The organism is Hamadaea flava (genome assembly GCF_024172085.1).
GTDB lineage: Bacteria > Actinomycetota > Actinomycetes > Mycobacteriales > Micromonosporaceae > Hamadaea > Hamadaea flava.
The window spans coordinates 2794462-3254884 of sequence record NZ_JAMZDZ010000001.1; the positions used below are offsets into that span (position 1 = coordinate 2794462).

Sequence of the window (460423 nt, forward strand, 5' to 3'; positions counted from 1 at the left end):
AGCAGATGTCGTCGCCCCGCGAGATCCGTGAGCAGACGTCCCCGCCCCGCGAGATCCGGGACCAGATTCCGTCGCCGCTGGCGGCCGCCACCGCGCGTACGCAGGGCCCGTTGCGGCAGGCGGTGTTCACCGCGCTCGACCGGATCATCACCGACTCCGACGAGGGCTTGATGCGCGGCGAGATCATCGGCGCGCTGGTCGACCAGTTCCCCGACGACGACCCTGAGCAGCTCGAACGCTTCTTCGACCAGTACACCGAAGAAGCCTCGATGGGCCGACGACCCCGCCGAGCCGCAGTCGGCTGACCTGACGGCTACCGGATGCCGGGTGGCGTATCCAACGGGAACGCCACCTCGGTGTCCGCGTCCGGCGAGTGAGCGACAGCAGCCTCCGCCATCCGCTTCTCCACCCCCGCATCCGGGTACGCCGCATCCACCGGCTCAGCGAACCAACCGCACCGGCAGACGACGCTGTAGTAGCCGAGCTGCTGCCTTCGGTCGAGGACGTAGATCACGCCGGCGTCGTGTTCGGGCCTGGCGGACATGCCGAAGATGCGACTGAGGATGCTCACGGCGCGTGAGCGTACTGTCGCCCCGCAACCGGGCACCTTGCGCTGCGTCCCGTCCCGTCCGACCCCGCGCCCGCTCTCCGGGTCCACATTGCTCGCACGCTTCCCTCGCTCTCCTGGCCCGACCCGCTCTCCGGGCCCTCTTCCGCGCCGTTGTCCGCGGCTGCTTTCTGGTCCGCTCTCGTCGCTCACAAGATCGTCGGCGGCCGACGACAATGGGGCTATTTCAGGACTTCACGTCGGCAGCCGACGATCTTGGACGCCCAAACCGCCAAGAACGTCGGCTCCCGACGATCTTGGCGACACGACGGCGCGACACCGAGCGCCATACCGGCGTCGCGACACTGGCGGCCGAGAACGACCAATCGCCCATGGACGCCGGGCCCGCTCAGGGTGCTAGGCCCCTGCAGCGACCGAGACCCCCAAGGCGCGAGTCACCAGCGCGCGAGACCCCCCAGCCCCCGGACCTTCCCAGCGCACGAGACCTCGCCAGCGCGCAGAGTTGATCAGGGAGTCGCGGAGTTGATCAGGGTCCCAGGCACACGACACGCCGGTTGATCATGGCGTTAAGTTCATGATCAACGGGACAAAGCGGCGGGTGGGAGGAGCGAGGGGTCGCTCGGGAGGGGGACGGAGGAAGACATGAAGATCGTTCAGCGGACGCAAAGTGCGATATCGCGACGGTCGTCGTCGATACTGTCTGGCGGACCGAGGATCGTTCCCCGACGAGGAAGGGTTGACTCCGTGGCCGGCAGACATGCCGCAGGAAAGACCACCCCCAAGGATCACGAATCCCGCACAACGCAGTCGCAGTACTTGGCCCGGCACGCGTTGAACCGCCGCCGTCGCCAGCTCGTGGTTCCCCTCGCCACCGCCACCGCCCTCACGGTGGCCGCCATCGGCGCTGCCGGTCTCGCTCAGGCGAACGGGCCGGCGAAGAATCCGGAGACGCCGTCGAAGGCCGAGAACGCCGAGACTCCCCTGCACGAGACCGAGGTCGCGTCGCGGTCGGAGAGCCGGCCGACCCCCAAGCCGTCGCCCACGAAGAAGAAGCCGAAGGTCTCCGGCACGTGCGGCGCGAGCTTCTACGACGTCGGTCAGGGTACGGCCAGCGGCGAGCGCTTCGATCCGTCGCAGTTGACCGCAGCACACAAGACGTGGAAGTTCGGCACTCGCGTACGCGTGACCAACCCGCGCAATGGCAGGTCTGTCGTCGTACGCATCAACGACCGGGGTCCGTACATCGACGGGCGCTGCATCGACTTGTCGCGGGCGGCGTTCGCCTCGATCGAGAACCCGGGCCGGGGTGTCATGACGGTCCGCTACGAGGTCATCGCGTAGAGCCGAGACCTAAGCAGGAACCACGGAAGCGGGTGACCAGCGAAGGTCGCCCGCTTTCGGCGTATCAGCTGGATTTTCGGCGGGGCGACATGGCCCGCAGCCGCTCGATGGCCTCGCCGAGCAGGGCCGTGTTCTTGCGCACGAACTCGAGGATGAGCTGGGTCTCCTCGGGTGAGTGGCTGCCGAGCAGGCGCGTACGCGCGAGCGTGAGCGGGATGAACAGCGGCGAGATCTCGGTCAACCCACGCTCCATGTTGATCGTGACGGTGACTCGGCGGCGGTCGTGCGGATCGCGCTCGCGCAGGATGTGCCCCTCGGCCTCGAGTTTGTCGAGGATCGCGGTGGTGGAGGCGGTCGTGAGGCCGATGCCGGCGGCGACCTGACCGGCGGTGAGCGGGCCGTCGAGGGCGATCAGGTTGAGGCAGTTCAGCTGGGTCGCGTTGAGGCCGACGACTTCCGCGGCGGCTTGACCGAGCGCCATCGACATGACCGCCTGACGGCGCATGAGCTGCTCGAACTCAGCCTCCTCCGCCGAGACGCCGGGTACGGCGGACCGAATCTGACGGTCGGCGCTTGACATGTGACCTCCGCTGCCGCATTCTCTAGAAAATCTAATCTTTAGAAATCCTAGCTTCTAACTTTACTAGAAGGGCAAGATTCCTAATGGAACGTCTAGCGTCCCACACCACCCCGGCCGTGAGCCAGGACGCCGAACCGACCAACGATCCGCGCCGCTGGATCGCGCTCATCACCATGCTCAGCGGCGCGTTCATGAACCTGCTCGACGTCAGCATCGCCAACGTCGCGCTCCCCTCCCTGCGAGCCGACCTGGGTGCCAGCTTCTCCGCCGTGCAATGGCTGCTCGCGGGGTACACGCTGGCCTTCGCCGCGCTCCTGATCACCGGTGGGCGGCTGGGCGACATGTTCGGCCGCAAGCGGCTGTTCCTCATCGGCATGATCGGCTTCGCGGTCGCGTCCGCGCTGTGCGGGGCCGCTCCGACGCCGGGCGTACTGGTCGGCGCGCGCATCCTGCAGGGCGCCGCCGGTGCGCTGATGGTGCCGCAGGTCCTGGCCACCATCCAGGTCACCTTCTCCCCCGCCGAGCGCATCAAGGCCCTCGGCGCGTTCGGCGCCACCGCCGGCCTCGGCACCGTCTCCGGCCCGTTGCTGGGCGGCGTACTGATCCAGGCGGATCTGTTCGGGTGGGGATGGCGCTCGATCTTCTTCATCAACGTGGCCATCGCGGCGATCGCGGTGCCGATCGCCTTCCTGGTGGTACGCGAGTCGCGCAACACTCAGGCGGCACGTCTCGACCTGCCGGGCGTCGTCCTGGTGACCGCCGGGCTGCTGCTGTTCGTCTACCCGATCGTGCAGGGCCGGGAGAACGACTGGCCGCTCTGGGGTTGGCTGATGATGGCTGCCGGGCTGGTCGTGCTGGCCTTCTTCGCCTGGTACGAGCGCCGCCGCACGTCGCCGCTGGTGCCGATGACGCTGTTCGGCCGCCGGTCCTTCACCGCCGGAGTCCTGACCGGACTAGCGTTCTTCGGCGGGATCGCGTCCTTCTTCCTGGTGCTGACCTTCTACCTCCAGTACGGCCTCGGCTTCACCCCGCTGCGGGCAGGTCTGACCACGCTGCCGTTCTCCATCGGCGTCGGCGTGCTGTCGGTCGCCGCCACGAAGCTCGCCCCGAAGTTGGGCCGCCTCACCGTCATGATCGGCGCCGCCGTGATGGCGCTGGGCATCGGCGGGGTCGTCTACACCATCGGCGAGCACGGTCCCCGCATCGAGTCCTGGCAGCTCATCCCGGCCATGGCGATCGCCGGGGCAGGCATGGGCCTGGTCGTCGCCCCGCTCGCCGACATCATCCTGGCCGGCGTCGACCGGAAGGACGCGGGTTCGGCCTCCGGCGTCATCAACACGGCGTACCAGATCGGCAACGCGCTCGGCATCGCCGTGCTCGGCTCGATCTTCGTCAGCCTGCTCGGCAGCCAGGTCGGCCCGGCCGTCGACCACGTCGCGCCGCAGATCCGGGCCGTCGTCACGGTTCCGGCCGCGCAGGACGCTGCGATCGCCGGATTCGAGACCTGCCTGTACGACCGGGTGACCGCCGATGACACCGCTGTCGTGCCCGCCAGCTGCCAGGCCGTCACCGCCGCTGCGGCTACGTCGCCGCAGACGGCCGGGGTCGCCGCCGCGGCTGCCACGGAGGCCCGCGAGCGGGTGTTCGGTGGGGCGACCCAGCGCACGCTCGGCTGGCAGCTGGGTCTGCTCGCCCTCACGCTGCTGCTGATGACCGCGCTGCCCCGGGGCAAGGGCGTCCACCCCGGCCCACCCAGCGCCTGACACCCCTTCGCTGGATTCCCCGCTGGGATTCCCTGCAGATCACGGTTACGCATGCCTCCGAGGCCCTGGGAGGCATGCGTAACCGTGATCTGCACCTAACGGACGCAGCGGCGCGGGCGGGCGCAGCGGCGCGGGCGGGTGCAGCGGGCTAGAGCGGGGGGCCGAGTTCGGTGGTGACGGATTCGGCGATCCAGTCCAGCGCGGTGGACCGGTCGAGTAGCGACGGGTGCACGGTGAGCTGCACGGCCAGCCCGTCGATCAGCGACGTGATCCGCCAAGCTGCCTTGACCGGGTCGGCGCAGGTGAACGACCCGTCCGCGACGCCGGCCGCGATCGCCTCGGCCAGCGCCTCCTTCCAGCGCAGGTACAGCCGTCGCGACACCGCTTCCAGCGACTCGTTGCGCAGTGCCTCCGACCAGCCGTCGATCCACAATGCCCAGGCTTTCGACCTTCCGGCTGGGGCGTACAGGTCGATGATCTGGCGCACCTTCTCGGCCGGTGGAACAGCTGACGAAGCGACCTGGTCGAGCCCGGCGAGGTCCCGTTCGGCGGCGTACGCGAAGGCCTGGGCGAGCAGAGCGTCTTTGGTGCTGAAGTGGTAGAACACCAACGCCTGGCTCACTCCGGCGGCGCGCGCCACATCCCCCGTACGCGTATTGGCCAGCCCGCGCTCGACGATGACGTCCACCGCTGTGCGGAGCAACTCGTCGAGGCGTACGTCGGCGGGTCGGCGGCTCACGCGGGACACGGTAACGCATCTCCTCGCGAAGACGGCTCGTTGCTCCCGTTATGCGCCTCCGCCGATTCGCCCTGCTCATCGTCTGTTTCACGGTCGCAGCCTGCGCCCCGGCCGCCGTCGAGAACACCGCTCAAACGCCCGCCCCGACACCGGCGGCCGAACCCGGGAACCCGGAGGTGACGCTCGCGTTCGCCGGCGACGTGCATTTCACGGCCAGAACTCTCGGCGTACTCGCTGATGTGGGAAAGCTGGACCCGGTCGCGAAAATGATGGCCGACGCGGACGTGGCGATGGTGAACCTCGAGACCGCAGTGACCACGGGCGGGACCGCGGAGCGCAAGACGTTCCTGTTCCGCTCGCCGCCCGGCGCGTTCGCCGCGCTGAAATCCGCGGGCATCGACGTGGTCACGGTCGCGAACAACCATGCGCTGGACTACGGCCGGGTCGGCCTCGCGGACACGCTCGCCGACGCCGCGACCGCGCGGATGCCTGTGGTGGGCGCGGGTTCGTCGGCGGCCTCGGCCTTCGACCACCACCTCTTCTCCATCAGGGGTACGCGCATCGCAGTGCTCGGCATGAGTCAAGTAAGTGAGCTGTGGCAGCAGTGGCGAGCCACCGACGACGACTCAGGCATCGCCATGGCGCGGGATACGACGCGCGCCGTCAATGCCGTACGCCAAGCCGCCGAAGCAGCCGACGTCGTCGTGGTCTACCTACATTGGGGTACGGAGTACCAGAAGTGCCCGTCGAAGGAACAGCGCACGCTCGCCCGGCAACTCGCCGACGCCGGCGCCGACGTCATCGTCGGTACGCACGCCCACGTGCTGCAAGGCGACGGGTGGCTGGACAACGCGTACGTGCACTATGGGATGAGCAACTTCGTATGGTGGCGCAACGACGCCGCGACCAACGACACCGAAGTACTCCGGATCACGGTGCGATCCGGGCGGGTTGCCTCGGCTGCTGTCGTTCCCGCGTACATCAACCGGACGACGGGGGTTCCCTATGCTGTCGGCGGCTCCGCCGCCTCGCGGATCCTCGGGGTCCGGTCGCGCGCCACCGCGTGCTCCGGGCTCACCCCTCCCGCCGCCCCCTGACGCGCCCCGGCCTCCGTCGCGCTCGCCCCGTCACGCCGCGCCTCGCCCCGGCCCTGTCCCGTTGATCATGAACCTAACGCCATGATCAACCGGCGTGTCGTGTCCGCAGGACCCTGATCAACTCCGCCAGCGCCTGATCAACTTCAGGAACGTGGCAGACTTTGCCCGTGCTCGATCACCTGCTGCCGCGCGTACTGGAGCTTGTCGCCGCCAAGCCGAACCGGGTGATCGTCGGCCTCGCGGGGCCACCGGGGGCCGGTAAGACGACGCTCGCCCGCGACCTCTGGCAGGCATTGATCGCGCACGGCATCACCAGCGCGATCGTTCCGATGGACGGCTACCACCTGGCGAACGAGGAGCTACGCCGGTTGGGCCGGTCCAACCGCAAGGGCGCGCCGGACACGTTCGACGCCGACGGCTACCTGGCGTTGCTCTGGCGCCTGTGTACGCAGTCCCAGTCCACGGTGTACGCGCCGTCGTTCGATCACGTCCTCAACGAGCCGATCGCGGGATCGATCCCGATCGCGCCCAGCGACCGCGTCATCGTCACCGAGGGCAATTACCTGCTGCTCGACGAGGAACCCTGGGCGGGCATACGCGCACTGCTGGACCTCTCGGTCTATGTGGACGTCGAATCGTCCGCCGAACGCGTCGAGGGCCTCATCGAGCGCCAACTGGCCAAGGGGCTCGAAGTGAGGGCGGCCGAGGACTGGGTGCTACGCAGCGACGAGGCGAACGCGCACCTCATCGCCACCCGAAGCGCCACCGCCGACGTCACCGTCACCCGCTGAACGCCGCACCGCGCCATCCCACGCCGCGCCGGGCCAAGCCGCCCGACGCGACGTGCACGACCGACGCGACCGACTCCGCCCGACGCGACGTGCACGACCGACGCGACCGACGCGACCGACGCGGAGAATCACAGCGTCAGCGGACCTGGAACGACCGCTTCGACAGTCCGAGGAAGTACCCCTCGATCGTGGTCTCGACCGGCGTATCCGGCTGAGCCGCCGCGCCCATCGTCACGAACAACGGGATGTAGTGGTCCACCGTCGGGTGTGCGTACGGCATGCCCGGCGCCTTGGAGGCGTACGCCGCCAGAGTGTCCACGTCACCCCGGCCGAGCGCGTCGGCCGCCCATTCGTCGAAGTCCTTCGACCAGCCGGGCGGCGGGTTGCCCGGGGTGAAGTCGGAGCGGCGCAGGAACGGCAGGCCATGGGTCATGAATCCCGATCCGACGACCAGTACGCCTTCCTCTCGAAGCGGAGCGAGCCGCCGTCCGAGGTCGAGCAGCTTGGCTGGATCCTGGGTCGGCAGGCTCAATTGCACGACGGGTACGTCCGCCAGCGGCAGCATGACCTTCAGCGGCACCCACGCACCGTGGTCGAGGCCGCGGCTCCTGTGCTCGTGCAGGTCTTCGCCGTCGGGCAGCAGCGCGGCCACCTTGCGGCCCAGTTCGCTCGCGTCCGGCGTCGGGTAGGTCATCTCGTAGAACCGGCGCTCGAAGCCGCCGAAGTCGTAGACGAGCGGCGTACCGGCGGCTGTGCCGGAGATGCTCAGCGGGGCATGCTCCCAGTGCGCGCTGACGATGAGGACAGCCTTCGGCTTCGGCATCTCCTGCATCCACCCGAACAGCTGGCTCATCCAGAGGTCGTCGTCGAGCAGCGGCGGCGCGCCGTGGCCGAGGTACAGGGCGGGCATCGGCCCGTCCTCGGGAGTCCAGACGCGCTGCTCCTGGCTCAGCGGTGCGGCCTGGGCGAGAAAGCGGTCGTACGGGAAGTTCATGCCTTCATCGTAGCCCGCTTTAGTTGAACCTTCAAATAGTTGACCGAGGCGTATCTTGCTCCTGTGACGCGCATCCCCCTCGCCGCACTCGCCGCCGCCGTGTGCCTGGCTCTCGCCGCGTGCAACACCGCCGCCCCCGACCCGGTGGCCTCATCGTCGCCCTCGGCCACGCCCTCGTCGGCGGCCCCGTCGCCCAGCCCTTCGACGAAAGGCCCGGAACCGACGATCACCCTGGCCTTCGCCGGAGACGTGCACTTCACGGGCAAGACGGCGAGCCTGCTCGACAATCCGGCCACCGCCGTCGGCCCGTTCGCCAAGCAGCTTTCCGCCGCCGATATCGCCGTGGTCAACCTGGAGACGGCGATCACCACCCGCGGTACCCCCGAGCCGAAGGAGTTCCATTTCCGAGCGCCGCCCAAGGCGTATAACGCCTTGAAAGCGGCCGGGATCGACGTGGCGTCATTGGGCAACAATCACGCGCTGGACTATGGCCGCGTCGGCCTGGCCGACAGTCTGGACGCGGCCCGCGCGGCCGGCATGCCCGTGATCGGCGCCGGCCGCAACGAGGCTGAGGCTTACGCACCGTGGGTGACCACGGTCAAGGGCGTGCGCATCGCGATTCTCGCGATGTCCCAGATCCACACCCTCGCTGAATCCTGGGCCCCCAGCGCCACGCGGTCCGGCGTCGCCATGTCGCACGACCGGGCCCGTGCAGTTCAAGCGGTACGCGACGCGAAAGCGCAAGCGGACGTCGTCGTGGTGTTCATGCATTGGGGCGTCGAAGGCAGCAACTGCCCGAAGGCTGAGATGACCTCCCTGGCCAAAGCGCTCGCCGGGGCCGGCGCAACCATGATCATCGGTACGCACGCCCACGTACCCCTGGCCGGTGGCTACATCGGCGCGACCTACGTTCACTACGGGCTCGGAAACTTCGTCTGGTACACCGGCGGCTCGGACCGCCCCAGCTCGGACACCCTCGTGCTGAACGTCACCCTCACCGGTTCCCGAATCACCTCGACGTCCGTTTTGCCGGGCATCGTGACGTCTTCCGGACAGCCCGCCCCAGCCACCGGCAGCCGCCTGGCCTCGGTGAAATCACGGCTAGCGGGCGCGGCCCGATGCTCCGGATTAGCCGCATCCCCCTCGTGACCTGCGACTCCGCCATTTCGACGCGCCCAGGAGGTATCCGGTTTGGCAACGCTCCCCGAGACCCGCTAAAGTCTTTCAAGTCAGCGCGGGCCGCTCACGCGGAACCGGGCCGATTGCGGACGTAGCGCAGTTGGTAGCGCATCACCTTGCCAAGGTGAGGGTCGCGAGTTCGAGTCTCGTCGTCCGCTCGGAGAATCCCCAACCCAGGGGAAAGCCACGGTGGAGTGGCCGAGAGGCGAGGCAACGGCCTGCAAAGCCGTGTACACGGGTTCAAATCCCGTCTCCACCTCGGTCCGGCTGCGAAGCCGAACTAGCACGGGCGATTGGCGCAGTGGGAGCGCGCTTCCTTGACACGGAAGAGGTCACTGGTTCAAACCCAGTATCGCCCACCAGTAATAGCAGGTCAGAAGCCATCTGAAGGAGTTACTTCAGATGGCTTCGTCGATTTCTTGGAGCTAATCGGCTCCAAATGTAATGATCAGCATCCGCTCCGCCCGTTACGGCGGATCACCAGAACGATCCGCTGTCGTCCCAGCGGCGCTGCAACGCGATCATCGGCGGTGGGCGCATCTCCGGTGTGACACGGTCGTAGACCCCATCTATACCGGGATCTTTCAACGGCGACGGCAAGGATGACGTGGCGTCCTTCTACGACCTCACCAATGCGCAGACGAAGCTGTACGTGATGATCTCCACCGGTACGTCGTTCGCGCCACCCGTGATCTGGTGGGACTCCGGTGCGGGCACAACGTTGCCTGGCCTCTCATGCGAGCCGTGGCCGGTGACTTCAACCATGACGGCAAGGACGACATCGGTGTGCTGTACGACTACACCGATTGCCACGCCGGGATGTTCCGGTTCCTGTCCACTGGATCGGGCCTGGTCGGCTGGCCGGCCCGCACCTGGTTCGTCACCAGCGCGTACGCCTGGTGCGCGGCGAACACGACGGCCGTCCTGCCCCTGACATCAACGGCGACGGCTATGGCGACATCACCGCCATGTACAACTACGGCGGGGGGTCTGGAAGGTGTTCACCTGGTTCGGACCTGACCTCGCCAACGGCGCCACCCAGCTCAGGGCGGTCACCGGCGACTTCAACGGCGACGGCCGGACCGATCTCGCCCACTTCTACAACTCCGGCGCCAATCGAACTACCCTGTGGATCCTCTACTCCACGGGCTCCGCGTTGACCGGCGAGAACCTTCGCTGGGACGCGTACAACGCCGCCGGCGGTCTGGTCTGGGGGCCAATCCGAGTCGTGCAGTGAGTCCGCGCTGCGGCCGCCTCAGTCCTTGAGGCGGCCGCGGACCGCGTCGGCATCGGCATGCCCCAACTGATCAAGGATCGCCACCGCGGCTTCCCATGCCGCCCGGGACTCGCCTGACTGACCGGCGGCAGCGTACGCATCACCGAGGTGGGTCAGCGAATCAGCCTCGTTGAACAAGTCGTGCGACCGCCGGAACAGGTTCACCGCCGTGGTGAGGCACTCGATGGCTTCGGTGTGCTCGCCCAGGTGCAGATGGGCGTAGCCCAAGCTGTCCCAGATGGCGGCCGATCCGGCGGTGTCGTCGAGCGCCTGCGTCAGCTCCAACGCCTGTCCACAGTGGTCCAAGGCGCGCCGGTAGTCGCCGAGCTGCGCGTACCCCCAGCCGATGGCGTTGAGGATTCGCGCCTCGCCCACGCGGTGCCCTGCGCGGCGATACCGCTCCAGCGCCGTGAACCGGTCTCGTTGCGCAGCGCGATGCCGGCCTTGCAGATGCAGCATCCACGAGCGGCCCATCGATGTGTGGGCGCCGCCGAGCAGGTCGCCCTGCCGACCGTACATCACTAGCGCAGCTTCGTAATGACCGCCCGCGTCCGCATACTGGCCCATTTGGGTGTAACCGCGGCCCAGCAGCCGGTGCGCGTATGCCTCGCCGACCGGATCGCCTCCGCGCTTCGCCGCGGCCAGTGCGATCAGCTCCACCGCGATCCAGTCGCGCCAATGCCCTTGATTGTCGAGATAGTCCAGCAGCGTCCACGCCAGCTGCCAGGCTCGCGCGTCTTCACCCGCGGCCCACGCCCGCTCGACCGCCGCCACCAGGACCGCGTGCTCCGCGGCGAACCACGCCATCGCCTGCTCCGCGTCGCTGAAAGTGAGCACCGGCACACCTGCCACCACGGGCACCGGCACGATGGGCTCGCGGTGCGGATCCACGAGCATGGCCGCGCGCATCGCCGTGGCCCGATAATGATCGAGTACGCGCACCGAGGCGATCTGCTTCTCGTCTTCGGCCAGCAACTCCGACGCGTACGCGCGCAGCAGATCGTGCATGGTGAACCGGCCGGGCAGGTGCTCGACGACCAGATGGGCCCGGACGAGTTCACCGAGCGCGGCGCGGGCGCGGGCGGCTGGCCAGGCCGCGAGGCTGGCCGCCGCCGGAGTTGCGAAGTCAGCGCCGGGCAGGGCGTCGCACAGCGTGAACAGGGTGGCCGCGTCACTTCCGAGGGCCCGTAAGGACCAGGAGAACACCGATCGGACGTCACCCAGGTCGCCTAAGCCGCCGCCGTCCGGCCGAAGATCGGCCGCGATCTGGTCGAGGGGAAACGCCGGGTACAGTGCGGCCCGGGCGGCGACCACGGCCAGCGCGAGCGGCAGCCGGGCACACTGCGTGGCGATGCGTTCGGCCACACCTGGCACGGCATAGGCCCGGTGCCGACCGATCCGGCCGGCAAGGAGCCGGACGGCGTCGTCGGCGGGGAGCAGGTCGAGCATGACCGGCTCGGCTCCTTCCGCAGCGACCAGGCCACGAAGCTGGTCGCGGCTGGTGATCACAACGCGGCAGCCAGGTGTCCCGGGAAGCATCGGCCGCACCTGTTCGGCGTCCCGCGCGTTGTCGAGCACGATCAGGACTCGTTGGCCGGCGAGCAGACTGCGGTAGAGCCCGACCTGCGCCTCGAAGGCGACGGGAACGCGTGCGGCCGGCACTCCCAGCGCATCGAGGAAGGCCCTTAGCACCGTGCCGGGATGGGCTACCGCTCCGGCGGGGCCGAAACCGTGCAAGTCGGCGAACAGCTGACCGTCCGGGAAGCGATCTCGTACGCCGTGCGCCCACCGGAGGGCCAGCATCGTCTTGCCGACTCCGGCGGTGCCGGTGATGACGCAGACGGCCGCACCGGAATGATCCAGCTGCCGCAGGGCGTCGGACCGGCCGACGAAACCCGGGGCCGGCGCGGGCAGTTGCGCCGGGCGTACCCACGCTTCGTGCTCCGTTCCGGCCACCTGCCGGTACGCCACCGTGAGCTCGTCACCGGGTGTGACACCCAGTTCGTCGGCCAGCCGCTCGCTGATGTCGGCGTGTGCTTTGAGGGCGGCGGCACGGTCACCGCTGCGCGCCAGCAGCGTCACCAGCCGGGCGTGCAGCGGCTCGTGCAGCGGCTCCGACGCGGACAGCGTCCGCAGCAGGTCGACGGCCGCGTCGCCGCGATCGGCGTACGCGATCGCCGCCTGCAGCCGGCGTCGGCCCAGCGCCAGGGCCGCGGGGTGCGTCCGCAACCGGTCGGGTGCGTCGGCGAGCACCGGACCGCGCCAGCATTTCAGCGCCTCTTCCAGCCGTCCCGCTTCCAGGAGCGCCGCGAATTCGCCGGCGTCCACTTCACCGGCCTCCAATCGCAGCTGGTACCCGTGCCGTGCCTTGTACAGCCGTGGCTTCTCCGGGGCGTCGAGTATTCGCCGCAATCGGCTGACAGCGCTTTGCACCTGTCCGACTGCGCTCCGCGGTGGATTCGCGCCCCACAGCACGTCCACGATTTCGTCGCGGCCGACCACCTCGCCGGCTTGCACCGCGAGCAAGCCCAGGAGTGTCTGCTGAAAGGGCGGGCCGGGTGGGACGGGCGATCCACCGATCCGGATGATCAGCGGTCCCAGAACGCCGAGGTGCACCCCCGACCGGCCCCGGCGCAACAGCTCCGTCACTTCCAGCGTCGACAGCCCGAGGCAGGCCGCCAGCCGCGACATCGACTCCGGACGCGGGGTCGCGACCCGGCCGTTCTCCAGATCGCGGACCGCCCGCACGCTCAAGCCGGCTCGCTCGGCGAGCTGCTGCTGCGTCAGGTTCGCCCGCCGGCGGTGCTCGCGCAAGAGCGCACCCAGCAGCTGCGCCCGTGCCTCCACAGCGGAGCCTTTCCTGCTCGACGAGATGGATCCGGGGCCGAAGCGCCGGCACCGATACGACGCTGTGGCGGTCGTCGGTGGTCTACGGCAACGTTCTCCATCGTAGCCGTCGATCCCTGCGACGGCACGTCGATCTCCTGTGGACATCGGCCCCGCCGGAGTCGGCGAAAACGCCCTGGCCGCGGCCGTCGTGCAGGGCCAAGCAGCCTGAAGCGGAAGACAAGCTCGCCGCGATCCAGAAGAAGAACGACGACCTGTTGGCCGCGAAGATCTCACCCGCCGGGCATTCGGCGCTCGCACAAGGGCTGAGCATGCTCGCGGTGGCGATCGCCGGCATGCCGACCACCTGACGGCGCGGCTGCTCAGGCGGCCGCGCCGACTGCAGTTCCAAAGGCCCGGTCGACGGCCTGCGGACCGTGCCAACATCCTGCGGCCGACCCAGAACGCGCTGCGCACCTTGGAATGGGTGACCCGTCGCGAGAACCTGTGCATCTGCGGCCCATGAGCAACGCGGCCGACGTGACCGGCGACGGCGTACCCAGCTCGTGGGGCTCCGGCGACCGGGCGTGGGCGATGATGAAGATCATCTGCAACGAAAGCAGCTTCGACGTCTCCGCCGTCAACGGCTCCTCCTACGGCCTCGGCCAGATGGGCCGCACCCAGATCGCCGACGCGAACGTGTCGTTCGACTGCTACTGGAACGCCGAACGCACCTGCGCCGCTTCTACCAGTGCCTGGCCGCCCTCCGATACGCCAACCAGCGGTACGGCACGCTGCTCGCCGCCTGGGACTTCTGGAAGGACCATCACTGGTGGTGAGCTGGGGCTCGTCCGGACCGGGTGTCCAGGAAGCACGATCCCGCCTACCGGTGGAGCGCTGCCGGTTCGAGCCTCCGCGTACGCGCGCCGGAGCCTCATCCCCCCGAGGGTAGCCGCCGGATCATCACGCCGAGGACGCGGTCGCGGCGGACGAGTCCGAAGTAGCGGGAGTCCGTGCTGACCGGCCGGTTGTCGCCGAGGACCACGTAGCAGCCGGCCGGTACGCGGCGGTCGCCGAGCCCGTGCACGTCGGGCCGGGCCCAGTCGGCGGGAAGGTGCTGCCCCGCGACGGCCACCACGCGTTTGAGGAGCAGGGCGGGGTCGGCGGGCAGCCGCATGAGGACGACGTCGCCGCGGCGGGGCCGGCGCGTACGCCGGATGAGGACCCGCTCGCCCGGGCGGAGGGTCGGCTCCATGCTCGCACCATCCACAGTGGCCAGGATGAGCAGCAGCCGGGCCCCGAGGGCGAGGCCGCCCAGCGACGCCACGGCGAGCAGCAGGACCACGATCGCGGGCGTCGTCACGGTACCGCCTGGTATCCGGCCGCCTGCAGGCGGAAGAGCCGGGCGTAGGTGCCGTCCGCCGCGAGCAGGGCGTCGTGCGGGCCGTGTTCGGCGATGCGGCCGTCGGCCAGGACGGCGACGAGGTCGGCGTCCCGCACCGCGCTCAGCCGGTGGGAGATCAGCAGGCTGGTGCGGCCCTCCCGATGCTCCCGGATGCGTTCGTGCACCTCGTGCTCAGCCTCCGGGTCGAGGCCGGAGCTCGGCTCGTCGAGGATCATCAGGTCGCGGCCCGCGCGGACGAGCGACCGGGCGAGCGCCAGCCGCTGCCACTGGCCGCCGGACAGGACCACCCCGGTCTCGGCGTCGGGGCCGTCGTCCCCGTTGTCCATGCCGAGGATGAACGTACGCGTCAACGGCGTGTCGTAGCCGTACGGCAAAGCGGCCAGCCGCTCGTGGACGCCCGCCCGTTCGGCCGCGCCGACGAGCCGGGGGCGGTCCGCCAGTGCCGTCAGGTCGCCGAGGCCGATGTTCTCGGCAGCGGTCATGTCGTAGTTCATGTGCTCCTGGAAGACCGCGCTGATCCGCTCCCGCAGCGACGCCGGCGACAGGTCCCGGAGGTCGACACCGTCCCAGAGGATCTGCCCGCGGGTCGGGTCGTACATCCGGCACAGGAGCTTCACGAGGGTGGTCTTGCCGGCCCCGTTGAGCCCGACGAGCGCCACCGCGTACCCGTGCGGGATCGTGAGATCGACGCCCCGCAGGATCCAGGGGTGGTCGTCGCTGTAGCGGAACCAGACGTCGCGCAGCACGATCCCGTGGCGCAGCGCGGGCGCCGGGCGGTCGGCGACCGTGGGCAGGTCGGGCTCGGCCCGTAGCACCGCGACGTAGTGCGTGAACGCCAGCAGGCGCGCCTGGCCGCCGGTCACGGCGGCCGTGAGCCCGGACAGCGCGGCCTGCACGCCGATGATCGCCGCCACGAACATCGACACGTCGCCGACCGTCAGCCCGCCGCCACGCGCGGTGGTGACGGCCCACCACAGCCCGTACCCGGCGACGCCCGCGCTCGCCGCCTTGAGCGCGCCCTGTACCACGGCCTGCCGCGCGTCCACCCGCCGCCGGGCGGCATCGGCCCGTTCCCGCTCCCCCATCATCCGGGTACGCAGGAAGCCGCCGATCCCGAACAGCCGGATCTCCATCGCGGCGTCGACCCCGGTCAGCAGATGGCCGTAGAAGAACTCGCGGCGGTGGAAGCGCTCGACGTGCCACTCCGTCGCCGAGCGCCGCCGGGCGAGGCTGAACTCGGCCAGCAGCACCGGTACCGCCGTGCCCAGCACGACGACCGTCAGCAGCGGGCTGAGGAGCAGCAGCGACCCGAGGAAGCCGGTCAGCCCGAGGACCCCGCTGACCAGGCTCCCCGCCCCGTCGACCAGCTCGGGCAGCCGCCGGGCGCTGTCCTGGGCCAGCCGCAGCCGGTCCTGGTACGCGGGGTCCTCGAACCGGCGCAGCCCCGCCTGCCGGCCCAGCGCCGCGAACAGCCGATCGGTGGCGCCCCGGCTCGCAGACCGGCCCACCTGTTCGCGGGCGAACCGGGCGGCGACCGGCAGCAGGGCGGTGGCGAGCCCGGCGGCGACCAGCCCGGCGGCCGGAGCCGCCACAGCTGCCCCCGTTGTCGCCAGCCGGTCGAGCACCGCCTTCGTCAGCCAGGCGGTCAACACCGGCACGACCGCGACGGCCGTCGTCATCGCGAGGAAGGCCGACAGCCGCACCGGCCCGCACCGCCACAGCAACGCCGCCGCCTCAGCCGCGGCCTCGCGTACCTGCCGGGCGCTGATCCGCCGGCGCGGGCGGGTCGTCGCCACCTCCGGTCAGCTCCCGCTCAACGCCGGCCGGCGGGGCAGATCCGCCAGCCGGGCCCCCGCCGCGACGACGTACCGGCCCGACACGACATACAGCGAGGGCGTCCAGGTGTTGCGGAACGCCTTCGCGACCGGTCCGCCGGGCAGGTCAGCCTTCACCACCCGGGCAACCTCGGCGAGCGCGTCCACCGTCTCCGGGTCGTCACCCGCAACGACCGCGAGGACGTTGCGCCGCCCCTGCTCCCGCGCGTACGCGACGAAGTCCGGCAGCAGCTCGTGGCAGGCCGAACAGCCGGCCGAGAAGAACGCCACCGTCCCCGTCAGCGTCTCCTCGGTGATCGGCTCACCGTCGACCGTGGTGACCTCGAAGGCATCGACGGCCGACCCCGGGCGCAGACCCGACGACGAGTGGCCGGCGACCTTCGCCTCGGCCTCGGCCCGCAGCCGACGCAGGATTCCCGCCGTCAGCAGCAGATTGAACACACCGAGCAGACCCAGCGCCACCAGAGCGGCGATGACGACCTGCATGGGCTCCTCCTTCGACAACGTGTACGCCGGGCGGCGGTACGAAGCGCCGCCCGGCTCATCGGTCCGGCTCGTCAGCAGCCGTAGCGGACGAAGCTGTAGGAGCAGCCGCTGTCCGGGCAGCAGTACCGCCAGAACGTGATACCGCCGAGGCAGACGTCCGCGCCGCTGCACGCGGACGCGGTCGTCGTGCGGACGACCTTCGAGATCAGGCGGTCGACGATGCGCATCATGGCCTTTTCCTTCCCGTTGTGGACCTGGCCTCCGCCGCGGACCGGGATGTCCGGCGCCGTCGGCGGAACTGCCCCCGAAACCTAGAGGCCGCCACCGAACGATCTCCTCATCGCGCCGCCGGCCGCCCTGAGCACGGACGGGATTTATGAACCGGCAGTTACGACCGGCAGTTGCGGTACGCTCCCGGCACATCTCACGGGGAGGTCTGCCCGGAATAGCCAGCCCCGTGGCGACCTCGTGCAGTTTCGAGTCGCGAATCGCAAGCACTGATCCCTTGTGGAAGTCAGTGAGGAAAAGCGTTTCGCCGTTCACAAGGATGTCATTGATATCGATCACAGCGCCGGGCTGACCTACATCCTCCAGTTGCGATGGGACGTCCAGAGGGAACTTCAGGAGTCGACGCGGTCCCGAGCCGGCGGCGACGTAGACCGTGTCCTCGGTCGCAGCGAGCGCCACGACGAAGTCGTGGACGTCAGCGAGCTGTATCTGATCGCCGTCAGGGTTGACTTGCCATATCTCGCCGGTATGTGTGCCGAGGACAAGCGTGGTTCCAGCCCAAGTCATAGAGGAACTCACAGAGGGCTCGGGAAGTTCAATCAGACTGCTTCGGCGGTACTCGTCCTCAGCAGGCAGCAGAAAGACGCCGCGACGGTCTGTGACGCGCGCGGCGAGGTCGCCGTTCGCCGCGGTGGCGATCGTGTCGGTCCCGCCGAAGATCGGTGGCTGCAACGGCACTGAGGTCAGGATTACGTACTTTCCGTTCTTGACGGACCAGAGTCCTCCTTGACGTGTGCTGACCACGAGTTCGTCACCGATGCATGCGAAGCTCGATCTTCTGTATGGGGGACCTCGAGATTCATCGGCTCGCACGATGCACCTAGAGCCATGGCGTCGACTGGTGAGGACTTCGCGGGCGCAGCGCGCGTCAGGCGAATCGGGCCGCAGCCAGACTGGCGGACATCGAGGGCAAGCGCCGGGGTGGCCCGACGGAGTCTCACCTCCGGGCTCCCACGGAACGGAGCGTGACAGTCTCGCTGGACGCACGACTTCGCGGCATTGCATGATCATCATCTGCGAGTCCGGGGTGGCCGTGTCAACGGCGATCTATGAAAGTGCCGCAGCGCTGGCGCTTACCCGCGAGATCGCGCTAGAGCTGTGCGGAGGACTGCCGAGCAGGCGGGGACCCAGGTACTGGAGGCCACCGAGTTCGAGCTCGCCCTGGCACTTGAGGTCCCCGAATTAGTCTGACCGCTTCGTGCGCGCATGGCCCCGATCCACTGTGGAATCGGGGCCATGCGGTTGCGTCGCGACTAGGAGCAGGCCCCAACCGCGGCGCCGAACAACGCACCGAACACGTCTTCGGCGTGCTCGAGTCCCTTTCCGTTGGCCAGGTTGGGGTTCGCGCTGCCCTCACCGATCGTCTTGTCCGAGCGAACCGTCAGGGACGCCGGACCACCGTGGGAAAGCCAGTACGCGACGAAGCATGCCTGGTCGGTGCCGGGCGGTGCGAACATGAAGATGTCCTCGGGCGTCAAGGTGGTCCACCGCCCTGAATTCAGCGCCATCGCATTGCCCTGGTCCGACCGGTTGGCGATGAAGCACTCGTGGGCCGATGCCGCATTGCCGAAGAGAAGGGCTCCCGCCGCCACCCCGGCGATGATGATGCCGATGCGTTTGAAGATCACGTACTCCTCCGATTCCATCCGAGACTGCCGGACGGAGGGGAGACGTGCCGGCACTGCACATCTGTGACGTCACTGACCCTATGAGCGGTATGGCCGGTTTATCGCCACCTTGGGGAATCCCAGATGTCGCCTTGCCGACAGTTCAGGTGGTTTGAAGCCCAGCGGCCAGACGGATGCACGCTTCACCCGGACATCCGGGCTGGACAAGTACTCTTGGGGTACTGCGCGTTTCGTCGGCGTAGCGGGCGAGCACATAGGCTGCGCGGTCGCGGCCCACGGGATGAAGATCATCGCGCGCTCGCTGGTCTCGACCCACGCAGGCCGAATGGGTGGGCCGTAACACCTGACCTGCGATATCGGCTTGTGTGGGGCTACCGGTTGGCCGAAACTCGGCCCGTGACCTTCAAAGCAGCAAATGTCGTGCGCCACCGCTACAACACTGCGGTATGGCCCGCTGGAGGAGTGCCGATCTCGGACAGTCAACACGCCGAGCCCGTAACGCCGCTCATGACCCAGATACCCACATGATCCACGATCGGGCGATCCTCGACGGCCTGCCACGCCTGCACGACGTACGTATGCTGTGGTTCAACGACTGGTACGACGGACCCGTCGATGGCCTCGCCGAATACGCAGGCCGCGAGTACTGGTTTGCCGACATCGACGACTTCCAGGGCACCTGGCCGCAACGCCGCTACGTCCTACACCCGATCAGCACAGAACAAGCTGCCACCGAGTGGGCGCTGCATCGCGAATGCCAGGCCCGTACGGGCCTGGCCGGCTGCTGTCACGAACCCGCCTGCCCCGTGCCCCTCGACGGTGCCGGTGATCTGGAGGGCTGGTGGCGCGATCACCCCGAGCCGCACAGTCCGGACTACGTTGCAACCCCTCCGATCGGCTGGTTCACCACACCCGAGTAAGAGTCGCTCGGCAGGCAGCTTCTGCGCTGCGCGATCTGAACGTCACCAACTCAACGATTCATGCCAATAGCACCTGCGTTCGGCGCCGTGGGCGCTCGCTCAGGGATGTCATCCGGCAGGTTTCGCAGGTAAATGCCTTGGCAGCTCGCGGCAAAGCCGAAAAGATGCAGCGTGAGGTGAGCCCACGTGCGAACGCGGATGCGGCAGATAAGAATCGGCGCCCGGATCTTCGTGTGGCGCGCGGACATCCGGCACACACAGAGCAGCGCCGATTGCCACCGGTGCATTCGGCTCCGGGTATGGGAGCGGGAAAGACGAGCCAAGCACTTCAGGCGGATCTGCTATCGATCGCCTGGCCAGCACCGTGGGAGGCGTGCGCCACCGACGGCGCGTATCCGACGCCGACCGACGTACGAGCCGTCATCAACCATGCCCTGAAGCACGGATGGCAGCCCGAAAAGCGCGGCGGAACGTTCATGCTGTCCGAACGCCAACACACCGCCGGGTTCACGTTGCCCGATTTCCTTCTGACCGACCGGGTACGGACGCCCGAGAGTGCCGACCCGACAGTCCGGGTGATCCGCGCCTCCAAACTTCGCCATGAACGATGACCGCCTCCACGCATCCGCAGATCCGGACATTGAGCAGTCTCATCCCACGCGAAGATCAGTATCCACAACTGATGTTCGTACCGTCGATGAGCTCCTGGAGGCGCTGCACGCCGGCGTCGCCGGGAAGCTGGACGTGTCGTCGTTGACCGACGCCATCGAGGCGCTTGTCGAAGCGCAGCCAGAGGACAGCAGAGAGGCCATTTACGCGTACACCGGTGATGAGGGATTGCGCCTTGGGCGATCGGCCTCCTCGGCGATCCGCGCGACTTCCCCGTTCTCGTGGCCGGCCTGGCCAATCCCGAGCTACGGATGACGGCACTGGAGGCCCTGGCCAACCAACCAGATGCCGCTCGGGTTGACGAGAAAGCTCGGTCGCTCCTTGATGATCCTGATCCGATGGTTCGTTCCCGGGCTGTCAGCGTGGTCGCCTTCTGGGCTCGGCCTGGGGCGCTCGTCACGCTGTCACCACTGGCTCAAGATTCGGTTCCTCATGTGCGGATGATCCTTGGCTGGTGCCTCGGTGGTCTTCGCGACCAAGCGGCCGAACCCATCCTGCGGGGGCTGCTCGCCGACCCCGACGAGCAGGTGCGTGCGTTCGCCGCCCGCGGCCTCGGACGGCTCAATCGCCAGTAGCCGGATGGTCAAGTCGGCACGTCTGGTACGCCTCAACGGGTTGCCGACGGGATCTGCGGCAAGCTCACGCCTCGACGGGAGGTGTCGGGGTTCCCCGGTGTATCCCACCTATCTGGCGGCACCGCTCCTGACCGCGCTGCAGGCGGACACGACCTGGCCATAGGTAGGCCGCTCACCCTGAGCAGATCACAGATCCGATTGGTCGATCCACTCCAGGGTCGCGTAGACGTTGTCACCAATCCGCGTAAAGGCCAACTCCAACACGGCGGCGTCGCGTGCGCTGGCCACCAAGTCCGGCCACCCTAAGCTCCGGTCATGACACCAGCCAGACGATTCGTGCCCGGATCCGAAGATCCCCCGGTCTGTAACCGTCCACAGCATGAAGATCCCCCGGTCTGTAACCGTCCACAGCATGAGGTAGAGCACCACCTGGTTACATGCGGCGAGCTCGTCGATCACTTCAGCCAACCTGGCCGATGGCCACACTCGATCCAGGATGCCTACCGATTGGCACAGGGACCCAGTCAAGGGTGGAAGCACCTCCTGCCGGCCGCCCAGCCTCGTCAAGGACCGGCGCAAAGCCACCGCCTCAGTAAAGTCCGGATCGTCACCGCTCGCCCGGAATCGGTTGTAGGCGTCCTGTAAAGCCGCGACCGTTTCCTGCGAACCGATGTCGACGAGTGCCCACGCCGCCCACTCACGCACCGTGGAGCTCTCACTTGACAGCAACTCGGTCAGAACACCCGCTGCCCGAACGTCGCCGAAATACTCGAAGACCTCGATCGCCGACAGCTGACCGTAGAACTCCGACTCGGGCAGCGCGTCAATAAGCGGATCGATCACATCAAGACCGATGGCCATCAGACCGTGCTTCGCGCCCTCGGCGACGTCCGTCGAGTCATCGTCAAGCTGTCCGATCAGCTCCAGGATCCGATCCACCATGACCGCCGATTGTGCACCTCACCAGCGAGGTCAACCAGCGAGTTCCGACCGAGTCCGCCTTTCACGCAGCTTTCGCTCCTATTTGGTTCAGTCTCGACGGGCCCCTCCTCTTAGTGGTCAGGGCCCTCAATCGCGGTGATCCGGCCAGGATCCCGGCGAGTTGTCCGAGCTCGTGCCACGACGCCGCAGACCAGACTCGTCACCAGGGCCGACAGCCACCTGCGAAGTGAAAGCCGCGATCCTCCTTCTCGGCTCCTCCGCCATAGCCGTCCACGGTGACCGGTAAACCGCCTACCAGATGAGAGCCACCCAAAGCTGCGGTGGGCAGCCGAAATGAAAGCGTTCCGCCGGTCGCCTCGACCCAGCCTGACTGTGGTCGTAGCACGAGTAGATAGAAGCCGAAGCGTGTCCCGGTCGAGGTAGAGGGCCTGGCGTGTTCGGCGGCCATCACTGTGGTCGCTGCTGAATCACACCGGTGCGTTGGATGCCTTCACCGGTGACGCCGAGCTGATGGGTTGGGGTGGACGTCTGCGCGCCTCGAACCGCTCCTGGGCGTCAACGACTGCGTCCGCGTACCTGGTGGCCCAGGCGCCCATCATCTGCATCGGCTCCAGCAGCGCGTCGCCCGCTTCCGTAAGCGCGTAGTCCACGCGGGGCGGCGTTTCCCGGTATGGCCGGCGTTCCACCAAGCCGTTGTACTCCAATCGGCGCAGCGCCTCGTTGAGCGCCTTGGGGCTGATCCCGCCGATCCGGGCGAGGAGCACCGCCGGCCTTGTGGGACCGTACGCACCGATCGTGAACACGACGACGCTGTCCCAGCGGTTGGCGAGGACCTCGAACGCCACGCGGGCGCGGCAATCGGAGGTGTAGACAGCGGCGTCACTCATGCGTCAATCCTGCCCGATGTATCGCACACCATTCGGTTTGCATCGGCCTGTCTAACGTCCTGCAGGGTGGTCGGCATCGAGCCGCCCCATAACGGAACGGAGCAGAACAGGTGAAGATCGGCATACTTGGGACGGGCGGCATGGCGGCGACGCTCGGCGGCGCATGGACCGCGGCGGGCCACAGCGTGGTGATCGGCGGGCGCAGTCAGGAACGTGCGGAACGGACCGCCGGACGAATCGGTGCCGCTGGGCACGGCACCCTCGCGGATGCCGCGGGTCACGGCGACGCCATCCTCGTGGCTGTGCCTGCGATAGATGCGCCTCAACTGGTGGGCAGCCTTGCCGGTAGCCTCGCTGGGCGGACGGTCATCGACTGCACCAACCCCATCGTGCCGACCGGCGACGGACTCATGCTCAACACCGGTAGCGCCACGTCTGTGGCACACCAACTCGCAACGGCCGCACCTGACGCGTGCGTGGTCAAGGCATTCAATCTCTGCCACGTGAGTATCTGGACCCTGCGTCCGCCAAGGTTCGAGGATCTACCGCTGGCGGTGCCCTACTGCTCCGATCACCCCACAGCAGCCGCAGCGACGCAGACGCTGATCAGCTCGATCGGCTGCACGCCGGCACCGTGCGGCGGGCTGGCGCGGGCGGCGTATCTCGAGGCGACAGCGGCACTAGCGATCGGGCTGTGGTGGGCGGGCGGACAGCCGCGCGCTGCGTTCCCATCCCTGGCCGAGGTGCCGCAATCCCTGAACGATTGACAGCGAGTCCAGATACTTCGGGCCGGCGCAGCCGAATTCGATCGCCGACGCCACCCCGCGCAGAACATCCGCACAACTATGCCGCGATCCGGGATTCGTGGATCAATCTGCCGAGGACCTGCCGAGACTTGATCTTCCGCGCCGGGAGCGGGATGACGTTGGGATGGGCGGTGACGCCGAGGATGTGCATGATGACGGTCGCGACTCCACACGGTCCGGCAACACCGCCCGACCAGCGACGTTCAGATGAAACGGGGTCAGTGAACGGCGGATTCACTCGTCGGAAAGTCGGCCGGCTCGGCGCGCCGTCATGATATCGACCAAGAGCGAGACGGCCAGGAGCACCCGGTATTGGTCCGGCCCGTCTCACCGCGCGTCGAGGTCGGCCAGCACCCGCTGCGCCTCGGTAATGGATTCCGCGTGGCTCCAGCCTTCTTCGCAGAGCCGGAGGGCGCGACGTAGATGGTCCCGGGCGAGGTCGACCGCCTCAACCGCGCCGTGCGCCTTGCCGAGTGCGATGTGGACCAACCCGATGAGGCTCAGCGCACCGAACTCCTCGGACTCGGGCAGGCTGACCACCGCGAGTTCGACCGTCTCGCGCCATCGCCCCGCATCGGCTAGTGCCGCGATCATGTTGGCCAGTGCCACGACCTTCGCCACCCGGGCGGGTGCCGGAGCGAGGGGCCGCTCGTCGATGGCGCGCAGGACCAGGTGAAACGCGTCGATGGCCTCCTCGGTTTGGCCGGACCGACGGAGGGCGATCGCCCCACCTGTGCACGACTGGACATACATGTCATGGTTGTCCGCGGCGTCGCACAGCTCCTGTGCACGGCGGTAGGCGGGCACCGCCTCGGCGTACTCGCCCGCGCCACGCCACGCCACGGCCACGTAATACATCGCATTGGCCTGCTCGGTCAGGTCGCCCAGCTCATCGGCGAGGTGGTATGCCTGCATCGCGAGCGCCGCGCCCTCGGCGTGCCGCCGTTCACAGACGCTGGCGGCCCACGAGGCGTAATTCAGGTGCGTGATCTCCTGCCTGCGGTCGGGCAGCCTCGCCGCCGCAGCCCGGGACGAGTAGTAGATCTCCGGCCAGTGCGGCCAGTCGATGGAGCGGTCGGAGTCCCAGTGCATCGCTTCGGCGACGTCGACGACAAGCTGATCACGTCCAGCGGCGGCAGCGGCTCGGAACGCCGCGAACCAGTTGTCACTTTCCGCCTGCAGCCAGGCGTTGGCGTGTTCCTCGGTATCCAGCGAGACCAGACCGCGCCACGTCTTCGGCGGAGCGCCGAATCCGGGCTCGAACCATCGCCCGGCCACGATCGCCGTCTCCAGCAGCCAGTCGTGCATCCGGTGCTCCGTCGACGTACGCGTGTCGACGAGCTCCTCGTGACGCAACCGGTCGGCAGCGAAGAGCCGCAGGAGATCGTGGAATCGGAAGCCATCCGCCCCGTCCGCGAGAAGCAGTCCCAGGTCGACCAGCTCATCAAGGAGGTCTTCGGCGGCATACACGTCTTCATCGCTGAGTGTTGACCCGGTAGCGGTGAGCACCGCTGCGATCGGCACCGCGAAGTCCGGACCGGGAACGTGGGCAAGGCGACGGAATATGGTCTTTCCCTGCTGGTGGAGCCGGTTATACGAGAGACCGAAGGCGGCGGCCAGGCTGACGTCCCCCGTCGCCAGGTTGGCTAGACGCCGATCGGCGTCGGCGAGTCGCTGGGCAAGATGACCCATGGTCCAACCAGGACGGCTGGCCAACCGGGTTCCGGCGATCCGCAACGCCAACGGCAGGTTGCCACACATGGCCGCCACTGCGCTCAGTTCCGCCTCCGGTGCCGACCCCGCGATTGCCTCGAGCAAGCCTTCGGACTCTGCCTCGGACAGCGGCGGCAGTCCGATCCGGATGATGCCCTCCAGCCCGCCCAGGCTGCGCCGACTCGTCACGATGACCATCCCGGCTCCGGTGTCCGGAAGTAACTGGCGGACCTGGGCCTCGTCACCGGCGTCGTCGAGAACTAAGAGGCAGCGCCGCTCGCGCAGCAGCATGCGCAACTGGCTGGAACGCTTGCCGAGGTCGTAGTCCATGGTGCGGGGGTTGACCTCCAAAGCGCGCAGCAGGCGGGTGAGCGCCTCCCCCACCGGCACCGGCGTCACACCCATGCCCTGAAGATTCACGTACAACTGCCCGTCGGGAAATCGATCGCGCAACTGCTCGGCCGCTCGGACAGCCAGCGCGGTCTTACCCAGCCGCCGGCCCCATGCACCACGAACACCGGCGTCGGATCGCCAGCCGACGCCTTATCGGCGGCCGCCGTGAGCAGCGACAGCTCGTCGGCGCGCCCGACGAAGTCACCGAGACCGCGCGGAAGCTGACCCACACGCAGCCACCCGGCCGTGCTCTCCGCGCGTCCGGCCCGCGCCCGTTCGATCAGCCCGGCGCGATCAGCCTCGTTCAGCGCCAGCGCATCGGCCAACGCGACGAGCGTACGCGCCTGCGGTGTCCGGCTGTGCCCCCGCTCCATGTCGCTGATCGCGCGAGCGCTAACGCCGGAGGCATCCGCCAACTCCTCTATGGTCATGCCGGCCGCACGACGGCACGCCCGCTACATCTCTGCGAAGGACACGCGAGCCCCCAATACTGGAATCTGGCGAATCGCGGCCGACGCGTCATCGAGTGGCCCCAGACCATGATCGCTGATCGGGGCGTCGAATACGTGTCCGCTGTTCGGCTCGTTTCGCGCCGGGACCCAAACCCCGCAGGTCTCCGACGCCAATCCCGGTCCTGCGAAGCCGCGACTATCTGCCTGACTTCGAAATCGGGTGCGATGGGTGAGTCATCGAGGCCCCTTCTGAACCGGAGAAAAGGTCAAGACCCGCCCGGTCGATTCCGCCGGACACGTCGCTCGGCGCGAGCGACGGTCAGATCACCGTCTCGCGCTCGGACGTTGGCGCGCTGTCGACGCTGTGGTTCGTCTCTTCGTCCTGCTCACGCTGGGCGGTGGGGCGCTCTTGCTGATCCCCGTTGTACGCACGACGCTGAACCGAACCCGTGGCGTGGCACCAACCGGACGATGGGGCGGAGTGCCCGGGCCGGGTTGGGTGCGGTCGTCGGCCTGACCGTTTCGGCGCTGATCGCCGGCCGGTGTCGCGTACACCAAGCTGACGGCGCTTTGAGCCGTCCCGCACGAGGAGGTGTTGCCCTGCGGGCCCGGGGCAGCAACACCTCCTGGGCGGGTTACGGGCTGGTGCAGGAGAGAGTCGGTACGGCGGCGCTGCCGTTACCGAGGAATCCGTACGTGGTGGAGCCGTTGGCCGCGACCGCGCCGTTCCAGGTCGTGTTCTTGACGGTATAGGTAGGTGGGCTGCCCGAGACCGTGCCGTTCCATACCTGAGAAACGGTGACACCGCTGGGGAACGTCATACGGACGGTCCAGCCGGTGATGGCGGAGGTGCCGGCGCGCACGGTTACCTCACCTTGGAAGCCGCCGGGCCACATGTTGATCTGCGAGTAGGAGGCCGTGCAGGCGCCCGTTGTCGGTGGCGGGCTGCTGGGCGGCGGGCTCGACGGTGACGGGCTCGACGGTGACGGGCTGGGCGAAGTGGTGATGCCGAAGAACGCGATCGCCGCGGCGGCCATTCCGGTCGACGGCAGGCTGTGCCCGGCGCCTTGGATGCTGTACGCCTCGGTGAGGATGGTGCCGGAGGCGTTGGCGTAACGGCGGCGGTTCCAGCCCGCCTGCGGGGTGTCGGTGGACGTCGGCGTCTGGCTCAGGCCGAACACGTTGGTCCACTGCTCGATCTCTTCCTGCAACAGTTGGTACGGAACGAGCGTGTCGCTGGTGCCATGCCACAGTTGTACGCGGGGGCGGGCGCCGGTGTAGCCGGGGAATGCCTGGCGGACAGCGTCGCCCCATTGCTGCGGCGTGCGGTCCATGCTTCCGCCGGTGCATTGGCTGGTGCCGGGCGGGTAGTCGGCGGCGTTGGCGAAGCAGTTGAACGGCACACCCATGAACGCGGCGCCGGCCTTGAACACGTCGGGGTAGAGAGCGAGCATCTGGTTGGTCATCATGCCGCCCGATGAGCTGCCGGTGGCGAAGACCCGGTTGGGGTCGCCGCCGTACTGCTGCTCGGCGTAGCTGACCATCGACATGATGGAGACCGGATCGCTTCCCCCGCCGCGCCGCTTGGAGGCGTCGGACCAGGTGTCGAAGCAGTTGCCGAAGCCCGCCTGCTGCGTGGCGGTGGGATAGATGACGATGAAGCCGTACTGATTGGACAGTGCCGCGAACTCGCTGCTGGCGTAGAAGCCCGGTCCGGACCCGCCGCAACCGTGCATGGCGACCACTATCGCGGCGTTGGCGGGGCGGACGTCGGGAACATAGATGTGCATCCGCATGCCGCCTGGGTTGGCGCCGAAGCTGGTCACCTCGGTCAGCGTCGCGGCGGAGGCGGGCGGGGTGAGGCTGGGGGCGACAAGCGTCGGGACGGTCACCGCAAGGACCGCGGCCACGCCGACGAGCGCCTTTTGATGAGGTTTCACGCGCTTCCTTCCTCGAACATGATCCTTCGGATCGGGCACGGCGCGGCCGGACGGTTCGCGTGGCGGCGTGCCCGTCGTGGTGGACGCATGGCGGGTCGCGCCATGTGGGGGTGTCACCGGCTTGGTCTGGGACGACGCCGGCTGGGCATGTTCCGATCGACCCGCCGTGGTGCCTTCGCTGCTGGGATCGGCGGGCAGAAACATTACATTTAGTCTGCCTGCGGTCCGCATAAGTGTCAATCGACAGTGTCAGATGTGTTCGAGACCGGCTCCGCCGGGCCAATCATCACCGGGCGAGCAGACGCAGTGCCGGCGGCGCGGCCCGACCACTTCGTACGCTCGCTCCGCGAAAGTGCCGGCGATACATCCCCACCAGCAGTCGAGGTCGCGCTTGAGATGCCACGCCAGCCGCCGGGGCAGTCCGATCCGCGTGTGGCACTTCGCCGGCACTACGGACTTCTGGGTCCAGTCGATGCAGAACTGGCAGAGCGAATTCCTCGCGGTCGCCGCGCCCGTTGCTGCTTAGCCTCGCGCTAGGCCAAACGCGGTTCGCCGCGGTTCAAACCCGTCACCGCTCCGCACGCGTAGGCGGGTGCGCAATGACACCAGGCTTCGCCAGTGTCTCCGGCAGCGCCCGAGCCACCGGGTGCCCGGGCGTTGCCGGCGAGATGCCGTGGCCGGTCGATTTCAGGCTTCGATGGACTTGCGAGTACGCCGTTCGGATCGCCCAGCGGAGGCGGAGGCGCAGGCCGCGGTTTCATAGCGGGTCGTTCTGACGCGTTCTCGGTCGCCGCCTTGTTGATCAGGGCCACCACGGTGGCCGGGTACCGCGGGAGGATGGCCGCGACGCGGGATCAAACGATCCTGGTCCACATGGTGACCCAGTTGAGGTCGTCCCAGGTGGTGCCGCCGTCCCAGGAGAAGCGTTGAGCCCATTGGACCTCGTCGGCGTTGAGCAGATCCCACTCGTAGCGTACGAGGATGGGCGTGCCGTCGAACTCGTCCGGGCCCTCGAAGATCCCGCGATCGCCCTCGAAACGGCCCTCGACGGGCGCGTCCAGGACTCCCGGCAGCCGCGACGACATCCACCAGATATGCCACGTTCGGGTCGACGGCACGAAAAGGCGCAAGGTCGCCCCTTCCACGGCCTGGCCACCGGGGTGCATGATCGCGGTCTCGAAGTTGCCCAATCCCTCCAGGATCGGGCCGCAGTCGCAGGTCGCCTCGAACTCGACCCACTCGGTGCAGGCCCGGTCAGTGACGTCGGCAAGCTTGCGGATCGCGCCGTGCCACCGGCCGAAGAAGAAGTCGAAGTCGGCCCGGCCGTCGGCACGATGTTCCAGGGTGATCTGTTCGGTCATGCCCGGACGCTAACGCCGGTCAGCTGACATCTTCTGTCAGGGGGACGGCGACGCCTTCTGCCGCCGACAGCCGAGGCGAGACCGGTGGGGTCGGGCGGGCAGCCATCGTGATCACTGCGGCCACCGCGACGGCGGCGGTGGTGATCGAGGTGGTCGTCGTCCAGCCGAACCACGCGACGGCTGCGGCGCCGAACATCGTTCCGAGGCTGCCGCCGACGAAGTAGGCCACCATGTATGCGCTGTTGAGTCGTGCGGGCGCGGCCGGGTTGAGGGCCAGCACCATGCTCTGGTTGGCGACCTGGGCCGCGAAGAGTCCGGCGTCGAACAACGCGAGGCAGACCAGTGTGGCCACCGTGCTGTGGAGCATGAAGCCGCTCAGCAATGCGGCGCCGCCGGACAGCATCAGTCCGGCCAGGATGACCTTCCGGGCACCGGCCCGGTCGGTCCAGACCCCGGCGATCTGGGTGGCGGCGATGCCGGACAGGCCGGCCAAGGCGTAGAGGCCGATGCGTTCTGCGGGGTAGGAGTATGGCGGCTGGGACAGGGCGACCGCCAGGCCGGCCCAGACGGCGCAGAAGCCGAAGAACCACAGGGCGCCCCTGAACGCTGCCAGCCGCAGCGCGCCGTAGCGGGCGAACAGGCCGGGAAGCGTACGTAGGCCGGCCAGGTAGCTCCCGGTCACCTGGCCATGCGCGGTGGGGAGTACGGCGAGGCAGCATGCGGCAAGTACGCCGCAGGCGGCGGCGACGATGACGAGCATGGTGCGCCAGCCCAGTTCGTCGGCCAGCCAGCCACCGCCGATCCGGCCGGCCAGGATTCCGGCGGAGATGCCGGCGGTGACGATGCCGAGGCTGGTCGCCCGCCGGTGCGCGGGGGCGAGCCGGCCGGCGATCGAGCTCATCCCGGCACCCACCACCGAGCAGGCACCGATGAGGGCCATCAGGCCGGCCAGTGGGATCACTTGCCGGACGGCGGCCGCGGCGGCCAGTGCGAGGCCCAGCACGGCGAACTGGCCAGCGAGTACGCGTGCCGGCGACCACCGGTCGACCAGCGGGACCAGTGCCACCAGGCCGAGCATGTAGCCGACCGGGCCGGCGGCGAACGCGATGCCGACCACGGCGATACGCGTGTGAGTGGATGCGGCGACGTCGGCCACCGATGGCTGCAACAGGTAGATGGTCGACGTACCCAGCGCGGCAGCCGCCGCCATGAACAGCACCACGACGATGGGCAGCCCGGGTTCGTTCCTGTGCTCGGTCATCGTTCCCCTTCGCTCACTGAGGTTCGTTTTCCGAACCCCAGCGACGCTACCACGGTTCGGGTCTACTTTCCGAACTCGGAGCTAGACTGGGGAACCATGGCAGGCACGTACGAAGCGCAGAACTGCACGCTGGCCCGGGCGCTGGAGCTCATCGGCGAGCGCTGGACGCTGCTGATCATCCGTGACGCGTTCTACGGCGTCCGGCGCTTCAACCACTTCCGGGACCATCTCGACATCCCGCGGGCCGTTCTCGTCGAGCGCCTCGCGACCCTGGTCGACAACGGCGTATTCGTGCGTGCGCAGGACCCCGACCACGCCGCGCGGCACCTTTACGACCTGACGCCGCTGGGCCGCGACCTCTGGCCGGCGCTGCATGCCCTGCTGTCGTGGGGCACCCGGGTGGCCGGTCCCAACCAGCTGCGTTTCGTGCACGTCGCCTGCGGCAACGAGATCGACGACCACGGCAACTGCCCGGCATGTCACGTCGACGTGCCCCCGACGGACATCGCCACCGAACCTCGCGACGGCAAGGCCCGTGGGCGTACGGACGCGGTCGCCGTCGCATTGCGTCAGCGGCATACGCTGCTACAACCGCTCGATGCCAGCTTGTGAGTCCCGTTCCGCAACCGCCACTGTGTAGCTGACACGGCGGAACGACCAGGCCGACGCGCTGCCGGTCGGCATCGCAGTGCTCACCGCGACCTGGCTGACCACGGTCGCCGTCACGAGGCGATCGCGGCACTGCGCGCCTTGATCGAACTTTCCTCGACCTACGTTGACAGACCCCATCGACGATCCGCTGGGTAGCCAACCTTCGTCTGCCATGATCGGAGCCGTGACCGGCCGCTTCGTCCCTGATAACGCAACTCCGGCCCCCTCTGTGGTTGCCGCACAGCTGACCCTCGGCGCACTGGACATCGACCGCGTCCCCTGGTGGGCGGCGCAATGGCTGTCCGAGGGCATCGACGGCCCGGCGCTGCGAGAGCTGGCGGGTCTCGGTACGCGGGACCAAGCGGTGTACGACTTGTTGCCCGCCGCGATGGCAGAGATGGCGATCGACCTTCCCACCGGCCAGGTCGCCGCCGCGGTCGTGATCTTCAACGATCTTGCCGCGATGTGTCTCGTCGGCCGCGCAGACGAGCGGTGGGTCGCGGCGAAGGTCGAGGAAGTCGTGGTGAACAGCGACTACGCGCCGGAGGTTGTCGCCTTGCCGCTGGGCAAAATCTGGAACGCACCGGATTACTGGGGCGGCGAATGGCTGCCAGAACTCCGTGAACTCATCCGCAAGGCGTGCCAGCACCAGCTACACCTCGACGGTCCTAACCATGGCAGCTGAGGGCTGGAGGTCGCTCCGGACGGCTCGGAACCTACCTGCGGCGTGGAGCAGATGTGGAGCAAACCCCTGTCGCAACTGCACGCAACGGCTCTGAACTGGGCATCAACAACACCCAACTGCACCGGGGTGAGGTTGTAGATCCATGGCCGGGCCCTGGTCAGACGTCGTACTCGTCGGGCAGGCGCAGGTTCGGACCGCCGACCTCCAAACCGAGCGGAGTAGCTCGTCCCCCGGGCTCCTCCCAGGCCTCCTGCCGGCCTAGCGCGGTGAGATCGAGGTACTGGTCGCCGCTGTGGAACTCCTCGATACCGCGGCCGTAGGTGGAGTAGGTGTGGAAGACGTCCTCGCCCACCCGCAGGAAAGTGCTGACGCCCGGCATCTCCGTGCCGCGCATGCTCTCCGTCCACGGTCCGCCGGTCCATGGAGTTCCGACCTCGGCCAGTTCCGCCTCGGTGCGATAGTGCAGCAGCACCGGGGAGACCCGGTCGTCCAATGTGGTGTGGAAGTCGTAGTTGAAGTCGCTGCCGTACGAGGAGAACCAGGGGAACGTCCAGCCCATCCGCTCACGGAACGCGGCGATCTTCGCGTACGGTGCTCGGGACACCGCGACCAGCGTGGTGTTGCGGACGTGCAACTGGCGCAGGCCGGCGATGCCGTCGGCGGCCGAGGAACAACTCGGGCACATCGCGTCCCACTCTGGCGCGAACATGAAGTGGTGCATGACCAACTGCGTACGCCCCTCGAACAGATTGAGGAGGCTCGCCGTCCCGTCCGGACCTTCGAACGCGTACGACTTGTCCATGCGGACCATCGGCAGCCGCCGGCGCGCGGCATTGATCTGGTCGCGAGCCCTGGTCGCTTCCTTCTCGCGCTGGAGCAGTTCCTTCCGGGCCGCCAGCCATTCGTCGGGTGACACCACCTCGGGCAGGTTTCCCACGACGGTCATCTCGACTCCTCCCGCCGACGCGTCCGTGACGCGGTCATTGGCAACTACTTGGTTGCAACCCAAAGTATCGCAACCCAATGGTTGCGTCAAATCGGCCAGCCGCCGTGAAGTCGCCCGCCCGTTTCGCGGACCTATGAGGGCATCCCGGCCAAGAGACTGGCTGCTCCCACGAACTTCCGCAAAGCAGCACAGAAAGGCTCCGGGTGAAGGAGTCAGGCTGTCCAGCTGAGCGGCCGCTCTCCGAGCGTGGCAGCACTACAGCGACTTCCCGCAGCTACGACAGGTGGACTCGCGAGGGTGGCGCGTCAACCAGTCCGGGGTCAGTCCCGCACGCCGACACCACTACCGTGGCCACCAAACTCGGCATCTCCACCCGCACCGCCTGCCGACACCTGGCCGCCCAACGGTTGACCGAGTCGGACACACCCCACTGAAATGGCCGGACTCACCCGACCCGCGGAGACCCGACGACCGTCCGCCCGACACATCAGATCTGTGCGCTGAAGCAATTCTTGGGCCGCGTGTTCCATCAGACCCCGAGACAGGCACCCATGGCCGAATGCGCCTCGGGCCGGTCATCGACTGTGGCGCCAGAGCCCGTCGTCGTCGGTGCTGAGCCACGAGCCGTCCCCGAGGGGTTCCAGGTCGTACGCGTCACGAGTCTGGATGTCGAGCGTTCCGTGAACCTGCCCAGTGCGCGCGTCGACGAGATGGTGCTGGTGCCACTGCTGTTCGTCCTCGGTCTCTCCGCCGATCGACACGATGGCGGTTTGAGAGTCGAGATAGCCACCGGCCCACTCGACGTACGCCTCGTCGGGGTCGTAGCCGAAGGACTCCACCGGGATCCGGGCAAGCACCTCACCGTCGGGGTACGCGTGGAAGGCGACGTCCTCCTGGTCGTGGTGGACGGTCATGAAGTGGTGCCCGTCCGGGGCCAGGCCCACGAGGCTGCGGTCGGTCCATGGGTAGGCGGTCAGTTCGATGACGTCCCGGTCGAGACGGCCGCGGTAAACCCGTGATCCGTCCTGCCCCTCGCCGACGTCGAGCAGCATGTGCATGCCGTCCGGGTGGGCTGACTGATGCCCGCCGTGACCGGCGCAGTCGAGTTCGGTCCGGGCGATGATGGCCCCCGTCTCGGCGTCGATGGCGAGCCAATGGTCCAGGCCGTCGCCGCGCCCGGCCATCGCGTCAGGCAGGTAAAGCCACACCATTGTCCCGGCCGGCGAGAACGCACAGTGCGCGCTGGCGTTATACAGCTCTTGTGCCCCAGCGCCGAAACCGAGCCGCCACAGAATATCGCCCTCGCGGTCGATGCAGGCCATCTCGTCGGCCGTCGTATACACCGCTCGCAGTAGGTTCGCCGCTACCGCATGGTCTTCCACCTCGACGGCTGCCCTGACGGGAAACGTGGCGGCCGGCACAGCCGGCGAGTCCCCCGCCGGGCTCCCGGAGAAGTCGTAGGCGTGGACAGAGCCTGCCACGAAGCGGGTCACCACACGAGGCATCGCAGTCATGTCACCCAAGGCTAGCCGTTCGTGGATGACCAGCGCAGGCCGGGTCGAAAGGCCACTCGGGCATCGACGAGTGGCCAATGACCCGCTGGAGTTGTTCAGGCAGCGGAACCGTGAACGGCCCAACTTTCGGCCAGATGCTGGAGACTCCGGGTCCTTCCCGCACACGATGCGGCTGGGGACTACTCATTCCGTGATGGCGGCGACGTCAACGGCCATGGCCTGGTACGCGCGGATGGGTTGGCTCATCCCCGAAACGATGGGCGGGCTGCTGATCAAGCGGCTCGCCCACCGCGCCCCATCGGGCAGCTGACGACCGGTGATCTCAGGTCATGAAATCCGTCCTGTGTCGGGGTTCCGGCCGATGAAAGCGACCAACCGGTCCACAGCAGACGCATCAGCGCTGACGTCGACTTCGTAGCCGAAAGTTCCGCCTGGACCCCGGTAGGCGGGCAGCAACATGCCGCGGGCCGCATCGAGCGCCGCCTGCGCCTCCGATTCGGTGTACGGCACCGGTTGGCCGGTCGCGACCGCGAGGTCCCACCCGTGCCCGACGTACTCGATCAGCATCATCCCGAGCACCGCGGTGCCGGGCAGTTCGGACGACGTCATGCGCAACGGCCGGTCGGCAGCACCGGACTCGAACGCCATGACGGCCTGCCGACCCACAGTGGCGAATTCGACGGCCGGATCCGCGCCGCATCGGTATGCGCTCGGGTCATCGTGATAGTCCGCTCCAGCGGCCCGGGCGGCGAACATGCTCAGCCACCCGACCAAGTGATCAGTAAGCGCCGCCACGTCATAGTCTGGACACGGGGTCGGCAGTGCGCGTTGCGCGGGCTGGATCCCGGCCAGGAGCGTGGTCGTCTTGTCGATCACAGCGGCCAGATGGGCGGTGTCTGCGGGCATGAATATCCTCCAGGGGAGTGGCACCAGCAGCGATGCTAGGCCGGAGTCGGTCGGTGGTCTTGAACAAACGCGTCAACTTGGGCCTGCTCGTCCGGCGGTCGAGGATTCGCGAGGCATCCTGCGTCCGCACGAGAGCCTGCGCGCATTCCGACGCAGCCGATCCGCGGCACCTAAGCCGCTCGCGGCCCACCTCGACCTGTTCTGGCACGTCGATTGGGATCTGCCAGGCGGCGTGGTCCACCATCAGCGGCTCCTGACGCTCCCGGCGGTCCACGTGGTGATCGATGCGCGCGACGCCACGGTCGTCGGTCCACTGCGGCGGCCCTGGGCCCGCGACCTCAGCGGCCACGGCTGGGCACTCGGCGTCATGTACCGGCCAGGCGCATTCAGAGACACGCTCGGTGCACCAGTCAGCACGATCACCGACCGTAGCGTCCCGATGAGCGAGGTGTTCGGCCCGAACTGCACCCGATTCGCCGCCGCCGTCCGGGGCGCCGCCACCGACGAGGAGCGCTTCGCCCTCACGGCGGACTTCTTCACGAATCAGCTGACGGCACCGTCGGCTGAGCAACTCGCCGCGACCTCCGCAATGCAGCGCGTCATCGACGACGAGGCGATCATCAGGGTCACCGACCTCGCACAGACGTGCCACCTGAGCATCCGGCACCTCCAGCGGCTGTTCGCCGACCACGTCGGCGTGACCCCGAAGTGGGCAATTCGCCGGTACCGGCTGGCCAACGCGGCCGAACGGGTGGCGAGACGGCAGGAGGTGCAATGGCAGATAGTCGCGCACGAACTGGGCTACAGCGACCAGTCACACCTGGTCCGAGACTTCACCGCCGTCATCGGCATGTCCCCGGCCCGCTACGCCGACGCCTGTCGTACGCCAAGCCCGGAGCGTTCGCCATGAAAGGTCATGATCGTCGGGACGGAGCTCGGCGAGCGACCGTCGACACAATTACAGCGGACGATGGCGCGGATCGCCGAGGACGACGAGCTCCAGCGACTGTCGGCCAAGGCATGCGATGTCATCGCCGCCGCTCAGCTTCGGAACCGCAGGGTAGATCCGCGGGACGGCGTCAAGCGCACCGAGCGGAGAGAGAGATCCGCGAAGGTACGAGGACGTTGATCGCCTGGCCGTAGGACACGTGGCTGGTCGCGATACATGTTGGCTGGTCGCGATACATGTTGGCTGCTCCCTGATCACGCGGTGATGTAGATCATGCCGCTCACCTATTGTTCTCGTTATCGAGAATGATAACGTTGCGGTCATGCGAATGCCGAAGGAGAGCTGGGCCGAGCTGGCGTTGCACCCAGTCCGGATCCGGATCCTGCGATCGGTTGCCGGTGCCAGGGTGACCACACGCGAGCTCGTCGGGCTGCTCCCCGATGTCCCACAGGCCACGCTCTATCGGCAGCTGACGGTGCTGGTCAACAGCGGCCTGCTGGAGGTGGTGGAGGAACACAAGATCCGCGGGGCAGTGGAGCGCGTGTATGCACTCGCCGCGAGCGCGACGCCAGACGCGGCGGCTTTGGCAGCGGCCACATCGGAGGACCACGACCGCTACTTCACCGCGTTCATGTCGAGCCTGCTGGCGGAGTTCAGTCGCTATCTGCAGCGGGAGCGGATCGACTTCGCCGCCGATGGCGTCGGATACCACCAGATCGTCATGCATCTGTCCGATGCGGAGCTCGCCGAGTTCGCAGCCGATTTCAGCGCGCTCGTCGGCCCACTACTGACCAACACGCCTGGAGACGGACGCCAACCCCGCCTCCTGGCGACCATCCTGCTACCGGCCGGGCCGCAGGTGGGCACCAGCGCCGAGGCGTCCAGCGGTGAAGAGGAAGAGAGAGGAAACCATTAGATGGCATCGATGACGTGCACCGAAGAAGCGATCACCATTCGGTTCAGCGGGTGGGAGCGGCTGTGGGTCGGCCGTGAGCTTCAGGTCATTCCTCTCGCCGCGATCCGTGATGCCGCCTATGTGGAGCGTCCAATGAGTCTGGCCCGTGGCGCGCGCCGGGGCCTGGTCGTGTCGGGCTTCACCAAGGTCGGCGTCTGGGGGATGTTCGCTGGGCCACGACAGCTGGTAGCGGCCCGCCACGGCGTGCCCGGGGTCCATCTGGATCTGGACCGTTCGGCATCCGGAGGCGAATTCGATGAGGTGATCGTCTCGGATCCGGCGGCCGCGAGCCTCGCCCAGGCGATCCGGCACAAGACGGGGGCACGCCGATGACCAACACGCGCCTGGCTATTGAAGTCTCACACCTGACCAAACGATTCGGCCCAGTCATCGCGGTCAACGATGTCAGTTTCACCGTCCAGCCTGGTGTCGTCACCGGTTTCCTCGGCCCGAACGGCGCCGGCAAGACGACCACCATGCGCATACTGACCGGCCTCGTGACGCCGACCACTGGCACGGCGACTATCGGCGGCCAAAGATACGTTCAGCTCAAACGCCCCTCGAGCGTCGTCGGCGCGGTGTTCGACGCCAACGCCTTCCACCCCGGACACACAGCCCGCGACCACCTGAGGGTGTACGCCGCGCTAGGCGGACATCCCGACAGCCGCGTGGCTGACCTGTTGGGTCGCTTCGGCCTCGCCTCCGCTGCGAACCGGCGTACCGGCACGTTCTCCACCGGCATGCGGCAACGCCTCAACCTGGCGACGGCGTTACTAGGCGATCCGCGGGTGCTGTTGCTGGACGAGCCCAGCAACGGCCTTGACCCCGAAGGTATCTCGTGGCTGCGTGACTTCCTGCGCGGGCTGGCCGCTGAAGGTCGTACGGTCCTCATCTCCAGCCACGTGCTCAGCGAGATCGAGCAATTCGCGGACGACGTGGTGGTTCTCCAGAACGGAGAGCTGATCGCCGCCGGACCCTGGTCCCGGCTGGCCGGGCCGCCGTCGATTCTGGTCGGTAGCCCGGACGCCGACCTCCTGGCCGGAGTACTTGCGGCACAGCCGTCTACATCACGTGTCGAACCGATCGGCCCTGGGCGCCTGCGGGTGTACGGAATGGACGCCGCCGGCGTCGCCGACGCAGCCGCCGCGCATGGGTTGCGCGTACATGAACTGAGCACCCACAGCTCCAATCTGGAGCAGCTGTTCCTCCAGTTGACCGCCGACAAGCCGGCCCTGGCTGGGGCGGCCCCTCTCGCACAGGCGGGTGCCCGGTGAATACGTTGATCAAAGCGGAGATCCGTCGCCTGCTGGCGACCCGGATATGGCGGGGACTTCTGCTCGCGGCGACGCTCCTGGGCGGCGGCATGGTCGGCGCGATGGCCCTGGTCGGCCCGGAGAACTTCCAACCACCGATGCCCGGTCTGGATACCGAACCCGGCGTCCGGTCGATTCTCGGCATCCTCGGCTACACCGCGTTCATCCCCGCCGCCGTCGGGACCCTTGCGGTCACCTCCGAATATCGGCACCGTACGGCGGCCGTCACGTTCCTGTTCGCTCCACGTCGCTCCCTGGTCCTGGGGGCGAAGCTCATCGCGTACGGCTTGGCGGGGCTGGCCTTCGGGCTGATCCTCTCCGGCACCGCAGCGATCGCGCTGTTCGGTGTCGCCGCAGCTCGGGGCGTCCCGCTGGGCTTGCCGAACCTGACCGTCATCGGGCTGCTCGCCCGGATCGGCGTCGCGATGGCGGCCTACCTGCTGATCGGGGTCGGCGTCGGAGCCCTGGTACGCCATCAAGTTGTGGCGCTGTCCGTCGTGATCGGCTACCTGTACCTGGGTGAGACCCTGCTGATGCTGATTCCTGGGGTGAACCGGCTCTACCCGTTCCTGCCCGGTGGCGCCACCGCCTCCCTGACCGACTTCACCTACCTCGCCGAAGCAATCTCGCAGCAGACGTCCATGGCGCCGGTCAGCTTGTTGTCACCCGTCGCCGGCGCGCTGGTGCTCCTGGCATATGCGATGAGCGCGGCCGTCGCCGCCCTCATGGTTCCGATGCGCCGCGACGTCACCTGACTTTCGGCCCAGCATCGTCGGCTACGGGGTGGACCACCTCCTTCAGTTGCCAAGAAGAGGCCGAAGTTCCACGACATGTGCGAGCAGTTGCGCGTAGGAGCTGAAGACTGGGTAGAGCGACCCGCGCACTGGTCGACCGCTGAGCCTGTTGTCGAGCAGGTCTTCACCATGGAAGTCGAAGATCCGCCGGTCCCCGGAGTTCTCCAGGTCGATGCCAAGGTGGGTGGCGCCATCGTCCCAATCGCTGCCTATCGGAAATATCCCACCGTGATTGGTGAAGAGGTCACGCTCCTCCTCGCCGCCGCATCCGGGCCGTAGGTCGTACCAGATTTCTTCCACATCGTCCGCGCGCGGCGAGTCGTACCACTGGAAGTCATCGACGCGAATCAGTACGCTCGGTTCGACGAACGCGAGGGTCGAGCGCACGTCTCGGAACCACTTCGGCAGGGCGACCTGGTCGGCCTCGGCGTACCGGTCGAGAAGGACCGGGTCCTCTTTGACGAACGTCAGCCACGGGAATCTCGCGACGAAGCGCAACAGGTCCGCCTTGTCCTCCTCAGGCAGCGTCGAGCGCGCGATCCAGAATCGGGCCGCCGCTGCATCACCTCTTGTGAGGTTCAGTTGGCGCTCGGAGTCGGTGGCACGCATGGGTTCATGCACGTCTGGCAATCTACCGTTGCACCGGCACCGCTGGTGAACAACGCGCGCCAGGCATGACCTGGCCCTCGCGTTGGCTGGTCACCTCTGCCGGGCCGATAGACCCACTTGCCGACGGTTACGTTCGGCGAGTGATGTCGTCGGCTCGCCGCAGCAGGTAGTCATGCTCCCGAGCGCTGGCGGTCTGCTGCGCAGCGGTTCGGTAGAGGTCGGCGGCGGCTCCGTGGTCCCCGGCCCGGTCGAGCAGGTGAGCTCGGGCTGCGGTCAACCGGTGGTTGTCGCGCATGCGCGGGTCGTCGGACAACGGCTCCAGGAGGTCGAGCCCGGCTTGTGGCCCATGCACCATGGCGATGGCCACCGCGCGGTTGAGGGTCACGACGGGGCTGTCGTCCAGTCGTTGCAACATGTCGTAGAGCGTCAGGATGTGTGGCCAGTCGGTGTCCTCAGCGGTGGCGGCGTGACAGTGCGCGGCTGCGATCGCGGCCTGAATCTGGTACGGGCCCGGTCGCCGTCGCGCCAAGGCCGAGGTCAGCAGAGATGTGGCCGTGCCGATGGCGTGATAGTCCCACCTGCGTCGATCTTGTCGATCCAGCGGGACGAGCTCTCCCGTATCACCGGTCCGGGCTGCCCGGCGCGCGTCGGTGAACAGCAGCAGAGCAAGCAGACCTGCGGTTTCGGCATGGTCGGGGCAACTGTCAACGAGTAGGCGCGCCACTCGGATCGCCTCGTGGGCCAGATCCCTGCGCTGTAGTGCCGGGCCGGAACTGGCGGTGTGCCCCTCGTTGAAGATCAGGTAGATCACCTGCAGGACTGCTGGCAGCCGGGCTTCCGCCTCCTCGCCGGTAGGCAAGTCGAAGGTGGCGCCAGCGTCTTTGATGCGTTGTTTGGCACGGCTGATCCGCTGGGCCAAGGTCGTTTCGGGCACCAGGAGCGCGCGGGCGATCTCGGTGGTCGTCAGCCCGCCGACGGCACGCAAAGTAAGCGGAATTTGCGACGCGGGCTGCAGCGCGGGATGGCAACACATCATCAGCAGCGCCACGGTGTCGTCCGCGTGGGCAGAGTGATCGGTGTCGGCCGGCGGGGCCAGCCACTGGTCGGCCGGCATCTGCGCGGCCAGTACCGCCTCGCGCCGACCTCGGGCCTGCTCACTGCGTAGGTGATCGATCAGGCGCCGGGAGGCGACCTGGATCAGCCAGCCCCGGGGGTTGTCCGGCACTCCCTGGTGCGGCCATTGGGTGGCGGCGGCCAGCAGCGCTTCCTGAGTGGCATCCTCCGCCTCGCCGAAGTGTCCGTAGCGGCGTACCACCGACGCCAGCACCTGTGGCGTGAGATCGCGCAGCAGCTCCGCGATCATCCGTGGACGGGCCGCAGCTCGACGCGGGACGACACGATGCCGGCGAAACGGGCCGCCAATGCCACCGCACGCTCGTGGTCGTCGACGTCGACGATGCCGAAGCCCGCCAGGAACTCCTTCGTCTCGGCGTAGGGCCCATCGGACACGACCGGCCTGCCCGTACCGACGTCGACGGTTTGTGCACGGTCAGGCTCGGACAGCCCGAACGCGGCGACGAGTTCGCCGGTCGCGGCCAGTTCCTGCTGCAATGCCTGCATCGCAGTGAAGTGGGCGGCGATCTGCTCCGGAGTCATCGCGTTCGGTCCAGTGCCGGCCAGCGCGTCCCAGTCGGACGAGCCGCCGTAAGTCATGATCATGTATTTCATCTGATCCCTCCACTATGGCCGGATGCCACCTTGATACCAGACCCCGGCAGGCCGGAGCGCCCCGGAAAAGATCTTCAAAAAAGTTGTCGGCCGCTGTCGAGGACTCCATGTCGGCTCCGACGTCTCAGGCGCAATCGGAGACGAGCCAAGGAGAACCTCATGAACATCACAGTCGACAACTCCCCCGCCACACCTGGCCGGTCGCGATCGCGCCGCGTCGCGATCATCGTCCGCTCCACGGTTCAGGTGCTGCTCGCCCTGCAGGTCGCCGTCGGCGGCGTCCTGAAACTCACCGGTGATGCGGCCATGATCGACCTGTTCACCGACATCGGCTGGGGCCAGTGGCTACGCCTGTTGGTGGGGGTGTGCGAGCTGGCAGGTGCGGCCGGCCTGCTGATCCCGCGTTTGGCCGGGCTAGCCGCCCTCGCGCTGGCCGGGCTGCTGGCCGGTGCCGTGATCACCAACGTCACGATCGGCGCCAACCCGATCGCGCCGGCGGCGTTGGGGCTGGTCGCCGCCGGTCTGGCGGTCAGCCTGCGTCACCGGCTCCCCTGGCCCGCTCCCAACCGCTGACCACATCGACAGAGACGACGAAGGGACAGATCATGACCGAGCAGCTTCTGGACACCGCTCAGTCCACCACCATCACACGGCATCCCGCCCTGATGTCCCTGGATCCGCTCGTCGGCTCCTGGACAATCCTCGGACCTGGCCACGAAGGCACCGTCACGTACGAGTGGATGCCCGGCGGCCACTTCCTCGTCCAGCGGGTCCATCTGACCCAGGACGGCCACACCACACAAGGCGTCGAGTACATCGGATACGACGCCGACAGCGGCACCCTGCGCTCGCACTATTTCGGCAGCAGCGGTGACCTGCTGGAGTACACCTACGAGATCACCGGCGGTGAGCTGACCATCTGGTTCGGCCAGCCGGGCTCCCCCGCCTGCTACCGCGGCACGTTCGACGAATCAGGCGACAACGCGACCGGCGCGTGGACCTGGCCCGGCGGCGGCTACCAATCCACCATGACCCGCGCGCACAGCTGAGGAACGCCGCCCGGGCCGGCTCTTGAAGCGGGATGCCGGCCCGGTTCGTCCGCGGGGGCCGGCCCTCGTCGCTTCGCCAGTCCTCAATTGTGCGGACTTGACGTGCCACTCCGCCGATCACAAGATCGCCGTATTCCAACTATTCGATTCCATGCGCGGATCGGGTGAGGGCAGACCCAAGTCGTAACCGACCGCGCGAACCCCACGGAGGAGATGCGATGCGGACAAGGAAGCCCGTGACGGTCGCACGGTCGGCCATCGGAGCTGCTCTCATGCTGGGCGCGTTCGTGCTGGTGCCGGCGCAGCCCGCAGCGGCGCAGGTCGGGGCGATGATTCAGCCGGTCAGCGGCAGGGTCACCGGTGTGCTGTCCAACAGATGCGGCAGTACCGACAGCGACCACTACGGCATCGACATCGCCGGCAACGGTGGCACGGCGATCGGCGCGGCGTACGCGGGCACGGTGACCTTCGCGGGTTACACCTCCGGCGGCGGCAACAGCGTGTACCTCTCCCACGCGAGTGGCTATGTCACCAAGTACCTGCACATGGTGCAGGCTCCGTCGGTCTCGGTGGGTCAGCCGGTGGGACGCGGCCAGACGCTCGGCTTCGTCGGCAGCACCGGCAATTCCACCGGCCCGCACCTGCATTTCGAAGTCTGGCGCAACGGCGGCCTGTACAGCGCCATTGCCGGGGCGTACACATGCAGCGGCTCGGTCACCAAGGGCGCCGCCATCAACATCGATTTCGCCGGCCTGCCGGTGCCTGTGCAGGTCGAGGATGACCACGTCTCCGACTTCAGCGGTGATGGCGCCGCCGACGTGCTCGGCGTCGATGCGTCCGGCGTCTTCTGGTACTACCCGCACAACGGCGCTGGGCTCTCCTCGCCCGTGCGGATCGGTCAGGGCTGGGGCGGGTTCAAGCATGTCATGGCCGCGGACTGGAGCGGTGACGGCGCTGCCGACGTCCTCGGCGTCGACTCCGGCGGCTACCTGCGCTACTACGCCAACAACGCGCAGCAGCTGTCGCCTGGGGTGCAGATCGGTCAGGGCTGGGGCGGGTTCAAGCACGTGATCGCCGCCGACTTCAGCGCCGACACGAAGGCCGACGTGATGGCCGTCGACGCCAACGGCTACCTGTGGTACTACCCCCACAGCGGCACTGGTTTCGGTACCCCGGTCCAGGTCGGCCAGGGCTGGGCCACGTTCAAGCACGTCTCGGGGGCCGACTGGAACCACGATGGACGCGCCGACATCATCGGTGTCGACTCCGGCGGCTACCTGTGGGTCTACCCGTACACCGCCAGCGGATTCGGCACTCCCGTTCAGATCGGCCACGGCTGGGGAGCGTTCAAGGAGGTGTTCGCAGCGGACTGGAGCGGTGACGGTTCTGCCGACGTGCTTGGCGTCGACGACTCCGGCGACCTGTGGTACTACCCGCACAACGGCAGCGGACTCTCCACGCCGGTGCAGATCGGCAACGGCTGGGGCGCCTTCACCTTCGTCTTGTGACGGACGGGCGGCGGCCTGAAGGTTCGGAACAGGTCGTCGGCTGACAGACGAGCCAGGCATCAAGAGCAAGCCAGCGGCCCGCTGAAGGAGATCCTTCAGCGGGCCGCCGTTGATCGGGCGGCGGCTTCTGCCGCTTCCTGGAAGTCGACGATGGCACCGCCGTGGTCTCTCGCCCAGGCCGTCAGGACCTCGATGGGCTCGATGAGGGTCCGGCCGAGATCGGTGAGGCGGTACTCGATCTGCCGTGGCGCTTCGATGTGGCGGTCGACCAGGCCGTACTCCTGGAGTCGGCGCAGCGTCTGGGTGAGGACCTTGCGCGAGACGCCGCCGATGAGACTGCCCAGCTCACCATGCCTGCGCGGCTGCTGGCTGAGCCCGAAGAGCACCAGCACGGCCCACTTGTCGGAGAGGATCTCGACCGCCAAGCGGGTTGGGCAGTCGGCGAGGAAGGCCGGCCCGGCCGCGTTCTGCATGATTTCGAAGGTACCAAGAGGTAACGCACGGCTCCGTAGCGTCGTCTGTGAGAAGACCAGCACAGTTGCGAAGGAGTCACCATGCCACGAGTCGTCGTGTTCGACGAGTTCGGCGGTCCGGAGGTCATGCACGTCGTCGAGGAGCCGATCCTCGATCCCGAGGTCGGCGAGGTACGCGTCAGGATCGAAGCGTTCGCCGTCAACCCGCTCGACCTGATGATGCGTTCCGGCGCCTTGCCGGCACCCGTCTCCCTGCCGGGCGCCCGTCTCGGCGTCGAAGGAACCGGCGTCGTCGATGCCGTCGGTCCCGGTGTCAGCGGGCCGGCGATCGGCGACCCGGTCATCCTCGCCGCGATTCCGGACGCGAGCGTCCGGGGCAGCTATGCCGAGTACACGACGCTGCCGGCCAGCCGCGTCATCGCCCGGCCGGCGGGGCTCGACGTCACGGAGGCCGCCGCGATCTGGGTCGGGTTCTCCACCGCGTACGGCGCTCTCGTCGAGAAGGCGGGAATGCGGCCCGGCGATCACGTCCTGATCGGTGCCGCGTCGGGCAGCGTCGGCCGGGCGGCCATGCAGATCGCCCATCAGATCGGCGCCGTGCCCATCGCCGTCACGCGGCACTCCGCGAAGACCGATGACCTGCTCGCCGCAGGGGCGGCCGCGGTGATCGCCACCGACGGCATGGACATCGTCGAAGCGGTCCGCGACCACACCGGCGGGATCGGCGTCGACATCGTGCTCGACCTTGTCACGGGCCCGGGTCAGCAGGAACTCGTCCAGGCGGCCCGCCCGGGCGCGACGCTGGTCGCGGCCGGCTTCCTGGACGCCCGGCCCACGCCCTCGCCGGTAGGAGCGCCGATCACAATCTTCAGCTACCGCAGCTTCGAACACACGCTCGACGCCGCCGTGGTCAAGCGCATGGCGGCTTTCCTGAACGCCGGGGTCCGGCACGGTGCGCTGCGGCCCGCCGTCGACGCGGTGTTCGCTCTGGACGATGTCGTCGAGGCCCATCGCCACCTCGAGAAAGGGCTACACGGCGGGAAGAAGGTCGTCGTCGCGGTCTGAGAGCGAGTCGGTGGATCGGCCGGTCGGGGCGCTGCGGCCCCGGCCGTTTCCCTCACTGGTACGCGATACCGCCGTGACCGGCGGTTGTCTCACTCGCGTACGCCGATCGCGTCGACGGGGCGCGGACGCATGGCGAGTCGGGCCGACGTCATGACGGCCGTCCAGCCGAGCAGCGCCGATACTGCGACGATCGCCAGGTACGCCAGCGGCGGGACGGTCGGGGTGAGCGTCCTGGTCAGTGCGATGCTGGTACCGATCAGGGACGGGACCGCGGCCAGCGTACCGAGCAGTACGGCAGCGGCCACGATGATCCGCGTTTCGCCGCGCATCATGGCGAACACCTGCCGCCGCGTGGCGCCGACGAGTTGGAGCAGCGCGTATTCGCGGAAGCGGGCGGCGGTCGCCATCACGAGGGTGTTCACCACGGCGATCGCGAGGTATCCGAGCATGACCGCGTTGAGGATGAGACCGACCGCCGACTCGCCCGCGGTCGCTTCACCTTGAGCGGCCACGAACGACTCACGGCTGTCGACGCGGACGGTCGGCATACGCGCGACGGCGGATCGCATCGCGGCGGCGAGCGTACCCGTGTCTGCTCCCTGGACTGCCGTGACCAGCAGCGCGAGGTCCAGGCGGTCGGTGGTGTGGTCGAGGACGAGGTCGTGCGGCAGTGTGACGTCACCGAGGCCGAGTCCTCGTTCGTAGACCGCGACCACGGTGGGTCTGATCCGCGTGCCGTCGCCCAGGTGGAGGTCGACGGTGTCGCCGAGCCGAGCCCCCAGGGTGCCCGCCGCGATCCGGCTCAAGGCGACCGTGTCGCCGCGCAGCTTCGTGATGTCGCCGGCGAGGACTGCGAGATCCATGGTTTCGGTGAGCCGACCGCCGCCGACCCCCTGGGCCGAGTACGCCCGGATCTGCGGGCCGTCGGACTCGCCGAAGGTCGCCAGGACCCTGGTACGCACCACCGGCGTCACCACCGAAACGCCCGGTAGGGCCCGGATCAGGTCCGCCGCGTCGGGTGAGATGCCGGCGGAGGTGGATGTGACGACGTAGGTCGCGCGCAGGCTTTCCGCGGCCTGGTCCTGCGCGGCCGATTGCGCGGTCGTGGCGCTGAAGAGCTGCCCGGCGGCCAGGGTGATGCCCATGATGAGCGGAGTGGTGGCCGCGGCGAGCCTGCGCGAGTTGGCCTGGGCGTTCGCGGTCGCGAGGAATCCGCCGACGCCGGATCGGCGGTTCAGCCAGGGACCGAGCACGAAGACGGCGACGCGGAGCAACCATGGGCCCAGCAGCCCGACCGCGAACAGGAGCAGGAACGCCGAGAACGCGGCGATCTCGGCGGCCCCGTCGCCGGTCAGCCGCCAGGGCAGCACGAACCCGGCGGCGAGACCGGCGGGGATCAGCAGGAAGCCGCTGGTCAGCCGGAGCCGGCCGAGCCTGGGCGGCTCCACGGTGGCCTCGCCGAGCGCGTCCATCGGCCGGAGCCGGGCCACCCGTCGCGCTGCCAGCCGGCCGCCGAGGCGAGCGCCGATCAGGCACAGTGCCGTCGCCGCGAGCAGGGGTAGTGGGCTGATCGACAGGTGGAAGTCGGCTGGAACCGCGCCGACCAGCACGAAGGCTTCGCGGAAGAGGAAGCTCAGCCCGATGCCGGGGAGCACGCCGAGCACGGCACCGAACGTCGCCACCACCGTGGTCTCGGCGGCGATCATGGCCAGCACCTGCTTGGGGGTGGCGCCGATCGCCCGGAGCAGCGCCAGTTCCCGCAGCCGCTGCCGAACCGTCAGGGCGAGGGTGCTCGCCACGACGATCATGATCACCACGACCATGCTGCCGCCGAAGGCGAGCGACAGCTCGCCGAGGAACGACCGCGTACTGCCGAGGTCGAGGAACTCGGCTTCGCTGCGTTCCCGGCCGGTGTAGCCGACCGTGCCGGCGACCGCCGCCTCGATCGCGTCGGAAAGAGCGTCGGGACCGACCCCGGGCGCGGCCAGTACGCCGATCGCGTCGACCCGGTCGGGCTGGCCGGTCAGTTCCCGGGCGCGGTCGTCGGTGAAGAACAGCGCCGACTGCCGGACGAGGTCGCCGCCGGGCAGCCGCACGATGCCCGTCACGCGATAGGTGGCGGTATTCGTGCCGACCGCGAGCCGAACCGGCGAACCGACGGTGACGCCAGCCCGTTGCGCCAGCGCGGAGTCCAGGACGACCTCGTCCGGTCCAGCCGGCGGCTGTCCGGCGTTCAGACTGAACGCGCCGAGCACGGTCGACTGCCAGCCGTGCCCCAGCATCCGGGTGCCGCTCGGCCCGGCGAGCACGTCGCCGCCGTCGGTGACGAGGCTGACCGGGACGTCGACGTCGGCGATCGCCCTCCGGACACCCGGTACGCGCGCCACCTCGTCGACGCGCTCGGCCGGCAGGGTCGCTCGTTCGGCGTACCGGGGGTCGACGTCGTCGTTCACCGGAAGTGCCTGCGGGGCACCCACCACCACGTCGGCTGCCTGATACCGCTCGGTGAGCACGCCCGAGCGTTCGCTGCTTTCCAGCAGGATCCCGCATGCGGTGATAACCGCCGAGCCGAACAGCACCGCGACGAAAGCGGCGACGAATCCGCCTCTGCGCCCGTTGATCGTGCTCCAGGCCAGCGCGAGCGTGCGCCGGGACAGCGCGCGGCGGCTCACGACCGCCCCAGCTGGGTCATGCGCTCGGCGATCTGCTCAGCCGCCGGCCGGGTCAGCTCACCGGCGAGCCGGCCGTCGGCCAGGAACATCACCGTGTCGGCCTGCGCGGCCGCGACCGGATCATGCGTCACCATCAGCACGGTCTGCCCCAGGTCGTCGACGATCCTGCGCAGCAGCGCCAGGACCTTTCGGCCGTTGTGGCTGTCCAGCGCGCCGGTCGGCTCGTCGGCGCAGACCAGATCCGGCTGGTTGACCAGTGCCCGGGCGATGGCGACCCGTTGTTGCTGGCCGCCCGAGAGCTGGCTCGGCCGGCGGTCGCGATGCTCGCTGAGCCCGACCGCGGCAAGGACGCTCGACAGGCGCTCCGGGTCGACCGGCTGTTCGGCCAGCCGGACCGGCAACGTCACGTTGTCCGCCACAGTCAGCGCCGCGAGCAGGTTGTATGCCTGGAAGACGAACCCGATGCGGTCGCGCCGCACCTCGGTCAGCTCGGTCTCGGAGCGGCCGGACAGCTCCACGTCGCCCAGCATGATCCGGCCCGACGTCGGGCGGTCCAACCCGGCCGTGCAGTTCAGGAAGGTGCTCTTACCGGACCCGGACGGGCCCATGACGGCGGTGAACGTTCCCCGTCGGAATCCGGCGGTCACGTCGTCGAGCGCGCGTACCTGGTTCTTGCCGGAGCCGTACACCTTCGACACCGACTCCAGCCGCACCGCGTACGCCTGCGCCTCGTGGGCGGCCGTGTTTTCGCTGGTCAACCTCATGCGTACGACGCTAGATTTCGCGTCGACGCATACCGATACCCTCAGCCGCCCGATGTGAGGTACAGCTGGCTGTAGTGCCGAAGCCGGTGCCCGCCGGGCAGACTGGGCGCCGTGCCAGCAACAGCAGGGGCCACGTCGGGCCGGCGATGGGTGCAGGTACGCCGAAGCGGCGTCTACCTGCTCGGTCGGCTGGCCACCGGCGTCGTCACGCTGCTCGCCTTGCCGCTGCTGTGCTATCCCAGGTACGCCCGCCGGTGGGCGAACCGGCACCGCGACCGCGCCGGCCGGCTGCTCGGCACCCCGGTGGCGGCCCGGCCCGAAGTGGGAGTGGCGGGACGGCCTTGGGCCGACGCGGCGACCCCCCGCGACCTGCTGTGGCTGCCGGTGAACGCCGTCCTCGGGGTGACGCTGGGCCTGCTCGTGCTGCTGTGCGTCGGAAACCTGCTGCCCGCCGCGGTCGCCACGCCGCTGTGGTGGGCGTTCGCACCAGCGGATCGGCCACGGCTGTTCATCGACGTTCCGGTGAACGACTGGACGACGGCCCTCACGCTCGGCCCGCTCCAACTCCTTCTGCTCACCGCGTCGGCGTACGCGGGATTCCCGGCGATCGCGCGTACCCATGCCCGGATCTGCCTCAAGGCGCTGTCGCCGTCGGCGAACGAACAGCTCACCGATCGGGTCGCTGTGCTGACGCGTACCAGAGCAGAGGTGCTGGACGCCCACGGAGCCGAATTGCGCCGGATCGAGCGGGACCTGCACGACGGCACGCAGGCGCGGCTCGTGGCCATCGCGATGCGCCTTGCCGTGGCCCGCCAGGCGTTCGCCGACGATCCGCGCGACGAGCAGTTCGTGGCGGGACTTCTCCGCGAGGCGCACGAGAGCGCGGAGGCGGCGATGACCGAGCTACGCGAGGTCATCCGGACCGTCTATCCGCCGATTCTCGCCGACCGGGGCCTGGCCGGCGCGCTGACCGCCGTGACCACCCAGTGCGGCGTGCCGACGCGGCTGGACCTGGGCGACCTCGGCCGGGTGCCGGCGGCGGTGGAGGCCGTCGTCTACTTCGCCGTCGCCGAGGCGCTCACCAACGTCGCCAAGCACAGTCACGCGACCTCGGCCGTGGTCAGGGCGCGCCGCACCGTGGCCGGACTGTCGGTGATGATCACCGATGACGGCACGGGCGGCGCCGACGAACGGCTGGGCACCGGTCTGGCCGGGATCCGCCGCCGGGTGCTCGCGCTCGACGGCGTCGTCGACGTCGACAGCCCGGCCGGCGGGCCGACGATTATCACCCTGGAGCTGCCATGCGGGTAGTCATCGCCGAGGACAACGTCCTGCTGTCGACCGGACTGGAGCTGATGCTCAACCGCGCCGGATTCGACGTCGCCGCCATCGCGGTTGACGCGGCGGGCTTCCTCACCGCCGTGGAGGAGCATCAGCCGGACGTCACCATCGTCGACGTCCGGCTGCCGCCGTCGTTTCGTGACGAGGGAATCCGCGCCGCCTTGCAGGCCCGGCGAGAGCACCCCGGGCTGCCGGTCCTCGTGCTGTCGCAATACGTCGAACGGCAGTACGCCGCCGAGCTGCTGTCCAGCGCCGCAGGCGGCGTCGGCTACCTCCTCAAAGACCGCGTCAGCCGGGTGGACGAGTTCGTCGACGCGCTCCGGCGGGTAGCGGCCGGGGGCACCGCGATGGACACCGAGGTCATCGCGCAACTGTTCGCCCACCGCGCGGATCCGATCGCCGCCCTCACTCCCCGCGAACGCGAGGTGCTCGCACTGATGGCGCAGGGGCACGACAACAACACCATCGCGCAGCGGCTCGTCATCACCGACAACGCCGTGCACAAACACGTCGGCAACATCTTCGCCAAACTCGGCCTCGCAGTCACCGACAGCGGCCACCGCCGGGTGCTGGCGGTGCTCGCCTTCCTCAACGGATGACAGCCGCAACGACCGACGCTGAACTTCCCCGCAGCACCGGCCGCTCGGTCGGGTGAGGACAGGATCAGGGCTTCACTCCGCTGAGGTAGGAGTTGATCCAGGCGATCTCGGTGGCGTTGAACACCTCCGGCTGCCCGGCGGTCTGGTCGGAGTTGATGACCCGCTTGAGCAGGTTGTAGTGCTGCATGCTGCTGATGCCGACGAGTCCCTTGCCGGGCAGCGCGAGGTAGCCGGTGCCGCCGGTGCTCCAGATCAGATACATGTTCCCGTCCTTCGATTTGATGATCTCTGGCTGTGTCGTCGAACCCACGAACTTGGTGAAGTCGACGCGATTCCCGGCAGCGTCGACACCATGGATGTGCAGGTGGATGTCGCCGCCGTAGTCGCCATCCCCCGGACTCGCCGACGCTCCCGAGTAGCCGACGATCGCGCCCTGGCCGTAGTGGCCGTTCGGCCGCACCGATGCCTGGTGCTGGAACACCACACCGACGATCGGGCCGTTCGCTTCGTAGCTCGAGCCGTTCATGAGCGTGCCGGACTTGGGCAGCACCCGGTTGAACGGAGTGTCGAGCCAGAGGACGGAGCGCCGCCCGCCGGAGTCGACCCACCCGCGATATTCGAGCGTGCCCGAGGCCGGCGCGGGCAGCGCCGTGTTGTAGCTCAGCGGGTAGTCCGTGCCACCCGCCGAGTAGCTCGCGTGGTCTTCCCACGAGCCGGTCACCGGCCACCCCGCGAACGGGTTGTTCAGCGTCTCGGCCGCATAGGCAGCCGTCGGCCCCAGTATCTGATCGGCGACGATCGGCCCCAGCGCCGCCGCGAGGACTGAGGCGAACATCAGCCGGCGGCGAGAGACGCCTGCGTCGTCACCCGGCGATGGGGGGTCGCCCAGTAAATCCGTCATGGCGTCAAGCTAGGCCGCGCTGCGATCGTTGTGACCCAACGGTTCCGCAGACTTCGCGCCGACGACGCCGATCCCGACGGCCGGCTTCGCTACGTCACGGGGTAGATCGTCTCGGAGGGCTGATCCGCCACCAGTCGGAGGTGTCGGTGACGTCCTGCGACCAGAACTCCAGCAGGTCGCCCGGAGCCAGCCCCAGGGCGCGCTCAATCTCGGCAGCGGTCAGGCTGCGCAGCGATTCCGACAGCGAGCGGGTGAGATCCTGCCAATAGCCACGCAGCGTGGACTCGCTGACGAACAACTGCTTGGCGACCTGAGCGTAGGTGAGGCCACGAGCCCGGCCGTGCAAGATCTGACGCTGACGTTCGCTGAGCATGGTGATGCAGTCACGGCGGACCAGGACCTCCAGAATGCCGACCACGGACTGTGGTACGACCGTGCCGCCGGCGGCGACCTCGAGGAACGACTGCTGCGCCCGGTCGGTCGGCATTGCCTTGGACACGACACCGCTCGCCCCCGCGGCGATGCACGCGGCCAGGACGAACCGGCGCTCCTCCTGGCTGTAGACGCAGATGCGATACCCGTGAGCAGTCAGGGCACGGATGGCTGCGATGCCCTGCCGGACGTCGGGCTGCTGCTCGAGGTTGACCAGGTGCAGGTCAAGGAGTACCAGGTTCACCGTGGGAGCTGAGGCCAGGAGATCCTCCACCGTCGCAGTGGCCAACACGACCTCAAGATCCGGCATCAGCAGCCCCAGCGACGCGCGGATCAGCGACGCGTCGTCAACGACCGCGACCGTGGGCCTCACCGCGCGCCAGCCAGCCGGTCCCCGCCGTCACCCCGACCCCGCCGAAGGCCTGAGCCGCTGATCGTCACGGTCGTCCCTTCGCCAGGTGCGGACGCGATCGCGACGTCGAGCCCACGGGACTGCAGCTCACCGATCACGACGTCACGCAATCCGACACCGAGGGCCACCGAAGCCGGGTCGTAACCGACGCCGTCGTCGCTGACGGTCAACGCCCACCGCCCGTGGAGATCCTCGTCCAGATGCACCACGACATTGTGCGCCCGCGCGTGCGCGCGGACGTTGAGCAGCAAGCTTTCCAGCGCGTTTTCGACGGCCTCCGCGTCCTCCCTCGGCAGCCGCACAGTCGCGCCCAGGTCCAGCAGAGTATCGGCATGCAGATCGGCGAAACGATCACACATGCGCTCCGCGAGCGGAGCGAGCGTGACCTGGCCGCCACCGTCCGCCTCGTACGCCGGACTGGGGCGCCCCCGCAGATAGGCGCGCATCCGCTGCACCTCGACCTCGGCGAGATCGGCCAGGCCCGAGCGAGGCTCGCCTGGGCTCGAGTTCGCCAGCAGTTGCATGACCGCCACCCCGTTGTGCATCAGCACCCGGGCGCGGCGTTCCTCCTCGACACGGGCCAACTCGGCGACCAGTGCACGGGAGGAATCGGCATCGTGTGCGATGCGGCGGATGTAGTTGAACAGCATGCGGGCCACCACCGCGTACACGACATAGGTCAGCTCGTTGCCGATCGCCGTCGTGGCCATCCCGGCACCGGCGTCACCGAGGTACACCAGGTAACAGATGACAACGCCGAGCAGGCTGCCGGCCCAGAGGACGAGACTGCGTACGCCGCTGGCTGTGAGGATCACCGACAACGCGTACCCGGGCTGGTAGGCGACCCACGTGCCGAAGCGCTCCCCCGCCACCAGGACTTGCGGCGCGAGCACAAGCAGCGCGCACGCCAACGCGAAGTCGGCGGCGGAGGCGACCGCCCCCAGCGGGCGTTGGCGGATCAGGGTCGCCACGCTCACCGCGACCGACGCGCACGCGGCGGCCAGCCAGCACGCCAGATAGGCGGCGTCGTTGGGCGAGGAGGCCAAGCCGACTCGAACCGCGGGAACCATCTGGGCGACCGTCCCCAACCGCACACCGGCGATGAAGTAGGTGAACACCCGCTCGACGCCGACCTTGGTCGTCGGCAGGTCAGTGACACGCCATCGTGCGTTCCGCCCCGCCATCGTGGCTCCCCAATAACCGTTCGAGTACGGCCGTGAGCTGCTGTTTCGCATCTTCGCCGGCCCAGGCCCGGCGAAGCGTGCCGATCAATGTACTGCAGGTGATGGGCTGCCCGACAGGCTCTCAACGGCGACTTCGACGCGACATCACGGATCGGCTGAATGCCGGTCACCCTCAGCCGATCGGCCACCCTCAGCCGATCGGTCACGATCGCCCGGGCCAGGCGATTTTCGCGGCATGGCAACGACGAGGGTCCACTTTTGGGGGTACACAACCGGCTGAGGCTGCACCTGTGTACGACGACGCCCGGCCGACGGATGCGTGCCGTCGGCCGGGCGGCCCAGTATCAGTCAGTCGAAGGCGTCAGACCAGGTTCGACAAGGCTCGATAGGTGTTGGGCCCCGGGACGCCGTCGAGGGGGCCGGTGTAGCCGCCGATCTGAGCCAGCCGTTGCAATGCCACATAGGTGCCCGCACCGGGCACGCCGTCGATGAGACCCGAGTAGCCGGATCCCCGCAGGCAGGACTGGATACCGCGCCAGCTGAAGGACCCCAGCACACCATCGATCGGCCCGCTGTAGCCGCCGAGCTTGGCCATGCGCTGCATCGCGGCGTACGTGTTGGTGCCGGGCACGCCGTCGATCGGACCGGTATAGCCGAAGCGTCGCATCACGGTCTGCACGCCCTTCCAGCTGTTGACGCCCATGACACCGTCGATCGGCCCGGTGTAGCCGCCGGCGGCGGCCAGGGTCTGCAGTCCCTTGTAGGTGTTGGTCCCAGGGGCGCCGTCCAGCGGCCCGCTGTAGCCGTATCCGCGGAGCACGGGCTGGACGCCCCTCCAGGTGGTGCCGCCGGGAACCCCGTCGATCGGCCCGGTGTACCCACCGGCCACGCCGATCTTCTGCAGAATGATGCCGTCCGCGGTCGAGATCGGCCCAGGCCCGCCGCTGGTCACGGTCAAGTAGGAGCGCAACGCCGCGAAGGTGTTCGGCCCGGGTACGCCGTCGACCGGCCCCGTGTAGCCATAGTCGGCCGCCAGCCGCTGCAGACCGCTGTAGGTGTTGGGCCCGGGTACGCCGTCGACCAGGCCCGTGTAGTAGCCGCCAGCGGACAGGACCGCCTGGACACCCTTCCAGCTGTTGACGCCCATGACGCCGTCGACTGGCCCGGTGTACCCGCCTCGCTGGGCGATCCGCTGCAGAGTCTGGGCATCGGCGGTGGCGATGGTGACGTTCCCGTCGACCTGGGCCAGATAACCGCGCAGTCCGGCGTACGAGTTGGGGCCGAGGACGCCATCGACGGGCCCGGTGTAGCCGCCGCGTTGAGCCAGCAGCTGGAGTCCCTTGTACGTGTTCGTCCCCGGTACGCCGTCGACCGGGCCGCTGTAGAGACCAAGCTGCGTGAGCAGCGTCTGAATGCCTTTCCAGCTGTTGGGACCGAGCACCCCGTCGAGCGGTCCGGTGTACCCGCCGAGCTGCGCGACGCGCTGCAGCGTGACCCCGTCGGACAGGGAGACGTCGGGTGCCGGATCGGGTACCGGGTTCGGCCCCGCCGGTGGCAGCGTCGCCGTGCCGAACGCGTCGGCCTTCGCCAGGTTCATGTCGACGGTGATGCCCTTGACCGAACCAGAGCTGCTGAACTGGTGGATCGCCCAGGTCGGATAGGCGGTCCCGATACGCGGGCTGCCAGCCGCCGCACCGTAGTCGGCGATCCACAGCTTCGCCCCGGTCGCCTGGGTCTGCGTCCAGGTTCGCGAGGTGAGCAGCGAGGAGTAGGTATACAGGAACGGCGTCGCGCCGAGGCGCGCTTTGACGATGTTGATGAAGCTCGCCGTCTGCGCATCCGTCCATACCGGACTCTGATCGACTCCTTCGACGTCGATCATCAGCGGGTCACCGGCGCGGTAGTCGTGCAGGCGGGTGAGGAAGTAGTCGGCGTCGCCGGACGCGGTGCCCCATCCGGTCATCCAGTAGTGGCCGACGAGGAAGCCGGCCGCGCGGGCGGCGTCGACCTGCCGGACGTAGTACGGCGCGGTGTACGGCAGATGCGTACCGTCGTTGGAACCGCCGGACTTGACGACGCAGAAGCGGAATCCGGCGCTGCGGGCGGCCAGGAAGTCGAGGTTGGCCTGGCTGGTGCCGACGTCGATGCCGTAGATCAGGCTGCCCGCGGGCGGGGTGGGCGCGGGGCCGGGGGCGGGCGGCGACGACGGTGGATGCGCGGCCAGCCAGTTCGCCACCCCGCGGATGGTGTTGGGTCCGAGGATCCCGTCGACCGGCCCGGTGTAGCCGCCGTCGCGGGCGAGGCTCTGGATCGCCTTGTAGGTGTTGGTGCCGGGTACTCCGTCGATGGGACCGGTGTAGCCGTATCCCCGGACGGCGGTCTGCACGCCCTTCCAGCTGTTGACGCCCATGACGCCGTCGACCGGCCCGGTGTAGCCGCCGCGCTGTGCGAGGGTCTGCAAGACCTTTTGGTCGTCGGGCGTCAGGGTGTACGTAGAGCCGCCCGGACCGGGCGTGCCGACGTCCGCCATCCGGGAGCCGACGTTGTCGAGGGTCCAGCCCAGGTACACGAGTCCGGTCAGCGAGTTGTACCGGGCCACGGACTGCGTTCCGATGCAGTAGCCGCCCGGGGCGAAGTCCTCGCCGCCGGACAGATGCGAGGTCGCCATGAGGCAGCGGGTACCGCCGCCGTCGAGGTCCAGGGCGACGTGGCCGGGGTCGCCTGGATCGCCCCACCAGTGGAACGCACCCCTGGGCGCGGCCGAGTAGTCATGGTTGTCCGGTCCGGACGCGAGATATGCCTGGTACGCGGTGGGTGCCGAGCCGGCCAGGGCACAGGCCCGGAACATCAATGCCTGGCACATGCCGGACCAGTTGTAGCCGTTGTAGAAGCCGCCGCCACCGGCATCCGTGACGTGCTGACGGGCCCACGATTCGGCCCCGGCGACCGTTCTGGTCAACGCAAACTCCTTTGTTCGCAGCGCGGCGACGCGACTTGACGGCTCGCCGCGGACGTTGTCATGGGTCAGGCCACCGAGATGCGGGCGACGGCGAGGATGGCCTCGGAACCGACCAGTTGGGCGCGCAGAACCGGGTCGGCGCCGGTGTTCTGGGTCGGCACGGGTCCGACCCGGAGCCGGTCGTCCAGGCGTACGCTTCCGTTGGCGTCCAGATCGAGATCGACGTATCCGTGTCGGAGTGGGCGCTTCAGCCCTTCCGACGTCTCGAACCACACACTGCCGCTCACGGCGTCAGCGGCGCTGATCGAGAACCGGACCCGGCGCCCGGCCATCGGGCGACCGTCGACCGTCAGGCTGAATGCCACTCCGGCGGCCTCGACGCCAGTGGCGTCCGCCGGGTGCCACGAGTAAGCACGGGCTGAGAACGTTCCTTGTCGTCCGGGCGCGGCCGCCGAGGCGGCGGCGCCGTGGACGCCCAGAAGGAGTCCGGGCACGAGTACGCCTGCGCTGTAGAGCACGGAACGCCGGGACACACCCCGCGACCCGTCAGACGGTTCAGGCATCCTGCCTCCAATCGATAGGTTGAGATGGGTAGCTGATGAGGAGCTGAGTAGCAGGACCGCGGTCGGCGGGCATCACGAATGGCCCCGGATCTCGCTACCCCGGTGCCGTGCTCCACCAGTTGGTCGGCGTGTCCCCGTCCGGCCAGAACTCGAGCAGGTCGCCGGGCGCCAGCCCGAGCGCATGTTCGATCTCGGCAGGCGTCGCGGATGCGAGGTAGTCCGACAACGTCTCGGTGATGTCCTTCCAGTAGCCGCGCAGCGTGCTCTCGCCCGTGAAGAGGCGTCGGGCGAGTTGCCCGTAACTGAATCCCCGGGCACGACCGTGCAGCACCTGACGCTGCCGTTCGGTGAGCACGGTGATCGCCTTGCGCCGAACTAACACCTCGAGAAGTCCGATGACCGAATGAGGGATCACCGTCCCGCCGTCGGCGACCTCGACGAAGTTCTGCTGCGCCGCGGCGGCGGACAGCGACTTCGACACGATCCCGTGAGCGCCCGCCGCGATACAGGCCGCCAAGACGAACCGGCGCTCCTCCTGGCTGTAGGCGCAGACCCGATACCCGCCGGCGGTCAATGCGCGGATCGCGGCGATGCCCTGCCGCACATCGGGCTGCGCCGCGTTGGCCAGATGCAGGTCAAGCACCACCAGATCGACCCGCGGGCTTCGCCGCATGAACTCCTCCACCGTGGGAACGGCTGCCACGACCTGAATCTCCGGCATGAGGATCGCGATCGACTCCCGGATGACGGCGGCGTCATCGACCACGGCCACGGCTGGTCTCACGCCGCCTCCCGGGTGCGCTGAGCGGGCGGCCCGGAAACAGCCGGCCTCCCGTACGCGATCGTCACCGTCGTCCCCTCCCCCTGTGAGGTCCCGCCACGGCGTATGGGCCTGGGCGCGGGTTCTTTCGCGGCGGGCCGGCTCAGCTGCGACGGCCTCTGAGGATGTGGAACCCACGCCCGTCCGCCGAGGTGGTCCAAGCGACGTCGGCCGACGTCTTCCACCGGGAGGTTCAGTACGCGGGCTCGATCGAGGACCGCCGTCGTGCGATGGGCCGCGGAGTGGGAGGGTGCCGAGCCATCGGCCCGGCACCCTCCCATCGGCGATCAGAGCCCGAACCACCCGACACGGATGGCCATGTCGAAGCCGCGCCAGGTGTTGGGGCCGGGGACGCCGTCGATCGGGCCGGTATAGCCGCCGTTCCGGGCGATGAGCTGGATGCCCTTGTAGGTGTTCGTACCGGGGATGCCGTCGGCCGGACCACTGTAGACGCCATTGCGAGTCAGGTATCGCTGGACGCCCATCCAGGTGTTGACGCCGGGGTATCCGTCAGCGGGCCCGGTGTAGCCGAAGGCCGCCGCCGGTCCAGCCTGGACACGGCACCACATCGGCCTGTCACTGGAGCTACCGCTGTACGTCAGGACGTACATGTTGTCCCTGCAGAACTGGGTGATGCTGGAGTTGCCCGCGTACGCCGGCTGAGCGAGCGTCAAGCCGGCGAGCGAGATCGCGATGGCCATCGCGGAGGTGCGCTTCCAGTTCATGGTGTTCCTCTCCGAGAACGTTCACGTGAGCCAGATGTTGCGCTCCAATCAACGCAAAAGGGACCTTGCATCGGTCACCGGGGTACCGGCGGGGCGCCCAACCTCTGGCTTTCGCGCGTTGTGCGATCTGGACCAAAAGCACTTACCGTGATCGATCTGGAGCGGACTCTAGTTGTCCTGCGCGGCCGTCCGCACCCAACGAATCCGCGAAAACCGCACAGCCATCCGCGCCGGCAGCCCGTTCGGGGGCGCACGTGCGAGCATGAGCGGAACAACGATGCTGATGACCCGTCACCCGCGCTCGTCCCAGACTTCAGGCGACGAGGAACTGCGCGGTATCGGAGGATCCGGCCCGGGCTGATCAGCACCGCCTCATGGACGGATATGGCCGGATATGGCCGGATTTTCAGCTCGGCCGGCTGTGCGTCGGCGGCCGGTCCGGTGGACCGGCCGCCGACGCCGGGGCTCACTTCAGGTGCGGCTGAACCTGCGAGGTGTAGATGCCCTCAAGCTTGGACTTGAGCTTGGTCATCTCGCCTTGAACCTCGGCGTTCTTCGTGAGGATGGCGGCGCAGGCATTCGCCATCTCCTGATCGGCTCCCGGCAGGAACACCCGGGCCCAGTCCTGATTGCGCGTGGCGGCCAGCTGGTCGATCGCCACCTTCGACTGCGGCGCCTTGGCGATCAGCGACGACGGATCGGCCGACTTGCGTACCGGCATGTAGCCGGTCGCCTGCGCGAACTTCAGGGTGTTCTCCGGCGACGTGAGGAACTTGATGAACGTCGCGGCGGCGAGCTGGTTCTCCGGCTTGATCTTCTTCGGGATGCCCACCCCGGCGCCGCCGGTCGGGCACACCGGTGAGGTCGCCGCCGGGCCGCCGGGCAGGAATCCGGCTCCGACGTCGAACTTGGCCACCTTGAGGATGCCGACCAGGCTGCCGGTCGAGCCGACCGTCGCGCTGACCGCGCCTGCCGACAGGTCGTTGGTCGAGTCCTTGCCCGCCACGCCCGACCACTTGTTCTTGTAGACGGCGTCGGCGAGGAACTGCAACGCGGCGACCGATTCGGGCTTGTCACACGTGATGTCGAAGGCGCCCTTGGCCGACCAGCTGCCGCCCCAGCCCCAGAGGTTGTTCTGGAAGCTCCATCCCGCGTACCCGGCGAGCGCGGGCAGCTGGAACGCGTTCTGGATGCCCGCGTTGGCGGCCTTCAGCTTGGGAGCCCATTCGGCGAACTCGGTCCAGGTCGTCGGCGCCCGGTCAGGCAGTCCGGCGGCCGCCCAGTGGGCCTTGTTCCAGTAGAACAGCGGCGTGGACCGCGCCCACGGCATCGCCCACGTCGCGCCGTCGTACTTGTAGTCGGAGACCAGTTGCTCCCGGTAGTCACTGGTGTCCCAGTTGAGGGCGGTGAACGCCGAGTCCAGCGGAATGATCGAGTCCTGCAGGTAGTAGCGGAACCACCACACGTCCGAGAGCACGACCAGGTCGGGCAGCTTACCGCCGGCCTGGGCGGCCTGGAACTTCTGGGCGATGTCCTCGTAGTTCGAGCCGGCGGTCACCAGCTGTACGCGGATGTCGGACTGGCTCTGGTGGAAGGCGTCGATGATCTGCTGGGTGACTTCTTGGGAGGAACCGGGGTTCGACGACCAGAAGGTGATCTCACGGGCGGGTTTGACGCCGGTGAAGTCGATCTGCTGATGCTTGTCAGAGGTTGTGCCGGACGAGGTCGACGGGCCGCTACAGGCGGACAACGCCGTCGCGGACAGCCCTGCGGCGGCCAGGCCGAGGAACCCTCTTCTGCTCAGTTCACCTGATTGCCTGGCGGGACCCGACGGGAACACGGTGCACCTCCTGATCGATGGGGACGGAAGTCACCCCTTGACGCTGCCTTGGGTCAAGCCGGTGACGATGTGGCGCTGCAAGGCGGCGAACACCACGAGGACGGGAAGCAGGACCATGACCGTGCCGGCCATCACGATGCCGTAGGAGGCCGCCGAGTTCTCACTGTTCTGCAACAGGGTCAGCCCCACCGGCAGGGTCATCATCTGCGGATCCGAGACGATGACCAGCGGCCAGAGGTAGTCGTTCCACTCGAACACGATGTTGACCAGGGCGACCGTGGCGATGCTCGGCGCCGCCATGGGCACCACCATGTGCCACAACCGTCGCCAGTGCCCGGCCCCGTCGACCTGCGCGGCGTCGATCACCTCCGCGGGCAGCGTGAGGAAGCTCTGCCGCAGCAGGAAGGTGCCGAATCCGGTCGCCAGCCCGGGCAGGATGATGCCCCAGTAGGTGTCCTGCCCGCCCATGCCGCTGACGAACACGAAGTTCGGAACGACGCTGACCTGCGGCGGCACCATGAGCGTCGCGAGCACCGCCCAGAACACGTACTTGCGGCCCGGGAAGCGCACGAACACCAGGGCGTACGCGGTGAAGACGGCCAGGAGCACCTTGATCCCGGCGCCGACCACGGTCACGATCGTCGAGTTCAGGAACAGCCGCGGGAAGGGCACGATCCGCGCCGCCTCGCTGTAGTTCGCCGGATGCCACGGATCGGGCAGGACGATGAGTTTCTGCGTGATGACGTCGGCGGGCGACTTGAACGACGACAGGATCAGGTACGCCAGCGGCAGGACCACGATCAGGATGGCAAGCATGATCGGCAGGTAGTCGGCCACCAGGGCTGCGACGAGGTTGCGGCGCGACAGCGGCCGGGAGTCAGCGGTCACCGGTAATGCACCCGCCGCTCGAGGAAGACCAGTTGGAACAGGGTCAGGATCACGAGTAAGCCGAAAAGTACCGTCGAGAGCATCGCCGAATAACCTGCCTGGTTGTAGCCACCGAACGCCCGTAGATAGGCGTCGTAGATCAGCGTCGTCGTGCCGCGGCCCAGCGGTGTCATCACCCGGATCAGATCGAATGCCTGCAGCGAATTGAGGGTGCTGGTCACCAACAGGAAGAAGGTGGTCGGCGACAGCAGCGGGAGCACGACGGAGAAGAACTTGCGCCGGGCGCTCGCGCCGTCGATCGCGGCGGCCTCAAGGACGTCGGACGAGATCGACTGCAGACCGGCCAGATAGATCACCGCGGCGTAGCCGAGGTTCTTCCAGACGTAGACGAGGACCACCATCACCAGGCTCAGCGTCTCGTTGTTGAACCACTGCGGACTGGCGATACCGAAACTGCGCAGGATCGCACCGAGCGCGCCGACCGTGGGGTCGAAGATGTACTGCCACGCCAGGCCGACGCCGACTCCGGACAGCACGAACGGCGAGAACACCGTGGCGCGGGCCAGCCCGGCACCGCGGACCCTGCGGTTGAGCGCGAGCGCGACCATCAGGCCCAGCGCCATCGACAGGAAGACGGTGGCGAGGGTGAACACCGCCGTCGTGAGGAAGACCTGTCCCGCTTCCGCGGACTGGAAGAAGTCGAGGTAGTTGGACAGGCCCACCGGCCTGGCCGTCGGCGCGCCCAGGGTCCAGTCCAACGTCGAGTAATACATGTTGAGCAGGAGCGGGCGGTACGTGAACACGGCGATCAGCGCCAGGTTGGGCAAGGCGAATGCCAGGAAGATCGCCGCCTCGCGGCTAGCCCGGCGCCGGCGTCCTCGCCTGGCACGGAAGCTCGGCTCCGAGGCGGAAGTCTCCAGCAGCGGCGGATCCGTGCTCGGTTTGATCTCCGCAACCATGATCGGCAGCTAACCGACGCCAGGTGTACGAACGGTAACCAAAAGGTGAATATATAACATCGATGATCAGTAGTTCTGAGGTTCGATAATCTCCCTGTTGTCGATCGAAATGATCGGATAGCCCGAGTCGACAGCCGCCATGCTGATCGGTCGCGGATCAGACCGTCGAGCCGGCCGTCAGCGAGGCCAGGACCCGCAGCTTCGCCGCGCTCTCCGAGCCCTGGTCAGGGTAGTAGATCACCAAGATCACCTCGTCGGCGGGCAGCTTGTCCCGATTCAGCCGCAGGCTGCCGACGACCGGATGGTTCACGGTGATCGAGCCGCCCTCCAGTTCGCTGACGTCGTGACGGGCCCAGAGTCTCCGGAAGCGCTCGCTGGCCAGGGAGAGCTCACCGACCAGCTCCACGATGCGGGCATCGTCGGTCTCGTCACCGACGGACTTGCGGAAGGCGGCGACGAACCCAGCGGTGGATGCCTCCCAGTCCTGATGGAACGCCCGCTCCTCGGGGTCTAGCAGCAGCGAACGCAGCCGGTTCTCCCCTGGCCTCAAGCGCGGAGACAGCGCGACGGCCAGCGGGTTCGACGCCAGCACGTCGAATGAACGGCCCTCGACGAAGGCCGGTACGCCGATCGCGGCCAGCAAGTGGTGCAGCCGGGCTGGGACCCGTTCGGTCGGGCGGCGGCGAAGACGGGCTCGTGGCCGGGCTTTGGTGAGGCCGAGCAGGTATTCACGCTCGACGTCGTCCAGCTCGAGCACCCGGGCCAGTGCCTCCAGGACCTGCGGCGACGGGTTTCGATCGCGGCCCCGCTCCAACCGCAGGTAGTAGTCGGGGCTGATTCCGGCCAGCAGCGCCACCTCCTCGCGCCGAAGGCCCTTGACCCGACGATTGAGGCCGGCCGGGATCCCCGCCCGTTCCGGCGTGATCAGCTCTCGCCGAGCCCGCAGGTACGCCCCGAGCCGGTTGGTCGCGTTCTCGCTGCTCACGAAGGCCACGATAGTCCGGAGCCGGTGGCCCGAGGGGGTCCTGCCACACCCCTGGATCAGCGGAGACTGCCCAGCCGTGGCGGTCCGGCTGGAGCATGGCTCGCATGGACATCACCAATCGCACGGTCTTCATCGTCGGCGGCACCTCCGGCATCGGGTTGGGCCTGGCCCGTCGCTTCATCGCCGCCGGCAGCACGGTCATCATCGGCGGACGCCGCAACGCCCCGATCGATGGCCTTACCACCGTTGAGATCGACGTCACAGACCCCGAGTCGGTGCTGCGGGCCCGCGACCGGGTGCTCGCCGATCACCCGGACCTGGACGTCGTGGTCACGATGTCGGGGGTCATGCTCGTCGAGGACCTCCGCGACCCGGCTCATTTCGCCAGTACCGAGACCACCATGGCGACCAACGTGCTCGGCACCATCCGGGTGATCGACGCGTTCACCCCGTACCTCATCGAACGCGGCGCCGGCACGATCATCACGGTCAGCTCGGGTATCGCATTCCTGCCATTCCCGATCGCACCCACCTACGGCGCGTCCAAGGCAGCCGTGCACGCCTACACGGAGGCACTCCGCGCTCAGCTCGCCGGCACCGGCGTCGAGGTCGCCGAGCTGGTGCCGCCGGCCGTAGCCAGCCACCCGGACATCGCGAGCACGAATCCCCACGCCCTCGCTCTCAACGACTATCTCGATGAGGTGACGGACCTGCTCGCTGAGCAGCCCACCCCGAACGAGATCCTGGTCAACGGGGTGCTGATGCACCGCTGGGCCGAGCGCGACGGCACCTACGCCGAACTGGTCGCCCAACGTTCGAAAGCGCTCGCCGGCCTCCCCGGCCGCTGATCGCTCTCGAACTGGGTCCTTGGCAGATCTGGCGCGACGCGACTGCACCAGGCCGGCGCGGTACAGTCGCCGCATGATCGAAGTCGTCGACTATGACCCGATCTGGGCGGAGCGGTTCGCGGCGCTGCGCTCGGAGTACCAGGCGGCGCTGTCCGCCGCGGGCGTGCCTGTCGTCGCGATCGAGCATGTCGGCAGCACCTCGGTGCCAGGCCTGGCCGCGAAGGCCGTCATCGACTGCGACATCGTCGTCTCCGCACCCCACGTCGAGGCGGCGTCGGCGGTCCTGGTTGCTCGTGGTTTCACCCCGCTCGGCGAACTGGGCATCCCCCAGCGCTGGGCGTTCGACGCCCCGGAGCGGTTGGCGCGAACGAACACCTACGTCGTTGTCGAGGGCTCGCTGTCGCTGCGAAACCATCTGGCGGTCCGCGACGCCCTGCGGGCCGATCCGCAGCTTCGCGACGAGTACGGCGACGTCAAGCGGCGGGTGGGCGCCGAAGCGGCGGACGTCTACGAGTACGGCGCGGGCAAGAACGCCATCGTGCAACGCATCTTGGCAGCCGCGGGTCTCAGTGAGGACGATCGCGCGTCCATCGACGCGAACCAGGTTCCCGTCCGACGATGAAGCTCGCCACTACCAGGGAATCGCGCCTTCGGCGTTGAAGAAGCCACCCGTCGGGCCGTAGGCGGCGGCGTTCCCTTCCGTCGGCCAATCGAAGCTGGTCAGGGTGCCGGGCGACGGTCAGCCGAGCTTGGTCCACTGGCCTTCGGAGATCACCTCGACGGAGCCGTCCACGACCTGGATGGCCGTCTGCTCGTCGATGGCGTACGCCGGGACGCCGAGCCCGGCGGCCCACCGCTCCGCGTCGGCCATGGTGTTCGTCGGAAAGGCGTTCAGGTGCGGGAAGATCGAGAAGTCGACGACGCCGAGGGTGCGATCGTCCGGCGCGGACGCCCACTCGACGAAGTACTCGCCGATCCGGGGCGTCATCACCATGCTGCCCGCGCTCACTCCGACCCAGACCGTGTCGGGCAGCGAGGGCAGCAGGTCGGCCAGCCCGGACTCTCGCATCCAGTGGCACAGGTAGGTCGCGTCACCACCGTCGACCAGGAGCACGTCGGCCTCCCTGACCCACGGAACCCATCGTTCCTGGCCGATGGTCGGCAGCGCGGTGAGTTCGAGGACTCCCAGCGACGCCCAGCCCAGGCCGGTGAAGTGCCGGAAATCGGGTTCTGCGGCCACCAGGCCCCGGACCGAAGCCGGACCGCACATCGGGTGGCCCCACTGTGCTGTCGGGACGACGAGGGCGCGGCTTTCGGCGACCGGCTTGCCGAGCAGCTGCTCGAGCGCCAGGTGGATGCTCGGGTTCGTGACGCCGCCGGATGTGAGCAGAAGCTTCAAGACGCCTCCGAACCTGTGGGCGGAAGGGATGGCTCCGCTCGATCACCAGTACGGAGACATCGTAGTTCTCATCGGCCCCGTCCGCGGGTTACTGAAGCGGCGCAAGCACCGGATCGTGGTCGTCTTACCCGCACCGTTGGCACCGGTCAGGCCCATCACATATCCGGTCGGCAGCTCGAAGCTCACGTCCCGCAGCGCGAAGCCGTCGCCTACCGCAATCCACGCCGCGCAGGGCGAACGCCAGACCGTCGGGGCAACTGTCCGAAGTGAAGTCAGACATGTTCGGACTCGGTTCGCATCAGCCCGTCCATGACATCGATGAGTTCCTCGCGGCCGAGGCCGGCGCGCCGGGCCGCGTCCAGGGCCCTCGACAAGCCCTCTTCCACCTGCCGGAGCAGCTGCTCCCGCAGCAGCGCCGAGTCCAACGGGAGCACGTACGCACCCTTACCGGGCGAGGCCACAAAGGAACCTCATGTCGCCTACTCCGCCCGGACACCGGTCACTGCGGCACCCCGATTCCATCAGCGGGAGCCAGGCGATGAGGTCGGCCGACGCAATCCGATGATGGGTTCGCCAGATCGGAGTGATAGATCCCCGCTCGCACCCTCGACTGACGCGGCTGCGGTTACCTGTTCCGCTTCCGGGCGGCGAACGACTCCCGTCGCACCACGAGCTTCTTGCCTTTGACGGTGCTGTTGCGCAGCGCGCTGATCACGTCGTCGGCCGCCCCGGCGGGCACCTCGACCAGCGAGAAGCGGTCCGAGATCTCGATCGCCCCGATGTCGCGCCCGCTGAGTCCCGCCTCGTTGGCGATCGCACCGACGAGGTCCTGAGGACGGATGTTCGCCCGCCGGCCAAGGCCGAAGAACAGCTTGACGGTGCCCGCGGTCGAACGGTTGGCGCTCTTGCCGCCACGTCGTTCGGGTTCCTCGTGCCGCGCCTTGCGGCTGACCGCGTCGGACTGGTCGGGGATCTCCTGCTCGTCGATCTCGTTGCCGCTGGACTCATGGGCGAGTTGCACCGCCGCGAGAGCGATGTCGACGATGTCGAACTCGTCGCCGAGCGACTCGACCACGACGCGGAACCGCTCCAGGCGGTCGCCGGCGATCAGGTTCTCCTGCACGGCGGCGCGGGTCATCTCGAGCCGCCGCGTACGCAGATCGGCGACCGTGGGCAGCTTCTCGATCGTAAAACGCTGCTTGGTGGCCTGCTCGATCGTCTTGAGCATGCGGTGCTCGCGCGGCTCGGCCAGGGTGATCGCCACCCCTTCACGGCCCGCGCGCCCGACGCGACCGATGCGGTGCACGTACGCCTCGGTGGCCGACGGCACGTTGTAGTTGACCACGTGCGTCAGCAGGTCGATGTCGAGGCCGCGCGCGGCGACGTCGGTGGCGATGAGCAGATCGGCGGTGCCGGCCCGCAGCCGGGCCATCACCCGGTCGCGCTGGTCTTGGCTCATCCCGCCGTGCAGCGGCTCAGCGCGGTAACCACGACCGTTGAGCGTCTCGGTGAGCTCGTCCACCTCCTCGCGCGTGCGGCAGAAGACGATCGCCGCCGCCGGCGATTCGGTGTCGAGAATCCGGCCCAACGCGGCCGGCTTATGCGCCCGGGACACCATGTACGCGCTCTGGCGGACCTTCGGCGCCTCGCCACGGGCCGGCTCCTGCCGACCCATCTCGATGCGGACCGGGTCACGCAGGTAGCGCTTGGCCAGAGTGCCGATCCGCGGGGGCATGGTGGCCGAGAAGAGCACGGTCTGCCGCTGCTCGCTGGTCTCGTCGAGGATCGCCTCGATGTCCTCGACGAAACCCATGTCCAGCATCTCGTCGGCCTCGTCCAGCACGACCGTCGTGACCTCGCCGAGGTCCAGCGTGCCGCGGTTGATGTGGTCGATGGCCCGGCCCGGTGTGGCGATGATGACGTCCACGCCGCGCCGCAGCGCCTGGAGCTGCCGCCCGATGGGCTGCCCGCCGTAGATCGGCAGCACCCGAACGCCCAGGTCGCGGCCGTAGCGGTGGAACGCCTGGGAGACCTGAATGGCCAGTTCCCGGGTTGGCACCAGCACCAGTGCCGCCGGGTTGACACCCCGATCACCGTCGGCGAGCCGTTGCAGGATCGGCAGCGCGAAGGCCGCGGTCTTGCCCGTGCCGGTGGCCGCCTGGCCGAGCACGTCGCTGCCCGCCGCGATCGGCGGGATCGACTCGCGCTGGATCGGCGTCGGTTCCTCGTAACCAAGATCCGCCAGCGCCTTGAGCAGTTCCGACCGCAGCGCCAGATCGGTGAAGGACACCGCCTCCTCCGACGGGCTCATCGCCATCAACTCCTGCCCCTGTAGACACAACGCAGCAGGGATTCTCCCAGGTCATCATCGCAGCCATGCCGCCAGGCCACTACCGAATCGCCGAGTACCGGCGATTGCACTCACAACAGTCAATGCACTCCGCGACCGGCAGGGCCGGGTCACGTGGGGTGACCCGGCCCTGTCCGCTGCGGCTTACTCGTTGTGGAGCACCTCCGCGATCCTCAGCCGGGCCGCACGGCGGGCCGGAACCAGCGCGCCCACGAGCGCGATCAGCACCCCGGCCACGACCAGCAAGGCCAGCGTCGGCGCATGCCACATGTTCAGGACCGCCCTCGGAATGGCGACCCGCGCCGCGTCGGCGGTGATCGGCAGGATCACACGGTGCGCGACGATCCCCAGCGGGAGGCCGAGCAGGCCGCCGACCGCCCCGAGCAGCCCCATCGAGGTCAATACCACCGCCACCACCTGACGCGGGGTCATCCCGATCGACTTCAGCATGCCGAGGCTGCGGCGACGCTCGTGGACGTTGAGCACCACCGTGTTGAAGACGCCCAGCGCCGCGACCGTCGACAGCAGCAGCGCCAGCACCGCCGAGAAGCTGATGACCACCACCTCGAGGCCGTTTTGCTGGGAGGTGTCCCACGCGTCGATTCCTGGGTCGGCCGCCCGGACCGCCTCGACGTACGCGGCGACGCTGCCACCACGAACCAGCTGGACCTGGTAATACACCTCCCACGGCCGCACGACACGGTCGGGGGCCAGTTCGGTCAGCACCCGCCAGTCGACCAACGCGGCAGGCGGACCGATGGCACCATCCATCGTCTCGCCCACGATCGTCAGCTCGGTACGCCGCCCGTCCAGCTCCAGCGTGAATCGATCGCCGACCGTCAGCCCGCGCTCGCGCATCAGCTCGGACGACACCACCGTCTCGTCCAGGCGGGTCGCCCAGCGCCCCTTGGTCAACTCGTCCTGGTAGCCCATGGACGCGTAGTCGCCGCGGACGAAATTCACCCGCAACGGCTGTGTCTGCCCTAGGGCGGGCACAGGCATCCCCAGAATGGCCGCCACCCGGGCCGCGTTCGGCAGGCCACGCAGAAGAGCCTCCACCTGCGCGTCGGTCCGGCCGGTGACCTGCGGGGCATCCTGCGGGGACAGCCGGCCCTCGCCGCTGATCCGGATCGAGCCGTCGGAGGGCTGGACGGCGATCTGCCCGGACGACCGGTCCTCGATCGCGGCGACCCGCGTCAGGGTGTCGGCCAGGCCGGTCGCGAACGTCACCGTGGTGACGCCGAGTAGGACGGCCACGACCGTGAAGGCCGTGCGGCCCGGCCGAGCGAACGGCAGCCCGAGCCCGAGGCTGACCGCCCGAGGCAACCGGGTACCGGCGAGGCGGCGCTGCACTCGCAGGCCACGGCCGGTCCGGGGCGCGCTCCCGGCGCTGATCGCCTCCGCGGCCGACAGCCGGTGCGCCCGCAACGCCGGCACCAACGCCGTCACGGCGACCAGGGTCGGCACGCCGAGCAGCGCAACCGCCCATACCCAGCCGGCAGCACCGATGCCGCCGCCGAGGCCGAGCCCCTCGAACCCATCGCTGAGCAGTGGTTGGGCCGCGAACGCTCCAGCGACGGTACCGAGGACACCGCCGGCAACGGCGGGCACTGACACCATGACGAGGTACACAGCGACCACTTGTCGCGGCGTGAACCCGATCGCCTTGAGCACCCCGATGTGCCGGAACCCGGAAACGACGGCGCCGCTGACCACGTTGCCCACGATGACCACTGCGACGACGAGCCCGAGCACGCCGAACGTGGCCAGCAGCGGCACGTAGACGGCGATGTCGGCGGCGATCTTGTCCTTGACGACTTGGTAGGGCTGGGCGGCGATCAACGCGTCCGCCGTCAGTCCGCTCGTGACGGCGGCGACGGCCGCTTCGACCTCGGCCTTCGTCGACACGTCCCCGGTGAACCGGTAGAGCATCTGCACGCCGGTCGGCTTCAGCGCCGTCATCTGCTCCGGCGTGACCCATGCGTCCGCGGTCTGGCTGAGGCTGTACGCGTGGCCGACGACCAGGAACTTCACGCCGCCGAGCGTGATCTCGTCGGGCAGTTCCTGCGGGTCGTCGCCGCTCATCGGGGGCAGGTTGAGCACCACCTCACCAGGGCCGGTCGGCCAGCGCCCCCGCCACAGGTCCAGCCGGTCGACCGGCCCACCCGGGTCACCGCGGCCCACGACCGTGAACAGCCCGTGCGGACCAGGTCCGTCACCCTCGCGGAAGTCAAGCAGCGCCTGCCGGAACGGCCCCGCGGCTGATGCCACACCGGTACGCCGAGAGGTGAGCTCTGCGTCGGTTACCTTGGTCGGGTCGAACACCGCGACCGCATGCGGACCCTGTTGAGCCGTGAACGTCCGGTCGAACGGCGCCGAGGACGCGTCCAGCAGCACGAGAGCGATCACGATCGTCAGGGTCGACATCAGAACGACGAGTCCGATGACGAACGTCTGCAGCCTCCGCCGCTGGATAGCGGCCCGGGCCGCCCGCCACACGGCGCTCATACTCGATCCAGGGTGCGCTCGTTGGCGATCCGGCCGTCGGCCAACTCGATCAACCGGCTCGCGCACCGGGTGGCGAGCCGCTCGTCGTGCGTGACGATCAGCAGCGTCTGACCGATCTGATGGAGATCCAACAGCAGGTCCATCACCTGTTCCCCGGCGCGGCTGTCCAGCGCGCCGGTCGGCTCGTCCGCCAGCAACAGGGCCGGACGATTCATCAACGCCCGCGCCACGGCCACCCGCTGCCGCTCGCCACCACTCAACGCCGCCGGGTACACATCGCGCCGGTCGGCGATCCCCAACTCGTCGAACAGCTCCAGCGCCCGCGTACGCGCCGGCCCGGCCGCGGTGCCGGCCAACTGCGCCGCCAGCGCCACATTGTCCAATGCCGACAGATCGTCGAGCAGATTGAAGAACTGGAAGATCATGCCGATCCGGTGCCGGCGGAACAACGCCAGCTTCGTTTCGTTCAGCCGTCCCAGGTCCTCTCCGTGAACCTCCACGGTCCCGGCCGTCGGCCGATCCAGCCCGGCGATCATGTTCAGCAGGGTCGACTTGCCACAGCCGGACGGCCCCATCACCGCGACCGCCTCGCCGGCGTGGATCTCCAGCGACAGACCGTCGAGCGCGATCGTGTCGCCGAACTCCTTGCGTATGCCGTCCACTCGCACCACACAGGTCTCCTTGGTCATGGCAGCACGGTATGGCCGTCCGTACCGGCACCACATCGTCCCGACGATGCAACCAGCCGGCGCCGTCATCCCGGAGATGTACGCGGCTGGACACCGCGAAGGATGCCGCGCCCGCCCGGGTTCTGCGACAGTGGTGGCGTGCAGACCGCAACGTTATGGCTCGTTGTCGCCCTCGCGGTGGCCGTCGCGGCCGCCGCATGGCTAGGCGCAGCCCTGCGGTACGCACATCGCCGCCACCGCCGCGCGCTGGAGGAACGGGGCTGGCTCCTCGAACGCGAACGCGAGAGCGCAGCGCGCACCGCCGTCGACGACGAACGGGCCCGGATCGCCCGCGAACTCCACGACATCGTCAGCCACAACGTCAGCCTCATGATCGTCCAGGCGTCGGCGGCCCGCGAGGTACTCGCGGCCCAACCGGAAGAGGCCGCACTGGCACTGTCGGCCGTCGAACGGGCGGGCCGGGACACCATGACCGAGCTGCGACACCTCCTCGGGCTGCTGGCCCCGTCGGCCGACGGCGACGACGAGGACAGCGGCGACCACAGCGGCCTGGCGCCACAACCCAGCCTGCGCCGCCTCAGCCCGCTCATCGACCGCATCGCGTTCGCCGGCCTGCCCGTGGACGTACGCATCTCAGGCGAGCCGAGACCACTGCCGGCCGGGATCGACGTCACCGCGTACCGCATCGTCCAGGAGGCCCTCACGAACGCGTTGAAGCACGGCACCGGCGGGAAGGCGGAGGTGACGATCCGCTACGCCCAGCGCTCCGTACGCATCGAGGTGCTCAACACCGGCCCGAGCGTGCTGACCGGCAACCCGACCGGCAACCGGGCGACGGGCGGCGGTGAGGGTGCCGGGCGCGGCCTGCTCGGTCTCCGGCAGCGTGTCGCCGTCTACGGCGGAGACCTCGACGCACGACGCCGGCTCGGCGGCGGATACCGCGTCCGCGCCCGCATCCCGGTGGACCCCGGATGACGACACCGGGGGATCCGGCGTACGCCGCGGAGCCGACTCCGCCACCCAGCGTCCTCATCGTGGACGACCAGGAGCTGATCCGCACCGGCTTCCGGCTCATCTTGACCGCCCGAGGCATCGACGTGGTCGGCGAAGCCGCCGACGGAGCCGACGCGGTGGCGGCCGAACGGCGACTCCGCCCAGACGTCGTGCTCATGGACATCCGGATGCCGGTCATGGACGGACTCGAAGCCACCCGGCGCATCCTCGAATACAACCCCCGCTGCCGCGTCCTCATGCTCACCACGTTCGACCTCGACCGATACGTGTACGCCGCCTTGGCCATCGGCGCCAGCGGCTTCCTCCTCAAAGACGTCACCGCCGACCATCTCGCGAAGGCGGTACGGCTGGTCGACACCGGCGACGCGCTCCTAGCCCCCTCGATCACCCGCCGGCTCGTCCAGCGCTTCGCCGCCAGCGAGCAGCACGTCGGCGAACGCAAACCGCCGCCCGCCGCCCACCTCGACCTCTCCGCGCTCACCCCGCGGGAGTTGGAGGTGCTGACACTCCTCGGCCGCGGCCTGTCCAACACCGAACTGGCTCACCAGCTGACCCTCAGCGAAGCGACGGTCAAGACACATGTCGCGCGAATCTTCGCCAAGCTCGAGCTACGCGGCCGAGCCCAAGCAGTGGTGCTCGCCTACGAGACCGGCCTGGTCAGCCCCGGCGACCCGTAGGTCCCGATTCGGCGCGGTCAGACAAGGCTGCGAAGGACGGCCTCGACGGCGTCGATGAGGAGGTCGCCCTCGGTGCCTGACCTGCGGACAAGGCCCAGCTCGACATCGGGCAGGTCCGGCAGTCCCGCGACCGCCGTGCCGGGGTCCAGGTTGACCGGGAGGAGCGCGGCGACCCCCAGCCCGGCCCGAACGGCGGCTTTGACGCCGGCGAGGCTCGTGCTCTCGAAAGCGATACGCCAGGTGCGGTCTGCGGCCTCGATCGCATCGAGCAGGAGTGGGCGCCAATTGCAGGGCTGGGAGAACAGGACCAGCGGAAGCGGGTCGACGGTGAGGTCGACGCCGGGTCCGGCCGCCCAGGCCAAAGGTAACCGGACCGTCCAGCGTGGCGGTTCCGGAAGGTGCACCGGGTCGCAGAGAGCCAGTTGTACGCGACCGGTCGCGAACGCGTCGCGCATAGCGGGGCCGGGGGCGCTGACGAGTTCGAGGGTCGCGCCGGGATGGATCCGACCGAAGTCGGCGAGTGCTTGCGGCAACGGCGCCGCGGCGAGGTCTTCGATCAACCCGACTCCACAGTGCCCGGTCAGAGCCTGGCGCGGTGCCTGCAGCGCTTGGGCGGACAACGCCAAGATCCGCTCGGCGTACGGCAGTAGCGTCTCGCCGGCCCGAGTGAGCGCCACGCCGGTCGCGGAGCGGTGTAGCAGCGGCTCGCCGACCAGCCGTTCGAGCTTGCGCAGCTGCTGGCTCAACGCAGGCTGGCTGTGTCCGAGCGAAGCCGCCGCCCGGCTGATACTGCGTGCCCGAGCGGCGGTCAGAAAGGCGCGCAACAGCCCGGTTTCCAGATCGTGAGCCATAAGCAAAACCTATAGCCGGTAACCTGAACCGCCTAGTTCCCATGAACTACGCTCCCGCTTACTGTCGTTATCGTGCGATATCACCACGTCGACGTCTTCACCACCCAGCCGTACAGCGGCAACAGCCTCGCGGTGTTTCCCGACGCCGGGGCGCTCCGTGGGCGGCAGATGGCCCACATCACCAGGGAACTGCGGCACTTCGAATCGATCTTCCTGACGCAGGACGGCCCGGTCTGGTCGGCCCGAGTCTTCGACCTTCTGGACGAGCTGGACTTCGCCGGGCACCCCGTCATCGGCGCAGCCGGGGTGCTCCATGCGCTGCACAGCACCGCGGACGAACAGACGTGGACGTTGAGGCTGAAGGCTCGCACCGTTCGCGTGACGACCCGCAGGCACGAACCCGGCCGATACGCCGGTCGCCTCGACCAGGGGTCGGCATCGTTCCTCGGCCGCCCTGAGGTGGCTGGCATCCTCTCGTCCTTCTCGCTGCATCCGGACGACCTCACCCCCGGCCTTCCCCCGGAGGTCGTGTCCACCGGCCTGCGCTACCTCGTGCTGCCGATCCGTGGCGAGGCCCTGAGCCGCGCCCGGATCATCGCTGATCTCACCGAGCCGTTGGCCGCCGTCGGTGCGCAGTTCGCGTACCTGCTCGACGTGGCGGCGATGGAAGGACGGCACTGGAACAACGACGGCGTCGTGGAGGACGTGGCGACCGGCAGCGGCGCGGGTTGTGCCGCCGCCTTCCTGCGTCGCCACGGACGAATCGGCGACGGCGAGCCGACCACCCTGAGCCAGGGCCGTTTCACCGGCCGCCCCAGCACGATGACGATCGCGGCGCACGGCCAGGGCGAAGACATCGAATCGGTCGAAGTCGGCGGCGATGTCGTCCTGATCGGCGAGGGCAGTCTGCGAGAGCTGCCCCAATGACACTCCAGCACTACGGCCCGGACGCGATTCGAGCCGCCGTCGGATTCGAAGACGTCATCGAGCCGGTGTCGGCCGCACTGGTCGATTTCAGCGCCGGGCTCGGCGATTCACCGGTGACGGTGTTCGCCCCGGCCGGCCCGGACGGCGACGTCCATGTCAAGTCCGCATGGCTACCCGGGCGTGGCATCTTCACGGTCAAAGTCGCCACGTGGTTCGCCGAACGAGCGCGCCGCGGCAGTGCGGCAGGAGCCGGGATCATCGCGGCTTTCGACGCCGCCACCGGGGATCTGCAGGCACTGCTGGAAGACGAACATCATCTGTCCGATATTCGTACTGCCGCCACCGGCGCCCTGGCCGCCCGAACGCTCGCCCGTCCCGACGCCGCCGTGCTGGGTGTCCTCGGCACCGGAACACAGGCGTACCTGCAGGTGCTGGCGGCCGCGGCCGAGCGGCCCGTCAGAGAGGTCCGCGTCTGGGGCCGCCGCCCCCACCGGGCCTCGAAGCTTGTCGCGGCCTTGTACCGCCGGCGCCCTGATCTGCGGGTCGCCACGGTGCCCGACCCGAGATCAGCCTGTGCCGGGGTCGATCTGCTGGTCACCGCAACCGCCAGCACACAGCCGCTGGTACACGGGCACTGGCTCACCCCGGGCGTGCACATCACGGCAGTCGGAGCCGACGGTCCGGCCAAAGTGGAGTTGACCGCCGGATGCCTCCAGCGCGCCGACCGGCTGGTCGTCGACAGCCGTGCGCTCGCCGCGATCTACGGCGACCTCGCTCAGGCCAAGCTCGGCGCGAACGACCTGGACGAGTTGGGCGAACTTCTGTCCGGGGCGCCATCCGGACGACGGCACGCCGACGAGATCACCATCTGCAAGCTGGTCGGCCTGGGCGTCCAGGACCTTGCCGCTGCCGAGGTGACCCTCGCCCGCCTACGCGACAACCCCAGGACCGGAACACGACCCGCCAGTGCCCGAGACCTCCAAGGAGATGCCTCATGACAATCGCACGGACATGGTCGGGCTCAGTCCCGGCCGACCAAGGCGACGCCTTTCACGAACACCTGCTGGCGACCGGCGTGGCCGAGGCCGAGGCAACCCATGGATTCCAGGACGCCACGGTCCTGCGCCGCGACGAGAAGGACCGGGCGCACTTCACCTTGATCACCTATTGGGCCGACGTCGCGGCCTCGCATCGGTTCGCGGACGCCGACGACGACACGGCCCGGCTCTATCCCGGGGACGAACGCTTCGGCCTGGAACCGGACAGCGAGGTGAACCACCATCGGGTCGTGCGTTCCCAGACATTGGGCGAGGTCCGGCGCGCCTATGTCCGTGCCGCACAGACCTCCGCATCGCTGCTGGCCCATCCGGCCATCGCCGCCGCCTGGGACGAGCCCAGCGCAGTGAAGCTGCACTCGGTCGCCGGTCTCGCCGGTCATCTAGCCGGCCAGATCTTCTTCGCCGAGAAGGCCATCGCCTGGGCGGAACCCGAGGACGACCCGATCTCCCTCGCCGATTACTACGACCGGGTGGACTGGATCAAGGAAGGCCCGGACAGCCCGACCCACCGTCGGATCCGGCAAGGATCGGCGCAGGCCGCCGAAGACGGTCCGGCTGCTCTAGCCGCCCGCGTCGAGGCCGCCGTCGCGCGGCTGCCTCAGCTGCTCACCGAGACGCCCACCCTCCGCCGCGTCCGGCTCCCCACCTGGCAGTGGGCGCTCACTCTGGACGACTTCTTGCGTACGCGGCTGGTCGAATTGGCCGTCCACCTCGACGACCTGGCGGTGAGCGTCGGCGTCGCGACCCCACGGTTGCCGACGGAGATCACCGATCCGGTCATCGACCTGTTGACCCGGCTGGCGGTCCGGAAGCACGGTCCCACCCCGGTGCTGCGTGCACTCTGCCGTGCCGAACGAGCTCCGGCAACCATCGCCGCCTTCTGAACACGAAGCGACCGGCCACATTGAACGCGTGAGCACCGAGGTCCGACCCCTGCCGAAGTTCTGATCCGGCGATCAGGAGACGGGCATCGCGCGCGCCCCGGCCTGGTCCTCCGGGGCTTCGAGCGCCAGCTTCAGCGCCGCTGCGACCGGATAGACCGGGCAGTACTTCGGGGCGTCCGACGGTGGCGGAGGCGCGTCCTTCGCTTCGAACGCCTCCCGTGCCCGGCCCAGCTCGGCCAGGAGGTCGGCCACCGACGGTTCTTTCGCCGGTTCGGGTGGTGCGACTGGCTCGGGCTCCGCCTCGGCCGTCGGCGCGGCGATGGAGACGCCGAGTGCCGCGGCGGCGGCGTGGAGACCGTCTTTGGGCATCGAGGCGGCCAGTGCCGCGAGGCGGCCGACGGCTTCGTGGGCGTACGCCGGGTCGACTGGAAGTGCCGGTAGTTCGAACCGGGTGCCGGTCTGCCCGCCGAACGGGGCGTCGAGCAGGGCGCGGTCCCGGTTCGCGGCGTCGACGAGGACGTTGCCGCCGTCGTAGATGTCCGCGTACAGGTTGGCGGCGAGCACGTTGCCGTCCAGGACGAGGTTCTGATTCGGCACGGTGGCGCGCACGGCGATGCTGTCGGCGAAAGCGAGCACGGTGGACTCGACTCGGACGACGCCCCGGCCGGAGATGTCCAGCAGGCACCCGCTCGTGGACTGCCCGGTCGAGGCCCGGCCGGTCGGGTCGGCGGCGAAGAGGACCGTGTTCGCGCGTACGCGCCAGGGCCCGGCCCCTGGTGCGCGGAGGCGGATTGCTGTGCCGCTCGTGTTGACGATGACGTTGTTCTCGAACGTCCCGTACGCCGCGCTGAGCTGCACCGCGCAGTACGCCGCGTTGGCGAAGACGCAGTTGCGCACGGTGATGCCGCCGTTGCCGCCGCGCAGGTCGAGCAGCGCCGCCGATTGCGAGTTGCCGACGTCGAGCGCGCCGTCGTCGCCGTACGCGTTGTAGGTCGAGCCGTCGAACACGAACCCGTCGACGATGAGGCCCTCGCCGGAGTCCTCGACGGTCAGCACCGGATCGCCGAAGACGCCCTTGGCTTTGGTCTCCGGGGTGAGGACGAAGCGCACGGGATGACGCCAAGGATCGCGTACGCCGAACTCGGCGTCCCAGCCGCCCAGCAGGGTCAGGTTGGGTACCGGGATACGCCAGGTGCCCGACCGCAGGCGGCCGGTGTAGTCGCCCTCGGCGACGAGGATGCGGTCGCCTTCGGCGGCTTTCTCCAGCGCTTGGAACAGATCGCGGAACGGTGTCTCGCGTCCGCCGTCGCCGCCCGACGATCCGGCGCGCACGAACCAGTCTCGGCCGGTGGGACGCTGCGCCGTCGAGGGTTGGATGTCGATCACCGGTGCGATGGCGTCGAGGACGATCGTGACCGTCTGTCTTCCGCCGGGCGTCACATCGGTCCGATAGGTGCCGCGCAGCAGGTAGGTCGACTCGACGTCCAGTCCACGTGGATACCGGATGGCGTCCTCGGTCTGGTGGTGGACCCGCCCGTAGCGTGGGGCGAGCGCCCACCACGGCGTGTTGTCGGTGCCAGGCTCGTAGACAGCGACGCCGACGTGTGTCTCCGCGAGTTCGGGGATGATCTGCGTGTTCTGGTCGAAGCCCACGCCGGCCCGCACTTCGACGGCCACACCGTGGAGGCCCGGATCGGCCTGGTAGAGCTGCGCCCACTCGACAGGCTGATAGGTCCGGCCTGCCGCGAGCGGGGTGAAGGGCTCTGCGCCAGGCAGTTCGGCCGGGTGGCTGCCCTGCGGGGCGCCGACGCCGATCGCGAGCACCTCCGCCGTAGTGAGCAACCACATGAGCGGCCGATCGGCATCCGCGTCGACAGTGGACGGAAGTTCGCCGAGACCGGCGGCTTTCCGCAGCGCGTTCAGGGCAGCCAGCGGCGGGCGGGCGTAGGTCGCCGCCGTGTCCATGGTGTACGCGTCGAGCCATCCCGTCGGCAGGCCGGTCAGCGTCGGGTCGCCCACGATGTTCCCGGCGGCCGACCGGAGGCCGACGTCTTCCAGTTCTTCGGCGTACTCCTCGGTGACCTCGGCCTCGGCCCCGGAGACGCGGCTGCGGACGATGTCGCGCAGTGACGCGAAGAACAGGTTGCGGTCGACCGCGACCTGGCCGACGTCGCGAAGGCACGTGACGGCGGCGTTGCCGCACCCGACGAAGACGTTGTCGGCGACCGTCGCGGCGCCGCTGACCCGTACGCCGATGGCGCGGTCGCCGCCCGACCCGCGTGGCGGGTCGGTGTTGTCGTGGGCGAAGCAGAACGTGTTGTGGTGGACCACAGTCGGTGCGTCGGCGTCGCTGTCGCGGACGGTGAGCAGACTCAGGCCGAGGAAGTTGACGACCAGGTTGTTCTCGAACACCCCGGCGTCGCCGCCGATCTCGACCGCGCCCGCGCTGCCATTGGCGAACACGCAGTTGCGCACGGTGATCCGTTCGCCGCGCAGGCTGACGATCGGCCCGTCCCCATAGGGCGTCCGAAGCAGGCCACCCTTGTCGTCGTACTCGTTGCGCCCGGCCGCGTCGAAGAACAGCCCGTCCAGGACGAGCCCGTCGTGGTCGCCCATGCCCTGCAGCATGTTCGACTCATGCGGGACGCGCAGCCCGGTCCGGGCGGCGAGGATCGTCGGCGTACGCCATGGAGCGCGCGTGGCGAAGTCCGGGCTGTAGCCGCCGAGCACGGTCAGGTCGGGGCAGTCGACGGACCACGAGGATCGCTCGCCGCGACCGGTGTAGGTGCCCGCCGCGAGATGGATGCGGTCGCCAGGAGCCGCTGCCCGCAGGGCAAGCCACAGATCGTGGAAGGGCTGCTCCCGGCTGCCGTCTCCGGCGACGTCCACGGAGGCTACGAAGAAGTCCGTCATCGGGCTACCTCTTCACCTCGTCGTCGGCTGCCTTCGTCTTCTCGAAGAGCATGGTCCAGCCGGCCCGGATCGTGACCGTCGCCAGGTCCACCATGGCTTTGGCGGTCTGCTTGTAGTCTCCGTCGGCCAGCTCCGCCGCGTAGTCCGCTTCGTTGTCGAGCAGGTCCTCCAACGACTCGAAGGTGCTCTTCAGCTCGTCGGTGAACTTCTCCAACGTCGCCGGATCGTCGGTCAGCTGGGCGAACGCCTTGGTGCTCTCCTCGATGAACGTCGGGTACAGCTCGTCATAGAGCTTGCGGGACTGCTCCTTGGCCGCCTCCGCGCGCGTGTCGAGCCCTCGGTCGAGGACGTTCTCCTTGACCCATTCCCAGTCGGTCGCCTTGTAGTCACCGGTCTGGCCGACGCCCCGCCAACTCGCCGCGGCCTCGGCTCCGCGCGCGAAGAGCTTGTCGATCCATTCCTCGTCGAGCTGCTCCCTAGCACTCGTGAGCAGGTTGATGTTCTTGAGTACGGTCTCCTTCGCGGCGCGCTTCTGCTTGGCGGCTTCGAAGTTCTCCCCAGCGAGCTTCTCGAACGCCTGGATCGCTTCGGTGGCCGCAGCCTTGGTGGCGGGGTCCTTCATGAAGAGGACGAACAACCGCGCGACGCCGGTGGGGAGTTGGACGTACTTGCCGAGCAGGGCCTTGGCCTTGTCGGTGATGGTGGCGAAGTTCTTGACGAGGATCGCCTCGACGATCTGGTCGCTGCTCCGCGCCTGCTTGAGGTCTTCCTCGGCCTGCTTGATGATCGCGAGGTCGGTCTCCAGGACCTTGCTCATCAGGGTGGCGGCGTCGGGGACGTCGAGCCGGGCCACCTGCTCCCAGATCTTGCGCTCGCCGGCGAGGAAGTCGCGTGGGCCGACAGCCGCCATCCGCTCGTCGGCCGACATCGCGTTGGCCTGGCTGTCCTCCAGGATGGAGGTCAGGTCCTCCTCGAGCCGCTCCAGCAGGGCCTTGGCCTGCTCGCAGTTGGTGGCCCAGCGGTCGCGCAAGCCGTCGTAACCGGGGGTCTCCAGCTTGTCGAGCATCTCCTCGAACAGCTTCTCCCGATCGGTGTCGAAGCGGTCGAGCAGATCCATGACTCGATCGAGGATCGACTCCTCGAATCCTGTGGCGCGCATCCGCTGCTCCACCAGCTCGCGCACATCATCGACGTCTTCCACCGGTCAACCTCCCGCTTCCCCCCGTCCGGTACGCGGGGCGGCCGGGCCAAGAACCGGTACGCGGCGCGACCGGGCAGCAACTCGGATATAACACCGCTTCGATCGTAGGAAGCACGGTCGCCGCTGACGGTCGCAAATCAGCGCGAACGGCGTCACGAACCTGACGTCACCGATGATCGCCGGCGACGTCGTCGCGGACGCGGCGGAACTCGCCTGTCCACCAATAGGCCCCGGTCCGCTCGGCGAAGGCGAGCCGATCGTCGATGTGCACGCGCTCGCCACCGTCCACTGTGGTGACGAGTGGCCTTGGGCTCCAGCCGCCGGGTGACGGCTCCGCGACGCAGTTCGTGCGCAGCGACCAGCACCTGCCAGCCGTCGACGAGCAGAGTCACGTCCCGCATCCGTAGGAACTCCGTAGGAAATGCATCGGCCGCCCGTCGAGACTGCGGCGGGCGAGAGAGACGAGCATGGCAGCCAAGGCGAAGTCGTGTCATCCCACGGACGACTGCGCGAACCTGACCGGCAAGGGGAAACGTTCATGGCGATGTACCGCGACCACCTCCCGACGCTCGACGGCGGCACCTTTCTCACCGACGCCGGACTCGAGACCGACCTGATCTTCAACCACGGTGTTCCGATCCCCGAATTCGCGGCGCACACCCTGCTGCCCGACCCGTCCGGACGAGCCGCGCTCACCCGCTACCTCGAAGGCTTCCTCACGCTCGCCCGGGACACGGGGTCGGGGTTCGTCCTGGACACGCAGACCTGGAAGGCGCACCCTCATTGGGCCGAGGATCTCGGCCAGAGCCGCGACGAACTCCGGGCGGCGAACGTCGCCGCGGTCGACTTCGCGCTCGGGCTGCGCGACAAGTTCGCCGGGAACACCGGGCCGATCCTGATCAACGGGCTGATCGGGCCGCGCGGCGACGCGTACGCGCCCGACGACATCATCCCGGCCTCGGCTGCGCAGGCGTACCACGGCGAACAGATCGGGTGGCTGGCCGAGACCGACGCCGACATGGTGACCGCCTTGACCTTCACCCAGTCGTCCGAGGCGATCGGCGCGGTCCGCGCGGCCGTTGCGGTCGGCCTGCCGATCGTGGTCTCGTTCACCCTGGAGACCGACGGCTGCCTGCCGACCGGTCAGCCGCTCGGCGAGGCGATCGCCGAGGTCGACGCGGCCACCGACGGCGCGGCCGCCTATTTCATGGTCAACTGCGCCCACCCCGATCACTTCCCGGCCGGCCTCGGCGACCTCGACAACTCTCACCGCATCCGAGGGCTGCGCTGCAACGCGTCCCGGGCGAGTCACGCCGAGCTGGACGCCGCCGAGACCCTCGACGACGGCGATCCCCAGGACTTCGCCCAGGGCTACCAGGCGCTGCGCGGCGTACTCCCGTCGCTCACCGTGTTCGGCGGCTGCTGCGGCTCAGACCTGCGCCACGTCACCGCGGTCGCCCGCCTGCTCCAGAGCTAAGGGATCGGGCACCGGCGCAAGCTGGAAGTCAGCTCGCGGGCACAGATCGCCGCCTGGGTGACCGAGCAGCGGCTGCGCCGGCAGCCCTGACGTCTCGGTCGTTTCCCGGATACCCGGCACCGTGGGCGACCCGGTTAACCCCGCAAACCGGGCAGTGTGCCCCGTATTTCACTCGATGGCCCACGAGGGCGCGCAGGCCCTAGCCTCAAAGGTATGACATTTTGGGTCGAACTTCCCGCTCGCACGAAGGAGGAAGCGCGATGACGATCCGGCGCGGCGTGGGACTCACGCCGATGGAGACCCGACGCGAGGTGATCCTCGATGCCGCCGTGCTGGCGGAGGAACTCGGGTACGAGACGTTCGCGGTGCCCGAAGGCTGGGGCCTGGACTCGACACCCCTGGTCACCGAGATCGCGTTGCGTACCAACAGAATCCACCTCACGTCGGCCGTCCTGTCCATCTGGGGGCGTACGCCTGCCACCCTGGCGATGACCGCGGCCACCCTGCACCAGGTCAGCGGCGGCCGGTACGCGCTGGGCCTGGGCGCGAGCACCAAGGCGCTCGCGGAGGGATTCCACGACACGCCCTTCGAGCATCCGGCCGCGAAGCTGCGTGAGGTCGTGACGCAGGTACGCACGCTGCTCTCCGGCGAGCCCGCCGCCCTGCGCCGTGCCCCGCAGGCTCACTCGCTGCGGCTGAACCAGACGGCGGCGCCGGAGGTGCCCCTCTGGATCGGGGCCCTGGGGCCACAGACCACGCGAGTGGCGGCCGAACTCGGCGACGGCTGGATCCCGGCTCTCGCGGCCCGGGACGGTCTCGCCTCCTGGGCTGCCGCGCTCGCACGGGTACGCGAGCACCACGACCCCGGCCTGGCGCGGCTCACCGTCGCGAGCGGGCCGATCGCCGTGGCCGCCGAGGACCCCGGCCTGGCCCGCGACATCGCCGCCGCCTGCGCCGCCTGGTATCTGACGGCGATGGGCGACGTCTACGCCCGATCCGTCGCCGAGCAGGGTTACGCCGAACAGGTGAAGGAGATCATCGCCGCCAATCCACGCCCGAACCCGCGACGGGCCATGGTGCCGCCGTCCGCGCAGCCGGTCCTCGATCAGCTCGCCGTCTACGGTTCGAGCGAGCAGGTACGCGGCGACATCAAGCGCTGGGACGACGCCGTCGACATCGTCAGCATCCTGCTGCCACCCGGCCTACCCTGGCCGATCATGGAAGCCACGATCCGCGCGGCCGCCCCTCGATGAGGACGGGCTGAGTCGGTGCGACCGTCCATTGGCGACGAGGAAATGACCTGTACGCCCTGCGCGTAACTCCGGACGGCACCGTGGCGAACTCGGGTTATGCTCGGTTTGGGCAGTGCGCCTGCCCGAGCCCGACGGGACGCTCACGCCGCCCGTCACCCGAGGCCAAGAGGCTCCGACTCAGCGCGCCGAATGCCGTCGATGCTGCCCGCGTCGCTGTTCGGCGGGGAGCGTGAGCCCTCGCCGGAGGTTCTCATGGACGACAGTCAGCCCTCGAACGACGACCGGCACCGTCGACAGTCTGTCCCCGGCCGAGCCCGCAAACGTGCCATCCGGCTGCACGCGGCGTGCACCGGCGTCTCCTACACGATCGCGGCGCGCCGGTTGGCCGCTGGGACGACCACCGCCGACCAGGGCCGGACCCTCTATCCGGCCGACGCCGCGCGCTCTCGGCGTACGCTCGCCGAACGGGTCGCGGACGCGAGGCTGGCCGCCGACCTCCCCCACGGCCGCGCAGCTCACCTGGTCCAACGGTTCCCACCCCGCGACGGTGGCCCCGACGTCGGGACCCTCTACGGCGGGGCGGCGCGGCACGAACTGCTCCTCACGGCGTACAAGCTGGTCATCGACGAACGGCCGGACCTCGAACCGAGCGCGATCGATCTGGCCTGGCAGGCGGAGTCCGGTGACGAGACGGTGCTCGACGCCGCGTGCACGCGGCTGGACCGGGCCGTCCGCCTCCTGCTCGACGAGGGATTCGAGCGGCTCGCCGCCGCCGTGCCTGCCGCGCAGCTGGTGGAGGTTCGGATCGACGGCGCGCGGCAGACCCTGGACGCGCTGCTCGTGGCCGGCGGAAGCGGCCACGTCCCGGGGACTCGGGTCGTGATGTTGTCCGGTCGGCCCGCGACGATCGTCGGCGCGGTGTGGGAGCCGGCCGGGCCGCCGGTCGCCTACGCCGTCCGCCGGCACGGACTCGCCGGCGAGGTGCTCGACGACGTCCTCGCCCCACCTCAAGAGCTGCTCGTGCTGGCCGGCCAGGGCGCCGAGTAACCGCGCGGTTCACCTAGACCTCGGGCAGAGCGCCTGCCCGTGCCCCCGCCCGGCGGGGCCAAGAGGCTCCGACTCAGCGCCGTCCGATCAGCCGTCAGAAAGGCGTTGATGAGCATGTTCGAGAGGTTCACCGACGGGGCGCGTCGGGTGATGGTGCTGGCCCAGGAAGAAGCCAGGATGCTCAACCACGACAACGTCGGGACCGAGCACGTGCTGCTCGGCCTGATCCACGAAGGTGAGAGCGTCGGCGCGAAGGCGCTGGAGAAGCTGGGCATCTCGCTGGAAGGGGTCCGGCAGCAGGTCGAGGAGGTCCTCGGTCAAGGCCGGCAGGCCGTCGGCGGGCAGATCCCGTTCACCCCGCGTGCCAAGAAGGTGCTGGAGCTGAGCCTGCGGGAGGCGCTGCAGCTCGGCCACAACTACATCGGCCCCGAGCACATCCTGCTGGGACTGGTACGCGAGAAGGAAAGCATCGCGGCGCAGATCCTCGCGCGGATGGGGGCCGACCTCAACCGCGTACGCCAGCAGGTCATCCAGCTGCTGTCCGGTCAGGACGACGGTGCCGGGTCGGCGGCGACCTCCCAGGGCGAGTCGGCTCCATCGTCGAGTCTCGTGCTGGACCAGTTCGGTCGTAACCTGACCCAGTCGGCGCGGGAGGGCAAGCTCGACCCCGTGATCGGTCGGGGGAAGGAGATCGAGCGGGTCATGCAGGTGTTGTCCCGCCGGACGAAGAACAATCCTGTGCTGATCGGTGAGCCGGGCGTCGGTAAGACGACGGTGGTCGAGGGTCTGGCGCAGAAGATCGTCAAGGGCGAGGTGCCGGAGACGCTCAAGGACAAGCAGCTGTACACGCTGGACCTGGGCGCTCTGGTGGCCGGTTCCCGGTATCGCGGTGACTTCGAGGAGCGCCTGAAGAAGGTGGTCAAAGAAGTCCACACCCGGGCCGACATCATCTTGTTCATCGACGAGGTGCACACCTTGGTCGGCGCGGGCGCCGCCGAGGGCGCGATCGACGCGGCGAACATCCTCAAGCCGATGCTGACGGGCGGCCGGCTGCAGATCGTCGGCGCGACGACGCTGGACGAATACCGCAAGTCGTTCGAGAAGGACGGCGCTCTGGAGCGACGCTTCCAGCCCGTACGCGTCGACGAACCGTCGCTCGAGGTGGCGATTCAGATGCTGAAGGGGTTGCGGGATCGGTATGAGGCGCATCATCGGGTGACGATCACCGATGCGGCGTTGGTGGCGGCGGCGAATCTGGCCGATCGGTATATCTCTGACCGGTATCTGCCGGACAAGGCGATCGATTTGATCGATGAGGCGGGGGCGCGGATGCGTATCCGTCGGATGACTGCTCCGCCGGACCTGCGGGACTTCGATGAGAAGATCGCTCAGGTGCGTCGGGACAAGGAGTCGGCGATCGACGCGCAGGACTTCGAGCGGGCCGCGCAGCTGCGGGACAAGGAGAAGACGCTGCTGCAGCAGAAGGCTCAGCGGGAGAAGGAGTGGAAGGCCGGCGACCTCGATGTGGTGAGTGAGGTCGACGATGAGCAGATCGCTGAGGTGTTGGCGAACTGGACCGGTATTCCGGTGTACAAGCTGACCGAGGAGGAGACCGCTCGGCTGCTGCGGATGGAAGACGAGCTGCATAAGCGGGTCGTCGGTCAGATCGACGCGGTCAAGGCGGTGTCCAAGGCGATCCGGCGTACGCGGGCGGGTTTGAAGGACCCCAAGCGGCCCAGCGGCTCGTTCATCTTCGCCGGTCCGTCGGGTATCGGTAAGACGGAGCTGTCGAAGGCTCTGGCGGAGTTCCTGTTCGGGTCTGAGGATGCGCTGATCCAGCTGGACATGTCGGAGTTCCATGACCGGTACACGGTGTCGCGTCTGGTCGGCGCCCCGCCCGGATATGTGGGCTATGACGAGGGTGGTCAGCTGACGGAGAAGGTGCGCCGGCGGCCGTTCTCGGTGGTGTTGTTCGATGAGATCGAGAAGGCTCATCCGGATGTGTTCAACACGTTGCTGCAGATTCTGGAGGACGGTCGGCTGACCGATGGTCAGGGGCGCATCGTGGACTTCAAGAACACGGTGATCATCTTGACGACGAACTTGGGTACGCGGGATGTCGCCAAGGCGGTGTCGTTGGGGTTCGCGGCCAGTAATGATCTGGACTCGAACTATGAGCGGATGAAGCAGAAGGTCAACGACGAGCTGAAGAACCATTTCCGGCCGGAGTTCTTGAACCGTATTGATGACACGATCGTGTTCCACCAGCTCAGTGAGGACAACATCCTCGAGATCGTGGACATCATGATCAAGCGGATCGAGGCTCAGCTGCGTAACAAGGACATGACGCTGGAGTTGACCGGGAACGCGAAGCGGTGGCTGGCCAAGAAGGGTTGGGACCCGGTGATGGGTGCCCGTCCGCTGCGCCGGACCATTCAGCGGGAGATCGAGGACTCGCTGTCGGAGCGGATCCTGTTCAACGAGCTCAAGTCCGGGCAGAAGGTCGTCGTCGACTGCGAAGGCGACCCCGCCGACGAGAACTCCAAGCTCGTCTTCCGCGATGCCCGGCTGACAGAAGGGCTGATCTCGGCAAGCTGACGCAGCAGTGGGGTGTCCGGCTCGAGGTAGCCGGACACCCCACTTTTCTCCGAGGTCTGTCACCATCGGGCAGGATGATCAGACTTTTTTCGGTCGATCGTGAACCGATGGGCGATCTCGCTGCGATGTGGTTGGTGTGGCAGAAGAAACGGATCAGGCTCGGCGCGACGCCGCGCTGCTGATCGCCGTCGCCGGCGGCGACCGGGACGCCTTCGAGCTGCTCTACCGCCACTACGCGCCGTGGCTGACGCTGAAGCTGCGTCACCGCTGCTCGGATACCGCGCTGGTGGACGACGTCGTTCAGGAGACCTTCCTGAGCGTGTGGCGTACCGCGGACGGGTTCCGGCCGCAGGAAGGCGCGGATGTCAGCGGCTGGCTGTGGCGGATCTGCTCACGCCGCCTCGCCGATGCCGTACGCGGCAACAGCGCACGCCGACGCCTGACGCATCTGCTCCTCGGACTGCGCGGCGACGATGAGCGACGCGACTCGGCCGAGGATGAGGTGCTGACCGGCCTCGCACACGGCGACCTGGGCACGGCGCTGGAGAAGCTGCCACCGGAGTTACGCGATGTGCTGACCGCGACGGTGCTGGACGGCTTGACCACCCGGGAAGCGTCGGCGCGACTCGACATCCCCGAAGGCACGGTCAAGACTCGAGCGCTGCGGGCGCGGCGGCGGCTGACCGAGGAGCTCGCATGACCCACGACCCGCACCCCAACGCCGCCACGTCGAGTGATGCGGCCGCTCACCCCAGCGCCACCCTGCTGGCCGCGTACGCCGCCGGCACCTCGACCGCCGAGTCCTTTCAGACCGTCGATCAGCACGTGGACCGATGCGGCGTATGCCGTACCGCGCTCGGCCGATATGTGCCGCAGCAGTCCGTCGAGGCCGGGCTGAGCCGGGTGCTGGACGCCCTCGACGCGCCGCGGCGCAGCTTCGCCGAACGGATGGTCATCCGGATCGGCGTACCGGAACACATGGCACGCCTGGCGTTGGCGACGCCGTTGCTCCGGCGCTCGTGGCTGCTCTCGTCGGCCTTCACGTTGCTGCTCATGGTTTTCGCGGCACGACTGTCGGCCGGCGATTCGGGGCCGGTGCTGCTGCTCGCCGCCGCGCCACTGATCCCGCTGGCCGGGGTCGCCCTGTCCTATGGCCCGTCGGTCGACCCGATGTACGAACTGGGCCTGGTGTTGCCCCTGCACAGCCTGCGCCTGATCCTGTTCCGCAGCGTCACCGTGCTCGTCGCCAGCACCGCGCTCACCAGCCTGATGACGTTCGCCTTCCCCGCTCAGGGCATCGCGCTGTTCGGCTGGCTCGTGCCTTCGCTCGCGGTGACACTCGTCCTGCTGTCGCTGTCGGCGCACCTGAATCCGATGACCGCCGCGTGGACGACGGGTGCGGGCTGGCTGGCCGTCGTAGTCGTCGCCAGCAGCGGCGGCGATTCGTTGGTGCTCACCGTCGTCGGCCAGGTCGCTCTGCTCGCCGCCGCCGGGGCCGCCGCCGGCTACCTCGCCTGGCGTCGCGACGCCTTCGAACGACTGCTCTCCCGTCCCGCCTGATCACGCATCTCTGAGTCCCTTCGTTCAAGAGAGCGTCTCTGAGTCCCTTCGCCCAAGAGAGCGTCTGTCAGTCCCCTCTTTGTTCAGGAGAATCTCCATGCCCGACGAACCCAGCACGGCGGACGTCCGCCAGGTGTCCGTGAGCTTCCGTGGCCGGCGAGCCCTCGATCAGGTCTCGTTCCGGCTCCACGGCGGGGTGACCGGTCTGCTCGGCCCCAACGGTGCCGGCAAGACCACCTTGCTGCGTACGCTGGCCACCGCGCTCGCACCGGACAGCGGCGAGTTGTCCGTCCTCGGCCACGATCCTCGGGAGGCCACCGGCCGGTTGGCGATCCGGCGACGGCTGGGCTACCTGCCGCAGAACCCGGGCTTCCATCCGCAGTTCACCGCCCGGGATTTCGTCGACTACGTGGCGATCCTCAAGGAGATCGTCGACCGCGCCGCGCGCCGACGGGAAGTCCAGCGGGTCCTGGCCGTCGTCGGGCTGGCCGATCAGCAGAACAAGCGCATGAAGGCGCTGTCCGGGGGCATGCGGCAGCGGGTCGCCCTCGCCGCCGCGATTCTCGGCGAACCGGACCTGCTCATCCTCGACGAGCCCACGGTCGGTCTCGACCCGGAGCAGCGGCTGCGCTTCCGGGAACTCATCGCCGAGCTGGGCGAAAGCCGAACCGTCCTGCTGTCGACCCATCAGACCGACGACGTCGCCGCGCTCTGCCGGCGCGTGATCGTGCTCGACTCCGGTGTCACCTCGTTCGACGGTCCGCCCGCCGGGCTGGTCGCCGTCGCCACCGACCGGGTCTGGACCAGCAACGAGCGCGACGGCTCCGCGCTTGCGGGCTGGCGTACGGGCGATGGCGTGTTCCGCAACATCGGCGATCCGCCGCCGGGCGCGGCCCTGGCCACCCCTACGTTGGAAGACGGCTACCTGCTTCTTCTCGAAGGCAAGACCGCCGCGAGCCTGGGTACCGTCCGGTGAGCGCGCCGTCGAGCCTCGTCGAGGCACACTCCGAGCACACGCCCTCGCCGAGACGTCGGCAGTCCGCCGTCCCGGCGTTGGCCCGCGTCGAGGCGGTGCGTCTGCTACGTCATCCGGCCTTCCTCGTCGCCATAGCCCTCTACCTCGCACCATGGCTCTACGACCTGGCCATCGGCGACCCGGCCCACCGATTCCCCGTCCTGCACGACGCCTCCTGGTCCAGCCAGTTCCTCCTCCTGCTGCCGGCCGCGGGCGTACTGCTCGCCGCGAATCAGGCCGCTCTGCGTTCCCAGCGGCACGGCGCCGAAGAGGCGTACCAGGTGCTCGTCGTCGACCGGGTGGCACGGGCCGGCGCCCATCTGCTGTCGCTTGTGCCGGCGGTGCTGGGTGCCCTGGTGCTGTCTGCCTTGCGCATCGCCTACCTGGCGGCCCAGCCGGGCGCGGCCGGGGAGGTGCGGCCGCTGGAAGTCTTGGCCGGACCGGCCTGTGTGCTTCTCGCGGGCTGCGCCGGCGTGCTGGCCTCGACCATCACGAGGTCCGCGGCGGCGGCCCCGCTCCTGATCGTCGGGCTGGCCGCGGTCACCGTCACGGCGGCCGTCAACGACACCGCCGCGTGGCGTTGGCTGAGCCTGATCGCGAACCAGAACGAGAACGCCTCGCCCCTGCCGACACCTCTCATCGAACGGCCCGCCGGCACGCACCTGCTCTGGCTGACCTGCTGGGCCGCGCTGCTCGCGGTGGCCGCGCTGCTGGTGTCGCGACTGCGCAGCCCGTCGCCACGCGGTCCGGTCGCATCGCGCGCCGTAGCGGTGGTAGCCCTCGTCGGCATCCTCGTGACCGGCATCCTCCAAATCAGCGCCGGGTCTGCGACGATGAAGGACCGCGAGGCCGCCTACACCCGCCATCCGGCGGCCTACCAGACCTGCGACACCCGCGCCCACATCACCTACTGCGCCTTCCCCGACTTCACCAGCCGCGTCGGCGAGTGGGCGCAAGTCACCGCTGGCGTCCTGCGCAACACGCCACCCACCATCGCCACCGACTCGTACGCCGTGCGACAGCGCGTCTTCCCCTCTGGCGCGGTCGTCACCTCCTCCGAGGATCCCAGTGCCCTGCCGCCCCTGGCCGACTGGGCCGCCGACGACCTCGCAGCCGGTACGCCGAACGCCGTGACCGTGGACACCGACTGGAGTGAAGGCGCAGCGGGCGGCGATCGAGGCAGCGACGCCGTACTCGCCTTCGCCGCATCCTTCGCCTACCGCGCAGTGGTCGGCACCGTGCCCGATCAGCCCCGGCTGACCATGGTCTGCGGCGCGCGGGCCATGCTCGTGGTGTGGCTGGCCGCGCAGGCGACCCCCGGAACGGCGGACGCGTTGGCGTCGCTGCGCCGCCGCTCGTTCGGCCCGCTGACGTTGCCGCTCCTGGGCTCGGCAGCCGGATTGGCGTTCGAGCCCCAGGGTCAGGACCTGGCCTTCGCACTCGTCGACCATCCACCCGCCGACCTCGCAGAGCGCATCATCGCCGGCTGGGACCAGTTGAGCGCAGCCGACACGTCCGCGGAACAGGCTGCCGACCTGCTGGGCATCCACCTGCCGACCAGCCCGGACGACTATTCGGAGATCGCCGGATGCTGACCCGCGCACGCCTCCTGACGGCGCTTCTGCTCCGCTCGGTCACCCTCACCGCACTGGCGCCCGTCCTGGCCGGCTCCGCGATCGCGCTCGTGACGGTCGCCATCACCCTGCTGGCGAACGTGGAGATCGGTCTCCCCGGAGCAGCATTGCTGACCCGGCTGGCCGCCGTCGCCGTAGCCCTGGGCGTGGGCTTCACCCTCGACGACCCGGCCGCCCGAACCACCGTCGTGGTGCCGATGGGAGCCCTGATCCGGCGTACCGTCAAGGTCCTCCCGGCGGCGTTCCTCGGCGGCACGACCTGGACCGCCGCCGCCGCGCTCAGCCGCCTCGTCCTCAATCCGGACGAGCGCCCGCTCTTCCCCTGGGGCGGGCTGGCCGTCGAAGCAGCAGCGCTCACGGCCCTGGCATTGGCGCTGGCCTGTCTCGGCCTGCGGCGAACCGACGGGGAGCACGGCGGCCTGGTCGCCGCCCCCGGCCTGCTGCTCCTGGTGCTCGCCGCAGTGCTGCTCCGAGATCAGGTGAGGCTGTTCATCGCGCCGGACGACCCGAGTTGGGAACGCGTACACGGTGTCTGGGGAGTCATCGGGGCGCTCACGCTCGTCGTCGCACTGCTCCTCGGCCACGATCGGCGACTGACTATTATGGATAGATCCATCCAATGTAGGTAGATCTTGCGGTTGATCCCTGCTAGCCTCCACAGTTCCGAATTGCGGACTTCTACTGGGGAGGCAGAATGTCCAAGTCGTGGCGATCAGCTGTCGCTGCGTCGTTGTGCGCGGCAGCACTGGGAATCAGCCCGGCCATCGTGGTCGCAGCACCCGCGATCGCAAACAACGCCAAGGCGGACCTGGCGTGGAGCGACAGCGTCGACGAGGCGGCGGCCGTCGTACGTGGACTGTCGGAGCGGGGCGTACCCGGCTACACCGGCATGTCGGCGGTTCAGAACAAGCGTGAGCTGCGCGTACTGTGGAAGGAGCCGGTGCCCGGTGCGGTGGCGGCGTTCGACGGCCAGAAGGTCGCGGGCCTGACGGTACGCATCGTGCCGGCGAAGTTCAGCGAGGAGGAGCTGGTCCAGAAGAGCGAGCAGCTTCTGGCGGCTTCTCAGGCCGGAACGGTGGCCCCGATCTCCTACGTGTACGGTGCCGACGACGGTTCCGGGCTGGTCATCGGGGTCGACCCGGCGGCCTCGAACTCGCTGCGCGCACCCATGCGTACGAACGACGCGCAGCGGTTGACCGGCCTGCCGGTCACCGAGGAGGCGGGCGTCGCCCCCGGCACGACCGGGCGGCAGAACGACTCCGATCCCTGGTACGGCGGCGGCATGATGGAGGCGCCCGGCTTCGTCCCACCCAACGACCTCGACCCGTATCTCTTCTGCTCCAACGCCTTCGCGGTGTTGATGCCCGACGGCTATGGGCGGCTGCTGGGCGCTCGGCACTGCGACGACGACGGCAACCTCGCGTGGAAGAACGGCGCGCACAGCGCGCTGACCAATGGCGGCGCGGACGTCGACATCCAGAACACCGATGACACCATGCTCATCGATCCGATCGGCGGGACCGGCGGCTACGTCCACGGCGGGCCGTGGAACGCCACCAGTTCGAACTCGCGCTACCACCTGAAGGTGGCGTCGGCTGGAAGCGCGGTGCAGAACCAGTCCGTGTGCACCTCGGGCGCGAACTCCGGCGAGCACTGCGGCCTGATCGTCAACAACGCCACGATCCTCACGTGGACGTGCGCCAACGGCGGCACCTGCCACGGCTGGCGGGCCGGCAACTCCAGCTCGACCGTGGCCTCGAACGTCGGCGGCGACAGCGGTGGCCCCGTGTACCAGAACCGTTCCGACGGCCGGGTCAACGCGCGCGGCGTCATCTACGGCGGCGACACCGCGATCTCGTGCGGCAACGTCCGGTTCGGCGTCAGCAACTGCTACGCCCAGGTGTGGTTCACCGACATCACCCGGGTCACCGCGCTCTGGGGCGTGAAGATCGAGACGGTCGCCTAGCGATCAGGACTGCGGTTGGGCGGTGCGAAATCCGCCCAACCGCAGCGGCCGTCAGGCGTTGGGACGACGGCCGTGGTTGGCCTTACGCTTGCGCCGATTGCGGCGCTTGTTGGTCCTCTTCGACATGGTGCACCTCCGCAGAGCCGGCAGCGATATGCACGAGCGTAGATGCTGGGCGACCCCGGGGCGAGCAGAATCGCGCCCTTGGCGGAATTGCTTTGCCGATCTTGGCGGCGCTGCATACGGTACTTCGTGCACCTCCCGGTGCGCAGGTGACGGTTTCATCTTGGAGGGGCTTCGTGCCCCGGTGAAGAGCCCGTCCGTCGCCGACCTCGATCTCGGGAGGCGCGATGACACCGCATACTCGGTGCGCAGGTGACGGTTACTTCCGGCTCCGCGGGTTGGGGGTTCGAATCCCCCGAAGCCTTCGGGCTGATAGCTCAACGGAAGAGCAGCGGACTTTACCCGTCGCCGACCTCGATCTCGGGTATGCGGTCTCGTCGCATCTCCCCCGCGTCATTGTCATGGGGGACGTGATGGCCAAGTTCAATCTCAAGCTGCGTACCAGCCGGCACCGGCCCGGTCACGTCGTCACAGCCCAGGGCGCTCCGGGCTTCCTCCGGGAGCCGCGTACTGAGTTGTTCCTGCTGGGTGTGTCGAACATGGTCGGCGAGCACACCTTCTACGAGGGGCGTACCGAGCGGGACGAGCGCTTCCGGGCGCTGGTCGCGGCGGTCGCGGTCGCCGATCCGGAGTGGTTCGCCCGGTTCGTGGCATGGCTGCGTACTGGGGCGATGTTGCGCTCGGCGTCCGTGGTCGCGGCCCTGGAAGGTGCGCGGGCGCAGGTCGCCGCTGGGATTCCGGGTTCGCGGGCCGTCGTCGACTCGGCGCTCCAGCGGGCGGACGAACCGGGTGAGGCGCTGGCGTACTGGTTGGGTCGTTATGGGCGCAGCCTGCCCAAGCCGGTCAAGCGCGGCGTCGCCGATGCGGCGGTGCGGCTCTATCACGAGCGCAGCCTGCTGAAGTACGACTCCGAGAAGGCTGCGGTGCGGTTCGGCGACGTCATCGACCTGACCCATCCGATTGCGAAGGACGCGCGGCAGGGCGACCTGTTCCGGCATGCGCTGGACCGGCGTCATCAGCGGGACAACCCGGTGCCGGAGTCGCTGACGATGCTGGCGGCGCGGGCCGAGTTGATGGCGTTGCCGGTCGAGCAGCGACGCACGGTCACCGACCCGGCGATGCTGGACGCGGCGGGGATGACGTGGGAGTCGCTGGCCGGGTGGCGGCAGACGACCATGGACGGGGCGGCGTGGAAGGCCATCATCCCGAGCATGGGTTATCTGGCGTTGCTGCGTAACCTGCGCAACTTCGACCAGGTCAACGTCAGCGACGCGGTGGCTGAGACGGTGGCGGCCAAGCTGGCCGACCCGGTGGAGGTCGCCCGGTCGCGCGTACTGCCGATGCGGTTCCTGTCGGCGTTCAACGCGGCGCCGAGCCTGCGGTGGGCGTACCCGTTGGAGAAGGCTTTGCAGCATGCGCTGGCGAACGTTCCGGCCCTGGACGCGCGGACCTTGATTCTGATCGACACGTCAGGGTCGATGAACAGCGCGTTCAGCACGGACGGCACGCTGCGCTGCTGGGACGCGGCCACCGTGTTCGGGCTCGCGCTGGCCGCGCGGGCCCACGATGCGACGGTGGTGTCGTTCTCCAACGACGCGAAGGTGTTCCCGGCACGCGAGGGCGAGTCGGTGCTGGCGGCGGTACGCCGCTTCAAGGAGGGCGGGTACTTCTACGGTGGCGGCACGCAGACCGAGAAGGCGGTGCGTACGCATTACGACCGACACGACCGCGTGGTGATCCTGACCGACGAGCAGGCGTACGCCCACAACGCGCCGGATGTCGTGGCCGCGGTGCCCGCGGAGGTCCCGGTATACACCTGGAACCTGGCGGGATATCGGGTCGCGCATGCGCCGTCGGCTCGTAACCGGCACACCTTCGGCGGGCTTTCCGACGCCGCGTTCGCGATGATTCCGCTCATCGAGAGCGGATCCCGCCAGCAGTGGCCGTTCTAACGAAGAGGGCGGAAGGAGGCAGACTCCTTCCGCCCTCTTTCGCTTATCGGGGCTGGCCGTTGTCTGATGTCGGCTGGCTCGCCAGGTACTCCGCGAGACCGGGCCCGGTGAGCGGGTAGTAGTCCGACAGTCGGCCGCCCGCGTCGAGCCGATCGCGCGCGAACGCCTCCCGGTCCTGGTGTGAGAGGGCGTCCTCGGCCAGCGCGATCGCGCGGTCCTGCGGCACGGCCACGGCGCCGTCCTCGTCGGCGACGATGAGGTCGCCCGGGGTCACCAGGGTTCCGCCGACGCCGACCGGGACGTTGAAGGCGTACGGGAACAGCTCGGTCTGCGACGCGTAGTGCGGTGTCGTGCCGGTGCACCACACCGGTACGCCCAGCGCCCGGATGCGGGGCGCGTCGCGTACGCGGCCGTCGACGACGATGCCCGCGCCGCCACGGAGCTTGAAGTAGCGCACGAGCATGTCGCCGAGGCAGCCGGTGAAGTGGCTGGCCTGCGCGGAGACCACGAGCACGTCGCCGGGCTGGATGGTCTCCAGTACCCGCCAGAGGGCGGTCTTGCGCTCGGCGTCCTCCTGCGCGGCGCCGGAGAAGACGTCCTCGCGCTGGGGCATGAACTGCAGGGTGACCGCGCCGCCGACCACGTGGATGTCAGGTGTGCGGTGCAGCGGTACGGGGCCGTCGATGAAGGTCCGGGTGATGCCGAGCTGGTGGAGTTTGGCGCAGGCGGTCGCCGAGCTGACGTCGTTGAGGGCCGCCACCATGCGGTCGGTCGGCCGGACGAAGGACGAGGACGCCAGCGGCCCCGCCATCGACTCGTAGGTCCCGGTCGTTCCGGCCGTTTGATGCCCGTTCGCGTTCATTGCGTGCTGCCCCCTCTGCGCCCCGCGGGAGCGCGATGTTGCGACCATGTATCGTCTATCGATAGTAGATGTAACAGCTAGGGTACGGGGACTGTCAAACGTCGGAGAGGAGAATCCGGTGCTAGGGGCATCCCAGGACTGGTTCACGGCGGCACGCTTCGGACTGTTCGTGCACTTCGGCCTTTACAGCATGGCGGCCCGCCACGAGTGGGTCCGCAGCCGTGAGGCGATGCCGCGGGCGGCGTACGACCGCTATCTCGACCACTTCGAGCCGGACCTGTTCGACGCGCGTGAGCTGGCCCGGGCCGCCCGCGCCGCCGGGATGCGCTACGCGGTTCTCACCGCCAAGCACCACGACGGCTTCTGCCTGTTCGACTCGCGGCTCACCGACTACACCTCGGTCCAGGCCACCGGCCGGGACCTCGTCGCGGAGTTCGTCGAGGCGATGCGGGCCGAGGGGCTGCGCGTCGGCCTCTACTACTCGCTGCTCGACTGGCACCATCCCGACTTCACCATCGACAGCCACCATCCGGACCGCGGTGACGAGGCCGCGCGGGCCCAGCCGCGCGACATGGCGCGGTACCGCGAGTTCCTCCAAGGCCAGGTCCGCGAGCTGCTGACCGCGTACGGCCAGATCGACCTGCTCTTCTTCGACTTCACCTACGCCGAGAAGGGTCCGGCCGAGTGGGGCGCCGAGGACCTGATGGCACTGGTACGCGAACTGCAGCCGGACATCCTGGTCAACGATCGGCTCGGCATCCCCGGCGACTACGTGACGCCGGAGCAGTACCAGCCCGACCGGCCGCTGACCCGCGACGGAGTCGAGGTCCGCTGGGAGGCGTGCCACACGCTCAACGGATCGTGGGGCTACGACCGGGACAACCACGACTACAAGGACCCCGCGATGCTGGTCCGGATGCTCGTGCAGTCCGTCGCGTACGGAGGGAACCTGCTGCTCAACGTGGGCCCGACCGGCCGTGGCGCAGTCGATCCCCGGGCCCGGCAGACGCTCGACGCCTTCGCCGGCTGGATGTCGCTGCACGAGCGCGCCGTACGCGACGCCGGGCCGAGCCGATTCGAAGCACCGTCGAACGCGCTGTACACCCAGGTCGGCAACCGGCTGTACCTGCACCTGTTGTCGTGGCCGCTCAAGCATGTCCACCTGGCCGGGCTGGCCGGTCGCGTGCGGTACGCCCAACTGCTGCACGACGGGTCCGAGGTGCGGTTCCAGCAGCTGGACGGCACTCGGCACGAGCACAACAACCTCGCCCCGCCCGGGCAGGACGCCGGGACTCTGACGCTGACGCTGCCGATCACCCGACCGGACGTCCTGCTGCCCGTCGTCGAGCTGATACTCCGCGACGATGATTGATCCGGGGCCACTGCGACGCCGGCTGGCCCGGGTACTGGACGCCGACGACCCGGACGAGCTGGCGTACGCGGTGGCCGAACCCGGCCGGGGCATCGCCGTTCCCGACGTCACCGACCGGTCCGCCTGGGACGCGATCGATCCCCGGGTGCGGCAAGAGGTACTAGCGGCGGCCACTGCTGCCCTGGCCGAACCAGCTCCGGTGCTGTCCGCCGGCGCGTGGGCGCGGGCGTTTCGCGACGGCGACCGGGGTGCGTACGAGGGCACAGTGCGGCGGCTGCGCGAACGGGTCAGCCGGCTGGTGCTGGCCGCTATGCTCACCGGCGAAACCGCGTCGGCCACTGCCCCACCGGACGCCTGCCCGCATCTCGACGGCGTCGTCGACGGGCTCATGGCGTTGGCCGAGGCCAGCACCTGGTGCTGGGCAGCACACGATCGCCACACGGCCGCCCGCGGCGAGATCGTCCCCGACCCGGACGATCCCTACCTCGACCTTGGCGCGGCCGAGATGGCGTCGCTGTTCGCCTGGGCCGACCACGCACTCGGGCCACATCTGGATCAGCGCGCGCCGGGCCTACGCCGACGGCTGCGCCGGGAAGTCGATCGCCGGGTACTCAGCCCGTTCGAACAGGTCCGGGACTGGCCGTGGATCGGCCTCGGCGGCACGGCCAACAACTGGAACCCATGGATCCACGGGTCGGTCCTGGCCGCCGCGCTGTTTCTGTGCGACGACCGGCCGCGCCGAGCCCATCTGGTACGCCTGATCGTCAGCGGGCTGGACCATTACCTGACCGCTCTGCCCGACGACGGCAGCATCGACGAAGGCATCGCGTACTGGTGGCAGGGGCCGTGCCGGTTGATGGAGGCGCTCGACCTGCTCGCCGAGGCCGGGGGCGACCGGCTCGACGCCCGCGACCTGCCGATCCTGGCCGCGTTGCTGCGCTACCCGGAACGCATGCACCTCGGCGGCGACTGGTACGTCAACGTCGGCGACGCCTCGGCCCGGCTGTCCGGCGAACAGCCGTGGCACGTGCCCCGTCAGTGGGCCGTCCGGTGGGGGTTGCCGCCGACAGCCGCGTACGCCGCCGCAGGTGGGCGCGCCTCGGGACAGGTGACGCATCCGATCACCGGGCTCGGGCGAGCACTGACGGCCCTGGCCGACCCGGACTGGCACCGGGCGCTCGCCGACCCCGCGAGCGAGCCACCATGGCTAGTGCGCGAGACCTGGTTCGCGCGTACGCAGGTGCTGGTGGCACGGGAGTCGGCGGGCCGCCCGGACGGGCTGACCGTCGCGGTCAAAGGCGGCCACAACGGCGAGCACCACAACCACCTCGACGTGGGCACCTATTGGGTCGCGCTGGACGGGAAGCCGGTGGTGGTCGACGTCGGCCGCCCGACGTACACCGCGGCCACCTTCGGACCCCGGCGCTATGACGCCTGGCCGTTCCAGAGTGCCTGGCACAACGTGCCCGACGTCGGCGGCGGCCAGTGCCTCGGCGAAGAGCACGGCGCGCGAGCAGTCGTCGTCGACCTCGAAGAATCATCCGGCGGCGACGTGACGGAGCTTCGGGCCGAGCTGGGCGCCGTCTACCCGCCGGGACTGCTCGACAGCTGGCGGCGCGAGGTCCGGCTCGTACGCTCCGACGGCACGCACCCGGCGTACCTCGAGGTTGCAGACGCCTGGGACGGAACCGCAGACCAGGTCCGGTTGCGGCATGTGCTGGCCGGTCGGGTCGAGGTCGGCGACGGCTGGGCGACTGTCGAACCCGACCCCGGCCGGCGGCTGCGGATGACCTGGGACGCCACCCTCGCCGCCGCGTCGCTCGACCACCAGGACCTCGACGATCCCCTGCTGCGCCACAGCTGGGGCGAGCGGGTGACCCGGCTGACCCTGACCAGCCTCCAGCCTGGGGTTCGAGGCCGGATCGCGGTGCGCTGGTCACGCGAGGGCAGCGGGTCCCGGAGGTATTGACCTTCCCGGGAACGCGTGATTACATCTCGACTATCGATTATTTACGACTACGTAATGGAGTGGAGACATGAGACGACTCTGGCGCCGAGCGTGTACGGCGGCGGTCGCGGCCACAGTGGTCATGGCGGCCGCGACAGGCTGCTCCTCCGATTCCGACGACGCGTCCGGGCAGACGACGCTGCGCGTCATCGTCAACATCACTCCGAACCTCACCGAGCAGTACTGGAACACCCTGTTCGACGGTTACGAGAAGACCCACCCCGGGGTCACGGTCAAGCTGGAACTCACCGGGACCATCTCGGCCGCGGCGAAGCTGACCCAGGACCTGGCGGCCGGTGACCCGCCGGACATCGCCCAGCAGATCACCCCCACCAAGGAGAACGCCAGCCTGTTCGCCGACCTGTCCGACCAGGACTGGGTCAAGGACACGCCGCTGGTGGACCAGTACGCGATCGACGGAAAGCGCTATCTCGTCGGCGTCGGTGTCCAGATCCAGTCGCTGGTGTTCTACAGCAAGGCCGCGTTCGCCAAGGCGGGCCTCACCGCGACCGACATCAAGACGCTGGACCAGTTCTCCGACGCGATGGGCAAGCTCAAGGCGGCCGGATACGCGCCGCTGCAGACCGCCGGCCAGTGGGTTCCCGGTGGCCAGTTCACCCTGGTCGCCGACTCGGGCGTGCTGACGGCCGACGCCGACTGGTACGCCAAGCGCAAGGCCGGCTCGGTCAGCTTCGCCGGCAGCGACTACGAGAAGTACCTCAGCCGTTACAAGAACTGGATCAGCCAGGGCTACCTCGAGAAGAGCGCGCTCGGCCTGACCTACGCCGACGGCCAGACCAACTTCCTCAACGGCAAGTCGGCCATGTACGTCATGGGGTCGTTCTTCGTCCCGGCAGCTGACACGGCCAAGAAGAGCGACGACATCGGCGTGTTCACCATGCCGACCGACGGCGCGTACCCGTCGGGCCAGGTCGGCAACATCGCCAACCCGTATGTGGTGGCCAACGCCTCCAAGCACAAGGCCGAGGCGATCGAGTTCGTCAAGTGGCTGACCACCGACCCGACCGCGATCGAGAGCCAGCTGGCGGCGGACGGCAACCTGCGCAAGGGCTTCACCTACAAGATGTCCAGCCTGGGCACGGCCGTGCAGCAGATCCTCGACGGCTCGCCGTCGGTGCTGGTCAAGGCGGGCGAGCGCCAGCCGATCAGCGGCTACTCCGGTGAGCTCAACACGCAGGTCCAGTCGCTGTTCAGCAACGCCTCGGCGCAGCAGGTGGCCGCCGGTTTGGACAAGTGGTGGAACTCGCAGAAGTAACCCGGTCCCAGGCGCGATCCTCGCGGTCGCGCCTGGGCCGGTCCCACAGCCGCCGGTGGGCCCGCTTCCGGGCCGGAGCCGTCACCACCGGCCTGCTCGCCCCGTCCGTCGTCCTCTACACGGTGATGACCATCGTGCCCGTCGGGGTGGCGGTCTACCTGAGCCTGACCGACTGGAACGGCTTCTCCGAGGCCGCCTTCGTCGGCTGGGACAACTACACGCACCTGTTCGACGACCCGAACACCCAGAGCGCCTGGTACGTGACCACCATCGTCGCCGTCTGCGGCACGGTCCTGATGATCGGCGGCGGGCTGGCGTACGCGCTGGCCCTGAAGGACTCGTCCCGGACGAACTCGTTCTTCCGGGCGCTGGCCTACTATCCGCACGTCATCAGTGCCCTCATCCTGGGCTACCTGTGGTCGGCGATCCTGGGCACCAACGGGGCGATCAACAACACGGCGGCGAAGTTCGGCATCGACCCGATCGGGTTCCTGTTCGACGAGAAGCTCGCTCTCATCACGCTCATCGGCGTGATCGTCTGGGCCGGCTTCGGATTCAACGTCGTGCTGTTCGTCGCGGCCCTGCAGACGGTTCCGGCCGAACTGATCGAGGCCGCCGCCATCGACGGCGCGAGCCGCTGGCAGACCAACCGCCGGGTGGTCGTCCCGATGATCGCGCCGGTCGTCACGGTGGCCACCGTCCTCAACCTCATCGGCCTGATCCGCGCGTACGACCTGGTCGTCAGCTTGACCGGCGGCGGCCCCGCCGGGGCGACCCAGACCTACGCGTACGTCATCCTGGCCCGTTCGTTCGAGGGGACCAAGGTCGGGTACGCCACCGCCCAAGCCGTCTTCCTCATGGTCGTGTCGGCCGTCCTTGCCCTGGTGGTGACCGCTCTGCGGAACCGGCAGGACACGGACGTGGCGAGTTAGGAGACGAGATGGCGGTTGCCCCGACCGGACGAACCCGGCGCTCCCCCGTACGCCCGTTGATGCTGCTGTTCCTGCTGGTGGTCATGACGGTGCCGGTCTACCTGCTGGTGGTCAACACCTTCAAGTCGCAGGAAGACATCCTCAACAGCCCGTTCTCCTTCCCGCTGGCCGACCTCACGGTCAAGCACCTGATGGACGCGATACGCAGCCCGCAGTACAACGTGATCAAGGGCTACGGGTTCACCCTCTTCCTGGTGGTCGTCGTCGACATCCTGTGCATCCTGATGGCCGGTCCGGCGGCGTACGCCATCGCCCGCAGCCTCAAGAAGCGCACGCAACTGGTGATGCTGTACTTCCTGGCCGGCACCTTCATCCCCGGCGCGGCCCTGATCATCCCGGTGATCTACGTGCTGCGGTCGGTGGGGCTGGCCAACACCGTGGCGGGCCTGATCGCCCACGACGTGGCCGCCACGCTGCCCGTCAGCATCTTCCTGTTCGTCGGCTTCATCCGGACCATCCCGGGCTCGATCGACCAGGCCGCGATGATCGACGGCGCGGGCCGGCTGCGTACCTTCTGGACGATCATCTTCCCGCTCATGCGGCCGGCCGTCGTCACGGTGCTGATCCTCAACTCGATCGGCATCTGGAACGACTTCGTCAGCCCGCAGATCCTGCTGAGCCCGGGTTCGGGCAGGTACACGGTGACCACCGCGATCTACGCCGGCATCAGCCAGTACTCGACCGACCTGACGAAGGTCTTCCCGAACCTGCTGCTGGCGATCGCGCCGGTGGTCATCTTCTTCATCTACATGCAGCGCCACATCATCAGCGGACTCACCGTCGGAGCGGTGAAGGGCTGATCTGAAGGTTCATCGCACGTCGACCATCCATCCACCCGGGACGGGAGATAGGCAATGAAAGTCAGCACGTGGAAATCGGTCGTAGCGGTGCTGGCCACGGTGGGAGTCGTCCTTCCCGCCGTGCCGGCCGCCGCGCACGGCCATCAGGGCACCACCTACTACGTCGGGAAATGGGGCAGGCCGATGTTCGCCGGCCGGTCAGCGGCCGCCCCGTTCCCGACCATCCAGCAGTGCGCCGACGTCATGGTGCCCGGCGACACCTGCCTGATCATGTCCGGCACCTACGAGGAGTCGGTCGTGCCGGCCCGCTCCGGCACCGCCGGGCAGCCGATCACCTACCGTCCCGCGCCCGGGGCGACCGTGACCATCAGTGGCACCACCGCCGTGTCGGGCTGGGCGCCGGTCACCAGCGCCGACGTCGACCAGATCGCGCAGACCGACCCGTACGCCCAGGATTCCCCGTTCAGCGCAGCGGTCGCCGCGGGCCACGTCTACAGCACGGCGGTGGACCTGGGCGCCGACGTCACCACCGTGCAGATCTTCACCGACAAGAAGATGGACGTCGAGGCGCAGTGGCCCCACCCGGGCCTGGAGCTGCTCGACCCCGCCTTCCAGTACGCCAAGACCGGCAGCGCCGCCGCCACGATCGTCGACCCGGCGCTGACCCGCCCGGCCGGGTACTGGACCGGCGCCCGGGTGCAGACCAACTACTGGTACATCACGGCGACCGGCTCGGTGGCCTCCTCCGACGTCGGCTCGGTGACCCTCGACATCGCGCCGCCCTGCATCCACAAGATCGTCCCCAACGACACCCGGTACGCCCTCACCGGCAAGATCGGCGAGCTGGCGAACCCCGGCACCTGGTTCTACGACGCCGCCGGCAAGCGGCTGTACCTCTACAGCGAGGACGACCTCAACCAGCACGCCGTGGCGGCCAAGACCCGCAAGCTGGCCTTCGACCTGCGCAACACCAGCTACATAAAGGTCACCGGCGTCGACCTGTTCGCCGCCAGCATCGAGACCGGGGTGAGCAGCACCAACATCGTGATCGACGGGATCACCGCGAAGTACCTGTCGCACTACACCGACATCACCCGTGGCGCCACCGACTGCGGCTCGACCGTGACCCGCGGCGTGGCCGACACCGGCATCGTCCTCAACGGCACCGACAACCAGGTCGTCAACAGCGATCTGGCGTACAGCGCCGGCAACGGGATCGCCCTGCGCGGGCAGCGCAACAGCGCCATCAACAACGTCATCCACGACGTGGACTACCTCGGCACGTACGCGGCCGGCGTAGCGGTGCAGGGCAACAGCCAGACGGTCCGGCACAACACCATCTACCGGGTCGGCCGCAGCGGCGTGAACCTCCAGTGGGACAACGCCATCGGCGGTACGCCCGGACCGGACAGCATCGCGTACAACGACATCTCCCAGTACGCGAAGCTGAGCCTGGACGTCGCGGCGGTGTACACCTGCTGCGGCTCGGACATGCTGCAGACCTCGATCGACCACAACGTGCTGCACGATCCAGCGCCGCGCAAGGGCGTCACCTCGTTCGGCGTGACCGGCGTGTACGCCGACAACGGGCAGAGCAACATCGTCATCGCCAACAACGTCGGCTGGGGCAACGCCGAGGGCACCGTCATGCTCAACGGCCTGGGCAGTTGCTCCTGCAACAACGGCGTCTACAACAACGTCGGCGGCGGAACGTTCTTCTACGTCAAGGGACCGAACCAGTCCACCGGGACGAAGGTCTACAACAACCTCGGGACCTTCCGCGGGCTGACCGGTGCCACCGACGGTGGCATGGTGCTGTCCAACAACCTGCCGAACGAGATCGATCCACTGTTCGTGGGCGCCGCGAACCACGATTACCGGCTCACCGACGCCTCCCCCGCCCGCAACTGTGCGATCGCGCTGCCGGGCATCACCGACGGCTCCACCGACGCCGTGCCCAGCTGCGGTGCGTACCAATATGGCGCAGCCGCCTGGACCGCGGGCGCGAGTCGCTGACCCTGGAAAGACACGTGCCCCGGGCCGCGTCGGCCCGGGGCACCTTCGCGTGTTCGTCAGACGTGCTCGGCGGTCTTGGCCTTCGCGGGCTTCTTGCCCGAGCGCAGATCCGGCACCGGGGCGCGACCGGCGGCGTGCGCGGCGAACGCCTCGGCTGCCTTGTCGGCGTCCCCGTCGCGCAACAGCGTCACCAGCCGGCCGTGCTCGTCGGCCATCGCGTGCCAGTCACCTTCGAACAGCGGGTCGGCGATCGCGTGCAGGGCACGCAGGCTCGGTTCGAGCAGCTCCCACATCCGCACCAGGAAGTGGTTGCCGGAGACCTGGCTGACCAGGGTATGGAAGGCGATGTCGGCGTCCCGGAAGCGGCTGATGTCGTTGATCGCCACCGCCCGGTGCATCTGATCGACCAGCTCGCCGAGCTCGCGCAGGTGCTCCTCGGTGATCAGGCCGGTCGCCAGCTGGGCGGCCAGCCGCTCCATCGGCTCGCGTACCTGGCGCGCGTATTCGGCGTCCTGGCTGGAGATCTCGACGACGAAGTTGCCGCGCCGGGGGATGTGCGTGAGCAGGCCCTCCCGGGCGAGCTGCTTGACCGCCTCGCGCACCGGGGCCTGGCTGACGCCGAGCCGCCGCGCGATCTCGGACTCCACCACGCGCTCGTTCGGGGCCAGTTCGCCCTCCACGATCGCCTGGCGGAGCAGCTCGTACACCCGGTCGGAGATCAGGGTGTGCCGGAGCCGGTCCTTCTTGGTGTCCAGGGTGGAGGCGAATCCGCCTGGCGCGTCGCTCGCTGGTTGCTTCGGAGCCATGAGTTCCCCATCATGAGATACCGGATCCACTGCCGATGATAACGCCCCATCGCTTAACCGGTATCGATAGATCCGGGCAGGGCTGCGTACGACGTCGGGGCCGACGTGGTCCTTCTCATCGCCTATCGATCATCAGTCGAATCGAAGCAGAGCGGCTCGATCGTTGTCAACCCACGCGCAGGGGACGCGACCTGGTAGACCCGCTCGGCCGTGCCGCGCAGCACGCTGCCGCGGTCGGCCGACGACAACCCCGCCAAGCCCCGCTCGGCCAGCCGCAACGACTGCGTCCGCGTACCGGCGGGCAGGCAGATCGGCCAGTCGGACCCGATCAGGCACCGCTGCGGCCCGAACTCGGCGACCACGTGGCGCGCCAGGTCCGCGACCTTCTCCACGGGTACGCCGCGCTGCTGCGTCAGCAGTCCCGAGATCTTCATCACGACGTTGGGTCGGCGGGCGGCGTACGTGACGTCGGCCTGCCAGCCGGACGCGTCCTCCGTCAGCAGGTTGGCCGGGTTGCCCAGATGGTCGACGACGACCGTGAGCTGCGGATGCCGGGCGGCGACGTCGGCGGCGACCCGGACCGCGTCGCGCCCCAGATTCAGCTCCAGCACCACGTCCTCGTCGGCGAGCACCGGAATCAGGGCGCGGGCCGCCTCGGGGGTCTGCTCCCACCGCGGGCCGCCCAGCCGCATCCCGTGCGGCCGCGTCTCGGCGAGTTCCCGGAGCAGATCGCGGAATCGGCTGGTCCCGTCGTCGGCGTGCAGGTGCAGGTTGGCGACGTAACCGAGGATGATCTGCGGATGGTCCAGCCACAGCCGGCGCAGCGCGTCGGTCTCGCCCACGTCGCCGCGAGACGCCTCGACGAGGATCGCACCGTCGATCGACGCGGCCGGGTCGTCGGCCGCCTGGTCAGCCGGCTTGACCGGATCCGCGCCCGAGGCCGCCAGGTCGTCCGCGGTGAACGCGCGGAAATGCGGCGACTCCGGCCGGATCCACGGGTGCCCGTCGGCCGGGTCCCACAGGTGAACGTGGCAGTCGATCACTCCGGCTCCTCCCCTCTCGCCAGGGCGTACGCGTGTTGACAGGGCGCCACCGGCTCCATGATTCTATACATCGGTAATCGATGAGCGATTTAGAGAGCCGGTGTTCGTCCATGCCCCCGGTCCCCACCGTCACCGCGACCCGCACGACATCCGCCCCGCCCACCTGGGCGATCCTGGAGCGCGAGCTGTTCGCCGTGCAGGACAAGGCGTGGCGCACCTTCGCCGGCCGCTACACCGACGGCGCCGGCCGGCTGATCTTCCGTGACACCCTCGGCGTCGGTCTGGACGGCCGGGACGGCGTCGACGACTTCTACGAGCCGTTCTTCAACTGGCCCACGCTGTACCTGCTCGGCGGCAGCGCCGACATCCTCGCCGCCGCCCACCGGCACTGGCAGGCCGTCACCGATCAGCTGGCCGAGATGAGCATGCTCCACGAGCGGCTGGAACGCGGCTACGACTGGTTCCACCAGGGCGAGGGCATGCTGCTGTTCTACGGGCTGTGCCTGGCCCGGCCCGACGACGCCGACCTGCGTACGCTCGCCACCCGGTTCGCCGACTTCTACCTGCCCGGCGGCCCCAACTACGACCCCGAGCACCGGGTCATCCGCGCCCCGCACAACGGCTCCGAGGGACCACGCTGGGGCTTCAGCGACGAAGAGGCGTACTTCCCGTGGAGTCTCGCGCTGCGTCCCTATGGCCTGCCGCTGGACTGGATCGACGAGGCGGCCCCGTTCGACGAACTCGCCGGATCACCAGAGCGGGCGCGGGCGTACGGGCGGGCGATGTGGGACCGCATGGGCCGCGGTGACACCCTCGTCAACCTCGCCTCGACCAGCCTGGTCACCAACGCGTACCTGCTCAGCGGGGACCGCCGCTATGCCGACTGGGTCGCCGAGTACGCCGGAGCCTGGCGCGACCGGCTGTCCGGCCACGAGGTGATCCCCGACAACGCCGGGCTGACCGGGGTCGTCGGCGAGTACCTCGACGGCCGCTGGTACGGCGGGCACTACGGCTGGGCCTGGCCGCACGGGGTGCACTCGGTCGGCATGGCGGCCCTCGTCGGCGCGCTCAACGCCGCGACGGTCACCGGCGACCACGGCTACCTGGAGATCGCCCGGAACCCGCTCGACACCGTCATGCGCCACGGCGAGCAGCGCACGGCCGACCAGATGGGCACGCTCGGCCGCCGGTGGCGGCCACACCTGGCGGCCATGCCTGCGGACACCACGTTCATGGTCCCGCAGCGCCACGACGACAGCGGCTGGTTCGACTTCACCGTCCTGCCGAACCAGCTGACCGTGTCGCTGTGGCACTTCAGCCGGGACTCCGCCGACCACGACCGGGTCGAGCGGCTGCGCGAGCTGTCCAATTGGGACTGGACGACGGTGCACACCCAGCGACTCAAGGACGAGGCCGGGCACGAGGAACCCTGGTGGGAGTTCCTCGCCGGGCGCAACCCCGGATTCCCCGAGCGCATGCTGCGCAGCGCGTTGGAGACCTGCGACGCGAAGGTCACCGCGATCGAGGCCGACCCGGTAGACCCGGCGACCGGCCCGAGCGCGCTGGACATCCACCACTGGCAGGACCGCAACCCGATCGTCACCGAAGCGCTGCTGCAATTGACGACCGGCTCGCCGCAGATCCTCTACAACGGCGGGCTGGCCCAGCTGCACGTGCGCTACCACGACGCCGACCTGCGCCGGCCCGGGCTGCCCGACGACGTCGCCGCCCTCGTCAGCGACATCAGCCCGGATCACACCGTTGTCGACCTGGTGAACGTCGGCGGCACTCCACGTTCGGTCGTCGTGCAGGCGGGCACGTACGCCGAGCACGAGCTGCGTACGGTCGGCGTCGACGACGACGCGCCGCAGCCGGTCGAAGGACGCTACGTGACCGTGCGGCTGCCCGCCCAGACCCAGGTACGCCTGACGCTGACCCTGACGCTGCGGGCCGTGCCGCCGATGGTGCAGACGCCGTGGGAGGACCGATGATCACGCTGCCCCGCCTCGGGCTCGGCACCGCTCCGCTGGGTGGCCTGTTCACCGCGGTCGGCGAACAGAGCGCTGCCGAGACCATTGCGGCAGCGGCAGCCGCCGGGATCACCTACTTCGACACCGCTCCCCGGTACGGGCACGGCCTTGCCGAGGAACGCCTCGGCCGGCTCCTGCCCACCGCCGGCATCGCCGAGCCGGTGATCTCGACCAAGACCGGCTGGCTGCTGGAACCGACCGACGAACCCGGCGAGCACCCGACCAAGGTCGTGCCCGACTGGACCGAACGCGGCATCCGGCGATCACTGGAGTCCAGCCTCGCCCGGCTCGGCCAGTCCAGCGTCGACGTGCTCTACCTGCACGACCCCGACGACTTCCCGGACGAGGTGCGGCGATCGGCGTACCCGGCGGTGCGGCGGCTGCGCGACGAAGGTTTGGTCAAGGCCATCGGTTTCGGCATGAACCATTGCGCGCCGTTGGCCGCGTACGTGGCCGAGTTCGAGGTCGACGTGGTCCTGATCGCAGGCCGCTTCTCACTGCTGGATCACGACGCGCTCGACGAACTGCTGCCCCTGTGCCAGCGCACCGGCACCGCCGTGGTCGTCGGCGGCGTGTTCAACACCGGGCTGCTGGCCGACCCCACCCCGGAGGCGATGTTCCACTACCGGCCCGTGCCACCGGAGATCCTGGCCCGCGCGCAGCAATGCGCCGCGATCTGCGCCGAGTTCGAGGTCCCGCTGGCCGCTCCGGCTATTCAGTTGCCGCTGCTGCACCCGGCGGTCCACTCCGTCGTCGTCGGCTGCCGCTCGGCCGCCGAAGTGGTACGCAACGACGAGGCGTACCGGTGGCCGATCCCGGAGCAGTTGTGGTGGCGGCTGGCCGACGCCGGCTTCGTCCCGCCGCAGCTGCTGACCGGCTCCGCATCGGCGTCGCAGTAGGCGGTTCCCCAACGCGGAAGCGGTGCCGTCGCGCGCGTCCGCGACGGCACCGCTGTCTTGGGCGGGCGGTTACGACACCCGGAGTGCCAGCTCGGCGATGAGCTCGTCGGAGGCGCTGGCAGCCGCGCGGTCCAGCAGCAGGGTGGCGTTGTCCCGGGTGCGCAGGATCGTCGACGGGTACGCCGGGCTGATCTCCTGCACGAAGGTGTTGCGCACCGCAGCCGCCTTACGCGCGTCCGGCGTCACGACCTGCACCGTACGCGACGCCAGCAGCGCCGGAATGGACAGTGAGATCGCCGTGTGCGGCACCGACTGGGCATCGGCGAAGTGGCCTTCGCCGACCTGCTGGCTGATCGACTCCGGCGTCAGCTTGATCCGGCGTACCCAGCGGGGGTCGTCGAAGTCGGCGGCGCCGGGCTCGTTGAAGGCCAGGTGGCCGTTCTCGCCGATGCCCATGCAGGTCAGGTCGATCGGCTCGGCCCGCAGCAGCGCCTCGTAACGGTCGCACTCGGCGTCGGCGTCGGCGGCCTTGCCGTTGATGTATTCGACCGCCGCCGGGCGCATCCGCTCACCGACGCGTTCCCGGATCCAGCGCTGGAACGACGCCGGGTGATCGGCCTCGATGCCGAGATACTCGTCCATGTGGAAGACCGTGATCCGGTCCCAGGGCACCTGTTCCTCCGCGAGGGCGGTGACGAACGCGATCTGCGAGTTGCCGGTGGCGACGATCATCCGGCCGGAACCACGCTCGGCCACGGCACGGCGCATCACGTCGGCGGTGTGCCGGGCCGCGGCGACCGCCATCGCCTGCTCGGTCTCGAAGACCTTCACCTGCAGGCTTCCGGCACGGACATGGTGGATTGCGGACAACGTTCCTCCACGGGATCGAGGGGTGGGTCCGGCCAGGCTAACTAACGGCCCGCCATGAGTGCAAGCGGTTGCAGCAATTTCAGATGCACCCATGCTGTCGCGACGGACGGCCGAGCAGCAATCACCTGCATGCTCATCGCAACCGCTGCCGCAATTGCGTTCACATCAGGTAGTCGCGGCTGAGGATCTCGTCGACCAGCGCCGCGTCACCGGCCATCAGCCCGCCGTCCAGCCGCAGCACGGTGCCGGTGATCCAGCCGGCTTCCGGACCGGCCAGGAACATCACCGCCGCCGCGACGTCCTCAGGGGTCCCGACGCGGCCCAGCGGGTACCACTTGGTGAGCCGTTCGAGCAGCGTCGGATCGCGATCGATCCGCTCCTGCCAGATCGGGGTGGCGATGGTGGCCGGCGCGACCAGGTTCACGCGTACGCCGGCTCGGCCGTAGCGCACCGCGAGGCTGCGGGTCAGGCTCTCCAGCCCCGCCTTGGCCGCGCTGTACGCGTCGTTGCCGAAGAAGCCGCTGGCGTTGATGGAGCCGACGTTGACCACCGCGCCGCCGCCGTTGGCCGCCATCGCCGGGAGGAAGGTCTGGCAGACCAGGAAGGTGCCGGTCAGCACCACCTCGATATCGCGATCCCACTCCGCGCGCGGCAGCCGGGGGAACGGCGTGTCACTGGCGACCCCGGCGTTGTTCACCACGATCCGAGGGCAGCCGTGCGCGGCCAGCACCGCGCCGGCCTGCTCCTGGTCGGTGACGTCCAGCCGATCGGACACGGCTGTGCCGCCCTCGGCGGCGATCTCGGCTGCCACCCGAGCAGCGCTCGCCCCGTCGGCGTCGGTCACCAGTACGCGCGCGCCCTCGGCGGCGAAATCCAGCGCGATCTGCCGGCCGATACCCGAGCCGGCGCCGGTGACGAGTACGTCAGCGCCGGCGAATCGTCCCATCCGTTTCATCGGCACAACATCGCAATCGCTTGCCGCAATGTCAACCATCTCTCCCCCTACGACGTTGACACGTGCGGTGATAGATGGTGCAATCGCTTGCAAGCGGGGGCCGACCGAGGTGCGGAGGCTCAGCACCGATCGGCATACGAGGGTGGCGCAGATGGTCGCGGGGCGCAACGGGGGCGAGCGCATGGCGTTCGTCGGCGCGCGGCTCATCGCCGGCACCCAGGTCCACCACGACCGGGCGGTGCTCATCGAGAACGGTGTCATCGCCGGACTGCCCCCGCATCGCGACGTCCCGGCCGGCGTACGCCGGATCGATCTGGCCGGACGCTACCTGTCCCCCGGACTGATCGACCTGCACGCGCACGGCGCGGCCGGGCACAGCTTCGACGAGACCGACCCGGCCGCGTACGACGCGATATTGGCCGGCCACGCCCGCTTCGGTGTGACCGGGCTGCTCGCCTCGCTCGCCTCGGCGTCGGTGCCCGATCTGGTCGACCGCTTGCGATTCGCCGCCGGCCACTCTCGGCGTACAAGTGCTGGAGCGAGATTGCTCGGCACGCATCTGGAGGGCCCGTTCCTGGCCCCCGCCCAGGCCGGCGCGCACCGGCTCGACCTGCTGGTGGTCCCGGACCCGAAGACCGTGGACCGGCTGCTGCCATCCGAAGCCGCACCGGCGATGGTGACCCTGGCCCCCGAACTGCCCGGCGCGCTGGACGCGATCCGCAGGTTCCGCGACCACGGCACGGTCGTGGCCGCCGGGCACAGCGAAGCGACCGGGGCCGACCTGGCCGCCGCCCGAGCCGCCGGGCTCAGCCATCTCACCCACCTGTGGAGCGGCCAGTCCGGACTGCGCCGCGAGGGCCCCTGGCGGGTGCCCGGACTGGTGGAGGAGTCCCTGGCCTCGGACCGGCTGACGGCGGAGGTGATCGCCGACGGGCGGCACCTGCCCGACGCCCTGCTGCGCATCGCGATGCGCTGCCTGCCGGACCGGCTGATCCTGGTCTCCGACGCCACCGCCGGGGCCGGGCTGCCCGACGGCAGCCGCTATCGGCTGGCGGGCAACGACTGTGTCGTGTCCGACGGCGTGGGCATGGTGGTCGGCGCGGACTCGTTCGCCGGCAGCACCACCGGGCTGAACCGGATGGTCTGGCACCTGCACACCGCGCTCGGCGTTCCGCTGCCCGTCGCGGTCGGCATGGCCAGCGCGACGCCCGCCCACGTCTTGGCCGGACCTTCGGCTCCCGCACCATCGGCACCGCCGCTGTGCCTCGGCGCACCGGCCGACCTGGCCGTCTTCGACGACGCCTTCCGCACGGTGGCGACCATCGTCGGCGGGCAGATCCGGTACGACAACGGGGAATTGGCGTGATCGCCCCGCCCACCGAACCAGCGCGTCCGCGCAACGACCGGGCGCGAATCAGGAGGCACTGTGGATGACGACAACCAGCCGGCGACGGTGACCGGCCGGACCCGGTACGCGTTGTGCGGCCTGTCCGTACGCGGCATCTCGGTGTTCGCCGGACCGCTGCTCGGCCGGCCGGACCGGCCGCCGATCGCCCCGGACACCGCCCCGTACGCCGACGCCGGTGAACTGGTCGCCATCCTCGACCGCGACGCCGACCGCGTGGAGCAGTACCGTGTCGCCGTCGACGCCAAGGTGCCGTGGTATTCGCCGGAGCAGTTCGACCGGATGGTGACCGAGACCCGGCCCGACGTCATCCTGGTGGCCACCCCGGACCACACCCATGTGGACTACGTGCTGTCCGGATTGACCGCCGGGCTGGACGTCATCGTGGAGAAGCCGATGGTGACCAGCGCCGAGGACGCGGCCCGGGTGATCGCCGCCGCCCAGGACAGCCCCGGCACCGTGCGGGTCACCCACAACCTCCGGTACGCCCCCCGCCATCAGCGGCTGCGTCAGCTGATCGCCGACGGCGCGGTCGGCCGGGTCACCAGCGTCGAACTGGTGTGGAACGTAGGCGCCCGGCATGGCGCGAGCTACTTCCGCCGGTGGAACCGCACCCGCGCCCGCTCGGGCGGACTGTCGATCCACAAGAGCTGCCACCATTTCGACCTCGTCGGCTGGCTGATCGACGCCGTGCCGGAGCAGGTCTTCGCATACGGCGCGCGGAACTTCTTCGGCGCGGACAGCCCACACAATCCCGGGCGGGAGCTGACCGCCGCGGAGCGTACCGAAGCCGACCCGTACCGCTGGTACGAAACGGCTTCCGCAGCGGACGCAGGTCCGGTCCGCGACTCCGTCGGGCTCAGCTATCCCGATCAGTACCCGCAGCGGCTGTCCGCGTACGACCCGGAGATCGACATCGAGGACACCTACTCGGTGGTCGTCCGCTACCGGGGCGGCGCGAGCCTGAACTACTCGATCCAGTTCTCCGCGCCGTGGGAGGGATACCGGCTCGCCGTCAACGGCACCCACGGCCGGCTGGAGACCGACCTGTATTACGACGTCGAACCGTTGCCGCCGGCCGGCAGCACCCCGATCACGCACTATCCGTTGTTCGGAGCAGGGCGGGCGTACCCGGTCGACGGCGAGGACACCGGACACCTGGGCGCCGACCCGCTGCTGGTCGCCGACCTGTTCCGGCCGACCGGCGACGATCCGCTCGGCTGCCGGGCCGACGCGCAGGCCGGGGCGTACGCGGTGGCGGTCGGCGAGGCGGTGTGGCGATCGATCAAGGACAATCGCCCGGTGAACATCGCCGACCTGCTCCGGACGGAGGCAGGTGGGTGAGGTGCAAGCGATTGCGGTACCTTTGCGGAAGCGAGAGGACGGTGGCGTGGTGACGGTGAACCTGGCGGACGTGGCGGAGGCCTGCGGGCTGTCGGCCTCGACGGTGTCCCGGGCACTGTCCGATCCGGACAAGGTCAACGCCAGTACGCGCGAACGGGTCCAGCGCATCGCCCGGGAACTGGGATACACCCCCAATCGGGTCGCGCGGTCGCTGTCCCTGGGCCGCACCGGCACGATCGGGCTGATCGTGCCCGACATCGCCAACCCGTTCTTCCCGCCGATCATCAAGGCGGTGCAGCAGCGTTGCGCGGCCAAGGATCTCGCCGTGGTGCTCGGCGACACCGATGAGCACGCCGCCGACGAGCTGACCCGCGCGCGGGCGATGAGCAAGCAGGTCGACGGCCTGATCATGGTCTCGCCTCGGGCGGCTGACGCCAAGATGGCCGAGATCAGCAAGCTCGGCCCGACCGTGTTCGTCAACCGGCAGGTACCCCGCGCTCCGGCGGTGCTGATCGAGAACCCCGACGGCATGCGCCAGGCGGTCGAGCACCTCACCGCGCTGGGCCACCGCCGGATCGGGTACCTCGCCGGCCCCCGCCGATCCTGGTCCAACCAGCGACGCCGCGAAGTCATCGCCGCCGTCTGCGAGGAACGCGGCGCGGAGTTCATCGAGTACGGCCCGTTCGAGCCGCAGGTGCAGGCGGGCGTACGCGCGGCCGACCTGTTGCACGGCAGCGGCGTCACCGGGGTCATCGCGTACGACGATCTGATCGCGCTCGGCGTGCTCGCCCGGATGGCCGAACGCGGTTGGCGGGCGGGTTCCGAGATCAGCGTCATCGGCATCGACGACAGCCCGCTGTCGGGCGTCGCGTACCCGACCCTGACCTCCGTGCACGTGCCCTGCGCCGAGGCCGGGACGGCGGCGGTCGACCTGCTGCTGGACGTGCTGGACGGCACGGTGGAAGCGACTGGCGACGACCCGGCGGTGGTCCAGTTGGAGACCTATCTGGTGATCCGGGGCTCCACCGGCCCGGCGCCCGGCGAGGCGGCCGCGTTCCTGCCGCAGACACCCGTGAGCATCCCGGCTCCGTCAGTCTGATGAGCCCGATCCCCGGATTCCGTCCATATCTGGACGGAGCCTTCGACGCGCCCTTGGACCTCCAGCAGCACGTGTACCGCCGGGCTCTGGCGTCGATCGATCGCGGTCGCGCGGTCAACGACGCGCTCGCCGATCCCGCCGCGGTGACACTGCGCCAGCAGCAGATCCGGGCGACCGTGACGGCCGCGCTCGGCGGGCTGCTGCCGACCGGCGACGACGTGCCCGCCCAGCTGGTAGGCGTCACCGAGCTGGCCGGATACCAGGTGCACCGGCTGCTCTTGGCGACCCGGCCGGGCACCCAGCTGCCGGCCAACCTGTACCTGCCGGACGACCTGACCGGCCCGACCGGTGCGGTGCTGTTCGTGTGCGGCCACGGCGAGCAGGCCAAGGCGTACCCGCCGTATCAGGCGGTGTGCGCCCGGCTGGCCCGCAACGGCATCGTGGCGCTGATCATCGACCCAGTCGGGCAGGGCGAACGGATCGGTCCGGGCGGCCCGGCCGCAGCCGGCATCTTCGAGCACACCGACCTCGGCGTACGCAGCTGGTGGACCGGGCACTCGGTGGGCCGCTACTTCGTGCACGACGCCCAACGGGCGATCGACTACCTGTGCCGGCGTCCGGAGGTGGACCCGGCCCGCATCGGCATGACCGGCAACAGCGGCGGCGGCACGCTGACCGCCCTGCTGATGGCGGTGGAGCCACGGCTCGCCGCGGCCGCCCCGGGCACCTACCTGACCAGTCGGAGCGCGTTCCTGCGCAGCGGCGCGCCGCATGACGCCGAACAGGTGCTGCCCAGCGCGGGCCAGGCCGGGTTGGACCACGAGGACTTCCTGATCGCGATGGCTCCGCGACCGGTGCTGGTGCTGGCCGTCGAGTACGACTTCTTCCCGCTGGAAGGAACGCTGGACACGGTACGCCGAGCCGGGCGCGTCTACGGCCTGCTCGACGCGGCCGACCGGCTCGCGCTGGCCCGGGTGCCCGCCACCCATCAGTACCATCCGGACCTGGCCAAGGCGGCCACCGCGTTCTTCGTCCGGGAACTGGGCGACGGGCGGGTGCCGGACGACACCGATCCGGTGCCGCTGACGGCCGCCGAGTTGGCCTGCGATCCGCCGCCGCAGCCGCATCTGGCGCAGTCGCACGAGTTCCACCTCGAACCGGCCGACCCGGCGGCGGCGCTGGAATGGTTACGCGGCAGGGTGTACGCCCATCGAGAGCTGCCCGAGGAGTTCTTCACCCGCTGGCCCTCGGTGGACAACCGGCCCGACGTACGCCACGCGCTCTGGCGACCTGAAGCCGATTTGTGGAACGCCGCGGTGGTGGTCCACCCCGAGTCGCCCCCCAGCGGCGTCACCCTCGCGCTGTTCCCGGACGGCACCGGAGAGCTGGCCGAGCGGACGGACTGGATATCCGCCCAGGCCGCTGCTGGGCAGGTGGTGCTGGTGCTGGACGTGCGAGGCACCGGCACACTGCGGCCCCGGCCGTCCAGCAATTGGCCCGATGAGGACGGCTACTTCGGCGCGAGCTATCGGATGTTCACCGAGCTGCTGTGGCTGGACGACAGCCTGGCCGCCGGCCGGATCTTCGACGTGCTCCGCGCGGTCGACTTCGTCCAGTCCCATCCCTGGCTGCGCCAGGCCGGCCCGCTGCGGTTGTACGCCGCCGGCGACGCCACGTTCTACGGATACCTGGCCGGGGCGCTGGAGTCCCGGCTGTCCGGGGTGGAGCTGACCGAAGCGCCGGTCGAGCCCCGAAATCTGCTGGCCGCGCCCTACACACCGGGTCCGGTGCCCCAGTGGCGCAACGTCGTGCCCGGGCTGGCCGCCCGGTTCGCGCTGGCCGACCTGCGCCCCAGCTTCGCCGGGCGCGATCTGCGAATCGGGTCGTAACCACCCGCGTACCTCCTAAAGCAACCGTTTGCTCTCGGCTTGGTACCTGGAAAACAGCCATCTAATGAATCTTGTGCGTCCGTAGGTCTTGACGATTGCCGCAAGCGGTTGCAGGCTCATTGCATTGCTCGCACGGCACACGTTGCTGACGACTACTCGCACAGGGAGTCGCACATGACTGAAGTTTCCAGACGCACGATGCTGCGCGGCGTGGTGAGCGCCGCGATCGCAGGCACGATCGGCACCGGCGCGCTCGCCGCGTGCAGCACGGACGGGACGGCCACCGGCGGCGCGGCCAACGCCGCGGTCAAGCTGCCCACCCTCGTCCCCTACACCGGCGTACCCGCCGACCTCCCGCAGACGGCGGAAGGGGCGCGGCCCGCGTACTTCGCGTACCCCGCCAACCCGCCCAAGTTCACCACCGAGGCGCCCGCCCGCGGCGGAACCATCCAGGCGCTGTGCACGATGAACACCCCGCCGGTCCCGGTGGACAGCAACAAGTACTGGCAGAACCTCAACCAGCGGCTCGGCGCCGAGCTGAAGATCAACGGCGCGCCCACCCTGGACTACGTCAACAAGTTCCAGACCGTCATGGCCGGCGGCGACCTGCCCGACACCATGGAGATCCGGACCAACACCCCGCAGCTGCCCGGCCTGCTCGCGGCGAAGTTCCAGGACCTGACCGAGTACCTCAGCGGCGACGCGGTCAAGAACTACCCGGCGCTGGCCAACATCCCCACCGAGAGCTGGCAGAGCACCGTCTACAACGGCGGCATCTACGGTGTGCCGCTGCACAATCCGCCCATCAAGGTCATGACCTACGCCCGCCAGGACCTGATCGAGGGCATGGGGCTGTCCCTGAACGTCACCAGCGGTCAGGAGTTCGTCGAGCTGTGCAAGCAGCTGGCCAACCCCCGGGCCAACCAGTGGGCCACCTGCTCGATGCCCTCGGCGGTCACCTTCGTCAACCAGATGCTCGGCGTCCCCAACGGCTGGGCCAACGAGGGCGGCACGTTCACCAAGGACTACGAGTCGGCCGAGTACAAGAAGGCCCTGGACGTGGTCGCCGGGATGTGGAAGGCCGGGCTGTTCCACCCGGACTCGTTCTCCGCCACCAGCGCGCAGAAGATCAGCTGGATCACCTCCGGCACGGTCAAGCTGCTGGTCGGCGTCTCCACCTGGTCCAACGTCGCCGTGTCGGTACGCAACACGGTGCCCACCGGCAAGATCGCCCCGATCCAGCCGCCCAAGTTCGACGGCGGCGGCCCGGCCAAGACCTACCTCGGCCCGGCCATCTTCTCCATCACCGGGCTGAAGAAGGGCTCCAAGGCGCGCATCGAAGAGGTCCTGCGGGTCCTCAACTGGCTGCAGGCGCCGTGGGGCACCGACGAGCACCGGACCCGGCTCTACGGCCTGCCGGACTGGGACTTCACGCTCAAGGGCACCGACCCCATCACCACGGCGACCGGCAAGTCCGAGGTGACCGTGCCGACGCTGTACATCGGCGCCTGCCCGGTCGTGCACTACGCCCCCGGCTTCCCGGACATCACCAAGACCGAGTACGAGGGCGAGCAGGCCGGCCTGTCCAACGCCGTCGCGTGGCCGCTGGCCGGGCTCTACTCGGCGACCGACCAGAGCCAGGGCGCGGTGCTGGACAAGAAGATGCTCGACCTACAGGCCGACATCATCACCGGGCGCAAGCCGCTGTCCGACTGGGACGAGGGCGTGTCCACCTGGAAGAAGACCTACGGCGACAAGATCCGCGGCGAGTACGCCGACGCATGGCAGAAGTCCGGCAAGTGATCCCGCAAGTGATCCCCAGGAGGTCGTTGTGAAGCGCAGAAACTTCATCAGTGTCGCGGCGCTCGCCGCCGCGGCCCTCGCCTCGACCGGCGTCGCCTCGGCAGCACAGGCCGCGCCCAAGAAGAAGCTGACCGCGTCGACCGTGTTGAACCTGCCGCAGGGCGCGGAGACCGGCATCTCCCGAGCGCAGATCTTCGACTCGCTCGTGCCCGACCCGTCGGTGTACGCCGGCAAGAACGTCGCGTACATCTGGGGCTCCGGCTCGCCGACCCCGCCCGCCGGCACCGTGAGCAGCCGATACTTGCCGCTCGTCCGCGATTTCGGCTGGACGGTACGCCCGCTGACCTGGTGGCAGGCCAACCACCCGGACTGGGTGCTGTACCTCGCCGACGGAGTCACGCCGGCGTACCTGGGCACGGGCAAGTCGGTGCCGCTGGACATGGACAACCCGCTGGTACGCGAGTGGTACTGGGACAACCAGATCCAGCCCGCCATCGACCAGGGCTACACCCTCATCGCCCTGGACAACGTGGTGCCGTGGAACTGGCTGCACGCCAAGGGCCGCTACGACGCCACCGGCGCCTGGGTCGACATGTACACGGGCGACCTCGACGATCCGGCGTACACGACGACCGTGCTCAACTGGCTGGAATACCTGGTGAACCGCCTGCACTCGGTGGGCGTCGCCGCGGCCGGCAACGTGAGCCCGCTCGGCGTCAACCCCTACGAGCGCACCGCCTCGGCCGCTGCCGTCAACCTGGTGGACCTGTGGCTGCACGAGGGCGGCTTCACCCGCTCCCGGGACGCCAACATCGCCGACGACGAGTGGTCGCAGACCTTCCAGCTGTACCGCAGCGTGGTCAAGACCAAGCCTGTCGTGGACATCAGCATGACCACGACCCCGCATCTCGCCGACGCCGACCAGAAGCAGGTCGACTGGATCATCGCGAACTACTTCCTGGTCCGCGAGCGGGACACGCTGCTGACGCTGGCCGGCCGGAACGAGTACGGCATGTTCCTGGACCGCTCCGAGCTGTACCTGAACATCGGCAAGGCCATGTGCGACCCCCAGCTGACCGCGTCAGGTGCCTGGACGCGCAATTACCAGCAGGGCCTCGTCCTGGTCAATCCGTCGTCCACGCTCACGGCCACCGTGACGCTCCCGACAGGCAACTGGGTCGACACCCACGGCAACCCGTACACCGGCACCATCACCCTGCCCACCATCTCTGGTGCCGTCCTGACCAGGGTATAGAAAGATCCACTAGGTGGGGCGGCGCCCTTCCCGGCCGCCCCACCACCCCCACGGAAGGCACCCCCATGCTCCACGTCGAGGCGGATCCACCGGCCGAGCTGTCCGGCGGGCTGCGCGACCTCGTCCAGGCGTTCCCCCACCGGATGCGTACCGCCGGACCCGGCGAGCCGGCCGTCCGGTTCACTCCGGACCCGGACCTCGTCCGCGGTTACGCGACCACCGCCGAGGGCGCCGGCTGGCACATCCGCTACGACCGCCCGTGCGATGCGTACCGCGCCCTGGGCACGCTGGCCGGCGGCAACCCCCACCAAGCCGGCACCCAGTTCGAGTCCCTGGGGGTCATGCTCGACGTCTCCCGCAACGCCGTGCTGCGCCCGGCCACGATCTTCGAATTGCTCTGCCGGTACGCGCTGATGGGCGTCAACCAGCTCTGGCTCTACCTGGAGGACACCTACTCGGTCCCGGACGAGCCGATGATCGGGTACGCACGCGGCCGCTACACCGCCGACGAGCTGCGCGCGATCGACGACGCGGCCGACCGCCTCGGCATCGAGGTGATCCCCTGCGTGCAGACCCTCGGCCACCTGGAGCAGTTGCTGCAGTGGCCGCAATACTTCGCGCTGCGCGACACCGACCGGGTGATCGTGGCCGGCGCCGACGACACGTACGCCTTGATCGGCCGGATGCTCGACGCCGCCACCAGCCCCCTGCGCAGCAACCGAATCCACATCGGACTCGACGAGGCGCACGGCGTGGGCACCGGCGGCTATCGAAGCCGCTTCGGCGACCGACCCCCGTTCGAGATCCTGAGCGAGCACCTCGCCAAGGTCAGCGCGATGTGCGCCCAGCGCGGGCTGAGCCCGATGATCTGGAGCGACATGTACTTCCGGCTCGGCTCGGCGACCGGCGACTACTACGACCCGGCCACCGAGATCCCGGCCTGGGTCACCGACGCGATGCCGCCCGGAGTCGGGCTGGTGTACTGGGATTACGAGCACACCGACCCGGCCTTCTACCGGAACTGGATCGGCAAGCACCGCACTTCGCTCGGCGGCCCGCCGGTGTTCGCCGCCGGCGTGTGGACCCACCACCGGATGTGGGCGCAGCTGCCCCGATCGCTGGCCACCATCTCCGCCGGCATGGCCGCCGCCCGCGACTGCGGGCTCACCGAGGCCGTCGTCACCATGTGGGGCAACGACGGCACGGAGTGCGACCTGTACTCCGCGCTGCCCGGAGTGCAGACCTTCGCCGACGCGGGCTATGTACGCGCTGTTCCCAGTCTTGCGGCCGGCTCATCTGACGACATCGCCGCGAACCTGCTCGGCTCGGCCGGGATCTCGCTCGACGACTGGATCGCCGCGTCCGCTGTGGACGTTCTGCCCCCGGTGACGGCGCTGCCGTCCGACCCGGCGGCGGCCCGCTGGACCGGCAACGCCGGGAAATGGCTGCTGTGGCACGATCCGGTGCTCAGCTTCCTCACCGCCACCCTGCCCGACGAGCTGCCCGACCACTACCGGGCGCTGGCAGACCGGCTCTCCGCCGCCGCGACCCGCAGCGCCGACGACGCGCCGCTGGCCTTCCCGGCAGCCCTCGCCGAGACCCTGGCCGACAAGGCCGACCTGCACCTGCGGACCGGACCGGCGTACCGGCGCGGAGATCACGGCGAGATCCGCGACATCGCCGACACCCTGCTGCCCCGGCTGACCGACCGGATCCGGCGATTGCACGCCGTCCACCGCGACACCTGGCACGCGCGCAACAAGCCCTTCGGTTGGGACGTCGTCGATCGCCGCTACGGCGGGCTGCTGGCCCGGCTGGAGCACCTCGACCGGCTGCTCCGCGAGTGGCTCGCCGACCCGAACCGCCCCATCGAGGAACTGGCCGATCCCCCCGAGGTGGTCTTCCCCGAAGGCGCGCACACCCGATGCCTCACCCACGCCCGGGTCGCGTCACCCAGCTTCATCCACTGACCACAGCTACATCCACAACCCGAGACCTTGAGGAGGGTGGCATGGCACTGCCGGCAACCGCAGAGACGGCCGACTCGGCTCCGTCCCCACCATCGCCGCCCGCCGCACGCCGCCGGCGCACCTGGCGTACCCGGCTGCGCCACGACTGGATGCTGCTGGCCCTGGCCGCCCCCGGTGCCGCGGTCGTGGTGCTGTTCCACTACGTGCCGCTACTCGGCAACGTCATCGCGTTCAAGGCATATCAGCCCTACCTCGGCATCACCAGCGCGCCCTGGGTCGGCCTGGACAACTTCCGGGTCATCGTCACCTGGGACCCGGCGTTCCGCAACGCGCTGCTCAACACCGTGATCATCGCGCTGATCCAGGTCATCTTCGTGTTCCCGGTCCCCATCGCGCTGGCCCTGGTGCTCAACTCGCTGACCTCCGAACGGATCAAACGAGTGGTGCAGTCCGTGCTGTACCTGCCGCACTTCATGTCCTGGGTCATCGTCGTGGCCATCTTCCAGCAGATGCTGGGCGGCTCCGGCCTGTTGCACACCTGGCTGCGTACCAAGGGCATCGAAGGCCCCGACATCATCGGCAACCCGGACATGTTCAAGGAACTCATCACCGCCCAGGTCATCTGGAAGGACACCGGCTGGGGAACCATCCTGTTCCTCGCGGCGCTCTCCCGCATCGACCTGTCGCTCTACGAAGCCGCCGCAGCCGACGGCGCGAGCCGGATGCGCCAGCTCTGGCACGTCACCCTGCCCGGGCTGCGCAGCGTGATCGTCCTGCTGCTCATCCTCAAGCTCGGCGACGTGCTGACCGTCGGATTCGAACAGATCCTGCTGCAACAGAACGCGGTCGGCGTCGACGCCTCAGAAGTGCTCGACACCTACGTCTACAACAACAGCGTCATAGCCGGGAACTGGGGCGCGAGCGCGGCCGTCGGGCTGGTCAAGGGCGTCATCGGGGTGGGCCTGGTCCTCACGGCCAACAAGATCGCCCACATGTTCGGCGAGCGCGGGGTCTACCAGTGACGGCCACGGCCCGGAATAGTCGCGTACGAGAGGAGAACATCGTGAGCGCGAGCTCGGTGGCGAACAAGCGGCCGGCGGTGATCAGCCGGGCCGCCGGACGGCGGTACCGCGCGGCCGGTCCGGGTAGCACCCCCGCGTCGATACCCGCCCGCGCCGCCAAGGGACTGCTGCTGCTGATCGCCTGCGCAGTCGTGGTGATGCCGTTCATCGCGGTGGTCTCCACCAGCCTGGCCGACGACCGGCAGGTCAGCCAGGCCGGCGGACTGGTGCTGTGGCCGGAGCGGCCGTCGTTCGACGCGTACCGGGCCATCTTCGCCGGTGGCGTGGTGTCCCGGGCGCTGCTGGTGTCCGTCGGCATCACCGTCGTCGGCACGCTGCTCAGCCTCGCCTGCACCACCCTGCTGGCGTACGCGTTGTCCCGGCCGGGCAGCTTCGGCAGCAAGCCGCTGCTGATGATGGTGCTGTTCACCCTGCTCTTCACGCCCGGCATGATCCCCAGCTACCTGATGGTCAAAGAGCTGCACCTGCTCAACTCGTACTGGGCCCTGATCGTCCCGGCGCTCATCAACGGCTTCAACGTCGTGGTGATGCGGTCGTTCTTCCTGGACCTGCCGCAGGAACTGCTCGACGCGGCGCGCATCGACGGCGCCGGCGAGTGGCAGATGCTGCGCCGGGTGGTCATGCCGCTGTCCAAGGCGGTGATCGCCGTGGTCGGACTGTTCTACGCCGTCGCCTATTGGAACAACTATTTCTCGGCGCTGCTCTACATCAGCGACGCCACCAAGTGGCCGGTACAGCTGGTCCTGCGCACGTACGTGGTCGACGGGTCCACCATCGGGGTCGACAGCAGCCAGATCACCGGCGTGATCCCGCCACCGCAGCAGTCCCTCCAGATGGCCATCCTGGTGGTCTCGTTGCTGCCCATCGTCGTGCTCTACCCCTTCCTGCAACGCCACTTCGCCAAGGGCATCCTGATCGGTGCCGTGAAAGGCTGACTTGAGATGAACGCTCCGGTACGCATCGCCATCCTCGGCGCCGGCGGGCGTGGCAGCAGCTACGCCCAATGGGTCGCGAACCATCCCGACCGCGCCCAGGTGGTCGCCGTCGCCGATCCCCGCGACGCGTACCGGGACGCCATCGCCGACCGGCACGCGGTTCCGGCCGATGCGCGGTACCGCAACTGGCAGGAACTGCTCGCCCAGCCCGGCCGGATCGCGGACGTAGCCATCATCGCCACCCCAGACCGCGAGCACACCGCCCCAGCCCTGGCGTTGGCCGCCCGCGGCTACCACCTGCTGCTGGAGAAGCCGATCGCGCCGACCGAGGCCGAGTGCCGGGAAGTGGTCGACGCGGTGACGAAGGCAGGTGTGCTCTTCGCGGTCTGCCACGTGATGCGGTACACGCCCTACACCGCGACGGTGAAGAAGGTGGTCGACTCCGGACGTCTCGGGGACGTGATCAACGTTCATCACCTGGAGCCGGTCGGGTTCTGGCATCAGGCTCACTCGTTCGTCCGTGGCAACTGGCGCAACACCGCCGAGTCCAGCTTCATGCTGCTGGCCAAATCGGTGCACGACATCGACTGGCTCCAGTACGTGATGGGCCGCCCGATCCACCGGGTGGCGAGCTTCGGCGGACTCGCCCATTTCACTCGCGAGAACCAGCCGGCCGGCGCGGCGGACCGCTGCCTGGACTGTGCGGTGGAGCCGGGCTGTGCCTACTCCGCGCCCCGCATCTACGGCCGTTACCTGGCCGCCGGTGCGACCGGCTGGCCGCTGACCGTCCTCGACCCGGAGCCGACCGAGACCTCCATCGAGCAGGCGCTGCGCACCGGACCCTACGGGCGCTGCGTGTACGCGTGCGACAACGACGTGGTGGACCACCAGGTGGTTTCGCTGGAGTTCGCCGGTCAGCGAACCGCGACGTTCACGATGACCGCGTTCAGCGAGCACACGCACCGGCAGACGCAGATCTTCGGCACGCGCGGCGAACTCGTCGGCGACGGCGAGACGGTGCGGGTGTTCGACTTCCTCACCCACACCTGGGAGGAGGTGCCGACGGAGGTCGTCGGCGACGCGACGGCGGCCGGCGGGCACGGCGGTGGCGACGACGCCCTGATGAGCGCTTTCGTCACGGCGGTCGCCTCCGGCGACCCATCGAGCATCCACAGCGGACCCGCCGAGTCGTTGAACTCGCACCTCGCGGTGTTCGCCGCGGAGCGGGCCCGGCTCTCCGGCACCCTGGTCACCATCGACTGACGGCGTCAGTCGTCAGGTTCCTCCTGCTCCGTCAGCCACCGGAGGTGGGTCTCCCAGGCGGACTGTTCTGTGGTGCCGAGCGCGGCACCGATCTGCGTCCACGACGCCCCGGCGACGCGGTCATGATTGCCCGGCAGCTTGCTGCCGTCATGATCGGGCCGCCGGGGCCGCCTTCGTATGGTGGACCGGACGGTTGCCCCGCCGCGCCGTCCTCAGCACCGTCTAGGAAGGACAGACGCAGCATGGCGCACAGTGAGCCACAGGCTCTCCTCGTCAACCGGATCGTGCGTGGCCAAGCCAGCCATCGGGAGGTGGATCAGGCGGCGCAGAACTTCCAGGACTGGCTCCGTGACGAGTGGGCCGGCGACCAGACGCTGTCCCTGGCCTACTGCGTGAACGAGCTGGCCGACGCCTACGAGGACCTGACCGGCCGATCGTGGCAAACCGTGTCGATGCCCGATGCGAGCGCCCACATCTGGATGTTCTCGTTCCTCTGCCCCCGTCGTGCCGACCTGTCCGGGCAGGCCCTCGAATACCTGGGAGCGCTGCTGGCACCGACCGACCGCTTCGCCGCGGTCGCCCGGCAGATCCGGGTGCTGCGTGGGGAATCCGGCTGATAGTTAGTTCTCGTTCACCCTTCCCGACGCAAAGTCGATCCCGAAGCAAGTGCTACGGATAGCGTCTTCCCAGAAAGTTAGTCATCGTTTACAGTGCCGTTGAGGCCGCAGCGCCCTCGACGGCACCTGAGGGGTACGCCGGGCCGCACTCCACCAACACCTGCCCGGTAACGGTTGAAGGAGTACCCCATGGACACTGCTGACACGCTTGCCGCTCAATGCGCGAAGACCGCTGCCGACCAGACCATCCCCGCTCTCCTGCACCGCAACGCCACCGAGTACGCCGACCGGCCCGCGCTGACCACACTCGACCGTGACGACACCCGTACCTGGGCGGAGCTGCGCGAAGAGGTCGCCGAACTGTCCGGCGGCCTGGCCGAGATCGGGTTGGCGCCCGGCGGCCACATGCTGATCATGATGTCCAGCCGGCCGGAACACTGGCTGATCGACCTCGGCGCGGTGCACCTTGGCGCCGTCCCCGCGACGGTCTACCCGACGCTGAGCACCGATCAGCTGCGCTACCTGGCCGGGCACTGCAACGCCCAGGTGCTCGTGCTCGAAGGCGCGGCCGAGCTGGCCCGCTGGCGTTCGATCCTGCCGGACCTGCCCAACCTGCGCCGCATCGTGCTGGTCGACGAGACCGACCCCGGCGACACCACCGTCGAGACCGTGCAGCTGGCCCAGCTGCGTACCCGCGGCCGGGCCGCGCACCAGGCCGATCCGGGCGCCTTCGAACGACGGTGGCGCGAGATCCGGCCCGAGCAGCCGGTGACACTGCTGTACACGTCGGGGACGACCGGCGACCCTAAGGGCGTCGTGCTCAGCCACCACAACGTCATCTACCAAGCCGTGGTCCTCGAAGCCACCGTGACGGTTCCCGACCACGCGCCGACCGTGGCGTACCTGCCGCTGGCCCACATCGCCGAGCGGATGCTGGGCATCTACAACCCCATCTACCGCGCGGGCCACGTGACCATCTGCCCCGACGCCACCAAGCTCATCCCGGCGCTGCGCACCGTCGGTCCCGCCTCGTTCTTCGGCGTACCGCGGATCTGGGAGAAGATGGCCGCCGGCGTACAGGCACAGGTGAGTGCCGCCGAACCGGCGGTCAGGGAGGCATTCACCGCCGCGAGCGCGGTGACGCTGGAGGCGTACGAGTTGCGCGCCGCCGGCAAGCCGGTGCCCGAGGAGCTGGCCGCGCGTGTGGAGCAGGCCGAAGCCACGGTGCTGCGGCCCCTCCAGACGATGCTGGGCCTGCAGAGCATGGTCTGGGCCGGCAGCGGCGCGGCCCCGATCCCGGTCGACGTGCTGCGGTTCCTGGCCGGTCTCGGCGTCGACGTGCTGGAAGTCTGGGGCATGACCGAGACCACCGGCACCGCCACCATCAACACCCCCGGGCGCTTTCGCACGGGAACCGTCGGGCGACCCAACCCTGGCATGGAGGTACGCCTGGCGGAGGACGGCGAGATCCTGGTCCGTGGTCCGTTGGTGTGCGCCGGATATCTGCGTGCGGACGGCACCGTGGCGGCAGTCACCGACGCGGACGGCTGGCTGGCCACCGGCGATGTGGGTGTCATGGACGAGGACGGCTTCCTCACCATCACCGACCGCAAGAAGGAACTCATCATCACCTCGAGCGGCAAGAACATCTCGCCGGCTCGCATCGAAGGGCTGCTGCGCGCGCATCCGCTCATCGGTCAAGCCGTCGCGATCGGCGACCGGCGGCCCTACGTCACCGCGCTGATCGTGCTCGACGACGAGGTCGCACCGCTCTGGGCGCGCTCGCAGGGCATCGCCGAACCCAACCTGCCCGGCCTGGCCGCCGACCCGATGTTGCTCGCCGAGATCCAAGCTGCCGTGAACGCCGCCAACGCCCAGCTGGCGCGACCCGAGCAGGTCAAGTCCTTCCGGGTGCTGCCGTCGAGCTGGACGGCCGAGACGGGCGAGCTGACGCCGACGCTGAAGCTGCGCCGCCGAATCATCGTCGACCGGTACAGCGAGAACATCGACACGCTCTACGACGCTTAGCCCTCCCGCGCCATGGCTGGCCTCGCCGGCCACGGCGTTGTCGATCTCCGGAGGGCTGGACACCTTTCCGGGCCCCGGTTACGTGCGTGGCCCTCCGGAAGTCGCGGCTCGCCCCGCCCGCCGCGGCGGGATGTCGTCAGAGGAACGCGTGCGGGCCGGCTCGTGCCGGCCCCGTGGCGCAGGGTCAGAGGCCGAGCGACCGGCCGATCACTTCTTTCATGATCTCCGTGGTGCCGCCGTAGATCGTCTGCACCCGAGCGTCCAAGTACGCCTTGGCCACCGGGTACTCCCGCATGTAGCCGTAGCCGCCGTGCAACTGCAGGCAGCGGTCCACGGTGCGCTTCTGCAGTTCGGTGCACCACCACTTCGCCATCGCCGCAGTCTCCGCGGTGAGCGTGGATTCCACCAGGCACCGGTCGACGAACACCCGGCCGAGGCGCAGCTCGGTGGCGATCTCGGCTAGGACGAACCGGTTGTGCTGGAAACTGCCGATCGGACGGCCGAAGGCTTGGCGCTCCTTACAGTAGGCGAGGGTCTGCTCGAACACCGTCTCGGCCCCCGCGAGCGCCGCGACGGCGATCGACAGCCGTTCGTAGGGCAGGTTGCGCATCAGGTACGCGAAGCCCTGGCCCTCGACGCCGAGGAGGTTGGCGGCCGGTACGCGTACGTCGGAGAAGAACAGCTCGGCCGTGTCCTGCGCCTTCTGCCCGATCTTGTCGAGGTTCCGGCCGCGCTCGAACCCGGGTGTGTCCCGTTCGACGACCAGCAGGCTGATCCCCCGATGCCCCGCTGCGGGATCGGTACGGGCCACCACGATCACCAGATCGGCCAGGATTCCGTTGCTGATGAACGTCTTCTGCCCGTTGAGGACGTAGCTGTCGCCGTCGCGTACCGCGGTGGTGGTGATGCCTTGCAGGTCGCTGCCGGCACCGGGTTCGGACATGGCGATCGCCGTGATGAGCTCGCCCGAGCAGAAGCCCGGCAGCCACCGCTGCTTCTGCTCGTCCGTGGTCAGATCCGTGAGGTACGGCCCGATGATGTCGTTGTGCAGGCCGAACGCCGGGCCGCTCGCGCCCGCCCGAGCCAACTCCTCGGTGAGGACGGCGTTGAAACGCTGGTCGACCACCCCGCCGCCGCCGTACCGCTCGTCGACGAAGAAGCCCAGCAGACCGGCGGCACCGGCGGCCCGCCAGACGCTGCGGTCGACTACTCCCTCGGTCTCCCAGCGATCGTGATGCGGGGTGATCTCCTTGTCGATGAAGGCACGCACCAGTTCGGCGAACGCGAGGTGGTCGGCGGTGAAGATGTCGCGGTTCATCGGGCCATGTCCTTCACTGCTGCGATGAGACGCCGTGGGTCGGTCCCCAGCGGCGTGACGTTGAGGATCGTTACTCCGGCGTCGCGATAGGCCTGTACGCGGTCGCGTACGTAGCTCTCCGGGCCGATCAGGCTGGCGCGTTCCAGCAGGTCCGCCGGAACCGCGGCGGCGGCCTCGGCTTTGTGGCCGGCCAAGTAGAGATCCTGGATGCGGTCGGCCTCGGCAGCGTAGCCGTAGCGGCACAGCAGGTCGTGGTAGAAGTTGCGGCCCTTGGCCCCCATGCCGCCGACGTACAGGGCGATCAGCGGCCGGGCTAGGTCGCGCAGGCCGGTCACATCCGGGCCGATGGCCAGTGGACCGCCCGCGACGACCTCCAGCGGCCCGAGATCGGCGGACCGCTTACGCCCGCCTGCCGCCAGGGCCGAGCCCCAGACGTCGACCGCGCGCTCGGGATCGTAGAGGAACGGCAGCCATCCGTCGGCCAGCTCGGCGGTCATCTGGACGTTCTTGTCACCGAGACTCGCCACGTAGATCGGGATGCGGTCCCGGACGGGGTGCGTGAGGATCTTCAGCGGTTTGCCGAGTCCAGTGCCTTCCCCCTTGGTCAGCGGCAGCTGGTAGATGCCGTCGTTGACCAGCGTCTCGCGTCGCCACACCTGCCGGCAGATCCGGATCACCTCACGGGTCCGCGCCAGCGGCCGGTCGTACGCGACGCCGTGCCAGCCCTCGATCACCTGTGGCCCCGACGCGCCGATGCCGAGGATGGCGCGACCGCCCGACATCGCGTCCAAACCGGACGCCGTCTGCGCGAGCAGTGCCGGGGTGCGGGAGTAGATCGGCAGGATGGCCGAGCCGATCTGCATCCGGGTGGTCTTCGCCGCGAGGTAGCCCATGATGGTCGGGGCATCGAAGCCGTAGGCCTCCGACACCCAGACGACGTCGAGGCCGTCCTGCTCCCAAGCGGCCACTTCGTCCGCGCCGCCCCGGGGGTCCGTGGCGTACGCCAGTGGTGTCGCGATCCGCATCAGTGCGCTCCTGGTGTCTGGCTGACGGCGCCGTTGCCCAACCAGCGCGCTGAGTGTGTGCCGAGGCCCCAGTCGGCGAGCACGGCTTCGGTGTCCGCCCCTGGCATCGGCGGGCGGCCGCCGATCGTCCCCGGTGTCTGCGACAAGCGCGGTGCCACCGCTGGCTGGCGTACGCCGAACCGGTCCTCGAACGTCCCCCGTGCCACCAGGTGCGGATGGTGCTGTGCTTCGGCGAGCGACAACACCGGTGCCACACAGGCGTCGGTGCCTTCGAAGACTTTGGTCCACTCGTCGCGGGTGCGTTCGGCGAAGACCGCCGCGAACCGCGTACGCAGCACCGGCCAGCCGGAGATGTCGTGCTGGGCCGGCAGCTCCGCGTCGGCCAGTCCGAGCAGCCGGATCAACTCGGCGTAGAACTGCGGTTCCAGCGCGCCGACCGCCATGTGCCCGCCGTCGGCGGTGGCGTAGACGTCGTAGAACGGCGCGCCGCCGTCGAGCAGATTGCGGCCGCGCTCGGCCTGCCAGGCCCCGCCAGCCAGCATTCCGGTGAACAGCGTGGTGAGGTGGGCCGTCCCGTCGACGATGGCGGCGTCGACGACCTGCCCCCGGCCGGTCGTCCGCGCCACGTGCAGGGCCGCGAGGCAGCCGACGACCAGGTACAGCGACCCGCCGCCGAAGTCGCCGACGAGGTTGAGCGGGATCTGCGGCGGGCCGCCCGCGCGGCCGATCGGATGCAGCGCCCCGGCGACGGCGATGTAGCCGATGTCGTGACCGGCGGCACGGGCCAGCGGCCCGTCCTGTCCCCAGCCGGTCATCCGCCCGTAGACCAGGCCCGGATTGCGTTCCAGCACGGTCTGCGGCCCGATCCCGAGACGTTCGGCGACCCCCGGCCGCCAGCCCTCGATCAGGATCGCGACACGATCGGCCAGCTCCAGGACCACCTCGGCGCCGTCGGGATGCTTGAGGTCCACGACGACCGACCGCTTGCCCCGGTTGAGCAGGTCCGCCCGCGGATCACCGGCCGGCAGCGCGCCCGGCTCCGGCCGGTCGACGCGGACGACGTCGGCGCCCAGGTCGGCCAGCAGCATCGCCGCGAACGGACCCGGGCCGATCCCGGCGAGTTCCAGGACCCGGACTCCGGTCAGCGGGCCGCTCATGAGCCGGACCTCGCCGCGAAGCGGGGCGTACGCCCCTCGGCCAGGCTCGCCAGCGCCTCGCCGAAGTCTTCCCCGGCCAGGGAATCGGTCATGAGCCGGGTAGCGTCGGCCGCTGCGACGGCGGCCCCGGTCTCCAGCCCCGACCACACCTGCTGCCGGATCACCGCCATGGACGCCGGCGAGCAGGACGCGGCCAGCTCGGCGGCGTACGCTTGTGCCTCGGCCAGCACCTCGTCGCGTGGGAGCACTCGTTGCACCAGTCCGATCCGCAGCGCCTCCGCCGCATCGATCTTGCGGCCGGACACCAGCAGATCCAGCGCGTTGCCCACGCCGACCAGCCGGGGCAGCAGCCAGGCGCTGCCGTATTCGGCGATCAGGCCGAGCCGGCTGAACGCGGTCGCCAGGCGAGCCTCCGCCGCCAGGAACCGGATGTCGGCGTACAGGGCGTGGACCAGGCCGAGGCCGGCCGCTCCGCCGTTGATCGCGGCGACGATCGGGGTGCCCAGCGTCATCGGCAGATGCGGTTCGAAACCGAACTCGTTCATCAGCTGATCGCGGTTGCCGCCGTCGAGCAGCGCGTGCAACGACTCCGGGTCGGCGCCCGAGCAGAACCAGTCGCCCGCGCCGGTGACGACGATCGCGCGTACCGCCGGATCTGCGTCGGCGGCCAGCAACGCCGCGTAGTAGGTGCGGAACATGTCCAGCGTCATCGCGTTCCGCCGATCGGGCCGGTCGAACCAGATCGTGCGTACGCCGGCGTGGGTGGCGGCCCGCAGACCGCTTCCGGCCGGTTCGGCCGCCGGCAGGGATATGGTCATCGGCGCATCCTTACGACATTTGACATTTGATACTCTTACGTCCGTGGCAGAGCGGAGCAAGGGTCAGGACGTTTCATATCCGCAGCTGTCCGAGACGGTGGCGAGCCTGCTGCGCGACCGGATCATGTCCGGCCAGCTGCGCCCCGGCGAGCGGATCCGGCTCGAAGAGGTGGCCCAGGAGACCGGGCTCAGCATCACCCCGGTACGCGAGGCGCTGCTGATGCTGCGCGCGGAGGACATGGTCGAGCTGCAGCCGCGTCGCGGCCACGTGGTCGCACCACTGTCCCGGCAGGACATCCTGGACGTGTTCGCTCTGCAGGGCGACATCGCCGGCGAACTCGCCTCCCGGGTCGCCGCCACGATCACCCAGGACCAGCTCGACGACCTGCGGCAGCAGCACGAGCGGTTGCGCCGCGCCGCTCAGGCCCGGCAGATCAGCCGGGTCGAGCAGCTCGAGTTCGAGTTCCACCGCAGCATCAACCGGCTGGCCGACGCGCGCAAGCTGTCCTGGCTGCTGCGCACGGTGACGCGCTACACGCCGTCGCGGTTCTACGCGGCCAACCCGGAATGGCGGGCCGCCATGATCGCCGACCACGAGGCGCTGCTGATCGCACTCGAGGCCCACGACCCGGCGGCCGTCAAGCCGATCATGGCCCGCCACTTCACCGACGGCGCCGAGCGATTGGTCAAGCATCTCGACGGGCTGGGTGTGTGGAGCGACCGTGCCGCCACCTGAACATCGCCAGTGACGTACGCATCGCCGACGCCGCGGGTTGCAGCGTCATCAGGTCGATCGGCGGCCGGAACCGCTGCCAGGTCACCGACATGGGCCGGCTGAACTCCCGCAGGCCGTCGGCGCCATGAACCCGTCCGAAGCCGGAGTCGCCCACCCCGCCGAAGGGCAGCGACGGCACACCGGCGTACCCGAGCACTGAATTGACCGACACCGCGCCCGCCCGAAGCTGCGCCGCGAGAGCCAGCCCACGACGGCGATGGCGGGTGAAGATCGCACCGGACAGACCGTAGGCGGTCGCGTTGGTCCGGCGCAGCGCCTCCTCGGCGTCGACCACCGGATTGACCACCAGGACCGGGCCGAAGGTCTCGTCGGTGACCGCCGCGCTGTCCTCAGGGACGTCGGTCAGCACCACCGGCTCCACGAACGGCGGCCGCACCGAGGCGGCATCGCCGACCAGCGCCCGCGCACCGCGGTCGATCGCGTCGGTGATGTGGCGCAGCACGATGCCGGGTTGCGTGGGCGTGGTCATCGGCCCGTAGGGCGCTTCCGGTTCGGCACCGGGCCGGACCTTCCGCGCGAGTTCCGCCAGCCTGGCCACGAACGGCTCGTACACGGCCTGCTCGACGTAGACGCGCTCGACTCCGGCGCAGGTCTGCCCGGCGTTGCCCAGACCGCCGAACACCGCGGCTTGGGCGGCGGCGTCGAGATCGGCGTCGGCCGTGACGATGAGCGCGTCCTTGCCGCCGCCCTCGATGACGACCGGGGTCAACCGCTCGGCGCAGGCGGCCATCACGGCACGCCCGGTCGCCGCCGATCCGGTGAACGCGATCTTGTCGACCGCCGCGCGGCACAGCGCCGCCCCGGTCGCGCCGTCGCCGGTGACGACCTGCAGAACCGGCTGGTCCGGCAGCAGCTCGCTCCAGCACTGCGCCAGCCACACCCCGACACCGGGGGTGAACTCGCTGGGCTTGAAGACCACCGCGTTGCCGGCGGCCAGCGCGTGCGAGACGGCTCCCATCGGCGTGTAGACCGGATAGTTCCACGGCCCGATCACGCCGACGACGCCGAACGGCACGTAGGTCACCGAACTGGCCTGATTGAAGGCGAGCATGCCGGAGGACACCGACCGCCGCTTCAACACCCGCCGGGCGTTGCGCGCCGCCCAGTCCAGGTGCTCGACCGCCAGCATCACCTCAAGCTGCGCCCCCGCGAGCGACTTGCCGGTCTCCGCGCGGATCAGCTCGGCCAGCTCGTCGATCCGACTCGCGATCAGCGACTTGTACGCCGACAGGTGCCGCCGCCGCTCGCGCGCCCGAAGGCCGGCCCACCAGCCGGCCGCGTCGCGTGCCCGCTCGACGGCCGCGTGCACCGCGGCTTCGTCGGCGATGTCGTAGTCGGCGCGGGACTCACCGGTTATCGGGTCCACGACGTGGAGCCGACGAGGGTGCTCAACGAGGGACGTCATCGGCGGCCTCCTGACATTTGATATTCGATAGTCTAGCCTTGCTGTCAACCCCTGAGCGACGCTGGAGGTACAGCTGTGGAATGGACCGACGAGCGACGGTCACTCGTCGCGGCGGTGCAGGATTTCTGCCGCCGCGAGGCCGGAACCCGTGAGCAGCGGCAGAAACTGACCAATGGCGGCCGGGAGAACCACAGCCCAGAGCTGTACCGCAAGATGGCCGACCTCGGCTGGCTCGGCCTGTCCCTGCCGGAGGAGTTCGACGGCGGCGGCGCGGGCATGGTGGAGCTGTGCCTGTTCCTGGAGGAGACCGCCCGGGCGATGGCCCCGATCGGCGGTTTCACCACGTCGATCATCGTCGCCGCGACCTATGAGCGATTCGGGTCGCTGGAGCAGAAGAAGCTCATCCTGGGCGGCGTGGCCCAGGGCGCGATCGAGGCGGTGGCGATGTCCGAGCCGGAAGCCGGCTCCGATGTGGCCAACCTGAGCTGCCGCGCCGAGCGCCACGGCGACGGATTCATCGTCAACGGCCAGAAGACGTGGTGCTCCAACGCCCATCTCGCCGAGCACATCCTGCTCGTCGCGCGTACGTCGGGGCGGGCCGGCGACCACAACGGGCTGACCATGTTCCTCGTCCCCGCCACCACACCCGGACTGACCGTCTCCGGCATCGACACCATGGGCGGCCGGGAGGTCAACGACCTCTACTTCGCCGACTGCGTACTGCCGGCCGACGCCGTGGTCGGCCAGCTCGATCAGGGCTGGCGGCAGCTGATGGCCGGGCTCAACATGGAACGGCTGATCCTGGCCAGCGTCATGCTGGGCACCGCCCAGCGCGCGTTCGACGACGTCGTGGCGTACGTCAAGAACCGGCGCCAGTTCCGCAAGCCGATCGGCTCGTTCCAGGTGATCCGGCACCGCCTGGCCGACCTGGCCACCGAGATCGAATGCGCCCGCCTCCTGGTCTACGACACGGCGGCGCAGGTCGACCGGGCCCCGGACACCGTGCTGCCCCGGGAGAGTTCGATGGCCAAGCTCAAGGCCACCGAGACCGCCCGCCGCGTCACGCTGGACGCGATGCAGATGATGGGCGGCTACGGCTACGCCACCGAGTACGACATGGAACGCCTGGTCCGGGCCTCGGTGGTGTCCACCGTCTACGGCGGCACCAGCGAGATCCAGCGCGAGATCATCGCGAAGACCTACGGGCTGTCCGACCAGTTGCAGTAATCCACGATCAGCTCCTGGCCGGCGAGTGTTCGACACACTCGCCGGCCATTCCTGAATGGAGACAGAGCATGGAACTGTCCGTCAAACAGCGCGCCGCCCTGGCGAGCATCTGCGACACGTTCGCCCCCGGCGACGGAGCCGGCCTGCCCTCGGCCAGCGAGATCGGCGCGGTCGACATCATGGCCGCGCTGGTCCTGCACAATCCGCGTACCGCTGAGGTGAAGCAGTTCTGCCAGCTGCTGAACGTCTGGGACTCCCCCGCCACCCAACTGCTCCTCGGCGGCGGCGCGCGACGGTTCTCCCAGCAGACCCAGCAGCGCCGCGAGCGGATGCTGCTCGCCCTGGCCGAGTCGGGCATGACCCGCAAACGCGCCATCTTCCAGGCCCTCAAGGGCGCCGCCACCCTGTCCTACTACATGGCACCCGGAGCTACCGGTCACTCGCCGCTATGGGACGCCATCGGTTATCCCGGCCCGCTCGGCACCCGGGCCGACGCCGCCGAGCCCCCGCTGACTCCCCTTCGCCCGGCCGGGGCGACCACTCTGGACTGTGACGTCGTCATCGTCGGGTCGGGCGCCGGCGGCGGCACGGCCGCGGCCGTCCTCGCCGGCCATGGGCTGAACGTGATCGTGGTGGAGAAGGGCGAGTACTACGACGACAAGGACTTCGACGGCGGCGAACTGTCCGGGCTCTCCCGCCTGTACGCACCCGGCCCCGCCGCCACCGCCGAGGGTCAGCTGAGCCTGCTTCAGGGGCAGTGCCTCGGCGGTGGAACCGTCGTCAACTACACCACCTCGTTCCGCACCCCGCCCCGCGTACGCGAAGAGTGGGCGGCGTTGGGCGTACCGCAGTTCGCCACCGACGAATACGACCGCAGCCTCGACGCGGTGTGGTCAAGGCTCGGCGTCAACCGCGACCACGGCCAGATCTCCTCCCGCGACGTACTGATGGAACGCGGACTGGCCAAGCTCGGCTGGCACGTCGACGAGATGCCGCGCAACGTCGACGGCTGCGACAACGGTGTCGAATGTGGCCGGTGTGGGCTCGGCTGCCGCCTCGGGGCCAAGCAGTCCACCGCCAAGACCTGGCTGGTCGACGCCCAGCAGTCCGGCGCGCGGCTCGTCGTCGGCGTCGACGTACGCACCGTCACCCTCCAAGCCGGCCGGGCCACCGGCATCGTCGGGCGTACCGCCGACGGGCATCCGGTGATCATCCACGCCCGTGCCGTGGTGGCCGCGGCCGGCAGTGTGCAGACGCCGGCCCTGCTCCGCCGGTCGGGGCTGACCAACCCGAACATCGGCCGCCACCTGCATCTGCACCCCGCGACCGGCGTGTGGGGCGTATTCGACGAGGAAGTCCGGCCGTGGGAGGGTGGCATCCAGACCCGGTACTCCACCGAGCATGCCGACCTCGACGGCCACGGGTACGGCGTCATCTACGAGACCGCCGCCACCAACCCGGCCACCGCCGTGTCGTTCATGAGCTGGACCGGCGCGCAGGCCCATCTGGACCAGATGCGGTCGCTGCCGAACCTCAGCGGGGTCGGCATCATCACCCGCGACCGCGACAGCGGACAGGTCAAGGTCGGCAGCGACGGCGAACCGGTGGTGCACTATCGCCTGTCCGCGTACGACGCGGCGCACATGCGGGCCGGGATCGAGGGCGGCGCCCGCATCGTCGAGGCGGCCGGCGCCCGCCGGCTCTTCTCCGGCCACCAGCGCGGCACCATCTGGGAACGCGGCACGAGCTCCATCGACGACTTCATCCGGCAGACCGACTCCTTGGGCACCGCCCCCGGCCAGATCGCCATGGCCGCCCTGCACATCATGGGCGCGGCCCGGATGGGCGGCAGCCCGGCGACCTCGGCCGCCGGGCCTGACGGCGCCACCTGGGAGGTCCCGAACCTGGTCCTCGCCGACGCGTCCACTTTCCCGGCGTCGTTGGGCGTCAACCCGATGATCTCCGTGGAGGCCATCGCGTACATGAACGCCCAACGACTCGCCGCCGGGCTCTGACGCGTTACTCGAACAGCTCGCCCCGGTCGGCCTTCTCGACCAGCAGCCGGGGCGGGCTGAACCGGTCGCCGTAGCGCTCCGCGAGCACCCGCGCGCGGGCGACGAAGCCGGGCAGCCCGCCTTCGTACTGGTTGATGTACTGCAGCACGCCGCCGGTCCAGGCCGGGTAGCCGATGCCCAGGATCGAGCCGACGTTGGCGTCGACCACCGAGTCCAGCACGCCTTCCTCGAGGCATCTCACCGACTCGACCGCCTCGATGAACAGCATCCGTTCCTTGAGGTCCTCGAAGGGGGTGTCGAGGTTCGTCCCGCCGAAGTTCTCCCGCAGTCCCGGCCACAGCCCGGCCCGCTTGCCCTCGCGATAGTCGTAGAACCCGGCGCCGCCCGAACGTCCGGGCCGGCCGAAGTCGTCGATCATCCGGTCGATGACCGCGTCGGCGGCATGCGGCTGCCAGGTGCCACCGGCGGCGACCGTCGCCGCCGCCGTCTCCTGCCGGATCTTGCGCGGCAGGGTCAGCGTCAGCTCGTCCATCAACGCGAGTACCGGCGCCGGGTAGCCGGCCTGGCTACTGGCCTGCTCGATGCTGGCCGCCGGAATCCCCTCGGCGAGCATCGCCACGCCCTCGTTGGTGAACGTGCCGATGACCCGGCTGGTGAAGAAGCCGCGGCTGTCGTTGACGACGATCGGCGTCTTGCGCAGCCGATGCACGACGCCCAGCGCCCGCTGCAGCGTGGCCTCGCTGGTCCGCTCGCCGCGGATCACCTCGACCAGTGGCATCTTGTCCACCGGCGAGAAGAAGTGCAGCCCGACGAACTCGTCCGGCTTGCTGACGCCTTCGGCGAGCAGGGTGATCGGCAGGGTCGACGTGTTGGACGCGATCAACGCCTCCGGTGCGACCTGCTCGATCTCGGCGTACACCTTGTGCTTGAGGGCGGGATCCTCGAAGACCGCCTCGATGACGAGGTCGACGCCGGCCAGGTCCGCGAGGTCGTCCGTCGCGTGGATCCGGTCCAGCAGCGCGTCCTTATCGTCCGGTGTGGACAAACCCCGGGCGACCGCCTTGTCGAGCAGACCCACCGAGTACGCCTTGCCGCGCAGCGCCCCCTCGACGGTCACGTCCTTGAGCACGACCTGCATACCCGCACGGGCGCACACGTACGCGATCGCGGCACCCATCATGCCCGCCCCGATGACCGCCACCCGCTGGATCGGCGGATGACCCTCGCCGCGGTCGCGCGACCCGGCCGTCTGCACGTCGAAGAAGAGCGCCTTGATCATGTTCTTCGAGATCTGGCCGGTGGCCAGTTCTGTGAAGTACCGGCCCTCGATGGTGAACGCGGTGTCCAGGTCGACCTGCGCACCCTCGACGGCGGCGGCCAGGATGTTGCGCGGCGCCGGATAGGGCGCGCCCTTGAGCTGCTGCCGCAGGATGGCGGCCATCGCCGGCAGTTGCGTGGCGAGCGCCGGAGTGGACGGAGTTCCGCCGGGCATCTTGTAACCCTTGCGGTCGTACGGCTGCGTCGCGTCGGGGTTCGCCGCGATGAACGCTCGGGCTGCGGCCATCATCGCTGCCTCGTCGGCGGCGAGTTCGTCGACCAGCCCGTTCGCCAGGGCGTCCTGCGGCCGGCGCCGCTGTCCGCGTACCAGCCAGTTGAGCAGTGCGTCAGCCACCCCCAGGAGCCGCACAGTACGCACGACGCCGCCGCAGCCGGGCAGTAGACCGAGGGTGACCTCGGGAAAGCCGATCTCGATCGCCGGGTTGTCGAGCACGACGCGGTGGTGGCAGCCCAGCGCGAGTTCCAGCCCGCCGCCGAGGGCCGACCCGTTGACGGCGGCCACGACCGGACGCCCGAGCGTCTCCAGCCGACGCACCGCGTCCTTGAGCATACGGGTGTTGGCAGTGGAGGACTCGGCGTCGGCCGGCGTCAGCCGCATCAGGGAGTCCAGGTCGCCGCCGGCGAAGAAGGTCTTCTTGGCGGAGGTGAGGATCACGCCGGTGATCTGGTCGCGCTCGGCTTCGAGCCGGTCCACCGTCGCCACGAGGCTCGCCCCGAACTCGTCGTTCATCACGTTCGCCGAACGCCCGGGGTGGTCGAGGGTGAGCAGCACGATGCCGTCGTCGCCGCGCTCCCACCGGATTGTGTTGACCATTCGTGACTCCTCAGATTCGTTCGATGACGGTCGCGATGCCCATGCCGCCACCGACGCAGAGCGTGGCGAGCCCGTAGCGACCACCGCGGCGCTCCAGCTCGTCGAGAAGCGTGCCGAGGATCATGCCGCCGGTGGCTCCCAGCGGGTGTCCCATCGCGATGGCTCCACCGTTGACGTTGACGATGTCCATGCTCAGGCCCATGTCGGCGACGAACCGCAGGACCACGGCCGCGAACGCCTCGTTCATCTCGACGAGGTCCAGATCCGCCACGGTGAGGCCGGCCTTGGCCAGCGCCTTGCGGGTGGCCGGGGCCGGACCGGCGAGCATGATCGTCGGATCCGCGCCGCTGAGCGCGGTCGCGACGATGCGCGCCCGCGGCGTCAGGCCGGCGGCCTTCCCGGCCGCCTCGCTGCCCACGACCACCAGCGACGCGCCGTCGACGATGCCGGACGAGTTGCCCGCCGTGTGGACGTGGTTGATGGCCTCGACCCAGTGGTACTTCTGCAACGCCACAGCGTCGAAGCCCGCCTTCTCGCCGAGACCGGCGAAGGACGGGCGAAGCGCGGCGAGACCCGCGGCAGTCGAGTCCGCCCGGATGTGCTCGTCACGATCGAGCACGGTCAGCCCGTTGCGGTCCCGCACCGGCACCACCGAACGGGCGAAGTAGCCGTTGGCCCACGCCTTCGCCGCGCGGGCCTGCGACTGCAACGCGTATCCGTCCACGACGTCGCGGTCGTAACCGTCGAGGGTCGCGATGAGGTCCGCGCCGATGCCCTGCGGCACGAAGCCGGTGTCGAAGTTGGTCTCCGGGTCCTGCGCCCAGGCTCCACCGTCGGAGCCCATCGCGACCCGGGACATCGACTCGACGCCGCCGGCGAGCACGAGATCCTCCCAGCCCGACCGCACCTTCTGCGCGGCGACGTTCACCGCCTCCAGGCCCGACGCGCAGAACCGGTTGAGCTGCACTCCGGCCACCGTGTCGGGCAGACCCGCGACGAGGGCGGCGGTCTTGGCGATGTCGGATCCCTGATCGCCCAGCGGGGACACCACCCCGAGCACGATGTCGTCGATCACCTGTGGGTCCAGGCTCGGCAGCCGCCGCAGGGTCTCCTCGATCAGACCCACGACAAGCGAAACCGGCTTAACCCCATGCAGCGATCCGTTCGGCTTTCCCCGGCCGCGTGGTGTGCGCAGCGCATCGTAGATGAACGCCTCGGTCGTCATGGCCAAGCTCCTTGCTGCTCACCCGAATGCGAATTCAGCCTAACTTTCGTTGAGCCCGCCGCCGGTTGTCAAGCGATCCCGGTGCCCGAAGCCCGCTGGCCGCCCTCGACCCTGCCGATCAATAGCGGGCGAGAAGTCGGCTGGCTGTCGCGACCTTTCCGCGAGGTGGCGCTAACGTATACGGGTGCGACCAGCAGCCAGCGGCGAAGCCCCCGTAGCGACCAAGCGGCCGAAGGACCGCAAGGACCGCATCGCGCTGGCCGGCGCCGAGCTGTTCTGCGAGCGGGGATACCACCGCGTCTCCGTCGACGAGATCGCCGCCGTCGTCGGCATCAGCGGCCCCGCCGTCTACCGGCACTTCCCCAACAAGTACGCCATCCTCGTCCACGCCACCCGGGAGGTCGTCGGCGCGCTGCTCACCGCGACCGCCGACCCGCACGCGACCACCGCCGAGGGCGTCCTGAACGAGCAGCTCGCCGCGCTGGCCGGCGTCGCCGTCGGCAAGCGGCGCGTGGCCGGGCTCTACCAATGGGAACGCCGCTACCTCACCTCGGAGCATCGGCGCGAGTTCGCCGCCATCCTGGCGACCCTGGTCGGCCGCCTCGCCGGACCCCTGCGCGAACTACGGCCCGAGCTGACCGCCGGGCAGGCCGACCTCCTGGTCAACGCCGCGCTCAGCGCGTTCGGCAGCGTATCCACCCACCGCGCCACGGCGACCGGCACCGAACAACTGCTCACCCGGATCGCCTGGACGCTCCTACGGGCGGACGCGCCCCAGTCGCCGCCGTCGGAGCAGACCACGCCACCCACCACACCGGTACGCCCGTCGTCGCGCCGTGAACTGCTGCTGACCGAAGCGATCCGGCTGTTCCACCGCCACGGCTATCACGCCGTCGCGGTCGAGGACATCGGCCGCGCCGCCGGGATGCAGGCCTCCAGCGTGTACCGATACTTCCCCAGCAAGGCCGACCTGCTCGCCGCCGCCTACTACCGGGCCACCGACCGCCTCGGCGGCGCCACGACCGCCGCGATCGCCGAGGCCAGTGATCCCGTCGACGCCCTGCACCGAGTCGTGCACGCGTACGCCGCCTTCGCCTTCGCGCAGAGCGATCTCGTCGCGGTCTACCTGGCGGAGAACAACAACCTGCCCGACGAGGACCGCCACCAACTCCGGGGAGCACAGCGCTCGAACGTCGAGGAATGGGTGCAACTCGTCGTCGCCGTACGCCCGGAGCTGCCGGTCGCCGACGCGCGCGTACTCGTGCACGCCGTGCTCAACGTCATCACCGACATCGGCCGGCTCGGCCGCTTCGACAGCGCCGCAGGCTACGACGAGCAGACAGCCCGCCTCGCCCTCACGGTGCTGCAGGCCTGAACCAGCCGACCCCGGCCGGGACTTCGAGGGCGTACCGGGTGCTGTGATTGACTAGCAGGCATGGTCTTGTGTCCGCCCACGTCGGCTCGAGGGATGCTGTGACCACCGGGCCGACGGCGGCCACCCGACCGCGCAACCGCAAGCAGGTCATCGTCGACGCGGCCGGTCAGGTGTTCAGCGAACGCGGGTATCACGCGGCGTCCATGGAGGAGATCGCCGCCGTCGTGGGGATCAGCGCGGCCGCGCTGTACCGGCACTTCCCCAACAAGTACGCCCTGTTCGCCGAGTGCGCCAACATCATGGTGGACAAGCTCGTCGCGGCGGTCGACGACTGGGGCCCTGCGGCGGAACTGCGGGACGTGCTCGTCGCCCTCACTCGGGTGACCGTCTCGCACCGTGCGTCGGGCGGCCTCTACCGGTGGGAGGCCCGCTACCTCGAACGCGAGGACCGACGCCGCCTGCGGACGAAGTTCGGGCACGTCGTGGGCCGAGTGACCGAACTGGTCCGGCGCGAGTACCCGTTGCCCGACGAACGTCTGCGAGCCGTGGCGGCCCTCGGCGTGATCGGGTCCATCACGATGCACCACACCTCGATCGCCCAGCGGCGTACCGAGGAACTGTTGCTGGCCTCCGCGACCCAGGTCGTCGCGACCGATCCGACGGCGGTCGCCGGCACCGCGCGGCAGGTCGAACTGCCCGCCCAGCCTGTGCCGCGTACGCGGCGTGCCGAGATCCTCGCGGCGGCCATCCCGTTGTTCGCCCGGGACGGGTTCGCCAACGTCACCAACGCGCAGATCGCTCAGGCGGTGGGGCTCGCACCGTCGGCGATCTACCGGCAATACCCCGGCAAGGTCGACATCCTGGTCGCCGCCTGCCTGCAAGCGGCGGCACTGCTCGAACAGGCCGTGGAACGCAGCCTCCATCAGGCAACCGATCCCCGGCAGGCCGTCGTCGCGCTGGCGGCGGCGTACGTGGCTTATTGCTTCGAGCACAACGCGCTCAACAGCGTCGCCGAAGCCGAGGTCGCCGGCCTGCCGGCGGATCTCCAGCGGCCGGTGATCCTCGCCCAGCGCGAACACATCGCCGTCTGGGAGCACCAGCTGCGGACGGTACGCCCGGAGCTGGACTCCCGGCAGGCTCGGCTGCTGGTCCACGCCGGCTTCGGCGTGGTGGTGGAGGCCGGGCGTGCACTGCGCTGGCAGGACGCGCCCGGCCATCGGGACGCGGTCACCGCTCTGGTGACCGGTGCCCTGACGCTCTGAACGGTCAGACTCCTGAACCGGCATCGGCTCAGGCGCCGGGCCGGTTCCCCGTCGGAATGGTGATCGGGGTGTAGCTCGTCGACGTGCCGTTGTTGAGGAACAGCATCGCCAGGCCGCGGATGAACTGGTCGAAGAGGGAAAACCCTTCGGGCATGATCGGCGACAGCCCTTCACGGAACAGCACGTACGCCGGCCAGCCGACCTCGATCACGCCCCGCGAGATGAAATCGCGCGGCAGCTTCAGCCAGTTGCCGATCTTGTCGCTGAGCACGTAGCGCGAGAACTCCCGCTGGAATCCTTTGGTCACGCCCAGGTCGACCGACGAGGTCAGGTTCAGCAGGATGTTGGCCAGGTCGATGCCTTCCGGCGTCGCGCCGAGCAGCGGCGTCAGCACGTACTGCGACTGCTCGTCCGCGGCGGCCCAGGTCGCCGGGATGAACTCGTCCCGCACGCCCAGCAGGTGCAGCGCGACCTGCCACATGTGCAGGTACGCCGCCTCCTCCGCCGCCGACATCTTCAGCCCGAAGCTGCGCCACTCCAGCAGCTTGCGGTGCACGTAGGTGCCCAGGCTGTGGAAGGTGATCAGGATGTCGCCGTTGCTGATCGGGATGGGGTTGTCCGTGACAGCCCGCCACTGCGCCGACTGCGGCAGCAGGTGCCGCACCGCGGCGTGGGTCAGGCGGGTCTTGGTGGAGGTGACCACGAAGTGGCCGGTGGGCTTGAAGGCGTCGACTGCGCTGAGGTCGTAGCCGTAGGTGAAGGTCTTGGCCGCCCGCATCTTCATGCCGGCGCCGCCCTCGGACCAGTAGACGTTGCGGGCCTCGCGCGGGATCACCGTGCTCATGATGCCGCTGCCCAGGCCGTACAGCAGGAACAGGTACATGCTCATGCGCTTGTTGAACTGGGCGGCGAGGTCCAGCTTGGCCTGGTCCGCCCACGACGGCAGCTTGTTGTAGGTCGTGAGGTAGCTGGTGAGCTGGGCGGGCAGGCCGCTGGGCAACGGGTCGCCGTTCTTGACCCACGACTGGAACGCGGTGTTGACTCCCGGGATCTGATTGCTGTCCAGCAGCGAGGCGAGCAGCGGGTCGGTGGCGTCGTCCCAGACGTCCCACGGGTCGGTGACCGTGTCGGTCCCGGCGATCGAGTCGGCGGACGACCACGCCCATGCCTTCGGAGCTTCCGTCGCAGCTACCAGACCCAGCGCGGCACCGAGGGTCAGGATGCTTCTTCTGCTGAGATTTTGCATTCGCGCACCTACCTACCGGTCGGCCGGACGTTGCCTTGAGCACCGGCTTGTGGCAACGATACGAGCAGGTTTCAAGTCATCCGGTCATGTGATTTTCTATTAACATAGAGGAGGGTGACTCGACCGGCAAGAGGGCATGTTCGAGGTGATTGCCATCCATCGACTTCGAGCTGAGACCGCCGCGGGCGGAACCGTCCTCAGCCGAAGGTCAGCACGGGTTTGACCGCCGTGCCGTCGCGCATCCCGGCCACGGCGGCGGCGATGTCCTCGAAGGCGAACGTCGTGACGAGGCGATCCACGGGGAACAGGCCGCGCTGGTAGAGACCGACCAGCTCGGGGATGAAGCGCGCCGGGTCCACATCCCCCTCGATCACCCCGTGTACCCGGACGCCCTTGGTGAGCAGGCTCATCACGTCGAACTCGACCTTGGCACCGATGCCGAGCAGGGCGAGTTCACCCCTCGGCCGCAGGGCGGCGACGGCCTGCCGGAGCACGTCCGACCGGCTGGTGGTGTCCACGACGTACTGCGCGCCGCCACGGGTCAGATCGAGCACAGTGGAGACGAAGTCGCCGTCCGCTGTTGGATCCAGGACGGCCGTGGCGCCCAACTCGGTGGCCAGCGCGCGGCGCGATGCGACCGGCTCGACGACGATGACTGGATCGCAGCCCACCACGACGGCGGCCAGGAGCGTACTGAGCCCCACCCCGCCGGCCCCGATCACCATCAGCGAGCTGCCCGGCTCGGGACGCAGCCGGTTGACCACCGTCCCGGCGCCCGTCTGCACGCCACAGCCCAACGGCGCGGCCACGGCAGGCGGCAACTCGGCGGGCACCCGGACCGTGTTGCGCGCGTGGGTGATCGCATACGTCGCGAAGCTCGACTGGCCGAAGAACGCGCCGAACACGGGCGCGCCGTCGCGCGACAGCGGAGTGCTGCCGTCGGCCCGGCCCCCGGCGGTGTTCAAGATCCGCTGAGAGTGGCAGTAGGCCGGGTGGCCGGCCACGCACTGCTCACACCGGCCACAGCTGTCGAAGGTCAGGCAGACGTGGTCACCCACCGCGAGACCCGCCACCTGCTCGCCGACCGCCTCGACCACACCGGCCCCCTCATGCCCGAAGACCATCGGGGTACGCCGTTGCGGCCAGCCGGCCTGCATACCGAGGTCGGTGTGGCACACACCCGCGGCGGTCATCCGGACCAGGACCTCGTCGGGCCGGGGCGCTTCCAGGTCCACCGCCTGAACGACGAAGGGCCCGCCCGGATTCTCCGTGATGGCAGCTCGGATCTGCATGATCGACTCCTCCGCACGGCCGGGCTCAGGCGACCCGCTCGAGCACGAAGTAGAAGAACGGGCCGTCGTCGGCGAAGTGCTTGCCGTTCATGATCCCCATGAGCGTACGCTCGTCGACCCGCTTGAAATGGTCGAAGACCGGCTGGCCGTCGTACACCATCGTCGCGGTCGACTCACCCCGGAACTCGACCGTCCACAAGCTGGCCTCGCCCTTGCCCAGCGCCTTGTTGGAGTACAACTCGCCGTCGTCGTCCCGGCAGATCAGCGGCTTGACGTCCTTGCGGCTCACGAAGGTCTTGCCGAACCACCGTGCCTGGTCCAGCTGCCCGTTGATCGGGTGCCCGGTGTCGAACTCGCCGCCCTTCCACTCGCCGAAGATCTCCTCGGGACGGACCGTGTCCAACGCGGCCCAGATCTCGTCGAGTTCGGCGGCCGAGACCCGGCCGTCCTGTCGGCGCAGTTCGGCGAAACGGGCCCGAGCCTTGTTCGCGTCCATGACGGCGTCCTCTCGCTGGCGTCTCGCAGATGTCTCGCTGGCGTCTCACTGATGTCTCGCTGGCGCAGCGGCACTCGAAGCCGGCGGCGCCGGATCCTGGGGCAGAGGATAGACAGCCGACGGCCCTTGACACGAGCGGCGTCGTTGCCGACCCTGCTTGCGAGGTGGTCGCGATGGCTGGTGGCGGTCGGTACCGATGGTTGCGTCGCATCGAGGCGCTCGATCCCCTGCACGACCATCACGAGATCTACCGGATCTCGACAGGCTTCGAGTTCCCGTTCGACTATCAGCGGGCGCTGGAGTTCGCGCTGTTCCGCACGTACTGCGTACCGAGCATCTCGGCGCTGCTCGACGCGACCGGCGAGTTCCGGCTCCGCCCGCAACAGCGGTACGACGACACCGCCTTGCTGATGGCCGAGATGGTCGAGCACGGGTACGACTCGCCACGTGGCAAGCAGGCGCTGCGCGCGGTCAACCGGGCCCACTCCGCGTACGCGATCTCCAACGACGACATGCGCTATGTGCTGTCCACCTTCGTCTACGAGCCGATCGACTGGCTGGGCCGCTTCGGCTGGCGACCGCTGCACGAGCACGAGCGGCTGGCCGCGTTCCACTACTACCGCGCGGTCGGTGCTCGGATGGGCATCCACGACGTACCGGACGACTTCGACGCGTTCTGGGACTTCAAGCGCGAGTACGAGCGCACGAAGTTCCGGTATGACCCGACCAACGAGCGCGTCGGCACGTACACCCTGGACCTGTTCGCGTCCTGGTATCCCGCGCCGTTGCGCCGCGCCGCCCGGCTCGGAGTGTTGGCGCTGCTACCCGTCGAACTGCGTACCGCGTTCGGCTTTCCGGCCGCGCCGCGCTGGGTGTCCGCGACGGTCAACGGCAGCTTGCGTACGCGGGCCTCTGCGGTTCGGCTGCTCCCACCGCGTACCAAGAGCAAACTGACCCGGGCACCGCGAAACCGCACGTATCCCGGCTATCCCGAGGGATACCAGCCCGCGGACCTTGGCGCTCCCCCGCCATCGCCCGACCTCGACCCGAGCTGGCTGGCCCGCCCGGCGGACCGCCGGTGACCGCCTAGCCGGCGAGTTCCACCGCCACGGCGACGGTGCTCGTGCTGGCCGCCTTCGCCGCGAGGGCGCCGAGGTCGAGTCGGTGGCCGCCGCGATCGGCGACCGCTCCAGCGGCGAGCCGCAGGTCGGCGACGGGCGAGCCGAACGCGGCCGACGCGGCCTCCAGCAGGCGCCGACGCGCCACCGCGACAGCGACTCGCACGGTCGTCACCTGGTGGTACGCCGCATCGGGCAGCGCATCGCCCAGCGCGACGTCGACCCGCTCCCGCGGCACGGACAGCTCCTGCGTGATCAGCGTGACCGACGTTGCGAGCGCCTCCCTCGAGGTGGCTCGCGGAACCACGAGCGTCACCGTCCCGTCCGGGTGGACCTCGATCGAGATCAGCCGGGACGCCGGCAGCGCCACCGCGGTCCTGATGTCGTTGAGGCCGAGCAGGTCCTCGGTGGTAGCTGTGGGCGTCGCCGCCAGGTCGGCTGCGGTGACGAGGATCGGGGCGGCCAGCACGTACCCACGGAATCGTCGCCGGGCGACGGCTTCCACCATGGCCGTGGTCACCGGGGTGGGCCGGGCACGACATCGCGCCCGCCGAGTGGCTCCACGCTTCGCTCCTCCTGCGATCGGCCCGCCGAGGCGAGCATCGATGTGTTTGCACGCGCGCATCGCATGACAGCACACCGGCTCGGTGACCACAAGGCCCGCCCGGTTCCCGACTGTCCGGTCGGTCGGTACCAGCCGATGAACCTCCTCGACAAAGTCGAGGTTTCCAGATGAGAGCGAACACACTGCTCAGCAGTCCATCGCAAGTGGACAGACATGCGCCGATCATGCGGGCATCTAGCCAACCGCGCGGTCGGTCGCGTACCTTGAAGAACTGATCGGTCGACGGCACGCGCGAAGACCGGAGCGACCAGGAGGCCCCGAGGTGAACGCGAACGGTACGCAGAGCCTCTCCGCGCGGGTCCGCGAGTTCATCGACCATCGGGTGATCCCGGTCGAACACGCCGTCGAGACCGATCCCCAAATACTGGTGAAACTTCGCCGAGCGGCTCGCGAAGCGGGCGTGTTCGCCCCGTCGGCCCCCACCGAGTACGGCGGCCTGGGCCTGTCGATGCTCGGCCAGACCGACGTGCTGGAGGAGGCCGGACGGAGTCTGCCCGGCCCGCTCGTGCTGAACTGCGCCGCCCCCGACGAGGGCAACATGACGCTGCTGGAACACGTCGCCACACCCGCACAACGCGAGCAGTACCTTCGGCCGCTGGCCGCCGGCGACGTCCGTTCGGCGTTCGCCATGACCGAACCCGCCCCCGGTGCCGGGTCGGATCCCACCGCGCTCGCCACGTCCGCCGTACGTGACGGCGACGACTGGGTGATCGACGGCCAGAAGTGGTTCATCACTGGCGCCGACGGAGCGGGCTTCTTCATCGTGATGGCACGCACCGGCGCGGACGCCGCGACGATGTTCCTCGTCGACGCCGGCAACCCCGGTCTGACGGTCGGCCGGCACATCCCGACCATCGACGCCGGGTTCACCGGCGGGCATTGCGAAGTGACGCTGGAGCGGTGTCGCGTTCGGTCGTCGGCGGTGCTGGGCGAGGTCGATCGCGGCTTCGCCAACGCCCAGGTCCGGCTCGGACCCGCTCGCCTGACGCACTGCATGCGCTGGCTCGGCGTCGCCCGCCGCGCGCACGAGATCATGCTCGGCTACGTCGTCGACCGGGAACTGTTCGGCAGCCGGCTCGCCGATCTCGGCCTCGCACAGCACCTCATCGCCGACAACGAGATCGACCTCGCGGCGTCCCGGGCGCTGATCCGCACCGCCGCCGTGGCGCTCGACCAGGGCAGCCGGGCGAACCAGGAGACCTCGATCGCCAAGACGTTCGTCTCGGAGGCCGTCGGCCGCGTCGTCGACCGCTCCGTCCAATTGTGCGGCGCGCAGGGGGTCTCCCACGACCTGCCGCTGGCGCGGTTCCTGGCCGAGGTACGCCCATTCCGCATCTACGACGGCGCGTCCGAGGCGCACCGCTGGGCGGTGGCCCGTCGTGCGGTCCGGCGATACGAGGCGGCCCGACCCGGTAAGCGGTCGCATGACTGACGAGGCAGACCTGCCAGGTCTGCCCTTCGATCGGCTGGCGGCGTACCTGGGCGAACATCTGTCTGACGTGGATTCGGCGGCACCATGGCAGGCCCAGTCGCTCGCGGGCGGCCGCAGTAATCTCACTTACCGCATCGACCAAGGCACCCGGTCCTGGGTGCTGCGCCGGCCGCCGCTCGGCCATGTGATGCCCAAGGCACACGACATGGCCCGCGAGTATCGCGTCCTGTGTGGCCTCGACCGTACCGCGGTGCCGAGCGCCCGGCCGTATCTGCTCTGCGAGGACGCGTCCGTCATCGGTGCGCCCTTCCTCGTCATGGAGCACGTCGAGGGCGTCGTGTTGTCGTCGGCGGCGGACTGCGCCGGCCTTTCCGCCGAGCGTGCCGCGGCGATCTCCGAAGTCCTCGTCCGGACGCTGGCCACGCTGCACGATGCCGACCTCACCGGCACCGGCCTGGAGACCTTCGGGCAACCGGCCGGCTACCTCAGCCGCCAGGCCGCGCTGTGGACCGCCCAATGGGAGCGGACCAAGGTACGAGACCTGCCCGGATTCGACCGGCTCGCCCGCTGGCTGGCCGACCGCACCGACGCGTACGCCGACCGGCCGGCCACACTCGTGCACGGCGACTACCGCCTCGACAACCTCATCCTCGCGCCCGACACCGCCCGCGTACGCGCAGTGCTGGACTGGGAGATGGCCACCCGCGGCGATCCGGTGTGCGACCTCGCGCTCCTGCTCGTCTACTGGACCGAGCCCGGCGACACCTTGCGACGACGCGTACCGGTGGCGCTCGGGGTGACCGACCGGCCGGGGTTCGGCGATCGCGCCGCCGTGCTGGGCGCGTACACCGCTCTCCGTCCGGTCGACGGCGACCACCTCGACGTATGCCTGGCGCTGACCTGTCTCAAGCTCGCGGTCATCATGGAGTCGATCTACTTCCGCCATCTCCAGGGCCAGCACCTGGGATCGGACGCGGCCGGCATGGCAGAGGCGTCCGCCGCGCTCGTCGAGCTGGGCCTGCGCGTCGCCGACGGACAGGGTGTCGCCGCGTTGGGCTCGTGACGAGACCTGATTCGCCGCCCGACGGCGCGGCCTACCATGGCACGTCGGAGCCCAGTTCGAGGAGATCACATGACCGTTTCACGACCGGCTCGCCCCGCGTCGCGTACGCGTCGGCCGCGCACCGCGGACGACCGGCGTACCGAGATCGTCCTGAGGGCCTCCGAGCTGTTCGACGACGTCGGCTATCACCTGACCTCGATGGACGACATCGCCCGGGCGGTGGGGCTCGCCAAGCCGACGCTGTACCACTACTTCCCGAGCAAGGACAGCATCCTCCTCGCGATCCACGAGGAGTTCATCTCCATCCTGCTCGGCCGGCAGCGACAGCGGCTGGAGCGGGACGACCGCGACGTCTCCGATCTGCTGCTCGACGTCATGGTGGACATCTGCGACCTGATGCGTACGCACCGCGGTTATGTCCGGGTCTTCTTCGAGCATCATCGCGAACTGCCGGACGCCTCCCGGCGGGAAGCCCTGGCGGCGCGCGACGCGTACTTCGACTCCGTCCGGGGGCTGTTCGAGCGCGGTCGCACCGAAGGCTTGGTCACCGGCGATCCGATGCTCAGCTCGATGGCGCTGTTCGGCATGTGCAACTGGGCATACCAGTGGTACGACCCGCGCGGGACACTCACTTCGCTGGACGTCGCCCGCTACTTCCATCGGGTTCTGCTGCACGGCGTCGGAGCGACTCCCAGCCGGCCATAGCGCAGGCGATGACCGTCTCCAATTCGGCCCGGGTGGCGCCGTCGCGGGCCTGGATCGACAGGCCGTGCACCACGGTCGTGTAGAACCGGGCGATCGCGTCCACATCGGCGGCCGGGGTTTCCGCGTCGGCGGCCAGGCATTCGCGGATGGCCTCGAACTGGCTGTGCCGCCGTTCGGCCAGAAAATCGCGTACCCGGTGATTCTCCACCGCCCCGGTGGGCGCGGCGAGCACGAGCAGGCAGCCACGCGGAGCGTCCGGGCGGGTGATCTCGTCGGCGGTGGCGCGCAGCATCGCCTCGATGGCGACCCGCGCGGACGGTTGGTCACGCAGCGCCCGCCGGGGCGCGGCGCCGGACAGCGTCCCGTACAGCGCGACGGCCTGGCGGAACAGGTCCTCCTTGCTGCCGAAGCAGGCGTAGATGCTGGCTGAGGCGATCCCCATCGCCCCGGCCAGGTCGCTCAACGAGGTCCCCTCGTAACCGCGTTCCCAGAACACCTCCAGCGCTTGGCGCAGGGCCACGTCCGCGTCGAATCCGCGCGGTCTGCCACGAGAAGCCATGCCTGAACCCCTAGATATTTGTCGTTCGATCCAGAATACCTTGACTCGGCGCGGTGAGCGCTGCCAATATTTTTTGGTCGTTCGAAAAATAATCGAAGGAGTCTCGTATGCGCGCCCTCCAGCAGACCTCGCTCCGCGGTCCCCAGGACTTGCGACTCATCACCGATGCCACCAAGCCGGAGCCGGGACCGGGCGAGGTGCTGATCCGCGTGACCGCCGCCGGGATCAACTTCGCCGATCTGTCTCAGGCGTACGGCGCCTTCGCCAACGGCCCGCAGCCGCCGTACCTGGCCGGTTTCGAGGCTGCCGGCCAGGTCGTCGCGGTCGGCAGCGCGGTGATCGGGCTGACCCCAGGCACCCATGTGGTAGGGACGAATGTCTTCGGACTCGGCGCCTTCGCCGAGTACATGTCCCTACCAGCCGGGGCCGTGCTGCCGGTGCCGGAAGGTTGGCCGGACGAGCATGCGTTGGGGCTGACCGTGAATTACCCGACCGCCATGGCCGCGCTGCGGCCACTGGGCGGGCTCGCTGCCGGGCAGACGGTGCTGATCCATGCCGCAGCCGGAGCCACCGGACAAGCGGCGATGATCATGGCCAAACACTACGGCGCCACGGTGATCGCCGCCGCGTCGCCGGACAAGCACCACCTGCTCGATAACGCGGACCACGTCGTGAACTCGCGCAGCCAAGACCTCGCCGCCCACGTGCTAGGGCTGACCGATGGGGCGGGCGTCGACCTGGTGCTCGAATCGGCCGGTGGCACCACCTTCGAGGCCAGTCTGGCGTCGGCGAAACGAGTCACCGGCCGCGTCGTGGTCATCGGCAGCGCGGGCGGCGACGCGACGCTGAGCAACTGGGATCTGATCTACCGGCACCAGGTCCACGTGATCGGCTTCAACCTCGGCATCCTCATCCAAACCGCGCCGCACGTCTTCGGCGAGGTCATGGGCGAACTGTTCGCGCTGATCGCCACCGGGGTCCTGCGACCCACGCAGCCGACGATGTTCGACCTGGCCGACGGCCCCAAAGCGCTTGCCGAACTCCAGGCCCGAACGACCGTCGGCAAACTGGCTCTACGCCCGTAGGACCGATGACCTGGGCAAAGTCAGCCCAGGTCATCCCACTGCGCGAGTTCAGCGTCGATCTCTTTCTGATCCGCCGCCGACTCCCGCGCCGCTATCGCGGCCTCACGGCGGTTCATCGCTTCGTCGCGGTCATCGGCCTGCCGCTCGCGTGCGGCCTGACCGCCTTCTCGCCGATGGGCCGCCGACTCCCGGACAGCCAGGTCCCGCTCGCGCAACGCAGCAAGTTCATCCCGATCATCGGCCTCATCGTCTCGCTCGTCGGCACGAGACGAGCGCGCCTCCAGATCAACCTCGCGTTGATCGGCATGTGCATCGCGCCGGTCGGCCTCCCGATCCCGTTCGTCGGACCGAGCGTCTCGCTGCCGCGCCAACTCCTCACGCTGAGCGAGCAACTTCTCCGCCCCAGCCAGGGTCAGCTCGCGGCCATCGATGTCGTTACGGCGTCCGGCCTCTTCCACACTCCCAGCGTAGACCGCGTCGCGGCCTGCGGGCGATCAGCACACCGGCCGATGATCACCGACCCGGCGGCCGCCATCGGGCGTCGTCACCGTCAGGCCTCGGCTGAAGCAGCCGCGAAGCCGAAATGAAGCGGACCGGGCGGCCGCAGCAGCTCAGGAGGCGGTCGCCGCCGCCCCAGATCGCGATCGAGGAAGCCGCCGCCGCACTCAGATGGGGCAAGATGCGCGTCACCACGGCCGGTGCGATCCGAGCCGCGGGCGGCACAGTCACCTACGCGCCGGAGCTGAACAACGGGCAGATGAACTACAACCACGTCAACGTCACCCTCGACGAGGTCAACCCCTACGGTCCGCAAATGGACAACCCCGTGGCAAAGAGTGAGCGCATGACATTGCGGGCGCTCGGGATCCGCGCTGCTGAAGCTGTCCTATGTGATCACTGGATCGCATCGGGTGGCCGCGGAGACAGCTCCGCGGCCACTCACGCAACCGGAGGCGGGTACGCCGGAGCGGCCGGGGCCGGGCGGAAGTACCGGTTACTACTCGGCGCGGCGAGCACCGCGACGAGAATCAGCAAGCTGACGGCCCACAGCACGGTCGCTGGAATCTGCAGCAGCTGGATCCAGGCCGGCTGCGCTTGCGCGATCGCGTCGGCGACCTCGGTCCCGGTGATCGTGCCGCCGCTGGACAACTCCGCGTTGGTCGGCATCCCTGACGAGACGGTGGAGCAGCCGAAGTAGCACAGATCCAGACCGGCGGTCACCCAGAGCAGGACCCGGGCGGGCTGCTTGCCCGCACCCGCCAGCATGCCGTTGATCAGATAGCTGGCGGCGAAGGCGAACAGCACGAGCGAGCTGAAGGCTACGCCGATCACGTAACCCGAGGTCATCGCGTCGACGTCGCTGTCGGACCCGCCGCGCGTACGGCTGCCGATCAGCTCGTCGATCGCGTCGAGCTGCCCTTGGAGGGTCAGCCAGCCGAGGACGACGGTCAGCACGTCGAGGGTGGCCGCGATGAGCGCGAGGACGAGGGCGGCGGACACAGTGGCCGGACGGGCCGGTCGCGGATCGGTCAAGGTCACGTGCAGCACGCTACGAGCGGGTTCCCGCTGGCGGAACGGTTTCGAGCGGGCACCGGACAACTACCGGACAACCCGGGTACGCGTACATGACAATATGGACTGTGGGCCGTCCGGAGAAGCCGATCGAGATCGTCGACGAGGTCGCGGCGTTCGCTGCCGAGCTGCGTACCCTCAAGGCGGCACAAGGTTCGCTGACCTACCGCGACCTCGCCGCGCGTACGCACTATTCGCGGACGACGCTGGCCGAGGCGACTGCGGGCAAGAAACCACCGAGCCTGCCGGTCGTGCTGGCCATCGTGCGGGCCTGCGGTGGTGACCCCGGGCTGTGGCAGGCGCGCTGGGAGAAGATGCGCCAGCGGGCCGCGAACACGCCGATCCTGCTCTCGGCACTGCCTGAGCAGGAGGTCGCGGACGGGTCCGAACCGGAGGCCGCCGGCTGCGGTGCGGACGCCACGACCGCGATCGCCCGCAAGATCGCCTGGCACGAGCGACGGCTCAACCTGGGTCAGGTCGAACTGCGGTACTCGGCGCGCCAGGGCGCCGCCTGGGCCCGGTTCGAGGGCTATGGATCACTGGACCACCTCGCCGGCCAACGACAGGTCGTCATCGAGGTGGCCGTCGTCCGCGAGTCCGACGACCGGCGCACCGCAGTACGCGAGGCGTACTGCTTCGACTATCACTGGTGCGACATCCTGCTCAGCCAGGGACGGCTCCGCGCCGCCGCCTGGATCCTGGTCGACGACCGGGTCGTCGCCGAGAGCAGCACACCCTGGTTCGCCCTCGGCTGAGCAGCGTCGGGAGCCGTCGTCAGAAACTGCTGAGCAGCTTGACGAACGCGTCGTCGATCAGCTGCGGGTCCCGTGCGTCGAACGCCTTGCCCGAGGCGGCCTTGGCGATCGCCTCCAAGGTCGCCAGGTCCGATCCCTTGTCGAAGGCGATGCAGAAGATCTTCACCGGGCGGTCGGGGTCCAGCGCGACGTCCTTGAGCAGGTTCGCCAGCTTGTTGTCCCTGGCGTACTCGTTCTCGCCGTCGGTCAGCACCACGACCGCGTTGATCCGCGTACGGTCGTAATGGTCGAGCATGTAGGAGTGGGCGGCGCGGATGGTCGTGTAGAGCGCGGTCGCGCCACCGGGACGCAGCCCACTCAGCCGGTCGGAGAAATGCCCGAGGTCCAGCCGGGACAGCGGCACCTGCTGCTGATAGGGCGCCGCGCTCGAACCCTGCTTCTCCGAGGAGAACGACCACAGCCCGACCTGATCGGCCGAGTTCAGCAGGGCCAGGCCCTTCTTCGCCGCCTCCGTCGCCATCTCCAGTCGTGTCTTGGACCTGACCTGGTTCGTCATCGAGCCCGAGACGTCGATGGTCATCAGAATGTTCGCCTTCTTGCGCAGCGTCGACCAGCTGTCCAGGATGCCCTGGACCACGGTCGGCGACGGCGGCTTGAAGTACGGGCGCTTGTCCGTCTCGTGGCCGCCGACCACCTTCGTCAGCTCCGCCGAGGCGACCTGCTGGTGATCGCGGAAACCCAGCCCGGCGAACGCCCGCTGCTGCGGCGATTCCTGCAGGAACGCCAGGAAGTCGGCCGCCGCCTTCTGCTGCGCGGTCGAAGCGCCCGGCAGCACGACGTACGGGTGATCGAGGTTGAACGTGCCTTCCTTGGGATACAGCGCCACCAACGGCTCGTGCGGCTTCTCCCCCGGCTTGTCCGCCGTACGCGGGCTGAGCTGGCCCTCGTTGTACAGATAGACGAGTTCCTCCTGCGTCACGACCGCGCTCAGATCCGACTCTCCCTCGTCCACTGGGGACAGATCGGCGGCGGCCAGCGACTTCAGCAGGTCCACGACGTCGTCGCTGTAGTGCGACACGTTCGCCTCGATCCGGCGGACGAACTGGGTCACCTGCGGTGCGCGTACGTCGGCGTCGATCAGATCGCTGGAGGTTCCGGTCGCCGCGTAGTAGGTCGCGATGGTGGCGGCCAGGCCCGAGGTGGACAGCCGGGGGTTGTCCTTGCCGAAGGTGAACCGCTTCCATTCGGGCTTGCCGAAGGCCGCCCAGCCCTCGTCGCCGGACAAACCGAGGATGTCGCCCCAACCCAGCTCGCCCCGCTGTTGCAGCACCCGAGCCTTCGTCGCGGGCATCGCGATGACCAGCGGGCTGTTGGCGATCGACGGGTACTCCCCCGGAGTCTGCTCCGGCCGCTTGGCCGCCCGGTCGCGCAGTTGCAGCTGACCGGTCCACAGGCTCGACGTCGGCAACCACACCTGAGGCTTCGGGATGCCGCCCGCAACGGTGGCCCAGTCCCCGGCCAGCGCCTCCATCGCCTGACCGGAGTTCAGCCCGGCCACCGTGACGTTCGCGCACTGCCCGCCGAAGCGCCGCCCGCTTTTGTTGTACCGCCCGGCCAGCTCCGCGACCAGATCGTTCTTCTCGGTGGAGGAGACCATGCCGAGCGCCACGCAGTCGCTGCGATCGGTGTCGAGCCGTACGTACAGGTAGGAACCCGCGATCACCGCGAGCCCGACCACCACGGCGACGGTCACCGGGAGCCATCTGCGGCCGGATGCCATGCGTTCCTCCTCTGTCGCGGGCTGACTGTCTCGGGGCTGAGCGTCTCGGGGCTGAGCGTCTCGGGGCTGAGTATCGCGGGGGCGCGGGTGTCAGTCCCGCCCGGTGTCGCGGTCCATGGCTAGTGCGACGGCCAGCCGCACGAAGTAGCCGACTCCAGCGGCGATCGCACCGGTGGTCGCGGAGCGCGCGGCGTCCGCCGAAGCGATGTAGATCGCCGCGAAGCCGACCGCGCCGAGGACGATCGCCGCCGAGATCCCGATCGGGTCGCCCAGCTGCCGCAGCAGGCGCCGAAACCCGCCGACCGGCGCGACGGCCACCTGGGTGGGCGAGGGCACCGGCACCGCGGCCGTCGTCGGCACCGGCAGCACGCTCGGCTGCGGCCGTGTCGCCGCAAGGGGCGCGCCCGGCCCCATCCCCCCGGAAGCCCCCGCAACGGAAGCGCCCAGCCCCACACTCCTGGACGACGCCGCAACGGAAGCGCCCAGCCCCATGGCCCCGGACGACGCCGCAACGGGACCGCCCGGCTCCGAAGAAACGGTCGACGCCGCAATGGAAGCGCCCGGAGGTGAGGCTGGGAGCACGGCGGTCGCCGCGACACTGCCTGCCTTGAGGACGGTGCCCAGCGGCTCCTCGACCACGGCCGGTGCGTCGGCGCGGCCCAGCAGCCGCAGCAGCAACTGCTCCGAGGTCGGGCGGGCGTACTGGTCCTTGGCCAGCGCCTCTTCCACCAGGTCCAGCAGCGGACCGGACAGGTTCGCCAGGTCCGGCGGCTCGTGCAGGACGCGGGCCATCACGGTGGCCAGTGAGTCGTGGCCGAACGGACCGCGCCCCGACGCCGCGAACGCGATGGTCGCCGCCCAGCCGAAGACGTCGCACCGCGGGCCGACGTCGGCGTTGTGGAAGCGCTCCGGCGCCATGTACGGCACCGTGCCCATGACGTTGCCGGTCAGCGTGTGCGTGTTCAGCGCCCGCGCGATGCCGAAGTCGATGACGCGCGGACCGTCCTCGCCCAGGATGACGTTGTCGGGCTTCAAGTCACAGTGGACGATCCCCGCCTGGTGGATCGCCGCGAGGGCGGTCGCGGTGCCGACGGCGAGCCGATAGAGCGCGTTGCCGGTGACCGGGCCGTGGTCGCGCACCTGGCGGTGCAACGTCGGGCCCGCGATGAACTCGCTGGCCACATACGGCTGCTCGGCGTCCAGATCGGCCAGCAGGACCTGGGCGGTGCAGAACGCGGCTACCCGGGTCGCGGCGGCGATCTCCTTGGCGAACCGCGCCTTGGCCCTCGGATCCTGCTCCAGGTCGATGCTGAGCATCTTGACCGCGACGTGCCGGTCTCCGCCGTCCAGACCCAGGTAGACGATCCCCTGCCCACCCTGCCCCAGCCGGCCCAGCAACCGGTACGGTCCGGCCGACCGGGGATCGTGCGCGGCCAGCGGCGTCAGGTTCGGCAGCGGGACGGCCATCAACTCCCCTGAATCTCGATGATCAGCATGCGAGGCAAGGATAACGTCGCCTGTCCATCGTGACTGGAGCTAGGCGGAGCGCGACCCCGGCGGCTGCGCGTCAGCTCGGCGTCGACCACCGGCGTTCGGCGTCGGCCAGGCCGGGGATGACGAAGTCGGGCACCGCGTCGCCGGCGGCGATGTGCGCTCGGACGTGCTCGATCATCCGGCCGGGTGTCGCCTCGACATGGCTGGGGTAGTCGCCGGCCTCGTCAGCCGGATACCGGACGCAGGAGAAGCACACGACGCCGTCGTCGGTGTCGTAGATGTAGACCGCCGAGTCGTAGTCATGGGGCCGGCCGGGACTGCTCCACCGCACGTAGCTCACCCCCGCAGAGTAGGCGGCTGCGACCAGCTGGGCGAGATGTCCGATTCTTCCGCCACCGGCGGGCCCGACTGAAGGGCTCGCTACCTGGGTAGTGGCCGGTGATGGCGGCCGACTCCGGGCGCATAGACGGCTACGCGGCGCTGCGGGACTACGCCGTGGTGGGCGATGGGCGTACTGCTGCGCTGATCGCTCCGGACGGCGCGGTGGACTGGCTGAGCTGGCCCGACCTGGATTCGCCGAGCGTCTTCGGGGCGATCCTGGACGCCGAGCGCGGCGGGAGCTTCCAGCTCCGACCGGAGACGTCGTTCAGCGTCGGCCGGAACTATCGACCCGGCACCAACGTGCTGGAGACCACCTTCACCACCGAGTCGGGCACCGTCGTCGTCACCGACGCGCTCACCCTGCAGGACGACCATCCGCTGGGGCCGGCCCGCGAGCTGGTCCGGCAGATCACCTGCGTCGCGGGCACGGTGCCGATCGAGTGGACGGTCGAACCACGTTTCAGCTACGCGTCGGCTGCTCCACGCGTACACGCTCGGGCAAATGCCTTGATCGCGAGCCATCACGGACAGGCACTCGCCGTCTCGGCCTGGGGCGCGGGAACGCCGCGCCACACGGACGGGACCATCCACGGCCGCGCGGATCTGACGCCAGGACCAGGCGCGATGATCGCGCTGAGCTACGCGGACCTGGAGCCGCTCGTGCTGCCCACTCGCGGGGAATGCGAAGACCGGCTGGTACGCACGGAGCAGGTGTGGCGCGAGTGGGCCGGGCAGCGCCCCTACGACGGCCCGTGGCGCGACGCGGTCCTGCGCAGCGCGCTGGCGTTGAAGCTGCTCGTCTTCGCGCCCTCGGCGGCCGTCGCCGCAGCCGCCACCTGTTCGCTGCCCGAACTGATCGGCGGGGAACGCAACTGGGACTACCGCTTCTCCTGGATCCGCGACTCCGTGTTCACCCTGAACGCCTTCCTCCAGCTCGACTGCCCCGACGAGGCGATCGCCTACTTCTGGTGGCTCATGCACGCCTCGCAGCTGACGCATCCACGGCTGCGCGTGTTGTACCGGCTGGACGGCGGGCCGCACGCCGGCGAACGGACGCTGCCGTTGTCCGGCTACCGCCGGTCCCGCCCGGTACGCGTCGGCAACGCCGCCGCCGGGCAGCTGCAACTGGACACCTATGGGGAACTGCTGCAAACCGCCCGCCGGTACGCCACCCGCATCGGCCGGCTCGACGCGGACATCGGCCGTCGGCTGGCGCAGATCGCCGACCTGGTCTGCCAAGTCTGGCGGCAGCCCGACGCGGGCATCTGGGAGGTTCGCAGCGCACCGCAGCACTTCACCCAATCCAAGATGATGTGCTGGGTCGCGCTGGACGCCGCCGTCGAACTCGCGCTGGCGGGTCTGATCCCGAACCGTCGCCTGGAAAAGTGGCTGGCCGAACGGGCGGCGGTGGCGCAGTTCATCGACAGCGAGTGCTTCGACACGCGCCGCGGCAGCTACGTCCGATCGGCGGGGAGCGCCGACCTGGACGCCGGAGTGCTGCTCGGGCTGCTCAACGGATTCCGGCCCGCCGAACCGAGCCGGCTGGCCGGCACCGTGCACGCCGTTCAGCGGGAACTACGGCACGGCCCCTACGTCTACCGATACCTGTCCGAGGACGGCGTACGCGGTGGCGAGGGCGCCTTCCTCGCCTGCTCGTTCTGGCTCGCCGAGGCGCTGGCCCGGTTCGGACGGCCCGACGAGGCGGTGCCGCTGATGGACGAACTGGTCGGACTGGCCAACGACGTCGGCCTCTACAGCGAGGAGATCGATCCCGGCACGGGCGCGTTCCTCGGCAACCTGCCGCAAGGTCTGTCCCATCTGGCCCTGATCAGCGCGGCCGGCGCGATCGCCGACGCGATGCACGGAGACGCGGGATGAACGTCTGGGCGGCGCTGGCCGGTGGGTTCGTCGGCACGGTGCTGCTGACGACCGCGATGCGAATGGCCAACGAACTCAAACTCACCCGGACCGACCTGCCGTTCCTCCTCGGCACGATCTTCACCGACGACCGATCGCTGGCGAAGGCGATCGGCTACCTGATCCACTTCGTCAACGGTCTGGTCTTCGCACTCCTCTACGTCGCGGTGTTCGCCGCCATCGGGTACGCCAGCTGGTGGCTGGGCGCGCTGTTCGGTCTCCTGCACGGGCTGTTCGCCGCGACCGCGATCGTGACCGTGCTGCTGCCGCTGGTCCACCCCCGCATGGGTACGCCGTACACCAGCGCACCCAAGGCAGCGCAACTGGAGACCCCCGGATTCCTCATGCTCAACTACGGGCTGAGCACACCGGTCGTGATGCTGATCGCGCACGTCGCGTACGGGGCGATCATCGGAGCATTCGTTCAACTCGCTGCATAAATCACGCCTGCCCAAGGACCTGTACGCCCAGCGCAGCGCAGGCGCCGGCGGCGGCCGCCGCCCGCAGGTCGGCCTCGGGCACGTCGGGGAACTGGGCGGTGCAGTCCTGGATCCCGCCGAAGGCGATCACCGCTCGGGCCGCCTGGTACGCAACGCCTTCGCGGGCTGGTCCAGGGTCCCCGGCTCGTGTCCGCGTTGCCCGCGGGACTCGGCCGTACGGTGCTGCGCCTGACGACCAAGAGCGCCCGCGTCCACAACTCGATGGTCATCGAGACTACGACACCGCTCGGATCCAGATTGGATGATCCGCCCCGCGGCGGCCACCAGGGCCGTGAACGTGTAACGATCACACTATAACAAATGTAAATCAATAACTTTTTCACTGTTGCGGTACTGGCCACGCCGCCTTGAAACTTCCTCCAAACGGTCTAGTAGAGGGCTCGAAACCCTCTCACCGAGGCCAGCGAGGCGACTTCCATGCCAAGTGCCGCAACGGTTCAGACCACCTGCACGACCCGGGTCCGCCCGCCTCGCCGCGCCACGGTTCAGCTTCACCGACCGAGGAAGGAAGGTAGGAATGAGGATCACCAAGGTCACCCGTGCCTTGGGTGCCACGTACGCCCTGTTGTTGACGGCGGTGTTGTACGGCCAAGGAGCGCCTGCTCAAGCGCAGGCGCTGGCCGCCGCCGAGAACTTCACCATCGTGATGCTGCCCGACACGCAGTTCGCCTCCGAGTACTGGCCGGAGGTGTATCGGGCGCAGATGCAATGGGTGGCCGACCAGCAGACCGCGCGCAACATCAAGTACGTCCTCCACGTCGGCGACGTCGTGGACAACCACGACCAGCCGACCCAGTGGGCCAACAGCAAGAGCGCGATGGGCCTGCCCACCGACGACGTCCCCTACATCATCGGTCCGGGCAATCACGACCTGGACTCGACGACCACGCGGGCGGCGACGATCTACAACAGCCACTATCCCCGCTCGAAGTTCACCAGCCTGCCGTCGTTCGGTGGAACGTACCCCGCCGCACAGAACGACAACGCCTACCACACGTTCACCGCCGGTGGCGTGGACTGGCTCGTGCTGGCGATGAAGTACGCCCCCAGCGACGCCGAGATCACCTGGGCGAACTCCGTCGTCTCGGCGTACCCGAACCACAACGCGATCCTGGTCACCCACGCCTATCAGAACGGGACGACCAAGGACAGCAACGGCACCAAGCTCTGGACCAACCTGGTCAGCAAGCACAAGAACTTCCGGTTCACCTTCTCCGGCCACTACGTCAACGCCGGAGTGATCCCCCAGGCCGGGGTGAACGGGAACACCGTGTACCAGATCCAGGCGGACTACCAGGACCCGTCCACACGTGACCCCAATAGCTTCATGCGGGTCATGACGTTCAACCCGACCGCCAACACGCTGGACGTCAAGACGTACTCGCCGTATCTGAACACCTACAAGACCGATGCGGCGAACCAGTTCGTCCTCAGCAACATCAACCCCGTTCCGCAAGCGTGGAGCACCATCGTCGACAACACGACGGCGGACCGGTTCACGGCGAGCACGAGCTGGGGCACGTCCACCTACTCGGCTCAGCGGTACGGCGCCGACTACCGCTTCGCCGACCCCGTCTCGGCCAGCGACCCGGCCTGGTACAAGGTGAACATCCCGGCGACGGGCACCTATCAGGTGGCGGTCTGGTACTCGGCCAACGCCGGCTACAACAACTCGACCCCCTACATCGTCGTGACGCCGAGCGGGAACCAAGTCGTCAACATCAACCAACAGGCCAACGGCGGCAAATGGGTGTCGCTCGGCAACTTCACGCTGTCAGCCGGTGACGAGAACAAGGTGGGTGTCAGCCGCTGGACGGCCGGCACCGGATACATCATCGCCGACGCCGTGAAGGTCACCCGCATCAGCTGAACCCCGCGACAAGAGGTCTGAACCTCGAAGGTGCGGTGTTCCGCCGCACCTTCACCAACCCCGTTCATCGCGCGCGCCGACAACCGCCACGGAGGGTGTCCCGTGATCCCGACGATTCTGCTCAGCGCAGCCCTCGCCGCTCACCCGCTGACCCCGTTCTCGATCGACCACCTCGTGAAGGTGACGATCCATCCCGATCGCGTCGACGTCGTCGCCGCCCTGGACATCGGCGAGGTGGCGGCGAAGCAGATCACCCCCGACTGCACCGCCTTCGCCGCGAAGTTCGACACCCGCGTCGACGGCGTACCAGTGAAGTGGACCGTGCAGTCGCAGGAGCTGAAACAGATCGGCGCGTCCGGCATCCCAAGCAGCCTGCTCACCTGCAAGCTGTCGGCACCAGCCACAGTCGGCGCGGCGACCGACGTCGCCGTGGTGAACGGCTATCTGGCCGACCGCACCGGCGCCAGCCAGATCCTGCTGGCCGGCGATGGTGTCGCGCTGCCCGCGCAACTGCCGCCGTACGAGCGCTCGGCGCAGGTGAAGACCCTGGCCGTAGCCGGAACGGCCACTTCGGACGCGTCGCCGCAAGCCGAGGCTCCCCCGGCCGCCTCGAAGGACAAGGGTTGGCTGCAACGCGGTGAGGCATGGCTGGAAGGCGTCCTCGGCGACCCCGCGCCGCACGTTCTGCTGCTCGCCGTGCTCATGGCTGCCCTGCTGGGCGCCGCGCACGCGGCCCTGCCCGGCCATGGCAAGACCGTGATGGCCCTCTATCTCGCGGGTCGCCAGGGACGCCGGCGCGACGCGCTCATCGTCGGCGGCATCGTCACCCTCACCCACACTGCCGGAGTGCTGATCCTCGGCGTGGCCACCACGACCTTCGCCGGACTCGCCGCGGAATCGGTCCTCCAATGGCTCGGCGTGGTCAGTGGCGTGCTGATCACCGTCGTCGGGCTGGGCATCCTGATCAACGCCCTGCGCCACCGGCGCGACCATCATCATCACCGGGCGCACCACCACCATCACCACGACCACCCGGGCAGCCGCCGCAATCTCACGGTCCTCGGCGTCGCCGGCGGGCTCGTCCCGAGCCCCACCGCCCTCGTGGTCCTGCTCGGCGCGGCGGCGCTGGGCCGCCTCTGGTTCGGCATCGTCCTCATCATCGTGTACGGCTTGGGCATGGCGGGCACGCTGACCGCCGCCGGCCTGCTCCTCTTGCGGGTACGCGACCGGTGGGCCTGGCTCGGCCGGTTGACCGTCCCGGCGGAGGCGACCGGCTCGGTGATCATCGTGCTGGGCTTCGGCCTGGCCGCCCGAGCCATGCTCGCACTGTGATCCGGCCCGTTCTGATCTGGACAGGAGTTCCCATGCCACGCACGATCGGACGCCTGCTCGGCGTCGCCCTCGCCGGTGTCACCCTGGCCGGAGCAGCGGCGTGCACCCACGACAGACCTTCCGCCGCCGTCCCCCTGGCCACCTCGGTCACCCCGGCGACCTCCGTCGAACCCTCCGCCGTCGCGAGCCCGGTCGCGTCCGCGACGTCCACCGTGGTGGTGTCGGCGACCAATTCGGCTGGGCGAAAACTCGTACCGGCCTGCGCGGCCGCATTGACGGCTCGCCAGAACGCCGCCGACGCGCTGTCGCCGGTGTCGGCCGTCCTGGTGCAGAGCGGGCTCTTCCACGAGGACCTCGCCAAGGCCACCCGGGACCTGATGGCGGCGATCACCACCCTGCACGCCGCGCTCGGAGCCGCCGCCGAACTCGCCGCCGACCCGAAGCTCAAGGCGAAGATCACCGCGTACCAGGTGTCGGTGGAGCAGGCGATCGTCGCGGGCGAAAGCTCCGACAGCGAGCAGGCGAAGCTCAAGGCGGTGATCGCGTCGCCGGCGATGCGCGACGCCGGCAACGCAGTCGTCGCTGCCTGTGCCTAGCCGATCCGTTCTGACCTGCTGATTCAACTCCGATTCAATTCCCCTGCAAGCCGACGCCGATACCTTTCGAGCCGCAGCAACCGACCTCGAAAGGAAAGATCAGTGAGAAAACGATCAGCGGCGCTGGCCACGATCGCGTGCGCGCTCACCGCAGCGGTCGCGTTCGGAGCCGGCAGCCCGGCGTACGCGTCGATCGACGCCACCGTCGTCGTTCAGCGGGTCGGCAGCACCGGCGACGCCGGGTCGATGACCCACGAGGACGTCGGCGACATCTTCACCGTCTGGGACCGCGTCGCCGACGGGCACGGCGTACGCGGCTCGCTCATCGACGGCAGCGGCACGACGCTGAAGTCGATCTACAACGGCAACGGAAACGGCACCAACGTCAAGTTCGCCTACGACATCAAGCCCGGCAACGCGTACTACATGAAGGTCTGCCTGGTCGACGGCGCGTCCGACACGACGCCGATCAAGTGCGCCATGCGCTACGTGTACGAGTAGCCGCACCGCCTGGCCGGGACCCGAGCGATCCCGGCCAGGCCGCTGGAGCGACCGGTCCTACCGCAGTGTGCGGAGATCGATGGCCTCGGCCATGACCCGGTATCCGGCGTCCGACGGGTGCAGATGGTCACCGGAGTCGTAGGCCGGGTTGATCTGCTGCGGGTCGGCCGGATCGCGAACCACCGCGTCGAAGTCGACCACGGCGTCGAAGTCCGTGCTCGTGCGGATGAACGCGTTCACCTCTTGCCGTACGCCGTCCCGCGCCTCGGTGTAGGAACGCCATCCCTTGATCGGCGTGATGGTTCCGACGACGACCTTCAGCCCCTGGGCGTGCGCCTGGGCGGCGAGCTGTTTCAGGGCGAGCTTCAAGGTCTCCGGGTCCGGGTTGGCCAGGTTGAGGATGTCGTTGACGCCTTCGAGCACGATGACCGTTCGCGCCCCGGTCGTGGTCAGCATGTCCCGCGACGACCGGGCGTACGCGTTCGGCCCGCCGATCCCGGTTCCGGTGCTGCTGTCGAGGATCCGGTTGCCGCTGAGGCCGCTGTTGACCACGCCGAGCTTGGTCGGCCCCGGCTCGGCGGCCAGCCGGTCCGCCAGGATGTCGGGCCAGCGCTGGTTCAGACCGACTGTCGACCGGTCGCCGTCGGTGATCGAGTCGCCGAAGGTCACCACGGTGCCGTGCAAGAGGTTGGACTGGACGTCCACTCCCGTCACGTAGTACCAGGCGGTGGTCGGCTTGCTGAACGCCGTGCCCTGCTCGTCCGCGGCGTGGTCGCCGTCGGTCGCGATGAACGACGTCTGGTACGCCCGCGGATGCTCGGTGACCGCGCCGGACTCCACCGGCGTGTACACGGTCACCAGCAGATCCCCGTCCGCCGGAACGCTCAGCGAGATCGGGTCGCTGAGGACTTCGCCGCCGATCGGGATCGTCACCGACGGCGAGCCGCCGAAGGTCACCTCCCGCATCGTGCCCGCGACCGCGTCCGGTCCGTCCGACCGGGACGCCACAGCCACCGTGACCCGGCCCATCAGGACCGGTGCCGTGCCGAGCGCGTTGGACAGGCGTACGCGCGCCGCGTCGCCGCCGACGCTGGTGTGCACCACGTTGCGGATCGACTGGTTCGGCAGGCCGAGGTCGGCGCCCGGTGTCGTCCGCGCCATGGCGGTCTGCCAGGTGCTCGCCCAGCGGCCGGCCGGGTGTCCGGTGAGCTTGTCCAGGTCGACGACCGCGGCCATCGCCTGGTAGCCGGCGTCCTTGGGGTGCAGGTGATCGCCGGAGTCGAAGTCCGCCCGCAGCCGGGTGGGCGTCGCCGGGTCACGCAGCGCCGCGTCGAAGTCGGCCACCGCGTCGAAGACACCGCTGGTACGGATGAAGTCGTTGACCGCCTGGCGTACCCCTTCAAGCTCCTCGGTGTAGTTGCTGGACCCGCCGAAAGGCGTGAGGGTGCCCCCGGTGATCCGCAGCCCCTTGGCCTTGGACTGGGCCGCGATCTGGCGCAGGGCCGCGATGATCTCGGACGGCTCGTGATGCTGGGGCTGGCCGCCGATGTCGTTGATGCCGAGCATGACGATGACCGAGCGCACGCCGGGCGCGGTCAGGACGTCCCGGTCGAGCCGGGAGATCGCGTTGGGGTTCCAGGTGTTGGACAGCAACCGGTTCGAGCTGATACCGGCGTTGAGCACGCCGAGCCTGGTCGCGCCGGGCTCGGCGATCAGCCGGTCGGCCAGGTAGTCCGGCCAGCGGTGGTTCGCGTTCCGGGTGGAGGCGTTCCCGTCGGTGATCGAGTCGCCGAACGCGACCACGGCGCCCTCGGCCTGCCCGAGGACATCCACCCCGCTGACATAGGGCCAGAAGGTGATCGCACTGGTGAACGCCGCACCGGCCGCCTCGGCGGCGTGGTTGCCGGCCACCGACAGGTACGAGGTCTGATTGGCCACCTGGTGATAGGTGACCGGCCCGGACGGCGCGGCCGTGTACACGCTGACCAGGAGGTTTCCATCTTCCGGCACAGCGAACGGGAGCGGGTCGCTGAGCACCTCGCCACCGGCGGGGATGCTCACCGCGGACGCGCCGCCGAAGGTGAGCGATCGCATCGTGCCCGCGACCGCGCCGGGTGTGGTGGGCGCTTCGGCGACGGCCACCGTCACGGCGTCCATGCGTACCGCCACGCTGCTCAGGACGTTGGTCAGCGAGACGCGTACGCCGGAACCCCCGACGCTGGTGTGCACCACGTTGCGGATGGTCCGGTCGGCGTACCCGGTGGGCAGATTGGGCACGGTGCCCGTCGCCGCCGCCGACCAGGTCCCGACCCAGTCGTCGGGCGGTGGCGCCGATTCGGCCGCGGTGACGGGACTCGTCGGGCTGAGAACCAGGGCCAGCACGGTACCGGCGGTTAGCAGCATCTTCTGGACATAGGACATAGGATCTCCTCCCCAGGTTGGGGACGAGTGTGCCTCTCGATGTCAGCGCCGTCAACAGGTGCTCACAATTCTGTCCACATGCGACCCACGATGCCGCGTGATGGGTCAGTACAGGGTTTGGCCAGCTATAACATTGCCTCCGAGCGGTTTCGGTGATCAACGATGGCCCGACCCTCGGGATCAGCGTCATCAATGCCCTGAGCAGGGCCTTGTGGTACTTCGGACATGGGACGTAGGATGTCCGAACATTTCGTCCATGTTTCCTGAGCCCGCGCTCGACCCGCTCCGCGTTCAGCGCCGGCAAGTGGAGGTATCCCGCTTCATGACGAGACAACGAGACCACCGACTACATCGCAGACTGCTCTCCGTCGCCGTGGTCGCCACGATGGCGGCGGCCACCTTGCTCACCGGCGGGACGGCGTACGCCGCCGAGCCGTATCACGAGGAAGGGGCGGTCTACACAGCGAAGACGGACGGCTACTTCTGCTACCGCATCCCCGCGATCGTCAAGGCCACCAACGGTGACCTGCTCGCCTTCGCCGAAGGCCGGGTCAGCAACTGCGACGACCGCGGCAACATCGACCTGGTGCTCAAGCGCTCCCACGACGGCGGCAAGACCTGGGGCCCGCTCCAGGTCGTCTCCAAGGGCAACGGCGACACGCACGGCAACCCGATGCCGATCGTCGACGAGCGCACCGGCCGAGTCGTGCTGTTCACGACGCACAACCCCGGCACCGGCAGCGGCGGCCGGGTTCCGTTCCTCCAGATCAGCGACGACAGCGGAGCGACCTGGAGCGCGCCGCGGCAGATGTCCGAGCTGTTGCAGCCGGAGTGGACCGCCTGGTACGCCACCGGCCCGGTGCACGCCATTCAGCTCAAGCGCGGCCCGCACGCCGGACGCCTCGTGATGAGCGCCAACCACGAATCGGTCGGACCCGACGGGCGCAGCGTCCCCGGAATCCACCTCGGCTACAGCGACGACGGCGGCGACACCTGGCACCTCGGCGCCAGCGCCGGCGGCGTGTCCGACGACATCTTCGTCAACGAGTCCACCCTGGTGGAGCTGACCGACGGGCGGATCTACGTCAACGTGCGCGAGGCAGGCACGTCGGAGGGCACGCGGGCGTACGCCATCTCCAGCGACGGCGGCGCCAGCTATGACGCTCCGTTCCAGATGGTTCCCGCGTTGACGATGCCGGTCGTGCAGGGCTCGCTGCTGCGTCTGACCGCCACCGACGAAGGCGACGCGCAGAACCGCATCCTGTTCTCCGGCCCGGCCAACCCCGGCAAGCGGGAGGCGCTGACCATCCGCTCCTCGTTCGACGAGGCGAAGACCTGGGAGACCTGGCAGGAGGGCAAGGTCATCAGCTGGGGTCCGGGCGGATACTCCGACCTGGTCAAGATCTCCGATGATCCGGCTCTGGGACCGGTGGCCGGCGTGCTCTACGAAAGCGGCGTGGCCGCCCTGTACGAGGTCATCCAGTTCGTGCGGTTCAACGAGGCGTACTTGGACACCCCGAACGGCACCCCGCCGAGTCTGCCGCCGGCACCGGCGCCGGGCCCGACGACGCCGGACGCGTCGCCCCGCTACGACAACACCGCGTACGTCCGCGGCAACCCCACCCTCGGCGAAGGCCGGTACGGCACCGGGCTCGCGGCCGACGGCGTCGACGACTACGTGGAGATGCCGTTCAACCAGACCCTCGACCTCGGTGACGACCAGTTCACGATCATGACGTGGTTCCGCTACACCGAGACCTCCGGCAGCATCGTGATCTGGTGGTGCTACCAGGTGGGTACGGGAGCCGCCCAGATCTGGCTGCGCGCCGAACCGGCGAGCAACCGCATTCGGGGTGTCGTGGGCACCGGCCAGGGCGACGCGAACATCACCATCCCCGGCGCGTACAACGACGGGAAATGGCACCACGTCGCCATGCAGCGCACGGCGACCCGGGTCACCGTGAACATCGACGGCGCGACCGTCGTCGACCTCGCCGCGCCCCGCGGCTCGGTGACCACCGGCAAGGAGTTCGGCATCAACAGCGTGTTCCTGGGTCGCCGCGTCGACGGCCTGAACAACACGTTCAAGGGGGACCTGGACGAGTTCCGGATCTACGGCCGTGCGCTGACCGCCGAGGAGCTGACCGAGATCCGTACGCACAACGTGCCGATCGCCGGGCAGCTCAAGCTGCGCCTGCCGTTCGACACCATCAACCCGCAGAGCTAGCGCGGCTGGCGTGATCATTGCGCCAGCCATGTCGTATCGAGCGGCGAAATGTCCGGCGAAACAGCATGGCTGGCGCGATGATCATCACGCGGAGAGCTGTCCGATCAGACGATATTCGGGTGGCCGTTCCGGTTGACGGTCAATGATCTTGCGGGCAAGATGCCACACAAGATCGATCGAACGTCCAGATTGGAGCGACGCGTTGCAGCGATTCCTCAGGGGCGGCATACTCGCCGCGGCCACCGCGCTCGCCACGGCGGTGTTGATGCCCGGCACCGCCCAGGCCGCGGCGACCCCGGACATCACCATCTACATCACGAACAGCTTCACCAACGTCGCGTCGATGAGCTTCCACGACGACGGTGACAAGTTCACGGTGTGCGACCTGTACGCCGACGGCCACGGCGTACGCGGCTCCCTCTACTACGCCGGCGACCGGGTGGCGACGCTCTACAACGGCTCCGGTACGGGCGCCTGCAAGAGCTTCACCTATGACGTCAAGGCAGCCGCCGGCGGCTATGACATGTGGGTGTGCCTTGTGGACGGTTCCGGTGACACGACCGGAAGCGGCTGTCAGTACAAGCAGATCTCGGAATAAGGGGAAGCCATGCGACGAATCGCTTATGCCGCAGTGACGTTGTTCGTGGCCGTGGTGGCCACCCTGGTCACGCCGACCGCCGCGAGCGCGGCGCCGACTCCGGAGAACGACCACGCGGTCGCCGCCACCGTCGACACCGTTCTGAGCTGCTATTCCATCGACGGCGCCAAGGTCTGTTACGAGAAGAGCGGCGACAAGTGGTGGGTGCAGGACACCGCCAAGGACGGCATGTCGGCCGTCGCCGACTGGCGTAACTACCTGACCGCCAACGGCGACCTGTACCGGCAGGGCAAGTGCATCAACTCCCTGGGCTACGGCAACTGGGGCGTCTGCAACAAGAACTACTACGAGACCAGCAAGCTGATCATGCGCATCTGCGTCATCGACTACTCGGGCGGTGGCTCGGTCTGCTCCAGCTGGGTGACCGTCCAGGCCGGCGTCATCGAGGCGTAACGGCCTCAGGCACGCGGAGGCCCGCTGGAGATCGTCTCCAGCGGGCCTCTTGTCGACTATCCCGCTGTCAGCGGGCCTCTTCGGCCGGGCCGCGGCGGCGGCTCAGCACCAACAGGGTTCCGGCGATCAGGACGGCGAACACGGCCAGTCCACCGACGACGAACCCGTCGTGATCGTTCGGCTCGTCCGCGCTCGCCTCGACCAGCGGAGGGTCGGTCTCGTCGGCACTCGCCACCACCAACGCACCGTCGGCTGTGGCGGACGGCGACAGCGTGGGCGACACCGAAGGACTGGCCGACGGCGTACTCGATGGGGCACTCGACGGCGATCGTGACGGCGAGGTACGCGACGTCGTGGAACCCGACGATCCAGAGGACCCGCTCGCATAGCACCCGTTGACGGTGATCTTCAGGCGGAAGTTGTTGTTGTACTGGTTCTGGTCCGACAACGCGGTGCTGGTGCTCTCACCGGGCCCCTCATAGCCGAGGGCGTACCCCTTGTCGCAGCGGTCGATGCGCAGCGACAGCTTCACGGTGGCCGTCGATCCGACCGCCATGTTCTCCTTGCGGCACGAGAACGACGTGCCCGCCTTCACACAGCCGGAGCCACCGGCGTACGACATGCCCGGCGGCATGCGGGACGCGCTCAGCACGATCCAGGGCTGCACTCCCGGGCCGTTGTTGCGGATCGTCGTGGTGACGGTGACGACCTGGCCGACGTCGCCGCGCGGCGTCGTGGACGAGATCGCCATATCGGCCACGTCCGCCTCGCCCGCGATGGTGATGGATCCGGTCGCGTTCGGGTCGGTCGGCGTCGGACTGCCCGTCAGATGCAGCTTGACGGTGCCTGCCCGGCCCGCCGGGGCGTCCGCCACGGCTTGGAAGATCGCGTACGCGGTCTTCTTGGACTTCGACACGGTCCCGAACTTGCAGGTGATCTTGGTGCTAGTGAACGTGCACGGCCCGTCCGCGCCGACGACGCGTACGCGGGCCGAGATCGCCGACGCGTCGAGGGTCACGACCGCATTGGTGATCGGCGTCGACCCCCAGGCCTGTACGCCGATGGGCACCCGAGTCGGCGAACCACGCCCGATCGAGGTGCCGATTCCGCTGCCGTAGACGACGAAGAACGGCGCCGCCCCGGCGGTGGCGGCCTGTGCGGCGGCCGGTGCGATGAGCGTACCGGCCAAGATCATGAGAATCAGGACGACAGCCCGGCGGACCATCTGCACCTCCCCGTATATCGATGCGGCGCTGATGGTAACCGAAGACACCCGGCCGGCGGGACCGGTCCGTCGGCCGAAAAGGAAGCGCCCGCACTGAAGAGTGCGGGCGAGAGTGTGGGCGCTTGTCAGGCGGCGTCGAGGGCCGCGGTGATCTTGCGGGTCATGTCCGCCAGGACCGGGGTGGGCTTGCTGTCGCCGAGTGCCGATTCGACGGCGACCAGGACGATGCCGCGGTAGTTGTCGGCCTCGGCCGGGGCCTGCGCCTTGAGCAGGCTCATCGCCTCGGTCAGCGCGGGCAGCACCTTGTCGGCCAGCTCCGCGACGGACTTGCCGCTCAGGTCCATGCCGCCCTTCTTCTCGGCGAGCACGTGCCCGACCGGGCCGGTGGCCGAGGCCAGCGCGATCGAGCCGCTGGTGGCGATCTTGTGCGGCGAGCCGTTGACGGCGCCGGCCGCGGCGAGCAGGGACACCGCGCCGTACGCGCCGGTCCGCAGGGTCTGCTTGTCGTCGGCGGTGAAGGTGATGGACATTTCGTTCTCCTTTGTTGGCGTGCTTGCTTCGTTTGCGATGTGACTACGATCGGCCGCCGTCCTGTCATGGGACCGTCGTCGGGCTGTCACGGGCGGCCCGCGCGCTGTCATGAGCGATCCAGCGCGCCGGTGATCTCCCGAGTCACCTGCGCCATCGCCGGACCGGGCTCGCGCCATTGGGTGCGGATCGCCGCCTCGAGGGCGACCAGAACGGTGCTGCGGAAGTTGTCGGACTCCGCCGGAGCCCGTTCCCGGAGCAGGTTCATCGCCGCCGACAGTGCCGGCAGGACCTGCGCCGCGAGGTCGGCCACCGAGGTGCCGCTCAGATACACCCCGGCCTTCTTGTCGGCGAGCACCCCGCCGACCGGGCCGGTCGCCGAGGCGAGCGAGATCGAGCCCTCGGCCGCGATCCGGTGCGGCGTGCCGCCCGCGCCCCCGGCCGCCGCCAGCAGCGACACCGCGCCGTACGCCGCCGTCCGGATGGTGAGTTTGTCCTGCTCGGAGAAGGTGATGGACATGTCGTGACTCCTTTGGAGAACAGGCGAGGTCAGCTACGGGGGCCGAGGAAGTAGCCGCCGCTCGCGTCGAGTACGCCGCCGGTGATCCAGCGGGCGTCGTCGGAGGCCAGGAAGGCGACCGCCGCCGCGATGTCGGCCGGCTGCCCGACCCGGTTGAGCGCATTGGCGGCGGCGAGGCGGTCTTCGGCTGCCGCCGTGGCGAGCATCCAGCCGGAGGAATCGGTGACGGTCGGCCCCGGAGCCACCGCGTTGACGGTGATGCCGCGTACGCCGACCTCCTGGGCGAGGCTCCGGACGAGCACGTCGATCGCGCCCTTGGTCATCGCGTACGCCACCTCCGGCGACACCACCCGGGTGGCCGCCGAGGAGACGCAGATGACCCGTCCGCCGTCGGACATCACCGGCAGCGCTCGCTGAATGAGGAAGAAGGGCGCCTTGACGTTGACCGCGAACAGCCGGTCGAACGACGCCTCGGTGGTGTGGGCGAACGAACCGACCGTGGCCAGGGCGGCGTTGCTGACCAGGACGTCCAGCGGCCGCCCCGCCAGACCCGAGGCCAACCCGGCGAACAGAGCGTCCAGCTCGCCGGGTACGCCCAGCTCAGCCCGGACCGCGTACGCTCGCCCGCCGGCCTGCTCGATCTCGGCCACCGTCCGCCCGGCCGCCTCGTCGTCGTGGCCGTAGTGCACCGCGACCAGTGCGCCGTCGACCGCCAGGCGCAGCGCGATCGCCCGGCCGATGCCGCGAGAGGCCCCGGTCACCAGGGCGGTCTTGCCGTTCAGCGCGGTCATCTCGCACTCCTTGCTCAGATCGACTGCGCAGAACGCTAAGTTCGGCCACCTCAGAAGGAATGAGTAAGGTGACTCATGATCCGCGAATAGGTACGAGGGATACGTGATGCTGCAAGGACGTGCGGAGGAGATCCGGGCCGTCGAGGCGCTGTTGGCCGACGCGAGAACCGGTACCAGCGGCGTCCTCGTGCTCCGAGGCGAACCAGGATTGGGCAAGTCCGCGCTGCTCGAGTACGCCGCTCAGGCCGCCGACGGGGTCACCGTGCTGCGCGGCGCAGGCGTGGAGACCGAGGTGGAACTGCCCTTCGCCGCCCTGCATCTGCTGCTGCGACCCGCCCTCGACCGGCTCGACACGCTGCCCGAACCGCAGGCCGTCGCCCTGCGTGGCGCGTTCGGCCTGGCCCCGCTGGGTCAGACCGACAAGTTCCTGGTCGGGCTGGCCACCCTCAGCCTCCTGGCGGAGTTGGCCGAGAACCGCCCGCTGCTGGCCGTCGTCGACGACGCCCAATGGTTCGACCAAGCCTCGGCCTCGGCCCTGCTCTTCGCGGCCCGTCGGCTGCATTCCGAAGGTGTCGCCCTGCTGATCGCCGCGCGCGACGACCAAGCCGCCTTCCCCACCTCCGGTCTGCCCGAGCTGCGCCTCGGCGGACTGGTACGCGACGACGCCGAACTCCTGCTGAACGACGGGCTCCCCGCCCACCTGCGGGAGCAGGTGCTGGCCGAGGCCGGCGGGAACCCGCTGGCCCTCATCGAGCTGTCGAAGGCGGCCGGCGCGGGCGAGCTGGAACTCGCCGGGCCGCTCCCGCTGACCGATCGGCTCCTCGACGCCTTCGCCGGGCAGATCCAGCGCATGCCCGACCCCACCCGGAAGATGCTCGCCGTGGCGGCCGCCGAGGACACCGGCGCGCTCGGCATCGTCCTCGCCGCGTCGGGCACGTTGACGATCCCGGCCGACGCGCTGGAGCCCGCCGAGCTGGCCGGGCTCGCCAAGGTCACCGGTGGCGTCCTGCGATTCCGCCATCCGCTGCTGCGCTCGGCGGCGTACCACAGCATCTCCTCGGCCCAGCGCCGCGCGATCCATCAGGCCCTGGCCGGAGCGGTGAGCGACGACCGGCGGGCGTGGCACCTCGCCCTGGCCGCGACCGGACCGGACGAGGAGATCGCCGGCGCCCTCGAACAGTCGGCCGAGCGGGCCGGCGCCCGCCTCGGCTACGCGGCGATGGCGACCGCCTACGAACGTTCCGCGCAGCTCAGCGCCGACCCGGGACAGCTGGCCCGTCGGCTGGCGGCCGCCGCGCTGGCGGCCAAGGAAGCGGGGCAAGGCCGCCGGGCGGCGGACTTGAGTGAACGCGCCGCGCACCAGACCACCGATCCGGTGACCTTGGCGCGGCTCTCCGACGTCCGGGCAGCGGTGGCCTACGACGAGGGCTCGCCACGCGGAGCGGCTCGTTTCCTGGTCGACGGCGCGACCCACGTCGCCGAAGCCGATCCGCGGACCGCCGCCCGTATGCTCATGGCCGCGGCGCACAACATCTGGGCCGCGGGCGATCCGGCGCTCGCCGCAGAGGCGTCCCGTCTGCTCGATCGGCTGGGGCTGCCGGCCGACGACAGTCTCGTCAGCCTTACCCGCGGCGTGGCGCTCGTCTACGGCGGCGACCTCGAATCGGGCTACCCGATGGTGGACGGCTTCCTCCGGCAGGCTTCGACGTCCGGCGTCCCGGCCCAGATGATGGCCGCCAACCTCACCTTCATCTGCGGCCGCCTCGATCAAGCCGTCGAACTCACCACCGCGATCGCCGCCGGCTGCCGGGCCGAGGGCCGGATTCGGCTGCTTCCCTTCGCGCTCAACCATCTCGCGTACACGCAGGTCGTGATTGGACACCACCGGGACGCGCGCGACAACGGCGAGGAAGGGCTCCAGCTCGCGCTCGACACCGGCCAGCCGCACGCCGCCACCGGCCTGCGCGGCCAGCTCGCCTGGTTGGCCGCGGTCGAGGGCGACGAGGAACGCTGCCGCCCACTGGCCGAATCAGCCTTGGCGTTCGCGGTCAGCCACAACGCCCCGGCCGTCGCCCTGCTGCCGATCTGGGCGCTGGCCATGCTCGACCTGACCCAGGGCCGCGACCAGGCGGCCCTCGACCGACTCCAGGCACGTCCCGCCGGCTCGTCACACTTCGGCACCAGATTCGTCGTCGACGAGGTCGAAGCGGCGGTACGCCTCGGCACACCCGATCGCGTCCGCGAATCGATGGAGCTGGCCGAGCGCTGGACCGACTTGTCCGGCGAGGACTGGGCGAACGCGCTGATCGCACGCTGCCACGGATTGCTCCGCGACTCGGAGGCAGACTTCGCCCGGGCGTTGGACCTGCACAAACTCGCACCCCAGCCGTACGAACAGGCCCGAACCCGGCTGGCCTACGGCGAGTGGCTGCGCCGCCGGCGTCGCAAGGCCGAAGCCCGCCCGCACCTGCGCGAAGCGCACGAAGCCTTCGAACGCCTCAACGCGCGACCGTGGGCCGACCGCGCCGCCGCCGAACTGCGGGCCGCCGGGGAAGTCACACCCACCCGGCGTCGCGTCGATCCCGGCGCCGCGCTGACCGCCCAGGAACTCCAAGTCGTACGCCTAGCCGCGACGGGCGCCACGAACCGTGACATCGCAGCGCACCTGCTGCTCAGCCCGCGCACCATCGGCCAGCATCTGTACAAGGCGTTCCCGAAGCTGGGCATCTCCTCCCGGACCGAGTTGGCCCGGCTGGACCTCGACCGGCTCTAAGCCGTCCTTGCCGTGAAGTGGTCGGCGAGCCGGGCCACGCCGACGGAACATGCCACCAGCGCCACGCTGCCGACGACGTCGAGCAGGTAATGGTTGCCCGTGGTCAGCACGACGACGATCATCAGCAGCGGGAAGACCCACGCCAGCAAAGCCCACCGTGGATGGCGTACGCGAACCGCCGCCCACACCGCGTACGCGCACCACAGCGACCAGGCCACGTGCATGCTGGGCATGGCCGAGAAATGATTCTGGCCGCTGCCGGGGTCCCGAGTCTCCGCGCCCCAGAACGGGTCGGTCTCGGCGATGACGTCGACGATGCCCGGCAACGCCAGCCGGGGCGGCGCCATGGGCAGCAACCAGAACATGGGCAGCACCAGGACCGTCATCGCGACCGCCGCCCGGCGGACGTGCCGATAGACCTCGGAGTGCCGCAGGTACGCCCAGACCAGTACGCCGAGCACCACCAGGTAGTACGAGCGATAGAAGACCACCGCGGGTGCGGCGAAACCCGGATACTCGACGAGCCACCGATTCGCCCACAGCTCGACGTCCAGCCCGAGTGCCCGTTCGAGCCCCTGCAACGAACTCGCGTGGGCCATGGCCGCCACCGCGTCCTTGCCGGCGGACGTGTGCAGCCACGCGAACAGCCAAAGCCACAACGCCAGCCCGCCGAACTCCACCACAGCCGCCAGAATTCGGCGCAGCGGCCACGCCGTCGTCTCTTCGCTCACACGTCCTAGACGGTCGACCGCCGCAGAGGGTTGCATGCGGCGTCCACGGCGGACCGAGCCGGTACGGACACCGGTACTGAGCCGCGGCGCGCACCGGATTTCCGTACGCGTCCCGATGCCCTGCGATCGCGTACTTCCTAGATTTCGAGCCAGTCTTCCTCTTCTCTAGGAGTTCTGATGTCGATGCGTTGGGTGGCGGCGGCGACGATTGCGGTCGCACTGGCGGCAGGCGCGAGCGGGTGCGGCGATTCGTCGGATACGGCCGGCACTGGAAGCGGCGCTGGGGCGTCCACGGCCGGCAAGGATTCCAAGGCGAAGGGAGCGAAGGCGTGCGACCTGCTGAAGCCGGCCGACGCCGCCGGGCTGCTCGGCGTCGACTCGCCCAAGCCGTCCAAGCAGACGAACAAGGAGTGCGTGTACACCAGCGGCACCAAGTTGGTGCAGATCGCCGTCGAGCCGGGCACCTTCGATCCGTCGATCTTGGAGTCGGTGTTCCGCGGCCGGGCCGTGAAGGTCGAAGGGCTCGGCGACGTCGCGTACACGTTCCAGAACCAGGCGATCGGCCAGACCCACGTCTGGGCCAAGGGCCAGTACCTGACGCTGTCGGTCGGCGCGACCACCGTCGACGACACCGTGGCGGCCTCGAAGCAGCTCGCCGAGACGGCCGTCGGTCGCCTCTGAACCAGCCCCCGACGGTGCGGCCTCCCCGGGCCACACCGTCACACTTCGTCGGCGGCCCGCTGGAGACGTTCCCTTAGGTGGCGAGCCACACTCCCCCGGTACACCCGCAGAACGCTCTCCAAGGTGTCGCGAACGTCGGGATCGGGATGGTCGGCCAGGTACGCGAGTTCCTCCGCGCCACCACGTCGTTTCCTGCCCAGCTCGTAGAGCACCTCGATGATCTCGTCCGCAGACTCCGCCGCATGCAACCGGGCCATCAGCTCGCTCTTCGGCCGGGCGGGCGGGTCGTCGTCGTAGGGGAATCGGCGCCGAAGGCGGTCCACTTTGTACGTTCCGGGCTGAAGGCACGCCGGGCAGGTACAGGGACGCCGGCCGCGCGCGGACGGCTGATACCGCCAGCCGATACCCTGCGGAACTCCGCGTACGCGCCGAATCTCACTGACGGTGATCGCGCGCGGTACGAATACCTCGTACCCGCGCGGATCGTCGAGGCCGCGTACCGCCGCGATCGCTGCCGCCGCGCTCACCTCTCGCGGCAGTTCGCTGTATCGCCCGACGGCCACCGGCTCGTCGTCGGGCAGCCGCAGATGCACCGCCACGAGCACACCCGGATGCCAGCGGCGCAGCTCGCGTACCCATTGGTAGGTCAGGGTGAACGACGGCAACACAGGCATGCAGTACACGCCACGGATACCGATCCGCCCTCTGCTACGCGCGGCGATGCCCGAGCGCTCGATCCGCCGAGCCGACCGCTCCGCCGTGATGTGCACGAACTCCGCCACGCCCGGCATAGTAGCCAGCCGGAGACGGCGGTGCTCCGGAGTTTCTGGTGCTCACCCCCGGTCAGTAGACGATGTTGTCGCGGCCGTTGGACGTCGCCAGCCAGATTTCGACGGTCGAGGCCGACCCGGTCGTCCGCAGCTCGACGCAGGTGTCGTACGGGTTGAGCCAGCCGACGTGACGGCACTGGAACTGCGGCGGTGCGAAGTCGAACCAGGTGGCCCGCCAGCCTTTCGTCTGTTCGAGGTGGAGGCCGAGGCGACGGGTCAGCTCGGCCTGCGTACCGGTGCCTTCGACGGTTATGCGGCGCGTGCAGGCATTGGTGCACCCGGTCTCCTCGTGCACCACCGTCATGCCTGCCGGCAGGGGCAGGACCGTGTCGCTCGGCGGCACTGTCTCGGCCCCGACGACCGGGACCGCGAGCGTCACGGTCACGCCGAGCAGCCACACCAGTGCGCCGGGCAGTAGCCGCGCGCCCAGGTGCGCGAGCCGCTTCGCCTCGTACGCGACCGCGCCCGCCACGAGGAGTCCGGCCCCGACGAGGTGCCACCGAAGTCCGTCGTCGATCGTGGGCGGGCTGGCGTAGCTGCCGGCGGAGACAGTCCAGACCGACCAGGCCAGCACCCAGACGGCCAGCGCCAGGCCCACACGCCAGGCGTACGCACGGCGCCGGGCCAGCAATGCCCAGGCGATCGGGAAGATCAACACCATCGGGACGAGCACTGCGACCTCGACCGGTTCGAGCAGCTCGTCGGCGATCGGGTCGCCGGGCTGGAGAACGGGCCAGACCGGAGCGGTGGCGGCGACCGCGGCCGCCACCGTAAGCAGCCGGTACACCAAGTCACGCGGGTTCACGGGGCCTTCGACGCGTACACCCGGGGATCGGTTGCGTCATCGGGTATAACTGTCCATAGTCTGCTCACACCCCTGCGGCGGCTGGGGCTACTTCGACGAATTGGACGTTGTGGTGGCTCTCAATCCGATCCCGGATCTGCTCGACGCGCTGCGGGAAAGCCTCGTCGGCGTCACCGACGGCCAGGTGGCCCAATACATCCCGGAACTCGCGCACGCGGAGCCGGGCTGGTTCGGGCTCGCCCTGGCCACGCTCGACGGCCACGTGTACGCCAGCGGCGACGCCGACCGGCCGTTCACCCTCCAGTCCGTCTCGAAACCCTTCGTGTACGCGCTGGCGCTGACCGATCGTGGGCTGGACGAGGTCGTCAGCCGCGTCGGGTTGGAGCCCAGCGGAGAGGCGTTCAACGCCACCCGGCTGGAGCCCGGGACGGGCCGCCCGCCGAACCCGATGGTCAACGCCGGGGCGATCCTGACCACGTCGCTGGTGGACGACGGGTTCCCCCGCATCCTGGCCGGGCTTGAGGCGTTCGCCGGGCGCGTACTCGGGGTGGACGAGCGGGCGTACGAGTCGGAGGTCGAGACCGGCGACCGGAACCGCGCGATCGCCTACTTGATGCGTACCGCTGGATCTTTGCGGGCCGACGCCGAGCAGAGCGTGCGGCGCTACTTCCGGCAGTGCGCGATCCAGGTGACCGCCCGCGATCTGGCGGTGATGTCCGCGACCCTGGCCAACGGGGGGGTCAACCCGGTGACCGGCGTGCAGGTGGTCACCCGCGACACCGCGTCGCACGTGCTGACCGTCATGGCGACCTGCGGGATGTACGACTTCGCAGGGGAATGGCTGCTCCGGGTGGGTCTGCCCGCGAAGAGCGGGGTCAGCGGCGGGATCACCGGGGCGCTGCCCGCGCAGCTCGGCATCGGGCTGTTCAGCCCGCCGCTGGACGAGCGGGGCACGAGCGTCCGCGGCATCGCGGCGTGCGAGGAACTGTCGGCGCGCTTCGGCCTGCACCTCATGCGACCGCCCGCGCGCACCGCGTCAGCCGTCTACCTCACCGAGAACGGCGACCGCCTCCTCGTCCGCGGCCTGCAGGGCGACTTCGGGTTCGCCGCGGCGGAGGCGCTGACCCGCGACGTCGCCGGTCACGCCACCCAAGGCCGGCTGCTGGTCCTCGACCTCGACCGGGTCGGCCGGCTACACCCGGTCGCCGTCCACCTGCTCGGCACGCTGATCGAGCGGCTGGCCGCCTACGGGATGACGACGGTGGTGGCCGACGTCAACCGGCGCGGTCTGCTGCCGCAGGCGCATCGCGAGTTCCCAGGACTGGACGCGGCCCGGCACTGGTGCGACGCAAGCCTGCTCAGGGCGTAGCCGGCGGCCTGAGCGGATCCGCCAGATCCCACCCTCGGGCCAGTAGCTCGTCGCACGCGGCCAGCGCGGCGGCGAGCCGGACCTCTGGCGTTCCGGTGACCTCGACGACCGGTACGCCCCAGCCGCGCAGCTCGGCGCGAAAGCGTTCGTTCATCCACGTACGCAGGTGTTCTCCGTCCCGCAGCCCGTCGTCCTCGAACGGCACGCCCTTCTCGTCCGTCAGGAGATACAGAGCTGGCTTGCGCGCGGCGGCGCGTACCTCGGGTGAGGTGGAGCCGAGGTAGCGCTCCTCCCAGATGGCTGTCGCCCACGCGTCTGTGTCGCAGACGAGCAGCGGCGACCCGGTACGCGCGGCGGCGTCCTCGGCGGCGTTCTGGGCGTACGCGACCTCGATGAAGTCGTCGCGGTCCCAGGTGACGTCGAAGACAGTCGCCTCAGGGTCACACTGACGCAGGTCAGCCAGCTTCCGTTCGGTCAACTCGCGGCCGAATTCGGGCACCCAGTTCGTCGCGGCCCACACTCCTCCCCGATCCCGCAACGCCTGCGCAAGCGCTCGGGCGAGCGTCGTCGTGCCGGTCGACTCCGCCCCGACGACCACCACGCGGCGAGTGAACCAGGCCCGCACCGGCTCGGCCAGCAGCTCCCAGTACGCCACCGGATCAGCGCGTACGGCGGTTCCAGAGACGGCCGCAACCGATCGGGCGGGGTCCACGCTGACGTGGGTCGCGTCGAACCGGGCCGCTAATTCCTCCCCGTATGCCTCCGACGTGAACACCGCGTCCACGTCGTCCGTGTCGAGGGCGGATCGGAAGATCTCACAATGAGCCTTCCACGCGTCCGGGTCGGCGTAGTCGATCGGGTGGTCGTCGATCACCCCGGCGAACCGCACCCAGCCGGTGTCGGCGTGCACCTGCCGCAGCCAGTTCAGCCGCAGGTCCAGTGGAATGGATTCCTGACTCGACGGCGCCACCACGACGGTGACGCGCGCGCAGGCCGCGGCAGCGGCGCGGATCAGATGGTGGTGGCCTGCGTGGGGCGGGTAGAACTTGCCGACCACCATTCCGTGCCGAAACACCGTCAGACCGCCGTGGCCGACGACGGGGCAGGCGTACGCAGATCGGTCAGCCAGGCACGCAGCCCGAGTACGCACAACGCCAGAAACCCGACGTAGAGGATCGAGGTCAGCCACAGATCCTTGTACGCGTACAACGGGATGTAGATCAGGTCGGCGGCGATCCACAGCCACCAGCTCTCCAGCAACTTGCGGGCCTGCCCATAGGTCGCCAGCAGCGACAACGCGGTAGTCAGCGCGTCGGCCAGCGGAACCGTGGACGAGGTGTAACGGTCGAGGAAGAAGGCCAATGCAGCGGTCAGAACGACGCCCGCCGTCAGCAAGCTCAGCCATTCCGGACCCGAGGTGCGCCGTACCGGCAGCGCGTTGCGCGACTGGCCCGCGTACACCCACTGCCACCAGCCGTAGAAACCCAGCACCACATAGAGGATCTGCAGCCCGGCGTCGGCGTAGAGGCCGGCGTACCAGAACACGACCATGAGCAGCAGCACGTTGAGAATGCCGACCGCCCAGTTGGCGATGTGCTGACGCACGACGAGCCAGACACACCACGCACCGGTTGCGAACCCCAGCAGCTCGCCCCAGGTGGTCGGGGCGCCGAACAAGGTGAACGCAGCCGAGGTCAGCCAGTTGAGCACGAGTCCTCCAGGGGTGGTCGGCACACCCTACCTGGCCTCCGAGACGATGTGTCAGCGCTCGCGACAGCCTGGGAACAGTCCCGTGACAGGACGGCCGCCGATCGTAATCGCCATGCCAACCTTTGAGACTCCCGCGCCGATCTCCGCTTCCGTCGACATCGTCCTCGGCGACATCACCTTCGCTGCCGGCGAGCGCGCCGACACCGTGGTCGAGGTCCAGCCCATCGATCCCACCCGGCCGCTCGACATCCAGGCCGCCGACCAGGTCATCATCGAGTACGCCCAAGGCAGGCTGCAGGTCAAGCACCCGAAGCTGCGCACGGCGTTCGCCAGCCGCTACGGCTCGGTACGCGTACTGGTGTGGTTGCCGGCCGGTTCGCATGTTCAGGGGAACACCGCCGAGGGCGAATACGTCGTTCAGGGTGTGGTCGGCTCGTGCCGGCTGAAGAACGCCATCGGTGACATCCGGGTCGAGCAGGCTTCGGAGGTACGCCTGAAGACGTCCGGCGGCCGGGTGACCGTCGACCACGTGACCGGTTCGGCCGACGTCTCCGCCAACGGGGCGGTCCGCGTACGCCGCATCGACGGTGACGCGGAGGTGACCACCGTCGGCGGCGAGATCTGGATCGGCGAGGTCGGCGGTGAGCTGCGGGCGGATTCGTCCGTCGGCGGCATCACCGTCGAGGTGGCGCACGCGGCCGTCAAGGCGAAGACCGCCACCGGGCACATCCGCGTCGGCCGACTCGGCAGCGGCCCGGTCGACCTGTCCGCCGCCATCGGCAAGCTGGAGGTCGGCGTACCGGCGGGCATTGCCGTCCGGTTGGACGCGCACACCCCGACCGGCCGGGTCCGCAACCTGCTGGACGCCGCCGACGACCAGTCCGGCCGGACGGTCAAGGTACGCGCACGCTGCAACGGTGGTGGAGACATCGTCGTCCACCGCGCCGACGCGTCGCTCAGCTCGCGAGGGTGATCTCGGCCAGCTCCTGCCAGTCTCGGTCCCGCCCGTCCTGGAGCGCCTCGGCGAACACGGCTTCGCCGAGGCGCTGCCGCACTTCCTCGCCGATCCGGGCGGCGTCGGGCTGCGTACGATCAGGCATTCCGCGCACGTTCTCACTGGCCGCGAGCAGTCGCGCGGCTTGTTCGTCCTGTCCTTGCCGGGCGGCCTGATCCGCGATCCCGACCAGCACCTGCGCGATCATCGGCCGATAGCTGAGCTGGACCGCCGCCCGCAACGCCCCGGCCCGGTACGCGCGGGCCTCGCCGAGGTCCTCGGCGAGGTAGCCGCGCACGTCCTGGAGCAGGACGTACAGGCCGCTCGTGTCGTCGCCGGGCCGCATGCGGATCGTCGCCAGATGCTCCCGCGCCTGGTCCGCCTCGCCCCGGAACCGCGCGAGTTGCGCTTGTGCCAGCGCGACTTCGCCCAGGGTGTCCGGCCAGGTGATGCCGTCGGCCGCCCGCACCGCCTCCGCCAGGGTGATCAGGCTGGCCCGCTCGTCGCCGAGCAGCCAATACAGCTGGGCCTGCCGGGTCCGGATGCTGACCACCTCTTCGGTCCCGCCCACTTCGACGAGCACCGCGGCCGCTTCCTCGTAGTACGCGCACGCCGCCGCGAACTCGCCGCGCGGGCCGAGCCGATCCGCCAGGAAGGTCAGCGCTCCCGAGATCCCCCACCGTTCGCCGAGCGCCCGCGATTCGGCGAGGGCGGCTTCGATGTCGTCGTCCACCTGGTCCACTTCGCGGCCGAGGGCGAGCCGCAGCCGGCTGCGCGTGAGCCGGGCCTGCGCCCGCACCCACGGATCGGCGTCGTGGATCAGCGGCTCGTACGCCGGCAGGAAGTCGGCCGGTTCCCGCAGCATGCGTTCCAGCGGCCGGGCGAACGCGAGCAGCGGATGCGTCGACCCGCTGAGTTCGGTGTATCGGTAGGCGTCCTCGATCCACTGCTGCGCCTGGTATTGGTCGCCGGCCGCGCCGGAACTGACGAAGAGCGTGACGATGGTGCAGGCCAACGCGCGTACCTCGGCGGACACCTCACCGGGAACGGAGGCCCCGGCGATGCTCAGCTCGGTGCCCTCGGCCCGATGCCCGCTGAGGAACCAGTACCACCCCGCCGCGCCGACCAGCCGCATGGCCTCCTCTGCCCAGCCTTCGGCGATCGCCAGACGCAGGGCCGCGCTGATGTTGTCGTGCTCGGCTTCCACTTTGGACATCCAGGTGAGCTGCTCGGCCCGGCGCAGATGCGGATCAGCCGTCTCGGTCAGCTCGACCACATATCCGACGTACGCCCGCCGCGCGGACTCGGCGTCGCCGGATTCGGTCAGGCGCTGGTCGGCGTACTCGCGGATGGTGTTGAGCATCCGATAGCGTGGCTCGTCCTCGCCGTACGCGAGCAGCAGCGACTTCTCCGTCAACGCGGTCAGCAGGTCGAGGGCGTCGTTGCCGTCGGCGCACACCCGTTCGGCCGCTTCGAGGCTGACCCCGCCGGCGAACACCGACAGCCTGCGCAGCAGGTCCCGCTCGGCCTCGCTGAGCAGGTCCCAACTCCAGTCCACCACCGCGCGCAACGTCCGGTGCCGGGCTAGCGCCGTCCGGCTGCCGCCGGTGAGCAGCTGGAATCGGTCGTCGAGCCGATCCGCCAACTGCTCCACCGACATCGTCCGCAGCCGCGCCGCCGCCAACTCGATCGCCAGCGGCATCCCGTCGAGCGCCCGGCATACGCGTGCCATCGTGGCCAGCGTCCGTTCATCGGAACCGACGTTCCGGCGTACCGCCTCGGCCCGATCGCGGAGCAACCGGACCGCGGGCGACGCGCCGACCTCGGCGGCCGGCGCACCCTGCGCGGGCAGAGCGAGCGGCTCGACCTGCCACAGCGCCTCGCCGGTGATACCGAGCGGCTCGCGGCTCGTGGCGATGATCCGCAGCCGCCGGCACTCGCCGAGCAGCCGGTCCGCGAACTCCGAAACCGCCTCGATCATGTGCTCGCAGTTGTCCAGGACCAGCAACATCACCCGGTCCCGGACCGCGGCGACCAGCCGGTCCACCGCGTCACCGCCCGGGGCCCCGCCGCCCGCCGACTGGTCCCGCAGGCCGATCGCGGTCAGCGTGGCCTGCGCCAGCTCACCGCCCGCCTGGAGCGGGGCCAGCTCCACCAGCCACGCGCCGTCCGGCAGGTCGCCGAGCATCGTCCGCGCGGTCTCCGTGGCGAGCCGCGTCTTACCGGAACCACCCGCGCCCGTCAGCGTGACCAGCCGGTGCCGGGTCGCCAGCTCCGCGATCGCCGCGACGTCCTCTTCCTTGCCCACGAACGTGGTCAGCTCGGCCCGCAGGTTCGTGCGCCGGTTCTCCGCCCGCCCGCCGATCTCGCCGCGCAAGACCGCCGTGTTCACCGCCGACAACTCGGCCGACGGGTCCACTCCCAGTTCGTCGGCCAGCCGCTCCGACAATTGCTGGTACGCCGTCAGCGCCTCTGCCCCACGTCCCGCCTCGGCCAGAGCGCGCATCAACGCCGCGACGAAGCCCTCCCGCAAGGGATGGCTCGCCACCAACTCCGTCAGCTCGGAGACCAGGTCCGCGCCGCGGCCGAGGCGTACCTCGGCGTCCACGCGATCGCCGAGCACGGCGACGTGCAGTTCGGTCAGCCCGGTGACCGCGGAGTCGAACGCCTTGCTGCCCGACAGGGCGATGCCTTCCATCGCCGTCCCGCGCCACAACCCCAACGCCGTACGCAGCAGGCTGACGCGTACCGGATCGTCGGCCTCGCGAGCCTCGGCGACCAGGCGCTCGAACCGGCTCACGTCGACCGACTCGGGATCGACGGCCAGCCGGTAGCCGCCCGCCTTCGCCTCGACCAGCCCGTCCGGCAGCAGCCGGCGCAGCCGGGACACCAGGACCTGCAGCGCGTTCACCGCGTCGGCGGGTGGCTCCTCGCCCCAGATCCAGTCGACCAGCCGCGTACGCGGAACGATCCGGCCGGGCTCCAGTGCGAGCGCGGCGAGCAACGCGCGCAGCCGGGCGCCCGGCACCTCCACCATGCCGCCGTCGACCTGGACTTCGAACGGACCGAGCAACCCAATACGCACGTGGCCATCTTGCCGCATCGACAGGCCGGTCCGCATATGCCGCAATTCACACGTTCACGGGGTACTCCCAGCAAGGCGGCGCTGAACGACGCCGACCACGCTGTCCAGCGCGATGTAGCCGAGCTCTCGTGAATCGAGACTGCGCTGGTTGTCCCCCAGGACCACGAGCTGACCTGGTGGCACCACGGCGTCGCCGATGCGGGTTCGGGCCGCCTCCGGTACCGGATCGCCCGGCACCGCCGCCACCCGCTTGACCAGCAACGCCGGCCCCATCGGGATCTCGATCGGCGAGGTGAACACCACGACGTCGTCCCGGCGGCACACCCGCGTACGCCGCATGAGCAGCCGATCGCCGTGCTGATAGCTGGGCGCCATGCTCTGACCCTTGACCGTGATGACTTTGACGCGCAGCCGGGCCAGGATCAACACCACGCCGAAAGCCGACAGGACCGCCGCGCTGATCAGTCCGGCCTCCGTCATCCGGCCACCGCCTCGGCCGCCTGGTAATTCGCCGCCTGGTAATTCGCCGCCTGCAGGCGGAACAGCTCGGCGTACTGGCCGTCCAGCGCCAGCAGCGCGTCGTGGGTGCCCTGCTCGACGACGACCCCGTCGGCCAGCACCACGATGTCGTCGGCTTGCCGCATGGTGCCGAGGCGGTGCGAGATGTGCAAACCGGTACGCCCCTCGCGCGTGCGGCGGATGACCTCGGCGAGATCGTGTTCGGCGACCGGATCCAGCCCGGAGCTCGGTTCGTCGAGGATCAGCAGGTCCGCGTCGGTACGCAGCAACGACCGGGCCAGCGCCAGCCGCTGATTCTGACCGCCGGACAGCTGAACGCCGGGATCGTCGGACCCGTCGAAGACGAAGATCCGGCTCAGCATCGTGTCGTACGCGGCAGGCAGCGCCTCGATGGTGTCGTGCAGGCCGACCGCGCGGGCCGCCGCGACGACGCGTCCCTTGTCGTGCATGGTTTCCACGTCGCCGAGGGCGATGTTCTCCCCCACCGGCAGCTCATAGGTCTGGAAGTCCTGGAAGGTGGCGCTGATCCGGCGGCGCAGCCAGCTGAGCGGAAGGTCGCGCAGGTCGACGCCGTCCCAGGTGATCCGGCCGCGATCGGGATCGTAGAACCGGCACAGCAGCTTCACGAGAGTGCTCTTGCCGGCGCCGTTGCGGCCGACCAGACCCGTCGACGATCCGGCCGGGATGACCAGGTCGACTCCCCGCAGCACCCAGGGGCCACTCTCGTCGTATCGGAACCACACGTCCTCGAAGACGATGCCGGTGCGGAGCGGACCAGGCCGCACAGTTCCCTCGACCAGGTCGTCCGGCGCCTGCGCGACGTTGAGGTAGTGCCCGAACAACCGCGTGCAGCGTACGGCGTCCTGCAGGCTGTTGACCATGCCGAGCAGCGCGCCCTGCACGGCGGTCGCGGCCGCCAGGAACAGCGCGAAGTCGCCGGGCGTCAACTCGCCACCGGCGATCCGGTACGCCACGAGCCCCGCGCCCACCGCCAACGCCACCGATCCCAGTCCGCTCAACGAGCCCTGCACGACCGCGGACCTGCCCTGAATCCGCAGCTCGGCCGAGACCGCCGTACGCATCGCGCCCAGCATCCGGTCCCGGAACAGCCCGGCCAGCCCGTAGAGGCGTACCTCCTTCGCCGAGCGCAGATCGGTCAGCAGTTCCTGGTACGCGATCCGCCGCCGATGCGTCGCCATCACCGCGCGGGCGACGTCGGCCTGCCGCCGGGCCACCGTCAGCTGGGCCACGACCGCGAACACCGTGACGACGAGCAGCAGGGCGGCCATCGGTGGCCAGACGGCGACGACCACCCCGACCAGGCTGCCGATCGTCACCACCGAGCGGACCAGGCCGAAGAGGAAGTTGGTCAGCACCGACGGTGCCTCTGCGGCGGCGTCGGTGGCCAGCCGCAGTTCGTCGGCGAACGCCGGATCCTCGAAGCGCCGCAGCCCGCCGAAGCCGCTGACCCGTTGGTAGATCTCGGCCTGGGCCCGGTGCGCGATCGCCGCCTCGGCTCGCCGGTGCAGGAACCCGGCCGCGTAGCCCAGCGCGAGAGCTGCCCCGGTCGCCGCGGCCGCTGCGGCGGCGAGCCCGGCCAGCCGGGCCGGACTGGCCGGCGTCGCACCGGCGAGCCCGTCGATGAGGAGCTTGCTCAGCCACGCCGCGACGGCCGGTCCCATCCCGGCCAGCGCCGTCACCAGGGCCGCGGCGATCAGCGGCCCAGCCGCCGCCCGCCCGGCCAGCGCCAGGGCAGCCACGGCGGCCCGCCGAGGCGACCGACCGGTCACGCCGCGTCCACGAGGTGCGCAGCAGGCAGGAGCGACGCGCGCACCCGCACGATCGTTCCGTCGGCGACCTCCAGCACGGTCGGGTAGGTCGACACCTGGAAGCCCTCCGACGCCGCGTCGCCCAGCGGCGAAAGCACGACTCGCGTCGTCTCGGGCAGCTCGGCGAGGATCTCCTGCACGGCCGGATCGGTGCCGGCGCCGGAGATGACGATCACCAGCCCCGGAACGACCGCTGAGCGGACCTCCTCGACGAGGCTCGTGCACCCGCCGCAGTTCGGCAACAGGAACACCAAGGTATGCCGTCCGTGGCGCAGATCGGCTTCCGAGAATGGTGCGCCGTCGAGCGTGGTGGCCCGGAACGGCCGGACCAGGGCGCCTGCCGACGGCCGGTACGCGGCGGGGTCGACCGGGCCGCTCGTCGTCCGCCACCGCCGGATCAGGGAGAAGGTCAGCAGCAGGTTCAGCGTCACCACCACGGCGAGGATCGCCACGGCGGCCGAGAGGACCGTGATCATCGTGAGTCTCCGGTTCGCGTCAGAAAACAGGGCTGCGGGACACAAGGCTGGGGGCACAAAGGCAGGGACGGCGCCGCAGTCGCCTGCGGCGCCGGTGTGGATCAGCAGCGCGAGCTGGAGACGTAGCAGTACTCGGTGTAGCAGCTCCAGACGTTCTTGTAGCAGATGTACGCGCCGCTGGCCTGACGCAGACACGTACAGGTGCCGCAGGACGAACCCGCTCCCGGGTCGCACGCGCCGGCCTCCGCCTTCGGCAGGAACAGTCCGAGCACGGCATCGCCGGCCCGTCGCATCACCTCGACCATGTAAGCCCTCCGATCAGGAACTGATGATTGGGAATATTGAAGATCGATGGCAGAATGTGCGGCAACAGATTGCACGACATTGCACAGCTCGGGGGGCTGTCCGTTATGGATTCTGTGGATCCGCCGGATCCCGCTTCGGCGACGACCGCCGACGGTTTCGTCACCGTCCTCGCCCGCTTCCGGGTCTGGTCGGGTAACCCGTCCCTCCGAAAACTCCAGCAGCACGCCGAGCGACCCGAGGCGCTGCCGCCGACGACGGTCTCCTGGATCCTGAGCGGCAAGGGCCTGCCTCGGCTGCCGCGCTGGGAGTTCGTCGCCGCCTTCGTCACCGCCTGCCTGCGCTACAGCGGTACGCCGCAGACGCCGTGGGTCGAGGTAGAACGCTGGCGGCAGGCGTGGCGGACACTGGCCCGAGGGCAGGCCGCCAGCGTCACCACTACGGTGCCCGCACAGCTACCGGCGCCGTATCGCCACTTCACCGGGCGGGAGACGGAGCTGAACCTGCTCGACACGGCGTACCGGACGGCCGGGGGCATCGTGGCGATCGTCGGGCCGGGCGGCGTCGGCAAGACGGCCCTCGCCGCGAGCTGGGCACACCAACGCAAGGATCAGTTCCCCGACGGGCAGCTGTACGCCGACCTTCGCGGCTTCCACCCCGACCGGCCGATCTCGGCCGACGTCGCGCTGACCGGCATGCTCACCGCACTCGGCGTACGCCCCTCAGCGATGCCGGACGACCTGCCCGCACGCTCGGCCTTCCTGCGTACGCTGTGCGCCGATCGCCGGCTGCTCATCATCCTCGACAACGCCCGGGACGGCGAACACGTCCGGCCGCTGCTGCCCGGCAGCGACTCCTGCCTGGTGCTGGTCACCAGCCGGGACACGCTGGCCGGGCTGGTCGGACGAGACGGCGCCACCCGGATCCGGCTGGGCCGGCTCGCGGACGAGGCCGCCCTGCGCCTGGTGAACAACGTCATCCGGGCCGCGCACGCCGCCGGACCGCCGGTCGAAGTGCTGCGCCCCGGACCCGACAGCACCGAACTGGTCGACCTGTGCGGCGGGCTGCCCTTGGCCCTCTGCATCGCCGGGGAGCGTGCCGCCAACGGCCACGACCCGATCGCCGACGTCGTCGCCGGCCTGCGCGACGAGACCCGGCGACTGGACCTCTTGTCGCCCGAGGGAGACCCGCAGTTCGCCATCCGGACGGTGATCGAATGGTCCTACCGGGACCTCGCCCCCGGCGCCCGGGAGCTGTTCCAGGTGCTGTCGCTGCATCCGGGCGAGAGCTGGCCGGTTGAGGCGGCCGCCGCCCTGGCGGGGGTACCGGTCGGCGAGGCGGCGTCCCGGCTGGATCTGCTCGCCCGGCGGCACCTGGTCGAACACACCGGACCGCAACGCTATCGGCTGCACGATCTCGTGCACGCCTTCGCCGCGGAGCGGCTGCGCTCGGCCGACGATGACGGCCTCTCACCGGCCGCCGCCCAGCGACTGTCCACATGGTACCGACGCATGATCACGGGCATGACGGCCGCTCTCGACCCGGCCGGATACCGGGAGCCGAGTTGGCCCAGCGACGTCTTCTCGTCCGCCAAACAGGCGCTGGCGTGGGGCGAGCAGGAGCGAGCCACCCTGCGCCGGCTCACGACCGGCGGCACCGACCCGGAACTGGTCTGCGAGCTGGCCGTGGCGCTCGGATCCTTCTACCGGGCAGCCAAGTACACCCACGACTGGATCGCGGTCAACCGGGCCGGGCTGGTCGCCGCCCGCCGATGCGGCGATCAGGCGGCGCAGGCTCGGCTGCTCACCGCCCTCGGCCACGCGCACCTGGACTTGGGCCAGCCGGCCAACGCCGCACCGTTCCTGGCGGCGGCGTTGCCGTTGCGGGCCGGGACGCAGGATCAACGGGGGCTGGCCGTGACGCTCAACAGCCTCGCCATCGCCCATCGGCGTACCGGCCGGCTCGGTCCCGCCGCCCGCCGGCTTCGCGAGGCACTGGCCATCCAGCGTGCCATCGGCGACCGCGGCGGCCAGGCCCTGACCCTGAACAACCTCGGCAACGTCGCCCGCGACCAGGGCCGATTCGTCGCCGCACTGCGGCATCTCACCGAGTCACTGACCATTGAGGACGGCCTGGCGCCCAGGAGTTCCCGGTGCATCGTGCTGTGCAGTCTCGGCGAGACCTACCACGCGATGGCGGCGTACGACCGCGCCGCGGCCCACTTCAACCGCGGCTTGCGGCTGGCCGAAGACCTCGGTGACGTGTGGCAGCAGGCGACTCTGCTCACCGAACTCGGCCACACCTGGTCCGCCTCCGGCGAGCCGGAGGCGGCCCGCGACTGCTGGCAGCGCGCCGAGCGCATCTTCGCCGCCCGCGACGATCCCCGCGCAGCCGAAGTACGAGCGCACCTCACGGGACGGAGAGTCTAGGTCGCGTCCGCCGCTACTGCATGTCCACCAGGAACGGCGCACCCGGGCACGCGGGACAGACGAAGACGCGCAGGGAGCCGTAGCGCCCGACCATCACGCCGGTCGGCTCCTGGACGGTCAGCCGGTCCGGGTGCTCCCAAGTGATGTGCTGTTCCTCGACCGGCCGCCACCGGTCATACGTGCCGCCGTCGAACTCACTCGAGTCGATCACCAGCAGCAGGGTCGTCGGTCCTTGGCACTCGGGGCAGGGCGTCGGCAGCAGGTCGGTCAGGTTCCATCTGGCGTACCCGCCGACTTTCCAGCCGGGCGCCATGACCAGATCCTCGTAGTCGTGCTCCCAGTCGTCGAGCCGGCTTTCGAGGTCGGCGGGCAGCTCCTGCGAGTACGGGTACTCGACGATCTGCTCGGGATGCAGCCGGCACGGTTCCGGGAGGTAGTCCTCGTTGTCCACCTCGCCGGTCGGCGGCTCGGCGAGGACGCCGGCGATGTCGATGTCGGCCTGCTGCCGCCAGTACAGCCGCACGGCGGGCCCGGTCAGCCGATCCTGTGCGTGTTCGAACGGGCACCACAGCACTTGCAGCAGGTCCGCGCCACCTGGGCGGGGCAGGTCAGGGACGTCCCCAGCCCGCAGCTGCGCGACGGCGACCAGCGGCGTCGGCTCCTGCGGCGTACGCGGTCCCCATCGATGGCCGACCACCGGTCCATCGCCGCTGCCGCCGAAACCCATGTAGCCAGGGCCGACGACGCGCTCGATCTCCTTGTGCAGCTCCATCTCGCCGGGAGCCATCACGTGTGCCTGCACGCGCTGTTTCTCCAGTACGCGCAACCGGTCGATCAGATCCGCCGGGATCGGCACCTCGGTCATCCCCATGTGCGGGTCGTCGCACACCGGCCAGGGCTCGGCGGCCGGCCAGAGCAACGGCCCGCCGATATGACTGTCTGCCACCCCGACCTTGCCCGGGCGGGGATGAAGCCGAGTGGCTGTACGGCCGAGGGCACGCAGCTCCGGGAAGGCCGCGAGGACGTCGACAAGAGGGTCGGGGGTATGCACGGTCGAAGCGTAGAACCAACCGGATCGATTCGCTCTTGACGGCCCCCAGGGGTCTATTCCTATAGTACTAGCTAACTAGTGAAATGAGGCGTGACGATGATGGAGTTCCACCTCGACGGCCGGTCCGGAGTGGCTCCCTACCTGCAGCTGATCCAGCAGGTCCGGCGGGCCCTGCGGCTGGGGCTGCTGGTCGAGGGGGATCGGCTGCCGACCGTCAAGGAGGTGGTCGCGAAGGTGGCGATCAACCCGAACACGGTCTCCAAGGCCTACCGCGAACTCGAGTACCAGGGTCTCGTCGCCGCGAAGCCCGGCGTGGGCACGTTCGTCGTCCGCACGTTGGCCGACGAGTCGATGGTCGCGCACGAGGCACTGCGTGCGGAGCTTCAGGCGTGGCTGGGCAAGGCACGCGCCGCCGGATTGGCCGACGAGAGCATCGAGGCCCTCATCGCGACCACGCTTCATACCCCCACGGAGGAGTCCAGATGACCGAACCCGCGCTCAAGGCAGTGGGTCTGACCAAGCGGTACGGGCGGCATCTCGCCCTGTCCGGCTGCACTCTCGACATCCCGGCCGGGCGCGTCGTCGGGCTCGTCGGCCCGAACGGCGCCGGCAAGACGACCCTGCTGCAGTTGGCGGCCGGCATGCTGATGCCGACGTCGGGCTCCATCGAGGTCCTGGGCGGCCGGCCGGCCGCCGGCGCCGACCAGCTGGCCAAGGTGGGATTCGTCGCCCAGGACACCCCCACCTACGCGAACCTGTCCGTCGCCGAGCACCTCCGTTTCGGCGCGTCCGCCAATCCGCGCTGGGATCAGGCGGCCGCGCAGGGGCGCATCGCCCAGCTCGGGCTGAACCCGAAGCAGAAGGCGGGCCGGCTCTCGGGCGGACAGCGAGCCCAGCTCGCGCTCACGCTGGCCATCGCGAAGCAGCCGGACCTGCTCATCCTCGACGAGCCGGTGGCCAGCCTCGATCCGATGGCCCGCCGCGAGTTCCTGAGAGGACTGATGGGCTTCACCGCGGAGCACAAGGCGAGCGTCATCATGTCCTCGCATCTCGTGTCCGATCTGGAGCGCGTCTGCGACTACCTCGTCGTGCTCGTCGCCTCCCAGATCCGCGTCGCTGGTGACGTCGACGACCTGCTGGCCGGCCACTTCCGGCTCAGCGGCCCACGACAGGACCGCACCGGTCTGCCACAGGGGGTACAGGTCATCGAGGAGAGCCACGTCGAGCGGCAGTCGACCTTCCTCGTCCGCGCCGACGGCCCGCTCCACCCCGGGTCGTTCACCGTCGATCCGCTCAGCTTGGAAGACCTGGTCCTCGCGTACATGGCGCAGGCCACGACCCAACCCGCCGAGGAGGCCGTCCGATGATCTGGTTCACCTGGCGCCAGGTCCGGTCCCAGACCGTGATCACCGCGGCGGCACTGGCCGCGTTCGGCGTCCTGCTGCTCGTCACCGCCGGCATCATCACCGACTTGTACGCCGAAGTAGCGGCCTGTCACAGCGGCTGCGAGAGCGTGGTGTCCACGTTCCTCGCCCGTTTCCGCGCCAGCGCGGCGTTCCCGACGTATCTCGCGGCGCTGGGCGCCATGTATCTGCTGCCGCTGCTCCTCGGCATCTTCGGGGGCGCACCGCTGATCGCCCGGGAGCTCGAGAGCGGCACCCACCGTCTGGTGTGGAACCAGTCGGTGACCCGGACGCGGTGGCTCGCGGTCCGGCTCGCGGCGGGCGTCGCGATCGCGGTCACGTCGACCGGCCTGCTCAGTTGGGCGGTGACCGTCTGGTCGCAGCGGGTGGACTCCGCCTCCCAGGACCGGGTCATTCCGCTGTTGTTCGGATCGCGTGGGATCCTGCCCGTCGCGTACGCGTTGTTCGCCTTCCTGCTCGGGGTCACCACCGGGATGCTCCTGCGCAAGGTGGTTCCCGCCATCGCGCTGACCTTGGCGCTCTACGTGGGTTCGGTAGTGGCCATGCCGCTATGGGTCCGTGCCCACCTCGTCCCGCCCGTACATGACACGATCGCGCTGACCGCTGACAACGTTCAGGGTCTGTCGCTGAGCCCCAGCAGTGGCCAGATGACGGTCGTCGGCGCGGAGACAGCGAACGCCTGGACTGTCGGCAACCAGACCATCCTGCCCGACGGGAGCACCTTCACCGGTCCCGCCGACCTCAGCGCGTGCGGCCCGGAAGCCTCCCCGACCACATGCAAGGAGTGGCTCGCCTCGCTCCATCTCCGACAGGACGTGCTCTATCACCCGGACAGTCACTTCTGGCCGTTGCAGTGGGCGGAGGCCGGACTGTTCGTCGGCCTGGCCGTGCTGCTCGGCGCGTTCTGCTTCTGGTGGGTCCGCCGCCGGATCGTCTGATCATGCGAACGCTTGCCGCTACTCGCCGAGGTTCGCGCGGACCTCGGCGAGTCGGCCGGTCAGGAACACCCGCTCGACGTCGTTGTCGGTCAGCGCCAGCGCCTCCGCGTACGCCGAAACCGCTTCCGGCCAGCGTTCGAGGCGACGCAGGAAGTCCGCCCGAGCCGCACTGAGGTACGCATACGTGGCCAGCGCCGGTTCGGCGAGCAACGGGTCGAGCGCGGCGAGCCCAGCCGCCGGCCCGTCGCGCATCCCGATCGCGACCGCACGGTTCAGCGCCACGACCGGGACCGGCCACAGACTCCCGAGCACGTCGTAGAGCCCGGCGATCTCGGTCCAGTCGGTCGCTTCCCAGGTCGCCGCCTCGGCGTGGACCGCCGCGATCGCCGCTTCGACGGCGTACCTGGTCGGGCGGCGGCGTAACGAGGTGGCGAGCAGGTCCGTCGCCGCCGCGATCTTCGCTTGATCCCAGCGGGAGCGATCCTGGTCCGGCAGTGCCACGAACCGGCCCTCGCTGTCGAAGCGCGTCTCCCGGCGGGCGTCGTTGAGCAGCATCAACGCCAGCAGCCCGGCGACCTCGTCGCGGTCGGGCAGCAGGTGACCGACGAGCCGGGTCAAGCCGATGGCACGGTCGACGAGATCCTGGCGGACCAGCTGAGCGCCGATCGGCGTGGTGTGGCCGGTGGTGAACAGCAGATGCAGCACTTCGAGGACCGCGCCGAGCCGGGCCGGAAGTTCCTCCCGACTCGGTACGCGATAAGGAATGCGCGCGGTGGCGATCTTCTTCTTCGCCCGCGACACCCGGGTGGCCATCGTCGGTTCGGACACGAGGAAGGCCCGGGCGACCTCGGCGGTCGACAGCCCGCAGAGCAGCCGCAGCGTCAGCGCGACCTGGGCCTCGCGCGCCAGCGCCGGATGGCAGCAGGTGAAGATGAGCCGGAGCCGGTCGTCGTCGATCGCCGGGCGCTCGGGCGCGTCCTCCGGGCCGGGCACACTGTCCGGCACCACCAGCGACGGCAGTACGCGTCGCAGCGTGGTCTCGCGCCGCAGCAGATCCAGCGCCCGATTGCGGGCGACCGTGGTCAGCCAGGCGCCGGGCCGAGCCGGAATCCCGTCCTGCGCCCAGGTCCGCAACGCCTTCGCGAACGCGTCCTGCGCGCACTCCTCGGCCAGGTCCAGGTCCCGCGTCAGCCGCACCGTAGCGGCGAGCACGGCGGCCCACTCGCTACGGTGCGCCTCAGCCACGGCCTCGGCCACGGCGACCTCGACGGTCACCGGGGCTCCCCAGTCGAGGCGGTCACCAGCGCCTCCACGGCATCAGACGACCGGACGGATCTCGACGCCGCTGTGCGAGGCGTACACCTCGGGCAGCAGCGCGGCCAGCGCGGTCGCCTCGTCGAGGTCGGCCGCCTCGATCAGGTAGTACCCGCCGAGGACCTCCTTGGTCTCCAGGAACGGGCCGTCGGTCGACGTCATGGCGCCGCTGTCGTCGGACCGCAGCGTGGTCGCGGTGGCGGAGTCGGCCAGCTGCTTGCCGCCCAGCGACCGTACGCCTGCCGCCGCCTGGAACTCCTGGTGCTTCTGGTGATGTGCGGCCCACTCGTCCTGATTCATGCTCGCCCACTTCTGCTCGTCGCCGTAGATGAGCAGCAGATAGTTCGCCATGGTGCCATCCTGCCTTTCCGGCCCCGGTCGGGCCTCCCATCATGACGACGAACGGCCCTCGCCGGATTTACCGGCCCCGCCGAAGTTTTCCCGAAGCCCCGGTGCATCGACGGCTGTTGACGCAGTCGGCCGACCGCCGTTATATTCGCCGAAACTTTCCGGAAGCAATCTGAAACATGGTGGTCACCTTTCCGGAACCCTCATCGGCATCGTTCGGCCTGGGAGGTCGAAGCATGAGAATGCGCAACCTGCTGCTCGCGGGGGCCGCGGTCATGGTCACCGTGCTGACCGCCGGCACCGCCACCGCGTCCGGCACCTCGTTGGACCGCACCAAACCGCCCGCGGATTCGCTGCGCGCGCTCGCCGCCGGCATCAACCTGCGGATCGGCACCGCGGTGACCCCGTTCGAGCTGGACAACCCGGCGTACGCACAGATCACGGGCGACCAGTTCGACTCGGTGACGCCGGGCAACGAGATGAAGTGGGAGACCGTCGAGCGCGTCCAGGGTGTCTACGACTGGTCGGCCGCCGACCGCCTGGTCACCTTCGCCCAGCAGCACGGGCAGCTCGTCCGCGGCCACACCCTGGTCTGGCACAACCAGCTGCCGGGCTGGCTCACCAGCGGCGTCGCCGATGGCAGCATCGACAACGACGAGCTGCGCGCGTTGCTGCGCAAGCACGTCATCGACGAGGTGACGCACTTCAAGGGCAAGATCTGGCAGTGGGACGTGGCCAACGAGTTCTTCGCGAACTCCTGGGACGCACACCCGCTGCCCAGCGGCATCAACGGCGACAACTTCTGGGTGTCCCACCTCGGCGAGGGCATCCTGGCCGACGTGTTCCGCTGGGCGCACGAAGCCGACCCGAAGGCGCTGCTGGTCTACAACGACTACAACATCGGCGGCGAGGACGGCACGAACGCCAAGGCCGACGCCGTGTACGCCTGGGCCAAGAGCCTGCTCGCGCAGGGCGTGCCGATCGACGTCATCGGCAACCAGGGCCACCTCGACACCCAGTACGGCTTCTCCGGTCCCCGGCTGACCGCCGCCCTGTCCCGGTACGCCAGCCTCGGCGTGAAGGTCGCGATCACCGAGGCGGACGTGCGTACCTTCGTCGACAACGCCACCGAGCAGGTGCCCACGTCGAACCTGGCCCTGTTCGCCCAGCCCTACGAGTACGTCCAGATGCTGCGGTCCTGCCTCGAGGTCAAGGAGTGCATCTCGTTCACCGTATGGGGCTTCGGCGACGCCAACTCGTGGGTGCCCGGCTGGTTCACCGGCGAGGGCTACGCCTGCATCTACGACGTCAACCTGAACCCGAAGCCGGCCTTCACCGACCTGCAGCACGAGCTGATGCTCGCGGGCAAGGGCGCGCCCCGGCGACACGGGCGCTAAGCGTGCGGCGTCCGGCCGACCGGGTGGGCGGGCCGGCCGGACGCCGCCGATTCAGCACTACTGTGTGGGCGTGACGCGCTTGCTGATGGTCGCCTCCGGGCTGCTGTGGTACTCCTTCGAGGTCCGGCAGAGCTTCCGGAGCCGCAGCGAGGCCACCGCCGACGACCGGGGCAGCCGCCTGCTCGTCCAGCTCGCCGCCGCCGCGGGAGCGTTCGCGGGCGCCGCCGTCACGAGATTTACGCCGGGTCCGGTGCTCGCGGGCATCCATCCGATCGTGGCCTGGCTCGGCCTGGTCGTCCTCTGGTGTGGCGCCGGTCTGCGCATCTGGTGTTTCCGCACCCTCGGCCGCTATTTCACCTTCACGGTGCTGACGACCGACACCCAGCCGATCATCGACTCCGGCCCCTATCGGCTGCTGCGCCATCCGAGTTACACGGCCACTCTGCTGGTGCTGCTCGGCCTGGGCACGGCCTTCGCCAACGGGTGGGGACTGCTGACCCTCGCCGCCGTCGCGATGTGCGGGCTCGCGTACCGGATCCGGGTGGAGGAACGGGCGCTGGTCACGGCGTTGGGCGACCGATACCTAGCGTTCGCCGCGACCCGGAAGCGGATGATCCCGTTCGTCTGGTGAGGGCGACCGTCAATTCTTGCTGATGCGCAGGGCGAGCGCCGGGCACATCGCGACCGCCTTGCGCGCCCCCGGCCGTAGCCACTGCGGCACCGCCGTGTCGGGGAACGCCGGGAAACCGTTGGCGTCCAAGCGAATCAGCTCGGGCACCACATGCGCGCACAGCCCATGGCCGTCGCACCGGGTCCAGTCGACCGTCAACCGGCCGCCGGTCGCGTCGTCGCCGGGAATCGGCAGGATGCCCTTGACCGGGTTCCCGCAGCCGTCGCCGTCGAGGTGGGCGGCCAGATCCTCGGCGAACGTCTCCAAGGCGGACACGGCGAAGCGGGAGGTCCCGTCGGGGTGGCTGCACGCGCCGCGACCACGAACCGCCCCGGCCGCGAGGCGTACGGTGTCGCGGGCGGCCGCTCCCCCGCCGACGGTCAGCGACGTCAGCGCGCGGGCGACGTCGGGCAGCCCCATCCGGCACGGTCCACACTGGCCGGCCGACTCGCCGGCCAGATACTGCACCACCCGGGCCGCTTCGCCGAGCGCGCAGGTGTCCGCGCTCAACGGCAGAATGATCCCCGCGCCCAGCACTCCGCCGACGGCCGCCAGGCCCTCGCGGGAGATCCGCGCCGATCGCGCCGCCCGCGCGGTGATCCACTTTCCGTGGAATCCGCCGACGAGTACGCCGGGACCGGCGCGTACGCCGCACAGGTCGAGCACGTCCGCGAGCGGTGTTCCGAGCGGAACCTCCACGACGTGCGGCGTGGCCACCGCACCGCCGACGGTGAGCAGCACCGTTCCGGGTTCGGTGGCAGTGCCGAGGCGGCTGTAACCGTCCGGCCCCAGGCGCGCCGCCATGGCCAGCTGCGCATAGGTCTCCGCATTGGACAACAGGGTGGGCAGGCCGCGTACGCCGGCATCGCTGGCACGGCTCTTGCGGCCGGGCGGGATCGGCACCTCGCCGTTGATCCCCCGGACCAGTGCGCCGCCCTCGCCGGAGATGAACCGGTGCGGGACGGTGACGACCTGGGTCGTGGTCGGCATGCTGCGTTCGGCGAGCGCGGTCAGCACCGAGCGGCTGCTGACCCCGTCGTCGGCGACGCCGATCACGATCTCGGTCGCGCGCAGGGCGTACGCCGCCAGGGCCGCGCCGTCGAGGATCAGATGCGGTGCCCGGGTGAGCAGCATCTTGTCCTTCCAGCTGGCCGGCTCCCCCTCGGTCGCGTTGACCACGACGACCGTGCCGGCCCCGGTACGCCGGGCCGACGCGACCACCGCCCGCAGCTTGCGCGCGAACGGGAACGCTGCCCCGCCCCGGCCCCGTAGCTCGATCAGTTCCGCCAGGTCGGTCAGGCTGTCGAGGTGCAACGGCTGGAGGCCGCCGTGCACTTCGTTGTGCGTACGCATGTCGACGCGCTGAAGCCGGTCGAGTCCGGCGGTCAGCCGCCGAGGTCCGATGACCGCGACCTCGGGCAGTCTTCTCACGAGAGATCCTCTCCGCGCAGCACGGCCCAGTACTCGTCGTCGGAGACGGTCTCGAACGCCTTGCGGGGCTGGGCCGGAATGACCGGCGCGGCGGGCGGGCTGACCGGCGCGGCGCTGGCAGGCGGCCTCGCGGGCGGTGGGTTTTTGGGCGGCGGGCTTGCGAGCGGTGAACTCGCGGGCCGCCGGACGGTCGTGAGTGGAGCGAGTGGGACAGGCTCGCGCACGGTGCGGCGCTGCACCGGCGGCGGCAGCGGGACCTCGACCGGAATGCGCGGTAGCGACCCGGTGGTCTGCGCCTTGGGCGTGGTACGCAGCCGGCGGCCCCAGCGGACGCTGAGCCGGACCGCCAGCCCGGCCCCGACGAGCAGTACGCAGACCACATAGCTCACGGTGACCCAGGTGGCCGGCGAGCGACCGGAGGTGAGCCCGTGCACGATGGCCATCGGCCAAGCCGCGTACGCGCAACTGTGCACGGCCCGCCACACCCACGGGTGCGCGAAGTCGGCGAAGCGGCCCCGGACGGCGCCCGTCCACGCGGCGATCGCCAGCCCGTATCCGGCCAGGGTGCCGAGCCCGATGACGGCCGTGTGCCGCGACGCCAAGAACGGCAGCACCACGTCGAGGATGCCGACGTGCGCCTCCATCACCTTCACGACGACGTGGCAGAACAGGAAGGCGACGGCCGCCGTCGCGGTCGACCGGTGCGCCGCCTGCAGCAGTACGCGATGCCGCACGAGCAGCACCAGCCGATCGGTCGCGGCGAGCCCGGCCATCACCGTGATCGACAGCGCGACCAGGCAGAAGACCCCGGCGTAGAAGTCGAGGAACCGGTGGCACATGCCGAGCACGTGCTCGCCCGGCGGGGTGAAAGCGGCGGCCAGCAGCAGAACGGCAGCGGCCGCCAGCGCCTTGCGGCCCGACGGCCGGCTGGGCCGGCTTCGAAGTGCGTTCGCCATTGCACCAGTCCCGTGGTGTGTGACGTGCGACCCCTCGGTCATTTGTCTTCGGCGGCACCGTCGTTGGGTCCGCCGGACCTCCAAGTGGGCTATCCGGATAGGTCGTCCGGATGACTTTCTATCCCCGTTGGGAGGAGAACTCAAGAGCTCCTGCGTCGTGACTCCGTCACACAGCGTCCGCATCAGGACCCCGAGCCCTCGACGAGAAAGGGTGGCGCCGGTCTCGGCACCACCCTTCTTGCTGGGACGTCAGGTCAGGCGGTTCGGGCGAGGAACGCCTTCACCCGCTCGAACGCGTCCGCCGCGGCCTCCTCGTGCCCGGCCTCGCCGAAGTGGTTCTTCTCGAAGAAACCGTGCGGCTGCCCGGAATACACCACGATCTCGTGATCCTTGCCCGCCTCCGCGAGCGCCTTCTCGAACGCGGCCGCCACCGTCGGCGGCACCGGCTTGTCCAGTTCGCCGAACAGGCCCAGGACCGGGCAGCGTACGCCGGCCACGAAGTCGTCCGGCAGCGCCTCGTCCTGCCCGATCGCCCCGTGGTAGGGGCAGAACGCGATCGCGCCGGCCAGACCGAGATCCTCGGTCGCGGCGTGCAAGGCGATCGCGCCGCCGAGGCAGAAGCCCAACGTGTACGCCGGGCCCTCCCCACCCACGTGGGCCAGCGCTGCGCGGACGTCATCGACCACATTGGACCGGCGCAGCGCGTCGACGTGCGGATCGTTGTCGAAGTCTTCGCCCCGCGCCCCGGTTCCGGCCGTACGCCCGAAGTAGTCGATCGCGATGACGACCGCGCCCGTCTCAGCGAACCGTCGGGACAGATCGCCGACCACGGGCCGCAGACCGCCGACGTCGGTCAGCAGGACGATCCGGGCCCCGGTGGGGTGGGCCGGCCTCGCGGTGTACGCCCCGAAAGTGCTGCCGTCGGCGCTGGTCAGGACGATCTCGTCGAGCGGCGGGACGGCTGGAGTCTCTTCATAACACACGCGCCATGTCTAGCGCGACACCGGAAGATCACCAAAGCCATTTTCAGACGTCATCGAGCACGGTGGAGCTGACTGCTCGTGGACTCCTGGGCAGTTGATCGTGGCGAGAAATGGTCGCCCTGGCAGCCATTCCTCGCCTAGATCAACGCAAGGCCCCAGGGCTGGTTGGCCGATTCCTTCAAGACGACCCCTGCCGGTCTGCTTACGGTGGGCATATGAGCACTTCGCAGGTACGCCGAGCAGCCGACTTCATCTGGCTGACCGGCCGCGTACTCGATCAGCGCCGGCTGGAGCACTTCCTTCACGGCAGCAGCGCAAGCGAGGGAGTCGAAGCAGCCCTGGCCGCCTACGAAACCGCTGACGGCGCGTACGCGTACGGCCTGGAACCGGACATCAAGGGCCCGCTGCCGCAGCCGCTCACGGTCATGACCGCCTTGCGGCTGCTGGACGAGATCGACGCACTGGACCAACAGCGGGCCGAGCCGATGATCCGCTGGCTGGGCGGACACGCCGCGGCGGACGGCGGCCTCCCGGCGCTGCTGCCTACGATGCGCGACTTTCCGCATCCGCCGTGGATCGAGCCGCCGACCGAGCCGCAGGGCGGGCTGCTGCCGACCGCCCGCATCGCCGGGCTGCTGTTCAAGCACGGTGTGACGGCGCCCTGGCTCACCGCCGCGACGGAGTTCTGCTGGGCTGGGCTCGACGCGATGACCACCACCCATCCCTACGAAGTTCACTGTTGCGTGGTGTTCCTCGACCACGTGCCCGACCGCGTACGCGCGGCGAAGGCGGCCGACCGGCTCGGCGAACTGGTCCGCGAGCAGGAGCTGTTCCAGGGGCAGCGGGTCGTCCCCGGCTATGCGGAGACCGAGTTCCACTACCCGTACGACTTCGCGCCGAGGCCCGAGAGTGTGGCCGCGCACTGGTTCACCGACGCCGAGATGTCGTCCAGTCTGGACAGGCTGGTTGCGGATCAGCAGCCGGACGGCGGCTGGCAGATCAGCTGGCGGCGCTGGGCGCCCACCACCGAGAGCGAGGCCCGGCCCGGCGTCACGATCGAGCGGCTACACACCCTGCGGGCGTGGAACCGGCTGCCCTGACCAGCGGCGTACCTCTCGGCTCAGATGCGCCTGGTCGGCGTACCCGGCGTCGTGCGCCACGCGGGCGAGTTCGACGCCGTCGGCCGCCGCCCGGCTCGCCCGCCCGAACCGCAGCACCTGCTCCAGCGTCTTGGGCCCGTAGCCGACCGCCGCGACGACCTTGCGGCGCAGGTTGCGCTCGGACACCCCCAGGTCCGCGGCCAGGCTCGGCACGGGCGGCGGCTCGGCCTGATCGAGCGCCCGCGCCGCGGCCATCACCAGCGGCTCGGGCGCGTGCCGCGCGACGCGCCGGGCCAGCGTCTCCTCCAGCACACGGGCGGCTTCCGGCTCGCGTTCCATCAGCTCCATCAGCTTGTACGCCGTACCGCCCCACAGGTCGGTCAGGTCCACCTGCTCGTCCGTCAGCGCCGAGACCGGCGTACTGCCGGTGAGCAGGCGAGCCGCCCCGGGCCGCAGCCGGATGCCGGCGATCGACGTGCCCGGGGTCAGCGGCACGTCCCGGGGACGCGTGTCCGGGCCGACGACCTGCAGCCGCCCGTCCATCCAGAGGAGATCGACGCAGCCGTCCGGCACGACGAGCGCGGAGACCCCGGCCGCCGCCGGTACGCGACGCACCCAAGTGCACGCGACCCACGGAGTGAGGACTCCGAGGCGGGCCGGGGTCTCGGCGTACATGCCTCGACCGTAACGCGGCGTCAGAGGTCCCGCCGCTGGAAGGCCAGCCCGGCGAGGCCGAGGACCAGCACCACCCATACCGCTGCCCAACCCAGGTACGCCCCGGTCAGCGGTGCCTGGCTGACCAGCGGACTGCCGAGCATCTGCGGCCCGAGCAGGGCGGGGTCCTGGAAGGCGTACATGGCGCCGTGCCACAGACCGTCGGTCGGCAGGATCATCTGCGACACCGAGCCCACCCGCGCGACGCTGTCGTTGTTCAGCGCCTGCCCGATCCCGCCGACCACGCCGGCGACCCAGGCCGAACCGAACAGCCCGACCGCGACGATCCCCGACGCCATAGGGGAGACGGCGGTGGACAGCAGCAGACCCAGCGTCAGCAGCGCCGTCGTCTGCGCGGCGAGCAGCAGCAGTCCGACGACCGGCTGCGGCGGCCAGTAGCCCACGGTGAACCGCACGATGAGCAGCTGGGCGAGGCCCGCCGCGATCACGAACCCGCAGCCGAACACGACCAGGCCCAGCCATTTGCCGAGCAGGACCGCGAAGCGGCGGACCGGGCGGGCGAGAACGGCCAGCGCGATGCCCGACTCGACCTCCCCGGACAGGGTCGGCCCGGCGAGGAACGCCGTGCCGAGCGCGGCGATCAGGCTCAGGCCGAACATGACCAGGTTGAGCACCACGCCGCTGGCGATCCGGGCCTCGCCGCTGGTGAGCCCGCCGAACTCGGCGTCGATCCGGGAGAAGCCCCAGCCGCTCAGCGTCAACAGGATGACGGTGAGCACCGCCAGCGCCCGCAGCACCTTGCGGCGAGCCACCTCTCGCAGGGTCAGGGCGGCGATGGTCAGGACAGTGTGGACGGTCATCGGGGCTCCTCGCCGTTCCCGGTACGCAGAATGTCCAGCAGCCGCTGTTCGAGACTGATCCGGCCGAGGTCGACCGCGTGGACGCGTACGCCGAATCCGACGAGCGCGGTCACCAGGTCCGGCACGGCCGCCGTGACGTCGGTGTCGCCCGGCAGTTCCAGGGCGTAGTCGTCGGCGGTCCGCACGACTCGGCCGGTGGCCGCGAGCCGCGCGTACGCCGCCTCGCTCACCTCGGTGAGCCGGAGTCGCAGTTCCCGCTGACCGAGCAGGTCGGCGAGCGTACCGGCGGCGGCGACCTTGCCGTGGTCGAGGATGACCACGCGATCGCAGACCCGTTCGACCTCGCCGATGAGGTGCGAGTTGAGCAGGACGGCGACCTGCCGGGCCTTCAGCTCCAGCACGATGTCCCGGACGTCGGCGCGGCCGAGGGGGTCCAGGGCGCTGGTCGGCTCGTCGAGCACCACCAGCTCAGGACGGGCCACGAGGGCCAGGGCGAGCCCGAGTCGCTGCTGCATGCCCTTGGAGAAGCCGCCGACCCGATCCTGCCGCCGATCGCCGAGGCCGACCGTGGCCAGGCAGGCGTCCTGCTCCGCCACCGGTACGCCGATCCCGGCGAGCCGGACGTGCAACGCGACCACCTCGGCCGCGGTGAGCCAGGGTTGGTACCGGAAGAGTTCGGGCAGGTAGCCGACACGGGCGCGGGCCGGCGGCTCGGTCGCCGGTCGGCCCAGCAGCAGTATCTCCCCCGCGTCCGGCCGGACGAGCCCCAGCAGCGACTTGATGACCGTGGTCTTCCCCGCGCCGTTCGGTCCCAGCAGGCCGACGACCTCGCCCCGGCCGACGCTGAACGAGACGCCGTCCACCGCGAGTCGGCGGCGATAGCGTTTGCGCAGGCCGGAGCACCAGACGGCGGTGCCGTCGGGCGACTGGCCGACCGAGGTGGGCTCGGCGGCGGACACGGTCGTCACCGCGGTCACCGCAGTCCCCGCGCCACGGCGAGCACCTCGTCGGCGTTCAGCGATCCCGCCACGGCGGTGACGACGCCGTGATCGGTCCACACGACCGCCGACAGGACCCCGTCGCGTGTGGTGACGACGGTGGCCGGTACGCCCCCGACGTCCGCCGACGAGCTGGTCATCGAGTCCGCCGAGATCGGCAACGGCAGTGTCGTGCCGTCGCCGGCGAAGGTACGCAGTTGCGCCGCGACCTCCGGGGGCAGCAGCGACAGGGACAGCAGGTAGTCCCGGGCGGCGACGAACGGAATCCCCGACGCGTACGCCGTCGGCGCGACCATCCGCGCCACGATCAGCGACGGCATCGAGCCGGACGTCGACCAGGTCGCGGCGAGCCCGGGCCCGGCGACCAGCCGGAACCGGCTGCCGTCCAGCCCGGCCGGGGCCGGTGGCGCCGACTTGCCCGCCGCTGCCAGGGTCTGCGCCGTCTTCGCCGCGGAGAAGGTGAACTCCGCGCTCGCCCGGCCGCCCGCCCGGTACACCGGTACGCCGTGCACCCCCTTGGGCAGCGCGCTCACACGCGGGACGGTCAGCCCGGTGGCCGCCTGCGCCGCAGCGGCGCCGGCGACTTCGCGTACGGCGGGCTTCTCCGTCACGGTCAGTTCGCCGAAACCGGTCAGGTCCGGCAGCCGGACGAGTTCCGCTGTGGACACGCTGACCGGCGCGATCCGCTCGGTCTGGAAGACCGGCAGCCAGTCGGTCGCGCCCGCGACACCGGCTCCAGCCAGTACCGCGACGACGCCGGCCACGGCGATCACCGGGCTGCGCAGCAGGCCCTTCCTCAGATGGCGCATGACGGTTCGGCTCCTTTCGCAGGGCGGCTTCGGCCCAGCGGCCGGAGCACTACCCCTAGAAGTAGCATGCATGGCAGTGCGATGCATAGTAGTTCTAGGTATAGTCTCACACGGCGTGCGCTGCGTCACACGCGGAACCTTCGGCGTACAAGTCGTCTCTGGATCGGTGACATCGGAGAACCGTGAGGGGAGAGACGGCCGTGACCGAGACGTTGCCGACCGATTGGACGCGCTGGGCCAGGCGGCTTGCCGCCGGCGTGCTGGGCGTGGACGCCGCGCTGCATGTCTACTGGCTGACCGGGGCGACCTGGCCCGCTGTCGACGAACGAGCGTTGTCGCTGGCGGTCCTGGGCTTTCCGGCGCCCTTCACCGCGCGGATCCTGATTCCGCTGGCGCTCGCGCTGACGGTGGCGGCCGTGGCGCTGTGGCGCGGCACCGGACGACTGGCCCGGCTGATCGCGCTGGCGGTCGCCGTGGGCACGGCCGTGCAGGTGCCACCCCGGCTCGCCTGGGCGGTCGGCCTCGGCAGTCCCACGGACGGAGCCGTCTTCCGCTGGCTCAACGTGCTGCTCTACCTGCCGCTGTGCGCACTGCTCGCGCTCGTGGCGTTCCGGGTCGCCCGGGGCGGCACGCCGATGCGGGTGAGAGCCTTCCGCTTGTGACTGATTCGTCCGAGCCGGCGCTGGTCCGGCGGGCCCAGGCCGGGGACACCCTGGCCATGGTGGGCCTGCTGGACCGGCTCACGCCGTACGTCGGCCGGATCTGCGGGGCCATCGCGCTCGGTGGCGGGCCGGACGCCGCCCAGGAGACGCTCATCGCGGTCTTCCGGGGGCTGCGGGGTCTCACGCACCCCGAGGCACTGCGGGGCTGGGTCCGGGCGATCGCCGTCCGCGAAGCGGTCCGGGTCGCGCGGCGCGACGGCGGCGTGCCGGCCGACCTGACCTCGGTTCCGGCCAGGGGCGATCCCCAGCTGGCCGCCGACGTCCACGACGTGCTGCGCAGGCTCTCCCCGGAGCACCGGGCGATCCTCGTGCTCCGGGATCTGGAAGACCTCGACGAACAGACCGTCGCGGCGATGCTCGAAGTACCCAAAGGCACCGTGAAATCCCGGCTCGCCCGAGCGCGGGCGAGTTTCCGAAAGGCGTGGACCGAATGAGCGACGCTCCACAGTGGCCGACCGCTCGCCTCGACGAGATCGCGCGCTTCCGGGCGCTCGCGGCGGGCGTACGCGGAGCCGCGGTGACCGAGCGGGTCGTCGCCGCTCCGTTCGACGACGTCTGGGCGGTGCTGTCGGACTTCGAGGGCTCGTTCGGCCTCATCGAACCCGACATGCACCGCGTACGCGTCATCGCCCGCGACGGGGAGCACCTCGAACTCCTCGCCCGCAGTCGCTGGGGCTTCCGCGCCCGGCTGATCGGCGTACACCGGCCGGGGTGGTTCTGGGCGCAGAGCCGGTTCCTGCTCCTCGGCATGGCAGCCACCGCCGCGCCCGACGGGCGTACGCGGGTCGCGTTGACCGGCGGCATTCGCATCCCCGGACGCGCCGCGTTGATGCCTCTCGGCGTACGCCGGGCCGCCGTCGGCGCGCTAGGTCGGCTCGACCGCGCGGTCGGGTGACACACTGGGGAACCATGGATGAGACGCCGACCGCACGGCAGAAGCGGGTCTGGGACAGGTCCGCGCCGAGCTACGACCGCCAGATCCAGCTGTTCGAGCGGATCTGGTTCACCGGCGCCCGGGAATGGCTCGGCGAACGGGCCTCGGGCCGGGTGCTGGAGGTCGCCATCGGGACCGGCCGCAATCTGCCGCACTACCGGCCCGGCGTCACCGTCACCGGGATCGAGCTGAGTCCGGAGATGCTGGCGTACGCCCGCCGCCGGGCGGCCGACCTCGGCATGCCGGCCGATCTGCGGGAAGGCGACGCCGAGCACCTGCCGTTCGACGACGACTCGTTCGACACCGTGGTCTGCGCGTTCTCGCTGTGCACGATCCCGAGGCCGGCCGCCGCCGTCGCCGAGATGCGGCGCGTCCTGCGACCCGGCGGCGACCTGCTCCTGGTCGACCACATCGGCAGCACCTGGCCGCCCATCCGGGCCGGTCAGTGGCTCCTGGAACGGCTCACCATCCGCGCCGCCGGCGAACACTTCACGCGCCGTCAGCTTCCGCTGGTACGCCAAGCCGGGTTCGACGTCGTCGAGGCCGAACGCCTCAAGGCGGGCTCCATCGAACGCATCCACGCCCGCAAGTGACGCCTCAGGCGGCGAGTGCGCCGCCGTACGCCTCGATGACCCGGCGCGGCACGCCGGCGTTCAGGCAGTCGCGGACCGCCTCGGCTCCGGCGGCGGACAGTCGCCGGGAGTTGTAGGCGAGCACGTCCCCTACGCCGGCCAGTTCCCGGAGCAGGGCACTGTCCGCATCGGATGGTGGGCTGTGCTGCGCCGCCGTTCCGGCCACCGCGATCTGCCCGGCGTCGGCCCGCGCGATGGACGCGACGTGGTCGAGGCCCCAGTGGTGGTGGCGGACGAGGATCGCCCCGTGAAGGTGGCGGGCGGCGAGGGTGGAGCTGGCGTACATGTCGAGGAAGCGCAGCCACTGGGCGCAGTGCGCCACCCGCTCGACGGGATCATCGGGCAGGTAGGGCTCGATCCGGGCGCTCGGCAGCGCACGGGTGGCGAGCGTGTGCGACCGGGTCATCAGCTGCCGTAGGCGTACGGACAGGTGCTGGTAGCGGGTGAGCAGCACACCCGGGCGCTCCAGCTGGTCCGGCGTACGCGTCCAGTCCACCACGACGTGCATGCGCTCGGCGTGGCTGCGGTGACCGCAGGTCGCCTTGGCGGTGTCGGAGTAGGACCAGTCGTACCGGTCGACGAGGAAGGCCGCCGCCTCGTCCCGGGCGACCAGCGCCCGCCGGTACGCGGTGCGCAGTTCGACGTCGAGGGCGAGGACGCCGACGGCGCCTTGGTCGGGATGGCTGTTCTCGAGCGTGGTGAGGTGCCGATCGAACGACTCCACGTCCACGTCGGCGAGGGCGTCATAGTCGGTCATTGATCCAACGGTAACAGGAAGATCACGGAGCGTGAGAGGGCACGGTGACCGCGGTCACCGTGCGTATCGCCATAGGGCGGATAGTCGAAAGCTGAGGTCAGCGGTAGAGGCGGGCCAGCTCGGCCACGGTGGCGGCGATCCGGTCGCGCAGTGTCAGCGGTTCGAGCACCTCGATCACCGGGCCGAGGCGCAGAAACTCGCGGGTCGCGTGGGTCTCCGACTCGATCGGCAGGCGGGCCAGCAGCCAGCCGTCCGGTTGCGGCTCACCGGCCGCCGCCGCGTCCGCGACGGCCTGGCCCAGGAAATGGCGCACGTTGTCGACCGCCGCCGGGTCCAGCCGCACCAGCGCCTCGCCGCGGTGCAGCCGCGCGCGGAAATCCTGAATATGTTCCTGCCAGTACGCCGCCAGGTCGAACCCGACCGGCCAGTCGAACCGCTCGGCCAGTACGGTCAGCGCCCGGATCTGGCTGACCCGGAAGGTACGCACACCGCGGCGCGCGTGCGCGACGAGGTACCACTTGCCAGCCTTGAGCACCAGCCCGTACGGCTGGAGCCGGTGCTGGGCGACGTCCTTCCAGTTCTCGTACTCGACGTCGAGAAGGTGCTGCTGCCAGACGGCGTCGGCGACGTCGGCCAGGTAGGGGCAGTTGTCGGCGTCCTGATACCAGCCGGGCGTGTCGAGATGGAATCGCTCGCGCATCCGGGTCGCCCGTTCGCGCAGCGCCTGCGGGAGCGCGGCGGTGAGCTTGAGCTGGGCGGCCGCGACCGCCTCGGCCAGCCCCAGCGCGGCGGCCGCCCCCGGCAGCCCGGCCAGCGGCAGCCCGCGCGCCTCGTCGGCGGTCAGCCCGGTCAACTGGGTCTGATACCCGGCGACGAGCTGGTAACCGGACGGGTCGGCGTAGATCGGGATGCCGGCCGTGCTCAGCGCCACCGTGTCGCGATAGACCGTGCGGACCGAGACACCCAGTTCCGCCGCGAGCTGGGCCGCGCTGAGCCGCCCCCGCGACTGGAGCAGCAGCAGGAGGGCGACAAGACGATCGGCTCGCACGATCTCAGTCTCCCGCAAACCACTGACAGAACATGTCAGGGGTACGCCCCTAACGTCTCCAGACATGCGAAACACGGATTTCGACTTCCTCACCGGAGCCTGGACCAGCCACCAGCGTCGCCTGGTCAAGATCCTCGACGGAAGCGACGAGTGGTACGGATTCGACGCGACCCTGGACTGCCAGGTGCTCCTGGACGGCAACGGCGTCTTCGACGTCCTGCGATCGCCGGAGCGCGATCTCGAAGGCATCACGCTGCGGCTGTACAACCCGGACGAGAAGACCTGGCGGATCTGGTGGGCGTCCAAGACCTCCGGCGGCATGCTCGACGAGCCGGTCGTCGGCCGGTTCGAGGACAACGTCGGCACCTTCGAGTGCGACGACACCTGGAACGGTCAGGCCATCCGGGTCCGCTACCGGTGGACGGCCGTGGACCCGGAGCACCCGCGCTGGGAACAGTCGTTCTCGCCGGACGGCGGTCAGACCTGGGAGGTCAACTGGACCGCCGAGTTCGCCCGGCGTACCGGCTGACGGTCGACCAGACGGCGTCCGGCGCTTCCTCGGGGGCGAAGTGACCGGCGCCGGGAATCAGGGCGCACTCCAGAGTGGATGCTCCGGCCTCGCGCAGGCCGGCGGCGTACGCGTCGAGGTCGCCGGGTTCGTGGTCACCGCGTAGGTAGAGCAGCGGCGTGCGTACCTCGGTGGTGTCCGCGTTGTCCTTCGCGTCGTCGGGGAAGGCGCGATACCAGTCGAAACCCGCCGTCAGGGCGGCGTCGGACGCGTACGCGGCGGCGTACGCCCGGCGGGTCTCGGGTTCGATCCGGGCGGGGTCGGCCGCCAACGCGTCGTAGAAGAAGTCGAAGTACGCGCGTTGGCGGCCGCGCACCAGTTCCTCCGGCAACCCGGGAACCTGGTGCAGGCCGAAGTGCCAGATCCTCGGGTTGCGCTCGACCTCGGCCCAGGGGTCCACGCCAGGAACGGCGACATCCATGATCACCGCCCGGCCCAGGTCGCCGAACATCCGCCAGTACGTGTACGCGATCATGCCGCCGACGTCGTGCCCGACGAGCGTGACATCCTCGAGCCCGAGCGTGATGACCAGCTCGTGCACGGTCCGGGCGAGGTCACGCTTGGTACCACCGGTCGATCCGCTGGACTCGCCCACGCCCGGCAGATCCACCGCGACGACGTGGGCGTCCGGCTCGGCCCGAGCCATCACGGGCCGCCAGGCCGGCCAACTCTCCGGCCAGCCGTGCAGCAGCACGAACGAGGGCGCGCCGGCCGGACCCGCTTCGACCACGTGGATCGAGGCGTCGCCGACGGTGAGCTGAGAATGACGTTCCCGCATGCCGACGGTGTGCCCTGGACAGCGAGGCCGAAACCTCGCCGCCCAGGACATCCGTGGTGACCGCGCCGCCGTCAGCGCTGCCCGCAGCAGGCGTACCGCGTCGGCGACGACATACGACCCCGGGGAGGCCGGGCCGGCGGGATCACCAGACGCCCATGACCACTCGGCCGCCGGCGAGGTCCACGTCGAACGTTCCGGAGTCGTACCAGCCCGCCGGGCCGGTGTAGGACCATCCGCTCAGCCAGACGTGATAACGGAAATCAGGCCCATAGTCGTACGCCACGATGACGTCTTCGCGTCCGTCGTCGTCGACGTCTCCGACCGCCATCCGATTGCCTACTTCGCTGAGGGTGTATCCGGAGGTGACCTCCCAGTCCGGGCTGGCCAGGGTGAACTGCGTACCGCTCGCCGTCCACCGGAACAGCCGGGCGTGACTGCCCCCGTACGTGTAGAACAGTGCGGGCTCGTCGTCGCCGTCACCGTCGAAGTCCCCGACGACCATCCGGTCCGCCACATTGTTGAGATCGAATCCGCCGGACTGGTAATAGCCGTTGGGTCCACTGTAGCCAGTCGCGGCGTTCCAGACATGGAATCGGAAATACGTGCCATACGAGTACGCCGTGATCAAGTCGTCGCGACCGTCCCGGTCCACGTCGCCGGCAGCGAAGCGGCCGGCCACGTTGGCCAGGTCGTAGCCGCTCGCCACGCTCCAGTCGCCGGACGTCGTCTTCGTCAGCGCCGTCCCGTCGGACAGGAACCGGTGGATCCGGGCTCCGGTCGTCCCGCTGACGGCCTCGAAGAGCGCGAGGTCGGTGCAGCCGTTGCCGTCGAAGTCCCCGGCGGCCATCCGGTTGCCCACCGATGACGGCGTGACCGCCGCTGTCCCCCAGACCTTGGGCCCGGCCGATAGCGCCGTGCCGTCCCAGACGTCGAACCGCAGCGCGCCGCCCGTGTCGAAGCCGACCGCGAGATCGTCGACGCCGTCGCAGGTGAAGTCGCCGGAGACCAGCCGGTCACCCACCTTCGACAGGTCGTACCCGGAACCCTGGATCCAGCCCTGGCCCGACTGGAACGCCGTCATCGTCGAGGTCCAGCGGCTCATCGTGGCGTCGCTCGTGGCGCCGGACAACATGACCGGTGCGGCCGGTCGCCCGTACCACTGGGTCATCATGAGGTGGTTCTCGGTGTGAGTGCCCACGGCGACGGACTGGGTGGCGAATTTGCGGCCGCTGCTGCTCGAGGCCGCGAACAGGCCGCCCTTCATGCCGGCCGGCGCCGAGTTCACCAGCGTGGTGGGGTTGAGCTTGAGGAAGGTGCCCACGGCCGTGCCGTAGAGGTAGCCGTCCCGCGAGTCGAACGTGAGATTGACCGCGCGCGGGTTGAAGCTCGTGGTCCAGGTGTAGTCGACCAGCGTCGTGCTGCTGAGCAGCTGGCGCGTGGTGACGTTGAAGCGGAACGCCTTGCCCGCGGTGACGCCGACGAGGACGTTGGGGTCGGAGCCGAAGGCCAGCCCGTTGACGCCCAGCTCACCCGCGAGCGGCGTGGCCTGCCAGAGCTTCGTTCCGGTCTCGACGTCGAGGGCGAAGATCTTGCCGCTGCTCTGCGGCGCGATGGTGCAGCAGTTCAGCGTGCCGCCGTAGAGCACCCCGTTCTTGTAGACGAGCGAGCTGATCTCGCCCGCGCCCGCGATGCCGTTGAAGACGCGGACCGCACCCGTCGCCGGGTCGTACAGCGTGACCGCGCCTTCGGTCTGGGAGTTCTTCGGGCTGGTGCCGACCGCCACGTACTTCCCGGCCGAGATCACCGTCCAGGGCCGCTCCTGACCGTAGCTTTGCAGGTCGAACAGTTTGCGCGGATTGGCGGAGTCGAACGGCAACGCTGGGTCGTACTCGTAGAGCGCGCCGTTGGGGTATACCCCCAGATACAGCTTGCGGCCGTGGCTGGCCATGCCCTCGGCCTGATGCGCCCAGCGGTACTCGTGCCACGCCTCGGCGTCGGGGTCGTACCCGGCGAAGCCGCCCGCGAAATACCCGCCCAGGTACGCCCAGCCGTTGGGACCGATCCCCAGCGAGCGCAAGGAGGTCAGCACCGGCTGGAAGCCGACGTCGACCCAGTTCACCGCCGAACCGGTGTGGGTGACCAGGTCGTAGCGGAGGATCGAACCGTCGGCCTGCCCGGACACCACCATCTCGTGCCCGGTCGCCGGGTCCACCACGCGCTGGATGCCCTTCGGCGCGCCCATGCCGAAGCCGGTGTGGGTCACCGCCCCGGTGTCGGCGTCGTAGCCCACCAGCTCACCCGACATCGCGAGGTAGGTCAGCCCGTCGCTGCCCTCGTCGGAGACGGTCGGACCGGCGTACCCGGGGATCTCGCGGACCCACTGCTGGGTCACCAGGTCGTAGAGCCACGCCTTCGCCGACGACGTCCCGCCGACGAAGTAGACGTAAAGGTAGTCGCCCGCGTCGTCGAGCTGATAGGTGTACATGTCGTTCGGAACGCCGGGTGGCAGTGGGATGTCCACATGGGTGTCGGTCGCCGGGTCGTACCGGACGAACCGCGTGAACTGCCCGAGCCCCGCGTAGACCTTGCCTTTGGCGTACTCGACTGAGCGCACGTACTTATAGGTGTCGCCGAAGCTGTCGCGGGTCGTCCAGTTCGACCCCGGCGACCAGCTCGTCAGGAGGCCCGCCGGAGCCGGCTTGATGAATCCCTGGAACGTGCCGACCCACAGGTTGCCCTGGTCGTCGGTGTCGCCCTCCCAGAGGAAGCTCGTCCCCGCCGAGGGCGCTCCCAGGTCGGTGAGCGTACGCCCGGTGTAGGTCAGCCGAAACGCATGGCCTTCGCCGTATGTCGTGACGTAGACGTACTTGCCGTCCGCGGTGACCGAGACACCCCAGGCGCCTTCGGCTCCGCCCAGCGGATACCGGGCGACCATCTTCCCGGCGAACGGGTCGACCTCGGCCAGGTACGCCGGATCGCCCTCGGCCGGAGCGCCGCTGATCGCCAGCCACGTCCGGACCTTGCCGTCGGACATGCGCGCCGTCTCACCACCCGCCGCCGTCACCCCCTTGACCGGCGGGCGGCCCAGGTCGATCGACTTCGGATACGGACCGGCCGCTTGGGCGGGCCGTGCCGGGCTCACTCCACCTACGACGGTGGCGGCCACGACCAGAAGTAGTGCCGGCAATCCGGCAAGAAACGAACGACGTCGATGACGAAGCATGGACGGACGATATTCCGGTCTAGACCGGTAGTCAATGACCGCCGTCAGTTTCTTCCCGTCTTCGCTGGATCAGGGATCCGCGTCGAATCTTCCGCCGAGATTCGGCCCAGATCCCTGATCCGCCCTCCGCACGGCCGTGTGCTTGGCCCTAGGCAGGGACGGGCTCAGCCGAACTGGCCCGGCCGGTAGTCGCCGGCGGGCTGCTTCACGGCGATGTTCATGCGGTTCGCCGCGTTGATGAGCCCGATCACCAGTACCAGCAGGCCGAGTTGCTCGTCGTCGTAATGCTTGGCGGCCCGGTCCCACACGTCGTCGCCGATTCCGCCGGCTCCGTCGGCGATCCGGGTCGCCTCCTCGGTCAGCTCCAGCGCGGCCCGTTCGGCCTCGGTGAACACCGTCGACTCCCGCCAGGCCGCGACGAGGTTGAGGCGTACCGGTGTCTCTCCGATGTGGATCGCATCTTTGAAGTGCATGTCGGTGCAGAATCCGCAGCCGTTGATCTGACTGGCCCGCAGCATCACCAGGTTCTGCGTCGCGGCCGGCAGATTCGAGTCCGCGAGGGTCTTGGCCGCCGTGTAGAAGTGCCGCAGGACTTTGGCCGCGACCGGGCTTTCGGTGAGGTTCAATCGTGCTTCCATGCCCTCGAGACGAGACGGCGCCGTCCGGCTGTGACATCACGTGGGCTTGGTCACGGTCAGCAGCTCGCCGGGGCTGCAGTCGAGGGCGTCGCAGATCGCGGTCAGGGTGCTGAAGCGTACGGCGCGGGCGTGGCCGTTCTTGAGGATCGAGAGGTTGGCGACCGTCACCCCGACGATCGCCGACAACTCGACCAGCGTCATCCCCCGCGCCGCGAGCACCTCGTCGAGGTGGACCTCGATGCGATGCTCGGCCGACTCCCCCATCAGATCACCGTGTCCAGCTCGGTCCGCATCGCTACGCCGCGCGCGATGAGCTGACCGAACCCGGCGAAGATGAACGCCACGAAGACCCACGGCAGCAACGGCGGCGTCGACACGAACGCCCCGCCGTCGCGCAGGACCGTCGTCGAGAGCACCCAGAGCGCGACGATCGCGACCGCCCACGCTCCGGCGCCGCCGAACGCGGTGATCTTCGCCAGCACGGTCAGGTCCTTCGCCGTACGCGACGAGAACGGGTCCTGCTCCCGCGCGATCCGCAGCAACCCCGCGAGCCGCCGGGCGATCTCGGCGATGAGCAGCAGCCCCGGCAGGACCGTCACCAGATACAGCAGCCGTTGCGCCAAGGACGGATCGGTCACCCGGACCATCACGGTGCCCTCTGGATCGATCTCGACGCCGGGCACGACCTTCGCCGCCGACGACGCATCCGGCGACGCATCCGGCGACCCAGCCGGCGACGCGAACGACGACAGCGACGCCGGCAGCAGGGACGTCGGCAGCTCGACGGCGACCGGCGACTTCGGGATGAACGCGATGACCAGCACCGCGACCGCGACGCACAGCGCCGCGATCTGCACGAACGTGGCGATCGCCCCCAGCCCGCGCAGCCAGTTCCCCCACTTCCGCTCTTCCATGACACACCCTCCCCGGAGTATCGAAAAACGATATGGATATCGAGAAACGATATGCCGCCGCTCTCACCGCGTCAAGCCGTCTGCAGACCGCGGCCGTCCCTGCGGCATGATCACCGGCATGACTGGACGCGCGATTCTGGTGACCGGAGCCTCCCGCGGAATCGGACGGGCGGTGGCCGAGGCGTTCGCCCGCGACGGCGACCGCGTGGCCGTCCACTATCGAGGGTCGGCCGACCAGGCCGAACAGGTACGCACGACGCTGCCGGGCGAAGGTCACGTGGTGGTACAGGGCGACCTCGCCGACCCTGACGCCGTACGCGCGGTGGTCGACGGCGCGGCCGAAGCGCTCGGCGGGCTCGACGTCCTCGTGAACAACGCCGGGGTCTACGCGCCGCATCCCGTCTTCGAGACCTCGTACGCCGACTGGCAGGACCAGTGGCGTAGCACGCTGGACACCAACCTCGTCGGCCCGGCCAACGCGATCTGGTGCGCCGCCCGGCACATGCGCGACAAGGGCGGGCGCATCATCAACATCACGTCGCGGGGCGCCTTCCGGGGCGAGCCGGAGCATGTGGCGTACGGGGCGAGCAAGGCGGGACTGAACTCGCTGACGCAGTCGCTCGCGGTCGAACTCGGCCGCCACGGGATCGCCGTCGCGGCCGTCGCGCCGGGCTTCGTGGAGACCGACATGGTCACCGAATACCTCGCCTCGCCCGCCGGAGCGGCGGTCCGCGCGCAGAGCCCGTTCGACCGGGTCGCGCGGCCCGAGGAGATCGCGGCCGCCGTGCACTGGCTCGCCTCGCCGCTGGCCGAGTGGGCGTCCGGCACGATCATCGACCTCAACGGCGCCTCCTACCTCCGGACGTAACCCCGCCGACCCATGGGCTGCAGATCACGGTTACGCAGGCTTCAACCGGCACGGGAAGCATCCATAACCATGATCTGCCGCGAAGGGGACGCGAAAGGGAACCGTGAGTCGAGCCGACCTCCACCTGCACACCAACCTCGGGGACGGTTGGATCAGCCCGGCCCGGCTGGTGCGTACGGCGGTCGAGAAGCAGTTGTCGGTGATCGCGGTGACGGACCACGACCACCTCGACGGCGTACGCCGAGTCGAGGACGTGCTGGCCGAGGCCGCGTCGCCGATCCAGCTGATCGCCGGAGTGGAGGTCACCACCCGCAGCGGTCACCTCCTTGGTCTGTTCGTACGCAAAGCGCCCAAGCCCATGCGCCCGGTGCAGGAGAGCATCGACGCCATCAAGGAGCAGGGCGGGCTCGTCGTCGTCGCGCACCCGTTCGGCAGGCTCGTGCCGAGCCTGGGTCGCCGGAAGATCGACGAACTGCTGAGCACCGGCTATGAGATCGACGGGATCGAGATCTACAACCCGAGCCCGGCGAACGCTTCGCAGCGGGCGGCGGTGCGTACGGCGAACGCGGATTGGGGGCTGGCCGAGATCGGTTCCAGCGACGCCCATTTCTGGCAGCACGTCGGAGCCGGGTACACGCAGTTCACCGGGGCGACCGCGGCGGATCTGCGCGCCGCGGTCATCGGGCGGACCACCCGGGCCGGCGGGCAGGAGCAGAAGCCCCAGCGGCTCAATCCGGGCGCGTACGTGGCGCAGTGCGCATGGAGCTGGTTCGTGGACCCGCCACGCCGCATGCTGCGCCGCCGCCGCGAAGCGAGCGCACAACAGTGTTAGACGGCCGCGATGGCCGCCGGCTCCGGCGGCCAGAACCGGCGGAACATGAACCATTGCGTAGGGCTGTGCCGTACCACTTCCTCCTGGCAGGAGAACATGTACTGGGTCAGGCGCTGCACTTCGCGCAGCCGTTCCGCGGTGTCACCGACCGGTCGCGGGAACATCGGCGGGAACGCTCGGATGTAGTAGCCGCCGTCTGGTGCGTACCAGCAATAGCCCGGCAGGATGGCCGCACCGGTCTTGACCGCCAGCGCGGCGGAGCCGATCGGGACGTAGGTCTTCCGGCCGAAGAACGTGACCTCGACGCCGCGCTCCCGGGTGACCGGCCGGTCGATGACGATGGCGACGGCCCGGCTCGCGACCAGTTCCGCCATGGCCCGGCGGGCCGCGTTGGAGATCGGGATGATGTCGACGCGTTTTTCTCGCCGATGTCCTTGGAGCAGGCTGTTGAGCTGTGGGTCCTTGAAGGTGTCGGCGATGGCTGAGAGCGGGACGTGGCGGGCGGCGACCGCGCCCGCCAGGTCCCAGCTGCCGAAGTGGCCGGTGGTGATGATCGCGCCCTTGCCCGGGGCCATCGCCGTCGCGACGCAGTCCTGCCACGTCATGTCCCCGGTCGTGCCCTGCGTCAGGTCCTGCGAGGTGGCCTCGACGTCGCGCATGTCCAGGTAGGGCAGGCAGATCAGCGACGCCGCCGTCCGGCCGTAGTTGAACCAGGAAGCGAGCGCGGCGCGTTTCACGCGAAGATCGGCGACCGGCAGATCGAGGACCTTCGCCATGTTCTCTTGGGTGATCCGGCGCTTGGACCGCCAGCCGAGGTAGCTCGCCGAGGTGACGGTGGAGGCCAGACCATGCCTCAACCGGCGCGGCGTTCTTCCCACGACGGCGATGCCCGAGCGCGCCAGCCAGTACACGGATGACACCGCACGGTCTCCCTACGTATCGGGAAGTCCAGCCTCTGCGACCTGGCGTACCGAGGGATGCCGATGCCCGGAAATCTGGATGACCTGCTGGTGAACCCTGATCACGTCCGGCTCAGGCGGCGGCGAGCCGTTGCGCCGCACCGGGATCATGGGCCGGCAGCACGACCAGATCCGGGATGCGCCGCCGCAACTCGTTGACCATCGCCACGGCCTCCCGCATCGCCCTCCGGTCGCCGACGCCCGGGATCTCCCCGGCCGCGAGCAGGTCCGCGTCGTAGGTGAGGTCCCCGACCATCAGCAGCGGCGCGCGGCCGGGACGGCGTACCAGCAGGGATTGCGAACCCGCGGTGTGCCCAGGGGTCGGGAGCACGATCAGCGCGCCGTCACCGAACACGTCGTGCCCGGTCATGAACGGCGCCAGCTCCGCGTCGCCCAGCGCCTCGGGGGCCACTCGCTCCCAGCGCAGCCCTGGCACCTCTATATGGGTACGCAGAAAGCCGCGTTGCTCCGCGAACGGCTTTCGCATGTCGTCCCATTCGGTGGCGCTGACGAGAATCCGGGATCCGGCCAGTTCCGGAAGTCCGCCGATGTGGTCCTGATGCAGGTGGGACAGGATCGCCGTGTGCACGTCGCCGGGTCCGTGCCCGAGCCGTCGCAGGGCCGCCGTGAGCGTCTGATCAGGCGAGATGTCGAACTTCGCCAGCCGGTCGTAGATGTACCGGGTGGGACCGCCGGGGAAGTACGCCGGATCGGTGGTCGAGGCGATGTCCTGCCCGGTGTCGAAGAGCACCACGCCTTCGGGGTGCTCGATCACGTACGCGTTGATGGGCCGCGGCGGTGTCCAGTCGCGCGCCGTGACCATCAGCCAGAGGTAGGTGGGCTGGCGGGTCGGGCCGACGTGCTGCGGGCGGATCTGGACGCTGCCGGTGCTGATGACGGAGACCTTCATGTCGCCTGCCTTCATGTCGCTTGCCTTCATGTCGCCTGCCTTCGTGCCGATGAGACTCATGAGGGTTACGTTACGCGTCATTAGATGTCGTGTCACACATTGCCGGGGAGAGTGAGACGGCCCTCACAAATACATGTCGTGTAATCTAATGCCGTGACACCCGTTGAGGAACTGCGCTACCTGATCCTGGCCGCCCAGCGCGAGGGGAACCGGCAGCTCGCCCAGGCGCTCCGCCCGCACGGCATCACTCCCGCCCAGGCCGAAGTGCTGCGCCTGCTGGAGGACCGGCAGCCGCTCACCCTGTCCGGCCTCGGCGAACTGCTCGTCTGCGAGAGCGGCACCAACCCCAGCCGCCTCGTCGACCGGCTCGTGAGCGCGGAACTGGTGCGTCGCGTACCGGGGGAACAGGATCGGCGGCAGGTCGAGCTGAGCCTGACTCCGGCCGGCAGACGCCTCGCCCGCAAGGTCGCCGCGATCGAGGATGAACTCCACCGCATGTTGGCCGCGGCCGGCTCCGCTCGCGAACTCGCCACGGCCGCCACGTTCCTGCGTACGCTGGTCGCTGGCCAGCCCGCCGGGGACGCCGTCGCCCTCCGGAAAAGATCTTCGGCGCGGATGTAGAGAACCCCGTTCCGGCTCCGACCCAGGTTCGACAGCGAACAATTGGTAGGGCTGGAAGGAGCCGACATCATGCGCAAGGTCATCTACTGGGTGCACACCTCGGTCGACGGGTTCGTCGACGGGCCGAACGGCGAGTTCGACTGGCCCGTCATGGGACCGGAGCTGGCGGCGTACTCGGAACAGCTGGACGACCGGGTCGACACACTGCTGTTCGGCCGGGTGGTGTGGGCGATGATGGCCGGTTTCTGGCCGACCGCCGAACAGATCTCCGACGATGCGCACGTGGCGCGATTCGCGCCGTTCTGGCGGGCCACCCCGAAGATCGTCCTGTCCCGCACGTACGCCGGCGACGACTGGACCACCGCCGTGGTCGAGGCCGAGGCCGTCACCGAGCTCAAGCAGCAGGACGGCCGGGACCTGCTGCTCACCGGCGGCATCGGCGCGGCCGCGGCGCTCACCGAGCACGGCCTGATCGACGAATACCACGTCGCCGTCCACCCCGTCGTGCTCGGCGGCGGCCGCCCGCTCTTCGCACACCCGACCGACCGGCTCAACCTGCGGCTCGTGAACTCGGCCGTGGCCGACGGCCGCATCGTCATCAACCAGTACGAGCGCGCCTGACCCAGTCTGCGAAGTGATCTCCGGAATGCCAGCGACCTTTCCGCAGCCCGGTAACGTACGCCAGCCTCCGGAGATCAACCTAGCCGCCGGGGCTGGCGGCACCGCGCCGAGCGAAGTCCGCACGCTTCCTGCGTCTCCTGGGACTGAGCCGTCCCGATGGGCTGCCCGATGAGCGATGAGATCGGGGCAGTGCGTCCGGCGTACCAGATGACTCCCGACGTCGTGGCGATCGTCGCCGTCCATGGGACCGAGCTGGTGTTGATCCGCGAGTTCCGGCCGGCGGTCGGCGAGCGGGTCTTGCAGGTCCCGATGGGCAAGATCCCCGCCGGGATCGACCCGCGCGAGCAGGCGCTCGCGGAGCTGGCCGAGGAGACCGGCTTCGAGGCGCGGAACTGCGAGTTCGTCGCGTGCCTGTTCTCCGCGCCGGGGTGGATGAATCAGCGGATGCATGTCTTCCTGGCCACGGACCTGATCGAACTCGCGGAGCGGCCGCCCGGCGACCCGGACGAGGTGGACATCGAAGTCGTGCCGCTGCCGATTGCGAGCCTCGCTGAAGCGATGGCGGGCGGCGTGCTCCGGGATGCCCGGAGCATCGCCGCCCTCACTGTGGCGTTAGGCGCTTACGGCGTGACGACGACGCCGTGGAAGGTCACCACGAGGTGGCCGTCCGAGGCGTAGGACCAGCCCAGCGCGCCGCTGTAGGTGGTGCAGCGGGAGCCGTTCGTGCCGCTCCAGAACTGGTTGGAGCTGTCGGAGTCGCCGATGATCCGGTCGTTGGTCCCGCTGCTGAACCGGCAGGACGTGTTGGTGCGGAACACCGACGTTCCGGCGTCGAAGTTGAAGTTGCGCTCGGCGTTGTCGATGCTCACGTTGTTCGAGATCGTCATCGAGCCCGGGTTGCTGTTGTAGGTGAAGCCGTGCTTACCGTTGTGGTACGCGATGCTGCGCCGCACGATGTGGTTCACCCCGATGTCCTCGCCACCGAGCTTGTAGCCGTTGCGGTCGCCCGCCCCGGCCTGGCTGCCGTCGCTCAGCGTGCCGTTGTTGTAGGACAGCGAGTCTTCGATGGTCACCACGCCGATCGGGCCGGTGTCGGTCTTCGTGTACAGGTCCCAGCCGTCGTCGATGTTGTTGTGCGAGACGGCGTACCGGAAGACGTTGCCGGAGCCGACGGTGAGCTTGGCCGCGAAGCCGTCGGCGTCCTCCCCGTCGGAGTCGGCGTTGTCGTGCGACTCGGCGCTGAGGATCAGGTTGTTCGCCGGCCACTGCGCCTGCGGCGTGTCGGAGGCGATCCGGGACAGCTGCAGACCGGTGTCCCGATTGAACCGGGTCACCGTACGCTCGATGATGTTGTTGCTGCCGCCGACGAAGATGCCGTTGTCGCCGGCCCGCTCGACGACGAGGCCGTAGACCCGCCAGTAGTTCGCGTTCAGCGCCAGGCCCCGGTTGGCCGAGTCCTCGGTCTGCGCGGAGAAGTTGAGCACCGGCGTCTCCCCCGGGTACGCCGACAGCGTCTTGCGGGCGCTGGAGGTTCCACTGTTGGCGGGGGCGATCGTCACCGTCGACGAGTAGTTGTAGGTGCCGCCGCGCAGGTAGATCGTGCCGCCCGCCGCGATCCTCGTCAGCGCCGAGGTCAGCGTCGTCGGGTTGGCCTGCGTGCCGGCCGCGCTGTCAGTGCCGCCCGGCGCCACGTAGACCGCGCCGGTCGTCGGACTGGTCGTGGGGCTCACCGTCGGGCTGCTGGTCGGGCTGCTCGTCGGTGAACTGGTCGGGCTGCCGGTCGTCGCGCTCGGCGACGGGCCGGCCGCGTCGGTCACCACGACGTCGTCGAACCGGGCGCTGGCGTAGTACGTCGCCACGCCGATCTGGCCGCTGGCGAACTGCGTGTCGGTGGCCGTCAGGACGGTGCCGCCGTTGACGGTGCCCCGCAACGAGCTGCCGGCGACCTGCAGGCTCAACGCGTACGTCGTGTTCAGGGTGAACGTCAGCGAAGCCGAGGCCAGGGTCGTGGAGGAACCGCTGACGAGCTTCTTCAGTTCGACCGTGTTGTTGCTGCGCAGCGCGAGGTAGTAGTAGCTCGTCGACGACTGGGCCCGGGCCAGCACCGCCACGAAACGGTTGGTGCCGTTGGTCGCGGTCGGCTTCACGTTCACGGTCACCGTGTAGTCGGTCCAGCTGCTCGTGCCGGCTCGAGCCCGCGCATCCGAGCTGGTGCCGCTCTGCTGGTACGCGGGCGTGCCGTCGGTGACCACCGACCAGGTCCCGCCGCTGGTGCTCCAGCCGCTGGCGTTGCCGTCGTTGAAGTCGTCGCTGAACAGGGTGGCCGCGACGGCCGGACTGGACAGTCCGATCACGACTGTCGCCGCTGCCGCGAGCGTACCCATGACCGCGGCCATGGGCAGTTTCCATCGGAGTAGTGGGCGCATCTCCGTTCGCCTTTCCAGACTGGCCGATTCGCGCGGCCGATGACAGATCGAAATACGTTCGAAACAGGCCCAGCCTAGGGAAAGCGCTTTCCGAAATTCAAGGCTATGCGTTTGCAGGTTTGTTGCAGGTTCTGGCCTTTCGTTCGGCAGTCCGGGCCGGAGGCACTCCGAGTGGCCGAGTTCAGCGGCGGCGGCGTTCGGCGGTCCAGGCCGGAGGCACTCCGAGTGGCCGAGTTCAGCGGCGGCGGCGTTCGGCGGTCCAGGCCGGAGGCACTCCGAGTGGCCGAGTTCAGCGGCGGCGGCGTTCGGCGGTCCAGGCCAGTGCGCCGAGGAGTTCGAGCCGGATCAGGCCCGCGCCGCCGAATTTGATGAGCCGCCAGTATGGGGCGAATCGGCGGCCCGCGTCCGGGCTTGTCGGCTGCACCCGGGTCTCCACGACGACTTCGGTGCCGGCCTCCGTCGCCGCCAGCCGCAGCGACATGGCGGCTTTGGCCCAGCCCGGTTCGTCGAAGGACACGAACGCGCCCGGGCCCGGCGGTATCTTCGCCAGCTCCGGCTTGAGCCGCCAGAATTTCGCGACCGCGCCGCGTACCTGCTCGACTCCGTCCACTGTGGCGAGCATCGGCGGGCCGGACCGCAGCCGCTTCGACCCGAGCGTGCGTACGCCCATCAGCAGCCCGGTCACCGGCAGCCGCCGGCGCGGGATCTCGTCCAGGCTCGCCCAGACCGTCGGCGGATCGGCGGCGATGATCCGGGTGTAGCGGGAGTGGAAGGCGTACTCCGGGAGCAGGTCGTTCAGCAGGGTTGCGGAACCAGCCATTTCGGAACTGACAGTTTCGGAACTCATAGTTCCGTATGATGGCACGATGACGGACGAACCACAACGGGGCGGCCGCCCCCGCGACACCCGGGTGGACGCCGCGATCCTGGCCGCCACCCGGACGCTGCTGGCCGAGGTGGGCTACGGCGCGCTGACCATGGACCTCGTCGCCGGACGGGCCAACGTCGGCAAAGCCGCGATCTACCGCCGGTACGCGGGCAAGCAGGATCTCGTGTTCGCCGCCGCCGTCCACGGCCGCACCCTCGACCCGCCGCCCGACTCCGGCGATCTGCGTACCGACCTGCGCTGGCTGGTCGGCGGGATCGCCCGCAGCCTCAGCAGCCCCGAAACCCGGGCCGCCCTCCCGGCGCTGCTCGCCGACGTCACCGCCGACGACGACGTCGCCGACCGGTTCATGCGGACCTTCGTCGCCGAGGAACGGGCGTACGTCGAGACGATTCTCGACCAGGCCCGGCGCCGCGGCGACCTGCGTACGCCCGTCGACGCCGAAGTCGTGCACTCGCTGGTGCTCGGCGCGATCTTCGCCCGGATCTACCTGCTGCGGAAGCCGGCCGACAAGGCGTACCAGCACGAGGTGACCGACCTGGCGGCGAAGGCGCTGACCGAGGGCGCTCGGTAGGCCCTATCGCGGCAGATCACGGATGTGCGGGCAGGCCGCCGCCAAGATCGCGGGCAGATCCGTGATCTGCCGTTATACCGACCGGCGATCCAGGAAAATGGGCGCGTGAAGGCATCGCCCCGGCACCAGGCGGCCGCGATCTACGGCACGATCATCAGCGGCTCGGTCATGGCGGCCGCGCCGCAGGACTCGGTGCTCACGGTCGTCGTGCTGGTGCTGGTCACGGTGTTCGTCTACTGGCTCGCCGAGCGGTACGCCGACCTGCTGGGCGCGTACGCCCACGGCCATCACCTGACCCGGGCCGACGTCCGTCACTCGTTCAGCGAAGGGCTGCCGCTGATCCGCGCCTCGTACGCGCCGCTGATCGTGCTCATCGCGGCGGCCCTGCTCGGCGCGGACACCCGGACGGCGTTGACCATCGCGATGGGCTTCACCATCGCCTGGCTGTTCCTCATGGGCTACATCGCCGGACGCCGGCGCGGCGTCACCGGCTGGCCGCATGTGATCGTCACCGGGGCCGCCGGGCTGTTCGGGATCGTCCTGATGATCCTCAAACTCGCCCTGCACTGATCGCCTGGTCCGCCGGCACCGTCGCCGCGACCCGACCGGGCACTGTCTGCTGCGCCCAGTAGAAGTTGGTGTGCGCGATGACCTGATCCGGCGACGGCAGACCCAGCCCGTCCGGCAGCGGCCCGGTGGTGTGCGCGTCGCCGACGAGCGTCGTGTCGTAGCCCCGGGCGAGCGCGTTGTGCAGCGTCGCGCGTACGCAGGCGTCAGTCGCCGCACCCGTGACGAGCACCCGGCCGACACCGAGGCCGGCCAGCAGCTCGTCGAGGCCGGTGGCCTCGAACGAATCGGCGTGGTGTTTCTGCACGACCGGATCGCCGTCCTTCGGCGACAGCTCGGGGACGATCCGCCAGGGCTCGCCGCCGGCGACCAGCGACTCGTCGTTGTGCTGCACCCAGACGACCGGGACATGCTGGTCGCGCGCGCGATCCACCAGCCGCCCGATGGTCGCCACGACCCGGTCCCGCTCGTAGGCGTCGGACATCACACCGTTCTGCACGTCGACGACGAGCAGGGCGGTACCGGGCCGGTTTTCGAGCGTGGTCATGCGCCGACCCTAGCGAAGATCATCGGACATGCGTTCGCCTGCCCGACACTCCCGCGTTTCAGCGGCCGATAGCATCACCCGTCTACACCCCCTTTGCGTGATGTGAGGCCCCTCGTGATCTCGGCTCGGCTGCGGTATTGGTTCGACAACCTGATGTCCCGGGGCACTCCCGCACTGACCGGCCTGCTCGGCCTGGCGACGGTCGGGCTGGTGGTCGTGCTGGCCGGGATCGTGCTGGTCTTCACACCGTCTGCTGTGCACGGTCCCGGTGACGCGCTGTGGCAGAACTTCCTGCATGCCCTGGACGCCGGGACGATCGGCGGCGACCCCGAGGACCAGCCGCTCTACATCGCGTTCATGTTCGTGGCGACCGTCGGCGGCATCTTCATCCTGTCGGCGTTCGTCGGCGTACTGACGACCGGTCTGTCCGACCGGCTCGCCGAACTGCGCAAGGGCCGGTCGCAGGTCATCGAACGCGGCCACACCGTGGTCCTCGGCTGGTCCGATCAGCTGCCGACGATCATCCGCGAGCTGTCGCTGTCGGAGTCCGGCCGCACCACCGTGGCGATCCTGGCCGACCGGGACAAGGTCGCGATGGAGGACGAGCTGCGCGACAAGGTCGGCGACGCGGGCGATGTGCGGTTCGTGTGCCGCACCGGGAACCCGGCCGACCCCGCCGATCTGCGCATCGTGCGGCCGGAAGAGGCACGCGTCGTGATGATGCCCTCGCCCGCCGGGGACAGCCCCGACATCCAGGTGGTCAAGTCGCTGCTCGCGCTGCGCCAGCTCGACTGGCCCAAGGGCCGTCCGCCGTCCGTCGCGGTCATCCGCGACACCGGCAACATGCCCGCCGCCACGCTCGCCGGCGGCACCGAGGTCACCATCATCGACGCCGAGGACATCACCGCGCGCCTGCTCGTGCAGTCGCGGCGGCACCCCGGCCTGTCCGCCGTCTGCACCGACCTGCTCGGCTTCGAGGGCGTCGAGCTGCACATGCTCGCCGAACCGTCCCTGTCCGGGCTGTCCTACGCCTCGATTCTCCAGCGGTACGCGACCAGCACCGTCCTGGGCGTACGCCACAACGACGGGCGCGTCGAGGTGAACCCGGAGGCCGCCACGGTGCTCCAGGACGGCGACGAGCTGATCCAGCTGGCCGAGAACCGGGCGGCGATCCGGCTGGCGCTGGAGCCCTACCGAGTGGACACGTCGGCGATCAGCGGCAACGGCAAGAGCACCGCCGTCGCCGACGACACCCTCGTCCTCGGCTGGAACGACCGGGGGCCGACGATCGTCCGGCTGCTCGACCGCTACCTCACCGAGGGCTCGACGCTGCACGTCGCCGCGACCCGGCTCGACGTCGACACCACTGTGGACGGCGTACGCCATCTGTCGGTGAGCACCTCGCGCTGCGATCCGACGAACCGCCGCGCGCTGGAGGCGCTCAACCCGGCGAGCTACGAGCACGTCGTCGTGCTGGCCGACGACGAACTGGACGCCGCCCAGTCCGACGCCCGGAGCCTGGTGACCCTGCTGCACCTGCGCGACATCAAAGAGCGCGGCGGAGCCTCGTACGCGATCGTCGGCGAGCTGAACGACGACGCGAACCGGCGGCTGGCCCAGGTGACCCGGGCCGACGACTTCGTGGTGAGCCAGAAGATGATCAGCCTGCTGCTGACCCAGCTGGCCCGCAACGGCCACCTGAGCGCGGTCTTCGCCGAGTTGTTCGAACCCGGTGGCGCCGACATCTATCTCAAGCCGGTCGACGAGTACGTCGTCCCGGGTGTGGCGACGACCTTCGCCACCGTCATCGAGGCGGCGATCCGGCGCGGCGAGACCGCCTTCGGCTACCGCCGCAGCGACCTGACCGACCAGGCCCCGGCCTTCGGCGTACGCCTGAATCCGGACAAGGGCGAGGCGATCACCTTCACCGAGGCCGACCGGATCGTGGTGCTGGCCCGCAGTTGAGCGTAGCGTCGGCCTATGCGATGGGTCTGGCTGATTCTGGGCATCCTGCTGACGCTGTCCGGCGCGACCTGGACGGTGCAGGGCGTCGGCGTTCTCGGCGGCAGCAGCATGACCGGCGAGACGATGTGGGCGGTGATCGGGCCGATCGTGGCGATCGTCGGCCTGGTGCTGATCTGGCTCGGCCTGCGCAAGCCGGCCTCACCTAGCTAGCGCGCCGCCTAACAGCGGTATGACAGCGACGGTTCGGGTCGTGTTATCGGTCGATCCGTAGAACTGCCCTCATGACAGTTCAGAACATCGTCGTCGACGGGCTGCGCAAACGGTTCGGCTCGAAGCCAGCGCTGGACGGCATGACCTTCGCCGTCGACGCCGGGCGGGTGACCGGGTTCATCGGCCCGAACGGCGCGGGGAAGTCCACCACGATGCGGGTCGTGCTGGGGCTCGACCGGCCCGACGGCGGGACCGCGCTCGTCGGCGGCCAGCCGTATCGGACCCTGTCCCGGCCGCTCACCCAGCTCGGCTCGCTGCTCGACGCCTCGGCATTGCAGCCCAGCCGGACCGCCCGCAATCACCTGCTGTGGCTCGCCCATTCCCAAGGTCTGGGCGTACGCCGGGTGGACGAGGTGATCGAGCTGACCGGGCTCGGCTCGGCCGCCCGCCGCCGCGCCGGCGGCTTCTCCCTCGGCATGCGCCAGCGGCTCGGCATCGCCGCCGCGTTGCTCGGCGATCCGCGTACGCTCATGCTCGACGAGCCGTTCAACGGCATGGACCCCGAAGGCATCATCTGGATGCGGGGCTTCCTGCGGGAGCTGGCCCAGCAGGGACGGGCGGTGCTCGTCTCCAGCCATCTGATGAGCGAACTCCAGGACACCGCCGATCATGTCGTAGTCGTCGGCCGGGGGCGGGTGCTCGCCGACACCACGGTCGCTCGATTGCGCGCGACCATCTCCGACGGGCGGGTGAGCGTACGCACCGACGACGCGAACGCGGCGGGAGTGCTCGCCGCGGCGGGGGCGAACGTCGCGGCAGCCGAGCCGGGCACGCTCAGCGTCACCGGCCTCGCCGCACCGCACGTCGTCGCCGCACTGAACGCCCGTCAGGTGGTGTTCTCCGAGGTCACCGCCCATCGGGCCACCCTGGAGGAGGCGTACCTCGAACTCACTCGGGATGCCGTCGAATACCGCGCGGGCGAGGTGGCCCGATGAGGTCGCTGCGTGCCGAATGGACCAAGTTCCGCACCGTACGCGGCTGGGTGCTCGCCATGATCGTGGCGTCGGCCGCGATCGTCGGCCTGGGCATCATGCCGGGCATGCAGGGCACCTGTGGAGCCGATTGCGGTCTGCCGGTCGGGCCGGGCGGCGAGGAGGTCACCGACGCCTTCACCTTCATGCATCAGCCCATGACCGGCGACGGGACCATCGCCGCCCAGCTGACCTCGCTGACCGGCATCCTGCCCGACGACCCGGACCCGAGCGCCGAGCAGTCCGGTGGCGCCGGGCCGAGCGCGGCGAAGGGAGCGGCCGCCGGTCGCCCCGGTCTGGTCCCCTGGGCCAAGGCGGGCCTGCTGCTCAAGGACGGCACCCGCCCGGGTTCGGCGTACGCGGCCGTCATGCTGACCGGCACGCACGGCGTACGCCTCCAGTACGACTACACACACGACGTCGCCGGACCCGCTGCAACGCCGACATCAACGCCGACACCGCAATGGCTGCGGCTCACGCGTACCGGTGACACCGTCAGGGCTGAGGTCTCGGCGGACGGGTCCGCTTGGCAGACCGTCGGCACCGCTGATCTCAGCGGGCTGCCCGACACCGTGGAGGTCGGCCTGTTCGCCACCTCTCCGCAGTATTCCGCCGCGACCAGCGGTGCGTTCGGGATGTCCGGCGCGTCCGGCGGCCCGACCCAAGCGACCGGCGTGTTCGAGAACGTGGCGGTCACCGGTACGCCGAGCGGCGGCTGGCGCGGCGAGATCATCGGCGGTGCCGACGACAATGCCGGCGGGGCCACGCAGGACAGCGGCCGCTTCACCGTCAGCGGCACGGGCGACATCGCGCCCGCCGTCGCCGGGGCCGCCGGGTTGGGCGTCACCATCACGCAGACCCTCGTCGGCACCTTCGCCGGGCTCATCGTCGTGGTCGTGGTCGGCGCCATGTTCATCACCGCCGAATACCGTCGCGGCCTTGTGCGTACAACTATGGCGGCGAATCCCCGGCGGGGCCGGACGCTGGCCGCGAAGGCCGTGGTGATCGGCGCGGTCACGTTTGTGACGAGCCTGCCGGGCGTGGCGGCGGTGGTGGTCATCGGGCAGAAAGTGTTACGCGCCAACGGCGTCTACGTGCACGCGGCGTCGGCGGTCACCGAGGCGCAGGTGATCGTCGGGACCGCCGCGGTGCTCGCGGTGTCCGCGGTGCTCGCGCTGGCGCTCGGGATGATCGTGCGGCACAGCGCGGCGGCCGTCACCACGGCGATCGTCGCGATCGTGCTCCCCTATCTGCTGACGATGACGGTGCTACCGGCCGGGGCCGGGCAGTGGCTGCTGCGGCTCACCCCGGCAGCCGCGTTCGCCGTGCAGCAGAGCACCCCGCAGTACGCGCAGGTGGACAACATCTACACGCCGGTGAACGGGTACTTCCCGCTCGTGCCGTGGGCCGGGTTCGCCGTGTTGTGCGGCTGGACCGCGATCGCGCTGGCCGCCGCGACCCTCCTGGTACGCCGGAGGGACGTATGACGAACGCACTGCGCGCGGAATGGACGAAGCTGCGGACGTCGCCGGGCACGGCGTGGCTGCTCCTGACGATCGTCGTGCTGACGGTCGGGGTGGGCACGGCGGCCGCCGCCACCATCACCTGCGGCGGCACCGGCTGTCCCGAGGATCCGGCGAAGATCAGCTTCACCGGCGTCCAGCTCGGCCAGGCCGTCGTCGTGATCCTCGCCGTCCTGACCATCAGCGGCGAGCACGCCACCGGCATGCTGCGGGTGAGCCTGTCCGCCGTGCCGAACCGGCTGCGGCTGCTCATCGCCAAGGCGATCGTGGTGACCGGTGCGATCGGGGCGGCCGGGCTCCTCGCCGTGGCGGGCTCGTTCCTGGCCGGTCGGCTGCTGCTGCCCGGCAGCGGATTCACCGCCGCCCACGGCTTCGCCCGGCTGTCGCTGTCCGACGGAGCAGTGCTCCGCGCCACCACCGGCTCCGTGCTCTACCTCGTGCTCATCGCGCTGGTCGCGCTCGGATTGTCCACAGTGGTACGCGAGACCGCCGCGTCGATCGGCGTACTGCTGGGGCTGCTCTACCTGATTCCACTGATCACCCAGGCGGTCTCCAGTCCCAGCTGGAAACGGCACCTGCAGCAGATCACCCCGACCGCCGGATTGTCCGTGCAGGCGACCACTCAGCTGTCGACGTTGCCGCTGACGCCGTGGCAGGGCTTGGGCGTGCTGGCCTGCTGGGCGGCCGGGTCGCTACTGCTCGCCGCTGTGGTCCTTCACCGGCGGGACGCCTGAGGGCGGCATGATCAGGGTCATTTCCATGCTGACATGTCAGCATGGAAATGACCCTGATCATGGAACGGGCCTAGCTGGCTCGGCCTAGCTAAGGGTGATGGCGGCGTCGTCGATGACGAACGACGTCTGGAGCGAGGAGTCCTCGGTTCCAGTGAACTTCAGGGTCGCGGTGGTTCCGGCGTACGCGGAGATGGTGACGGTGCGCAGGACGTAGCCGGTCGCCTTGTTGAGGTTGGAGTAGGTCGCCACGCTGGTGCCGTTGACGGTGACCGTGAGCTTGTCGTACTGCGTCGACGTAGTGGTCTCGGCAGAGTCGATGTGCAGGTAGAAGGTCAGCGTCGCCTTGCAGCCCGCCGGAATGGCGACGGCCTGCTGCAGCGTGTCGGTGTGCGTACTGCCGTAGCCGTTGAGCCACGCCTTCCACGAACCCGAGTGCGCCGCCTGGCTGGAACTGTTGTCCACGACACCGGACGACGAGGTCCACGGCGACGCCGTGCCCGTCTCGAAGCCGGCGTTGCCGAGGAGCTGGCCGGAGCAGGACCCACCGGGCGAACCGACCGCGACGCTGAACGTCGCCGAACCGCTCGCGTTCGTCGAATCCTTGGCGGTGACGGTCACCGACGACGTCTGCACCGTGGTCGGCGTACCGCTGATGAGACCGGTGGAGCCGTTGATGCTCAGCCCGGCCGGCAACCCGGTGGCGGTGTAGGTCAGCGTCTGCGTGGTGTCGGAGTCGGTCGCCTGGATCTGGAGGCTGAACGGCGTACCGGTGGTGGCGGTCTTGCTGCCCGGGTTGGTGACGGTGACCGTGTTGCCGGTCGGCGGGGTGCCGCCGGGGAGCAGGCAGCCGGCCTTGTTCAGGTCGATGGCGTTCGCCGAGGTGAGGCAGGTAGTGAACCAGTAGGTCTCCTGGCCATAACTCTGCCCCTGGTACGCGTGCGTCGTGCCGTCGGGGTCGACCTCACACGGGTTGTCCAGCGTGCACATCTCGCCGCTGTCGTTGCCGGTGTTGTTGATGCCGACGATCTGGCCGCTGGTCAGGTCGACGATCGGCGACCCGGAGGTGCCGTGCGTGGTGTCGCAGTCGGGGTCGTACCGGATCGAGTCGTGGAACGTCCACGCGTCTTCCCGGAGCGTGCCGACGAAGCCGTTGATCGAGCAGTTCCAGATCTGCTTCCAGTACCCGGACGGGATGAACATGCTGCTGCCGGCGGTCGGGTGCGACGCCGAGATGGTCAACGCGGTGACCCCGTAGCTCGTCTTGATCGACGCGTACGTGGTGTTCAGCCGGTAGAGCGTCACGTCGGTGTTGGTCATCGTCGCGTACAGCATCAGGTCGGCACGGACGGTGCCCAGGCTGCTGCCGGTCGAGCTGAGCAGCGTGCCGGAGCGGGTGCTGCTGCGGTTGGTCAGGACGACCCCCGCGCCGGGCATGCCGCCCTCGTAGCAGTGGCCGTTGGTGAGCATCATCGCCCGGTCGGTGTCCACGGAGGTGGGATACCGGACGAGGGACGCCGAGCAGTTGCTGAGCGCGATGGTGGCGGTGAGACTGGCCGCCTGCAGGGTGTCCGCGGCGGCGGGGGTCGGGCCGGCCAGGGCGGCGGCGCCGAGGACGGTCGCGCCAAGGGTGATGGCGAGTCGTCTTAGCATGGGGTCTCCATCCGGATGAGGGAATGCATCGCCGAGAGTCTATGGACTCCGCCTGATCCAGTGAAGACCGTGAATCAAAATTGGCTGAGCGCCCCCGTCGCGACGCTCAGCTGATCCGGTCAGCGGTTATCGCGCGGCGACCGGATCGACCGCGGCCACCGGGACCGGCTGCGTGGCGTCCGACGGTCCCCGCAGCAGACCGAAGCAGAAGCCCGCCGCCAGAATCAGCAACCACTGACGGATGTCCACCAGCCCGGCATAGCTGCCGTCCTCGGCGTACAGCGGCAGGGTGGTCAACTGGTCCCAATAAGAGCTGAGGCTGATGGACGCCATCTGACGAAGCGTGTGGCCGTGCGTCTCACCGTGAAGCACCGGCATGCTGAACACGATCAGGTGGAGCGCCACCGCACCGGCTGCCGCGCCGAGCCCGGCGGATCGCACCTCTCGGCGACGCATCGCCCGGTACGCCACCACGAGCAGCGCCATCCCGGCGCCCCAGACCATCGGGGCGACCAGCGCGCTGCGTACGCGCTCCCCATCCACCGGTCCGCGAATCAGCATGAGCAGCAGGTCGCCGACGGCCACCCCGGCCGCGACCGTCAGCACGACACCGAGTACGCCGGGACTCCACCGACCTCGCCGTCCCCAGCGCACGGCTTCCGCGAAGAGTCCTATGAGGACGAATAACGGGGTTGCCTGCGCCAGCAGTGTGCCGCCGGTGCCCAACCGATCCAGGCCGGCGCCGGTGGCCGGGTCCTGGTAGACGATGCCGAACCAGATGAGCGCGTGCTGGGTGAGCGCGAAGCCGACGGCCAGGACGGCGAACAGCGCCAACGAGGCCGCGTACCGGCGATATGCCACGGTCATGATGTGCTCGATCCTTTCGGTGAGCGCGTGCCAGCCGACATCGGCGGCGTCACGCAACGGTGTCGGGGATTCGTGCAGCAGCTCGAGGATCTCGGCGCCGTAGCGCTCGCGGGTCGTCCGCGGATAGAGCATGATCAGCGCCCGCCTCATGAGACCGCCAGCCGCCGGAGCCCGGTCGAGGCCATCGACCGCATCCGGGTGAGCTCGGCCTGCAACGCCTGCCGTCCCGCATCGGTGATCCCGTACGGCTTACGCCGATCCTGCTCCGGCAGCGCCTCGACGAAGCCCTGCTCCTCCAACCGGCGTACCGCGCCGTAGAGCGTGCCCGGCCCCGGCCGGTCGCCGGCCATCTCGGCGATGTCGTCCTGCATCGCGTACCCGTGCTTGGGTCCGTTCGCGAGGCTGATCAGGATCAGCAGCGCCGGTTCCGAGAACCGGCCGAACCCCGGAAGTCCGGACATCGACACGCCTCCCCCTGCCCTGAGCAATACTACGTCGCGCGTAGTACGCAGCACGTAGTATCACCGTGCACAGTAGAGGTGTCAAAAACCCGCCTTCGCCGCTCCTGGATCCGCGCGCTCAGCGCGACATCGCCTGAGCGTGAACTGCCGCCAGCTGCCGCAACCGTTCCACGTCCCCGAGTTCCCCGATGCCGCCCGGCCCTACGGAGATGTCCCGGGGATCGAGGCCGATCGCCTCGGACAGCGCTGCCACGCTGCCGCCGGCCCGCTCCACCAGCACCAACGCCGTGGCCAGGTAACCCTCCAGCATCGACCGCATGATCACGTGGCTGGATCCGAGATACTGCCGCGCCAGCTCATTGACGAACGCTTCGAAGACCTCCTGGTCGATCTCGTACTCGTCGGCGCCGGTGTCGTCCATCCCGGCGGGCCGTCCGGCGACCGAGACGAGGACTTCGGTCAGCGAGTGAAACAGTCGCGCGACGCGATTCGACGGGAACCACAGGATGGCCTCACCCGTCCGGAAGATCTGACTCACGTCGTGATGATGGCACCGCAGGCGGGGGCCACGGAATGCCCCACGGACTGGTAGACATGGCCTTCATGTCCGACGTTCTTGATCCTGTTGCCGACGAGCCCGCGCCCAGCCCCCAGGGACCTGTCCACCGACGCCGATGGCTGCTTCCCGTGTGCGTGGCGGTGGCGTTCCTGGTCGGCGTCGTGGGCGCGACAGGAACCCTCGCCCTCACCGGGCGGCTCGCGACGAACCACCGGTTCACCGTCCTGGTATTCCTGGATCCCGACATCACAGCCGACCAGCAGGCGGCCATCGAGTCCGCGTTGTCCAAGCTCGACGGAGTCGACAGCGTCAAGTTCGAGAGCAGCGAGGACGCGCAGCGAAAGATGCTGGACGGATTGAAGGGCGACCCCGCGCTGGCCCAGCAGGCCAGCACCGTGACGATGCCCGCCACGTTCCAGGCCGACTTCCACGAGCGAACGTTCGACTGTGGACGACTGACGCCGGTGGCTCATCTGCCCGGGATCAAGCAGGTCAGCGTGCATCAACGGCCGACCGCCGACCGCCCTGGCGCGACGCTCGCCTGCGGGAACCTGCTCTAGCCGGTCGTGTCCACGATGGAGCGGACCTCGGCGGTCAAGGTCGCGGCGTCGGCCACGGCCCGCTCCAGCGGGTCCATCGCCGCGAAGATCGCCTGCGCCCGCGCGGTGAAGCCCGGCGGGGCGGAGGGCAGCCGTCCGGTCGCGGCCACCATGCCCTTCTCGTTGATCAGCCACGCTCCGTCGTGAGCATGCAACGCCTGGCACAGCACGCCGATCGCACGGAACAGACAGCCCGCGGCGTAGGCGGGATCGGCGCCGGCCACGGCGTACCTCGCCGAGCCCACCAGGAAATCGGCCTCCCACAGTCCGTGGACCAAGCTCTCCGCCAGTTTCGACGGATACGCCGAGAGCAGCGTCTTGAGTTCGGCGAGTTCGCCGGCGGGGTCGGCCAGGATCTTGCCGAGCGCCACCTCACCGGCGTACGCGTGGGAGTAGAACCCCAGGGGATGTCCAGGTTGGACGGCGACTTCGTATCGGCCCGCCCGGACCTCGTCGGCGATGTGCCGGACGCGATCGAGATCGCGGTAGATCCAGTCGACCCGCCACCCGTCGACGGTCAGCCAGCCACCGCCGTCGACCCAGGGACCCCATCCGCCGGGCTCGGTCACTTCGGTGGGCGTACCCGTGAATTCTCGGGCGAGGGAGCGCAACCGGTCGACGGCGAGCGAGCCGCGGTAGTAGAGGCCGAGGTCGATGTCGGAGTCCGGGCGGTGCGTGCCGCGAGCCCGGCTGCCGCCGAGCGCCACCGCGACCACCCCGGGGATCTCGGCGAGGTGGGCCGCGATCGGCTGGAGGTCTTCCATGATCATGAACGATATCCGTAGGACGGTCGTGCGTTCTTCGAGCGCGCCGCCGACGACCGCCATGAAAGTGCCGACGACCGCCATGAAAGTACAGTTTCCGACATGGCTGACTATATCGCCGCCGGCTACGTCGCTGCCGGCTTCGGAGCTGTGCGTACCGCGTTCTTCGGAGCCGTCGCGGCCGAGCCGGGGCTGGGTGCCCAACTGGTCGCGTACCACCACGACCGGATGGTGGTGGACCTCACCGCCGGGATGGACCATGACGATCTGACCGGCCTCTACTCGTCGGCCAAAGGCGCCGCGCACCTGGTCGTGGCGCTCCTCGTCCAAGACGGCGTCCTGGAACTGGACCGCCCCGTCGTGGCCTACTGGCCGGAGTTCGCCCTGGACTCGCTCACCCTTCGGGAGCTGCTCAGCCACCGCTCCGGGCTGATCGGAGTGGACGGCGGGCTCTCCAGCGAGGAGCTCGCCGACGACCAGGTCATCGCCGCGCGGCTGGCGAACCAGAAGCCGTTCTGGACTCCCGGCGAAGGGTACGGATACCACGCCTTCGTGATCGGGGCGCTGACCGGCGAGGTGGTCCGGCGAGCCACCGGGCGGTCCCTCCGGGAGATCTACGACGACCGCGTACGCCGACCGTACGGGCTGGACTTCTACCTCGGGCTGCCCGAAAGCGAAGAAGCACGCTACCGTCCGGTGCAGCCGTCGCAGGCGCCGTCCACCGGAGCCGGCATCGATCCGCACAGCCTGCTCGGCATCGCGTTCAATCTGCACGCCGACTCCCCCACCGACCTCGTCGAGTTCGCCAACACCCGTCGCGTACGCGCCCTCGGGCCGGTGTCCTCCGGTGGCGTCGGGAACGCGCGCGGCCTGGCGAAGATGTACGCCGCCGCGATCGGCCGCCTCGACGGGCGGCCACCGTTGCTGACCCCGGCGACCGTCGCCGAGTTCACGACTCTCCAAACGCCCGGCACGGATCTGGTGACCGGCGAATCCGATCACTTCCTGCTCGGTTTCGAGGCGACCGGCCTCCGGTACCCGACGTTGGGCCCCCGCGCATTCGGCCACAGTGGAGCGATCGGCGCCCAGTCGTTCGCCGATCCGGACAGCGGCCTCGCGTACAGCTACACCCGTCGGCGATTCACCGCCGCCGGCGGGGCCGCACCCGAAAACGACTCGCTCATCGCGGCCGTCGCTCGAAGCGCTGCCGGCTCGCGACCCTCATGATCGTCGGCCGCCGCCGTTCGTGGGCGTCACCCGCCATGATCGTCGGCCGCCGCCGTTCTTGGCCCTCACGACCCTCATGATCGTCGGCCGCCGCCATTCGTGGGCGTCACACCGCCATGATCGTCGGCCGCCGCCATTCGTGGCCCTCGCGACCGCCATGATCGTCGGCCGCCGCCATTCGTGGGCGCCACACCGCCAAGATCGTCGGCAGCCGCCGATCTTCCCGCGGTCGCCGGCCAGCCGGGCCGGAGCAGGGCCACGCGATAGTTGGTGAGCGTCAGACGGCGCGCAGGCCGCGGCGTCGATCCCCGTCGTCGGTGAGCGCGGCGGCGAGATCGTCCCGGGCGCGCGCGACGCGGGACCGGATCGTGCCGATCGGGCAGCCCAGCACGTCGGCGGCCTGCTCGTAGGACAGGCCGAGGATCTGGGTGGCGACGAACGCCTCCCGGCGGTCGTCGTCGAGCCCGGCGACGAGGTGCCGGAGCAGCACCTGCTCGTCGAACCGCGGACCGGTGCCGGCCTGGGTCAGATCGGCGACCAGCGTCCAGTCCTCGACGGCGGCGGCGCGCGGCCGGCGGGACTGGGCGCGCAGGTGGTCGAAGACGGTATGCCGGGCGATCGCGAGCAACCACGTACGCGCGGGCGACCGGGCCTCGAACGTGGGCAACGCCTTCATCGCCCGGATGAACGTCTCCTGGGCGAGGTCCTCGGCTTCCCCGGGATTCCCCAGATAGCCGACGAACCGGATGACGTCCCGCTGCGTACGCGCGACGAACTGGGCGACGGCTTGCTGATCACCGGATTTGGCGGCGAGCGCCAGCTCGGTCAGGTGAGCGTCGTCGTCAGGCACGCCCGCCAGGGTAGCCGGTTAACCTGGGCACACCGGGAACCAACCGGGTGACCACGGCGACAATGTATGCCATGGGAGTGGCACCGGCCTGCGAATTCACCCGCGACAATCTGTCGGCTTCGATGGACGGCGACGTGCGCCCGTCGGCCGAGGCGGACCGGCATCTGGCCGGGTGCGCCGAGTGTTCGGCCTGGTGGGAGCGGGTCCAGCAACTCGACCGGCTGACGCGTACGGCGATCTCGCTGCCGACCCCGGGACTGACTGAGGACGCGTTGGCGGCCGTCATCGCCGCCGCCCCCAAGCCGTCCCCGTCGCCGTCCCGGTTGCCGAGCCTGCTGCGGCTGGCCCTGCTGGCCGTCGGCCTCGCGCAGTTCCTGCTCGGGGTGGCCCAGATCAGCAGCCTCGCGGCGGGTGGCTCGCACTCGCACGATCCCGTCGTGGCCGCCGTCTCCTCCGGGCATCTGTGGCACGAGTCGGCCGCCTGGAACGTCGCCATCGGGGCCGCGTTGGCCTGGCTGGCCTGGCGGCGTACGCGTCCCGGCGGACTTTTGCCGGTGATGACCGCCTTCGTCGCCGTGCTGACGCTACTCACGGTCAACGACGCCGTCATCGGCCGCGTCGAGGTCAGCCGCATCCTGTCGCACGGCTTCGTGCTCGCCGGGTACGCCCTGCTCCTGATGCTGAACCGGCGCGGATTCGGCGAGCCGCCCGCCGACCGTAAGCCGAAGCCGTGGCGGCTCGGCGGGCCGGCCGACGAGGTCGCCGAGGACGGCCCGCTCGCCACGGTGCACCCGCTGCCGGTGCGGATGGCGTACCGGCAGCAGGTCACCGTCCAGCAACGCCACGCCGCCTAACCCCCACCCCACCGCGCCCACCCCGCGGCGGCGCGGCGACGCACCGGTCATTGGGAGGCGAGCCACTCGGCGAAGGTGGTCTTCGCCGACCGGTGCGGTTCGTTCCCCGGCACCAGCGTGTCGTCGCCGATGACCGAGCCGAAGTAAGGCGCGGTGTCGTCGTCGACGACCTTGCGCGGGTCGCCGAGCGCGGCCAGCCGTCGCCGGACGGCATCAGCCAGCGGGATGCGCTCCGGCCCGGCGATCTCCACGACGCCGTCGACCGGTTCGCCCACCGCCACCTCGGCGACGTACGCCGCGACTTCGGCGGCCGCGAGGGGCTGGAGCGTCTTCGAGGTCAGCCGGATCTCGTCGCCGACCGTCGCCGAGTCCGCGATCCCCTTCAGGAACTCGAAGAACTGGGTGGCCCGCACGATCGTGAACGGCACCCCGGACGCCCGGATCTGCTGTTCCTGGGCGGCCTTGGCCTTCAGGTAGAAGGCTTCGTCCCCGACCCGGTCGAGGCCGATGATCGACAGCGCCACGTGGTGGCGTACGCCGGCGGCGACCTCCGCCACGGCCAGGTGCCGGCCGGACGCGGTGAAGAAGGCCATGACCCCGTCCGGCGTGAACACCGGCGGGTTGGTGACGTCGACGACCACGTGCGCGCCCGCGAGCGCGTCGTCCAGTCCCTCCCCGGTGGTGCTGTCGACGCCGGACGACGGCGACGCCGCGACGGCCTCGTGACCCTGATCGCGCAGGATGCCCACCACTTGCGAGCCGATGAGTCCCGTGCCCCCGATGACGACGATTTTCATGACGTACCTCCGCTCGCCCGGCCGCCGACGGAGATCACCGTGCTCGACGTCGTCGAGGCGATCGACGGACCGGGGTCGACCTTCCTGTGCACCGAGATTCGGCAGCGTGGCCCGCTCGCGACCCCAGTCGACCAGTGCACGAAGCTCTGCTCGGTGCACCGGGCGAGGCTGCGGGCTGACCACGCGTGGCGGGCGTCGTTGCGCGCCACGTCGATCGCCGACCTGGTGGCGGACGTCGAACGGGACAGCGGCCCCCAAGCGCTCCCCCGCGTCGGCGAATGGCTGGCCGGCCAGGCGACGTAAGGCTCACGCTACCGCCAGGTGAGGCCGCCGACGTGGGGTTCGCCAGGACGACCCCGAGTCACGCCTGACGCGTCGGCAGCACCACCAGCTGGCGCAGATTGACGTGCCGGGGACGGCTCACGGCGTACGCGACGAGGTCGGCGATCTCGGCGGCGGACAGCCCGCCCAGCGCCTCGAACATGCCGCCGAGCTGCCGGCTCAGGGTCGGATTGTCGATGTGGTGGCCCAGTTCGGTGTCGGTCAGGCCGGGCTCGATGTTGGTGACCCGGACGTCACGGGGACCGAACTCGGTACGCAGACCGGCCGACAGATGAGTCAGCGCAGCCTTGGTCGCCCCGTAGACCGCGTAGTCCGGGAAGGTCACGTGTGCGCCGATCGAGGAGATGTTCACCAGGTCGGCCGTCCGGCCGTCGGCCGCCGTGTCGATCAGATCGCCGGCGAACGCCCGGATGACCCGCAGCGCGCCGGTCACGTTGGTGTCGATCATGCGCTGCCATTCGTCCTCGCGACCGGCGGCGATCGGGTTCGGCAGCATCACTCCGGCCGCGTTGACCACCAGGTCCACTCGCCCGTACGCCCGGCGTACCGCGTCGGCGGCGGACGTGACGGCGGCGCTGTCGGTGACGTCGGTGGCGACCGCGATCGCCTGTCCCCCGTCGGCCACGATCTTCTCGGCCAGCCCGGCGATCCGGTCGGCCCGGCGGGCCAGCAGCGCGACGCGTACGCCGGAAGCGGCGAGCAGTTCGGCGGTGGCCGCGCCCATGCCGCTGGCGGCTCCGGTGACGACGGCGGTGCGATTTCCCAGTTCGTATGTCATGCCGAAAGCCTGCGACGGTTCCCGGGGACTACCCAGGGGCGAGCTGAACCTAGGTCTGGCAGTCCTAGGATCAGCACAGCCACGATGAATGAGGAAGGCTGAGGCAGACTGGTCGGCGTGCAAGAGATCGGTGAGTTCCTGCGCAGCCGCCGCGCCAAGATCAGCCCAGCCGAGGCCGGGCTGCCCGACTACGGGCGGCGACGCGTACCGGGGTTGCGCCGGGAGGAGATCGCGCAGCTGGCCGGGGTGAGCGTCGACTACTACACCCGGCTGGAGCAGGGCCGGAGCGCCGGTGTCTCGGACGCCGTCCTCGACGCGATCGCCCGGGTGCTGCGGCTGGACCCCACCGAGCGGGATCACCTGCGCAACCTGGTACGCCCGACCAAGCAGGCCGCCCCGGTGAAGTCCGCCAAGCTACGGCCGGAACTGCGCCGGATGCTGGAGTTAATGGAGTCCGTCCCGGCCTTCGTGCTCGGCCGCCGGATGGACCTCGTCGCGTGGAACGCGCTGGCCGACGCGGTCGCCGGATTCAGCGACATGACCGGGCCACGGAATGTGGCGTACCAGACCTTCCTGGAACCGAGAGCGCGGACCTTCTATCGCGACTGGCCCGCGGTGGCCGAGGAGACGGTGGCCTACCTGCGCCGGGACGCGGGCCTGCACCCGGGCGACCCGCAGCTGGCCGCGCTGGTCGGCAAGCTGTCCCTGCGGGACCCGGTGTTCCGGGAGTTGTGGGCGGCGCACGCGGTCCGGGAGAAGACGCACGGGCGCAAGCTGTTGCGGCACACCGTGGTCGGCGACCTCGACCTCGCCTACGAGACGTTCGCGCTGCCCGGCGACCCCGATCATCTGCTGGTCACCTACATCGCCGAGGCGGGATCGCCGACCGAGGAGCGCCTGCGGCTGCTGGGCAGCTGGGCGGCCACCCCGGTGGAGCCGACGGTCAGCTAGCCTTCTCCAACTCCGCGAGCACCCACCGCGCCCACTCGCTCTGCAGCTCGTAGTAGCGCCGGCCGAACTCGGCGGCGAACCGGGCGTAGCCGGGGCGGGTGCCGGGCGGGGTGAACCGCTCGATCGTCGCGATCGCCTCCGTCAGCCCGGCCACCTCGACGTCGCTGGCCTGCGCCATCTGGCCCACCAGTACACGAGTGTCGGCGAGATCCAGTGAGGACAGCAGGAAGAGCCGGAGCACGAACTCGTTGCGCGGCGGCGTGTCGCCGAGCGGGCTGAACATCCAGCGGCGCAGCTCGGCCCGGCCCTCGGCGGTCACGCCGTACGTTTTACTCCCGCGCGAGCCCTCGCCGACGATCTCGATCAGCCCGTCGCCCAGCAGCCGCTTCAGCTCCGGATAGATCTGGCTGTGGCTGGCGTTCCAGGCGTGTCCGGACAGCGTTTCCTCGAACCGTTTGGTCAGGTCGTAGCCGGTCTGCGGGCTGTCGGCCAGCAGTCCGAGCAAGGCGTGCCTCAGTGACATGTCCGAAGCTTACATGACGGGCCTTACATGTTGGCGTTGACATGTCGAGCCTGACATGTCAGCCTCTTCATATGAACGAGTTCACCGCTCCGGTCCCCGACGAGACCGACGCCACCGACCTGGTGGTCACCGGGGCACTCCCGACCGAGCTGTCCGGCCGCTACTTCCGCAACGGCCCCAACCCCCGCCCCGGCGAATTCGCGCCGCACTGGTTCATGGGCAGCGGCATGCTGCACGGCGTACGGCTTCGCGACGGTCGCGCCGAGTGGTACCGCAACCGCTGGGTGAAGTTCACCGACGTCGGCTTCGTCCGCCCCGACGGCACCCTCGACTATCGGGGCGGCCCGGCCAACACCTCGGTGCTCGAGCACTCCGGCCGACTGTTCGCCCTGGTCGAGCAGGCTTTCCCGTACGAGATCGACCGCGAGCTGAACACCATCGGCTACTGCGACTTCGGCGGGCGGCTCACCACCGCGATGACCGCCCACCCCAAGACCGACCCGGTCACCGGCGAGCTGCACTTCTTCGGCTACAGCGCGCTGCCGCCGTTCCTGACCTACCACCGGCTGTCGGCCACGGGCGAACTGGTCGAAAGCCGGCCCATCGAGGTCCCCGGGCCGACGATGATGCACGACTTCGCCATCACGGAGAACTACCTCGTGTGGCTCGACCTGCCCGCCGTCTTCGACTTCGCGCTCGTCGGCAAGACCATGCCGTACCGGTGGAGCGACAGCTACGGCGCGCGCATCGGGTTGATGCCGCGTACCGGGGGCACGGTCACCTGGCACGAGATCGGACCCTGCTACGTCTTCCACGTCGGCAACGCCCGCGAGGAGAACGGCCAGGTCGTGCTCGACGCCGTCCGCTACTCCCGGTCCGCGTTTCAGGGCCTCTGGGGAGACATCGGCGGCACCGCGGACGACACGCCTCGCGAGGCCCACCGGCTCTACCGGTGGTCCATCTCTCCCTCAGGGGTACGCGAACAGCAGCTCGACGATCGGGAGGTGGAGTTCCCGACCCACAACGAAGCCCGCACCGGCCGCCCCAACCAGTGGCTGTACGCCGTGAGCGGCGACGCCGTGATCAAATACGACACGAGGAGCGGAGCCGCCGACGTCGACGCCCGAGGCGACGGCTGGCATGTCGGCGAGGCCGTATTCGTGGCCGCCTCTGGAGAGACGGCAGAGGACGCCGGCTGGCTCGTCTCGATCGCCACCCACGATCACCCCGAAGTACCCTCCCGGCTGCTGGTTCACGACGCCACCGAGGTGGCCGCCGGACCGGTCGCGACCGTTCACCTGCCGCGCCGCGTACCGGCCGGATTCCACGGCGCCTGGATCGCCGACGCCACCGCTCTCGAAGGAGAAGTCCGATGAGCCGCCCCACCGCCAACGGCCCCGCCGCGATCCTGCTGTCCCTGGTCTGGGACGTCGGCCTGTCGCTCGGCGCGTACTTCGTGGCCAAGTGGCTCGGCGCCGACGACTACGTCGCCCTGCTGGCCGGCTCGGTCGTCGCCCTCCTCCGCGTCATCTGGGTCGCGCTGCGTTCCCGCAAGTTCGACGTCTTCGCCACCGTGATGGTCGGGGTGTTCGGCATCGGCCTGCTGCTCTCGGTGCTCACCGGCGACGCGAAGTTCATGCTCGCCAAGGAGTCCCTGGTCACCGGCGCGGCCGGGCTGGCCTTCGTGATCAGCTGCTTCGTCGGCAAGCCGCTCATCTACCACGCCGCGCTCCGGATGCGGGAGGGCAAGCCCGAGGAGATCGCGGAGTTCGAGCAGAAGTGGGCTGATCTGCCGGGGTTCCGGCGGAACTTCCGGATCATGTCGGCGGTCTGGGGTGCGGGCCTGCTGGCCGACGCCGTCGGGCGCATCCCGGTGATCTACTCGCTGTCCACCGACGCCGCGGTGACCGCCTCCAGCGCGATGCTCATCGCCGTGATGGTGCTGCTGTCAGTCTGGAACGGCTGGTTCGTCAAGCGAATCCAAGCCCGCACCGCCTAGCTCCCCCCGCTCTGTCGGGTGCAGATCACGGTTATGCAGGCCTCCCCCGGCGTGGGAGGTCCTGCATAACCGTGATCTACCGGTTTGCGGGTCCCCTGGTGTGCATGCGGCATCCAGCCGGACCGGCTACCGTTGCGCCCCATGAGTTCCTCCGCCCGACGCCGCCTGACCGTCGTGCTCACCACCGCCGCCCTCGCGGTCCCCTGGAGCACCCCGTCGGCCGCGCTGGCGGAACCGACCGCCACGCCATCGACAGCTACGACTGCCACGGCGTCAGCGAACGCCCCGATCCCGTGTCCGAAGGCCGTCGCCCCCAAGGTCTCCCGCCCGAAGCGGCCCACCCCGCCGGCGGACAACGCGGCGCAGAAGGCCCTCGGCGGCGAGCAGCTCGCCTCGCCCGGTCTGGTCGTCCCGTCCGGCGTGGCCAGCCCGCCCGCGAACACCGCAATCTCGTGGGTGGTGGCCGACCTGGACACCGGCGAGGTCCTGGGCGCGTGTGGCGCGCACGAGTACGGCACGCCGGCGAGTGTGCAGAAGCTGCTGCTGACCGCCACGTACCTGGACAAACTCGACCCGGCGCAGATCGCCACTGTCACCGCCGACGATCTCAAGCAGGTCCCCTGGGACAGTTCCAAGGTCGGCCTGGTCACCAACGGCAAGTACAGCATCGAGACGCTCTGGCTCGGCCTGCTGCTCCAGTCCGGCAACGACGCCGCGACCGTCCTGGCCCGGCTCGGCGGCGGCACCGTGGCGGCGGGCGTACAGGGGATGAACGCCGAGGCGGAGAAGCTCGGAGCCTTCCAGACGCACGCCGTGACCCCGTCCGGCTACGACGGCAAAGGCCAGTTCACCAGCGCGTACGATCTGGCGCTGATCGCCCGGGTCTGCTTCGGCAACGAAACCTTCCGCAAGTACGCGCTGACACAGCGTACGCAGATCCCGGCTCAGCCGCCGAAGCACAAGGGCTTCCAAATCCAGAACGAGAACCAGCTGATCTACAACTATCCCGGCGCGCTCGGCGGGAAGACGGGGTTCACCAGTCTGGCGCGGCACACCTACGTCGGCGCGGCCGAACGCAACGGCCGCCGGCTCGTCGTGACGCTCATGGGCGCGGAGCCGAAGCCGCAGCGCGGCTGGCAACAGGGCGCGGCGCTGCTCGACTGGGGATTCAGCCTGCCGTCGGGCACCTCCGTCGGACACCTCGTGACACCGGAGGAGGCGCACCCGGCGCCGTCGGCAAGCGTCTCCTCATCCGCCCCGATCATCGCCGAGGCGGCTGCCGGCAGCCTCTGGGCACCGATCCCGATCGCGGCCGGCGTCGCGGTCGCCACCGGGCTGTCCGTCCTCATCGGACTATTCCGCATCCGACGGCGCAGGCGCGCGTAGCGGTTAGAGGTTGCGGAACGCCGCCGGGTTCACCTCGAACGGCGTACGCCGCACCGGGTGCACCTGTTCCGCGGCGTACGCGATCTGGAGCAGCCGCGCGTCGCCCCACGGGCGCGCCACGAACATCATTCCCTTGGGACGACGATTGTCCTCGGCGTACGCGGCCGGGATCACGATGCTGGGCCAGCCGGCACGGGCCGCCCAGGAGCAACCGGACGCCCCGCTGAAGGCGAGGAACTCGTTGTCGCCGAGGGCGGCGTTGAGGCTCTCGACGGCGACGGCGAGGTCCCGCGACCGGGCCTGCTGGTACGCCGACCGCTGCGCCACGTGCTCGACGGCGAGCGCGGTGTCCACGTGGACCTGCCGGAACTTGAGCGCGACGTCGGCGTTCTGGACGTTGAAGGCTTGAATGTCGGCGAGCGTACGCATCGGCGCGTCCGGGCCGAGCCCGGCCAAGTACTGGTCGACGGCGGGACCGAATTCGTAGTGCAGCACGGCGAGTTCGTCGTCGTGCCCGCTCTCCGGCATCGACACATCCACTAGAGACGCTCCAGCCCGCCGCAAAGCCGCCAGCGCCGCTTGCGGGAACTCGGCGTCGTCGGACTGGACCACGGCGATCCGCGCGCCGCGCAGGTGGCGTACGTCGAACATGAGGTTCTGCAGGGCCTCGGCGACCCCGCCCGACGCGGCGGTCACCGAGTCGGCCACGTCCGGTCCGGCGATCGCGGCGAGCAACGCCGCCGCGTCCGCCACCGTACGCGTCATCGGCCCGGCGGTGTCCTGACTGGGCGCGATCGGCAGGATGCCCGTCCGGCTGACTAGGCCGAGCGTCGGCTTCATCCCGACCAGGCTCTGGAAGTCGGCCGGACTCGTGATCGAGCCGTCCGTCTCGGTGCCGACGGTCAAAGGCGCGTATCCGAGGGCTGCGGCGGCGCCGGAGCCGCTGCTGCTGCCGCTCGGCGTGAGCGCCGTGTCGTACGGGTTGAGTACCTGCCCGCCCAGGGAGGAGTAGCCGGACGGCATGTCCTCGGTGAGGAAGTTCGCCAGTTCGGACAGATTCGTCTTACCCAGCACCACCGCGCCGGCCGACCGCAGCTTGGCGACGATCGGGGCGTCGAGCAGGGGAACACTGTGCTCCAGCGCGAGCGCGCCACCGGTCGTCGGCAGCCCCGCGACGTCGATGTTGTCCTTGACCAGCACCGGCAGGCCCTCGAGCGGGCTGCGCGCGCCCTCCTCCCGGCGTACGCGGTCGCTGAAGTCCGCCTGCTCCAACGCGTCCGGGGCCAGGCAGCGGATCGCGCCGAAGACTCCGTCGTAGCGCCGGATCTGGTCGAGGTGCGCCGCGACGATGTCGCTGCTCGTCACCTCGCCGGAGTCGAGGAGCGTACGCAGGCCGGCGACGGTGGCGACGGCGAGGTCGGGGAGGCTCACCGCCGGAAGGTATCAACTGCTGCGGCGGCTCGTCGATCATGCCTGAGGTGCGGTGGTTTCGGCCCGGCTGAGACCGAGGAGCCCGGCCCACGCATGCAGGGTGGGCCGGGCTCGTCGAAGGGTCAGATCGTACCTAGGTCCCGGGTCTGCCGGCGGCGCGCCTTGAGGGCGATCCGCTTGGCATGCCGGGGCTCGCCGGCCGGAGGGTTGATGCTACGGGCCTTCGCCCTCGGCTCGTCCTACAGGAACAGTTCGGTGAGGGCACGCGGGTAGGTCACAAGACTCCTTCTCTGGCCACCAGAAGTTCCGGCGGCCAGAGCAGACCTTACGACTGGCCCGTGAGCTGCGCACTCAGCAATCGACCCGATACCCCTCGGGCGAGTTCTCTGCTAACTTTTTAAATGTCGCGGAAGGTCTCGATGCTCGCCCCCAGTTCGGTGAGGCGCTCGGCCAACTGCTCGTAACCGCGATTGATGACGTAGACGTGGCGCAGCACCGACGTGCCTTTCGCCGCCAGCATCGCCAGCAGGACGACGACCGCGGGTCGCAGCGCGGGCGGGCAGACCACCTCGGCGCCGGACCAGTGCGTCGGACCGGTGATGTGCAGCCGGTGCGGGTCCATCAGCGTCACCCGCGCGCCGAGCTTGGTCAGCTCGGTCAGGTGCAGCGCCCGGTTCTCGTAGACCCAGTCGTGCAGCAGGGTCGATCCGTCGGCCACCGCCGCGATCAGGGCGAAGAACGGCAGGTTGTCGATGTTCAGGCCGGGGAACGGCATCGGGTGGATCTTGTCGATCGGGGCGCGCAGGTGCGAGGGTCGCACGGTCACGTCGACCAGACGCGTACGCCCGTTGGCGGCGAAGTATTCGTCGGTCTGGTCGTAGTCGAGTCCCATCTCCGTCAGCAGCGCCAGTTCGATCTCCATGAACTCGATCGGCACGCGGCGTACGGTGATCTCGGATTCGGTGACGACGGCGGCGGCGATGAGGCTCATCGCCTCGATCGGGTCCTCCGACGGCGCGTAGTCCACATCGGAGTCGATGATCGGCTTGCCGTGCACGGTCAGCGTCGTGGTGCCGATGCCGTCGATGCGTACGCCGAGGTCGGTGAGGAAGAAGCAGAGGTCCTGCACCATGTAGTTCGGGCTGGCGTTGCGGATGACCGTCACCGCGTCGCGCCGGGCCGCCGCCATCAGTGCGTTCTCGGTCACGGTGTCGCCGCGTTCGGTCAGCACGACCGGCCGGGACGGGTGCACGCTGGGGTCGACGTCGGCGTGGTAGAAACCGCCGGTCGCCTTCACCTCCAGGCCGAACGGGCGCAGCGCGATCAGGTGCGGCTCGACGGTTCGCGTGCCCAGGTCGCAGCCTCCGGCGTATGGCAGGGAGAACATGCCGTGGTCGTGCATGAGCGGGGCGAGGAACATGATGATGCTGCGCGTGCGCCGCGCCGCCGCGACGTCGAGCGAGTCGAGGTCGAATCGCGCGGGCGGGGTGATCTCGAGGTCGTTGTCGTCGTTGAGCCAGCGGTGCTTGACCCCGATGCTGCCGAGGACCTCGAGGATGCGATTGACCTCCTCGATCCGCGCGACCTTGCGCAGCGTGGTACGCCCACGGTTGAGCAGGGACGCGCACAGCAGCGCGACCCCGGCGTTTTTGCTGGTCTTGACGTTGATGCTGCCGGACAGCTTGCGCCCGCCCTCGATCCGCAGGTGCATCGGGCCGGAGTGGCCGAGCGAGACGATCTCGGAGTCGAGGACCTCGGAGATGCGGCCGAGCGTGTCGAGGCTGAGATTCTGGTTGCCCTGTTCGATCCGGTTGATCGCGCTCTGGCTGGTGCCGAGGGCCTCGGCCAGGCGGGCTTGGGACCAGCCGCGGTGGCGGCGGGCGTCGCGGATGAGGGTGCCGATGCGGCGTAGCGTGTCACCGGAGCGGGTCAGGCTTTCAGGCATGGCGAGGACTATCTCATATATGAGATCGCGCATCGCGGAGGGGTCCCATGGGCGTGGCGGAGATCTACGCCGAGTTCGCCGAATCCGAGGCGCGCGGCGTGTCGCCCGTCTATGAGCGGCTCGGCTCGTTCATCGCGACCGACCCCGTTCTGCTGCGACTGATTCCTGATCAGACCCAGCCCCAACTGCTCTTCGGCGTCGTACGCCTCCTTGGCGGCCCGGTCGGCGATCCGGTGGCCTTCCGCGATTTCACCGTCGGCCGGTGGCCCGCGATCGAGGCGGAAATGCGACAGCGGGCGACGCAGACCAACGAGCCCGGCCGGTGCGCGGTGCTGCTGCCGATCCTGGCCTCGCTCCCCCAGCCGTTGGCGTTGCTGGAAGTCGGCGCGTCCGCCGGGCTGTGCCTCTACCCCGATCGTTACAGCTATCGCTACGGGTCTGACACCCTCGGCGACGGCGTACCGGTGCTGGAGAGCACGCTCACCGGGATCGAGCCGCCGGCGACCCGGCCGGAGGTCGTGTGGCGAGCCGGGATCGATCTGAATCCGCTCGACGTCACCGATCCGGCCGACGTCGCCTGGCTCGACGCGCTCATCTGGCCGGACCACCTGCATCGGCGCGACCGGCTGCGCCAGGCGGCCGAGATCGCCGCGGCCGACCCGCCGCTGCTCGTCCGCGGTGACCTCGTCGAGGCGCTGCCCGCGCTCGCCGCGCAGGCCCCGGCCGGGGCGACGCTGGTCGTCTTCCACACCTCGGTGCTCTACCAGGTGCCGCCGTCGCGGTGGCCGTCGTTCCGCGCGGTCGTCCAGGACTTGCCCGGCCATTGGCTGGCCAACGACATCCCCGAACTCGTCCCGGATGCGCCGCCCGCGCCCGACGACTCCGCGTACAACCTGCTGGCGCTGGACGGCGTACCGGTCGCGTGGACGCGGTCGCACGGCCAGGCGATGATCGGCCTCTAGTCACGACAGTCCACTAGAGACAGCGTTATCTTGACTGACGCCTATGTGAACGTTCACACCACTGCCCTTGGCCCCCACCGTTCCCGGCGGCGGGGTCCAAGCCTCCCGGGCCTATGCCTCCCAGGGCCTATGCCTCGCGGGCAGCGACTCAGGTCAGCGGCTCGGGTCGAGCACGACCTTCCCCGTCGTACGCCGCCCCCGAAGCGCCGCATGAACCTCGCGTACCTCGGACATCGGGAACTCGCCGCCCGAGACGATCCTCAGCTCACCGCCGACGACCTGGGCCGCGAGGTCGGCGTACGCCCGAGCGAGGAGATCCGGCCGGGCGAAGGCGTGCATGAGCCAGAAGCCGCTGACCGTGGCCGACTGACGCTGCAGAGCGCGCGGGGAGACCGCGTCGGGCTCGACGAGGCTGGCCATGCCGTAGAAGGCCAGCCGCCCGAACGGGGCGAGCGCGTCGATGCTCTGCCCGGTCACCCGCCCGCCGATCATCTCCAGGACTACGTCGACGGGACGGCCTTCGTTCGCCGCCCGGAGCGCCGCGGTCAGGTCCTCCGTGGCCGGGTCCACTGTGGCATCCGCGCCGAGCGATCGGACCAGCTCACGTTTCTCCGGAGTACTCGCGGTGGCGATGACGCGGCCGGCTCCGGCGTTCCTGGCAAGTTGCACGGCGAGCGAGCCCACGCCGCCCGCCCCGGCGTGGACGACGACGCTGTCCCCCGGCGTCACCCCCGCGGTCCGATGGATCAGCCACCATGCGGTCAGGCCCTGCGCCAGCAGTGCGACCGCGGCGACGTCGTCCAGCTCGTCCGGGACGGCGAACGCCTGGTGCTCCGGAACCACGGCCCGCTCGGCGTACCCGCCGGCGGTCATCATCGCGGCGACCCGGCGGCCGTCCTCGGTCCGGCCGACCACTTCGCCACCCGGGATCAGCGGCAGTGCGGTGGCGCCGAGGTACGCGTTCTCCCGGAGCAAGGAGTCCGCGTAGTTGACCCCAGCCCGGCTGACGTGGACGAGAAGCCGGCCGGGTCCCGGCCTCGGATCAGGCACGTCACGGACGGCGACGACCTCGGGGCCGCCGAACTCGGTGAGCTGAACTGCACGCATCACGTACTCCTGACTGAGCAGAATTGGAACGTTGACCCAATTGGTACTGCGTACCATAACGGATGACGTACCACTCGCTAGACTGCGTGGGTGTCCGAGCTGAATCTGCGCGCGCGCAAGCAGCAACGCGCCCGGGACGAGATCATCGAGGCGGCGTACGCGCTGTTCGCCGAGCGCGGCTACCCGGTCGTGACGGTGGCCGACATCGCCGATCGGGCCGAGGTGGGGCGGACCACGTTCTTCCGGTACTTCGGCGACAAGCAGGAGGTCGTCTTCGCGAACGAGCAGGACTGGCTCGACGACGTGACGCGGCGATACCGGGACGCGAGCACCGGCCGCGAACCCACCCTGGCGCAGGCGCTGGTGTCGCTCCGGGACGTCGCCGAGGCGGTCAGCGCCGCGGCCACAAAGGATCCGCGCCGTTACCGCGTACGCGAACAGCTGATCGCCGACAACCCGGAGCTGACCGATCGGGCCGCCCGCAAACGCCGGCGGTTCGCCGAGCTGCTCACCGAGATCCTCCGTGAACAGGGCGCAGAGCCGTCGACCGCGACGCTCGCACCCCAGGTCGCGTTGGCCTGCTTCACGGCCGGGCACGAGATCGCCGGGACGGATCCGCGCAAACTGTGGCCGGCCGTCGCCGCCGCCTTCGACGCCCTCGGCATCGCCTGACCACTCCCGGCGTACCGTCCTGCGGTGCGGCCGCGCCGCGTCCGGCGCGCGGGAGTATCGCTAGCGGCTGGCCGCCCTGGTCCGGGCGTACGCGACGATGTCGTCAGGTCGCGCCGAACCGTGTGCGTCGTAAGCCCCGCGCATCTCCTCGATGGCGTCGTCCAGATCGGCGGACGGGCCGCGTTCGGCCAGCAACACGACGAACGGCTCCCAGAAACCCACTTCCCGATCCGGAATGGCGCTCAGCTCTTCGAGATAGCGCCCGGGGCGGACGAGGTCGATCGCCGTCTCGGCGAGGACGGCCGCCGCGCCGGTCAGCAGTTCGATGGCGTGGTCGACTTCGTCCTGCGTGGTACAGCGGAAGCCGTTGGGCGGGAACTTCATGTGATAGAACGCGCCCTCAGGACGCCGACGACTCTCCACGAACCCGATGTCATAGGTGACCGCGTCCGCGTCATAGGGGATCGGCGGCTCACCCCACTGGGCGAACCGATGGTTGCGATACTCCCACCAGGCCCGCGGGACAGCACCCATCGCTACTTGTGCATAGATCGTGCGCTGCGAGCTTCGGACGCTTCGGGTGGTCCCGATCGCCGCGATGCCGTCGTCGGTGATCCGGCTCCAGACTCCGCGCGAGCCCGGGAACCCCAGCAGGCGAACGATCGCGCCCACCGCGCGATTGATCTGATTCATCGCTTGCTCGGCCATGATCACCGCTGCACGATCTCAGGGTCACGGCTCGGGGGCAACTCGGGGTCTCAATGAGGGGTACGCCTGGAGGCGCGGTCGTCGTCCGCCGCGCAAGATCAAGCGCATGAGTTTCGTGAAGCCGTCCTTTGTCGCCGCGCCGTTGTTCCTCGCCCTCTACGGCGTCCTCCGCCTCATCGGGAAGGCCGACGGCGTCTACGGTCCCGGCTGGGACTGGCAAGCGGCGCACTTCGCCGGAATCATCGGCCTGGTGCTGTTCGCGCCCGTGGTTCTCGCGTTGGGGCGGATGCTGCGTCCGTCGTGGTGGCGTACCACGATCGTCGGGGTGACCCTGGTCGGACTGGTGGCCTCGGTCGTCCAGTTCGGAGCGGACATCGTCGAGGGATTCATGGCGGCCGACAAGCCCGAGATGTCGTCGCTGAGCGACTCGTTCAGCTCGATCCCCGGCGTCACGATCGCCTTCTACAGCGTCGGCCCGCAACTGTTCTTCCTCGGCCTGATCGTGCTCGCCGTCGCGGCCGCGATCGCCCGCAAGCTGCCGTGGTGGAGCGCCGTCCTGGTGATCGTCGGCATCCTGCTGCCGCCGGTCACGCTGGACCTGATGCCGATCGCCGGGCTGTGCCTGGCCGCCGCCTTCGCCCCGGTCGTCTTCCGGCGTACGCCGGTCGCCGCCTGATCCTTCTCGCCGCCGCGCTGGACGCCGCCACGCTGGATCAGGGATCTCGTTTCATCCTGAACGCTGCAGGTGGTTGTGTGTTGCGTGATTCGGGTGGTGGGCTGTGGGGGCAGCTCACCACCCGATGATCTTTGTGGAGATCTTTTGCCCGGGTGGGTTCATCGTGGGTTTTCGATCTGGGTGAGGATCATCAGGGCTCGCAGGAGTCTGGTGGCGTTGCGGTGGCGCATGCGCAGGCAGGTCAGGATGCGCCAGTTTTTCAGGTAGCCGAAGGGGTGCTCGTTGGCGGCGCGTTCGGCGTTGATGACCTGGTTGGTGAAGGTTTCGGTGGCGGTCAGCGGCCGGTTGGGGTGGGGCCGGCGGCCGGTGATGATGATCGGCTGGTCGGGGTCGTGGTTGGCGTCTTTGGCCAGGCCGCTGTAGGCGAGGTCGGCGATGGCGGCCAGGCCGGAGCGCTGGAGCTGGGCGGGTAGCCGGTCGGCGCGGGCGGCGGTGGCGTCGTGGGTGCGTCCAGGTCGGGCTTTGGACAGCCATAGCAGGTGTCCGGCGGGGCTGACCAGGGCCGTGAATTGCAGTCCGTGGGCGTGGTGTTTGCCGCTGTAGGTGTTGCGTCCGGCCGGGCCGTGTCGGCGGGTGGACCGGATGAGGGTGGCGTCGAGCAGTACATATTCGACGCCGGTGCGTGCGGCGCGGTGCAAGACCCGGTCCAGGCGGGGTGCTCGGGCGGCCAGGATCGTGATGACCTGCTGGACCCAGCGACGCACGGTCGACGCTGACACGTCGTTGCCACCGCCCAGGTCGGCCAGGCGTTGGTCGTGGCGCAGGTGCCCGAGCACGATCAGCGCCGCCTGATAGTCGGTCTTCTTACGCCACCGGGATCCGACCGTGGTGCGGTAGAGGGTGATCGCCCGGACGACGGCGGTGACGGTGGCGCTCGACAGGTTCAGCTTGACCTGGTAGACAGCAGGCGAGCCCTCGGCGCGGATTGGTGTTGTCTTCACAAACCACAGCAATCTGCCGAGGGCTCGCCTTATGTGGTGACGCCACGCCGCATGTGCCGCTAACGAATCGGCGACTAAAGATCATCACGAAGATCCACAGCCGGTGAGCTGGCTGAGCACCCACCCGCACCATCACGCAACACGGTTCCACCTGCGGCAATCAGGATGGAACGAGATCAGGGATCCGGGTCGAATCATCGGTCAAGATTCGACCCTGGTCCCTGATCCAGCGCGGTACTTGTCGGTGCGGGATTTGTCGGTGCGGGACTTGTCAGGATGTCACTCGAAGCGCCGCCGGCGCAGGGTGATCACCAGCAACACGGAGCCGATGAGGACCGCCGCGATCCCGGTGAACACACTCGGCCACAGCCAGTCCGGCGTACCGGTGTGCGGCAGGTCGTCTCCGCTCGTCGCAGCCGACGAGCTACTCGGGTCGGTGCCGTCGGTCGTGGATCCCGTTCCGTCCGTCCCGGTGGACGAGCCGTCGGTGACCGACGGGGACGCCGGCGCCTCCATCGTGCTCACGCCGGGGTCGCCGGTGGCGCTCGCTCCGGGCGTCGCCCCGGCGGACAGGCTGCCGGCGGACGGCGTCGCCCCGGACGGGCCGCTGCCCGGAGTCGTTCCGGACGTCGGCGCGGCCACTGCGGTCGAGCTGGCTCCGACCGGGTCGACGCTGCTGCCGGTCGACGGCGTCGCCGACCCACCCGGCGCGGTCGTCGGCACCGGCGCGCCGCCGCTGGTCGCCGGGGTCGGGGTCGGGGTCGCCGCCTCGGTGATCAGGCCCGCGTCGACCGCCGGCAGGTCGCTGACGTCGTTGAGCTGCTGACCGGTCGGTGCGGCGACGAACATCCGGCGTACGGCGAGCGGGGCGGACGTGCCCGCGGCGTTCACATTGGAGTCGCGCTGCGGATCGGTCACCGCGTTCTCGGTCGTGAACTTCGACCCGGCCGGAGCGTCGAGATCCACCTCGTAGGTGCCGGGGCACAGCTCGGCGAACCGGTACCGGCCCTGCGCGTCCGTCGTCGCACGGCGGTCCACCGTCGCGCAGTTCTCCGGGCTGCCGGTCAGCTTCACCGGGATCCCGGCGAGATCGGGCTCGCTGTCGTCGCGTACGCCGTCGCGGTCCAGGTCACGCCAGACGCGACCGCTGACCGACCCGGCCAGCATGCGTACCGTCAGGTCGTTGGACCGAACCGGCAGCGCCAGCCCGTCCGCCTTGGCCCCGAAGACCGCGCCCAGTTCCTCGGCGTCCTTGGACTGCGGCGCGTCGAGGACCACAGTGGTCACCCGGGTGCCCTTGGCCGCCAGCGGCGTGCTGGAGCTGACCCGGATGCCGGTGACCGCCGCCATCTTCTCGGGGCACCGCTCCTGGCCGAACTCGTCCGCGAGACACCAGGCGGTCTCGCCGCCGGGCTGGTTCGTCTTGTCGTTGACGTCCAGGTCGATCCCGTCGCCGGGGACGGCGGTGTACCGGACGGTGGCCCCGGCCGGGGGCTGCACCTTCTCCAGCACGACCGGGCCGGTGACGGCGGTGTTCGCGACGTCGCCGCTGGCCGGCACCTTCATGATCAGGTCGCTGGACCGGACCGGGCTGGTCCAGGCGTTGGTCTCCTTGAGCAGGAAGGAGACGTCGTCGCCGACCGCGACGGCCGGCGCGGCGGCCTCGATGACCACCCGGTACGCCCCCTGCCCGGTGACGGTCAGCGAGCGCGACGCCGTCCGGTCCTCGGCCGGCGACACGTCGCAGGCCGTCGAGATCGTCGCGACGGCGGTCAGGTCGTGCCCGGCCGCGACGTCCTTGGCGACACTCGTCCGCAGGTCGATCGCGGGCAGCAGCTCGTTTATGTGCCGTTCGCCGAGGTCCCAGCGCAGGCTGGTCGACCCGTCGGGCAGCTTCTTCGTGGCGGTCGGGGCGAGGCTCGCGGCGGCGTCGACGACGCGTACCTGGGCCGGGATCGTCACGTCGACGCTGACCGGGCAGGCCCGGCCGACCTTGGCGGTGCTGTCGGTCAGCGTGGCCTGGACGATGAACCGCACCGGCTGGTCCGGCTGCACCGATTGCAGATCGTCGGACGGGCGCTCGGCGCTGTCGCCGGTCTCGGCTGTTTTGACGGTGACCCGCGCGGCCGAGGCCAGCACGATCATCCGGTCCGACATCGGGCCGACCGCGCTGACGTCGTCGGGCGCCGGGCGCTCCTCCGCGCCGCCGTGCCGACCGGCCCAGCTGGCCCGGCCCCACGTCTTGACCTCGGTTCCGTCGGTGGCCGACGGCGAGATCTTCTCCTCCAGCACGAACCGGTAGTAGGAGCCGACCGGCTGCGGCTCGGTGATGATCCACCGGGCGCGGTCGACCTCGGCGGCCCCGCCGGGCACCGCGTCCAGCGACGGGTACCAGGTGGCCTCCTCGTCGCCGCAGCCGCTCGCCGGGCCGACCGGCTCGGTCCCGACACCCCAGGACAGCTGCGCTCCTGGCACCGGCTCCTTGCCGCCGTCGGCCAGGGCGGCGACCGCGGCGTACTGGCCGGTGGGCTGCTGGACGGCGTTGTCGAAGACCGCGCACACCCGGCCGGGTTCGCCGTGCGCGACCGTGCCGAGGTTCTTGGAGACGACCTGCACCGTGTACTTCGTCCCCGGAGTGATCTTGCCCTTGCGGTCCAGCGGCGTCTCCCGGCCCGGCGCGACCATGGTGGCGTCGCCGTTGGCCATCTCCGAGCCGAACAGGGTCGCGATCTCCCCGGCGGCGGCGTCGTTCAGCTCGGTGCTCGCCGCGTTGTTGGCCGGCAGGTCGCCCTCGTTGAGCGCGCCCGAGATGCTCTTGACCGCCAGCCGGGGCAGCTCGGTACGCAGCCGCAGGAAGTTGACGCCCTGCTTGGACTCGCCGAACTTCAGCAGGTCGTCGCCCGGAATGAAGACGATGAGCTTGCCGGCGAAGGCGTACGTGGTCTCCAAGGGCAGGGGCAGGTTGCCGTAGGTGTGCAACGGCGTCTGCTTCATGCTCGTGTCGAGCCCGTCGAGCACCACGTCCACCGTGTCGTTCGTCCGCGTACAGCCGATGGTCGCGGGCGTGCCGAAGTCTCGCGTCCCCGGCAAGGACGGGAACACCGGGTCGCCGACGCCGTTCGGGGAACAGCCGACCAGCTGCCAGTCGCCCGTCCCGGGCGCTTCGGCCTCGTACAGGTGGCTCAGGTCGACGCCGAACGACAGCGCCGGGTTGAGCGCCTCCACACCGCGTACGCCGGGTCCCCGGTGCAGGATCGCAAGCGGGAAGGCGATGAAGTTGCCGTAGACCCCGTCGCGCGCGCCCCCGGTGATCAGCGGCTGCGCCTCGGTCGCCGAGAGGTCCCACTCGGGCGCGGCCGAGACGACCACCGTGGACTCCCCGGCCGGCACGGCGGCCACACCCTGCCCCGAGACCGTCCCAGTGGTCTTCACCTCGGCCCCGTTGGCGGCGTCACCGTCGACCTTGAGGCTGAACTCGACGCCGTTGGTCTGGTTCGTCTGCGCGCCGATGTCGCAGCTGATCTCCTTGCCGTCGCGGCTGATCGCGTCGTCACGGTTCGTGCACAGGGACGGCACGGTCTGGAAGCTCGCCGGCCCGGCGACGGCCAGCGTGGCGGTCGCCTCGTCCACAGTGCCGCGGCTCGACAGGTCGACGCGGTAGGTCACGGTGTCGCTGGTCCGCACGACCTCGTCGATCGGCGAGTCGTCCTTGCCCGGTCCCGAGGCGGGGTCGAACGGCCGGCTGCCGCTGCTCACCAGGACCAACTGGCTCGTCAGGGTGCCCGAGGCACCGAACGCCACGCCCATGAAGGCGACGGTGCCGCCGATGCCGAGCCCCAGCGCGCAGGCGAGCGCGATGGTGCGCTTATGCCGGAACGGCCGTCGAGAATTCGCACCGTGCAGGCCCATGGTCCCCCCAGATCACGCGCAATCACACAAAGTAGTCATTTACTAGCAGAGCGTGACATTGTGGCCGAGTCAATCACGACACGGCGGAAAACCCGTGCGATCCCGGTGGATCACCCGATGGCTGCGACCAGGGCATTCAGCTCCGCGCTGATCGGGCCGAAGCCGAACAGCCCGGTGCCCGCCCCGGCGATCTCGCCGTCCGCGGGCAGCAACGCGGCGTACGCCCGTCGCATCAGCTCCTCGTCCCGCACTGCGATCGCCGCCCGCGCGGCGAGGCACCAGAGCGCCTCCTGGACATGGTCGGCGGGCGGATCCGGCAGCCCGCGCAGCGCCGCCCGAGCGCGCTCGGGCTCCTCCTGGCCGAGCAGGACATGCGGGTACGCCCACGGCGCGTAAGGTCCCCAGCCGCCTCCGACATCGACGAGGTCGCCGACCGGGCGCCCGTGCGTCACCCGTACGCAGAGCAGCGCCAGCGGCAGCAGCCCCACCGACAGCCCCGGCATGCCCGCGTCCGTGAGCGTCGCGGCCGCCGTCCGGTACGCGTGCTCGGCCTCGTCCGGGTCATCAGCGGCTTGACGAAGGGCCCGGAACCAGGTCGTGAAGACCCTCACGAGCGGCAGATCATGCCGCTCGGCCAGGGCGTCGGCGGCATCGGCGTACCGGGCCGCACCGGGCAGGTCGCCCAGTGCGCTGCGCGCCTGGAGGCGTACCAGGTGCCCGAGGACCTCATAGGTCGGCAGGCCGTGCCGGGCGGACACCTCGATCAGCTCGGCTCCGATGCCGTCGCGTACCGGGGCCAGTCCGCAGCGGCCGAAGCTCTGCATGAACAGCCCGTTGAGCGCGAAGACGAGGACGCCGGGATCCTGAAGGTCGCGGGCCAGCGCCACCGACTCCCGCGCGGACTCGGCCGGCTGCGGCTCGCGTACCCCTCGTGATTCCACCGCGATGGTCGCGAGCAGCCGCGCGCGTGGACCGACCGGCGCGTCCGCGGGCAGCGCGACCAGCGTGCGCCGGGCCGCGGAGACGATTCGCGCGGCCTGGTCCGGGTCGTCGACCCGGCTCCACACGGCCGGCACGTCGTACGCGCCGATGACCCGCGCGGTCAGCTCCGGGTCGCCGAGCTGCTCGGCGGCGGCGACCGCGGCCAGGCGATGTTCCCGCGCCGTCTGCAAGCCTTCGCCGCCGGTGACCGCCAGCCCCCGCAGAATGCCCACAGTGGATTCCAGTCGGAGCCGCGCGTCGGCTGCCAGCGCGCGGTCGAACGCGGTGGTGGCGGCACTCCACACTTGACCGGCGAGCGGCCGCAGCCCCGAGTCGTGGCGCAGAATGCCTTCCTCCAGCCGGGCCAGCTCCGGACCCGGGTCGAGCCCGAGCTGATCGGCCAGCATCGCGCGAGCGCGCCGCAACACGGCAAGCGCCTCGGCCTGCCGCCCGTCCCGATAGAGCGCCAGTGCCAGCAGCCGCCACGCGTTCTCCCGCCACGGATGCTCGGCGGTATGCGTGTCGAGGTCCCCGAGCACCGCCGCCGCCTGCCCGAGATCCAGCCGCGCCTCGGCCAGCCCTTCGACCGCCTGCGACCGCAGCTCGTTGAGCCTCGTCCGGTCGGGCCCGGTCCACGGCTCGTCCGGGAAGTCCGCGTACGCCGGGCCGCGCCACCAGGTCAGCGCCCGTTCCAGCTGCTCGGCCGCGATCGCCGGGGCGCTCTTGACCGCCGTCGTCACCGCGTCCTCGAATCGCCAGGCGTCCACGGTGTCCCGGCCGGTTCGCAAGGCGTACCCGGGGCCCTCGGTGACCAGCAGCTTCGCCGGCGTACGCGGTGGCCGGTCCGGTTCCAGCGCCCGGCGCAGGTCGGCGACGAAGGTCCGGATCGAGGCGGCGGCGTTCTCCGGCGGCACCGGCCAGAGATCGTCGATGAGCACGTCGAGGGGGACCATCCGGGTCCGCGCCACGATCAGCCGCGCCAGCACCGCCCGATGCCGGGGACCTCGCAGGGCCACCGGGTCGTGCTCGCCGGACCAGGCCGCCACCGGCCCGAGCACCCCGAAATCGACCCGCACCCGGCGCAGCGTAGCGCTGCTTATCCGTTGCTGATCGGCGCGCCGCACCGTGGAGCCATGAACGAACTGCTTCCTGTTTTCCAGTACGCCAAGCTCCCGGGCTCCGGCGACGTCCGGCTGAATGTCGCGTACGCCGGATCGGGGCCGCCGATCGTCCTGCTGCACGGCTTCCCGCAGACCCACCTGATGTGGCGGCACGTCGCTGCCGACCTCGTGGCCGACCACACCGTGATCGTGCCCGACCTGCGCGGCTACGGAGCCAGCGACAAGCCCACCGCCGATCCGGCCGCCGATCGCACCGGCGGTCCAGCCGCCGAGACCGTGTACGCCAAGCGCACCATGGCCGCCGACGTCGTCGCCGTCGCACACGCCCTCGGGCACGACCGGTTCGCCCTGGCCGGGCACGATCGCGGCGCGCTGGTCGCCTTTCGTGCCGGGCTGGACCATCCGGCCACGATCACCCACCTGGCCTGCCTCGACGTGCTGCCCACCCTCGACATGTGGGACGTCATGCACGGCACGACCGCCGCGATCGGGTTCCATCTGTATCTCATGGCGCAGCCGCCGGGCCTGCCCGAGCAGATGATCGAGGCGAGCGCCGACGCCTTCTTCGGCCACTTCCTCGACAGCTGGGCCGGTCGGCCCGACGCCATCCCGGCTCCGGTACGCCAGGCGTACCTGGACGCCAGCCGGGCGGCCGTCCCGTCGATCGTCGCCGACTACCGCGCCTCCGCGACCGTCGACGTCCGGGACGACCTGGCCGACCGCGACTCGGACAACCAGCTGCGGATGCCGGTGACCGTCCTCCAGCAGGACTTCGGTGCCGCGCTCGGCTTCGACGCCGCCGCCCGGTGGCGGGCCTGGGCGCCCGACCTCGACCACCGGACCGTCTCGTACGGGCACTTCATGCCGGAGGAGGCCCCGGCCGAGATCGCCGAGGTGCTCCGCGAGCTGCTCAAGCGCTGAGCAGTTCGTCGCTACTGCGGGAGGATCGTCGCGCCCGACCGCGCGACGATCTCCTGCAATGCCGCGACGTGCCGGTCAAAGGCGGTCCGGCCAGCCCGGGTGAGCCTCGCCGAGGTACGCGGCCACTTGCCGACGAAGCCCTTCCGGATCTCGACGTACCCGGCGTCCTCCAGGGTGGACAGCTGCTTGGACAACGCCGAGTCGGACAGGTTCACGGTGTCCCGGATGAACTTGAAGTCCGCCCACTCCGACGCCGCGAGCAACGACACGATCGCGAGCCGGGTCGGCGCGTGGATCAGCTCGTCGAATCTGGCTGACCGCACTCCTGGCGGCTCACCCGAGGGGCTCCCCGGCTTGGTCATCGGCCGCCGCCCGACCGCTCGATCATGATCCGCCGCAGCGCCCGGTTGAGCCAGGGACCGCCGAACCCGAGGATCATCGCCGTCACCACTTCTCCCCAGGTCGCCGGATGAGCGACGTCGGCCGCCTCCAGCGCGAAGCCGGCCGCGAGCGACACCGCGACGGTCCCGAGGACGAAACCGGCGATGAGCCCGGCTCCGCGGAGCCCGAGCAGATCGTTGCGCACCTGTACGCGCAAAGCCTTCCGCACCACCCAGCCGACGCTGGCCGTCAGACCGACGACGAAGACCACGACGCCGATCCCGATGATCGTGTCGTCGCCGGATTCTATCGCCGCCGCGAACCCCACCATCAGCGCGCCGATCGCCCACCAGAACCAGATCGGGATCATCGACATCCCGATCACCTGCTCCTGCGTGGCGCGTACCTGGGCGAGCGCTTGCGCGGCCTCGTCCGGTCGCATGTGCTCGGTCATGCTGCCCTCCCCCTGAAAGAAAGTACTTGCCTAAGGGGAAAATAGCCCTGCCGTTTCCTCCTAGGCAAGTACTTTCCGCCAATGTGGCACGAGGAGTGCCAGTGCCCTCAGGCGTCCTCAGGCTGGTCCGCGGCGTCGAGCGCTGACCGAGATGCGGATTGGGACTCGGACTGGAGTTCGGCGAGCATCGCGAGCGCCCGCTCCCGATCCACGGCGGGCGCCGTGTCGCCGAACCGGCGCAGCCCGGTCTCGATCACCCGGATGGCGTTCCCATCGTCGTTCTTGTAATCCCGGAAGATCCGCGCGTTGTCGAGGACCTTGGCCAGCCCGGTCAACTCCTTCGAGCCGCCGTACTCCAAGTCGGGTTCGCCTTGCTGGATGTAGATCACCGAGTTGCCGACCGGGTCCACCACGGTGAACCGCGTCTGCCCCGGGCGGAACCGCGTGATCCGCGGCGTACCCCGGGCCGGGATGCGGCCGTAATGCCCACGCAGCGCCGTCTTGAACTCGGCATGCCAGGCCGCCACCTCGTCCACCATGATCAGGCAGCCGACGTACGCCTCCTCGGCGGTCACCCCCTTCGGGGTCGGTCCGAAGTGCAGCTGAAAGCCGTCGCGCTCCACCACTCCGTACGCGTACGGGCGGGTCATCTCGTAGGTGACCGTGTAGCCCAGCACCTGGTAGAAGGCCAGGGTCTCGGGCAGATTTCCGCTCCATAGAACCGGTATCGAGATCGCCATCCGACCACCGTACGGAGCCGGACCCGACTGCCGCCTATGGAATTACTGGCCGGTCTGGCCGTCGATGCTCTCCCGCAGCAGATCGAGATGGCCGCAATGCCGGGCGGTCTCCTCGATCATGTGCGCGAACGCGTAGCGCAGCGTGAAGGAGTTGCCGTCGGCGTGCGCCCGTTCGTCGAGGTCGGCGTCGGCGACCGCGGCGTTGGACCGCGCGCACTCCGCCCGGTACGCCGCGACGAGGTCGGCCAGCGTGTCGCCCGGCTCGACGGCGAACGCTCCAGAGTTCTCCGCCGACCAGGGCTCGGGCAGGTCGTGCCCGGCGAAGTCGATGCTGAACCAGTAGCGCTCCACCCCGGTCAGGTGCTTGACCAGCCCGGCCGGGGTCAACGCGGACGCAGCCACCGAACGGCTCGCCGCCTGCTCGTCGGTCAGCCCGCTGACCTTCAGAACCACCGTCGCGCGCAGGAAGTCGAGCATGCTGATCAGGGTCTCGCGCTCACCGGCGTCCTCCCGGGGGCGCTCACGGTTCAATTCCGCAGTCTCGGTCACGGGCGCACAGTATCGGCACCCACCGACACGTCGTGATGCGCCGAATCCCTCGCCCGGAAGGTTCGCCGGTAGTCGGCCGGCGACACCCCGGCCGCGGCTCGCAGATGCTGACGCAGCGAGAGCGCGGTGCCGAAGCCGGACCGCCGGGCGACGAGTTCGACCGGCAGATCGGTGCTCTCCAGCAGACCCCGGGCGTGGTCGACCCGCTGCCGGATGAGCCACTGCCCCGGGGTCAGCCCGACCTCGTCCCGGAACCGGCGGGTGAAGGTGCGTACGCTCATCCGCGCATGCACGGCCAATTGCTGCAACGACAACGGTTCCGCCAACCGGCGAAGCGCCCATTCCCGGGTCGCCGCCGTGCCGGATCCCGACTCCGCGGGCACCGGGCGTTCGACGTACTGGGCCTGCCCACCGTCGCGCCACGGCGGCACCACACACCGCCGGGCCGCCTGCGCGGCGACGTCGCTGCCGTGATCGCGCCGGACGATGTGCAGGCAGAGGTCCACACCGGACGCCACGCCGGCCGAGGTCAGGACGTCGCCGTCGTCCACGAACAACACTCCGGCATCCACTTTCACCAGTGGATGACGCCGCTGGAACTCGGCCGCCTCATGCCAATGGGTCGTCGCCGGGCGGCCGTCGAGCAGCCCGCACTCGGCCAACGCGTACGCCGCGGTGCAGATCGCGACTTTGCGCGTACCAGCCGGAAGGGAAGCGAGCGCAGACGCGAGGCCGGCGGCCACCGGCGAACCCGGGGCGACAGCGTCGAGCGGGTGAAAGGGCGGCAGGACCACGGTGTCCGCCGAGGCGAGCAGCTCGAGCCCGTGGTCGACGGTGATGCCGAAGCCGGCCTCGGTCTGAACCGGGCCGCCGTCGAGCGTGCAGACGGCCACCTCATAGCGAGGCGGCGCGCCCTCGTCGTTCGCCGCGCCGAAGATCCGGGACGGTATGCCCAGCTCGAACGGGATGACACCGGGCAACGCGAGGACGGCGACACGATGCGGAGCAGCCATGGCCGGATCATATCGGAAGGTGACCATCTGGCCACTCGTGACGCCGTCCCTCGCTGGCCAAGCTGGACCGCATGAAGATGCGTGCGGTGAGCGCCCGGACCTGGGGCGGCCCCGAAGTGCTGGAAATGATCGAGGTAGAGCGGCCGGCGCCGATCGCGACGGAGATCCTGGTCCGGGTCCACGCGGCGGGAGTGAACCCGACCGACTGGAAGTCGCGTACATCGGGGGCCGGCTATTGGAGCGACCCGGTGATCCTCGGCTACGACGTCTCCGGCGTCGTCGAGGAGGTCGGCCTGGGCGTCACCCTCTACCGGCCCGGCGACGAGGTCTTCGGGATGCCGTGGTTCCCCCGGCAGGCCGGGGCGTACGCCGAATTCGTGACCGCGCCCGCCCGGCAGTTCGCCCGCAAACCGGCCGGGCTCAGCCACATCGAGGCGGCCGCTTTGCCACTGGCGGCGCTGACCGCTTGGCAGACGCTGATCGAGACCGGCGGACTGCGTACGGGGGATCGGGTGCTCGTGCACGCGGCGGCGGGCGGCGTCGGCCACCTCGCGGTGCAGATCGCCAAGGCGCGCGGGGCGTACGTCATCGGGACGGCCAGCGCCGCGAAGCACGACCTGGTGAAGCGGCTCGGCGCTGACGAGGTGATCGACTACCGCGCGGTCGACTTCGCCGACGTCGTCCGCGATATCGACATCGTCCTCGACACCGTCGGCGGCGACTACGGTTCGCGATCGCAGCGCGTACTGCGGGCCGGTGGACGGCTGATCCGGTTGACCGAGCCCGACGAGCACTTCACCCTCGTCGAGCCGGACTACGCCGGGCTGCGCGAAATCGTCGCGCTGGTCGAGGCGGGCGCACTCCGGCCGGAGGTCTCCTCGGTGCTGCCGCTGGCATCGGCGGCTGAGGCGCACCGGCTCAGCGAGAGCGGCCGAGTGACGGGGAAGATCGTCCTCACCGTCCACTCTTGACGCTCTATCATGATCAGCGGAGTTCTCGTGGGGCTATGACACCGCGCAAACTCCGCTGATCATGGGGAGACGCCGGGCTACGCGGGCACCGGACGGCTCGTGTCCGTCGCCAGCTTCACCGCGATCGCGCCCAGCAGCGTCCCCGTGACATACCGCTGGATCCGCAGCCAGCTCGGCCGGCGCGCCAGGTAGGCGGCGATCGTGCCGGCGGCGAGGATCAGCGCGGCGTTGACCGCGATGCTGACGCAGAACTGCACGGCGCCCAACTGGACGCTCTGCCAGAACAGGTGGCCCGCCGGCACGTCGAGGAACTGGGGGATCATCGACGCGTACATGATGGCGGCCTTGGGGTTGAGCAGGTTCGTGACCAGCCCCATCAGGAAGAGCTTGTGCGGCGGGTGGGCTTGCACCTCGACCGGCGTGAACACCGAGACTCCCCCGGGACGCAGCGCCTTCCAGGCGAGCCAGCCGATGTAGAGCGCACCGGCGATCTTCACCGCGAGGTACAACTCGGGAACGGCGGCGAACAGCGCCGACAGCCCGAGCGCGGTCGCCACGATGTAGACGATGAAGCCCACGGCCACGCCGCCGAGCGAGATCAGCCCGGCTTTGCGGCCCTGGCCGATGCTGCGCGAGACGACGTACATCATGTTCGGGCCGGGGGTGAGCACCATGCCGAGCGCCACCGTCGCCACGCCCAGCAGCGCGCCAAAGCTGATCATGGCTTCACGATGGCAGCCCTGGCCGTCCGCGTCGAAGTCCAATCGGCGGCCGGTGGCTCACCGCGGCGTGGCCTTGGTCACCTCCACCGCGATGTGTTTCATCAGTGGCTGGCGGCTCTGCGTACTGAAGTCGCCGATCGCGCACAGCACGTTCAGCTCCGGCATGTAGCCGACGGCACAGCCGGGCGGAAGGTCGTACGCGACCGCGAGATACCCGTACGCCGTCCGGCGGGAGCCGTCGCGGGCGATGCTGGTGATGTCGATCCGGTCGAACTCCGCCAGTTCCCGGTCGGCCATGTCGGCCCGGTTCATGAACAGCAGCGTACGCAGGTTCTTGACGCCCCGATAACGGTCGTCCGCGGAGTAGATCGTGGTGTTGAACTGGTCGTGCGAGCGGACGGTGCTCAGCATCAGCCGCCCGTCGGCCGGGATCACGTCGGTCAGCGGCGCGACGGAGAACTCGGCCCGGCCGCTGCCGGTGAGGAAGACCCGTTCGCGGGCGGGCTGGCGGATGCGGAAGCCGAGCGGCTGGCGTACCTGGCGGTTGAAGTCCTCGAAGCCGTCGAGGGTGTGCGCCATGTAGTCCCGGATCAGGTCGTAGTCGCCGACCAGGTCGGCCCAGGGCGTACCGGAGTCCGGCAGGCTGGCCCGTGCCATCCCGGCGATGATCGCGGGCTCGGACAGCAACGTCGACGCGGCGGGTTCCTTCAGGCCGATCGACAGGTGCACCATGCTCATCGAGTCCTCGACCGTGATGGCCTGTACGCCGGTCGCCTGGTAGTCCTTCTCCGTCCGCGACACGCACGGCAGGATCAGCGCCTGCGCGCCGTGCACGAGATGACTGCGGTTGAGCTTCGTCGAGACCTGCACGGTCAGGTCGCAGCGGCGCAGGGCTTCGAAGGCGTACGCCCTGTCCGGGGTGGCCAGCGCGAAGTTGCCGCCCATGCCGACGAAGACGCGTACGCCCCCGTCGTGCATCGCGTCGAGCGTGCCCACCACGTCGAGCCCGGGTTCCCGGGGAGGTGTGAAGTGGCAGGCCGCGGCGAGCCGGTCGAGAAACGCCTCCGTCGGATGATGGTCGATGCCGCAGGTGCGGTTGCCCTGAACGTTGCTGTGCCCCCGGATCGGGCAGGGTCCGGCGCCTTCGCGGCCGATGTTGCCCCGCAACAGCAGCACGTTCATGATCTCGCGGATGGTGTCGACGCCGTGCTCCTGCTGGGTCACGCCGAGACACCAGCCGATAATGGCGGCCCGCGCCCGTCGGTAGATCTTGGCGACCAGCCGGATCTGCCGCTCCGGTACGCCGGACTGCCGCACGATCTCGTCCCACGGCGTCGCCTCGCAGGCCGCCCGGTACTCGTCGAAGCCCTGGGTGTGCCGTTCGAGGAACAGCCGGTCGATCGCGGCCGGATCGGTGCGCTCGGCCTCCAGCAGCGCCTTGGCCACGCCCCGGAGCAGCGCGGCGTCCCCGCCGATGCGGGGCTGGACGTTGAGCGTGCTCGTCCGGGTCGTCTGGAACAGCGCCATGTCGACGATCTCGTGCGGCACGATCGTCCGCGTCGCGGCGGCCTCGATCATCGGGTTGACATGCACGATCATCGCACCCCGCCGGTACGCCTTGGCCAGGTAGGTGAGCATGCGGGGGGCGTTGGAGGCGGCGTTGACCCCGAGCAGGATCAGCGCCTCCGTGGACTCCCAGTCGGTCAGGTCCACCGTGCCCTTGTTGGTGCCGATCGAGGCGTGCAGCGCGACCCCGCTCGCCTCGTGGCACATGTTCGAGCAGTCCGGGAAGTTGTTGGTGCCGTACTCCCGGACGAACCACTGGTAGAGGAAGCTCGCCTCGTTGCCGAGCCGGCCGGAGGTGTAGAAGGCCGCCCGGTTCGGCGAGTCCAGCCCGCGCAGCGTACGCCCGACCAGCGCGAACGCGTCCGCCCAGCTGATCGGGACGTAGTGGTCGGTGGCCGGGTCGTAGACCATCGGCTCGGTCAGCCGGCCCGCGTCCTCCAGCGCGAAGTCGCTCCAGCCGGACAGCTCGGCGACCGAGTGCGCGGCGAAGAACTCCCGGCCCACCCGCTTCGGGGTCATCTCCCAGGTGGAGTGTTTGATCCCGTTCTCGCAGATGTCCATGCGCAGGCCCTTGCGGTCGTCGGGCCACGCGCAGCCGGGACAGTCGAAGCCGCCGTCCTCGTGGTTCATCTTCAGGATGATCTTCGGGCCGTTCGGGATCTCGTGCTGGTGCGCCAGCACCTTCGCCACGCTCACCGCCGCGCCCCAGCCCGCGGCCGGGTGGTGATAATCCCGCTGCGACGGTTCCCTCGCCGGCTCGTCCACCGGCGAAGACTCCAGAGACGGCGAAGACTCCGGACCACTCATCTCGATCCCCCGTTCGATGTGACTGACCAACTCGTGAAACCGGATCAGCTCGTGAAGCCTGACCGACTCATGAAGCCGGATCAGCTCGTGAAGCCGGACGCCACGAGGTTGATCGTGGTCGCCAGGATGACCGTGCCGAACACGTAGGACAGCAGCGTGTGCCGCAACACGACGGCCCGGATGCGGGGGCTCGCCACGTCGGTGTCGGAGACCTGGTAGGTCATCCCGAGGTTGTAACTGAAGTACAGGAAGTCGCGGAACGTCGGCTCGGCCGCGGAGTTGAAGTCGATCCCGCGCGCGTTCCGCGTGTAGTAGAGGTGCGCGTACCGCGCGCTGTACATGAGATGCAGGCTGGCCCAGGCCATGAACACCCCGGCGAGCGCCACCGCGGCGGCCGCGTGCCGGTCGGTGCTCCGCGACTCGCCGATCATCAGCAGCACGACGATCGCGGCGAGCCCGCCCAGCGCGGCCAGCACGACGACGAGTTCGTCCGGCACGGGCTTGAAGTCCTCCCGGGCCATGTTGCGGCGGGTGGTCGCGGCGTCCATCGGCCACAGCACCAGCCAGCCCGCCACGACGAACAGCGCACCGGCGACGGCGACGCCGGCCAGCACGCCCATCGACGCGGTGGTGAGCACGCCGACGACGACCCCGGCCACCGCTCCGAGCACGACCGCCACGAGCAGTCGCCTGGTCGCGGCCAGCGGGAGCAGCCGCGAGGCCATGATTCGTACGGTACCGCCGGGCGGCCTCGCCGGGGCCGGGAACGACACCCTATGGCTGGCCATACCACCGAAGACGCCTGGTGGCCGTGTCGGTTACGGGCCCCGGCCCTGACAAGATCATGATCATGACAACAACCCCCGTCGTCGAGCTGACCGACGTACGCCGCACCTACCGAAGCGGCGACACCACCACCCGCGCCCTCGACGGCGTGTCCCTGTCCTTCGCGGCCGCCACGTTCACCGCGGTCATGGGCCCGTCCGGCTCCGGCAAGTCGACGCTGCTGCAATGCGCGGCCGGGCTCGATCGAGCCGACGCCGGCCGGGTACGCCTGGCCGGACAGGAACTGGGTGCGCTCCGTGAGCCGCGGCTCACCGTGATCCGCCGTCAGCACACCGGGTTCGTCTTCCAGGCGTACAACTTGATCGATGCTTTGACGGTCGAGCAGAATGTGCTGCTCCCGCAGCGGTTGTGCGGCGTGCGCCCGGATCGCGCGTGGGCGCGCGAGGTGCTGGCCAAGGTCGGTCTGGCCGGCCGGGAGGACGCGCGGCCGGCGCAGCTGTCGGGCGGGCAGCGGCAGCGCGTGGCGTTGGCCCGCGCGCTGGCCGGGCGGCCCGCGGTGATCTTCGCCGACGAGCCGACCGGCGCCCTGGACCTGCAGTCGGGCCGCGAGGTGCTGGCGCTGCTGCGCTCGGTGGTCGACGAGTACGCCACCGCGGTGATCATGGTGACCCACGATCCCGCCGCCGCGGCGTGGGCTGACCGGGCCGTGATCCTGGCCGACGGCCGGATCGTCCGCGACCTGCCGGAGCCGACCGCCGAGCTGATCGCGACCGAGATGATGGCGGTGACCAAGTGATCCGGCTCGCGCTCGCCGGGCTGCGCAGCCGCCTGGCCGCCTTCCTCGGCACGTTCGTGGCCGCCGTCCTCGCGGTGGCCCTCATCGGCGGCGCGGCGTTGCTGCTGTTCTCCGTGCTGACCGCCAGCCCCACGACGCACCGGTTCGACGCGGCCGATCTCATGGTCGGCGGCGACCGCCAGGTCAGCCTGACCACCGTCAAGGACAAGGGAAAGGGCAAGCAGAAGACGAAGACCAAGACCGAGCGGCTCGCCGGTGCGCCCGCCCTACCCGCCGACTGGGCCGGCAAGGTGGCCGCGCTGCAGGGAGTCACGAAGGTGTCGGCCGATTACGCCTTCCCGATCGCACTGACCACAATGGATGGAAAGCCGGCCGGTGACGCCGTAGGGCACGGCTGGGCCAGCGCCGCTCTCATGCCGTTCACCCTCCAGACCGGCACGGCGCCCGCGTCCGGGCAGATCGCCGTCGACCCGTCGCTCGGCCTGCACCCCGGCGACCAGCTCCTGATGGTCAGCCGGACCGGGTCGCACCGAGTGGTCGTGTCGGGTGTGCTGGCCCAGCGGCTCGACGAGCAGCGGGCCGTGTTCGTCGCGGACTCCCAGGTCTCGGCGGTCTCCGGGCTGACCGGCCCGACGGCGTACGCGGTCACCGGCTCGGCGACCGCGGACTCGGTCGAGGCGGCGCTGGGCGTCGACACCGTCTACGAAGGACAGGACAAGGTCCGGGCGGACCTGCCCACCGCGCTGCCCGACTACATCGGGGCGATCTCCATCTTCGGCTTCGTCATCGGCATCACCTCGTTCGCCACGGTGTTCGTGCTCACCGGCACGGTCGCCCTCACGGTGCGGCAGCGGCTGCGCGAGCTGGCGTTGCTGCGGGCGACCGGTGCGACGCCGCGCCAGTTGTGGCGGTTGCTGAGTGCCGAGACTCTGTTCGTCACGCTCGTCGCGGCACTCGTCGGCGGTCCGCTCAGCGTCGTGGCCGCCGAGGTCATCGCCGCCCGGTTCCGGACGCTGGGTGCGGTGCCGCCACAGTTCACGGTGAGCGTCAACGTCGGCGTCCTGCTGGCCGCGATCGCGGTCACCGTCCTGGTCGCTCAGCTCAGCGCCCGGGTGGCGGCCCGCCGGGCGATCCGGATCGCCCCCGCCCAGGCTCTGCAGGAGACCCTCGTCGAAGGCCGGACCGGCTGGGTGTTCCGTACGCTGACCGCCGTGGTCTGCGCCACGGGCGCGCTCGTCATCCTCGCGGTCGTGCCGCTGGACGGCCCGTTCGGCATGGGCATGACGTTCATCTCCAGCGCCCTGCTGCTGAGCGCGGTCGGCGCGGCCGGTCCGCTGCTGGTCGGGCTGCTCGGGGGGCTGCTGTCCCGGCTGGCCGGGCTGACCGGCATCGCGGGCTGGCTGGCCGGCGCGTTCACCCGGGCCGAGAACCGCCGCGTCACCTCGGTCGCGGTCCCGCTGGCCCTGATGGTCGCCGTCAACGCCCCGATGCTGCTCAACAGCGCACTGTCGGCCGATCTCGCGGCCGCTCAGGAAGCGCGGCGTACGGCGTCGGCCTCGGTCGCGACCGGCGTGCTGCCGCTGTCGGCCTTGCCCGACGACGGCGACTACGCGGCACTGCTTCCGTCGCGGCTGATCGTCGACGAGGGCGGCAAGCCTGAGGACTACGCGGCTTATGGCATCCAGCAGCACGGAAAGCCGGTCCTGGACCTGGGCTTCACTGCTGGCACTCTGCCCGATGGCGCCGGTCCGACCGGCAGCGTCGCTTCGAACGGGCTGGCGTCGGCTTCGAACGGGCTGGCGTCGGCTTCGAACGGCTTGGCGTCGGCTTCGAACGGCTTGGCGGCCAGCGAGTATCTGGCGCGGGCCAACGGGTGGCAGGTCGGCGACACCGTCCGGGTCTGGCTGCCCGACGGGTACGCGACCGAGCTGAAGCTGACCGGCGTCTTCGCGAACAACCGTGGCTTCGGCGAGCTGCTCGCCCCGGCCGATCTCGTCGCGGCGCACGATCCTCGCGGGGTGGTGACCTCGGTCGTCTTCCACGGTTCGCTGGCGCTCGATGGCATGCACGTCGTCCCGCCGCAGGCGGAGGCGTCGGGTGACGCCGACGAACGGCAGGGCGCCTGGGAGATCATGATCGCGGTCTCCCTCGGCTTCACCGCGATCGCGGTGGTCAACACGTTCGCGGTGGCCGCGGCGGCTCGCCGCGCGCAGCTGGCCCAACTGCGGCTGCTCGGCGCGACTCCCGGGCAGATCCGCCGGATGACCGCCCGCGAAGCCGTCCTGACCGTAGCCGTCGGGCTCACGCTGGGCATCGCGGTCACCACCGTCGTGGTCGCGGCGTTCAGCTCCGCCCAGGACGGGACGCTGCGGCTGATCGTCGACCCGGCCGCGTACGGGGGTCTGCTCGCCGTGGTCGGCCTGCTCGGCCTAGCCGCCGGCACCCTACCCGCACGTCTAGTCCTCCGCTCCGTCCGCCCCATCTGAGAGAGGTGTGATCAAATGCGCCGGCCACGTCGTTTCGACGGACGATTCGCCGCCCGAAGCAACATGGCCGGCGCAATGATCACCCGCATTACACTCCACCCGGTGCGTACCGCCCGATCCTTCGCCTATCTCGTGACCAGTCTGGTCGCCGGGCCGGCCGGGTTCGTCTGGACGCTCGCCACGACCCTGCTGATGGCGGTCGGGGCGGTCACCGCGCTGGGCGCGCCGGTCTTCCTGGCCGTCACCTGGCTCGACCGCCACCTGGCCGACCTCGAACGCCGCCGGGCCGCGTGGGTCCTCGGCGCCCCGATCACCCCGCCGTACCTCCCGGTCACCGCCACCGGCCGAGCCCGTGTCCGCCAGGTCGCGGCCCAACCCGCGACCTGGCGCGACATGGTCTGGTTCGCGGTACTCCTCCCGGTCGGCCTGACCCTCGGCATCATCGCGGTGGTCACGACCGTGGTGACGGCGGCGGCCGTGATCGCCCCAGCGTGGGCCTGGTCGGTCCCGGAGCGTCGTGCGCATCCACTGATCCAGCAAGCCATGGGTACGCACAGCGGCCGTCTCCTGATCTCGGCGGTCGGCATCGCCCTGATCCCGATCGCGATGTGGCTGGTGCGGCAGTTGGCGTCGGCGCAGGCCCGGGTGGCGGTCGCGTTGCTCGCCCCGGGTGAGCACGGCCGGCTCGTCCGGCGGGCCCAGGAGCTGGCCGCGTCCCGGGCCCGGGTGGTCGACGCCCAAGCCGCCGAACTACGCCGGATCGAGCGGGACCTGCACGACGGAGCCCAGGCGCGCATCGTCGCGGCCGGGATGACGCTCGCCCTGGCCGAACGCCGGGCGCGCACGCTTCCCGCCGCCCCGGCTCCGGACGGCGCCGGTGTCTTGGACGGGATCGCGACCGCTCGCCGTCAGCTCGACGAGGCGCTGGCCGAGCTGCGCCGACTCGTCCGCGGCATCCACCCGCCGATCCTCACCGACCGGGGACTGGCTGCCGCGGTGAGCGCGCTCGCCGGGGACTGCCCGATCCCGGTCGCCGTCACGATCGAGACGCCCGAGCGGCTGTCTCCGGCGGTCGAGTCGGCGGCGTACTTCGTGGTCGCGGAAGGCTTGGCGAACGCGGTCAAGCACGCGGCAGCGACCTCTTGCTCGGTCCTCGCCCGCCACGTCGCCGCGAGCGGTCGCGAACACCTGACCGTCGAGGTCGCCGACGACGGGACCGGCGGCGCCGAGCCGGCCGGCTCCGGGCTCGACGGCCTGCGCCGCCGGATCGAGGCCCTTGATGGCACGTTCATCGTCACCAGTCCACCCGGCGGGCCGACCCGCCTGAGAGCGGAGATCCCATGCGCATCGTGATCGCCGAAGACCTCGTGCTGCTCCGCGACGGCCTGGTCAGCATCCTCACCGGCACGGGCCACGAGGTGGTGGCCGCGGTGGACACCGCCGACGCGCTGCTCGAAGCGGTGGCCGAGCACCAACCGGATCTATCCATCGTGGACGTCCGCCTGCCACCGTCCTATCGTGACGAAGGCATCCGGGCGGCGTTGCGGCTGCGCCCGGCACCGGTGCTGATCCTGTCCCAATACGTCGAGCGCACGTACGCCGCCGAACTGCTCGCCGACGGCAAGGGCGCGGTGGGTTACCTGCTCAAGGATCGGGTGACCGCGCTCGACGACTTCCTCGACGCGGTGGAACGGGTGGCCGCGGGCGGCACCGCGATGGACCCCGAGGTGGTCCGCCAGTTGTTCGCCCGCAACGCCCAGAACCAGGGCGTCACCGCGCTCACACCACGCGAGCGAGAGGTGCTCGACCTCGTGGCGCAGGGTATGTCGAACTCCGCGATCTGCGCCGCCCTCGTGCTCGCCCCGGTGTCGGTGGAGAAGCACATCGGCAACATCTTCGCCAAACTGGGCCTGCCTCCCTCGGACGACTCGCATCGCCGGGTGCTGGCCGTGCTCGCGTACCTGAACGCCTAGGGCCTGGCCTGGGCTGGCCGGCTCGGGCCGGTCATGGGCCGTGTCACGGCCTGTTGCGGTTACCCGTGGGCGGCATCGCGGCGCGGGAGGTGACTACTCGGACGTCGCCGGTCCGGGCGCACACCTCGACGACGTGGACCGCACGGCGTTCCTCCAGGACGACCAGCCACCAACCGTGCGCCTGTGTGGCGTCGGCGAACGTCCATTCGCGTACGCCGCCACCCGGATGCGGCACGGCGGCGATCGCTCGGGCGATCGCGAGTTCCTTGGGCAGCGATTCGTCCGGAGCGTACGGAAGCATCACCGACCCTACCCCGGCGAGCAGCCGCCACATCACCGCGCGCACGTCGCCCGAGCCTTGTCCGGCACCCGATACGCGGTCACAGCGTCCAATGTGTCCAAAAACGCGGTCGTCGCCTTCGGCGCGTCGTGCTCGCGTACGCGCCGGCGCATCGCCGCCATCCCGTCGTCCGGCTTGGCCCGGAGCTCGATCGCGGCACAGATGGCGTCCTTCACCTCGATCAGGTCTTCGGGATTGACGATCGCCGCCTCCGGCAGTTCAGCCGCCGTCCCGGAGAACTCCGACAGCACGATCCGTCCCGTGTCGTCGAGCCGGGTGGCGGCGTACTCCTTGGCGGCCAGCGTTGCGCCCTGCCGCAACGGCAGCGCCAGCAGCACGTCGGCCGCCAGGTACAACGAGGTCAGCTCGGCCGTGTCCAGCTCGTGCCGGACGTAGTGGACCACGGGGTGCCCCAGCCGGGAGAACATCCCGTTGATCTGCGCTACCTGCCGATCCACCCGCTCCTGCACGGCCGCCGGGTGCGCCGCCTCGGAACCGGCCGCCGCCACATGCACCAGCACCGTCGTCAGTGGATCGACCCGGCCCTCCGCGATCAGCTGGGCGTACGCGTCGAGGCGTCGCTCGACTCCTTCGTGCTCGTCGAGCGCGCCGACCGACAGCAGCACCGTCCGTGGATCGCCCAGGCTCTCGCGGAGGTCCCGGGCACGGTCGCGAACGCCCGGATCGGCGGCGTACGCGGCGAACCGGGCGGCGTCGATCGACGGGGGGAACGCGGTCGCGACCACCATGCGCCCGTCGGCCAGCAGCAGCCGGTCGCCCCGGCGCAGCCCGGTCACCTCGTGCGCCGCGTCGAGGAAGTTCGCGGCCGACCGCGCGTCCGGCAGACCGAGCAGATCCGCGCCGAGCAGCCCACGCATGACCTTGTCCCGCATGGGCATCCGCAGGAACCGTTCCACCGGCGGGAACGGCGCCTGCAGGTGTACGCCGATCCGCAGATCCGGCCGCGCCCGGCGAAGATAGCCCGCCACCAGCAGGAGGTGATAGTCGTGGATCCAGACGACCGCGCCCGGGGCGGCAAGCCGGGCGGCGACGACGGCGTACCGATGATTGACCCGCCGGTACGCGGCCTGCCACGGCTGGTGGAACTGCGGCGGCGGACCGTACTCGTGCATCAGCGGCAGCAACGTCTCCCGGCACTGTCCCAGGTAGTACTCCTCGATGTCCGAGCTCGGCGCGAACAGCCCGGTCAGCCAGGCACCCGCGACCTGAGCATCGCGGGGCAGCACGTCGTGCAGCGCGACCCAGACTCCGTCGCGCTCGCCGGTCGCCGCCGCGAAACCTGCCGCGGGATCGGCGGCCCGCCGCCGGAGTAGCCAGCCGGCGGCAACCACCTCGGCGGGCAGCGCGTGCGCCAGCGTGACCAGGTCGAACGTCTCAGGCCGCGGCATCTGGCGCCTCCCCCGGCGGGACGGCGCCGTCCGGTTCAGCTGGAGTGACATGCAGGACCCGATCCGCCCGTGCCAGCCGCAGGTTGCGCCGAAGCCGTTCCGACGGGGCGCGCAGCGTCAGCACCCCGCCGTCGAGGCGGGCCCGCCGATGCGCTTCCAGCAGCACCCCGATGGCGGCGGCGTCGAGATACGGGCACTGCTCCAGGTCGAGCACGATCTCCACCGGCGAAACGGCCAGTGCGTCGTCGAGCAGCCTCGTCAGCCGCGACAACGCCCACAGGTCCAGTTCCTCCGTGACGACCAGCTCGACGACGGGAATCCGGCTCACCGAACCACGCACCATCGTCCCCACCTCCGGCTATCGGCCTCTGCCTCTGCTGACCTCTGCCTCTTCTGACCTCTGCCTCTTCTGACGCTCCGACCTTGGGAAACGGATGTGGCGACCCCGGCCCCAAACCATGACAGTCTCGTGACAAACCGCCGATCAGGTCTCATACGCCCGCTTCGGCGTTGGTCAGCGGCGCGACCGGTGGGCATGATGGCCCGCATGGCCTCGGTGCTGGTGATTGAAGACGACGACCGGATCCGGCTGTCGCTGGTGCTGGCCCTCGAAGACGAGGGCTACGCCGCCGAGGGCGCCCCGACCGCCGAGGAGGGCCTGGCCCGGCAACGCAAGAACCCGGCCGACACCGTCCTCGTCGACCTGATGCTGCCCGGCTTGGACGGGTTCGACACGATCCGGGAGCTTCGCCGAGCCGACGACGTCCCCATCGTCGTCGTGTCCGCCCGCAGCGACACCCACGACATCGTCGCCGCGTTGGAGGCCGGTGCAGACGATTACCTGGTCAAACCGGTCGCCGTCAAGGAGTTGACCGCTCGGCTGCGCGCGCTGCGCCGCCGGGCGCGGGCCGCCGCCACGGCGATGCCGACGCTGATCTTCGGCGAGCTGACCATCCTGCCGCTGGCCGGCGAAGTCACGCTGCACGGCGAACCGGTCGCGCTGACGCGCACGGAGTTCCGGCTGCTGTGCGAGCTGGCCGAGCATCCCGGCATGGTCTTGTCCCGCCAGCAGCTGCTCGAACGGGTCTGGGAGTACGACTTCGGCGACGAACGCCTGGTGGACGTCCACGTCGGGCGCCTGCGGCAGAAGATCGAGGTCGAGCCGTCGGCGCCGAAGCACCTCGTCACCGTGCGCGGTCTGGGCTACAAGTTGCAGCGATGAGGCGGCTCCGGCAGCCCGGCCTGCGGGTACGCGTGACGGCGGCGTTCGCCTTGGGCGCGCTCGTCATCTCGGCGACGATCGCGATCGCGTCGTTCCAGATCACCCGGCAGACGCTGCTGAGCGGACGGGAGCGGTCGGCGCTGCGGGCGGCGTACTTCGACGCCAACGTGGTCAACGCCGGGCTGGCCGCCGACGACGACCCCGACGTCCAGGAAGTGCTGCGTACGCTCGACACCGGCAGCAGCCGCCACGCGATCATCTACCGGAACGGCCGGTTCTACTCGCGTACCGCCGACACCGGGTACACCAAGGCACTGCCCGCCGACCTGCAATCCCTGGTCGGCTCCGGGCACACCGCCGTGCAACGCGTACGCGTCGAGAGCGGCCCGGCTTGGGCGATCGGCATTCCATTGCCCGACGGCAGCCGCTTCTACATGATCGACTCGATGAAGGAGCTCGACCGGACGCTGCGCGTCATGTCGCTGGTGCTGGCGTTGGTGGCGGCAGCGACGACGGCGGCCGGCGCGGCCTTGGGCGCGTACGCGAGCCGCCGCGTGTTGCGGCCGATGCGAGTGGTGGCCGACGCCGCGCGCGACATCGCCGGAGGCGACCTCACAGCCCGGCTGGATCCGGCGACCGAACCCGACCTCGAACGGCTCACCACGTCGTTCAACCGCATGGTCGACCAGCTCGCCGCCCGACTGGAACGGGATCGCCGGTTCGCCGCCGACGTGAGCCACGAGCTGCGCTCGCCGCTGCAGACGCTGGCCGCCGCCGCGAGCGTGCTGGCCCGCCGCCGCGACCAGCTCGATCCGCGGTCCGCCCAGGCCGCCTCGTTGGTGGCCGACGAAGTCGAACGGTTCCAGACGCTCGTCACCGATCTGCTCGAACTCGCCCGCGCCGATCAGCCCGCCGACCGGCGGCTCACCGAGGTCGCTGAGCTGGCCCGCCAAGTCGTCGCCCGCAAGGGCTTCGATCCCGGCATCGTCTCCGTCGCCGAACCCGGTTTCACCCCGGTCTGGCCGGTCGACTCGCGCCGCTTCGAGCAGATCATCGCCAACCTCCTCGACAACGCCGTACGCCACGGCGGCGGCCCGACCGCGGTACGCCTCGGCGGCACGGCCGGCACCGGCTGGCTGGAGGTCGACGACGAGGGTCCGGGCGTACCGCCTGCCGACCGGATCTCGATCTTCGACCGCTTCGTCCGCGGCCGGGCGGCGAACGCCCGCGCCGACTCCGACGGCACCGGCCTCGGGCTGGCCCTGGTCCGACAGCACGCCCTGGCTCACGGCGGCGACGCGACCGTCACCGACCGGCCCGGCGGCGGCGCCCGGTTCCATGTGGAGATAGACCTGTCCCCCGAAGAGCCCGACGGGAGGCTGGCGTGAGCAGACGAGCCTCAGCCCTCCTCGCCGTCCTGCTGGTCGCCGGAGTCGGTGTCACCGGATGCGGCGTGCCCGCCGAGTCCGAACCGCGCAGTGTGTCGCCGCCGCCCGGACCGTTCGCCGGGCTCAGCTCGCCCGTGCCGTCGACTCCGGCGACGACGGCGACCGGTCGCCTCACCGAGATGCTGTACTTCGTCCTGGACGGCAAACTGGTCTCGGTCACCCGGCGAGTGGACGCCCAGCCGACAGTCGACGAGCTGATCAACGCCCTGCAGGTCGGCCCGACGCAGACCGAACGCGACACCGGTCTGTCCACCGCGCTCGGCGGCACCAACGTGGTGGCGGCGTTCTCCGTCGCCGGCGACCGCGTGGAGCTGACCCTGACCGCCCCGGTCGACGGCAACGGCCGCGCCGACGAAGCGCTCGGATACGCCCAGCTCGTCTGCACGCTGACCGCGCGCGGAGACATCCACGGTGTCGTGTTCACCCGGGACGGGCATCCGGTCGGCGTACCGCGCGGGGACGGGTCCCTGTCGGAAGGCCCGCTGACCGCCGCCGACTACAGCATGCTGCTCGGCTAGCGGATCAGCGGTCGGTCCCGCGGCTTCAGACCCTCGAACACCAGCTTCAGCACATCCGACATGTACGCCTTGGGCAGCGGCCGAGTTCGGAGGAGCCAAGCGTGGTACAGCGGGCCGAAAATGATCTCGACAACCATGTCGAGGTCGGCGTCGGACCGCAGTTCATCGGTTCCCTGCGCCTTCGTCAGGCGCTGCTTCGCCTCGACGATCGCCTGTTCCAGCAGTGCGCGTACGCCATCGGCGGCGACGTCGTCGGACTGCGCGGCGATCAGCAACCCACGCCAGACCGCGCCGGCGTCGGAGTCGAAGAGCCGCTGCAGCGCCGTCGTCTGCGTGAGCAGATCGGCCGCCAGATCGCCGGTGTCCGGGAAGCCGGCCGCCCGCTCGCGTTCGCGCTCCATGTACTCCAGGAGCACCGCCGCCTTCGACGGCCACCAGCGATAGATCGTCTGCTTGCCGACGCCGGCTCGGGCGGCGATCGCCTCGACGGTGACGGCGGCGAAGCCGACTTCGGCGCATAGGTCAGCAGCGGCGGTCACGATGGCTTGCCGCGACTGCTCGTTGCGCCGGTTCGGATCGGGTTGACGGCTCACGGACCATCACTCTACCGCTCGCGAGGCGATACGTCTCGTCTTGACAACTCGGATCGTCCCAGGCACAGTTCAACGCGAGACAGAACGTCTCGTCTCCTGTTTTCGTCCCCGGAGGCCCTCGTGTCCGATTTCACCCAGCTCAGCAGTGCGTTCGCGTTGCTCCGCGGCGGCGTGCTCGTCCGCGACACCGACGCCGAGATCCTCAGAAGCGACCCGTCCAGCGTCATCACGCTGCTCGCCGACGCTGAAGCGACCGGCGGCGTCCTCACCAGCCACCGCACCACCCTGCGGGACGGCACACCGGGCACCCCGCCGCACTTCCACGCCAACTGCGACGAGCTGTTCTTCGTCATCGACGGCCGGCTGCGCGTCCTGCTCGGCCAGGAGATCCTCACGCTGGACGAGGGCGATCTCCTGCTCGTGCCGCCCTACATGCCCCATGCGTACGCACCGGCGCCCGGCCACGACGCCGACTTCCTGTGCGTCTTCACCCCCGGTACGCCGCGCGCCGACTACTTCCGCCTGCTCGACCGAGTCCACGCCGGCGAGGCGAGCTGGGACGATCTGCTCCAAGCCCAGGAGCTGTACGACACCCATTACGTACCCACGGAACTCTGGCCATGAGCGGAGCGCCGCCGGCCCCGTTGAGCGACGAGCAGGCCGCTCAGCTCCTCGACGGCCAACGGTTCGGCATCCTGGCCAGCGTCAAGCGGGACGGCCACCCGCATCTGTCCACAGTGCTCTACCGATGGAGCGCCCCTGAACGGATGATCCGCGTGTCGTCCACCGCCGACCGCCTCAAAGTCCGCCAACTCCGGCGCGATCCGCGGACCGCCCTGCACGTCACCGGCCCCACCGTCTGGTCGTACGCCGTCGCCGAAGGCGAAGCAGAAGTCTCCCCACCCTCCGCCGAACCCGGCGACGCGGTCGGACGGGAACTGCTGGCGATGACGCCTGGCTTCGCCGATCCCGCCGCCGAGCAGCAATTCCTCCAGCAGCTCGTGGCCGACCGGCGAGTCGTCATCCGCATCCGAGTGTCCCGCCTCTACGGAGCCGCCCTAGACATCGCCTCCTGATCACACCGCCTCCTGATCACACCGCCTCCTGATCACATCGCCTCCTGATCGCGATGTGGCACACCCGTCGGTGAGCGGCGGACCCTCGCCGAGGCGCAAATCTTCGCAGCCACGCAAATGTTCGCAGCCACGCAAATGTTCGCAGCGACGCAAATGTTCGCAGCGACGCAAATGTTCGCAGCCACGCAAATGCTGGCAGCGACGCAAATGCTGGCAGCGATGCAAGCCGTCGCGGGAACGGCGACGAATACGCGGTAGGACCCTGTCGTCGTACCGCGATCACGCTGCGGCGGCCGGAGCAGGGCGGGCCGGCGCAGGCCCGCCCGCAACAACACCGATCTCAGCATCTTCGGCGGAGGGTGTTCCGCACCGGTCTTCGAAGCGGGTCGACGAAGGCGGGCGGGAGGAACTCGGGAAAGCCATCGGGTCTCATCCGGACTTCCCAATGCCCGTGGTGGATCTCGCGATGGTGGAAGCCACAAAGCAGGACGCTGTTGGCGAGGCAGGTGGTTCCGCCGTCTGCCCAAGCCTTGAGGTGGTGGCCGTGGCACCACTGGGGTGGCCGGTCGCAACCGGGGAACGCGCATCCCTTGTCCCGCAACACCAGCGCACGCCGAAGCGGGCCGTCGATCAGCCTGCGGGCGCGGCCGACGTCGAGCACTTGCCCGTCACCGCCGAGCACGGCCGGGATGATCATCGCGTCGCACGCGAGCCGTCGCACGGTCTCCGGGGTGAGCAGGTCGCCGGTGTCGAGCAAGCCCGCGCCGACCTTGGCTTGGAGGGCGTCCCAGGGCAGGGTGATCGTCAGGTGAGGTTTCTCGCCGCCGTTGTCGGGCAGCTCGCCAGCGTTCATGATCCGCTGGCACACCTCGACCAGGGCGTCAGCCCGCCGGGCGCCGGCCGAACGCAGATCCGGCTCACCCGGCAGCACCCGACCCGACGCACGATCGCCCTCTACCGCATCCGCACCGCCGGCACCCGCACCGCCCCCAATGCGCGCAGCCTCCGCCAGCACAGCCCGCAACACCGCCACTAGCACAGCCGGCAACACCGCCTCGTGTATCCGCGCCGACGTCAGCGCAGCCCGCACGGCCGCAAGCGCAGCCCGCAACACCGCTGCCGCCAGCGCCGGGGCCATCGTTAGGGGAGCAAGCGGCACAATTGCCCGTGGCATCGGGCAGTGCGGCAGCCGCAGCGGTGGGTGCGGGCTTGCGTGGTCCGGACAACGGATCCAACGCGGTCCGCACGATCGCAGCCATCTCGGAATCGAGGACACCGCGCACCGGTATTCCCCCTCCCCATAGGGAACGAGGGTGAAGTCACGCCGGTCGTAGGCGGATCGTTCGGCGCGTTCCAGATCGCGGCGCAGGCGTTCCAAGGCGATCTCCGGTGCGACCAGTTCCAGGATCTGCGACCGATGATTCTCCAGCGTCTCCGGTCGCAGCCGATCCTCGACCGCCAGCTTCGTCAACGCCTGGTCGGCTTTCGCCTTACCCACCTCACCCACGGCTGAGGGCAGGTCGTGCACGGTTTTGGTGATCACCCGCGCCTGCTCGACAGTGACCCGCCCGGCGGCGAGCGCTTCCTCGACCACGGGCGTCTCGGGCAGCAGCTTGGCCAGCTTGGTCCACACGACGGCATCGCGATGCCGCATGGCCAGCAGATAGGTCAGCCAGTTCGCGGTGCCGGTCGCACCTGCGGTGTAGGGGATCTCGCGACTGTCCGCCGCGCCGATCAACGTGAGTAGCCGGGCCGACAGCTGCTGGATCGTCGCATGAACTCGGCGGACTTCGTCGGTGATCTCGGTGTCCGAAAGTGTCCACAGGGGACCGGCGACCAGCTCGGCGACATCCGCCTCCACCTGCGCCAACAGCCCGCCCATGGGATCAACGTTAGAACGAAGGTACGACACCTTCCAGGGGGTCAAGGTCACCAGAATGTGCCACGTTCACCACCCAGTCAGTCCACAAGCGACAAACGCCGTAGTGCGCCCATGATCTGCGGTTTCGTGTCGGACTCCGTGATCATGCGCCTGTCGTATACGCGAAACGGCCCTTGAGCGCACACCATCGGAGCATGATCTTGCTACTCGGCCGGAAATCACACACCACGGGTGCACAGACCACCAAAGAGCTGGACCTGCGAGCAGCGGGCGATAACGAACAGCCGGTCCGCGTGAGCAGCCGGATCCAGCGAGCAGCACGACTCAGCGAGCAGCAACGCTCGGCAAAACACAGGAATCAGCGAGCGGCTGGCGCGCCGAGGGCGCGGCGTCCCAGGTCGGCGGCGGAGGCGCGGAGGGCGGCGAGGTCGACGTCGACGAGCCGGCCGGAACGCTTCACGACGCGGCCGTCGACGATGACCGTGTCCACGTCGGAGGGCCGTAGGGACGTTACCGCCGCACCGGCGCAGTCGGCGCTTCCGGCGAGGTGGGTGAGCCCCTCAAGGAGAACCAGGTCGGCTCGTTTGCCGACGGCGATCGTGCCGATCCGGTCGCTCAGGCCGAGCGCCCGTGCCCCGTCTACCGTGGCCGCTTCGAGCATGCGCGCAGCCGGAAGCATCGGCGCGGACGCGCTCGGGACGGCGCGCGTACGCTCGGCTCGTAGGGTCGCCCGCATGACCTCGAAGAGGTCCGGCACGGAGTTGACCACCACGTCGACGCCGAGTGCGGGTCGGCAGCCCGCGTCGGCGAGCCGGCCGTACGCCGAGACCCCGTGGCCCATGAGCTCTTCGACCAGCGGCGTCACGGTGACTCCGGCACCGGTGTCGGCGAGGAGCTTGGCCTCGTCGGCGGTCACGGAGTTCAGGTGGACCAGATGCACACCGGGGCCGAGCAGGCCAGCTTCGTCCATTCGCGACACTGCTGACGGCGTACGCCCGCCGCCGATGTGCATCGTCACGAGGATGCCCAGGTCCCGCGCCCGGCGCAGGAGTGCCTCGGCTTCGTCGGCTGGGCCGTATTCCGGGCCGAGGATGGCGAGCGCTGCGCTGAGCGTACCCGTGAGATCTGCGCGGGGCTGGTCGCTCGCGATGACCGCGCGCATCCCCAGGCTTTGGTACGCGTCAGCCACCGCCTCGGCGTGACTGGTGTTGTTCCAGTCCAGGACGGTCGTGATGCCCGCGTCGAGCGCCTCCGCGGCGCCGAGCCGGACGGCGAGGTGCGTGTCCTCCGGCCGGTACGCGGACAGTGCACGGCCGAGGACGACCTCGAAGTAGCCGGGCAGGGTCAGGTCGGGGCCGATGCCGCGCAGGGGCGCCTGCCAGACGTGGCGGTGCGTGTCGACGAATCCAGGGATGAGCACCTGGCCCGTGGCGTCGATGACCTCAGCGCCCGGCGCGGCTAAGTTCGGGGCGACGGCGGCGATCTCGCCGTCGCGGACGAGGACGTCGGTGGCGAGCAGTTCGGGCGCGCCGTCACCGGGCACCACGTGGGCGTTCTTGAGAAGCAGCACGATAATACCTTTCGAGAAAGCTTTTCTGAAAGATACTTCATGATCGGACCGGGCCGCAACCCTCCACTACCATCGAGGGCGTGAGCAGGGACTCCACGGACGAGATCGCCGCGGCCTGGGCGCAGGAGCTGCCCGGCGTCGTCGGCGAAGAGCTGGAGCTGGCCAAGCGGGCCGCCCGGCTCGCGGCGATCCTCGGCGACAAGGTCAACGCCGAACTGGCCCGGCTCGGCCTGACCAAAGCCGAGTACGAGATCCTCGCGGTGCTGCGTGCGTCCGGCTCCCCCTATCGGCTGCGACCGTCCGATCTGGCCACTCGGCTCATGCTGTCCTCGGGCGGCACGAGCAACCTGGTACGCCGGCTCACCGAGGCGAAACTGCTCGACCGCGAAGCCGACCCGGCCGACGCCCGCAGCTCCTGGGTACGCCTGACGAAACCGGGCGTCCAGCTTTCGGAGGAAGCCGTACGCGCGGCGACCGCCGCCCAGGCGACAGCACTGGCGGCCGTGCCGGAGCCCGATCGGAAAGCGGCGATCGCTGCGCTTCGGCAGGTGCTGCTGGCGCTCGGCGACCGGCCATAAGCCGCCGCCAGGAGCAGGCGACCGGCCTTATGCCGCCAGCGCCACCTGCCAGGAGCGGCCGGCACTAGGCCGTGGGCGCCACTTGCCGGTAGAGCATGTTGCCCGGCGACGCGGGGTCGTCGCTGGTGTAGAAGTCGCGGATGGCGTCCAGCACTTCGAGGACGGAGAGCCGGCCGTCGCCGTCGGCGTCGACGGCGGTGAACGCGCCGGTGATGTCGTCGACCGACGACCCGATGGCGTGCCACAGCCGGGCCAGCTCGGCCGGGACGAGGTAGCCGTCGTTGTCGGTGTCGGCGAGCCGGATCGTGGCGAGCGCCATCGGCGTGTAGACGGCGGCGAACTTCTCGCCGTCGATGAACGCGCCTTGGAAGGCCGCGCCGAACTCCTCTCGCGTCATGCGCCCGTCACTGGGTACGCCCGCGTGTGCGGACAGGCAGTCCCAGTACCAGCCGTAGAGGGCGACGGTCTCCCGCCCACGGGCGGTGGAGGTCTCCTGGCCGAACGCGCTGAGGACGCGCCCGGCCTGGTGCAGGATCGCGGTGCGGTCGATCGCGCCGCGCCGGGCGAGGTCGATCTGGTCGAAAGCGGCATCCAATTTGGGGGATAGCGGCGTTTTCTCCATGAATGCACGGTAGAGCGGTCATACAGCGGATACAACGGGACTAACCCGACAAGGCGACGGGTCAATGCTGATCATCAACGCGGATCGTCGAGGTCGCTGACGCGTACCTGGTCGGTCAGGAGCCGCCGGAACCTCGCGAGGTCACCGTTCACATAGCCCCGGCACAGCTCCCGACCGGCGGGATAGACCGCCAGATATGTCCGATTGCCGGGCGCGCTCATGAACCGCAGCACGTGTTCGGCCTGCTCCTCGTCCAGCAGACCCCAGCGGCGTACGTAGGCGCGGATCTCATCGTCGGACCGACCTTCGTCCGACCGCATGATGGCGGCGTTGACGTCGGCCCAGCGCAACGGCTGGATGGCCCGTTCCACTGCCAGCGCGTGGCGCACGTCGACGCCGAGGGCAGCCGTGAACTCCGCCCCACCCGGCCCGTCGACGACCAGGTCCAGCGCCAGCTCGGCCAGGCCCTCACTGATGAGCGACTGGGGGGTCGGCACCAGGACGAGCGTCTCCGCGAGGTCAGCCTGGCCGCGTACGAGAAGGTGGTCCTTGAGCACTCGCTCGGCCTGATGCCCCGGGTAGGTCTCGTGCAACACCAGATGCAGCGTGTCCAGCGCGGTCCGCGGATGATCCAGGTTGATCGAGGTCAGCCCGCGCAGGTCGCCCTGATACTCGTTGAACCCCGACCAGGCCACGTCGCGTACCAGCGCCAGCTCGACGCCCTCGCCCGGCGGCAGCTCCACCAGCCGCTCGGTCCAAGCCCGGCCCAGCTCGATCGCCGCCCGCGCCAACGCCTCGACGCGGTCCGGCTCCAGCACCTGACTGGTACGCCAGGCGCGGAACCGATCGCCGAGCGGGCCGGATCCCGGCAGCAACTCCGACAGCTGCTCGTGTGCGGTCGCGAAGACGGACTCGTCGGTGAACTCCGTGCGTACGCCGTAACAGGCCGCGACCTCCTCGGCGAAGGTCAGCCGCTCGCCGGCCAGCACTCCCGTGTACGCCCGAACGCCGCTGACCTGGTCACGCAGCCAGCCGTCCGGCAGGTCGGCGAGCAGCTCGGCGGCCTGGACGGCGAGCCGGCCCGCAGTGGGCGCCGGTTCGGCGGCGACGGCCTCGGCCAGCTCGGGCGGCCCGAAATAGACGTCGACCAGCCCTTCCTCCACCCGGCCGAGCCGCAGGCCGAGCTGAAGATACCGGGTTACCAGGTCAGTCATGCCGCGCAGCGTACGCGGCCGGGGCACGCCCAGCCGCCAGGTGGGCCACTGCGTGTGGACGGGCCGGTGTCACGGGTTTCGTCGGACCGGGGCGGCCGGGCATTATCTGCGACATGGCGTACGACCAGGATCCGCCGACGCAGATGCTGCCGACCACCCAACCGGGACGGCACGCCGCCGAAGGCTCGTCCAACCGGTGGCTCTTCGGCGTGATCGGCGGGGCCGCCGTCCTGGCGATCGTCCTGGGCATCCTCACCGGGCTGCTGCTGTCGGGCGGCACACCGGAGCCGAAGCAGCCGGTCGCCGGGCCGACCGTCGCCGCCGAGCCCACCGAAGAGGAAGTGCTGGAGCCGACTCCGGAGGCCACGGAGATCTCGCCGTCGCCGACCCGCAAGCCGTCGCCGACCCCGGCCAAGAAGACGGCCGCGCAGCTCATCGCGGCCGCCCGCGACCTGGTCGCGTCGTATGACCGGGCCGATCGCATCGACGGCGAGGCGGCGGACACCCTCGACGGCGATCTGCGTGACCTGGCCCGGGACGCGGCCAGCGGCCGAAACCGGCGGGCGTGGAGCGACCTGACCGACGCGGCCCGGCATCTGACGCGCTTCCACCAAGAGGATCAGATCGGCGACCGCGAATATCAGGCGCTCAACGCGGCGCTCTCCGAGATCGCCAAGGTCCTCCCCCGCAACTGACGCAGGCGACTGAGACAGGCGACTGAGACAGGCAACTGAGACAGGCAACTGAGACAGGCAATGGGGCAGGCGAGTGAGGCAGGCCGACCGGCAGCTCAGTCGCGGGGCCGGAGCAGCGCGGCGAGATCGGTGTAGCCGCGCTCCGTGGCGTGCTGCAACGGCGTGACGCCGTCCTTGTCGGCGATGGCCGGATCGGCTCCGGCATCCAGCAGGATGCCGACGATCTCGACGTAGGGCCGGGTGCCGTCGCCGAGGATCACGGCTTCCAGCATCGCCGTCCAGCCGAGATCGTTGACGTGGTTCACGTTGATGCCGGTCTGGACGACTCGGCGTACGTAGTCGACGTGGCCGCGTTCGCTGGCCGGGATCACCGAGATCCCGCCGAACCGGTTGCGCAGGTTCAGATCCGGTCCGGCCGGAAGCAGGGTCTCCAGCATCGCCACGCTGCCGGTGACGCCGGTGACCAGCCATGCGCTGTCGTTGCGGTCGTCTTGGGCGTCGACGTCGGCCCCCGCGTCCAGCAGCGCCTTCGCGGTGTCGACGTGATCGTTCAACGCCGCGAGCAGCAACGGCGTACGCCGATGGCCGTCGCGTACGTCGACCGGCACGCCGGCCGCCAGCTCTCGGCGTACCGTCGCGGTGTCACCGGAGGCGGCTGCGGACAGCAGGTTTTCGGCAGAGGGGGGCATCTCGGTCTTCTCCTTCTGCAGGGCGACGACGGTGAGGGACAGCACTGCCGCGAGGACCGCGAACAGGATGATCAGACGGCGCTTCATGGGCGGCCTCGCAGGGTGATCAGGCGGCGGTTGACCGCTTCCGTGACCGCCGCGGTACGCGAGTCGACGCCGAGCTTGCTGAAGATGTGGACCAGGTGGGTCTTGACCGTGGCCTCGCTGATCAGCAGGCGGCGGGCGAGCTGCTGGTTGGTCAGGCCCTCGGCGAGCAGAGTGACGATCTCGGTCTCCCGGGCGGACAACGCGACACCCGGCTGGTGCACCTGACGGGCGAGCCGACCGGCCACGGCGGCCGACAGCGCGGTACGCCCAGCGGCCGCGTCGCCGATCGCGCGGAACAGGTCGTCGGGCGCGATGTCCTTGAGGATGTAGCCGACCGCCCCGGCGGCCATCGCACGGACGACGTCGGCGTCACTGTCGTATGTGGTCAGGACCAGGACCCGGGGCGCGGGTTCGAGGGCGAGCAGCCGCCGGGTCGCCTCGACGCCGTCGATGCCCGAGCCGAGCTGGAGGTCCATCAGGACGACCTGCGGATGCAGCGCGGCGGCCAGCGAGACCGCCTGCTCGCCGGTGCCCGTCTCGGCGACGACCTCGACGCCCGGCTGGGATTCGAGCAGCGCGCGCAGGCCCGCCCGGACGACCACATGATCGTCGACCAGCATCAGTCTCATGAGGAGGCTCCCTCCGCCGGGATCGCCACCGCGATCGCCGTGCCCCGGCCCGGCTCGGACTCGATGGTCACCCGGCCGCCGGCCAGCTCGGCCCGGCGCGCGATCGCCTCGAGCCCGAACCCTCGGCCCGGACCGGCCGGCGGCCTGGCACCGGAATGAGCGCTGTTGAAGCCGACCCCGTCGTCCACGACGTCGAGCCGCACCTCGTTGGGCAGGTAGCTCAAGGTGACCGCGGCTGTCTGCGCGTGGGCGTGCTCGACGACGTTGGCCAGGGCGCCTTGGGCGATCCGCAGCAAGGTCATGGCGGTGGACTCCGGCAGCGCGTACCGGTCGCCGTCGACGGCGAACCGGACCCCGGGGCCGCGAACGCCGGCGCAGACGTCGGCGATCGCCTGTTCCAGGGAACGGCCCTGGAGCGAGTTGAGATCCATCACGACCGTCCGGATGTCGCCGAGGGTCTCCCGGTTCACGGTCATCGCCTGCCGCAGGTTCGCCTGCGCGGCGTCCGCGGGCCAGGCCCGGTCGGCCGCCTGGAGCAGCAGATTCACGCTGGACATCCCCTGAGCCACGGTGTCGTGCAGGTCACGGGCCAGCCGGGCGCGCTCTTCCAGCGCGCCCGCCCGGCGTCGGCTCTCGGCCAGCGCTTGACTGGTCCGGGCCAACTGGAGGTACGCGGCCGTGGTGATGATCGCGACCCCGGCCGGGCCGGCGATGAGCCCGACGTCGGGATGCCAGCCGTTGAGCCGGACGAACGAGAGCACCACCACGGCGGTGAGCACGGCGATGATCGTCACCGCGGTCCGGGGCGAGTAGTCGTCCAACGCGACGAAGACGAGTGGCACGGCACACAACGCGAAGCTGGGCGCGACCAGGACGATCGCCAGCCAGACGGCGGCCACCACGAGCAGACCTACTCGCCGGGGCCGCCAGACCGGCCGCCACACCATAGCGACGGCGTACGCGACCGCCAGCAACGCGGCGAGCCCGAGCACCGGCGCGTTCCAGCCATGCCGAGCCACGTACCTGGCCGCCGACGAGGCGAGCAACAGGTAGAAGCCGGCATGCATCCAGACGCGCATGATCCAACCCTACGGCCGCGCCGAACGCCGCCATCAACCATTCGATGGATGCCGCGATCCATCTACCGCCGCAGGTGGGGCCGCCCTTTCCCGGCAAGACTCGAATCCGTCGGCCGGACGTTCCGCCGGACCGGCCGCTCGAAACAGGCACTGGAAAGCCAGCCCGAAGTCAGCCGCTGCGAAGTCAGTCGCTCGGAGTCAGTCGCTCGGAGTCAGCCGCTCGGAGTCAGCCGCTCGGAGTCAGCCGCTCGGAGTCAGTCGCTCGGAGTCAGTCGTTCGAAAGGAATGGGATCATGCAGATTAGCCGTCGTCTCGCCCTCACCGTCGGAGCAGGCGCGCTGACCGCCGCCGGAGCCCTCGGCATCGCACTGCCGGCCAGCACCGCCGCGGCCGTCACCGCCGTCCCCGCCGTGTCCGTCCGGTCCACCGTCGAAGTGCGTACGCTGACCGACGACGCCGTCCTGCGCGCCGCGCAGGCCGCTCTCTCCGCCGCGACGAAGGACGGCCAGAAGGTCTCCGTAGTCGTGATGGACCGCTCCGGCGTCGTCCGGCTGGCCCTCCACAGCACCGGCGCCGGCCCGCAGACCGACGAGTCAGCCGAGCGCAAGGCGTTCACCGCCGTGTCGTTCGGTCAGCCCACCTCGGCGCTCGCCGGCCGAGCCGGGGGCACCGGACCGTCCATCCGCGACATCCCCGGCACGTTGTTCCTGGGTGGCGGGGTTCCCGTGGTCGTCGACGGTACGCCGATCGCCGCCATCGGCGTGGGCGGGGCGCCCAGTGGCGACCTGGACGAGAAGTACGCCGCCGCCGGCGCCGCCGCGCTCCGCTGACCCCCTCACCCCCGCCGCGCGCTTCGCTAGGCGCTGACCCCCGCTCCCCGCTCGGCGCTGGCGCTGGCGCGCTGAAGGCAGCAGATCACGGATATGCATGCGATCTTGGCCAAAGATTCCATGCATATCCGTGATCTGCCGCCAAAACCCTGCCGCGAAAGCCGGGCCGCGAGCCGGGCCGCGAAAGCCGGGCCGCGAAAGCCGGGCCGCGAGAGCCCGACAGGGGTCAAGCAGTGAGCCAGGAGGGGTCGTCGCGGCGATGGTCCAGGTAGTTCTGGACGGTCGTGAGGCTCGCCATCGATCTCATCCGGTCGACGAACTCGTGCCCGTCGAGGTGGTCGACCTCGTGCTGGACGACGCGGGCGGCGTACCCGGTGAATTCCTGGTTCACGACCGTGCCGTCTCGTCCGGCGAAGGTGACCACGACCGAGAACGACCGGGGCACCACCCCCATGATCCCCGGTACGCTGAAGCACCCTTCCCAGCCCAGCACGTCGGCCGGGGTGCGCTGCACGATCACGGGGTTGATCATCTCGACGAGCGGCGTCTCGGGCCGGTCGGGGAAGACGTCGGTCTTGCGTACTTCGACGATGACGGCGCGGGCGGAGACGCCGACCTGCGGGGCGGCCAGGCCGGCGCCGTTCAGCGATCGCAGTCGCGTGACCATCGCGTCCAGCAGGTCGTGGGCCTCCGACGGCGGGTCGATCGCCGCGACGGGCACCTTCAGCCGGGGGTCGCCGATGGTGACCAGTCCTTCGCCGGCGAGGCCGGACATCCAGGCACGGTCACTCTTGGCCAAGCTCATCTCGCGGCTCCCCAAGGTACGTACTGCCGTCGGCATCGCTCCACATTGTCGTCGAGCTGTCGGATGAGCGTCTCATAGTCGGGTATTCCCCGCAGCGAGGCGAGGCCGAAGTCCGCTTCGCGGCGAAGCAGCTGCACGGACAGGAAACCCAGGTCGATCGCGGCGCGCAGGCACGACAGCGCCGGCTCGGTCTGCCCCAGTTCCGCGTACACGTGGGCCAGTCGATAGATGATGTAGCCGTTCGTGGGGTGGGCGGCCCGCAGGTCGTCGGCCAGGCGGCGGGCCGTCTCCCGCTGTCCGGCGGCCGCGTGGATGTTCGCGAGCCACGCGGCGGTCCGGCTGTTCGGCTCGGTCGCGCCGAGCCGGTCCAGTGCTTCCGCCCAGGTCCCGGGGCTCAGGTAACCCAGGAGCGTCCACACTGTCACGTCCTCGGGATCGGCCGCCACGGCTTCGCGGGCCACTCGCGCCGCGAGGTCCCCGCTGCCTTCCCAGTGGTACGCCGCCAGCGCGACCGCCCAGCGTGTGTTCGCGTCGGTGGGGTGACCGGGCAGGTACGCGCTCGCGGTCTCGACCGCGTCGGCGGAGCGGCCGAGCAGCATCAGGCACCAGATCCGCAGCTTCTGGGCGGCGAGGTCGGTGGGGTCGGCCGCGAGCACCGAGTCGACCAGCGGAAGCGCGACGTCGGCGAGCCCGGCGTTGGTCAGCGCGCGGGCAAACGCGACCGAGGCGTCGAGGCTGTCGGGGTGCCGGGTGTAGACCGAGCGGCCGGCCCGCAGGGCGTGCTCGTGCCAGCCCATGTCCCAGCAGGCGCGGATGAAGGTGATCTGGGCGATGACCGAACCGGGGTCCGCTTCGAGGGCCGCCTCGACGTCCCGGAGTGCGCGTTGCAGGGCCTCGCCGGAGTCCGACCAGCCCGCGAAGTACTTCCGCCATCGGGTGTAGCCGCGGGCCGCGATGGCCCCCGCGAACGTCGGATCGTGATGGACCGCCCGTTCGAGCAGCGCCTCGGCCGCCCCGATGCCCTCCCGGTCGCCGTGCGCCAGCAAGCCGTACCCACGCCGGTACAACTCCCGTGACGGTTCGTCCTCGAAGGACAGCGTTCGGGCCGGCGGCAGGCCCGGGGCGTACGCCGAAGGCGGGCCGCTGAGCAGGTCGGCGAGGTCCTCGACGGGCAGCTGCAGCGCCTTGGCCAGCCGGGGCCGATGCCACGGCTGGGGTTCGGTCTCGCCGGACTCCCACCGGAGGACGGTGGTCCGGTCGACGCCGAGTTCTGCGGCCAGATCCTCCTGACTGAACCCCATCATCTTGCGACGTTCGGCCAACGCGCGGCGCTTCACCCCTCACCCCCAACCGTCTTGCATATTTACGCAGATCAGGACACCCCGTGCAACGGGGATGCCACCTTTCTGCCACGTTGTCACCGTGTCGGTGGGCCGGCGTACCTGGTTGGCTGGTCACCGTGACACCGGGCAAGACGACTGGCAAGACGACTGGCAACACGACTGGCAGGACACCGGAGGACGTCGTGCGGGAGCCCTCGGCCTTGGAGGTTGTGGTCCGCCTCGGCTCGGAGGCGATCATCCGGACCGACACCGAGGACGGCGGCCCGCCGATGCTGTGGGTCAGATCCGGGCTGATGGAGATCATGTTGACCCCGTTCGCCGCCAGCGAAGGCGGCGAGCTCACGAAGGCGGATCTCGAACTGGCCTCCGACCTGGTCGTGGCGGTCGTCGCGTACCGGGACGCGATCTACGACCACCTCGTGAGCACGGGCGCCGTCCAGAAGCCGGTGACCCGCCGGATGCGCCGCCCGCGCGGTCACCCGACCCCCGACGCTTGACGTCACCCGTAGGGCCCGATCGCACTCCACGTGCGGGTGATCTCCCCCTCACTGGCCGTCCGAACCGCGGTTCGGGGTCGTTGGCCTCGCGGGACGGAACCGGCCGTCCGTCGCATCAGGAGGAGGTTGACGATGCCGGCCTAAGGCTGACTCGCCCGGGCGCCCCACGGACAGGGCGCCCGGCTCTCCCGCCCGACGGGCCGGATCTCCCGTCAGGCCGGCGCTCCATCAGGTCGGCGTTCCGTCAGGCCGGCGTTCCGTCAGGCCGGCTCTGGTGCGATGCGGAAGTGGGTCGCCAGGCGACCGTCGTCGTCGAGCACGTGGAACGACACCCCCGGCGGATCCGTCCGGTCGACGGTGTTCGCCCAGGTCAGCTCGCCCGGCGTGGCCCACGGCAGCCGGGTCGTCGAGACGACCCCCGGGGCGAGGAGCAACGGTCGTCCGCCGAACGTCGAGGCCACCGCGGAATGTGCGTGACCGGCGAGCACCCCCACGACGCCGGGTGAGCGCCGGATCAGCTCCTCGAACTCGTCGGGCTCGCCGAGCATGATGGAGTCGAGCAGCGGATGCCGCAGCCGGATCGGCGGATGGTGCAGCCCGACGAACACGGGCCGGTCGGCACCGGCGAGCACCTCGCGCAGCCAGGCCAGCGTCTCCGGCGCGAGGAGCCCGTCGTCCCGGCCCGGGATGCTGGAGTCGCACAGCGCGAACAAGACCCGGCCCACGCGGTGCACGCTGTTGATCGGCTCACCGCCAGCTCCTTGGTCGACCCCATCGCCCGCCCCATTACCGCCCAGCACCTTGCGGTACGCCGCGCGTACGTCATGATTGCCGGGCAGGAGCAGCACGGGAACCTCGGCGACCAGTTCGGACCGGGCTTCCTCGTACTCCGCCTCCGTGCCGTGATCGGCGATGTCCCCGCTGACCAGGATCGCGTCCAGCGGCATCCCCCGCAGCCAGGTCATCACCCGCCGCGCACGCAGCCGGGCCCGTTCGCCGCCGTCGAAGTGAGTGTCGCTGATGTGCGCGAAGATCATGACTTCACAGTCTGCCCCGCCGTCCGGCCGGGCAAGCGCCAATCCCCGCACAGTGGCCCGCCGAATGGGATGGATCTCGTCCGGCATTCCCCGGCTGAACCGCCGCCGCGCCGATAGGCTGGCCGGGGATGATCCGAAGGGTGATCCGATGACGATTCTCGAACCACAGACAGTGCTGATGCCACCGGCGAAGGCGGCGATCTTCCTCGTCGTCACGGTGCGGGCCGGCGTCGAAGACGAGATGCGCGACGTGCTCGCCGACGTCGCCGGGCTGACGCGTGCGGTCGGGTTCCGCGCGCCGGAGGCCGGCCTGAGCTGCGTCGTCGGGATCGGCGCGGACTTCTGGGACCGGGCGTATGGGCTGACCCGGCCGGCCGGGCTGCACCCGTTCGTCGCCTTGACGGGCAGCGTCCACACCGCGGTCTCGACGCCGGGCGACCTGCTGTTCCATCTGCGAGCCAAACGTCTTGACCTGTGCTTCGAGCTGGCCCGGCAGATCATGGCGCGCCTCACCGGGTACGCCGACGTCGTGGACGAGGTCCACGGGTTCCGCTACTTCGACGAGCGGGACCTGCTCGGTTTCGTCGACGGCACCGAGAATCCCGCCGGCTCGGCGGCGGTCGCCGCGGTGACCATCGGCGACGAGGACCCCGAGTACGCGGGCGGCAGCTACGTCGTCGTGCAGAAGTACCTGCACGACCTGGAGACCTGGGACCGCCTGCCGGTCGAGGAGCAGGAACGGGTGATCGGCCGCCGCAAGCTCAGCGACATCGAGCTGCCCGACGAGGTGAAGCCGGCCAACTCGCATGTCGCGCTGAACACCATCACCGACGCCGACGGCACCGAGCGGCAGATCGTCCGCGACAACATGCCGTTCGGCTCGGTGGGCAAGGGCGAGTTCGGCACCTACTTCATCGGGTACGCCGCCACGCCGGACGTGATCGAGCAGATGCTGCGCAACATGTTCCTCGGCAACCCGCCCGGCAACCACGACCGGATCCTGGACTTCTCCACCGCGGTCACCGGCAACCTCTTCTTCGTGCCCACGGCCGAGTTCCTCGAAGATCCGCCCGCCGAGAGCACCGCCCGGCTGGCCTTGCGGACGACGATCAGCGAGCCCGCCGAGCCGAGTCCCGGCGCGACCGCCGGGTCGCTGGCGATCGGGAGCCTGAAAGGGAGCGGACAGTCATGAACAACCTGCACCGGGAACTCGCCCCGATCTCCGAGGCCGCGTGGGCGGAGATCGAGGCGGAGGCACGCCGCACGTTCACCCGTAACGTCGGCGGACGGCGGGTGGTCGACGTCGTCGGCCCCACCGGCGTGACGTTGTCCGCCGTCGGCACCGGTCATCTCCGTGACCTCGACGCCCAGCTCGACGGGGTGATCGCCCGGCAGCGACTGGCGCAGCCGGTCGTGGAGCTGCGCGTACCGTTCACCGTCACGCGGCAGGCGGTCGACGACGTCGAACGCGGCGCGAAGGACTCCGACTGGCAGCCGGTCAAGGACGCCGCCAAGCGCATCGGATTCGCCGAGGACCGCACGATCTTCGACGGCTCGTCGGCGGCCGGGATCGTCGGGATCGGCCCGTTCAGCTCGAACGCGCCGCTGCCGATGCCCGCCGACGTCAAGGAGTTCCCCGACACGGTCGCCCGCGCGATGAGCGCGCTGCGGCTCGCCGGTGTCGCCGGGCCCTACAGCCTGCTGTTGTCGGCCGAGGCGTACACGGCGGTCGCGGAGACGACCGATCACGGGTATCCCATCCATCAGCACCTCGCCCGGCTGCTGAAGGACGGCGAGATCATCTGGGCGCCGGCGTTGGCGGGCGCGTTGCTCGTGTCCACCCGCGGCGGCGACTACGAGCTGCATCTCGGCCAGGACCTGTCCATCGGATACCTGGCCCACGACGGCAACGTGATCGAGCTGTACCTCCAGGAGTCGCTGACGTTCCTGGCGCTCACCGCGGAAGCCGCCGTCTCCGTGCACTAGCGACCATCATCCACCGGCGACGGCTAGCGGCGTTTGTCGCGGATCGCCACGGTGGCGACGACCACTGTCGCGAGCCCGGCGAGCACGATCGGCGGCAGCTGCGGCGCGATCGGCATCACCGCGATCAGCACGGCGGACGCGACCAGCTGTATGCGCGAGAGCTGCCGCGACAGCGCCCATTTGTAGAGCGCGTGCCCGGCGAGGAACAGCGCCGCGCCGCCGAGGATCGTCGCGATCGCGGGCCAGCTGGAGTGGCCGAGCGGATGCGCGATGACCAGTTCGTCGCCGACCGCGCTGACGATGACGCCCGCCACGATGGGCAGGTGGAAGTAGGTGAAGGCGTTGCGCCCCAACGCGCCAGGGTCCGTCGAGTGGGCGATGACGTCGCTGCCGATCTCGGCGTTGCGGTCGAAGTAGACCCACCAGAAGGCGACCGCGCCGAGGAAAGCGATGACCAGCGCCAGCAGCCGGTCCCAGGTGAACGGCAGGGAGCTGAAGGTCGCCCCGGTCACGAGGATCGACTCGCCCAGCGCGATGATCAGGAAGAGTTGGCAGCGCTCGGCGAAATGCGTACCGGAGATGTCCCATTCGGTGGTGCGCGATCGGCCCAGGCTGGGCGTCGGGAACAGCAGCGGCGGCCCCGCGAGGTCGAGCACGATCGCGGTCAGCCAGAGGGCGTACCGGGCGGGGCCGTGCGCGAAGCCGCCCGCGATCCACACCGACGCGGCCAGCGCGTTCCAGAACAGGATGCGCAGGAAGTTGGCGCGCTGCACCGGCATGTCGCGGAAGAAGTACACCGCTGCCCCGGTGCGGCCGATCTGGATCACGGCGTACGCCACGGCGAAGGCCAGTCCCCGATCCGCGCCGTGCCCGCCGAACGCGTCCGGCAGCATCGCCGCCATGACCAGCCCGGCCAGCATCACCGCGAACAGCACAACGCGTACTGGGCGGCGGTCGGGGTGGAAGAAGTTGGTGAACCACGTCGTGTACTGCCAGGCCCACCAGACCGCCACGAGCAGCATCGCCGTCTGCACGGCGCCGGCCCAGCTCAGGTTGCTCAGCAGCAGATGCGACAGCTGCGTCACCGCGAAGACGTAGACCAGGTCGAAGAACAGCTCGGTGAAGGTCACCCGGTCCTGTTCGCGGGTGCGCTCCCGCAGCGGCGTCGCGTTGATCGTCACCCGGCAAGTATGCCGGAGCGCTGATCATCGCCAGAGCGTCATCCTTTGCCGGCGGATCATCATCGGCAGAGCGTCATCACCAGCCCAGGGGCGGCGGGCTCAGGCGAGCGTGTAGAACCGGAAGAACGGGTGCTCGATCGGCGCGACCTCGACCTCGGCGAACCCCGCGCCGGTGGCCAGTTCCCGCAGCCGATCCGGGCGAATGACCGTGCCGATGGGATCCATGTCGGACTCGTCGCGGCCCTGCGGCAGGCACCACAGCGGACTGATGTTGGCGAAGAACCGTTGCACCGGGTCTTCGGTCGGGGCGACCAGCACGTCGTCGGCCGCCTCGTCCATCACCACGACCACGCCCTCCGGCGTCGCCGCCCGGACCGTTCGCAGCACCCGGTCGGGGTAGCCGAAGTCGTGCAGGCATTCGAAGAGGAAGGCCACATCGTACTGCCCGTCCACCGGCTGCGCCAGATCCCGCAGCTGGAAGGTGACTCGGTCGGCCACTCCGGCGTCGTCGGCCGATTTGATCGCCGCGTCGATCGACGTCGGGTCGGCGTCGAACCCGGTCACGGTGATGTGCGGGTACGCCTTGGCCAGCTCGATCGACGACCAGCCGCTGCCGCAGCCGAAGTCGGCGACGGCAGCCGGCCGGGACCGGTCGGCGAGCCGGTCAGCTACCCCGGGCAACGCCGGCAGCCACGACGCGACGAGCTCGTTGACGAACGCCGGCCGGTTGAGCGCCGCCTGCGCCCCGATCGCGTCCGGGCCATAGTCGGCGTACGCGACGCCCGTGCCCGATGGGAAGGCATCGACCAGCCGCGACATCATCCGGCCGGCGGTGACGGCGGCCTGCGACAGTGGCGCGACGTAAGCCGGGGACAGCTCGTCCACGAGCACTTCCCGGCCGCCTTCGACGAGGGCGAACTCGGCGGTCCGCAGATCCTGACCGGACACCGTGACCAGGCCGCTGACCGCTTGCGCTTGCAGCCATTCGCGTACGTTGCGCTCGTCCGCGCCGATCAGGGCGGCGAGCCCGGCGCTGGTCTGCGGCCCGTGATCGGCCAGCGCGCGATAGAGGCCGGTCTTGTGACCCAGGTAGACGTTGCAGATCTCGGTCGCCCCGAGCGCCGCGAAGAAGATCTTCCCCGACAGTTCCTCGATCGCCTGTTCACTAGCGGCCATCGTGCTCACCTCGCTGATCGCGTACGCGTCCTCGTCCTCAGCGTAGTCCAACTCCGACAATTCAGACCTTACGGATCTGTTACCGGGCCAGGGAAATCAGCCGGCGGCCTAGACGTCGACGTGCGAGCCCATGATGACGGTGCGATCCAACGGCAGACTGAAGTGCTCGGCGGCGTCCGCGGTGATGTAGGAGGTCGCGATGAACAGCCGCTTGCGCCACGGCGCCATGGTGGGTTTCTTGCCGATCCGCAGCTCGATCTTCGACAGGAAGTACGACGCTTCTTTCATCTTGAGTTCGCCCTCGGACTGGGCCGGCTTCAGTTTGCGCAGCAGCGCCGGGATGTCCGTCGGCTCCATGTAGCCGTAGCGGGCCGTCACGTGGATGATGCCGTCGTCGGCGTACCCGAGGTCGTCGACGGTGATCCGCTGATCGTCCGGTACGCGGGGCACCGGCTCCGTCTCGATCGCCAGAATCACGATGTGCTCATGCCGTACATGATTGTGCTGGTAGTTGGCACGGAGCGCGAGGGGCGTGGTCTGCTTGCCCCGGTTGAGGAAGATCGCGGTGCCCGGAACCCGGCGCGTGAACGGTTTGCCGCTGCGGACGAAGTCGACGAAGGCCTGGAGCGGGCCTTCGAGCCGTTCGCGTTCGGTGGTGACGATCTGGCGGCCACGTTGCCAGGTGGTCATGATGGTGAACGCGGTCAGGCCGATGAGCAGCGGCAGCCACGCGCCGTGGACGAGCTTGGTCAGGTTCGCCCCGACGAACAGCAGGTCGACCGTCAGCAGGATCGCCGCACCGGTGGCCAGCAACCAGGTCGGCGTACGCCACCGCAGCTTCGCGACGTAGAAGAACAGCAACGTGGTGATCGTGATGGTGCCCGTCACCGCCATGCCGAAGGCGAACGCGAGGGCGGCCGAACTGCGGAAGGCGAAGACGAGGGTGAGCACCGAGACCATCAGCAGCCAGTTGATCCACGGCACGTAGATCTGCCCCATGGTGGATTCGGAGGTGTGCGCGATCCGCAGCCGGGGCAGGTAGCCCAGCCGCGCCGCCTGCGACGCCACCGAGAACGCGCCGGTGATCACCGACTGCGAGGCGATCACGGTCGCGGCGGTGGCGAGGACGACCAGCGGCAACCGCGCCCACCCCGGCGCGAGCAGGAAGAACGGGCTGCTGATGTTGCTCTGGTCTTGCAGGATCAGCGCGCCCTGCCCCATATAGCTCAGTACGCACGCCGGGAACACCAGGAACAGCCAGCCCCGGGTGATCGCCCGGCGGCCGAAGTGACCCATGTCCGCGTACAGCGCCTCGGCGCCGGTCACCGACAGCACGACCGCGGCTAGTGCGAAGAACGCAATGTGGAAGTGGCCGGCCAGGAAGCCGATCGCGTACGTGGGCGACAGTGCCCGCAGGATGTCCGGGTGGTGGGTGATCCCGGCGATGCCGAGCACCGAGATCGCCACGAACCACACGATCATCACCGGGCCGAACAGCCGGCCGACCGCGCCCGAACCCCGGCGCTGCACCAGGAACAACGCGATGATGATGACCGCCGTGATCGGCACGACGAGGTTCTCCATCGACGGGGAGACCGTCTTGACGCCCTCGATCGCCGACAATACCGAGATCGCCGGCGTGATCATGCTGTCGCCGAAGAACAGCGCCGCGCCGAAGATGCCGAGCCCGGCCAGGATCGCGGCGGTACGCCCGCCGACCCCTGAACTCCACCGGCGCAACTGCGTGATCAGCGCCATGATGCCGCCCTCGCCGCCGTTGTCGGCGCGCAGGGCCAGCAGCACGTACGTGACGGTCACGATGGTCATCACCGACCAGAAGACCAGCGAGACGACGCCGAACACGTTGTCGGTGCTGACCGGCACCGGATGCGGGTCCGAGGGGTTGAACACGGTCTGCAGGGTGTAGATCGGGCTCGTGCCGATGTCGCCGAAGACGACGCCGAGCGCGCCGACCACGAGCCCGAGCCGGACGACGTCTCCCGCGCCGGGACCGTGCCCGCCAGCACTGTGCCCGCCGGAATCGTGGCCCGCCGCCTGCTGCTCGCTCACGCGCGTCGTCTCCTCGACCCTCGACGTCCGGCTCGCCATGATCGGCGACGCCTGGCCGGACAATACCGCCAGGCGTACCGATGAACCCGGCTCGTCGCCGGAGGAGGCGTCAAGAAATCGTCAAGAATCTTGACGCGGCCGTCACCCGCGAGATCATCACGAGCGGGTCGTCACCCGGCGGCCAGAATTCTGTGCCACGTTCCACGCGATCGGCGCTATGCGGGCATACGCTCACGTCGTGGTCGCCCTGTGGCACACCTACGCACTGCACGCCGTCGTGCTGCGCGCAGCGGACTGCGTACCGGTTCCGGCTCAGCGGCAGCCGCCCGACGGAACCGAGGCGACCCCCGACGACCTGCGAACACGCCTGCCGAACCAGGCCCGGGATCAGCTCGCGCACCTGCCCGCCTCCACCGCCTTCATCGCCTGGACGATGGCGCGGGACGGGCACACACCGGCCTGGCTGACCCGTCACCTCGACATCTCCCCCACCGACGCGGCCGCCGTCTGCGCGCTGGCCGCGACGGAACCGCACTGACACGAGTGTCGCGGCGCGTGCCCGGCCGAGATCACCCGCACAATCAGGACCGATGGAACTCACCCTGGTCGCGGTCGCGGGGATCGTCAGCATCGTCGTGGTGGCGGCGCTCTCCCACCGCATCGGCGTCGCCGCGCCGCTGAGCCAGGTCGTCGTCGGCACGGCGCTGAGCTTCCTGCCGGGTGTGCCGCACATCGTCATCGAGCCGGAGCTCGTCCTCGCCGGGGTCCTGCCTCCCTTGTTGTACGCAGCCGCCGTGCGCATGCCCGCCCAGGACTTCCGGCGGGACTTCAAGGCGATCGCCGGGCTGGCCGTCGTCCTCGTGGTGCTGACGACGCTGGGCGCGGGTTTCCTGTTCAACGCGCTGCTGCCGGGGCTCGGACTCGCGTACGCCTTCGCCCTGGGCGCCATCGTCAGCCCCACCGACGCGGTGGCGGCGACCTCGGTCGGCCGGCGACTCGGGTTGCCCTCCCGGCTGCTGACCATCCTCGAAGGCGAGGGCCTGGTCAACGACGCGACCTCGTTGGTACTGCTCAGCTCGGCGATCGCGGCGACGACGGCGGCGGTCAGCTTCTGGACGATCGGCCTGGACTTCCTGTACGCCGTCGTCGCGGCGACCGTCGTCGGGGTCGTGATCGGCCAGCTCAACGTCCGCGTCCGCGCCTTACTGAAGGACTCGATCCTCAATACGGCGATCTCCTTCGTCCTGCCCTTCGTCGCGTTCATACCCGCTGAGGCGATCCACGCCTCGGGCGTCCTGGCCGTCGTCGTGGCCGGCGTGGTCACCGGCCACCAGAGCCCGCGCTATCTGCGCGCCACCGACCGGGTGACGGAGGCGATCAACTGGAGCACGGTGTCGTTCCTGCTGGAGAGTGGCCTGTTCCTCCTCATGGGTCTGCAACTGAAGACCGTGCTGGACGACGCCCACGCCTCCGGTCCCGGCATCGCGACGACCGTCGGCATCGGCCTGCTCGCCTCCGTGCTCGCCATCGGCGCGCGCATGGTCTACGTCGTGCCGCTGGTCGCCGGGCAGCATCGAGACGCGAGCCGGGCCGAGGCCGCCCAGCCCCGGGTCGACGCGGTGCAGGCCCGGCTCGACGAGATGATCCAGAACGACGAGTTGTCCGAGCGGCAGAAGAAGCGGTTCAGCGTCCGGTTCGCCCAGCGCAAGAGCGACCTGAAGTTCCAGGTGGCGGAGAACTTCGGCTGGCGCGGCGGCGTCGTGCTCGCCTGGTCGGGTATGCGTGGCGCGGTGACCGTCGCGGCCGCGCAGACCCTCCCGGCCGATACGCCGTTCCGGCCGCAGTTACAGCTCATCGCCTTCATCGTGGCGATCACGACGCTGCTGCTCCAGGGCCTGACACTGCCCTGGGTGATCCGCAAGGCGCAGGTGCCCGGCGACGACCGGGCGGCCGACCGGGAGGAGTTCGGCGATCTGCTGACCCAGATGTCGGCGGCGGCCCTGGCCCACGTCGACGACCCCGATCTGCGCATGCCGGACGGCACGCCGTACTCCCCCGAGATCCTCGACCGGGCCCGGCAGGAACTCGCCGTACGCCAGACCCGCCCGGCCGCCCGCGCGACGGCTTCGATGGTCGGCCTCCGCGAGCAGTACGTCCAGCTGCGGACCGACATCCTCGGCATCGAGCGCCGGGAGCTGCTGACCGCCCGAACCCTGGGCATCTACAGCTCGCGGGTGTTGACCCGGGCGCAGGACGCGCTCGACTCCGAAGAAGCCAGGGTCTCCCGTTTCGTCGAGGAGAGCTGAGAGCCGGCCCGCCCAGCCTGAGCAGCGGCCTACTGAGCGGCGGCTTGCCGGGCCGCCCAGGCCGCGAAGACCTGCTGGACCTCGTCCGGCGACGCGGCCACCGCCTCCGGGTCGGGCACCGCCGCCGTCACCTTCGGCAGGTGCACGAGCACGTCATACGCCGCCAGCGGGTCCAGGTCCTCGTAGAACGCGCCGAACCGCTGCCGCGCAGCGGCTCGGATCGCCGATTCCTCCGCAGTGGACAGCCGGCGCAGGTCGACGGCGTAGGGGGAGTCGGTGTACCGGGTGTCGGCGCGCGCGTCGAGGACGGCGTCGAGGCTGCCCGGCTCCGGCGGACCCTGCTCGACGAACAGCCGGCCGGCATAGAAGTCCAGTTCGGTGTTGAGCGTCTCGCCCACCCCGGTGGTCGTCGCGATCACCCGGTAGTCCTCGCCGAGCCGGTCGGCGAGATGCTGCCCGAGCGAGGTGGTCGGCGGCAAGCCCGGCATCACCATGGGCCAGCGCTGTACGTGCCCGTTGTGCGCGGCCAGCACGATCCGCTCCTCGCGCCGCAGGATCCACTCGACCGTGTCCGCCTGCGCGGCTTCGCGGGCGTACATCACCGACTGCTGGTCGCCCCGGGTCAGGGCACGCGCCGCACTGTCGATCGCCACGGTCAGGCGCATCGTCTGGAGCACCCGCTCGTACGCCTCGACGCCGGTGCGTTCGGCGTACGCGAGACGGCGGCCGACCAGCCGAGCCGTCAGGTCGGCGAGCCCGGCGGTCATCGCGTCCCTCGTCGTGACCGGCAGGCTGAGCAGCGCCCCGACGGCCTGCTGCAGGGAGAACGGCGACGCGGCCCCGAACGCCGCCGCGGTCTGGCGGAGCTGCGGGTCCACCTGATACTCGGGATCCGCCACGCCCAGGTACGCGGTCACGGCGTCCAGCCCGGGAACCAGGGAGGCGTTGGAGCCGCCGAGGTCGACGCCGTAGAAGCCGACGGGCCGCTCCGCTGCCGCGTTGTGCTGCCGCATCCACTCCAGGTGCGCCCGCATCGGTTGCCACAGGCCCATCAGCGAGGTGGTGCCGGTCGCCAGGACGGTGCCGACGTCGCCTTCGCCGCCGCGTACCCAGTCGTCGACGCGCCAGCCCTCCGGGAAGCCCGACTCCATCGCGTACGCCGTGAAGCCATGGCGTTCGACGAGGTAGCGCAGCAGCCGGTGGCGCAGTTCGTAGGACTCGCCGTTGTAGTGCGCGCTCTCTCCGATGGCCACCACTCGTGCGGAGCCGATGGCGTCGTCGAGCCGGCTCAGCTCTTCCAGAGATCTCACGAGAACCCTCCCCCAACCTTTCTTAATTTTGCTAAAGGTAGCAGATATGAGATCGTTGAGCCATGGACACCCTTGACCTGCTGCTCCACCCGGTGCGGCTGCGCTTGGTCTACGCGCTGTCCGGCGACCGCGTACGCACCACCGCCGAGCTGTGCGAGAGCGTGCCGGACGTGCCGAAGGCGTCGGTCTACCGGCACGTGGCGCTGCTGATCGAGGGCGGCGTCGTCGAGGTCGCCGACGAGCAACGCGTACGCGGCGCGGTGGAGCGCTATTACCGCCTACGCCGTGATCGGCCGACGCTCAGCGCCGACAGCGGGAAGTCCATGACGCCGGACGACCACCGGCAGGGCTTCGCCGCCGCGATGGCGGCCGTGCACGCGGAGTTCAACGCCTACCTCGACCGGCCCGGCGCCGACCCGTACGCCGATCGCGTCGGCTATCGCCAGGGGATCTTCTGGCTCACCGACGACGAGTTCACCGCGCTGGCGGATCAGTTGCAGAACGTCATCGCGCCGCTGGCGCGCAACGAGCCCGGACCAGGTCGCCACCCCCGGCTCATCAGTCTCGTCCAGTTCCCCACCGAGGAGGCGGCCCAAGATCCAACTGATGCCGCGTGATAGGTTTTCGCCGGACTGAGAAGCTAAGTTCCTTCTGGGAACCGACCGACTCCCCGCCATCGTCACCGACAACGCCATCGTGACCGACAACGCCATCGTGACCGACAACGCGGTCGACCACGTCTGCCATCCGATCCAGGAGGAGACGCATGCCCACGATCAGCACCGTCCACGCCCGCGAGATCCTTGACAGCCGCGGCAATCCCACCGTCGAGGTCGACGTCCGGCTCGACGACGACTCGTTCGGCCGCGCCGCGGTCCCCTCCGGCGCTTCCACTGGTACGCGAGAAGCCGTCGAACTCCGCGACGGCGAGGCCGGCCGGTTCCACGGCAAGGGCGTACGCCGGGCCGTGGACGCCGTCAACGGCGAGATCCTGGCCGCCGTGCGGGGATTGGACGCGCTCGACCAGGCCGGGCTGGACCGGATCCTGATCGACCTCGACGGCACCCCGACGAAGTCCCGCCTCGGCGCGAACGCCACCCTCGGCGTCTCGCTCGCGGTCGTCAAGGCGGCCGCGGCGAGCGCCCGTCAGCCGCTGTACCGCTACCTCGACGCCGGTTCGGCACTGCTCCCGTTGCCGTTGATGAACATCGTCAACGGCGGAGCGCACGCCGACAACCCGCTCGACTTCCAGGAGTTCATGATCGCCCCGATCGGCGCCGAGTCCTTCTTCGACGCCGTACGCATGGGTTCCGAGGTGTTCCACACGCTGCGGGGGGCGCTGAAGAAGGCCGGTCAGAACACCAACGTCGGCGACGAGGGCGGCTTCGCCCCCGATCTGCGTACGGCGGAGGAGGCGCTGACCTTCGTCACCCAGGCCATCGCCGACACCGGCTACAAGCCCGGCGTCGACATCGCGATCGCCCTCGACCCGGCCGCCTCCGAGTTCTTCCGGGACGGCGTCTACGCGTACGCCGGTGAGCAGCGCACCCGCACCGTCGAGGAGCACGTCGCGTACCTGGTCGAGCTGGCCGCCGCGTTCCCGATCGTGTCCATCGAGGACGGTGTGGCCCAGGACGACTTCGCGGGCTGGACCGAGCTGACGCGTACCCTCGGCGACCGGTGCCAGCTCGTCGGCGACGACGTCTTCTGCACCAACCCGGCGTTGCTGCGGCAGGGCATCGCCGACGGCATCTCGAACGCGGTCCTCGTGAAGGTGAACCAGATCGGCACGCTGACCGAGACGGTGTCGACCGTACGCATCGCCCAGGACGCGGGCTACGGCGTCGTGATGTCCCACCGCTCGGGCGAGACCGAGGACACCACGATCGCCGACCTGGCCGTCGGCCTCGCATGTGGACAGATCAAGACCGGATCGCTGTCGCGCAGCGACCGCACGAGCAAGTTCAACCAGCTCATCCGGATCGAGGAGGAGCTGGGCGAGGCCGCCCGGTACGCCGGCCGCACCCCGCTCCGCACTGCCTGAGATCCGCACCGCCTGAGATCCGCACCGCCTGAGTGCAGTTCCCTACAGGCCGTCGAGCGCCCGCTCGACGGCCTGGAACGCGCGGGCGTACTGGTTCGGCAGCTCGGCCGTGACGACCTGATGGTCCTCACCGGACAGAATCCGGCGGGCGGCGTCGAAGAACACCGTCCGGTACGCCGTGACGATGGCCGCGGCGGCGAACCGCGCCCGGAACTGCCCCGCCTGGCCGCCTTCGGCCTCGGCGACCAGGTTCGCGAGGAGATCCTCCAGCTCCTGAACGTACTCCCGGGCGCGCGCCTGTAACGCCGCCGAATCGATGACGACCTGCCAGAAGCGGGTGTACCCCGGGTCGGCGTACCCGCTGATCGGGTGGCGCTGCGCGACCAGCTCGGTCAGCAACCCCTGGACCGCCGCGGCGACGCTCTGCTTCGCGTCCCGCGTCTTCACCGCGGCCGTGACCATCTCGCTCAGCTGCGGCAGCCGGTCGAGGAACAGGTCCTCCTTGCGCGGGAAGTAGTTGAAGACCGTCTTCTCCGAGACGTCGGCCGCCTTGGCCACCTCGGCCACGGTCACCGGGTCGAAGCCGCGTTCGAGGAACAGCCCCGTCGCGATCCCGGAGATCATCTCCCTCGTCTGGCGTTTCTTGCGCTCCCGCAGTCCCAGCTCACGCGACCCCGACTCACCCGGCTCAGCACTCATGCGGAAAAGTCTACTTGCAGAAAAATTTCTGCGACAGTATGTTTTTAGTGAAAGCAAGATCTGCGGGAGGGACGATCATGAGCGAGCTGCACGAGCGGGTGGACGTAGTGGTGGCCGGAGCCGGTCCGGTGGGCCTGATGCTGGCCTGCGAACTCGGCCTCGCCGGCGTCCGCGTGACGGTGCTGGAGCGCCGCACCGACATCGACCAGACCATCAAGGCGGGGGCGTTGAACCACCCCACGTTGCAGGCGCTCGACCGACGCGGGCTGTCGCCCAAGCTGGCCGAGGCCCGCGAGGCCACCCTGGCGCGGATGGCCGAGTTCCGCCGCATGCAGGCCGAAGCCGCCGCCGCCAAGCAGGCCGCGCAACAAGCCGACCAGCCGGCCGGACAGCCCGGCGTTCAGCAGACCCAGGCAGGCCGGCCGGAACAGCGGCCGGTCAAGTTCGTCGGCCACTTCGGCGGCCTCCTGCTCGACGGGAACAACCTGGACCCGGCCGACCCCGACATCGCCGGCGAGGCCCGGCTCGGCACTCTGGGCATGGTGGGCCAGCAGCAACTGGAGGCCATTCTCGAGGAGCGGGCGATCGAGCTGGGCGTGGACATCCGGCGCGGCGTCACGCTGACTTCGTTCGAGGATCACGGCGACCGCGTCGTCATCACCACCGACCAGGGAGTGCTCGAGGCCGGCTGGCTCGCCGGGTGCGACGGCGGGCGCAGCACCGTTCGCAAGCTCGCCGGTTTCGACTTCCCCGGCACCGATCCGGAGATCACGGCGTACCAGGCGATGGCCGAGATGACCGACACCGACGGCCTGGAGCCGGGCTGGCACATCACCCCCACGGGGGTGTACGCCTTCGGCCCGATGCCGGGCCGGGTGCTGGTGGCCGAGTTCGGCGGCGCGCCCACCGACCGCACCAGCCCGGTCACGGAGGCCGAACTGGAAGGCGCGGTACGCCGCGTGACCGGCGTGCCGGTGACCGTCACGGGGATCAAGACCTGCACCCGGTTCACCGACAACGCGCGGCAGGTCCCCGTCTATCGGCAGGGCCGGGTGCTCCTGGCGGGCGACGCCGCCCACGTGCACTCGCCGTTCGGCGGGCAGGGGCTGAACCTCGGGGTCGGCGACGCGATGAACCTCGGCTGGAAGCTGGCCGCGACCATCGCCGGTTGGGCGCCCGAAGGTCTGCTGGACACCTACACCGCCGAGCGCCACCCGATCGGCGCGTGGGTGCTGAACTGGACGCGCGCCCAGATCGCGATCATGCGGCCGGATCCGCACGCCCGCGCGATCCGGGCCGTCGTCGAGGACCTCGCCGGCACTGTGGACGGCACGACTTACCTGGCCAAGCGCATCTCCGGGGTCTGGCAGCACTACGACCTGGCCGGCGACCACCCGTTGACCGGCCGCAGCGCGCCCGAGCTGGAACTCAGCGACGGCAGCTGCCTCCCGGACCACCTGCACGCGGGCCGGACCGTGTTGTTCGACTTCTCCGACGACGCCGAGCTGCGGGCCGCCGCCGGCGAGTACGCCGACCGCCTCACCGTGGTCACCGCGAACGCGGCCGGCTCCGAGCTACGCGCGCTGCTCGTTCGCCCGGACGGCTTCGTCGCGTGGGCGTCCGAAGAGCCCGGCGCAGGCGACCTCCCCAAGCGCCTCGCCGACTTCCTCGGCTGAGGCTTCATGATCATCGCGTCGGCCACGCTGGATAATCGGGCAAATCGCCCCCTGAACCAGCGTGGCTGACGCGATGATCTCCGTATGGCGTACGTCGTCGATCTGGCCGGGCTGCTGCTGCTCGTCGCTGGGCTGGTGGTGGCGTACCGGTTCGCCCCGGATCGACCGGGAACACCGCCCGCCGGCTGGCACCCCGATCCGGCGTACCGGGGTCCGCGGTCGCGGCTGTGGGACGAGCGGGCATGGACTCCTCAGGTCAGCCCCGGAGGCACCGTCGCCGATCGGGGCCACTGGTTCCGGGGCCGCTTCTGGGGTCGCTGGGCCTGGATCGCGTTCGGCGTCCTGCCCATCCTGCTGATCGGGTCGGCGGCGTACCGGGCCACGGCGACGACGGGCGTCATGGCGGTCACCAGCTTCCTCGCGATGGCCGCCGTCTGCTGGGCGTTCTACCGGTTCGCGGCGCGGCAGCTCGACCTCGACGACGTCGTCAGCCCCGGCGAGATCGTCGCGGTGGCCGTGGCGTCCAGTGGCGCGACGCTCCTGCTCGCAGCCAACATCAACGCCGTGCTCCTCGACGCCGGGGGCGCCGCGCTCGCCACGAAGACCGTCGGGTTCGTCGAAGAGGGCACCAAGCTGCTCGTCCCGCTCGCGCTCTTCGCGCTCGGGAAGTACCGCGATCCCCGCGCGGGCACAGCCATCGGGCTCGCCGCCGGCTTCGGCTTCGCCATCGCGGAGACCACGCAGTACGCGTACGCGACGGCCAACGCTTCCGGACCGGATTTCTGCGGCGGTGAGACGGCATCGCCCACTGTGGACTCCGTGGTCACGGCTCAGATCTACCGCATCTTCACCGTCTCGCCGCTGCACTGGTTCTGGACCGGCATCGCAGCCGCAATCGCCTGGCGATTGTGGCACCTGTACGCGTACCAGCGGGGCATCGGCCGTAAGGGATTGTGGGGCGGTGTCGGGGCCATCGTGATGGTGATGGTCATCCATTCGCTGAACGACTACTCGGCGACCCTCGGTTGTGGAAACTCAGGTGTGACCTTTCTCATTCAATTGGGTCGATGGGTACTGTTCGTCGCCATGTATCTGCTGTTCAGGGCGATGGCACGCAAGTCCACTCCACCCCAGTTGATCGGTCTCGTCAGCCGGGGCTGGACGCCGCACCGGCTACCCTGAACCATGCCTCGCCGCCTGCGGATCGCAACGGTACAGAGCCCGGTCACCATCAATCCAGCCGCCAACGGCGCCACCCTGCGGGATCTGATGCGCCGCGCGTACGACGAGGGCGCTCGGCTGGTGCACATGCCAGAGGGCGCGGTCAGCGGCTACGTCGGCGGGGACAAGCCGTACTACCGCGGCTGGGACATCGACTGGAAGCCGCTCGGGACCGAGCTGGACGAGATCGCGGAGCTGGCCGCCGGCCTCGGGCTCTGGGTGGTGGCCGGCTCGCATCATCGACTGACCCCGCCGAACCGGCCGCACAACAGCCTCTACGTCATCTCCGACCAGGGTGTGCTCGTCAACCGGTACGACAAGCGCTACCTGTCCGCCTCCGAGGTCGACGAGTTCTTCACCCCGGGCCGGGAGCCGGTGACCTTCACCGTCGACGGCTTCACCTTCGGTCTGCTGCTGTGCATCGAGGTCAACTTTCCAGAGCTGTGGACGGCGTACGCCGAAGCCGGGGTCGACTGCATCCTGTTCTCCTCGTACTCCGAGGACCCGATCTTCGAGACGATCGCCCGGGGGCACGCCGCGACCACCACCGCCTGGGTGTCGGTGTCGGTGCCCGCCCAGGTCAGTCACGCGATGCCGGCCGGGGTCATCGGCCCGCACGGCGACTGGCTGGCGACCGGCAACCGGTCCGGCCTGTCGGACCTGGTCTGCGTGGACCTCGACGACAGCGATCCCCGGCTCCACTTCCCCCTGCACGCCGCCCGCCCGTGGCGCGCGGTCGCCCGCGAGGGCGGTGTCTACGACCGGCGGATGGTCGACGACCCCCGCAGCCACGAACGCGCGACCTTCTGATCCGTCAGCGGTTGCGCACGAACAGCCGGCCCGCGAGGTCCACCCCGACGATCTCGCCGAGGTGCAAGTGGCACTAGGCGGTGCGCGGGGTCACCAGCCCCGTCTCGTACGCGATGATCACGAGCTGGGCGCGGTCGCGCGCGTGCAGCTTCGTCATTGCGCGGTTGACGTGTGTCTTCGCGGTCACCGGACTGATCGCCATCCGGGCGGCGATCTCGTCGTTGGACAGCCCCTTCGCCACGAGGACGACCGCCTCCCGCTCCCGGTTGGTCAGCCAGGTCAGCGTCGCCTCGGCGTCCTGCCGAGGCGGTTCGGTGACGTACCGGTCGATCAGCCGACGGGTGATCGACGGGGCCAGCAGCGCGTCACCCCGGGCGGCGACGCGTACAGAGTGCAGGAAGTCCTCGGGTTCGATGTCCTTGACGAGGAATCCGGCCGCCCCGGCCCGCAACGCGGTGAACACGTACTCGTCGCGGCCGTAGTTGGTCAGGATGACGACGTGCACCCCGGCCAGGGCCGGATCGGCGGCGATCCGGCCGGTCACCTCGATGCCGTCCATCCCCGGCATCTGCACGTCGACGAGGGCGATGTCGGGCAGCCACTGCCGGACCAGCGCCAGGGTCTCGATCCCGTTCGCCGCCTCGGCGACGACCTCGATGTCCTCCTCGGCCTCCAGCAGCGCACGGAATCCACTTCGGATCAACGGCTGGTCGTCGGCCAGCAGTACGCGGATCATGCCGGCCCCCTCATGCGGCGTGATCCACCGGAAGCTCGGCCTCGACGGTGAACCCGCCTTCGACGCGGGGTTCGGCCCGCAGCCGCCCACCGAGCGCGCTGACCCGTTCGCGCATACCGAGCAATCCGACGCCGGGCGTCGGCGGGGCGGCCGGCATGGCACTGCCGTCGTCGTCGACCTGGATCGCGAGGGCACCCGGCCGGTAGCCGATGCGTACCGAGGCGGTGGCCGCGCCGGCGTGCCGGGCGACGTTGGTCAGCGACTCCTGCACGATCCGGTACGCCGTCCGGTCGACCGCCACCGGCAGGCTCTGCGGCTGACCCTCGACGGTCAGCGTCGCCAGGAGCCCGCTCGTCCGAGCGCGTTCCACCAGCTCAGGGATCTGATCGAGGCCGTGCGCCGACGCCTTTCCGTCGTCCCGCAACGCCTCCAGGGTCGCCCGCAACTCCCGGGCTGCCTCCCGCCCGGCCTGCTCGATCGCCACGAGCGCGTCGGGCACCGCTTCGCCCCGCTTCCGGGCGAGGTGGACGGCGACGGTGGCCTGCACGGTGATGACCGAGATCTGATGGGTCAGCGAATCGTGCAGCTCCCGTGCGATGTGCAGCCGCTCCTGGTTCGCCCTGCGCAGCGCCGCTTCTTCGCGCGTACGCTCGGCTTCGTCCGCGCGCGCCTCGGCTTGGCGCAGCGCTTCACCGGCCGCGAAGGCGGCGACGATCCACGCGATCTCCAATGCGCCCCGGGAATGGGCCAGCGCGGCCCGCACCGGCATCTCCGGCGAGCTGAGGAGGACGGCGATCGGCAGCGTGATCAGCATCAGCACCGCAGCGACGACGGTCACGAGACGGTGGCCGGCGCGGACGGCCGCGTACACCGCGAACAGGAACGCGACGGCGGCCACGTCGGCTTGGAGCGCCTGGTAGCCCAGTGCGCACAAGCCGGTCAGGACGAGGACCGCGAGGGGATTCCGGCGGCGGAAGAAGAGGACGAGGCCGCTGACGGCCAGCAGCACGTAGGCAAGCCCGGCGTATTCCGCGTAGTGGGCGGGGCGATCGACGGACAGGCCCGCGATCAGCAGGGTCACGGCGACTCCGGCCGCGATCGCCGCATCGGTGACCCCGGCCGGAACACGAGCGCGTCGGGTACCCATGCGCGCAGCGTAGCCGGAGGTTCCCGCCGACGAACCCTCCGCGCGAAGCACCTCCCCACTACTGCGTACGCGGTAGCCGATCGGGTCACTGCCGCGTACGCGGCAGGCGGCTGCCACCGGTGCCGCAGTGCGCTGCGCCTGCGTACGCCGGATGACGGAACCGTGCCGTGGCGTGATGCTCCCACCATGAACACTCAGACGACGGCCGCTGTGGCGGCGTACACGTTGACGACTGGACGACTCTTCGGCACCGCGGCCGCGTTCCTGGCGTTGGCCGGCGTGGTGCTGGGCGTCCTCGCGCTGATCCGCCCGGCCGCGGCTCGCCGCCGCGCGATGCTGGCCCTCGCCACCGGAGCCGCGGGCCTGATCGTGGGCGGGTTCGTGGTGGGCCTGGCCAAGGGCGGACCCGGAACCGGCTATGGCGTCGTCGGCGGCTGGGCCGCCCTCGCGATCGGCCTGGTCGCGACGGTGCTCGGCGGGCTGGCCCTGGCCCGGTCCCGCCGGCCCGGAACCCCGGCCTGAGATGGCGCTCCCCGGCTGGGCCGGCCGCCCGGCCGGGGCCAGTACGCTCGACACGTGCCGAGATCGACCAACCCTGTGCTGCCCGGATCGCACCCCGATCCCTCGATCCTCCGCGTGGGCGACGACTACTACCTCGCGACGTCGACCTTCGAGTGGTACCCGGGCGTACGCGTGCACCACTCGCGTGATCTCGTGCGCTGGCAGGCGATCGGCGGCATCCTCGACGAGACCCGGCTGCTGGACCTGACCGGCTGCCCGGACTCCGGCGGTGTGTGGGCGCCGAATCTCACGTACGCCGACGGCCTGTTCCATCTCGTCTACAGCAACATCTCCACGTACGCGGGCGGCTTCACCGACGGCCCGAACCACCTCGTCACCGCACCCACGATCGAGGGACCGTGGTCGGAGCCGGTGCTGCTGCACGCGCGCGGCTTCGACGCGTCGCTGTTCCACGACGGCGACGAGAGCTGGCTCATCAACCTCGTGCACGACTGGCGACCCGGGTACGGCGGCTCGGCCGGGCTGGAGGCGACCCGCTACGACCGGGCCGAACGGCGTCTCGTCGGTACGCCGCAACGCATCCAGCTTCCGCCGAAAGCCGGCTGGATCGAAGGACCGAACCTGTATCGGCGTGGCGACTGGTACTACCTGATCACCGCCGACGGCGGCACCAGCTGGGAACACCAGGTGACCGTCGCCCGCTCGCGTACGCTCACCGGCCCCTACGAACGCGACCCGGACAGCCCGCTGCTCACGGCGAAGCACCGCCCGGACTGGCCGCTGCAGAAGGCCGGGCATGGCAGCCTCGTACCGGCCGGCGACGGCGAATGGTGGCTGGCGTACCTGGTCGCCCGGCCGATCGGCGTACACGGGCCGTGCATCCTCGGCCGCGAGACCGCGCTCGCCCGGGTGGAGTGGACGGACGACGGGTGGCCGGTCGTCGCGGGCGGCCTGCCGCCCCTGACGGTCCCTCCCGCCAGCGAGCCGACGGCTGCGCCCGCTGGGGAACCCGCGGCTGCTCCCGCTGCGGAACGGCCTACGGCCGCGTGGCCGGTCGTGACAGAGGTCGACGACTTCGACTCCACGCGGCTCGGTCCACAGTGGTCGACGCTACGCCGCCTTCCCGATCCGAACTGGCTGTCGCTGACCGAACGGCCGTCACACCTGCGGATCCGCGGCGGCCGGTCGCCACAGAGCCTGGTCGGGCCGAGCCTCGTCGCCCGGCGCGTCACCGAGCCGAAGGCTACCTTCGAGGCCGTCGTCGACTTCCAGCCGACGGCGTTCCAGCAGCTCGCTGGGCTGACGGCGTACTACAACACGCGCAACTGGCATTTCGTGTACCTGACGGCGGACGACGACGGGGCCCGCGTACTGCGTGTGGCCACACGGGATCAGGGTCGGTTGACCGTGCACGCCGAGACCGTCGCAGCCGCTGGTCCCGAGCCGGTCCGGCTCCGGCTGCGCTTCGACGACGCCGAGCTGACCTGCTGGTACGCCACCGAGACGGAGTGGCAGCGTATCGGTCCGATGCTCGACGCGACCGTGGTCTCCGATGAACACGTGGTGGAGTTCGACGTGGACCAGATCCGGTCGCTCGGGTTCACCGGTGCGTTCGCCGGCCTGTGGGTGTGGGACCTGAACGGACACGGCCACCCCGCCGACTTCGACCGCGCGGCGTACACAGTGGACAATGTTTCCGCTGACGATCGCCAAGCCGGCGCTCACTGAGCGGACGATCACTGAGCGGACGGGTGCGGAGCGGACGATCACTCTGCGGACGGGTGCGAAGCCGGCGGTTCCGGAGTCGGCGGGAGCTGAGTCGGCGGGAGCTGAGTCGGCGGGAGCTGAGTCGGCGGAACCTGAGCGCGCCGACGGCGAGCGCGGCGGATCCGCTGGACGACGAACCCGGTGATCAGGGCGACGAGCAGCAACGGGATGCCGACCACGAGCCAGACCCAGGTCGGCCACGGCCCCCGATGCGCGGTGCCGGCCGGACGAGTCGTCAGGTCGGGCAGCAGCCCCGCCGCGACGGTCAGCCGATAGGTCTGACAGGTCTGCGTGCCCAGCTCGCAACTCTTCCCGGCGTCGAACCGGGTCAGGCTCGTACGCGTACCGCCGTCGAGGGTGACCTCGGCGATCTCGTCGCCCCCGTTGTCCGCGCCGCTGGGCGTGAACACGATCGTGTGGTCGCGATCGCGCCAGCCGAGGAACGTGTCGGTGTCGGCGTTGATCTTCCGATGCCGGCCGGTGGCCAGGTCGACGACGCCGTACCCGTACCAGGAGTCCACGACGTACACGCTCAAGGTCGTGTCGTCCCGGGTCTGCCCCAGCTCGGTCCGCCACTGCGTCGTCGCCAGCCTGGTGCCGTCGGCCGACCAGGCGTTCTGCGGTGCCATGCCCCAGCCCTCGGGAACGTCGACCGGCGTCTCCAGGCGTCCGCCCAGTGTCATGATCCAGATCTTCCGCTTGGCCTGGAAAGCCAGCCGCCGGCCGTCCGGCGCGAATGCGGCCGCCACCACCGGCTGGAAATCCGGAACCGCCATGACCTCGCCGGTTGACAGGTCGACAATGGACAACTTGCCGAGCTGGGCGTTCTGAAACTCGATGGAGTTATCCGCACTCATGTCCTCGGGCAACGGCGCCGTCGAGTACGCCACCTTCCGGCCGTCCGCCGAGACGGCGAGCAGCACGACGCCCATCGGCCCGGGCAGGGGCACTTCGCGTACCTTGGCGGCCGTGAGGTCCAGGAGCGTCAGCGCAGCGGTGGCTCGCCTCGACTCGGCGAGGATCACCGTCCGGCCGTCCGGCGACAGCAGCCATTGGCGACCGTCGGCGACCGCGCCGAGCTGCCGATAGACGTCGCCGTCCGCACTCAGCGCGAGTGACTGCCATTCGTTGAACAGCTCGCCGTTGCCGTACTCGTAGATCATGAGTGCGCGGCCGGGCGGGCTCGCCGACACGTCGCTGGTGAGCCGGGAGTACGGCGCGATGCGGTCCGGGATGGTCGGCGTACCCGGGGTTCGGTCGGCGGGCGGCAATCCGGTCGCATGTGGACGGATCACCGCCGTCAGCCCGAGGACGACGAGAACGGCGGCCGCGGCGGCGAGCATCGTCACGAGGCGGCGCTGCCGGGCCGACCGGCGCGCCTTGGCCAGCAACCCCGGAAGGTAATCCGGCGGGAGGTCGGGCTGCCCGCTCAGGTCCGATTCGGCGAACAGGGTGGTGAGCTGCTGGTCGTTCACCGGGTCTCCTTCGCGTACTCGGGGAGCAGCCGGCGTAGCGCCGTGATCGCGTACGACGTCTGACTCTTGACGGTGCCCGGCGAGCAGCCGAGGGCGGCAGCGGTCTCGGCCACGTCGAGCCCTTCCCAGTACCGCAGGACGAGCACCGCGCGTTGGCCGGGCGAGAGGCGGACGAGCGCCGCCTGGAGATCGACGGCGCGGTCCACGACGAGGTCAACCGCGGGATCCGCGGTGCTCGCGGGCAGTTCAGGTGGGTCGCCGAACGGCCGCACGTGCCGCGACCACCAGCCGCGGCGTTGGTCCAGGAAGACGTTCACCAGCATCCGGCGGACGTACGCGTCAGGCGAGTCGGCCGCGCTGACCCGGGGCCAGTGCCGATACAGGCGGATCAGGGCCGCCTGCACCAGATCGTGCGCCTCATGCCAGTCGCCACACAGGTGGTACGCCGTCCGTTGCAGCGCCGTCACCCGGCCCTGCACGAACTGCGAGTACCCGCGTTCGTCGTCCTCGCGCATCCGACTCCCTCCGTCAAGAGTCTGACTGAGGCAGCCGGGTCGCGGGTTGTGGCCGGGGTTCAGCTCATTTCGCGACAGGTGTGCCGCCGGATCGCCGGGACGACGACATCCCAGGTGGCGGGCGGCGGTACCTGGTGACCGCCGCCGTCGAGGACGAGCAACGTCGCGCCCGGGATCTCGGCCGTGAGCGCCACACCGTGCGCGACCGGGAACATCGGGTCGGCGTCGCCGTGGATCACCAGTGTCGGGGCCGTCACCGTGCCCAAGTCGCGCGGCGCGTCGTCCTCGTCGTCGGTCGTGATCACGATCCAGTGGTTCTTGGCGCTCGCCTCCAGATCGGTGGACCGATCGAAGACCCGTCCGGCGACCTCCCGGGTATGCGCGGTGTCGAACGACGACGGTCCGGCATACAGCTCCTCCTGCGCGAGGTAGTACTCCACGACGGATTCGCGGTCGGACCAGTCCGGGTCGGGCAGCGACACCCCGCTCAACCGCGCGGCCATCGGCGGCAACGGCACGGCCGGATCACGTCGGGCGATCGGGCTGGTGGAGATCAGCGTCAACGACGCCACCCGCTCCGGATGGCGTAGAACCAGGTCCTGGGCGAGGCCGCCGCCCATGGACACTCCGACGACGTGCGCGTGGCCGCCGGCCAATCGCTCGATCAACGCCGACGCGTCCTCCAGCAGCTCCCGACTGCCATAGCCGGGCTCGCCCACCGGGTACGCCGTCGACCGGCCGGTGTCGCGGTGGTCGTAGCGGATGACGTGCCGGCCACCCAGACCGTCCTTCGCCCTGGTGGCGTCTCCGTTGACTTCTCCGGTGGCGTCTCCGTTGACTTCTCCAGTGACTTCACCGCTGGCCAGGCGGCGGCAGAACTCCGCGTCCCACCAGTCCATCGAACTGGACGCGCCGCCGATCAGCAGGATCGACGGGTCGGCCGGATCGCCGAGCTCCTCGACGCACAAGTGCACGTCATTGACGGCTACCAGGTTCTCCCCCATGGCCTGACCCTAGAACCGCCCCGCCCGGTACGCCACCGGAACCGCCTACTGTCACTGGTCAGACGAGGGTCGCACCGCCCGCGATGTCGAGCACCACACCGCTGATCCAGCCCGACTCCGCCGACGCGAGGAACAATGCGGCCCGGGCGACGTCGTCCACCGTGCCCAAGCGGCGTACGGGATGCATGTCGATGAGCATCTGCCGCTGGTCGCCCTGGATCCACTTCTCGTTGGTCTCGGTCAGGATCGTCTCCGGCGCGATGCAGTTGGCCCGGATTCCGGCCGGTCCGACCTGGGCAGCCAGGTCCTGCGTGAAGATCTGCACGCCCGCCTTCGCCGCCCCGTACGCGACCAGCGTGCGCGCGCTCGCACGACGTCCCGCGGCCGACGACAGCGTGAGGACGACCCCCGAGCCTCGGCTCTTCATGTCGGGCAGGAAGCACTTGACCGTCAGGAACGTCGAGGTGAGGTTGCGTTCGACGTCGGCGCGCCAGTCCTCCTCGTCGATCTCCTCGATCGGCGTCGGGCGGCTTTTGCTGCTGCCGGCGCTCGTGATGAGCACGTCGACCGGGCCGACCTCGGCGTTGATCCGGTCGCGCATCGCGGCGAGAGCGGCTGAGCGTGTGACGTCACCGGTCACGACCAGCGCGGACGCACCGGCCCGCTCGACCCGACGGCGTACGCCGTCCAGCGCGACCTCGTCCCGTCCGTGCAGCACGACTCGGGCGCCGACCTCGGCGAACGCGACCGCCATGGCCGCGCCGATGCCCCGTGAGCTGCCCGTGATCAGGACGACCTGGTCGCGTAGATCCTCGTACATGTCACCACCTCCGCCCTCGGTTCTACCCGAAGCGGAAGCGAAGCGCGCCCGACTTCCCCGAGCCGTAGCCCGACTTCCTCCGAACGTCCACGCCCGACTTCCCCGAGCCGTAGCCCGACTTCCTCCGAGCGTCCACGCCCGACTTCCCCGAGCCGTAGCAAGGCGGCGGGTCATGATCTACATCCCGTTCCGTGTCGGATCCCGACCCGACAGCGACACTTTTCGGGATGTGGATCATCCGCCGTCCTTGTCCGGCTTGACGGCGACCGGAGCGCCCGAACCCGTGGTCGCGGATCTCGGCGCGGGAACCGGCCAGACCTTCGCCGCCCGGTCGGCCGAGCGCCCGTGCGCCGGAGCGGAGTCGGTCTCGGCGAGAAACGCCCCCAGCACTTCGGCCGCAGCCGGTGCGTTGTCGAGCCAGGGCAGGTGACCGGCCCCGCCCGCGTGGATCGCCGGTCCGCTGATCACGTCGGCGATCGTGCCGAGCGTGTCGAGCCGTGCCAGCGGATCGCGTTCGCCCAGCAGCAGGCCGACCGGTTGGGGAAGCCGTCCCAAGTCGGTCGCGCCGTAGCCGCCGCTGGCGTGGGTCGCCCGGGACAGTGTCCTGAACGCGGTGTCGAAGCCGGGCCGCGCCGCCACGGCGTCGGTCAGCTCGGCCCAGCCGTCCGGCAGCCGATCCGGGGACTGCCCGAGCCGGGCCCACCGGTCCTGCCCGCCACTCCGGCGACCGGTCATCGGCCAGCCGCTCAGCTTCCGCGGCGTGAGCACGGACGTCCCGGCCGTGCACGCGGGTGCGCCGAGCAACGCGATCGCGCGTACGCACTCGGCCCGGTCGGCGGCGGTCCACAGTGCCCACAATCCGCCGACGCCGTTGCCGCCGATGGCGACCGCCTCCAGGCTCATCGCGTCCAGCAGCCCGTGCACGAAGCCGACGGCGAACCCACGCAGGTGGGAGACGGTGCGATAGTCCGTCGGCTCGGCCTGGCCGAAGCCGGGCAGGTCGACGGCGAGCACCCGATGCCCGGTGAGCCGGGCCATGAGCGGCAGCCACACCGAGGCCGCCGTCGCGACGTCGGGCAGGAGCACCAGGACCGGACCCGATCCAGACTCCAGTACGCGAGTCCGGCCGCCGAAGCCCGGGATCTCGACGGCGTACTCGATCGGCGTGACACCGCAGGCGACGGCGACGCGCCCCTCCGCGTCTGCCAGCGTGTTCATGCGTCCACGGTATGCCTCAGGATCGGTCTCCCGCTGGGGGGATTAGGCGATAAAGGCACCGAATGTGTCACCGCCCAGCGCAGACCGTCCACGATCGAGCGATGCGGTACCGAGCGACGCAGTACCAAAGCGACGCAGCTGGGATCAGTCCACGGTCCAGCTGATCAGCGGCGGACGTACGCTCGCACACACCGGATCACCGGCAGGATCGGTGAGACCGAGCCGAGCCGTGAGCCGACCGGCGGCCAGCGCCGCTTCGGCGGTCGCCGGGTCGATCCCGTCGAGCCACAGCTTCGCCCGCCGGAACATGACGCCGTCGGAGCCGAGCCAGGTCAGGTAGACGAACCGCTGACCGGGCCCGCCCTGGATGTGCGGCCCGCGCACGTCGAGCCGGCCGTCGACGACCTTCGCCGCCGTGGCCGTCAGTTCCCAGGCGACCTGGGCAGCGTCGCCGGGCTGCACCCCGAGCAGTTCGGCAGGCTTGTCCCGCCGCTGTACGCCGACCGCGACGCCCGGCCGTCCCGGCAGGTTCCGCCCCTCGATCCGGATCCGCATGGTCCCAGTATTCCGCCGCAGTACGACAGCCGCCGATCCGCGCCAGATCGAAGGGCATAAGAGAGCGGGCGAACGGCCCGACACCCCGAGCCGAAATAGACACTGTCTACGCACCCGTGATAGACAGTGTCTATGCATGACAACCTGCCGGATCGGCTGGTCCAGGCCGGCGTGGCACTGCTGCGGCAGGAGGGCGTCGAGGCGCTCTCGTTGCGGGAGATCGCCCGGCGGGCCGGAGTCTCCCATGGTGCCCCGCGCCGTTACTTCCCGACCCATCAGCGGCTGCTGGGCGCGATCGCGCGCGAGGGCTACCGAGAGTTCGACCGCCGGATCAGCGCGGTCGCTTCGGCCGGCGGCGACCCGGCGGAGCAGCTCCTTCAGATCGGGCGGGTCTACGTCGCCTTCGCCGCGTCCGATCGCGGCATGTTCGAGTTGATGTTCCGGCACGACCTGCTGCGCGGCAACGAGATCGGGCTGCGCCAGGACAGCCTCGCGCTCTTCGACGTCCTCGTACGCCTCGCCGAGCGGGCGGGGGCGAAGCCGGCCCGCCGCCGGGCCGCCGCGCTCTGGGCCAATCTGCAGGGCATCGCCCAACTGCACCTGTGGGGCAGCCTGGAGCTGGCCGCCGGCGCCGACGACGTCGACACCCTGCTCCGGACGGCGGTCAGCGCCCACCTCGGAACTCAGGACCAAGCCACCAGCCAAGCTGACCAAGCCCCCAGCCAAGCCGCCAGCCAAGCCCCCAGCCAAGCCCCCAGCCAAGCCCCCAGCCAAGCCCCCAGCCAAGCCACCGGGCCGGCCGATGAACCGACCGCACAAGAGACTGCACTGGGAGCCTGACGTGCTGCTGCAATCCGCCGTACGCCCCATCGCCACCGCGGTGCTCCGTCTCGCGTTCTGGCCGACCGTCGAGGGCCGCGACAACGTGCCGCGCCGGGGCCCGGTCATCTTCGCGGTGAATCACATCTCGGCCCTGGACAGCTTCCTCATCTCGCCGTTGTCGCCGCGCCGGGTCGCGTTCATGGCCAAGAGCGAGTACTTCGTCCGCAGGGGCGCACTCGGCTGGCTGATGCGTACCGCACTGGTCGGGACCGACGCCATCCCGGTCAGCCGCACCGACTCCCGGTCCGCGCTCGGTTCGCTCGACGTCGCCGCCGCGCACCTCGCGAAGGGCGGTGCGTTCGGCATTCACCCGGAGGGCAGCAGGTCGCGTGATGGGCGGCTCTACCGTGGGCGTACCGGGGTGGCGTGGCTCGCCCTGGAGACCGGCGCGGCGGTCGTGCCGGTCGCGGTCAGCGGCACCGATCGCATCCTGCCGGTCGGCGCGCGGATTCCCCGGCCGGGCCGCATCACCGTCCGGTTCGGACAGCCGCTGCACTTCGACGGCTCCGAGGGCAAGACCGCGAACCAGGCGCGCCGAGTGGTCACCGACAAGATCATGGACGCGATCGCGAAGCTGTCCGACCAAGAACGCGCATCGTCGTACGCCGATCTCCCGACAGACTGAATCGCGACATCAACATTGACGCACATCTGTCTTTTATATAGATGTGCTTTCATGAAGCGCACACTGTTCCGGCTGGCGGCCGCGGTAGCCGCCACGCTCGCACTCGTCACCGTCAGCACCGCGCCGAGCCAGGCCGCCGTCCCCGACCGCAAGGGCTGGGTGCTCTACAACGCACCCGCCGCGAGCATCGTCGGCTTCGGCACCTGGCCGGCCGCCACGACCGTCACCCCACTCGCGCCCGCGGGTCGCTACCAGGTGCGATTCCCCGGCCAGGCGGCCTCGGGCGGCGTCGTGCACGTCACGGCCGTCAACTCGGTCCCGCATTGGTGCCAGGTCGAGGCCTGGGGGATCTCGCTCTCCGACGAGATCGTCAACCTCCGCTGTTACAAGGCCGGCGGGTTCCTCGACCCCACCAGCTTCAGCGCGTTCTTCACGAGCGCGTCGGGTCTCGGCGGCTTCGGACCATATGGGTACGCCTTCAGCAGCGCCACGGGCACGGTGGTCAATCAGTACAACTCGTCCGGGGCCGGCAACACCGTGACTCCGGGACCGGTCGGCCAGTACTTCGTGCAGTTCCCGGGCCTGGTGACCGGGGGGCCGATCGACGGCAGCCTCCAGGCGACCGCGGTCAACTCGGGCACCGGCGCCCGTTGCAAGATCGCCAAGTGGTCGTCCACCGCGACCGGCCAGGACGTGATGGTCTTCTGCTTCGACTCGGCCGGGGCCTTCATGAACACCGCGTTCACCGTGACGTACCAGTACAAGGTGTCGCTCTACGGCGCGTCGATCCCGCCGAAGTACTTCGGCTACGTGCTGAACGTGCCGCCGGTCGGCCCGCCGACGACGAACTTCAACTCGATCGTCGGGCTGAGCGCGAACACCGTCGTCGCCGCCGGGGCCGGGCTGTCGCTGGTGACCTTCCCGCGCATCGGGTTCACGCCGAACACCGTGCAGGTGACGGCGTTCGGCACGACCCCCGACTTCTGCGGGATGAACACCTTCTGGGGCAACTTCGGGTCACCTGACGTGGTCGTCCGGGACGTGAACTGCTTCACCTCGGCCGGTGCGCCGTCCGGCAACGGGTTCCTGGTCAGCGCCAGCTCGATCCTCTGAACAACCGGTGCGTGCACGGCGCCCAGGGCCGTGCACGCACCCTCCGCCTCCGCCGCACTCAGCGAGCGAGGGCGATCGAGTGCCCGAAGGTCGTCGGATCCCGCAGTACGCGCAGCATCTCGACGGCCACCTCGGCGCGGGGCGTGAACATGCCCAGCGGCAGATTCCGGTCCAGCCGACGGCGTACGCGGCCGGTCCCGGGCTTGTCGGTCAGCCGGGACGGCCGCAGGATCGTCCAGTCCAGCCCGCTGGACCGCACGACTTCTTCGGCGCGCACCAGGTCGGCCCAGCCTTCGCGCAGCACCCGGCGCAGGACCGGCTTGACGGCGTACCGGGTCAGCGGATCGTCGCCACCGTCCACATAGGGCCCTGACGCCGAGACCACGATCAGCCGGCGTACGCCGGTCTCCCGCAGCGCCCAGCGCAAGGCGGCGGCGGTGTCGCTGCACACCGTGGTGGGACCGTCGGGCCGCGGGCCGACCGCCGAGAGGACGGCGTCGCGCCCCTTGATCGCGGGCGCGATCGCCTCTCCGTCGAAGACGTCGGCCACCACCACATCTAGGCGGTCGGCGCGGACGGGCAACCGGCTCGGGTCACGAACGATCGCGGTGACGTCGTGGCCGTCGACCAGCGCCCGCTTCACGAGTTCCTGCCCGATCCGCCCGGTGGCGCCGCAAACGGTGATCTTCATGGCCTCTCCCCAGTCTGCTGTTGTGAGCCGTGGTTAGTGAGCACTTACTAACCACTATGATGGTTAGTGAACACTCACCTGTCAAACCCAGTTACGTGGAGGCGGCCGTGGCGCAGACCCGGGACGTGATCCTCGACGCGGCGCTGACCGTGATCCGCGAACGCGGCCTCGGCAAGGCCACCACCAAGGCGATCGCGCAGGAGGCCGGGTTCTCCGAAGCCGCGCTGTACAAGCACTTCGCCGACAAGGAGGAGATCTTCCTCGGCGTACTGCAGGAACGGTCGCCCGGCTTTCCGCCGCTGCACGCCGCGTTGGCGGCCAAACCCGGCAGCGGCACGGTCGAGGCCAACCTGATCGCGATCGCGACCGCGGCGATGGCGTTCTACCACGAGAACTTCCCACTCCTGGGCTCGATCTTCGCCGAGCACCGAGTGTTCGAGACGCATCGGACACGGCTGACCCAGCGGGGCGCCGGCCCGCACAAGGTGAATCAAGCGGTCGCCGGCTACCTGACGGGCGAGCAACAGGCGGGCCGCGTACGCACCGACGCCGACGTGAAAGCGGCCGCCGATCTGCTCCTGGGCTGTTGCTTCCAGCAGGCCTTTCTCAGTCACTACCAGGGTCGGCCGGTCGGCCGGGAAGCCGCCGAACGCTACGTCCGCGCGCTCCTGCCCACCTTCGTGCCCTGACCTACGGCACTGCTTGACTCGACGTCTACGGCGTCGACGCCTTCGAGGTCGGCGGCCAGGCTGCTCTGGTCCCTGGTCAGCGTCTCGCGCGGCATGCGTCCACGATATTGCACTTAGTTCAGGAACTCTTCCCAGGTACGCGAGCCGAGGTCCGCGCCGGTGACGGTCAGGTTCGCCCCGCTCCGGTACGCCTTCCCGGCCGCGCCGGGGATCCGGACCGGCAGGAGCAGCCGCCGCTTGCCGGTCGTCCGCAGGTAGCCGGCGATCAGTTCGCGCATGTCGTAGACGCGCGGCCCGGCCAGGTCCGGCACGAGTCCGGACGGCTCGCCGAGTGCGAGTTCCACCAGGCGCTTGGCGACGTCCCGGGCGTCCACCGGCTGGAAGCGCAGCCCGCCGGGCACCGGAACGATCGGCGACTTCGTCATCCCTCGCAGCGTCGTGCGGACGAGGTCGTGGAACTGCGCAGCGCGCAGAATCGTCCACGGTACGCCCGACTCCCCGACCGCCTGCTCGGCCGCCTCCTTCATTCGCAGCCAGGCCAGCGGCACCCGGCCGACCCCGATCACCGAGATGTACACCAGATGGCGTACGCCGGCCGTCCGCGCCGCCGCGACCAGGTTGCGGGTGGCGATGTCGTCGCCCTTCTGCGCACCGGCCAGGTGCAGGACGATCTCCGCTCCGTCGACGGCGTCCGCCACGCCCTCCCCGGTCAGCAGGTCGGCGACCACATCGCCGTTGGCCGCGTTGCGGCTCAGCACCCGTACCTTCGCGCCGGTCTGCCGCAGCAGCGGCACCACCTGGCGGCCCAGCGTCCCCGTGCCCCCGGTCACCAGAATCGTCGTCATGATCTGCTCCTGTTCCATTCGCTCAACTCGTCGCTCAACTCGTCGCTCAACTCGTCGTTCGAAACCCTGACGAGCCGGGGCGCGCGAATGTGACAGGCCCTCCGGGATTTCTCCCGGAGGGCCTGTCTCACACAGGTGCAGGTCGCAGAATCAGACCTCGATCGGCACCTCGTAGACCTCGGAGGTGGCGTGCCCGGCCTTCGAATGCACGCGCATCACCGCCTCCTTGTCCGGTCCGGTCGACAGGCAGAACGCCTTGCCGGAGATCGGATCGAGCCATGCCTTCTCGAAGTGCACCATCTCGTCGGCCTCTACCGCGAGATCGGCCTCATGCGCTTTCCGCAGGTCTTCCGCGGTGGCGTTGACGAACCCGGTGTGCACGTCCATGAACGTGGGCATCCGTCTCCCCCTTCTCGAATCCATGCGGCGACAGCCGCCGGTAACCGCGTTCGTCTCCAGCATGCGCTCGGTCGAGGGCCTGAGCTGGCCTTTCAGCACACTGAGACCCACTCCGTATCCGGCGTCGAAGCCGCGCCGACAGCGCGCCTTGACGCAACCGGTAGGTTGCTATAACGTTGATAGCAACCAAGTAGTTGCGATAACCTGTCGTACGACAGAGTCGTAATACAGAGTCAGCGGCAGTCACCGGCAATCGTCGGCAAGCATCGGCAGAGGAGAACAGTCATGGCATTCCCTGACCGCATCGAGCGGACCCTCGAGCTCAACCACGCTCCCGAGCGCGTCTGGCAGGCGCTGACCACCGCCGAGGGCCTCGGCACCTGGTTCGGCCAGAAGGCCGAGGTGGATCTCCGCGTCGGCGGCCACGCCAAGCTCACCTGGGACAGCGGCGATGTCGCCACGCTCACCATCGAACGCGTCGAACCGCCGCACGTCTTCGGCTACACGTGGATGATCTACGGGCTGCCCGCCGAGGACCCGCGCCGCACCTACGTCGAGTTCACCTTGGAACCCAGCGACGCCGGCACTACCCTCACCATGGTGGAGACCGGATTCGCACAACTCCCCGACGGCGAGTACAAGAAGGCGTACTCGGCGAACAACGAGGGATGGACCAGCGAGCTGGGCGAACTCGTCGCGTACCTCGATGGAACTCACTGACCTGGAGGCGGTGGCGCAAGAGGTCTTCACCGCCCTGGCCGACCCGAGCCGGCGAGGCATCCTCGCCGCGCTCGCGGCCCACGGCCCGGCCACCGCGACCGACCTGGCACTGCGCCTGCCGATCACCCGGCAAGCCATCGCCAAGCACCTCGGCCTGCTCGCCGAGGCCGGTCTGGTCGTCGCCGAGCCCGGCGAACGACGCCGCGTCCGCTACCGGGTGGACTCCGCGCCGATGAAGATCGCTCAACAGTTCCTCGGGGCACTCGCCCGCGACTGGGACGGGCCGCTGGCAGCCCTGCAACGCCAGCTCGACTGACCCCAACCCGCAGCATCAGCGACGCCACGCCTGGTGGTGACGCCGATGCCGCACACCTTCCGACAAGAAAGAGGTAGGGAAATGTTTGACATCCTGCACCGCGTCGGCGTGATCTCCGGCCCGAGCGAGGTCTACTCGGCCCTGACCACCGTCGAGGGCCTGGCCGCCTGGTGGACCGAGGAAACCACCGTCACCGACGACGGCATCCTCCAGTTCCGCTTCGCCGAAGGCGGCTTCGACATGAAGGTGCTCGACACCCGCCCGAACGAACTCGTCCGGTGGGAGGTCGTCGACGGCCCCGCCGAATGGATCGGCACCCACGTCCGCTTCGACCTCAAGCAGGAGGACGACTTCACGATCATCCTCTTCCGCCACGAGGGCTGGGCGGAGCAGGTGGAGTTCATGAACCACTGCTCCACCAAGTGGGCCACCTTCCTGATGAGCCTCAAGCGGCTCGTCGAGACCGGCAAGGGCGAGCCCGCGCCGGACGACGTCAAGGTCAGCAACTGGCACTGACACGCTGCCGGCTCTGACACGCTGCCGGCTCTGACACGCTGCCGGCTCTGACACGCTGCCGGCTCTGACACGCTGCCGGCTCTGACACGCTGCCGGCTCTGACACAGCCGCATATCCTGCCGCCATGCAGGAGTTGGAAACCGAGATCGCCCGGCTCGACGACCGCTTCCGGCCGATCGCCCAGGCGTCCACGCCCAGCCGAGACCTCCCCGCCGGGGCCTCGGCTGAGCGCGTCCTCAGGTCACTCATCAGCTTGTACGCCGAAAGCACCGAACCGGATCGAGCAGCCCTGCGCCGGCTGCTGGACCGGTACCGCTACTTCCGCTGGGGCGCCCACCTGCCCTACGAGTGGACCGGGGCGGCGGAGTTCCGGGCGCGGCTGATCCACCTGTCGCTGGTCGACCAAGGCGACGACACCCGCGACGAGATCCTGACCCTGCGCGACTACTGCACCCGCGCGTACGCCGAAGGCATCGAGGTCACCCCGATCGTCGCCGAGGTCGTGGCCATGTCGAGCGACGTCGACAAGTACGGCATGGGCTCGATGAAAGCAGTCCTCTCGGCGTACGCCCCCTGATACTCAGCACCGTCTCGTGTGGAGGGTGTTCCGGACTGGTCTTCGCTGCGGGTCGACGAAGGCGGGCGGGAGGAATTCGGGGAAGCCGTCTGGTCGCATGAGGACTTCCCAGTGCCCGTGGTGGATTTCGCGGTGGTGAAAACCGCAGAGCAGCACTGAGTTGGCCAGGCAGGTGGTTCCGCCGTCTGCCCAGGATCGGACGTGATGCCCGTGGCACCACTGGGGTGGCCGGTCGCAGCCGGGGAACGCGCAGCCCTTGTCCCGCAACACCAGCGCACGCCGCAGCGGGCCGTCGATAAGTCTGCGGGCGCGGCCGACGTCGAGCACTTGGCCGTCACCGCCGAGCACGGCTGGGATGATCATCGCGTCGCACGCGAGCCGTCGCACGGTCTCCGGGGTGAGCAGGTCGCCGGTGTCGAGCAAGCCCGCGCCGACCTTGGCTTGGAGGGCGTCCCAGGGCAGGGTGATCGTCAGGTGAGGTTTCTCGCCGCCGTTGTCGGGCAGCTCGCCTGCGTTCATGATCCGCTGGCACACCTCCACGAGGGCGTCAGCCCGCCGGGCGCCGGCCGAGCGCAGATCCGGCTCACCCGGCAGCACCCGACCCGACGCACGATCGCCCTCTACCGCATCCGCACCGCCGGCACCCGCACCGCCCCCATGCGCGCAGCCTCCGCCCGCACAGCCCGCAACACCGCCACTAGCACAGCCGGCAACACCGCCACTAGCACAGCCGGCAACACCGCCACTAGCACAGCCGGCAACACCGCCACTAGCACAGCCGGCAACACCGCCTCGTGTATCCGCGCCGACGTCAGCGCAGCCCGCACGGCCGCAAGCGCAGCCCGCAACACCGCTGCCGCCAGCGCCGGGGCCATCGTTAGGGGAGCAAGCGGCACAATTGCCCGTGGCATCGGGCAGTGCGGCAGCCGCAGCGGTGGGTGCGGGCTTGCGTGGTCCGGACAACGGATCCAACGCGGTCCGCACGATCGCAGCCATCTCGGAATCGAGGACACCGCGCACCGGTATTCCCCCTCCCCATAGGGAACGAGGGTGAAGTCACGCCGGTCGTAGGCGGATCGTTCGGCGCGTTCCAGATCGCGGCGCAGGCGTTCCAAGGCGATCTCCGGTGCGACCAGTTCCAGGATCTGCGACCGATGATTCTCCAGCGTCTCCGGTCGCAGCCGATCCTCGACCGCCAGCTTCGTCAACGCCTGGTCGGCTTTCGCCTTACCCACCTCACCCACGGCTGAGGGCAGGTCGTGCACGGTTTTGGTGATCACCCGCGCCTGCTCGACAGTGACCCGCCCGGCGGCGAGCGCTTCCTCGACCACGGGCGTCTCGGGCAGCAGCTTGGCCAGCTTGGTCCACACGACGGCATCGCGATGCCGCATGGCCAGCAGATAGGTCAGCCAGTTCGCGGTGCCGGTCGCACCTGCGGTGTAGGGGATCTCGCGACTGTCCGCCGCGCCGATCAACGTGAGTAGCCGGGCCGACAGCTGCTGGATCGTCGCATGAACTCGGCGGACTTCGTCGGTGATCTCGGTGTCCGAAAGTGTCCACAGGGGACCGGCGACCAGCTCGGCGACATCCGCCTCCACCTGCGCCAACAGCCCGCCCATGGGATCAACGTTAGAACGAAGGTACGACACCTTCCAGGGGGTCAAGGTCACCAGAATGTGCCACGTTCACCACCCAGTCAGTCCACAAGGGATGGAGCTGACAGCCCGCCCATGGTCCGCGGTTTCACGCCCGAATCCGTGATCGAGCGCACAAGCTGAGGTCTCGCGATGTACGCGCCGCCTCGGCGAAGGTGCGCACCAACTCGATCTGAACCGTATCCGCGAGATCGAGATCGGGGCCGTTCGCCCCCCGGGACGGCGAACCGCCGCGCGAGCAGCAGCCACGGCGAGCTGACCCGCGAGTCTGGACCGCCTGCTTCGAAAAGGCTCGAAGAGAGTCAGTCGACGAGGCGCGACTCAATGAGGGTCAGGCGGCCCAGATTGTGGGGCTCTGTCCCCATCTGCCAGGTGTCCTGCCACTTCCCCACCCGACCCTCGTCGGTGAAGGAGAGCCAGACGACCTGCACCGCCTGCGCCACGTCGGTGACATCCTGCTGGAGGGTCGAGGTCAGCGGGTCCTCGCCGGGAGCCAGCCGGGCCACGGTGTCGGTGATGACGTCGCCGTCGGCGAGCGTCCAGACGATGGTCACGTCGATCGCGGCGTACGCGGTGCAGGTGACGGTGCCGGTCAGGGTGCCGTCGACCGCCGAGAGGGACGGTTCGAGGTTCGGGCGTACGGCTCGGACCATGGCTTCCTGCGCCCGTTGGGCGGAAGCGTTGCTGGCCGCGGCCGCGCGGAGCGAGCCGAACGCGGCCACGGCCGCGAACACTCCGGCGGCCACCGTGCCCGCCGCCGACATGGCGCCGATCAGGGCGGTGTCGTTGCGTACGGCGATGAATGCCCCGAAGAGCACGACCAGGCCGACGACCACCAGCGCCGAGAGCAGCCACTTGTTCCGAACCATGATCGGCAGGGTAGCGGACTCCCCCGGTCGGGAAACCGGTTTGGTGGGCCGGGACGAGGCACGTAGGTTCGGATCTTGTGATGGACAAGCTCGTACCGGCCCGGCTGGGGACAAGTTACCGCTGGCTGCTGGCGTCGTCGTGGACGACCAACTTCGGTGACGGCATCGCCATGGCGGCCGGTCCGCTGCTGGTCGCCTCGCTGACCGACGAGCCGTTCCTCATCTCGGTCGCCGCGCTGCTGGGTTGGGCGCCGCCGCTCGTGTTCAGCCTGTACGCCGGGGTGCTGTCGGATCGGCACAATCGTCGCCGCATCGTGCTGACCGCCAACGCCGTACGCGTACTGATTCTGGCGGTGTTGGTGACGACGGTCGCCACCGGGACAGCGTCGGTCACCGTGGCACTGGTCGCGCTCGGGCTGCTGGCGACGGCGGAGGTCTTCGCCGACAACACGACGGCCACGTTGACGCCGATGCTGGTCAGCCGGGACGACCTGGCCATCGCCAACTCCCGGATCCAGACCGGGTTCATCACGCTCAACCAGCTCGCCGGTCCCCCGCTAGGGGCGGCGTTGTTCGCGGCTGGGACGGCATGGCCGTTCCTCGGGCAGACGCTCCTCGTGGTCGCCGGGACGCTGCTCGTCTCCCGGGTGGTCCTGCCGCCGCACGGCCGGGAAGCCACCGGTCGGCAAACCCGTGAGCTGCGCAAGGACCTGGCCGCCGGGTTCCGGTGGACGCTGTCCCACGCCGCTGTGCGTACCCTTGGCTTGACGATTTTGATCTTCAACGTGACCTTCGGCGCGGCCTGGAGCGTGCTGGTCCTCTACGCGCAGGATCGCCTCGGCCTGGGGTCGGTGGGTTTCGGCCTGATGACCACGGTGGGTGCGGTCGGCGGCCTGGTGGGGACGGGTCTGTACGGCTGGATCACGCGGCACGTGAGTCTGGGCGACATCATGCGGGTGGGGTTGATCATCGAGACCTTGACCCATCTCGGTCTGGCGCTGACCCGCTCGCCTTGGCTGGCCGCCGGGATCTTCTTCCTGTTCGGGGCGCACGCCTTCATCTGGGGCACCACCTCGATCACGGTACGCCAGCGCGCGGTCCCGACGGAGCTGCAAGGACGCGTCGGCGGCGTGTACACCATCTGCGTCTACGGCGGGCTGGTGGTGGGTTCGGCGATCGGCGGTGTGCTGGCCACGAAGTACGGGGTGACCGCGCCGTTCTGGTTCGCCTTCGCGGGATCGGCCGTCTTCGTGGTCGCGTTGTGGCGGCAGGTCTCCCGGATCGCGCACGACGACGAGCCGCACAGCGAACGTCCACTGGAGACCGTCTCCGCCTGAGCGCGGGGTTCCGGGACTTCCGGCGGCGCGTCACGCTTTCGCGGCGCACTGTGAGAGGCAGATCACGGATATGCATGCTTCAGCGGGCTGTTTTGGCCTGCGTATCCGTGATCTGGTGGTATTCGGCGGCGGCCTGCGGGCGGGCCTGCGGGCGTCAGCCGGTTCGGGCGGGGCGCTCGGAGCGGGCGGCCCAACGACCGTCCTGATGCGTGACCGTGATGGGGTGGCTGAACGCGGCCGACACCGTCTCGGTGGTGATCGCCGAATCCACCGGACCGGACGCCACGACGCGGCCCGACGCGAGCAACGCCGCGTGGGTGGTCGTCTCGGGCAGCTCCTCCAGGTGATGCGTCACCAGCACGGTCGCCACGCCCGGCCGCTCCACGGCGAGTCGGTCGATGATCTCGAGCAGCTGCTCCCGGGCAGCGACGTCCAGCCCGGTGCACGGCTCGTCGAGCAGCAGCAGCTCCGGCTCGGCGACCAGCGCCCGTGCGATCAACGCCCGGCCCCGCTCGCCTTGCGACAGCGTCGGCCATTCGGCCTCGATCCGGGCGGTCAGTCCCAGATCCTCCATCAGCTCGTACGCCCGATCGGACTGCTCCGGAGTGGGCTTCCAGCGCGACGGCACCTCGATCGTGCCGGTGACACCGGTGAGGACCACCTCGGCGACGGTCAACGGCGACCGCAGCGGATGCCGGGGGTTGACGTGACCGATCCGGCGGCGCAGCGCCTGCAGCTCGACCCTGCCCAGCTGCTCGCCGAGCACGTGCACCGATCCCGACGTCGGGTGGGTGACCGCGCCGCAGAAGCCGAGCACGGTGCTCTTGCCCGCGCCGTTCGGCCCGAGCAGCGCCCAGTGCTCGCCCCGGCCGACGCCGAGCGAGATCCCGTGCAGGATCTCTTTGCCGTCCCGACGGAAGGTGACGTCCTGCAACGACAGCACTGCGCTCATGCGGGCACCGTAACGGGATGGGCGGGACCAGCGCCGGGTCCCGGCCCTGGTCCCGCCTGGTGGTCTGTCAGTTGTGCAGGTCGCGGACGGCGTACCGGGCGGCGGGTTGCCAGCCGAGCAGGGCCCGGGCGCGCTCGCCGCTGACCGCCTGGTCCAGGGCCAGCGCGTCGGCGAAGGGCTCGCCGAGGGTGGCCGCGGCATCCGGGCGCAGCCACAGTTCGGCCCGCCCGATGCCACCGGCCGCCAGGTCGGTCGCGGCGGCCAACGCGGCCACCGACACCGCCGGCTCGTCGACGCCGTGGAGCAGTGTGCCCGCCGGAGCGGACTCGACGGCGAGCGCGTACAGGTCGGCGAGGTCGTCGACGTGCACCATCGGCCACCGCGTCGCCGGGCTGCCGAAGTAGCGGCCGACTCCGTGCTTGCGAGCGAGGTTCAGCAGCAGCGCCGGGATGCCGCCGTCGCGTCCGTAGACGATGCCCGGCCGGATCACGACGGACCGTACGCCCCGGTCGGCGGCCGCCAGCACCTGCTGCTCGATGAGCGGCCGGTAGGAGACGATCGGCAACGGGTTCGTCGGCGCGCTCTCGTCCACCGGCTCCCGGCCGGTCTGGCCCAGCACCCAGATGCCGCTCGTCTGCACCAGTACCCGCCCGGCCAGCGCGTCGATCAGCGCCGCGGTGGCCGCCTCGTCGGCAGCCTGGTCGCCGCTCGACGTGGCCGCGTTGACCACCGCGTCGATGTCGTCACCGATGGCCGCCACGAGCGTCTCCGGCCGGGTCAGGTCGCCGATCCGCACCTCGTACGCGCTGCCGGCGGCCGCTTCGCGGGTCAGCGCGACCACCTCGTGGCCCCGTTCCCGCAGCTTCCGGGCGACAGCCGAGCCGATGTAGCCGGTCGCGCCGATCACCAGGACCTTCATGGCGTTTTCCTCTTTCTTGAGAATCTCAACGTTGAGATAATCGAACGCCGCCGACCCCTTGACGTCAAGTAGTTCAACGTTGAGATACTCGTCTCGTGAGCACCCGGAATAATCCGGCCCGGAAGCCGGCCGCGGCCGACGACGCGGTCACTGCCGGAGCCACCGACGCCGTCGATGCGGTCATCGGCCAGTGGGCCGCCGAACGCCCCGAGGTCGACGTGTCGCCGATTCAGATCGTCGGGCGCATCTCCCGGTTGTCCCGCCACTTCGAGCGGGAGCTGAAGACCCATTTCGCCGGTTTCGACCTCGAGCGGTGGGAGTTCGACGTGCTGGCGACGCTGCGCCGGTCCGGCAAGCCGTATGAGCTCAGCGCCGGAGCGCTGCTCAAGATGGCGCTCGTGACGTCGGGTGCGATGACGAACCGCATCGACCGACTCGAGGCCAGAGGGCTGGTCGAGCGCCGCAGCGACGCGGCCGATCGGCGTACGGTGCTGATCCGGCTCACGCCGCAGGGTCGCAAGACGGTCGACACGATCCTCGTCGGGCACATGGCGAACGAGGAACGGATGCTCGCCACCCTCACCGGCGACGAACGCCAGGAGCTGGAAGGCTTGCTGCGTAAGCTTCTGGTGGCCTTCGGCGACCTCCCCTAGCGGCGCGCGAACACCATTCCGCCGGGCAGTTCGGCGTACGGGCTGAGGGTCAACGTGGCCTCGACGGTGAACCCGGACTCCCGCAGCCAGTCCGCCACCCGCTCGGGACGCCGCCGGTGGACGTGGACCTTCATCGGGTGCCCGCCGTAGCCCTCGGTCTTCAACCGAGAGCCGTCGCCGACGTGGAACCCCACCAGCATCGGCCCGCCTGGCCGCAGTACGCGCCGGAAGTGCGCGAACACCGTCGGGATCAGCTCGTCGGGGATGTGGATCAGCGACCAGAACGCGAGCAGCCCGGCCACCGAGGCGTCGGCGAGCGGAAGCTCGGTCATCGATCCGACCGCGAACCGCAGACCCGGATGTTCTCGCCGGGCCACCTCGATCATGCCGGGCGAGAGGTCGACGCCGAACGTGTCCACCCCCAGATTCCGCAGGTACGCCGTGACGAATCCTGGTCCACAGCCGACATCCGCGACCGGGCCGTCGCCGGCGGCGCGGACCAGATCCGCGAAGAGCGTCAGCGCGCTGTTCAGGAAGGGCTTGCCGGCCAGCGAGTCCCGGACTTGATCGGCGTACGCGGCCGCCACGGTGTCGTACGAGACGCGGGTGTCGGCCAGCCAGCCGTCGGTCGCCATGGCCACGACCCTAGCCCTCAGCCGACCCAAGCCCTCGGCGTACTGGCCGCCGCACGGGATCGGGGCGCGCTCGATATTGGCACGCTCGAAAAGATAGACATTTAAAGTAAGCTTTCTTAATAATTGCGGGATGTGGAACGACTCGCTTCCCGCGCGCCGTGCTTCGGTGCGCTCCCACCGGGGGCGGCTGTTGCTCGCCCTCGCCATCTCGCTGGCGACCACCCTGGTCACGGCGGTAGTCATCGCCCCCACCGGCCAGGCCGCCGAGACCAACGCGGTCGCCTGCACCGGGTACGCCGCCTGGGCCGAGGGCACCACGTACAAGGCGGGTGACAAGGTCACCTACTCCGCTCACCTCTACGAGGCGCTCGTCGGGCACACGGCGTACCCCGGGGCGGGGTGGAACCCGGCCGCGACCCCGTCGCTGTGGAAGGGCCTGGGGGCCTGCTCGGGTTCGACGTCGAGCCCGTCGGCCTCGCCCTCGACCTCACCCACCCGGTCGACCTCCCCGTCCCCCTCGACCTCGCCGACACGCAGCACCTCCCCGAGCGCGTCGCCGAGTCGGAGCACCTCTCCGAGCCCGACACCGTCTTCCACCGGATCGACGTGTGCGGTCAAGTCCCGTCCCGCCGGCAAGGTGCTGCAGGGGTACTGGGAGAACTGGGACGGCGCGTCGAACGGCGTACACCCGGGAATGGGCTGGATCCCGATCACCGACTCGCGCATCGCCGCCCACGGCTACAACGTCATCAACGCGGCGTTCCCGGTGATCCGGTCGGACGGCACCGCGCTGTGGGAGGACGGCATGGACGCCGGAGTCAAGGTCTCGACCCCGGCCGAGATGTGCGCCGCCAAGGCGGCCGGCGCCACGCTCCTCCTCTCGATCGGCGGCGCGGCGGCGGGCATCGACCTCAGCTCGTCCACCGTGGCCGACCGGTTCGTCGCGACGATCGTGCCGATCCTCAAGACGTACAACTTCGACGGGATCGACATCGACATCGAGACCGGGCTCACCGGCAGCGGCAGCATCAGCACGCTGTCGACGTCGCAGGCCAACCTCATCCGCATCATCGACGGCGTCCTCGCCGCGATGCCGGCCAACTTCGGCCTCACGATGGCGCCCGAGACGGCGTACGTGACCGGCGGCAGCGTCACCTACGGCTCGATCTGGGGCGCGTACCTGCCGATCGTCAAGAAGTACGCCGACAACGGCCGTCTGTGGTGGCTGAACATGCAGTACTACAACGGCAGCATGTACGGCTGCTCGGGCGACTCCTACTCGGCCGGGACCGTGCAGGGCTTCACCGTGCAGACCCAGTGCCTCAACACCGGCCTGGTCATCCAGGGCACCACGATCCGGGTGCCCTACGACAAGCAGGTTCCCGGTCTGCCGGCGCAGTCCGGCGCGGGCGGCGGCTACATGGCCCCGTCGTCGGTCTCCCAGTGCTGGAACAGCGTCAGCGGGCTCAAGGGCCTGATGACCTGGTCCATCAACTGGGACGGTTCGAAGGGCTGGACCTTCGGCGACAACGTGAAGTCGCTGCAGGGACGCTGAGCTGGAAGCCGGGAGTCCTCCGAAGTGGAGGGTTCCCGGCTTTGTCGGTGGGCCGTTCTAGACTTCGGCCCCATGGCGATGGTGAGTTTCGTCGACGAGACGACCGCGGGCGAGCGCAGCACCGCGTGGCATCTGGAGATCTTCGAGGAGCGCCTGCCGCTGCGTGAGGTGATCCGCCGCCGGGTGTTCCAAGAGGTGGCCGAGCACAACGCCAAGGGCGGCGACGTCTTCCGCGGGCTCGTGCAGCCCACCGGCGCCGAGCGGACGCTCAACGGCTTCAAGCTCACGCAGCCGCGCCGGGTCGACCCGGAGGAGCAGGCGGCCAAGGCGCTGGAGGCATTCTCCCGCAACGGTTTCGTCGTTCTGGTCGACGACCGTCAGGTCGAGGACCCGGAAGCGATGGTCGAGCTGTCCCGGGGCACCCAGATCACCTTCCTCAAGCTCGTGCCGCTGGTGGGTGGCTGATGTCCGTCGCGGCTGCCCTCGTCGACCACGTCCAGCGTCTCGCCACGCTCGCCCGGTCCGGCGAGGTGGACGCTCTCGCCGACGAGACGGTCGCCTGGTCGGCGTGCGTCGCCGGGGCGGATGACGACCCGCGCGGCAAGCATCTCGCCCAGCGTCAGGCGAACGCTCGTCAGTCGTTGCGCCGGCTCGATCCCGCTCACACCCCGCTCCTGCTCAGTGCGCTGCTCGACCGGGCCGCCGAGCTGCCGGACGCCCGCCAGCTCGGCGTACTCGCCGCAGTGCTCGACGGGCTGGTCAAGCCGTACTCCATCAGCAAGGACCCCGAGGACGCCGAGATCGCGCTGGCCTTCTGCGCCCGGCACGTCACCTATTTCCGCGGCGACCACCTGCGGGACCTCGCCGACCGGGTGCTCGGGGCAGGGCGGCCGCTGCCGCTCGACGCGCTCGCGGTCATCCGGCGCTCGGCGGTCCACGGCTATTGGAACGACGCCCGGGAGCTGGCCCCGTTGCTCGCCAAGCTGACCGATCTGCCGACCGTCAACGTCGGCGAGCAGTGGGCCGATAGGGCGCTCGCCGACGTGGCCGCGATGCCGCCAGCCGAGGCGGAGCGCTGGCACGCGCTGTTCGTTCACGCGGCCACCGCCACCAGCGCAAAGCCTTCGGCCAAATGGGAGACCGCCGCTCACAAGCTCCTCGGCGAGTTGGCCGAGCCCGGCGTGCGACTGCGGGAGTGGCTGAGTCTGGTCGGCCGGGCGCGGACGATCCGGCTCGTCCGGGCGCAGTGGGACGCCGACGTCAACGAGTCCTTCGACCCGCACAACGCGACCGTGCTGCGTGGGCTGATCTGGTTGCTGGCCGTCGGCGACGCCGCCGAGCATCCGGAGACGGCTCGCGTACTGGGCGGGCTGGTGGAGACGGCGCTGAAGAAGGCGCCCGGCATCGGCCCCCGCAACCCGAAGGTCGCCAACGCCTCCGTCTACGCGTTGTCCCGCATCCAATCCGATGACACGCTCGCCCAGATCGCTCGGTTGGCCTCCCGGGTCACCTACAAGGGCACGCTCAAGGAACTCAACGCGGCGCTCGACAACCGGGCGAAGGCGCTCAACCTCACCCGTGACGAGGTCGAGGAGCTGGCCGTACCGACCTACGGCCTGACCGGCGTCGGCGTACGCGTGGAGCGGTTCGGTGCGACGACGGCCACTTTGGACGCCGCCACCGGAACGGTCAGCTGGCTCAACGCCGCCGGGAAGGCGGTGAAGTCCCCGCCCGCCGCCGTGAAGACGGACTACGCCGAGGAACTAGCCGAGTTCAAGGCAGCCGTCAAGGACGTCGACAAGATGCTGGCGGCCCAGACCGAGCGCCTCGACCGTCAGTTCCTCGCCCAGCGGGTTTGGCCGTTCGGGGCGTGGCGCGAACGCTACCTCGACCATCCCTTGGTCGGAACACTGGCGCGACGGCTGATCTGGCTGGTAGACGACACGGCTTGCGCATTCGAGGACGGCTCTCTGCGTACCGTCGAGGGAAAGCCGGTCACCGGCGAGAGCGTGCGCCTGTGGCACCCGATCGACCGCGACGTGGACGAGGTGCTGGCGTGGCGGGCGTGGCTGGAGACGCGGCGCGTGACCCAGCCGTTCAAGCAGGCCCACCGCGAGGTCTATGTGCTGACGGCGGCGGAGGAGAACACTCGGGCCTACTCCAACCGATTCGCCGCGCACATCCTGCGGCAGCACCAGTTCCATGCGCTGGCCGCAGCCCGGGGCTGGCGCAACAAGCTGCGGATGATGGTCGACGACACCTACGAACCCGCGTGCCGTGAGCTGCCGCAGTGGGGCCTGCGCGCGGAGTTCTGGATCGAGGGCGCGGGGGAGGACTGGCAGACCGACACGACCGAGTCCGGGGCCTATCTGCGGCTCGCCACCGACCAGGTGCGGTTCTATCCCGTCGTCGCGCCGGCCAACCACGCGCACGCCGGTGGCGGTGGCTACGAGCAGTGGGTGCATCAGGAGGAGCAGCCGACCGACCCCCTGCCTCTGGCCGACATTCCGGCGCTGGTGCTCAGCGAGGTGCTGCGCGACGTCGACCTCTTCGTCGGGGTGGCCAGCGTCGGCAACGATCCGACCTGGTCCGACGGCGGGCCGGACGGCCGGTTCCGGGAGTACTGGGAGTCCTTCAGCTTCGGCGCGCTGAGCGGCACGGCGCAGACACGTCGCGAGATGCTCGAACGGCTCGTGCCGCGGCTGGCCATCGCCGAGCGCGCGCACGTCGAAGGCCGGTTCCTCGTCGTGCGCGGCGACCTGCGCAGCTACAAGATCCACCTCGGCTCCGGCAACATCCTGATGACGCCGAACGACCAGTACCTCTGCATCGTGCCGAAGCAGTCGCCGGGCACACCGACCGACGTGTTCCTGCCGTTCGAGGGTGATCGGGTGCTGGCGGTCATCCTCAGCAAGGCGCTGATGCTGGCCAAGGACACAGCGATCACCGATCCGACCATCACCCGACAGCTCGCGTTTCGCTGATGGAGGATCAGCTCGATCGCCTGCTGGCGACCGCACCGATGCCAGCCGTCGCACTGACGGTCTTCGACGCGGACGACGTGCTCTACCAACGCGTACGCGGGGTGGCCGATCGCACCACCGGCCGCCCCGTCACCGCCGACGACTGGTGGGACCTGGCCAGCCTGACGAAGACGCTGGTCACGTTGCCGGAGGTGCTGTCGCGGTTCGACCTCGACGCGCCGCTGTCGGAGGTCTGGCCGGAATCCGCAGGCCATCCGGTCGCCGCGGCGACGGTACGCCAGATGCTGTGCCACACCGCCGGACTGCCCGCGACCGTTCCCTTCTACCGGGGCGGCCCCGACATCGTCGAGCGCGCGTTGGCCACGCCGCTGGAACGTCCACCTGGGACAGATGCGGTCTACAGCGACCTCGGCTTCCTGCTGCTCGGCGCGGCCCTCGGCCCGGAGCTGCCCAAGCTCGCCGCCGCCCGCTCCGGACTGCGATTCGGCCCGGTCCCCCCTGATTCGGCTGTCGCCACTGAACATTGCGAGTGGCGGCAACGGATCGTCGTCGGCGAGGCGCACGACGAGAACGCGTACGCGATGGGCGGAGTAGCCGGGCACGCCGGGGCGTTCGGCACGATCGACCTCGTCACGGCAGCGGCCCGAGCCTGGTTCGCCGACTGCGTCGTGAGCCCGGAACTGCACTACGCGGCCCGGCAGCGCTGGTCGGCGAACGCCGACGGGGAGCGGTTCGGGCTCGGCTGGTGGCTGCCCCCGACGCGGGGGCTCGGCGGGCCGCGTCCGGGCCCCAGCGCGTACGGCTGTGGCGGGTTCGTCGGCAATCGCATCTGGTTCGAGCCGGCGTACGGGTATGGGGTGGTGATCCTCAGCAACCGGATCCATCCGCATCGGGATACCCGGCCGGCCTTCGACGCATGGTGCGATCAGGTGCTGGGCTTCCTCAGCGGTCCGACCGCTCGCTCCTGACCCACGCCGGCGGCCGGCCCGACCCAATCCGGTCCCGCCCGATGATCAGGGTCACTTTCACGTCGTCATGACCCTGATCATGAAGGCTCGACTATGTCCCCGTGTGGAACCGCAGGAGCAGCGCGGTACGGTCGCCCACGATCGGCCGGACGTTCGCGATCAGCCCGCTGAGGAGCTGCGCCTGCGCCGGAGTGGGCATGCTGTAGGTCGTAGCCGCTCCGTGCGCCAGCCACGACGCGAGATCGGTTCGGGCCGTTCGACGCAGCCGCTCGTCGGAGTCGGCGTACAGGCGCAGGTCCAGGATCACCCGCTGCCAGACGTTCGCCGCCGCCAGCAGCCGGTACGCCGCGAACCGGGTGTGCGTGGGAGTCTCCGGGTGAACCAGCCGCTCCAGGTGATCACAATCCAGCTCACCGGCGATCCGTAAGAGGCTGGTTCTCGCCTGCGCCACGACCGCCGACGAATTGTCGCGCAGCATCGGCAGCAACATCGCCTGGTCGACGTTCCCGATCCGGCGCAACGCGACGACCGTAGCGGCCCGGACGCGCGCCTGCGGATGGCGTAGCCAGCGCCGAAGCCGGGCGGCGTCCCGCTGATCGCCGACCTCCCCGAGTCCCGCGATAGCGCCCGTAGTCGGGTCATCCGCGTCCACCAGAGCTCGATACCTGGCCAGCACCTCCATACCCGCGATACGCAGCACGTTTCTGGCCACGGTCCGGACGATCTGACTACGGTCGGCCAACAGCGCTTCGGCTTCGGCGTACTCGCCGCGCTTCGCCAGCACGTGCACCGCCTCGGCTCGCACCAGCCCGGTGCGGCCATGCGCCAGCGACCGCAACTCCGCCAAGCCCGTCGTCCCGGCGATAGCCGCCCGGGCGCACATCGCGCGTACGGTCTGATCCGGGTCGGCGGTCGCCGCCGCGATGAGCTGCGGGGTGGTCAGCTGACCGGATTCGATCAGCATCTGGTACGCCGTCCGCCGCGCCCGGTGTGCGCGTACCGGCAATACCGCCTGTACCTCCGACGTGGTGAGCGACCGCAGTCTGTCGCGGGCCGCCTCGGCCAGCCATTCGTGGGACGCGCGGCGGTCGAGGTGGAATGCGATGTCCACAAGCGACGACAGTTCGACGAGCGGCATGGCGGGGAGTCGGCGGGCGAGTGCCTTACGGGCTGCCGCCCGGACGACGGGAACCCAGTCGCCGGATCGGAGTGCGAGCACGGTGACCGCCACCGGATCCGGTGTCGTCGCCAGCAACGCCGTCGCGGCTTCCCGGAGGTAGCCGGACGGGTGACTCGCCGCCATCGCCAGCCGCAGCAGATCGTCCTCGCCTTCGGTCAGCCGGACGGCCAAGGCGTGTGTCCAGACGGGTGCCCCCTGCCATTCTCGGCGCACCTCTTCGTCCAGCAGCGACCAGAATCGAGCCGACGCCGTACGCATCGCTGCGAGAACGATCGCCCGGTCGCGGGGTGCGCCGTCGCGGCTGAGGGCGATGAGCTGCCGGGCGAGGTCCGTTGGCAGCGCGTCGGCGGCCCGGCGGACTTCTCCGGCGACGGCTACCCCATCCGTCACGTCATTGGGGTAGTCGGACACCGTGGACAGCGGTATCCGCCGAACCCAGTCCATCAGCCTGCCGCGTACGCCCACCACCAGGACATCGTCGCAGCGGCGTCCACCGAATTCGCCGACCCGTCTTGATCAGGGTCACTTTCACGTCGTCGTGGCGCGTCATGGCGACGTCATGGCGACAGGGAAATGACCCTGATCATGAAAGGCCGCCAGGTCAGGGCCGCGGGCGACGGCGTCGGCGTTGGCGTACCGCCAGCTGGAACACCCAGAGCCAGCCGACGACGATCGACAGCCGCTGCCACAGCCCAGCGGTGTCCACAAGCGACGAGCCCGGCTCGAAGCCCGTTCCGGCCAGGAAGAACAGCACGAGGAAGACCACTCCGCTGACTACAGAGTAGACCGCCCGCACCGGTGACCGGCGGCGCGCGAAGGCGTACCCGAAGAAGAACATCGCGAATGCGAGCCCTGCGAATGCCGCGACCGAGAGGAGGTCGTGCAGCGAGCCGTGCCAGCTGTCGCCGCGCGCGGCCGTGGGGTAGCCGTTGACCGGGTCCGTCGTGAAGAGGCCGGCGCCGATGAGCCCGAGGCCCCAGAGGCCGACGAGTAGTGGGCCGGCCAGCGCGCCGGGTCCCGGGCGGAGGCTGCGGCGCAGGCCGACCGCGAACAGGATCGTCAGGATGCCGCAGATCAGGAAGTTCACGACTTGTTGCCAGCCGCCTGGGCCGAGCGCGAGCGAGCTGACCGGATGACGCATCGAGTCGTAGCCGTGGCGGAACGCGCCTTCCAGGACGAACGCGAGGACGAAGAGCGGACCGGCGATGAGACCGCAGGTCAGCAGGCGGTTCGGCGGGATGGGCGGGCGGTCCGGGGTGGCCGCGCCGACGAGCGTGAGGGTCGTCGTCATGCGTCAACCGTAGTTGACAGGCGCACGAGCGTCAACCAAAGTTGACAGCAGCCACGTCGGCTACAGCACCCAGCCGAAGCTCCGGGCCGTCCAGCTCGGTGTCCGCGCCTCGTAGAAGTGGTGCGCGCGAACTCGCGCGTCGCCGGAGTCCAGCTCGATATGACTTGCCCCCCGGGCACGCGCGAAGGAGCACGCGGCGTCCAGCAACAGCGTTCCCAGCCCCTGCGATCGACGGCCCGGATGCGTGGCGAGGTCTTCGACCCAGCATCGCCGGCCGAATCGGACCGACACGATGTCCAGGTACGCGGTGCAGAATCCGACCACGCCGGAGTCCACGGCCGGGGACTCCACCGCGATCAGCACGGTGCTGTCGTCGGCGGCGAGCGCCTGGCGTACGCGGTCGGCCGCAATGTCGGGATCCCAGCTCGGCGGCGGCGATCCGGGCGGGGCGAACAGCCACTCGTAGGCGGCCACGACGGCGGGCACGTCGTCCTCGAACGCCGTCCTGATCACAACATCTGTCATGGCTGTCACCGTAGGCGGCGCCGTCCGTGCTACAGAACGCGCGACAGCGAGGGGGTGGGGCCAGCCTCACCCCCGGAAGGGAGGTCTGCGTCATCGCGCCGCGCTCGCCAGATCTTTACCGTGGTCGCATGCGCGCACTCCTGAGGGCTTGGCGATCAGCCGTCCTCATCGTCACCGGTCCCCCGATCGGCTTAGCCGGATTCGTGGTGATCGCCCTAACGGGTGCGTTCTGGCCCCGCGTCATCGGCCCGTTCGTCGCCGGGTGGCATCGACGGCGGTACACGGCCTTGCTCGGCGTACGCCTCGTTCCGCCGGCCCCCGGCCAGGGCGTACGCCGGCAGCTGGCGTTCGGGCTGCTCGCCGGACCGCTGTCGGTGATCTCGGCGGCGGTCGTGATCGTGTGCTGGTCGGTGGCGATGCTCGGGGCGATCTGGCTCAGCTTCGGCTGGGTGGTGCCGCAGGACTCGACCGGCTGGCTGCACTATCAGGATTCCCTGGTCACCACGCTGGTGGCGATCGCCGCGTCGCTGATGTTGATCCTCGGATTCGTGGCCGCCCGCCAGCTCGCCCGGCTGGAACTCCTGCTCGCCGGTCGGATGCTCCAGGCCAGCCGGGTCGAGGCGTTGTCCGTACGCGTGGACGCGCTGGCCGAGAGCCGGGCGGAGGTCGTCGACGCGGCCGACGCGGAGCGCCGACGGATCGAACGGGACCTGCACGACGGGGCGCAGCAGCGGCTCGTGTCGCTGGCGATGAACCTCGGCATGGCGCGCGCGACCCTGACCGACAGCGATCCCAGGGTCACCCAGGCCCTCGCCGACGCACACGACGAGGCAAAGCTCGCGTTGAGCGAACTTCGTCAGCTCGTCCGCGGTCTGCATCCGGCAGTGCTCGACGATCGCGGGCTGGACGCGGCGCTGTCCGGGATCGCCGCGCGCTCCCCCATCCCCGTACGCGTGACCGTCGACGTCCCTGACCGTCCCTCCAGGACGATCGAGGCGGTGGCGTACTTCGTGGTCGCCGAGGCGTTGACCAACGTCGCCAAGCATGCCGGCGCGTCGTCGATCACCGTGACGGTCCGGCGGGCCGGTTCCCGGCTGTCGGTGGTGATCGCCGACGACGGCCGGGGTGGCGCCGACCCCGCCGGCGGCACCGGCCTGCGCGGCCTGACCCAACGGGTCGGCTCGGTCGACGGCGTGCTGCGGCTGAGCAGCCCGGTCGGCGGCCCGACGACGATCGAGGTGGAGCTGCCGTGCGAGTCGTGATCGGTGAGGATTCCGTGCTGCTCCGCGAGGGTCTCGTACGCCTGCTGACGGCGAGCGGCATGGAGGTGGCCGCGACCGCCGGGGACGCGGAGACGTTCCTGAAGGCGGTCGCCGAACATCGGCCGGACGTCGTGGTCCTCGACGTACGCATGCCGCCGTCGTTCACGGACGAGGGACTGCGGGCGGCGTTGGTGCTGCGACGGCAGTACCCGGAGATCGCCGTCCTGGTCCTGTCCCAATACGTCGAGGAGCGGTACGCCATCGAACTGCTGTCCGGCCCGCCGAGCAAGGTCGGTTACCTGCTCAAGGACCGGATCGCCGATGTGGGCGACTTCCTCGACGCGCTCCGCCGGGTCGCCGACGGCGGCACTGCCCTCGATCCGGAGGTCGTCGCCCAGCTCCTCGTACGCCGCCACCGCGACCCGATGGAACGGCTCACGCCCCGGGAGCGCGAGGTCCTCGCCTTGATGGCGGAGGGCCGCTCGAACTCCGCGATCGCGGCCGCGCTGTTCGTCAGCGACAGCGCGATCGAAAAGCACGTCAACAGCATCTTCACCAAGCTCGACCTGCAACCGGCCGACGGCGACCACCGCCGCGTCCTCGCCGTCCTGCGCTTTCTGGAGGTTTCCCCGTGACCACCCCCACCGACACCGTGCGTCCGTCGCGTCGCTGGCAGCTGTTCGGCGGCCTCGCCACCGTCTTCGTCGTGCTCGTCGGCGCCGGGATCGCCTGGGCGGTCGTCGGCAGCACCGGGCTCAACCGTGTCGTCGAGAACGCCCGTTACGACCGTGCGGTCTCCCGTATCGTCTTCGACGACGTCGAGTCCGGCGACATCACCATCCGCGCCGAGGCCGGCAACACCGGCGTCGCGGTCCAGCGAACCCTGCACTGGACCACGCAGAGCCCGACGATCCGCGAGAACTGGGACGGCGACGTGCTCACCATCGGCTTCGACTGCCCCCGCTGGGGTTTCGGCTCAGGCTGCGGCGTCGACTACACCCTCGACGTTCCGCCCGCGGTCCAGCTGCAGATCCAGGTCAGCTCGGGCGACGTCCGGCTCGGCGGGCTCACCGCCCCGGCGCGCGTCCACACGACCTCGGGGGACGTGCGGGTCAGCGACATGCACGCGGACACCCTCACGGTGCAGGCCACGTCCGGCGACATCACGCTCGACGACATCTCCATCGGTACGCTCAACGCCGAGGCCACGTCCGGTGACGTGCGAGCGCAGTACACGACTCCGCCGACCTCAGCGGACATCAGCGTCGTCTCCGGCGACGTCACCGTCACGCTGCCCAGCGACGCGACGGCGTACGAGGTGCATCTGGAAAGCACGTCGGGCGACCTGCACAGCGACGTCCAGTCGACCCCGGGCGCGACCGCGAAGCTCCGGCTCGCCACGACCTCCGGCGACGTGCGCGTACGCCGTGGTTGACGGGCAGAAACCCACGCCGTCTTCACAGCTTCTTGATCGTCTTCCGCGTATCGTCGTGGCGTGAGGATTCGCACCACCGTCACCGTCCTGGTACTCGCCGTGATCGCCGCAACCGCCGCCATTCTCCTCACCCGGCCGGTTGCGGCGCCCACTCCGGTCAGCGCCCCCGAGACGTCGCCCGCACCGCTCGCCGCCGTACGCCATCCCACCGAACCGCACCGCCCGGCGCCGATCCCCGCGCACGGCAGCGGCACGTTCACCGTCGACCCGTCGGCCGGTCCGCTGCTCGGCACAGCCGGCCGCCTGCGGCGATTCCACATCGCCGTCGAGACCACCGTCGCCGACGGGCTGCCCGACTTCACCCGCATCGTCGACGAGACGCTCGGCGACCGCCGCAGCTGGATCGGCGACAACCAGCACCGGTTCCAGCGCGTACCGGCGAACGCCGCCGCCGACTTCACCATCTACCTCGCCACCCGGGACACCGCGTACCGGCTGTGCCGTGCGGGCGGCGTGAACATCCGCGTCAGCGGCGTTCCCTACACCTCCTGCCGTCGTACCGGAGCCGTCGTCATCAACTACGACCGCTGGCGGCTCGCCGTCCCCGACTACACCGCCGCCGGTACGCCGTTGGCCACCTATCGCGCGTACGTCATCAATCACGAGGTGGGCCACGAACTCGGGCACGGCCACGTCCCCTGCCCCGGCAGCGGCCGGGCCGCCCCCGTCATGCAGACCCAGACGCTGGGACTGCGCGGCTGTGTCGCGAACCCCTGGCCCGATAAGGACGGACACTGATCCACATCCCGAAAAGTGTCGCGGCGGGGCCGGATTCCGACACGGAACGGGATGTGGATCATGGCGGCTGACGGCGCGCCGGAACGGGATCCGGGGCTGGGTAGAGTGGCCGGTCATGACCGACACCGACCTCGCGCCAGGCTGGGACGCTATCGACGCCGCGCTGGCGCGGCTGTATCCGGGAATCGAGCCGCTGCACTACGGGACGATCCTCAAGTGGTCGCTGGGCGGCGACGATCCGCTCGACGGGGTCAGCGTGTACCGCCGCGAGGACCACTGGCACTTCGTCACGTACGGGATGTCGGAGCTGTACGTCAAGGAGTCCAGCGACCCGGACGTCTCCGGTTGGGGCTTCGAGTTCACGTTCCGCCTCATCCGCGCCGCCGATGAGGAGCAGCCGCCGGTATGGGCGCTGAACTTCCTGCAGAACCTGGCGCGGTACGTCTTCTCGACGGGGAACGTCTTCGAGCCCGGGCACCACATCAACGCGAACGGGCCGATCGCGGTCGACCAGCCGAGCACGCTCATCCGGGCGGCTACCTTCGCCGATGATCCCGAGCTGGGAGTCCTCGACACTCCACACGGGACGGTGCGGTTCCTCCAGATCGTCGGGATCACCCTCGACGAGTACGCCGCCGTCGAGCTGTGGGACGCCACCCGGCTGCTGAGCGTGCTCTCGGCGTATCTGCCGAATCTCGTGACGGACCTGAACCGCGCGAGCCTGACCGAGAACGCGGAGGTCGCCGCCGCGATCGCGGAGGGTGTACGCCGCGACGGGTCGTCGACGGGCGGGATCTTCACCGATGTCGCCGCGTGGCGGCGCGAGGGTGACGTGACCGTCGTGCGGCTGGGCGCGAACGCCGCGCCGCGGATCGGGCGGCTGGCGCACGCCCGGGTGAGTCATGGGCAGGGACTGCTTGTGCAGTCGTCCGACAGCGCGATCGGCTTCCGGGCCGGAGACTCGTTCGCGGTTCAGGAGAACGACGGCGTGCTGGAGATCTTCCTGTCACCGGCGGAGGCCGCGGAGTTCGCCCGCATCGCCCAGCCGCGCGCGGGGCGGTATGAGTTCGCGGGGCTGGTGCTGGAGATCGAGAAGTCGCTGATCCGCAACCCGGAGGGCGAGGTCGTCGAGGAGATCGGCTGATCAGCGGCGGGCACTGACCAGGTGACCCTCCCAGGGTGGCCGTCGCCACACTGGTCACATACCCCCTGGGGGTATAAGCTCCCTCCTGAACACAGGGAGGAACACCATGGACCACAGCAGTCACGGCAGCGGGCACGGCAGCGGGCACGGCCAGGACCAGATGCAGCACACCGGCCACGAGCACCATCAGATGGACCACGCGCAGATGGACCACGCGCAGATGGACCACGCGCAGATGGACCACGCGCAGATGGACCACAGTGCGCACGCCGCACACGGAGCGCAGGGGGTTCACGGCGCTCACGGCGCTCACGGCGCGCAGGGTTCGCGGGTGCCGTGGTCGACGGCGATCCAGGCGACGCTGCACTGCTTGCTCGGCTGCGCCATCGGTGAGGTGCTGGGCATGGTCCTCGGCACGGCGTTCGGCCTGCACAACGCGGCGACCGTGGTGCTGTCGGTCGTCCTGGCCTTCGTCTTCGGGTACGCCCTGACGATGCGCGGTGTGCTGCGCGCCGGGGTGGATTGGCGTACCGCGGTGAAGGTGGCGCTGGCGGCCGACACGGTGTCGATCGCCGTGATGGAGCTGCTGGACAACACCGTGATGGTGACCGTGCCGGGCGCGATGGACGCCGGCCTGACCAGTGCGCTGTTCTGGGGCGCGCTCGCGTTCTCGCTGGTGGTCGCGTTCTTGGTGACCACGCCGGTGAACCGCTGGCTGATCTCGCGCGGCAAGGGGCACGCGGTGGTGCACCAGTACCATTGACGATCATGGGCGACCCGAACGGTACCGAACGCGTCGACGTCATCGACTTCGGACGGCCGTCACCCCGGAGGCGAACCGGGGTGACGGCCGTCGTCGTGCTCGTGGTCGCCGTGGTGATCGGGGTCGGCTACCAGCTGCTCGATCAGCCGGAGAAGACGAGCCCGACGCCGCAGCCGTCCACCAGTTCGGCAGCGGGCGGTCCGCTCGAAACGGGGGGAGGCCGCTGCTGGTCCCAGGATGGCAACCGGCTGCAGCTCGGCGTACAGGTGCGGAATCCGGCCGGCGAGGCGGTGCTCCAAGGGCTCCAGGTCGATCTGCCGCTCGGCGGGCTGCGGCAGATCAGCGCGGCCTGGGGCGACTGCGGGGAGCCGTCCGCACAGGACGCCACTACCGAACTCCGGGTCGGCCCGGGTGCGACCGCCTGGCTGTCCGCGACCTTCGAGCTGCTCGAGAAGTGCCCGGCGCCCTATCCGGTGCGGTTCATCGTGGCGTACCTGGACGGCGCGGGCATCGCCCGGCAGGACCTCATCGGCTCGTTCCCCGACCTCGGCGGAGTGCCCTTCCCCGGCTGCTCCGGCTGACGGCCACCTCGCTGGGAGGGGGCCGGCCCCGGCGGTGCGGGCCGGGGCCGGCGTTCGAGCGAGGGGTGGTTCACATCAGGCGCGATACGCGTTCCAAGCGCTCAGCATGCGGGTCGCCTGCCCGGCCGTGAACTCGTACATGCACGAATCGTAGGTGTAGTCCATGAAGTTGTGGATGGGGTCGACGCCCGACTGCGTGCACGTGTCCCGACCGGTCGGGCACGCGTACGCCGCCGACTTCTCGCGCGGGGTGTCCGAGACGCTGTCACCGGTGGCGCCACAGGCTCCCTGGAACGTGTGGTAGAGGTTCAGCCAGTGGCCGATCTCGTGCGTCGCGGTGTCGCCGAGGTTGTAGTTGGTGGCGCTGCCGCCCGGCAGGGACTCGTCGAGGATGACCACGCCGTCGTAGGTGCCGATGCTGCTCGTCGGGAAGGTCGCCCAGCCGAGCAGGTCGTCGGAGAGGTCTCCGGTGTAGATGTTGAGCGTACCGTCGCCGCCAGTCCGCAGCGCGGCCTTCATCGCGGTCTCGGTGGACGAGCCGTACACGATCGGGTACCAGGCCGCGTTGGTCCGGCGGTCGATCGACTGCAACGTGAACTGGAACGACGTGTTCGTCGCGTACGCCGCGTTGAGGACGGCGATCTGGTTGGTGATCCAGCTGTCCGGGATGTTGCCGTTGGCCTGCGTGCCATCCTCGCTGATCACGTGGAACACCACGGGAATCGTGATGACGGCCTGGATGCCGATGTCGGCCGTCGCGCTGCGGGCCGACACCCGGGCGGCGAAGTCCTTCTCGCGTTCGGCTACCTGGGCGGCGGTCAGCTCGTTCGGGTCGTGCCGGGCCGCGGAACCGTTGCGGGACCGCGCGTCGGCGGCACCGGCGGCCTCCGGGTCATAGCAGGCGGCGTCAGGTGCGGCGGCTGCGACGAAGGCGGCGGGCGCGCCGGTCAGGATGGCCGCGGCGGCCATCATGGTGAGCCCGGCCGCACTGATCGTTCGGCGGATGCGCATACGTTACCTCTTCCTCCCCAGTGGCCCCACGGGGTGAGCGGAGCCACGTCCATCGATGAAGAGGAGCGTATTGCGAATTTCGAGATATCGAAATATTGGACACTGTTAAGTGTCTATTGCGGCTGGCTGGGAACCAGCCGGGAGCCTGACATACGGCTCGGCGGCGACCGTTCCCGGCCGCCGCCGAGGTGGCCGACGAAGTCAGCCGGCGATCGAGCCGACTGATCAGGCGGTCGGCGCCGCGGGCGGCAGCGGACCGGCCGGCGTGACGGTCACCGGCGCGGTCTCCTCCGACGGCATCAGGATCCAGAGGATCGGGTAGATCAGGATCTGGCTGCCCGGGATGACGAGCAGGATCAGGGCGAACAGCAGCCGCGCGGGCCACGGGTCGATGCCGAAGCGGCGGCCGAGGCCGGCGCAGACGCCGCCGAGCACGCGACCCTCGCGCGGACGGATGAGTCCTTCCTGACGCATGGACGCGTGGACGGTCTCCATGGTGATCCCCCTTTGTCGTGGTGGTATCACCAGCATCTCGCGCGGCGACGTCCCGGACATCGGGGTTCGGCCCTGGTCAGGCCCCTAGACCCGGGCTCAGGGATGCTCCGGATGCGCGGCGGCGACCGGGGCTTCGGGCTGCGCCGTGAGGTCGCTGACGTGCGTCTGGCCGTAGCCGTCGCGGTCCGGCCGGCCGTGCTCGCCCCGGGTCATCGCGAACTCCTCCTCCGGGCTGAGGATGAGCTTGTGCCGCCCCGCGACGGCGAAGTACGCGATCGCGGCGACGAACCAGATCGCCACGCCGACGACGCCGGGCCGGTAGTCGTCCCGGACGAACAGGGCGGCCAGTGAGATCAGCGCGATGACCCCCGCGACGGCCGCTCCGGCGATCCCGAGCGGGCTGCGATAGGGGCGCTCGATGCCGGGCAGGCGACGCCGCAGCAGGATGAACGACAGCATCTGCATGAAGTAGGAGATCACCCCGCCGAAGACCGCCATCGACAGCAGGGCGGCGCTGACGTTGCCGCCCAGCCACTTGTTCTCGGTCGCCAGGTAGAGCAGCAGCGCCAGGGCGTACCCGAGGACTCCCCCGCCGAGCAGCGCGACCCACGGCGTCTTGCGCTTGCCGTGGGTGATCGACAGGACGTGCGGGTAGTACCCGGCGCGCGACAGCGAATACACGTTCCGCCCGTACGCGTAGATGATCGTGTGGAAGCTGGCCACGAGCCCGGCCACGGCGACCAGGCCGAGCAGCGAGGCCGACGTGCCCTGGCCGAAGATGGTCTTGAACCCGTCGAGCAGCGGCTCGCCGGAGTCCCGCAGGCCCTCGGCGCCGGGCTTGATCCCCGTGTTGAGGAACAGTACGCCGAACGCCGCGACCAGCAGGGTGAGCAGCCCGTAGACGGTGCCGCGCGGGATGTCCCGGCGCGGGTCGTGCGACTCCTCGGCGGCCAGCGGCAGTTCCTCGATCGCCAGGAAGAACCAGATCGCGAACGGCAGCGCCAGGAAGACGCCGCTGAACACGCCGAACGGGAACCAGCTGGAGTTGCCGGGATCGGGCGCGATGTTGAGGGCGTTGGCGGAGAAGTCGAGGTCCGGGATCGCCGCGACGAAGAACACCGCGAGGATCGCCAGCGCCAGTACGCAGATCACCACGGTGAACCGCATGGTCATCTCGATGCCGGCCAGGTTGAGCAGCAGGAAGATCGCGTAGCAGATCAGCCACCAGACCGGCTGCGGGATGCTGACCCCGACCAGGTCGTCCACGATGGACTGAAGGTAGCTGCCGATGAAGGTGACCACGACGGCCGGGGTGACGATGTACTCGATGCTCTCGGCGACGCCGGTGATGAACCCGCCCCAGGGACCCATCGCCGATCGCGCGAACGAGTACGCCCCACCGGTGTGCGGCAGCGCCGGGGACATCTCCGCGATGCTGAAGCAGAGCCCGAAGTACATGACCGAGATGACGACGGTGGCCACGAGCAGGCCACCGAAGCCGCCCGCGTCGAGCCCGAGGTTCCAGCCGGAGAACTCGCCGGAGATGACCGCCGCGACGCCGAGCGCCCAGAGCGACCACACCCCGGCATGCCGGCGTAACGCGCGTTGAGCGAAGTATCCGCCGTCCGCCTCGCGGTAGGTGACGCCTCCAGTGCTCTGCCCGGCCATCCCGCTCACCTCAGCTTCACGTGTAGCCCCGTGTCTGCTAGCCCCGTGTCCGCTTGCCCGTGTTCGCTGCGCCGATGGGCAGAGGTTAAGTGCGATATTTAACTTGGTCAAGACACTGGCGTCACAGCCGCGTTACGCGTGCCAGATGACAATCCTGTCATCTCGTCGAGGTCGGCCCGGCAGTACGCCGACATTCCATGAGCAGGTGATCAAAAGTTACTGACCACCCTCTTGACGTCACGTCAGATTCATTGATAGGAATCTGCCATTTGGTTGGCGATCGGTGGACAGGACATCGGCCGAACGGATGTCTACCCCCACCCCGACGCTTTCGAGAGGGAAATCCGTGAAGAACACCCAACGCCTCGCCATAAGCGCGGCGATCGCGGTCGGAGGCATGGTGGTCGCGGCAACCGCGGCGACCGCCGTGAGTCCGGCCGCAGCACCGGCGCCCGTAACCCCGGCCGCCGCCTCGGCTCTTGCCGCCAACTCGGCGGCGGACCTCGTGGCCGGCAAGCCGGCCTACCTGCACGCGGGCAGCGAGGACAAGTTCGTCCAGCGCTCGGTCGTCTCCTCGGCCGGACTGCAGTACGTCCCCTACGAGCGGACCTACCGCGACCTGCGCGTCCTCGGTGGCGACTTCGTCATCGTGACCAACGCCAGCGGCCAGGTCACCGCGACCTCGGTGGCGCAGGAGCAGGCCATCAACGGCCTGTCCACCACCCCGAAGCTGTCCAAGGCGCAGGCCGAGAAGGTGGCCAAGGGCCAGCTCAAGACGGTCTCCGGCGTCGAGTCGACCGAACTGGTGGTCTACGCGATCGACGGCGCGCCGCGACTGGCGTACGAGTCGACCGTCCGCGGCACGAGCGCCGAGGGCGTCAGCCGGCTCACCGTCGACGTCGACGCGCTCACCGGCGCGGTCCTGAAGACCCGCGAGCGGGTCATGAGCGGCACCGGCACAGGCTGGATCAACGGCTCGGTGACGATCAACACCACCCTGTCGGGCAGCACGTACTCGATGACCCACTCGAGCGTCAGCAACATGCCTTGCCAGGACGCCTCCACCAACACGACGTTCAGCGGCTCGGACGACGTGTGGGGCAACGGCACCGGCACCAACAAGGAGACCGGCTGCGTCGACGCGTTCTACGTGGCGCAGAAGGAAGCCGCGATGCTGAGCTCCTGGCTCGGCCGCAACGGCATGAACGGCTCGGGCGGCGCCTGGCCGATCCGTGTCGGCCTCAACGACCAGAACGCTTACTACGACGGCACCCAGGTCCAGATCGGCAAGAACACCGCCGGTCAGTGGATCGGCTCGGCTGACGTCGTGGGCCACGAGATGGGTCACGGCATCGACGACACCACCCCGGGTGGCATCTCGAACGGCAACACCCAGGAGTTCGTCGCCGACACCTTCGGCGCGGCCACCGAGGCGTTCGCCAACAACCCGAACGACCCGGCGGACTACCAGGTCGGCGAGGAGATCAACCTCGTGGGCAGCGGCCCGATCCGGTACATGTACAACCCCTCGCTCGCCGGTGACGACAACTGCTACTCCAGCAGCATCCCGGGCGAGGAGGTGCACGCGGCGGCCGGTCCCGGCAACCACTGGTTCTACCTGCTCGCCGAGGGCACCAACCCGACCAACGGCCAGCCCACCAGCACCACCTGCAACGGCTCGACCGGCCTGACCGGCGTCGGCATCCAGACCGCGATCAAGATCATGTACAACGCGATGCTGATGAAGACGTCGAGCAGCTCGTACCTGAAGTACCGGACCTGGACGCTGACGGCGGCCAAGGCCCTCGACGCGACCTGCGGTCTGTTCAACAAGACCAAGGCCGCGTGGGACGCGGTGAGCGTGCCGGCACAGACGGCCGACCCGACCTGCACCTCGGGCACCCCGTCGCCGACCCCGTCGACCACCGCGACCAGCAGCCCGTCGCCGACCCCCAGCGGCACCTGCTCCGGCCAGAAGCTGCTGAACCCGGGCTTCGAGTCCGGCTCGGCGAACTGGACGGCCACCTCGGGCGTCATCGACAGCAGCACCAGCCAGCCGTCGCACTCCGGCACCTACAAGGCCTGGATGGACGGCTACGGCACCACGCACACCGACACGCTGCAGCAGGCCGTCGCCATTCCGGCGGGCTGCAAGGCGACGCTGACCTTCTACCTGCACATCGACTCTGCCGAGACCACCACCTCGACGCAGTACGACAAGCTCACGGTCACCGTCAACGGCACCAGCGTGGCGACCTACTCCAACCTCAACAAGGCGACCGGCTACGTCCTGCGTACCGTCACCATCTCCGCGTACGCCGGAACCACCGCGACCCTGAAGTTCACCGCAGCCGAGGACTCCTCGCTGCAGACGTCGTTCGTCATCGACGACACGGCGATCACGCTCAGCTAGTCGCAGTTCGATGATCAGGGTCATTTCCCCGTTGCCATGGCGACAGGGAAATGACCCTGATCATGTCTGTCGGTAGACATGCCCGCCGGTAGACATGTCCGCCGGTAGAGCGGTCCGCGTCAGCTGCCGAAGGAGCGGGCGAACCGGCGCTTCAGGGGCGGCACCGCGCTCATCGTCCACAGCACCGTGCGGAACATCGTGCGCCCGAAGCGGTTGGCCGAGGCGGCCTGCCGGGCGTTGCGCAGGGACTGCTTCACCGCGGCGAAACCGTAGTCGCGCATCTGCCGCTCGTACTCGGCCACCGCGGCAGCCTGCGACAGCAGTCCACTCTCGACGGCGATGAGCTGCCTGCGCAGCAGATCGGCGTCGCGCAGGGCGGTGTTCGCCCCGATCCCGGCCATCGGCGTCATGTTGTGGATGGCGTCGCCGAGCAGCGTCACCGGGCCGGTCGGCCACGGGTCCACCGGCGTCGCCGACCGGATGCGGACGACGTTCACCGTCGCCGGGTCGGAGCCGCCGATCAGGTCGCGCAGCTCCGCCGACCAGTCCGGGGTGCGATCCAGGATCAGCCGCGTCAGCGCTTCCCCGTCGTAACCGTCCACATCCGACGGGAACTGGGCCGAGGCGTCGGCGTACGCCCAGAAGGTGTAGTCGGCGGTGTTGTCGAGCAGGAACCCCTCGGGCAGGTTCGCGTCCGGCGCGACGGTCGCCCGGTCATGCCGCCACACGGCGGTGAAGAGGTTGCCGCGCCCGGCCGGGATCACCAGATTCGCGTCCCGGGTCAGCTGCTGCGGCAGCCGGGCGAGGGCGGACTCGGTCAGCCGGTGCTTGCCCGCGACGGCGGTCACGCCGGTGTCGATGCGGTCGGCGTGCGGCAGCAGCTGCCGGCGTACGCGTGAATTGGCGCCGTCGGCCCCGACGAGCAGGTCGCCGGTGGCGCTGGAGCCGTCCTCGAAGTACGCCGTGACCCGCCCGTCCGGCGTGGTGTCGTAGCGGGTGAAGGTCTTGCCGAGGTGCAGGACGTCGTCGAGCCCGGACAGCAGCACCTGGCGCAGGGAGATCCGGCTGACGCCGTAGTGCTGCTCGGCCGGATCGGGCGAGACCGCGAGGTCCTCGTGCGAGATGTGCAGCAGGTTGACGAATCGCTCGGTGGTGAACCCGAACCCGCCGTCGCCGGTCGACACGGTGTCGAGGAACGCCTGCCAGGCCGCCGGTTCCAGGCACTCGTGCAGCGCCCGGGAGCCGTGCGGGTTGATGTGGATGCGGTAGCCCTGGAGCCACTCGGTCCGTGTCTGGGACCGCTCGTAGACGGCGACCGGGATGCCCGCCCGGCGCAGCCCGTGCGCCAGGGCGAGCCCGCCGATGCCGCCGCCGATGATCATGACCGTCTGCTTCACGGCCGCCAGTATCATCCAGTCGCATGTCAGTTTCAAGTGTTTGTGTGATTAGATCAGACAGTTAGCGGACACAGTCACAACCGCTACGCTCGGACCATGAGCCAACCGCGCCGGTCACCCCGGGCCGAAGACCGCAAACGCGACCCCGAGCGGACCCGCGAGCGCATCCTCGACGCCGCGCTCGCGGAGTTCGGCGAGCACGGGTACGCCGGCGCCCGGATCAGCGCCATCGCGAGCCGAGCCGGGGTGAACCAGCAGCTCATCTCCTACTACTTCGAGGGCAAGGAGGGCCTCTACCGGGCAGTCGTCGGCCGCTGGCCGCAGTTGTCCGGCCCCAGCAATCAGCCCGGCATGCCGATACACGAAGTCGTCGGCAACTTCCTCCGGATGAACGTCGACAACCGGGCCTGGTCCCGGCTGCTCGCCTGGCAGGGCCTGACCGGCGGCACCGAGTCCAACGCAGCCGAGTCCAACGCAGCCGAGTCCAGCGCGGCTGAGACCAGCCCGGCCGAGCCCAGCGGAGCCGAGCCCAACGGAGCCGAGGGCGAGGGAAAGGCCGGGCCGGACCCGTTCTTCCAGGCGGTCCTCGACGACGTCCAGCGTCGCCAGCGCGACGGGGAGATCGCGGCCGACCTCGACCCGGCGTATCTGCTGCTGGTGCTCTTCTCCGCGACGATGGTGCCGACTGTGCTGCCGCAGATCGCGGGCCAGCTGACCGGGCTCGCCGCCGACACGCCCGAGTTCCTGGACGCCTACGCGGAGCAGATCCGACGCATCGTCGAACACCTTCGGTGAAGCCCGCGGCCTACGGCGATGGGAAGCTGAGGAGCTGTCGGGAAAGACTTGCCGGGCACCTTCGGCGAAGAGTTGCTGAGCGGGGTGGCGGATCGCTACGCTCTACACCTTGGGCCGTCTGTCACGGCACAGCAAAGCGAGGCATCTGTCAACACCGCCTCTGCCATTAGAGCCACGGGAGCGCCACTTGTCAAGCCCATCGCACGAAAAAACCGCCGAAGCGCGCGAGATCACCCCGGAGACGGACCCGGTCGCCGAGGAGCAGGCGGTCGTCACGATGCTCTACGGCCACCTCGACAAGCTGCGCGAACAGGCCGACGAGCGGCTGGCGGCGGCGCTGCGGCAGACCGGCGGCACGCAGCAGGAGCGCTCGCAGCGCGAGAGCACCGTCCTGATGCACACCGAGCAGCAGGCGCAGTACTCGGCCGTCGAAAGTGGACTCGTCTTCGGCCGGCTGGACCTCGCCGCACCGGACGACGCCGACCCGATCAGCAGCACCCGGCACATCGGCCGCATCGGGATCTTCGACGAGGAGCACGACTTCGAGCCGCTGCTGCTGGACTGGCGTGCCCCGGCGGCGCGGCCGTTCTACCTGGCCACGGCGGCCGCTCCGGACGGCGTACGCCGTCGCCGGCACATCCGGACGCACGAGCGGGACGTCATCGGCGTCGACGACGAGGTGCTGGACCTGGCCGAGGCGGCCCAGGGCGACCAGCACCCGCACGAGTCGCTCACCGGTGAGGCGGTGCTGCTGGCCGCGCTGGGCGCGAAGCGTACCGGGCGGATGAAGGACATCGTCGAGACGATCCAGGCCGAGCAGGACCAGATCATCCGGGCCGACCTGAGCGGCGTACTCGTCGTCCAGGGCGGCCCCGGCACCGGCAAGACCGCCGTCGCGTTGCACCGGGCGGCGTACCTGCTCTACACGCACCGCCGGGAGCTGTCGAGCCGCGGCGTGCTCGTCGTCGGCCCGAACGCCACGTTCCTGCGCTACATCGCGCACGTGCTGCCGTCGCTCGCCGAGACCGGGGTCCTGCTGCGTACGCAGGCCGACCTGTTCCCCGGCGTCCACGCCGGGCACGAGGAGCCGGACGCCGTGGCCGAGATCAAGGGCCGCGCCGTGCTGGCCGACGTGCTGGCCCAGGCGGTACGCGATCGGCAGCGGGTGCCCGACGACTACCTGGAGATCGTGATCGATCAGGATTCGCTGCGGCGCACAGTGCTGCGGCTCGACCGGGCGGTGGCCGAGGACGCGCGGGCGGCCGCCCGGAGCTCCGGCAAGCCGCACAACCTGGCCCGGGAGACCTTCGACGCCGAGGTCATCCACGCGCTGTCCATGCAGCTCGCGGAGGAGATCGGCACCGACCCGTTCGCTGACGACCCGCTCGGCGGCAACGACGCGCCCGGCGACCCGCTGCTGCTGGAGGAGGCCGACCTGGCCGAGTTCCGCCGGGAACTGCGCGAGGAGCCCGGTGTGCAGGCGGCGTTGGACTGGTGCTGGCCGATCCTGAGCCCGCAGCGGCTGGTCGGCGACCTGCTCGGCTCGGCGGAGCGGCTGGCCACGGCAGCGGCGAAGCTGCCCGTCGAGGAGCGTGCCAAGCTCCACCGGTCGCGGGGTGACGCCTGGACACCGGCCGACGTGCCGCTGCTGGACGAGGCGGCCGAACTGCTCGGCGACGACGACCGGGACGCCCGGGCGCTCGCCGAGCGGACGCGCCGGCAGCTCGACGCGTACGCCGCCGGGGCGTTGCAGATCCTGCACGGTTCCCGGTCCATCGACCTCGAGGACGAGATCGATCCCGAACTGCTCACCGCGGCGGACCTGCTCGACGCGGCCCGCCTCGGTGGACGGCAGGAAGAGGTCGATCGGCGTACGGCGGCCGAGCGCGCGGCGGCGGACCGGCGCTGGGCGTACGGGCACATCATCGTGGACGAGGCCCAGGAGTTGTCGCCGATGGCGTGGCGGCTGCTCATGCGGCGCTGCCCGAGCCGGTCGATGACCGTCGTCGGCGACGTCGCCCAGACCGGCGTGATCGGCGGGGCGACGTCCTGGCAGGACGTGCTCGGGGCGTACGTCGCCGACCGCTGGCGGCTCACCGAGCTGACCGTGAACTACCGGACCCCGTCGGAGATCATGGCGCTCGCCAGCGGCGTCCTCGCGGCCATCGACCCGGCCATGCCAGTACCCCGATCGGTCCGCGACAGCGGTGAGCAGCCTTGGCTGGCCACTGTGGACCCCGATACCCTGATCGCCGAGCTGACCCGGGCGGTGGCGACCGAGGCCAAGCTGGTCGACGGCGGGCGCGTCGGCGTCCTGGTCCCGGCGACGCGCCTGCCCGCGTGGGGCGGCGCGATCGCCGAGGCCGTGCCCGGCGCGGCGGTCGGCGACGAGTCCGATCTGGACTCCGACGTGGTGGTGCTCTCCGTACGGCAGGCCAAGGGCCTGGAGTTCGACACGGTGATCGTCGCCGATCCGGCCGGCCTCGTCGCCGAGTCCGTGCGCGGGCTCAGCGACCTCTACGTCGCGCTCACCCGCTCGACCAACCGCCTAGGAGTCCTCTCCCCCGGCCCCCTCCCCGCCGAACTGCGGTGATCATTGCGCCGGCCACGCTGTTTCCGCGGACAAATCGCCGCGTGAAGCGACTGACTGCACTCCTGGCGGCTCGGCGCGAGCGCCTCCCTGGCGGCCGGCGCAATGATCACGCGAGGACCGCTACAGGACGGTGAGGGCGACGACTCGGCGGCTCCACGGGCGGACGGTGACGCGTACGGTGTCACCGGGCCGCCCGCCCAGGCCGGACGGCCGCGCCCAGGCCACCGTCCGGTCTCCCGACCCGTCGTCCACGGCCAGGTAGGACCGGTCCGGGTCGTCCTTGCCCAGCACGGTCCCGGTCCACCGTTCCACCCACAACACCTGCGCGTCGAAGGTCCGGACGGTCGCGAGGTCCAGCATCGCGCGGATCAACTTGTACGCACCCAGCAGCGCCAGGAGTGTCCCCACCGTCACCAGCACCGTGTGCGCGAGCTGAACCTCGATTCGGTCCCGGAACCAGATCAGCAGTACGCCGACCCCGAGCGTGACGAGGGCCTGCCGGACGAGCCGGGCGGTGGGCTTGCCGTAGCGCGGCCACAACCGGGGATAGCGGACGCGGATGCGATGCCACTCGCCGCCGAACGAGGACCAGACGCGTTTGCGGTCGCCGAGGCCGAGGTGCAGGACGCCGGTGACGACCCGGTTCACCCCGAGCGCGGCTCCGTAGGACAGGTAGCGATCCCACATCGCGACCGCCGAAGGCGGCAGATCCGCGAACGCCTCATGGCCGTGCAGCCAACCGCGTACGCCGAGCCACCGGGCGGCGACCTCACGGCCGGCCGGGGTGTCCCGTTCGCCCTGGTCGGCCACGGCCGCGGAGCTGAAGACGCCGAGCGAGATCAGGAACGCCGCGATGGCCGCGCCGACGGCGCCACCGGTGTTGTCGCCGCCGCCCTCGGCCGGCTGCAAGGACAGCCAATGGAAGACGGCCCAAGCGATCACCAGGGACACCCCGGCGGCCAGCGCCATCAGTCCGGTGACGAGAGCCGGTGGGAAACGCCGCTGGGACAGCCCGAGGCGGCGCGCCTCCGCGACGATCGCACCCCGGAGCCGCTTGTCCCACGTCTGGGCCTGACCCTCGTCGCGGAAGGTCAACGCGGACACCGGCAGGACGCCCCCGTGCGCGAGATGCTTGACGCGATCGAGGATCTGCCGCTCGAACGGCAGCAATCCGGTGTCCGGCTGTTCGCGTACATGAATGGTCGTCTGAAGTGGATCGTCACCGGGCTGGCGCAGCTCGAGATGCCCGCGGGCCGCGAGGTCCACGAGCGTGGCCTCGCCCGCGTCCTCGGTGATCTCCCATCCGGAGGCGATGAGACTGACCACGGCGGGCGGTTCCGCGCCGAGGTCCGGTGTGGACGGTGCAGGGTGGACGCCGCGCGGCCGGGTGACCAGCCGGGCCGCCTCGAACGCGCCGTACCAGGCAGCCGTCGCCGCCGCCGCGAGCCCGGCGTCGAGAAGGTGGACGTTCATCAGAATCGGACCTGGACCGGACCCCGCTCCGCACCGGCCGCCTCGAAGAACTCGGCCGTCCGGAAGCCGGTCGCCCCGGCGACCAGGTTGGTCGGCAGCGACTCGACGGCGTTGTTCAGCGACTGCACGGCGGTGTTGTAGAACTGCCGGGCGTAGGCGATCTTGTCCTCGGTGGTGGCGAGTTCGCTCTGCAGCGCGAGGAAGTTCTGGTTGGCCTGGAGCTGCGGGTACGCCTCAGCCAGCGCGAAGATCCGGCCCAGCGCCGAGGTCAGCGCGTTCTCGGCCGCCGACGCCCCCGCCACGCCCTGCGCCGACATCGCGGCCGTACGCGCCTGCGCGACCGCCTCGAAGGTGGCGCGCTCGTGGTCGGCGTAGCCGCGGACCGTCTCGACCAGGTTCGGGATGAGGTCGTGCCGGCGCTTGAGCTGCACATCGGTCTGTGCCCAGGAGGCGCGGACCTGGTTGCGCAGCCGGACGAGCCGGTTGAACGCCGAGACGAACCAGACGACGAGCAGGATCACGAGGAGGACAGCGACGATGCCGATGATCAAACCGGGGGACATGGCTTTCATGAAGCCTGTTGTAGACAGTCCCCGCAAGGTCCGTTCGTCCGCACGGCTCCGCCGTTCGGGGCAGAATGCGGGGTATGCAGTTGCCGGTGATGCCGCCAGTCTCCCCGATGCTGGCCAAGCCCGTGAAGGGCATCGGCGCCCTGGACTCGGCCGGGGCGATGAGTTTCGAGCCCAAGTGGGACGGCTTCCGGTCGATCGTGTTCCGCGACGGCGACGAGGTCGAGATCGGCAGCCGCAACGAGCGGCCGATGACGCGCTACTTCCCGGAGCTCGTGGCGGCGTTCCAGGAGAATCTGCCGCCGCGCTGCGTCGTCGACGGCGAGATCGTCCTGATCTCCGGCGACCGCCTGGACTTCGAGGCGCTCCAGCTGCGGCTGCACCCGGCGGCCAGCCGGGTCAACCTGCTCGCCGGGCAGACGCCGGCGTCGTTCGTCGCCTTCGATCTGCTGGCGCTGGGCGACCAGGACTGCACCCGGCTGCCCTTCGAGCAGCGCCGGGGCCTGCTGGAGCAGGCGTTGTCGGGCGCGCAGCCGCCGATCCACCTGACCCCGGCGACGACGGACCGCGTACTGGCCGAGGAGTGGTTCCACCAGTTCGAGGGAGCCGGGCTCGACGGGCTCATCGCCAAACCGCTCGCCGGGGCGTACGAGTCGGACAAGCGCACGATGTTCAAGATCAAGCACGAGCGGACGGCGGACTGCGTGGTCGCCGGCTATCGGCTGCACACCAGCGGCCCGGACCGGATCGGGTCGTTGCTGCTGGGGCTCTACAACGACGACGGGCAGCTGGCGAGCGTCGGAGTGATCGGCGCGTTCCCGATGGCCAAGCGCATCGCGCTCTTCGAGGAGCTGCAACCGCTCGTGACCACCTTCGACGACCATCCGTGGAACTGGGCCAAGCTCGTGCCCGAAGGCGGGCGTACGCCTCGGGGGTCGGAGTACAGCCGATGGAACGCCGGCAAGGACCTCTCCTTCACACCGCTGCGTCCTGAGCGGGTGGTGGAGGTGCGCTACGACCACATGGAAGGGCCACGCTTCCGGCATACGGCCCAGTTCGTCCGCTGGCGTCCCGACCGGGAACCCGAGTCCTGCACGTACGCCCAGCTCGACGAGCCGGTGAAGTTCGAGCTGGCCGACGTCCTGGGGCTACCGGGCGCGTAGCCCGTCCACGACCACCTGCAACATCGGCTCGGCCAGTTCGGGCGCGTTCTCGCTGCCCACCGCGACGCTGTGGGTCAACCGCAGGAGCACCGCCGGGTCGACGTCCTCGCGTACGTCGCCGGTCTCCTGCGCCGCTCGAAGCAGCTTGCCCAGCCCGCCCCGCAGGGTGTCGCGGCAGAACGTCAGGACCTCGCCCTCGCTGTCCAGCGTCGCCTTCACCGCCACGCCGAGGCCGCGCTTGCTCTTGGCGTAGTCCACCTGGACCCGGAGGAAGGCGGTGAGCGCCTCCATCGGCGGCAGCGTCGCCGCGAACTCCTCGGCCTGGGCCGCCAACCCCTCGACGCCCTCCTGGTAGACCGCGCCGAGGAGGTCTTCACGGTTGGCGAAGTGGCGGTAGAGGGTGCCGGGCCCGACGCCCGCGCGCTTGACGATGTCGTCGAGGGAGGCCTTCTCGCCGTTCTCGGTGAAGGCGTCACGGGCGGCTTCGATCAGCCGCTCCCGATTACGCCGCGCGTCGGCCCGCAAGGCTCACTCCCTTTATCCGGAGAGATTCTCCGGATAGACTTGCGAACCGGAGAACTCCTCCATATGCTAACTCACGAACGTAACCGGAGATAGTCTCCGTTTATGCGTTCGTCGAGGAGTTCCTCATGTCTCAGCAGACCCTGCCCACTCGCACCGCGCCCGGAAACGTGCGGCCCGGCGCACCGGCTCGCGAGGCGCCGCCGCACCGGCCCGGACTCGCCCTGGCGATCGTGCTCACCTGCCAGCTGATGCTGATCCTGGACGCGACCGTCATGAACGTCGCGCTCCCCCGTATCCAGTCCGACCTCGGGTTCACCGCCGCGGGGCTGTCCTGGGTGATGACGGCGTACTCGCTGACCTTCGGCGGCCTGCTGCTGCTCGGCGGCCGGATCGGCGACATCTTCGGCCGCCGCCGGGCGTTCGTCGCCGGCGTCGCGCTGTTCACCGCCGCCTCCCTGGTCGGCGGGTTCGCCACCTCGGCCACCTGGCTCATCGCCGCCCGGCTCGCCCAGGGCGTCGGCGCGGCGCTCGCCGGGCCGAACACGATCGCCCTGGTCACCACCACGTTCACCGAGACCAAGGCGCGCATCCGCGCCCTGGCGCTGCTCTCCGGCATCGCCAGCGCCGGGTTCGCGATCGGGCTGATCCTGGGCGGCATCCTCACCCAGGCCGCCTCCTGGCGCTGGGTGCTCTTCGTCAACGTGCCGTTCGGCATCGCCGCCGTCCTGCTCGCACCCCGGTTCGTCCGGGAACCCGAGCGGCACCCGGCGCGGCTGGACATCCCGGGCGCGCTGACCGCGACCGCCGGGGTCGCCGCACTCGTCGCCGGATTCACCCGGGCCGCCGAAGAAGGCTGGTCCGACCCGTGGACGGCCACGTTGCTCGGCGGCGGCGTACTCCTGGTGGCGGGGTTCCTCGCCATCGAGGCGCGCACCCGTCAGCCGATGCTGCCCCTGCGGCTGTTCGCCGACCGCAACCGCGCTGCGGCGTACGCGATCTTCCTGCTCGGCCCGGCCGCGATGATGTCGATGTTCTTCTTCCTGACGCAGTTCCTGCAGGACCTGCGCGGGTTCGACGCCCTGCGGACAGGGGTGGCGTTCCTGCCGATGGCCGCGGCGATGTTCGTCCTGACCCGGGCGATGCCCCGGATCCTGCCGAAGTTCGGTCCGCGGCGGCTGGCGCTCACCGGCATCCCGGTGATGATCGCCGGACTGCTGTGGACGACGCAGCTCACGGCGAGCACGGCGTACTTCCCGGGGGTGTTCGGGCCGATGCTGCTCATGGGCCTCGGTATGGGGCTCGGGTTCGTCCCGCTGACCCCGACGATCATGGCGAACGTGCCGGCGCAGGACGCGGGCGCGGCCGGTGGCGCGATGCAGACGATGCAGCAGACCGGTGCCTCGCTCGGTCTCGCCGTGCTCGTCACGGTCTTCGGCACGGCTTCCCGGCACGCGGCGTCGTCGGGCTCGTCGACGCTCGACGCGACCATCCACGGAATGACCACGGCGTTCACCGTCGCGGCCGGCTTCGCGGCGATCGCCCTGCTCGTGGCGACCACCTTCCGCAAGCGCTGACCGCTGTCAGCCCGCCGGCTCACCGCATGCTCGCCGACGCTCGCTGACGACGCCGACTTTAGCGCTGGATCAGGGTTCTCGGTCGAATCTTGGACCAAGATTCGACGCGGAACCCTGATCCAGCGCTAAAGGAACGGCTGGGGCCAAGGGCGCGGCGGGGGCCAGGGCCACGGGGGTGGCGGCCGCGGGTGGGATGGGGGAGGTCCCGGGGCGGCGGATGAGCAACAGGATCAGCGCCAGGAACGCGCACACGACGATCCCGTCCAGCCAGTAGTGGTTCGCCGTGGCCACCACGACGAGGGTGGTGATGATCGGATGGGCCAGCCACAGCCACCGCCACCGCGACCGGGTCATGACGATCAGGCCCAGTGCGACGACCACGGCCCAGCCGATGTGCAGCGAGGGCATCGCGGCGTACTGGTTGGCGAGGGTGTCGGTGTCGGGCTCGGAGTAGACCGACGGCCCGTAGATCGCGGCGGTGTCGATCAGGCCGAACGCTCCGACGAGGCGCGGCGGCGCGAGCGGGAACAGCACGTGGACGGCGAGCCCCGCCGCGGTCAGCCCGGTCAGCACCCGCCGGACCCACAGGTAGTACGCCGGTCGTCGCAGATAGGTCCAGACGAGGAACGCCGCCGTCGCCGGGAAGTGCACCCAGGCGTAGTAGGTGTTGACCACCTGGACGAACGTCGTGTTGTGCAGCATCGCCGCCTGGACGGACAGTTCGGACGGCAGCCGCAGCCAGCGTTCGGCGTTCCAGACCCGCCCGGCGTTCGCGTACGCCTCGTCGACGTGGCCGCTCGCGACCAGCCGTCCCGCCTTGTACGCCAGGAACAGCACCGTGACCAGAATCAGTTCCCGGATCGGGTGCGGCCGGGGGTCGGCCGGGGCGGCCCGGTGAACGACGCTGGGGCGGTCCAATAGCCGGGACATGAACAGATCATGCACCCGTGGATCAAGCCCGTGGGGGCAGCCGTGACCGCCCTCACGCGGCCAGCGTGCGTACGCCGAGGAAGACCAGCACCGCGGCGGCGCTCCGTCGGATGCCCGACGCCCAGCGACCAGATCGGATCATTCGCCCGACCCGGGCCAGAACCGCCGTCCAGCCACCGAGCCAGGCCGTGATGAGCACCGCGTGCGCGGTCGCGAGGACGAGGATCTGCGGCGCGAGCGCGTGCCGCGGGTCGACGAACTGCGGCACCAGGGTCAGGTAGATCGAGGCCGCCTTCGGATTGAGCACGTTGCCCAGGTACGCCTGCCGGAACGCGGGCCGCTCGGGGCCCGTCGGCGAACCGAGCGAAGACGCCGGTCGCGGCGCCCGCCAGGTCCACAGCCCGAGACCGACGAGATAGACCGCCCCCGCCACGCGTACCACCAGGAATGCCTGACTGGACTGCATGACGACCGCCGCGAGCCCCACCATCGCGAGCAGCGCGTGGGTGTAGATGCCCGTGACCGTGCCCGCCACCACCGGCAGCGCCCGGCGCGGGCCTCGCACCATCAGCAGCGCGAGGCTCGCCCCGGGCGTCGCGATCAGCGGGAGGATCGCGAGCAGGAATCCGGCGACCATCAGACGACGACTCGGTAGTGCGTCGTCAGCACGCCATCGCTCAGCACGTGGTAGGCCAGCCCCGGGGGCGCGTCGAGGTCCGCGAGCGCCGCGCCCTCCCAGGGCAGCCGCAGCGTCCACGTCACCGCCGGGCCGACGAGCACGGGCCGGCCCGCGAAGGTCGAGACCGCGGCCGTGTGCGCGTGCCCGGTGATCAGGGCTACGACCGACGGGTACGCCGAGAGCAGCTCGGCCAGCTCGGCTTCGCGCTGGAGCCGGTAAGCGTCCGGCAACGGGTGGTGCATGGCGGCGGGTGGGTGGTGGAAGGCGAGGAAGGCCGGGGCGTCTCGGTGCTGGTCGAGGGTGGCCGTGATCCAGGCGGTCGTCTCGTCGTCGAGGAGACCGTCGTCGTTGCCCGGGACGCTGGAGTCGCACATGAGGACCACCGCGTCCTTGATCTTGTGCAGTTCGTTGATCGGCCCGGCCGACGGCGGCTCGCCCAGCAGGAACTCCCGGTACGCCGGTCGCGCGTCGTGGTTGCCGGGGCACCACAGCACCGGGGCTGGGAAGTCGTTCAGCAGCTCGGCGGCTTCGGCGTACTCGGCCGGGGCGGCGGTGTCGGCGATGTCGCCCGTGACGAGCAGGGCGTCCACTAGCTGCGGCAGATTCCGCAGGTACGCCACGGTCTTCGCGGCCCGCTCGGTGGCGCGCGCGGTGCCGTCGAGGTGGAGGTCGCTGATCTGGGCCAGCAGCAGCATGGAGATCTCCCTAACGGTAAAACTGTCTTTTGCCGTTAGGCACGCTAGCGTACGCTTCATCGCATGGTCAACACGGTGGCGCTCGATCTCGCGAGCACGATCCGGCACGACGGCGACGGAGGCGTCCTCGACACTTTGACCTCGGTCGACGGGCTGGAAGCCCTCCTGGCCGACGTCGGTCTCGTCGACGTCGCGGCCTCTGACGCGTTGCTCGTCCGAGTCGTCGAGGTACGCGCGGCGACCCGGGCGCTGTTCGCCCGTGCGGTCGAGCCGGGGCCGCCGAGCCGGGCGGACGCCAATCGCCTGATGCCCCTGGACGACGCCGTGGCGCTGATCAACCGCTCTGCGGCACTGGCTCCGGTGACGCCGGCCCTGTCCTGGCCGCCTTCGTCCACAATGCACACCGTCGCCGGGGTGTCGCCGGACGACGCCGTGCTCGCCACGCTCGCCCGCGCCACCATCGACTTCCTCACCAGCCCGGACGCCGCCGAACTACGCGCCTGCACGGCACCCCGATGCGTTCGGTACTTCGTGAAGGGCCACGGACGGCAGGAGTTCTGCAAGCCGTCGTGCAGCAACCGGGCTCGCGCCGCTCGCCACTATTCGCGTACGCACGCCGCTTGACGCTCGCTCTGCTCGCTCGGCCACGCTCGGCCACGCTCGGCCACGCTCGACGCCCGCTCCATGATCGTCGGCTGCCGCCGTTCAACGCGGTCGCGGCCTCCATGATCGTCGGCTGCCGCCGTTCTTGGAGCTCTAAGCGCCACGATCGTCGGCCACCGACGATCTCGCGCCGATCGATCCGACCGGCTCAGCCGGCCAGCTCACGGGCCAGCGGCAGGCCCTCGATGACCATGCGCACCAGCAGGTCGTAGCTCTCATCCACGTCCTCGGCCAGGCCGAATCCCCCGGCGACCTGGATCGAGGCGAACCCGTGACAGGCGGAACGCAACGCGCGGGCGGCATGGATGGCAGCCGAACCCTCCAGCCCGAACCCGCGCAGGACGGCGAGGAACACCGTCAGCGTCCGGACGGCCGCCTCGGCTTCCCGCGTGTTCGGTGGGGCGGCCTGCACGGTCAGGGCGTACCGGTGAGGGTTGTCCATGGCGTACGCCCGGAAGGTGACGGCGAGCGCCCGCAACGCGTCCGGCCCCGACCGGCCCACGCAGTCGGCGCCCAATCGTTCGGTCAGGTCGTCGATGATGCGTACGCGCAGCAGGCTGACCAGCTCATCCAGGTTGCGGATGTGCTTGTAGAGCGCCGGGACCGCGACCCCGGCCCGTTTCGCGACCGCGGTCAGGGTGAGCCCGGTCAGCCCGTCGTCGTCGAGGACGCCCAACGCGAGGTCCACGATCGCGCCGGGCGTCAGCCCCGCCCTAGGCATCCGCGTACTTGCTGAGGAAGGGCAGGATCACGTCGGCCACCCGCTGCGGCATCTGCGTGTGCGGGTAGTGCCCCGCGCCCTCGATCATCGCCACCGAGCCCAGTCCGGCGGGCATCTCGGCGACGATGCCCTCGGCCTCGGCGACCGGGCTCGGGAAGTCGGGGTCCAGCGTGCCCATCACGACCAGCGCCGGACGCTGGATGTGGGCCAGCTTCGCTCCGGCGTCGGCACCGGATGCGAAGGCCATCTTGGCCGCGGCCGCCATCCGGCCCGGTTCGCGCAGATTGCGCTCCAGCATCGCCAGCTGCCCCTCGAAGGCTGCTCCCGAGGTCCCCGGGTACGCGTGCCGCAGGTACGTCTTCCACAGCCCGGTGCTGCGGAACATCATCGAGAGCGCGATGAGCGAGAAGCCCTTCACGAAGCGCCCGTTGACGTCACCCAGCTTCATCGTGGGCTTACGCGTCCCTGGGTCGATCTCGACGATGGCCCGGACCAGTTCCGGGGCATCGGCCGCGATGATGTTGGCCGCGCCGCCGGCGAACGAGTGCCCGATGAAGATCGCCGGTTCGCCGAGGTGCCGCAGCAATGCGATGAAGTCCTTCGCACTGTCGGTCCGCGTGTAGGACGCCCAGCCCGTGCTCGACTCGCCGTGCCCGCGCAGGTCGGCGTTGACCACTCGGTAGCCCTCGTCGACCAGCATCGGGACCAGGAACCGGAAGGCTTCGCGGTTGTCGGCGAGCCCGTGGCCCAGGACCACCAGCGGCCCTTCGCCCACCACGTCGTACGCGATCGTGCCGCCCTCTACCGCCAGAAACTCGGTCATCAGACCCTCCCCTTGCCGTACATCCCGGGCTTGTTAGCCCCTGTAGCCATAAGGTTAATGCCTTTAACCAACGATTGCAAGTCCCGTGCCGTAGGTTGGGGACCATGCCGCTTACCCATCTGCGTACCCAGGTGCCAGCCGGAACCGACGGGGTACGGGTGAGGCGGAAACGCGGTCGCCTGCCCCGCGCGCCGGAATAGTTGAACCGTCAATTACTGTTGGCTTCAGCGTGACAACGACTGAGGAGAAGGCCATGGGGATGCAGTTCGGGATCTTCACCGTCGGCGACGTGACGCCGGATCCGACCAACGGCACCACGCCGACCGAGGCCGAGCGCATCAAGGCGATGACGACCATCGCGCTCAAGGCCGAGGAGGTCGGGCTCGACGTCTTCGCGACCGGTGAGCACCACAACCCGCCGTTCGTCCCGTCCTCGCCGACGACGATGCTCGGCTGGATCGCGGCCAAGACGTCCAAGCTGCTGCTGTCCACCGCGACGACGCTGATCACCACCAACGACCCGGTGAAGATCGCCGAGGACTACGCGATGCTCCAGCACCTCGCGGACGGCCGCGTGGACCTGATGCTCGGCCGCGGGAACACCGGCCCGGTCTACCCCTGGTTCGGTCAGGACATCCGCAACGGCATCGCGCTCGCCGTCGAGAACTACGCCCTGCTGCACCGGCTGTGGCGTGAGGACGTCGTCGACTGGAAGGGCAAGTTCCGTACGCCGTTGCAGTCGTTCACCTCGACGCCGGCCCCGCTCGACGGGGTTCCGCCGTTCGTGTGGCACGGCTCGATCCGCAGCCCCGAGATCGCCGAACAGGCCGCGTACTACGGGGACGGGTTCTTCGCCAACCACATCTTCTGGCCGAAGGAACACACGCAGCGCATGGTCGGCCTGTACCGGCAGCGCTTCGAGCACTACGGCCACGGCTCGGCCGACCAGGCCATCGTCGGCCTCGGCGGCCAGGTCTTCATGCGCAAGAACTCGCAGGACGCGGTCAAGGAGTTCCGGCCGTACTTCGACAACGCGCCGGTCTACGGGCACGGCCCGTCGATGGAGGAGTTCACCGCCGAGACGCCGCTGACCGTCGGCAGCCCGCAGCAGGTCATCGACCGTACGCTCGGCTTCCGCGAGTACGTCGGCGACTACCAGCGCCAGCTGTTCCTCATGGACCACGCCGGCCTGCCGCTGAAGACGGTGCTGGAGCAGCTCGACCTCCTCGGCGAGGAGGTCGTCCCGGTGCTGCGCAAGGAGTTCGCCGCGCTCCGCAAGCCGGGCGTGCCGGACGCCCCCACCCACGCGTCGCTCGTCGCTGCGGCGGCCGCCGCCAAGGACTCCACTGTGGAGGCCGTACCGGCGGGGAAGGACGGACAGTGAAGCAGCGCACCCTCGCGGTCGTGTCGGCCGGGCTGAGCCAGCCCTCCTCGACACGGCTGCTGGCCGATCGGCTCGCCGCCGCCACCAGCGGCGAGCTGGATCGGCTCGGCGTCAGCGTCGACACCACCTTCGTCGAGGTACGCGACCACGCCCACGACATCATGAACAACCTGCTGACCGGGTTCCCCGCGGCCGGGCTGCGGGAGGCGATCGACACGGTGAGCAACGCGGACGGCCTGATCGTCGTGACGCCGATCTTCAACGCCTCGTTCAGCGGGCTGTTCAAGTCGTTCTTCGACGTGCTCGACGACTCCGCGCTCATCGGGCGGCCGGTGCTGCTCGCCGCCACCGGCGGCTCGGCCCGGCACTCGCTCGCCCTGGAACACGCGGTCCGCCCGATGTTCAGCTACCTGCGCTCGCAGACCGTCCCGACCTCGGTGTACGCCGCCCCGGAGGACTGGGCCGGGGCGCCCGGCGACGCCGAGGCGAGCGGCGCGCTCGCCGACCGCATCCGCCGAGCGGCGACCGAACTGGCCGAGCTGATCGATCGGCACGAGCCGACGAAGGCGGCCGACCCGTTCGCGCTCACCACGACGTTCGAGGAGCTGCTGGGCGGCTCGTCGGACTGACCGCGCCGGCCCGCTTACGAGCTTTCCTTCTGCTCCAGGCCCACGGCGTCGCGCAGCTCGATGACGTCCTGCTTCAACGGCCGCTCGGTCGGGTCGTCCGGCGCCAGGTGGGTCATCAGGTTGGCCAGCGCCTCGGCGATCGCGTTGAGCTTGTGCTGGACCGCGTTGTTCTCCCGGGACTGGGTGTTCTGGAGCAGGGCGACCAGGAGGAACGTGATGATCGTGGTGGCGGTGTTGATCACCAGCTGCCAGGTGTCGACGTTCTGGAAGAGGAAGAACGACGGCGCCCAGATGATCACGAGCAGCACACAGATGGCGAAGAACCAGGCGCGCGAGACGAACCGCTCGGCCGCGGTCGCGAACCGGTCGAACGGGCTCACATAGGACGTCACCTGGCTCGGCATCGTCGGCTCGGCGTCGGGCTTTCGCGCCGTACGCTCGGAGGCGTCGTCCTCCCCGTGGGCGCCGTTATTCCGCGTGTCGGGCATGACCGGGCTCTACCCCGATCGGCGAGCCCGGCAAACCCGGCTATGCCAGTGGGTCGATCGACTCCAGCGCCTCGGCCGCGCTCTCGGGGTCGCCGTCCCGCAACGCCGACAACGCCTTGCGGGCGGCCGACTCCAGCTGATCCATCCGCTCCGCCTGCTGCTGGAGGAGCACGTTCTTCGCCCACATCTCGACGAACACCGAGACCTTCGCCCGCAGGATCCACGGATCGAACGGCTTCGTCAGGTAGTCGACCGCGCCGGCGGCGTACCCCCGCAGGGCCAGCCGGGCGTCCCGGTCGGCCGCGGTGAGGAAGATGATCGGGATCTGCCGGGTCCGATCGCGGCTCTTCACATGCGTCGCCGTCTCGAACCCGTCCATCCCGGGCATGTGCGCGTCCAGCAGGATCAACGCGAAGTCGTCCAGCAGCAGCTGCTTGAGCGCCGCCTCACCGCTGGCCACCGCCACCGTCACCAGCGGCATCCCCTGCAGGATGGCCTGCAAGGCGATCAGGTTGTCGTTGCGGTCGTCGACGAGCAGCACCTTCGCCGGCTGATCACCCGGCGGCCGTGCGATCGTCCGGCTCATTCGCTCTCCTTCCGCGGGCCGACCCACGTCCCCATCAGCTCGAGCAGCTCGTCGAGGTCGACCGGCTTGGTGATGTAATCGCTCGCGCCCGCCGCCACGGCCGCCTCCCGATCGCCCGGCATCGCCTTGGCGGTCAGGAAGACCACCGGCAGATCGGCGAGTCTCGGATTCCGCCGGATGATCCGGGTCGTCTCGTACCCGTCCTGGCCCGGCATCATCGCGTCCATCAGGACGATGTCGATCTCGGGGTGCCCGGCCAGCAGGCGTACGCCGTCGGAGCCGTTGTCGGCGTAGAGGACCCGCATGCCGTGCAACTCCAACGCACTGGTCAGGGCGAACACGTTGCGGACGTCGTCGTCGACGATGAGCACCGTCGTGCCGTCGAGCCGGACGCTGCCACGCTCGCCACCGGACGGGCGCTTCAGCAGGAAACGGCTGGACGGCAACGGCTCGGGCACCGGGGTGATCACCGGCCGCGCCGGGATCGTCAGCGCCGGCCGTGCCGGGGCCACCGGAGCGCGGTCCACGCGGCCCGCGAGGAACGAGCCGGGCAGCAGCAAGGTGAACACCGATCCCTCGCCGGGCGTCGACGACACGGTGATGACGCCGCCGAGCAGCCGGGCGAGTTCCCGGCTGATCGACAGGCCCAGCCCGGTGCCGCCGTAGCGCCGGCTGGTCGTGCCGTCGGCCTGCTTGAACTCGTCGAAGATGACGGCGACCTTGTCCGGCGCGATGCCGATGCCGGTGTCGCTGACCCGGAAGGCCACCACCGACGGCGCGGCGGCCAACGTGGGCTCCTCGTACTCGGTCTCGTGGGCGAGGCCGATCTCCAGCCGGACGATGCCGCTGTCGGTGAACTTGACCGCGTTCGACATGAGGTTGCGCAGGATCTGCTGGAGCCGCTGGGCGTCGGTCACCATGCCGTCCGGCATCTCCGGCGCGACCTCGACCTCCAGCTGGAGCGCCTTCTCCTCGGTCTGCGGCCGGAACGCCTGCTCGGCGTACGCGCAGATCTCGGAGAACGCCACCTGGCCGAAGTCGACGTCCATCCGGCCGGCCTCGATCTTGGACAGGTCGAGGATGTCGTCGATGAGCGCCATCAGGTCCGACCCGGCGTTGTGGATGGTGCGGGCGAACTCGATCTGCTTGTCGGTCAGGTTGTCCTCGGAGTTGTCGGCCAGCAACCGGGCCAGCAGCAACAGCGAGTTGAGCGGCGTACGCAGCTCGTGGCTCATGTTGGCCAGGAATTCCGACTTGTACTGCGAGGCGGCCGCCAGCTGCTGGGCCTTCTCCTCCAGGCCGAGCCGGGCGAGTTCGATCTCCCGGTTCTTGATCTCGATGTTGCGGTTCTGCTCGGACAGCTGAGCCGCCTTCTCCTCCAGCTCGGCGTTGGTCCGCTGCAACTCGGCCGACTGCTCGCGCAGCTCGTGCGCCAGCCGCTGAGACTGGTCCAGCAGTTCCTCCGTACGCCGGTTGGCCCGGATCGTGTTGAGCGCGACGCCGATGGTGGCGACCAGTCGATCGAGGAACTCCAGGTGCAGTGTGGAGAACGCCGTCGCACTGCCGAACTCGATCACGCCGAGCAGCGAGCCCTCGAAGAGCACCGGGACGATGACGAGGTCGCGTACCGGGATGAAGGCGGTGCCGGAGGCGATCGCCTGCCCCTCCGCTCCGGACACACTGCTGACCCGGATGGTCCGGAGATCGGCGGCGGACTGGCCGATGAGGCCCTCGCCGATGTCGAACGTGGCGTCCTCGCCGCCCGGGCCCAACCCGTACGCCGACACCCGGCGCAACGGCCGAGCGCCGTCCGGCTCGAAGAGGAAGAACGCCCCGAGGTGCGCCTCCACCAGCGGCGTGACCTCACGCATCAGCATCCGGCAGACCTCGGTCAGGTCCCGCTGCCCCTGGAGCAGCGCGCCGGTCCGGGCCAGGTTCGAGTCGAGCCAGCCCTGATCGGCGTTCTCCTTGGTGGTCTCGCCGAGCGTGATGATCATCTGGTTGATGTTGTCCTTGAGCTCGGCCACCTCGCCCTGCGCCTGGACGGCGATCCGCTGGGTCAGGTCGCCCGTCGTCACCGCCGTGGACACCTGGGCGATCGCGCGCAGCTGCGTGGTCAGCGTCGAGGCGAGCTGGTTGACGTTCTCCGTGAGGTCTTTCCACGTGCCGGAGACGCCGAGCACCTGAGCCTGGCCGCCGAGCTTGCCCTCGGTGCCGACCTCGCGGGCGACTCGGGTCACCTCGTCGGCGAAACTCGACAGCTGATCCACCATCGTGTTCACAGTGCTCTTCAGCTCGAGAATCTCACCCCGGGCGTCCACTGTGATCTTCTGCTTGAGGTCGCCCTTCGCGACCGAGGTGGTCACCTGGGCGATGTTGCGGACCTGGGCGGTCAGGTTGGACGCCATGAAGTTCACGTTGTCGGTCAGGTCGCGCCAGGTCCCGGAGACACCGCGCACCTGGGCCTGGCCGCCGAGCTTGCCCTCGGTGCCGACCTCGCGGGCGACTCGCGTCACCTCGTCGGCGAAACTCGACAGCTGATCCACCATCGTGTTCACGGTGTCCTTCAGCTCCAGGATCTCGCCTTGCGCCACGACGGTGATCTTCTGCGACAGGTCGCCCTTCGCCACGGCCGTCGCGACCTGGGCGATGTTTCGCACCTGGGCGGTCAGGTTGGACGCCATGAAGTTCACGTTGTCGGTCAGGTCGCGCCAGGTCCCGGCGACTCCGCGCACCTGAGCCTGGCCGCCGAGCTTGCCTTCCGAACCCACCTCACGCGCAACCCGCGTCACCTCGTCGGCGAAACTCGACAGCTGATCCACCATCGTGTTCACAGTGCTCTTCAGCTCGAGAATCTCACCCCGAGCGTCCACTGTGATCTTCTGCGACAGGTCACCCTGCGCCACCGCCGTCGTCACCTGCGCGATGTTCCGCACCTGCGCCGTCAGATTCCCCGCCAGCTGATTCACGTTCTCCGTCAGGTCACGCCACGTACCCGACACCCCACGCACCTGAGCCTGACCGCCCAGCTTGCCTTCCGAACCCACCTCACGCGCAACCCGCGTCACCTCGTCGGCGAAACTCGACAGCTGATCCACCATCGTGTTCACAGTGCTCTTCAGCTCGAGAATCTCACCCCGAGCGTCCACTGTGATCTTCTGCGACAGGTCACCCTGCGCCACCGCCGTCGTCACCTGCGCGATGTTCCGCACCTGCGCCGTCAGATTCCCCGCCAGCTGATTCACGTTCTCCGTCAGGTCACGCCACGTACCCGACACCCCACGCACCTGAGCCTGACCGCCCAGCTTGCCTTCCGAACCCACCTCACGCGCAACCCGCGTCACCTCGTCGGCGAAACTCGACAGCTGATCCACCATCGTGTTCACAGTGTTCTTGAGTTCCAGGATCTCCCCCTGGGCCACCACGGTGATCTTCTGCGACAGGTCGCCCTGCGCCACCGCCGTGGAGACCTGGGAGATGTTGCGGACCTGCGCGGTCAGGTTCGACGCCATGTTGTTCACGGCGTCGGTGAGGTCTTTCCAGGTCCCGGCGACGTTGGGCACCTCGGCCTGGCCGCCGAGGATGCCCTCGGTGCCGACCTCGCGGGCCACCCGGGTCACCTGCTCGGCGAACACCCGCAGGGTGATGATCAGCGAGTTGATCGTGTCGGCCAGGTCGGCGACCTCGCCGCCGGCCGCGATGGTGATCTTCTGCGACAGGTCGCCCTGGGCGATCGCCGTGGTCACGGAGGAGATCGACCGCACCTGGTTGGTCAGGTTGGACGCCATCAGGTTCACGTTGTCGGTGAGGTCACGCCAGGTGCCGGAGACGCCCCGGACGTCGGCCTGACCGCCCAGCTTGCCCTCGGTGCCGACCTCGCGGGCCACCCGGGTCACCTCGGCGGCGAAGCTCGACAGCTGGCTCACCATCTTGTTCACCGTGCGGCCGATGGTCGCGAACTCGCCTCGCAACGGGCGCCCGTCGATGTCGAGCGTCATGTTCTGGGAGAGGTCGCCCTCGGCGACGGCCACGATCACGCGGGCGATCTCGGCCGTCGGCCGGCCGAGGTCGTCGATCAGGTTGTTGATCGCGGTGATGCCCTCGGCCCAGTCGCCCTCGAAGGTCTCCTCGTCGAGTCGCTCGGTGACTCGACCTTCGCGTCCGACAACGCGCGAAATGCGCAGAAGCTCCCGATTCTGCCGAGCGAGTAACCCGGCCACGTCGTTGAAGGCGTCAGCCGCTTCACCGGCCTTGCCCGGCAATCGGGGCAGCCGGCCCTCGAAACTGCCCTGCTGCACTTCACGAAGGGCGGCGGCGAACTGCGCCCAGGCGGCCTCGTCGTCGAATCCAGCGACGACCGACGCCTCTTCCTGCACCGTCATGGCTTCGTCCCTCCCCGGTGTCCAACCCGGCCAAGGCATCGCAACAGTATCGATGCCTCACCTGCAATCCTCGTGCATTCGCCGGGACGGAGCCAAGTCCTTGGCTGGCCGACGCTGCTCATTCAGGCGACACTACAACCGTGCCAGGTGTGGAAACGCAGTCGGACGCGCTGCGATCGGTCGAAGATCTGCTGGCGGTTCAGCGCCCGGAGGGGTCCGGGCGCAGCGCCCGCCACTTCGCCCAGCAGCTCCTGCGCCTCCTGCTGCCCCGGCTCGCCACGCCCGGGGTGAGCGTCGAAGTCGACCGCGCGGACGGGCGTGGCGCGATCACGCTAGCGGCGGCCGGGCGGCCGCCCGGCGAGCCGAGCGCCGCGCTGCGCGTACCACTGGAATTGACGCCGCCCTGGACCGGCGACATCCTGATCGCGCCGAACGAGCCCGCCGAGACACGGACCCTGTGCCGCCTGGCCGCCCAGCGGCTGGGCACGGTACTGGAGCACGAGCGCCTGCGCGAGGCCGACCTGCGGCGGCGCGAGTGGCTCACCTACCTGGTGGAGGTCGGCGACCTGCTGGCGCATTCGATCGATACCACACTCACCGAGGCGTTGATCCCGCGGCTCATCGTCCCCCGGCTGGGTGACTGGTGCGCGCTGCTGACCATCTCCGGCGGCCGGCCGCAGGTCGCCGCGGTCGCCCACGTCGAGGAGACGGCCGCCTCCAACATGCTGTCGCCGCACCACGAGCTGGGCCGGCGGCTGACCTCGGACGAGCTGGCGGAGGCGGTCGAGACCGGCGCCACCACGGCGCTGTCCGATCCACCGGCCTGCCTGGTGGTGCCGCTGCTCGCGCACGGCCGGCTGCTCGGCGCGCTGGCCGTCGGCCACGCCACCACGCCTGACGCCGAGACCGTCACGATCGCGGAGGAAGTGGCCCGGCGCGCGGCGACCGCCCTGGACAACGCCCACGTCCACGACGAACGCAGCCAGGTCGCCCGCATCCTCCAGGAAGCCCTGCTCCCGGGCGACCTGCCCAAGCTGCCCGGCGTCGACATCGGCGCCCGCTACCTGCCCACCGGCCATTACGCCGAGGTCGGCGGCGACATGTACGACGTCATCCCGCTGCCCGGCGGCGGCTGCCTAGCGGTCGTCTGCGACGTCGCGGGCAAGGGCATCCAGGCGGCCAGCGCCACCGGCATCGTCCGCGAGGTGCTGCGCGCGCTGATCGCCGACGGCAAGCCGGTCGGCGAGGCGCTCGCCGGACTCAACACCACGATGCACGCCCGCTCCGACCGCCACTGCACCCTCGCGCTGGCGGAGATCGCGCCGGCCGGTGACGACCACGGCGATCGCGCGGTCACGGTCTATCTCGCCGGTCACGACCAGCCCATATTGGTACGCGCGGACGGCGCGGTCGCGTCCGCCGGCAAATGGGGGACGGCCCTGGGCGTGGTGGCTCGCGTCCACTGTCCACCCGAACGGCTGACCCTGCACCCCGGCGACGCGCTCGTCTTCTTCACCGACGGCCTCACCGAACGCCGCAGCGGCCGGGAGTTCTTCGGCCTGCACCGTATGCTGGACGCCGCCGCGCAACTCGCCGGCAATCCGGCCGACGTCATCGCCGACGGGCTGGCGACGATGGCGCTCAACTTCTCCGCCGAACCGGTACGCGATGACATCACGGTCGTAGCGATCCGCAACGACGGCTGACACACTCAAGTGTCAGTGGGAATTCGGGTGGCCTTGATCGGGAGGTGCGTGGTTGGCGACGCACACCGCGCGCGTGGTGGGCGACGACTGTGTCGTCACCTTGTCCGGGGAGATCGACATGTCGAACTCCAGCGAAGTCGAGACCTGGCTGAACGAAGCCATCGAGCGCAACGGCTGCAGCCGGCTCGAAGTGGACCTCGGCCCGCTGGACTTCCTCGACTCCTTCGGCATACGGGCGCTGCTCCGCGGCCGGGAACGAGCTGACTCCGCCGGGGTGGCGTACCGGCTGACGAACCCGAACGCGCTGGTCGAACGAATCCTGCGAACCCTAGGCCTCTACGACCACCTCGCCACCTGGTAAAACGCCGCCCGCCCCCAGGCTCAGCCGTCCGCCGTCCGCCGTCCGCCGTCCGCCGTCCGCCGTCCGCCGTCCGCGCTCGGCCTCGCTGCTTTCCGCTCGGCCTCGCTGCTTTCCGCTCGGCCTCGCTGCTTTCCGCGCGATCATGAACTAATGGTCGTGATCAACCGGCGTGTCGCGTCCCGGAGACCCTGATCAGCCCCCCAACGGAATGATCGACTTCCGCCCTGACGGTGGGGTCGGGTCCCCGGCCGTGGGGTCGGTTCCCGAAGTCGGGGCGGGGAGTCGGCGCGTCGCGTCGGGGCCGGCGAGGGCCGACTGGGCGTCCCGCGGTCAGCCGAAGACGCCGATGATCTTCCAGCCCTCGTCGGGGAAACCGGCGCGCAGCGCCGTCCGGTCGGAGGCGACGTTCGCCGGGTCGTGAAGGTAGATCGGCACCGCCCCGGCGGCCAGGATCCATCGCGCGGCCTGCGCGACCAGGCGCGCGGCCAGCCCCTGCCCCCGGTACGCCTCCTCGGTGCCGACCGAGATCTCCATCCCGGCCGCGTTGTGCCGCTTGATCCCGACGCCGGCGGCGTACGCGCCGTTCTCGGCGAACGCGATCAAGGCGTCGCCACCGAACGGGTGCAGCCACAGCGGGACACGGGGATCGGTGATCGGCACCCATTCGCCCGCGTCGGGAAGGGCGGCCGGCTCGGTGGACCACCGGAACACTCCCGCGAAGGCGCGGGCGTCAGGCCGACCGAGCGCTGCCGGGAGGCGGCTGTCCACTTCGGCCCAGTCGCGTACGCCGGACCGCACCGCGTCGGCCAGATCAGGTGGGACCGACAACACCCCGCCGTCGGGCGTACGCACGCCGACGACCTCGCGCACGGAACCGTCCCAGCCGGGCTGCGTACGCAGCGCGCTGCCGACGATCGTCAATCCCGGGGTGCCGGGCCACTCGCCCAGCCACTCGGTGAGGAACTTCTCCAGCCCACCCGTGCCGCTCATCTTCACCTCACCGTTATTCCCCGATCGAGCCCGCCGTAGTGCTCTAGGATCAGTCGTCGTGACCACCGAGCTGCACGGCGTACCAACTATGATCGTTTCGCCTGAGGGGCCGCCCTTCACCGGGGAGGTCGATGTGACCGACCTCATCGGCGACGCCTTCGGTTGTGCCGCTGAGCTGGTCGTTCTGCCCGCGGACCGGCTTCCGGCCGAGTTTTTCACCCTGCGGAGCGGCATCGCCGGCGCGATCGCCCAGAAGTTCGTGAACTACCACATCCGGCTCGTGATCATCGGCGACATCTCCGAGCACGTCGAGCGCAGCACCGCGCTGCGGGACTTCGTCGTGGAGACCAACCGCGGCCGGCAGCTCTGGTTCCTGCCGACCTTGGCCGATCTGGAGACGCGCCTGGCCGGTTCCGCTTCCGCTGGAGCGCCCGACCGGCATCACTGACGGCCCGTGCGCCGCGCCGACCGCGGGTAGGCTCCCGCCATGCCCGTGCTGGAGATCCGCACCTATCGCCTCAAGCCTGGTACGCGAGACGAGTTCGTCCGCGTGATGCGGGAGGAGTCGGCGCCGCTGCTGGCCGCGGCCGGCATCCGCGTCCTCGACGCCGGACCGTCACTTGTGGACGAAGACGGTTTCGAGGAGGCGTACCTGGTGCGGGTGTTCGACTCGCTCGACCACCGGGACGCCCAGGAGGAAGCCTTCTACGGGTCGGCAGTCTGGCGCGAAGGGCCCCGCGAGGCCATCGTCTCCCGGATCGAGACCTATCACACGATCGTCGTCGAGGTCCCCGAGGCCGTCATCGCGAACTGGCGACCGGCAGCGCCGTGATCCGGGCCGCCAGCTGCGGCAACACGACACCGAGAGGTGCGTCGACCCGGAGGTCGGCGTACGCGTCTCCGCGGGTCTCGCCCTGGTTGACGATCGCCACCGGAATGCCCAGCTTCGCCGCACGCAGCACGAACCGGCGACCGGACATGACCGTCAACGACGACCCCAGCACGAGCAGCAGGCGCGCGCCTTCGACGAGCGCGTAGCTGTCGCGTACGCGGTCGACGGGGACGGCTTCGCCGAAGAAGACGACGTCGGGCTTGAGGACGCCGCCGAGACAAGTCGTGCAGTCCACCGGAAGGAAGCCGTCGAGGGCGGAGTCGTCGAGGTCGACGTCGCCGTCCGGATTCACCGCGAGGATCTCCGCGTCGAACCCGGGATTCGCCACACGCAGCCGGTCGTCGTGCCGGTCGCGAGGGGTGCCCTCACCGCAGGCGAGGCAGACGATGCGGTCGAGGTTGCCGTGCAGTTCGATGACGGACCGGGCACCGCCCGCCTGGTGAAGTCCGTCGACGTTCTGCGTCACGATCCCGTCGAGTACGCCCGACGCCTCCAGCGCGGCGACCGCCCGGTGCCCCACGTTCGGCTCCGCTCGGGCGATCTGCCGCCACCCCAGATGGCTCCGCGCCCAATAGCGGCGCCGGGCGAGCGGATCGCCGACGAACGTCTGATACGTCATCGGCGTATGCCGTCGCGCCACGCCACTCGGTCCGCGATAGTCGGGTATGCCCGATTCGGTGGACAGCCCGGCGCCGCTGAGCGCGACGACGGCACCCTCCCCGGCGAGACGGGCGAGGGCGTCCAGCTGAGCATCGATCACGCATCCATGCTGCCTCGCCGTACGCCGAACCGCACCCATCCCCGTTGATCATTCCGCTAGGGAGTTGATCAGGGTGCTGCGGACACGACACGCCGGTTGATCACGACCGATAGTTCATGATCGCGCGGAAAGGACGGGGCGCGGGCGAGCAGGGTTAGAGGGTGGCGCGGAGGTCTTTGCGCAGGATCTTGCCGGACGCGCTCTTCGGGATCGCGTCGACGAACGTGACCGCTCGCACCTTCTTGTAGGGCGCGACGCGACCGGACACGTACTCGATGACGTCGGACGCGGTCAGGGCGGAGCCGGTAGCGGCGACGACGAAGGCGTGCGGGATCTCTTCGCCGTCGGCGTCGTGCCCGGCGATCACGGCCGCGTCGGCGATCCCGGGGTGATTGAGCAACACCGCTTCCAGTTCGGCGGGCGGCACCTGGTAGCCCTTGTACTTGATCAGCTCCTTGACCCGGTCGAGGATGTACCAGTCGCCGTCGGCGTCGACCATGCCCAGGTCGCCGGTGTGCAGCCAGCCGTCGGCGTCGATGGTGGCCGCGGTCTCGTCGGGGCGGCCGAGGTAGCCCAGCATCACCTGCGGGCCCCGGATCAGCAGTTCGCCGCTCTCCCCCACGCCGGCGTCCGTGCCGGTCGCGACGTCGACGACGCGCGCCTCGGTGTTCGGCAGCAGCGGGCCGATCGAGCCGGCCTTGTTCTGCTGTGCCCCGTAGGGCTGGGCGTGGGTGACCGGGGACAGCTCGGTCATGCCGTAGCCCTGCTGGACCGCGCAGCCGAGCCGGGCGGCGCAGGCGGCGGCGAGGTCGCCGTCGAGCGGGGCCGCGCCGGAGAAGACCACGTCCAGAGCGGAGAGGTCGTAGTCGGCGACGCTGGGGTGCTTGGCGAGCGCCAGGACCACCGGCGGCGCGACCATCGCCCGGGTGACCTTGTGGGCTGCGAGGGCGCCGAGGAACTCCGCGAGGTCGAAGCGCGGCAGGATCACCAGTGCGCCGCCCCGGGCCAGCACCATGTTCATCAGCACGGTCAGGCCGTAGATGTGGAAGAACGGCAGGATCGCGATCACGCGGTCGTCATCGGCGTAGCTGATCGGCACTTGCGCCTGCTCGACGTTGGCCACGATGTTCCGGTGGGTGAGCATGACGCCCTTGGCCACGCCGGTCGTGCCGCTGGAGTAGGGCAGGGTCGCGACGGCGGTGGCCGGGTCGAGGTCCACCACCGGCGCCGGTGCCGTCGAGGCGAGCAGCTCGCTCACCGACCGGTAGCCCTCCGCCTGGTCGCAGACGAAGACGGGGATCTGCGTCTGCGACGCTGTCACCCGGTCCAGGAACGGCGACACCGTCACGAGGAACCGCGCCTTCGAGTCGTGCAGCTGCGAGGCCAGGTCGGTCGGCGTCGCGAGGGCGTTCACCGTGGTCACGGTCGCGCCGGCGGCCAGCGCCGCGTGGAACACGACCGGGTACAGCAGCGTGTTGGGGCTGAAGATCGCCAGCACGTCCCCGGGGCGCAGGCCCGCCTCGGCCAGCCCGGCCGACAGCCGCTCCACCTGGTACGCCAGGTGCGCGTACGTGACGGTCTGCCCGGTCCGGCCGTCGATGAGCGCCGGAGCGTCCCCCCGTGCGGCAGCGCCGCCGAGGACGTGCTGCGGGATGGTGGCGTCCGGAACGGCGACGTCGGGGAACGGACTGCGGAACATCGAGCCCTCCAAGGGAAGTGACGTGCGCCACAGGGTACCCGTTCCCCGAGCCACCTGGTAGATCAATTGATCAACCGGTGAACGGCGTGAGGAGGTGTGTGAAGTCCCAGGTGTTCTGGACGATTCCGGAGCAGGTGTTGGAGTCGGTCACGCCGGGGCAGCCGCCGTTGTCCCGCTGGATCGCCCACATCGACAGTTCGCCGATTCCGTTGGCGCGCGCGAAGTCCAGCATGCGCTGGGCGTCCGGGAGGTAGGTGATCTCGGTCTTCTTCGGGTAGTCGTCGATGCCGGGCAGCAGCGTCAGCCCGACCATCGCCCACAGCTGCGCCGGGGTCTTGGCCGGATACAGGGTGTGGAGCTGGTTGTAGAGGCCCTGGGCGGCGCTGAGCGCGGCGGCGCCCATGTCGGTGGTGACCTTGTCGTAGTAGTCGAAGACCATCAGGTTCACGACGTCGACGCGTACGCCGTTGGCCAGGGCGTTCTGCAGGATCGCCAGCCCGGACGGTTCGAGTCCGGTCACCGAGGTGGGCACGGTGTAGACGATGTCGACCCGGCGACCGGTCGCCGCCGCCCAGTCCTGGAGCAGCTTGATCGCCTTGTTCCGGCGGTCGATGCCGTCGGCCTTGGTCAGCGACCGGCCTTCGATGTCCATGTCGAGGCGGGTCACCCCGAGCCTGACGACCACGTCCTCGTACGCCGCCGCGATGGCGGCCGGGTCCTGGCAGGAGTCGCCGATCTCGGTGCCGCCCTGGTCGGCGCTCCAGCCGCCGAACGAGGCCACCACGTCACCGCCGAGCGCTCGCAGCGCGGCGATGTCGTCCACATAGGCGTTGGAGGCGACCGTACGCGCCTTCTCGCCGTTCCAGGCGAGCGTGCACGACGTCCTCGACAGCGTTTCAAGGAAGGCCAGCGTGAAGTAGCGCGCACCGGACTGTTGCGCCATCCCGGCCAGGGTTTCCGGCTGCCAGGTTTCGAAGTAGGGGGCGAAGACGCGGGCCGGCAGCGCTGTGGGCGCGGCCGCCGCCGGGCTGGGCAGGACGAGCAGGGCCGCTGCCGCAGCAGCCGCGAGGAGACGTCGGGCCATCGGGGATCGCCTTTCTGTCGCGAGATTGTAAGAAAGCCTTACTATCCACTCGCGACCGGTCAAGACGGCCGAACGGCGGCGCTCATGTCACGGCAGTGACACGTTTCGAAGCAGCGATACACACCAGGCGAAGTGGCCGTCCTGACCCGTCTCGTCGTACGCCGTCGCGCCGATCAGCGCGTAGTACGCCTGATACAGCCGCAGCAGCTCCGGTGCGTATCCGAGACGGGTGGTCACGAGGGCGGTCATCGCCGCGGCCTGCTCGGTGGCGGCCGGGCCGTACATGTCGAAGAAGACCGCGAAGGTGGCCGCGTCGAACGCCGGATCACCGGCGGTGCTGAGGAAGCCCCAATCCAGGAGCCCGCTGATGTCTCCGGCCGAGTCCACGAGGACGTTCGGCCGGCAGAGGTCGCCGTGGACGGCGCGCTCGGCTTCCGGCGCCAGGTCGGGCAGCGTTGCGGCCACCCGCTCGGCCATGGCGTCCACAATGGGCAATGCGGCCCGCAGCACCTGATGATCCTTGGCCAGCCGGAGTTCCAGCAGGTTCACCAGGGAGGCTCGCCAGGTGTCAGCCGTCCACAGTGGCGTACGGGTGCCGAAGACCGGCAGCGCCCGAGCGGCCGGACCGGTCGCAGCGGCGGCCAGCGCCGCCAGCACCGTCACCGCACGCTCACGCTGCTGCGCCAGGTCGAGTCCGGACGAGGACAACGGAACGCCGGTGAGTTCGCGCTCGATGGTGACGACCTGACCGTCCCGCTCCACGATGTCGAGGATCTCCGGCGTCGCGAACGGCAACGACAGCTCGGCGTAGAACTCCGCGAGCGGCCGGAGCTGCGCGGCGTCCCGGGTGAACCACGCCTTGGCGATCCGGCTGCCAGGCAGGCGGTAGACCACGCCCTCCATCCCCCGGCCGATCTCCTCCAGCGCACCGAGGTCGAGGGCGGAGCGATCGGTCACGCCGAGGCCAGCAGGTCGTCGCGGGAGACGAACTCCATGCGCGTACTCGGGATGGTGCAGGCGAACGCGCCCGCCACCGCGCCGTAGCGCAGACAGGTGTCCCAGTCGGCGCCGTCCAGCAACCCGAACAAGAAACCTGTGACGAAGGCGTCGCCCGCGCCGTTCGAGTCCACGACCGGAGCCGGCGGAACCAGTGCGGGCTGATGGCGTACCCGTTGGGAATCCCGGGTGAGCAGGAACGCGCCCGCGGATCCGGCGGTCGCGATCACCGCGCGTGCCCGGCCCCGCGAGAGCAGCTCGCGCATCGCGGACTCGTGGTCCGCGAGCGCCGCGGCCGAGACGAAGACGACGTCCGCGTGCTCGGCGAAGCCCAGGTGGTAGGGGTTCTCCCCGTCCCAGTTGTGCAGGTCGGTGGAGATCGTCGCGCCACTGGCGACGATCGCGGGCAAGGCCTGCGCACCCGGATGCGTGATCGACACATGCGCATGGCGACTCACCCCGGCCAGCTTCGCCACCAGGTCCTCCGGGAAGCGGTCGTCGGCGTCGCCCCGGCTCACGTCGTAGAGCGACAACCGCCGCCCCACCGGGTCGACGAGATTGACCGCCCGCTTGGTCCCGGCCGCGGTGGGCACGACCGTGAACCCTACTCCATGGCGTTCGTGCAGGTCACGCACGAGGTCTCCCTCGCGATCCGCGCCCAGCACGTCGAGATGATGAGTACGCAGTCCCAGCGCGTGAAGTCCCAGAGCGACGAAGTCCCCCGTCTGCCCGGGGCGGGCCTGAATGGCCGGCACCATGTAGCTGTCGGCGTACGGAAGGGGCAGTTCGGGCACGTAGACGATGGTGTCGACACCTGCGCCACCGAGGACGAGCACGTCGTAGTCGGTCACTTTCACAGTCCTTCGAAGGATGCGGCATAACGGAACACGCCCGGCATCGGCGCGTCCGCCGTGAGCGGCCGGACCTGGAAGTACTCGCCCCAGTCGGGCTCGGGCGGAGTGATCTCGAAGTCGGTCGACCGCCGGAAGCCGAACCGGCCGTAGAAGGCGGGCGAGCCGAGGAGCGCGACGAGGGGTTCGTCGAGGGCGTCGGCCGCCCCGAGCACGGCGTGCACCAGCGCCTGGCCGATGCCCCGGCCCTGCCGATCCGGGCGTACGCCGATCGGGCCGAGCCCCAGCACCGGAAGGTCGCCGTGGTCACCCGTCACCCGGCCGCGGGTGCAGACGACGTACCCGACGACCTCGTCTCCGTCGACCGCCACCAGGGACAGGCGGGGCAGCCAACCGGCGTCTTCACGCAGCTCGTCCAGTAGCCTCGCCTCGATCGGATCACCGCCGTCGCGGGTGAACGCCGCAGCGATCACGGCGCGTACGGCGGCCTGGTCAGCGGGCAGTTCCCGGCGAACGATCATGCGACCATCATGCCGCGACCGTCCAACGAGATTGTCGCCCCCACCCGATAGGCTCATCGGACCATAGCGCTGTATCAATGGGGGGCGTAGTGCTGATCACGCGAGACGGTGACTTCTGCCAGGTCGACTTCGACTGGCGCGACGACGATCCCGAGCGCCCCGCGCACGACGTCCTGGTCCGCCTGATCGGCGCGACCGACTACGCGCACGACGACGGGGACCTGACGGCATACCTGATGGAGCGGGGCGACGACGGCGTGTGGCGGCTCTCCCTGCGGCTGCCGGCCGGATTCCGCACCTCCTACCAGTTCTGTCCGGTACGCGACGAGCCGCTGCGCGGCGGGCATCCCGACGACGACCGGTGGGCCGCGATCCTCACCGGCGGCCATCCCGATCCCGGCCACGGCGCGGGCATCGGCCCGTCGACGTGGCCGAACCACGGACAGGCGTCGGTGCTGAGCCTCCCCGACGCCCCGGCGCAGCCCTGGGTGGAACCAAGCGACGCGCCCTGCGGCACCCTCACCCGGCACACCCTCGGCGACTCCGCGATCTGGGTGTACGCCCCGGCGGTCAGCGCGGCCGAGTACGCGCTGGCGGTGTTGTTCGACGGCAAGGTGTGGGACGGCATCGGCGTCACCACGGTCTTCGACAATCTGCACGCGGCCGGAGCCATCCCGCCGACCGTCGTCGTCGGCGTCGACTCGATCCACGGCCTGCCGCGCAACCAGGCGCTCACGCGGCCAGGCGTCCTGACACCGTTCCTGCTCGACGAGATCCTGCCGTTCGTCCACAAGGGATGGCCGGTCGGCGCCGACCCGGCACGGACCGTGCTGGCCGGGCAGAGTCTCGGCGGGCTCGCCGCCGTCCGGATCGGCTTCGACCACCCCGACCGGTTCGGCCGCGTCCTGACCCAGTCCGGTTCGTTCTGGCGGTCGGCCGACACCCCCGACGAGATCGACTCGCCCGCCCTCTTCGACGCGTACGCCGACGCGGACCGCGTACCGCTGCGGATCTTCCAGGAGGCGGGCAGTCTGGAGCGGACTCTGTTGACCCGCAACCGGATCTTCCACGGCATCCTGCTGGACCGTGGCATCCCGGTGACCTACCGGGAGTACCAGGGCGGCCACGACTACGCGTGCTGGCGCGGCGGGCTGGCCGACGGGCTCATCGATCTCCTCGGCGGGCCGGTCGCGCTTCCCGCGGAGTGACAACGGGGCATCGCCGGGCAGCTGAGTCCTCTACGATCCGCGGCCATGACGATGCCGCCGCCTCCGGAGACTCCGCAGGAGCCGCCGACCGGATGGACGCCGCCCGGCCAGCCCGGATATCCGCAGCCCCAATACCCGACGGCACCGCCGCTCCCGCCGCACCAACAGTATCCGCAGCAGGCTTTTCCGCAGCAGCAGTTCCCGCCGCAGCAGGGTCATCCGGCGCCGCCGTTCCAGCAGCAACCGCCGTTCCAGCAGCAACCGCCGTTTCAACCGCAGCCGACTCCGGGGGCGTCGCCCACTCCGCCGCCCGCCGCGCCGGCCGGGCCGCGCAAGCGCCGCACCGGACTGATCGTCACGATCGTCGGCGTGGTGCTCGTGCTGTGCTGCGGTGTGACCGGAGGCGGCGGCTGGTGGGCGTACTCGAAGTATCAGCAGGGCGCGGACGACAGCGAGATGAGTGCCATCGCCGTCAGCGTCCACGGCTACGAGTACGACGAGCACAAGGCGATTCTGTCGCTGGGCGGCAGCGGCTCGGTGACCATCGACTACTACGACGGCGTCACCAAGCACTCCGTCACGACGGACTTGCCGTGGCAGAAGACCGTGACGGTCGCCAAGAGCGACTTCCTCGTCTGGATGCGATCGACCGCCGACTCGGCGGGCAACCCGCAACGGTGCACCATCGAAGTCGACGGCAGCCCGGCGACCGTGAGCGGCCAGGACAGCGGAAAGCGGGTCGCCTGCGCGGTCTCGTTCAGCTCCTGACGACGGCGGTGATCTCCACTTCCAGCACCGCACCGGGCAGGAAGAGTCGGCTCACCTCGACCGTGGTGCTCGCCGGAGGCGTCTGACCGGACTCGACCGGGAAGTGCTTCCGGCGCACCGCCCCGTACGCCGGGAGGTCGTCCAGGCTGGTCATGAAGGTGCGGATGTGCGCCACGTCGGCGAAACCCGCGCCATGGGCGGCCAGTACCCCCTCGATGATCTCGAAGATGCGCTCGGACTGGGCCCCGGCGTCGCCGGGTGCGACCACCGCGCCGTCATCGTCGACGGCCACCTGACCGGCGAGGAAGAGCAGCGCGCCGCCGCCGACGTCGAGCCGGGCGACGTGGGCGAACCGGTCGCCGAACGGGGCGGCGACGGCGGCGGGGTTGTCGAGGGTGAGGTTCACTTCTGCTCCTGCATCGTTAGCTGCAGATCACGGTTACGCAGGCAACCATCGCCGGTTGAGGCCTGCGTATCCCTGATCTGCTGGTAAATGGGGAAAGGTCAGACGATGGCGGTGACGTTGGCGTCCTGATCTGCGATCTCCGCGAGCCGCTCCAGCGCGGCCGCGGCGACGGGCGTACCGGGGGCGTCCCGTTGGGCGAGCCGGAGATCCTTGGCCGCCAACGAGATCGCGAAGTTCCCGCCCGCGGTACGCAACCGTTGCACCGCCCCGCCGAGCGGCCCACCGGCCAGCACGTCGAGCGCCACGTCGCGGTCGACGCCGACCGAGTCGGCCACGGTCAGGCTGTCGTGCAACGCCGCCAGCGCGGTCACCATCGCCGTGTTGTTGACGAGTTTCACCGCCGACCCAGTGCCGATCGGGCCGGTGGGGCGTACCTTGCCGAGCGGGCGCAGCACCGGCTCGGCCGCGGCGACCGTGTCCGCCGACCCGCCCGCGAAGACGACCAGCGTCCCGGCTTCGACCGCGTTGACGCTGCCGCCGACGGGGGCGTCGAGGAGGCCGACGCCGGCTGGGAGGCGGCCCGCGATCTCGCGTACCTCGTCGGGGCCGATCGTCGACGTCTGCACCACGATCGTGCCCGGCCGCAGGCTCGGGGCCGCCGCGTCCAGCGCCGCCCGCACAGCGGTGGCGTCGGTCAGCATCGTGACGACGAAGTCGGCCCCATCGACCGCCTCGGCCGGCGTCGCGGCGATCTTCGCCCCGTCCGCCGCCAGCGGCTCGGCCCGTTCGGGACTCCGGTTCCACACCCGCACCCGGTGGCCCGCCCCGATCAGGCGGCGCGCCATCGGCGTACCCATGCGGCCGGTGCCCAGCACTGCGATCTCGCTCATGACCTTGACGCTAGGCGGGGCACAGCCATGCCGCCAACGAATCTCCGGAATACGACCCATGCGCGGATAGCATGGATGAGTGGAGACCCAACTGCTCGAGGTATTCCGGACCGTGGCCCGGCTGAAGTCGATCACGGCGGCGGCGCAGTCCCTGCGCTACACGCAGTCGGCCGTTTCCCGGCAGATCGCCGCGCTGGAGGCGGAGCTGGGCGTACGCGTCTTCGACCGGCTGCCGCGCGGCGTCGAGCTGACCGCCGAGGGCCGGGAGTTCCAGCCGTACGCCGAAGCCGTGCTCGACCGCCTGGCGGCGGCCCGGCGCGGGCTGGACGATCTGCGCGGGCTCGGCAGCGGCCGCCTGCGCGTGGGTGCCTTCCCGACCGCGGTCGCCGCCCTCGTCCCCCGGGCCTTGGCGGGCTTCCGGACGGCGTACCCGAACGTTCGCCTGTCGCTTGTGGAGGGCCTGACCCCCCGCCTGCTGGATCGGCTCGCGGCCGGGGACGCCGACGTGGCCGTGGTGAGCACGTCGCCGGTCGACGAGTTCGAGACCGAGCGCTTCGAGCTGCACCACCTGCTCGACGAACGCCTGCTCGTCGCGGTCCCCCGCGATCATCGGCTGGCCCGCCGCCGCACGGTACGCCTCGCTGAGCTGGCCGAGGACGCGTTCATCGCCGGCTCCGCGACCGCCGAGAACACCCTGCTGCGCGCGAGCCTGCCCAGCGGGTTCGAGCCGCGGATCGACATCGTGGCGGCCGAGTGGACGGGCAAGTTCGGCTGCGTGGCCGCCGGGCTCGGGGTGGCGCTCGTGCCGGCCTTGGCCACGCGGAGCATCCCGGCCGACATCACGCTGTTGCGCCTGGACAAAAAGGACGAATCAGTCCGGCAGATCTACGCCGCGACCCTCGCCGGGCGGACGCGCCCACCAGCGGTGGTGCGCTTCCTCGACCACCTCGACGAGGTCGCGGCGACGTTCCGTTAATACTCGGACAAATGCACGTGATTCGTGTGCTCGGCGGCCGGACTGCCGCTGCCGCTGTAGGTTCGCCAACCCGAGCTGGGCAGCCAGATCTTGCGGAACCAGATCACGTAGAGGACGCCGAGCCGATCGGCGTTCTTGACGAAGAACGCGGCGAGGTTGTTCCCGTATGTCTTGTCGGCCCCGCTGGCGACTCCGCCGAAACCGCTCTTCGCGGCGGCGAAGTCGCAGGCCCGGCCTTTCGGGTGTTCACCGTGATCGTCGACGCGGTAGCAGGAGACGTAGTGGTTGAAGCCGGCCGCTTTGGCCTGCTGCAAGGCATGCAGCGTACGCGGGGTGATGCAGCCGCTGGTGGTGGGATCGTCGACGGAGCACGACTCCTTGGGCCACGATCCGTCCGAGTTGCGCGGCGCCGGTTTCGCCGTCTTCACCAGACCTGTCGGGCCGCTCGTCGAGGTGCCGTAGCCCGCCGCGGTCAATGCGTCCTCGGCCTGCTTCTTGCGCGCGGCCATGATCGCGACCTGCTTCTTCTGCTGGTCGATCTCCTCGGCCAAGGTCGCCTTCGCCGCGGTCACCCGGTCCCGGGCTCGAACCATGTCCCGTAATGTGCCGTCTTCGTTGGCCGTGACGGCGTTCAGGGTGAACACGCGCTCCACGAAGTCGTCCGGCGACTCGGCGCCGAGCAGCGCGGAGACGGTGCCGAGCCGGCCCGCCTGGTACGCCGCGGCCGCCATCGCGCGCACCTTCGTGACCTTGTCGGCGTGATCGGCTTCCAGCTTGGTGAGTTCGCCGGTGAGCTGGGTCTGCCGCTGTGTCGAGCGGTCGAGCGCGGTCTTCGCGTCGAGGTAGCCACGGCTGGCCTCGTCCAGCGCCTTGCGCAACTTCGCGGACGCGCCTTCGGAGTCGCTCGGCTCGGCATAGCCGGGCGTCGAGCCGACCGCGAAGACCGCCGAGAACATCACGGCGAGTAACGCGAAGACTATGGATCGTCGTCGAGCCGGGGTCGTCAGCCTCATCTGGGGGATCGGTCCTTCCGTCTCCGCCGGCCGACTCCCCAGCTGCTCATCCAGGCGTGAGCAGCACATCATCGAATGGTTCGACGGCGGCAGCCACCGCCGACACAGGGGGTGTCGCCTGACGGCGGCCGTGACCGAGGGTACCGGGCAACCGCCGAAGGCTCCACCCGAAAGCGTCAGCTCACATCAGTGTGAACGTCAGCTCACCAGCCCGTTGAAGAAATCGCCGACCCCGTTGGCCATGTCGAGCAGAACCTCTCCGATGCTCTTGACCAGGTTCGCGGCCGCGGACGGGCGGTACGCGACGAAGAAGATCAAGAAGGCGATCGCGATCCAGCTCAGGTACTTCTTCACGAACCTGGCCTCCCTTCGATAGCGGAACGCGATCGACCAATGTCACCGCGTCACTACCCACTATGACTCAGTCGAAAGATCTTCGCACCCGACCGATGAGTCTGCATCGCCGGATCGGTCTAACCAAGCAGAAAACCCAAAGCCGTGGTGTCGAGAATCCGCCATTGACTTCGACCCGGATTCGCCAGACGACACGCGAACGCTGTAGGAGCACGAAATGAACCGGATCGCCACGAACGCCCGACAGTCCACTCTCGACGGGGATCTGCGCCGTCGCGTCACCGGCACGGTGCACACGCCCGGCAGTGCGGCGTACGAGGCGCTGAGACGGCCGCTGCGGGCCGATCTCGACCCACGCCCATCCGTAGTAGTGGAAGCCGCCAACGTCGCCGACATTCGCTCCTCGCTCCTCGCAGCGCGGCAGCATGGCGTACCGCTGGCGGTCCAGGCGACGGGCCACGGCACGCACGTCGCCGCGGACGACGCCGTGCTGCTCAAGACCACTGGAATGACGTCGGTGCTGGTAGACCCGGCTCGACGGATCGCCCGCGTCGGCCCCGGCACGCGCTGGAGCGAGGTGCTCACGGCCGCGGCGCCGTTCGGTCTCGCGCCCCTGTCGGGCAGCTCGCCCACCGTGGGTGTCACGGGCTACACGCTGGGCGGCGGAGTGGGCTGGCTCGCGCGCCGCTTCGGTTTCGCCTCCGACAGCGTGGTACGCGCACAGGTGCTGACGGCCGACGGACGGCTGCTGACCACCGGACCGGATCAGTACCCGGACCTGTTCTGGGCGCTGCGCGGGGGCGGCGGCGGTTTCGGCATCGTCACCTCGCTGGAGTTCCAGCTCTACCCAGTCGACCAGGTCACCGCCGGATTCCTTTATGTACCCCTTTCGGGGGAGACGATCGCCTGCTATGAGACCTGGGCCTCGACCCTGCCCGACGAGCTGAGCACCGCCCTGGTCGTACGCCGCATGCCGGCCACCGACGACGTGCCGGCGGCGCTCCGCGATCGCAGCGTGATCATGCTGAAGGTGCTGCACTCCGGGGATCCCGCGCAGACCCGGTGCCTCCTGGCGCCGATGCTCGCGGCGGCCGGACCCGTTCTGCACGACGAGCTACGCGTCCTGCCGTACGCCCAAGCCGCGATGGGCGGCACCGCCGCTCGCCACCTCGACTTCTTCCCGGCCCTGCCGAGCGCGGCGATCGACGAGCTGCTCGCCGTCCACCACGCGACCGGGTCCACCGTGGAGATCCGCCACTGGGGCGGCGCGATGGCCGACCCCGGCCCGGACGCCGGCCCCGCCGGCCACCGGGAGGCGCCGTTCTCCGTGATCCTCGACACGCCGCAGCCCGACACCGCCGCCCGGCTGGCCGCGTACGGGATCGGCGGGACGTTCCTCAACTTCCTCGCCGACACCGGGCGTACCGCGACCGCCTTCTCCGCCGAGAACCTGCGGCGGTTGCGGGACGTGAAGCGGTTCTACGATCCCGAGAACTTCTTCCGCCTCGGCCACACCGTCACCGCCCCGGCGGACCACCCCCTCCGCCGCGCCGCCTGACTCCGATCACCACGGCAGCACCCATGATCAGCGGAGGTTTCGCGGTGCCATAACCCCACGAGACTTCCGCTGATCATGCGGCCCCACGTGCGCTAGACTGTTCGACATGTACGCGGTGGAGCAGCGAGCTAGCTGCGCCGAGCGGGAGTCCGGGGACCTCGTCCTCGCCTGATCTTCCGGCCCGGCTCGGCGAGTCCTGCCTGTCTTCCTTATCCACCGCATCGCGCCGCAGACGGCTGTCTCTTCAGCAGCGGCGAGGAGCCCCGTCAGGGCTTCTGTGAGCGCATCGCGGCCTGTCCCAGAAGAGGCCGAGCCATGCTTTCCACCGACATTCGCCGTACCTTCCTCAACTTCTTCGCGGATCGCGATCATCCGGAGCTCCCGTCGGCGTCGCTGATCCCCGAGGACTCCCAGCTCCTGCTCGTCAACGCGGGGATGGTGCCGTTCGCGCCGTACTTCCTCAGCCGGCGGCAGCCGCCGCATCCACGCCTCATGTCGCTGCAGAAGTGTCTGCGTACGGTCGACATCGAGCGCGTCGGCAAGACCACCCGGCACGCGACCTCTTTCGAGATGCTGGGCAACTTCTCCTTCGGGGACTACTTCAAGGACGAGGTCGTCCCGTGGGCGTACGAGCTGCTGACCGAGGGCTATGGGCTCGACCGGGAGCGGCTGTGGATCACCGTGCTCGACGGCGACGACGAGACCGTCGAGCTGTGGCGGCGCCTGGGCTTTCCCGACGAGCGCATCCAGCGGCTCGGCGTCGAGGACAACTATTGGTCGATGGGACTTCCGGGGCCGGGCGGGCCTAGCTCGGAGATCTTCTACGACCGGGGTGAGCGGTTCGGTCTCGGCGGCGGCCCGGCGGTCGACAAGGAGCGCTTCCTGGAGCTCTGGAACCTCGTCTTCATCCATCAGTTGCGCGGTGACAGCGACTACGACATCCGCGGCGAGCTGCCCGCGCGCAACATCGATACCGGACTCGGCGTCGACCGGCTCGCGCTGGTCCTCCAGGACCGCGCATACATCTGCGAGACCGACCTGCTGTCGCCCACGCTGCGGCGGCTGCAGGAGATCACCGGCGAGGACTACCAGATCGCGCCCACGCGATCACAGACGTCCTACCGCATCGTCAGCGACCATCTGCGCGCGGGCGCGTTCCTGATCGCCGACGGGGTGCTGCCGGGGAACGAGGGTCGCGGCTACGTGGTGCGCCGGCTTCTCCGCCGAGTCGTACGCCACGGGCGTCTCCTGGGTATCGACGGTCCGTTCCTGGGCGACCTGGTCGGCACGGTGATCGAGAACCTCGGCGGCCAGTGGCCCGAGCTGATCACCCGGCGGCCCGTGATCGAGCAGGTCGTCGGCCGGGAGGAGGAGGCGTTCGACCGCACGGTACGCCAGGGCACCCGGCTGCTCGACGTGGCGATCCTGTCGGCGAAGCCGGGCGGGGTGCTGCCCGGGGCGACGGCGTTCGAACTGCACGACACGTATGGGTTCCCGGTGGACCTGACGGCGGAGATCGCGGAGGACGCGGGGCTTTCGCTGGATCGGGACGAGTTCGGGCTGCTCATGCAGGCGCAGCGGCGGCGGGCGCGGGACGCGCGGTCGGCCGGCCCGTCGTCGGACGAGGTCTACCGGGAACTGCTGGGCAAGCTCGGGCCGACCGAGTTCTTCGGCTACGACCAGCTGTCCGGGGAGGCGCACGTCCTTGGCATCGTCAGCCTCGGCACCGTCAGCGGCAGCGGTGACGTCGCGGTCGCGACCGAGGGCGACCGGGTGGAGGTGATCCTCGACCGCAGCCCGTTCTACGCGGAGGGCGGCGGCCAGGTCGGCGACTCCGGCGTGCTGCGTACGCGGGACGGCGGGGTGATCCGGGTCGACTCGACGAAGGCGGTCGGAGACGGCCTTTACCTCCACTCCGGACAGATCAGCTCCGGCGTCGTCAGCGTGGACGACGAGGTCTTCGCGGAGGTCGACGGCGTACGCCGAGGGGCGACCGCGCGGGCGCACAGCGCGACCCACGTGCTGCACGCGACGCTCCGGGAACACCTGGGCGAGCACGCGCAACAACACGGCTCGCTGGTCGAACCGGGTCGGCTACGGTTCGACTTCACCCACTTCGACGCCGTCGGGCCGGATCAGCTGGCGGCGATCGAGGGGCAGGTCAACGAGCGGCTGCTCAGCAACCCCGAGGTACGCGTCTGGCACGCGACCCGGTCGGAGGCGGAGCGGGCGGGCGCGACCGCGCTGTTCGGCGAGAAATACGGCGACACCGTACGCATCGTCGACATCGGCGACTTCTCCCGCGAACTGTGCGGCGGTACGCACGTCGGCTACGGCAGCCAGGCGGGTCCCGTCCGACTGCTGGGCGAGGAGTCCGTCGGCGCGGGACTCCGCCGCGTCTCGGCGCTCGTCGGCCTGGACGCGTTGCGCCACGCGGATCGGGAACGCCGGGTGCTCGGCGAGGTGACCCGGCTCCTCGGTTCGCCCACGGACACCGTGGTGCAGCAGTTGACGGTCAAGCTCGGGGCGCTGTCCGCGGCGGAGCAGCAGCTCTCGGCGTATCGCCGCCGTGAGCTGGACCTGCTCGGCGGCGAGCTCGCGACGCGGGGCGAGCCGTGCGGGTCCGGCCGGATCGTGGTCCGCCGGGTGACCGGCGTGGCGGGCGACGAGCTGCGCGGCCTGGCGTCCGACGTGCTGCGGCGGCTGCCTCAGCCAGGCGCGGTGGTGCTGGGCCTGACCGACGGCGAGCGCGCGCAGCTGGTCGCGGCGGTGAGCAGCGGTGAGGCGGTCGAGCTGTTGCGCGACGCGGGACGGGCGGTCGGCGGTGGCGCGGGCGGCACCGGGCCGCTGGCGAATGCGGGCGGACGGCGCGTCGAGGGCCTGGACCAGGCGTTGGAGCTGGCGCGGGCGGTATGCCGCCGGGTGCTTGGGGGTAACTGATCGGGCATGACCGGATATGGGCGTGATTACCAGCCGCGCAGCGGCGACGGATCAATCGCCGCCGAGGACGACTCCTTGCTACGGGAGCCGCACGACGACGTGATCGACGATCCCGACGTCGAGCAGCTCCCCGGCTACAACCCGAATCCGGAGACCCTGGAGGGGGACCTTCCGGACGAGGACCAGGACGTGGACGACATCGAGTGATCAATCGAGAGAATCGATCGAGCGATCAGCGGAGCGCGGGCAGCAGCTCGCGCTCCGCCATCTCGAGGAAGGCGCCCTGGCTGTCGGCGCCGATCTGCACCACGGCGACGTGCGTGAAGCCCGCGTCGAAGTACTTGCGCACCGCCTCGGCGTGCTTGCCGACGTCGGGACCGCAGGTGATCTCCTGAGCGACGTGGTCGACGGTCGCCGACTTGGTGGCCGACGCGAACGAGCGAGGTCCGGGCAGTTCGGCGTTGACCGGCCAGCCGAGGCCGGACCACCGGAACTGGTCGTACGCGATCTTCCGACACGCGTCCTCATCCGGCCCCCAGCAGATCGGGACCTGGCCGTACTTCGGCTTGCCGGGCCCGGCCGCGGTGTCGAAGGCGGTCACCAGCTCGGGCCTCGGCTCGGTGGCGACCAGGACGTCGGCGTACCGGGCGGCGAGGTCGATCGAGTCCGGCCCGGAGACCGCGACGCCGATCGGCACCGGCAGCTCGGGCACATCCCACAACTGCGCCTCGGGAACCTCGAAATAGTTCCCCGAATAATGCAGTACGCCGCCCGACAGCAACGCGTGGATGATCTCCAGCGCCTCCTCGAACATGGCGTGCCGTTCGATGACGTGCGGCCAGGCGCCCACGACGTGCTCGTTGAGGTTCTCCCCCGCGCCCAGCCCCAGAATGAAACGCCCCTGCGACAGCAGCGAGACCGTCGCGGCCTTCTGTGCCACCACCGCCGGGTGATAGCGCCGGATCGGGCAGGTCACATAGGACATCAGCCCCATCCGGTCGGTGGCGTACGCGGCCGCCCCCAGAACCGCCCAGGCGTACGGGGAATGCCCCTGTTCGGACAACCAGGGGTAGTAGTGGTCGGAGCAGACGGCGTAGTCGAAACCGGCCCGCTCGGCGGCCACCGCGTCGTCGACGAGTTGGCGGGGCGGGCTCTGCTCGCCCATCAAGGTGTATCCGATCTCCGGCATGACCGGCTGTTACCCCGCTCCCGGCCGGTCACGCTCAGGGCCGGAGGATCAACCGGATCGGATTGCCCTCCTTCTTCTGCAGGCGCTCCACGGCCTGCTCCGCCTGCGCGAGCGGCAGGACGTCGCTGATCGACCGCGCGAAGTCGATCCGGTGCAGCCGGACCAGGTCGACCAGTTGGCGTACGTGCTCGTCGGTGGAGCCGTAGTGGCCGAGGATCTGCTGCCCGAGATAGCTGAACCGGGTGCCGTCGCTGATCGTCAGCGGCTTGTCGGTCAGCCCGACGAGGGTCAGCCGGCCGTCCTTGCCGAGAAACTTGGCGGCCTGCTCGCGTACCGGCGGCACGCCCGCGAAGTCGAACGCGCGGGCGAGTCCCGCCCCGCCGGTGGCCGTCCCGACCTGCATACGAAGATCAGGATCGCCCGGGTCGAGAGCGAGGTCCGCCCCGAACTCGACGGCTCGTTCCCGGGCCGGGGCGAGCGGATCGAAGGCGATGATCGGGGCCGCGCCGATCAGCCGCAGCAACTGGACGGCGTGCGCACCCAGGCCGCCGACACCCCACACGCCGACCGGAACCGCCGGCGGCGTCTGCGCGGTCGTGGTGATCGCCGCCCAAGGGGTCGACACGGCGTCCGGAATGATGGATGCCTGCTCGAACGAGAGGTCGTCGGGGATCGCGACCAGCGTGGACTCGGTCGCCAGGGCGTACTCGGCCCAGCCGCCGTCGTAGTCGACGCCACGCGTCCAGACCTGGCCGCCGCGCTCCTCCCCCGCCTGGAGCAACACGCGCTGCCCGGGTTGCCAGGCGGTCACGCCCGGGCCGGGTTCGGCGACCACCCCGGCGACCTCGTGGCCCAGCGTGACGACCCCGCCGGGCAGGTAGAGCGGCGTCAGGCTGCCCTCGATGAGGTGCACGTCGGACAGGCACACGCCGGCCGCCTGGACCTTGACCAGCACCTCGCCCGGTCCCGGTTTCGGCGTCGGCACATCCTCCACCGTGAACTTGCGCGACTTCACGTCCAGCCGTCCGGCCAGCATCGCCCCACCCCGCCTCGGTTCGTCGGACCTACCGCCAGCCTAGGCACAATCGGCGGCAGCCTTGGCCCGATCGGCGGGTCAGCTTCCCCGCAGGCGGCTCGCGCCGCCTGCGGGGTGCGCCGGTCACTGGCCGAAGACTCGCCAGACCTCCCAGAGTTTCATGATCACCTTGCCGGGTTTCGAGTTCACGAAGCGGCCGGTGCCCCGCTGGTTGGGCGGCGTCTGCGACTTGTTCGGCTGCCAGGGCTTCTCGCTGTCCTCGAAGATCTCGTAGGGATCCTTGGCCTCCTCGGTGTAGCTGTGCGTCTCCGTCGCCCGGTCCGAGCCCAGCGCGCCCTCGATCCGGCCGCGGGCACCCTCGTCACCGGAGTCGGCGGCCCGCAGGTCCCGCGTGGAGATCCGCCCGTTGTACGCCGGCGGACCACCCGGCCGCTGCACGAGACAGGTGCACTCGGAGGCGTGCGCGCCCGGCAGCGGGCTGGACCCGTGAACCGGGCAGCTGCTCACGTTGTGCACCAGCACCGGCAGCCCGCCGGCGAGCACGTAGTACGTGTGGACGTCGGCGACGGTGAGGTCGCGCATGTCGGCCGACCCGGTCCACGTCTCGACCGCGACGACGACCTGGACGGTACGCCCGGCGGTGTCCCGCAGCCGCGTACCGATCTTGAGGTCGGCGGCGTCCACCCAGGCGTGCTCGGCGACGCTCCAGAACGGGTGGTGCTGTGTCGTGTGCAGTGTGGACAGTGCACCGGTACGCACGTCCTGCAACGTGACGTCGGCGAGATCGGAGTCGGTGTTGCGGTGCAGCCGCGTCACCTCGCGAGCCACCGTCTTGCCGGTCGCGGGATCCGTGGCGAGCACCTTGTCGCCGACCTTGACATCCTTGATCGCCTTCGTGCTGCCGTCGGCCATGACGACCTGGGTACCCGGCTGGAAGCTGTGGCAGCTGCTGCCGCCGCGCCCGCCGGCCGCACCGGTCACCGCGCCGATGCCACCGGAGATGGCCACGCCGGTCCAGTCCACCCGGCCCGTCGTGGCGAGCTGCGTCGCCGTGTCGCTGACCGCGCCGCCGGCGAAGCCCGCCAGCATGCGGCCGCCGACCCGGGCGCCGAACCCACCGAGCGCACTGGCCATGCGCCCGGCGACCAGGCCGCCCACGCCACCGGTGACGACGCCGAGTCCACCTTGGATCGCGCCTTGACCCAACGATCCCAGCGCGTCCGAGAAGCTGTGGATGTTGCCGGTCGCCGCGTCCTTCCCGAGGTTGATCAAGGCCGCGGCACCGATCGCGCAGGCGGCCGCACCGGCGCCGGCCGTGACGGCGGTACAGGCGAGCCCGGCCGCCACTCCGGCGACGATCGCGCCTACCTGGATGAGCGTGTCCTTATGCTCCTTCACCCACTTCGCGGTGGCGTGATAGGCGTCCTTGACCGTGTTGGCGACCTTCTTGACGGTCTTCGCGACCTTGTGGACGATCCGCTGCCCGGCCTGCTTGATCCGGTGATAGGTGTTCTTCACCTTGCTCTTGATGTGGTTGTAGGTCTTCGCCACCCAGTGTTTCGCCCGGTGGTAGGTGTGCTTGACCCAGTTCACCGCCTTCTTGTACTTGTGCTTGACGTAATGCACGGCACGGTGCACCACATGGCGGATCGCGCGCGTCACCCGGTGAACGGCCTTGCGGACCGCCTTCTTCACATGGTGGACGACCTTCTTGACCGCCTTGGTCGTCGCGTGCCAGGTCGAGCGCGCGTACGAGGAGGCGTAGCGCCAGGCCGACGAGTGGGTGACCTTGTGGGCGACCTTCTTGACGGCCTTCTTCACGGCCTTGATCGGGTTCCAGCCCCAGTGCCCGGTCGAGTCGATCGTCTGGAGCGGGTTGCCGTCGCCGTACTGGTAGTGGTTTGCGTCGATGGAGTCCGGGACCGGGTCGTTGTCGACGGTGTCCCGGTTGTCGAACTGCCCGGTCGCCGGGTTGTACCAGCGAGCGTGCATGTTCACGCGATTCGTCGCGCTGTCGGTCCACTCCGACTGATAGCCGAGGTTGCCGACCTTGCCCGCGGTCGCGGTGACCGTGCCGAACGGGTCGTAGGTCGCCGAGCCGCTCACCGTCGTCCCGGTCGAGGTGAACTGCGCGACAAGGTCGGTGTGCAGGTCGGCCCAGGCGAAGACGCCCGTGCCGCTGGTGGGCTTGACCCCGACCAGTTCGTCGTCGGGACCGCGGCTGTAGGTCGCGGCGCCGTCCCCGGCCACGTCGTTGTCCTGGCCTGAATAGGCCAGCGTCGTGGACCCGGCGGTCAGCACTCGGCCCAGGCTGTCGTACGCGTAGGTCTGCGTACCGATCTTCGTCTGCTGCCCGAAGGCGTCGCTGGCGAACGTCTGGGTGGTCGACCCGGTCGCCGTCGAGGCCAGGGTGCCCCGGGCGGTGTAGGTGTAGGTCGTGGACCCGTCTCCCACGAGCTGGTCACGCTCGTCGTACACCATGATCTTCGCGCCGATCTGCGTCCGGTTCCCGGTCGCGTCGTACGCGAAGGCGGTGGTCGCCGTGCCGTTGTTCCACGAGGTGAGCCGGCCGGCCCAGTCGTAGGTGTAGGTGTTCGCCGACGATCCGGCGAACCCGGTCGTCGTCTTCGTCGTCTCCCGGCCGTCCAAGTCGTACACATAGGTGATGCCGGCGACGGTGGCTCCGGCCGAGGTCTTCAGCGTGTCCGAGTTCAGCCGGCTGGCGCTGTCGTAGCCGAGGTTGCGGCTGTCGCCGGAGGCGTACGTCATCTTCGTCAGGCGCGAGAGCCCGTCATAGGTGTACGCGACCGTCTGCCCGGTCGAGGCGTCCGTGACGCCCGACAGCCGGTCCACGGTGTCGTAGGAGTAGGTGCTGGTTCCGGCGGCGTCGGTGCGGCCCGACATCAGGCCGTCGCCGTTGTAGGTGAAGCTGGACGCGCCCGACGGCCCGGTCGCCGAGGTCAGCAGGCCCCGGTCGTTGTAGGTGAAGGTGTCGCTCCCGGTGCCGGCCTTCATCGAGGTGAGTTGACCGGCCAGGTCGTAGCCGAAGGTGCGGTCGACCGTGGCGGCGTCGGCCCCGGTGCCGGTCTGAGTGGTGAGGTTGCCGGCGACGTCGTATCCGTTGGTCACGACCACACCGCCCGGCTGCTGCTGGCGGGCCGGCCGGCCGGCGGCGTCGTAGACGACGGTCCAGGTGCGGTCGTTGGGGTTCGTCGTGGTGGCCGGTTCGATCTGGGACTCCAGCAACCCCCACGCGTTGTAGGTCGACAGGTGCCGGTTGCCGCGCCCGTCGGTGTACCGGGTCCGGTGACCTTGCAGGTCGTAGCCGAACGAGGTGGTGATGGACGTGGTGGCCGACGTCGGTTCGGTCTGCCCGGTCACCATCCCGGTCGCGTCATAAGTGAACGTCGTCGCATGACCGAGCGCGTCGATCATCGCGAGCTGGTTGCCGTTGCCGTCGAACGTCCCCGAGATCTTCGAGATCAGCGCTCCGGTGCTGTCGTACGCCTTGCCCGCGATCATGTTGCCGGGCTCGTCGTAGACGGATGTCCGCTTCGACCCGTCCGGGGCCGTCACGGCCACCTGCCGGCCGAGGTAGTCGTACCGGTACTGGGTGGCGTTCCCCGCGGCGTCCGTCCGCGCCGTCGCGTCGCCGACCGCGTTCGTCGTGTAGGTCACGTACGACCCGGACGGCTGCGTCACCTTCTGCACGAACCCGGCGCTGGTGTACGCGTACGAGGTGGTGAACGTGCTGGAGGTCGACCGTTCGAAGGTGGACTGAGTGACCTCACGCCCGAGGTAGTCGTAGGTGGACTCCGCGTACGCGCCCAGGGCGTTGGTGGTCCGCAGCAGCTCGTCGTTGAGGTCGTAGACGTAGGTGGTGGCCGCCCCGCCGGGCTCGGTCACCTTGGCCAGCCGCCCGAGTTGGTCGTAGCGATAGCTGGTGACCTTGCCGAGGGCGTCGGTCATGCTCGTGACGTTGCCGTCGCCGTCGAACGTCTTGGACACGGTGGCGGTGATCTTCGTGCCGCCGGGTGGGGTGTAGTCCGGGAGGCGGGTGGTGACCGGTCGGCCGGAGGCGTCGCGGGTGACGACGGTGGTGTTGCCGTCGGGGTCGCGGAGTTCGACCTCGTCGCCGAAGGTGTCGAAGCCGGTGGTGGTGACCGGTCGCGAGGAGACGGGGGTGCCGCCGTTGGACTCGGCGTTGACCGGGGCGCTGGTGGTGACGACGAGGTTGTCGGACTCGTCGTACTCGTAGTACTCCGTGTTACCCAGCGGATCGGTCTCGGACAACTTCAGCCCACGCTGGTCGTAGGTGTACGTCGTCGTGTTGTACGCGTCGCCGAGCGGCCGACCGGCCTGGCCGTTGCCGTAGAGGCTGGACACATCGGCAGCGCTCAGCGCTCGCTGATACACCTGCACGTTGCCGATCGAGCCGTTGAACGGCGCCTCCTGTACCCCGTTGTACTTGGAGCGGCCGATCACGAACGCGCCGGTCGACGCGATCGGCGTCGTGTCGGTCGCCGTTCCTTGCGCGGTTCCGTTGGCGTACAACGTCATCTGGCCGTTCGCGGCGTTGTAGACGCCGACGAGATGCGTCCACGTGTTCAGCGTCGGAGCCGCCGTGGACTGCGCCATCGCCGAGGTGGGCGAGGTGGTGTCGGTCAGGTTCCGGGTGAACGACCAGCGGTTCGGGCCCTTGAGGTACTGGAGGTTGAACCCGGAGTTCACCGAGGCGTCCTGCGACACCGCGGTCTGCCCGGCGGTGTTGACCGCCAGCTTCACCCAGGCCGAGACACTGAAGCTCTGCGTGGTGTTCAGGACGGGTCCGGTGGTCGTCGCCCAACCCGTGGTGCCGTTGAAGACGCCCGCGCCGCCGGACCAGGTCACGCCGCTCGTGGCGGTGGCGGTGTTGTCGCCGCCGGAGTTGTCGACGACCTCGGTGCCGCTGGCCGGGTTCAACCGCCACCAACCATCCGGCTTACCGGCGCCGAGCGTACGCGCCCAGTCCGACGTGATCCGTCCGGCGGAGTCGTAGGTGCTGCCCACCGCCGAGGTGTAACCGGAGTTGTCGGAGAAGTACTTCGCCGTGACCAGATCATCGTTGTTGTAGGTGTAGCTGGTCTTACGCGCAACGCCGTTGGGGTCGAGGGTCTCGCCAGTCACCCGGCCGACCGCGTCCACTGTGTACCGAGTGTCGGTGACGTTGTTGTTGCTCAATTCGCGGATCACGTTGCCGGCCGCGTCGTACTCGTTCTGCTCGGCCACATAGGTCTGGCTGCCGTCGGCGTTCTTCTTGATCACCGCGACTTCGAGATTGTTGTCGGTGTAGGTGAACGCCGTCACGAACCCCATCGCGTCGGTGATCGTGGCCAGCCGGCCCGCCGGGTCGTACGCCCGCGACTCGGTCACCAGATCCCGCGCGGTGATCGGATTGTTCGGATCGCCCGTATAGCCGATCAACGTGGTGGTCAGCAGATGCCCGTTCGCGTCGTACGCGTACCGGGTCTCCGATCCGGTCTCGTCGACCTCCCTGGTCAGATTCCCGTACTGGTCATAGCCGAACGAGGTGAGATCGCCGTCGGAGTCGGTCGCCGTCGCGACGTGCCCGAGGGAGTCATAGGTGTTCTTCAGGGTCCGCGCCGCATCTCCACCGGTCGCGTCGCTGACCGTCTGCTGCGTGATCTGCCCATCGAAGTTGTAGACCGTCGTCGTCACCGGCGTATGCACCGCGCCGGTCACCCGGTTCGTCGTCGCCGGATCGGTCTGCTGAGCGATCCGGCCCAACTTGTCGTACACGACCTTCGTCACGAGTCCGGCCGGATAGCCGTCCGACACCTCGGTCTTGGTGACGACCCGGCCCAATCCGTCATATCCCAGCTTCGTGATCAACCCGGCCGGGTCGGTCACCTGTGCCACGTCGCCGTTGGCGAAGTACGTCGTGGTCTGGATTTGGCCGCCCGGTGAGGTGACCCGCCACGGCAGCCCGGCTGGGGCGAACCCGCCGTTCGCCGCCGCGATCGTCGTCCCGTCGGTGTACTGCGTGGACGCCACCCGGCCCAGCGGATCGGTGGTCTTGATCTTGTTGCCCAGCGCGTCGTACTCGAACTTCGTCAAATACGTGTTGTCCGTCGCGCTGGCCGATCGGCCGTCACGGATCTCGGTGATCTGATCATTGCGCAGATCGCCCGGGGATGTGGCGTTCAGGTAGTACGTGTAGTAGACCGTCGAGCACTTGCCGGCCGACCGGTCCTGGCAGGTCTGCTCGGAGATCGTGTTGCCCCGCACGTCTTGCTCACTGGTCGTCACGTTGCCGTTCGGGTCGGTCACCGTACGCAGATAGCCGTCCTTGTAGCCGTAGGTGGTCTGCCGCTGCTGCGTACCGTCGGTCCAGATCTCGGCGACCTGCCGGTTGCCGTTCTCGACGTCGTACAGGTAGGTCGTGGTGGCGTTCGTCGGATCGGTCACCACGATCTTCTTGGCCAACGCCGCGCCGGCCGCGTCCGCCGACGCGTTCTTGCTCGCCGCGACCTGGTCCGCGATCTGCGCGGCCGTCAGCTGCGACTTGTAGAACGCGAACTCCCCGATCGAACCCGGGAAGTAACCGGCGTTGTCACCGTCGTATCCGGTCCAACTCGCCGACCACTTGCCCGCGCCCAGGTAGGCGTACGTCGCGGTGGTGGCGACCAGGGCCGCGTTGCGCGTCCCGACCAGCGTCCCGTCCAGGTACAGCGACTGGCTGGTGCTGCTGGCCGACAACGCCACGTGGTGCCACTTTCCGTCGGCCACCGAGGCCGAGGTCGTCAGCACGTTCGCGGCACTCCCGGTCCAGAAACCGCCGCGTAGCTTGCCGTCCGTGCCCACATACAGCGCCGGGGTCCAATAGCCGCTCACGCTCAGATCGCCACTCATAGGCATGCTTTGGTACGCGTAGAGCACGCCGCCCGCAGTGGACCCTGACGGCATGGTGAACCACATCGACACGGAGTTCGGCCCCGTCGTCGGCACATCCGTGGCGGGTAGCTCTACATAGGAGGAGGTGCCGTTGAACCTACCCGCCGTCGCGTCGGTGAACGGGCCGGGCGAGCCGAGGGTCACCGTGTTGTAGGTGCCGATCCCGCCGTTGACCTCGTTGACCGCCTCGGTCACCCCGGATTCGTTCATCCGCAGATAGTCTGCCGGACCACCGGACAGCACGGACGCGGCGTACACCTGCGACGAACCGGCCACCGCCGACGGGCTGATCTTCCACGTCCCGTTGTGCTCATCGATCACCTGCGTCACGATCCCGCTGACCGGGTCATAGGTGATCTGCGCCGCCGTCGCCCCCGACGGGCGCACGATCTTCGTCAACGGATGCGCCGCCGCAGCAGACGCACCACGCAGGCTCGCCACATCCGCCGCCGTCAGCGTCCGGTCGAACAACGCCACGTCCGAGATCGAACCGGTGAAGTAGTTCGCGAATCCGTCGCTGGAGGTGCTCGACTGGTGCGACTGGTCCGGCCAGGCGCCGCCGAGGAACCCGGCCCCGACGTACTCGTGGGTCGCGCTGTAGGCGTCGATCAACGTGATCAGGCCGGTACGCGATCCGACGACCTGACCGTCCAGATACAAGGTTTGCGTGTTGCCTGCCGCTGCGAGGACGAGGTGGTGCCAGGCGCCGTCGGTCACCGGGTTCGCCGACACGATCCCCGCGTTGACGTTGTTCGTCCAGAACGCGGCGCGCAGTTTGCCGCTGCTGCCGATGTAGATCCCCGGCGTGTAGTTCCCGGCCGTCGTCCCGCCGGTGATCGGATCCTTCTGATAGCTGAACAGCACCGAGTCAGGGGTGGTCGTCTTGAACCACATGCTCACCGACTGGTAGCTGGCCGCGCTGACCAGCTTGCCCGGCACCTCCACATACGACGACGTCCCGTTGAAGCTCGCGGCGGTGGCCGCCGACCCCGGCAGCGGACCCGGTTGACCGAGCTGCACGTTGCTGTACGTGGCGGCATCGGTGCCACCGTTGTCGAGCACATCGCTGTTGGCCTTCACGGTGCCGGCCGGCTCGGACAGCCGCCAATACGAGTGCGGACCCGCATCCAGCAACGCCGTCGGGTACTGCGATCCGGTGCCGTATTCGTAGACGGTGCAATGGGTCGCATCGGTCGGCGGACACACCTTGGTCAGCTGGTCACCGCTGTACGCGTACACCCACGTCGCCACCGTGCTCGCATCCCCGGCCGTGGCCGGGTCGGTGTACACCGTCGCCACATGCGCCTTGCTCGCACCCGCAGGCGTGGACCACGTCAAGTGCAACGCCCGACCGGACGCCGACGTGATCGTCTCCACCAGACCCGACGCGTTATAGGCGAACGTCAACGTACGCCCGGCCGCGTCCCTGATCGACGTGATCGCATACACCGCATCCGTGCCCACCGTGCCCGCGACCTGCCGAGTGAACAGATACGTCGTGCCGTCCTTATCCACCAGGGAGTAGCCGCCGGTGACCGTGGTGAACACCGAATAACGGCCCGGCGGCGGGTTGAAACTACCGTCCGCGTTACGGCCGAACGCCACCTCCGTACCAGTCGGATACGTGATCACCGCCGTCTTACCGCTGCTGCTGGCCATCCGCTCGGTGACGTTCGCGTCGACCATCGTCGACCAGCCCGCCCCGAACGCCAACCCCGTACGCGGATCCCGGCTGTTGTACGACCGCTGGATCGCCAACGCCGGACCGACCGTGGCGACCTGGGCGTCCATCGCCTCAGTCGTGTAATTGCCCGCAGCCGGTTCGAACCCACGCCCACCACCGTCCTGCGACAAGCCCGAAGTCACCAACGGCTGCGGCGGCGGAGTCGACAACGGGTAGTAGTACGCCACGTTCAACGGGTCCGGACTGGTCGCCCACCCGTCATACGACACGACCCACCAGTAGTAGGTCTTCGACCACTGCAACTTGCCGTCCGGAACCGTCCAGCTCGACGACGACGTCCACCCCGAGGTGGCCACCAGCGCACCGGTCGAGTCGTTGACCTTGTAGTTGTACTGCACCGCCGGCTTCGGCCACACATCCGGATCATGACCCTTGGCCAGCAACTCCGGCGTCAACGACGTCGCCTGATAATCCCGCGGCGGATACTGCGAATCGATCTGCGGCGCCACATTCGGCGTATACGTCACCGACAGATACGGCGCACACGTGTGACCATCACACACCGCCCCCGCCGGACCATTGCGCGACGTGAACCGCTTGAAATCAGTCGTCGCCGTCTGCGAGGCGGAGATGCCCAGACCGTTGTTGGTCAGCGTCCCGTTCAGCCAGCCGTCGAGGGTCGCCTTCGTCAGCGGCACGGACACCCAGGAGCCGACGGTCCGGTTGCTCCCGGTGTTGGCACATGCCTCCGAGTAGTTCGTCGGGGTCGCGGTGCCGATCTGCGCGTCGAAGGTGGGGCCGGTGTAGTTGACGCTGCCGTAGCGGGCGGTGTCGACCTCCCAGGAGGTGCTGATCGGGTGCACCGTGAACGGCTGCGCCGAGCAGCTGCCCTGCCAGGAGAGGAACAGCTTGAGGCTGGCCGAGGTGATCCGCAGCCCGGCGAAGGTGGCCGCGAAGTCGGTGAAGTGCATCAGGGCCTTGCCGCGGTGGGCACCGGAGTCCCAGGTGCCGACGGCCAGATCGTCCTCGCCGGAGTGGTCGATGTCGTTCCCGTAGTACACGTAGGTGTCGCCGGTGGTCGCGAACTCCGTCGTCGGGTCGATCGTGACCGGGTAGACCCGCTCGGGCGCATTCAGCCACCGCTCGTCGACGCTGACCTTCAACCCGATCCCGCCATCGGCCTCGACCAGCGAATACGCGACCGCGTTGGACGTCGTGAACTCACCCGTCGACCCGTCGAACCTCGAGTCGTGCATCAACCCCGGCGGGATCCGGCCCTTCACCGCCCCCTTCGCATCCGCCAGCACCACACCACCACCGGCGTCCACCACCGGCGTCAAACCATTGAGCCGGAGCGGAAACACCCACTCCGTCCGCGTACCCCGCTCCCGCAGAACGATCGACTCCTTGACCCCACTCTCCCGCGACTCCAAAACCAGGTCCGTACCCGGCAACACCCCCGGATACGTCACCGCGTACGCCCCCGACCGCGCCGCAACCCCAGCCGCACCCTGCAACGAGTAGCCGAACCCCAAACCGTCGAACGACGCCGACACCAGCATGCGATCATCAGCCCGGTTCGCGAACTGCAACCCCAGCCGATTCGCCCGCTGCGCCAGCCGATCCCCCGCCGGCGTCACCTGCGCATCGATCTTCTGCCAGGCACCCTTGCCATCCTGAAAGTTGACCGTGCCCTGCGACACCTCACGGGTATAACTGCCGTCCGGATTCGCGAACAGATCCGAACCCGCCGTCGACCCATCCGCCTTACGCGTGCTCTTACCCGGCGCGAACCCCTGAACCCCCGGCGTCGTCAACCGCTGCGTCTTACCATCCTGCCGCTCCGCCACCGTCTTGTCCGGAGCCCGGCCCGCCCCACCAGCCGCCTTCGTCTCCGCATACCCGACGTAATGACCCCGGCCCGCCGCAGAACCAGACTCCTGCACCGGACCGATCGGCCGCCCACCCGCGAACGCCGACGGCGCCCCCAACCACGACCACAACCAACTCACCTTCAGGTCCACCGGACCGAAGACCGTCACCGGCTGCGGAGTGGCTGTGACCAGCAACATCACAGCCGTGAGAAGGAATCCCGCGACAACGCGGCGGCGGCCAGGACGGTCCATCATGGACTCCTCTCGACGGCCCTCCGACTGGAGGTGAATGAGAGTGTCCTGTAAACCTTTCCATTTAGCAATAGGTCGATGTAAGGGCTTCACGTCGTTGGCACATGGCGCGTTTCTTCTTTCCGCTGGCGTCGTCTTCGCGGTGGTCAGACGTCGCGCGATGTTTAGTTGCCATGGCTATAGTTGCCATGTATATTATCTGGCATGGCGTACGACGACACCGCGACCGGACGACTCCTCTGGCAAGTCACGACGAGGTGGCGGACGGCCGTGGACCGGGCGGTCGCACCGCTGGGTCTCACCCACGCGCAGTACGCCTTGCTCGGCTCGCTCTACGGGCTCACCCGGGCCGGGCAGCAGCCCAGCCAGCGGGAGCTCGCCGACGCCGCCGGGCTCGAACCGATCTACGTCTCCAAGCTCATCCGGAGCCTGGAGAGCGCCGGCCTGGTGACCCGCGACGCGCACCCGGCCGACACCCGGGCCCGGCAGCTCGGCCTGACCGACCACGGCACGGAAGTCCTCCTGGCGGCGGTGAAGATCGTGCACGCCCTCCAGGACGAACTGACCGCGCCCATCGGCGGGTCCAGCTCCGAGCGCAACCGGGAACTCATCCGCACCCTCCGGGCTCTCCTCGGAGGACCTTCCACGTGATCCGCCCACGCGATCCGCGCCGCCGCGACCTGGACGCTTTCGGCGCTGGATCAGGGTTCTCGGTCGAATCATGAGGCAGGATTCGACCGAGAACCCTGATCCGGCACCCACCTCGGGGCGACGCACCGGACAGGAGGAATCATGACCTCATCCATGCCGACGCTGACCGGTCAGGACATCGCCGAGGCCCAGGGCGCCTTGCGCGCCCTGCTCGACACGATGCTCTCCGGCACCGACGCCACCGCCAACGAATTCATCACGCTGCGGGTGCTCGCCGTCCGCGGGCCGTATGACGACCCCGCCGTCCTGCACGACTTCCTCGCCGCCCAGCGGCAGCTCGACCTGACCCCGGCCGGGGCCGCCGAGCTGCTGGCCGGACTCGAGAAGGCCGGCCTGGCCGAGGGCACCGCCCGAGGCGCTGGACCGGCCCGGATCACCGCCGCCGGATCGGCCGTCCTGACCCGGCTGACCGAGCTGACCAGCCCGGCCACCCGGCAGGTCTTCGGCGACCTCGACCCGGCCGACCTGGCCACCGCCCATCGGGTCCTCGCCGAGGTGGCGCAGCGCGCCGACCAGCTCCGCGCCGAGATGTGACCCTGCCCGGCTGAACCGAACCGCCGGCCCGCACGCCGGCCCGCACGCCGACCCGCGTGCGGGCCGGCAGCGTGGCCACGGCAGGTCCGCTGGCTAGCCCGTGTGCGGTCCGCAGTGTGACCGCGGCGGCCTGCGGCCTAACCCGTGTGCGGACCGCCGGGCCGATCAGGAAGAATGGAGCGGCAGCGTTTACGGAGGAGAAGGACCGGACGAATGACGCAAAGCACGACCGAAGCCGACTGGGTGTCCCGTTTCGCCGACGAGGTGATCGCCGCGCACTCCAAGCGTGGCTCCCAGAAGCCGATCGTCTGCGCGTCCGGGCTCAGCCCCTCCGGCCCGGTCCATCTCGGCAACCTGCGTGAGGTGATGACCCCGCACCTGGTCGCCGACGAGATCCGCCGCCGGGGCCACGACTGCGTACACGTGCTTTCGTGGGACGACTTCGACCGGTTGCGGAAGGTGCCGTTCGGCGTCGACGGCGTCGACGACACGTGGGAGGAGCACATCGGCAAGCCGCTGTCCGCCGTCCCCGCCCCCCGGGGGAGCGCGTACGCGTCGTGGGCGGAGCACTTCAAGGCCCCGATGAAGGCCGCCCTCGCAGAGATGGGCATCGAGGTACGCGAGATCAGCCAGACCGAGATGTACACCTCGGGGGCGTACCGGGAGCAGATCCTGCTGGCCATGCGCGAGCGCGAGAAGATCGACGCCGTCCTCGGCCGGTACCGGACGAAGAAGAAGGCACCCGTCGACTCCCTCGCCGACTCGGCCGACGAGAACGAGCGGGAGCAGGCCGAGGGGTCCGGCGCCGCCAGCGAGGACGACGGCGGCACCGCCGCGGGCTACTTCCCCTACAAGCCGTACTGCTCGGCGTGCGACCGCGATCTGACCACCGTCACGGCTTACGACGACGACACGACCGAGCTGACCTACACCTGCCAGTGCGGGCACGGAGAGACCGTCCTGCTGTCCCAGTTCAACCGGGGCAAGCTGGTCTGGAAGGTCGACTGGCCGATGCGCTGGGCGTACGAGGGTGTGGACTTCGAGCCGTCCGGCGTGGACCACTCCTCGCCCGGCTCCTCGTTCGTCGTGGGTACGCAGCTCGTCCGCGAGGTCTTCGACGCCGACCCGCCGATCGGCCCGATGTACGCCTTCGTCGGCATCTCCGGCATGGCCAAGATGAGCAGCTCGAAGGGCGGCGTACCGACGGCTGCCGACGCGCTGCGGATCATGGAGGCCCCGGTCCTGCGCTGGCTGTACGCCCGCCGCCGGCCGAACCAGGCCTTCACGGTCGCGTTCGACCAGGAGATCCACCGTCTCTACGACGAGTGGGACGCGACGTCCCGCAAGGTGGCCGACGGGACCGCCACGCCGGCCGACGGACTCGCGTACGACCGGGCCGTCCGCACGGCCAGCGCCGGAAACCTGCCGTTGACCCCGCGCCCGTTCACCTACCGGACGCTGGCCTCGATCGTCGACGTCACCACCGGCCACGACGAGCAGACCCTGCGGATCTTGCGCGACCTCGATCCGGCGAACCCGATCCAGTCGCTCGACGAGGCTCGGCCGCGCCTGGACTGCGCCGATCACTGGGTGAACACCCAGCTCACCCCGGAGGAGCGGACGATCGTCCGGGACGAGCCGGACACCGAGCTGCTGGACTCGCTGGACGAGCCCCAGCGCGAATCGCTGCGCCTGCTGGTGGCCGGTCTGGAGGACAACTGGTCGCTCGACGGCCTGACCACGTTGGTGTACGGCGTACCGAAGCAGCTGCTCGGCCTGCCGATGGACGTCAAGCCGACGCCTGAGCTGAAGGTCGCCCAGCGGACGTTCTTCGCTCTGCTCTACCGCCTGCTGATCAGCCGGGAGACCGGCCCCCGGCTGCCTACGCTGCTGCTGGCGGTCGGCGACAAGCGCGTACGCACCCTGCTCGGCGCCTGACCCGCCCGGACTCTGCTCAGGAGAGTCGGCGGTAGACGGGGATCTCGTCGAGCGGCGCCGCCCGCGTCACCACGGCCGGGCCGGTGTGGCGTACGCCGGTGAAGTAGTCCGCCCACTCGCCTTCGGGCAGGTAGACCGGCCATTCTCGGACGCCGGGCGAGGTCACTGGCGCGACGAGGAGGTCGTCGCCGAGCCGCCACTGCCGCGGCCAGTTCCAGATCTCGGGTTCGCCGGGGTGGTCGAAGAATAGCGGGCGCATCAGCGGCCGTCCGGTCTCGATCGAGCGGGCGGACTGCTCGGCCAGGTACGGCACGAGTTCCTCGCGTAGCCGGGCGAAGCGCCGGTAGCCGTCGACGACGTCCGGCGTACCGCTGCGGTCGGCGATGTTCCAGGGCGTCCGGTCGACCGACGGTTCGCGGTGATGGTTGAACTCCGAGTGGTACTGCATGATCGGGGCGAAGCAGGCGGCCGCCGCCGATCGCAGGTACAGCTCGGCGTCCGGGACGTCGCCGGAGAACCCGGCCAGATCCCAGCCCCAGAAGAAGATCCCGCCGACACCCGCGGTCAGCCCGGCCGTGATGGACGCGCGGAACGCCTCCCAGGTGGAGTTCTCGTCGCCCGCCCAATGCGCCGGAAAGGCCGCCGCGCCGGTGAAACCCGCGCGGCTGAAGGTGACGCCGTCGGTCCCGGTCTCCCCCATCAGGTCGTGGTACGCCTGCGCGTACCGCACCGCGAAGAGGTTGTTGCCGGCGTCGCCCCGGCTGCCGTCGAAGTACTGGAGATCGTGGCCCCAGGCGTGCTCGCCGCCGTCGGTCTTGAACCCGTCGACGCCGAGGTCTTCGAGCAGGTAACGGCGTTTGTCGAGCCACCAGCGGCGGGCGTCGGGGTTGGTCCAGTCCGGCAGCAGCGCACCCGGGAACCACCAGCCCCGGTTGTGATGCGGGCGGCCGTCGGCTTCCTTGATCGCGTACTCGCGGTCGATCATGGTGGCCGCGTCGGCGGCGACCTGCGCCGCGGCGGACGCGGATCCGGTCAGCTCGCCGCGATCGGTCGGGACGAGCGGGATCTGCCAGAGCAGCACCTTGACTCCGGCCGCGTGCAGCTCGTCGATCATCGCCTTCGGGTCGGGCCACGCGCCGTCCGCGGGGAAGGTGAAGTCGGCCAGCCGGTGCGGGGCGCCGTCCGGGTGCACCTCGTACGCCGCGTCCCGGAACGCGACGAAGGTGGCCTCGTCACTCCACGCCTCGATGACGACGGCGCCGACCGGGATCTGCTCGGCCAGGCTCCGGCGTACTTCGGCCAGGACCCGCTCCTGCGTGTTCCATTCGTTGCCGCTCATCCACGGCCGGAAGATCCACTCCGGCGGCTGCGGCGGCATCCCCGTCTCCAGCAGGAACTCACGCACGATCGAACCGGGTTCGCCGCGATGGAGGCGCAGCGACAGGCTCGGGTCGGCCGGATCGATCTCGGCCTCCACGAGGAGCTTGCCCGGGTCGGCCGCGCCGACGTCGTACCAGGTCCGCCGGGTGGTCTGGACGTGGAAGCCCCAGTCGCCTGCCGAGCCGCCGGTCACGAGGGCGAACGGCATCGGGAGGTAGGTGCGGTGCCCCTGCCGCTTGTACTGCTCGAACACCATCGCGTCGAGCACTTCGCCACGTTGGTCGAGCGCGTGGTAGCGCTCGCCGAAGCCGACGACGTGCTCTTCGGCAGACAGCCGCAAGGCGAACCGTACGCGTCGCGGACCGTCCGAGCCCGTCAACCACTCGACATCCTCCACACTGGAGGCGATCCCCGACGTTCGCAGCGTTCCGCCCGTGGACTGCCAGGACAACGGCCGCAGGTCGAACGGGCCGAGCTGGAAGTCCCCGCCCCGCACCACATAGGAGGTGTCGGCGGAGGCGACGGCCGAAGCGACCCAGACGGTCTGGCCGCCGGTGTCGGGGACGGCGTTCGCGGCAGAGGTCAGGTGCCCGGCCGCGCCCGCTGGTGGGGCCGGCGGAGCGCCGAAGTCGCAGATCACGTCAGCCGGATCGACCGGCTGCGCGGAAACCCGGGAACCGTCGGCGAAGACGACGTCCACCGTGGCCACCGACGGATCGGCCAGCACCCGGATCTCGTACGCCTGCCCGGCGATCGGCCGGGTGGGCACCCGCTGATCGAGGTCGTGGCGATACGGGTGTTCGGTCCCGAACGGGCGATGTGAGAGCGTCACAGCGACTCCCCCAGTTCCAGCGCGAGAATGACGAACAGGGCGTGCGACCAGAGCAGGGGTGTGGCGACCGGACCCCACTTGGCCGTCCACTCGGCGATGTACGCCGGGTCCTGCGTGTCCCCGCTGACCTGTTCCGGCAGCCAACCCTCCGGCGTCGCCTGGGCGGCCACCCAGGCCAGCCGTTCCCGCGCCAGCTCGGCCCGCCCGGTACGCGCCTCGTGCCAGCCGAGCCAGGCGGTCAGGATCAGCCACTCGCCGCCGCCGTAGAAGGTGTCGCCGAGGTACCGGTAGACCCCGTTGCGGCGCAGCTCTGTGCGTACCCGTTGGTAGGTGCCTTCGGCGACTTCCGGCGTGACCAGCCCGAACGGGGTGAGGCAGGCGAGCAGGCCGCCGTCCACCGAGCCGGAGCCGAGCCACTTGACCAGCGAGCCGTCCACGGTGCCCGGACCCGCGATGAGCTCGCGCAGCCGCGCGAGCATCTGGGTGGCGGCCTTGGTTCGGTCTTCGTCCAGCAGATCGGCGGAGAGCACGGCGTCGAGCCCGGCCGCGACCGAGCCCAGCGTCGCCACGTGCCGGTGCTCGGCGTGTTCCTCCCACCAGTCGTAGCAGGGGTCGGCGCCGAACGTCGCCAGATAGTCCACCGTGGTGATGATCGCGGCCCGGTAGGGCGCGAGGTCGCCACCGTGCCGTCGGGTGTGCTCCACCAACGCCCACAGCCAGGTGCCGTAACCGTCGAGCTGGTAGTCCCACCACGGCTCGTCCCCGTCACCGCCGTCCAATGTGTACCGTGTCGGGAGCATGCGGCGCGGATCGATCTCCTCGCCCCGGCGAGCGGCCGCGACCAGCTCGGCGACGTGCCCGCCCCGGCCCTCGATCACCCGTGCGCACCAGCCGTGGAACGCGTCCGCGCTCGCGGTACGCCCGGCGCGGCTCATCGCGTCGGCGATGAACGAGCCGTCCCGCAGCCAGCAGTAGCCGTAGACGGGATAGGTGGGACTGGCCGGGTACGCCCCGCCGGAATGCTGGTGGCGGGCGATCAGCTCGACGCTGGCCGCGACAGCGGTCTGCACGGTGTTGCTCCTCGATAAGCTAGGGCGGGGACGCGGCTGAGGTCTAGGCAGCCGCGCCCCCTTAAGGTGTTACTTGATCAGCGCCGTGACCGCGGCCGCGGCCTCGTCCAGCGCCTGCTGTGCGGTGGCCTGGCCGGAGGCCGCCTTCTCCAGGGCCTTGGTGACCAGGTCCTGCATCTGAGCCTGCTGGTCGCCGATGACCGGCGGCAGCGCGACGGCGTTCAGCGAGTCGAAGACGGCCTGCCGGTTGGCGGGCGGGGTCTGCTTGAGGTAGCTGTCGAACGCCGTCTGGTCGTTGACGGCCGGCAGCTCCCAGCTCGACGCGAGGCGCGTCTTCACGGTCGTCTCCGACGTGCTCAGGAACCGGGCCCACTTCCACGCGGCGGCGGACAGCTTGGTCTTCGCCGACACCGCGGTCGCGTTGAAGAAGACCGCGCTGGCCTTCCGCGCCTTGCCGGGCTCGACGACGATGTCGTAGCCGAGGTCCTTGGCGTCGGCCAGCGAGCTGAACATCCAGATGCCGCTGTGCCACATGGCAAGCTTGCCGGACTTGAACAGGGCGGTGTCGTAGTCGGCCTTACCGCCGATCTCGGCGACCGTCGGCTGGACCGTGCCCGGCTTGCCGAGCAGCCACTGCGCGGCCTCCAGGCCCTTGGCGTCGTTGAAGGTCGCCTTCTTGCCGTCCTCGGACAGGAACGAGCCGCCGTTCTGGGCGAGCGCCTTGTAGAACTCGTAGAAGGTGACCGGCTGGTAGTCGCCGTAGACGCCCTTGGCCTTGTCGGTCAGCTTCTCAGCGGCCGCCTTCTCGTCGTCCCAGGTCCACGACGCCGTCGGGTACGCCACCCCGGCCGCGTCGAACAGCTTCTTGTTGTAGAAGAGCACGACGTCGGAGAAGGTCGACGGCATGCCGTACTGCTTGCCCTTGAGCTGGAAGGCTTCCAGCGCCTTCGGGTAGACCCGGTCGGCCTGGTAGTCGCTGTCGGCCTTCGCGACGTCGTCCAGCGCCAGGAGCGCGCCGGCCTTGGCGTACGTCACGAAGTTCTCGTAGTTCAGCTCGAAGGTGTCCGGGGCGTTGCCGCCGGCGATCGACGTCTGGAGCTTGGTGAAGTAGTCGGCGTACGCGGCGGTCTGGACCTCCACCGTGATGCCCGGGTTCTGCTTCTCGAACTCCGCCTTGAGCGCGTCCAGCTCCTTCAGATGATCGGGCGCGGCGGAGAAGGTGAAGTACGTGATCTTGCCGGTGGCGGACTCCGCCGAGGAGTCGTCGCCACCTCCGCAGGCGGCGAGCAGGCCGGCCACGGTCACCGCCGCGGCGGCCGCCGCCAGGAGGCGTCGGGTAGTTCTCATCGGATCTCCAACTGGTGAGGGACGGTGTCGTGCTTTCTCTGGTGGGTTGAGCCGTGGTCAGCCCTTCATGCCGGTGAAGGCGATCCCCCGGACCACGTAGCGCTGGGCGAAGATGTAGAGCACGAGGATGGGCAGGATGCTCGCGGTCGAGCCGGCCATCACGACGTTCCAGGCGGGGCCGTAGCGCCCGAGCAGCAGCGACAGGCCGACCGGCAAGGTGGTGTGCGCCTCGGTCTGCGCGATGACCAACGGCCAGAGGAAGGCGTTCCAGCTCGCCATGAAGGCGAACACCGCGAAGGTGGCGAGGGCTGGGCCGACCAGCGGAAGCAGGACGCGCCAGAACACCCGGAACGGTCCGGCTCCGTCCACATAGGCGGCTTCGTCCAGTTCTCGCGGCAACGCCATGAACGCCTGTCGCAGCATGAACACACCGAAGCTGGAGACCGCCGTCGGGAGCAGGAGTCCGGCGTACGTGTCGACCAGGCCGAGCGTCCGCATCTCGATGAACAGCGGCACGATGATCACCTGCATCGGGATCATCATCGTGGCCAGATACAGCACGAAGAGGGCGTTGCTTCCCTTGAAGCGCAACCGGCTGAAGGCGTACGCCGCGGTGGCGCTCGTGAACAGCTGCAGCAGCGTGGAGACGATCGCCACGCCGAGGCTGTTCGCGGCGAACCGCCAGAACGGGAACGCGCTCGCCAGCCTCGCGTACGGGTCGGTGGTGGCCGGATCGGGCACCAGCCCGGCGTCGGCGTTCCCGAGCTGCGCGTCGCCGGTCAACGAGGTGGCCAGCATCCACAGGAACGGCCCGATCATCGCCACCGCGCCCAGCGTCAGGAGGGCGTAGCGGAGGATCTTCCTAGTCATACTGCACCCACCTGCGCTGCAACCTCAGCTGCGCCACCGTGACGACGAGGATGATCGCGAACAGCACGATGCTCATCGCGGAGGCGTAGCCGACCCGGCCGTAGCTGAAGGCGTACCGGACGATCTGCTCGACGACGACGCTGCTGGCACCGCCGGGACCGCCGCCCGTCATCACCCAGACCTGGTCGAACACCTGGAAGCCGTTGATCAGACTGATCACCGTGACGAAGAAGAGCGACGGGCTGAGCAGCGGCAGCGTGATGCTGCGCAGTCGGCGCCAGGCCGACGCGCCGTCGAGGTCGGCCGCCTCCAGCAGGTCTTTCGGGATCGCCTGCAGCCCGGCGAGCAGGATGACCGAGACGAACCCGACGTCCTTCCAGACCGAGGCCAGGATGACCGACGGCATCGCCCAGGTCGGGTCGGTCCACCAGCCCGGCCCGTCGATCCCGATCAGCCCGAGCGCCTGGTCCACGAGTCCGCCCGCCGGGTTGAGCAGCCACTTCCAGAGCAGCGAGACCGCTACCCAGCTGCTCACCACCGGCAGGAAGAACATGGCCCGGTAGAGCGTCATCGCGGGCAGCTTCGCGTTGAGCAGCAACGCCACTGCCAACCCCAGGATCAGGACGAGCGGCAGATACCCCGCGAGGTAGCCGAGCGTGTGGAGCAGAGCGGCATGGAAATCGGCGTCCTTCGCCAGCTCGGCGTAGTTGTCCAGGCCGACGAAGCTCGGCACGCCGATCAGGTTCCAGTCCTGCAGGCTGACCCAGACCGTGCCGATCATCGGCCCGATCCAGAACGCCAGCAGCGTCACGAGGCTCGGCGCCAGGAAGATCGCGGCGACACCCGCGTTGCGCCATCGCCGTCGCGCGCTCACGCTCCGGCCTCCACCGAGAAGGCCGCGAGCCGCGAACGCACCGCGTCGGCCTGCGGGTCCACCGTGAAGGTGAAAGGGGTACGCAGAACGAGGGCGGCCGCGCCCAGCGCCCATTTCGCATCGTCCCAGGGATCGACGTGCACCGAGATCCGGTCGGCGAAGCCGGGGAACACGCCGTTGGTGAAGGCGGGCTCGAATCCGGCCGCCAGATGCGGCCAAGCCCGGCTGCCCTCACCGCTGACCAGGATCGCCTGCGGATCGAGGACGACCGAGAGGCCGGCGACCGCGAGCCCGAGCCGTTTACCCGCCTCCGCGTAGACCCGCTTGGCGTTCGCGTCGCCTGCGTCGGCTTTCTTCTTGAGGTCCTCCGGGGTCTGCACGTCGGCCTGGCCGGCCTGCTTGACCAGGGCGTCATCCGAGAGGTAGGTCTCCAGACAACCCCGCCGACCGCAGTGGCAGGGCAGGCCGTTCTCCGGGTCGACCGGCAGGTGCCCCAGTTCCCCGGCCGCACCGTGCCCACCCCGGCGCAGATCGCCGCCGGAGAACACGGCCGCGCCGACACCCCGGCCCAGGGTGACCGTGAGGAAGTCCTCGTAAGGACGGCCGAGCCCATACAGGTGCTCATAGGCCGCCAACGTGTTGACGTCGTTGTCCACTAACACCGGTACGCCGACCAGCTGCGACAGGTAGTCGGCCAGTGGCATGCGCTTCCAGCCGAGCAGCTGTGCCTGCACGAGTCCGGTGCCGATGTCGACGAACCCGGGGATGCCGACGCCGACCCCCAGAAACGCCGGCGGGTCGTTCTTGGGGATGAGCGGGGTCAGCAGCTCGGCGAGGGCGTCGAACGGATTCGCCTTGAGCGCGTCGATCGGCGCGGAGAACGTGTCGAGCACGGTCCCGTCCAGATCCGCGTGAACGCCGGTGACCTGCCCCGCGGCGACCTTCACACCGATCGCCGACGCGGCCGAGCCGGCCACCGCGAGCAGCTCACCCGGACGGCCGCCGCGAGACGCGTCGTCGTCGACCTTGTGCAGCACCCCGGCCTCGATGAACGACCGCGTCACGGCCGTCACCGTGGGCGGGCTGAGCCCGAGCCGCCGGGCGATGTCCGCCCGGGAGATCGGCCCATGCCTTCCGACCAGCGCCAGAATCGCCGTCCGGTTGACGTCCCGCAGCCGGGGGCCGGAGGTCGCGGAGACCATTCGAGCACTTCCTTCCGAGACTATGTTTCGTCGCCGAATTAACGTAGGCGCGCCGCCCCTCCCCCGTCAAGACCCCTCCCCGCTTGCCTCCGCTACGGATGCAGATCACGGTTACGCGGGGAACCCCGGGCGGTTTTGGCATGCGTAACCGTGATCTGCTGCTGACGGGCGCTGTGGGACCATGGCGCATGCGCGCGATCGTCTTCGACTACTACGGCACCCTGTCGAACCCGGCCGGGGAGAGCGAACGCCGCGCGCTGTACGCCCGAACCGGCGAAACACTCGGCATCGACGGCGACGTGTTCTGGGGCGCGATGGTCGACACCTTCCGGGAACGGATCATCGGCGCGTACGGCGACACCCGGTCGACACTGTCCGCCATCGCCGGACGCTGCGGCGTGACCGCGTCGGACGACCTGCTCGCCGAAGCCGTCCGCGTTCAGTTGGCCGGCGCTCGGCATACGCAGCGCCCCCGCCCAGACGCGGTGAAGACGCTGACTGCGTTGCGGGAGCGGGGTTTCCGGCTCGCGCTGATGAGCGACTGCAGCAGCGAACTCGTCGAGGACTGGCCGAACAACCCGTTCGCGCCGCTGATCGACGCCCCCGTGTTCAGCTGGCGCGAACGCGTCCGCAAACCCGACCCGGCGCTCTACGCGGCGGCGACCTCCCGGCTCTTCGTCTCAGCGGCAGAATGCTGGTACGTCGGCGACGGCGGCGGCCGGGAACTCCGGGGCGCTCACGATGCGGGTATGCGGCCGGTACTGGTCACGAACGCGGCGCATCCCGAGGCGGCGCAGCATCGGGCCGATCCGGACGAGCACATCCCGGACTACACAGTAGACGACCTGCCCGAACTCCTCGACCTCGTCGGTTCTGCATCCAGAGTGGACCACTGAAGCGACGTCTGATCATCGCGTGCGAGCTTCCGCGCTACCGAGACCCATTGGTTTGATCGATGATCTTCGCCTCCTTGAGGTGGTCCAGCAGCACTTCATGAAGCTCAATAGCGGCAGCGGCTTCCTGGGTCCAGACCTCGCTGCGCAAAACCGCACGCTTCGCCTCGGCGGCGCTCATGATTCCGGACTTCTTGATGGCGAACATGCTGTCGCTCATATCGAGACCGTCATCGCGCAGCTGCCGCACGATGGTCTCGACACTCGCTCCGTTTCGGGCGCGTTCCGCGACCTCAATCGCGAGACGCTCGAAGTCAGGCTCCATGTCAGGGGCACCAGGCGGTTTCGGCGGCCCACTGCTCCGCCACGCCGATGACCAGGTCCACGACCGGGTCCTTCACATCCGTGTACGCGATCCGGTCGGCCACGTTATCGGCGAGCACTCGCTTGAACTGGGCGTACGCCGGAACTGCGGCGGGGTGTGCCCGGAACCAGTCGCGGAACAACAACGCGACGCGTTCGTTCGGCGAGCCCGTTAGGCGTACGTGGAGGTTCACGGGGCCGTCCGGATGGCCACGCCGGTGCCAGAACCGCTTCGCCCACCGCGCCGGGTCGTCGTCGCTGCCGGCCGGCACGTGATCCCGGTTGACCGGCGTACGCCCGAAGCCGAGCCCGCCCAACGGCCCGTCGAACGCGTCGGCGGCGGCGTCGAGGTCGGCGACGCTGACCTGGAGGTCGATGAGATCCTTCGCGGCCATTCCCGGGATCGCGGTGCTGCCGATGTGCTCGATCCGCAGCGCCTGGGGACCGAGGACGCTCGTCAGCTTGCCGATGAGCGACTGCGCCCGCGCCGGCCACTGGTCGTCGTAGTCGGCGACGATCGCGGGATCGCCAGGCGGATACGTGATCGCCTGGGCGACGATGACCCGGTCGCCGTTGAACGTCAGCGCCGGGGATCCGTGCAGCCGGTAGCCGTCGGCCAGGGCCGCGCTCACCCGCTCGCAGAACGCGGAGTCGTCCGGTCCGGTGAGTACGCGATAGGGCAACGGCTGGCTCATGACCGGAAATGGTATCGGCCGACCGATCTTGCGCTGTCGGCGAACTGCCTTGGGCGTACCAGTTGGTGGGGTGTTGAGTGGGCCGCATGGAGATCCTTGTTCTGGGCGGCACGGCCTTTCTGGGCCGGGAGTACGCGAGCCAGGCGGTGGCGCGCGGGCATCGGGTGACGTGTCTGGCGCGTGGCGAGAGCGGCGCGGTGGCCGAGGGTTCGACGCTGGTGGTGGCGGACCGGAACGAGCCGGGGGCATATGACGCCGTCGCGGACCGGGAGTGGGACGCGGTGCTGGAGGTGTCGTGGCAGCCCGGAATGGTTCGCGGCGCGCTGGACGCGTTGGCGGCCCGGGCCAAGCATTGGACCTACGTGTCGTCGGGCAACGCCTACGCGTCGTTCGGTACGCCCGGCGCGGACGAGTCGTTCCCGTTGCGTGCGGCGACCGAGCTGGACGTCGTGGAGCAGGAGCTGTACGGCGAGGCGAAGGTCGCGTGTGAGGAGGCGTCGCAGGCGGCGCTCGGGGATCGGCTGGTGATCGCCCGTGCGGGGCTGATCGGCGGGCCCGGGGATCGCAGTGACCGGGCGGGGTATTGGGTCGCGCGGGCGGCTCGGGCGGCGGAGGAACCGCTGCTGGTGCCGGACACTCCGGACGTCGCGACGCAGGTCGTCGACGTCCGCGACGTGGCCTCGTGGCTGCTCGACCTCGGCGAGTCCGGTACGCCCGGGGTGTTCGACACGGTCGGGCCGATCGTGCCGTTCGGGGAGTGGATCGAGCTGTGCCGCCAGGTCGGCGGGCACACCGGGCCGGTCGTCGCTGCCCCGGCCGAATGGCTGCGAGCGCAGGAAGTCAAGGAATACATGGGGCCGGAGTCGCTCGCGATGTGGCTCGTCGACGCCGACTACGCCGGGTGGTCCACCCGAACCGGAGCCGCTGCGCTCGCTGCCGGGCTGACGCATCGGCCGCGGGCCGAGTTCCTCGCGGACGTGCTCGCTTGGGAGCGGTCGCTGGGGCTCGACCGGGATCGGCGCGCTGGGCTCAGCTCCGGTCGCGAACGCTCCCTGCTCGCCTCGCTCGCCTGACCGTTCGCCTCGCCCGGCGCGTCCGACCGCTCGCCCCGCCCTCGCTCCGGGGGCGTGATCATGAACTATGAGTCGTGATCGACCGGCGTGTCGTGTCCGTGGCGCCCTGATCGTTCCCCGGCCGTGGTGATCGATTCCGGGGCGGGTGTCGTACGCCGGTGACACCATGGGGACGTGCTGTTCGCAGAGGTGGCCGCGACGTCGGAGGCGGTCGGGGCGACGTCCGCCCGCAAGGCCAAGATCGAGTTGCTGGCGAAGACGTTGCGCGGGTTCTCCGCCGAGGAGGCCGCGGCCGGTGCCGCGTTCCTCGCCGGTGAGCTGCGGCAGCGTACGACGGGGGTGGGGTGGGCCTCGCTCCAGGCCGCGCCGCCGCCCGCCGACATCGCGACGCTGACGGTCGGCCAGGTCGCGGCCACCGTCGACCGGCTCGCCGGGATCAGCGGCCCCGGTTCGCAGGCCCGGCGCAAGGACGAGGTCCAGGCGCTGTTCGGGGCGGCGACCGCCCCCGAGCAGAAACTGCTCCGCGGGCTGTTCACCGGCGAGGTGCGGCAGGGGGCTCTCGCGGGGGTCCTGGCTGACGCCATCGCGCAGGCCGCGGATGTTCCGGCAGCGGCGGTACGCCGTGCGCTGCTCCTCAGCGGGGACCTCGCGATCGTCGCCGCGACCGCGTTGCAGGGTGGCGCCGTCGCGCTCGGCGAGTTCACGCTGGCCGTCGGCCGTCCGCTCGCCCCGATGCTGGCCCAGTCGGCGTCCGGGGTCGACGAGGCGCTGACCGTCACGGGCGTGCCCGCGATGGCCGACGTCAAGCTCGACGGCGTACGCATCCAGGTGCACAAGTCGGGCGATGAGGTGGCCGTCTTCAGCCGCAGTCTCGACGACCTGACCGCCCGGCTGCCGGAGATCGTGGCCGCCGTCCGCTCGCTGCCCGCTCGCGACCTGGTGCTCGACGGGGAGGCGCTGGCCCTCGACGAACAGGGGCGGGCACATCCGTTCCAGATCACGGCGTCGCTCGCCGCGACCCGGTCGGGCGCGCCCGGCGGATTGGTGGCGAAGTTCTTCGACGTGCTGCACGCCGACGGCCACGATTACCTCGACGAGCCGGGGCACCGGCGCTGGGCCGCACTCTCCTCCCTGGTGCCGGCAGAACTGCTGATCGACCGGCAGGTGGTCACGTCGACCGAGGAGGCGGAGGCATACTTCGCCGCCGCGGTCGAAGCCGGCAACGAAGGGCTGGTCGTGAAGGCCGTCGACGCGGCGTACGACGTGGGCCGGCGGGGTGGCGCGTGGGTGAAGGTGAAGCCCCGGCACACCCTCGACCTCGTCGTGCTGGCCGTCGAGTGGGGCCACGGCCGGCGTACGGGGCTGCTGTCGAACCTGCATCTCGGTGCGCGCGATCCGCGTACCGGGGGCTTCGTGATGCTGGGCAAGACGTTCAAGGGGCTCACCGACGAGATGCTGCGCTGGCAGACGGAGCGGTTCCTGGAGCTGGCCGTCGAGCGCGGCGACTGGGTCGTCACCTTACGCCCGGAGCAGGTCGTCGAGGTGGCCTTCGACGGAGTGCAGACCAGTCCGCGCTATCCCGGTGGGGTGGCGCTGCGGTTCGCTCGCGTGCTGCGGTACCGGGACGACAAGCGAGCGGACGAGGCGGACACGATCGACGAAGTACTCCGCATTCACGCGGGCACGTCATGATCAGCGGATTTTTCGCGGGGCCATGACCCCACGAAACTTCCGTTGATCACGCAGCAGGCGCGGTGAGCGCATCGACGGCGTCGACCGACAGCACTCGGCGTACGACCAATTCGACGAGTCCGGCCGTCGCCGCTTCCGCCTCGGGTGGCGAAGCCACCACGCGCAGTTCCCCGACGCTGTGCGGCATCGCCACGGCACGCACCACTTCATCCACTGTGGATACGACCTCGGACTGGGCTCCGATCGACCCCCCGAGCACGAGCGTACGCGGATTCACCAGCGCGATCAGCGAAGCGAGCACCTCACCCACCCGGTGAGCGGCGGCAACCGGCGAGGCGCCTTGGAGGGCGTACCCGGCGGCGAAGGCCGCGAGGCAGCCGTGCCGGCCGCATCGGCACAGCGGACCGGACGGGTCGACACGGATGTGCCCGATGTCGCCGGCCGCCCCGTCGGCGCCGATCAGACAGTGGCCGTCGACGACGACGCCCGCGCCGATGCCGCTGGCCCACTTCACCCCGAGCACCACGTCGCCGGAACCCGCCGCCGAGCCAGAGCCGGAGCCCGAGCCCGAGCCCGAGCCCGAGCCCGAGCCGGAGTCCGAACCAGAGCCGGAGCCCGAGCCAGAGCCGGAGCCCGAGCCCGAGCCCATACATGACTTAATCGAGAGCGCCGCGCCGAGGGCGAAGGCCCGCGCGTCGTTCTCCAGGATCACTGGCACGTCCCATGACTCCCGGAGGCGCTCCACCGGGAAGGACGGCAGCACGGTCGAGGCCGTCGGCAGCCCGGTCCCGGGTGAGATCGGCGCGGGCAGTCCGACGCCCACGCCGATCAGCCGCTCGCCCGGCGTCAGCCCCAAGCCCTTCGCCGCCCGGAGCAGCTCGGTGACGACGACGTCCGGGGAGGCGAGATCGACTGCGAGCGACGCCGACCGCAACGTCCGCCCATGTACGCCGCTGTACGTGACGCGAGCCTGCGTATGCCCGACGTCGAAGGTGAGCACGACCATCGACCGGTCGTCGAACCGGAGGAGCTGAGCCGGGCGGCCGCCTTCGGACCGGGTCGGCCCGGCCTCGTGGACGAGCCCGGCCGCGAAGAGCGGGGCGAGCCGTTCCAGCAGCGTCGGCCGCGACATCCCGGTGGCGTCGAGCAGCTCCCGCCGCGTCCACTGTGGCCGCGTACGGATCAGGGCAAGCAGATGGCCGGGTCCGCTGACTGCCATGTGTTCACCTCTTGACAGCTATGTAAACGATTTGGACACTTGCGTCAGCCCGTTTGACAAAACCCCCATGAGGGTACCGGCGACCGCCGGACCGACCTAGGGAGTCCCATGACCAACGAGGCAAGAGCTACCCGCCGTGCGCTGCTTCAAGCCGCGTTGGCAGCGCCGATGCTAGCCGCGTGCGGCGGAGTTTCCACGAGCGGCGCCGGTGGCGCGGGTTCGGTGAACTTCCTCTCGACCCAGTTCACCCCGGTCGAGGAGCGCCAGCGGTTCGAGAAGATCCTCGCCGACAAGGTGACCAGCGCCAAGGTCGGCTACAACCCCGTCGACAACTCCACTTTCGCCACCACTCTGCGTACCCAGGTGGAAGCCGGGAAGGTGCAGGTGAACCTGGTCGGCGGCCTGCACGGTGACCTGGCGCCGCTCGGCGACAAGCTGATGGACCTCGACGACCTGGCCGGTTCCCTCACGGACCGCGGGTTCGCCGCGGACCTGATCGAGCTGGGCAAGCTCGGCGGGACCACGACGAAGTACATCCCGTGGATGCAGGCCACCTACATGCTGGCGGTCAACAAGAAGGCGTTGCAGTGGCTGCCCGCCGGCGCGGACGTGCAGAAGCTGACCTACGACCAGTTCTTGAGCTGGATGACGGCGGCGAAGGCGGGCAACGGCGGCAAGCCGGTGTTCGGGCTCGGCGCCGGGCCGAAGGGCCTCTATCACCGGTTCTTCCAGGGTTTCCTGCTGCCGAGCTTCACCGGCGGGCAGATCACCACGTTCCGCAGCGCCGAGGCGGTGACGGCCTGGGAGTACATGAAGGAGCTCTGGGGGCAGACCGCGCCCGCGTCGACCAACTACGACTTCGTCCAGGAACCGTTGCAGCGTGGTGAGGTGCTCGTCGGCTTCGACCACGTCGCCCGGCTCGCCACCGCACCGAAGGACAAACCGGACGAGTGGCTCATGGTGCCCGCGCCGAGTGGCCCGAAGGGGCTGGGCTACATGCTGGTCATCGCCGGGTTGGGCATCCCCAAGGGCGCGCCCGACGCCGACAAGGCCAAAGAGGTCATCCGGACACTGACCACGCCGCCGGTCCAGACCGAGGTGTTGCGGCAGAACGCGTTCTTCCCCGTGGTGAAGGCCGATCTGCCAGGCGACCTGCCGGCCGCGATCGGGTTGGAGGCCAAGGCTGTCGCCGCCCAGCAGTCCGCCACCAGTGCGATCGTCTCGCTGCCGCCGGTCGGGCTCGGCGCCAAGGACGGTGAGGTCAGTCAGATCTTCAAGGACACGTTCAAGGCGATCTGCCTCGACGGCAAGCCGGTGAAAGCGACCCTGGACGCGCAGGCGACCAAGCTCAACGGGATCCTCGACGAGCTGAAGGTGACCTGCTGGAAGCCGGATCCCACCGGGTCGCCGTGCCGGGCGGCGTAAGGCCGCGCGGGCCGCTCTGGCTCATCACGCCCTCGCTGATCTTCCTCACGGCGCTGTTCGCCTGGCCGCTGGTAGCGGGCATCGGCCAGGCACTCACCGGTCCCGGCGGCTTCACCCTGGCCAATGTGCGGCGCATGCTCGACGACCCGTACTTCTGGCCGGCGGCGCGCAACACGGCGCTGCTCATCGTGGTGCTCATCCCGCTCCAGTTCGCGCTCGCGATCGCCATGGCGCTGCTGCTTCGCGCCCGCCCGCGGTTCGCGGGCGTCTACTTCTACATCTGGGTCATCCCGCTCGCGATCAGCGATCTGGCCGCGGGACTCGTCTGGCTCGCGGTGTTCACGGATCGGGGCTACCTCAACTCCGCGTTGGCTCACCTTCAGATCGACGGGTACGCCTGGCTCAGTTACCAGCATCCGGTCACGATGTTCCTGGCGGTGGTGGTGGCCGAGCTGTGGCGGTCGACCTCACTCGTCTTCGTCATCGTGGTGGCCGGGATGCAGAGCATTCCGCGGGACTACGACGAGGCGGCCGCGGTCTTCGGGGCGAGCTATTGGCAGCGGCTGCGCAAGGTGATCCTGCCGCAGCTGCGGCCGAGCCTCCAGGTGGCGCTGATCCTGCGGACGATCCTGGCGCTGGAGACCTTCGCCGTGGCCCAGGCGCTCACCGGGCGCAACCTGCCGCTGCTCGTGGGTGAGACGTATCAGTGGTACAGCGTGCTCCAGAATCCGAACGTGGCGACCGCGATCGCGCTCGTCATCCTCGCGCTGTCGATGCTGGCGGCGTTCGGATATCTGCGGGCGCTCCGAGAGCCGGGTGGGCAGCCGTGAAGCGTACGTGGGGTCTTCAGCTCGCCTGTCTCGCCGTGACCGCGTTCTTCGGCGTACCGCTGTATCTGATCGCACTGGCCGCCTTCGCCAGCCGCGAATCGCTCGACCGGTTCCCGTTGTCGCTGCTGCCGACCGATGTCTCGGCCGAGACCATCACGACGTTCCTCGGCTCGACCGGCGTCGTCGGCGGCTACCTGAACTCCCTCATGGTCGGGCTGAGCACGGTCGTGCTCGCGCTGCTGGTCGGCGTCCCCGCCGGGTACGCCCTGGCCCGCTACGCCTTCCGCGGCCGCGACCCGTATCAGCTGTTCCTGCTGCTGACCCGGGCGTTGCCGATCGTCGTCCTGTCGGTGCCGCTGGCCCGGATCTTCCTCCAGACCGGCCTCTACGACACGACGTACGCCGTGACGCTGCTGCACACCGCGCTGGCGCTGCCGACGACCGTGCTCATCACCTCGGCTGTCTTCGTCGGGGTGCCCCGGGAGCACGAGGAGGCGGCCCAGGTCTTCGGGGCGTCGCCGGTGCGGGCCTTCGCCCGCGTGGTGCTGCCGCAGGCGCTGCCCGGCATCGCGGCGGTCGCCATGTTCACCTTCGTCCTGTCCTGGAACGAGGTCCTGGGCGCGACGATCCTCACCCTCAATCAACGGACACTGCCCGCGCACGTGCTGACCACGCTGTCCGACTCGCCGTTGGCGTACCGCTTCGCCGGTGGCCTGGCGCTCGTCGGACCGGCGATCGTGTTCGTCGCCGTGATGCGCCGCTACCTGCTCAACATGTGGGGGACCACGCTGCGATGAAGATCACGATCAGCGATCTCGTGAAGACCTATCCGGGCCAGGCCCGGCGGGCCACCGACGACGTCTCGCTGGAGGTCGCCGACGGCGAGTTCCTCGTGCTCGTGGGGCCGAGCGGCTGTGGCAAGACCACCCTGCTGCGGATGGTCGCCGGACTGGAGACGCCCGACACGGGCACCATCCACATCGGAGACAAGGACGTCACCGGGCTGGCCGCGCGCCACCGGGGGATCTCCATGGTCTTCCAGTCGTACGCGATCTTCCCGCACATGAAGGTCCGCGAGAACATCGGCTTCGGCCTGGCCATGCGCAAGGTGGACGCGGCCGAGATCCGCCGCCGGGTCGACCAGGCCGCGGAGCTGTTGCAGCTGACCGAGGTGCTCGACCGGTTTCCGGCCCAGCTGTCCGGCGGGCAGCGGCAGCGGGTCGCCGTGGCCCGCGCGGTCGTGGTGGACTCGGGCGTCCTGCTCATGGACGAGCCGCTGTCCAATCTAGATGCGCTGCTGCGCCTCCAGTTCCGGGCCGAACTCAAGAAGATCGTCCGGGAGATCGGCACCACCACCCTCTACGTCACCCACGACCAGGCCGAGGCCATGTCGCTCGGCGACCGGGTGGCGGTCATGCGCGACGGCCGCATCGCCCAGCTCGGCCCGCCGCTGGAGGTCTACGACACCCCGTCCGATCAGTTCGTCGGCGGCTTCCTCGGCTCGCCGCCGATGAACTTCCTGCCCGGCTCCGCCCTTGTCGCAGTCCTCGGCGCCGACTCCGCGCCCGGCTTGGACAATGTGCTCGTCGGCGTACGCGCGGAGAAGGTCGCGGTCGACGCCGAGCGCACCGCCGACGCCGTCCCGGCGACGGTCGAGGTCGTCGAACCGACCGGGGCCTCGATGCTGCTCACCGTGCTGCTGGACGGGCACCGGCTCAAGGTGTCCACGCCGCCGACCTTCACGGCCGCCCCCGAGCAGCAGATCTGGCTTCGCTTCGACCCGGCGTCGCTGCGCTTCTACGACCCGGAGACCGGCCTGGCTCTGCTGAAGTCCTGACACGGAACGCGGACGGCGTCCCAGAAGGACGCCGTCCGCTATCGGGGATGTGAGGGTCTACCAATAGTGCCGACGGCCGGCCACGGGGCGGCCGATCGCGCCGAGCAGGTAGAGGACGGCCCCCACCACCAGCAGGATGATGCCGAGCGTCTGCAGAATTCCGACGTGCAGCAGCCATCCCAGGAGAAGTAGCACCACACCAGCGACAAGCATCGTGTCCTCCTTCGATGTCCTCGATGGAGTACCCGAATTCGGCGCTCGCTACACGAGGGCGAGTTCTTTGGCCCTCGGCAGCACGATCTCCTCGGGCGTCACCGTCGCCAGCCGCACCATGGCCTGCCGGTCCGCGTCGTCGATCGGGGTGTAGACGCTGAACCGAACCTTCCGCTGGTCGCCCAGGTAGGAGTGGACGACCTCGGCGTGGATCGTGCCGGCCTCGTCGTGCCGCAACGTCTTGAGGACGCCGTCGAGGCTGGCGACCTCCTGCCGCCGCCAGATCTCCGCGAACTCCGGCGAATGCGCCTCCACCAGCTTCACCAGCCGCTGCCACCCCGGGTCGCCGACGTCGGCCGCCATCGCCACGCGCATCTTCGCGACCAGGCGCGGGGCGGTCTCCGCCCAGCCGCCGATGATCGAGCGCATCCGCGGATTGGCGAAGAAGAGCAGCAGCGAGTTCTGGTACTCGTCCGGCAGGCTCCGATAATCGCCGAACATCGCCAGGTAGGAATGGTTCGACGCGAGGATCTCCCAGCCGGGACCGACGACCACGGCGGGATAAGGGTCGACCTGGTGAAGCATCAGCTCCACCGCCCGGCCGACCTTCGGCTCCCGCGCAGCGGGGTGCGGCTCGGTCAGCTCGGCGAGGGCGAACAGATGCTGCCGCTCGGCGTCGTCCATCCGCAGCACCCGGGCCACCGCGCCGAGCACCTGCGTCGACACGTTGATCGAACGGCCCTGCTCCAGCCAGGTGTACCAGGTCACACCGATGCCGGACAGCATCGCGACCTCTTCGCGGCGCAGGCCGGGCGTACGCCGCCGCAGTCCGTCCGGTAGGCCCACCATTTCCGGGGTGGTGCGCTCACGCCGGGATCGAATGAACTCTCCGAGTGCTTGTCTGCGCTGTTCATCCCTAGCCTGGTTCACCCAGTAACAGTATCAGTGGGCTCTAGGTACCAGGCTTGAGCGCGTACCAGGGTGATCGTATGACCACTGCGACGCTTCCCGCCGCCACCGCCACCACCCGGCCGGCGGCTCCGTGGCGGGCGCTGCCGATCCTGTTGCTCGGCGCTTTCCTGCCCATCCTCGACGCCTTCATCGTCAACGTCGCCCTCCCGACCATCGGCCGTACGCTCAACGCCGGTCCGGCAGCGCTGGAGCTGACCGTGTCCGGCTACGGCGTCGCGTACGCCTGCACGCTGGTGGCCGGCGGCCGCCTCGGCGACCGCTTCGGCCGCAAGCGAATGCTGCTCATCGGCATGTCCGCGTTCACCGTCGCCTCGGCCGCCTGCGGGCTGGCCCCGACCGCCGGCGCGCTCATCGCCTTCCGCATCCTGCAAGGGCTGGGCGCCGCCCTGCTGTTCCCACAGGTGCTGGCCTCGATCCAGGCCGGTTTCGAGGGCGCCGACCGGCAGAAGGCGCTCGGCCTGTTCGGCTCGATGGCCGGGCTCGCCGGCGCGGTCGGCCAGATCCTCGGCGGCGCGCTGCTCGCCTGGGACGTCGCCGGGCTCTCCTGGCGGCCGCTGTTCCTGATCAACGTGCCCGTCGGCATCGCCGCCGTCGTGCTCGGCCGGCGGTTCGTCCCCGAGACCCGGGCTCCCCGGGCGGCGCGGGTCGACCTGTGGGGCGCGCTGCTGCTGGCCGCCACCATCGCACTTCTCCTGCTCCCGATCACCCTTGGGCGTACCGAGGAATGGCCATTGTGGACGTGGCTGAGCCTGGCCGCGGTCGTGCCCGCCGCGGTGACCTTCTTCTGGACCCAGGGCCGGCAGGAGCGGCGCGGCGGAAACCCGCTGTTACCGCCGAGCCTGCTGAGCCTGCGCCTGGCCCGGCGCGCGCTGCTGGCGATCCTGCTGTTCGCCACGCTCATCGGCGGATTCCTGTTCACCGTCGCGGTCACCCTGCAGATGGGGCATGCGTTCGGGCCGATGGCCGCCGGGCTGGCCATGGGACCGTGCGCGATCACGTTCCTCTGGATCTCGCTGCGGGTCGGCCGCTGGGTCAGCCGGTACGGCGTGCGCGTCCTGATCGCCGGCGCGCTCATCTTCGGACTCGGGATCGTGGCGTTCGCCGCCGTCGTGCAGTACGCCGATCACCTGAGCGTCGTCGTGGCGGCCATCCCACTGGTGGTGGTCGGCGTCGGCTGGGCGATGGTGCTGTCCCCCGCCATCGGGTTCGTCCTGTCGGGGCTGCCCGCCGACCGGGCCGGACTGGCCGGTGGCGTGCTCTCGACGGCGATGCAGATGGGGCTGGCGCTCGGCGCCTCGCTCCTCGGCTCGGTTCTCTTCGCCACCAGTTCGCTGGTGGCCCTCGGCTGCTGCCTGGTCCTGGCGGTGTCGACCGCGATCGCGTACGCCCGGCTTTCGCCACGCCCGGCCGGGTCATGATCGTGCGGCCTATGCTGGCGGATATGAGCTTTCCACCGTCCGCACCGCCGATCGAGGACGTCAAGAAGGTCCTCTGCGTGTTCGCCCACCCCGACGACGTCGACTTCGGCAGCGCCGCCACCGTGGCCCGCTGGGTCGACGAGGGCATCCAGGTGGCGTACGTGCTGGTGACCCGGGGCGACGCCGGCGGCTTCGACAACACCCCGCGGGACGAGATGCCCGGCCTCCGCGAGGCCGAACAGCGAGCCGCGGCGAAGGCGATCGGCGTCAGCCAGGTCGAGTTCCTGGAGGGCTACTTCGACGGCAAGATCACGCCGTCCCTGGAGCTGCGGCGCGAACTCGTCGCCGCGATCCGCCGTCACCGCCCGGACCGCATCCTCACCAGCTCGCCGCTGCGCCGGTGGGAACGGATCTCCGGGCCGAGCCACCCCGACCACCTGGCCGTCGGGGAAGCCCTGACGTGCGCGGTCTACCCGGACGCCCGCAACGAGTTCGCGCTGCCCGAACTGCTGGCGGCCGGGTTGGAGCCGTGGGTCGTCCGGGAGATCTGGTACTCCGGCGGCCCGTCGCCGGACCACGCCGTCGACGCCACCGACTACTTCGACCGCAAGCTCGCCGCGCTACGAGCACACGCCTCGCAGACCCGGCACATGGAAGACCTCGAAGGCATGCTGCGCGGCTGGATGGGATCCACCGCTCAAGCCGCCGGCCTCGGCGAGGGCCGCCTTGCCGAGGCGTACACCATCATCCGCACCGAGTGAGACTCCCGCTCCATTTGCTGCAGATCACGGTTATGCATGCTTCCCACCGCACTTTTGGCCTGCGTAACCGTGATCTGCCGCTTTCCGTACGCCCGCGAGCCGGCGTACGGGGGCAGCGTCAGCGGGTGAGGGCACCCGCGACCTCGGTCCGCGAGGCGACCCCGAGCTTGTGCAGGATGCTCGACACATGCACGGCCGCGGTCTTCGGCGAGATGTAGAGCCGCCGGGCCAGCTCGGCGTTGGTCAGCCCTTCCGCGACGAGCAGCGCCACTTCCCGTTCCCGGGGCGTCAGCGGCACCACGCCGTTGGCGACGGCCCGGCTGTGCGCCGGAGCCAGCCCGAGTTGGGCCCTGACCTGGTCCAGCTGGGCGACTCGCCAGCCGCCCCACCGGCTGAGCAGGTCGGCCGCCTTGTCGGCGAGCTTGGTCGCGCCGGCGTTCTGACCGGCGGCGAGCAGCCGCCGGGCGGCAAGCGTGTGCGCCGTTCCGCGTACGCTCGGCGGCAGGATCGCCGAGTCGAACACCGCCCGGTAGCCGCGCAGGGCGCGGTCGTCGTCGCCGGCGAGTTCGGCCAGCTGCGCCGTCACGAGTTCCCGCCAGTCGTCCCAGAGCTGCCCGTCGAGCATCACCTCACCGAGGTGGCGTACGCGCTCGCGGGGCAGCCCGGCGTACAGGGCGGCGGTGATCAGGTCGTGGGCTTGTTCGCCGCTCCGCCACGGCAGCTGCGCCAACGCCGCCAGTACGCCATCGAGCAGCTCGATCGCCCGGTCGTCGCTGGAGCGGCAGGCGAGGTGGAAGTCCAGACCGGGCAGGACCAGGGGCGACAGCCCGGGCTGGGAGCGCAGCTCGGCCAGGATCGCCGTGACCCGGCGGAGTTCACCGGCCTCCAGGCTCAACCCGGCGAGGAAGACCGAGTGGTAGTCGGCGCGACGGCCGCGCAACACGTAGCCGCGGTCTCGCGTACGCCCCTCGTCGAGGGCGGCGATCGCGGCGGCGAGGTCGCCCTCCCGCATCGCGATCCGCGCCCGTCCCTGGAAGTACGCCGCCACGGCGAGCGACTCGAACCCGGCCCGCTCGGCGTCGACCCGCATGCGTTCCAGCACTTCGGCCTGGTCGGCGAGGGACTCCGAGGGGGGCATCTGGACGAGGTTGTAGAGGGCGCGGGCGGCCAGCACCCACTCCCCCAGCTTCTCCGCCTCGTCGATCATCCCGGCGAGGATCGCGCGCCCCTCTTCGGCCGTCGCGGGCTGCTCCGCGAGCGTCGAGCCCTTCTCGACCAGGGCGGCCAGGCGTACGGCGGGCAGGTCGAACTCGGCCGCCAGCGCGAGCGCGCGATCGGACCAGAGCAGCGCCTCGTCGACCCGGTCGCGCAGCATCGCCGACTGCGCCACCGCAGTCATCGCCCGCGCCTGGTCGGCCCCCGGCGGCAGGGTCGCGATCAGCTGCTCGATCTCGGTCGTCCAGGACTCCATGCCGGTGGTGTCGTCGGACTCCCAGGCCAGCCGGATCAGCAGGTAGAGCGCGTCGGCGCGATCGGTCGACGTGGTGGCCAGATCACGCCACTTCCGCGCGTACTCCGCGGCGTCGTCGAGCAGCCCGGCCAGCCAGGCGGCGCGGGCCGCCGCGCTGAGCAGCTCGAGGTCGTCGCCTTCCTCCTCCAGCCCCATCTCGGAAAGCTGCAACGCCTGGTACGCCGAACCGATGGACAGGTAGAGGGCGGCGCCACGACGGGCGGCGGCCACCATGTCGTCGTAGCGTCCGGCCGCCTCGGCGTGATGCGCGACCAGTGCCGGGTCGACCTCGTCCGCCGCGAGCAATGCCTCCAGGGCGGCCTCGTGCAGGCGGCGGCGCTGGCGGCTGAGCATCTGGCCGGTGATCGCCTCCCGCAGCAGGGCGTGGCGGAAGGTGAACTCGTCGTCGCCCGATTCGACCAGCACGCCGCGCTGGACCAACTCGCGCAGGACGTCGATCAGCTCGTCTTCACCGGCCTTGGTGACCGCCGCGAGCAGGTCGAACGGGATGCGGTGCCCGAGCAGGGCAGCCGCTTCGAGGATGCGCTGACCGGCCGGGTCGAGTCCGGTGGCCTGCCGACGCAGCACCTCGGCGAGGCTCCACGGCAGTGGCTGCTCGCAGACGGCCTCCAGGTCCTGACCCTCGTACGCCCGCAGCAGTTCTTCCAGGAAGAAGGGGTTGCCCCCGGTGCGGTTGTGCAGGGTGACGGCGGTCCGATAGGACACCGGGCGGCCGCCCGCGATCGCCAGCATGGCCGCGGTCTCGGCCGTGGTGAGCCGTTCGAGCCGCAGGTGGGTCACGGCGTGCCGGCGTTCCATCCGTTCCAGCAGCGCCGACACCGGATGCCGGCTCGTCACCTCGCCGGGGCGGTAGGTGCCGATGAGCAGATGGGCGCCGGGTCGGTCGGCGAGGCGCTCGAACAGAGCGGCGCTCTCGGAGTCGGCCCAGTGCAGATCCTCGAAGACGAGGACGGACGGCGCGTCGCCGACCAGCCGGGAGACGATGTCCAGCCCGGCGTGCAGCCGTTCGACCGGGCTGCGACCGGGGTCGACCAGCGAGGCGACCTCCGCGTCCACCCCGAGTACGCCACGCGAGGTCAGCCGGCCAGCGCCGTCGATCGCGTCGAGCAGCAGTTCGTAGGGCCGGGCGAGGGAACCGGGCTCGGCGTGGCCGACCAGCACGACGTTGCCCTCGGGCAGGGTCGGCAGGAACTCCTGGATCAGCCGGGTCTTGCCGATGCCCGGCTCGCCGCCCACGATGGCGACCTGCGGACGCCCGGACGCGACGAGCCGCGTCAACTGACGCAGCTCGTGGTCTCGGCCGATCATGCTCTGGCTCGCGCCGTCGCGCAGGAAACGCACGCCACCAAGATACCGGCGAGCTGGGACAGGCCCTAGAGCGTTGTGAGCCGCCCCTCGGTGGAAGGGCGGCTCACAACGGATTGTTTCGGGCGCGATCACTTGTGGGATCGCTCCGAGCGCTTGATCCGGCTCCTCCGAGCACGGGCGAGCACGCGGGTCCGGTCGGCCTCGGCGATCAGCTCCGCCTGGTGGAGCTTGGCCATGTCGAACAGGGTGTCGGGTGAGGTGAACATCTTCGGCTCCTTGGTGGTGTCTCTCGTTCTTTCGTCACCACCTATGTTCCGCTGGTAAGGAGTCAAAGCCATCAGGAGCGATGACGTATCTTGCCCGGACCGGCCTACCTACCCACCCACACCCCCGTCTAGGTATATCTAGACCCATCCCGTCAGCGAGGCGAAGAACCCCGCCGGATCCTCGCGGTGGATGCAATGACCGGCTCCGGCGACGACGCGTACCTCGAAGCCCCGGTCCCGCAACCGCCGCGCGAGCCCGTCATCGATCAGATCTCCCGCACCAGCCGCCTGGACCAGCGACGGGACCACCGCACTCTCCGGCGTGAAGTCGCGCCCGCTCAGGTCGGCCAGGGCCGTCCCGATCTCCCGGTCGAACCGTCCGAACCCCGCGATCTCGGCCGCGACGTCCGCGTCGCTCCATCGTGGATTCATTGCTCGTACGCTGTGAGCAGTGGCCTGATCCGCGAAGGTGGCGAGCGTAGTGCGCAGCTCGGGTGGCGTGAACGGCAGGACGAAGGCGGGGTCGGAGTAGACGGCGCGCGCCGGGCGCAACCGGTCGACGGCCAGCGCCAGGGCGAGCCCGCCGAGGGAGTGTCCGATCGCGATGTCGGCTCCCGTCGGCAGGTTCTCGACCAGGTCGTCCGCGTACGACTTCGGGGCGTAGTCACCGCGCGGACTGAGCCCGTGACCCCGCAGATCCGGGGCGATCACCCGGTAGCCGCGGCGGATCAGCTCGGCCTCGACCGCTTGCCACGTCCCGTGGTCGGCCATCGCACCGTGCAGGAGCACGGCGACCTTGTCACCGTCGCCTGCTTCGTGGACGTGCAGCTTCACCGCACTGCTCCCATCAGATCGATCATGGTCGGGTGGAGTTGATCAGGGCCTCCCGGACACGACACGCCGGTCGATCACGACCAATAGTTCATGATCGGCGGGACGGGGCGGGGCGGGTGAGAGGGGCGACGAGGGGACGGTTCGCGCTGCTGGGGCCGGCCTCCACCAGGTAGTCGCCGGGGACCGTACGCCAGCCGCCGGCCCAGATCTGGAACGCGCGCTCGGGCAGGTCGACGGTGACCGTGGCGGCCTGGCCGGGGTCGGCCGTGACGGAGGCGAAGCCCACGAGCCGGCGCACCGGCCGGTCGGGGTCCGGCTCGGCCGGGGCGAGGTAGATCTGAACGACCTCGCGGCCTGGCCGGGAACCGTTGTTGCGTACGGTGACCGTCGCTGTTCGGTCCTCAATAGACAGACTCTCGTACGCCCACGTCGTGTATCCGAAGCCGTGGCCGAACGGATAGCGCGGAGCGATCCCCGTCCGGTCCCAGGCGCGGTATCCGATGTAGATGTCTTCGGCGTAGTCGAGGACTCCGTTGTCCGGCGTGGTGGACAGGACCGGGCAGTCCGCCGCCGCGACGGGCCAGGTGGTGGGCAGACGGCCGCCCGGTTCGGCCCGGCCGAGCAGCACGTCGGCGAGGGCGTGCCCGGCTTCCTGGCCGGGAAACCAGGTGAGCAGCACGGCCGCCACCTCGTCGACCCACGGCAGCTCCACCGGGGATCCGGCGTTGACCACGACCACGGTCCGGGGGTTCGCCGCGACGACCCGCCGGACCAGTTCGTCCTGGCGGCCGGGCAAGGCCAGGCTCGTCCGGTCGAAGCCCTCGGACTCGACCTCCTCGGTGGTGCCCACGACGACGATCGCGACGTCGGACTCGGCGGCCACCCGCTCAGCCTCGGCGAGCAGCTCGTCGGCGGTCGCGACGGGGTCGGCGTGGCCGAGGAGCAGCGCGACCACGGGGAAGCTCTCCGCCAAGGCGACCTGGTGGCGGAGGCTGACCTCGACGGTCTCGCCCGCCGCCAGTTCGATCGGGAAGCGCCGCTCCGGCGGGGCGAGGAAGAGCGCCGCCAGATCCATGTTCTCGGGCACGATCGCGTCGTCGAAGACCGTCTGACCCGGACCGGCGTCGCCGGTCACCGAAAGCGTGAACTGGCCGATGCCCCGGATGGCGAGGTGGTGCGTACCGGCGGCGTCAGGGGTCAGCCGGCCGGTGAGGTCCACCGTGGCCAGCTTCGCCGGGTCGACGCCCTCCGGCATCTCCATCCACACCCCGATCGCCGCGGGCAGCGTCTCGACATGCATGGTCTGACCGTCGGCGTCCCGGAACGTCGCCGTCAAATCCGTCCACTGGGGACCCCGGGCCGCCGGGACCTTCTCGCGCGGGTCCGCACCGATGGCGTACGTGAGTCTGGTGGTCGCCGGGAGGGCGGCGGTGAGCCCGTCGAGCGGGGAGACGATGTGCGGCGGGAAGACGATGGCGCTGCCGCCGCCCAGGATGCGCGCGTCCTTCGCCAGTACGCCGATCACCGCTACGCTGCCGACCTCCGGCAGCGGCAGAATGCCGTCGTTCGAGGCGAGCACGAAGGAGCGGCTGGCGATCTCGCGAGCCAACGCCTCCCCGTCGATCGGCGCGGGCCGGTCCGCGGGCGCCACCGCGGGGGCCACCCCGTCGAGCGCGCCGACCCGGGCTGCCAGCCGAAGTACTCGGCGTACGTGGTCGTCGATCAGCTCCTCGGCCACCGCGCCGGTGCGTACGGCGTCGACCAGGCGCGTACCCCACGGGCTTCCGGTGGCGGGCATCGCCAGATCCAGGCCGCCCCGCGCGGTCGCCTCGGTGTCACGGGCGGCGTACCAGTCGGAGACGATAAGCCCGTCGAAGCCCCACTCGCCCTTCAGCACGCCGTTCTGCAGCTCGTCGTGCTCGGTCATGGTCACGCCGTTGACCTGGTTGTACGCCGCCATGACGCCCCACGCGCCCGCGTCGACGATGGTCTCGAACGGGGCGAGGTAGAGCTCGCGCAGCGCCCGGTCGGAGACCTTGTTGTCCACCGTGAACCGATCGGTCTCGGCGTCATTGGCGACGAAGTGCTTGACCGTGGTGCCGACGCTGTGGTCCTGCACCCCTCGCACGTACGCCGCCCCGATGGCTCCGGTGAGCAGCGGATCCTCCGAGTACGCCTCGAAGTGCCGGCCGCCGAGCGGACTGCGGTGCAGGTTCACCGTCGGTGCGAGCAGGACGTGTACGCCTTTGCGGCGCGCTTCCTGACCCAGCAGACGCCCGGCCCGGCGGGCCAGCTCGGCGTCCCAGGTCGCGGCCAGCGCCGTCGGGCTCGGCAGGGCGATCGACGGGTCCTCCGCCGTCCACCGAGTTCCGCGTACGCCGATCGGGCCGTCGCTGACCACCAGCGAGGCGAGGCCGATCTCGGGTACGCCGGGCACGGTCCAGCTGTCCTGCCCGGACAGGATCTTGACTTTGGTCTCGAGGTCGAGGCGGCTGAGCGCCTCCTCGACGGCGGCCTCACGATCGGTACGCAGCGCTGACATACGGCCTCCCTGAAGTTTGGAGCCATCGTGCACTAACTACCGAGTGATCGGTAGGCAGCGTTATTGTTTCGAAACATAAGCGGCGGCTATCCTGCCTTCCATGACACACCCTCGGCGCAGGCTGAGACCCGAACAGCGGCGCGCCGAGATCCTGGACGCCGCGCTGGAGGTCTTCGCCGAACGCGGCTACCGCGGCGCCTCCCTGGCCGCCGTCGCCGACAAGGTCGGCCTGACCCAGCAAGGTCTGCTCCACTACTTCCCGGGCAAGGACGCGCTGCTGATCGAGGTGCTGCGGCGACGCGACGAGGTCGACTCAGGCGCGTACACGCCGTCCGGCAACGGCCTGGAGATGATGGAGAAGCTGGTCACGCACAACGCCACGCTCCCCGGGCTGGTGCAGTCGTTCACCGTGCTCTCCGCCGACAGCGTCACCGACAACCATCCGGCCAAGGAGTTCTTCACCGAGCGCTATCGGCGTACGCGGGAGACGCTGGCCGAGTCGATCCGCCGCGAATTCGGGGAGGAACCGCCCGGCGGGCTCACCCCTGAGCAGGCGGCGGCGCTGCTCGTCGCCGTCATGGACGGCCTGCAGCTGCAATGGCTGCTCGATCCGGGCGAGGTAGACATGGCCGCCGTCTTCCACGCGTTCGCCGGCCTGCTCCGCTCCGCCTCCCCAGCCGCACCGCCAGCCCCATCGTCACCTACAGATCACGGTTACGCAGGCTGAAAGCGGCTCGAGAGGCATGCACAACCGTGATCTGCTCCCGTTGGGGAGGGCTCAGCGGAGAAGGGCGAGGAAGGCGTCTGCGACGCGCTCCCGGCCCCGCCCGTCCACCACGGCCATCGCGCGCGTGGACAGCTCTGTGCGTACCCGTGGGGTGGAAAGAAGCTCGCGGAGCGTGACCACCGCGGCGTCGGCGGCGGGCGACGCGGAATCGGCGAGGTCAGCGAGCAGCCCGATGCCGGCGGTGAGCCCGCGGGCCATGACCCGCTCGTAGCCGAGCCATTGGTTGTCGACGACCCAGACCATCGCGGCCGCCGCGCCCAGGCACAACAGCTCCCAGGTGGACGTGCCGGACGCGCTGACCACGACGTCGGCGGCGGCGATGTGCTCCGGCAGCCGGTCGGTCGGGTCGATGATCCGTAGCTCCTGGCCTGGACCGGGGGTCAGCTGCGCCAGTTCCTTGCGGAGCTGTTCCGAGCCTGCGACCACGGTCGCGTCGACCGGGACGCCGGTCGCGAGCACGAGCCGGATGACGACCGGCGCGGCCCCGAACGCGTCCGTGCCGCCGAAGAACGCCAGCAGCTTCGGCGGCACGGCGTGGGCCGACTTGGGCTGCTCCGGACGCAGCCGGCGCACGGAATCGCGCAGCAGCACGTAGTTCAGCCCCGCGAGGCGCGGCACGCTGGTCGGCACGTCGGCCAGCTCCGCGTCGAGATTCTGGTCCAGGAAGAGGTCCGGCTCCTGCCCCCGGATGTCACCGTCCACAATCGCCAGGACTGGTACGCCGAAAGCCCGAACAGCGCCCGCACAGCTCGGATCGAGCGTGTACGAGTCCACCACGAGCCCGCTCAACTGGAGGTCCCGTACGGCGGCGACCAGGTCGGCCGGGGTGTCCGGGCCGGGCAGCAGCGGCAGGTCGCGTTCGCGCAGCTCCCGTTCGGCCCAGCCGACTCCGCCGACGTCGCCCAGGAAGACGACGTCGACGCCACGCGAGGTGAGTTCCTCGGCCAGCGCGATACCCCGGACCAGGTGGCCGACGCCCGTCGTGGGGCCGGCGTCGCACCGGATCCCGATCCGGATGCCGCTCACCCCTGGTTCAGGGTCTTCTGCTCGACGTGTGAGTTGATCTGCGCGATCTCCGGGTTGGCGGCCAGCCACTCGACCATCTTCTGCAGCGAGACGCTGGTGTCGCCGAAGTGCGCCACCGCCTCCTCGACCAGTCGCCAGTCGTCCTCGGTGTCCACCGTGAGCCGCAGGTTGGACCGATCCGGCGGCAGCGTCAGGCCCATCACCCGGAACTGGTCCGGGTTGGAGTACGCGTACGACGTGACGTGGATGCGGTGGAAGCCCTCGGCGATGTCGCTGATCCGGCGCAACGTGGCGGCGTCGATGATCTCGACGTCCATCCCGAGTGGCAGCATCCGCTTGATCGACGTGCTCAGGTAGTCCAGCCCCGGCACGCTGCGGAACACCCGGCAGGCCAGCGCCACGATCTCGGGGTCGATGAGCGGGTTGTCGGCGGAGAACCGCATGACCGCGTCGGCCGGGTGCTCGTCGAGCGCGCCGATGAACCGGGACAGCACGTCGTCGACCGGACCCCGGTACGCCGCGACGCCCAGCCGCTCACACTCGGCGACGATCTCGTCGTCGATGTCCTCGACGGTGGTCGCGACGATCACCTTGTCCAGCGCGCCGCTTTCGTGGGCGGCCCGGACGACCCGGCCGAGCACCGTCCGGCCGGCCAGCGTCTTGAGGACCTTGCTGGGCAGCCGGGTGGAACCCATCCGCGCCTGAATGATGCCGACGACGCTGATGCGACCTGCGCTCACCCTTCCTCCTGCTCCTCGCCGTTGCGGCGGAGTACTCGCTTGGCCACCTGAATGGTCTTGCGGGCCAGCGCGAGGCCGAGCTTACCCATGCGGGCGGTGAAGGTTCCGCTCAGGAGCTCGACTCGGCTCTCCGCCTTGCGAAGAGCCTTCTCCCGGCCGAGAAGCAGTTTCTCGTTCCAGGCGTTGGTGGCCTTCTCGTGCGCGAGCTCCGCTCGAAGCCTATCCACTGCCGCCTGCAGATCTTGGATGTTCTGCGATCCCGGCGCGGTGGTGCCCTGGTCCAGCCCGGCCAGCCGGGCCCGCAGCTCGGCGATCTCGGCGTCCGACAGGCCGAGTTCGGCGCCGGTCAGCTTGGCGTGCAGCTCGATGGCCTGCCGGAGCACCACGTCGCCGCCCCAGTCGTAGCCGGCGAGTCCGCCCAGTACGCGGGTCAGTTCGTCGACGCTGTCGAGCTGCGGCCACGGGTGCGAATACCCCCCGCCGACCAGGACAGTCGCGAAGTACCGCAGCGACCGGGCCACCGCGACCTCGACCGAGGCGCGCAGTTCCGTCGACCAGCTCGGGTCCCAGCGGACGAACGTGTCGTCCACGACCAGCAGATCGCTGGGCAGGATGAGCAGGTCCGCGCCGGTGAGCCTGCCCTCGGCGTCGGCGCGGCTCGCGGCCCATGTCGCGAGCTGGGCCAGCGCCATCTGCAGCCCGGGGACGTCGCGGTGCATGCCGAGCACGATGAGGTGGTCCAGCAACGGGATGCCGGCCGGGACCGGGCCGTCCAGCGCCTGCGGATCACGGATCAACCCGTTGCGGCTGACCAGCGCCCGCGGGCCGAGCACCCGGCGGTTCCAGCCGTCCAGCGCCATCAGCTCGTAGCGGATCGGCCACGGCGCGGCGCGCTCGTCGCTGACCAGCGCCCGCGGCGTGAGCGTCTGCTGCCCGTCGCGGGTGGCGACGACCAGCCAGGCGGCGGCGAGCGTGGTGCCGGCCTCGGCCCGCATCGCGCCCGACGCCAGCGGACGCGGGTCCATCAGGCTCGGCCGGTCGGCGTACGCCTGGTCGAACGCGGTCGCGACGACCGCCTGCAGGTGCACCTTGAGCTGGGGATCGGTGGCCAGATCGAGCGGGACGAGGGCGGTCGGCCGCTGCGGATCCGGGAAGACCAGCAACGGCGTCGACGTCTCCAGGCCGAAACCGGTGACCGCCGCCGCCAGTTCCCGTGCCGAAGCGGGCCGGGTGGCGTCGAAGCTGTCCGACGGCGTCCAGTCGGCGTCCGTACGCTCACCACGCGGCGGAACCAGCGAGGTCAGCCGGTGGATGCCGAGCAGGTTCTCGTGCACCAGGGCCAGCGTCCCACCGGGGCCGACCAGGCCGGCGACCAGCGCCGCGCGCTCCTGCCAGCTCAGGTGCGGCCCGTCGGCCGAAGTGAGGCGCTCGACGCCGCCGCCCACCAGGACCAGGTCGAACGGCTCCGCCGGGTCGACCTTCGTCAGGTCGCCGCAGAGCACCTCGACGCCGGGGTGCGCCTTCGCCGCCTTGGCCGCGTCGGGGTAGCTCCGCATCAGGCAGGTGACCTGCATCTTCTCAGCTTCCAGCACCGAGAGGATGGCGTCGTCGTGCAGTCCGGCCACGAAGGCCCGGCCGCCGGGGCGGACCAGTTCGGTCAGCAACTCGGCCAGCACCGCACCGCCGGCGGGCGTACGCTGCTGGCCCGGTTCGTCGTCGGACCAGACCAGCATCTCGCTGCCGATCAACCGCAGATTGGCCGGCACGCTTGCCACCGTCACGCCATTACTCCTGCCATGGGGGATTCCGTTGCCGTCACTCGCTCGGCTTCGTCGAGGGAGTTGCGGAAGGTCACGTGCTCGTCGGACCAGCCGAAGAGCCGGCGGACCGCTTCCGGCGGAAGCAGCCGGTCGGCGCCCAGCTCGGCCCGAGCCGTCTGCTGCGCCGCCGCCAGGTCCAGTTTCGCCCCGTGCATCTCCGGCCACAGCCGGCGTTGGCGGGCCACCCCGCCGAAAGTCGGATCCTCGTTAGCCAGCGTCATCGTGTCGCCGTAGACGGCGGGCTCGCACCCGGCCAGCGTCCCGTAGAAGACCGCGCTGCTGAGCCGATTGGACGCGACCCGCTTGTGCCGCCGGATCTCGGCGAGCTGACGGTCCAGGAAGAACCGGTCGGTGTTGCGCCACCAGAAACCGCGGTAACCGTGGGTCACGATCCGGAAGCCCGCGTTCTCGTAGATCCGTCGGACCCGGCGCATGCGGTACTCGTTCCAGTACAGGCAGATCGTGACCGGCCCGTCCTCTACCTCGCGGATCTGCTTGATCAGTCGCTTGTGGTCACCGTGGACATGCTGGCCCTCCCACCCGTGGAACGGGTAGTAGATGGTGCCCTCACGCTCCGGCTGGTCGGCCGGCTCCGGCTGCATCGCGAGCAGATAGGACCAGGGCGCGCCCACGACGACCACGTTGCGGTACCCCAGCGACCAGGACCGGCGGCGTTGCTTCTCCGACCAGACGTACAACTGGGACCCGGCGACATACGGCGTACCAGGGGCGAGGCCGTCGCCGATGTTCCAGCCGTGCTGCAGGTAACCCTGGATCCGGGGGGCGGGGTCGAGATCGATTCCGCAGTATCTGGCCATCACATCCGCATGGCCGTAATAGACGTTTGCGTGGTGCATGATCAAAAACTTCCGGTAGTTACGCTCGGATGGGGGATCAGCCGAGGATCGTACGGAGAGCTTCTACCACCCTATCCTGATCGTTTTCTGTCAACGTCGGGAAGAGCGGCAGCGACAGCTCCTCGGCGTAGAACTTCTCCGCGTTGGGGCACATCCCGCGCTGGTAGCCCAATTCGGCGTACGCCGGGTGCCAGTAGACGGGGATGTAATTGACCTGCACCAGGATCCCGGCCGCCCGCAGCTTGTCGTAGACCTCACGGCGACGGCCGTCGAGCACGCGCACCGGATACAGGTGGTACGCCGGGTCGACCCAGTCGCGTTCGACCGGCAGCCGCAGGCCCGGCACGTCGGCGAGCAGCTCGTTGTACCGGGCGCGCAACGCCGTCCGGCGGGCTTTGAAGGCACCGAGCCGGGTCAGCTGAGCCCGGCCGAGCGCGCAGAGCACGTCGGGCAGCCGGTAGTTGACGCCGAACTCCTGGACCTCGTAGTACCAGCCGCCGTCGTTCGGATTCGCGTACTCCGCTTCCTCGCGGATCATCCCGATGCCCTTGAACCGGCGCGCCCGCTTCATCAGCTCCGGATCGGCCGCCGCGACCCCGCCGCCCTCGGCGGTGGTGAGGTTCTTGGTCGGGAAGAAGGAGAAGGTCGTCAGGTCGGCCAGCGAGCCGACGAACCGGCCCTTGTAGGTGCCGCCGATCGCGTGCGCGGCGTCGGCCAGCACCAGCGCGCCCACCTCGTCGGCGACCTTGCGCAGCTCGTCGTACTCGGCCGGGTGACCGGCGTAGTCGACGGCGGCGATGACCTTCGTCCGCTCGGTCGTCAGCGCGGCGGCCGCGGCCGGGTCGAGGTTCGCCGTGTCCTCCTCGACATCGGCGAAGAGGATCTTGGCTCCCAGGATCGTCGCGCACGAGGCGGTCGCGACGAACGTCATCGGGGTGGTGACCACCTCGTCGCCCGGCTTGATCCCGGCGGCGGCGTACGCCACGTGCAGGGCGGCGGTGCCGTTGCTCACGACGGTGACCGGTACGCCCCCGGTCCACTCGGCGAGGTCCCGCTCGAAGGCGTCGACCTGAGGGCCGGTCGTGAGCCAGTCACTACGCAGCGTAGCGGTGACGGCCTCGATGTCGACGTCCTCAATGGTCTGCCTACCGTACGGGAGCATCGCGCCTCCTTGGCTTCGAGCTGCGGAGTTTGCTTCGAGCTTCGGACCGGGTCAGGCCTGGATGCCGAGGATGTCCCGCAGCTGGTCGACGGACAACCACATGTCGTTGTTGTCCGAGCGGTAGTTGAAGTCCTCGGCGACCGGCTCGGCGTCGGTCGGGGGGATGTAGCCCCACTCGGCGATCGTGGGCTGGACGACGTAGCGGTCGGTGAGGCGTACCGTGCGGTGCGCGTCGTCGATCGCGATCATCTCCTCGTGCAGCTTCTCGCCGGGGCGGATGCCGATCTCGTGCGTCGCGCTGCCCGGGGCGACGGCCTCGACGAGGTCGCCGATGCGCATGCTTGGAATCCGCGGCACGTAGAGCTCGCCGCCGTTCATCAGGTCGAACGAGTCGACGACGAACTGGACGGCCTGCTCGAGGGTGATCCAGAACCGGGTCATCCGCTTGTCGGTGATCGGCAGGCTCTCGCCTTCGGCGGCGAGCTTGCGGAACAGCGGGACGACCGAGCCCCGGCTGCCCATCACGTTGCCGTAGCGGACCACGGAGAACCGGGTCGGGAAGGCGGCCGCGTAGTGGTTGGCCGAGACGAAGAGCTTGTCGGCCACGAGCTTGGTCGCGCCGTAGAGGTTGATCGGGCTCGAGGCCTTGTCGGTCGAGAGCGCGACGACCTTCTGCACGCCGTTGTCGATCGCGGCCTCGATGACGTTCTGCGAACCGGCGACGTTGGTCCGGACGAACTCGAACGGGTTGTACTCGGCCGTGTCGACCTGCTTGAGCGCGGCCGCGTGCACGACATAGTCAACCTTGTGCATCGCCCGGGTCAGCCGCTCGCGGTCCCGGACGTCGCCGATGAACCAGCGCAGGCGCTCGTCGTTGCCGAACATCTGGCGGACCTCGTACTGCTTCAACTCGTCCCGGGACAGGATCACCAGGCGAGCTGGGTCGAGGTTGTCCAGCGCGTAGCGCAGGAATGCCTTGCCGAACGAACCCGTCCCACCGGTGATAAGAATGGACGAACCCTGCAGCACGCTCACATTACGCTCCTTGCCGTCTGCACTCACTCAAGCCGCATTATCCGAGGTCAACCCGGATCGGTCCACCGAAGGCGGCCGTTGGCTCGCGCGCGGCGTGTTCGGCCCCGCTGCGGCCCGTGCCAACATACACGGCGTACCCCCTGGTCGCGGAAACAGCGTCCGGGCGGGGCGAGAACCATGCTGGGCTAGACTCGCCGGGCATCGTCGCCGCTTCTGGCGGGCGCTGCTGCGACTTCCTGGAGGGACGTAAGTGATCGAGATCGACCGGCTGCGCAAGGTCTTCCGCTCCTCGCTCGAGCTGCCCGAAGACTACGACGTCGACGGCCTGGAGTACCGCGGGATCGAGAAGTGGGACTCGCTGGCCCACATGTCCCTCGTCGCCGCGATCGAGGACGAGTTCGACGTCATGATCGACACCGACGACGTGATCGACATGAGCTCCTTCGGCAAGGCCCGCGAGATCCTGGGCAAGCACGGTGTCGAGTTCGCCTGAAATTCACTCGCCGGACAAGGGCGCCCGAGTGGCGCTCGTCACCGGCGGGTCGCGCGGTATCGGCCGGGCCGTGGCCGAGCGGCTGGCCGCCGACGGGTACGCCGTGGCGGTCCACGCAAGCACCCTCGCGAACGCTCAGCCCGTCGCGGACGAGCTGGCCGGCAAGTACGCCGTCCCGACGCTGGCCGTCGGCGCCGACGTGAGCGACCCGGCGGCGGTGAAGGCGGCCGTGCGGTCGGTCTTCGAGCAGTTCCGGCGGCTGGACGCGCTGGTCGTCGGGGCCGGTACGCACGAGGCGGGCATGCTCGGTATGCAGTCCGACGCCAGTACGCAGCGGCTCTTCGACGTCAACGCGGTCGGCGCCACGCATACGCTGCAACACGCGGCCCGGTTGCTGCGCCGCGGTGACGCCCCGGCCGTCGTCCTGATCGCCTCGGTCATGGGCCGGGTCGGCGGGGCCGGTCAGGCCGTCTACTCGGCGACCAAGGCGGCCGTGATCGGGCTGACCCTGGCTGCCGCCAAGGAACTCGGGCCGGCCGGCATCCGCGTCAACGCGGTCGCGCCTGGTTTCATCGAGACCGACATGCTCAGCACCCTCGACGAGGCGGGCCGGGCCGAGGTCGTCGCAGCCACCCCGCTGCACCGGCTGGGTCGTCCACAGGACGTGGCCGACGCGGTCGCTTTCCTGCTCTCCCCGCTGGCCTCGTTCGTCACCGGACAGGTCCTCGGCGTCGACGGAGGCGTACTTCGATGATCAGCTTGCTCGGGCCGGGCGCCCGGCTGGTCGACGCCGCCTCCGGCGACGTCCTGGCCGGCGAGGAACTGGCGGACCGGGTCGCGGCGGCGGCCGAGCGGGCGGCGACCTGGCCCGGAGTGCTCTTCGCGCACTTCCCGGCCACCGTCGACGCCATCGTCGGCTACCTGGGCGCGCTCCAGGCCGGCCGGCCGATCTGCCTGCTCGACCCCGACCTGCACACCGATCTCCGGGACCGTCTGGTGGCCCGGTTCGAGCCCGGCGCGATCACGAACGGCAAGGGCGACCTGCCACGCGGCTATCACGCCGACGGCGCTGTCTGGCTGCGAGACGAGCCGTCGGCCGTCACCCCGCACACCGACCTGGCACTTCTGCTGACCACCTCGGGCTCGACGGGCGACCCCAAGCTCGTCCGTCTCACACCGACCGCGGTGCAGGCCAACGCCCACGCGATCGCCGAGGCGCTCGGCATCGACGGCGGCGAGGTCGCGATCACCAGCCTGCCGCTGTTCTACTCGTACGGGATGTCGGTGCTGAACTCGCACCTGCTCAGCGGCGCGACGGTGGTGGTGTCGCCGCGGACGTTCCTGGAGCGCGAGTTCTGGAACGACGTGAACGCGTACGGCGTGACCAGCCTCGCCGCCGTCCCCTATCAGTACGAGATGCTCAAGCGGCTGCGCTTCGACCCGGCCAAGTACGCCACCCTGCGTACGCTGACGCAGGCGGGCGGGCGGCTGAAGGGCGAGCTGATCGTCGACTTCCACGGGCGCATGTCGGCCGTCGGCGGCCGGATGTTCGTCATGTACGGGCAGACCGAGGCCGGTCCCCGGATGACGACGCTGCCTTCGGCGTACCTGCCGGGGAAGGTCGGCTCGGTCGGACCGGCACTGCCCGGCACCACTTTGTCCATCCGGGTCGACGACGGCAGCGAGACCACCGACCCCGATGTCGAGGGTGAGGTCATCTTCCGCGGCCCCAACGTCATGCTCGGGTACGCCACCGCCGCGGCCGACTTCGCGACCGGCGACGAGCTGGGCGGCCGGTTGTCGACCGAGGACCTCGGGAAGCTGGACGCCGACGGTCACCTGTGGATCACCGGGCGGCTCAAGCGGATGGGCAAGATCTTCGGCATCCGGGTCAACCTGGACGACGTGGAACGGCTGCTCGTCGACACCCCGCCGGTCGCGGCGATCCCCGGCGACGACCGGCTGACCGTCTTCGTCGAGTCCGACGAGGAGCAGTGGCCGGCGAAGATCAAGGCTCGGCTGGCCGAGGCGCTGGGCATCCACTCCAGCGGCTTCGAGGTGCGCAGCATCACCGCTCTGCCACTGCTGGCCAACGGTAAGGTCGATTATCGGAAGCTGGCGGAGGAGGGCAACGCGTGAGCGAGGAAGTCTTCACGCTGAAGCAGCCGGAGAAGGATGACCGGCTGCTGGAGCAGTTGAGCGCGCTGACGCGGCATCACCGCGAGAACAGCCCGGAGTACGACCGGATCCTGCGGGCCAGCGGCCAGGCGCGGGATTCTTACGCCAGCGTCTACGACCTGCCGTGGCTGCCGGTGCGGATGTTCAAGAACCACCAGCTCAAGAGCATCCCTGAGGACCAGGTCGTCAAGGTTCTCACCTCCAGCGGCACCACCGGTGACGTGAGCCGGATCTATCTCGACCGCGACGCGGCCGCCGCCCAGACCCGGATGCTGTCCCGGACGCTGCAGACCGTGCTCGGCCCGAAGCGGCTGCCCATGCTCATCGTCGACAGCCGGGGCGTGGTGGCCGACCGGCGCAGCTTCAGCGCCCGGGGCGCGGGCATGCTCGGCCTGATGAACTTCGGCCGCGACCACGTGTGGGTGCTCGACGAGAAGGGCGAGCCCGACGTCGAGGTGCTCAAGCAGTTCCTCGCCAAGAACGGCGACCAGCCGTTCCTCATCTTCGGCTTCACCTTCATGGTGTGGCTCTACCTCTATGAGGCCGCCCGGGAGGCCGGGCTGGACCTGTCCAACGGCATCCTGATCCACTCCGGCGGCTGGAAGAAGCTGATCGACCGGGCTGTGGACAACGCCGAGTTCCGCCGCCGGCTCGCCGCGGACGTCGGCCTCACCAAGGTGCACAACTTCTACGGCATGGTCGAGCAGATCGGCACCGTCTACCTCGAGGGGCCGGACGGCGGCGGGCTCTACTGCCCCGACTTCGCCGACGTCATCATCCGCGACCCGGAGACCTGGGAGGTCGCCCCGGTCGGCACCCCCGGCCTGATCGAGGTCACCAGCACGCTGCCCACGTCATACCCGGGCCACGTGCTGCTGACCGAGGACCTCGGGGTGGTGCACGGCGTGGACGACGGCGCCTGGCCGGGCAAGCGGTTCAGCGTTCTGGGCCGACTCCCCCGGGCCGAGGCCCGCGGTTGCAGCGACACGTTCACCGGAGGCGACCGATGAAGATCGACGTACGCTTCCCGGCCGGCCCCCAGGCCACCGTGGAAGACGTCATCGCCGGGGTGACCGCCGAGCCCGAGGGCGGCCGGCTGGTGCCCGGCGATCCCCGGGTCGTCGACTTCCTGACCGCGCTGGCCCGGCGGCTGCTGGCGCCGTCGATCGCGCGGCGGCATCCGGAGCTGGGCTCGCTCGGCTTCTTCCTGCGGAAGACGGAGATCCGCAAGACTCTGGAGCATCTGCGCCGTGAGGGCGACGACGCGCTGGTCTTCCCGCGCGGCCTGGTCTTCCACGTGCCTCCGGCCAATGTGGACACGATCTTCGTCTACTCGTGGGCGCTGTCGGCGCTGGCCGGCAACCCCAACGTCATCCGGATCTCGTCCCGGGCGGCGGGCGCGGCGCTGACCATCCTGGAGACGCTGAACGAGTGCCTCGCCGAGGCGCACCCGGCCATCGGCCAGACCCAGCGCATGATCACCTACGGTCACCAGGACGAGGTCACCGCGGCACTGAGCGCCGCCTGCGATCTCCGCGTCATCTGGGGCGGCGACCGCACCGTCCGCGACATCCGGCGGCACCCGCTCGCGCCGCACGCGCGGGACGTCACGTTCCCCGACCGTTCCTCGTACGCCGCGATCTCCCTCGCGGGCTGGCAGGCCACCGACGCCGACGGGCGTAAGCGGGCCGCCGAGGGCCTCGTCAACGACGTCTACTGGTTCGACCAGGCGGCCTGCTCCTCCCCGATGGCGATCTTCCTCGTCGGCGACGCCGACCAGGCGCCGGCGGTGAAGGAAGAGCTGCTGGGCCTGGTCGCGAAGGGCGCCCGGGCACAGGGGTTCGCCGTCGACGCCGCGATGGCCGTGGAGAAGCGGGTCTCGACGTACGGCCTGGCCGCCGAGGGACGCGCGGTCGCGCTCGACCTCGCCGACAACACGGTCACCGGCGTGACGCTGGCCGGCCCGGAGGCCGTACCGCACGACTGGCTGGGCGCGGGCGTCTTCCCGTTCACCACGGTCGCCTCGCTCGCCGAGATCGCGCCGCAGATCACGCGCAAGGACCAGACCTTCAGCCACTTCGGCTTCACCCGCGACGAACTGCTGGACTTCGCGCACCTGCTCGGCGGACGCGGCGTGGACCGGATCGTGCCGTTCGGCCAGGCGCTCAACTTCGCCGGGGTGTGGGACGGCTACGACCTCATCCGCGAGTTCAGCCGGCTCGTCACCGTCACCGCCTGATCCCGGGTGTCACCAGGCGGTCCAGTGTCACCAGGCGGTCCAGCCGCCGTCGACCACGACGTTCGCGCCGGTCGTGTAGCTGGACCGCGGTGACGCCAGGAACAGCAGCGCGGTGGCGATCTCCTCGGGCGATCCGACCCGCCCCAACGGGGAGTGTTCGCCGAGCGCCTTGAGGAACTCCGGGTCGCCCCCGCCGGGGAATGCCCCTGGCGTGATGGCGTTTACGCGTACCCCTTGGGGGGCAAGCTCCACCGCCGCGTAGCGGGTCAGTTGCAGCAAGCCGGCTTTGACCGCGCCGTAGTAGGGCGGGTTGACCTGCTCGGGGCTCGCGTAGAGCGAGGGGCGTGGGCTGACCAGGCCGTACATCGACGACACGGTGATGACGGCGGGCGACGAGTCGGCAGCCGCGCGGACCAGCAGGTCGCGGGTGGCCGCGAGCAGCCGTTGGAACGCGGCGAGCGCGAGATCGGCGGCTTGGGCGAAGTCTTCCGTGCGGGCGGTGGCCAGCGTCCCGCCGCGCCCGACGTGCGCGTTGTGCACCAGAACGTCGACCCGGCCGGGGCCGACGCTCAGCGCGACCCCGAGCGCCTGCACGTCGTCCGGATCTGTCACGTCGCAGCGGGCCGCCACCGCCGAGAGCCCGTCAGCGAGCAGCTCGGCCGCCAGCTCGTCCAATCTCGACGAGTCGCGGCCGACCAGCCAGACCTGCGCGCCTGCGGTGGCCAGCGTGCGGGCCATGACTCGGCCGAGCCGCCCGGTCGCGCCGGTCACCACCGCGATCTTGCCGGTCAGGCCGAACAGCGCCTCGGGCGTCAGGTTCATCGCGCGCTCCCCCACGTGCTCGGGTCCAGCAGCTGCGCGGGTGCCTCCGGCAGCCGGTCCAGCAACATCTCGCGCTCGGCCGCCGCGAGTCCCGGTCGGCTCGCGAGCCGCACGTTCTCGCCGAGCTGGTCCAGCGTCTCGGCCCCGATCACGACCGAGGTCACCCAGGGCAGCCCCAACGTGTACGCGACGCAGAGGCCGGCCCGGTTCGAAAAGTCCAGGTCCGCGGCGACCTCGTCGAGGATCGCGACCGCGGCGTCCCGGTGAGGATCGGGCACGTGCGGCCACCGTACGCCGCTCCCGGCAGTCAGCAGTCCTTGCAGGTAGACGCTGCGAACGGTGACGACCACGTCGCCGGAGAGCGCGTCGGCGACCTCGGGCGTGAGCCAGCGGCGATCCAGCACGTTGCACGGCAGCTGGACGTAGCCGAGGTCGGGCAGCTTCGCCACGTCGAGCAGCTCGGCCGGATTCTGCACGGAAACGCCGATCCGATCGGCCTGCCCGGCGTCCTTGACCTTCCGCAGCCCGTCCCAGGCGTGCGGGACGTCGGCCGCCCGGTGCAGCAGGAAGGTGGCCCGTTCCAGGTTCAACGTCGTCAGACTGGTGGCCGCGCTCGCCTCGACGTCCGGCTCGCCGGGCGCGATCTTCGTGATCACCGCGGGCTTGTCGGGTGCGGCGCCGATGCGCGCTTCGCTCTCGCCGTACGCTCGAGCGGTGTCCACATGGGTCACCCCGAGCTCGGCCGCGCGCCGGAGCAGGGCATCGACGGCCGGCTGCCCGAGATCCCCGGTCGTGTTGGCGATCCCGTACGCCATGCCCAGTTGGGCCGCACCGAGGACCAGGGCGGACTGTCGATAGCCGCCCTGGTCGCGTACGGGCAACGGAGTGCTCAGATCAGATCCCAGCTGAGCGGGGTGCCTTTGGCGGCGTCGCGGGTGAAGGTGCGGCCGAGGACCTTGTCGATCTCGATCGGGGGCAGGCCGTTGGCGGGCCGGATCGAGCGGACGTTGGCCGGGGTGACCGGGTCGCCGGCTGTGACGTCTTCGACGACGTAGAGGGAGCGGCGGAAGCGCAATCCTTCCTTCTCCGACTCGGTCGGGCCGATGTGTGTGGAGCCCAGGGCGAGCCAGGCGCGTTCGGATTCGTCGACCAGGGCGCGCATCTCGGCCGGGGTCATGGAGAACGCCGAGTCGACGCCGCCGTCTTCGCGGGCCAGGGTGATGTGCTTTTCGATCACGGTCGCGCCGAACGCGACGCTGGCGATGGGTACGCCGATGCCCAGGGTGTGGTCGGACAGGCCGACCTGGACGTCGAAGGTCTCGGCCAGGATCGGGATGCGGCGCAGGTTGGAGTCCTGCGGCGGCGACGGGTACGAGGCGGTGCAGGCCAGCAGCACGATCTGGGTCGCGCCCGCACCACGGGCGGTGTCCAGGGCATGGGCGATGTCGGCGACGCTGGCCATGCCGGTGGAGATGATCAAAGGTTTGCCGGTCTGCGCGGCGAGCCGGATCAGCGGCAGGTCGACCAGCTCCGACGAGGCGATCTTGTACGCCGGCGCGCCCAACGATTCGAGCAGCTCGATCGCGGTGGGGTCGAACGGGGCGGAGAACACGGTCAGCCCGTGCGACGCGGCCCGGTCGAAGATCGGCTTGTGCCACTCGAACGGCGTGTGCGCCTTCTGGAACAGCTGGTAGAGCGACTCCCCGCCCCACAGGTCGTGCCCGGCCGAGATCCGGAACTCCGGCGTGTCCACGTCGATGGTGATCGTGTCCGGGGTGTAGGTCTGCAACTTCAACGCGTGCGCGCCGGACTCGGCGACCGCGTCGACGATCTGCAACGCCCGGTCCAGGGAACCGTTGTGGTTGCCCGACATCTCGGCGATGATGAACGGCCGATGCCCCGGCCCGATCAGATGGTCACCGATCTTGATCTCGGTCACTTCCTCTTCCCCTTCGTCCGGTCGGCCGCGCTCAGCTCGGTCCAAACCACTTCCTGCGGAACCCCGTCGACCTCGCGCTCGTATCGCCGGGTCTCGGTGAATCCCATCCGCTTGTGCAACTGCAACACCGGGGTGTTCCAGGCGAGCGTCTCGCCGCCGATCAGATCGGCCTGGAGCACGTCGAAGGCGTACGCGACGGCGTCGGACTCCAGTTGCACCCAGGCCGGCAGGAGATCCCGCCCGAGACCCTCGTTGTCGAGGTAGAACCCCCAGACGACGCCCTCCTCGGCGGCGTTCCGGGCGTCGAAGCTGACCACCCCGGCCGGCTTCCCGCGCCACTCGAAGATCAGCACTTTCCGCTGGGAGTCCTTGGCGACGGCGGCCCACCAGGCGGCGTGCTCGGCCGGGCGGATCTCATGGGTCGTGAAGCTCACCTTGCGTACTTCAGGGTGATTGCGCCAGGTCAGGACGATGTCCCGGTCGGAATCGGTCGCGTCGCGCAGCACCCGACGATCCTAGCCCGGCAGGTTGCGTCGGCTTGATCAGGCCCATGATCAGCGGAAGCCCGGCGGGGTCATGGCGCCCCGAATCCTCCGCTGATCAAGGAGGCCGCCCCCTAGGGGCCGAAATCCGTAGCTTGCCGGATCACAGGACTCCCAGGTAACGCCTAGCCTCGACCGCGTGACACTGATCGCGACCGAGTCGCTCACCAAGCGCTACGCGAACGGCGTGCTGGCGCTCAGCGAATTCACGGTCCAGGTGCAGCCCGGCGTCGTCGGGCTCGTCGGCGCCAACGGGGCCGGCAAGTCGACGCTGATCAAGATCCTGCTGGGTCTGGTCGAGCCGACCGCCGGCGGCGTACGCGTGCTGGGCCTGGATCCGAAGACGGAGGCGGAGAAGATCCGCGCCCGGGTCGGCTACATGCCGGAGCACGACACGTTGCCGCCGGACCTGGCCGCGGCCGAGTTCGTGACGCACATGGCCCGCATGAGCGGGCTGCCGAAGGTGGCCGCGCGGGAGCGGGCTTCCGAGGCGCTGCGCCACGTCGGCCTCTACGAGGAGCGGTTCCGCCAGATCGGCGGCTACTCCACCGGCATGAAGCAGCGGGTCAAGCTGGCCCAGGCGCTCGTGCACGACCCTGATCTGCTGCTGCTGGACGAGCCGACGAACGGGCTCGACCCGGCCGGGCGGGACGCCATGCTCGGGCTGATC

Annotated in this window: 434 protein-coding genes, 3 tRNA genes and 1 pseudogene (2 of these 438 running past the window's edge); 213 read left to right on the plus strand and 225 right to left on the minus strand. The window is 69.7% G+C overall.

Going from position 1 to position 460423, the window contains the following annotated elements; genetic code table 11:
• Positions 1-305: the 3' portion of a DUF2637 domain-containing protein gene (locus HDA40_RS13045; protein ID WP_253755391.1), read on the plus strand. Its footprint begins 1087 nt before the window's first position; only the last 305 of its 1392 coding nucleotides appear in the window; the start codon falls outside the window, past its left edge; its stop codon occupies positions 303-305.
• Between the two features lie 8 nt (positions 306-313).
• Here the strand turns inward: HDA40_RS13045 and HDA40_RS13050 are convergent, their stop codons facing one another.
• The gene (locus HDA40_RS13050) at positions 314-571 is read right to left on the minus strand and encodes a hypothetical protein (RefSeq protein WP_253755393.1); all 258 of its coding nucleotides are present in this window, start codon (positions 569-571) and stop codon (positions 314-316) included.
• Between the two features lie 741 nt (positions 572-1312).
• Here HDA40_RS13050 and HDA40_RS13055 point away from each other — a divergent pair.
• Positions 1313-1909, plus strand: coding sequence for a septal ring lytic transglycosylase RlpA family protein (locus HDA40_RS13055; RefSeq protein ID WP_253755395.1), 597 nt, complete (start codon positions 1313-1315; stop codon positions 1907-1909).
• 64 nt (positions 1910-1973) lie between these two features.
• Here HDA40_RS13055 and HDA40_RS13060 read toward each other — a convergent pair whose 3' ends face one another.
• Complete coding sequence (locus tag HDA40_RS13060; protein WP_253755397.1) at positions 1974-2489, minus strand: MarR family winged helix-turn-helix transcriptional regulator; 516 nt, start codon at positions 2487-2489, stop codon at positions 1974-1976.
• 83 nt (positions 2490-2572) lie between these two features.
• Here HDA40_RS13060 and HDA40_RS13065 point away from each other — a divergent pair, with 83 nt between their 5' ends.
• Positions 2573-4252, plus strand: coding sequence for an MFS transporter (locus tag HDA40_RS13065; RefSeq protein WP_253755399.1), 1680 nt, complete (start codon positions 2573-2575; stop codon positions 4250-4252).
• Between the two features lie 148 nt (positions 4253-4400).
• Here HDA40_RS13065 and HDA40_RS13070 read toward each other — a convergent pair whose 3' ends face one another.
• Positions 4401-4991: a TetR/AcrR family transcriptional regulator gene (locus tag HDA40_RS13070; RefSeq protein ID WP_253755401.1), complete on the minus strand. Its 591-nt coding sequence runs from the start codon at positions 4989-4991 to the stop codon at positions 4401-4403.
• A 50-nt stretch (positions 4992-5041) separates the two neighbouring features.
• Between HDA40_RS13070 and HDA40_RS13075 the strand changes: the two genes are divergently transcribed.
• Both HDA40_RS13075 and HDA40_RS13080 read left to right on the plus strand, forming a co-directional pair.
• Positions 5042-6088, plus strand: a complete 1047-nt coding sequence (locus HDA40_RS13075) for a CapA family protein (RefSeq protein WP_253755403.1) — start codon at positions 5042-5044, stop codon at positions 6086-6088.
• A gap of 167 nt (positions 6089-6255) precedes the next feature.
• Positions 6256-6879 (plus strand): nucleoside/nucleotide kinase family protein, encoded by a 624-nt coding sequence (locus tag HDA40_RS13080; protein ID WP_253755405.1) that lies wholly within the window; start codon positions 6256-6258, stop codon positions 6877-6879.
• 136 nt (positions 6880-7015) lie between these two features.
• On the opposite strand, the gene HDA40_RS13085 is transcribed toward HDA40_RS13080, so the two are convergent.
• A complete protein-coding gene (locus tag HDA40_RS13085) occupies positions 7016-7873 on the minus strand; it encodes a dioxygenase family protein (protein WP_253755407.1) in 858 nt (285 codons plus the stop codon).
• Between the two features lie 63 nt (positions 7874-7936).
• On the opposite strand from HDA40_RS13085, the gene HDA40_RS13090 reads away from it, so the two are divergent.
• From HDA40_RS13090 to HDA40_RS13115, 6 genes are all read left to right on the plus strand, one after another.
• Entirely contained in the window at positions 7937-9022 is a 1086-nt protein-coding gene (locus HDA40_RS13090) for a CapA family protein (protein ID WP_253755409.1), read from the plus strand.
• 115 nt (positions 9023-9137) lie between these two features.
• A tRNA-Gly gene (locus HDA40_RS13095) sits at positions 9138-9210 on the plus strand.
• A gap of 30 nt (positions 9211-9240) precedes the next feature.
• A tRNA-Cys gene (locus HDA40_RS13100) sits at positions 9241-9311 on the plus strand.
• A 28-nt stretch (positions 9312-9339) separates the two neighbouring features.
• Positions 9340-9414, plus strand: a tRNA-Val gene (locus tag HDA40_RS13105).
• A gap of 373 nt (positions 9415-9787) precedes the next feature.
• Complete coding sequence (locus HDA40_RS13110) at positions 9788-10072, plus strand: hypothetical protein (protein ID WP_253755411.1); 285 nt, start codon at positions 9788-9790, stop codon at positions 10070-10072.
• The gene (locus HDA40_RS13115; RefSeq protein WP_253755413.1) at positions 10050-10289 is read left to right on the plus strand and encodes a hypothetical protein; all 240 of its coding nucleotides are present in this window, start codon (positions 10050-10052) and stop codon (positions 10287-10289) included. The genes HDA40_RS13110 and HDA40_RS13115 overlap by 23 nt, the downstream gene beginning before the upstream one ends.
• Before the next feature lie 18 nt (positions 10290-10307).
• Here HDA40_RS13115 and HDA40_RS13120 read toward each other — a convergent pair whose 3' ends face one another.
• Complete coding sequence (locus HDA40_RS13120; protein ID WP_253755415.1) at positions 10308-13175, minus strand: BTAD domain-containing putative transcriptional regulator; 2868 nt, start codon at positions 13173-13175, stop codon at positions 10308-10310.
• A gap of 77 nt (positions 13176-13252) precedes the next feature.
• On the opposite strand from HDA40_RS13120, the gene HDA40_RS13125 reads away from it, so the two are divergent.
• Positions 13253-13525: a hypothetical protein gene (locus HDA40_RS13125; protein ID WP_253755417.1), complete on the plus strand. Its 273-nt coding sequence runs from the start codon at positions 13253-13255 to the stop codon at positions 13523-13525.
• A gap of 563 nt (positions 13526-14088) precedes the next feature.
• Here the strand turns inward: HDA40_RS13125 and HDA40_RS13130 are convergent.
• The 4 genes from HDA40_RS13130 to HDA40_RS13145 all read right to left on the minus strand — a co-directional run bounded on the left by HDA40_RS13130 (position 14089) and on the right by HDA40_RS13145 (position 17110).
• Positions 14089-14517 carry a S26 family signal peptidase gene (locus HDA40_RS13130; protein WP_253755419.1) on the minus strand — a complete coding sequence of 143 codons (429 nt, stop codon included), beginning with the start codon at positions 14515-14517 and terminating at the stop codon, positions 14089-14091.
• Positions 14514-16355 (minus strand): ABC transporter ATP-binding protein, encoded by a 1842-nt coding sequence (locus HDA40_RS13135; protein WP_253755421.1) that lies wholly within the window; start codon positions 16353-16355, stop codon positions 14514-14516. The genes HDA40_RS13130 and HDA40_RS13135 overlap by 4 nt, the downstream gene beginning before the upstream one ends.
• Before the next feature lie 6 nt (positions 16356-16361).
• Positions 16362-16880 (minus strand): thioredoxin domain-containing protein, encoded by a 519-nt coding sequence (locus HDA40_RS13140; RefSeq protein ID WP_253755423.1) that lies wholly within the window; start codon positions 16878-16880, stop codon positions 16362-16364.
• A gap of 71 nt (positions 16881-16951) precedes the next feature.
• Positions 16952-17110, minus strand: a complete 159-nt coding sequence (locus tag HDA40_RS13145) for a hypothetical protein (RefSeq protein WP_253755425.1) — start codon at positions 17108-17110, stop codon at positions 16952-16954.
• A 277-nt stretch (positions 17111-17387) separates the two neighbouring features.
• Here HDA40_RS13145 and HDA40_RS13150 point away from each other — a divergent pair, with 277 nt between their 5' ends.
• A complete protein-coding gene (locus HDA40_RS13150; protein WP_253755427.1) occupies positions 17388-17849 on the plus strand; it encodes a hypothetical protein in 462 nt (153 codons plus the stop codon).
• Positions 17850-18421: 572 nt separating this feature from the next.
• Here the strand turns inward: HDA40_RS13150 and HDA40_RS13155 are convergent.
• On the minus strand, positions 18422-18814 hold the full coding sequence (locus tag HDA40_RS13155) for a hypothetical protein (protein WP_253755429.1): 393 nt from the start codon (positions 18812-18814) through the stop codon (positions 18422-18424).
• A gap of 506 nt (positions 18815-19320) precedes the next feature.
• Here HDA40_RS13155 and HDA40_RS13160 point away from each other — a divergent pair.
• From HDA40_RS13160 to HDA40_RS13175, 4 genes are all read left to right on the plus strand, one after another.
• Positions 19321-19716: a hypothetical protein gene (locus HDA40_RS13160; protein WP_253755431.1), complete on the plus strand. Its 396-nt coding sequence runs from the start codon at positions 19321-19323 to the stop codon at positions 19714-19716.
• Positions 19717-20015: 299 nt separating this feature from the next.
• The gene (locus HDA40_RS13165) at positions 20016-20327 is read left to right on the plus strand and encodes an integrase (RefSeq protein ID WP_253755433.1); all 312 of its coding nucleotides are present in this window, start codon (positions 20016-20018) and stop codon (positions 20325-20327) included.
• Positions 20317-20640 carry a hypothetical protein gene (locus HDA40_RS13170; protein WP_253755435.1) on the plus strand — a complete coding sequence of 108 codons (324 nt, stop codon included), beginning with the start codon at positions 20317-20319 and terminating at the stop codon, positions 20638-20640. Before HDA40_RS13165 ends, HDA40_RS13170 begins: the two co-directional genes overlap by 11 nt.
• Complete coding sequence (locus HDA40_RS13175; protein ID WP_253755437.1) at positions 20637-20960, plus strand: HEAT repeat domain-containing protein; 324 nt, start codon at positions 20637-20639, stop codon at positions 20958-20960. Before HDA40_RS13170 ends, HDA40_RS13175 begins: the two co-directional genes overlap by 4 nt.
• 186 nt (positions 20961-21146) lie before the next feature.
• Here the strand turns inward: HDA40_RS13175 and HDA40_RS13180 are convergent, their stop codons facing one another.
• Together HDA40_RS13180 and HDA40_RS13185 are read right to left on the minus strand one after the other, a co-directional pair.
• Positions 21147-21902: a HEAT repeat domain-containing protein gene (locus HDA40_RS13180; RefSeq protein WP_253755439.1), complete on the minus strand. Its 756-nt coding sequence runs from the start codon at positions 21900-21902 to the stop codon at positions 21147-21149.
• 467 nt (positions 21903-22369) lie between these two features.
• Entirely contained in the window at positions 22370-22789 is a 420-nt protein-coding gene (locus tag HDA40_RS13185; RefSeq protein ID WP_253755441.1) for a winged helix-turn-helix transcriptional regulator, read from the minus strand.
• A gap of 110 nt (positions 22790-22899) precedes the next feature.
• Here HDA40_RS13185 and HDA40_RS13190 point away from each other — a divergent pair, with 110 nt between their 5' ends.
• Complete coding sequence (locus HDA40_RS13190) at positions 22900-23556, plus strand: NADPH-dependent F420 reductase (protein WP_253755443.1); 657 nt, start codon at positions 22900-22902, stop codon at positions 23554-23556.
• Between the two features lie 366 nt (positions 23557-23922).
• On the opposite strand, the gene HDA40_RS13195 is transcribed toward HDA40_RS13190, so the two are convergent.
• The 4 genes and pseudogenes from HDA40_RS13195 to HDA40_RS13210 all read right to left on the minus strand — a co-directional run bounded on the left by HDA40_RS13195 (position 23923) and on the right by HDA40_RS13210 (position 28093).
• Positions 23923-25713 carry an NB-ARC domain-containing protein gene (locus HDA40_RS13195; RefSeq protein WP_253755445.1) on the minus strand — a complete coding sequence of 597 codons (1791 nt, stop codon included), beginning with the start codon at positions 25711-25713 and terminating at the stop codon, positions 23923-23925.
• Between the two features lie 11 nt (positions 25714-25724).
• Positions 25725-26027, minus strand: coding sequence for a hypothetical protein (locus HDA40_RS13200; protein ID WP_253763966.1), 303 nt, complete (start codon positions 26025-26027; stop codon positions 25725-25727).
• 21 nt (positions 26028-26048) lie between these two features.
• Positions 26049-26132, minus strand: a pseudogene (locus tag HDA40_RS13205) (helix-turn-helix domain-containing protein); the annotation flags it as partial.
• 656 nt (positions 26133-26788) lie between these two features.
• A complete protein-coding gene (locus tag HDA40_RS13210) occupies positions 26789-28093 on the minus strand; it encodes an extracellular catalytic domain type 1 short-chain-length polyhydroxyalkanoate depolymerase (RefSeq protein ID WP_253755447.1) in 1305 nt (434 codons plus the stop codon).
• Positions 28094-28346: 253 nt separating this feature from the next.
• Here HDA40_RS13210 and HDA40_RS42100 point away from each other — a divergent pair, with 253 nt between their 5' ends.
• Positions 28347-28619 (plus strand): DUF6766 family protein, encoded by a 273-nt coding sequence (locus HDA40_RS42100; protein WP_308197701.1) that lies wholly within the window; start codon positions 28347-28349, stop codon positions 28617-28619.
• A 328-nt stretch (positions 28620-28947) separates the two neighbouring features.
• On the opposite strand, the gene HDA40_RS13215 is transcribed toward HDA40_RS42100, so the two are convergent.
• Both HDA40_RS13215 and HDA40_RS13220 read right to left on the minus strand, forming a co-directional pair.
• Positions 28948-29454, minus strand: a complete 507-nt coding sequence (locus tag HDA40_RS13215) for a hypothetical protein (RefSeq protein ID WP_253755449.1) — start codon at positions 29452-29454, stop codon at positions 28948-28950.
• 19 nt (positions 29455-29473) lie between these two features.
• A complete protein-coding gene (locus HDA40_RS13220) occupies positions 29474-30715 on the minus strand; it encodes an MFS transporter (protein WP_253755451.1) in 1242 nt (413 codons plus the stop codon).
• A 96-nt stretch (positions 30716-30811) separates the two neighbouring features.
• Between HDA40_RS13220 and HDA40_RS13225 the strand changes: the two genes are divergently transcribed.
• Together HDA40_RS13225 and HDA40_RS13230 are read left to right on the plus strand one after the other, a co-directional pair.
• Positions 30812-31327 carry a winged helix-turn-helix transcriptional regulator gene (locus HDA40_RS13225; RefSeq protein WP_253755453.1) on the plus strand — a complete coding sequence of 172 codons (516 nt, stop codon included), beginning with the start codon at positions 30812-30814 and terminating at the stop codon, positions 31325-31327.
• A 223-nt stretch (positions 31328-31550) separates the two neighbouring features.
• Positions 31551-32051 (plus strand): hypothetical protein, encoded by a 501-nt coding sequence (locus HDA40_RS13230; protein WP_253755455.1) that lies wholly within the window; start codon positions 31551-31553, stop codon positions 32049-32051.
• A 157-nt stretch (positions 32052-32208) separates the two neighbouring features.
• On the opposite strand, the gene HDA40_RS13235 is transcribed toward HDA40_RS13230, so the two are convergent.
• The 3 genes from HDA40_RS13235 to HDA40_RS13245 form a co-directional block, all read right to left on the minus strand.
• Positions 32209-32997: a DUF899 domain-containing protein gene (locus HDA40_RS13235; RefSeq protein WP_253755457.1), complete on the minus strand. Its 789-nt coding sequence runs from the start codon at positions 32995-32997 to the stop codon at positions 32209-32211.
• A gap of 575 nt (positions 32998-33572) precedes the next feature.
• A complete protein-coding gene (locus HDA40_RS13240) occupies positions 33573-34511 on the minus strand; it encodes a hypothetical protein (RefSeq protein WP_253755459.1) in 939 nt (312 codons plus the stop codon).
• A gap of 327 nt (positions 34512-34838) precedes the next feature.
• Positions 34839-35417 carry a TIGR03086 family metal-binding protein gene (locus HDA40_RS13245; RefSeq protein ID WP_253755461.1) on the minus strand — a complete coding sequence of 193 codons (579 nt, stop codon included), beginning with the start codon at positions 35415-35417 and terminating at the stop codon, positions 34839-34841.
• On the opposite strand from HDA40_RS13245, the gene HDA40_RS42105 reads away from it, so the two are divergent.
• From HDA40_RS42105 to HDA40_RS13270, 5 genes are all read left to right on the plus strand, one after another.
• On the plus strand, positions 35416-36327 hold the full coding sequence (locus HDA40_RS42105) for a helix-turn-helix transcriptional regulator (RefSeq protein ID WP_308197702.1): 912 nt from the start codon (positions 35416-35418) through the stop codon (positions 36325-36327). The genes HDA40_RS13245 and HDA40_RS42105 overlap by 2 nt on opposite strands.
• 361 nt (positions 36328-36688) lie before the next feature.
• On the plus strand, positions 36689-37282 hold the full coding sequence (locus tag HDA40_RS13255) for a helix-turn-helix domain-containing protein (RefSeq protein WP_253755465.1): 594 nt from the start codon (positions 36689-36691) through the stop codon (positions 37280-37282).
• Positions 37283-37654 carry a hypothetical protein gene (locus HDA40_RS13260; RefSeq protein WP_253755467.1) on the plus strand — a complete coding sequence of 124 codons (372 nt, stop codon included), beginning with the start codon at positions 37283-37285 and terminating at the stop codon, positions 37652-37654.
• Positions 37651-38595, plus strand: coding sequence for an ABC transporter ATP-binding protein (locus HDA40_RS13265; RefSeq protein ID WP_253755469.1), 945 nt, complete (start codon positions 37651-37653; stop codon positions 38593-38595). Before HDA40_RS13260 ends, HDA40_RS13265 begins: the two co-directional genes overlap by 4 nt.
• Positions 38592-39389, plus strand: a complete 798-nt coding sequence (locus HDA40_RS13270) for an ABC transporter permease (protein ID WP_253755471.1) — start codon at positions 38592-38594, stop codon at positions 39387-39389. The genes HDA40_RS13265 and HDA40_RS13270 overlap by 4 nt, the downstream gene beginning before the upstream one ends.
• A gap of 42 nt (positions 39390-39431) precedes the next feature.
• Here HDA40_RS13270 and HDA40_RS13275 read toward each other — a convergent pair whose 3' ends face one another.
• The 3 genes from HDA40_RS13275 to HDA40_RS13285 all read right to left on the minus strand — a co-directional run bounded on the left by HDA40_RS13275 (position 39432) and on the right by HDA40_RS13285 (position 41765).
• Positions 39432-40049: a hypothetical protein gene (locus HDA40_RS13275; RefSeq protein WP_253755473.1), complete on the minus strand. Its 618-nt coding sequence runs from the start codon at positions 40047-40049 to the stop codon at positions 39432-39434.
• A 115-nt stretch (positions 40050-40164) separates the two neighbouring features.
• Positions 40165-41400: an RNA polymerase sigma factor gene (locus HDA40_RS13280; RefSeq protein ID WP_253755475.1), complete on the minus strand. Its 1236-nt coding sequence runs from the start codon at positions 41398-41400 to the stop codon at positions 40165-40167.
• Complete coding sequence (locus tag HDA40_RS13285; protein WP_253755477.1) at positions 41397-41765, minus strand: YciI family protein; 369 nt, start codon at positions 41763-41765, stop codon at positions 41397-41399. The genes HDA40_RS13280 and HDA40_RS13285 overlap by 4 nt, the downstream gene beginning before the upstream one ends.
• A 159-nt stretch (positions 41766-41924) precedes the next feature.
• Between HDA40_RS13285 and HDA40_RS13290 the strand changes: the two genes are divergently transcribed.
• From HDA40_RS13290 to HDA40_RS13300, 3 genes are all read left to right on the plus strand, one after another.
• Entirely contained in the window at positions 41925-42338 is a 414-nt protein-coding gene (locus HDA40_RS13290) for a DoxX family protein (protein WP_253755479.1), read from the plus strand.
• Positions 42339-42370: 32 nt separating this feature from the next.
• On the plus strand, positions 42371-42814 hold the full coding sequence (locus tag HDA40_RS13295) for a hypothetical protein (RefSeq protein WP_253755481.1): 444 nt from the start codon (positions 42371-42373) through the stop codon (positions 42812-42814).
• 218 nt (positions 42815-43032) lie between these two features.
• A complete protein-coding gene (locus HDA40_RS13300) occupies positions 43033-44322 on the plus strand; it encodes a peptidoglycan DD-metalloendopeptidase family protein (RefSeq protein ID WP_253755483.1) in 1290 nt (429 codons plus the stop codon).
• 95 nt (positions 44323-44417) lie between these two features.
• On the opposite strand, the gene HDA40_RS13305 is transcribed toward HDA40_RS13300, so the two are convergent.
• Complete coding sequence (locus tag HDA40_RS13305) at positions 44418-44795, minus strand: winged helix-turn-helix transcriptional regulator (RefSeq protein ID WP_253755485.1); 378 nt, start codon at positions 44793-44795, stop codon at positions 44418-44420.
• 81 nt (positions 44796-44876) lie between these two features.
• Between HDA40_RS13305 and HDA40_RS13310 the strand changes: the two genes are divergently transcribed.
• Positions 44877-45860, plus strand: a complete 984-nt coding sequence (locus tag HDA40_RS13310; protein WP_253755487.1) for a zinc-dependent alcohol dehydrogenase family protein — start codon at positions 44877-44879, stop codon at positions 45858-45860.
• Between the two features lie 89 nt (positions 45861-45949).
• On the opposite strand, the gene HDA40_RS13315 is transcribed toward HDA40_RS13310, so the two are convergent.
• Both HDA40_RS13315 and HDA40_RS13320 read right to left on the minus strand, forming a co-directional pair.
• Positions 45950-48532 (minus strand): ABC transporter permease, encoded by a 2583-nt coding sequence (locus tag HDA40_RS13315; protein ID WP_253755489.1) that lies wholly within the window; start codon positions 48530-48532, stop codon positions 45950-45952.
• On the minus strand, positions 48529-49296 hold the full coding sequence (locus HDA40_RS13320) for an ABC transporter ATP-binding protein (RefSeq protein WP_253755491.1): 768 nt from the start codon (positions 49294-49296) through the stop codon (positions 48529-48531). The genes HDA40_RS13315 and HDA40_RS13320 overlap by 4 nt, the downstream gene beginning before the upstream one ends.
• Positions 49297-49407: 111 nt before the next feature.
• On the opposite strand from HDA40_RS13320, the gene HDA40_RS13325 reads away from it, so the two are divergent.
• Positions 49408-50607, plus strand: coding sequence for a sensor histidine kinase (locus HDA40_RS13325; protein WP_253755493.1), 1200 nt, complete (start codon positions 49408-49410; stop codon positions 50605-50607).
• Entirely contained in the window at positions 50598-51236 is a 639-nt protein-coding gene (locus tag HDA40_RS13330) for a response regulator transcription factor (protein ID WP_253755495.1), read from the plus strand. The genes HDA40_RS13325 and HDA40_RS13330 overlap by 10 nt, the downstream gene beginning before the upstream one ends.
• Before the next feature lie 64 nt (positions 51237-51300).
• Here the strand turns inward: HDA40_RS13330 and HDA40_RS13335 are convergent, their stop codons facing one another.
• The 11 genes from HDA40_RS13335 to HDA40_RS13385 all read right to left on the minus strand — a co-directional run bounded on the left by HDA40_RS13335 (position 51301) and on the right by HDA40_RS13385 (position 63904).
• On the minus strand, positions 51301-52137 hold the full coding sequence (locus tag HDA40_RS13335; protein WP_253755497.1) for a hypothetical protein: 837 nt from the start codon (positions 52135-52137) through the stop codon (positions 51301-51303).
• Positions 52138-52231: 94 nt separating this feature from the next.
• A complete protein-coding gene (locus HDA40_RS13340) occupies positions 52232-52942 on the minus strand; it encodes a response regulator transcription factor (RefSeq protein ID WP_253755499.1) in 711 nt (236 codons plus the stop codon).
• Positions 52939-54165, minus strand: coding sequence for a sensor histidine kinase (locus tag HDA40_RS13345; RefSeq protein ID WP_253755501.1), 1227 nt, complete (start codon positions 54163-54165; stop codon positions 52939-52941). Before HDA40_RS13345 ends, HDA40_RS13340 begins: the two co-directional genes overlap by 4 nt.
• 361 nt (positions 54166-54526) lie before the next feature.
• Positions 54527-57124, minus strand: coding sequence for a peptidoglycan-binding protein (locus HDA40_RS13350; protein WP_253755503.1), 2598 nt, complete (start codon positions 57122-57124; stop codon positions 54527-54529).
• A gap of 65 nt (positions 57125-57189) precedes the next feature.
• The gene (locus tag HDA40_RS13355) at positions 57190-57687 is read right to left on the minus strand and encodes a hypothetical protein (RefSeq protein WP_253755505.1); all 498 of its coding nucleotides are present in this window, start codon (positions 57685-57687) and stop codon (positions 57190-57192) included.
• 94 nt (positions 57688-57781) lie between these two features.
• The gene (locus tag HDA40_RS13360) at positions 57782-58471 is read right to left on the minus strand and encodes a response regulator transcription factor (RefSeq protein ID WP_253755507.1); all 690 of its coding nucleotides are present in this window, start codon (positions 58469-58471) and stop codon (positions 57782-57784) included.
• Positions 58472-58794: 323 nt separating this feature from the next.
• Positions 58795-59232: a peptidoglycan-binding domain-containing protein gene (locus tag HDA40_RS13365; RefSeq protein WP_253755509.1), complete on the minus strand. Its 438-nt coding sequence runs from the start codon at positions 59230-59232 to the stop codon at positions 58795-58797.
• A gap of 466 nt (positions 59233-59698) precedes the next feature.
• Positions 59699-61072 (minus strand): ABC transporter substrate-binding protein, encoded by a 1374-nt coding sequence (locus tag HDA40_RS13370; RefSeq protein WP_253755511.1) that lies wholly within the window; start codon positions 61070-61072, stop codon positions 59699-59701.
• A 30-nt stretch (positions 61073-61102) separates the two neighbouring features.
• Complete coding sequence (locus tag HDA40_RS13375; RefSeq protein ID WP_253755512.1) at positions 61103-61960, minus strand: carbohydrate ABC transporter permease; 858 nt, start codon at positions 61958-61960, stop codon at positions 61103-61105.
• The gene (locus HDA40_RS13380; RefSeq protein ID WP_253755514.1) at positions 61957-62919 is read right to left on the minus strand and encodes a carbohydrate ABC transporter permease; all 963 of its coding nucleotides are present in this window, start codon (positions 62917-62919) and stop codon (positions 61957-61959) included. The genes HDA40_RS13375 and HDA40_RS13380 overlap by 4 nt, the downstream gene beginning before the upstream one ends.
• 157 nt (positions 62920-63076) lie before the next feature.
• Complete coding sequence (locus HDA40_RS13385; protein ID WP_253755516.1) at positions 63077-63904, minus strand: helix-turn-helix transcriptional regulator; 828 nt, start codon at positions 63902-63904, stop codon at positions 63077-63079.
• Between the two features lie 104 nt (positions 63905-64008).
• Between HDA40_RS13385 and HDA40_RS13390 the strand changes: the two genes are divergently transcribed.
• Positions 64009-64752 (plus strand): SDR family oxidoreductase, encoded by a 744-nt coding sequence (locus tag HDA40_RS13390; RefSeq protein WP_253755518.1) that lies wholly within the window; start codon positions 64009-64011, stop codon positions 64750-64752.
• A gap of 73 nt (positions 64753-64825) precedes the next feature.
• Positions 64826-65374: a GrpB family protein gene (locus tag HDA40_RS13395; protein WP_253755520.1), complete on the plus strand. Its 549-nt coding sequence runs from the start codon at positions 64826-64828 to the stop codon at positions 65372-65374.
• A 117-nt stretch (positions 65375-65491) separates the two neighbouring features.
• On the opposite strand, the gene HDA40_RS13400 is transcribed toward HDA40_RS13395, so the two are convergent.
• From HDA40_RS13400 to HDA40_RS13425, 6 genes are all read right to left on the minus strand, one after another.
• The gene (locus HDA40_RS13400; protein ID WP_253755522.1) at positions 65492-66151 is read right to left on the minus strand and encodes a Type 1 glutamine amidotransferase-like domain-containing protein; all 660 of its coding nucleotides are present in this window, start codon (positions 66149-66151) and stop codon (positions 65492-65494) included.
• A 42-nt stretch (positions 66152-66193) separates the two neighbouring features.
• Complete coding sequence (locus HDA40_RS41480) at positions 66194-66337, minus strand: ATP-binding cassette domain-containing protein (protein ID WP_308197703.1); 144 nt, start codon at positions 66335-66337, stop codon at positions 66194-66196.
• 86 nt (positions 66338-66423) lie between these two features.
• Complete coding sequence (locus HDA40_RS13410) at positions 66424-66585, minus strand: hypothetical protein (protein WP_253755524.1); 162 nt, start codon at positions 66583-66585, stop codon at positions 66424-66426.
• 191 nt (positions 66586-66776) lie between these two features.
• Complete coding sequence (locus HDA40_RS13415; protein ID WP_253755525.1) at positions 66777-68462, minus strand: DEAD/DEAH box helicase; 1686 nt, start codon at positions 68460-68462, stop codon at positions 66777-66779.
• A 183-nt stretch (positions 68463-68645) separates the two neighbouring features.
• Positions 68646-71009, minus strand: a complete 2364-nt coding sequence (locus tag HDA40_RS13420; protein WP_253755527.1) for an FtsX-like permease family protein — start codon at positions 71007-71009, stop codon at positions 68646-68648.
• Entirely contained in the window at positions 71006-71698 is a 693-nt protein-coding gene (locus tag HDA40_RS13425; protein WP_253755529.1) for an ABC transporter ATP-binding protein, read from the minus strand. Before HDA40_RS13425 ends, HDA40_RS13420 begins: the two co-directional genes overlap by 4 nt.
• 177 nt (positions 71699-71875) lie before the next feature.
• On the opposite strand from HDA40_RS13425, the gene HDA40_RS13430 reads away from it, so the two are divergent.
• Together HDA40_RS13430 and HDA40_RS13435 are read left to right on the plus strand one after the other, a co-directional pair.
• Complete coding sequence (locus HDA40_RS13430; RefSeq protein ID WP_253763622.1) at positions 71876-72673, plus strand: sensor histidine kinase; 798 nt, start codon at positions 71876-71878, stop codon at positions 72671-72673.
• Positions 72670-73389 carry a response regulator gene (locus tag HDA40_RS13435; RefSeq protein ID WP_253755531.1) on the plus strand — a complete coding sequence of 240 codons (720 nt, stop codon included), beginning with the start codon at positions 72670-72672 and terminating at the stop codon, positions 73387-73389. Before HDA40_RS13430 ends, HDA40_RS13435 begins: the two co-directional genes overlap by 4 nt.
• A 17-nt stretch (positions 73390-73406) precedes the next feature.
• Here HDA40_RS13435 and HDA40_RS13440 read toward each other — a convergent pair whose 3' ends face one another.
• Positions 73407-74240 carry a LysR family transcriptional regulator gene (locus tag HDA40_RS13440; protein ID WP_253755533.1) on the minus strand — a complete coding sequence of 278 codons (834 nt, stop codon included), beginning with the start codon at positions 74238-74240 and terminating at the stop codon, positions 73407-73409.
• Between the two features lie 72 nt (positions 74241-74312).
• On the opposite strand from HDA40_RS13440, the gene HDA40_RS13445 reads away from it, so the two are divergent.
• The 3 genes from HDA40_RS13445 to HDA40_RS13455 are packed head-to-tail and all read left to right on the plus strand — an operon-like array spanning position 74313 to position 77109.
• A complete protein-coding gene (locus HDA40_RS13445; protein ID WP_253755535.1) occupies positions 74313-75167 on the plus strand; it encodes a PhzF family phenazine biosynthesis protein in 855 nt (284 codons plus the stop codon).
• The gene (locus HDA40_RS13450) at positions 75164-76165 is read left to right on the plus strand and encodes an ornithine cyclodeaminase family protein (protein WP_253755537.1); all 1002 of its coding nucleotides are present in this window, start codon (positions 75164-75166) and stop codon (positions 76163-76165) included. Before HDA40_RS13445 ends, HDA40_RS13450 begins: the two co-directional genes overlap by 4 nt.
• The gene (locus HDA40_RS13455; protein ID WP_253755539.1) at positions 76162-77109 is read left to right on the plus strand and encodes an antibiotic biosynthesis monooxygenase family protein; all 948 of its coding nucleotides are present in this window, start codon (positions 76162-76164) and stop codon (positions 77107-77109) included. Before HDA40_RS13450 ends, HDA40_RS13455 begins: the two co-directional genes overlap by 4 nt.
• A gap of 72 nt (positions 77110-77181) precedes the next feature.
• Here HDA40_RS13455 and HDA40_RS13460 read toward each other — a convergent pair whose 3' ends face one another.
• Together HDA40_RS13460 and HDA40_RS13465 are read right to left on the minus strand one after the other, a co-directional pair.
• Entirely contained in the window at positions 77182-80022 is a 2841-nt protein-coding gene (locus tag HDA40_RS13460; protein WP_253755541.1) for a right-handed parallel beta-helix repeat-containing protein, read from the minus strand.
• 4 nt (positions 80023-80026) lie between these two features.
• On the minus strand, positions 80027-81223 hold the full coding sequence (locus HDA40_RS13465; RefSeq protein WP_253755543.1) for a hypothetical protein: 1197 nt from the start codon (positions 81221-81223) through the stop codon (positions 80027-80029).
• 538 nt (positions 81224-81761) lie between these two features.
• Between HDA40_RS13465 and HDA40_RS13470 the strand changes: the two genes are divergently transcribed.
• From HDA40_RS13470 to HDA40_RS13515, 10 genes are all read left to right on the plus strand, one after another.
• On the plus strand, positions 81762-82700 hold the full coding sequence (locus HDA40_RS13470) for a homocysteine S-methyltransferase family protein (protein WP_253755545.1): 939 nt from the start codon (positions 81762-81764) through the stop codon (positions 82698-82700).
• Positions 82701-82960: 260 nt separating this feature from the next.
• A complete protein-coding gene (locus tag HDA40_RS13475) occupies positions 82961-83953 on the plus strand; it encodes an LLM class flavin-dependent oxidoreductase (protein WP_253755547.1) in 993 nt (330 codons plus the stop codon).
• 198 nt (positions 83954-84151) lie between these two features.
• Positions 84152-85000 (plus strand): hypothetical protein, encoded by an 849-nt coding sequence (locus HDA40_RS13480; protein WP_253755549.1) that lies wholly within the window; start codon positions 84152-84154, stop codon positions 84998-85000.
• Positions 85001-85114: 114 nt separating this feature from the next.
• Complete coding sequence (locus HDA40_RS13485; RefSeq protein WP_253763623.1) at positions 85115-87598, plus strand: ATP-dependent Clp protease ATP-binding subunit; 2484 nt, start codon at positions 85115-85117, stop codon at positions 87596-87598.
• Between the two features lie 136 nt (positions 87599-87734).
• The gene (locus HDA40_RS13490; RefSeq protein WP_253755551.1) at positions 87735-88298 is read left to right on the plus strand and encodes an RNA polymerase sigma factor; all 564 of its coding nucleotides are present in this window, start codon (positions 87735-87737) and stop codon (positions 88296-88298) included.
• A complete protein-coding gene (locus tag HDA40_RS13495) occupies positions 88295-89158 on the plus strand; it encodes a cupin domain-containing protein (protein ID WP_253755554.1) in 864 nt (287 codons plus the stop codon). The genes HDA40_RS13490 and HDA40_RS13495 overlap by 4 nt, the downstream gene beginning before the upstream one ends.
• 97 nt (positions 89159-89255) lie before the next feature.
• Entirely contained in the window at positions 89256-90134 is an 879-nt protein-coding gene (locus HDA40_RS13500) for an ABC transporter ATP-binding protein (RefSeq protein WP_253755556.1), read from the plus strand.
• Complete coding sequence (locus tag HDA40_RS13505; RefSeq protein WP_253755558.1) at positions 90131-91768, plus strand: hypothetical protein; 1638 nt, start codon at positions 90131-90133, stop codon at positions 91766-91768. Before HDA40_RS13500 ends, HDA40_RS13505 begins: the two co-directional genes overlap by 4 nt.
• Positions 91762-92436 (plus strand): hypothetical protein, encoded by a 675-nt coding sequence (locus HDA40_RS13510; protein WP_253755560.1) that lies wholly within the window; start codon positions 91762-91764, stop codon positions 92434-92436. Before HDA40_RS13505 ends, HDA40_RS13510 begins: the two co-directional genes overlap by 7 nt.
• Before the next feature lie 65 nt (positions 92437-92501).
• The gene (locus HDA40_RS13515) at positions 92502-93773 is read left to right on the plus strand and encodes a chymotrypsin family serine protease (RefSeq protein WP_253755562.1); all 1272 of its coding nucleotides are present in this window, start codon (positions 92502-92504) and stop codon (positions 93771-93773) included.
• A 51-nt stretch (positions 93774-93824) separates the two neighbouring features.
• On the opposite strand, the gene HDA40_RS42545 is transcribed toward HDA40_RS13515, so the two are convergent.
• Positions 93825-93899 carry a 50S ribosomal protein bL37 gene (locus tag HDA40_RS42545; RefSeq protein ID WP_372503161.1) on the minus strand — a complete coding sequence of 25 codons (75 nt, stop codon included), beginning with the start codon at positions 93897-93899 and terminating at the stop codon, positions 93825-93827.
• Between the two features lie 410 nt (positions 93900-94309).
• Between HDA40_RS42545 and HDA40_RS13520 the strand changes: the two genes are divergently transcribed.
• Positions 94310-95848, plus strand: a complete 1539-nt coding sequence (locus tag HDA40_RS13520) for a TROVE domain-containing protein (RefSeq protein WP_253755564.1) — start codon at positions 94310-94312, stop codon at positions 95846-95848.
• Positions 95849-95891: 43 nt separating this feature from the next.
• On the opposite strand, the gene HDA40_RS13525 is transcribed toward HDA40_RS13520, so the two are convergent.
• Positions 95892-96710 (minus strand): RraA family protein, encoded by an 819-nt coding sequence (locus tag HDA40_RS13525; protein ID WP_253755566.1) that lies wholly within the window; start codon positions 96708-96710, stop codon positions 95892-95894.
• A gap of 118 nt (positions 96711-96828) precedes the next feature.
• Here HDA40_RS13525 and HDA40_RS13530 point away from each other — a divergent pair, with 118 nt between their 5' ends.
• The 6 genes from HDA40_RS13530 (at position 96829) to HDA40_RS13555 (ending at position 105174) form a co-directional block, all read left to right on the plus strand.
• The gene (locus tag HDA40_RS13530; RefSeq protein ID WP_253755568.1) at positions 96829-98082 is read left to right on the plus strand and encodes an alpha-L-fucosidase; all 1254 of its coding nucleotides are present in this window, start codon (positions 96829-96831) and stop codon (positions 98080-98082) included.
• Complete coding sequence (locus HDA40_RS13535; RefSeq protein ID WP_253755570.1) at positions 98075-100051, plus strand: heparinase II/III domain-containing protein; 1977 nt, start codon at positions 98075-98077, stop codon at positions 100049-100051. Before HDA40_RS13530 ends, HDA40_RS13535 begins: the two co-directional genes overlap by 8 nt.
• A 67-nt stretch (positions 100052-100118) precedes the next feature.
• On the plus strand, positions 100119-101366 hold the full coding sequence (locus HDA40_RS13540) for an ABC transporter substrate-binding protein (RefSeq protein ID WP_253755572.1): 1248 nt from the start codon (positions 100119-100121) through the stop codon (positions 101364-101366).
• Positions 101345-102298: a carbohydrate ABC transporter permease gene (locus HDA40_RS13545; protein ID WP_253755574.1), complete on the plus strand. Its 954-nt coding sequence runs from the start codon at positions 101345-101347 to the stop codon at positions 102296-102298. Before HDA40_RS13540 ends, HDA40_RS13545 begins: the two co-directional genes overlap by 22 nt.
• An 8-nt stretch (positions 102299-102306) precedes the next feature.
• Entirely contained in the window at positions 102307-103158 is an 852-nt protein-coding gene (locus HDA40_RS13550; protein WP_253755576.1) for a carbohydrate ABC transporter permease, read from the plus strand.
• 54 nt (positions 103159-103212) lie between these two features.
• Positions 103213-105174: a right-handed parallel beta-helix repeat-containing protein gene (locus HDA40_RS13555; protein WP_253755578.1), complete on the plus strand. Its 1962-nt coding sequence runs from the start codon at positions 103213-103215 to the stop codon at positions 105172-105174.
• A gap of 56 nt (positions 105175-105230) precedes the next feature.
• Here HDA40_RS13555 and HDA40_RS13560 read toward each other — a convergent pair whose 3' ends face one another.
• A complete protein-coding gene (locus HDA40_RS13560) occupies positions 105231-105980 on the minus strand; it encodes a GntR family transcriptional regulator (protein WP_253755580.1) in 750 nt (249 codons plus the stop codon).
• A gap of 122 nt (positions 105981-106102) precedes the next feature.
• Positions 106103-107023, minus strand: coding sequence for an amidohydrolase family protein (locus HDA40_RS13565; protein WP_253755583.1), 921 nt, complete (start codon positions 107021-107023; stop codon positions 106103-106105).
• 110 nt (positions 107024-107133) lie between these two features.
• Between HDA40_RS13565 and HDA40_RS13570 the strand changes: the two genes are divergently transcribed.
• Both HDA40_RS13570 and HDA40_RS13575 read left to right on the plus strand, forming a co-directional pair.
• On the plus strand, positions 107134-109014 hold the full coding sequence (locus HDA40_RS13570) for a DUF8034 domain-containing protein (protein ID WP_253755585.1): 1881 nt from the start codon (positions 107134-107136) through the stop codon (positions 109012-109014).
• Entirely contained in the window at positions 109011-109952 is a 942-nt protein-coding gene (locus HDA40_RS13575) for an aldo/keto reductase (protein ID WP_253755587.1), read from the plus strand. The genes HDA40_RS13570 and HDA40_RS13575 overlap by 4 nt, the downstream gene beginning before the upstream one ends.
• A gap of 69 nt (positions 109953-110021) precedes the next feature.
• Here the strand turns inward: HDA40_RS13575 and HDA40_RS13580 are convergent, their stop codons facing one another.
• Positions 110022-110783, minus strand: coding sequence for a glucosamine-6-phosphate deaminase (locus HDA40_RS13580; RefSeq protein ID WP_253755589.1), 762 nt, complete (start codon positions 110781-110783; stop codon positions 110022-110024).
• Positions 110784-110982: 199 nt separating this feature from the next.
• A complete protein-coding gene (locus HDA40_RS13585; RefSeq protein ID WP_253755591.1) occupies positions 110983-111777 on the minus strand; it encodes an SDR family NAD(P)-dependent oxidoreductase in 795 nt (264 codons plus the stop codon).
• Positions 111778-111928: 151 nt separating this feature from the next.
• Here HDA40_RS13585 and HDA40_RS13590 point away from each other — a divergent pair, with 151 nt between their 5' ends.
• The 12 genes from HDA40_RS13590 (at position 111929) to HDA40_RS13645 (ending at position 128467) form a co-directional block, all read left to right on the plus strand.
• Positions 111929-113143 (plus strand): N-acetylglucosamine-6-phosphate deacetylase, encoded by a 1215-nt coding sequence (locus HDA40_RS13590; RefSeq protein WP_253755593.1) that lies wholly within the window; start codon positions 111929-111931, stop codon positions 113141-113143.
• A gap of 60 nt (positions 113144-113203) precedes the next feature.
• Positions 113204-114526, plus strand: a complete 1323-nt coding sequence (locus tag HDA40_RS13595; protein WP_253755595.1) for a Gfo/Idh/MocA family protein — start codon at positions 113204-113206, stop codon at positions 114524-114526.
• Between the two features lie 49 nt (positions 114527-114575).
• Entirely contained in the window at positions 114576-115625 is a 1050-nt protein-coding gene (locus HDA40_RS13600; RefSeq protein ID WP_253755597.1) for a LacI family DNA-binding transcriptional regulator, read from the plus strand.
• Complete coding sequence (locus HDA40_RS13605; RefSeq protein ID WP_253755599.1) at positions 115625-117514, plus strand: alpha/beta hydrolase family protein; 1890 nt, start codon at positions 115625-115627, stop codon at positions 117512-117514. The genes HDA40_RS13600 and HDA40_RS13605 overlap by 1 nt, the downstream gene beginning before the upstream one ends.
• A gap of 174 nt (positions 117515-117688) precedes the next feature.
• Positions 117689-119317, plus strand: a complete 1629-nt coding sequence (locus tag HDA40_RS13610; protein WP_253755601.1) for an extracellular solute-binding protein — start codon at positions 117689-117691, stop codon at positions 119315-119317.
• Between the two features lie 28 nt (positions 119318-119345).
• Positions 119346-120572, plus strand: coding sequence for a hypothetical protein (locus HDA40_RS13615; RefSeq protein ID WP_253755603.1), 1227 nt, complete (start codon positions 119346-119348; stop codon positions 120570-120572).
• A 65-nt stretch (positions 120573-120637) separates the two neighbouring features.
• Positions 120638-122542: a beta-N-acetylhexosaminidase gene (locus tag HDA40_RS13620; protein ID WP_253755605.1), complete on the plus strand. Its 1905-nt coding sequence runs from the start codon at positions 120638-120640 to the stop codon at positions 122540-122542.
• Between the two features lie 41 nt (positions 122543-122583).
• Entirely contained in the window at positions 122584-123564 is a 981-nt protein-coding gene (locus HDA40_RS13625) for an ABC transporter permease (protein WP_253755607.1), read from the plus strand.
• A gap of 41 nt (positions 123565-123605) precedes the next feature.
• Positions 123606-124559: a carbohydrate ABC transporter permease gene (locus HDA40_RS13630; protein WP_253755609.1), complete on the plus strand. Its 954-nt coding sequence runs from the start codon at positions 123606-123608 to the stop codon at positions 124557-124559.
• A gap of 6 nt (positions 124560-124565) precedes the next feature.
• Positions 124566-125822: a Gfo/Idh/MocA family protein gene (locus tag HDA40_RS13635; protein WP_253755611.1), complete on the plus strand. Its 1257-nt coding sequence runs from the start codon at positions 124566-124568 to the stop codon at positions 125820-125822.
• A gap of 242 nt (positions 125823-126064) precedes the next feature.
• The gene (locus HDA40_RS13640) at positions 126065-126439 is read left to right on the plus strand and encodes a hypothetical protein (RefSeq protein ID WP_253755613.1); all 375 of its coding nucleotides are present in this window, start codon (positions 126065-126067) and stop codon (positions 126437-126439) included.
• Positions 126440-126628: 189 nt separating this feature from the next.
• Positions 126629-128467, plus strand: coding sequence for an AMP-dependent synthetase/ligase (locus HDA40_RS13645; protein ID WP_253755615.1), 1839 nt, complete (start codon positions 126629-126631; stop codon positions 128465-128467).
• A gap of 184 nt (positions 128468-128651) precedes the next feature.
• On the opposite strand, the gene HDA40_RS13650 is transcribed toward HDA40_RS13645, so the two are convergent.
• From HDA40_RS13650 to HDA40_RS13665, 4 genes are read right to left on the minus strand one after another with little or no spacing between them, the layout of a single operon-like run.
• Entirely contained in the window at positions 128652-129785 is a 1134-nt protein-coding gene (locus HDA40_RS13650; protein ID WP_253755617.1) for an acyl-CoA dehydrogenase family protein, read from the minus strand.
• The gene (locus HDA40_RS13655) at positions 129782-130810 is read right to left on the minus strand and encodes an LLM class F420-dependent oxidoreductase (protein WP_253755619.1); all 1029 of its coding nucleotides are present in this window, start codon (positions 130808-130810) and stop codon (positions 129782-129784) included. The genes HDA40_RS13650 and HDA40_RS13655 overlap by 4 nt, the downstream gene beginning before the upstream one ends.
• Positions 130810-131967 carry a CaiB/BaiF CoA transferase family protein gene (locus tag HDA40_RS13660; RefSeq protein WP_253755621.1) on the minus strand — a complete coding sequence of 386 codons (1158 nt, stop codon included), beginning with the start codon at positions 131965-131967 and terminating at the stop codon, positions 130810-130812. The genes HDA40_RS13655 and HDA40_RS13660 overlap by 1 nt, the downstream gene beginning before the upstream one ends.
• Positions 131964-132785 carry an enoyl-CoA hydratase-related protein gene (locus HDA40_RS13665; RefSeq protein ID WP_253755623.1) on the minus strand — a complete coding sequence of 274 codons (822 nt, stop codon included), beginning with the start codon at positions 132783-132785 and terminating at the stop codon, positions 131964-131966. The genes HDA40_RS13660 and HDA40_RS13665 overlap by 4 nt, the downstream gene beginning before the upstream one ends.
• A gap of 43 nt (positions 132786-132828) precedes the next feature.
• Between HDA40_RS13665 and HDA40_RS13670 the strand changes: the two genes are divergently transcribed.
• A complete protein-coding gene (locus tag HDA40_RS13670; RefSeq protein WP_253755625.1) occupies positions 132829-133521 on the plus strand; it encodes a GntR family transcriptional regulator in 693 nt (230 codons plus the stop codon).
• Here HDA40_RS13670 and HDA40_RS13675 read toward each other — a convergent pair.
• On the minus strand, positions 133472-134986 hold the full coding sequence (locus tag HDA40_RS13675; RefSeq protein ID WP_253755627.1) for an aldehyde dehydrogenase family protein: 1515 nt from the start codon (positions 134984-134986) through the stop codon (positions 133472-133474). The genes HDA40_RS13670 and HDA40_RS13675 overlap by 50 nt on opposite strands.
• Positions 134987-135061: 75 nt before the next feature.
• Between HDA40_RS13675 and HDA40_RS13680 the strand changes: the two genes are divergently transcribed.
• Together HDA40_RS13680 and HDA40_RS13685 are read left to right on the plus strand one after the other, a co-directional pair.
• Positions 135062-136213, plus strand: coding sequence for an acyl-CoA dehydrogenase family protein (locus tag HDA40_RS13680; RefSeq protein WP_253755629.1), 1152 nt, complete (start codon positions 135062-135064; stop codon positions 136211-136213).
• 68 nt (positions 136214-136281) lie between these two features.
• Positions 136282-138228 carry a GMC family oxidoreductase N-terminal domain-containing protein gene (locus HDA40_RS13685; RefSeq protein ID WP_253755631.1) on the plus strand — a complete coding sequence of 649 codons (1947 nt, stop codon included), beginning with the start codon at positions 136282-136284 and terminating at the stop codon, positions 138226-138228.
• A 4-nt stretch (positions 138229-138232) separates the two neighbouring features.
• Here HDA40_RS13685 and HDA40_RS13690 read toward each other — a convergent pair whose 3' ends face one another.
• Both HDA40_RS13690 and HDA40_RS13695 read right to left on the minus strand, forming a co-directional pair.
• Positions 138233-140380 carry a 3-hydroxyacyl-CoA dehydrogenase NAD-binding domain-containing protein gene (locus HDA40_RS13690; RefSeq protein WP_253755633.1) on the minus strand — a complete coding sequence of 716 codons (2148 nt, stop codon included), beginning with the start codon at positions 140378-140380 and terminating at the stop codon, positions 138233-138235.
• 10 nt (positions 140381-140390) lie between these two features.
• Positions 140391-141605 (minus strand): acetyl-CoA C-acetyltransferase, encoded by a 1215-nt coding sequence (locus tag HDA40_RS13695; RefSeq protein ID WP_253755635.1) that lies wholly within the window; start codon positions 141603-141605, stop codon positions 140391-140393.
• 184 nt (positions 141606-141789) lie between these two features.
• Here HDA40_RS13695 and HDA40_RS13700 point away from each other — a divergent pair, with 184 nt between their 5' ends.
• Both HDA40_RS13700 and HDA40_RS13705 read left to right on the plus strand, forming a co-directional pair.
• Positions 141790-142980 (plus strand): TetR/AcrR family transcriptional regulator, encoded by a 1191-nt coding sequence (locus HDA40_RS13700; RefSeq protein WP_253755637.1) that lies wholly within the window; start codon positions 141790-141792, stop codon positions 142978-142980.
• A gap of 98 nt (positions 142981-143078) precedes the next feature.
• Positions 143079-144242 (plus strand): TetR/AcrR family transcriptional regulator, encoded by a 1164-nt coding sequence (locus HDA40_RS13705; protein ID WP_253755639.1) that lies wholly within the window; start codon positions 143079-143081, stop codon positions 144240-144242.
• Positions 144243-144270: 28 nt separating this feature from the next.
• Here HDA40_RS13705 and HDA40_RS13710 read toward each other — a convergent pair whose 3' ends face one another.
• The 3 genes from HDA40_RS13710 to HDA40_RS13720 all read right to left on the minus strand — a co-directional run bounded on the left by HDA40_RS13710 (position 144271) and on the right by HDA40_RS13720 (position 147276).
• The gene (locus tag HDA40_RS13710) at positions 144271-145488 is read right to left on the minus strand and encodes an oxygenase MpaB family protein (RefSeq protein WP_253755641.1); all 1218 of its coding nucleotides are present in this window, start codon (positions 145486-145488) and stop codon (positions 144271-144273) included.
• A gap of 197 nt (positions 145489-145685) precedes the next feature.
• Positions 145686-146780 (minus strand): NAD(P)-dependent alcohol dehydrogenase, encoded by a 1095-nt coding sequence (locus HDA40_RS13715; RefSeq protein WP_253755643.1) that lies wholly within the window; start codon positions 146778-146780, stop codon positions 145686-145688.
• Positions 146781-146805: 25 nt separating this feature from the next.
• Complete coding sequence (locus HDA40_RS13720) at positions 146806-147276, minus strand: DUF4334 domain-containing protein (RefSeq protein WP_253755645.1); 471 nt, start codon at positions 147274-147276, stop codon at positions 146806-146808.
• A gap of 173 nt (positions 147277-147449) precedes the next feature.
• Between HDA40_RS13720 and HDA40_RS13725 the strand changes: the two genes are divergently transcribed.
• Positions 147450-148358 (plus strand): oxygenase MpaB family protein, encoded by a 909-nt coding sequence (locus HDA40_RS13725; protein ID WP_253755647.1) that lies wholly within the window; start codon positions 147450-147452, stop codon positions 148356-148358.
• 4 nt (positions 148359-148362) lie between these two features.
• Here HDA40_RS13725 and HDA40_RS13730 read toward each other — a convergent pair whose 3' ends face one another.
• The gene (locus HDA40_RS13730) at positions 148363-148902 is read right to left on the minus strand and encodes an isoquinoline 1-oxidoreductase (protein ID WP_253755649.1); all 540 of its coding nucleotides are present in this window, start codon (positions 148900-148902) and stop codon (positions 148363-148365) included.
• A 379-nt stretch (positions 148903-149281) separates the two neighbouring features.
• Here HDA40_RS13730 and HDA40_RS13735 point away from each other — a divergent pair, with 379 nt between their 5' ends.
• The 3 genes from HDA40_RS13735 (at position 149282) to HDA40_RS13745 (ending at position 152219) form a co-directional block, all read left to right on the plus strand.
• Positions 149282-150451 carry an acyl-CoA dehydrogenase family protein gene (locus HDA40_RS13735; RefSeq protein WP_253755651.1) on the plus strand — a complete coding sequence of 390 codons (1170 nt, stop codon included), beginning with the start codon at positions 149282-149284 and terminating at the stop codon, positions 150449-150451.
• Positions 150444-151514 (plus strand): phosphotransferase family protein, encoded by a 1071-nt coding sequence (locus HDA40_RS13740; RefSeq protein ID WP_253755653.1) that lies wholly within the window; start codon positions 150444-150446, stop codon positions 151512-151514. Before HDA40_RS13735 ends, HDA40_RS13740 begins: the two co-directional genes overlap by 8 nt.
• Positions 151515-151583: 69 nt before the next feature.
• The gene (locus HDA40_RS13745; RefSeq protein WP_253755655.1) at positions 151584-152219 is read left to right on the plus strand and encodes a TetR/AcrR family transcriptional regulator; all 636 of its coding nucleotides are present in this window, start codon (positions 151584-151586) and stop codon (positions 152217-152219) included.
• Here the strand turns inward: HDA40_RS13745 and HDA40_RS13750 are convergent.
• On the minus strand, positions 152143-152778 hold the full coding sequence (locus HDA40_RS13750; protein WP_253755658.1) for a TetR/AcrR family transcriptional regulator: 636 nt from the start codon (positions 152776-152778) through the stop codon (positions 152143-152145). The genes HDA40_RS13745 and HDA40_RS13750 overlap by 77 nt on opposite strands.
• Before the next feature lie 107 nt (positions 152779-152885).
• Between HDA40_RS13750 and HDA40_RS13755 the strand changes: the two genes are divergently transcribed.
• A complete protein-coding gene (locus HDA40_RS13755; protein WP_253755660.1) occupies positions 152886-153863 on the plus strand; it encodes an NADPH:quinone oxidoreductase family protein in 978 nt (325 codons plus the stop codon).
• A 20-nt stretch (positions 153864-153883) separates the two neighbouring features.
• On the opposite strand, the gene HDA40_RS13760 is transcribed toward HDA40_RS13755, so the two are convergent.
• Positions 153884-154321, minus strand: a complete 438-nt coding sequence (locus HDA40_RS13760) for a hypothetical protein (RefSeq protein ID WP_253755662.1) — start codon at positions 154319-154321, stop codon at positions 153884-153886.
• Between the two features lie 481 nt (positions 154322-154802).
• Positions 154803-155402, minus strand: a complete 600-nt coding sequence (locus HDA40_RS13765; protein ID WP_253755664.1) for a hypothetical protein — start codon at positions 155400-155402, stop codon at positions 154803-154805.
• 101 nt (positions 155403-155503) lie between these two features.
• Between HDA40_RS13765 and HDA40_RS13770 the strand changes: the two genes are divergently transcribed.
• Positions 155504-156190 (plus strand): helix-turn-helix domain-containing protein, encoded by a 687-nt coding sequence (locus tag HDA40_RS13770; RefSeq protein WP_253755666.1) that lies wholly within the window; start codon positions 155504-155506, stop codon positions 156188-156190.
• A gap of 19 nt (positions 156191-156209) precedes the next feature.
• Here HDA40_RS13770 and HDA40_RS13775 read toward each other — a convergent pair whose 3' ends face one another.
• The 3 genes from HDA40_RS13775 to HDA40_RS13785 form a co-directional block, all read right to left on the minus strand.
• Positions 156210-157970 (minus strand): vWA domain-containing protein, encoded by a 1761-nt coding sequence (locus tag HDA40_RS13775; RefSeq protein WP_253755667.1) that lies wholly within the window; start codon positions 157968-157970, stop codon positions 156210-156212.
• 90 nt (positions 157971-158060) lie between these two features.
• Positions 158061-159437 carry a serine/threonine-protein kinase gene (locus HDA40_RS13780; protein WP_253755669.1) on the minus strand — a complete coding sequence of 459 codons (1377 nt, stop codon included), beginning with the start codon at positions 159435-159437 and terminating at the stop codon, positions 158061-158063.
• A 100-nt stretch (positions 159438-159537) separates the two neighbouring features.
• Positions 159538-159804 (minus strand): hypothetical protein, encoded by a 267-nt coding sequence (locus tag HDA40_RS13785; protein WP_253755671.1) that lies wholly within the window; start codon positions 159802-159804, stop codon positions 159538-159540.
• A 101-nt stretch (positions 159805-159905) separates the two neighbouring features.
• Between HDA40_RS13785 and HDA40_RS13790 the strand changes: the two genes are divergently transcribed.
• Positions 159906-161723, plus strand: a complete 1818-nt coding sequence (locus tag HDA40_RS13790; protein ID WP_253755673.1) for a glycoside hydrolase family 15 protein — start codon at positions 159906-159908, stop codon at positions 161721-161723.
• A complete protein-coding gene (locus tag HDA40_RS13795) occupies positions 161720-162202 on the plus strand; it encodes a DUF6789 family protein (protein WP_253755675.1) in 483 nt (160 codons plus the stop codon). Before HDA40_RS13790 ends, HDA40_RS13795 begins: the two co-directional genes overlap by 4 nt.
• Position 162203: 1 nt before the next feature.
• On the opposite strand, the gene HDA40_RS41485 is transcribed toward HDA40_RS13795, so the two are convergent.
• The gene (locus tag HDA40_RS41485; RefSeq protein ID WP_275978242.1) at positions 162204-162332 is read right to left on the minus strand and encodes a hypothetical protein; all 129 of its coding nucleotides are present in this window, start codon (positions 162330-162332) and stop codon (positions 162204-162206) included.
• A gap of 447 nt (positions 162333-162779) precedes the next feature.
• Between HDA40_RS41485 and HDA40_RS13800 the strand changes: the two genes are divergently transcribed.
• From HDA40_RS13800 to HDA40_RS13815, 4 genes are all read left to right on the plus strand, one after another.
• Positions 162780-164132 carry a golvesin C-terminal-like domain-containing protein gene (locus HDA40_RS13800; protein WP_253755677.1) on the plus strand — a complete coding sequence of 451 codons (1353 nt, stop codon included), beginning with the start codon at positions 162780-162782 and terminating at the stop codon, positions 164130-164132.
• A gap of 102 nt (positions 164133-164234) precedes the next feature.
• Complete coding sequence (locus HDA40_RS42110) at positions 164235-165464, plus strand: urease accessory protein UreH domain-containing protein (protein WP_253755679.1); 1230 nt, start codon at positions 164235-164237, stop codon at positions 165462-165464.
• 32 nt (positions 165465-165496) lie between these two features.
• A complete protein-coding gene (locus HDA40_RS13810; protein WP_253755681.1) occupies positions 165497-166060 on the plus strand; it encodes a hypothetical protein in 564 nt (187 codons plus the stop codon).
• A gap of 102 nt (positions 166061-166162) precedes the next feature.
• Positions 166163-166561 carry a hypothetical protein gene (locus tag HDA40_RS13815; protein ID WP_253755683.1) on the plus strand — a complete coding sequence of 133 codons (399 nt, stop codon included), beginning with the start codon at positions 166163-166165 and terminating at the stop codon, positions 166559-166561.
• A gap of 57 nt (positions 166562-166618) precedes the next feature.
• Here the strand turns inward: HDA40_RS13815 and HDA40_RS13820 are convergent, their stop codons facing one another.
• Positions 166619-168982: an SGNH/GDSL hydrolase family protein gene (locus tag HDA40_RS13820; RefSeq protein WP_253755685.1), complete on the minus strand. Its 2364-nt coding sequence runs from the start codon at positions 168980-168982 to the stop codon at positions 166619-166621.
• Between the two features lie 322 nt (positions 168983-169304).
• On the opposite strand from HDA40_RS13820, the gene HDA40_RS13825 reads away from it, so the two are divergent.
• From HDA40_RS13825 to HDA40_RS13835, 3 genes are all read left to right on the plus strand, one after another.
• On the plus strand, positions 169305-171209 hold the full coding sequence (locus tag HDA40_RS13825; RefSeq protein WP_253755687.1) for a sialidase family protein: 1905 nt from the start codon (positions 169305-169307) through the stop codon (positions 171207-171209).
• Positions 171210-171411: 202 nt separating this feature from the next.
• A complete protein-coding gene (locus HDA40_RS13830; protein ID WP_253755689.1) occupies positions 171412-171807 on the plus strand; it encodes a hypothetical protein in 396 nt (131 codons plus the stop codon).
• 9 nt (positions 171808-171816) lie between these two features.
• Complete coding sequence (locus HDA40_RS13835) at positions 171817-172260, plus strand: hypothetical protein (RefSeq protein ID WP_253755691.1); 444 nt, start codon at positions 171817-171819, stop codon at positions 172258-172260.
• 67 nt (positions 172261-172327) lie between these two features.
• On the opposite strand, the gene HDA40_RS13840 is transcribed toward HDA40_RS13835, so the two are convergent.
• From HDA40_RS13840 to HDA40_RS13855, 4 genes are all read right to left on the minus strand, one after another.
• On the minus strand, positions 172328-173485 hold the full coding sequence (locus HDA40_RS13840; RefSeq protein ID WP_253755693.1) for a hypothetical protein: 1158 nt from the start codon (positions 173483-173485) through the stop codon (positions 172328-172330).
• Positions 173486-173610: 125 nt separating this feature from the next.
• The gene (locus HDA40_RS13845; RefSeq protein ID WP_253755695.1) at positions 173611-174015 is read right to left on the minus strand and encodes a hypothetical protein; all 405 of its coding nucleotides are present in this window, start codon (positions 174013-174015) and stop codon (positions 173611-173613) included.
• Between the two features lie 107 nt (positions 174016-174122).
• On the minus strand, positions 174123-174533 hold the full coding sequence (locus HDA40_RS13850) for a hypothetical protein (RefSeq protein ID WP_253755697.1): 411 nt from the start codon (positions 174531-174533) through the stop codon (positions 174123-174125).
• A gap of 29 nt (positions 174534-174562) precedes the next feature.
• Complete coding sequence (locus HDA40_RS13855) at positions 174563-175324, minus strand: SDR family oxidoreductase (protein ID WP_253755699.1); 762 nt, start codon at positions 175322-175324, stop codon at positions 174563-174565.
• 106 nt (positions 175325-175430) lie between these two features.
• Between HDA40_RS13855 and HDA40_RS13860 the strand changes: the two genes are divergently transcribed.
• Positions 175431-178097, plus strand: a complete 2667-nt coding sequence (locus HDA40_RS13860; protein ID WP_253755701.1) for an ATP-binding protein — start codon at positions 175431-175433, stop codon at positions 178095-178097.
• On the opposite strand, the gene HDA40_RS13865 is transcribed toward HDA40_RS13860, so the two are convergent.
• Positions 178094-178828, minus strand: a complete 735-nt coding sequence (locus HDA40_RS13865) for a phosphatase PAP2 family protein (RefSeq protein ID WP_253755703.1) — start codon at positions 178826-178828, stop codon at positions 178094-178096. The two genes, HDA40_RS13860 and HDA40_RS13865, sit on opposite strands and share 4 nt — an antisense overlap.
• A gap of 177 nt (positions 178829-179005) precedes the next feature.
• On the opposite strand from HDA40_RS13865, the gene HDA40_RS13870 reads away from it, so the two are divergent.
• The gene (locus HDA40_RS13870; RefSeq protein WP_253755705.1) at positions 179006-179509 is read left to right on the plus strand and encodes a hypothetical protein; all 504 of its coding nucleotides are present in this window, start codon (positions 179006-179008) and stop codon (positions 179507-179509) included.
• A 38-nt stretch (positions 179510-179547) separates the two neighbouring features.
• Here the strand turns inward: HDA40_RS13870 and HDA40_RS13875 are convergent, their stop codons facing one another.
• Together HDA40_RS13875 and HDA40_RS13880 are read right to left on the minus strand one after the other, a co-directional pair.
• Positions 179548-180291 (minus strand): HEAT repeat domain-containing protein, encoded by a 744-nt coding sequence (locus HDA40_RS13875; RefSeq protein WP_253755707.1) that lies wholly within the window; start codon positions 180289-180291, stop codon positions 179548-179550.
• 61 nt (positions 180292-180352) lie between these two features.
• On the minus strand, positions 180353-181144 hold the full coding sequence (locus HDA40_RS13880) for a hypothetical protein (protein WP_253755709.1): 792 nt from the start codon (positions 181142-181144) through the stop codon (positions 180353-180355).
• A 112-nt stretch (positions 181145-181256) separates the two neighbouring features.
• On the opposite strand from HDA40_RS13880, the gene glsA reads away from it, so the two are divergent.
• Positions 181257-182513, plus strand: coding sequence for a glutaminase A (glsA, locus tag HDA40_RS13885; RefSeq protein WP_253755711.1), 1257 nt, complete (start codon positions 181257-181259; stop codon positions 182511-182513).
• Here the strand turns inward: glsA and HDA40_RS13890 are convergent.
• Complete coding sequence (locus HDA40_RS13890; RefSeq protein WP_253755713.1) at positions 182503-183588, minus strand: AAA family ATPase; 1086 nt, start codon at positions 183586-183588, stop codon at positions 182503-182505. The genes glsA and HDA40_RS13890 overlap by 11 nt on opposite strands.
• A gap of 2 nt (positions 183589-183590) precedes the next feature.
• Positions 183591-184223: a nicotinamide riboside transporter PnuC gene (gene pnuC, locus HDA40_RS13895; RefSeq protein WP_253755715.1), complete on the minus strand. Its 633-nt coding sequence runs from the start codon at positions 184221-184223 to the stop codon at positions 183591-183593.
• Positions 184224-184335: 112 nt separating this feature from the next.
• On the opposite strand from pnuC, the gene HDA40_RS13900 reads away from it, so the two are divergent.
• Positions 184336-185196, plus strand: a complete 861-nt coding sequence (locus HDA40_RS13900) for a DUF4097 family beta strand repeat-containing protein (RefSeq protein WP_253755717.1) — start codon at positions 184336-184338, stop codon at positions 185194-185196.
• Here the strand turns inward: HDA40_RS13900 and HDA40_RS13905 are convergent.
• The 5 genes from HDA40_RS13905 to HDA40_RS13925 form a co-directional block, all read right to left on the minus strand.
• A complete protein-coding gene (locus tag HDA40_RS13905) occupies positions 185180-188302 on the minus strand; it encodes an AfsR/SARP family transcriptional regulator (protein ID WP_253755719.1) in 3123 nt (1040 codons plus the stop codon). The genes HDA40_RS13900 and HDA40_RS13905 overlap by 17 nt on opposite strands.
• Positions 188303-188356: 54 nt before the next feature.
• A complete protein-coding gene (gene lepB, locus HDA40_RS13910) occupies positions 188357-188782 on the minus strand; it encodes a signal peptidase I (RefSeq protein ID WP_253755721.1) in 426 nt (141 codons plus the stop codon).
• On the minus strand, positions 188779-190581 hold the full coding sequence (locus HDA40_RS13915) for an ABC transporter ATP-binding protein (protein WP_253755722.1): 1803 nt from the start codon (positions 190579-190581) through the stop codon (positions 188779-188781). The genes lepB and HDA40_RS13915 overlap by 4 nt, the downstream gene beginning before the upstream one ends.
• Before the next feature lie 26 nt (positions 190582-190607).
• Positions 190608-191126: a thioredoxin domain-containing protein gene (locus HDA40_RS13920; protein ID WP_253755724.1), complete on the minus strand. Its 519-nt coding sequence runs from the start codon at positions 191124-191126 to the stop codon at positions 190608-190610.
• Between the two features lie 101 nt (positions 191127-191227).
• Positions 191228-191431, minus strand: a complete 204-nt coding sequence (locus HDA40_RS13925; protein WP_253755726.1) for a hypothetical protein — start codon at positions 191429-191431, stop codon at positions 191228-191230.
• Between the two features lie 105 nt (positions 191432-191536).
• On the opposite strand from HDA40_RS13925, the gene HDA40_RS13930 reads away from it, so the two are divergent.
• Positions 191537-193858 carry an ATP-binding protein gene (locus HDA40_RS13930; protein WP_253755728.1) on the plus strand — a complete coding sequence of 774 codons (2322 nt, stop codon included), beginning with the start codon at positions 191537-191539 and terminating at the stop codon, positions 193856-193858.
• Between the two features lie 13 nt (positions 193859-193871).
• Here HDA40_RS13930 and HDA40_RS13935 read toward each other — a convergent pair whose 3' ends face one another.
• The gene (locus HDA40_RS13935) at positions 193872-194909 is read right to left on the minus strand and encodes a hypothetical protein (RefSeq protein ID WP_253755730.1); all 1038 of its coding nucleotides are present in this window, start codon (positions 194907-194909) and stop codon (positions 193872-193874) included.
• A 96-nt stretch (positions 194910-195005) separates the two neighbouring features.
• On the opposite strand from HDA40_RS13935, the gene HDA40_RS13940 reads away from it, so the two are divergent.
• Genes HDA40_RS13940 through HDA40_RS13950 form a run of 3 tightly spaced genes read left to right on the plus strand, consistent with a single transcriptional unit; the run spans position 195006 to position 197271 of the window.
• Entirely contained in the window at positions 195006-195395 is a 390-nt protein-coding gene (locus HDA40_RS13940) for a GntR family transcriptional regulator (protein ID WP_253755732.1), read from the plus strand.
• The gene (locus HDA40_RS13945) at positions 195392-196276 is read left to right on the plus strand and encodes an ABC transporter ATP-binding protein (protein ID WP_253755734.1); all 885 of its coding nucleotides are present in this window, start codon (positions 195392-195394) and stop codon (positions 196274-196276) included. The genes HDA40_RS13940 and HDA40_RS13945 overlap by 4 nt, the downstream gene beginning before the upstream one ends.
• Positions 196273-197271 carry an ABC-2 membrane transporter-related protein gene (locus HDA40_RS13950; RefSeq protein WP_253755736.1) on the plus strand — a complete coding sequence of 333 codons (999 nt, stop codon included), beginning with the start codon at positions 196273-196275 and terminating at the stop codon, positions 197269-197271. The genes HDA40_RS13945 and HDA40_RS13950 overlap by 4 nt, the downstream gene beginning before the upstream one ends.
• Positions 197272-197289: 18 nt before the next feature.
• Here the strand turns inward: HDA40_RS13950 and HDA40_RS13955 are convergent, their stop codons facing one another.
• Together HDA40_RS13955 and HDA40_RS13960 are read right to left on the minus strand one after the other, a co-directional pair.
• Entirely contained in the window at positions 197290-198483 is a 1194-nt protein-coding gene (locus HDA40_RS13955) for an RNA polymerase sigma factor (RefSeq protein WP_253763624.1), read from the minus strand.
• A gap of 105 nt (positions 198484-198588) precedes the next feature.
• The gene (locus tag HDA40_RS13960; protein ID WP_253755738.1) at positions 198589-198936 is read right to left on the minus strand and encodes a YciI family protein; all 348 of its coding nucleotides are present in this window, start codon (positions 198934-198936) and stop codon (positions 198589-198591) included.
• 233 nt (positions 198937-199169) lie between these two features.
• Between HDA40_RS13960 and HDA40_RS13965 the strand changes: the two genes are divergently transcribed.
• Positions 199170-200330 carry an endo-1,4-beta-xylanase gene (locus HDA40_RS13965; RefSeq protein ID WP_253755740.1) on the plus strand — a complete coding sequence of 387 codons (1161 nt, stop codon included), beginning with the start codon at positions 199170-199172 and terminating at the stop codon, positions 200328-200330.
• Positions 200331-200400: 70 nt separating this feature from the next.
• A complete protein-coding gene (locus HDA40_RS13970; protein WP_253755742.1) occupies positions 200401-200961 on the plus strand; it encodes a methyltransferase family protein in 561 nt (186 codons plus the stop codon).
• 9 nt (positions 200962-200970) lie between these two features.
• Here HDA40_RS13970 and HDA40_RS13975 read toward each other — a convergent pair whose 3' ends face one another.
• The 3 genes from HDA40_RS13975 to HDA40_RS13985 form a co-directional block, all read right to left on the minus strand.
• Positions 200971-202431 (minus strand): NADH-quinone oxidoreductase subunit NuoF family protein, encoded by a 1461-nt coding sequence (locus HDA40_RS13975; RefSeq protein WP_253755744.1) that lies wholly within the window; start codon positions 202429-202431, stop codon positions 200971-200973.
• Positions 202428-203387 carry a hypothetical protein gene (locus HDA40_RS13980; protein ID WP_253755746.1) on the minus strand — a complete coding sequence of 320 codons (960 nt, stop codon included), beginning with the start codon at positions 203385-203387 and terminating at the stop codon, positions 202428-202430. The genes HDA40_RS13975 and HDA40_RS13980 overlap by 4 nt, the downstream gene beginning before the upstream one ends.
• A gap of 254 nt (positions 203388-203641) precedes the next feature.
• On the minus strand, positions 203642-204370 hold the full coding sequence (locus tag HDA40_RS13985) for a dienelactone hydrolase family protein (protein WP_253755748.1): 729 nt from the start codon (positions 204368-204370) through the stop codon (positions 203642-203644).
• A gap of 215 nt (positions 204371-204585) precedes the next feature.
• On the opposite strand from HDA40_RS13985, the gene HDA40_RS13990 reads away from it, so the two are divergent.
• Entirely contained in the window at positions 204586-205470 is an 885-nt protein-coding gene (locus tag HDA40_RS13990) for a hypothetical protein (RefSeq protein WP_253755750.1), read from the plus strand.
• Here the strand turns inward: HDA40_RS13990 and HDA40_RS13995 are convergent.
• From HDA40_RS13995 to HDA40_RS14010, 4 genes are read right to left on the minus strand one after another with little or no spacing between them, the layout of a single operon-like run.
• Entirely contained in the window at positions 205435-206145 is a 711-nt protein-coding gene (locus tag HDA40_RS13995) for a helix-turn-helix domain-containing protein (protein WP_253755752.1), read from the minus strand. The genes HDA40_RS13990 and HDA40_RS13995 overlap by 36 nt on opposite strands.
• A 20-nt stretch (positions 206146-206165) precedes the next feature.
• Positions 206166-207005 carry an ABC transporter permease gene (locus HDA40_RS14000; protein ID WP_253755754.1) on the minus strand — a complete coding sequence of 280 codons (840 nt, stop codon included), beginning with the start codon at positions 207003-207005 and terminating at the stop codon, positions 206166-206168.
• The gene (locus HDA40_RS14005; RefSeq protein ID WP_253755756.1) at positions 207002-207973 is read right to left on the minus strand and encodes an ABC transporter ATP-binding protein; all 972 of its coding nucleotides are present in this window, start codon (positions 207971-207973) and stop codon (positions 207002-207004) included. The genes HDA40_RS14000 and HDA40_RS14005 overlap by 4 nt, the downstream gene beginning before the upstream one ends.
• Positions 207974-207978: 5 nt before the next feature.
• The gene (locus tag HDA40_RS14010; protein WP_253755758.1) at positions 207979-208812 is read right to left on the minus strand and encodes a hypothetical protein; all 834 of its coding nucleotides are present in this window, start codon (positions 208810-208812) and stop codon (positions 207979-207981) included.
• 200 nt (positions 208813-209012) lie between these two features.
• Between HDA40_RS14010 and HDA40_RS14015 the strand changes: the two genes are divergently transcribed.
• From HDA40_RS14015 to HDA40_RS14030, 4 genes are read left to right on the plus strand one after another with little or no spacing between them, the layout of a single operon-like run.
• The gene (locus tag HDA40_RS14015; RefSeq protein ID WP_253755761.1) at positions 209013-209474 is read left to right on the plus strand and encodes a hypothetical protein; all 462 of its coding nucleotides are present in this window, start codon (positions 209013-209015) and stop codon (positions 209472-209474) included.
• Complete coding sequence (locus tag HDA40_RS14020; RefSeq protein ID WP_253755763.1) at positions 209471-209968, plus strand: RNA polymerase sigma factor; 498 nt, start codon at positions 209471-209473, stop codon at positions 209966-209968. The genes HDA40_RS14015 and HDA40_RS14020 overlap by 4 nt, the downstream gene beginning before the upstream one ends.
• Positions 209965-210429 carry a hypothetical protein gene (locus HDA40_RS14025; protein WP_253755765.1) on the plus strand — a complete coding sequence of 155 codons (465 nt, stop codon included), beginning with the start codon at positions 209965-209967 and terminating at the stop codon, positions 210427-210429. Before HDA40_RS14020 ends, HDA40_RS14025 begins: the two co-directional genes overlap by 4 nt.
• Before the next feature lie 14 nt (positions 210430-210443).
• Complete coding sequence (locus HDA40_RS14030; RefSeq protein WP_253755767.1) at positions 210444-211061, plus strand: class I SAM-dependent methyltransferase; 618 nt, start codon at positions 210444-210446, stop codon at positions 211059-211061.
• 4 nt (positions 211062-211065) lie between these two features.
• Here HDA40_RS14030 and HDA40_RS14035 read toward each other — a convergent pair whose 3' ends face one another.
• Both HDA40_RS14035 and HDA40_RS14040 read right to left on the minus strand, forming a co-directional pair.
• Positions 211066-211857 (minus strand): hypothetical protein, encoded by a 792-nt coding sequence (locus tag HDA40_RS14035; RefSeq protein WP_253755769.1) that lies wholly within the window; start codon positions 211855-211857, stop codon positions 211066-211068.
• Between the two features lie 97 nt (positions 211858-211954).
• Positions 211955-212905, minus strand: coding sequence for a helix-turn-helix transcriptional regulator (locus tag HDA40_RS14040; protein ID WP_253755771.1), 951 nt, complete (start codon positions 212903-212905; stop codon positions 211955-211957).
• A 64-nt stretch (positions 212906-212969) separates the two neighbouring features.
• Between HDA40_RS14040 and HDA40_RS14045 the strand changes: the two genes are divergently transcribed.
• Positions 212970-213434: a hypothetical protein gene (locus HDA40_RS14045; RefSeq protein ID WP_253755773.1), complete on the plus strand. Its 465-nt coding sequence runs from the start codon at positions 212970-212972 to the stop codon at positions 213432-213434.
• On the opposite strand, the gene HDA40_RS14050 is transcribed toward HDA40_RS14045, so the two are convergent.
• The 5 genes from HDA40_RS14050 to HDA40_RS14070 all read right to left on the minus strand — a co-directional run bounded on the left by HDA40_RS14050 (position 213397) and on the right by HDA40_RS14070 (position 219026).
• The gene (locus HDA40_RS14050; RefSeq protein ID WP_253755775.1) at positions 213397-214251 is read right to left on the minus strand and encodes an alpha/beta fold hydrolase; all 855 of its coding nucleotides are present in this window, start codon (positions 214249-214251) and stop codon (positions 213397-213399) included. The two genes, HDA40_RS14045 and HDA40_RS14050, sit on opposite strands and share 38 nt — an antisense overlap.
• Positions 214252-214393: 142 nt before the next feature.
• A complete protein-coding gene (locus HDA40_RS14055) occupies positions 214394-217438 on the minus strand; it encodes a ligand-binding sensor domain-containing protein (RefSeq protein WP_253755777.1) in 3045 nt (1014 codons plus the stop codon).
• Between the two features lie 200 nt (positions 217439-217638).
• Positions 217639-218112: a carboxymuconolactone decarboxylase family protein gene (locus HDA40_RS14060; RefSeq protein ID WP_253755779.1), complete on the minus strand. Its 474-nt coding sequence runs from the start codon at positions 218110-218112 to the stop codon at positions 217639-217641.
• A gap of 36 nt (positions 218113-218148) precedes the next feature.
• Positions 218149-218376 (minus strand): helix-turn-helix domain-containing protein, encoded by a 228-nt coding sequence (locus HDA40_RS14065; protein WP_253755781.1) that lies wholly within the window; start codon positions 218374-218376, stop codon positions 218149-218151.
• Positions 218376-219026 carry a DUF2975 domain-containing protein gene (locus HDA40_RS14070; RefSeq protein ID WP_253755783.1) on the minus strand — a complete coding sequence of 217 codons (651 nt, stop codon included), beginning with the start codon at positions 219024-219026 and terminating at the stop codon, positions 218376-218378. The genes HDA40_RS14065 and HDA40_RS14070 overlap by 1 nt, the downstream gene beginning before the upstream one ends.
• A 118-nt stretch (positions 219027-219144) precedes the next feature.
• Here HDA40_RS14070 and HDA40_RS14075 point away from each other — a divergent pair, with 118 nt between their 5' ends.
• Together HDA40_RS14075 and HDA40_RS14080 are read left to right on the plus strand one after the other, a co-directional pair.
• Positions 219145-219894: an SDR family NAD(P)-dependent oxidoreductase gene (locus HDA40_RS14075; RefSeq protein WP_253755785.1), complete on the plus strand. Its 750-nt coding sequence runs from the start codon at positions 219145-219147 to the stop codon at positions 219892-219894.
• A gap of 103 nt (positions 219895-219997) precedes the next feature.
• Positions 219998-220726: a CehA/McbA family metallohydrolase gene (locus tag HDA40_RS14080; protein ID WP_253755788.1), complete on the plus strand. Its 729-nt coding sequence runs from the start codon at positions 219998-220000 to the stop codon at positions 220724-220726.
• Here HDA40_RS14080 and HDA40_RS14085 read toward each other — a convergent pair.
• Positions 220723-221646, minus strand: coding sequence for a lysophospholipid acyltransferase family protein (locus tag HDA40_RS14085; RefSeq protein ID WP_253755790.1), 924 nt, complete (start codon positions 221644-221646; stop codon positions 220723-220725). The two genes, HDA40_RS14080 and HDA40_RS14085, sit on opposite strands and share 4 nt — an antisense overlap.
• 112 nt (positions 221647-221758) lie before the next feature.
• A complete protein-coding gene (locus tag HDA40_RS14090) occupies positions 221759-222655 on the minus strand; it encodes an N-acyl homoserine lactonase family protein (RefSeq protein ID WP_253755792.1) in 897 nt (298 codons plus the stop codon).
• A 93-nt stretch (positions 222656-222748) separates the two neighbouring features.
• Between HDA40_RS14090 and HDA40_RS14095 the strand changes: the two genes are divergently transcribed.
• The 3 genes from HDA40_RS14095 to HDA40_RS14105 all read left to right on the plus strand — a co-directional run bounded on the left by HDA40_RS14095 (position 222749) and on the right by HDA40_RS14105 (position 224515).
• Positions 222749-223216: a MarR family winged helix-turn-helix transcriptional regulator gene (locus HDA40_RS14095; protein WP_253755794.1), complete on the plus strand. Its 468-nt coding sequence runs from the start codon at positions 222749-222751 to the stop codon at positions 223214-223216.
• Positions 223217-223285: 69 nt separating this feature from the next.
• Positions 223286-223837, plus strand: coding sequence for a dihydrofolate reductase family protein (locus tag HDA40_RS14100; protein WP_253755796.1), 552 nt, complete (start codon positions 223286-223288; stop codon positions 223835-223837).
• A gap of 168 nt (positions 223838-224005) precedes the next feature.
• Positions 224006-224515 carry an NUDIX hydrolase gene (locus tag HDA40_RS14105; protein WP_253755798.1) on the plus strand — a complete coding sequence of 170 codons (510 nt, stop codon included), beginning with the start codon at positions 224006-224008 and terminating at the stop codon, positions 224513-224515.
• Here the strand turns inward: HDA40_RS14105 and HDA40_RS14110 are convergent.
• Both HDA40_RS14110 and HDA40_RS14115 read right to left on the minus strand, forming a co-directional pair.
• On the minus strand, positions 224458-226263 hold the full coding sequence (locus HDA40_RS14110) for a right-handed parallel beta-helix repeat-containing protein (protein ID WP_253755800.1): 1806 nt from the start codon (positions 226261-226263) through the stop codon (positions 224458-224460). The genes HDA40_RS14105 and HDA40_RS14110 overlap by 58 nt on opposite strands.
• Positions 226264-226552: 289 nt before the next feature.
• On the minus strand, positions 226553-227083 hold the full coding sequence (locus HDA40_RS14115) for a hypothetical protein (protein WP_253755802.1): 531 nt from the start codon (positions 227081-227083) through the stop codon (positions 226553-226555).
• A gap of 46 nt (positions 227084-227129) precedes the next feature.
• Here HDA40_RS14115 and HDA40_RS14120 point away from each other — a divergent pair, with 46 nt between their 5' ends.
• Positions 227130-227723: a TetR/AcrR family transcriptional regulator gene (locus tag HDA40_RS14120; protein ID WP_253755804.1), complete on the plus strand. Its 594-nt coding sequence runs from the start codon at positions 227130-227132 to the stop codon at positions 227721-227723.
• A 105-nt stretch (positions 227724-227828) separates the two neighbouring features.
• Positions 227829-228293: a hypothetical protein gene (locus HDA40_RS14125; RefSeq protein ID WP_253755806.1), complete on the plus strand. Its 465-nt coding sequence runs from the start codon at positions 227829-227831 to the stop codon at positions 228291-228293.
• On the opposite strand, the gene HDA40_RS14130 is transcribed toward HDA40_RS14125, so the two are convergent.
• Positions 228274-228837 (minus strand): cysteine hydrolase family protein, encoded by a 564-nt coding sequence (locus HDA40_RS14130; RefSeq protein ID WP_253755808.1) that lies wholly within the window; start codon positions 228835-228837, stop codon positions 228274-228276. The genes HDA40_RS14125 and HDA40_RS14130 overlap by 20 nt on opposite strands.
• A 114-nt stretch (positions 228838-228951) precedes the next feature.
• On the opposite strand from HDA40_RS14130, the gene HDA40_RS42115 reads away from it, so the two are divergent.
• From HDA40_RS42115 to HDA40_RS14155, 5 genes are all read left to right on the plus strand, one after another.
• Positions 228952-230802 (plus strand): CASTOR/POLLUX-related putative ion channel, encoded by a 1851-nt coding sequence (locus tag HDA40_RS42115; RefSeq protein WP_253755810.1) that lies wholly within the window; start codon positions 228952-228954, stop codon positions 230800-230802.
• Between the two features lie 15 nt (positions 230803-230817).
• Positions 230818-231012, plus strand: coding sequence for a hypothetical protein (locus HDA40_RS14140; RefSeq protein ID WP_253755812.1), 195 nt, complete (start codon positions 230818-230820; stop codon positions 231010-231012).
• A gap of 71 nt (positions 231013-231083) precedes the next feature.
• The gene (locus HDA40_RS14145) at positions 231084-232007 is read left to right on the plus strand and encodes an ATP-binding cassette domain-containing protein (RefSeq protein ID WP_253755814.1); all 924 of its coding nucleotides are present in this window, start codon (positions 231084-231086) and stop codon (positions 232005-232007) included.
• On the plus strand, positions 232004-233530 hold the full coding sequence (locus tag HDA40_RS14150) for an ABC transporter permease subunit (protein ID WP_253755816.1): 1527 nt from the start codon (positions 232004-232006) through the stop codon (positions 233528-233530). The genes HDA40_RS14145 and HDA40_RS14150 overlap by 4 nt, the downstream gene beginning before the upstream one ends.
• Positions 233527-234300: an ABC transporter permease gene (locus HDA40_RS14155; protein WP_253755818.1), complete on the plus strand. Its 774-nt coding sequence runs from the start codon at positions 233527-233529 to the stop codon at positions 234298-234300. The genes HDA40_RS14150 and HDA40_RS14155 overlap by 4 nt, the downstream gene beginning before the upstream one ends.
• Positions 234301-234384: 84 nt before the next feature.
• Here the strand turns inward: HDA40_RS14155 and HDA40_RS14160 are convergent, their stop codons facing one another.
• The 4 genes from HDA40_RS14160 to HDA40_RS14175 all read right to left on the minus strand — a co-directional run bounded on the left by HDA40_RS14160 (position 234385) and on the right by HDA40_RS14175 (position 237816).
• On the minus strand, positions 234385-235950 hold the full coding sequence (locus HDA40_RS14160; protein WP_253755820.1) for a putative Ig domain-containing protein: 1566 nt from the start codon (positions 235948-235950) through the stop codon (positions 234385-234387).
• 126 nt (positions 235951-236076) lie between these two features.
• Positions 236077-236967, minus strand: a complete 891-nt coding sequence (locus tag HDA40_RS14165; protein WP_253755822.1) for a hypothetical protein — start codon at positions 236965-236967, stop codon at positions 236077-236079.
• Positions 236964-237278 (minus strand): PadR family transcriptional regulator, encoded by a 315-nt coding sequence (locus HDA40_RS14170; protein ID WP_253755824.1) that lies wholly within the window; start codon positions 237276-237278, stop codon positions 236964-236966. The genes HDA40_RS14165 and HDA40_RS14170 overlap by 4 nt, the downstream gene beginning before the upstream one ends.
• Before the next feature lie 118 nt (positions 237279-237396).
• A complete protein-coding gene (locus HDA40_RS14175; RefSeq protein ID WP_253755826.1) occupies positions 237397-237816 on the minus strand; it encodes a DUF6086 family protein in 420 nt (139 codons plus the stop codon).
• Between the two features lie 65 nt (positions 237817-237881).
• Here HDA40_RS14175 and HDA40_RS14180 point away from each other — a divergent pair, with 65 nt between their 5' ends.
• Positions 237882-238397 (plus strand): permease-like cell division protein FtsX, encoded by a 516-nt coding sequence (locus HDA40_RS14180; protein WP_253755828.1) that lies wholly within the window; start codon positions 237882-237884, stop codon positions 238395-238397.
• Here the strand turns inward: HDA40_RS14180 and HDA40_RS14185 are convergent.
• Complete coding sequence (locus HDA40_RS14185) at positions 238394-239284, minus strand: nucleotidyltransferase domain-containing protein (RefSeq protein WP_253755830.1); 891 nt, start codon at positions 239282-239284, stop codon at positions 238394-238396. The genes HDA40_RS14180 and HDA40_RS14185 overlap by 4 nt on opposite strands.
• 18 nt (positions 239285-239302) lie before the next feature.
• Between HDA40_RS14185 and HDA40_RS14190 the strand changes: the two genes are divergently transcribed.
• A complete protein-coding gene (locus HDA40_RS14190; RefSeq protein ID WP_253755832.1) occupies positions 239303-240427 on the plus strand; it encodes a serine hydrolase domain-containing protein in 1125 nt (374 codons plus the stop codon).
• A gap of 277 nt (positions 240428-240704) precedes the next feature.
• Here the strand turns inward: HDA40_RS14190 and HDA40_RS14195 are convergent, their stop codons facing one another.
• A complete protein-coding gene (locus HDA40_RS14195) occupies positions 240705-241277 on the minus strand; it encodes a sigma-70 family RNA polymerase sigma factor (protein ID WP_253755834.1) in 573 nt (190 codons plus the stop codon).
• A gap of 71 nt (positions 241278-241348) precedes the next feature.
• Here HDA40_RS14195 and HDA40_RS14200 point away from each other — a divergent pair, with 71 nt between their 5' ends.
• The gene (locus HDA40_RS14200; protein WP_253755836.1) at positions 241349-242131 is read left to right on the plus strand and encodes a hypothetical protein; all 783 of its coding nucleotides are present in this window, start codon (positions 241349-241351) and stop codon (positions 242129-242131) included.
• Positions 242132-242178: 47 nt separating this feature from the next.
• On the opposite strand, the gene HDA40_RS14205 is transcribed toward HDA40_RS14200, so the two are convergent.
• Entirely contained in the window at positions 242179-242928 is a 750-nt protein-coding gene (locus HDA40_RS14205) for an SDR family oxidoreductase (RefSeq protein WP_253755838.1), read from the minus strand.
• Between HDA40_RS14205 and HDA40_RS14210 the strand changes: the two genes are divergently transcribed.
• Positions 242854-243231, plus strand: coding sequence for an RrF2 family transcriptional regulator (locus HDA40_RS14210; protein ID WP_308197706.1), 378 nt, complete (start codon positions 242854-242856; stop codon positions 243229-243231). The two genes, HDA40_RS14205 and HDA40_RS14210, sit on opposite strands and share 75 nt — an antisense overlap.
• Positions 243232-243289: 58 nt before the next feature.
• On the opposite strand, the gene HDA40_RS14215 is transcribed toward HDA40_RS14210, so the two are convergent.
• Positions 243290-244048: an SDR family oxidoreductase gene (locus HDA40_RS14215; protein ID WP_253755842.1), complete on the minus strand. Its 759-nt coding sequence runs from the start codon at positions 244046-244048 to the stop codon at positions 243290-243292.
• A 117-nt stretch (positions 244049-244165) separates the two neighbouring features.
• Between HDA40_RS14215 and HDA40_RS14220 the strand changes: the two genes are divergently transcribed.
• Positions 244166-244999, plus strand: coding sequence for a helix-turn-helix transcriptional regulator (locus HDA40_RS14220; RefSeq protein ID WP_253755844.1), 834 nt, complete (start codon positions 244166-244168; stop codon positions 244997-244999).
• Here HDA40_RS14220 and HDA40_RS14225 read toward each other — a convergent pair.
• Entirely contained in the window at positions 244992-245522 is a 531-nt protein-coding gene (locus tag HDA40_RS14225) for a PadR family transcriptional regulator (protein WP_253755846.1), read from the minus strand. The two genes, HDA40_RS14220 and HDA40_RS14225, sit on opposite strands and share 8 nt — an antisense overlap.
• Before the next feature lie 71 nt (positions 245523-245593).
• Between HDA40_RS14225 and HDA40_RS14230 the strand changes: the two genes are divergently transcribed.
• The 3 genes from HDA40_RS14230 (at position 245594) to HDA40_RS14240 (ending at position 248907) form a co-directional block, all read left to right on the plus strand.
• The gene (locus tag HDA40_RS14230) at positions 245594-246898 is read left to right on the plus strand and encodes a carotenoid oxygenase family protein (RefSeq protein WP_253755848.1); all 1305 of its coding nucleotides are present in this window, start codon (positions 245594-245596) and stop codon (positions 246896-246898) included.
• A complete protein-coding gene (locus tag HDA40_RS14235) occupies positions 246895-247521 on the plus strand; it encodes a VC0807 family protein (RefSeq protein ID WP_253755850.1) in 627 nt (208 codons plus the stop codon). Before HDA40_RS14230 ends, HDA40_RS14235 begins: the two co-directional genes overlap by 4 nt.
• Positions 247522-247662: 141 nt before the next feature.
• Positions 247663-248907, plus strand: a complete 1245-nt coding sequence (locus HDA40_RS14240) for a D-alanyl-D-alanine carboxypeptidase family protein (protein ID WP_253755852.1) — start codon at positions 247663-247665, stop codon at positions 248905-248907.
• Between the two features lie 3 nt (positions 248908-248910).
• Here the strand turns inward: HDA40_RS14240 and HDA40_RS14245 are convergent, their stop codons facing one another.
• Positions 248911-250338, minus strand: a complete 1428-nt coding sequence (locus HDA40_RS14245) for an amidase family protein (RefSeq protein ID WP_253755854.1) — start codon at positions 250336-250338, stop codon at positions 248911-248913.
• Between the two features lie 397 nt (positions 250339-250735).
• Positions 250736-252283, minus strand: a complete 1548-nt coding sequence (locus tag HDA40_RS14250) for a helix-turn-helix domain-containing protein (protein ID WP_253755856.1) — start codon at positions 252281-252283, stop codon at positions 250736-250738.
• Positions 252284-252330: 47 nt separating this feature from the next.
• Between HDA40_RS14250 and HDA40_RS14255 the strand changes: the two genes are divergently transcribed.
• Positions 252331-253245: a DUF2332 domain-containing protein gene (locus tag HDA40_RS14255; RefSeq protein WP_253755858.1), complete on the plus strand. Its 915-nt coding sequence runs from the start codon at positions 252331-252333 to the stop codon at positions 253243-253245.
• A gap of 153 nt (positions 253246-253398) precedes the next feature.
• Here the strand turns inward: HDA40_RS14255 and HDA40_RS14260 are convergent, their stop codons facing one another.
• Positions 253399-254352 (minus strand): quinone oxidoreductase family protein, encoded by a 954-nt coding sequence (locus tag HDA40_RS14260; RefSeq protein ID WP_253755860.1) that lies wholly within the window; start codon positions 254350-254352, stop codon positions 253399-253401.
• A gap of 90 nt (positions 254353-254442) precedes the next feature.
• Between HDA40_RS14260 and HDA40_RS14265 the strand changes: the two genes are divergently transcribed.
• Positions 254443-255024 (plus strand): TetR/AcrR family transcriptional regulator, encoded by a 582-nt coding sequence (locus tag HDA40_RS14265; RefSeq protein WP_253755862.1) that lies wholly within the window; start codon positions 254443-254445, stop codon positions 255022-255024.
• 60 nt (positions 255025-255084) lie between these two features.
• Here HDA40_RS14265 and HDA40_RS14270 read toward each other — a convergent pair whose 3' ends face one another.
• On the minus strand, positions 255085-255717 hold the full coding sequence (locus HDA40_RS14270; protein ID WP_253755864.1) for a hypothetical protein: 633 nt from the start codon (positions 255715-255717) through the stop codon (positions 255085-255087).
• 121 nt (positions 255718-255838) lie between these two features.
• Between HDA40_RS14270 and HDA40_RS14275 the strand changes: the two genes are divergently transcribed.
• Positions 255839-256408, plus strand: a complete 570-nt coding sequence (locus HDA40_RS14275) for a hypothetical protein (RefSeq protein ID WP_253755866.1) — start codon at positions 255839-255841, stop codon at positions 256406-256408.
• A gap of 158 nt (positions 256409-256566) precedes the next feature.
• Here HDA40_RS14275 and HDA40_RS42120 read toward each other — a convergent pair whose 3' ends face one another.
• From HDA40_RS42120 to HDA40_RS14290, 3 genes are all read right to left on the minus strand, one after another.
• Complete coding sequence (locus HDA40_RS42120) at positions 256567-257409, minus strand: transposase family protein (RefSeq protein ID WP_253755868.1); 843 nt, start codon at positions 257407-257409, stop codon at positions 256567-256569.
• 279 nt (positions 257410-257688) lie between these two features.
• Positions 257689-261318 carry an SdrD B-like domain-containing protein gene (locus tag HDA40_RS14285; RefSeq protein ID WP_253755870.1) on the minus strand — a complete coding sequence of 1210 codons (3630 nt, stop codon included), beginning with the start codon at positions 261316-261318 and terminating at the stop codon, positions 257689-257691.
• 110 nt (positions 261319-261428) lie between these two features.
• Positions 261429-263375: an AfsR/SARP family transcriptional regulator gene (locus HDA40_RS14290; protein WP_253755872.1), complete on the minus strand. Its 1947-nt coding sequence runs from the start codon at positions 263373-263375 to the stop codon at positions 261429-261431.
• 57 nt (positions 263376-263432) lie between these two features.
• On the opposite strand from HDA40_RS14290, the gene HDA40_RS14295 reads away from it, so the two are divergent.
• Positions 263433-264341, plus strand: a complete 909-nt coding sequence (locus HDA40_RS14295) for an alpha/beta fold hydrolase (RefSeq protein ID WP_253755874.1) — start codon at positions 263433-263435, stop codon at positions 264339-264341.
• Positions 264342-264352: 11 nt separating this feature from the next.
• Here HDA40_RS14295 and HDA40_RS14300 read toward each other — a convergent pair whose 3' ends face one another.
• The 5 genes from HDA40_RS14300 to HDA40_RS14320 all read right to left on the minus strand — a co-directional run bounded on the left by HDA40_RS14300 (position 264353) and on the right by HDA40_RS14320 (position 267478).
• The gene (locus HDA40_RS14300; RefSeq protein WP_253755876.1) at positions 264353-264664 is read right to left on the minus strand and encodes a winged helix-turn-helix domain-containing protein; all 312 of its coding nucleotides are present in this window, start codon (positions 264662-264664) and stop codon (positions 264353-264355) included.
• Positions 264665-264699: 35 nt separating this feature from the next.
• Positions 264700-265176: a hypothetical protein gene (locus HDA40_RS14305; protein WP_253755878.1), complete on the minus strand. Its 477-nt coding sequence runs from the start codon at positions 265174-265176 to the stop codon at positions 264700-264702.
• A gap of 107 nt (positions 265177-265283) precedes the next feature.
• Entirely contained in the window at positions 265284-265916 is a 633-nt protein-coding gene (locus tag HDA40_RS14310; protein WP_253755880.1) for a DUF8817 family protein, read from the minus strand.
• A 42-nt stretch (positions 265917-265958) separates the two neighbouring features.
• Positions 265959-266465 (minus strand): DinB family protein, encoded by a 507-nt coding sequence (locus HDA40_RS14315; RefSeq protein ID WP_253755882.1) that lies wholly within the window; start codon positions 266463-266465, stop codon positions 265959-265961.
• Positions 266462-267478 carry a GlxA family transcriptional regulator gene (locus HDA40_RS14320; RefSeq protein ID WP_253755884.1) on the minus strand — a complete coding sequence of 339 codons (1017 nt, stop codon included), beginning with the start codon at positions 267476-267478 and terminating at the stop codon, positions 266462-266464. The genes HDA40_RS14315 and HDA40_RS14320 overlap by 4 nt, the downstream gene beginning before the upstream one ends.
• Positions 267479-267549: 71 nt before the next feature.
• Here HDA40_RS14320 and HDA40_RS14325 point away from each other — a divergent pair, with 71 nt between their 5' ends.
• Positions 267550-268449 (plus strand): NADP-dependent oxidoreductase, encoded by a 900-nt coding sequence (locus tag HDA40_RS14325; protein ID WP_308197707.1) that lies wholly within the window; start codon positions 267550-267552, stop codon positions 268447-268449.
• A 77-nt stretch (positions 268450-268526) separates the two neighbouring features.
• On the opposite strand, the gene HDA40_RS14330 is transcribed toward HDA40_RS14325, so the two are convergent.
• The 3 genes from HDA40_RS14330 to HDA40_RS14340 all read right to left on the minus strand — a co-directional run bounded on the left by HDA40_RS14330 (position 268527) and on the right by HDA40_RS14340 (position 272269).
• Positions 268527-269171 carry a LysE family translocator gene (locus tag HDA40_RS14330; RefSeq protein WP_253755886.1) on the minus strand — a complete coding sequence of 215 codons (645 nt, stop codon included), beginning with the start codon at positions 269169-269171 and terminating at the stop codon, positions 268527-268529.
• A 57-nt stretch (positions 269172-269228) separates the two neighbouring features.
• On the minus strand, positions 269229-271502 hold the full coding sequence (locus HDA40_RS14335; RefSeq protein WP_253755888.1) for an FdhF/YdeP family oxidoreductase: 2274 nt from the start codon (positions 271500-271502) through the stop codon (positions 269229-269231).
• A 122-nt stretch (positions 271503-271624) separates the two neighbouring features.
• Positions 271625-272269, minus strand: a complete 645-nt coding sequence (locus HDA40_RS14340; protein WP_253755890.1) for a DUF1345 domain-containing protein — start codon at positions 272267-272269, stop codon at positions 271625-271627.
• Between the two features lie 125 nt (positions 272270-272394).
• On the opposite strand from HDA40_RS14340, the gene HDA40_RS14345 reads away from it, so the two are divergent.
• The 4 genes from HDA40_RS14345 to HDA40_RS14360 all read left to right on the plus strand — a co-directional run bounded on the left by HDA40_RS14345 (position 272395) and on the right by HDA40_RS14360 (position 277585).
• Entirely contained in the window at positions 272395-273126 is a 732-nt protein-coding gene (locus HDA40_RS14345) for an ABC transporter ATP-binding protein (protein WP_253755892.1), read from the plus strand.
• On the plus strand, positions 273123-275612 hold the full coding sequence (locus HDA40_RS14350) for an ABC transporter permease (RefSeq protein ID WP_253755895.1): 2490 nt from the start codon (positions 273123-273125) through the stop codon (positions 275610-275612). The genes HDA40_RS14345 and HDA40_RS14350 overlap by 4 nt, the downstream gene beginning before the upstream one ends.
• A gap of 102 nt (positions 275613-275714) precedes the next feature.
• Entirely contained in the window at positions 275715-276965 is a 1251-nt protein-coding gene (locus tag HDA40_RS14355) for a sensor histidine kinase (RefSeq protein ID WP_253755897.1), read from the plus strand.
• Positions 276953-277585, plus strand: a complete 633-nt coding sequence (locus HDA40_RS14360; protein WP_253755899.1) for a response regulator transcription factor — start codon at positions 276953-276955, stop codon at positions 277583-277585. The genes HDA40_RS14355 and HDA40_RS14360 overlap by 13 nt, the downstream gene beginning before the upstream one ends.
• Positions 277586-277628: 43 nt before the next feature.
• Here HDA40_RS14360 and HDA40_RS14365 read toward each other — a convergent pair whose 3' ends face one another.
• Genes HDA40_RS14365 through HDA40_RS14375 form a run of 3 tightly spaced genes read right to left on the minus strand, consistent with a single transcriptional unit; the run spans position 277629 to position 279677 of the window.
• A complete protein-coding gene (locus HDA40_RS14365; RefSeq protein ID WP_253755901.1) occupies positions 277629-277886 on the minus strand; it encodes a hypothetical protein in 258 nt (85 codons plus the stop codon).
• 32 nt (positions 277887-277918) lie between these two features.
• The gene (locus HDA40_RS14370) at positions 277919-279334 is read right to left on the minus strand and encodes a trehalose-6-phosphate synthase (RefSeq protein WP_253755904.1); all 1416 of its coding nucleotides are present in this window, start codon (positions 279332-279334) and stop codon (positions 277919-277921) included.
• Positions 279321-279677 carry an STAS domain-containing protein gene (locus HDA40_RS14375; RefSeq protein WP_253755906.1) on the minus strand — a complete coding sequence of 119 codons (357 nt, stop codon included), beginning with the start codon at positions 279675-279677 and terminating at the stop codon, positions 279321-279323. The genes HDA40_RS14370 and HDA40_RS14375 overlap by 14 nt, the downstream gene beginning before the upstream one ends.
• Positions 279678-279881: 204 nt before the next feature.
• On the opposite strand from HDA40_RS14375, the gene HDA40_RS14380 reads away from it, so the two are divergent.
• Genes HDA40_RS14380 through HDA40_RS14390 form a run of 3 tightly spaced genes read left to right on the plus strand, consistent with a single transcriptional unit; the run spans position 279882 to position 282522 of the window.
• On the plus strand, positions 279882-280556 hold the full coding sequence (locus HDA40_RS14380; RefSeq protein WP_253755908.1) for a response regulator transcription factor: 675 nt from the start codon (positions 279882-279884) through the stop codon (positions 280554-280556).
• Complete coding sequence (locus tag HDA40_RS14385; protein ID WP_253755910.1) at positions 280553-281944, plus strand: sensor histidine kinase; 1392 nt, start codon at positions 280553-280555, stop codon at positions 281942-281944. Before HDA40_RS14380 ends, HDA40_RS14385 begins: the two co-directional genes overlap by 4 nt.
• Positions 281941-282522: a GerMN domain-containing protein gene (locus tag HDA40_RS14390; RefSeq protein WP_253755912.1), complete on the plus strand. Its 582-nt coding sequence runs from the start codon at positions 281941-281943 to the stop codon at positions 282520-282522. Before HDA40_RS14385 ends, HDA40_RS14390 begins: the two co-directional genes overlap by 4 nt.
• On the opposite strand, the gene HDA40_RS14395 is transcribed toward HDA40_RS14390, so the two are convergent.
• Positions 282519-283115, minus strand: coding sequence for a TetR/AcrR family transcriptional regulator (locus tag HDA40_RS14395; protein WP_253755914.1), 597 nt, complete (start codon positions 283113-283115; stop codon positions 282519-282521). The two genes, HDA40_RS14390 and HDA40_RS14395, sit on opposite strands and share 4 nt — an antisense overlap.
• A 120-nt stretch (positions 283116-283235) precedes the next feature.
• On the opposite strand from HDA40_RS14395, the gene HDA40_RS14400 reads away from it, so the two are divergent.
• Together HDA40_RS14400 and HDA40_RS14405 are read left to right on the plus strand one after the other, a co-directional pair.
• Entirely contained in the window at positions 283236-283739 is a 504-nt protein-coding gene (locus tag HDA40_RS14400) for a cupin domain-containing protein (protein WP_253755916.1), read from the plus strand.
• Positions 283736-284191 (plus strand): PPOX class F420-dependent oxidoreductase, encoded by a 456-nt coding sequence (locus tag HDA40_RS14405; protein ID WP_253755918.1) that lies wholly within the window; start codon positions 283736-283738, stop codon positions 284189-284191. Before HDA40_RS14400 ends, HDA40_RS14405 begins: the two co-directional genes overlap by 4 nt.
• Before the next feature lie 340 nt (positions 284192-284531).
• Here the strand turns inward: HDA40_RS14405 and HDA40_RS14410 are convergent, their stop codons facing one another.
• Positions 284532-286073 (minus strand): HNH endonuclease signature motif containing protein, encoded by a 1542-nt coding sequence (locus HDA40_RS14410; RefSeq protein WP_253755920.1) that lies wholly within the window; start codon positions 286071-286073, stop codon positions 284532-284534.
• 358 nt (positions 286074-286431) lie between these two features.
• The gene (locus HDA40_RS14415) at positions 286432-287643 is read right to left on the minus strand and encodes an amidohydrolase family protein (RefSeq protein WP_253755922.1); all 1212 of its coding nucleotides are present in this window, start codon (positions 287641-287643) and stop codon (positions 286432-286434) included.
• Between the two features lie 80 nt (positions 287644-287723).
• On the opposite strand from HDA40_RS14415, the gene HDA40_RS14420 reads away from it, so the two are divergent.
• Positions 287724-288221: a MarR family winged helix-turn-helix transcriptional regulator gene (locus HDA40_RS14420; RefSeq protein WP_253755924.1), complete on the plus strand. Its 498-nt coding sequence runs from the start codon at positions 287724-287726 to the stop codon at positions 288219-288221.
• Between the two features lie 64 nt (positions 288222-288285).
• Here HDA40_RS14420 and HDA40_RS14425 read toward each other — a convergent pair whose 3' ends face one another.
• On the minus strand, positions 288286-288843 hold the full coding sequence (locus HDA40_RS14425; protein ID WP_253755926.1) for an EF-hand domain-containing protein: 558 nt from the start codon (positions 288841-288843) through the stop codon (positions 288286-288288).
• Between the two features lie 74 nt (positions 288844-288917).
• Positions 288918-290057 carry a hypothetical protein gene (locus HDA40_RS14430; protein ID WP_253755928.1) on the minus strand — a complete coding sequence of 380 codons (1140 nt, stop codon included), beginning with the start codon at positions 290055-290057 and terminating at the stop codon, positions 288918-288920.
• A 113-nt stretch (positions 290058-290170) separates the two neighbouring features.
• On the opposite strand from HDA40_RS14430, the gene HDA40_RS14435 reads away from it, so the two are divergent.
• On the plus strand, positions 290171-290752 hold the full coding sequence (locus tag HDA40_RS14435; protein ID WP_253755930.1) for an FIMAH domain-containing protein: 582 nt from the start codon (positions 290171-290173) through the stop codon (positions 290750-290752).
• A gap of 95 nt (positions 290753-290847) precedes the next feature.
• Here the strand turns inward: HDA40_RS14435 and HDA40_RS14440 are convergent, their stop codons facing one another.
• Genes HDA40_RS14440 through HDA40_RS14450 form a run of 3 tightly spaced genes read right to left on the minus strand, consistent with a single transcriptional unit; the run spans position 290848 to position 293236 of the window.
• Complete coding sequence (locus tag HDA40_RS14440) at positions 290848-291528, minus strand: ankyrin repeat domain-containing protein (protein WP_253755932.1); 681 nt, start codon at positions 291526-291528, stop codon at positions 290848-290850.
• Positions 291525-292157 carry a response regulator gene (locus tag HDA40_RS14445; RefSeq protein WP_253755934.1) on the minus strand — a complete coding sequence of 211 codons (633 nt, stop codon included), beginning with the start codon at positions 292155-292157 and terminating at the stop codon, positions 291525-291527. The genes HDA40_RS14440 and HDA40_RS14445 overlap by 4 nt, the downstream gene beginning before the upstream one ends.
• Positions 292154-293236: a sensor histidine kinase gene (locus HDA40_RS14450; protein WP_253755936.1), complete on the minus strand. Its 1083-nt coding sequence runs from the start codon at positions 293234-293236 to the stop codon at positions 292154-292156. Before HDA40_RS14450 ends, HDA40_RS14445 begins: the two co-directional genes overlap by 4 nt.
• A 293-nt stretch (positions 293237-293529) precedes the next feature.
• On the opposite strand from HDA40_RS14450, the gene HDA40_RS14455 reads away from it, so the two are divergent.
• Complete coding sequence (locus HDA40_RS14455) at positions 293530-294066, plus strand: GlcG/HbpS family heme-binding protein (RefSeq protein ID WP_253755938.1); 537 nt, start codon at positions 293530-293532, stop codon at positions 294064-294066.
• Between the two features lie 226 nt (positions 294067-294292).
• Here the strand turns inward: HDA40_RS14455 and def are convergent, their stop codons facing one another.
• On the minus strand, positions 294293-294871 hold the full coding sequence (def, locus tag HDA40_RS14460; RefSeq protein WP_253755940.1) for a peptide deformylase: 579 nt from the start codon (positions 294869-294871) through the stop codon (positions 294293-294295).
• Positions 294868-296208, minus strand: coding sequence for a helix-turn-helix domain-containing protein (locus HDA40_RS14465; RefSeq protein WP_253755942.1), 1341 nt, complete (start codon positions 296206-296208; stop codon positions 294868-294870). The genes def and HDA40_RS14465 overlap by 4 nt, the downstream gene beginning before the upstream one ends.
• A 188-nt stretch (positions 296209-296396) precedes the next feature.
• Between HDA40_RS14465 and HDA40_RS14470 the strand changes: the two genes are divergently transcribed.
• Entirely contained in the window at positions 296397-296711 is a 315-nt protein-coding gene (locus tag HDA40_RS14470) for a hypothetical protein (protein ID WP_253755944.1), read from the plus strand.
• 260 nt (positions 296712-296971) lie between these two features.
• On the opposite strand, the gene HDA40_RS14475 is transcribed toward HDA40_RS14470, so the two are convergent.
• Positions 296972-297748, minus strand: coding sequence for a metallophosphoesterase (locus HDA40_RS14475; protein ID WP_253755946.1), 777 nt, complete (start codon positions 297746-297748; stop codon positions 296972-296974).
• Between the two features lie 148 nt (positions 297749-297896).
• Between HDA40_RS14475 and HDA40_RS14480 the strand changes: the two genes are divergently transcribed.
• Together HDA40_RS14480 and HDA40_RS14485 are read left to right on the plus strand one after the other, a co-directional pair.
• Positions 297897-298940, plus strand: coding sequence for a Dyp-type peroxidase (locus tag HDA40_RS14480; RefSeq protein ID WP_253755948.1), 1044 nt, complete (start codon positions 297897-297899; stop codon positions 298938-298940).
• Entirely contained in the window at positions 298937-299734 is a 798-nt protein-coding gene (locus HDA40_RS14485) for a family 1 encapsulin nanocompartment shell protein (RefSeq protein ID WP_253755950.1), read from the plus strand. The genes HDA40_RS14480 and HDA40_RS14485 overlap by 4 nt, the downstream gene beginning before the upstream one ends.
• A 23-nt stretch (positions 299735-299757) precedes the next feature.
• Here the strand turns inward: HDA40_RS14485 and HDA40_RS14490 are convergent, their stop codons facing one another.
• The 3 genes from HDA40_RS14490 to HDA40_RS14500 all read right to left on the minus strand — a co-directional run bounded on the left by HDA40_RS14490 (position 299758) and on the right by HDA40_RS14500 (position 304161).
• Entirely contained in the window at positions 299758-300915 is a 1158-nt protein-coding gene (locus tag HDA40_RS14490) for a low temperature requirement protein A (protein WP_253755952.1), read from the minus strand.
• Positions 300916-301014: 99 nt separating this feature from the next.
• Positions 301015-302142 carry a class I SAM-dependent methyltransferase gene (locus tag HDA40_RS14495; RefSeq protein ID WP_253755954.1) on the minus strand — a complete coding sequence of 376 codons (1128 nt, stop codon included), beginning with the start codon at positions 302140-302142 and terminating at the stop codon, positions 301015-301017.
• Positions 302143-302199: 57 nt separating this feature from the next.
• Positions 302200-304161 carry a potassium transporter Kup gene (locus HDA40_RS14500; protein ID WP_253755956.1) on the minus strand — a complete coding sequence of 654 codons (1962 nt, stop codon included), beginning with the start codon at positions 304159-304161 and terminating at the stop codon, positions 302200-302202.
• Positions 304162-304399: 238 nt separating this feature from the next.
• Here HDA40_RS14500 and HDA40_RS14505 point away from each other — a divergent pair, with 238 nt between their 5' ends.
• Both HDA40_RS14505 and HDA40_RS14510 read left to right on the plus strand, forming a co-directional pair.
• Entirely contained in the window at positions 304400-304699 is a 300-nt protein-coding gene (locus HDA40_RS14505; protein ID WP_253755958.1) for a hypothetical protein, read from the plus strand.
• A 52-nt stretch (positions 304700-304751) separates the two neighbouring features.
• The gene (locus HDA40_RS14510) at positions 304752-306467 is read left to right on the plus strand and encodes a cation:proton antiporter (RefSeq protein WP_253755960.1); all 1716 of its coding nucleotides are present in this window, start codon (positions 304752-304754) and stop codon (positions 306465-306467) included.
• A gap of 29 nt (positions 306468-306496) precedes the next feature.
• Here the strand turns inward: HDA40_RS14510 and HDA40_RS14515 are convergent, their stop codons facing one another.
• Positions 306497-307777 (minus strand): erythromycin esterase family protein, encoded by a 1281-nt coding sequence (locus tag HDA40_RS14515; protein ID WP_253755962.1) that lies wholly within the window; start codon positions 307775-307777, stop codon positions 306497-306499.
• A 62-nt stretch (positions 307778-307839) separates the two neighbouring features.
• On the opposite strand from HDA40_RS14515, the gene HDA40_RS14520 reads away from it, so the two are divergent.
• Together HDA40_RS14520 and eno are read left to right on the plus strand one after the other, a co-directional pair.
• On the plus strand, positions 307840-308394 hold the full coding sequence (locus HDA40_RS14520) for a helix-turn-helix domain-containing protein (RefSeq protein WP_253755964.1): 555 nt from the start codon (positions 307840-307842) through the stop codon (positions 308392-308394).
• A 149-nt stretch (positions 308395-308543) separates the two neighbouring features.
• A complete protein-coding gene (eno, locus tag HDA40_RS14525; protein ID WP_253755966.1) occupies positions 308544-309821 on the plus strand; it encodes a phosphopyruvate hydratase in 1278 nt (425 codons plus the stop codon).
• Positions 309822-309863: 42 nt separating this feature from the next.
• On the opposite strand, the gene HDA40_RS14530 is transcribed toward eno, so the two are convergent.
• Positions 309864-310520 (minus strand): TetR/AcrR family transcriptional regulator, encoded by a 657-nt coding sequence (locus tag HDA40_RS14530; RefSeq protein WP_253755968.1) that lies wholly within the window; start codon positions 310518-310520, stop codon positions 309864-309866.
• A 77-nt stretch (positions 310521-310597) separates the two neighbouring features.
• On the opposite strand from HDA40_RS14530, the gene HDA40_RS14535 reads away from it, so the two are divergent.
• From HDA40_RS14535 to HDA40_RS14545, 3 genes are all read left to right on the plus strand, one after another.
• Positions 310598-312196: an FAD-dependent oxidoreductase gene (locus tag HDA40_RS14535; RefSeq protein ID WP_253755970.1), complete on the plus strand. Its 1599-nt coding sequence runs from the start codon at positions 310598-310600 to the stop codon at positions 312194-312196.
• An 84-nt stretch (positions 312197-312280) separates the two neighbouring features.
• A complete protein-coding gene (locus tag HDA40_RS14540) occupies positions 312281-313378 on the plus strand; it encodes a PrsW family glutamic-type intramembrane protease (protein ID WP_253755972.1) in 1098 nt (365 codons plus the stop codon).
• 3 nt (positions 313379-313381) lie between these two features.
• Entirely contained in the window at positions 313382-314227 is an 846-nt protein-coding gene (locus tag HDA40_RS14545; protein ID WP_253755974.1) for a carbon-nitrogen hydrolase family protein, read from the plus strand.
• Between the two features lie 73 nt (positions 314228-314300).
• Here HDA40_RS14545 and HDA40_RS14550 read toward each other — a convergent pair whose 3' ends face one another.
• Both HDA40_RS14550 and HDA40_RS14555 read right to left on the minus strand, forming a co-directional pair.
• Positions 314301-314963 (minus strand): response regulator, encoded by a 663-nt coding sequence (locus tag HDA40_RS14550; protein ID WP_253755976.1) that lies wholly within the window; start codon positions 314961-314963, stop codon positions 314301-314303.
• 10 nt (positions 314964-314973) lie between these two features.
• A complete protein-coding gene (locus HDA40_RS14555) occupies positions 314974-316110 on the minus strand; it encodes a sensor histidine kinase (RefSeq protein ID WP_253755978.1) in 1137 nt (378 codons plus the stop codon).
• Positions 316111-316296: 186 nt separating this feature from the next.
• On the opposite strand from HDA40_RS14555, the gene HDA40_RS14560 reads away from it, so the two are divergent.
• Complete coding sequence (locus HDA40_RS14560; RefSeq protein ID WP_253755980.1) at positions 316297-316632, plus strand: DUF6223 family protein; 336 nt, start codon at positions 316297-316299, stop codon at positions 316630-316632.
• Positions 316633-316686: 54 nt separating this feature from the next.
• Positions 316687-318360, plus strand: a complete 1674-nt coding sequence (locus HDA40_RS14565; protein WP_253755982.1) for a glycoside hydrolase family 43 protein — start codon at positions 316687-316689, stop codon at positions 318358-318360.
• A 38-nt stretch (positions 318361-318398) separates the two neighbouring features.
• Here HDA40_RS14565 and HDA40_RS14570 read toward each other — a convergent pair whose 3' ends face one another.
• From HDA40_RS14570 to HDA40_RS14595, 6 genes are all read right to left on the minus strand, one after another.
• On the minus strand, positions 318399-319874 hold the full coding sequence (locus tag HDA40_RS14570; RefSeq protein ID WP_253755984.1) for a TolB family protein: 1476 nt from the start codon (positions 319872-319874) through the stop codon (positions 318399-318401).
• Positions 319871-320389, minus strand: coding sequence for a SigE family RNA polymerase sigma factor (locus HDA40_RS14575; RefSeq protein WP_253755986.1), 519 nt, complete (start codon positions 320387-320389; stop codon positions 319871-319873). The genes HDA40_RS14570 and HDA40_RS14575 overlap by 4 nt, the downstream gene beginning before the upstream one ends.
• 59 nt (positions 320390-320448) lie before the next feature.
• The gene (locus tag HDA40_RS14580; RefSeq protein WP_253755989.1) at positions 320449-321393 is read right to left on the minus strand and encodes an alpha/beta fold hydrolase; all 945 of its coding nucleotides are present in this window, start codon (positions 321391-321393) and stop codon (positions 320449-320451) included.
• Between the two features lie 58 nt (positions 321394-321451).
• Positions 321452-322213, minus strand: coding sequence for an SDR family NAD(P)-dependent oxidoreductase (locus HDA40_RS14585; protein WP_253755991.1), 762 nt, complete (start codon positions 322211-322213; stop codon positions 321452-321454).
• Positions 322214-322447: 234 nt separating this feature from the next.
• Complete coding sequence (locus HDA40_RS14590) at positions 322448-323431, minus strand: alpha/beta fold hydrolase (protein WP_253755993.1); 984 nt, start codon at positions 323429-323431, stop codon at positions 322448-322450.
• Positions 323432-323575: 144 nt separating this feature from the next.
• Positions 323576-323986 carry a DUF5990 family protein gene (locus tag HDA40_RS14595; protein WP_253755995.1) on the minus strand — a complete coding sequence of 137 codons (411 nt, stop codon included), beginning with the start codon at positions 323984-323986 and terminating at the stop codon, positions 323576-323578.
• Positions 323987-324118: 132 nt separating this feature from the next.
• On the opposite strand from HDA40_RS14595, the gene HDA40_RS14600 reads away from it, so the two are divergent.
• Genes HDA40_RS14600 through HDA40_RS14610 form a run of 3 tightly spaced genes read left to right on the plus strand, consistent with a single transcriptional unit; the run spans position 324119 to position 326606 of the window.
• Positions 324119-324826: a TetR/AcrR family transcriptional regulator gene (locus HDA40_RS14600; RefSeq protein WP_253755997.1), complete on the plus strand. Its 708-nt coding sequence runs from the start codon at positions 324119-324121 to the stop codon at positions 324824-324826.
• Position 324827: 1 nt separating this feature from the next.
• Positions 324828-325493, plus strand: coding sequence for a lysophospholipid acyltransferase family protein (locus HDA40_RS14605; RefSeq protein WP_253755999.1), 666 nt, complete (start codon positions 324828-324830; stop codon positions 325491-325493).
• A gap of 51 nt (positions 325494-325544) precedes the next feature.
• Complete coding sequence (locus tag HDA40_RS14610) at positions 325545-326606, plus strand: hypothetical protein (RefSeq protein WP_253756001.1); 1062 nt, start codon at positions 325545-325547, stop codon at positions 326604-326606.
• 58 nt (positions 326607-326664) lie between these two features.
• On the opposite strand, the gene HDA40_RS14615 is transcribed toward HDA40_RS14610, so the two are convergent.
• A complete protein-coding gene (locus HDA40_RS14615; RefSeq protein ID WP_253756003.1) occupies positions 326665-327297 on the minus strand; it encodes an NAD(P)-dependent oxidoreductase in 633 nt (210 codons plus the stop codon).
• A 107-nt stretch (positions 327298-327404) separates the two neighbouring features.
• On the opposite strand from HDA40_RS14615, the gene HDA40_RS14620 reads away from it, so the two are divergent.
• Positions 327405-327986, plus strand: coding sequence for a TetR/AcrR family transcriptional regulator (locus tag HDA40_RS14620; protein ID WP_253756005.1), 582 nt, complete (start codon positions 327405-327407; stop codon positions 327984-327986).
• Positions 327987-328099: 113 nt separating this feature from the next.
• Here HDA40_RS14620 and HDA40_RS14625 read toward each other — a convergent pair whose 3' ends face one another.
• Positions 328100-328831 (minus strand): SDR family oxidoreductase, encoded by a 732-nt coding sequence (locus HDA40_RS14625; protein WP_253756007.1) that lies wholly within the window; start codon positions 328829-328831, stop codon positions 328100-328102.
• A gap of 150 nt (positions 328832-328981) precedes the next feature.
• Positions 328982-329230: an SCO4226 family nickel-binding protein gene (locus HDA40_RS14630; protein WP_253756009.1), complete on the minus strand. Its 249-nt coding sequence runs from the start codon at positions 329228-329230 to the stop codon at positions 328982-328984.
• A gap of 285 nt (positions 329231-329515) precedes the next feature.
• On the opposite strand from HDA40_RS14630, the gene HDA40_RS14635 reads away from it, so the two are divergent.
• The 4 genes from HDA40_RS14635 to HDA40_RS14650 all read left to right on the plus strand — a co-directional run bounded on the left by HDA40_RS14635 (position 329516) and on the right by HDA40_RS14650 (position 331359).
• Positions 329516-329950, plus strand: a complete 435-nt coding sequence (locus tag HDA40_RS14635; RefSeq protein WP_253756011.1) for an SRPBCC family protein — start codon at positions 329516-329518, stop codon at positions 329948-329950.
• On the plus strand, positions 329937-330266 hold the full coding sequence (locus HDA40_RS14640; protein WP_253756013.1) for an ArsR/SmtB family transcription factor: 330 nt from the start codon (positions 329937-329939) through the stop codon (positions 330264-330266). The genes HDA40_RS14635 and HDA40_RS14640 overlap by 14 nt, the downstream gene beginning before the upstream one ends.
• A gap of 81 nt (positions 330267-330347) precedes the next feature.
• A complete protein-coding gene (locus tag HDA40_RS14645; protein ID WP_253756015.1) occupies positions 330348-330782 on the plus strand; it encodes an SRPBCC family protein in 435 nt (144 codons plus the stop codon).
• Between the two features lie 124 nt (positions 330783-330906).
• Complete coding sequence (locus HDA40_RS14650; protein ID WP_253756017.1) at positions 330907-331359, plus strand: hypothetical protein; 453 nt, start codon at positions 330907-330909, stop codon at positions 331357-331359.
• A 3-nt stretch (positions 331360-331362) separates the two neighbouring features.
• On the opposite strand, the gene HDA40_RS14655 is transcribed toward HDA40_RS14650, so the two are convergent.
• The 3 genes from HDA40_RS14655 to HDA40_RS14665 form a co-directional block, all read right to left on the minus strand.
• Positions 331363-331956, minus strand: coding sequence for an HNH endonuclease signature motif containing protein (locus tag HDA40_RS14655; RefSeq protein ID WP_253756019.1), 594 nt, complete (start codon positions 331954-331956; stop codon positions 331363-331365).
• Between the two features lie 23 nt (positions 331957-331979).
• On the minus strand, positions 331980-332978 hold the full coding sequence (locus tag HDA40_RS14660; protein WP_253756021.1) for a 13E12 repeat family protein: 999 nt from the start codon (positions 332976-332978) through the stop codon (positions 331980-331982).
• A 338-nt stretch (positions 332979-333316) separates the two neighbouring features.
• Positions 333317-333883: a hypothetical protein gene (locus HDA40_RS14665; protein WP_253756023.1), complete on the minus strand. Its 567-nt coding sequence runs from the start codon at positions 333881-333883 to the stop codon at positions 333317-333319.
• A gap of 80 nt (positions 333884-333963) precedes the next feature.
• On the opposite strand from HDA40_RS14665, the gene HDA40_RS14670 reads away from it, so the two are divergent.
• Positions 333964-335220, plus strand: coding sequence for an MFS transporter (locus tag HDA40_RS14670; protein WP_253756025.1), 1257 nt, complete (start codon positions 333964-333966; stop codon positions 335218-335220).
• 154 nt (positions 335221-335374) lie between these two features.
• Here the strand turns inward: HDA40_RS14670 and HDA40_RS14675 are convergent, their stop codons facing one another.
• Positions 335375-336172 (minus strand): ABC transporter ATP-binding protein, encoded by a 798-nt coding sequence (locus HDA40_RS14675; protein WP_253756027.1) that lies wholly within the window; start codon positions 336170-336172, stop codon positions 335375-335377.
• Positions 336173-336239: 67 nt separating this feature from the next.
• Positions 336240-337091, minus strand: coding sequence for an NAD-dependent epimerase/dehydratase family protein (locus HDA40_RS14680; protein ID WP_253756029.1), 852 nt, complete (start codon positions 337089-337091; stop codon positions 336240-336242).
• A 95-nt stretch (positions 337092-337186) separates the two neighbouring features.
• Here HDA40_RS14680 and HDA40_RS14685 point away from each other — a divergent pair, with 95 nt between their 5' ends.
• Positions 337187-337744 (plus strand): MarR family winged helix-turn-helix transcriptional regulator, encoded by a 558-nt coding sequence (locus tag HDA40_RS14685; RefSeq protein ID WP_253756030.1) that lies wholly within the window; start codon positions 337187-337189, stop codon positions 337742-337744.
• On the opposite strand, the gene HDA40_RS14690 is transcribed toward HDA40_RS14685, so the two are convergent.
• The gene (locus HDA40_RS14690) at positions 337741-338379 is read right to left on the minus strand and encodes a class I SAM-dependent DNA methyltransferase (protein WP_253756032.1); all 639 of its coding nucleotides are present in this window, start codon (positions 338377-338379) and stop codon (positions 337741-337743) included. The genes HDA40_RS14685 and HDA40_RS14690 overlap by 4 nt on opposite strands.
• 130 nt (positions 338380-338509) lie before the next feature.
• Between HDA40_RS14690 and HDA40_RS14695 the strand changes: the two genes are divergently transcribed.
• The 4 genes from HDA40_RS14695 to HDA40_RS14710 all read left to right on the plus strand — a co-directional run bounded on the left by HDA40_RS14695 (position 338510) and on the right by HDA40_RS14710 (position 343886).
• On the plus strand, positions 338510-339934 hold the full coding sequence (locus HDA40_RS14695) for a carbohydrate-binding protein (RefSeq protein ID WP_253756034.1): 1425 nt from the start codon (positions 338510-338512) through the stop codon (positions 339932-339934).
• Positions 339935-340006: 72 nt separating this feature from the next.
• Positions 340007-340399, plus strand: coding sequence for a ribonuclease E inhibitor RraB (locus HDA40_RS14700; RefSeq protein WP_253756036.1), 393 nt, complete (start codon positions 340007-340009; stop codon positions 340397-340399).
• Positions 340399-342918, plus strand: a complete 2520-nt coding sequence (locus HDA40_RS14705; RefSeq protein ID WP_253756038.1) for a DUF4132 domain-containing protein — start codon at positions 340399-340401, stop codon at positions 342916-342918. The genes HDA40_RS14700 and HDA40_RS14705 overlap by 1 nt, the downstream gene beginning before the upstream one ends.
• On the plus strand, positions 342918-343886 hold the full coding sequence (locus HDA40_RS14710; RefSeq protein ID WP_253756040.1) for a serine hydrolase domain-containing protein: 969 nt from the start codon (positions 342918-342920) through the stop codon (positions 343884-343886). Before HDA40_RS14705 ends, HDA40_RS14710 begins: the two co-directional genes overlap by 1 nt.
• A 91-nt stretch (positions 343887-343977) precedes the next feature.
• Here the strand turns inward: HDA40_RS14710 and HDA40_RS14715 are convergent, their stop codons facing one another.
• The 3 genes from HDA40_RS14715 to HDA40_RS14725 all read right to left on the minus strand — a co-directional run bounded on the left by HDA40_RS14715 (position 343978) and on the right by HDA40_RS14725 (position 346882).
• The gene (locus tag HDA40_RS14715; RefSeq protein ID WP_253756042.1) at positions 343978-345456 is read right to left on the minus strand and encodes a hypothetical protein; all 1479 of its coding nucleotides are present in this window, start codon (positions 345454-345456) and stop codon (positions 343978-343980) included.
• Between the two features lie 211 nt (positions 345457-345667).
• Positions 345668-346357, minus strand: a complete 690-nt coding sequence (locus tag HDA40_RS14720; RefSeq protein WP_253756044.1) for a DUF998 domain-containing protein — start codon at positions 346355-346357, stop codon at positions 345668-345670.
• Positions 346358-346417: 60 nt separating this feature from the next.
• On the minus strand, positions 346418-346882 hold the full coding sequence (locus tag HDA40_RS14725) for a GNAT family N-acetyltransferase (RefSeq protein WP_253756046.1): 465 nt from the start codon (positions 346880-346882) through the stop codon (positions 346418-346420).
• Positions 346883-347010: 128 nt separating this feature from the next.
• Here HDA40_RS14725 and HDA40_RS14730 point away from each other — a divergent pair, with 128 nt between their 5' ends.
• From HDA40_RS14730 to HDA40_RS14760, 7 genes are all read left to right on the plus strand, one after another.
• Entirely contained in the window at positions 347011-348144 is a 1134-nt protein-coding gene (locus HDA40_RS14730; protein WP_253756048.1) for a sensor histidine kinase, read from the plus strand.
• A complete protein-coding gene (locus tag HDA40_RS14735; protein WP_253756050.1) occupies positions 348132-348779 on the plus strand; it encodes a response regulator transcription factor in 648 nt (215 codons plus the stop codon). The genes HDA40_RS14730 and HDA40_RS14735 overlap by 13 nt, the downstream gene beginning before the upstream one ends.
• The gene (locus HDA40_RS42125; protein WP_253756052.1) at positions 348776-349579 is read left to right on the plus strand and encodes a DUF4097 family beta strand repeat-containing protein; all 804 of its coding nucleotides are present in this window, start codon (positions 348776-348778) and stop codon (positions 349577-349579) included. The genes HDA40_RS14735 and HDA40_RS42125 overlap by 4 nt, the downstream gene beginning before the upstream one ends.
• Positions 349580-349639: 60 nt before the next feature.
• Complete coding sequence (locus HDA40_RS14745) at positions 349640-350377, plus strand: DUF3152 domain-containing protein (protein WP_253756054.1); 738 nt, start codon at positions 349640-349642, stop codon at positions 350375-350377.
• Positions 350378-350492: 115 nt separating this feature from the next.
• Complete coding sequence (locus HDA40_RS14750; protein ID WP_253756056.1) at positions 350493-351521, plus strand: suppressor of fused domain protein; 1029 nt, start codon at positions 350493-350495, stop codon at positions 351519-351521.
• Positions 351522-351627: 106 nt separating this feature from the next.
• Positions 351628-352284: a DUF4396 domain-containing protein gene (locus HDA40_RS14755; RefSeq protein WP_253756058.1), complete on the plus strand. Its 657-nt coding sequence runs from the start codon at positions 351628-351630 to the stop codon at positions 352282-352284.
• Between the two features lie 5 nt (positions 352285-352289).
• Positions 352290-352865, plus strand: a complete 576-nt coding sequence (locus HDA40_RS14760; protein WP_253756060.1) for a hypothetical protein — start codon at positions 352290-352292, stop codon at positions 352863-352865.
• Positions 352866-352940: 75 nt separating this feature from the next.
• Here HDA40_RS14760 and HDA40_RS14765 read toward each other — a convergent pair whose 3' ends face one another.
• The 3 genes from HDA40_RS14765 to eat form a co-directional block, all read right to left on the minus strand.
• Positions 352941-353876 carry a zinc metalloprotease gene (locus tag HDA40_RS14765; protein ID WP_253756062.1) on the minus strand — a complete coding sequence of 312 codons (936 nt, stop codon included), beginning with the start codon at positions 353874-353876 and terminating at the stop codon, positions 352941-352943.
• A 225-nt stretch (positions 353877-354101) separates the two neighbouring features.
• Entirely contained in the window at positions 354102-354371 is a 270-nt protein-coding gene (locus HDA40_RS14770; protein WP_253756064.1) for a PspC domain-containing protein, read from the minus strand.
• Between the two features lie 96 nt (positions 354372-354467).
• Positions 354468-356039: an ethanolamine permease gene (gene eat / locus HDA40_RS14775; RefSeq protein WP_253756066.1), complete on the minus strand. Its 1572-nt coding sequence runs from the start codon at positions 356037-356039 to the stop codon at positions 354468-354470.
• A 397-nt stretch (positions 356040-356436) separates the two neighbouring features.
• Between eat and HDA40_RS14780 the strand changes: the two genes are divergently transcribed.
• On the plus strand, positions 356437-358452 hold the full coding sequence (locus HDA40_RS14780) for a M4 family metallopeptidase (protein ID WP_253763626.1): 2016 nt from the start codon (positions 356437-356439) through the stop codon (positions 358450-358452).
• A gap of 119 nt (positions 358453-358571) precedes the next feature.
• On the opposite strand, the gene HDA40_RS14785 is transcribed toward HDA40_RS14780, so the two are convergent.
• Positions 358572-359849, minus strand: coding sequence for an FAD-dependent oxidoreductase (locus tag HDA40_RS14785; protein WP_253756068.1), 1278 nt, complete (start codon positions 359847-359849; stop codon positions 358572-358574).
• Positions 359850-359945: 96 nt separating this feature from the next.
• On the opposite strand from HDA40_RS14785, the gene HDA40_RS14790 reads away from it, so the two are divergent.
• Together HDA40_RS14790 and HDA40_RS14795 are read left to right on the plus strand one after the other, a co-directional pair.
• Complete coding sequence (locus HDA40_RS14790) at positions 359946-360644, plus strand: TetR/AcrR family transcriptional regulator (RefSeq protein ID WP_253756070.1); 699 nt, start codon at positions 359946-359948, stop codon at positions 360642-360644.
• A 187-nt stretch (positions 360645-360831) separates the two neighbouring features.
• A complete protein-coding gene (locus HDA40_RS14795) occupies positions 360832-363237 on the plus strand; it encodes a HelD family protein (RefSeq protein ID WP_504928319.1) in 2406 nt (801 codons plus the stop codon).
• 120 nt (positions 363238-363357) lie between these two features.
• Here HDA40_RS14795 and HDA40_RS14800 read toward each other — a convergent pair whose 3' ends face one another.
• Positions 363358-364710 (minus strand): DUF2207 family protein, encoded by a 1353-nt coding sequence (locus HDA40_RS14800; protein ID WP_253756072.1) that lies wholly within the window; start codon positions 364708-364710, stop codon positions 363358-363360.
• Positions 364710-365282, minus strand: a complete 573-nt coding sequence (locus HDA40_RS14805; protein ID WP_253756074.1) for a LemA family protein — start codon at positions 365280-365282, stop codon at positions 364710-364712. The genes HDA40_RS14800 and HDA40_RS14805 overlap by 1 nt, the downstream gene beginning before the upstream one ends.
• Before the next feature lie 74 nt (positions 365283-365356).
• Here HDA40_RS14805 and HDA40_RS14810 point away from each other — a divergent pair, with 74 nt between their 5' ends.
• Complete coding sequence (locus tag HDA40_RS14810; RefSeq protein WP_253756076.1) at positions 365357-366442, plus strand: ATP-dependent DNA ligase; 1086 nt, start codon at positions 365357-365359, stop codon at positions 366440-366442.
• On the opposite strand, the gene HDA40_RS14815 is transcribed toward HDA40_RS14810, so the two are convergent.
• The gene (locus HDA40_RS14815) at positions 366428-366967 is read right to left on the minus strand and encodes a TetR/AcrR family transcriptional regulator (RefSeq protein WP_253756078.1); all 540 of its coding nucleotides are present in this window, start codon (positions 366965-366967) and stop codon (positions 366428-366430) included. The two genes, HDA40_RS14810 and HDA40_RS14815, sit on opposite strands and share 15 nt — an antisense overlap.
• A 125-nt stretch (positions 366968-367092) precedes the next feature.
• Between HDA40_RS14815 and HDA40_RS14820 the strand changes: the two genes are divergently transcribed.
• Positions 367093-368541: an MFS transporter gene (locus HDA40_RS14820; protein WP_253756079.1), complete on the plus strand. Its 1449-nt coding sequence runs from the start codon at positions 367093-367095 to the stop codon at positions 368539-368541.
• Positions 368542-368610: 69 nt separating this feature from the next.
• On the opposite strand, the gene HDA40_RS14825 is transcribed toward HDA40_RS14820, so the two are convergent.
• From HDA40_RS14825 to HDA40_RS14835, 3 genes are read right to left on the minus strand one after another with little or no spacing between them, the layout of a single operon-like run.
• Complete coding sequence (locus HDA40_RS14825) at positions 368611-369471, minus strand: phosphatase PAP2 family protein (RefSeq protein ID WP_253756081.1); 861 nt, start codon at positions 369469-369471, stop codon at positions 368611-368613.
• A gap of 52 nt (positions 369472-369523) precedes the next feature.
• Positions 369524-370108 (minus strand): LysE family translocator, encoded by a 585-nt coding sequence (locus tag HDA40_RS14830; RefSeq protein ID WP_253756083.1) that lies wholly within the window; start codon positions 370106-370108, stop codon positions 369524-369526.
• The gene (locus tag HDA40_RS14835) at positions 370108-370845 is read right to left on the minus strand and encodes a metallophosphoesterase (protein ID WP_253756085.1); all 738 of its coding nucleotides are present in this window, start codon (positions 370843-370845) and stop codon (positions 370108-370110) included. The genes HDA40_RS14830 and HDA40_RS14835 overlap by 1 nt, the downstream gene beginning before the upstream one ends.
• 63 nt (positions 370846-370908) lie before the next feature.
• Between HDA40_RS14835 and HDA40_RS14840 the strand changes: the two genes are divergently transcribed.
• Complete coding sequence (locus HDA40_RS14840) at positions 370909-371469, plus strand: CGNR zinc finger domain-containing protein (RefSeq protein WP_253756087.1); 561 nt, start codon at positions 370909-370911, stop codon at positions 371467-371469.
• 187 nt (positions 371470-371656) lie between these two features.
• Here the strand turns inward: HDA40_RS14840 and HDA40_RS14845 are convergent, their stop codons facing one another.
• Together HDA40_RS14845 and HDA40_RS14850 are read right to left on the minus strand one after the other, a co-directional pair.
• Entirely contained in the window at positions 371657-372229 is a 573-nt protein-coding gene (locus tag HDA40_RS14845; RefSeq protein ID WP_253756089.1) for a TetR/AcrR family transcriptional regulator, read from the minus strand.
• Positions 372222-373052, minus strand: coding sequence for an alpha/beta fold hydrolase (locus tag HDA40_RS14850; RefSeq protein WP_253756091.1), 831 nt, complete (start codon positions 373050-373052; stop codon positions 372222-372224). The genes HDA40_RS14845 and HDA40_RS14850 overlap by 8 nt, the downstream gene beginning before the upstream one ends.
• Before the next feature lie 259 nt (positions 373053-373311).
• On the opposite strand from HDA40_RS14850, the gene HDA40_RS14855 reads away from it, so the two are divergent.
• Together HDA40_RS14855 and HDA40_RS14860 are read left to right on the plus strand one after the other, a co-directional pair.
• Positions 373312-374436, plus strand: a complete 1125-nt coding sequence (locus HDA40_RS14855; protein ID WP_253763628.1) for an LLM class flavin-dependent oxidoreductase — start codon at positions 373312-373314, stop codon at positions 374434-374436.
• Positions 374433-375065, plus strand: coding sequence for an FMN reductase (locus HDA40_RS14860; RefSeq protein ID WP_253756093.1), 633 nt, complete (start codon positions 374433-374435; stop codon positions 375063-375065). Before HDA40_RS14855 ends, HDA40_RS14860 begins: the two co-directional genes overlap by 4 nt.
• A gap of 14 nt (positions 375066-375079) precedes the next feature.
• On the opposite strand, the gene HDA40_RS14865 is transcribed toward HDA40_RS14860, so the two are convergent.
• Genes HDA40_RS14865 through HDA40_RS14875 form a run of 3 tightly spaced genes read right to left on the minus strand, consistent with a single transcriptional unit; the run spans position 375080 to position 380521 of the window.
• Positions 375080-375553 (minus strand): low affinity iron permease family protein, encoded by a 474-nt coding sequence (locus HDA40_RS14865; protein WP_253756095.1) that lies wholly within the window; start codon positions 375551-375553, stop codon positions 375080-375082.
• Positions 375554-375593: 40 nt separating this feature from the next.
• Positions 375594-376139, minus strand: coding sequence for a response regulator (locus HDA40_RS14870; protein WP_253756097.1), 546 nt, complete (start codon positions 376137-376139; stop codon positions 375594-375596).
• Positions 376136-380521: a HAMP domain-containing protein gene (locus HDA40_RS14875; RefSeq protein ID WP_253756099.1), complete on the minus strand. Its 4386-nt coding sequence runs from the start codon at positions 380519-380521 to the stop codon at positions 376136-376138. Before HDA40_RS14875 ends, HDA40_RS14870 begins: the two co-directional genes overlap by 4 nt.
• Positions 380522-380661: 140 nt before the next feature.
• On the opposite strand from HDA40_RS14875, the gene HDA40_RS14880 reads away from it, so the two are divergent.
• Both HDA40_RS14880 and HDA40_RS14885 read left to right on the plus strand, forming a co-directional pair.
• Positions 380662-382227 carry a PP2C family protein-serine/threonine phosphatase gene (locus HDA40_RS14880; RefSeq protein WP_253756101.1) on the plus strand — a complete coding sequence of 522 codons (1566 nt, stop codon included), beginning with the start codon at positions 380662-380664 and terminating at the stop codon, positions 382225-382227.
• Positions 382228-382279: 52 nt separating this feature from the next.
• Entirely contained in the window at positions 382280-382588 is a 309-nt protein-coding gene (locus tag HDA40_RS14885; protein WP_253756104.1) for an STAS domain-containing protein, read from the plus strand.
• A gap of 330 nt (positions 382589-382918) precedes the next feature.
• Here HDA40_RS14885 and HDA40_RS14890 read toward each other — a convergent pair whose 3' ends face one another.
• On the minus strand, positions 382919-383578 hold the full coding sequence (locus HDA40_RS14890) for a GNAT family N-acetyltransferase (RefSeq protein ID WP_253756105.1): 660 nt from the start codon (positions 383576-383578) through the stop codon (positions 382919-382921).
• Positions 383579-383636: 58 nt separating this feature from the next.
• Here HDA40_RS14890 and HDA40_RS14895 point away from each other — a divergent pair, with 58 nt between their 5' ends.
• The gene (locus tag HDA40_RS14895; RefSeq protein ID WP_253756108.1) at positions 383637-384026 is read left to right on the plus strand and encodes a DUF4180 domain-containing protein; all 390 of its coding nucleotides are present in this window, start codon (positions 383637-383639) and stop codon (positions 384024-384026) included.
• Positions 384027-384065: 39 nt separating this feature from the next.
• Positions 384066-384410: an NIPSNAP family protein gene (locus tag HDA40_RS14900; protein ID WP_253756110.1), complete on the plus strand. Its 345-nt coding sequence runs from the start codon at positions 384066-384068 to the stop codon at positions 384408-384410.
• On the opposite strand, the gene HDA40_RS14905 is transcribed toward HDA40_RS14900, so the two are convergent.
• From HDA40_RS14905 to HDA40_RS14930, 6 genes are all read right to left on the minus strand, one after another.
• Positions 384379-385269: an NAD-dependent protein deacetylase gene (locus HDA40_RS14905; protein WP_253756111.1), complete on the minus strand. Its 891-nt coding sequence runs from the start codon at positions 385267-385269 to the stop codon at positions 384379-384381. The genes HDA40_RS14900 and HDA40_RS14905 overlap by 32 nt on opposite strands.
• 115 nt (positions 385270-385384) lie before the next feature.
• Positions 385385-386929 (minus strand): 4-coumarate--CoA ligase family protein, encoded by a 1545-nt coding sequence (locus HDA40_RS14910; protein ID WP_253756113.1) that lies wholly within the window; start codon positions 386927-386929, stop codon positions 385385-385387.
• A 70-nt stretch (positions 386930-386999) separates the two neighbouring features.
• Entirely contained in the window at positions 387000-388013 is a 1014-nt protein-coding gene (locus HDA40_RS14915) for a chitinase (protein WP_253756115.1), read from the minus strand.
• A gap of 87 nt (positions 388014-388100) precedes the next feature.
• Positions 388101-388970: an aminoglycoside phosphotransferase family protein gene (locus tag HDA40_RS14920; RefSeq protein WP_253756117.1), complete on the minus strand. Its 870-nt coding sequence runs from the start codon at positions 388968-388970 to the stop codon at positions 388101-388103.
• Positions 388967-389860 carry an adenosine kinase gene (locus HDA40_RS14925; RefSeq protein WP_253756119.1) on the minus strand — a complete coding sequence of 298 codons (894 nt, stop codon included), beginning with the start codon at positions 389858-389860 and terminating at the stop codon, positions 388967-388969. Before HDA40_RS14925 ends, HDA40_RS14920 begins: the two co-directional genes overlap by 4 nt.
• A 2-nt stretch (positions 389861-389862) precedes the next feature.
• Positions 389863-390381: a GNAT family N-acetyltransferase gene (locus HDA40_RS14930; protein ID WP_253756121.1), complete on the minus strand. Its 519-nt coding sequence runs from the start codon at positions 390379-390381 to the stop codon at positions 389863-389865.
• Between the two features lie 89 nt (positions 390382-390470).
• Here HDA40_RS14930 and HDA40_RS14935 point away from each other — a divergent pair, with 89 nt between their 5' ends.
• Together HDA40_RS14935 and HDA40_RS14940 are read left to right on the plus strand one after the other, a co-directional pair.
• Positions 390471-391589, plus strand: a complete 1119-nt coding sequence (locus tag HDA40_RS14935) for an alpha/beta hydrolase-fold protein (RefSeq protein ID WP_253756123.1) — start codon at positions 390471-390473, stop codon at positions 391587-391589.
• 45 nt (positions 391590-391634) lie between these two features.
• Positions 391635-392357: a hypothetical protein gene (locus tag HDA40_RS14940; protein WP_253756125.1), complete on the plus strand. Its 723-nt coding sequence runs from the start codon at positions 391635-391637 to the stop codon at positions 392355-392357.
• On the opposite strand, the gene HDA40_RS14945 is transcribed toward HDA40_RS14940, so the two are convergent.
• On the minus strand, positions 392347-392763 hold the full coding sequence (locus tag HDA40_RS14945) for a RidA family protein (RefSeq protein ID WP_253756127.1): 417 nt from the start codon (positions 392761-392763) through the stop codon (positions 392347-392349). The genes HDA40_RS14940 and HDA40_RS14945 overlap by 11 nt on opposite strands.
• 98 nt (positions 392764-392861) lie before the next feature.
• Complete coding sequence (locus tag HDA40_RS14950) at positions 392862-393653, minus strand: NAD(P)-dependent oxidoreductase (RefSeq protein ID WP_253756129.1); 792 nt, start codon at positions 393651-393653, stop codon at positions 392862-392864.
• 79 nt (positions 393654-393732) lie between these two features.
• Between HDA40_RS14950 and HDA40_RS14955 the strand changes: the two genes are divergently transcribed.
• Positions 393733-394629, plus strand: coding sequence for a LysR family transcriptional regulator (locus tag HDA40_RS14955; protein ID WP_253756131.1), 897 nt, complete (start codon positions 393733-393735; stop codon positions 394627-394629).
• On the opposite strand, the gene HDA40_RS14960 is transcribed toward HDA40_RS14955, so the two are convergent.
• Entirely contained in the window at positions 394626-395642 is a 1017-nt protein-coding gene (locus tag HDA40_RS14960; protein ID WP_253756133.1) for a coiled-coil domain-containing protein, read from the minus strand. The two genes, HDA40_RS14955 and HDA40_RS14960, sit on opposite strands and share 4 nt — an antisense overlap.
• A 198-nt stretch (positions 395643-395840) precedes the next feature.
• Entirely contained in the window at positions 395841-395996 is a 156-nt protein-coding gene (locus tag HDA40_RS14965; RefSeq protein WP_253756135.1) for a hypothetical protein, read from the minus strand.
• Positions 395997-396213: 217 nt separating this feature from the next.
• Between HDA40_RS14965 and HDA40_RS14970 the strand changes: the two genes are divergently transcribed.
• The 3 genes from HDA40_RS14970 to HDA40_RS14980 all read left to right on the plus strand — a co-directional run bounded on the left by HDA40_RS14970 (position 396214) and on the right by HDA40_RS14980 (position 400701).
• Positions 396214-397554, plus strand: a complete 1341-nt coding sequence (locus HDA40_RS14970; RefSeq protein WP_253756137.1) for an FAD-binding oxidoreductase — start codon at positions 396214-396216, stop codon at positions 397552-397554.
• A gap of 315 nt (positions 397555-397869) precedes the next feature.
• On the plus strand, positions 397870-400494 hold the full coding sequence (alaS, locus tag HDA40_RS14975; protein WP_253756139.1) for an alanine--tRNA ligase: 2625 nt from the start codon (positions 397870-397872) through the stop codon (positions 400492-400494).
• 6 nt (positions 400495-400500) lie between these two features.
• Complete coding sequence (locus tag HDA40_RS14980) at positions 400501-400701, plus strand: hypothetical protein (RefSeq protein ID WP_253756141.1); 201 nt, start codon at positions 400501-400503, stop codon at positions 400699-400701.
• 25 nt (positions 400702-400726) lie between these two features.
• On the opposite strand, the gene HDA40_RS14985 is transcribed toward HDA40_RS14980, so the two are convergent.
• The 3 genes from HDA40_RS14985 to HDA40_RS14995 all read right to left on the minus strand — a co-directional run bounded on the left by HDA40_RS14985 (position 400727) and on the right by HDA40_RS14995 (position 413429).
• Positions 400727-401683 carry a TIGR03557 family F420-dependent LLM class oxidoreductase gene (locus HDA40_RS14985; RefSeq protein WP_253756143.1) on the minus strand — a complete coding sequence of 319 codons (957 nt, stop codon included), beginning with the start codon at positions 401681-401683 and terminating at the stop codon, positions 400727-400729.
• Between the two features lie 34 nt (positions 401684-401717).
• The gene (locus HDA40_RS14990) at positions 401718-402719 is read right to left on the minus strand and encodes a zinc-binding dehydrogenase (protein WP_253756146.1); all 1002 of its coding nucleotides are present in this window, start codon (positions 402717-402719) and stop codon (positions 401718-401720) included.
• A 123-nt stretch (positions 402720-402842) separates the two neighbouring features.
• Entirely contained in the window at positions 402843-413429 is a 10587-nt protein-coding gene (locus HDA40_RS14995; protein ID WP_253756148.1) for a LamG-like jellyroll fold domain-containing protein, read from the minus strand.
• A gap of 258 nt (positions 413430-413687) precedes the next feature.
• Between HDA40_RS14995 and HDA40_RS15000 the strand changes: the two genes are divergently transcribed.
• From HDA40_RS15000 to lysS, 3 genes are all read left to right on the plus strand, one after another.
• The gene (locus HDA40_RS15000) at positions 413688-414134 is read left to right on the plus strand and encodes a MarR family winged helix-turn-helix transcriptional regulator (RefSeq protein WP_253756150.1); all 447 of its coding nucleotides are present in this window, start codon (positions 413688-413690) and stop codon (positions 414132-414134) included.
• Between the two features lie 141 nt (positions 414135-414275).
• A complete protein-coding gene (locus HDA40_RS15005; protein WP_253756152.1) occupies positions 414276-414728 on the plus strand; it encodes a winged helix DNA-binding protein in 453 nt (150 codons plus the stop codon).
• A gap of 213 nt (positions 414729-414941) precedes the next feature.
• Complete coding sequence (gene lysS, locus HDA40_RS15010) at positions 414942-416666, plus strand: lysine--tRNA ligase (protein ID WP_253756154.1); 1725 nt, start codon at positions 414942-414944, stop codon at positions 416664-416666.
• Between the two features lie 16 nt (positions 416667-416682).
• Here the strand turns inward: lysS and HDA40_RS15015 are convergent, their stop codons facing one another.
• The 6 genes from HDA40_RS15015 to HDA40_RS15040 form a co-directional block, all read right to left on the minus strand.
• A complete protein-coding gene (locus tag HDA40_RS15015) occupies positions 416683-418878 on the minus strand; it encodes a glycoside hydrolase family 31 protein (RefSeq protein ID WP_253756156.1) in 2196 nt (731 codons plus the stop codon).
• Positions 418875-419948 carry a glycoside hydrolase family 15 protein gene (locus HDA40_RS15020; RefSeq protein ID WP_253756158.1) on the minus strand — a complete coding sequence of 358 codons (1074 nt, stop codon included), beginning with the start codon at positions 419946-419948 and terminating at the stop codon, positions 418875-418877. The genes HDA40_RS15015 and HDA40_RS15020 overlap by 4 nt, the downstream gene beginning before the upstream one ends.
• A gap of 69 nt (positions 419949-420017) precedes the next feature.
• Positions 420018-421295, minus strand: coding sequence for an ABC transporter substrate-binding protein (locus tag HDA40_RS15025; protein WP_253756160.1), 1278 nt, complete (start codon positions 421293-421295; stop codon positions 420018-420020).
• A gap of 57 nt (positions 421296-421352) precedes the next feature.
• Positions 421353-422165 carry a carbohydrate ABC transporter permease gene (locus HDA40_RS15030; protein WP_253756162.1) on the minus strand — a complete coding sequence of 271 codons (813 nt, stop codon included), beginning with the start codon at positions 422163-422165 and terminating at the stop codon, positions 421353-421355.
• Entirely contained in the window at positions 422158-423039 is an 882-nt protein-coding gene (locus tag HDA40_RS15035) for a carbohydrate ABC transporter permease (RefSeq protein ID WP_253756164.1), read from the minus strand. Before HDA40_RS15035 ends, HDA40_RS15030 begins: the two co-directional genes overlap by 8 nt.
• Positions 423036-424241 carry an ROK family transcriptional regulator gene (locus HDA40_RS15040; protein WP_253756166.1) on the minus strand — a complete coding sequence of 402 codons (1206 nt, stop codon included), beginning with the start codon at positions 424239-424241 and terminating at the stop codon, positions 423036-423038. The genes HDA40_RS15035 and HDA40_RS15040 overlap by 4 nt, the downstream gene beginning before the upstream one ends.
• A 140-nt stretch (positions 424242-424381) precedes the next feature.
• On the opposite strand from HDA40_RS15040, the gene HDA40_RS15045 reads away from it, so the two are divergent.
• Positions 424382-425137 carry an HAD family hydrolase gene (locus tag HDA40_RS15045; protein ID WP_253756168.1) on the plus strand — a complete coding sequence of 252 codons (756 nt, stop codon included), beginning with the start codon at positions 424382-424384 and terminating at the stop codon, positions 425135-425137.
• Between the two features lie 34 nt (positions 425138-425171).
• Here HDA40_RS15045 and HDA40_RS15050 read toward each other — a convergent pair whose 3' ends face one another.
• Both HDA40_RS15050 and HDA40_RS15055 read right to left on the minus strand, forming a co-directional pair.
• Positions 425172-425459: a hypothetical protein gene (locus HDA40_RS15050; protein WP_253756170.1), complete on the minus strand. Its 288-nt coding sequence runs from the start codon at positions 425457-425459 to the stop codon at positions 425172-425174.
• Between the two features lies 1 nt (position 425460).
• Positions 425461-426192: a GrpB family protein gene (locus tag HDA40_RS15055; RefSeq protein WP_253756172.1), complete on the minus strand. Its 732-nt coding sequence runs from the start codon at positions 426190-426192 to the stop codon at positions 425461-425463.
• 86 nt (positions 426193-426278) lie between these two features.
• Between HDA40_RS15055 and HDA40_RS15060 the strand changes: the two genes are divergently transcribed.
• Together HDA40_RS15060 and HDA40_RS15065 are read left to right on the plus strand one after the other, a co-directional pair.
• Positions 426279-427265: an NAD-dependent epimerase/dehydratase family protein gene (locus HDA40_RS15060; RefSeq protein ID WP_253756174.1), complete on the plus strand. Its 987-nt coding sequence runs from the start codon at positions 426279-426281 to the stop codon at positions 427263-427265.
• 174 nt (positions 427266-427439) lie between these two features.
• The gene (locus tag HDA40_RS15065) at positions 427440-428957 is read left to right on the plus strand and encodes an ATP-dependent DNA ligase (protein ID WP_253756177.1); all 1518 of its coding nucleotides are present in this window, start codon (positions 427440-427442) and stop codon (positions 428955-428957) included.
• Between the two features lie 46 nt (positions 428958-429003).
• Here HDA40_RS15065 and HDA40_RS15070 read toward each other — a convergent pair whose 3' ends face one another.
• Positions 429004-430176, minus strand: coding sequence for an ROK family protein (locus HDA40_RS15070; protein WP_253756179.1), 1173 nt, complete (start codon positions 430174-430176; stop codon positions 429004-429006).
• Positions 430177-430284: 108 nt separating this feature from the next.
• Here HDA40_RS15070 and HDA40_RS15075 point away from each other — a divergent pair, with 108 nt between their 5' ends.
• Genes HDA40_RS15075 through HDA40_RS15090 form a run of 4 tightly spaced genes read left to right on the plus strand, consistent with a single transcriptional unit; the run spans position 430285 to position 434268 of the window.
• Positions 430285-431601, plus strand: a complete 1317-nt coding sequence (locus tag HDA40_RS15075) for an ABC transporter substrate-binding protein (RefSeq protein ID WP_253756181.1) — start codon at positions 430285-430287, stop codon at positions 431599-431601.
• Positions 431586-432431, plus strand: a complete 846-nt coding sequence (locus HDA40_RS15080; RefSeq protein ID WP_253756183.1) for a carbohydrate ABC transporter permease — start codon at positions 431586-431588, stop codon at positions 432429-432431. Before HDA40_RS15075 ends, HDA40_RS15080 begins: the two co-directional genes overlap by 16 nt.
• On the plus strand, positions 432428-433228 hold the full coding sequence (locus HDA40_RS15085; RefSeq protein ID WP_253756185.1) for a carbohydrate ABC transporter permease: 801 nt from the start codon (positions 432428-432430) through the stop codon (positions 433226-433228). Before HDA40_RS15080 ends, HDA40_RS15085 begins: the two co-directional genes overlap by 4 nt.
• Positions 433225-434268 carry an ABC transporter ATP-binding protein gene (locus HDA40_RS15090; RefSeq protein ID WP_253756187.1) on the plus strand — a complete coding sequence of 348 codons (1044 nt, stop codon included), beginning with the start codon at positions 433225-433227 and terminating at the stop codon, positions 434266-434268. The genes HDA40_RS15085 and HDA40_RS15090 overlap by 4 nt, the downstream gene beginning before the upstream one ends.
• A 57-nt stretch (positions 434269-434325) precedes the next feature.
• Here HDA40_RS15090 and HDA40_RS15095 read toward each other — a convergent pair whose 3' ends face one another.
• Both HDA40_RS15095 and HDA40_RS15100 read right to left on the minus strand, forming a co-directional pair.
• Positions 434326-434481 carry a DUF6131 family protein gene (locus HDA40_RS15095; protein ID WP_253756189.1) on the minus strand — a complete coding sequence of 52 codons (156 nt, stop codon included), beginning with the start codon at positions 434479-434481 and terminating at the stop codon, positions 434326-434328.
• Between the two features lie 48 nt (positions 434482-434529).
• Positions 434530-435411: a helix-turn-helix transcriptional regulator gene (locus HDA40_RS15100; RefSeq protein WP_308197709.1), complete on the minus strand. Its 882-nt coding sequence runs from the start codon at positions 435409-435411 to the stop codon at positions 434530-434532.
• Between the two features lie 59 nt (positions 435412-435470).
• Between HDA40_RS15100 and HDA40_RS15105 the strand changes: the two genes are divergently transcribed.
• Both HDA40_RS15105 and HDA40_RS15110 read left to right on the plus strand, forming a co-directional pair.
• Positions 435471-436871 carry an MFS transporter gene (locus HDA40_RS15105; RefSeq protein ID WP_253756194.1) on the plus strand — a complete coding sequence of 467 codons (1401 nt, stop codon included), beginning with the start codon at positions 435471-435473 and terminating at the stop codon, positions 436869-436871.
• Between the two features lie 23 nt (positions 436872-436894).
• Positions 436895-437632 carry a PIG-L deacetylase family protein gene (locus tag HDA40_RS15110; protein WP_253756196.1) on the plus strand — a complete coding sequence of 246 codons (738 nt, stop codon included), beginning with the start codon at positions 436895-436897 and terminating at the stop codon, positions 437630-437632.
• 118 nt (positions 437633-437750) lie between these two features.
• Here the strand turns inward: HDA40_RS15110 and HDA40_RS15115 are convergent, their stop codons facing one another.
• The 4 genes from HDA40_RS15115 to HDA40_RS15130 all read right to left on the minus strand — a co-directional run bounded on the left by HDA40_RS15115 (position 437751) and on the right by HDA40_RS15130 (position 444113).
• A complete protein-coding gene (locus HDA40_RS15115) occupies positions 437751-440504 on the minus strand; it encodes an ATP-binding protein (protein ID WP_253756198.1) in 2754 nt (917 codons plus the stop codon).
• Positions 440505-440599: 95 nt separating this feature from the next.
• The gene (locus tag HDA40_RS15120; RefSeq protein ID WP_253756200.1) at positions 440600-440737 is read right to left on the minus strand and encodes a hypothetical protein; all 138 of its coding nucleotides are present in this window, start codon (positions 440735-440737) and stop codon (positions 440600-440602) included.
• Positions 440738-440875: 138 nt separating this feature from the next.
• Complete coding sequence (locus tag HDA40_RS15125; protein WP_253756202.1) at positions 440876-441571, minus strand: alpha/beta fold hydrolase; 696 nt, start codon at positions 441569-441571, stop codon at positions 440876-440878.
• A gap of 88 nt (positions 441572-441659) precedes the next feature.
• Positions 441660-444113, minus strand: coding sequence for a beta-glucosidase (locus tag HDA40_RS15130; RefSeq protein ID WP_253756204.1), 2454 nt, complete (start codon positions 444111-444113; stop codon positions 441660-441662).
• A gap of 100 nt (positions 444114-444213) precedes the next feature.
• Here HDA40_RS15130 and HDA40_RS15135 point away from each other — a divergent pair, with 100 nt between their 5' ends.
• Positions 444214-444840 carry a TetR/AcrR family transcriptional regulator gene (locus HDA40_RS15135; RefSeq protein ID WP_253756206.1) on the plus strand — a complete coding sequence of 209 codons (627 nt, stop codon included), beginning with the start codon at positions 444214-444216 and terminating at the stop codon, positions 444838-444840.
• Positions 444841-444891: 51 nt separating this feature from the next.
• On the opposite strand, the gene HDA40_RS15140 is transcribed toward HDA40_RS15135, so the two are convergent.
• Genes HDA40_RS15140 through pseB form a run of 6 tightly spaced genes read right to left on the minus strand, consistent with a single transcriptional unit; the run spans position 444892 to position 451534 of the window.
• Positions 444892-445926, minus strand: a complete 1035-nt coding sequence (locus tag HDA40_RS15140) for a PseG/SpsG family protein (protein ID WP_253756208.1) — start codon at positions 445924-445926, stop codon at positions 444892-444894.
• A complete protein-coding gene (locus HDA40_RS15145) occupies positions 445923-446666 on the minus strand; it encodes a cytidylyltransferase domain-containing protein (RefSeq protein WP_308197710.1) in 744 nt (247 codons plus the stop codon). Before HDA40_RS15145 ends, HDA40_RS15140 begins: the two co-directional genes overlap by 4 nt.
• Positions 446663-448447 (minus strand): trichohyalin-plectin-homology domain domain-containing protein, encoded by a 1785-nt coding sequence (locus tag HDA40_RS15150; protein WP_253756210.1) that lies wholly within the window; start codon positions 448445-448447, stop codon positions 446663-446665. The genes HDA40_RS15145 and HDA40_RS15150 overlap by 4 nt, the downstream gene beginning before the upstream one ends.
• The gene (locus HDA40_RS15155; RefSeq protein WP_253756212.1) at positions 448444-449343 is read right to left on the minus strand and encodes a hypothetical protein; all 900 of its coding nucleotides are present in this window, start codon (positions 449341-449343) and stop codon (positions 448444-448446) included. Before HDA40_RS15155 ends, HDA40_RS15150 begins: the two co-directional genes overlap by 4 nt.
• Before the next feature lie 37 nt (positions 449344-449380).
• Positions 449381-450505, minus strand: a complete 1125-nt coding sequence (locus tag HDA40_RS15160; protein ID WP_253756214.1) for a DegT/DnrJ/EryC1/StrS family aminotransferase — start codon at positions 450503-450505, stop codon at positions 449381-449383.
• 51 nt (positions 450506-450556) lie between these two features.
• Positions 450557-451534, minus strand: a complete 978-nt coding sequence (gene pseB / locus HDA40_RS15165) for a UDP-N-acetylglucosamine 4,6-dehydratase (inverting) (protein WP_253763630.1) — start codon at positions 451532-451534, stop codon at positions 450557-450559.
• A gap of 259 nt (positions 451535-451793) precedes the next feature.
• Here pseB and HDA40_RS15170 point away from each other — a divergent pair, with 259 nt between their 5' ends.
• The 5 genes from HDA40_RS15170 to HDA40_RS15190 are packed head-to-tail and all read left to right on the plus strand — an operon-like array spanning position 451794 to position 456450.
• A complete protein-coding gene (locus HDA40_RS15170; RefSeq protein ID WP_253763631.1) occupies positions 451794-452033 on the plus strand; it encodes an acyl carrier protein in 240 nt (79 codons plus the stop codon).
• A complete protein-coding gene (locus HDA40_RS15175; RefSeq protein WP_253756216.1) occupies positions 452017-452787 on the plus strand; it encodes an SDR family NAD(P)-dependent oxidoreductase in 771 nt (256 codons plus the stop codon). The genes HDA40_RS15170 and HDA40_RS15175 overlap by 17 nt, the downstream gene beginning before the upstream one ends.
• Positions 452784-454172, plus strand: coding sequence for an AMP-binding protein (locus HDA40_RS15180; RefSeq protein ID WP_253756218.1), 1389 nt, complete (start codon positions 452784-452786; stop codon positions 454170-454172). The genes HDA40_RS15175 and HDA40_RS15180 overlap by 4 nt, the downstream gene beginning before the upstream one ends.
• On the plus strand, positions 454169-455221 hold the full coding sequence (locus HDA40_RS15185; RefSeq protein WP_253756220.1) for a LuxE/PaaK family acyltransferase: 1053 nt from the start codon (positions 454169-454171) through the stop codon (positions 455219-455221). Before HDA40_RS15180 ends, HDA40_RS15185 begins: the two co-directional genes overlap by 4 nt.
• On the plus strand, positions 455218-456450 hold the full coding sequence (locus tag HDA40_RS15190) for an acyl-CoA reductase (protein WP_253756222.1): 1233 nt from the start codon (positions 455218-455220) through the stop codon (positions 456448-456450). The genes HDA40_RS15185 and HDA40_RS15190 overlap by 4 nt, the downstream gene beginning before the upstream one ends.
• 27 nt (positions 456451-456477) lie before the next feature.
• On the opposite strand, the gene HDA40_RS15195 is transcribed toward HDA40_RS15190, so the two are convergent.
• The 4 genes from HDA40_RS15195 to HDA40_RS15210 are packed head-to-tail and all read right to left on the minus strand — an operon-like array spanning position 456478 to position 459717.
• On the minus strand, positions 456478-457272 hold the full coding sequence (locus tag HDA40_RS15195) for an SDR family NAD(P)-dependent oxidoreductase (protein WP_253756224.1): 795 nt from the start codon (positions 457270-457272) through the stop codon (positions 456478-456480).
• Positions 457269-458153: an aldo/keto reductase gene (locus tag HDA40_RS15200; protein ID WP_253756226.1), complete on the minus strand. Its 885-nt coding sequence runs from the start codon at positions 458151-458153 to the stop codon at positions 457269-457271. Before HDA40_RS15200 ends, HDA40_RS15195 begins: the two co-directional genes overlap by 4 nt.
• 8 nt (positions 458154-458161) lie before the next feature.
• The gene (gene pseI, locus HDA40_RS15205) at positions 458162-459202 is read right to left on the minus strand and encodes a pseudaminic acid synthase (RefSeq protein ID WP_308197826.1); all 1041 of its coding nucleotides are present in this window, start codon (positions 459200-459202) and stop codon (positions 458162-458164) included.
• A 5-nt stretch (positions 459203-459207) separates the two neighbouring features.
• Positions 459208-459717, minus strand: a complete 510-nt coding sequence (locus HDA40_RS15210; RefSeq protein ID WP_253756228.1) for a GNAT family N-acetyltransferase — start codon at positions 459715-459717, stop codon at positions 459208-459210.
• Positions 459718-459892: 175 nt separating this feature from the next.
• Between HDA40_RS15210 and HDA40_RS15215 the strand changes: the two genes are divergently transcribed.
• Positions 459893-460423, plus strand: partial view of an ABC transporter ATP-binding protein gene (locus tag HDA40_RS15215; RefSeq protein WP_253756230.1) — the 5' portion only. Its footprint extends 399 nt past the window's final position; the window shows 531 of its 930 coding nt (coding positions 1-531); the start codon lies at positions 459893-459895; the stop codon falls past the right edge of the window.

Coding starts and splice junctions, on each gene's coding strand:
- HDA40_RS13060 (WP_253755397.1), bottom strand. CDS start 2,489: ATGTCAAGCGCCGACCGTCAGATTCGGTCCGCCGTACCCGGCGTCTCG.
- HDA40_RS13065 (WP_253755399.1), top strand. CDS start 2,573: ATGGAACGTCTAGCGTCCCACACCACCCCGGCCGTGAGCCAGGACGCC.
- HDA40_RS13075 (WP_253755403.1), top strand. CDS start 5,042: ATGCGCCTCCGCCGATTCGCCCTGCTCATCGTCTGTTTCACGGTCGCA.
- HDA40_RS13085 (WP_253755407.1), bottom strand. CDS start 7,873: ATGAACTTCCCGTACGACCGCTTTCTCGCCCAGGCCGCACCGCTGAGC.
- HDA40_RS13110 (WP_253755411.1), top strand. CDS start 9,788: ATGCGAGCCGTGGCCGGTGACTTCAACCATGACGGCAAGGACGACATC.
- HDA40_RS13140 (WP_253755423.1), bottom strand. CDS start 16,880: ATGCAGGTCGTCATCGCCGCTCTGGTGGCGCTGGGTCTGCTCGGTGTG.
- HDA40_RS13145 (WP_253755425.1), bottom strand. CDS start 17,110: ATGATGCGCATCGTCGACCGCCTGATCTCGAAGGTCGTCCGCACGACG.
- HDA40_RS13155 (WP_253755429.1), bottom strand. CDS start 18,814: ATGGAATCGGAGGAGTACGTGATCTTCAAACGCATCGGCATCATCATC.
- HDA40_RS13160 (WP_253755431.1), top strand. CDS start 19,321: ATGATCCACGATCGGGCGATCCTCGACGGCCTGCCACGCCTGCACGAC.
- HDA40_RS13165 (WP_253755433.1), top strand. CDS start 20,016: ATGGGAGCGGGAAAGACGAGCCAAGCACTTCAGGCGGATCTGCTATCG.
- HDA40_RS13170 (WP_253755435.1), top strand. CDS start 20,317: ATGAACGATGACCGCCTCCACGCATCCGCAGATCCGGACATTGAGCAG.
- HDA40_RS13175 (WP_253755437.1), top strand. CDS start 20,637: ATGACGGCACTGGAGGCCCTGGCCAACCAACCAGATGCCGCTCGGGTT.
- HDA40_RS13180 (WP_253755439.1), bottom strand. CDS start 21,902: ATGGTGGATCGGATCCTGGAGCTGATCGGACAGCTTGACGATGACTCG.
- HDA40_RS13185 (WP_253755441.1), bottom strand. CDS start 22,789: ATGAGTGACGCCGCTGTCTACACCTCCGATTGCCGCGCCCGCGTGGCG.
- HDA40_RS13195 (WP_253755445.1), bottom strand. CDS start 25,713: ATGGGTGTGACGCCGGTGCCGGTGGGGGAGGCGCTCACCCGCCTGCTG.
- HDA40_RS42100 (WP_308197701.1), top strand. CDS start 28,347: ATGTGTTCGAGACCGGCTCCGCCGGGCCAATCATCACCGGGCGAGCAG.
- HDA40_RS13215 (WP_253755449.1), bottom strand. CDS start 29,454: ATGACCGAACAGATCACCCTGGAACATCGTGCCGACGGCCGGGCCGAC.
- HDA40_RS13220 (WP_253755451.1), bottom strand. CDS start 30,715: ATGACCGAGCACAGGAACGAACCCGGGCTGCCCATCGTCGTGGTGCTG.
- HDA40_RS13225 (WP_253755453.1), top strand. CDS start 30,812: ATGGCAGGCACGTACGAAGCGCAGAACTGCACGCTGGCCCGGGCGCTG.
- HDA40_RS13235 (WP_253755457.1), bottom strand. CDS start 32,997: ATGACCGTCGTGGGAAACCTGCCCGAGGTGGTGTCACCCGACGAATGG.
- HDA40_RS13240 (WP_253755459.1), bottom strand. CDS start 34,511: ATGACTGCGATGCCTCGTGTGGTGACCCGCTTCGTGGCAGGCTCTGTC.
- HDA40_RS42105 (WP_308197702.1), top strand. CDS start 35,416: ATGAATATCCTCCAGGGGAGTGGCACCAGCAGCGATGCTAGGCCGGAG.
- HDA40_RS13245 (WP_253755461.1), bottom strand. CDS start 35,417: ATGCCCGCAGACACCGCCCATCTGGCCGCTGTGATCGACAAGACGACC.
- HDA40_RS13255 (WP_253755465.1), top strand. CDS start 36,689: ATGCGAATGCCGAAGGAGAGCTGGGCCGAGCTGGCGTTGCACCCAGTC.
- HDA40_RS13260 (WP_253755467.1), top strand. CDS start 37,283: ATGGCATCGATGACGTGCACCGAAGAAGCGATCACCATTCGGTTCAGC.
- HDA40_RS13265 (WP_253755469.1), top strand. CDS start 37,651: ATGACCAACACGCGCCTGGCTATTGAAGTCTCACACCTGACCAAACGA.
- HDA40_RS13280 (WP_253755475.1), bottom strand. CDS start 41,400: ATGATCGCGGAGCTGCTGCGCGATCTCACGCCACAGGTGCTGGCGTCG.
- HDA40_RS13285 (WP_253755477.1), bottom strand. CDS start 41,765: ATGAAATACATGATCATGACTTACGGCGGCTCGTCCGACTGGGACGCG.
- HDA40_RS13290 (WP_253755479.1), top strand. CDS start 41,925: ATGAACATCACAGTCGACAACTCCCCCGCCACACCTGGCCGGTCGCGA.
- HDA40_RS13295 (WP_253755481.1), top strand. CDS start 42,371: ATGACCGAGCAGCTTCTGGACACCGCTCAGTCCACCACCATCACACGG.
- HDA40_RS13300 (WP_253755483.1), top strand. CDS start 43,033: ATGCGGACAAGGAAGCCCGTGACGGTCGCACGGTCGGCCATCGGAGCT.
- HDA40_RS13305 (WP_253755485.1), bottom strand. CDS start 44,795: ATGCAGAACGCGGCCGGGCCGGCCTTCCTCGCCGACTGCCCAACCCGC.
- HDA40_RS13310 (WP_253755487.1), top strand. CDS start 44,877: ATGCCACGAGTCGTCGTGTTCGACGAGTTCGGCGGTCCGGAGGTCATG.
- HDA40_RS13320 (WP_253755491.1), bottom strand. CDS start 49,296: ATGAGGTTGACCAGCGAAAACACGGCCGCCCACGAGGCGCAGGCGTAC.
- HDA40_RS13330 (WP_253755495.1), top strand. CDS start 50,598: ATGCGGGTAGTCATCGCCGAGGACAACGTCCTGCTGTCGACCGGACTG.
- HDA40_RS13335 (WP_253755497.1), bottom strand. CDS start 52,137: ATGACGGATTTACTGGGCGACCCCCCATCGCCGGGTGACGACGCAGGC.
- HDA40_RS13345 (WP_253755501.1), bottom strand. CDS start 54,165: ATGGCGGGGCGGAACGCACGATGGCGTGTCACTGACCTGCCGACGACC.
- HDA40_RS13355 (WP_253755505.1), bottom strand. CDS start 57,687: ATGCCTGAACCGTCTGACGGGTCGCGGGGTGTGTCCCGGCGTTCCGTG.
- HDA40_RS13365 (WP_253755509.1), bottom strand. CDS start 59,232: ATGAACTGGAAGCGCACCTCCGCGATGGCCATCGCGATCTCGCTCGCC.
- HDA40_RS13380 (WP_253755514.1), bottom strand. CDS start 62,919: ATGGTTGCGGAGATCAAACCGAGCACGGATCCGCCGCTGCTGGAGACT.
- HDA40_RS13390 (WP_253755518.1), top strand. CDS start 64,009: ATGGACATCACCAATCGCACGGTCTTCATCGTCGGCGGCACCTCCGGC.
- HDA40_RS13395 (WP_253755520.1), top strand. CDS start 64,826: ATGATCGAAGTCGTCGACTATGACCCGATCTGGGCGGAGCGGTTCGCG.
- HDA40_RS13415 (WP_253755525.1), bottom strand. CDS start 68,462: ATGAGCCCGTCGGAGGAGGCGGTGTCCTTCACCGATCTGGCGCTGCGG.
- HDA40_RS13420 (WP_253755527.1), bottom strand. CDS start 71,009: ATGAGCGCCGTGTGGCGGGCGGCCCGGGCCGCTATCCAGCGGCGGAGG.
- HDA40_RS13425 (WP_253755529.1), bottom strand. CDS start 71,698: ATGACCAAGGAGACCTGTGTGGTGCGAGTGGACGGCATACGCAAGGAG.
- HDA40_RS13435 (WP_253755531.1), top strand. CDS start 72,670: ATGACGACACCGGGGGATCCGGCGTACGCCGCGGAGCCGACTCCGCCA.
- HDA40_RS13440 (WP_253755533.1), bottom strand. CDS start 74,240: ATGGCTCACGATCTGGAAACCGGGCTGTTGCGCGCCTTTCTGACCGCC.
- HDA40_RS13450 (WP_253755537.1), top strand. CDS start 75,164: ATGACACTCCAGCACTACGGCCCGGACGCGATTCGAGCCGCCGTCGGA.
- HDA40_RS13455 (WP_253755539.1), top strand. CDS start 76,162: ATGACAATCGCACGGACATGGTCGGGCTCAGTCCCGGCCGACCAAGGC.
- HDA40_RS13460 (WP_253755541.1), bottom strand. CDS start 80,022: ATGACGGACTTCTTCGTAGCCTCCGTGGACGTCGCCGGAGACGGCAGC.
- HDA40_RS13470 (WP_253755545.1), top strand. CDS start 81,762: ATGGCGATGTACCGCGACCACCTCCCGACGCTCGACGGCGGCACCTTT.
- HDA40_RS13475 (WP_253755547.1), top strand. CDS start 82,961: ATGACGATCCGGCGCGGCGTGGGACTCACGCCGATGGAGACCCGACGC.
- HDA40_RS13480 (WP_253755549.1), top strand. CDS start 84,152: ATGCTGCCCGCGTCGCTGTTCGGCGGGGAGCGTGAGCCCTCGCCGGAG.
- HDA40_RS13485 (WP_253763623.1), top strand. CDS start 85,115: ATGTTCGAGAGGTTCACCGACGGGGCGCGTCGGGTGATGGTGCTGGCC.
- HDA40_RS13495 (WP_253755554.1), top strand. CDS start 88,295: ATGACCCACGACCCGCACCCCAACGCCGCCACGTCGAGTGATGCGGCC.
- HDA40_RS13500 (WP_253755556.1), top strand. CDS start 89,256: ATGCCCGACGAACCCAGCACGGCGGACGTCCGCCAGGTGTCCGTGAGC.
- HDA40_RS13510 (WP_253755560.1), top strand. CDS start 91,762: ATGCTGACCCGCGCACGCCTCCTGACGGCGCTTCTGCTCCGCTCGGTC.
- HDA40_RS13515 (WP_253755562.1), top strand. CDS start 92,502: ATGTCCAAGTCGTGGCGATCAGCTGTCGCTGCGTCGTTGTGCGCGGCA.
- HDA40_RS13520 (WP_253755564.1), top strand. CDS start 94,310: ATGGCCAAGTTCAATCTCAAGCTGCGTACCAGCCGGCACCGGCCCGGT.
- HDA40_RS13525 (WP_253755566.1), bottom strand. CDS start 96,710: ATGAACGCGAACGGGCATCAAACGGCCGGAACGACCGGGACCTACGAG.
- HDA40_RS13535 (WP_253755570.1), top strand. CDS start 98,075: ATGATTGATCCGGGGCCACTGCGACGCCGGCTGGCCCGGGTACTGGAC.
- HDA40_RS13540 (WP_253755572.1), top strand. CDS start 100,119: ATGAGACGACTCTGGCGCCGAGCGTGTACGGCGGCGGTCGCGGCCACA.
- HDA40_RS13550 (WP_253755576.1), top strand. CDS start 102,307: ATGGCGGTTGCCCCGACCGGACGAACCCGGCGCTCCCCCGTACGCCCG.
- HDA40_RS13555 (WP_253755578.1), top strand. CDS start 103,213: ATGAAAGTCAGCACGTGGAAATCGGTCGTAGCGGTGCTGGCCACGGTG.
- HDA40_RS13560 (WP_253755580.1), bottom strand. CDS start 105,980: ATGGCTCCGAAGCAACCAGCGAGCGACGCGCCAGGCGGATTCGCCTCC.
- HDA40_RS13570 (WP_253755585.1), top strand. CDS start 107,134: ATGCCCCCGGTCCCCACCGTCACCGCGACCCGCACGACATCCGCCCCG.
- HDA40_RS13575 (WP_253755587.1), top strand. CDS start 109,011: ATGATCACGCTGCCCCGCCTCGGGCTCGGCACCGCTCCGCTGGGTGGC.
- HDA40_RS13585 (WP_253755591.1), bottom strand. CDS start 111,777: ATGAAACGGATGGGACGATTCGCCGGCGCTGACGTACTCGTCACCGGC.
- HDA40_RS13590 (WP_253755593.1), top strand. CDS start 111,929: ATGGTCGCGGGGCGCAACGGGGGCGAGCGCATGGCGTTCGTCGGCGCG.
- HDA40_RS13605 (WP_253755599.1), top strand. CDS start 115,625: ATGAGCCCGATCCCCGGATTCCGTCCATATCTGGACGGAGCCTTCGAC.
- HDA40_RS13610 (WP_253755601.1), top strand. CDS start 117,689: ATGACTGAAGTTTCCAGACGCACGATGCTGCGCGGCGTGGTGAGCGCC.
- HDA40_RS13620 (WP_253755605.1), top strand. CDS start 120,638: ATGCTCCACGTCGAGGCGGATCCACCGGCCGAGCTGTCCGGCGGGCTG.
- HDA40_RS13625 (WP_253755607.1), top strand. CDS start 122,584: ATGGCACTGCCGGCAACCGCAGAGACGGCCGACTCGGCTCCGTCCCCA.
- HDA40_RS13635 (WP_253755611.1), top strand. CDS start 124,566: ATGAACGCTCCGGTACGCATCGCCATCCTCGGCGCCGGCGGGCGTGGC.
- HDA40_RS13640 (WP_253755613.1), top strand. CDS start 126,065: ATGGCGCACAGTGAGCCACAGGCTCTCCTCGTCAACCGGATCGTGCGT.
- HDA40_RS13645 (WP_253755615.1), top strand. CDS start 126,629: ATGGACACTGCTGACACGCTTGCCGCTCAATGCGCGAAGACCGCTGCC.
- HDA40_RS13650 (WP_253755617.1), bottom strand. CDS start 129,785: ATGAACCGCGACATCTTCACCGCCGACCACCTCGCGTTCGCCGAACTG.
- HDA40_RS13655 (WP_253755619.1), bottom strand. CDS start 130,810: ATGCGGATCGCGACACCACTGGCGTACGCCACGGACCCCCGGGGCGGC.
- HDA40_RS13660 (WP_253755621.1), bottom strand. CDS start 131,967: ATGAGCGGCCCGCTGACCGGAGTCCGGGTCCTGGAACTCGCCGGGATC.
- HDA40_RS13665 (WP_253755623.1), bottom strand. CDS start 132,785: ATGACCATATCCCTGCCGGCGGCCGAACCGGCCGGAAGCGGTCTGCGG.
- HDA40_RS13675 (WP_253755627.1), bottom strand. CDS start 134,986: ATGACGTCCCTCGTTGAGCACCCTCGTCGGCTCCACGTCGTGGACCCG.
- HDA40_RS13685 (WP_253755631.1), top strand. CDS start 136,282: ATGGAACTGTCCGTCAAACAGCGCGCCGCCCTGGCGAGCATCTGCGAC.
- HDA40_RS13690 (WP_253755633.1), bottom strand. CDS start 140,380: ATGGTCAACACAATCCGGTGGGAGCGCGGCGACGACGGCATCGTGCTG.
- HDA40_RS13695 (WP_253755635.1), bottom strand. CDS start 141,605: ATGACGACCGAGGCGTTCATCTACGATGCGCTGCGCACACCACGCGGC.
- HDA40_RS13710 (WP_253755641.1), bottom strand. CDS start 145,488: ATGCAAAATCTCAGCAGAAGAAGCATCCTGACCCTCGGTGCCGCGCTG.
- HDA40_RS13715 (WP_253755643.1), bottom strand. CDS start 146,780: ATGCAGATCCGAGCTGCCATCACGGAGAATCCGGGCGGGCCCTTCGTC.
- HDA40_RS13720 (WP_253755645.1), bottom strand. CDS start 147,276: ATGGACGCGAACAAGGCTCGGGCCCGTTTCGCCGAACTGCGCCGACAG.
- HDA40_RS13725 (WP_253755647.1), top strand. CDS start 147,450: ATGGCTGGTGGCGGTCGGTACCGATGGTTGCGTCGCATCGAGGCGCTC.
- HDA40_RS13730 (WP_253755649.1), bottom strand. CDS start 148,902: ATGGTGGAAGCCGTCGCCCGGCGACGATTCCGTGGGTACGTGCTGGCC.
- HDA40_RS13740 (WP_253755653.1), top strand. CDS start 150,444: ATGACTGACGAGGCAGACCTGCCAGGTCTGCCCTTCGATCGGCTGGCG.
- HDA40_RS13745 (WP_253755655.1), top strand. CDS start 151,584: ATGACCGTTTCACGACCGGCTCGCCCCGCGTCGCGTACGCGTCGGCCG.
- HDA40_RS13750 (WP_253755658.1), bottom strand. CDS start 152,778: ATGGCTTCTCGTGGCAGACCGCGCGGATTCGACGCGGACGTGGCCCTG.
- HDA40_RS13755 (WP_253755660.1), top strand. CDS start 152,886: ATGCGCGCCCTCCAGCAGACCTCGCTCCGCGGTCCCCAGGACTTGCGA.
- HDA40_RS13775 (WP_253755667.1), bottom strand. CDS start 157,970: ATGGCATCCGGCCGCAGATGGCTCCCGGTGACCGTCGCCGTGGTGGTC.
- HDA40_RS13780 (WP_253755669.1), bottom strand. CDS start 159,437: ATGGCCGTCCCGCTGCCGAACCTGACGCCGCTGGCCGCGCACGATCCC.
- HDA40_RS13790 (WP_253755673.1), top strand. CDS start 159,906: ATGGCGGCCGACTCCGGGCGCATAGACGGCTACGCGGCGCTGCGGGAC.
- HDA40_RS13795 (WP_253755675.1), top strand. CDS start 161,720: ATGAACGTCTGGGCGGCGCTGGCCGGTGGGTTCGTCGGCACGGTGCTG.
- HDA40_RS13800 (WP_253755677.1), top strand. CDS start 162,780: ATGAGGATCACCAAGGTCACCCGTGCCTTGGGTGCCACGTACGCCCTG.
- HDA40_RS13810 (WP_253755681.1), top strand. CDS start 165,497: ATGCCACGCACGATCGGACGCCTGCTCGGCGTCGCCCTCGCCGGTGTC.
- HDA40_RS13820 (WP_253755685.1), bottom strand. CDS start 168,982: ATGTCCTATGTCCAGAAGATGCTGCTAACCGCCGGTACCGTGCTGGCC.
- HDA40_RS13825 (WP_253755687.1), top strand. CDS start 169,305: ATGACGAGACAACGAGACCACCGACTACATCGCAGACTGCTCTCCGTC.
- HDA40_RS13835 (WP_253755691.1), top strand. CDS start 171,817: ATGCGACGAATCGCTTATGCCGCAGTGACGTTGTTCGTGGCCGTGGTG.
- HDA40_RS13840 (WP_253755693.1), bottom strand. CDS start 173,485: ATGGTCCGCCGGGCTGTCGTCCTGATTCTCATGATCTTGGCCGGTACG.
- HDA40_RS13845 (WP_253755695.1), bottom strand. CDS start 174,015: ATGTCCATCACCTTCACCGCCGACGACAAGCAGACCCTGCGGACCGGC.
- HDA40_RS13850 (WP_253755697.1), bottom strand. CDS start 174,533: ATGTCCATCACCTTCTCCGAGCAGGACAAACTCACCATCCGGACGGCG.
- HDA40_RS13855 (WP_253755699.1), bottom strand. CDS start 175,324: ATGACCGCGCTGAACGGCAAGACCGCCCTGGTGACCGGGGCCTCTCGC.
- HDA40_RS13860 (WP_253755701.1), top strand. CDS start 175,431: ATGCTGCAAGGACGTGCGGAGGAGATCCGGGCCGTCGAGGCGCTGTTG.
- HDA40_RS13870 (WP_253755705.1), top strand. CDS start 179,006: ATGTCGATGCGTTGGGTGGCGGCGGCGACGATTGCGGTCGCACTGGCG.
- HDA40_RS13900 (WP_253755717.1), top strand. CDS start 184,336: ATGCCAACCTTTGAGACTCCCGCGCCGATCTCCGCTTCCGTCGACATC.
- lepB (WP_253755721.1), bottom strand. CDS start 188,782: ATGACGGAGGCCGGACTGATCAGCGCGGCGGTCCTGTCGGCTTTCGGC.
- HDA40_RS13920 (WP_253755724.1), bottom strand. CDS start 191,126: ATGATCACGGTCCTCTCGGCCGCCGTGGCGATCCTCGCCGTGGTGGTG.
- HDA40_RS13925 (WP_253755726.1), bottom strand. CDS start 191,431: ATGGTCGAGGTGATGCGACGGGCCGGCGATGCCGTGCTCGGACTGTTC.
- HDA40_RS13930 (WP_253755728.1), top strand. CDS start 191,537: ATGGATTCTGTGGATCCGCCGGATCCCGCTTCGGCGACGACCGCCGAC.
- HDA40_RS13940 (WP_253755732.1), top strand. CDS start 195,006: ATGATGGAGTTCCACCTCGACGGCCGGTCCGGAGTGGCTCCCTACCTG.
- HDA40_RS13945 (WP_253755734.1), top strand. CDS start 195,392: ATGACCGAACCCGCGCTCAAGGCAGTGGGTCTGACCAAGCGGTACGGG.
- HDA40_RS13950 (WP_253755736.1), top strand. CDS start 196,273: ATGATCTGGTTCACCTGGCGCCAGGTCCGGTCCCAGACCGTGATCACC.
- HDA40_RS13960 (WP_253755738.1), bottom strand. CDS start 198,936: ATGGCGAACTATCTGCTGCTCATCTACGGCGACGAGCAGAAGTGGGCG.
- HDA40_RS13965 (WP_253755740.1), top strand. CDS start 199,170: ATGAGAATGCGCAACCTGCTGCTCGCGGGGGCCGCGGTCATGGTCACC.
- HDA40_RS13980 (WP_253755746.1), bottom strand. CDS start 203,387: ATGGCGAACGCACTTCGAAGCCGGCCCAGCCGGCCGTCGGGCCGCAAG.
- HDA40_RS13990 (WP_253755750.1), top strand. CDS start 204,586: ATGAGCACTTCGCAGGTACGCCGAGCAGCCGACTTCATCTGGCTGACC.
- HDA40_RS13995 (WP_253755752.1), bottom strand. CDS start 206,145: ATGTACGCCGAGACCCCGGCCCGCCTCGGAGTCCTCACTCCGTGGGTC.
- HDA40_RS14000 (WP_253755754.1), bottom strand. CDS start 207,005: ATGACCGTCCACACTGTCCTGACCATCGCCGCCCTGACCCTGCGAGAG.
- HDA40_RS14010 (WP_253755758.1), bottom strand. CDS start 208,812: ATGCGCCATCTGAGGAAGGGCCTGCTGCGCAGCCCGGTGATCGCCGTG.
- HDA40_RS14025 (WP_253755765.1), top strand. CDS start 209,965: ATGAGCGACGCTCCACAGTGGCCGACCGCTCGCCTCGACGAGATCGCG.
- HDA40_RS14030 (WP_253755767.1), top strand. CDS start 210,444: ATGGATGAGACGCCGACCGCACGGCAGAAGCGGGTCTGGGACAGGTCC.
- HDA40_RS14035 (WP_253755769.1), bottom strand. CDS start 211,857: ATGACCGACTATGACGCCCTCGCCGACGTGGACGTGGAGTCGTTCGAT.
- HDA40_RS14045 (WP_253755773.1), top strand. CDS start 212,970: ATGCGAAACACGGATTTCGACTTCCTCACCGGAGCCTGGACCAGCCAC.
- HDA40_RS14050 (WP_253755775.1), bottom strand. CDS start 214,251: ATGCGGGAACGTCATTCTCAGCTCACCGTCGGCGACGCCTCGATCCAC.
- HDA40_RS14060 (WP_253755779.1), bottom strand. CDS start 218,112: ATGGAAGCACGATTGAACCTCACCGAAAGCCCGGTCGCGGCCAAAGTC.
- HDA40_RS14065 (WP_253755781.1), bottom strand. CDS start 218,376: ATGGGGGAGTCGGCCGAGCATCGCATCGAGGTCCACCTCGACGAGGTG.
- HDA40_RS14070 (WP_253755783.1), bottom strand. CDS start 219,026: ATGGAAGAGCGGAAGTGGGGGAACTGGCTGCGCGGGCTGGGGGCGATC.
- HDA40_RS14075 (WP_253755785.1), top strand. CDS start 219,145: ATGACTGGACGCGCGATTCTGGTGACCGGAGCCTCCCGCGGAATCGGA.
- HDA40_RS14090 (WP_253755792.1), bottom strand. CDS start 222,655: ATGAGTCTCATCGGCACGAAGGCAGGCGACATGAAGGCAAGCGACATG.
- HDA40_RS14100 (WP_253755796.1), top strand. CDS start 223,286: ATGCGCAAGGTCATCTACTGGGTGCACACCTCGGTCGACGGGTTCGTC.
- HDA40_RS14105 (WP_253755798.1), top strand. CDS start 224,006: ATGAGCGATGAGATCGGGGCAGTGCGTCCGGCGTACCAGATGACTCCC.
- HDA40_RS14110 (WP_253755800.1), bottom strand. CDS start 226,263: ATGCGCCCACTACTCCGATGGAAACTGCCCATGGCCGCGGTCATGGGT.
- HDA40_RS14115 (WP_253755802.1), bottom strand. CDS start 227,083: ATGGCTGGTTCCGCAACCCTGCTGAACGACCTGCTCCCGGAGTACGCC.
- HDA40_RS14120 (WP_253755804.1), top strand. CDS start 227,130: ATGACGGACGAACCACAACGGGGCGGCCGCCCCCGCGACACCCGGGTG.
- HDA40_RS14130 (WP_253755808.1), bottom strand. CDS start 228,837: ATGACCACGCTCGAAAACCGGCCCGGTACCGCCCTGCTCGTCGTCGAC.
- HDA40_RS14140 (WP_253755812.1), top strand. CDS start 230,818: ATGCGATGGGTCTGGCTGATTCTGGGCATCCTGCTGACGCTGTCCGGC.
- HDA40_RS14145 (WP_253755814.1), top strand. CDS start 231,084: ATGACAGTTCAGAACATCGTCGTCGACGGGCTGCGCAAACGGTTCGGC.
- HDA40_RS14150 (WP_253755816.1), top strand. CDS start 232,004: ATGAGGTCGCTGCGTGCCGAATGGACCAAGTTCCGCACCGTACGCGGC.
- HDA40_RS14155 (WP_253755818.1), top strand. CDS start 233,527: ATGACGAACGCACTGCGCGCGGAATGGACGAAGCTGCGGACGTCGCCG.
- HDA40_RS14160 (WP_253755820.1), bottom strand. CDS start 235,950: ATGCTAAGACGACTCGCCATCACCCTTGGCGCGACCGTCCTCGGCGCC.
- HDA40_RS14165 (WP_253755822.1), bottom strand. CDS start 236,967: ATGAGGCGGGCGCTGATCATGCTCTATCCGCGGACGACCCGCGAGCGC.
- HDA40_RS14170 (WP_253755824.1), bottom strand. CDS start 237,278: ATGTCCGGACTTCCGGGGTTCGGCCGGTTCTCGGAACCGGCGCTGCTG.
- HDA40_RS14180 (WP_253755828.1), top strand. CDS start 237,882: ATGTCCGACGTTCTTGATCCTGTTGCCGACGAGCCCGCGCCCAGCCCC.
- HDA40_RS14185 (WP_253755830.1), bottom strand. CDS start 239,284: ATGGCGGTCGTCGGCACTTTCATGGCGGTCGTCGGCGGCGCGCTCGAA.
- HDA40_RS14190 (WP_253755832.1), top strand. CDS start 239,303: ATGGCTGACTATATCGCCGCCGGCTACGTCGCTGCCGGCTTCGGAGCT.
- HDA40_RS14200 (WP_253755836.1), top strand. CDS start 241,349: ATGGGAGTGGCACCGGCCTGCGAATTCACCCGCGACAATCTGTCGGCT.
- HDA40_RS14205 (WP_253755838.1), bottom strand. CDS start 242,928: ATGAAAATCGTCGTCATCGGGGGCACGGGACTCATCGGCTCGCAAGTG.
- HDA40_RS14215 (WP_253755842.1), bottom strand. CDS start 244,048: ATGACATACGAACTGGGAAATCGCACCGCCGTCGTCACCGGAGCCGCC.
- HDA40_RS14225 (WP_253755846.1), bottom strand. CDS start 245,522: ATGTCACTGAGGCACGCCTTGCTCGGACTGCTGGCCGACAGCCCGCAG.
- HDA40_RS14230 (WP_253755848.1), top strand. CDS start 245,594: ATGAACGAGTTCACCGCTCCGGTCCCCGACGAGACCGACGCCACCGAC.
- HDA40_RS14235 (WP_253755850.1), top strand. CDS start 246,895: ATGAGCCGCCCCACCGCCAACGGCCCCGCCGCGATCCTGCTGTCCCTG.
- HDA40_RS14240 (WP_253755852.1), top strand. CDS start 247,663: ATGAGTTCCTCCGCCCGACGCCGCCTGACCGTCGTGCTCACCACCGCC.
- HDA40_RS14250 (WP_253755856.1), bottom strand. CDS start 252,283: ATGCCTGAAAGCCTGACCCGCTCCGGTGACACGCTACGCCGCATCGGC.
- HDA40_RS14255 (WP_253755858.1), top strand. CDS start 252,331: ATGGGCGTGGCGGAGATCTACGCCGAGTTCGCCGAATCCGAGGCGCGC.
- HDA40_RS14260 (WP_253755860.1), bottom strand. CDS start 254,352: ATGCGTGCAGTTCAGCTCACCGAGTTCGGCGGCCCCGAGGTCGTCGCC.
- HDA40_RS14270 (WP_253755864.1), bottom strand. CDS start 255,717: ATGAATCAGATCAATCGCGCGGTGGGCGCGATCGTTCGCCTGCTGGGG.
- HDA40_RS14275 (WP_253755866.1), top strand. CDS start 255,839: ATGAGTTTCGTGAAGCCGTCCTTTGTCGCCGCGCCGTTGTTCCTCGCC.
- HDA40_RS14285 (WP_253755870.1), bottom strand. CDS start 261,318: ATGGGCCTGCACGGTGCGAATTCTCGACGGCCGTTCCGGCATAAGCGC.
- HDA40_RS14295 (WP_253755874.1), top strand. CDS start 263,433: ATGAACGAACTGCTTCCTGTTTTCCAGTACGCCAAGCTCCCGGGCTCC.
- HDA40_RS14305 (WP_253755878.1), bottom strand. CDS start 265,176: ATGACCGAGCACATGCGACCGGACGAGGCCGCGCAAGCGCTCGCCCAG.
- HDA40_RS14310 (WP_253755880.1), bottom strand. CDS start 265,916: ATGGCGATCTCGATACCGGTTCTATGGAGCGGAAATCTGCCCGAGACC.
- HDA40_RS14320 (WP_253755884.1), bottom strand. CDS start 267,478: ATGGCTGCTCCGCATCGTGTCGCCGTCCTCGCGTTGCCCGGTGTCATC.
- HDA40_RS14325 (WP_308197707.1), top strand. CDS start 267,550: ATGAAGATGCGTGCGGTGAGCGCCCGGACCTGGGGCGGCCCCGAAGTG.
- HDA40_RS14330 (WP_253755886.1), bottom strand. CDS start 269,171: ATGATCAGCTTTGGCGCGCTGCTGGGCGTGGCGACGGTGGCGCTCGGC.
- HDA40_RS14340 (WP_253755890.1), bottom strand. CDS start 272,269: ATGGCCTCGCGGCTGCTCCCGCTGGCCGCGACCAGGCGACTGCTCGTG.
- HDA40_RS14345 (WP_253755892.1), top strand. CDS start 272,395: ATGACAACAACCCCCGTCGTCGAGCTGACCGACGTACGCCGCACCTAC.
- HDA40_RS14360 (WP_253755899.1), top strand. CDS start 276,953: ATGCGCATCGTGATCGCCGAAGACCTCGTGCTGCTCCGCGACGGCCTG.
- HDA40_RS14365 (WP_253755901.1), bottom strand. CDS start 277,886: ATGCTTCCGTACGCTCCGGACGAATCGCTGCCCAAGGAACTCGCGATC.
- HDA40_RS14370 (WP_253755904.1), bottom strand. CDS start 279,334: ATGCCGCGGCCTGAGACGTTCGACCTGGTCACGCTGGCGCACGCGCTG.
- HDA40_RS14375 (WP_253755906.1), bottom strand. CDS start 279,677: ATGGTGCGTGGTTCGGTGAGCCGGATTCCCGTCGTCGAGCTGGTCGTC.
- HDA40_RS14380 (WP_253755908.1), top strand. CDS start 279,882: ATGGCCTCGGTGCTGGTGATTGAAGACGACGACCGGATCCGGCTGTCG.
- HDA40_RS14385 (WP_253755910.1), top strand. CDS start 280,553: ATGAGGCGGCTCCGGCAGCCCGGCCTGCGGGTACGCGTGACGGCGGCG.
- HDA40_RS14405 (WP_253755918.1), top strand. CDS start 283,736: ATGAGCGGAGCGCCGCCGGCCCCGTTGAGCGACGAGCAGGCCGCTCAG.
- HDA40_RS14410 (WP_253755920.1), bottom strand. CDS start 286,073: ATGGGCGGGCTGTTGGCGCAGGTGGAGGCGGATGTCGCCGAGCTGGTC.
- HDA40_RS14425 (WP_253755926.1), bottom strand. CDS start 288,843: ATGGAGAAAACGCCGCTATCCCCCAAATTGGATGCCGCTTTCGACCAG.
- HDA40_RS14430 (WP_253755928.1), bottom strand. CDS start 290,057: ATGACTGACCTGGTAACCCGGTATCTTCAGCTCGGCCTGCGGCTCGGC.
- HDA40_RS14435 (WP_253755930.1), top strand. CDS start 290,171: ATGGCGTACGACCAGGATCCGCCGACGCAGATGCTGCCGACCACCCAA.
- HDA40_RS14440 (WP_253755932.1), bottom strand. CDS start 291,528: ATGAAGCGCCGTCTGATCATCCTGTTCGCGGTCCTCGCGGCAGTGCTG.
- HDA40_RS14445 (WP_253755934.1), bottom strand. CDS start 292,157: ATGAGACTGATGCTGGTCGACGATCATGTGGTCGTCCGGGCGGGCCTG.
- HDA40_RS14450 (WP_253755936.1), bottom strand. CDS start 293,236: ATGCGCGTCTGGATGCATGCCGGCTTCTACCTGTTGCTCGCCTCGTCG.
- HDA40_RS14455 (WP_253755938.1), top strand. CDS start 293,530: ATGCAGATTAGCCGTCGTCTCGCCCTCACCGTCGGAGCAGGCGCGCTG.
- def (WP_253755940.1), bottom strand. CDS start 294,871: ATGAGCTTGGCCAAGAGTGACCGTGCCTGGATGTCCGGCCTCGCCGGC.
- HDA40_RS14475 (WP_253755946.1), bottom strand. CDS start 297,748: ATGATCTTCGCGCACATCAGCGACACTCACTTCGACGGCGGCGAACGG.
- HDA40_RS14480 (WP_253755948.1), top strand. CDS start 297,897: ATGACGATTCTCGAACCACAGACAGTGCTGATGCCACCGGCGAAGGCG.
- HDA40_RS14485 (WP_253755950.1), top strand. CDS start 298,937: ATGAACAACCTGCACCGGGAACTCGCCCCGATCTCCGAGGCCGCGTGG.
- HDA40_RS14510 (WP_253755960.1), top strand. CDS start 304,752: ATGGAACTCACCCTGGTCGCGGTCGCGGGGATCGTCAGCATCGTCGTG.
- HDA40_RS14520 (WP_253755964.1), top strand. CDS start 307,840: ATGGACACCCTTGACCTGCTGCTCCACCCGGTGCGGCTGCGCTTGGTC.
- eno (WP_253755966.1), top strand. CDS start 308,544: ATGCCCACGATCAGCACCGTCCACGCCCGCGAGATCCTTGACAGCCGC.
- HDA40_RS14530 (WP_253755968.1), bottom strand. CDS start 310,520: ATGAGTGCTGAGCCGGGTGAGTCGGGGTCGCGTGAGCTGGGACTGCGG.
- HDA40_RS14535 (WP_253755970.1), top strand. CDS start 310,598: ATGAGCGAGCTGCACGAGCGGGTGGACGTAGTGGTGGCCGGAGCCGGT.
- HDA40_RS14540 (WP_253755972.1), top strand. CDS start 312,281: ATGGCGTACGTCGTCGATCTGGCCGGGCTGCTGCTGCTCGTCGCTGGG.
- HDA40_RS14545 (WP_253755974.1), top strand. CDS start 313,382: ATGCCTCGCCGCCTGCGGATCGCAACGGTACAGAGCCCGGTCACCATC.
- HDA40_RS14550 (WP_253755976.1), bottom strand. CDS start 314,963: ATGATCCGCGTACTGCTGGCCGACGACCAGCCGTTGATCCGAAGTGGA.
- HDA40_RS14555 (WP_253755978.1), bottom strand. CDS start 316,110: ATGGGTACCCGACGCGCTCGTGTTCCGGCCGGGGTCACCGATGCGGCG.
- HDA40_RS14560 (WP_253755980.1), top strand. CDS start 316,297: ATGAACACTCAGACGACGGCCGCTGTGGCGGCGTACACGTTGACGACT.
- HDA40_RS14575 (WP_253755986.1), bottom strand. CDS start 320,389: ATGCGCGAGGACGACGAACGCGGGTACTCGCAGTTCGTGCAGGGCCGG.
- HDA40_RS14580 (WP_253755989.1), bottom strand. CDS start 321,393: ATGGGGGAGAACCTGGTAGCCGTCAATGACGTGCACTTGTGCGTCGAG.
- HDA40_RS14585 (WP_253755991.1), bottom strand. CDS start 322,213: ATGTACGAGGATCTACGCGACCAGGTCGTCCTGATCACGGGCAGCTCA.
- HDA40_RS14590 (WP_253755993.1), bottom strand. CDS start 323,431: ATGAACACGCTGGCAGACGCGGAGGGGCGCGTCGCCGTCGCCTGCGGT.
- HDA40_RS14595 (WP_253755995.1), bottom strand. CDS start 323,986: ATGCGGATCCGGATCGAGGGGCGGAACCTGCCGGGACGGCCGGGCGTC.
- HDA40_RS14600 (WP_253755997.1), top strand. CDS start 324,119: ATGCATGACAACCTGCCGGATCGGCTGGTCCAGGCCGGCGTGGCACTG.
- HDA40_RS14610 (WP_253756001.1), top strand. CDS start 325,545: ATGAAGCGCACACTGTTCCGGCTGGCGGCCGCGGTAGCCGCCACGCTC.
- HDA40_RS14615 (WP_253756003.1), bottom strand. CDS start 327,297: ATGAAGATCACCGTTTGCGGCGCCACCGGGCGGATCGGGCAGGAACTC.
- HDA40_RS14625 (WP_253756007.1), bottom strand. CDS start 328,831: ATGACGACGATTCTGGTGACCGGGGGCACGGGGACGCTGGGCCGCCAG.
- HDA40_RS14630 (WP_253756009.1), bottom strand. CDS start 329,230: ATGCCCACGTTCATGGACGTGCACACCGGGTTCGTCAACGCCACCGCG.
- HDA40_RS14635 (WP_253756011.1), top strand. CDS start 329,516: ATGGCATTCCCTGACCGCATCGAGCGGACCCTCGAGCTCAACCACGCT.
- HDA40_RS14640 (WP_253756013.1), top strand. CDS start 329,937: ATGGAACTCACTGACCTGGAGGCGGTGGCGCAAGAGGTCTTCACCGCC.
- HDA40_RS14645 (WP_253756015.1), top strand. CDS start 330,348: ATGTTTGACATCCTGCACCGCGTCGGCGTGATCTCCGGCCCGAGCGAG.
- HDA40_RS14650 (WP_253756017.1), top strand. CDS start 330,907: ATGCAGGAGTTGGAAACCGAGATCGCCCGGCTCGACGACCGCTTCCGG.
- HDA40_RS14660 (WP_253756021.1), bottom strand. CDS start 332,978: ATGGGCGGGCTGTTGGCGCAGGTGGAGGCGGATGTCGCCGAGCTGGTC.
- HDA40_RS14665 (WP_253756023.1), bottom strand. CDS start 333,883: ATGGTTCGGAACAAGTGGCTGCTCTCGGCGCTGGTGGTCGTCGGCCTG.
- HDA40_RS14670 (WP_253756025.1), top strand. CDS start 333,964: ATGGACAAGCTCGTACCGGCCCGGCTGGGGACAAGTTACCGCTGGCTG.
- HDA40_RS14675 (WP_253756027.1), bottom strand. CDS start 336,172: ATGAGCGCAGTGCTGTCGTTGCAGGACGTCACCTTCCGTCGGGACGGC.
- HDA40_RS14680 (WP_253756029.1), bottom strand. CDS start 337,091: ATGAAGGTCCTGGTGATCGGCGCGACCGGCTACATCGGCTCGGCTGTC.
- HDA40_RS14690 (WP_253756032.1), bottom strand. CDS start 338,379: ATGGCGACCGACGGCTGGCTGGCCGACACCCGCGTCTCGTACGACACC.
- HDA40_RS14695 (WP_253756034.1), top strand. CDS start 338,510: ATGTGGAACGACTCGCTTCCCGCGCGCCGTGCTTCGGTGCGCTCCCAC.
- HDA40_RS14700 (WP_253756036.1), top strand. CDS start 340,007: ATGGCGATGGTGAGTTTCGTCGACGAGACGACCGCGGGCGAGCGCAGC.
- HDA40_RS14705 (WP_253756038.1), top strand. CDS start 340,399: ATGTCCGTCGCGGCTGCCCTCGTCGACCACGTCCAGCGTCTCGCCACG.
- HDA40_RS14710 (WP_253756040.1), top strand. CDS start 342,918: ATGGAGGATCAGCTCGATCGCCTGCTGGCGACCGCACCGATGCCAGCC.
- HDA40_RS14720 (WP_253756044.1), bottom strand. CDS start 346,357: ATGACGACGACCCTCACGCTCGTCGGCGCGGCCACCCCGGACCGCCCG.
- HDA40_RS14725 (WP_253756046.1), bottom strand. CDS start 346,882: ATGACAGATGTTGTGATCAGGACGGCGTTCGAGGACGACGTGCCCGCC.
- HDA40_RS14730 (WP_253756048.1), top strand. CDS start 347,011: ATGCGCGCACTCCTGAGGGCTTGGCGATCAGCCGTCCTCATCGTCACC.
- HDA40_RS14750 (WP_253756056.1), top strand. CDS start 350,493: ATGACCGACACCGACCTCGCGCCAGGCTGGGACGCTATCGACGCCGCG.
- HDA40_RS14755 (WP_253756058.1), top strand. CDS start 351,628: ATGGACCACAGCAGTCACGGCAGCGGGCACGGCAGCGGGCACGGCCAG.
- HDA40_RS14760 (WP_253756060.1), top strand. CDS start 352,290: ATGGGCGACCCGAACGGTACCGAACGCGTCGACGTCATCGACTTCGGA.
- HDA40_RS14765 (WP_253756062.1), bottom strand. CDS start 353,876: ATGCGCATCCGCCGAACGATCAGTGCGGCCGGGCTCACCATGATGGCC.
- HDA40_RS14770 (WP_253756064.1), bottom strand. CDS start 354,371: ATGGAGACCGTCCACGCGTCCATGCGTCAGGAAGGACTCATCCGTCCG.
- eat (WP_253756066.1), bottom strand. CDS start 356,039: ATGGCCGGGCAGAGCACTGGAGGCGTCACCTACCGCGAGGCGGACGGC.
- HDA40_RS14780 (WP_253763626.1), top strand. CDS start 356,437: ATGGTGGTCGCGGCAACCGCGGCGACCGCCGTGAGTCCGGCCGCAGCA.
- HDA40_RS14790 (WP_253756070.1), top strand. CDS start 359,946: ATGAGCCAACCGCGCCGGTCACCCCGGGCCGAAGACCGCAAACGCGAC.
- HDA40_RS14800 (WP_253756072.1), bottom strand. CDS start 364,710: ATGAACGTCCACCTTCTCGACGCCGGGCTCGCGGCGGCGGCGACGGCT.
- HDA40_RS14805 (WP_253756074.1), bottom strand. CDS start 365,282: ATGAAAGCCATGTCCCCCGGTTTGATCATCGGCATCGTCGCTGTCCTC.
- HDA40_RS14810 (WP_253756076.1), top strand. CDS start 365,357: ATGCAGTTGCCGGTGATGCCGCCAGTCTCCCCGATGCTGGCCAAGCCC.
- HDA40_RS14820 (WP_253756079.1), top strand. CDS start 367,093: ATGTCTCAGCAGACCCTGCCCACTCGCACCGCGCCCGGAAACGTGCGG.
- HDA40_RS14825 (WP_253756081.1), bottom strand. CDS start 369,471: ATGTCCCGGCTATTGGACCGCCCCAGCGTCGTTCACCGGGCCGCCCCG.
- HDA40_RS14830 (WP_253756083.1), bottom strand. CDS start 370,108: ATGGTCGCCGGATTCCTGCTCGCGATCCTCCCGCTGATCGCGACGCCC.
- HDA40_RS14835 (WP_253756085.1), bottom strand. CDS start 370,845: ATGCTGCTGCTGGCCCAGATCAGCGACCTCCACCTCGACGGCACCGCG.
- HDA40_RS14840 (WP_253756087.1), top strand. CDS start 370,909: ATGGTCAACACGGTGGCGCTCGATCTCGCGAGCACGATCCGGCACGAC.
- HDA40_RS14845 (WP_253756089.1), bottom strand. CDS start 372,229: ATGCCTAGGGCGGGGCTGACGCCCGGCGCGATCGTGGACCTCGCGTTG.
- HDA40_RS14850 (WP_253756091.1), bottom strand. CDS start 373,052: ATGACCGAGTTTCTGGCGGTAGAGGGCGGCACGATCGCGTACGACGTG.
- HDA40_RS14855 (WP_253763628.1), top strand. CDS start 373,312: ATGCAGTTCGGGATCTTCACCGTCGGCGACGTGACGCCGGATCCGACC.
- HDA40_RS14865 (WP_253756095.1), bottom strand. CDS start 375,553: ATGCCCGACACGCGGAATAACGGCGCCCACGGGGAGGACGACGCCTCC.
- HDA40_RS14870 (WP_253756097.1), bottom strand. CDS start 376,139: ATGAGCCGGACGATCGCACGGCCGCCGGGTGATCAGCCGGCGAAGGTG.
- HDA40_RS14875 (WP_253756099.1), bottom strand. CDS start 380,521: ATGACGGTGCAGGAAGAGGCGTCGGTCGTCGCTGGATTCGACGACGAG.
- HDA40_RS14890 (WP_253756105.1), bottom strand. CDS start 383,578: ATGAGCGGCACGGGTGGGCTGGAGAAGTTCCTCACCGAGTGGCTGGGC.
- HDA40_RS14900 (WP_253756110.1), top strand. CDS start 384,066: ATGCCCGTGCTGGAGATCCGCACCTATCGCCTCAAGCCTGGTACGCGA.
- HDA40_RS14905 (WP_253756111.1), bottom strand. CDS start 385,269: ATGGGTGCGGTTCGGCGTACGGCGAGGCAGCATGGATGCGTGATCGAT.
- HDA40_RS14910 (WP_253756113.1), bottom strand. CDS start 386,929: ATGTTCCGCAGTCCGTTCCCCGACGTCGCCGTTCCGGACGCCACCATC.
- HDA40_RS14915 (WP_253756115.1), bottom strand. CDS start 388,013: ATGGCCCGACGTCTCCTCGCGGCTGCTGCGGCAGCGGCCCTGCTCGTC.
- HDA40_RS14930 (WP_253756121.1), bottom strand. CDS start 390,381: ATGATCGTTCGCCGGGAACTGCCCGCTGACCAGGCCGCCGTACGCGCC.
- HDA40_RS14940 (WP_253756125.1), top strand. CDS start 391,635: ATGACGATGCCGCCGCCTCCGGAGACTCCGCAGGAGCCGCCGACCGGA.
- HDA40_RS14950 (WP_253756129.1), bottom strand. CDS start 393,653: ATGAGCGAGATCGCAGTGCTGGGCACCGGCCGCATGGGTACGCCGATG.
- HDA40_RS14960 (WP_253756133.1), bottom strand. CDS start 395,642: ATGAGGCTGACGACCCCGGCTCGACGACGATCCATAGTCTTCGCGTTA.
- HDA40_RS14970 (WP_253756137.1), top strand. CDS start 396,214: ATGAACCGGATCGCCACGAACGCCCGACAGTCCACTCTCGACGGGGAT.
- alaS (WP_253756139.1), top strand. CDS start 397,870: ATGCTTTCCACCGACATTCGCCGTACCTTCCTCAACTTCTTCGCGGAT.
- HDA40_RS14980 (WP_253756141.1), top strand. CDS start 400,501: ATGACCGGATATGGGCGTGATTACCAGCCGCGCAGCGGCGACGGATCA.
- HDA40_RS14985 (WP_253756143.1), bottom strand. CDS start 401,683: ATGCCGGAGATCGGATACACCTTGATGGGCGAGCAGAGCCCGCCCCGC.
- HDA40_RS14990 (WP_253756146.1), bottom strand. CDS start 402,719: ATGCTGGCCGGACGGCTGGACGTGAAGTCGCGCAAGTTCACGGTGGAG.
- HDA40_RS14995 (WP_253756148.1), bottom strand. CDS start 413,429: ATGTTGCTGGTCACAGCCACTCCGCAGCCGGTGACGGTCTTCGGTCCG.
- HDA40_RS15000 (WP_253756150.1), top strand. CDS start 413,688: ATGGCGTACGACGACACCGCGACCGGACGACTCCTCTGGCAAGTCACG.
- HDA40_RS15005 (WP_253756152.1), top strand. CDS start 414,276: ATGACCTCATCCATGCCGACGCTGACCGGTCAGGACATCGCCGAGGCC.
- lysS (WP_253756154.1), top strand. CDS start 414,942: ATGACGCAAAGCACGACCGAAGCCGACTGGGTGTCCCGTTTCGCCGAC.
- HDA40_RS15025 (WP_253756160.1), bottom strand. CDS start 421,295: ATGAGAACTACCCGACGCCTCCTGGCGGCGGCCGCCGCGGCGGTGACC.
- HDA40_RS15030 (WP_253756162.1), bottom strand. CDS start 422,165: ATGACTAGGAAGATCCTCCGCTACGCCCTCCTGACGCTGGGCGCGGTG.
- HDA40_RS15040 (WP_253756166.1), bottom strand. CDS start 424,241: ATGGTCTCCGCGACCTCCGGCCCCCGGCTGCGGGACGTCAACCGGACG.
- HDA40_RS15045 (WP_253756168.1), top strand. CDS start 424,382: ATGCGTAACCGTGATCTGCTGCTGACGGGCGCTGTGGGACCATGGCGC.
- HDA40_RS15050 (WP_253756170.1), bottom strand. CDS start 425,459: ATGGAGCCTGACTTCGAGCGTCTCGCGATTGAGGTCGCGGAACGCGCC.
- HDA40_RS15055 (WP_253756172.1), bottom strand. CDS start 426,192: ATGAGCCAGCCGTTGCCCTATCGCGTACTCACCGGACCGGACGACTCC.
- HDA40_RS15060 (WP_253756174.1), top strand. CDS start 426,279: ATGGAGATCCTTGTTCTGGGCGGCACGGCCTTTCTGGGCCGGGAGTAC.
- HDA40_RS15070 (WP_253756179.1), bottom strand. CDS start 430,176: ATGGCAGTCAGCGGACCCGGCCATCTGCTTGCCCTGATCCGTACGCGG.
- HDA40_RS15075 (WP_253756181.1), top strand. CDS start 430,285: ATGACCAACGAGGCAAGAGCTACCCGCCGTGCGCTGCTTCAAGCCGCG.
- HDA40_RS15090 (WP_253756187.1), top strand. CDS start 433,225: ATGAAGATCACGATCAGCGATCTCGTGAAGACCTATCCGGGCCAGGCC.
- HDA40_RS15095 (WP_253756189.1), bottom strand. CDS start 434,481: ATGCTTGTCGCTGGTGTGGTGCTACTTCTCCTGGGATGGCTGCTGCAC.
- HDA40_RS15105 (WP_253756194.1), top strand. CDS start 435,471: ATGACCACTGCGACGCTTCCCGCCGCCACCGCCACCACCCGGCCGGCG.
- HDA40_RS15110 (WP_253756196.1), top strand. CDS start 436,895: ATGAGCTTTCCACCGTCCGCACCGCCGATCGAGGACGTCAAGAAGGTC.
- HDA40_RS15120 (WP_253756200.1), bottom strand. CDS start 440,737: ATGTTCACCTCACCCGACACCCTGTTCGACATGGCCAAGCTCCACCAG.
- HDA40_RS15130 (WP_253756204.1), bottom strand. CDS start 444,113: ATGTCAGCGCTGCGTACCGATCGTGAGGCCGCCGTCGAGGAGGCGCTC.
- HDA40_RS15135 (WP_253756206.1), top strand. CDS start 444,214: ATGACACACCCTCGGCGCAGGCTGAGACCCGAACAGCGGCGCGCCGAG.
- HDA40_RS15155 (WP_253756212.1), bottom strand. CDS start 449,343: ATGCACCACGCAAACGTCTATTACGGCCATGCGGATGTGATGGCCAGA.
- HDA40_RS15160 (WP_253756214.1), bottom strand. CDS start 450,505: ATGCTCCCGTACGGTAGGCAGACCATTGAGGACGTCGACATCGAGGCC.
- HDA40_RS15180 (WP_253756218.1), top strand. CDS start 452,784: ATGATCAGCTTGCTCGGGCCGGGCGCCCGGCTGGTCGACGCCGCCTCC.
- HDA40_RS15190 (WP_253756222.1), top strand. CDS start 455,218: ATGAAGATCGACGTACGCTTCCCGGCCGGCCCCCAGGCCACCGTGGAA.
- HDA40_RS15195 (WP_253756224.1), bottom strand. CDS start 457,272: ATGAACCTGACGCCCGAGGCGCTGTTCGGCCTGACCGGCAAGATCGCG.